This window comes from Peribacillus sp. B2I2, from assembly GCF_041261685.1.
GTDB lineage: Bacteria > Bacillota > Bacilli > Bacillales > DSM-1321 > Peribacillus.
Genome location: NZ_JBGCCB010000001.1, coordinates 1,040,588 through 1,501,960 on the forward strand (window position 1 = coordinate 1,040,588; position 461,373 = coordinate 1,501,960).

Consider the following 461,373-nt stretch of genomic DNA (forward strand, 5'->3'; position numbering starts at 1 on the left):
CCGTAGGGTATTTATCCTGAACTTCTTCAATATTCAATGCCTGAATGACTGGTCTCAGCCGTCTTTCCATCTCATCTATAGAAAATTTCCTTAATGAAAGGGGCAGAAGAATGTTTTCTTTGATCGTTAAAGTATCAAGCAAGTTGTAATCTTGAAAGATGAAACCCATTCGTTCTTGGCGAAATGTACGTAATGCCTTTTTGTTTAAATCTAACAGCGCCTGTTCTTCAAGCCAGACTTCCCCGCCAGAAAATTTATCAATCGTCGATAGCACATTCATCAGTGTTGTTTTTCCTGAACCAGAAGGCCCCATAATAGCTGTAAATTCACCCGAAATTATTGTCAGATCAATATTCTTTAAAACCTATGTCTTTCCATAGGATTTAGATAAGTTTTTACTTTGTAATACTTTTTTCAACGTAAATCTCCTCCTCATGTTACATACTATAAAATTCATCCTATTCTCCACCATAGATGTAACAGGAAGTTAGATTACAATTTTGTCACATTCCAATTTGAATATGTAAAATAAAAGGTAATGAACAGTGAATGTAATAAAGAATTCCCCAAATCAATTATGCATTCTCAACATCTTGGTAGCAACAAGCTGAAATAGATGAGGGATAAATGGATAACCGAGTTCAACTCCAACAATAGGGCACGTTTAATTAGAATAGGCTTTTCCTAATGACTGACAGGCGCTTTACTTCATTAAAGGAGTTGCTATGGCAGACTTTTTCTTATCGATTTTAATAGGCATAGTTACATAAGGTGCTTTTTTCGATTAAAGGGATTAAATAATAGATAAGGAATAAAAACAAATTTTCTGCAGAGAATACTTCTATTAATTAAAAAGTAGGAGTGTATATATGGAACAAACACTTTATGAAAAAGTTGGCGGAGAAGAAGCGATTGCAAAAGTTGTGGACTATTTTTACTCTGAGTTGGTTCTTAAGGATGATACAGTTAATCATTTTTTTGAAAAAACGGATATGGAAAAACAACGCGGTCATCAGACAAAGTTTATAAGTTTTGCATTAGGTGGCCCAAAACAATATTCTGGACAATCCATGGCAAAAGCTCACCAAGGAATGGATCTGCAACCAGCCCATTTTAATGCTATTGTAAATCATCTTAGCGATGCACTTGCTCATTTTGGAGTGAATGAAGCTGACATAGAAACAGCTTTAACTAAAGTTGCTTCACTAAGAGATGATATTTTGTATAAATAACTGATATTGAATTAACCGGTGCTTTACCAGGAGTTGCTTTGGCAGCTCCTTTTCTTATGGAACCCGTCTTTAACGACTAATTATGCAATCTTAAATAATTGATGTAAAATTGCATAAAACTATCAGTTTATTGAAGATTCTATATATTGTAATTATTGGGAAAGTGACTTTAATTCAAGCTCTAAATAATCATCCCTCACTTGGTATGATTTTTGCATATAAGTTAATTAAGTACGATTAAGGGTGGAGTGATACATGGAGAATGCAAAATTAAGACGTTCGTTAACAGTATTTCCTTTAGTGCTATTTGGATTGGCTTATATGGCACCTACAACAGTTTTTTCTACTTATGGGGTTGTTGCGGAAATAACGAAAGGGATGGTACCTGCCGCTTATATTATAGCTTTAGTTGGTATGTTGTTTACAGCCTATAGTTATGGTCAAATGGTTAAGGCCTATCCTGTTGCCGGTTCTGCATATACATTTACTCAAAAGGCTCTTAATCCTCATATTGGATTCTTAGTAGGCTGGGTTATACTATTAGACTATTTATTTTTGCCAATGATTAATGGATTACTAATCGCTATTTACTTAAACGCATATTTTCCATCCGTTCCTTTTTCCGTCTGGTTAATTGGTTTTGTAATTTTAATCACCACTGTAAATATAATGGGAGTGAAAATAGCAACAAAGATAAATCTTTTATTAGTTGCCTGTCAGTTCTTAATAATAGTTATATTTACATTCCTCTCAATTAAAGGGTTACTAAACGGAATGGGTTCAGGGACATTATTTATGGGTTCTCCATTTGTGAATGGAGATATACCACTATCCTTAGTATTAGCAGGATCCTCTATTTTATGTTTATCTTTTTTAGGATTTGATGCTGTCACTACATTTTCAGAGGAGACCATTAATCCTAAAAAAATAATACCAAAGGCAATTTTCCTCGTAGCATTAATAGGAGGAGGTCTGTTTATCGTCATCTCATACATCAGTCACCTTGTTTACCCAAATTTCCAAGCCTTTAAAGATCCAGATTCTGCTGCCTTAGAAATTGCTATATACATCGGGGGTAATTTATTTCAATCTATTTTTCTAGCAGGATACATTACAGGGGGGCTAGCATCTGGTTTATCAGCTCACGCAAGTGTATCGCGACTTTTGTATGCGATGGGAAGAGATGGAGTTCTTCCTAAGAAAATATTTGGTCATATTCATCCAAAATTTCAAACTCCAACACACAACATTATCTTAGTGGGAATTTTTGCTTTATCTGCTTTATTTGTTGATTTAGTGACAGCATCATCCTTTATTAACTTTGGAGCGCTCGTTGCATTTACATTTGTTAATCTTTCGGTTATTTCTCATTATTTTATTAGGGAGAAACAGCGAAACGGAATTAACAAACTAAAATACCTAATATTGCCTCTGATTGGAACCAGTTTCACAATTTGGTTATGGACTAGTCTTGATTCAAAGGCACTTTTACTCGGACTAGGATGGTTTGGAATAGGTTTCATCATGCTCCTTTCCAATACGAAAATGTTTAGTGAACGGCCACCAGAGCTTTCTATTGATAGTGCGAAGGAAAATGAAATTCAAGCATAAAAGCTAGATTTATCAAGGAGGACAAAAATGATAAAGGCAGACATCATTCTTTCTGGTCAACAAGTTTTTACTGGGCTACAAGATGAGCCAATAAAAGCAGCTATCGCTATTAAAGATAATAAAATTGTTGAGATCGGTCCTAAAGAAGAAATATGGTCATTCATTGGGGATCGAACCAAAGTGTATGACATGGAAGAGGGACTAATCATTCCGGGGTTTCATGATTTTCATATGCACATAATGATGGGAAGCATTTTACAGAAGGATAGTGCCAAATTATTTGATGCTACTTCAGAAGAAGAGGTAGCTAAACTAGTAGGTGAATTTGCAGAAACAAGACCAAATGATGAGTGGATATTTGGTATTGGCTGGGATCATACCAATTGGAAAAAGAAAGTGCTACCACATAGAACAACATTAGATAAATATATTTTTGATCGTCCCGTTTTATTATTCAATGCAGAAGTGCATTACGCATGGATCAATAGTAAAGCAATAGAAATGATTCAATTAACGAAGGATACCCCAGACCCGGAATATGGAGAAATTGGAAAAGATGAAAATGGGGAACTGACAGGCCTTCTATTTGAACAGGCTATTGGATATGCATCGGAACATGCATATAAATTACCGAAAGAAAAACGTGTAAAACTATTCCAAGGTTTTCTCGATGAAACAAAAAGATTGGGAATCACATCCGTTAATGATTTATACGGAGCTAAAATTGCGCCAAACCCATTAGACGATCTTGAAATTTTCAAGGAATTTGATAGAGAAGGGTTACTTACAACTAGAATTCACTTTTCTCCGGAGTTAAAAATGGATTTAGCTGTCGCGAAGGAATTACAAAAAAATTATCAGTCAGACAAGCTTACCTTTTCTGGATTAAAACAATTTATAGATGGTGTTGTGACAAGTCATACTGCTTTTTTATTGGATCATTACAAAGACCGTCCTGAAACAAAAGGTGGAACCACTTATCCATCTGAAACAATTAAACAATTAGTAAAAAAGGCAGATAAGGAAAAATTCCAAATTCGTTTCCATGCTATTGGTAACGGTGCTGTCCGCTTAGCATTGGATGCATTTGAAGAAGCAAGAAACGTAAATGGAGAAAGAGATGCCAGACATGTCATTGAACATGTGGAGGTATTGCATCCAAACGATGTCCATCGCTTTAAGGAATTAGGTGTAATCGCTTCCTTTCAACCCAAACATATTGAATTAATGGAAAGTGAGGCATATACAGCTAGAATTAGTGAAAAACAACAACCTCTCTATTATCCTATCAAAACAATAGAAGATACTGGTGCTGAAATTGCCTTTGGTACAGATTTTCCTGTAGTACCCCTAAATCCTATGATGGGTATTTATCAGGCAATCACCAGAAAAGATTTAACCGGGAAGGCGTGGCAGGAGTCGGAAGGAGTTACTTTAGCACAAGCATTAAAATACTACACGGCTACACCGGCATACGGATCTTTTAGAGAAAAAGAATTAGGTACATTGGAAGCAGGAAAGATAGCGGATATCGCAGTATTGAATAAAAATTTATTTAGCATATCAACAGAGGAAATTCTTGAAACTGAAGTGAAGATGACGATTATGGATGGAAAGGTTGTATATGAAAACCAGGTCGTCCCAACTGTATAAGATAAAAAAATAAAAAAGTCAGGTAGTGAGAAAATGTCAAAAGTAAAAGTTGGTCTTATTCAAATTCATTGCGGGGAATTCATTGAGGAAAATATTCAAAAAACGATAGAGAAAATAAAAGAAACAGTAAATAAAGGTGCGCAAATCGTTTGCTTACAAGAATTATTTTCTTCGCAATATTTTCCACAAACGGTAAGTGTGGAAAATTATGATTTAGCTGAAGATGTAGATAGCGGTGCATTATCCGAAATGGGTGAATTAGCAAAGGAATTAGGAATCGTCTTGATTGTTCCTTTTTACGAAAGAGCAGGTGCTGGTATTTATTTTAATAGTGCAGCTGTATTTGATGCAGATGGAGAATGTTTAGGGATTACAAGAAAAAATCATATTCCGGATGGTCCCCAGTATCATGAAAAATATTATTTCGTTCCAGGCAATACCGGGTATCCTGTCTATGAAACTGCTTATGGAAAAATAGGTGTCGGGATTTGTTGGGACGAGTGGTTTCCAGAAGTTGCCCGAATTTTGAGCTTACAAGGTGCGGAGATATTATTCTATCCTTCTGCCATAGGTTCAGAGCCAGATCATCCTGAGATATCAACAAGACCATCCTGGGAAAAGGCAATTTCTGCTCATGGCATTTCTAATGGTGTATTCGTTGCTGCAACAAATCGAGTAGGCCAGGAAAAAGACATGAATTTTTACGGTGGTTCATTCATTAGCGATACATTAGGGAATATTTTAGCTTCACTTGATGATGAAGAAGGAATTATTGTAAAAGAGATTGATTTAAAAGAAATAGAAAAGACTAGAAACATTCTACAATTCTTTAGAGACCGTCGTGTCGATACATACGACCCTATATTACAAAAGGAAATACTCCCAACCCCACCCCCTTCAAAAAACAAACAAAGGATTATCGTGCAGTAACGAGAATCGACTGCAGTGGAAAAAAAGTAGTATGGCATCAACATGAACGGAACGCCCTTGCCGAAGCATTATAAGCTTATACTGGCGGCTTGGCCATTGGTACATTCGGGGAGCGTGAATTAGGTAGGGAAGCTTGCTGATATGTTGTCCTCGACCGTGATCTTCTTGCGGTTCCGCTTGAGGAGATACTAGCATCTACGTTCCAAAACTCTATTCTTGAAGTATCCCAGATATCGCAATCTATAATAGATCTTTATTACTCGGATTAATAGTGGAACGATCCTGACTATAATCAATCAAACAAGAAACTGCCGGAGAAGGAGGGAATCTTCTCCGGCAGTTTCTTTAACTTCCACGATATACTTGATAGCCCCATGGGGAAACGAGCAAGGGCACATGATAATGAGAGGATGGGGAAGATAGTCCGAATCGGACGGGAACCAGGTCCAAAAAGGGCGGATCAGGGAGTTCGATGGATTTATTCCGGAAGTAATCCCCGATATGAAAAACGATTTCGTAGTTTCCCGTTTTGGTGTTTTCTGCGTTCAGCAGCGGGACATCGAGCCTCCCGTCTGGATTTGTGACAGCTGACTGGAGCAGCTGCCAGCTAGCGGTGGATGATTCGGAAAAGTATAATTCAATCGTCACGTTTTCGGCTGGCTGGCCATGCATTAAATCCAATATATGTGTTGTTATACCAGGCATATATACTCCTTAACCGATGTTTTCTTCAGCGGCAGCCAGGATTTTGTTGTTTTCGAGATTTTCCTTTTTAACGGTGAAGACCTGAAAACCATATGGCGGGCGCGGCTCGGTATATACTTTTCCTTTGGAGTCCGGTATTTCGGAAACGACTGTATCCCATGTGTGGTTTTGGGATTCGAATGTAACTTCAAGAAGCTGAGGGAATCTAGTTAAAATGCGGCAGCCGATTTCATAAATCAGATTTTGGATCGAAGGAGTTTCCATTTCATGAAAAACGGATGTAGCAATATCGATTACCTGTTCGGCAGCTACGTATTTAGAGGGATCCGTGCCGAATGCATCCTTTTGATCCGCATAGACCCAATGGAGATTCAAATAGATGAAAAGCGGACGATTTCCATCTTCGGGAAGCGTCGTATACTCATCACGGACAAAACCGACAAAAGAATTCCCGCTTACTTTGATTAATTGAAGGTCGAGGATGGAACTGCTTTGCTGAACGATCTCGTTGCCAGTTTCCCCACGGATGATTTCGACGGCAGCCATGGCCCGTTCATTGCGGGACTTTTTGAATACAAGGTCACTCGGTTTCAATTGGGGGTCCGTTGCTTCAGTCACTGCTTCGAAAGGGATATCTTCAGCAATCAACTTAACAGTATCGATTTGAGGATATTTGTTTAGGAAGGCTTCTGACACATATGAAGCAAATCCTTCTAATGTTGCGCCTTTGAATGTAGCTAAATGCCTTTGGATGAAGTTTTTCATCGAATCAGTCGCGACGACCATGGAATTGTCTCCTTCCGTGAATGAGGGAAGAAAAGAGGAGCCGCCAACGGAAACTTTTACATTCGTGCCAAAAATGATATGACCTCTTCCTGAAAAAGTGGATTCTGGAATTTGCTTGATTCCGGTTAAAGGATTCGAATAGGTCCTATAGGCAAAAACATTCCCTTTTCCATAACTAAGTGTTTGTGCGGCTGATTTATTTTTCATTAAATTCTCTCCTTCAATTTTAATTTTATCCTGTAAACGAAATAGGGCTATTTGATAGATTTCAGTTAAGGCCTTATCGAACTCGGCTGCTTCTGCATGGTGAATCCTTGTATTCATCGATTGATATATGTCATTTTTATCTTTGCCTCGCACAGCCAGGATAAATGGAAAGCCAAACTTATCCATATATTTCCGGTTCAATGATATGAAATCTTCATATTCATCGAACGTAAGGTCCTTTAAACCGGCGCCATGCTGTTCCTTAATCGAATCATCACTCATTTCAACTTTGTCCCCAAGGTTCGGATGCTTCCTGATTAACGATAACTTATCTTCCTTTGACGAATTGCCTACAATGTCCACCATGCATCGATGCAGGTGGATTATTGAAGAAAAGGGCTTATTGCCTGCCGATTTTTCTGCAATCCAAGGTGAATGTTCGAAAGTATCCCCAAGGAACTTCGTAAATTCCTTTTCGGTTAGTGCATTTAATGAAGTAAGAGTAATCATCTCCAGTCTCCTTCTTATATACTTTTTGCCATTAGATCTGAATCGGGGATGGTACTATCGGCGGCTTTTTTCTTGCGTGGAGTCAAGATCAAATTCAGGATGATGGCTGTCAGGCTTCCTGTTATGATTCCATCACCGACAACGATACGGATTGCTTCCGGCAGGCTCGAGAATAACTCGGGAACGACGGTGGCGCCCAGTCCGAGTGAGACTGAACAAGCAATGACCAATAAATTGGCATTATCCGAGAAATCGACGTCATTCAACATTTTAATTCCTGATGAAACAACCATTCCGAACATGACGACGGTAGCACCCCCGAGGACGGCAGTAGGAATCAGTGTAGCGAGAGCTGCGATTTTCGGAACCAGTCCAAGCCCGATTAAAATGAAGCCGGCTACAATGGTGATCGTTCTTTTTTTCACTCCGGATAATTGAACGAGACCTACATTCTGCGCGAATGTACTATAAGGGAAGGCATTGAAAATGCCACCTAAAGTGAATGCCAGGCCTTCTGCGCGGTAGCCTTTGACAATATCTTTTTCACTCAATTCCCTATCTGTTATTTTTCCGAGAGCAAGGAATGCGCCAGTGGATTCGATAAGGATGACTGTGCCAACCAATATCATCGTAAGAATGGGAGCTATTTCAAAGGTGGGTGTACCAAAGTAGAAAGGTGCAGGGATATGGAACCAAGAAGCCTCGACGACCGTGGAAAAGTTTATTTTCCCAAAAAATGTTGAAGCGATCGTTCCTGCGATGATGCCAATCAGAACGGAAATGGCGCGTATGAATCCTGTGAAATAGCGATTAATTAACAGAATGACAGCGAGGACACCGAAAGAAAGCATTAAGTTTTCGGCTGAACCGAAGTCTTGGCTGCCAGAACCGCCAGCCATATTCTTTATGCCGGTGGGCACTAAGGATAATCCAATGATGATGACGACGGTACCGGTCACGACAGGCGGAAATAATTTAAGTAGTTTACCAAATATGTTGGAGAATAAAATGATGAATAACCCAGCGGCGATGATTGATCCATATATAGCGGAAATGCCATAATTGCTGCCAATGGATATCATGGGGGTGACTGCCACGAAAGAAGTTCCCAATACTATCGGGAGGCCAATGCCAAAATATTTATTTTTCCAGGATTGCAATAATGTAGCGATTCCGCAGGTTAATAGATCAATGGCAATAAGGTAGGCGAGCTGTTGGGAAGTGAACCCCAATGCTCCGCCGACGATGATCGGTACCAAGATGGCACCAGCATACATGGCAAGAACGTGCTGAAGACCTAACGAGAAGGCCTTGGACTTATTAATTCTTTCATTCATAAAAAAACTCCCTCCTCTAATTGGTTGTCATATTATATCACACGAATTCGTTATGATTAATACCATCATAATGAATAATCAGAAAATTGTCATTAGTTAGATTAGACAATTTTTGGTTGTTGATATAGACAACTTGCATAAAGTGAAGGGAGAAGAGGTTGGGTTTTATATATTAAGTAAGGATTTAATGCGAAGGGCAAGTCGTATCTGTAGTGTGGTCTCTGAATCTTTTAAGCTCTTGCCGAGCAGCTCTTCACATTTCTCGAGTCTGTATACAACGGTGTTACGGTGAACGAATAATCTTTTGGCAGTTTCGGATATTTGGCAATGCGTTTCGAGATAGACTGATAATGTCTGTAATAAGGATTGCTCCTCCTCGGTGAAAATCTTTGAAAATCCCTGTAATGCGAAAAGGTAAAAATTCATTAGGTCTTCTTCGGGGATGATTCTCAATAATTCCATAATATCCTTCGTCCGGAATATCTGGATGTATTCTGTCCTTTTCGAGAGGCCTCCTTCCAGAAGGGAGTCGTTCGCCTCTTTGTAAGCGTTCTTGGTCTGTAAAAAGTTCGGTCTCATATGGCTCACTCCGAAAGATATCGTGCAGTCGAATTGGCTGGCTGTTATCTTTTGCAATGATTTTAGCGAGGTTTCGACATATTGAAGAACATCGCCAGAGACTTCGTTCACTTCGTATAAAAGAATGCATTTCTTACCTTTTGTAAAGAGGTGAATGGGATTAGGTGATAGGCGAAGCTCATCTTCCAAAAACTCGTATATCGAATCAGCCCTTCGTTGTAGCTGTGTGTAACTTTTGGCCAATTCGGATTCATCGATTTTTCCGACTGCGCATATATAGGCTTGTTCATTATGTAAGGAAAACTCTTTTGCTCGGTTTATGATTTCCTCTTGTGAAGAGAAACTCCCATCCAGGAAATGAAGGAAGAAATCATTTCGGATATTCCGATCATGCTGTTTAAGGGCATGTTCTTTCATCAAGGCAAAAGAAATGACATTAGTTGCCTGCTCTATCGTCAGTGTTATCAGGTTATCGCTATTCTTGATTTCTCCTGATATTGTCAAATAGCCAAATTTTTCTTCATCCATATAGATGGGGAATACGGTATAGGTTTGTTTATTGGATAGAGATGAAAATGAAAAGAACGAAGCTATGGTTTTATGAAATCGGTATCCTTCACTGTTCATTTTTTTGATTATTGGAATAATTCCGGATGTTGAGGTTGGATGGAATATCGGTTTAAGGTACTGGTCAACTAATAAAATGGGGTATCCAATCATATTCGATAAATGATCAAGCAGTTTTTGAATCCCTTTACCCCGCATGATTAAGTTTGTGAATTGCTTATGTGTTTCCATGGCGAAAGTCAATTCAGTTGCCCGTTGATCCAAAATCGCCCGGAATGTATGGTTGATGATTTCCCCAAGTGACAATTCTGCTGGAAGATCAATGATTGGTAAGGATAATTCATTGGCTAGAACCAGTACTTCCTCGGGTATTTCTTTTAGGAATCTCCGTGTCTTTATCCCTAGGGCTGCGCAGCCTTGATTTGCCATCGCTTCGACAAGTGATGACAAAAGGTGTGGCTTGTCCTTTACGTGATAAGCTGTGGTTACAAGGAATTCATTTGGTTTTAAAAAGTTGATGATATCTGGAGCATCCATCATATTGACAGTCTTGACTTCGCGTTCGAGCCCTGTTCCTCCGGCAATTAAATGCATGCCGGTTAATGCGGGCAATGTTAAAAGTTCGGTTACCTTCATCTGATACACCTCATTCTGGAAAATTAGATTATTGAAGTGGTTTTATAATTAAAGCTGTATATGAATCCAGGGAATTGATCGGTTTTAATTTAGTGCATGTAACTGATATTTATCTGAATCCCTCCGTTCACTCACATGCTTTGCAGATTTTCATTATCATATCATACAATTCCTTTGGTATATCTTACAAATTTCATTGTTTGGGTTGTTGAGGTATACAAAATTGGGTTTGTGTGTAAGGTTTTATAACATTGTTAGTGACATAATATCTGAATTTTGTTAATATTTATAAAAATAAAATAACGTGGGAATAAGGGAGACGATAAAATGAGTGAAGGCACAGTTGCTTCAAGTAAGAAAAAAAGAGTCACGCCGTTTCCAAAAGAATGCACATTCAGCAAAGCGGACTGGGATGTATTATCGCAATATTGGTTTCCTGTGGCAGCAGTCGAGGAAGTGTCGGAAAAACCGATAGGCATTAAGCTTCTCGATGTGCACCTTGTCCTTTATCGGGCTAGTGGGAAGATCATCGTTGCGAGGGACCTTTGTCTGCATCGTGGTGTGCCATTAAGTATGGGGTGGGTGGAAGATGATAATATCGTATGCCCTTACCACGGTTTTAGATATGGCCCTGAAGGTAATTGTACTGGGATTCCTGCACATCCCAATGCTAAAATATCCCCGCGTCTTTGTATTAATATTTATCCCACGGTAGAACGCTACGGTTTGGTTTGGACATCGATTGCGAGCGATAAAGAGGATATTCCGAAGTTACCGGCATGGGATGATGATGAATATTTGAACATCCTGCCTCCATCCATTGACATTGCTGGTTCAGCCGGTCGGCAGATGGAAGGCTTTTTGGATGTGTCCCACTTTGCTTGGGTACATTCAGAAAGCTTCGCTGATCGTAACAATCCTATCGTTCCTAGTTATAAAGTGGAAAAAACGGAGTATGGCCTGCACGTGGAATACTTAAGTTCCGTCAGTAATTATGGCAAAAGCATGCAGCATTTAGAACCTGCCAACTTTGAATGGCTCCGTGTTTTTGATATCTATCCACCGCTTGCGGCCAGGCTGACTGTCCACTTCCCGGAGGACGGAAAACTTCATATCCTGAACTGTGCCAGTCCAGTTTCTGCACGTAAGACAAGAATGTTTTCGCCGATGGCCCGTAACTTTGATTTAGATGCTCCGATAGAAGATACCTATGAATTCAATTTACAGATCTTCAATGAAGATAAGGAAATGGTTGAAAATCAAAAGCCGGAGGAGCTGCCTCTAGATTTACAAGCGGAAGCGCATATCGTCGCAGATAAGACGTCGATTGCGTATCGTCAGCTATTAAGGGAATTGGGCTTAGGTTCGAATTATACAAGTTGAGAAGAAGAGGGTGTCCATGTTTAGTGGGCACTCTCTTCTTCTTTTACAGGCATTATTGGATTGGATTTTAGTTGGTTATTTTGCACAAAAAAACACCAAAATACTAACAGAATTGCCAATGAAGTTATATGCGAAAAGAAGTAAAATAGTAGATAACATATATTTGTGAATATTCATAACATGAATGGATATTGAGAAGGGAAGCGAAGTGATGGCAATTCAAATCGAAAAATTCATAGATGAAAAGGATGATGTTGCTTCGATGATTGAATGGTTAGCATCTTTCGGGGCAACGGAGAGTAATGGGGTGACCCGTTTATTATATTCCAAGGAATGGATGAGAGCTCAGCATGCAATGAAAGCAAAGATGGAAAAAGAAAGCCTGATTACATATTTTGATAGTGTAGGCAACTTGTTTGGCAGGCTTGAGGGGACCGATTCCACCGATGAAACCATTCTGACCGGCTCTCATATAGATACGGTCAAGGATGGGGGGAAATATGACGGTGCATATGGGGTCATCGCTAGTTTCCTGGCAGTTAAGAGGTTGTTTAAAGCCTATGGGCAGCCTCGGAGGACGATTGAAGTCGTTTCTTTTTGTGAGGAAGAAGGAAGCAGATTTCCCTTGACGTTTTGGGGGTCGAGGAATATCAAAGGAGTCTATGGTCTTGAGAACGTAAAGCATTTAAAAGATACAGAGGGAATTTCTTTTTTGGAAGCCATGAAAAAATCAGGGTTTGAACCTGAAGCCTATATGACCCCCGTCCGCGATGATATTGACCGATTCGTTGAAATTCATATAGAACAGGGGATGGTGCTTGAAAAGAATGAGAATACGATCGGGGTCGTCAGCCATATTGTCGGGCAGCGCCGTTATACGGTGAAAATCATTGGTGAAAGCAATCATGCGGGCACCACTCCTATGTCTTACAGGAAGGATGCAGTCAGTGCAGCTGCGGAATTCATTTCTTTTTTAACGAAAAAAGCGAAGGGGATGGACTCGGATTTAGTTGCGACGGTTGGCAGAATGGATGTTGAACCTAATGTTCCGAATGTCATTGCTGGTGAAGTGGAATTCAGTCTCGATATCAGGCATCACGAGGAAGTGATTCTTGATAGGTTTTGTAAGGAAATCTTTTCGGCTTTCGATGCCTTGGCGAAAGAAGCGGATATGAAGATGGAGATTTCACAATGGATGGATGTCAAACCTGTTGCCATGGATCGGGAAATGAATCGCCTTGTCCGCAAAATTGCTGAAGATAAAAATATACCTTATCAGGATATGGTCAGCGGAGCCGGGCATGATGCGCAAGTGTTTGGTTCATTTTGTCCGACGTGCCTGCTGTTCGTCCCAAGTAAGGACGGAGTCAGCCATTCGCCTAAGGAGTTTACGAGTGTTCCGGATTTGGAAAGGGGAATCGATGTTTTAAGCGAAATACTATATAAATTAGCCTATTGAAGGAGTTGGGTAAAATGTCATATTCAGAATTGAATGCACCGATGAGAACGATCATGACGCCAGGTCCAGTCGAAGTGGACCCGCGTGTTTTAAGAGCGATGAGCACACCGATATTAGGTCAATTCGATCCTGCATTCACTAATATCATGAATGAAGTGATGGAAATGTTGCGTTTGGTTTTTCAAACGAAAAATAAATGGGCGTTCCCGATAGATGGCACTTCAAGATCAGGAAATGAAGCGATTCTATGCAGCATCATTGAGCCGGGAGATAAAGTTCTGGTTCCCATCTTCGGAAGATTCGGTCATTTATTGGTGGAAATTTGTGAGCGATACGGAGCTGATGTTCATACGATCGAATGTCCTTGGGGAGAGGTGTTCGACCCGCAAGCAGTCATTGCGGAAATCAAGAAAGTCTCACCTAAAATAACGGCAATCGTCCATGGGGAAACTTCCACGGGATGTATGCAGCCATTGAAGGAAATCGGGTTGGCCTGCCGTGAAATGGGTGTCCTGCTTGTGGTGGATGCGGTTGCGTCCATCGGGGGAACGGATGTAAAGGTGGATGAATGGTGCATTGATGGATTGATAGGAGGGACGCAAAAATGCTTGTCCGTTCCTTCGGGTATGGCGCCGATTACGTATAATGAGCGAATAGAAGAAATCATCCAGTCCCGCAAAAAGGTGGAACGTGGTATTGCGACAGATGAAGACAACCAAAAGATTTCAATCCGCCGTCCCATCACCAGTAATTATTTCGATTTAAGCATGCTGCAGGATTATTGGGGACCGCGCCGTTTGAATCACCACACAGAAGCGACTTCAATGCTTTATGCGTTACGTGAAGGGTTGCGCCTGGTAATTGAGGAAGGTCTGGAAGCCCGATTTGCCCGTCATGAACTCCACGAAGCTGCTCTCGTTGAAGGGGTTAAGGCGATGGGACTAACGTTATTCGGGGATGGGAAAAACAAACTTCCGTGTGTAACTTGCATCGAAATTCCACAAGGAATCGACGGGGAAGCCGTTCGAGCAATGCTGTTGAATGAATTCGGTATCGAGATTGCCTCCTCGTTTGGTCCGCTTCACGGAAAAATATGGAGAATCGGCACAATGGGATTCAGTTGTAGGAAAGAAAACATCCTCTTTGTATTGGCCTCCTTGGAAGCTGTCCTTTTGCGCCAGGGGTTTCAAGTGAATCGGGGAGAGGCTTTGCAGGCTGCACTCGATGTGTATGTGGGAAAAACGGAGAAAGTGCCTGCATCCAGGGGATCTCTTTGATTCTATAAAAATATTTTGGAGGAGTGGTCCGTATGTCAATATATGATCTTATTATCCGCAACGGGTATGTAGTTTTTCCAGATGAAGTGAAGAAAGCTGATCTTGCAATCCGAGATGGGGTGATTGTTAAGATTGGGGATCGTCTGAGTGGTAAAGCGGATGAAGAGTATGATGCCGATGGCCAACATATCTTTCCGGGTATGATTGATGTCCATGTACATTTTAGCGAACCTGGCCGCGCTCATTGGGAAGGCTTTGAAACAGGATCGCAAATGATGGCAGCGGGAGGCTGCACCACATATTTCGATATGCCATTGAATGGAATCCCTTCAACCATCGATCGAAAGGCTCTCCTTGAAAAGGGCAAGATCGGTGAAGGAAAATCAGTTATAGACTTTGGATTATGGGGAGGGCTGGTCCCGGGAAATATTGATGAATTAGAGGAGCTATCAAAATCCGGAGTCATCGGCTTTAAAGCTTTTCTCTCAGAGACGGGAAATGATGAGTTTGAGCGTGCGGATGATTTCACCCTTTTACATGGTATGAAGAAAATTGCAGAATTGGGCAAGGTCTTGGCCCTTCATGCGGAAAGTGATTCGATCACTCAATGGCTGAAGCAAGAAAAAGAGAAGGATGGACTATTCAGTGCGAATGATTATGCAGCCACAAGACCTGTGCAAGCAGAAGCGGAGGCTGTGGAACGTGCCATCGCATATTCCGAGTTAACAGGCTGTCCCCTGCACTTTGTCCATATTAGTAGTGGCTTGGCCATTGAAAAAATTGAATCGGCCAAACAAAAGGGACTGGATGTAACGGTTGAAACGTGTCCACATTATTTATTATTCAATCAGGGTGATTTAATAGAAAAAGGTGCGGTTGCAAAATGTGCTCCCCCACTAAGGGAAAGAGAAGAACAAGAAAGATTGATAGCCTGTTTAATGGAAGGGAAATTCGATATGATTTCTTCCGACCACTCACCATGTCCTTATGAGTTGAAAGACCCTGGCGTACATAATATTTTCGAAGCGTGGGGTGGAATAAGCGGGGGGCAATTTTCACTGATGTCGATGATAGAATTGGCTGTATTGCACGATATCCCACTTCACAAAGTCGCTGAGTGGACAGCTTCAGCCCCGGCAAATAGATTTGGTCTCTCTTCCAGAAAAGGACAAATTAAGGATGGAATGGATGCAGATCTTGCCATCGTTTCCCTTGATGTTCCGCATGAAGCTTCGGAAACGAATTTTTTCGCGAAACATAAGCAAAGCCTTTATATGGGCCATTCCTTTCCTTGCCGAATCACCGCTACCTTTAATAGAGGGAAAATAGTTTATAAAAATAATGTCATATGTGAAAGGGAGCGTGGGGAGTGGTTAAAAGTGATAGATTCCAGTATTGCGGTCAATAACTAGGAAGAACGCTTTGATTATCCATTATAAGGGGTGATTCCAAATCGGGAATCACCCCTTTATCTGCTCTACATATTTATGAACAGTACTTCAGGAAAATTGTTTTCCTAATATTTTAATACGTTTTTAAAACGAGTGTTTGATAAAATGATATATCATTGTTAAAATTAACATAGTCTGAAAATTTAGTAAATTGTTTTTTTTGTCTATTCGGCCATTTTGCTTAATTCCAAAAAACATTATTGACAACGTAGAAATGACGTATTAATCTTAAAATCAAGCATAACAATTATATAATATCCGTTTTATTACCGTTATATATGGAGAATCAAATGGGACACGAGCAAAATTAAGGGGGGACTGAAACGATGTACAATCCGGAAGTTGAAACGGCTACGCGTGCTGAAATGGAAAGTTTACAGATGGCACGCCTCAAAAAAACGATAAGCCGTGTATATGAAAATGTACCTTATTACAGAAGGAAATTTGAAGAGATGGGCCTTGATCCAGGAGATATTCAAAATCTGAACGATGTGTCAAAGCTTCCTTTTACAAAAAAACAGACTCTTCGTGATCAGTATCCATTCGGTTTATTCGCCGTTCCAATGGAGGATGTTACACGCATTCATGGTTCATCCGGAACAAGTGGAAAGCCTACCATTGTCGGGTATACGAAAAACGATTTGGAAAACTGGGCAACGATCGTCGCACGTGGAATTGTAGCTGCAGGAGGCCGGAAGTCGGATATTTTCCATAATGCATATGGATATGGCCTGTTTACAGGCGGATTGGGTCTCCATTACGGAGCAGAAAAGCTAGGAGTTGCCACCGTACCCATTTCATGTGGAAATACCGATCGCCAGATTACGATCATCAATGATTTTAAACCTCGCGGTATTTGCGGAACCCCTACTTATATTTTGAATATCGCTGAAAAGATGGAAGAAATGGGGATTGACCCTGCTGATAATGGGCTAGAGTATGGGATTTTCGGAGCTGAGCCGTGGTCTGAGGAAATGAGAGCTACACTTGAGAGAAAACTGAATTTGAAAGCAATCGATATTTACGGACTAAGTGAAATCATGGGTCCAGGAGTTGCGATAGAATGCCAGGAAGCGCAGGAAGGACTGCATATCGCAGAAGACCATTTCCTTGTTGAGGTCATTAACCCTGACACACTTGAGCCAGTTGAGGACGGCGAAGATGGGGAACTGGTCTTTACCAGCCTTACCAAGGAAGCGCTGCCAATCATTCGTTATCGTACTGGTGATATCGCATCCATTACCCATGAACCGTGTAAATGCGGACGGACCACAACAAGAATGTCCCGCGTTAAAGGCAGAACGGATGATATGATCATAATCAGGGGAGTGAATGTATTTCCTTCTGAAATTGAGCGTGTTTTATTCCAAATGGAGGGAATAGTGCCTCATTATCAGATTCATCTCGTTAAGAAGGGGAAAATGGACGGTGTTGAACTGCACATTGAAATTGAAAGCGGTTTCTATAAGGAGATTGAAGAAGACTTAACGCATGGAGATGTAGAGATATTAAAGAAAACGATTCAGCATCATTTGAAATCCGCATGTCTTGTAACGATGGATATTGTTGTCAACGTTCCAAAAAGCATTCCGCGTTCAGAAGGAAAAGCCATTCGTGTCGTTGATAAACGGAAAGATGAAGTGACAAGTTGATAACTGGATGGAGATGCGTTGGATGACCTGGATTCGTTCATGGAAAAGGATGTTCCTTGTTGGCGATTCTGCCGTTGATGGAGCTTTAATGCTCGAGCCTATCGTAAATTCGCGGTGAAAAACCTTATGAACTCTGACGATCAAATAAAAAGTGCAGCCCCTTCATAGAATAGGTTTAATCAGAAGAGAAGAAAGAACCAATTTGAAATAGGGAAGGAGGCATCATGGTGATTAAAAATATCATGAAATCTCCTATTGATTTCCTTTTATTTCAAAAAAAGTCGGAATAGTCTTGCATTAAATATAACTGTAAAATATAATAACGTTATATAAACGTTATATAATAAAAAGAGAGGTGATTTGAATGAACGTTCAATTAAATGATATGGCTGAACAAGAAAAGCTAAATCAATTCATTGCCAGAATCGAAGCAGGAGAAAAGATAGAAGCCGATGATTGGATGCCGGACGATTACCGGGGCACTTTAATCAAGTTAATATCGATGCATGGCATCAGTGAAATCATGGGGGCGCTTCCCGAAAAAGAATGGGTTCCTAAAGCCCCGACCTTAAATAGAAAACTTGGAATCATGGCTAAGGTGCAGGATGAAATGGGACATGGACAATTATTGCTTCGAGTCGCCGAGGATTTGCTAAAGCCGTACAGCAAAAAAAGGGATGACCTTATGCAAGATTTATTTAATGGAGATTTAAAGTTTCATAATGTCTTCCACATGGAAGCCAAATCTTGGGGTGATGCAGGATTGATTGGCTGGCTTGTTGATGGGGCAGCCATCATCTCCCAGACGAACATGCTTGGGGCTTCATACGGACCTTATGCCCGAGCTTTACTGAGGATTTGCGCGGAAGAAGTTTTTCATGCACAGCATGGTGAAGCGATAATCATGGCTTTGGCTGAAGGAACGGAAGAACAAAGGAAATTGGTTCAAGACTCCATCAATTATTGGTGGGAATCTTTATTACTCTTTTTTGGACCTCCCAGTAAGAATGAAGTGGGCTCATCCAAACAGGATATAACGATTAAGTACAGAATCAGAACCAGTACGAATGAAGAGCTTCGCCAAGCCTTTTTTTCTAAATATGTGAAGCGGATCCTTTCACTCGGCTTTACCATTCCTGATGAAACACTTAGGTTTGATAAAAATTCTGAAATCTGGATTTACAAACAACCTGATTGGGGGAAATTGAAGGTGTTCGCAAGGAATGAAGGGCCCCTTTCGCAGGATCGTTTACGTCTTCGAAGAACTTCTTATGAAAATAATAAATGGGTACGTGAGGCGTTAGCGCCAAAGGTCATCTAAGGTAGGGGGAAGGATGATATGGAAACTAGACAAAACACTTACTTTGAAGAATTTGAAGTATTTAGCCGTAAAACTCAATCTTCACCCGTTCAATACCATTATAGCCTGTTGGCTCCCAATGAGGATATCGCCATCATGATGGCGCAAGAAAATTTCATGAGACGGGAAGCAGTTGATGATATCTGGGTAGTGAAAAGACAGAATATACGGAAAATGACGATTGAGGAAAAGAAAACGCTTCAACGTATTGATAATAAAGATTACAGGACCACAAAAGGGTATGGGTATTTAAAGAAAAAGTGGCGGAAGTATGAGCAGGGAATGCTCGATGAAAAAGAGATAATGTCTTGGGGTGGAGGCGTGAAGAATGAGGAATGAATCATTGGAGAACATCGCTATCAAAGAATTGTTGCTTCAACTGGCGGACGATGATTTCATCCATTCATACCGAGGTTCGGAATGGCTTGGACTCGCACCGCATATCGAAGAAGATGTTGCATCGGCTTCGATATCTCAAGACACGATGGGGCATGCAGCCATATATTATAAATTACTGGATGAACTAGGTGAAGGGGACGCAGATAAGCTGGCTCACGACCGTCCCGCCAAGGAACGGCGTAATGCGATCATTCTCGAATTGGTCAACGGTCCTGGATACTATATGAAAGACCCGGATTATGATTGGGCGTTTGCGGTAGTTCGGAATTATTTTTATACCCAAGCCAAAGCGATTAAGATTCAATCCCTTCAATCAAGTTCATATGAACCGCTTGCTGAAGTGGCACAAAAGGTACAGATGGAACTTTATTATCATTTGATGCACTGGAAAACATGGTTCGTCCAATTGCTGGGTTCTGGTCACGAAGAGGCGGTTTCGAGAATGAATGCAGCGATTGAGAAAACGATGCCGGATTTTGCTGGAGTATTTTCACTTGGCCAATATGGAGAAGAAATGGTCGAGCTTGGCTTGATAGAAAGCGAAGCTGCCTTACAGAAGAAATGGATCGAGGCTGTCATCCCAATTTTTGAAAGTGTGGGCTTGGCAACGACTCTTGAAATAGGAATGGCCCAAGGTGATGGACGTAGTGGCCAGCATTCGGAAGATTTGGAAAAGGCGATAGAAACGTTAAGTGAAGTGTACGCAACCGATAAATCAGCTTCATGGTGAACCAATAGAAAAAGGGGAGGGGTATCATGTCGACCGTACTGTTAACCGCAGAAGAAATATATAAACTCCTGGAAGACGTTAAAGATCCCGAAATCGATACAGTAAGTATTCTGGATTTAGGGATGGTTGAAGACGTGACGGTTTCAGGCCGGGACGTTTCGGTGAAAATGCTGCCAACTTTTCTAGGGTGCCCGGCATTGTCAATCATTCAAAAAAATGTGGAAACAGCCATTAAACAGCTGACTGCCGTAAAAAAAGTAAGCGTGGAATTTTTACGTTCCCCTTCCTGGACATCTGATCGAATCACGGAAAAGGGGAAAGCTGGATTGAAGGTTTTCGGGATCTCCCCTCCTCCTCGACAAATGAAAAAAGATGGATCATGGCATGTGGATTGCCCGTATTGTGAATCTACTTATGTCACGATGGAAAATATATTCGGTCCAACGGCCTGCCGCAGCATTTTATATTGTAAAGCATGTAAAAATCCGTTCGAAGCGATGAAACCGATGATAAAAATGATCTAATAAAATGGAGGTTTTCTAAAATGGTAAAGTTAATCGCCCTATATAAACAACCTGAAAACAAGGAAGAATTCGATGAGCATTATTTCAATGTACATGGTCCGATAACGGAAAAAATTCCAGGTCTTCAAAAAATGGAGGTCACTAAAATAGTAGGCACCCCAATGGGCAAAGACTCTGAGTATTACATTCTATGTGAAATGTATTATGAAGACCACGATGCACTGCAACAAGGAATGCGTTCCCCGGAAGGAAAAGCATCAGGGAAAGACCTAATGGGATTTGCCGGGAAACTCGTAACGATGATGATCGGGGAAGAAATAAAATGAATGCGCTTCAATTCATTGAAACGTCAATCGGGGATGGCATTGGTTATATCTTTTTAAATCGGCCGAAGCAGCTGAATGCCATTAACAGGAAAATGGTCAGGGAAATAGTTTCAACCATGGAAGAATTCGACCGGGACCCACAAGTGAAGGTGATCTTGATAACGGGCAATGGAAAGGCATTTTCCGCTGGAGCTGATATTGACGAGATGATGGACGACAATCCAATAAGTCTGGAGTTAACCAACCAATTTGCCGATTGGGACCGAATGAGCCTAGTCAAGAAGCCTGTGATCGGTGCTGTGAAAAGTTTTGTATTCGGTGGTGGTTTTGAACTTGCCTTATCCTGCGATTTCCTGATTGCCGCCAGCGATACCCAGTTCTCCTTTCCGGAAGTGACACTGGGAGTCATGCCTGGTGCAGGAGGAACACAAAGGTTGACAAAATTGGTGGGGAAGACGAAGGCACTCGAATGGATATTGACGGCTGAAAGGATAAATGCAAAGACAGCTCTGCAATATGGTTTCATAAATAAGATCGTTGCCCCTGAATTGCTAATGGAAGAAACGGTCGATTTCGCTAGAAAGATAGCAAAGCAACCCCCGTTAGCTGTAAGGCTGATTAAAGAATCCGTCAATAAAGCCGTTGATTACCCCTTATATGAGGGAATGCAATTCGAACGGAAGAACTTCTATATTCTTTTTGCATCAGAGGACCAAAAAGAAGGCATGAAAGCATTTGTTGAAAAAAGGGAGCCTAATTTTACAGGCGGATAAGGAGTGCTCTATGTACGAAACGATCAAATATAGGGTTGAAAGCGGAGTGGCTTGGCTTACTTTGAACCGTCCTGATAAACTTAATGCCTTTACGTCCCAAATGAATAAGGAAATACAGAAGGCGATCAAGATATCTGCGGGGTCCGATGAAGTGCGGGCCATTATCATTACAGGGGAAGGCAGGGCCTTTTGTTCAGGGCAAGATTTATCGGATGTTGATGGAAGCATGAATTTAGGCCAGGTGCTGCGCGATCACTACGGTCCGATGATGCAGCAAATAGCAAGCTGTGAAAAACCGATCATTGCAGCAGTCAATGGAGTGGCTGCAGGGGCTGGCTTCAGCCTTGCTCTTGCATGCGATTTCCGGCTTGTTTCTGAAAAAGCCAGTTTTTTAAATGCCTTTGTCAATATCGGATTGATTCCTGATTCAGGGAATCTATATTACCTTTCACGGATCGTTGGGCATGCGAAAGCCTTGGAAATATCCTTATTGGGGGAAAAGGTCCCTGCTAGCGAGGCGAAAAATGTCGGGCTCGCTACAAAAGTGATCGGTGTGGAAGAATGGAACGAGCAATTGAAAGCCTTTGCGGCGAATATCGCAAACAAACCAACGAAAGCGATCGGCTTAATCAAAAGATACTTAGAGGCATCCTACCACCTTTCATTGGAAGAATACTTAAAAGAAGAAGCGGAGGGTCAGCGAATTGCTGGCTTAACGATGGATTATGCTGAAGGTGTGGCAGCATTCACTGAAAAAAGGAAAGCTAAATTCATAGGCAAGTAATATAGAAAAGGGAGTGGGATTACATGGTTGGAGTTCAAGCGGCAGCATTTGAAAAAGCGGAAATGAAGCGTGATTATTATCATCTGATTATTAATGGCGAAAGAGTGGAAAGCTCTAATGGATCCACGATTGATGCGTACAACCCTGCGACTGGTGAAATCATTGCCAAAGTTGCAAAGGCGACTAAGGAAGATGCAGAAAGAGCTGTTCAAGCTGCACGTGAGGCATTTGATAATGGGAAATGGAAGAAAACTCCGATTAATAAACGGTCTCGAGTTTTGAACAAAATTGCAGCAATCATGCGTTCACGCTTTAATGAATTGGTTGAATTGGAGGTTCTGAACAGCGGCAAATCCATTTCTGCAGCGCAAGGCCAAGTCATGCAGGCGATAGAAGATTTCGAGTTTTATGCAGGTGCTATAGTCGGACACCGCGGAACTGTCAATAATGTACCTGGTCAATTCCATAACTACACGGAAAAAGAGCCAGTAGGTGTTTGTGCTCAAATCATTCCTTGGAATTATCCTATGATGATGGCAGCATGGAAAATTGCACCTGCGATCGCAGTTGGCTGTTCAGTCATTGTTAAGCCAGCTTCGTTAACGCCGCTGACTGCAATCGTATTAGGGGAAATCTGTTTAGAAGCTGGTGTTCCTTCAGGAGTTGTCAATATCATTCCAGGTCCTGGATCGGACGTAGGGAATTACCTTGTCGAGCATCCGAAAGTGAATAAGGTGGCCTTTACAGGTTCTACGCCAATCGGCAGGGATCTTATGGGCAAAGCTTCACAGACATTAAAAAGGGTGACATTGGAGCTTGGCGGAAAGTCCCCTAATATTGTCTTCGAAGATGCGGACCTTGAAGCAGCTATCGATGGATCATTATATGGAATTTTCTACAATACTGGGCAATCTTGCGAAGCTAGATCCCGTTTATACGTTCACGAAGACATATATGATGAGTTCGTTGCCAGATTCGTGGAAAAAACGAAAAAATTGAAATTGGGCAATCCACTCGACAAAGAAACGCATGTCGGTGCAGTCATAGATCAAGGGCAATTGGATGTCATCGACAATTATGTACAATCTGCCATTGCTGACGGAGCGGAAATCCTGACAGGAGGAAAGCCAGCGGTTATAGAAAGTTTCGAGAACGGATATTGGTATGAGCCGACAGTCATAGCGAATGTCAATCATGAAATGAATGTAGTGAAAGAGGAAATATTCGGACCGGTCGTTGTCATTATGAAATTCAAAGATGAAAAAGAAGCCGTGCGACTCGCGAATGATACGGAATTCGGTTTGGGTTCAGCTCTTTGGACAAAGGATGGCGGCCGTGCGACTCGAGTGGCCAATCAAATTGAAGCGGGAATCGTCATGGTGAATTGCCCATTCTCCGCATTTCCTGGAACACCTTTCGGAGGCTATAAACAGTCAGGATTCGGCCGGGAACTTTGTATTGAGACACTTGATCTATATACAGAAACGAAAAGCATCATTTCCTATCATGGAAGCCGTCCCTTAAATCCCTTTGGAATTTAATAAAAACATAAAATAGGCGGCTGGCTGAACGGTATGTCGGAGAAGTAATTCAGATATGGATGAATGCTGATCTGATTCATCGTAGCCAGCCCTATTTATTTTTAAAGGAGGAATGAACGAATGATTAGAAATCTTGTGATTGTCGGATCTGGTGTCATGGGCAGGGGAATAGCCTATGTAGGAGCAACAGGAGGCTTCAACGTAGTATTGGTGGATGTGAATCAAGATGCATTGGAAAGTGCAAGAAAAGAGATCGATACCATTTTTGAAAAGGGTGTGCGCTATCAAAAAATCACCCAGGAAGAAGTGGCAGCAGCAAAAAGCAGATTTTCGTATTCTTCCAATTTGGAAGAATCAGCAGCATATGCCGATTTAATCATAGAGGCAGTTCCGGAAAAGGCAGAAATTAAGAGGGCAGTCTTCGAAACGATGGAAGATCATGCAAAAGAAGGCTGTTACTTTGCAACCAATACTTCCACAATGAGCCCGACGGAAATTGGTTCTTACGGAAAACGTCCTGAAAAAACGATTGCCATGCATTTCTTCAATCCTGTACAAAAAATGCCGCTGGTTGAAATTGTACGTGGTCTTGAAACTAGCGATGAAACGGCAGCCATAATAAAAGAAGTAGCCGAAAAAATGGGGAAAGAAACCGTGGTCATTAATGAATTCCCTGGGTTTGTAACCAGCAGGATCAGCTGTTTGGTAGGTAATGAAGCGTTCTTCATGCTTCAAGAAGGGTTAGGAACACCGGAAGAAATCGATAAGGCGATAAAGTTAGGGCTGAATTACCCAATGGGACCATTTGAGCTAGGGGATTTGGTGGGATTGGATGCCCGATTGAATAATTTAAAATATTTACATAGTAAACTTGGTGAGAAGTATCGTCCGGCCCCCCTCCTTGAACAGTATGTTAAAGCTGGCAGGCTCGGCCGCAAGTCAGGTAAAGGGGTGTACGATTATACACAAGATGGAGAGCTGGTGAGGAAATGAAGGATGTTGTGATTATCGATGCTGTGCGAACGCCAATAGGAAGATATAAAGGTGCTTTGAAATGGGTTCGTCCGGATGACCTCGGTGCGATTGTAATCAAGGCGCTGACAGATCGCAATCCAGAGCTGCCGCCAGATCAAATTGAAGATGTCATCTTCGGGAATGCAAATCAAGCGGGAGAGGATAATCGCGATGTGGCAAGGATGTCCGCCCTTTTAGCTGGTCTTCCAGTAAACGTAGCTGGAACGACAATAAATCGTTTGTGTGGATCCGGACTGGATGCCGTTATGTATGCTGCACGTTCCATTGCTGTAGGAGAAGGCGATATTTATATCGCAGGCGGGACTGAAAGCATGACAAGGGCGCCGTACGTCATGGCCAAACCTGAAGGTGAATTTCCGCGGGGTTCAATGGAGCTTCAGGATACAACGATCGGATGGCGTTTCACGAATGAGAAACTTAAAGAAATGTATGGCACGGATTCCATGCCTCAAACGGCAGAAAACGTTGCCCAGCAGTTTTCGGTTTCAAGGGAAGACCAAGATCTATTTGCATTTCAAAGCCAGCAAAGAGCGAAAAAGGCAGTGGAAGAAGAACGTTTCATTAATGAAATCGTACCTGTTCGATATACGGATCGTAAAGGTAATGAGGTCATTTTCGAAAAGGATGAACACCCTCGTCCTGACACGACCATCGAAAAGTTGGAAAAACTCAAACCGATCTTTAAAGGTGGCACTATAACGGCGGGGAATGCTTCGGGTGTAAATGATGGAGCTTCAGCATTACTATTGATGAGTGCAGAAAAAGCACGAAACCTTGGACTAAAACCTATGGCCAAATATGTTGTAGGTGCGGTAGCCGGCTTAGAACCGTCCATTATGGGCCTGGGTCCAATTCATGCAACTAAAAAAGCATTGGGAAGGGCGAGTTTATCGATTGAAGACATCGGGCTGGTTGAATTGAATGAAGCATTCGCTTCCCAATCCGTAGAGTGCATCCGCCAATTGAAATTGGATCAGGATAAAGTGAATGTCAACGGCGGGGCGATAGCATTTGGCCATCCACTCGGTGCAAGCGGGGCACGTATTTTAACAACACTTGTTCACGAAATGAAAAAGCGGAATGTACGCTATGGTCTTGCAACGATGTGTGTCGGTGTTGGTCAGGGAATTGCTGCCATCATAGAAAATATTGGAAATGATTGATGATCGGCCCTTATTTTTCTCAGTATAAGGGACATTTTCTTAAAAAAGGGGCGAGGACCCATGTCAAAGGTTATTTATAAAGTAGTAAATCAAATCGGCTATGTAACAGTGAATCGGCCTGACGTATTGAATTGCTTCGACTATGAGACACTTTCTGAACTCCAGGAAGTCATCGATGCAGTTTATACGGACGGCGATATCCGCGTCGTCATTTTCACGGGTGCAGGGGAAAAAGCATTCAGCGCGGGCGCGGATTTGAAAGAAAGGAAGGCTTTGAATGATGCGGAAGTAAGAAGGAACGTAAAAGCGATTCGCGATGTTTTTAATAGTATCGCAGGGCTTTCGCAGCCAACCATAGCTGCCGTCAATGGATATGCATTGGGGGGAGGATTTGAATGGATGCTTTCATGTGACTTCGCAATTGCTGCTGAAGGTGTTTCTTTGGGGCTCACTGAAACTAGCTGGGCCATTATTCCCGGGGCAGGCGGTACACAACGGCTGCCGAGATTGATAGGGGAAATGAAAGCGAAGGAATTAATTTTTACCGCTAAAAAATTGACTGCAGAAGAGGCATGTCAATTAGGGATCCTTTTGAAGGTCGTGTCAAGGGATCAACTTATGTCAGCTTGTGAGGGATTGGCAGCCGATATCATGAAAAATGGGCCGATTGCAGTCAAACAAGCCAAATACGCGATTACCCAAGGGATGAATACAGACTTGCAAACCGGAATGGCCATAGAGGGAAAAGCCTATGAATTGACCATCCCGACTCAAGACAGATTGGAAGCACTCCTGGCATTTAGTGAACGGAGAAAAACGCAATTTTCAGGTAAATAATATTGCGGTTTCAATTCAAAAAGATATAATAATAATTATGTCGTCCGTGTGAAAATGGTAACAATGTGAGAGTGAGGTGAGAAAAATAGGAACTAATACGCAATCGATGATTTTTACGATATACGGTGATTATATCCGTAATTACGGAAGTAAAATCTGGATAGGCAGTTTAATTCGTTTATTAAAGGAATTCGGTCATAATGAGCAGGGCGTTCGTGTAGCCGTTTCACGAATGGTCAAGCAAGGGTGGATTCAGTCAGAAAAGCACGGAAATAAAAGTTATTACTTTTTGACCGATCGCGGTGTGCAGAGAATGGATGAAGCGGCCAATCGCATATATAAGATGAAACCAAATGAATGGGACGGTAAATGGCGTATCTTGATGTACACGATCCCTGAAGATAAGCGGCAATTACGGGATGATCTACGTAAAGAATTATTATGGAGCGGGTTTGGCAGTTTTTCCAGTGGTTGCTGGATTTCCCCTAATGATTTGGAGAAACAAATTAAGCGCTTGATCGAGAAATATGACATCAATGAATATGTTGATTTTTTCATTTCGGAATACAAGGGTCCAAAAGAAAATCAATCGCTTGTCGAGAAAAGCTGGCATTTAGAAGAGATTGAAAATAAATATGAAGAATTCATTGAGAAATACAGCAAACAATTCATCGTTCATCAAAGCATCATTAGCAGGGGGGAAATGTCCGATGCTGATTGCTTTGTGGAACGAACGAACCTGGTACATGAATACCGTAAGTTTTTATTTGTCGATCCGGGCCTGCCAAAGGAACTGTTGCCTTCAAAGTGGAATGGGAATCATGCTGCTCTTTTATTTAGCCAGTATTATCAAGTTTTGGCTGAACCGGCAAGCCGTTTCTTTGAAAGCGTTTTTCAGGAAAACAATGATTTATGGCGGAAAGACGAAACCTATGACGCCAAGGATCATCCTCTTATCATTAAGTGAAAAAGAGCTTCAGCCAGTCGCTAATGACGACTTGCCGGAGCTCTTTTCTACTTTAAGTCAACTAAAGACAACGGGGGAATACCCTTTGTGATAATTAATCAAGTATCCCTTTGAAGTCCTTTCCTTTTTGAACATACGTATCAATCGAAAGTTGGATCAATTCAAGATCTTTATCATTCAATCTGCGAACCACTTTCCCCGGGGAACCGATAACCAGCGAACGTGGAGGTATGATTTTACCAGAGGAAATCAATGTATTCGCGCCGACAATGCATTCTTCGCCGATCTCTACATTATCCAATATCGTTGAGCCCATCCCGATGATGGACCGTTTTCCTATTTTACAACCATGTAGGATAACATTGTGACCAACCGTCACTTCGTCTTCAATGACAACTGGGCACCCTTCAAATAAATGAATGGTGGAGTTATCTTGAATACTGCATTTTTCTCCGATTGTAATTGAATCTTCATCACCGCGCAGAACGGAGTTAAACCAAATGGTCGATTCTTTCCCAATCGAAATATCTCCGATTAAATGGGCACCAGGTGCAACGAAAACGGATTCATCAATGGATGGCTTTTTATTATTGTACGGAATAATCATAGTCTCGCTCCTTTTGGAAAAGTCAGAATTGTTTTTCTAATGAATATAGTATAACATTAAATGGATAGGGAGGGATGAAAGTGAAATATATTTGTGAGCTTTTTTCGATAAAATATCCCATTATTCAAGGCGGCATGGGGAATATAAGCAATGCAAGTCTTGCCGCTGCAGTATCCAATGCAGGGGGCTTAGGGACAATAGGATGTGGTACCATGAATCCTGAACAGGTAGAAGCCATCATTCTCGAAACCAAAGATAAAACCAATAACAATTTTGCGTTGAACATTCCGATTAACGTTAGTCCATATACAGATGAGTTAATCAATCTTGTCCTGAAGCATGATATTCCTGTAGTTTCCTTATCTGCGGGAAATCCTGCCCCTTACATTCCACTATTGCAAAAAAAGAATATTAAAGTGATTGCCATCGTTGCATCGGTCAAGCACGCGCAAAAAGCGCAAGCTGCAGGGGCCGATGTGTTGGTAGCTGAAGGGTTTGAAGCTGCCGGCATCAATTCGAACCTGGAATTGACGACCTTTACACTCATTCCGCAAATTAGCAAGCATGTGACGCTTCCGGTTTTGGCCGCTGGCGGAATAGGCAATGGACAGGGGTTGGCCGCTGCGTTGATGCTGGGAGCGTCAGGAGTCCAGTTGGGAACCAGGCTGATCGCTACACAAGAAGCACCGTTCCATCCATCATATAAACAAAAACTAATCGAAGCGATGGGCAATGATACGTTTATATTGGGCAGATCCGTTGGCCAGGTAAGAAGAGTATTGAAGGGCCGATATACGGAGAAAGTCCTGGATTTGGAAAAACAGGGACTGTCTCCTATTGATTACCGTGAAATGACCTCGGAAGTCCACCATATTAATGGTGCGATGAACGGTGATGTTGATAATGGTTTTATGAACAGCGGCCAGGTTGCCGGATTGATTGACGATATACCGACGGTTAAGGAATTACTTGATGGCATGATGAAAGACGCGAAAAGGCATTTGGAAGATGGATTGAGTAGGCTTTCCACCCCCTTTATGATTTGAGAACTAAGGGTATCGATTTTGTCATGTGTACATCTCTACCCATTTAGGGGCTATTCACTTGGTTAACTATATCGAATGCTTGAGGTCAATTCGTCCTCAAGTTTTTTTCGTTTCGGGACCATCGATATTCTATTATTATCGTTCTTCCTACAAGCTTAGTTCTGTAGTAAATAGCCCGATAACAAAACATGACTCCATAAGAACATTGTTTTAGGATAACATTATGGAAAAATGCGGGTTAACTTGTGATACAATGGAAAATGTCCTTTTTGACATCATGGGTGCCCGGATTCATCTTGGAGCACCCCTTTTTATATGTAATAAAAGTTAGAAAAGGGGTAACCTCAATGGAAACTTTAATAATGGATATGATTGAAGCGTTTAAATCTTTATCTTATTTCGGTGTTTTGCTAGCTTTGACTTTTGAATTCATTCCTTCTGAAATAGTTTTGCCACTGGCAGGATACTGGGTTTATCAAGGGGATATGAATTTATACTTGACTATCCTTGCCGGTTCGCTAGGTGGGGTAACGGGACCATTGACGCTTTATGCCTTAGGCAAGTATGGCGGGAGACCGCTTGTATTAAAGTTCGGAAAATACTTTTTGATCAAAGATGAGCAGTTGAACAAAGCTGACCGCTTCTTTGAAAGGTATGGTGGGGGAATTGCCTTCTTTGGACGGTTTGTACCAGGTATTCGTACCGCCGTGTCGCTACCATGCGGAATATTGAAAATGAATATTTGGAAATTCATATTATATACCTATATGGCGATGCTTCCTGTTACAAGCGTTTATGTTTATTTAGGGTTTAAGTTAGGACCTAGCTGGGAGCAGGCGGGAGCCATCTTTTCACAATATGCGAATTTCTTGCTTATACCCATTGCACTTATAGTCATTTGGTTCATTATGAAGACTCGAAAACAAAAGCAAAGAGAAAAAATAAAAGTCAATCAATAACAAAGAAGGCGCCATGATCAGGCGCCTTTTTCATTTCTTTCATTATTAGCAGCCGCCACCGAAGCCGCCGCCGCCGAATCCCCAACTGCATCCAATGATGATTAACAAGATGAATAATACGATCAGCAATGCAAATCCGTTATCGAAACCGCCGCAGCCGCCACCGACGCCACAACAATCGTTACCATTTCCACCCATTTAATTTCCTCCTCATACATTTTATGAATTACATACCTAGCAAAACATCTTTACCGGGAATACTTCATACTATGTATTCTAGGCCGAAGTGTTTGCTTATTCATAAAAAATGGGCGTTGGTAAATCAAGGGGAATAAGCCCGAATATTTTTTTGATTTCGTTTAAAATGTTATAATATACCATATGGATTATGGGGGAAGGGAGCTGAACTTAGTCATGAGAGTTGCCATTATAACGGATGTGCATGGTAATGCTTCAGCGTTAAAAGCCGTTCTTAGGGATATTGATCAAAGGGATGATATAGATCATATCTATTGTTTGGGAGACATGGTTGGGATTGGCCCGGATACAAATGAAGTCCTTGAACTTTTATTTGCAAGAAATGATTTATCGCTGATAACTGGAAATCATGATGAAGCTGTCCTGGCCATCATTAACGGGGAGCCGCATCCGGACGGTCATATTCATGTAAAGGAGCATCATGAATGGATAGCTGAAAGAATGCATCGGAATTTCATAACCAAACTGGAAAAATTGCCTCGCACCATACAGCATATCATTAATGATCACTCCGTTTACTTCACCCATTATCATATGGAATCGAAGAAATTGGATGAGCACATTAGCCAAAATCCATTTAGTAAAATCGTTGAACCGAATTTAAATAACTTAGAAACGCTTTTCAAAGATGAGCATCACGATTTAATAGGATTTGGACATCATCACCCTACCCACCTTTTTAAAAATGACCGAACGATATATCTGAACCCGGGATCTCTAGGCTGTAATGGTGAACCAATTGCTCCTTATGCCATTGTGACGATTGAAAATACAGGTATACAGGTAAATCTTGAAAAAGTCCTCTATGATAATTCATCGTTTCTGTTATCGTATAAAAGCTTACTGGTTCCCGAGTATGAATTCATTATACGGGCCTTCCATGGGGGACAGCAGGTGCGTTCATAAATGATGAAATATGGGGAAATATTCAGCATAAATGTACATGCCTGTGGATACGATAATAGGCAAAACATGATGATGCTGGAGGTAGGTTATGAAGGAAAAAGAACAGGTAAATCAAGAGCAAGAAGAGATGGAACGACACAGTCTTGTCTGTAATAATGAATTGTTTAATAAAGATTTACACGCCATTGTCGATGATACGATGCAAGAGGAAAGATAAATTGGAAGGAACGCTGCAGGAAATGTCTGTAGCGTTTATTTTTAGCTTTGAAATGGTTGAAGGCAGAGTATTGATCCCCGCTAAATGGATCAGGGCATACATTTTTTCCAGCGGTGAACCCGTGAAGTGAATCAATTGAAACCATTCTGGATTTATCCCATACTATATATAAGTTTTAAATCCGAGAGGAGGGATGGCATGGGACATCATCATGGTCACTCCCATGATCATGGGCACGGACACCACCACCATCATACTAATAATAAAAAAGTGTTGTTGGCATCTTTCTTATTGATCTCCACATTTATGGTAGTTGAGGTCATTGGGGGATTCATGACAAATAGTCTGGCTTTACTGTCGGATGCAGGTCACATGCTTAGCGATGCAGCAGCTTTAGGACTTAGTTATACAGCGATAAGGTTGGGGGAAAGGAAAGCGACATCGACCAAATCGTATGGATATAAACGGTTTGAAATCATTGCTGCCTGTTTGAATGGATTGACCTTGATCGTTATATCCGTATTCATTTTCATAGAGGCAATTAAGAGGTTCGTGGATCCCCCTGAAGTGCAAAGCTTGGGAATGCTAATGATTTCAATCATTGGTTTACTGGTTAATGTCATTGCGGCATGGATATTAATGAGCGGGGATAAGGAAGACAATTTGAATGTTCGGAGTGCTTTTTTACATGTGATGGGCGATATGCTCGGATCTGTGGGAGCCATTGCTGCCGCACTTTTGATTTATTTTTTCGATTGGGGAATAGCCGATCCGATTGCGAGCGTCATAGTCGCGATTTTAATTATTATCAGCGGTATTAGGGTGGTGAGGGATTCTTTCCATATCTTGATGGAGGGCACACCCAACCAAGTCGATATGGATGACGTAAAAGCATCCTTGATGGATTTGGACAGTGTATCCGATGTCCATGATCTCCATATCTGGACGATTACTTCTGGTTTTTTGACAATGAGTTGCCATGTTGTCATTGATGAGGGGGGCAATCACGATTCAGTTCTAGCAGAAGCTCAAAAACTTCTTCACGATCAGTTTGGAATTGAACATAGCACGATTCAAGTGGAAAGGCAGGAGGCAGGCTGTCCGAATCCACACGAGACATGTAATTGAAAAGAGGCCGGCTCTAAGTTAGAGCCAGTCTCTTAAGGGTGTTATCATAAGTTTTTACAAGCGATTTCATATCCATATGACTTTATTGAACCAGTCAGATGCATCCCTGTAAAATGAGTCGAGAACACTTGTACAAAATAAGTTATGGAAAATACTAAGTGAAAACATCGGTCTGCGAACATAATCCTGACACATTCAAAGGGTAAGATTGAGGAAAAAAGCTTTGATTATTTTAATAGTTAGCATATACAAAATGATTCCACTATAATTCAGGAAGGAGGAATCCCTATATGAAGAAAATTCTTGTAGTAGAAGATGAAATTGCCATTTCGATGGTATTGAAAGCATATTTGGAGCGTGAAGGTTTTAATGTAGTCCAAGTATACGATGGACTAAAAGCCATTCCGGTTTTTGAAGATGCGAAGCCAGACCTTGTCCTGCTTGATGTCATGTTGCCTGGAAAGGAAGGCTGGGATATATTGAAGGAAATTCGGGAGGACGATACATGCCCGGTTATCATGTTGACGGCACTGAACGATGTAGATTACCGATTATCCGGATTTAAGTCAGGTGCGGATGATTACATCTCCAAACCATTTGTTGCCGAAGAAGTCGTGGCCCGGGTGCATGCCGTTTTAAGAAGGTCCTCGACAGTTGTTGCGGAAGATGAACATGTTCATGAGTTTGGGAGTTTAACCATCGATGACCAGTCTTATATGGTGCAATTGAATGGGGAAGAAATAAACTTGACTCCGCGTGATTTGTCGCTGCTCATTTTTTTCGCTAAGCACCCTAATCAAATCTTCACGAGAGAACAACTTCTCGATCAAGTATGGGGTATGGATTATGATGGCAGTGACCGTGCCGTGGACCTGGCGATCAAACGGATCAGGAAGGCGATTGATGCATGGCCTGTAACTGAGGGGGAAATAAAAACATTGCGTGGATTGGGGTATCAATTGAGTGTCTATGAAAACTAAAAAAAGAACCACTTTACAACGATATTGGACTAAGAGATACGTATTGACCTTGATTTCCGGTTTGATATTATTGTCTGTTTTTTCCTTATGGTGGATGGAAAAAACAGCTTTGGAATATAGGCTTAGCCTCCTTAAGTACTTAGCTGATGAAACATCCGACCGTGCGATAAAGGAAAATGGTCAGATTGTCGTTGGCCCGATCCTTGCGGAGATTGTTGAGGAAAGGGAGAAAATCCTTCATTTGAACCAACAGCCAATCATCTATATCGTCGACCCCGATGCCAGCATCATATATACGATGCCTCAATTGTATATCGATCCGGATGAAAATAAACTTCCGGACGTCATTATGAAAAATAAGGAGTTAATCCAGAAGGTCAAGATTTCCGACAACAAAGTATATGTCGTCAAATCCCCGATTACGTTTAATGGTGAGACGAGAGGCTGGGTGGTCATTGCACAGGAAGAAGGGGCATTGGAGGAAATCAACCAAGATCATGGCTTATTGGCAATCATGATTGGAGGCCTTCTAATTCTGGGGACGGGAGTCATTTATTTTCTTTCCAGGCAGATTTCGCGACCCATCCAAGACGTAGCTAACGCTGCTGTCCAGGTTCGTGAAGGCAACTACGATATCCATTTCAAAGAGGAAGAGGAGATCAAGGAAGAAGAAATTTATGAACTGATAGAATCTTTTAAGGAAATGACCAATCGATTGAAGGTCATGGAGAAGTTGCGGGCGGAATTGCTTGCAGGCGTAACCCATGATTTGAAAACGCCAGTCACTTCCATTAGCGGACTCATACAAGCGGTTAAGGATGAGGTCGTTACGGGAGAGCAAAGTAAGGAATTCCTCGATATTTCCTTAAAGGAAACTCAACGTCTGCAAGATATGATAGAGGATTTACTTAATTATAATGCCATATCGGCAGGAGCTTTTAAAATTCGGGTGCAAAAAGAAAATATCAATATATTCATCCAGGAAATCGCTTATCGCTGGCAAGTGACCCAGGATGATGATCAAGCTTTCGCTTTTGAGATAAAAGTACCTGATGAACCGGTCTTTGGTCAAATTGATTCATTGCGGATGCAGCAAATCGTCATTAACCTTTTGAATAATGCCAGGCATGCACTTGATGGCAACGGGAAAATTGCGATTCGCCTTTATGAAAAGGATGAAGAACGAATCTTCATTGATGTACTGGACAGTGGCCGGGGAATCCCAAAACATGAACAACAATTTGTGTTCGAACCATTTTATCGGGGGGAAAACAAAAAGTTGAAAGTACGTGGTTTAGGTTTGGGACTGCCATTCAGTAAAATGCTCGCAAAAGCGCAAAAGGGAGATCTTGTGCTTAAGGATAGCAATGAAAAAGGTACCACCTTCACGATCATTATAGAGAAAGCGAATCAGATATAAAAAAAGGGTTGTCCGATTTTAATGGACAACCCTTCTTTTATGCAACTGCACGTAACATGCTAACTAATTATGCCAATTGGCTGATTGCACGCCATAATTGTACATGACGGACCTTCCTTGGAAGGAAGCGTCCCATTTCTTCTTCATTATATCCAGCATGCAAGTTCTTATGGTCGAAAATGATCGGCCTGCGGAGTAGATCAGGGTTATCTTGAATAAGCTTGCAAAGATCATTAAGTGGTGTATTATTTATATCGATATTCAGGCTTTTGAATTTTTTGGAACGGGTTGAGATGATTTCATCTGTTCCGCCTTCCGTTTTACGTAAAATCTCTTTTATTTCTTCTATAGAAAGAGGTTGGGAATATAGGTTGCGTTCATTGTATGAAATTTCATTTTTCTTAAGCCAAGCTTTTGCTTTACGACAGGCTAAACTGCTTGGAGTAGTATAAATTGTTACCATTTAAAATCGACTCCTTCAAAGTTTCAAAGTTTTAAAGTTTATTGGAATGAATTTATTTTTACATTTGTGATACTCTTACTTTAACGTTTCTATGTGTCAGCAAGATGTCAAGAAAAATAAACTTAAAAGTTATTTCAAAAGAAAGGGAGAAAATGAAATGCAATCTGCCTTTAATGAAAAAAAAACCGATTCGGTGAAAATGCCGAACAAGCACCAGCATAGGCTCATAAATAAGATGGATGAGCGGATAGGATTATGACAGGGGATTTTTGGTCACCTGTCAGGCTATCGATACAGGTCGCAGGATTAGCGGGTATCCTTGTTTTCATTATCGGGATTATTCTTGCGCGTATGATGGCTAAAAAGCAATTCAGGGGAAGAGTCCTGTTGGAAACAGCATTTTTATTGCCGCTTGTTCTGCCTCCTTCTGTCGTAGGTTTTTTATTGATCGTGATTTTTGGGAATAATGGAATGCCAGGCCAATTCATTGAAAGGGTTTTTGATCAGTCCCTGATGTTCACGTGGTGGGCGGCGGTCATTGCATCCACTGTGGTGGCTTTTCCGCTTATGTACCAATCCGCTAAAACAGGTTTTGAGGGTATTGATGAAGAAATTGAAAATGCAGCAAGGGTTGACGGTGCCGGCGAATGGAGATTGTTCCTGTTTGTATCCCTTCCATTGGCAGTCAAATCCATCGTCACAGGTGGCATATTGAGTTCTGCACGTGCGTTGGGGGAATTCGGGGCCACACTTATGTTTGCCGGAAACATTCCCGGACAAACACAAACGATACCAACCGCGATTTATATCGCCATGGACTCCGGGAATATGACATTGGCATGGCTATGGGTTGCGGTAATCATCGTCATTTCATTCATTATGCTTTTTGTCGTGACGTACATAAAATGAATGCTGTTTCTCGAAGCTGCTTATGAAAAAGAGAGGTGCGGCCTCAATGTCTTCTTTATGGGTGAAGCCGTTTTTTTCATAAAGCTTCCGAGCAGGCAGGTTCATTTTACCGGTCGATACGGATATCGTATCCCAGCCACCTTGTAATTGAAGAGCAGTCAACAGGGCGTCCGCAATACCCTGCCGAAAATAATCGGGGTGGACGACCATTCGGCAAATACGCATTAGCCTATTTTCCTTTGTATAGGATATTGCTCCTGCTAAGGCATCCCCCTTTAAAAAGCATATGAACGATTCATTACATTGAATGAAATGTTCATATGTTTCCAATAATGGAGGGATATCGGCATAGCCGATCATATCCGCTTCCACCTTATAGGATGCTTTTTGAAGTTTATAAAGCTGCCGGCCATAATCGGAGTCCAAGTCCCGAATTTTCATGATCAATCAAATCACTCCCTTTCATTACATTATAATGGAAGAGGGAGATTATTGTTTCTTATCAGTCTGTGTTATAATCGACAAACAATATGAACTAATGAAATGAGGAAGAAATTTGTTAACATTTGAAGAAAAATTGAGCATCATTGAAACTTTTCCGGAATTACAGCGAAAAGACGTTTCATTGGGACGTGTGAATTTCCATTATCCGGAAAGTGTCCAGGAGAAAAAGATCGTCGTTCAGCATTTGCATCCTAATGGAAATGGATTCGTTTATGCCGGCCATATGAGAAAAAAAGATACTGACCGTAAAGGGTTCATCAATATACGTGACTATAATGAAGCGGAATTAAAAGAACTAATCAAAAAAAGCATGGAATATCTTTCTGAACCTCCTGTTGAAATCGAGGAAGAGGAAAACGAGTTCGCTAGGTTGGAAGGAACATGGATTGGACGTGAAAAGCAAGAGCTTTCACTTGAAAGGGAAGACCAACTTTGGAACGTGTATTCAGGTTCGAATCTGGAGGAGTGTTTCGAGAGTCCAGTAGAGGCGGAACGCTACTTATTGGACGAAGGCTTCCGTCAAAGCAAGAAGCGAAAAATGTAGAATTTTAGGATAATTTGTCGGTTGAATTACTGTGATAATCATGTTTTTTTTGGATTTCCCATGATATAATATGAGTAATTATTTTTGTTCGGAATAAGTTTGATAGAAGGATTTACTGTTATAGGATTCCTCTTGAAACATTATCCAGAACCAAAAATAGTAATAAAATGGATTTTTCCAAACACAGGAGGAACTATCATGGTACAAGGTAAAGTAAAATGGTTTAACGCAGAAAAAGGTTTCGGTTTCATCGAAGTTGAAGGCCAAGACGACGTATTCGTACATTTCTCAGCTATCCAAGGCGACGGCTTCAAAACGCTTGAAGAAGGCCAAGAAGTTTCTTTCGAAATCGAGCAAGGCGCTCGTGGACCACAAGCAGCTAACGTTCAAAAATAATTGAACGCATATAAAAAAAGACTCCGATTCTGGAGTCTTTTTATTTTTTTCCTTGTAAGGGAAGCCACGTTCATGCTTCTTTTTTTTCGGCCATTTCCTTCAATACTCTGTCCAATTTTTCTTCGATCCGTTTTGAACGATTAAAATGCCCTGTCAGGTAAAACACAATGAATATAACGAATACGACAAGCACTAGCATAAAAAGGATAGGCAGGAACTGAGTTATATTATCAGACATGTTTATCTCCTTTTTTCCTTCATTATACTTCATGTTCACCCTTGCTATGATACACGGAACTAAGTTTATTTTAAAAAAACTGAAAGGGATATGCGAAAATGCATATCTCCTTTCAGTCAGTTCAGGAATAGCGAGGCGAACTTTTGAAGTCTGGACAAGTCCGATTCTTGATACATTTGTTCTATCTTCAATGTCACCAATAACTGGCTCTTGGCAAATAACATGTCCCGGAAATGATCTACCGCCCCACAAAAATGATTGTAGTTGGTTTCACCAGTTCCGAATACTCCCGTTTTAAGATGAGCAATTGACAGCTGCTCCAGTTCTGTATAAAGTGCTGCTGATTTAGCAGGCAGCTCGCCGTTTCCCCATGTATAGGTACCAACGATCAATGCATCGTAATCCGGTAATGTACGTAAATCGAATTCATTCATTCGATATAGTTCAGATTTAGGTAATAGGGAAGCGATGGCTTCAGCAAGCGCTTTTGTATTGCCTCCGGCAGAATGATAGACAATGGCAACTTTATAGCTCATCGAACCCATTGCTGGCATTTACTTGACTGTATGTCCTAGACTTCTGTTCGAAGAAATCGGTTTTGGTAAGGCCGATGGATTCATCATCGAACGTTTTGATCCATGGCATCGGGTTCTCGCTATATTCTTTATACAAGTTTTCAAGGCCTAGCATGCGTAACCGTTTGTTGGCTATATATTCGATGTATTCATTGAATTCTTCCAAATCGAGATCGGCTTTGGTTTGGATATCTTCAAGCATATATTCAGACCATTCCTTTTCGAGTTCGACGGCTTTTTCAATCGTTGTATAAATGAACTTCGTGTTTTCTTCATTATTTAACTCAGGATATTCATACATCAAGATTTGAACGAGCATTCCAATGAAATCGAAATGGACCATTTCATCGCGATGAATATAGGATATCATCGTAGCCGAACCGGTCATAAGGTTCTGGCGTCCTAAATTATAATAGAAAGCGAAAGCCAAATAGAAATAAATCCCTTCGAGGTTCGTTGAATGGATCAGTGCCTCGAATAAATGCTGGGGGCTTGGATCGTCCACGAACGTTTGATAGGCATCCACGATCGGTTGATTACGCTTTATTACTTCAGGATGTTCTTTAATGCGGTCGAAAAGCTGTTTTTGCTTGCCTACTGGGATCAGGGAAGCAAGGATATAGGAATAAGATTCATTATGGATGGATTCCTGCTGGGCCATATTGGCCAGGATAGCTTTTGCCGCCGGATCTTTGATGTACCGAAGGATTTCTACTAAAGTGGGCGTTTGTAGACTGTCCATTCCAGCAATCATCGTAAGGATATCAAGAAAAGCGTCCTGGATATCTTCGTCCAATTCGCCCCACTGCTTTTTATCCTGAATCATGTTCACGCTCGATGGTTTCCAAAAGTTATTGATGAGCTGAGTATAGGTATCATAGAATTTTTCATACTGAATATCGTTCCAAAGGAGAAAGCCTGAAGCTTCTCCTTTGAAAACACCTGTCGCTTTAGTTGGATGCGTTGGTTCCAGCATCCGGATCTTTTTGATATGATTTGTCATTCGTGAAAACTCCTTTAAGAGTAGATTACTGGGTTATGGTTGTCGTTAACTTGAACAGCTTTCGCAGGCATTGTCATATTCGGAAGAAGTTGAACGAACATAATATGTTGATTTCAACCCGGATTCCCAAGCGGTTAAATGTATATCCAATAGGACCTTGGCTTTGATTGTGTTGTGTACATACAGATTAAAGCTGATTGCTTGGTCAATATGGCGTTGGCGGGCAGCATTTTGCCTGATGCTTTCCAGTTGATCCAAATTAAATCGGGTCTTTTTATAATATTCATACGTATTTGGCGTCAAGCCTGGTGCGGTCACCTTGAATTTAAAGTTTTTCTTTTCCTCGTAAAATTCAATTTCATACAAAGGATCGATCCCATCCGTGGAATTACCGATCTTGGCAGTCGATGAATTGGGGGCAATGGCCATTAAATATCCATTACGGGTCCCGTGTTCCTGGACGTTTGCTTTTAAATCCATCCATTTTTGATCCGTATAGTCACGCAGTTCGAAATATTCCCCTGTATGCCAATCCGATCCTTCGAAATATGGGTACGTTCCTTTTTCCTTAGCCAATTCATTGGATGCCTTGATCGTTAAGTAAGCGATCTTTTCGTATAATGCATCGGCATATTCAACTGCCTCATCCGATTCCCAATAAATATTCTGTGTGGCAAGTAAATGATGCCATCCAAACGTTCCTAAACCAATTGCCCGGTAACGTTTGTTCGAGATGGATGCTTGCTTGACCGGAAGATTATTCACATCGATTACGTTATCCAGCATCCGGATCTGAATGGGAATCAACCTTTCCAAAACATCGCTGCTCACCGCACGGGGCAAGTTAATGGATGAAAGGTTGCAGACAACGAAATCGCCGCTTTTACGAACAACAACGACATCTCCATCTTCTGTTTCGTATTCATCGGTGATCGTCGAAGGGCTTAAGTTTTGAGCAATCTCGGTGCAAAGGTTAGAACAATAAATCATACCTTTATGTTTATTTGGATTCTTCCGGTTCACTTCATCGCGGTAGAACATATATGGTACGCCTTCTTCTAATTGAGAAATCATGATGCTTTTCATGATGTCCATCGCATTGATCTTTTCAAAGCTATAGTTTGGAAGCGAACCATTTTCTGCGGCCTCGACAGCAAGTGCATAATGATTCCTGAAGCTTCCTTCGCCTTTCTTCTCGTCGTAAAGGTCTTCAAGTGAGAATCCAAGGGTTTGCTTGACGGTATGCGGATCGAAAAGATACCATTCTTTTCTGTCACGTACAGCCTCCATGAATAAATCAGGAATGCATACACCCGTAAAAATATCATGGGCTTTTAATCTGTCATCCCCGTTTTGCGTCTTCAAATCAAGAAAGCTCATGATATCTTTATGCCAGGCATCCAAGTAAATCGCGATGGCACCTTTACGTTGCCCCAATTGATCGACACTGACAGCTGTCTGGTTGAATAGTCGAATCCAAGGAGTCGTGCCGGAACTATTTCCAGAGAAACCACGGATATCGGAACCAAGCGAGCGGATCTTACCAACGTAAAGACCGACACCGCCACCGAATTTTGATACTTTTGCGGCATCGTAGTTAGATAGGTAGATACCATCAATGGAATCTTCAATTGCGTCGATAAAGCAAGAGCTTAACTGTCCATGCGTTTTTCCTGCATTGGAGAGTGTAGGTGTCGCAACAGTCATATAAAGGTTGGACATTGCCCAGTAAGCTTCTTTGATAAGTTGCAGGCGGTGCTCCGTTTTTTCCAATCGCATGATTTCCATCGCGATGATCATGAAGCGCTCTTGGGGCAGTTCGTAGACCTTGTCCTTTTTTGGGCGGGCTAGGTAGCGATCGTTTAATAAGTAGATGCCTATGTAAGAAAATAATTTATCCTTTTCCGGGTCGATCACCGAACCCAATTCCTCAATTTCCGCTTTCGTATAAGAAGAGAGCAGTTCTGATTTATAGATGGGGTAACGCTGGCCTTCTGAAAGTTGGGAGAGTTCCGTGATCAGTTCATAGAATGGGCCATAACTTATGCCTTCATAACCTCGATTAGCTTGTGCATCCCTATACATCGCATTCAACAGTTCTGCTGCAGCAACGAACGTCCAATCGGGAGCATCGATATCGACACTTTCCAGAGCGAGCTGAATCAGTTTCTTTGATGCCTGTTCTTCGGTTGAGTCACTTTTGCGATCAAGCCATTTTGTAAAACGCTTCTTGAACTTTTCCATATCGAGACGGCCTTCAAATTCCTTCGATAACATCTCAAGCTGGATGGAATTCGTGTCGGTGTCATTTTCACTTATGGTAGAGTTATATGTTTGAGTCATTAATAATCCTCCTTGTAAACTTCCGCTAAAATAAAAAAAAACCGCCCAATGAATTGAGCGGATCAAACGATAGAATAAAAGAGCCATGAAAAAATAGCCATTATGCTATCGTTTCATCATCTCAATCCCCGAAGAATAAGAAACGTGAAAAATTCAAGGCAGGTCTCCTGACTCATGATCATCCTACTTTGAGTCCTTCCCGTATAGAGAGCTATACAGTGGTTTCTCATTTCGTCACATTTACAGTTGCGGGGACAGTTCCGGGTTCGCACCGGATTCCCTTTTCAGCCATCGCTGGCACCTTGGATTACAAAAAATTCTATATATAGTTATTAGTGTTGTTTGTGTAATCAATATCTAGTATTTCTGCTTATATTATCGTAAGCCATATACGATGATAATTCAACTAATATATTTGAGAAAAACCAACCCTTATCTATTGACAAAGGGAAGGTAGAGGGTGAAAGAATGAAAGATTTTATTGGGGAATGGGTAATTCAAGCACTGAATTTAGGGGATTTTGTGTTAAAATAAAGTGTATAGTAAAGGTGGCTCTCCTTTATTGCGATAAGGGGATTCGCGGAAAAATATTTATGAAAAAGGAGATAAAATCTTGGAAAAAGTATTAGTTTTTGGACATAAAAACCCGGATACAGACACAATCTGTTCAGCAATCGCTTATGCAGATCTGAAAAAGCAGTTAGGTATCAACGCTGAACCAGTTCGTCTGGGTGAAGTGAATGGTGAAACTCAATATGCGTTGGACCACTTCAAATTCGAAGCTCCTCGTCTTGTGGAAAAAGTGGCAGGGGAAGCTGATGGCGTGATCCTGGTCGATCACAATGAACGCCAGCAAAGTGCTGAAGATATTGACCAAGTACGTGTGTTGGAAGTTATCGACCATCACCGCATCGCTAACTTTGAAACAAGCGATCCTTTATATTACCGTGCGGAACCAGTTGGCTGTACGGCAACCATTTTAAATAAAATCTATAAAGAAAACGGCGTTGAAATCCCAAAAGCGATTGCAGGTCTTATGCTGTCTGCCATCATTTCGGATTCTTTATTGTTCAAATCGCCGACCTGCACGGATCAAGACGTTGCAGCAGCTATGGAACTGGCTGATATTGCGGGAGTCAACGCTGAAACATATGGTTTGGAAATGTTGAAGGCGGGAGCTGACTTGAGCGACAAAACGATTGCCCAGCTTATCACTCTTGATGCAAAAGAATTCTCCATGGGCATGGCTAAAGTGGAGATAGCTCAGGTCAATGCTGTTGATCCGAACGAAGTCCTTGCTAAGCAAGCCGAACTAGAAGCAGCCATTGAATCGGTCATCGCTGTGAAGGAATTGGATTTATTCCTATTCGTAGTAACGGATATCCTGACCAATGATTCTGTTGCCTTGGCTCTTGGTAAAGCAGCCAACGCAGTGGAAAAAGCATATGACGTTTCATTAAACAATAACATCGCCGTCTTAGAGGGCGTTGTATCGCGTAAAAAACAAATCGTGCCGGTCTTAACGGGCGTATTCAGTAAATAATATAGGGAAAGGGGTGCTCATTAAAAACGTGGGCATCCTTTTTCTGTACATGCAAAAAAAGACTCAACCATCCATTTAAAGGTGTTTGAGTCTTTTTTCTTAATTCAAAGTTTCCTTTTCTTTTTCATAGGCGATGACAATCAGTTCTTTATTGGCTTCCTCGCCAAGTTTGCTTTCAAAGCTTTTCAGTTCATTCAATAAATCTGGTGACAGATTTGCTGCCGTATAATCCTGCTCGGATGTCATGCTTTTCGCTCCTTTCAAAAGGAAATATTCCATGTTATCTATTTTGTCGGTTTGAAAAGTTTCTATTCAGCAGAGTTTTACTTCTTCAAGAAATTTTACTTTCGGATGTAGCGAGTTTTTCCAGCAATAACGAACTTTCCTCATCGAGGCCTTGCACCTGGACAGGTGTACCTCGTAGCTGATATTTTAGGACAACCGTATCAACAGCACCGACTGCAGAAGCATCCCATATTTTAGAGAGGGAAAAGTCGATGATGATTGCATCGGCTTTTTCCTTGAAATCAAACTTCGAAACAAAGTCCTGGACCGAAGCGAAAAATATTTGTCCGCTAATACGATAAGTGATTTTCTTAGCATGGATGTCTTCCGTTTTCTCAACAGCCACTTTAGAAATTTTAGCTGAGAAGAAAATCATGCTCAAGAGCACTCCAGCCAATACCCCTTTTGATAAGTCATGCGTATATAGGACAATGAGGACCGTCACGATCATCACGGCTGCATCCGTCCTTGGAGCCTTATTGAGCCTCTTTAGGGAAGACCAGTCAAATGTCCCGATTGAAACCATGATCATGACTGCTGCAAGTGCAGCCATCGGTATTTTAATAAGGACGTCATTCAGTACCACGATTAATACCATAAGGAATGCGCCAGCTACAAAAGTGGAGAGTCGGCCCCTTCCTCCTGATTTAATATTGATACCGGATTGACCGATCATTGCACATCCTGCCATGCCGCCAAAACATCCGGCGATGATATTAGCAATTCCTTGGCCTTTGGCTTCCTTATTTTTATTACTGTCCGTGTCAGTCATTCCATCGACTATTTGAGCTGTCAATAACGATTCAAGCAACCCCACAAACGCCAGGGCAATGGAATATGGCAAAATGATCGCCAAAGTTTCGAAGGTCAAAGGGATGTCTGGAAGCATGAACATCGGAAGTGCTTCGGTCAATTGCCCCATATCCCCAACAGTCCGTACCGTAGCCCCCGTAGTAACTGCAACGATCGTCATGAATATGATGGCGACAAGTGGTGAAGGAATGACTTTCGAGATCAGCGGAAAAAGATAAATGATAGCTAATGAAACGGCTGTCATGACATACATGATCCATGTTTCGCCGACGAAATGGGTGAGCTGTGCCGTGAAAATCAAGATGGCTAAAGAATTCACGAAACCAGTCATGACTGGCTTTGGGATGAACTTCATTAATTTCCCGATTTTGAAAACCCCTAGTAAAATTTGGAGCAATCCCGTCAATATTGTTGCAGCAAGTAAATAGTTCAAGCCGTGATCTTTAACAAGATCGACCATGACGAGTGCCATTGCTCCAGTGGCAGCCGATATCATTCCCGGCCTTCCGCCGACAAAAGAGATGACGATGGCAATGCAGAATGAGGCATATAGACCAACCATTGGGTCTACACCAGCAATGATCGAAAAGGCAATCGCCTCTGGAATCAATGCCAAGGCAACGACAATTCCGGATAGAACATCTCCTCGAACGTTGCCAAACCATTCCTGTTTGTATGCAGATTTATTCAAAGAAACACTCCTTCTTTCTTTTACTTATGTGTGTTAATCTTCTTTTTTAACGCACTAAATTATAGCATGAGTACTTCTTTCTATCTATATGGATAATATAAACGACAAATTGAGGGCTATTCATGTCTTATCATTTACAGGCGAATGAACGGAGTATGCTCAGAAGGAAGATTTGGTTCAAGAAGTGCCAGTTCTATAATTGAGGAAACCAAGGCTGAAGAAACCTCGATCTTACTATACGATGAATCGGTAAACATTTTTTGTAAAGCACTTCGATAGGGTTTTCGAAACTGAATGAAACGATTATCCCAAAATGGGGGGATGAATTGCAGTTGTCGGTTCCGTTGGTGGTGAATTGGAATGATACATTTAGCCAATAAGGCAATGGACGCATTTAAATTGGGCTGTATTGAACTGGAAGTGGAGTTTATGCCTTCCCATTAAAACCTGATTGAAAGAGAGGCAGCACAGGGCACACATGCTTATAATGCCAGTAGAATGGATTCCCGAAAGGATTTATATCAATGGGCATGAGGTAAAATGGCTTTTTTTACCGGAACGAGATTTCCCTTTTCACCATGCATGGTAGTGGTGAAGGAGCCCTGTGTAAGGGGCTATCCCTTTTCATTGATACTGGATTTACATTTTGGACATGTCACTTCTTTATAATGCTTGAACCTGATCTTTCGTAGGTCGCTTCTGGTCAACATTGCGAATACATTATATCTTGTGCCGCAAGCACAAGTATTTTTATCTTTAACTATGTGTCTCTCATCCGTAGTAGCTGAATAAATGGTTGGAAAAAACATATATAACCCTCCTTTTTCTAATTTTAGGCAAATTAAAAAGGGGCAAGAAATAATAATAAAGCGATCTAATTCAAGATAAATCTTGGCAGCCCGGCTGCCATGACAACTAAGTTGTTGGGTTAGGCCCGTGGCTTTGCGTCTTTTACTTTCATAAAATTTGCCTAAAATAATCTTAACATAAAATTGAAGTGCGGAAAAAATACTTATCAGTTTAATGGGTGGGGATGAAGATATTAAAGTGGTTAGCCCCAACGGTAACATTTAGCTTGTTTAATTCATTTTCTGTTGAATCCATCTTTACAAGGGTTGCATGTTATTCACTGATAGGCTTGAAAGTGATCCGTTTCCAATCTTTTTTCTCGGTTTTCCTTCGATAATACCGCATTCACTTCAGTAACAAGATTTCCTTCTGCTATTTCCAATGATTTTTCTTCTAACTTTTTTTCGGATCCGACCAAACAAACCTGTTGAGAAGTAACCAGCACTACGGCTTGTTGAGCATTAAACATATAAAAGCCTGCTTTCTTCTGAAAGCAGGCCTTCGATTAATGTGATCTGGCCAACTCCGGATTGCGGTGCATCGCGAAATAGAGGACAAGTCCGGCGATGAGGAGCAAGGTGCTGGTCGTGATGAATACAGCGGAGAATCCATAGAAACCGGCGACCATTCCGCCCATTGCAGGTCCGATGATATTGCCTAAAAAGCGTAGACTCGTATTGTACCCAAGTACTTCCCCTTGCATTGTGACAGGCGCTTCCTGGCGAATGTAGGCAATCCTTACAGGGATGATGCCGCCTATGGCCATGCCGAGTATGAACCGTACAAAAACAAGCTGCCAAAAATGATTGATGAAGGCACCAGGCAAGTAGACAAGTGCAGTCAGAAAAAGAAGCAGCACAAGAATCTTCACATGTCCATGCCGATCACCTATCTTGCCCCAGTGACGCGCCATCAATAAATTCCCTAGGCCTGCTGCAGAAAAGGCGATACCTGAATAAAATCCAAGATTGGAAGTTCCATGCAGCTCGCCAACGTATAAAGAAAGAATGGGCTGGATGCTGAAGTGGGCAACTTGAACAAGGGTCGAAATGAGCATGACATTCACTAGGATCGGATTCCGTAAGATATGCGAAAGAACCTCCCTGCTTGTATAGCTCGACTTTGTTCCCTTTTGCCGTTCCATTTGATATTCCTTGGTTGCAAAAACAAGAAGTCCAGAGATGAAAATGGTGATGGAGGTGAATTTAAAGGCGGTTGAATAGCCGAGTGTGTCTGCAAGAATGCCTCCAAGCAATGGCCCGAAAAGTGAACCAGTTATATTACCCGTTTGCAGTGTCCCCAGTACGCGTCCGGCAATTTCTTTCGGGGTCTGCGTTGATATGAAGGCCTGTGACATGGATATGAAGCCAGTGAAAATTCCCGTGAACATCCTTAAGACGAATAGCTGCCAAACATTTTCAACGAATCCCATCAAGAAAATGGACAGTCCCATCCCAAAGGCACAGGCAATCAAGATTTTCTTTCTGCCATACCGGTCACCAATCCGTCCCCAAATGGGGGAAAATAAAAAGGCAGTCACAAAAGTGATCCCAAATGTCCATCCGGACCAATGCTGGATGTATTGAGTCGAATAATCCCCGAATGTTCCAATGTATAAAGATATGAATGGAAGAACCATCGTCATGCTTCCGCCTATGAAGAAGTTGGCGAACCACATGATGAAAAGATTCCGTTTAGCTACTTTATGAGCATTCATTTTACATACAACACTTCTTTCCTCCGAAAAAAAACTTCGGGTTCCTAAATAATAGTATACAGAAATTAGCTGATTTTTTAAACGAATTTGATTTTTGATGATAAAAACTGGTTTTTTAATGAATGTGCAAATGGTATAATGTGAAAATATTGATTTTTCAGAAAAATTAGATAAAATGAAAAGCGTTCATTTTTCAAATTAAAGGAGTTTTCAGCATGTTAACTATTTTAGGATTTTGCATGATTTTAACGTTTCTGGTCTTAGTCATCACAAAGCGTCTATCCGTTGTCGTCGCTTTTATCTTCACGGCGATTGCTTTTGGTCTGATTGGCGGGTTTGCATCTGAAATGGGAGATATGATGGTGGCAGGTATTTTAAAGGTTACACCGACAGCAGTCATGATCGTTTTTGCTATTTTATATTTTGGTTTAATGATTGACGTTGGTTTATTCGAGCCGATGATCGCGAAAATACTGAGTTTTGTAAAAGGCGATCCGCTAAAGGTTGTCATGGCAACCGCCATTATAACCATATTGGTAGGTTTGGATGGAGACGGTTCTTCCACATTCATGATCACCGTTTCGGCTATGCTTCCGCTTTATATGAAATTAGGGATGAACAGGCTCGTACTGGCCTGTGTCGTTGGTTTAGGTGCTGGGGTCATGAATATGATTCCATGGGGCGGTCCTTTGGTGAGAGCGGCCGCTAGCCTTCAAGTTGAAGTATCGGAGTTATTCCTTCCTCTCATTCCGGTCATGATTTGCGGGCTTATATGGACTCTTTTTTCGGCATATGTACTTGGCAAAAAGGAAAGGGAGAGATTAGGAGTCAGTTCGAAGGAGACGACCATGCTACCTGGTATGAGTGAACAGGCTGCAGCTGTTGAAACCACACCTAAAGGAACATCCAAGTTATTTTGGTTTAATTGGCTCTTGACGATTTTACTGATGGTATTGTTAGTGATGGAAGTGCTGCCAATTCAAATCCTATTTGCCTCCGCCTTTGCGATTGCATTATTTGTTAACTTTCCGAACCCACAAGAACAGCAGGAAAGGATTTTAAGTCATGCCAATAGTTTCGTGATGATCTGTACGCTCATTTTCGCTGCAGGAATATTTACAGGTGTATTCACAGAAACAAAGATGATGGACTCGATGGCAGCTTCAATCGTAACCTTCATTCCGGATTGGCTTGGGGCACATTTGCCGCTTGTGGTAGCGCTAACGAGTATTCCGATGGGGTTCATATTCTCACCTGATGCCTATTACTTTGGCATTCTACCAATCATAAGTGAAACGGCATCGAACTTCGGTATTGCCCCTGTAGAAATCGGAAGGGCCGCTTTATTAGGTCATTCGACCACAGGGTTCCCATTATCGCCATTGGTGCCTGCAACATTCATATTGATTGGTCTTGTAGGCGTGGATTTTGGGGATCATCAAAAATTCCTGTTTAAATGGGCGTTTGGGTCAACGATCATCATGACGATCGCAGCCATTACTTTCGGTGTCATCACTTTGTAAAATGTGAGCCCATTAAGCTATAATGTATAATTCTTGTCTGTGTATTTAGTAAGGGGCTCACTCTCACTGATGTAATCTATTTTCCCATTTATCCCGCTTTCTGTTTATTCTTCCATAATAGTGGAAAGTAATAAGAGGAATATACATAAAGAGAGTGAGGGAATTTATCATGAATTATAAACAAAAACTCGTGCTTCCTATGTGTGCTGCCTTTTTACTGTATGGATGTAATTCTGCTGATGATTCAAATCAGGCCGACAAAAATGCCGAGGACATGAATACGATGGGACAAGGAACACAAACAGAGGTTGATCCGCAGGTTAAAGCGGAAATGAAAGATGTAGAAGGTAAAACGCTTGGTACGGTAAACTTTACCGCGGAAGAAAATGCTGTAGTGATCGAGACCGCTTTGGAAGGCCTTGAGCCAGGCTATCACGGATTCCATGTTCACGAAAACGCAGCATGTGAAGCGGATGCTAAGGATGGCCCTTTCACTACAGCGGGGGGGCACTTCAATCCAACTGATGAAACCCACTCGAATCATGCAGGGGACATGCCCCCTCTCTATGTAAAAGAAGATGGGACAGCGAAGTATACGGCAACATTGGATAACATGACAGTGGACCAACTGAAGAAAGAGGAGTTGGCTGTCATCGTTCATGCAAATCCAGACAACTTTGCCAATATCCCTGACCGTTATGAAGCCAATGGAGAAAAAGGACCTGATGAAGATACCTTGAAAACTGGTGATGCAGGCGATCGACAAGCTTGCGGAATTGTTGTCAGTTCAGAGGAGAATTAAATTTAATGAAGCAAGAGCGATTCTTCTAAAGGGGAATCGCTTTTTTTCATTTAAATAAAACTAAGAAAGACGATAATTAATAAGAATAGTTGCACCCATACAAAAGATTTAATGATGAGCACAGCCCAAGTGTTCCTTCGTAAGCCAAAGTATAGAATGGTACAGAAAAAAAATAAACTCATACTGCCACGAAAAATCGGATAACTTGAATTAGTATCCACAAAAAATAGAACGATATTGACTAACGCTGTTAAGATAAATAAAAAGATGTAGGCCTTAAAAATCCTTTCTTTTCGTTGGAATTCATGTTGAAATTGATACATCGAATAATCCCCCAACTTATACCTTTTATTAAAATATAACATACACTTAGCTTACGTTTCCTCCTTGTTTCTACAAGTGTTCATGAAATAAGAATCTTTCATAAAATATAAATATGAGCCATTTTTCGGCAGTACTTGGGCTAAATTCTTTTGTTTTAAAAAGGGTTTTTCTATTTATATATAGAAGTAAGAGTAAGGATTGAATTTTAGGGTAGTTAGTTTGGAAGTTTATTGATTGCCAAAATGTATTGAAAAATTTATGAGGATATAATAAAAAACCCGAATAGGGATCATATCCACTGATTCGGGTTTGGTTGATTATTTTGCTGTAATGGTTTCTTCAATTCGCTGTAATCTCTCAGCCACTTCTTCTTCAGAAAGGTTATGCTCGACTACATAGCGGTTACGCGGATGCACTCGGCATTCGTGGGTACAGCTGCGCATATATTTGTGTTCGTTCTCTTCACTGCAAAGGGTTTTCTTGTTGCATTCAGGGTTAGCGCAATTGACATAGCGTTCACAAGGCTCCCCGGAATAAATATCGCGTCCGACAATGACGTGTTCCTTTTGATTGATGGGTACGGCAATTCTTTCATCGAATACATACATTTGGCCATCCCAAAGGTCGCCTTGTACTTCGGGATCCTTCCCGTATGTTGCGATGCCGCCATGCAGCTGGCTAACATCCTCAAAGCCTTCTTCGACAAGCCAGCCGGAGAACTTCTCGCAGCGGATGCCGCCTGTGCAGTACGTAAGGATTTTTTTACCTTCGAACATTTGTTTATTTTCACGGACCCAATCCGGAAGTTCCCGGAAATTCGTGATTTCCGGCTTGATTGCACCCCTGAAATGTCCTAGATCATATTCATAGTCATTTCTGGCATCAAGGACGATAGTATTTTCATCTTGCATTTGCTCGAAGAATTCCTTCGGGCTCAAATATTGGCCTGTCGTCCGGTTCGGGTTGATGTCATCTTCCAGACGAAGCGTGACAAGTTCATTGCGTGGACGAACATGCATTTTTTTGAAAGCATGGCCATCGGCTTCATCTATTTTAAACACGATATCGGCAAAGCGGGGATCTGCTTTCATCATGTCCATATATTGGTTGGTTTGTTCGATCGTACCTGAAACAGTCCCGTTGATACCTTCTGATGCCACCAGGATACGGCCTTTCAATTCAAGTGCTTTACATGCCGCAAGATGCTCGGCTGCGAATTCTTCATGATTCTCGATAGGTACATACAAATAATAAAGTAATACTCTATATGGTTTTGTTTCCATTTTTTATTTACCACCTATGTTTTATATTTGCAAGATATAAAGGGTGATCATTAAGACACTTTTCTCTTACAGACAATCATTATACCAAGAAAACTTAAAAATGATAAGGGCATGAAGAAAAATCAAAAGGAGTTGTGTGGAATGTTTAAAGATTTACTGAAATATCCAATCATTCAAGCACCGATGGCAGGAGGAGCCTCCACTCCAAAGCTTGCGGCTTCCGTATCCAATGCAGGAGGATTGGGCTTTCTCGCAGCTGGCTATAAGACTGCAGAAGAGATGAAGGACGAGATAGGGCAGACTCGTCAATTGACCGAACGCCCTTTTGGTGTGAATGTATTTGTGCCAGGCAACGAAGTGGTGGATGAAACGTTATTATCTGCCTATGGTGAAAAAATCAAAAAAGAGGCTGAGAGTGTAGGGGCTGAGGTTGGAAAAGCCGATAGTGATGATGATGATTGGGGAAATAAACTAACTGCATTAATGGAGGCTCGGGTCGCTGTCGTCAGTTTTACGTTTGGCTGTCCTTCGGAAAATGTAATAAGGGAGCTACAAAGTGCAGGTTCCCATATTGCCGTGACAGTGACCAACCTACAGGAAGCAAAAAGGGCGGCAAGTGCAGGTGCCGATGTTCTATGTGTCCAGGGGATTGAGGCAGGAGGGCATCGAGCAAGCTTTGAAAACTGCTCAGAAGACGATTATGGTCTCTTAGTTCTAATACGGATGATTGAAAATGAACTGAAGTTACCGATCATTGCGGCAGGTGGACTGATGCGTGGAAAGGATATCGCTGCCGTGCTCGCAGCGGGAGCAACAGCCGCACAATTGGGAACAGCTTTCCTACGCTGTCCCGAAAGCGGGGCAAGTCCCGTTCATAAGGCAGCTCTCGGAAATCCGCGCTTTACTCATACCTCTGTTACCCGCGCCTTCAGCGGCAGGAGGGCACGCGGGCTGGTGAATCATTTTTTAATGGAATATGATAGCGTTGCACCAGCCGCCTATCCTTATGTCCATCACATGACCAAGCATATGCGAAAAGCGGCAGGACAAAAAAACAATCCTGAATTGATGGCGTTGTGGGCAGGACAGGGGTATAAATTGAGCAGGGACCTTCCGGCATCAGAATTGATGGAACTTCTTGTAGAAGAACTAAAATGAGAAGGGTTTGAATGGAAATGGAGATAAGGGAATTATTGAGGGAGGAGTCCCCGCCGATGCATTTGTTGCTTTTGGCTGATCCTTCAAGGAAATTGGTGGAAGCATACTTGGGAAGTGGGACGTGCTTTGTTGCCGAGATGGATAAGCGAATGATTGGAGTCTATGTTTTGCTGCAAAAAGGTCCTGAACTGATAGAGATAATGAACATCGCAGTGGACGAACGGCACCATGGAAAAGGAATCGGTAAACAATTGATTGGACACGCCATAAGCCATGCAAGGGAACAAGGTTATAAAACGATTGAAATCGGAACTGGGAATTCGGGGATAGGACAACTTGCCCTTTACCAAAAATGCGGTTTTAGAATAACTGGGATCGATCGCGACTTTTTTAATATAAACTATACCGAGGCCATTTATGAAAATGGGATCCAGTGTCAGGATATGATCCGCTTGTCAAAAAGTATTTGATGGGAACGGGAGACTAAGCAATGATCAATTATAGGGAATAGCTTTAAAGACAAAAGTGCGGGTCGAATTGCTTAGGGGGAATGAACTTGTTCTTTGGAGATATGATTTATCTTGTTTTTGCTTTACTAATGCCGCTTTTATTTGCAATTGTCGTTTTCATATTCATTCGATCAACGAAAAGTAAAAAGGATTCTTTAGCGAGGATTGAATCGGATCATAAAGACTCACCTGAAAAATAGAGCAAGAGAAAAAGAGTGTCCAAAATGAGCGGTACTCTTTTTCTCCATCTTCATTTTTCCAAAAAAGCTTCCAAATTCTTTTTCACACAGGGCCATTCGTGCTCGAGGATGCTGTAAACCACCGTATTCCTTATCCTTCCATCTTGCAGTTTTTTCTCCATCCGTAAAATGCCTTCTTCAAGTGCGCCGAGCCTGGCTAATGCTGCACGTGATCTTTTGTTCAATTCGTCCGTCCTGAATTCAACCCGTTTCATATGCCACTTTTCAAAAGCATGCTTCAATAGCAGGTACTTACATTCTGTGTTTATGGCTGTTCGCCATTTGTCGGGATGATACCAAGTCGCACCGATTTCCAGAGATTGATTATCAAATTGAATATTTCTTAAGCTAGTGCTGCCAACTATCGCATCGTTAGCCTGATCGATTACGACAAACGGATGATGAAGTTCTTGTTCCCTTGCCCGAATTCCTTCCTTTACATAGGAAATCGCCTCTTCATATGACAAGATCTTTGTGGCGCTCCATTTCCATATTTCAGATGACAGGGAAGCGGCGTAAAGCGGTTCGATATGATGATCCATCATTGGGGTGAGTATCACGTGTTTCCCGAATAATTCGATATGCTCCATAGTATCCTCCTCTTGTTTGATATCCTCATTATAAAAATAATCTGGTCCTGCAATAAGGACCAAAGCTGATATAATTTATGGAACCAGTTTTAAGGAGGACCAAATGTTTGAAATCACTCTTACCATAGATAAAACGAATAAAGATGAAGCCTTATATGTCCAATTGTATAAATACTTTAAAACGGAAATCCAGAATGGACAAATAAAGGCAGGAACGAAACTGCCTTCTAAACGTAAATTAGCCGTGCATTTAGGTATAGGCCTGAATACAGTGGATACGGCTTATCAGCAGTTGATGGCAGAAGGGTATGTGGATAGTCAATTAAGGAAAGGTTTTTACGTAGCCGATTTAGAACCGATCTCATCTTTGAATGAGCAGTTGCATGTTGCAGAGGTGATGAAAGGCCCTCTGTATGAAAAGAATAAGATTGATTACAATCATGGCCGGGTGGATGTGGATGCTTTCCCGCATGCTGTGTGGAAAAAATGCTTGAATAATACGTTGTATCTACATGAAAGGGAAATGTTCATGAGCGGTGATCCTCAAGGGGAATGGGGGCTCCGGGCTGAGATCTCTTCCTATCTATTTCAATCGAGAGGAGTTCGCTGCGGCGCTGATCAAATCATCATTGGGGCAGGTACACAGTATTTCATCCATCTACTGCGGTTACTTCTTGGAAATGAGCGGATATTTGGGTTGGAAGACCCTGGCTTTCATCGGGTTAGGGAGGTACTGGGGCTGGAGGGGGCCGATATGGCATTCATTCCATTAGATGAAAGCGGAATGAGTGTGGAATCCTTGAAAGAGAGTGCAGCGAATGTTGCCTATGTCACTCCTTCCCATCAATTTCCTTCGGGTATGATCATGCCGATAACCAGAAGGGTGGAATTGTTGAATTGGGCAGTGGGGAAAAATGGTTTTATTATTGAAGATGATTATGACGGGGAATTCCGTCATGCGGGTAAACCGATTCCGTCCTTGCAGGGGTTGGACACAAATGGAAAGGTCATTTACCTAGGCACGTTTTCAAAGTCGCTAATCCCATCAATCAGAGTGGGGTATATGGTGTTACCCAAGGAGTTGGCATGCCAATATAAGGAGAAGCTAATAGGATACAAACAGACCGTTTCCAGACTGATTCAGGAAACGCTCTGTCTTTTTATGAAAAATGGACATTGGGAACGCCATCTGAATAAAATGCGAACGATTTATCGTAAAAAGAATAAGGTGTTGTTGAATGCAATTGAAGAGAGCTTCCATGATCGTGTAGCCGTAATCGGTGAAAAGTCAGGATTGCACATTCTATTAAAAGTAAAAAACGGCAGCAGTGAGTCAGAGCTCATTCAAAAGGCTGCCAGTGTTGGGGTTAAAGTCCACCCCACTTCGGTTTATCTTTCAAAGAAGGTAAAAGAGCCGACTATTTTGATTGGGTACGGTGGTTTAACCGAAAGGGAAATCGAAGAAGGAATCCGACTTTTAAAAAAGGCATGGCTATAGCGAAAGTGATCAATGGGAAGGCCCTGATTCTCACTGATTCAACAATAATATAAGATCCCCATTCAGTTTCTTATATTATTGAGGATTTTAAGGACCGTCTGGAAAAATAAGTCCTGTTCTTCTTCAGTAATGCCTTCCAGGGCTTTTCCTTCGATTTTTTCTGCAATCTTAAGGCATTTTGTATGTACCTCTTTGCCCCGCGGAGTCAGTTCGATTCGTTTTTCCTGTTCATCTTTTCCAGGGACCTGTTTAATCATATTATTCTGTTCCATGCTGTTGACCGAACGTGTGATGATGACACCATCTACATCCAGGTAATTGCAAATATCAGGTATTGTGGAATATCCACAGTTCTTTAAATAATTCAATATTGTCCACTGATTATGGTAAATTTCCAGGGCTGTAATTTGTTCATTCATTTTGCTGACTAATGATCTGGATACTTGTAAATATTGATGAAATAATTGAGTAGGGTTCGTCATATGATTCTCCTTTATAATGGTCGACCAATCCATTATATTCTTTAATTCTTAAAAGTCTATTGTAAAGAATCATTTATTTCAGTCAATGTTTATTTTTGGAAACAAAGCAGAAAAGGGAAGATAATCGCAGAATGAAAGAATTCAGGGAGAGTCCAGTCTCCCTGAATCATCAAGAAAAAAATGGGTGAAGCATATACACTATCACAAGAAGAACCTTAATATATGATGAATATATTTCAGACTATAGTCAAATTCGAGAATTCGAGTTTGACTACAGTTTTTTATGGTTTGTCCATTTGGGCGTTTATTTCCGCTCCAGGCACTCGCTTTCCGCGGGCGGTCCGGGAGCCTCCTCGGCTTGCGCCTGCGGGGTCTCCCTTGGACGCGCTTTTCCCGCAGGAGTCTCGTACCTTCCTCTCCAATCAACTTTGTTATAACATTTAGTTAGAAACTATACCTGAGGAGTTGAAGGTGTTGCTTTGGGTCAGTTGGTGCCGGAACATCATTTAATGAAAGATACGTTTTCCGAACCCCTTTTGTCTACAAACTGTAATATATGATGGCAAAAATTTATTTTTTCCTTCAATTGTCCATAAGTGCCTCCGAGAATTGGTAAAAGTCGATACGACAACTTACCTTGAAGCTGAATGCGATATATCCTGCAAACAAAAACCAGCCTCTGAGTGGGCTGGTTTTTGATTAAAACCTCTCGCTGGTGGAGCGGTGTTTTGTTTCTTTTTTATTTCGTTCTTCTTGTCGTTCATATTTAATTTCATCAATTGGTAAATCATCGATGGGCATGATTACTTGATCACGTTCCAGTTGTTTTTCCTGATTTTCCTTGAATGCCTTGGATTTATCATTACGCTCTTCAACATACTTTTCTTTATCTTTGTTATCCAATGTCAATCCCTCCATCCCTTTGTATCTCTTTTTCCCCTTATTGAGAAAATAAAACGTATTAGCGAAATATATACGACCCCGTTTCATAAATATAAGGAGAACAAGAAGTGCAAGGAGGGTTTACTTAGTGAATGCCGCTGTTTTTTTTCGCTGGTTTTGGAGGGGTATTTTCCTTTTAGGCATATTTATCGTCATTCCCTATTCATGGGCTTTGATATTAGCATTACTCACTGCCATCCTTTTGGATGGAATGGTCCGCATGATTGGTGAAACGGCAAAGCTGCACCGGATTTGGGCAGTATTGATTTCATTTGTTTTATATGTAGGCGGGCTTATGAGCGTCACTTATTTTTCCTTTTCGGTTTTAATCAAGAAGGTCATTGTCTATTCGGAAGAATTTCCTGGATTCATACGTGAAATGTATTTGACGGCGTTATTGCCGGTCATTAGGCAATGGGAACAATATTCCCAAACGTTGCCGCCAAATCTCATTCAGTCCATAGAACAAACGATGGAAAAGGGAGTCATGGCTCTAGAAGGTTTCACTGAGGGTTTTGTTCAGGATATGGTTCAGTTCGTTACACTCATTCCGGGATTTTTCATTGATTTTTTAATTTATTTAATCGCTTTATTCTTAATTAGTCTTGAATTGCCTAAGTTAAGGAAAAAGGCAATCCTTTATTTGAAGACATCCACCTATCAAAAGATATCGCTAGTTTATCAAGATTTAAGTATGGCAGCAGTTGGCTTCATCAAGGCACAAATCCTGTTGAGTTTAATTACGTTCATCATGGCTTATGGAGGACTTTGGTTGTTAAATGTGAAGTATACGATCCCATTGGCACTGTTAATAGTTGTTGTGGACATTCTTCCTATCCTGGGGACGGGATCTATACTGGTTCCTTGGGCAGTAATTGTTTGGGCGCAAGGAAACCATCATCTAGGGATTGGCCTTATTATCCTGTTCCTGGTCATAACCATCATAAGAAGGACCATCGAACCAAAAATCTATTCAGCAAATATGGGGTTGAGTCCTTTGGCATCGTTGGTCAGTCTTTATTTAGGGTTTAAAATGCTTGGTTTCATTGGGCTTTTCCTTGGACCTTCGATACTGATTGTTTATGATACGTTAAAGAGGGCAGGTGTGATTAAAACAAACTTCAAAATATGAGATTATTAGAAGTGTTTTGCCTGATTTCTTAAATTGGACATATCTTTTACCGCTTTACCGTGACCGTTGCAATGATTGCAGTCACGAGAAAAGAATTGCAAATAGCGGGTTTTCCCTTTCCCTTTGCAGTGCTGGCAGATGGTTATGAGTTTCATAATTCCTCACTCCTTCAAAAAGTATCGCTTTTCTAACAGTATGAAACAATAAAGGTAGAACTATACTTAATGTTATCATTCAATCTAAATGCAGCAGATTTTATATATTATGTGTTTATTTTATTTCATGTACCAGTTGAAAAAAAATAACCCCCGCTCCTATTGTCAATTAGGAGCGGGGGTTAAAATCATGAAACGATTTCGGTTTGTGATATCATCGGGAATTCTTTTACTTCGCTTACGACTTTTGCTGGTTTATATATTTCAATATAACAAATATGGTGATCTTCCATTTCTTTTATCCTGAAGTTATAGGGACCATAAGTCAGGATATCGCCTTGTTTGGCCTCGTAATTCTCGGTAAGGATCCATCCGCCCATCGTATCAATATCTTCATCGTTGATATCCAATCCAAGTAAATCATTCACTTCACTGACTAATACCTTGGCATCGATGATATAGTGATCTTCTTTTAATTTGCGGACATCCGGCACTTCATCCAGGTCGAATTCATCACGGATATCGCCAACGATTTCTTCAAGGATATCCTCAACGGTCACCAATCCTGATGTACCGCCGTATTCATCCATGAGGATAGCCATGTGAATGCGTTCCTTTTGCATTTTTAAAAGTAAATCGTGAATTGGGATACTGTCGATGACACGGATGATCGGACGAACATATCGGTTGATCGTTGACGCTGCCTGATTGTTCTTGTCTATCATTTCAGTGAATAGCTCTTTGATGTTGACCATTCCGATAACATGATCTTTATCACCATCGATGACAGGGTATCGTGTAAAGTTTTCTTCCGCCATAACGGTGAAAAACTGTTGGATCGTATCATCTTTGGATACCGTTGCAATCTCTGTACGTGGAACCATGATTTCTTTTGCAATCCGATCATCGAATTCAAAAATTTTATTCACATATTTAAACTCAGATTGGTTAATTTCGCCACTTTTATAGCTTTCGGAAACAATGATACGAAGCTCTTCTTCTGTATGAGCCAAATCATGTTCGGAAACTGCTTTTAATCCTAGCATTTTTGTAAGCGTCCTTGCAGAGCCATTCAGTACCCAGATGAAAGGATACATGACTTTGTTAAAACCAATTAAAGGTTTGGAAACCAATAAAGTTACTTGCTCCGCTTTTTGAATCGCCAATGTTTTCGGTGCCAGTTCTCCAACAACCACATGTATGAAGGTTATGAAAGAAAAGGCAATTGCAACTGAGAGTGCATGTGAAGCGGAATCTGGAAGATTCAATTGAATTAAGAGTGGGTGCAAAATGTTTTCAACTGTCGGTTCCCCAAGCACCCCAAGCCCAAGAGCGGTAACTGTAATTCCAAGCTGGCATGTCGAGAGGTATTCATCTAGGTTGGATATGACCTTCTTTGCTGAAATAGCATTCGGCTTTCCTTCTTCAATTAATTGATCGACCCTCGTGCTTCTCACTTTAACAATTGCAAACTCCGTAGCTACAAAAAATGCTGTTAAAGCAATTAAAATGGCAATAAGAACCAAGTTTATTATGTCCAAATAGTCTCCCTTAACTCGCCTTCGAGACGAATAAGGAGTCCACCTCCTACATTTTTAAAATATACAAGTATATTTTTTTTGCTGTGCTGAATATTTTCGGGATTTATTCAAAATAGCTGTGGTAAATAGGTGTGCAGCCGCTTGAACTCCCATTTTTTCGAGTGATGAAGAGAATAATAGTATATGCCGATTAGCGATGCGTAGACGGGAAATAGAAGAATTTCTGTATGAAGGAGTGCAGCCATTTTTCAAAAGTATGCACATATCCGTTACGCAAAGCAGCGTCCGTCCGTCAAAACGAACATTCTTTAATGCCCCATCAAATCACCTCATTTAATCAATTTAAATACTTTCATTATAGAAAGAGTTAGTCATTCAGTCAAACAGCTTAGGGCTCCTTAAATCCGGTAAATTGCTTGTAAAGGATCAATTTGAGCTAATAATTAGCGATTTTTGACTGTTTTCTCTAATTTATTGCATTATATTATAGAATATTCAGAAAACTGAGAGCCTGCTTCAAAAAAAATGGCCAATTTCATTATTTTTTGGACGGCATAAACATATTCTATAAAAACTGGACAGGTTTTAATGCAGATTAAAGGGGGTGGCAGCCATGAAAATCATGGAAAGGATGGCAGCGATCATTGCCGGCAGCATGCTTGTGGGTGTGGGGATCAATTTTTTTCTGATCCCTTATCATTTATTGGATGGGGGCATGATAGGGATTGGGCTGATCTTCCATTACTATATGGGACTTCCAACAGGCCTGGGTGTGATTTTGAGCAGCATTCCATTATATATATATGCTTGGTACTTTGAAAAAAAACTATTTCTGAACAGCTTGCATGGCTTGCTTTTTTCCTCTTTATGCATCGATATTTTTTCCGATGTCGTCACCGGATGGAATCTTCCCATTTATGTAAGTGCGATAATTGGGGGAGGGTTGATTGGACTTGGAATAGGCTTGATGCTTCGGTATGGAACCTCTACTGGCGGAACGGATATGCTGGCACAGATCATTTCCAGGAAGAGTGGGCTCAATGTCGGTTTGCTGATTTTTTTCATTGACGGATGCGTACTGCTTTGCGGACTGAGCGTTGTAGGGACTTCAATCTTTTTATATTCATTTTTAACGATCATTGCGGTAGCCATGCTGACTTCAGTCACCGTGATGCGAACTATTTGATATTGAATTATGTATAAAAATCTGAAAAAAGGAAAGGATGGGCAGTATGAAAAGGACAGATTTTTAGTCTAAATAAATAGTAAAGGGAAGTTTTTATGAAAAAATTCTATATATGTTCTGCGTTGTTATTTATGCTGGCTGGGTGTCAAGAGACTGAAATGCCAGAGGATAAAGAAGTGAACAGTGCTGTTCCGGATTCGATGGATGCTTCAATCGTCATTAAAGGGAAAGTGGAGCCTGGCAAAGAAGTCATTCTTGAAACGTCAGTAAAACAAGGAAGCCGATTGGTGAATGAAGCTGATGAGGTACTGTTTGAAGTGAGAAAGTCCGGACAGGATAAACGGGAAATGCTGGAAGCAAAGAATACTGGAAGTGGCGTGTATCAAGTGATGCATACTTTTGAAGAACAAGGCAAATATATTGTAGTTTCCCATGTAACGGCCAAAGGCCTTCATGTGATGCCTGAAAAAGAAGTTGTCGTTCCAGAACATGAAAGTGAAGGTGCATCGGTTCATCCAAGTACGGATGTATCAATCGAGTTTCAAAGTAACCCTGTAAAAGCAGGAAACAGTTCGAACTTTGAAGCAACCGTAGAATTGGATGGTAAGCCACTGACAAATGCTGATGTGAATTTCGAGGTATGGAAGGAAGGCAGCGAAGAGAGTCATTTCACCAAAGCTGAAGAAGATGGAAATGGGACATATCTAAATAAGGTATCATTCGAAGAATCGGGAACCTATAAGGTGCAGGTACATGTAGAAAAAGACGAAGTGCATGAACACCAATTGCAAACCATTCAAGTAAATTGACACCGTGTAAAATGTTTTTTTGATGGAATTGTTTAAATGGGTTTTATCCTTTCGTTAAATGGGAAGTTAAAGGATAACGATACAGCAGAAAGGGAGGGTAAGCATGAATAATCAAATAATCAGCAAGTTTAAGAATCTCGGGATTCATATTGAAAAAACGAAATCACGCCGAGAGATTTTCACTAATGTTTCACAAAACGATTCATCCTTACTCACCACAGCTGCTTTTACTCAATTTCCCCAAAAACGGGAGCTAAAAGAATATTGATGCAATGAGACCGGGGTACATATCAGCTGGTCTTTTTTTGTGCATTCCTAAAGTAATACCGGTGAAGCAGGAAATGAAAAATCGAATAGAACCTTATGAGCTGAAATAGGATAGAAGGACAAACAATTTGAAATTTAGATTTAAGGGAGTCCGATTGCATGATATCACAGCTTATAATAACGATATTGAATTGGTTTGCAGAAATGGGGTATATGGGAGTTTTATTGGGTCTGATGGTTGAAATCATCCCGAGTGAGCTTGTTCTTGGATACGGTGGTTATTTGGTCGGCCTGGGGCAAATGAATTTTTGGGGAGCTGTCTTAGCTGGTGTGGTAGGTGGGACGATGGCACAACTATTTCTCTATTGGGCTGGTTATTATGGAGGACGGCCCTTTCTCTTGAAGTATGGAAAGTATATTTTCATTAAAGAAAATCATATCGTAATGGCTGAAGAGTGGTTTCAACGTTATGGGGTAGGAGTGGTTTTTACGGCACGATTCATTCCCGTTGTTCGCCATGCCATTTCCATCCCTGCCGGAATTGCAAGGATGTCCGTATGGAAGTTTATATTTTATACGATTGCCGCTGTCATACCTTGGACCATATTGTTTCTGACCTTAGGGCGGATCCTCGGCGAAAATTGGCAGCAAATCAGGGAAATAACTGCACCTTATCTTATTCCGGTAGCTGGTTTTTCCTTTATACTTATCATGCTTTATATCATCTGGAAAAAAAAGAGTACACCTCCAATCGTAACGGTCAAAAAAATGGGACGGTTTTTCGATAAATGATTACATCAAAAAACAGCCATGTAAAATCACCTTTTACGTGGCTGTTTTTAATTATTATCCTTGGGGAAGGTCTTCTTCCAGAGGAAGCTGTACGACCTTTTTTGTCACCTCGATAGAACGAATGGCGTGATCTTCCATTTCAATCACTTTAAAGCAGAATCCGTCTTTTTCCATGATGTCCCCTACATTCACATCATAATTTTCAGTAAGGACCCATCCGCCTATAGTATCGACATCATCTTCCTCCAAGTGAATGCCAAGTAAATCATTCACTTCCTTTACAAGAAGTTTAGAGTCTAAAATATAGTGTCCATCTTTAATCTTCCTGATCGATGCGACTTCATCGATATCGAATTCATCACGAATTTCCCCAACGATTTCCTCGAGGATATCCTCAACTGTGACAAGTCCTGAAGTACCGCCGTATTCATCCATCAAAATAGCCATATGAATGCGTTCTTTTTGCATTTTCAACAGTAAATCATGAATGGGTATATTTTCCATAACCCGAATGATCGGACGAGTGTAATTTTCAATCGCTTTGATATGGATTTCCCGATTCTTTATAAGATCCGAGAAAACCTCCTTTAAGTTCACTAAGCCGATGACATGGTCTTTATCACCTTCGACAACAGGATATCGAGTGTATTTCTCCATTTTGGCCACATCGACGAATTCCTGTACCGTTTCATCTTTGGATATCGTCATGATTTCTGTCCTTGGTACCATGATTTCTTTGGCAACACGGTCATCGAATTCAAAGATGTTGCTTACATATTTAAATTCGGACTGGTTAATCTCTCCGCTTTTATAGCTATCCGACAGGATGAAACGCAATTCTTCTTCCGTATGGGCTATTTCGCTTTCGGATACAGGTTTGAAGCCAAATAATCCGACAACGAAACGTGAAGAATGGTTCAATACCCAGATGAAGGGAAAGGCAATCTTATGGAAAAAAATCAGCGGGCCGGCAATAGCCAAGGCCACTTGCTCAGCCTTTTGGATGGCAACCGTCTTTGGAGCCAATTCACCTACTACCACATTCAGGAACGTTATCAAGGAAAATGAAATGACAAATGTCAGAATGTTTGTGACTTCTTGAGGGAAATTCAAGGCATTGAATAAAGGTCCAACCAATTTTAGGATAGTCGGTTGTCCTAGCCACCCCAATCCAAGAGCAGTAACGGTTATTCCAAGTTGTGTGGCGGATAGGTATTCATCAAGATCGGATGTAACCTTCTTGGCCGCAATCGCTTTTTTGCTTCCCTCTTCAATCAATTGATCGATCCTGGAGCTGCGGACCCTTATGATCGAAAATTCCGAAGCTACAAAAAAGGCAGTTAAAGCGATTAAAATAATGACTAATAAAAAACTTAATATGTCCAATTAGTGTGGGACTTAATTGAATCGCCTGATGTACCGAACGACTTAATTATCCCAGTCACCTCCCAAAACCAATAATAGATGAAATGATATTAATGTATAAAATTTTAGATGAAAAATAAGATCGATTATCTTGTATGAATATTATGAGGGTTTTATTTTCAATCTATAGGATCATTCACCTCGATTAGTAGTGGAACCTAACTATTAGTATAAGTAACTGGACGTCAATCAGTCAAAAATTTCACACTAAAAACCCATGGAAAAAAGGATATTTATCCATTATTTAGTTTTCAATTGTATGGAAAAGGTCGTTAGGAAATCGGTAGAGTGGCAGGATAAGGTTCCTTGATGTTTTAAAACGATTTCTTTACAGACGAATAGTCCCAATCCCGTTCCTCTTTTTTTTGTGGTGATGAATGGTTCAAAAATGTTCGGCAGGACTTCGTCAGGTATCTTCGGCCCATTGTTGGAAATATTTAAGGTAAGAATGCCGGGTGGTGACTCAGAGCCTGAAATGTAAATGGATGGGGAAGGCATCCCTGCAACCACATCAAGAGCATTTAAAATAATATTAAGTAATACCTGACGGAATTCTTCTTCAGAACCGGAAATTACGGCATCATCGGCGATATTACATGTAATGGAAGCATTTACTTCCAAAATGCTTGGATATAAAAATTCAATGACCTCGTTAACTAGCTTAGCAATGGAAAATAGATCTGGTGGTGATGTTGAAGTTTCCTTTTTGGAAATATTAAGAAATTGTGTAATCCGATAATTGAGCTGATCCAATTCCTTTGAAATGATATCAAGGTATTTTATTTCCGGTTGTTCTGCCTGTAACAATTGTATGAATCCCATTATGGATGTCAGTGGATTTCGGAATTCATGGACAAAGCTCGAGGTCATTTGGCCAAGGAGTGTTAAACGGTCTTTATGGTTTGGGCTTATGAATTGATAGCGTTCTTCAAGTTCCATCGTTTTCAATTCGGTATAATGGGATAATGCAAAATGAATGAGTTTATCGAAGTAAACGTTTACATGCTTGATTCGATCGGATATTTCTTCTTTGGGTGCTTCTGAATTCAAAACGTGCTCAATGATGATGGATCTGCCGATGGTTGCAGTGGAAAAGAAATTTTCCATATCCAATTGCTTATTAACTCGATCAGACGCAATTTTTCCCCCTACGACCTTCAGTACATCGTCTATGTCAGTATCCGATTTTCCAAGCTGATCCATTAGCAGATTAAAGATATTTTCCACTTCTCCTTTAAAATATCCCATATATCCGTCCGGTAAATGCAGCAACTCATCTTTCCATTTGGATATGATACTGCTTTTTTGAGAAGATAAAAAGTGAATGGTCATTTCTCGATTAGATACCATTTTGCCCTCCATACTGTAGGAAAATGAATTTACTTTTGACCCAGAAATTAATGTATTAGAAAAAAATTACAAAATATTAAAATAATTACATCTCGCTTTTATGATAACAGATTAGAGTTCTTTTAACATGTGTCAATTGGATAAATATTCGTCAATCAATCGATAAATACCTTTTTTTGACACAGTTTTATTACAGTGATTACATGAATTAATAATAAAAAAAGGTATCCGTAAAGTTAATGACGGTTACCTTTTTTTATGAAATGCATATGGTTCGATATGAACGATCACATGCTGGATATTATATTCCTTCAAAAGATTCTCTTCGATTTTAACCGTAATATCGTGACCTTGGATGACGGTCAAAAGAGGGTTAACATGAACGGTAGTTTCGAGCAGGATTTCACTTCCGTGCATACGGGCCTTAATTTCACTCATGTCTTTTACACCTTCTGTCAATATAATGGTTTGACCGATCTTTTGCAGGAGCTGCTCGTCGAAACCATCGGTTAAAGAGATGGAGGCATCCCGAAAGATATCCCAGGCCGTTTTGCATATGATGACCCCCACGACTGCTGCAGCTATTGCATCAAGCCAAGGGATTCCCATCTTAGTACCGATGATTCCAATGAAAGCACCAACACTGACAAGGGCATCGGAACGATTATCCTGTGCAACGGCGTAGATGGAAGAGCTGTTGATCTTTTTACTTAATGCTAAGTTATAACGGTAGATTCCGTACATGAAGATTGCAGAGAATAGGGCGACATAACCGGTAAGCATATTGGGAACGGTTGTTGAATCTTGCTGGAAGAAGGATTCTACAGCACTGAATACAACCTGCAGGCCTACGGTGATCATAATGAAGGCAGCTACCAACGAGGCTACGGTTTCCGCCCGTAAATGTCCATATGAATGATTATCATCTGGAGGTCTCTTCGAAATTTTCAAACCAATCAATACGGCTATGGAAGCGATGATATCGGTCGTATTATTTAAACCATCTGCCCAAAGTCCTTTAGAATCACCGAAATAACCAAATGACAATTTAAGGGCAGACAAGAATATGTAAGCGGCAATGCTTATGTAGGCGCCTTTTTCAGCTGAAATCGAATGTTTATCCATGTCCATTCCCTCCCCTATGTAAATTAGGTTTAATAAAGATAACAAAACAAACCTTAGTGAGTCTATAGAAAAATTGTCGTATTTAGCCATCTAACTTGTTTAATTGCAGGTGTATTGAAGGTATGTAAAGAAGTTGGTTATAAGAAAGAATATCGCCATAAAATGGGAATGACAAGTTGTTGACATATACAGTTTCTTTAGTTGTCAATTAAAGAAACTAGTAGTATATTCTAACCGAGGATCGAAAAATAAATACTTCCACAAGGGGAGCCAAAAAGGCTGAGAGTGAACGGTTGAGTTCAGACCCTATGAACCTGATAGTTAGCACTAGCGTAGGGATGTGGTTTTGGATACAAGCAATACTGGGCATCCATTACCGCCCCGGTGTTGCTTTTTTTGCGCAAAATTGGCAGGGGGAACTCATGGACATTTTTTCATTTTTGGAGAAAGGAGTGGCTTGATGAAAAATAAAACGTTATTCATGACAGAGGTCGCCATTTTTGCATCATTGGCTTTATTACTGGATATGGTCTCTGGATTCATTTTTTCAAGAATCTGGCCTCAAGGGGGTTCGATTTCAATAGCCATGGTACCTATTTTTCTGATGGCATATCGTTGGGGCATAAAAGGTGGGATGTTAGCCGGATTGTTACTTGGACTATTGCAGATTGTCAGTGGTACAGCATGGATCGGAACACCGATCCAAGGCTTCATTGATTATTATCTTGCCTTTATGGTTGTCGGGATATCCGGTGTATTCATGAACAAGTTTGTAAACAGCTATAAAGAGGAAAAGCGTTCCAAAGCGAAATTATACGGGATTGGCGGCATGTTTTTGGGAAGTTTCCTGAGGTTTCTATGTCATTTCACTTCTGGAATCGTGTTTTTTGGATCTGCAGCACCAAAAGGACAGCCAGTAGCGGTTTATTCATTCATTTATAATGGGACTTATATGCTGATCAGTTTTATTTTATCGGCCATTGTGGTGATGATGTTATATTCGGCAGCTTCAAATGTATTACTGAAAAAAGCCTATTAACAAAAAAGCCGGATTCTACAAGAATCCGGCTTTTTTCGGAGAATGATCAAACGATACGTACAGGGCGAACTGGCTCAATCTCATTTTGCAATGAATACCGAACAGGGTGCGTTTTTCGCAATTGAACTACTTGTACTTCCAAGAAAGAATTTTTCCAAACCGCTTTTAGAGCTATTGCCGACGACGATGAGGTCGGCCGCAGTTCTTTCTGCATATTCACATATGCTATCTGGCGCATGTCCTTCCAATATCTCGAATTTCCCCTTGACTTGACATTCACTTAGCAATCTCAACGTATTACTTTCTGCGTTCCGAACACTATTCTCGACGGGGGAAGGGGTGTCAATTACCTTTTGTTCTCGCTGTTCAACTTCAACGACGGGATGTGTCTGGACGGGATCGACATAAAATCCTGCAGCGGGTACAAATCCAGGAGCTGTGACGTTTCCCATGATACTCTGTTCAACCTTATCACTTAGGACATGGACTACGGTCAGCTCAGCTTCAGGAAAGGCCTGTTTGATTGTTGCTCCATATTCCACGGCCCGTGTACTCTCTTCATTTCCATCAAAAGCGACGACAATATTTTTTATGTCTTTCATAATTTCACTCTCCCATTTATAAGTCTTTAAAGTGTTATACCCACTTTTAAATGGCTTCACGCCTTTAATTGGTATATAGATCGCCAATTACGGGGAAAGGATAGATACGGGCATTGTTAAAATGGTAGGATGAAATCCTGGTCCTTCAATTAGTTGGCGTGCTTTATTTTTCATTCGGAAGGAATATCATCAGCAAGGAAGCCGGTACACGAGTATAGTGCTAAAAGAAAAGGCGACTGAACTGTGGCCTTTTAGTCAATCGACGAGTTTTCTTTAATAAAAAGGGTAAAATATTTTTAATGAAACATGTCGCAGATGGGAAAATGGGGGTACAAAATGAGAGGGTTAGTGAAATTAGTTCTAATTATAATATTGGCGATTGTGGTTTTAGGCGCCGGTTCACTCTTGTATTTCAGGCAGGGTGCAGATATAAGCCATCTTGAAAATAATCTTCAGCAACCGACAGGAATCTATGATCTGGATGGGAATCTTGCCAGTACGATCACGGCAAATAAATCCGAAGGTGTTGCGATAGATGAAATACCGGAACATATGAAACAAGCGGTGGTTTCCATTGAGGATCACCGTTTTTATAAACATCACGGTATAGATTATCAAGGGATCTTGCGAGCCTTGGTTAAAAATGCGAAGGCTGGAAGTGTTGTTGAAGGCGGGAGCACGCTCACCCAGCAGCTTGTGAAAATCACGATGCTGGAATCGGATCGAACATTGAAGAGGAAGATAGGAGAGTTTTTTCTAGCCCAGGAAGTTGAAAATCAATATACGAAAGATGAAATTCTGGAAATGTATTTGAATCAAGTTTATTTTGGCCATGGGGCATGGGGAATCAAAAAAGCTGCAAATATTTATTTTTCCAAAGAGGTCTCTGAATTGACCGTTGCCGAGGGAGCTTTGCTGGCGGGTGTCATTAATCTACCATCCAAACTTGATCCATATAAGAATTTGGACGGAGCATTGAAGCGGCGTGATTTGGTTCTTTCCAGAATGGCGGAACATGGTTATTTGACGAAAGATGAAGAAGCAGCCGCAAAAAAAGATTCGGTGACACTTCTTATGGGGGAGAAGGAAACCGATCCATTAAGAGGTAAGTATCCTTATTATGTTGATCATGTTTTATCGGAAGCATCGAGTAAATATGGAATTAAGCTTGAGGAACTGCTTTCAAAGGGCTATAAAATTTACACTACACTGGATCAATCCATGCAGCAGGCTACAGAATCCGTGTATGCGAATGAAGCCAATTTTCCAGTTGGAACGAGTACAGAGGAAATGGTTCAAAGTGGGTCAGTCCTCCTTGATCCTGAAACGGGCGGCATAAAGGCACTAGTCGGTGGGAGAGGTGAGCATCAATTCATGGGATATAACCGGGCAACCCAGCTGTCAAGATCTCCGGGTTCATCCATTAAACCACTTGTCGTTTACACTCCAGCGGTTGAGGAGGGATACGATATCACTGACCCTTTAAAGGATGAAAAAATGAGCTTCGGTGAATATGAGCCAACAAACCTGAGCGGTGAATACAAAGGAGAAGTACCCATGTATGAAGCGGTGATGAATTCCTTGAATGTACCAACGGTTTGGCTATTGAATGAGATTGGCATAGATAAGGGGCTGGATTCACTTGAGCGGTTTGGGATTCCGTATGACAAGGATGATCGAAATCTGTCGCTAGCTCTAGGAGGGATGAGGAAAGGTGTGTCCCCGCTGCAGATGGCAGGAGCCTTTTCAGCATTTGCCAACGATGGGGAAAGGGAGGAAACTCATGCCATTGTAAGAATAGAAAATAACGATGGAAAAGAGGTAGGGGCCTGGAAAGAGAAAAGCACCAAAGTAACCTCTAAAAGCGTCGTCGATAAAATGAATGCGATGCTGCTTGGTACAGTGGAATATGGCACAGCTAAAAACGCGGCTGTTTCCGGTTATGAAATAGCAGGCAAAACAGGTTCCACACAAGTGCCCATCGAAGGGATTTCAGGGGTTAAAGATCAATGGTTCATCGGTTATTCACCTTCACTGGTCGGTGCTGTATGGGCTGGATATGATAAGACGGATGAAAAAAATTACCTAACGACACACAGCAGTCAGGGAAGTGCACTCATCTTTCAAAAAATAATGTCGAAAGCTCTACAGAATCAAGCGGCTCAATCCTTTAAAGCTCAAGATATCGGACCGCTAATAGCTGAACAACAGGCACTTATAGCTGAGCAACAGGCAAAGGAAGAAGAGGAGCAACAAACAAAGGAAGAAGAGGAGCAAAGGAAGCAATATTGGATTGATAAAGGAAAGGAAATTCGGGATGGTTTGAATAAATGGAGGGATTGGGAGGTGCCGTGGTAATTTTTCTGAAAAGGGAGTATGGAACACACGCTCTTTCCAATAAAAATCTACACAAAAAAAGACTGTCAATTATTTGACAGTCTTTCATCATTCTTAAAAAATAAGATTTGCTATTATGCCGATTACGACGATTGCGCCTATCACCATTAAAATGGTTCTCATTCTATTCACCCTCTTCTTATCCTGAAATTGTTGGAATCATTTAAATGTTAACGGTTTGGTTCGATTGGAAACCAAATGCACTTTCATCATTTTCTTTACAAATAGCCTGTACTTTTTCGAGCATGGCATGTACATTTTCGCCTTCGAGTATGACTTTCATGGTTGCACATTCTTGAAGAATGAGCACAAAGGATACAAAAGTTGAAAGTTTCTTGGCATCGACCAATTTATGGTTGCAGATAAAATATATATTCCCTTTAAATTCTTTCGTAACTTGATATAGGTTCATGATTTGTCGCATGGATAATCTTTTATTTGTTTTAATGTCAGAAGAAATCACTTTATTCATGTCGTTTACTCCTTTATGTTTTTATACTTTTGGAAAAGCATAATCAAGATGTCAATTCAGCTACAATTTTTAAAATCGAACAAGTATGTTTGGTCTTTTTTATGTAATTGTTAGCGGGTCATGTTGTATATTTACCCGTATAAATGATTTTGAAACCTATTTGAAAATTTCAATTTTTGAAGGGAGAAGGCAATGCTCACACTAATTAAAAATGGGGAGATTTATGGCCCGGAATATATGGGACCAAAAGATATCCTCTTGGTTGGAAGGCAAATTGGCTTCATTGAGGACAAGATTGATGTACCTGCCAATTTCGTTGAATTGGAAGTGATTGATGCGAGTGGTCAAGTCGTGGTTCCGGGTTTTATAGATGCTCACGTACATATTATCGGCGGAGGCGGTGAAGGAGGATTCAAGACGAGGACACCTGAAATACAATTAACGGATGCCACGTTAGCGGGTATAACGACATTGGTAGGGGTCATCGGAACAGATGGTACGACAAGGACGATGCCAGCTCTGCTTGCTAAAGCCAGGGCGCTTGAAGAAGAAGGAATTAGCTGCTTTGTTCAGACAGGTTCATATCAAGTTCCAGTCAAGACGTTAACCGGCAAGATTGAAGATGATTTGATTCTAGTGGATAAAATTATCGGTGTGGGCGAAATCGCCATTGCCGATCATCGTTCTTCGCAGCCGACTGCAGCTGAACTTGCTAAACTAGCCTCTCAGGCGCGTAATGGAGGTCTGTTGTCCGGGAAAAGCGGTATCGTCAACATTCATGTCGGCGATAGTCGAGATCATTTGCAGGTAATTGAAGAAGTTGTCGAGACAACGGAAATACCGATCACTCAGTTTTACCCTACACATATAAATCGAAATCCGCATTTATTCAAAGCGGGGATGGAATATGCAAAAAAAGGGGGGTATATTGATTTTACGACAAGTACAATCAAGAAGTTCCTTGAAGAAGGGGAGGTCAAAGCAAGTACAGCAATAAAAAGGGCACTGAAAGAAGGTGTTGAAATCGGGCAGATCACTTTAACTTCAGATGGACAAGCAAGCCTGCCAGACTTCGATGGCAGCGGTAACCTGCGCGGATTAAACATTGGTACATGCATGTCCTTATATGATTCTGTTGTCGATGCGGTCCTTGAGGATGGAGTGGCAATTGCCGATGCCGTACGAGTTGTGACGGAAAATCCGGCAAATATTTTAAAACTCTCTAAAAAGGGACAGCTTGCGGTAGGTAAAGACGCCGATCTGATAATAATGAAGAAACAAACTTTAGAAATAAATAGTGTCATCGCGATGGGACAGATCATGGTCAAAGATGGTGAAGCGGTCGTGAAAGGAACATTTGAAAAATAGATCTTTCTAATATCCGTAAGCAGGAAAAGGAAATGAAACTAAATTGGTGCGGTAATCCGCAAAAACATAATGGATTACGCTTATGGTAGCTGCTGTTTTCCTGTGGTTGCAAGACATCCAACAATCATGAAATGAAAAAAGACCCATAAATATATAATGGGTCTTTTTGGACTGGATACTGATTTGTTGCATTTTGAATCCTCTGCAAGCGAATGGGTGACCTGAATCAATCGAAGCAAGTCCAACAATTTGTCGGTAACCTGGTGATTTTATATAAATTTTTTCCATTAATGGTGCTTAATTTCAAAATGAAGGTGAGGTATGAGAAAACACATTCTAAATAAAGGTAATATCCGAAAAATTCATTCTATTTAACATATTATTAAAATCTTGGATGTATTATCCTTTTATATAAGCAAATGTAGGTTATGAAACATTATATATTCACAGACATAAAAGACCAATGAAAACATTTTGGGCTGTTATTTCATGACTGTTCAAAACCTTGGTAAGTTTGCGAAACAAATCTATCTTAAGGGGAGAAGTGAAATGGAAAAGACGGGAAACCCAATAATGAAAGCGCATTCAAGTGGAGTTGAGCCGGAAATGTTTCGAGTATTGACTCCTGATGGGGAAATCATTGAAACGATAGATGGAAAAATCGATAAATCACTGATGTTAAAGATGTATGAAAGCATGCTCCTGCTCAGAACATTTGACCGAAAATCAATTAATCTCCAGCGCCAAGGCAGGATTGGAACTTATGCACCTTTCGAAGGACAGGAAGCATCCCAGGTAGGAAGCGCTTTAGCATTGTCGGCAGGGGATTGGATGTTTCCCACATACCGTGATCATGGAGCGGCAATCATTCATGGTCAGGAATTATACCGGGTTTTCCTATACTGGATGGCGCATTTTGATGGTTCGATTTGTCCAGAAGGCAAAAGGATATTGCCCCCAAGTGTTCCCATTGCCACTCAAATGGTTCATGCGGTTGGAACGGCTTGGGCAAGTAAGATTAAAGGCGAACAGAATGTTAGCATTGCTTATTTTGGTGATGGAGCCACTTCTGAAGGGGACTTTCATGAGGCACTGAATTTTGCTGGCGTTTATAAAACCCCAACAATCTTTTTCTGCCAAAATAATGGCTACGCTATCAGTGTGCCTTTTGAAAAGCAATCGGCATCTAAAACCATATCCCAAAGGGCTGCCGCTTATGACATCCATGGGGTGCGAGTGGATGGAAATGATATTTTCGCAGTATGGCTGACTGTAAAGGAGGCTGTCGAAAGAGCGCATAAAGGGGAAGGACCTACTTTAATCGAAGCTGTTACCTTTCGCTATGGCGCCCATACTACTGCAGACAATCCGAACATATATCGCGATCAGGAGGAAATTTCAACCTACTGGAGGGAGAACCGGGATCCGATAACACGTCTTAGTAAGTATTTGAATAAAGAGGGTTACTGGAATGAAGAGCAGGAAGAATTGGCGTTAAAACAATTCAACGAACTGATTGATGCTCACCTTCAAAAAGCCGAAGGGTATCCGAAATCCGACCCGCTCGAAATGTTTAACCATGTATATGCCGAGGAGTCGTGGCATCTAAAGGAACAGAAGCAGGAATTGAACCAAATCTTAAGGAAAGGCGGGAAGAAATAATGGGCAAAAATTTAACGATGCTCCAGGCTATTACGGAAGCGCTGGACCAAATGCTGGGTCATGATGATCGCGTGATGATCTTGGGTGAGGATATTGGAGTGAATGGCGGAGTTTTCCGATCGACGGAAGGGCTTTATGAGAAGTATGGAAAAGATCGAGTTGTGGATACGCCATTAGCTGAATCCGGAATCATCGGCTCTGCCATTGGTTTAGCCCTTAACGGAATGCTGCCTATAGTGGAGATCCAGTTTCTCGCCTTTATTTACCCGGGTTTCGAGCAACTCGTTTCCCATGCTGCCCGTATGAGGTATCGTACTCGTGGGCAATTTGGGGTGCCCCTCGTAATCCGTACACCATATGGTGCCGGAATCAGGGGGCCTGAACTTCATTCCGAAAGTGTCGAAACCTTCTTTGCCCATACTCCGGGTTTAAAGGTGGTTGCACCCAGTAATCCATATGACGCAAAAGGGCTGCTCATTTCAGCGCTCGAAGATCCTGATCCAGTGATTTTTTTGGAACCGACCAAATTGTATCGGGCTTTTAAGGAAGAAGTTCCCGACGAAATGTACCGAATACCAATAGGTCAAGCAAAAGTGGTCCAGGAGGGAAGTGACCTGACCATTTTTGCATGGGGGTCCATGTTGAGGGAGGCATTGAATGCCGCGAAAAAGATTGAAGATGAAAAAGGCTGGAAGTGTGAAGTGGTCGATCTTCGAACACTATACCCTTTAGATAGGGATACGATCGTGCAATCCATTAAAAAGACTGGTCGTGCATTAATCGTCCATGAAGCCCACAAGACTGCCGGATTAGGTGCGGAGATTATCTCCATCATTAATGATGAAGCCCTTATTTACCTGAAAGCTCCGATTAAGCGTGTAACAGGATTTGATGTACCGGTTCCGCCGTTTACAATAGAAGATCATTATTTACCGACTGTTGACCGTGTAAAACAAGGAATAGTCGAAACGATATCATTTTAATTGATGATTAAGGAGGAAGACGCATGTTGGAATTCAAACTTCCTGATGTAGGGGAAGGGATGCATGAAGGGGAAATTATCCAATGGCTCATCAAAGAAGGGGATGCGGTAACACAGGACCAACCCATTGTTGAAGTGCAAACGGATAAAGTCAATGCGGAGTTGACTGCTCCCGCAGCGGGAGTGGTCAAGAAGATATTTTTTTCCGAAGGGGATATCGTGGAAGTGGGAACCACCATATTCACCATTCAAGTAGAAAACGGTATGCCTGCTCCGGAAACAGACATGGGTGAAGAAGAAATCCAGGCCGCGCAATCAGGTGATGTAAAAGTAAATGCAGGACATATAACAAGCAAGCCGCATCTTGAGGCAGTGCGTGTGTTGGCTACCCCATTCGTGCGTCAAATGGCGAGGGAAATGAAGATTGATATCGAGCAGGTTAAGGGCTCCGGTCCTGCAGGGCGAATTACCGAAAGTGACTTGAAGCAGTTTAAAGAAAATCATTCGATTACACGGGAAAATGTCTATAATAACGATAACAAGATTCTTCAAGATAAGGCCACAATGAAGAATGCCGACAGGGCAAAGGGATTGGAAAATGAGTGGGAAGAGCGGATTCTACTTAAGGGCATTCGTAAAAAAATCGCTGAACATATGGTAAAGTCGGTTTCGACCATTCCTCATGTAACCCATGTAGATGAATTGGAAATGGACCGATTGAAGGAATTTAAAAATCAATTAAAGGCGTATTCCGATGTTAAGGATATTAAATTGACTTTTTTACCATTTTTCGTTAAAGCGATTGTCATTGCCTTAAAGGAGTTTAAAACTTTAAACGCTTCAATTGATGAAAAGACCAATGAAATCATCCTGAAAAATTATTATCATATTGGGATTGCAACAAATACAAAAGAGGGTCTCATTGTTCCTGTCATAAAACATGCAGATCAAAAAACCATTTTCCAACTGGCTGATGAAATCAGGAAATTGGCAACCCAAGCCAGGGAAGGGAAGTTGAGCATAGATCAAATCACAGGCAGCACATTTACCATAAGCAATGTTGGACCGATCGGAGGGTTGCATGCCACCCCGATCATTAACTATCCGGAAGCGGCAATATTGGCGTTGCATAAAATGGAACACCGCATGGTCGTTCGCGATTTGGAAGGTGTTATCCGTTTAATGATGAATATGTCTTTATCTTTCGATCATCGTTTAATTGATGGTGTAACAGCGGTACATTTTACAAACAGGATCAAGGAACTGCTGGAAAATCCAATTCGTTTAGTTGTGGAGATGAGATAAATGGTAGTAGGGGAAGTTGCTGTAGAGACGGATATTATCATCATGGGGGGAGGTCCGGGGGGATATGCTGCGGCTATCCGTCTCGGACAGTTAGGGAAATCGGTCGTGCTGGTTGAAAGGGATAGGCTGGGCGGGGTTTGCCTAAATCGGGGCTGTATTCCTTCGAAGGCTTTAATTCACGCAGCTAATCAGTACCAAAGGCTTAACGATTTAGGGAAAATGGGTATCAGACTTTCTCAAGAAAGAACCACAATGGACTTGGGAATTTGGCAGGATTGGAAAGAGGGCATCACTTCCCAGTTGAACCAAGGTATTGCCCATTTGTGTAAAGAAAATGGAGTGACGGTGGTTAAAGGTCAAGCAACCTTTTTATCTGATGACCGCATCGGAGTCGAAACCGATGGCGATTTTGAAACCTACAAGTTTGAACAGGCAATTATTGCGACGGGGTCCAGACCTTACATTCCATCATTCATTAAGGTCGATGGAGAATATATTTTGGATTCAACAGCATCTTTGCTGCTGCAGGAAGTCCCATCCAGCTTGTCGATCATCGGCGGAGGCTATATCGGAATCGAATTGGGTATGGCCTTTGCCAAGTTAGGTACTAAAGTGACCATCATTGAGATGGCTAGCCGCATTCTCCCCCAGGTTGCCGAAAACCTGGTCAAGGAAGTTACCCGTAATGCCAAGAAGCTGGGGATGAACATTAAAACATCCTCGAAGGTAGAAAAGGCGAGTGTAGTGGATGGTCATGTACACCTTCAGATTTCCTCGAAAAAACAGGGGTCGGAAGTGGTCGTGAGCGAAAAGACCCTGGTTACGATTGGCAGGATTCCTAACACTGAAGAGATTGGCCTGAATCGGGCTGGCGTTACGGTTGGCGAAAAAGGCTATATAGCTGTAGATATGGAATGCCGTACAAATGTGCCGCATATCTTTGCCATCGGAGACATTACACCTGGTCCAGCTCTTGCCCATCGAGCGTCCAAACAGGGAATCGTGGCAGCTGAAGTAATAGGGGGGTTGCCAAGTGCGATTGACTCTCCTTATGTCCCCTATGTGATTTTCTCGGAACCACAAATAGCAGGGGTTGGTTTAAGCCGTGAAGAAGCTGAACAACAGGGATACAGCGTCAAGACCGGGAAATTCCCATTCAGTGCCAACGGAAGGGCACTTGCAATGGATGAAACAGAGGGATTTGCTGAAGTGATCGTGGATGCAGAAAGCCACATATTGCTTGGGATGCATATGGTTGGTGCAGATGCTTCCAACCTTATAGGTGAAGGGGTCCTCGCCCTTGAGCTGGCGGCTCGGGTCGAAGATATAGCCCTCAGCGTGCACCCTCATCCAACCTTGGCTGAGGGATGGATGGAAGCGGCGGAGGCAGTTTTGGGACATGCGATTCACATTGTAAATAAATAGGATAACCGGTAATTGGTGGGGATTACCGATGTAGTCCCCGATTAGATTGGTTTATTTTAATGGAGTTAGAAACCTAGTCATTGGTCCGCCCTAAGTCAAAGCAGTAATAGACTGTAATGATTCCTCTTGTAAAACTAATGGTATATTGATATCATTTTTACTTTGGTGAGGTATGAGAAAATTTTTCAAAAAGGCTTTGCACCCTTTCACTCCTGAACCATAACGGTTGATGAGATAATTTATCTATTCGCCATTCAACGATTGAAATGAGTTGGATTTATTATACGAGAAATTATGGAATAAAGGAGGCAAATGTAATGGAATCAAATGGCGGATCACTGCAAAAGAGATTGTTGCCGCGGCATATCAGCATGATGGCAATGGGAGGGGCAATAGGTACTGGAATTTTTAAAGGAAGTTCCGAAACCATATCATTAGCAGGACCAGGAGTCATTTTCACTTATATGTTTGCAGGATTATTACTTCTTGTAGTCATGGGAGCTATAGCGGAAATGGCAATCGTCTATCCAAATACGAATATGAAAGGTTTCATTCAGAAAGCATTTGGAAAGCGAAGTTCCTTCATCATAGGTTGGATGTATTGTTTCATGTGGCTGTCCGTTTGTGTCATTGAGGTAGTGGTGGCAGGCAGCTTCTTGCAGTATTGGCTCCCGGCAATCCCACTATGGATATTAAGTTTAGGGTGTGCTGCTTTGATCATCGGGGTCAACATGATGAATGTTAAACATTATGGCGAATTCGAATTTTGGTTTGCTGGCATTAAAATTACAATGATCATCGTATTCATTATCTTGGGAGCCTGTATTTTATTTGGGGTCATCCCAAGCGGCGGATCAAATTATCTACAAAACTTCACAGGGCACGGAGGGTTTTTCCCAAATGGGTGGATGTCAATCTTTTCAGCATTACTGATCGTCATGTTCTCATATGGCGGCTCTGAGTTAATCGGGGTGACGGTAACGGAAGCGAAGGATGCAGAACGCATTTTACCGAAGGTCATTAAAAGCTATATTTGGAGAGTCGTATTATTTTTCACCTTACCGATCCTTATAATCTGCGGTCTGATTCCTTGGAACGAAATTAGCGACCAGGCAAGTCCATTCGTACAAGTATTATCAATGTCCGGTTTTCAGGGATCTGCACACATCATGAACTTCATTTTAATTACGGCCGTATTATCTGCTGCTAACTCTGGAATATATGGGTGTACTCGGATGCTGCATTCTTTAGCTGCAGAAGGGGAAGCTCCAAAGTCGTTCTCTTATGTATCGAAAAATGGAGTTCCATTGTATAGTTTAATACTAAGTGCCGTTGTATTGGTCGTCGGCTCCATGATTACCTACGTTGCCCAGGACAAGGCATTTACTCTATTAATGGCGTTTCCGGGTTTTGTGGTATCACTTGTATGGATCAGCATCTGTTTAGCGCAGCTAAAACTTCGCAATTCATACCCTAAAGCTCCGAGTTTTAAATTATGGGGCTTTCCATATGTAACATTATTTGCTGTAATCACCTTAAGCTTAATTTGTGTCATGTTCGTGTTTAGTGAACAGAACCGAATCAGTATCATTGCTTGCCTTATTGTGCTGGCTGCATTAATCTCGATTTCGATCTTCAAATTTAAAAATGGGGATGAACAGGAAACGACCATAATCGAAAAGGAATCTTGTTAAATAAATTCACGTCAAAGATACGACATGGGCAAAGGCGTCTATGTCGTATCTTTCATGTTTTAATAATTACAATCAAGCTGCAACTTCATTGATAGTTCAAGTAGTGGATATTTTATTGATTACATGTTGTAAGGAGGTTATGAATCTTTCATTTTCAAGTGGGGTGCCGATGGTCACGCGGATAGTATTTTCATAGCCTAACAAATGACCGGAACGGATGATGACACCTTGAATTAATAGCTTCTCAAAAACGTCCCTGCCAGGATGGTTCAGTTTGACCATCAAGAAGTTGGCATGTGAAGGGAAGAAAGCTAATCCCATCTCGCGTAGTTCGTTTTCTAAATATCTTCTTCCTTCTGCATTTTTACGGGCGCATTGCTCTACAAATGTATGGTCGTCGAGGGAAGCGAAGGCCGCAGCCTGTGCTAAACGATTCGTATTGAAGGGTTCTTTCACTTTAACTAGCTCTTGTATGATGGAAGCATCCATTAAACCATATCCAATCCTTAATGCAGCCAATCCATAAATCTTTGAAAAAGTGCGTAAGATGACCAGATTTAAATGATTATTTAGCAGTGGCAAAGTTTCTAAATATTCTGCATCGTCGACATACTCATAATAGGCTTCATCAACGATCAGTAAAATATGTTTCGGCACCTTCTCGATAAAAGATCTTAACTTTTCTTTTTGAACGATCGTTCCTGTCGGATTATTGGGATTACAGACAAATATCATTCTTGTCTTTTCAGTTATGGCATCGTACATACCCTGCAGGTCATGTGCACCATTAATAAGAGGTATCTTTATAGATGTGCCGCCATCTATCACTACATTCGTTTCATAGCGAGGGAAAGTAACATCAGCCATGATGACTTCATCATTTTGTTGAATGTAGGTTCTTGTTAACAAACGTATTACCTCATCAGATCCATTGCCTAAGATGATATGGTCTTGATCGATATTCAATTTCCTTGCCAACTTCTCAGTTAATGACGGTGCCATACCTTCAGGATAAAAGGAGGTTTGCTCCATTTCGATAATCATGGCTTCTTTTGCCAGAGTTGAGCAACCGAATGGATTCTCATTGGATGCCAATTTAACGATCGTTTCAAGTCCTAGTTCGCGTTGCACTTCTTCAATTGGCTTACCGGAAACATATGGGCTGATGTCTTCGATGTTTTTTCGAACCGGGATTTTCGTATAGGTCAATGCAGGTTCCTCCCTTTGGTAAATTCTGAATTTTCTTTATCTATTTGATTATTTTAATGATAGAATATTAACTGTTAAAATTACATACAAAAAAGAATGTATTTTTCGCTTTCCATACAACATTTTAAAGAAATATAAGCTTATATTCCTTCATTATGAAAGGCGGTTGCTTCATGGATGAAATAGATGTCAGGTTACTGGAACTTTTACAAATGAATGGACGCATTACGATTAGTGAACTATCGAAGAAATTGGCTCTCAGTCGACCAAGCATTTCTGAACGTATGTATCGCCTGCAAGAAAAGGGGATCATTGAGGGTTTCAGCGCAAGGGTTTCACCATTGGCAATAGGCAGAGGTGTACTTGTGTTCATTCAAGTCAGTGAACTTAAGGTTGCTGTTTCCGATTTTGAGCAATTAGTGAAAAATGATTTAGACATTATCGAGTGCCATCGTGTAACAGGAACAGTTGGATATTTTTTGAAAGCGGCTCTAGCTGATATGGACAGCATGAGATTACTAATAGATCGATTAATACCTTATGGACATCTGAATACTTCCATAGTTTTGACATCTCCGGTACCTTCCCGCTCCATTCTTCCAAGGGTCAATGAAATGGAGGATCATGGTGCGAAATCATAGCTGGAATTTCAACTGATGCCGGTAAATGGGTTCGGACGGTTGAAAGGTTCATAGTTTTTTAAAAAAGGAACGAGGCGAGATGCCTGTTCCTTTTTTGGCGTTATTTTAAATCCATCAAAGCACCGAAATATTGCTGGGCCGTTGTAAAACAAATGAATGCCAATAGTTCAGAAATCTCTTCATCACTGAATGCCTCCTTCAATACTTGGAAAAACTTTTCCTCCGTTTTTTCACGTTGAATGAGGAATACTTCCGCAAAGGCGATTGCATAGCTTTCTTTCGTTTCTTCCGGCTTTAAATGAATCCCTTTGGCCTGACAGTATGAACAGCCATTACCGTATGCCAACACCCTTCTGACGTTTTCCTTTAACTTCTTCGAAAGTAACCCATCTGCAGATACGCAATCTGAGAGGTCCGACCATTTATGCGAAATAACTTCTGAATGAAATAACCTTTGAAACGGACTGGATCCAAGCGATGATTTTTTTATTCTTGTCATGAACATCTCCCCTTTGAGATAATCCTAATATAAAAAAACAGGAATATTAATTCCGTTTGTAAAGTATTTCGGTTGAATAATGAATAAATATAAAGAAAAGAAGGGGAATGATTTTAAAATGAAAATAGATGAAAAAGACCAAAGCATCCTTGCTGAATTAAGGTTGAATAGCCGGATTTCCATGAGGGAGTTGGCAAAGAAAGTAAACCTCTTCGCCCCTACCGTTACAGAACGGGTACGGCAAATGGAGTCATTCGGGATCATTAAAGGGTATGTTGCCGAGATTGATCATAAAAAGATCGGTTTTCCTATTGAGTGCATCGTGGAAGCAACGATAAAAAATGGGGAATATGAGAAATTCAAAAAGTATATCTCCAAGCTACCGAATGTTGACTTTTGTTATCGAATTGCCGGGCAGGCTTGCTTTATGCTGAAAATCCACAGTGAGAGCCTTGAAGAAGTGGAGGAATTCATCAATCGGACAATCCCTTTTGCGGCAACTATTACACATGTAATTCTTTCTGAGGTAAAGATAAGTCAGGAATAAAGAAATTTTTATTTCCCGTGAACGATATCATCAACTTAAACGTCAAATAAGTATAAAGGTTACGGATATGAGAGTGGTGATAATAAATGGATGAAAGAGATCTGGTTAAAGCCTCAAAAAAGGGAGATGATGGAGCGTTGGCTGCATTGTTTCAAGGTTCCTATCCTTTTCTGCTTAAATATCTACTGAAGTTGACCTTTAATCTCGAAAATGCTGAAGATTTAGCTCAGGAGACTTATTCGAAAGCAATTGAGAATCTTTCAAGGTTTAAGGGGGCGTCGAAGTTTTCCACATGGCTGATTCCTTTGCAACCCATTTATATTTGGATCAGAAACGGAAACAGAAGCGAGAATTCACCTGGTTAAACAAGAGAAGACAGTACGAAAACTGAAATGGGAAACACAAAACAATAACCAAGCTTGGGATGATGTCATGGAGGCGTTGGGTCATCTAAAGGCTGATTTTCGTGTACCAATCATTTTGAAGCATTACTATGGTTTTTCTTATGAAGAAATAGCGAGGATAGTCAAAGTTCCGGAAGGTACAGTGAAATCACGTGTCCATAAAGGTATAAAAACAGTAAGAAAGGAGTTGAACCCGGTTAATGAAGAACCATCCAATTTATCCAAACCACTCAGGCAATGATGATCAAGAAACAATCATCCAAATAAATAGGAGCCTGGAAAATTTTGATGATGCTTTTACAGTTGATATCCCTAAAGGAGCTTATTTTGAACAAAAAGTTAAGATGCAACGTGAAAAACTCAAAAAAAAATGGTTGAAAGAACTTTTTATATTTACTGTAACCGCTGCAGTCATTCTAGGTTTTATGGTTATTTCCCTATTCCATCAACCAGAAGTGTTTCTGACGATCCAAGTGATGACCGTGATTTTCATTGGTTTTTATACGTTTTATGTGAAAAGGAAGGTGAGTCATGAGTAGCCTTGAAATATATGCATTAATCGTGTGCGGGTTGATTTTATTGACCCAAAGCATTTATTTATTTATCGATGCCAGGAAGAATGGCTTCAACCAATGGATATGGGGTATTTTAGGTTTGATTCAAGCCCCGGTTCCATTAATTTTTTATTTGATAATAAAAAGAATAAGAAAAAAGGAAGAGGATGAGCTGTATGATTATCGTGACTACTAATACCGTCCCTGGTAAAGAAATTAAGGAACTGAAGGGACTTGTTAAGGGAAACTGTGTTCAATCGAAGCATATTGGAAAAGATATTCTCGCGGGATTACGGACAATTGTCGGCGGTGAAATTACTGAGTATACAGAAATGATGAAGGAAGCCAGACAAAAAGCAATTGGCAGGATGGTCGATGAAGCGAAAGGAAAAGGGGCGAACGCAATCGTCGCAATGCGTCTGGAAACCTCTGCGATCATGCAAAACACTTGTGAAATCATTGCTTACGGCACGGCAGTTCATGTTGAATGACTTCATGTTTATTTCATATTCTATTGATATAGGTCTTTGAATCAGCTTTTTTTGTAACCCTTATTTTAATGAACTTCCCACTATTCAGTAAATCTTTTTAAATGGGCAGTAGATCCCTAACTGGAATTTTAAATAAACTCAGCGGGACAATGCTACAGGCAACAAGGGAACATTCGGAATTTTATAGAGATTATTATTTACCTTAAGGTTATCGCCAATTGAACTTTTTTAAAACCGTTTCGAATCAATCGGACACCCTTTAATCGGGGGAATAATTTGAATAAAAGATAAAACGCCTGGATTTTTCAAGGCGTTTTATTCTTTTTGTAAAAAGTTCAGTTATGAGAAAAGTGATAGAGCGGGTTTAATTTGAATAGGGAAGTAGATTAATGGGTAGAGGTAATAACTAGTGAACAATGAGTTGACATTGAAAAGATGGGGTGTTGTGTTATGGAGGAAAATGATGAAAATTTGAAACCGAAACTAGCCAGTGAAGCAGTTAATGTGATTGAAAATGTAGCTGGAACATATCCTGGTTATCGTCGTGCGCATGCAAGGGGATATGTGTATGAGGGGGTTTTTACCCCAAACGGAAAAGCGTCCCCATTAACGGTTGCTTCGCATCTTCAGGAGGAAGCTGTGCCAGTGATCATTCGGTTTTCAAATAGCTCGCCCATTCCAAGCCATCCTGATGCCATTTCCCCTATAAAGGGCATGGCCGTGAAGTTTCAATTGCCGAATGGAGAGGTGTCAGATCTTATTACTGTGACCATTCCGCTATTCTTTGCAAAAACACCGGAAGCGTTTGTTGATATTGCGGGCTTTTTCAAATCTGCAAAAGAAGGTTTCCCCAATCTGAAAGAGCTGGCCAAAATCCTGTTGAAATACCCTGAAAGCAAGGCAAGCTTGCAAATGCTTAAAGAAATGCGTTCTCCAGCCAGTTTCTCAACGTGTCAATATTACTCCATTCATGCATTCTATTTCATTAACGCGGAAGGAAAGCGTCAGGCCATTAAGTATGAGTGGGTACCTGATGCCGGCCTTAGTATGCTGGCAAAAAAAGAGGTAGCCGAGCATTCGGCAGAATACTTGAATGAAGAAATGGAAGAGAGGCTCAAGCAAGGTCCGGTGGGCTTTAAGTTGAACATTCAAATAGGAGGGGAAAATGACCCGGCTGACGATCCAACCAAAGCTTGGTCGGAAGATAAACAGGTAATTACGGTCGGCCATTTGGAAATTTCTAATAAATTGGAAGATGCTGAGGATCATCTATTGTTTGATCCAACCAATATTCCTGAAGGAATTGAGTGTTCTGAGGACCCAATCCTGCATTTTCGCCACAGTGCGTATGCCGTTTCGTATGACCGTCGGATAAATAACAAATGATAGGTATCTTGAAAAAGGGAAACTCCTTATTAAAGGATTTTCCCTTTTTTGTAAGTTTACATTTTTCCGGACCTGAAAATGGTGTAAAGCATGAGTAAGAACATCAGGGTTGCAACGACAAATCCAATCTCGATAACCGGTATTTTCCATAGGATCAGTGTTTCCCCGCCTATTGCAGAACCGATAATGAGACCGACCATGATTATGCTGAATGCAAGCAGTATAATACTGAAAGACAGCCGGTTCGAGATTTGATCAAGCTTATGTAAAAAAACTTGAAGTTCGGGAATATTGATATCGAGCCGCAATTTCCCTTTTTTTATGATACCTGTTACTTCCCTGATATCCTTGGGCAGTTCGGCGATGGCTTCGGCAGACTCGATGAATTGATTCCAGGCGTTCTTCGCAATGTTTTTTGGATTGTAGCGTTCCTTAAAAAGCCTTTCCCCAAAAGGTTCAGCTGCTTTCATGATGCTGAAATTCGGATCTAATCCTTCGACAATGGCCTCCATGGTGAGCAGGGCCTTGCCGAGCATCGTGAATTCGGGAGGAATTTGGACTTGGTGCCGATTGGCAACCGTGAACAGGTCATTGACTGCTCCGCCTAAGCTGATTTGGCTCAATGGGATATCATAATATTTATTTCGCAGTTCATCAATATCCCCCCTCAATGGGGTCATATCGATTTCGTCCGTCAGAAGGCCCATATCTGAAAGCGTCTTGATCAATCCATTGGTGCTTCCGCGTTTAAGGTTGATGACAAGCGAGGCGAACTGATACTTCGTTTCTTCCTCCAGTCGTCCCACCATTCCGAAATCCATGAGTGCGACGACGTTTCCTGGCAAAATGATGATATTGCCAGGGTGGGGGTCGCCGTGGTAAAAGCCATCGATCAATATTTGCTGAAGCATGGAATTCGCTAGTCTTTCCGCGATTTTCCGGCGGTCATAACCTTCATCATCAAGCTGTTTATAATGATTGATCTTAATTCCTTGAATGAAATCCATCGTCAGGACCCTTTTTGTGGAATACTCCCAATGGATCCTTGGTACCTTAAACCCTTTATCATCGATGAATTGCTTGGCTATTCTTTCCCCGTTTCGGCCTTCGGAGTTATAATCGAGTTCTGCGCGGAGTGATTTAGCGAATTCATCAATCATTTTTCTGATCTGGTAGCGTCTTGCCCAAGATATCCGAGCTTCCATAAGTCTTGCCAAATCATCGAGAATTTCCAAATCCGTTTCCACTGTCGGCAGAATATCGGGCCGCTGCACTTTGATTGCTACGACTTCCTGTGACGGAAGCCGTGCCGTATGGACCTGCCCAATCGAAGCGGTTGCCAGTGGTTTTTCATGAAATTCCAGAAAAATGTTTTCCAAAGAATCACCCAATTCGGCTTCGACAATTTTGCGAACCCTATCAAATGGAAAGGGGCTGACCTGGTCCTGTAGCTTTTCAAGTTCGCGGACGATTTCGTCCGGAACGAAATCACGCCTCGTACTAGCAATCTGACCAAGTTTAATGAATGTAGGACCCAAGCTTTGTAATATCGTATGCAGCCGCTCTCCAATTGAGCGGAGGTTCAGGTTTTCATCGGGTTGGAGTTTCAATGCCGCTTTGTTCTCGGATAATCCCAGGCGATAGATGAAGTAACCAAAACCATTTTTCAAGAAGGCATTAATGATTTCTTGGTAACGATGTGCGTGTTTCAGTCGCTTGCGAAACATTCAAGTACCTCCTGTCACGATTGTATATTTTGGTTCTGTTTCTCCAAAATTACGATGCGTCGCTCCAATTCCTGAACTTCTTCTTTAGTTGCCAAGTTTAGGCCGTTGAGCGCTTGGTTGACTTTTGCCTTGACGGAATCATCCAGCTGCTTTTGGGCTTGTTCCCCTTTTTCGACCCATTGCTTAATAAGGACTTTGGAGTCTTCTTTGCTGATATCGCCTTTTTTCACAAGAGAGTCCACCGCTTTTTCAATTTGCTCTTTTGTAGCAGCGGCAGCACCTAATCCTAAAGAAAACACATTTTTTAATAAGTCCATTTTTACATTCCTCCAATATAAATTTTTACACTGTAAGAAAGATAATAGCGGATGACTTTCACCCTGGGTTCAATCTTGTTGTTACTATCCATCATACATCACTTTATGGCAGCTACAAAAAAATAAGGGTCCTGATGATTATTGATGATAAGGAAAAGGATTTGTTGATCAGTCAAGGGAAATTGTTTGAAGTGAAGCGAATTGGATATTATGATAGGGAAAAATACGCTGTGAAAGTGGGGATGGAATAATGGGTTTCACTAATAAAACGGTGATTGTAACAGGCGCTTCGAATGGTATAGGGAGAGGCGTGGCAAAAGGATATGCAGAAAGCGGAGCTTCAGTCGTTCTCGCAGATTTGGACGAGCGGGAAGGTCTTCTGTATGTGGAAGAGCTCAAAAGTAATGGTCATGAAGCCATGTTCGTTAAAACGGATGTTCGTAAGGAAGCAGACATCCGACATTTGATGGATGTAACTCTAAAAACATATAAGACCATTGATATATTAATCAATAATGCGGGAAAGGCATCATTCAAATCGCTTTATGATCTGACGATTGAGGAATGGGACGATATGATGAATACGAATTTGCGAAGTGTTTTCCTTTGTTCCCGGGCGGCGGCAGAATCAATGCGAAAAAATGAAACGGGGGGTGCAATCATCAATTTAGCATCAACTAGAGCAATAATGTCTGAGCCGGATTCAGAATCCTATGCAGCGACAAAAGGTGGGATCAAAGCACTGACACATGCACTTGCTGCTTCTTTAGGCAGCGAGAAAATTACGGTCAATTCGATTTCTCCGGGGTGGATTGAAACGGGTGATTATGAATCGCTGAGGGATAAAGATCATCAACAGCATTTTTCCAATCGGGTTGGCAAACCGGAAGATATTGCAAGGGCCTGTCTTTATTTGACGGCAACGGAAAATGATTTCGTTACGGGTGCGGATCTTATCGTCGATGGAGGTATGACAAGAAAAATGATATACGAGGAGTAACCTCATTTTTTTCGATAAAGATATTGCAATTCAGTTCCGAGCTCACGGTTTAGCAGCTGTTCCATTTCTTCTAGCTCTTTTATGCCGATAGGGGCATCGGCAGCTGTCCAGTGAACGTTATAAACAAAATAGTAATCTCTTATTTTTCGGAAAATAACAGGAGAATTCGGGAATTGATCAAAAATTGCCCTGATATTATAGCGTCTCATGTAAGACCACTTAACAAGCTGCATCTAGCTATCCATCCTTTTCAAAAGAGATCAATGACTGCCATGATGGGGCAGCCATTGGTCCGGTTCTTATTTATCGTTGAATAAATTGAATAAGCCTTTAGCTACGCTGCCTTCTTCGGATGATCCTCCATTTTGCGGCGCTGCAGCAAATACACGGCTGGCAAGCCGGCTGAATGGCAAAGATTGCACCCAAACGGTTCCGGGTCCTTTTAATGTTGCAAAGAATAAACCTTCGCCTCCGAATAAAGCGGTTTTCACGCCTTTTACAGTTTCAATATTATAATCTACCCCGCTGGTCATTGCTACCAAACATCCTGTATCCACACGTAAGATCTCTCCTGCAGCCAATTCTTTTTTATGGATCGTGCCACCGGCATGAACGAAGGTCATTCCATCCCCTTCTAGTTTTTGCATGATGAAGCCTTCACCGCCAAAGAAGCCTGCCCCTATTTTTCTCTGAAACTCTATTCCGACCGAAACGCCTTTTGCTGCCGCCAGGAAAGCGTCTTTTTGACAAATGATTTTCCCGCCGAGCTCGCTTAAATCCATCGGAATGATTTTACCTGGATAAGGCGAGGCGAATGAAACGTGTTTTTTATCTCGTCCTTCATTCGTAAAAGCCGTCATGAAAAGACTCTCACCAGTAAGGAGCCGTTTCCCGGCACCGAATAGCTTACCCATCATTCCGCTGCCACCATTTGAAGACCCATCACCAAAGATGGTTTCCATCTTGATTTGATCTTCCATCATCATTAAACTTCCAGCTTCGGCAATCACGGTTTCCTGAGGATCCAATTCCACTTCAACAAACTGCATGTCATCTCCATATAACTTAAAATCTATTTCATGATTATTCAATTTCCATTCCTCCTATCGACCTTAATTTCATTGTAAAAGATAAACTCTTAACCTGCCAATATTTTTCAATTTTTCAGCCGTAATTTATATATTTTTTGTTTTCACGGATATATCCTAGTAAAATGAAGAAAGAAAAAAACAGCATGACACTTAAGCTGAAATGAATCTTAAGTGTAGGAGGAGACAACCATGGAGACCTACATATTATCATTGGATCAGGGAACGACTAGTTCCCGGGCCATTTTATTTAATAAAAGCGGGGAAGTTTTGCATATTGCCCAAAAGGAGTTCACCCAATATTTCCCCAATCCAGGATGGGTGGAGCACAATGCCAATGAAATTTGGGGTTCCATTTTATCGGTAATCGCTTCCTGTCTATCGGAAATGAATGTAAAGCCGGAACAGATTGCTGGGATCGGCATCACGAATCAACGGGAGACGACCGTGGTATGGGATAAGGAAACAGGCCAGCCGATACATCATGCCATCGTCTGGCAATCCCGACAGACAAGCGAAATTTGCGCGCAATTGAAGGATGAGGGTCTTGATGACTTATTTTTACGGAAAACCGGTTTGTTGATTGATGCTTATTTTTCCGGTACTAAGGTGAAGTGGATTCTCGACCATGTTGATGGGGCGCGGGAAAAAGCTGAAAACGGGGACTTATTGTTTGGTACGATCGATACATGGCTGATATGGAAACTTTCGGGTGGTAAAGCACATGTGACCGATTATTCGAATGCGTCAAGGACGCTGATGTATAACATTCATGATTTGAAGTGGGACGAAGAGCTACTGGAAATTCTTCAAGTTCCGCAATCGATGCTGCCGGATGTTCGTTCTTCATCGGAGATATACGGGAAAACAGCGCCACACCATTTCTTTGGCCACGAAATCCCGATTGCCGGAGCAGCTGGAGATCAACAGGCAGCTTTGTTCGGCCAAGAATGCTTTGAAAAAGGAATGGCTAAGAATACGTACGGCACCGGATGCTTTATGCTGATGAATACAGGAGAAAAGGCAGTGAAATCAGAGCATGGTCTGTTGACCACGATTGCATGGGGGCTGAACGGAAAAGTCGAATATGCATTGGAAGGCAGTATTTTTGTTGCAGGTTCGGCAATACAATGGTTAAGGGACGGATTGAAACTCTTGCATGACCCGAAAGACAGTGAAAAGTATGCTTTGCGGGTCACTTCAGCTGATGGCGTCTATGTAGTCCCCGCATTTGTCGGATTAGGTACCCCTTATTGGGATAGTGATGTCAGGGGAGCTGTATTCGGTCTAACAAGGGGGACATCGAAGGAGCATTTTGTCCGGGCAACATTGGAAGCATTGGCCTACCAGACAAAAGATGTCCTTAGCGCGATGGAAGTCGATTCAGGGATTAACTTGAAGGCATTGAGGGTCGATGGCGGGGTTGTCAAAAACAACTTTTTGATGGAATTTCAAAGCGGCCTCTTGAATGTACCAGTCGAAAGACCGGTTATTAGTGAAACGACAGCGTTAGGTGCAGCATATTTAGCTGGGCTTGCAGTAGGATATTGGGAAAGTCAGGAAGAGATTTCAAAGCTATGGGCAGTCGATAAGAAATTCGAACCAGAGATGGAAGAACAGGAACGGAAGGGTTTATATAATGGCTGGAAAAAGGCAGTTCAGGCGGCAAGGGTTTTTAAATAAGTTAGTAAGGGTATTAATAGAAGAGAGATAAATGCAGAACGTCCAAATTAAAAAAGGGGTGGTAATATGTTAGTTAAGGATTTCATGATAAAGGAAGTCTATGTAGCCCGTCCTGATTTTACATTAAAGGAAATTCTGCGAATCTTAATCGAAAATAAAGTGGGCGGTGTCCCGGTCGTGGATGAACATGATAAGCTATTGGGAATGGTGACGGACGGGGATATCCTTCGTTATTTGACACCTGCCGAGGAAGCCATCATGGGGTATTTCACATACATTACGGTTCTTCCTGGTGAAGAATTGGATGAAAAGGTTACATCCAAGATGAATGATAAAGTCTCACAAATCGTTAAAAATAAAAGAATTACAAAGCTATCCCCCGAAGATCCGTTAGATGAATTGATAAAGGTACTTTCCAAGCATCATTTCAAGAAAATCCCCGTCGTGGATAAAAATGATAAAGTCGTCGGCATCATCAGCAGGGGAGATGCACTTAGGGCCCTATATAAGGAATTCGTTCAAAAGCTGGAATAAATGGAGCATCAAAAAAGGCATGCTCGTAATCGAGCAGGCCTTTTTGTAATTATCATTGAGTGCTTTCTACTGCCTTATCGGCCTCAGATTCACCTTTTGCTCTTTTTTCCTTCAATTTAAAGTAGGCGTCCATTACGTCCCGCCCGATACGTTTGTTAATATCATCAGAGGGCTTGCCTTGATACACCCATGGCACGACAACAGAAAATGCCACTTCCGGATTATTGTGAGGTGCATAACCTACAAGAGTCAAATTTATGGTTTCCAAGGGTTTACTATATTGATTTCTCCGCGGTCCGTCGTAAAAGGCCTCGGCAGTACCCGTTTTTGCTGCCGCACGGTAAGACTTCCCGCCGAAATATTTATATGCCGTCCCGCCTGGCTCCTGGGCAACCTGCCTGAATCCTTCCTGGACACGCTGCATCCAAACGTCTTTCCCGCCTAAATCGTTTAACACTTTGGGACTCATTGTTTTAAAGACGCTGCCCAATTCATTGTGTTCGTTGGATGGATTCCTGATTTCCCTGACCATATGTGGCTCAAGCCTTTTTCCGCCGTTTGCAATCGTCGAAACGTACTGTGCCAATTGCATGGGGGTATATGTATCATACTGGCCAATCGATAAATCCAGCAGCAATCCATCTGTAGACATGTCGACGCCTTTAAACCCGACGGATTCGTTTGGCAGGTCGATGCCGGTACGGACACCCAAGCCGAATTGGGCATAATGATTCCGCATGATGGAATAAGCTTCCCGGTTGATCCCTAACGGTCGATGAGGGATATAATGCCCGCCGGCAATTCTGATCGCCGTCATGAACATATAGACATTCGACGATTTCTTTAACGCGGAGACATCGGTTACATAACCCAAATCACTATAAGATCCTTTCTTAGGAGCTCCTGCTAAAAGGAGTTTCCTGTCAAAAAAAGCTGACCCTGGTGAGATGGCTCCAGTCTGAAAGCCCGTGTAGACCGTAGCCCCTTTAACAGATGACCCCATCGTATAGGAGGTAGTAATGTTTCCAAGGGCGAAATCTTTCATTTCGGTTAAGCCTGTTTCACTGTTACGTCCGTATTGCCTACCGGCCATCGTAAGCACTTCACCTGTATTCGGGTCCATTAAAACGACGAAGGCACGATCCAATAAGTAGGTATTTCCCCTAGCTTTAGTTCTGCGTAATTCGCTCTCGATGATTTTTTCAACCTTTTGCTGCAGCTCCATATCAATTGTCAGGATTAAGTCTTTTCCGCTTTGCCCTTCAGTGAGGGTATTCGTTTTGATGACTTCCCCTTTGCTCAGCACATTTTCAGTCCGCGTCTTTTGACCGCGCAGAACATCTTCATATTGTTTTTCGATATAACTTTTTCCGACCCGGTCATTCCTGGTATAGTCGCGTGCCAGATAATAGTCAATATTTTCACTGGGAATGCCTTCTTCGGAAGAAGAGACTTTGCCTAGAACCGACCGGAGGGTCTCGTCATACTTATATGTCCTTTCCCAATCCGTCGTTACATCCACGCCGGGCATTTCATCCAAATGTTCACTAACCCTGGCGAATTCTTTTGTGGTGACATCTTTATTCTTCACGATTGACGGTGCGAGGGCATAGCCACTATTGAATTCCCGGAAGATGGCGATCACTTCCAACTCATCCTTGGTGAATTTCTTGATATTTTCATCGGTTACCCGTTCCATTTGAAGTTTGTATAAATCTTTTTGCTCCAGTTTCTTTTCGATTACTTTCTTCCTCTCGGCTTTGGTAATCAAGGCTTCGGCTTCTTTTGGATGTTTTAAAATCCAAAAATCCTTTTTATCCGGCAGTGTTACCTTTTTTGTATCTTTTTCTATCAAGGTAGCAAGGACCTCCGCCGTCTTCACCATATCGGCCGCTTTCGTATTCGGGTATTTCGTATAAGTGATGGCGTTCCGCGGCTCATTATCAACGACCGGATTCAAGTTGCGGTCATACATCTTACCACGGGGAACGGGGGTATTGGCCACATCGTTTTCAGTTCGGTCGACTTCGCGAAGGTAATCATCCCCATACACGATTTGGACGATGCCAAGCCGGATTATTAAGCTTGAAAATAAAATGAATATTAAAAAGAACATAAAGTTCAGTCGGAAAGGAATTGGGGTTTTTTTCTTTTTTTCTTTGGCCATGATTAACATTCCTTTCTAGTAAAAGTAAAAAATAAGAAAATTCCTATCTCCAATGATATATAAAATTAACTTATTTTTCTATGCTTTATCCGTAAATTTATCTATATTTCCAAAAGATTGTTTAAGAGTTATAAAATTCCTAGTAGTCTCGCAATTGGGAAAATTGATTTAAATTTATATGACAAATGATTTGGGTGGGGTTCTAATAGATAAATAGTGGGTGAAGCAGCACGGCGGCAATCAAGAGGAGAGATGCTTTATAGAGTTGCTCATGTGAAAAAGGGATGCTCAAATCAAAGTACTTGGAGAGATGGTCATGGTAAATGAACGATCAATGACTTTAAACCTTCGAGAATTCATTCACAATGCCTTAAGTACCATGATTTTTTATTCAAGCATTAATTTGCTTCAGATTTCCTAACGGGAGTTAGAGTCGCCACACTGATAATCTCTTTGAAATATCCGCATAGCTCAAGCCATTTTTCCGGGTAAATATAGATGAAACGTTCAATCGTTTCTATAGAGTGAAGTATCAGGCAATCGATTTGATCCGTTTTTCGCTTCTGCAAATTGAATAGAAGCTCATGCGGGATGGTGTAATAAGGATGGATTTGATACGGATTAAGTATGACCGGGGAAATATTCATTTCGTCCCTATACTTGTCCGTCATGATCTTTTGGATTGTAAAGCTTTCGTTAGTATGTAAATCCCCGAATCTGTAGTTTGGATTCAATAGTACAATGCCTCTCATTTGAATCACCCATTCTTTTTGCTAACCATTCTTGCCAAATGGAGGATGGGATATTCAAAGTAAGAGGCCTGATGCTAGAAAATGGCTTTCATTCCGTTAAGGGTCTTGAGCTGCTTGACATTTTCGAGCACCTTGTTGGTCAAGTCCACCTTTTTAGTAATCGGTGAGCTTCGTAAATCTTCTATGAAGCTTTCATTCGAGAACCAATCAATGGAAGGGAGAGGAAAGACTATTTGATCTGCCCATGCATCATGAAGAGTGGGGCTGTAGACTTTAGCATCTTTTGCCGTGGTTGGGTCTGAGGTATATATTTTTTTCCAGTAATCCTCTCTGGAACCCGTGTGTGGGACCTCTTTTGTAAATTGGCTAACACCGCGAAAAACAACCGGATGCTGAAAAAGAAGCCCATATAAGAATTTTCCCGTTTCTATACGCTGTTTCGGATCGGCAAAGCGCTCAACGGTCAGGCCTGTCAAGGAATGGAGTCCGTCTTGCATGTTTTCGTAAGGGAAGATCACATTCATGAAGCCTAAGTATTCCTGAAGCTGAAAATCAAGCCTTCGGAGGATTTCACCATGGCGGGTACGTTTTAGTACCCTTTCCTGAAGCATTCTTTGTTCATTAATGATGAGGGATGTTGTCAAAAGGGGTGAATGTGGTTCTTCGATGAAAGATTCCCAAATCGGGGCCATGAATCTTGAAATGCGGAATACCTGTAAGTATTTCCTTATTGGAAGTGCTTTTTGTTTAGAAAGTTCATATAAAAGGAGCTGGGGGAAGGCATCGGCAAATATGGCCGAATTGGCGCGCTCAAGGAACAGGAAAAATTTCTGCCGTTCCGCTTTGTCAATAAGATGGGTCATGGATGAACTTTTCAAGTCAGTCATATGGTATCCTCCATTCCTCGAAACCATATGTGCTAAAAAGGCCCAATGGACCTCTGGATTACGATTGTAAAAGGCGAGATATGCTTGTGTTCTTGTGATATTGTTCCTGTTCAAGGCAGCCGTTTCGGTACGAATGCTTTTTACAAGGGCGGTTTCCTCCGGAAAAAAAACTTTTGACTCATCCAAAGGCTGAAATAGCTCTTTTTGTAAATGGGATTTTAGCGTGTCATATCTTTCAGCATCGATGATGGGCTTGGTTTTGACAGGGTTTTTGCCTAACAGCTTCTGCACATATTGGGAGAACATACAATCACCACGAATGTTTTTCGATCATTATATGCAGAGCCGTCAAGAAAGGGGCGTTACATTTGCAACGCCCTTGATGGTTTTCTTTTGTCATCAGTTATTTTTCTTCTTCTTTTCCCTGTACAATAAAATATAATAAACTATCCAGAAAAGTATCACAGGAATGAAGGATAACGGTCTATATTGGACCGGTACGGCAAATAAGATGAAAATGGATGAAAGTAAAAAGGGAACCGCCAGGAGTATATATTTTCTCCAGTGCATATGCTGAACCTCCTTAGGTAAACGTCATTCTTATAAGAATAAAGGATTATCCATCAATAATCTAGAAAAGTCACAATTGACAAAAATATACACACGTAGTAATCTTTAAATATAAGTTAAAAATTACCATTAATCAATGTAAAGGAGGCGAACGTCATGACTAAATCAGTTAAGCATATGGATGTTACAACCGAATATCATACGTCCGCCTGCCCTGAGGCTTTGTCGTTCTAGACAAAGGATTGAGAACGTGTTCATTCATCATTTTAAGCGCAGGTTGTGGAATTTTCGCGGCCTGCGCTTTTATATGTGTTCTTACACATCTAAAAAAGCTTCCGCTAATTGGCGGAGGCTTTTTGGCATTTGGGATTCAGGTGCAATAGCATCCTTTCCATATAAAAGATAGGAGGAATTTTAAATGAGACAAAAGAAATTGGGAATCTTACTGCACCCCGGAGATCCAGAAAGCGGTTAGCGAAGGGAAAGGTTTGAACAAAAGGGAGGGGAATTCATGTTTGCGATTTTTAAAAAGCTGTCCTGGTTCTTTAAAGAACAGTGGCGGCGTTATACCTTGGCCATTTTATTCCTATGTCTAGTGAATATCTTGGAGGTCATCCCGCCAAAATTAGTCGGGAATGCCATCGATGATATGAACAGTGGAAGCATGACGCAGGAAGATGTCATGAAATACGTTATTTATTTGCTCCTGGTACTGAGCGGCAGCTACCTATTTGGGTACTTATGGAGTTATCTGTTATTCGGCGGCGGAAACTTGGCCGAACGAAAACTAAGGTCCGGATTTATGGGCCATTTGCTGAAAATGACGCCGACTTTTTATGAAAAAAACCGTACAGGGGATTTAATGGCAAGGGCAACCAATGATTTAAAGGCAATATCCCTCACAGCTGGTTTCGGGATATTGACGCTCGTTGATGCGGTGCTGTTCACCATTACAGTTGTGGTCATGATGGGAGCCACCATCAGCTGGCAGTTGACGATTGCGGCGGTGCTTCCACTTCCGATCATGGCAGTGATGATGCAAATCTACGTGAAAAAAATTTACAAACGTTTTACTGATGCACAAGCTGCCTTTGGTACTTTAAATGACAAGGTCCTGGAATCCATTTCAGGTATCCGTGTCATCCGGGCTTATGTCCAGGAACGGGAGGATGAAAAACGATTTGATGAAATGACGGAGGATGTATATCGCAAAAATCTCGCCGTGGCAAGAATCGACGCCCTCTTTGATCCAACGATCAGCATTATAATCGGAATCAGTTATTTAATCGGTTTGGGCTATGGGGCTTATCTTGTTTTTCAACAGGCCATAACTCTTGGCGGACTGGTTTCGTTCAATGTTTACCTAGGCATGTTAATTTGGCCGATGATCGCGGTGGGTGAACTGATCAATGTCATGCAAAGGGGAAATGCTTCGCTGGATCGTGTTCAAGATACCCTTTCATATGAAGCGGATGTGAAGAACCCATTGGGTTTGGAGAGTATTCCTAATCCGGAAAATATCGAATTCAATCAAGTGTTTTTTACATACCCTTCCTCTTCAGTAGTCAATCTATCCAATATTTCCGTACAGCTTGGGCGTGGTCAAACATTGGGTATCGTCGGGAAAACAGGAAGTGGAAAAACGACATTCGTGAAGCAATTGCTACGGGAATATCCTTTAGGAACAGGAGAAATTGCTTTTGCAGGAATTCCGTTGGAGCAACTGGATCTGGAAGATATTCGTAACTGGATCGGTTACGTTCCACAGGACCATTTTTTATTCTCGAAGTCTGTTAGGGAAAATATCTTATTCGGTAAAATGGATGCAACTGAAGATGAACTGGCTGAAGCTATCCGGCTTGCGGATTTTGAGAAGGACTTAATGATGCTGCCCAACCGTCTTGAGACACTCGTCGGTGAGAAAGGTGTCGCTCTATCTGGAGGGCAAAAGCAGAGGATCTCGATTGCCAGGGCACTGATCAAAAATCCAGAAATCCTTATATTGGATGATTCCTTATCCGCTGTAGATGCGAAAACGGAAACGACCATCATCGAAAACATTCAAAATGAACGGGCAGGGAAAACGACCATCATCACAACACATCGCTTATCAGCCGTTCAGCACGCGGATAGGATTATCGTGTTGGACAGTGGAGAGATCATCGAAGAGGGGACTCACGGAGATTTACTGCAGAATAATGGCTGGTATAGGGAGCAATACGATCGACAGCAGGTTGACCAAGGGACGGAGGTGAAGGCATGAAGGTCGTAAAGAAACTTTTTAATTATGCTGCACTATATAAAAAATTAATCATTGGCGCCCTGATCATGCTGGCACTTTCGGTAGCCGCCGATTTGACGGGTCCATTCGTTGCCAAGAAAATCATCGATTCTCATATCCTTGGGATCGAATCCTCCTGGTATGAAACGGTTAAAGGAAAAGATGCTGTTAAGTATGATGAAAATTGGTATAAACGGGCCGATTACTTTAATGAAGGTGAGAAGAAAGGCAGGGAAGTCCGCGTTTTGCAGGTTGGCAATCAATTTGTCTTCGTAGATGAAGCCGTGCCTATGGATGGCCGAAGAAGCTTGGAGAACCAATCGTTGATCATCAAGAAAGACGGGGAAGAGCAACGGGTGCAAGCGGTTAAATTGACGAGTCAGGAAGTGATGCGGTTTTATCAACCGGAAATTCCGCGGATCTTTAAGCTTGTGGCTTTTTATTTTGGCCTTGTCATCATTTCCTCCATTTTTCAATATGGGCAGAGTTTTTATTTGCAGAAAGCGGCAAACCGAATCATTCAAAAGATGCGAAATGATATTTTTACGCATATTTCCCGTTTACCGATACGCTATTTCGATAATATGCCAGCGGGAAAAGTGGTAGCCAGGGTCACTAATGATACGGAAGCGATCCGGGAATTATATGTAACGGTGCTCGCCAACTTCTTCTCGAGCACGATTAATATCTTCGGCGTTCTGATTGCTTTGTACATTCTGGATGCACGTGTCGGTACCATTGGCCTTTTACTCATTCCGATCATCGTTATCTGGACGACGGTATACCGTAAATTCGCCTCAAAATATAATCACATCATTCGGGAACGGGTCAGCGATATTAATGGGATGATCAATGAATCCATTTCTGGAATGAGCATCATTCAGGCATTTGGACGTGAAAAGGAGACGAAGCAATCTTTTGAAAATTTGAACCAGGAGCACTATTCCTATCAAAATAAAATGCTCCATTTGAATTCGTTGACAGGTGGAAACTTAATTGGTGTCATTAAAGTTCTGGCGCTAGTGGCATTCGTCTGGTATTTCGGGGGGATTTCCCTTACAGCGAGTTCAGCCATTTCTTTAGGGATGATGTATGCAATTGTTGATTTGATCAGCCGCCTGCTTCATCCGCTTCACGGAATCGTCAATCAGTTCGCTAACCTAGAACAGGCACTTGTTGCAGGGGAGCGGGCATTCAGTTTATTGGATGAGCAGGGATTGGCAGTAAGTGATGAAAACATATCCAGATACAAAGGAAACGTGCAATTCGAAAATGTTTCTTTTGGCTATAAGGATAATGAATATGTGTTAAGGGACATTTCCTTCTCAGCTAAGCAAGGGGAAACGATCGCTTTAGTTGGCCATACTGGATCAGGAAAAAGTTCCATAATGAATTTATTGTTCCGTTTTTATGACAGTAGTGAAGGGCAAATCAAAATTGACGGAAGAAATATTTTGGATATTCCCCATCAAACGCTTAGGGAGCATATGGGAATCGTCCTCCAGGATCCCTATTTATTTACTGGCACCATCGCTTCCAATATCAGTCTGAATCATAAAGGCATCACAAGGGAAATGGTTGAAAAATCATTAAGGGATGTAGGGGGCGACAAAGTGCTGAAGCATCTTCCTTTAGGGCTAGATGAACCTGTGATTGAAAAAGGAGGAACGTTGTCTTCTGGACAGCGGCAGCTAATCTCTTTTGCACGTGCTCTTGCATTCAATCCGGCGATATTTATTTTGGATGAAGCGACGGCAAGCATCGACACAGAAACCGAGGCAATTATCCAGAAGGGAATGGAAGTGCTGAAAAAAGGGAGAACGACCTTCATCATTGCACATAGACTCTCCACGATTAAAAATGCCGACCAAATTCTGGTACTGGATAAAGGTCGGATTGCTGAGCAAGGTACACATGAAGAATTAATGGAACTAAAAGGGAAGTACTATCAAATGTATGAGCTGCAGGCTGGGCCGCATAAAGGGATGGCCGGTTGAAATACAATTGAATAAGTAAGGATAATCAAGATTAAACTATTAATGAAGGTGCCGTTATTGGCACCTTCAAGCACAATGCTTGATAATAGTAATCATTACGCTTAACATATACCTATACTAACGATGAGGTGATAATAGTGAAACAAGAAATTCATCCCGATTATCGACAAGTAGTATTCATGGATACCAACAGCGGTTATAAATTCTTGACAGGTTCCACGAAAACATCCAATGAAACGATCGAATGGGAAGACGGCCAAACGTATCCATTATTAAAAGTGGAGATCAGTTCAGATACGCACCCTTTTTATACTGGAAAGCAGAAGTTTGCTGAAAAAGGCGGACGAGTGGATCGCTTCCTGGATAAATATAATATGAAGAAATGAGAGTAAGGCCGTCGGGAAATCGTTGGCCTTTTTTTATGGATGGGTTTAACAAGAATTAAAATGATGCAAACAAAAAGGGTGCCCATAAATATGGGGCACCCATCCTTTTTTCATTTCGCAGCAATTGCTTCGCCTTTTGCAATATTTACAAGGGCCGCATCGAAGTCCTTGATTAAATCGTCCGGATTTTCAAGTCCGACAGAGAGACGAAGCAAGCTGTTCGTGATGCCCCGCTTTTCCCTTTCATCAGCAGGCATGGCAGCGTGGGACATTTTGGCCGGGTAGGATAATATCGATTCGACAGCTCCAAGGCTTACGGCAAAAACAGGAAGCTCGACAGAGTTCACGAAAGAGCGGAAGACTTCTTCGCTTTCCAATTCAAATGATAGGACCGCCCCGGCTCCAAGTGACTGGCCTTCCTGGATGGCGTGCTGTGGATGATCTGCTAGGCCGGGATAATACACTTTTTTAACCAAGGGCTGCTTCTTTAAGTAGGCGGCAATCTTTTCTGCCCCTTTTTGGGAGTGCTCCATTCTAACGGACAAGGTCTTCAGACCTCTCATTACTAGCCAGGCGTCCTGGACACCAAGAACCGCTCCAAAGGAGTTTTGGAGGGAACCGAGTCTTACTGCCAATTCAGGATCTTTCACTACAGCAAGTCCAGCTACCACATCACTATGTCCGGATAAAAACTTCGTCGCGCTATGAAGGACAACATCAGCGCCCAGATTCAGTGGTTTCTGTAATGCTGGCGTCAAGAATGTATTATCAACAAAACTTAAGGCCCCGGCTGTTTTTGCGATATCACATACGGCTTTAATATCGGTCACTTTAAGTAATGGATTTGAAGGCGTTTCGATGTATATGGCACTCGTATTTGGCTTAATGGCCGCTTTGACGCTTTCAAGGTCCGTCATGTCAACGAAAGTATGCTCAATATTGAAACGTGTCAAAACACTTGTGACCATCCTGAACGTTCCGCCATACACATCTTCGGAAATGACGATATGGTCTCCGGCAGACAACAGTAGGAAAGCTGTTGAAATGGCTGCCATTCCTGATGAAAAGGCAAAACCGTGTGTACCTTCCTCAAGTTCGGCAATGATATCTTCCAGCGCTTCGCGAGTTGGGTTCCCGCTTCTGCTGTAATCATATTTACCGAATTGATCGATATCGGATTGATGGAAAGTGGAAGCGTGCTGAATGGGGACGCTCACACCGCCTGTTGCCGAATCGAATTTATGTTGATTATGGAGTAATTTGGTTTCAAAGCTAAAATCATGATCGGTCATCGTAGTGCCTCCCTTTTTACGTGTGCGAATGCTTGCTGTAAATCCTGAATCAAATCGTCGCTGTCCTCAATGCCGACGGAGAAGCGAAGCAGGCGATTACAAACCCCATTGGCCGTTCTGACTTCAAGCGGTATATCGGCATGTGTTTGTGTAGCAGGATAGGTGATGAAGCTTTCGACCCCTCCAAGGCTTTCTGCAAACGAAATTAATGAGAGTGATTGTAAAAATGGGTTGACCGCCGCTTCTTCAATGATGCGGAAGGAAATCATGCCGCCCCTACCGGGATACAATACGTCCGTAACACAATCATGTTCCGACAAGTAATCTACAAGTACCTTTGCATTCTTTTCATGACGATCCATCCGCAATGCCAGGGTTTTCATTCCGCGCATCAACAGCCAAGAATCAAAGGGGCTCAAGACAGCACCAGTACCATTATGATGGAAGGCAAGTGCATCACATAATTCCGCGCCGCTGGCCACGATCAGTCCGGCGAGCACATCATTATGACCACCGAGATACTTGGTAGCACTGTGAATCACAATATCCGCTCCAAGCAGGATGGGTTGTTGAATAAGAGGCGTGTAAAAAGTATTATCAACGATTAACAATAAATCAAATCGTTTGGCCAATGCGGCAACGGCGCTAATATCCGTTTGCTGCATAAGAGGGTTAGTGGGAGTTTCAATGAAGATGGCTTTCGTGTGAGGAGTGATGGCTTTTTCGATATCCTCCAAACAACAAGTGTTCACATAGTCACACTGCAACCCCCATTTCTTAAAACCTTGTTCTAACAGACGATATGTACCCCCATAAAGATCTTCGCTGACAATCCATGCATCACCTGATTTAAATAAGGCCAGTATAGTAGAAATGGCTGCCATTCCTGAACTGCAGGCATATCCTTGGTCGCCTTTTTCCAGATCGGCGATGGATCGTTCCAATAGTTGGCGTGTAGGATTACCTGTCCTTGTGTAATCGAATCCAGTCGATTGACCGATTCCTTCGTGGCGAAAAGCAGTTGAAAAGTATACCGGCGGATTGACTGTTCCTGTCGCCGTTTCGCTGCGATTTCCTAATTGAGCAAGATATGTTTCAGTTTTGTACATAGTTTTCACTGCTCCTTTGAGTTATATAAAATAAAAAAAGTCTTCTTTAAGAAGAAGACTTTGATTAAGTAGGGACGAGTCATTCTTCTTATCTTCCAAGTTCACAAACTTGTGGAATTAGCACCTTTTCATTGGTTTGAAACAAATGAAGGTTGCTGAGGTGTCATCGGGCCATTCCCTATACCTCTCTCGATAAGAGTTTAGATTATTCAATTTCTTTTGAATTTACTATAAATACAAAATACTGTCAAGAACAAGTTTGATGGATTTTGCTTCGATGTTCATGACTAGGTCTATTGGAGCCTAGCGGTGTCAACACTTTACGTGTCTAAAAAAGAATATCCGGAATTTTCATGTGGTCAAGGATAATCCTGAATGATCCTGTTGAATTAATTGAATTTTTCAGAAAAAGGGGAGGCTTGGCCGGATATTTTTGCTTTAAAATAATAAAGTTTGTACAATGTAAGGAGAGAGAATAATACGACATTATTCATTTCATATACTTAAGGTCTTCGATGAATAGTGCAAACATAGGAGGAGAACACATGGATTACAGAATCGAACGAGATACGATGGGTGAAGTGAAAGTTCCTGCCGATAAATATTGGGGAGCACAGACCGAGAGAAGCCGTAACAATTTCAAAATTGGTAATGAAAAAATGCCGATTGAATTGGTTCGTGCATTTGCATACGTTAAACAAGCTGCGGCAAAGGTGAACTATGATCTCGGTGATCTTTCGGAAGTTAAAAAGAATGCCATCGTTAAGATTTGCGGCGAAATCCTTGAAGGTACGCTTGATGAACATTTCCCGCTTGTAGTTTGGCAAACGGGAAGCGGGACGCAAAGTAATATGAACGTGAATGAAGTGGTCGCTAACAAAGGGAATGAATGGTTAAAAGAAAATGGTGAATCGGAAACACTTCACCCGAATGATGATGTAAACAAGGCACAAAGCTCCAATGATACTTTCCCGACCGCCATGCATATTGCAGCCTTTATGGAGGTCGCTGAAAAGTTGGTTCCTGCCATCAAAGAACTTCGTGATACATTCGATTCAAAAGAAAAAGAGTTTTGGGATGTCGTGAAGATTGGCCGGACGCATCTTCAAGATGCAACACCACTGACATTAGGACAAGAAATTTCTGGCTGGAAAGCGATGCTTGATAAAGATTTAGCGATGATTGAGGAAAGCAGCCAAAAATTATTGAACCTGGCTCTAGGCGGAACGGCTGTAGGAACAGGAATCAATACAAAAAAAGAATTCCCGGGACTTTCAGCAAAACAAATTGCAGCGGATACAGGACATCCTTTCGTCACATCGGATAATAAGTTCCATGCATTGACAAGCCATAACGAAATCGTTTATGCACACGGTGCTTTGAAAGCATTGGCAGCAGATTTAATGAAAATTGCAAACGATGTCAGATGGCTGGCAAGTGGCCCTAGAAGCGGAATCGGCGAAATAGCCATTCCTGAAAATGAGCCAGGCAGTTCCATCATGCCGGGTAAAGTCAATCCAACACAGAGTGAAGCGCTTACCATGATTGCGACACAAATCGTGGGTAACGATGCTACAATTGGATTTGCAGCAAGCCAAGGTAACTTTGAATTGAACGTATTCAAACCAGTCATCATCTATAACTTCCTTCAAACAGTGAAATTATTGACGGAAGGCATACACTCTTTTAACATTAATTGTGCGGTTGGCATCACTGCAAATGAAGATAAGATCAAAGAAAATGTAGATCGCTCCCTTATGTTGGTAACAGCATTGAACCCGCATATTGGTTATGAAAAAGCAGCCAAGATCGCCAAAACTGCATTCAAGGACAACTCTACCTTAAAAGAAGCGGCATTGAAATTGGAGTTCCTCACGGAAGATGAATTCAAAGCATGGGTCGATCCCGCTAACATGGTTAATAAATAATTCCATAGGAGTGCCCTCCCGCCGGTATTAGGGAGGGTGTTTCCATGTGTTAAAATAATGAAAGCAACAAATACTGAGATCATAAGTATCGGGAACAGGAGGAATAACAATGTCTTTATGCCCGCTTTGCAACGGTCTAAGAAAAATTCATGTAAATTGCCCGGAATGCAGCAGCAATCTTGAGGATAAAGGGAAATTCATGGATTACGCTGATGATTACAGTGCTTATATGGATATCGACACACTTAAGCTGAACGACGGATACCCCCAATCCCTTCAAAAAGGCCAGTGCCCGCATCTTATGAAATGCTCTGAATGCGGACATGATGAAGTGGTATTGGTCCAGGAATAGATTTGACCCTTATTTAATATTTGAATAAATGAAAAAAAGACCCATTCATGAACGGGTCTTTTTACGTTTAATTGGCAGATAACTTCATGCTTTCCTGCATTTGTTCGTCCTCTTCAACTAAAATGCGATGTTCGGTCCCTTTATCAAAAAAGTGTGCTTTATTCATGTCAAGGGCTAGTTTGATGTTCTCGCCTGCCTGGATAATATTCTTGGCATCTACCCGTGCGACGAAGTCCTGCCCCTCTAATGTGGAGTAAAGCATGATCTCCGCGCCCATGAGTTCGGCTACATCAATTTGGGTTGTGAATATACTGTTGGGGGACTCCGTGAAGCAATCTCCTTCGTTATGGAAATCCTCCGGACGGATGCCAAAGATCATTTCTTTTCCGACATATCCTTGATCACGCAGCATTCTCATCTTCAATTCGGGTATTTCAAACGTTTGTTCACCAATTTTAAACATGCCTTCTTTTAATGTTCCGGTAAAGAAGTTCATGGCAGGCGATCCGATGAAGCCGCCGACGAAAACGTTTATGGGTTTCTCGTAAACGTCTTTTGGGGCACCGACCTGTTGGATGATACCATCTTTCATTACGACAAGACGTGTCGCCATGGTCATTGCCTCTGTTTGGTCATGTGTGACATATATCGTTGTGGTGTCCAGACGTTTATGTAGCTTTGCGATTTCAGCACGCATTTGAACCCGCAGCTTTGCGTCGAGATTGGATAATGGCTCATCCATCAAAAATACTTTTGCGTCCCTTACAATTGCACGGCCTAGTGCCACACGCTGGCGCTGACCACCTGAAAGGGCTTTCGGTTTTCTATTTAGCAGCTCTTCAAGTCCGAGGATCCTTGCAGCTTCATTGACCCTTTGCTTGATCTCCGCTTTTGGCGTTTTCCGGAGTTTTAATCCAAATGCCATATTGTCATAGACGGACATATGTGGATATAAGGCATAGTTCTGGAAAACCATCGCAATATCACGATCTTTAGGGGGGACATCATTGACTCGCTTGCCGTCTATAAATAAATCCCCTTGGGAAATGTCTTCCAGTCCGGCAATCATCCGTAAAGTCGTCGATTTGCCGCAGCCTGAAGGTCCCACAAAAACTATGAATTCCTTATCGGCAACACGAAGGTTGAAGTCTTTAACAGCTGTCACCTTTTTATCATAAATCTTGAATATATGATCCAATACTAACTCTGCCATGAAAAATCCCCCTTTTAAACTATTGATTACTTGTACTAATTAAATATAGTCTAAGCTATCAGTTTAGAAAAAAGTATGGGCACATTGCACAAAAAAGGATGAAAACCCCTGTTTGTAATGAAAATTAATCATTCATTAAAAGAATCAAGTACGCAGTCAAGGCATGACGAAAGTTCCTAATATCGAGACCAGTTCTTTCAGAGAATTTATCTATCCGGTATTGTAAGCTGTTCCGATGTATATAAAGCTGTTTGGCGGCATAGGTGGCATTGGAATTACATTCGATATACGTTTTGATCGTTTTGATAAGTTCAGTATCCTGCTTGGTCTTGCCGAGAATCTCATTGATATACCACTTTGCATTCGTAACGGAAAGGTCATTTATTAATGAGTGGGGGATGATGTCTGCTAAATCAGCCACCTTTAGATCCGGCAGATGCACTTGTGCCAAATAAAAACATTTTTTCTCCTGGTTCCTGTGATGATGAAGGTCTTGATTTACAGGGTGAAAGCGCCCGGTGAACATACGTGTCTTTACATAAAAGTCACTTTCAAGCGTGGAAGAAATGGCGATTAGTTCTTTATTTGATAAAGGTTCATCCTTGTCCGTTTCAATCAAGATTCCTGACGTTTCATTTTCCCAGACCAATGCTGCATCAGATGGAACGAAAGCGAGGAAGGCGTCTTCAAAATCGGAGTTGGAAAAATCTGCATGAGTCAGCTTGAAATGAATGAATCGAACATTCTCCCAGCTTGTTAAGGGCAATGGTGCATTCGGTTCGGATAAAAAAGTTTTCCATGATACGTCTTGATACGTATTTGGATTATTCGGGTTTATGCAAGGAGCAAATAGCAGTTCCAATAAACGGATTTCTTCTGCGGTGATTTCTGAACGGGGAATCCCAAGTATACTTCTAGAGTCTTCGAACCAAACATATTCAGAAATTTCATCAGTATCCATTTTATTGGTAATAGCATTCGGGAATTTTTGTTTAAGATTTTCAAGCATCGTCTCCACCTTCTTTCTTCATATCCATATCATTATAGCGAAAAAGAATAAAGTGCAAAAGATTAAGAATATTACTAGTTTTTAAGAAAAACGACATGACAAGGTCAAATCATTCCGGTAAACGGAAATTCATGGTTAAAGCGAGTTGGAATAAAAGTTGGAAGTATTGTTAATTTTAGGAAAGGGTTTTGCATATGCTTTATGGAATATCGTTTAAGAGGAGGCGATTGTATGAACATTTTAATATTGGGTGGTACACGGTTTATAGGCCGGTATTTAGTTAAAGCTGCGATTGAGAAAGGGCATGATGTCACACTTTTTAATCGTGGAAGCAACCCTGATGTTTTTGGCGAAATCGAACAATTAAGAGGGGACCGCGACGGGGATCTGGAAATGTTGAAGGAAAGACATTGGGATGCAGTCATTGACACATCGGGTTTTATCCCTCGAACTGTAGAGAAATCTTGCAGATTACTGAATCAGGTTAAACATTATACATATATTTCAAGCTGCTCAGTTTATAAGGATCCTAGCAAACCAGGCATTGATGAAAATGGAGCGGTTCATATACTAAATGATGCAAAAGTAGAAGAAATCACCCGTGGGACGGCTGGACCGATATACGGGGAATATTATGGTCCGCTAAAATCATTGAGCGAAAAAGCAGCTGAAAAAGAACTGCCGGGGAAAGTCTTGTCAATTCGTGCTGGCCAAATAGTAGGTCCTTATGATTACACTGACCGTTTGCCATACTGGCTTAAGAGAATAGCGGAAGGGGGAGAAGTTTTATCCCCGGGACGCCCTGGCCGTCCAATCCAATTTATCGATGCAAGGGACTTAGCTCAATGGATCATCCAAATGATAGAAAAAAGTATGACAGGTGCATATAACGCCGTGGGACCGGATTACACTCTAACTATGGGTCGTTTACTTGAAGACTGTAAAAAGGTGACAAGAAGCAATGCTGCCTTTACATGGGTATCTGAAAAGTTCTTGATGGACAATAAAGTCGAGCCGTGGGGAGAGATGCCTTTATGGATACCGGAAGAGTTCCCTTTTCCAGGAGCCAAGGAACCTTTGAATGGATTTTTGGCTTTTGATAACAATAAAGCCATCAATAATGGACTAACATTCCGTCCGCTTTCTGAAACACTCGAAGATATTTGGGATTGGGAAAAGAATCGACCAGAGTCAGCTGATAGAAAAGCTGGTATCCACAGACAACATGAAAGTGATCTCCTTCGATTATGGAAACAGACAGTCTGATGAAAACTTCTTTTATTAGACTGAAGGATTGGCACCACATTTTGTTTAATAATAGGTACATAGAGAAAAGGGTGATTTGAAACAAGCAATGTTATGATTTGATTCCTTAATGTATTAAAAAACGATGGGGAAAAACCCCATCGTTTTTTCAGTCCATGGATGTGCTTGCGTGAGTTGTGAGGACTTCAAGGTTTTCCATGGCTGCTGTCACTTTTTCCCGGTTAATATCAGGGAAAAGAAGATGGATGCCTTCCCCTTCTTTGACAGAGTGGGCTGCAATCTCTTGAAGTTCCGCCCTATGTTCAACCGTCAGACCAATATCAAACAATGTCATAGGCATTTTAAGCACCTGGTAGAATGGAATTAATTGTTTGATTTCTGAGAATTTCCCTTCCAACATAAGCTGGACTAAAATGCCATATGCCACTTTTTCCCCGTGAAGTAAATGATGCGTTTGCGTGATGGAAGTCATGCCATTATGAATGGAGTGGGCACCGGCAATGCGCAGGTACTGGTCACCAAAGCCGCCAACTAGACCACTGGTGATGATGTTCGTTTCAATTACACGTTTTAGTGAGTCTGTCCATTTGCCCTTTTCCAAATCCGCTAGGGCTTCCTCGCCATATGTCAATAAAACTTCCTGACATTGCCTTGCGGCCATATGTGCCAATTCAATACAAACGGACTTTGTGGCAAGTTTTTCGACCAATGCATTGCCCTCATACCATTTCGCCAATGTATCGCCGATTCCTGCCCGTAAAAAGCCAATAGGCGAATCCAATAGAATTCCCGGTTCGATAAATAACATCCAAGCGCTTTTTTCATGAATATCATAGCGGACATAGGAACCATTATCATCATAAATGACACTTAACGGTGTCCAGGCAGCGCAGGTGGAAGCTAGGGTTGGAATGAGGATGATTTCCTTTTGAAGCGAGTTTCCGGCCGATTTGGCGAGGTCGAGCAGCTTACCGCCTCCAATGCCGATTAATGCATCCACACCTTGTTCAAGAGCTGACTTCTTGACGCGTTCAATTTCCGGGTCACTGCATTCCCCGTCGTATGTGAAAAAGATCGTCTCAATATTTTCGAAAGAAGGAAAAAATGGTTCTGCAACTTTCCATGATTTTCTTCCATGAATAACGAGCACTTTACGAATGTTCGCTTTACTCAGTTTTGCTTCCAGTGTTTCAAGGACATTAGCTTTACAGGCATAATAGGCTGGGCCGCTGCGGACTTCCAGTAGGGTATTCATATTCGTTCTCCTTAATGTAAAGGCCTGTTTCCCTGAAAAGGGAAAGCAGGCCTCGATTATTTGATCATTTCATCCAATCTGGTTTTCCGAATCCGGCAAAATTGCTATCGATCACTTTTTCAAACTGGGCGGATTCCACTACTGATTTAATATCTTTGGCAAATTGAGCGTCTACATCTTTTGTATTCACTGCAACAACGTTTCGATACATATCTGGCATCTTTTCTAAAACAAGGGCATCCTGGAGGTCCATTTTCGCTGCGAGAGCGAAATTACCAGGGACAGCTGATAGGTCAACACTGTCTGTTGCGCGGGGCAATTGAGCGGATTCCAATGGCTTGAATTGGATGTTTTTTGGATTTTCCGTTACATCCTTTTCAGAAATTTTTAAAGGGTCTACATCTGGGTCAACCTCGATCAATTTTTCATCAACCAGCACTTTAAGTGCACGTGCAAGGTTAACCGGATCATTGGGCAATGCAAGGGATGTACCGTCTTTAATTTCTTTCAACGATTTATATTTGTTCGAGTATATGCCCATTGGTGCTGTTGGAACTATGATAAGGTCGGAAAGCGTTAGATCATTTTCTTTAGCGAAGTTATCCATGTACACTTTATGCTGGAATAGGTTGGCGTCGATCGAGTTGTTGCCAAGCGACTTATTCGGCTGGATATAGTCGGTGAACTCTACGATCTCTATTTTGTAACCGAGATCTTCCAGACCTGGCTGGATTGCTTCTTTAACCATATCGGCGTATGGCCCGGTAGTCGCCCCGATCTTCAATTCTTTTTTGTCTTCAGTTTTTGGGGATGCATCATCGCTTCCGCAAGCTGCCAAGCCAAGGGCAAGTGCACAGACTGATAATAACGAAGCTATCTTCTTCATTTGAAATTCCTCCTGAAATATATGTATTGAATCATTGAAAAAATGACTGATTCTATCGTTTGTTAACTAAGTATGAGGCTTTGTCACCAACCATTTGAATGATTTGTACAAGGCAGATCAACACGACGATCGTCGTGATCATGACCGTGTTGTCATAACGGTAATAGCCGTACCTGATGGCCAGGTCACCAATTCCCCCTCCGCCGATTGTCCCTGCCATTGCTGAGTAACCGATCAGTGAAATGGTCGTTAATGTCAGCCCCTGAATGATTCCCGGTTTTGCCTCCGGAAGAAGTACATCCTTGATGATCATCCATGGAGTGGCCCCCACGGCAATTGCAGCTTCAATCACTCCTTTGTCTATTTCACGTAATGCCGATTCCACGATCCTTGCAAAAAAAGGTATCGCGGATACGGACAGGGAAACAGAAGCCGCTCTTGGCCCTATCGTCGATCCAGTAAGCAGTTCCGTTAAAGGAAGGAGGGCGACCAAGAGAATGATGAACGGGATTGAACGGACAATATTGACTGCGAAACCGAGTGATCGATTCACGACGCTATTTTCAAAGAATAAATTCCTAGTTGTCGTAAACAGCAATACTCCAAGTGGTAAACCTATCAGAAGGGCTACCGCAAGGGAAACGCCGACCATATAAATTGTTTCAAGAAAGGCTTTATTAAGATCAGGTAAAATATTGACGATGGAATCAAGAAATGACATGTTTTAACACCTCCACAGAATTGGAACGATTTTTTATATATTCCAATGCCGAATGAATTTCAGCGGCCTCACCGATTAACTCAATGATCAAGATGCCTAAAGGGACATCCTGAATATACTCAATTTTACCGTGCAGGATATTCCCCTTTACTGAATGGGATTGGAGAGCGTCGGAGAGAATCGATTCACCGGCGGTTTGCCCTTCGAATTGAATTTTAATAATCGTTCCTTTACTTTCTTCAATCAAATGTGAGGGAAGTTCGAAATCCAATACACTGCTGATGAATTGCTTCGTTAATTCCTGCTTTGGCTGTGAAAATATTTCATAAACGGAACCTTCTTCAATTACCCGCCCATCTTGCATGACGGCGACTCGGTGGCATAGTTCTTTGACCACTTCCATTTCATGTGTAATCAACACGATGGTGATCCCGAGCTCCCTGCTTATCTTTTTTAATAACTGTAAAATCGCTTTTGTTGTTGTTGGATCAAGGGCTGAAGTCGCTTCATCACATAACAGTACGGTGGGGTCATTTGCTAAGGCCCGGGCTATGCCGACCCGTTGCTTCTGTCCACCGCTAAGCTGTGCCGGATAGACATCTTTTTTATCACTGAGACCTACGATTTCCAGCAATTCCAATACACGTAACCTGATGGCGTCCTTCGATTGATGCGCGGCCTTTAAGGCGAAAGCGACATTTTCATAAACGGTTTTTGAACTGACCAAGGAAAAGTGTTGAAATATCATTCCGATTTTTTGACGTTGTTTACGAAGCTCTTTACTTGATAAAGAGGTTAAATCAATGCCGTCAATGATGATATTTCCAGCTGTCGGACGTTCAAGCAAATTCAAGCAGCGGAGTAATGAGCTTTTTCCAGCTCCGCTGTAGCCGACAATTCCATACACTTCGCCTTTTTGAATGGTTAAAGATACGTTATCCACTCCGATAACTCGGTTTTTCTTCGTGATGTATTCCTTTCGGACTGAACGGATTTCAATCATGATCCTTCCCCCTTAAACATAAAAAACTGCCTCTATCATTCAGAAAGAGGCAGCGAAATTATATCTCGTCTTATCTTTCAGAATGCAAACATTCTGCAGGAAGTGGCACCGTTCCCGAAGGGCGGTTGCCGGACATCACAGGGCCTGATCCCTCCGTCACTCTTGATAAGTAAATTATTATTTTAGAATATTTCAAGTTTTATAATATAATCTATAATATTTGTAAAATTCCACAATGTCAATCGTTTCTGTGATTTGGTGATAGTTTTTTTTCGATAATGTTCCGTGCGGTTCATTAAAACCATTCCAGTCAAAAGGGCTCTGAGTCAATAATCCGTCTTTTACATCCAGATATTCCATTATTTCCTTGTCAAAAGGGTAAAGAGATAATACATTTATTATAATAAAGTGAAAAAGGGAGAAAAAACTATTTTTGTACAATGATGGGGTGGAAATGCATGATAGAGATTAAGACGGTAAATGATGTGGTTTGTGTGCACGGGACTCCTGGCGGGATCAAGTCGGGGATGAGTGTCTATGTTTTTTTAACGGATGGGCTATTGATAGATACTGGCGCACAGATTTTATTGGAAGGACTTATTCCATTCTATGAGTCCGCAGACTTCGATGCAGTTGCCCTTACGCACTATCATGAGGACCATACGGGAGGCGCTGCCTGGATAAAGGAACATAAAAAGGTTCCGATATTCATTCATCCGATGTCGGTTGATGCTTGTGCGAAGGATGCTGAATATCCTGAATATCGTAAAATGTTTTGGGGAAAAAGAGACGCCTTTAAGGCTGAGCCGCTAGGCAAGGCCATTCATTCCCGCACCCAAACGTGGGAGCCGATTTTTACCCCTGGTCATGCGAAGGACCATATGGTGTATTTGAATCACAGCACTGGCATGCTCTTTTCAGGAGACCTTTTCGTAACACCAAAAACAAAGCTTATCTTACGGGAAGAGTCTGTCCCGATCATCATCGATTCCATAAAAAAATTACTCCGATATGACTTTGGGGAAGTGTTTTGCTGCCATGCTGGGCATGTGCCAGACGGAAAGGAAATGTTTCGAAAAAAACTCGAATATTTGGAAAACCTCCAAGGTGAAATTTTACGCTTACATGATCAAGGGCATACAGTCCATGAAATCCAGCAAGTCGTTTTACCGAATCGCTATCCCCTTATCGAGATATCTGGACATGAATGGGATTCAGAGCATATCATAACTTCGATATTAAACGAAAATGTTTTGAATGATAGGGAGAATGGAACTATTTGAATATTAACAATAGATATTGAAAGGACGAGCTCTGATATTACTGCTTTTAGCATAATACCAAATGCCTGCGGGGGATAGAATGCGGGAATTGGAAAAGGCAAGCAGACAGCATGTTGTAATATTTAGTTTGCACTCAAACAACTTCCATCCGGGAAGTTGTTTTTTATGGAGGGGGTGCTTTACATAAAAAAACATTTGATAGTGGGGAATATAGTGGAGCTCCCCAAAAAGGGAGCCCACGAGTGTTTATTTATTGATATTGGGATCTGTTTCATCATAAAAATCATGTGCTTCCTCGATGTTCTGAAGGTTAGCGACTTCATACACATTTCCGCCTGCCATTCCTTCATTGATTATTCGATCGATATCGAGGAAAACGGAATCCTTGCCATCATATTCGGTATCCTTCAAAAATGTCATTTTTTCTTTATCCAAAATAAATCCCTCCTAGCCTTTTCTTTAGTTTAGGCAAAGGAGGGATTTTTATTCCGTTCAGGGGGTTAATGAATGAAAAAGGGGAAAGGGCTCATTCATATACATGGTAGACCATTAAGTCATGGATCATGCTTTTGAGTTGGGTTTCATCTGTTTCGGAAGGTGGGTTGGCTGTCCATTCGATGGAACCATCTTTATGGTATAAGGCTTTGATTGCCTCCTTTTTGAAATAAAATGAAATTTTCCATCCTGGCAGATTCTTATGCAGTGGTGCCCACTGAAAATGGGTGATCATATGTATAACCTCCATATATGCTGTCTTTCATATCATTATAATGTAAAACGGCAGCTGGAGGTGTCATTTTATTGTCAGGTTGGAAAAAGTCAATTCAATGAAAAGATTTTTTAAATGCAAAAGCCGGTTAGCTTCAATTTCCTCTTCATCGAACTGCATGGGTTTTGAGTTCACTTCGTATATGAAGAGCGAACCCGATTCATCTTCCCCTACATCAATGGAAAATTCTCCGAGAAACCCGATTTTTTTCGAAAGAGTCTCACCGCATTTTTGGGCGATATTCGCTAATTTTTGATTCAAGCTTCTTGATTGCAGGTCTTGATAAGGAAAAAGCTTACCCCCTCGGGGAGTGTGGGTGGTGATTTCCTGAGTTTGTGACATCCTTACTGCTTTGCCGGTCACTTTATAAAAACCTTTTTCATAATGGACGAGAATTCGGTAATCGTAACGATGACCAAAAATTTTTTTCGGTATGATCGCCTCTTGAGCAAGGTAGCTTCTTTTTAATAAATCCCTTTTTTTTGTTTCCCAGAATGAAGTGAAATCCGGAAAGGACTCACTATGCTTTAGGCTATTGAACAAAAGTGTCTCATCAGGATTTTTGATGATGGTATAAATGCCCTTCCCTTGGCTTCCTTTGCATGGTTTAAGGTAAATATGTCTGTGGGTTTCGAGGAAAGCATCCAAGCAATCGCTGTTCCGCAGGATCATGGTGGGGGGGAGGTGAGTGGTGAGGGCCCCGTCTTCCGTTAATGCTTCGAACATTACATATTTATCTATAAAACAAGGGTTGAAAAGGTTTATTCGATATTCTTTAAAGTGGTTGATGAGACGCTGGAATTCTTCTGAAGCCTCATAGCCCACTCGATGGGATACGGTTATAGACGATGTCAGGGAGGGGCATCTTACACTCGATCCATTTGTTTGAAGTGGAGGAAAAAACATACCCTCTCAACGACTCGGAATGCAGGGCATTTCCTGTGAAAGCATAAGTCAAAATCCCGTGTTCCAATAAATATAAGGATAGGTCCCGAAAAAGGGTCAGGTTTCCACCCAAACCTGATTCCTTTTTGGGATTGGAAACAGTCAGTATTCCGACGACAAGCATCCGGTTACCTGGAAATATGGTGATAGGAATTAGGGGGTGATTCGAATGGTCCTTTTTATAGCTGATCTCCTCTTTGGCAGACCCGGCGAAAAGATCCGCATTCTCATGAGTGTGGTGCCAATTTTCAGTGCGGATATCGTAAAAAATGTTCATCGCGGCACACTGATTGATTTCGTAATCGTCTGTTCCGTAAGGTAAATGGCATAATCAAGGCTGAGCTTTCTGGTCAGCAGTTCGAAATCCTTGAGTTTTGGATGGGAGAAGATGGAACGTCCAGGTTTGGAATTGGCTTCAAACATCCAAACCTGCCCTTTTTTATCCAATCCAAAATCAAATCCTATTTCTGCAATGATGCCGTCCAAGTTCTTTTCTATACTGTCACTTAGAATCAGTGCGGCTTCCGATAGCTTTCGTTCGACTTCTTTCGCTTCATCGTCATCTCCAAACAATTCGGCGACCGTTTTGATGACACCCCCGCTTTTAATATGGGTCGTGACGCTACCGGCACCAGCGATTTTTGCTGCAATCGCGGACACCTGCCATTTTCCATTACTGTCCTTGTTCGTATGGACCCGGAAATCCACTGGACGTTTTTCAGATCGAATTAATGGGATGCCCTGCTGCACGATAAGGTTCTCAAGCGGCCGGTCGTGAAAAATATGTTTAACAATGGCTTCCAAAGTGGAAAACTTTTGCAGTTTATTTTCTTTTGCTTCATTTGTATAGCGGCAATAGTAAACATCCTCATGCTTATCATAAAGAATTTGGTGAATCCCTAGACCGAGGCTGCCGTGAATGGGCTTTATATAAACTTGACGGTAATGGGAAAGAAGGGTTTCCACCACGGACATGGATTGAAATGGATACGTTTCCGGCAAATAAGGCAGTGCCCGCTCATCTGCGCATAACCTTTCATTTACATCCCATTTATTGAAAAAACCAGGATTATACCATGGAATGGTATATTCTTTTTGAAATTTCTGCTTCACTTCTTTGGGTCCATCGCGGTTTTCCGTCAACCGGTTTGGGAGACGGTCATAGATGACATTAGGAAAAGGAAATTCATTAATGTGCCAGTCATCGTTATCAAACACATAACCTTTGATTGTCTCCTCATCCCAATTGATTACATTCTCTCCAAAAACAAAGGGGATACAGCCTGTGGTCCTGCTAAGCGAAAGGAGCTTTGCGAAAAATTCCGTTCTCTCCCCTAATGGTTTGTTTGAAAGGCCGGTGAATCCTGAGGAAAAGATTCCGACAAGCGGTCCGATATGGATGCTCTTGCCGTATATGAATAAATGAAGGGGAATATCGGTATGATCGAATATAAGCGATTCCGCAAGACTTTCCGATAGGACGATTGATTGATTGACGGCCGGGTTTTGTTTGACGATGGCAGGACATGAATGTCGTCCGAAATAAATTAATTCAATCTCTGCCAAATCTCCAAGCTCTGAAGGATAGTAGAGAACATTGCCAGGGATAGCGGCAATTTCGGCAGGATAAGTCTTTCTCACTTTCTATTCACCTGCTTTCTGAAGATGTTCGGCTAAATACTGGCTATATTGAAACGGTGCGCGATGAATATCTTTCATGGTCTCCGGCTGAAGTGCCTGAATGATTTTCCTTCCGGGCTTCGAGTTAATATCCATTATCCATATTTGGCCTTTTTTATCGATGCCTAGATCAATCCCCAACTCGAATAACCTTTCAAAGACAGCTTCGGTTTTTACGGGCAGGGTGCGAAGGATATGCTGAATCTTTTGTTCGACAGCATTCGAAAACGTTTCCGGGTTCCTTTTGTTGAAAGTATCCAATGAAATGGCTTCCCCGCCTGTGGCAAGATTTGAGGTAATTCCGTCCTTTTGTCCCGTACGAATTCCGCGTCCCCGTTCCATCCATTGATTCTTCTCGTTTTTTTGAAGTAAGATCCGTAAATCGAATGGCTCGTTATTTTGGTTGCGAAGTTCCAAATATGGCTGGCAGAGGTAACGGTATCGATTTAATAAATGCTGCAGCCATTTGTTAAGCTGAGATTTGGAGGAGAATTGGCGGTCATATTTGGTGCCCTTTTTCGTCATGGAAACCAAGGTCCCGTCTTCGGTTTTTGAAAGAAGATAGATTCCTGTACCACCTGCACCGAATTCAGGTTTGATGATGATTTTATACAGGCGTTCCAAATGATCGGTAATATCTTCAGGTGTCGTCACTTTTACGGTCTCTGGAAAAAATGCCTGCAGGTGTGGATGGTTTTTTAGGATTTGGTACACTTCCCACTTACCAGGAAGGCCCAGCCCTAAGAAATTCGAGTTTTCTTTTAACCAATCGATTTTGTGTCGTGTTTCCGTAGACTCACGGACTAATCCGTGAAAACAGCGATCATATACAAAATCAGGTAAATCAAAAGATGTGGTGATCCAAGTTTCGTTCTCGGCATCAAAACGCTCGCCGCGCACTTTTTTCAGATCCATATCAATATTTTCCGGTGAGAATTTACAAACTTTCATATTAAATGATTTAGCGTTTTTGGCTATTTCGGTGAAGTAGTTGTTTTCATGTGTATCCGACGCGGCCATTAATCCTATTAACACGTGCTAGCAACTCCTTTTATCGATGGTTTTCGCGGTTAAGGGCAAGCATGAAATCTATGATGGATTTTACTGATGGACGAAACGTTTCATAGTTGCCATGAAATTTTTTCGAAGGTTTTGAATTCACTTCGATGATCCATGGATGGCTATCGGTATCCAGTGCTAAATCGATACCTAGTTCACCGAATGAATCGTCTTGGTTTTCGACCAAGGCCTGGGCAGTGTTGTTAGCCAGCCGTACGAGCTTTTGATATATGCGGCTGGCGTCCTGAAGGTCAAATGCTTCCTTTAGAAAATCCGGCCCATTTTTCATCAATCCGCCTTGTGCAAGATTGGAAACGATAGTACCAGGGTCCCCAATCCGGGCAACCATTGATGAAACTTTCCATTCAAGCTGATCGTTCCGGTGAAGAAGTATGCGAAAATCAACTTTTCTCTGATCGGTTTCGAATAGGGAAATCCCTTTTTGAAGAATGAAGGCTTGTTTTCTGGAAAATATTTTTAAGGTTTCGTACAACTTTTCATCCGTATCAGCAAAATGTACATCTTGGAGATGCCCGGATTGCTCGATTTTCCATTTTTCAGCCACTTGCGTTAATCTGCAAATATTCCTGCCTTGGCTGCCTGATGTGGGTTTAAAGTAGATTACCGAATGCTTTTCTATAAATGTCAAGAAAGATTCCTTTTGGTTAAAAAGTATCGTCTCTGGCAAATTTGGCAACAGGTCATCTTCTAAGATTAGCAGCTCATGTACATCATGTTTGGAGAGGAACCTTCCATTGAACATCGGTATTGACCGTTCCTCCAGTTCAGTTTTAAATAGCTTGAAAGAATGCGATTCCTCAAGTTTGCGCGAGTGTATCCGGTTATAAAAAACATCAGGAATGGGGAGGGGCAAGGTTTGCCAGCCATCTTGCCCTGGCAGGTAGCCTTCCACAACTCCATCTTGAAGAGACTGCAATTTTACTAAATAGAAGGGGACGCCCTGCTGATTACAATATGATTTCATTTCCTGATAAAATTTTTCCATCTCGCCGAATGTCCCGTCTTGCAAGGGAGTCTGGTTCATGAGTGAAGCGAAGAACGGGCCTATTTTAATTGACCGTCCCTCCGCATGGTATGAGATGGAGATTGGATCGGATAAAACGGGTAAGGATAAAGTTTGGTTCATATCATATGAAAGTTTCAATGTAGGCTGGGATGACGGGAACGGCTGGACAAGTACCGGGACCGAACGGCATCCAGCCATGATCGTCAAGGGTTCTCCAAATTGAAGGCCCCATTCCTCAAATAGTTTTTCTTCGATAAACAGTAGCGCCTTCTTTCTAGTCTCTGCGGGATTTACCGTAATGAAAACTTTCTGATGGTTAAGGTTCATAATAATTCCCCGTTTGCACTAAGTTTGATATCCTTTTATCATTTAATGATGGGCAAATGTGGATAACACATTCTATGTTTTTTTAAATAGAAGGTGTCATCAAGCCTCTATTTAAGCAATAAAAGGAGAAATTTCATGGGTGAGTTTTGGGTAAAGATACTGTTTATGGTCGTCGTAGGTGCTGTAATAGGGTGCTTCACTAATTTATTAGCTATCAGAATGCTGTTCGGACCTTATAAACCAATCTATATTTTCGGGAAACAGTTGCTGTAGACACCAGGGTTGATTCCGAAGCGGCAGGGTGAGTTAGCCAAACAGTTAGGCAAATTGGTGGTTGATCATTTAATCACCCTAGATAGCATTCAAAGCAAAGTCATCAATGATGCCTCTATACAGAATATGAAAATTTTTGTTCAGGCAGAAGTAAAGAAAGCATTGTCCACGGAAAAAAGTGCAACTCAATTGCTTGATCAATTGGGAATGAAGAATTCGTCATTCACGTTAGACCAGAGGTTACAAGCATTCATTCTTGGTAAATATGAAACATGGTCGGAAGAGAATCGGAGCAAGAGCCTGAAGGATATCGTCCCGTCTCACATTCAGCAAAAAGCCCTCGACTCGATTCCTGATTTGTCACGTTTCATCGTGAAAAAGGGAAAAGAGTATTTTGGCAGTGCAGAAGGCAAAAGCCGTCTTGAAGATATGTTGGATGATTTTTTCAAGGAACGGGGTAAGTAAGCTGATCAATTTAATTCAGATGTTCATTGGAAACGAAAAGTTAATTGATAAGATCCAACCGGAAATCATTAAATTCTTAGAACAATCTCGAACAATTGATACATTGTCAGTGATGATGGTGAAAGAGTGGGGAAATCTCGAGAAATGGGATCTAGAGAAAATCGAGGGAATGATTGGTAAGGAAACGATAAAACAATTGATTAAAGAAAAAACGGCAGAAATGATGCCTCTCGCTGGTATGATGAATAACCCGGTTCGTGAATTGACTGCCAATTTTTCGAACAGCATTGTGGAAAAGGGTGTCCCGATCTTCGTGGAAGAGCAAGTTTCGTCATTTTCGGTGTCCCGGCTTGAGGACATGGTCGTTTACATCACTAAAAAGGAATTGTCGATGATCACATACCACGGGGCCTTACTTGGTGGAATCATCGGATTATTTCAAGGTTTCGTAACTGTTTTGATAGGATGACGTGTAATTCGCAATCGGATTTGTTATAGTGGAAAAGGTGTAGGAATACAATGATTACCGGGAGGGGAAATACATGAGTAACGTATATGATGCAGCGTATGAAATGGAAAAGGCGATTAGGGCAAGTAATGAATATGCGGACTTGCAACGCTTATATGATCTTGTAAATTCTGATGAAGCAACAAAAGGAATGTTTGAAAACTTCCGTAATCTTCAAATGTCATTGCAGCAAAAGCAAATGATGGGACAGGAGATTGCTCCAGAAGAGGTTGAGCAAGCACAAAAGACGGTACAGCTTGTCCAACAAAACCCAACCATTTCACAATTGATGGAAGCTGAACAGCGTATGAGCATGGTTATCGCAGACCTCAATAAAATTATCATGAAGCCGCTTGAAGATTTATATGGCTTGCCTGAACAACAGCAATAAGCAGTTGGAGACTCCCTTCTATAATGGTTGGGAGTTTTTTTTGTTCTCGAAATGTACCGTATGCAAGGGGTGTGAACTACTATTTGTTCTACTCTCTAAATTTTAGTCATAAATTTTAAAGAGGATATTACAGATGGGGGAGATCAGCATGGTATATCGTCTACTTGCGGTCAATATCGACGGGACATTGCTCCAGTCAAATGGACGTTTAAATAAATCGACAAAAGAAGCAATCGATTATGTACACCAAAAAGGTGTCCATGTTGCACTTGTGACATCAAGAAACTATCACTCAGCAAAAAAAGTGGCCAAAGCCCTAAAAATAAATCCGATGATCGTTGCTCAACAAGGAGCGTTTGTCGGAGCTTCCATTGAAAAGCCCATTATGGTAAAAAGAATTTCAGAAGAACTGACTGCAGAACTCGTGCAAATGCTTGAAAAGACCACATGCCAAATTTTGCTCATTCATGAAAAATACTCGCTGGGCAATCGGGTGAACCTCCCGGAGAATTTGCTTGGCAAAACGGTTATGTATTTGAATGATCAAAATATTTATGCTCAAAATTATGTGGATGATATCAGTGAAGAGCTTATTGACAATCCGATGGCTCCGACGAAAATGGACATAATATTTTCAGAAAAAAGTGATCGAAATGAAATGCTGAAATTGATAAAGGAAATGTTCCCAGAGGTGGATGCAATCTTACATCCGGGCCATAAGCTGACAATTGTTCCGAAGGGCGTTTCCAAATGGAGCGGTGTATTGTATTTAGCTGATCATTTAGAGGTGAAAAGAACGGAAATCGTCTCGATTGGAGATGGATTGGATGATTTGGAGATGATTGCGGGTTCCGGTCTGGGTGTTGCCATGGGCAACGCGGATGAGGAAGTAAGGAAAGTGGCAAAATGGGTGACGCGCTCCAATGATCAAGATGGTGTTGCCTATATGCTTAGGGAATTTTTCCGGAAACAGCATCCAATCGATTTTCTGCAGAAGATGAATATGCTTAAGTGAATGGTGGGGCTCCTTCATATGGAAGGGGCCTCATTCACATTATGCCGCTTTGCAAGGCTGTTATTTTTCATAAATAATTCTAAGCAACTTTCCATAAACTAAAGGAAAATCAGTAATGGAAAGGAAGAATTCAATGGGTATTATCAATGCGAAAGAAGTACAAGTCGGTGACGAGGTGTTTGTAATTTATAATAATCCCCATGTTCCTACCGTTTCGAATATAAGGGCAGCGGAAATTGTCCCACATCCAAAAGATCCCAATGCAGTAGCCTTATTCCTGAACGAAACATTTCATACGATTGAGGATGATGATGCTTTGTTCTCTTCGGAAGCCGCTGCGGAAAAAGCATACAGTGATTATATGGATAACCACGATCAGATGTCTTGAAGTGGTGTTTACTTCGCTGTACTGGGAGAGAATGAACAAATGAAAGCCCCTGCTTTAAAGTGGGGGCTTTCATTTGTTCATTGGCTTGAAGCATCGAACACACGCAGCATTGCATGGATTTGCCCCATAAAAGTCCCGAACTCACGAGTAATGCTCAATTCACGAGTAAAAGCCCCGAACTCACGAGTAAAAGCCGGAAACTCACGAGTAAAAGCCGGAAACTCACGAGTAAAAGCCGGAAACTCACGAGTAAAAGCCGGAAACTCACGAGTAAAAGCCCCGAACTCACGAGTAACGCTCGAAACTCACGAGTAAAAGCTCGAAACTCACGAGTAAAAGCCGGAAACTCACGAGTAAAAGGCCGGAACTCACGAGTAAAAGCCCCGAACTCACGAGTATTTGCTTCAAACTTACGAGTAAACGCACCCATACTCACATGTCAGGAAACTTTGGTGATTAAAACAACATATTTGACTGGTAAGTTGCCGACTTAAATCTAAAAAACTGTCACTCATTTTTCAAGAAAAATAGAGTGACAGCTTGTGGATAAATCAGTTAGTAGATTTTTTAATGAAGAGTTTCATTGCGTGAATTTGTCCTATATGATTGGCTTCGTGCAGGACTACGAAATTAATGAATTCTCCAACTGTTTCCATTCCGTTGAAAGGTTGTGCAGCTTTTTCTGTCAATCGTTCCTCCGGAATTTCAAGAAGACGACCAAGTTGTTCTTGCAGTTGTTGCTTTAAAACTTCAACGGATGGTACATCCCCGGTCCAGTCGGCGGGTTTTGATCCATATCCGAATAACTGGCCGTAATTCTCTGGCAAATTACTGTTGGAGTTCAATAAAAATTTTTCCGCTGCAGTAAGAACATGTCCAAGGTGCCAATGGATCGTATTATTAAAACCTTCAGGCTGCACATCCATAAATTCTGGATTGATACCCTCTATTTCTTTTAAAAGATTGCTGCGCATGGCTGTCAGCTGATTTTTCACATAATTCATTTTACATTCCCCTTTCAATCCTTTTTTTCAAAACACTATCTCATGAAATTATAGCAAGGATATTTCAATATTATCAAATTTTAGATAAGTCTTTTCAAAAGGGGAAGGCTTATCAATTTACAATTAATTTCATTTTAAGGGTTGTAATTGTCAGATAATTTATTATAATTAAAATAATGTTAGGTAAACTTACATAACTATGTAAAGTTAAGGAACGGAATGTTGGATCGGATAATGGTAATTGATTGAAACGGTGCATTGAAAGAGTTGCAGCCGAACTTAAGGGGTAGGTATTTTAACGGTATAGATTGGTAAAAGGAGAGAGGGTATGCGTTTAACAGCAAGAGAACAGGAAAAGTTATTGGTTGTAGTGGCGGCAGATTTGGCACGAAGGCGAAAAGATCGAGGCTTGAAATTGAACTATCCTGAATCCATTGCCCTGATTACCTATGAAATTGTGGAAGGGGCCAGGGATGGGAAATCCGTATCGGAATTGATGCAATTTGGAAGGACGATTCTTTCAAGTGAAGATGTTATGGAAGGGATCCCAGAGATTATTCATGATATTCAAGTTGAGGCGACGTTCCCGGACGGTACAAAGCTTGTGACAGTTCATAATCCGATTCAGTAAAGGGGGAATTCCATGATACCAGGTGAATATATCTTGAAAAAAGAACCGGTCATATGTAACGAGGGGAAAAGTCCAACGGTCATAACTGTCATCAACAGGGGCGACCGTCCGATACAGATTGGCTCACACTTTCACTTTTATGAAGTGAATACTGGTCTGGAGTTCAATCGTGAGGATGCTTTTGGGAAAAGACTGAACATTCCTGCCGGTACAGCTGTCCGTTTTGAGCCGGGGGATGCGAAGGAAATCGAGCTGGTTCCATTCAGCGGCAAGAGGGAAGTTTATGGATTAAGCAATAAAACGAATGGTCCGCTTGATAAGGAGTGAAAATATGAGCCATGAAATGTCACGTAAGCAATATGCCGACATGTTTGGTCCGACAACAGGAGATTTAATTAGATTGGCAGATACCGAGCTTTTCATAGAAGTGGAAAAGGATTTTACAAAGTACGGTGATGAAGTGAAATTTGGCGGGGGTAAAGTAATCCGTGATGGTATGGGGCAACATCCAACCGCTACAAGAGATGAAGTGATGGATCTTGTTTTCACCAACGCGATCATCATCGATTATACCGGCGTTTATAAGGCGGATATCGGCGTGAAAGATGGAAATATTGCAGCTATCGGAAAAGCGGGAAATCCCCTATTGATGGATGGGGTGACAATGGTGATAGGAGCCGCTACCGAAATAATTGCAGCTGAAGGAAAAATCGTTACTGCCGGAGGGATTGACGCCCACATCCATTTCATTGCCCCGCAGCAAATCGAGACTGCACTATCAAGCGGGATCACGACAATGATCGGCGGGGGAACCGGACCTGCAACGGGAACGAATGCCACGACTTGTACTCCGGGAGCTTGGAATATACATAAAATGCTCGAAGCGGCAGATCATTTCCCTATGAACCTTGGTTTTTTAGGCAAAGGCAATTCTTCGGCCAAAGAACCGCTTGTTGAACAAATAGAAGCTGGTGCGATCGGGTTGAAATTACATGAAGATTGGGGTACGACGGCTGCAGCGATCGATACTAGTTTAATAGTGGCAGATGAATATGATGTTCAAGTGGCGATTCATTCCGACACGCTAAATGAAGGTGGTTTCGTCGAGGATACGATCAATGCCATCGACGGCCGTGTCATTCATACATATCATACCGAAGGAGCGGGCGGGGGACATGCCCCTGATATCATCAAGGCGGCTAGTTATCCCAATATTCTCCCGTCCTCGACGAACCCTACCCGTCCATACACGATCAATACGTTGGAAGAGCATTTGGATATGCTGATGGTATGCCATCATTTAGATCCATCCGTTCCGGAAGATATCGCTTTTGCCGATTCCCGGATAAGAAAAGAGACGATTGCCGCTGAAGACATTCTGCATGACCTGGGCGTTTTTAGCATGATCAGCTCCGATTCCCAAGCAATGGGCCGTGTAGGTGAAGTTATCCTGCGGACATGGCAGACAGCCGATAAGATGAAAAAGCAGCGTGGCAAAATGTTGGAGGAGGCAGGGGAAGGAGACAATTTCCGTGTTAAGCGTTATGTTGCAAAATATACGATAAACCCTGCAATCACACATGGAATCTCTGATGTCGTCGGATCTGTGGAAGAAGGGAAATTCGCGGACTTGGTGCTATGGGATCCTGCCTTTTTCGGGGTTAAACCGGACATGATTCTAAAAGGGGGCATGATTGCGCACAGTATGATGGGGGATCCGAATGCCTCGATTCCAACGCCGCAACCCGTGTTATATCGCCCGATGTTTGCAAGTTTTGGAAAGGCCGTTGCGAGTACGTCGATTACGTTCCTGTCAAAAGCGTCATATGAAGCGGGAATTCATGATGACCTTGGGTTGAAAAAAATAGTGAAGACTGTCTCGAACATTCGCAATCTTACAAAAAAAGATATGAAGTTAAACGGGGAGACCCCCGTTATAGAAGTTGATCCGCAAACATATGAAGTGACGGTGGATGGTGATTTAATTACGTGTGAGCCAGCGGAAATCCTGCCGATGGCGCAACGATACTTTTTATTCTGAGGTGATGGCATGATAGTTGAAGAAGTATTGGGAAATATAGAGTTTATTGAAAAAAAGGCGAAGCATATGGAAAAGGTTTATCTGGAAAGCGATGCATTAAGAAAACGGATACTAAGGGTTAAAACGGATCATGGAAATGAAATTGGGATACGCCTTAAAGAAAACAAGGATTTGATGGATGGGGACATCCTTTATATGGATGAAAATAATATGATTGTGATCCATACGATAGATGACGATATTTTGACGATCATGCCTACAACCCTAGGGCAGATGGGCGATATAGCGCATCAATTGGGAAATCGCCACTTACCTGCCCAGTTTGATGGCGATGAAATGCTTGTTCAATATGATTACCTGGTGGAAGAGCTTTTAATGGAACTGGATATACCGTTTCGCCGTGAAAAGAGAAAGGTGAAGCAGGCATTCCGTCACATCGGCCATTCACATGATTGAACGTTTGTTTCCGTTGATCCAGCTTTGTGATTCCAATTTTCCTTCTGGGTCGTTCTCCCATTCATTCGGGATGGAGACCTACATTCAAGAAGGGAAGGTACATGATGCAGCTTCTTTAAAGGCGTTTTTGAAGGTATACATTTCAAAATCTTTAACCTATACAGATGGACTGGGGTGCCGGCTTGCATATGAATTCGTAACAAGTCATAGGGCTGAAGGAATATGGGATCTGGATGAGAAGCTTTATGCCGCATGTTCGGCCCGGGAATCCAGGGAGGCCTCGAAAAGAATTGGACAGCAGATGGCTAAACTATGCTCGAACTTATATCCGTCCGAAGAGTTATCGGCATACTTGAAGAAAATCCAAGGAAAACAATGTTATGGACATCCGGCCATTGTATTTGCGCTTGTATGTACCGAACTGAATATTACCGTAGAAATGGCCATTCATGCCTGTTTGTATGCAGGCGTATCCTCGTTGATCCAAAATGCAGTAAGAGGAATCCCTTTGGGTCAGACAGCTGGACAATCCCTCTTATTATGGACACATGATATTATCCAGACAGCTGTTGCATTCATTAAAAGTCTTCCGGAGGATGAACTCGGACGGACACTGCCGGGATTGGAAATCGCTCAAATGAGGCATGAGCAATTACATGTAAGACTATTCATGAGTTAACCAGAAAAGAGGTGACAGATTTATCTCATATGGAGGTAAATCGATATAGATGAAACAAGTAGTCAAAATAGGTGTAGGCGGCCCGGTTGGTGCCGGAAAAACGATGCTTGTCGAGAAGCTGACACGGGTAATGGAAAAGGACTTCAGCATGGCAGTTGTAACGAATGATATATATACAAAAGAAGATGCGCTGTTTTTAATGAAAAATGGTGTACTTCCTGAAAATCGCATCATCGGTGTGGAAACTGGCGGCTGTCCGCATACAGCGATACGTGAGGACGCTTCGATGAACTTTGCAGCCATTGATGAATTGATGGAACTCCATCCGGAACTGGATTTGATTTTTGTGGAGAGCGGCGGTGATAATTTAGCGGCGACCTTCAGCCCTGAACTCGTTGACTTTTCCATCTATATCATTGATGTCGCACAAGGGGAGAAAATCCCCCGGAAAGGTGGCCAGGGAATGATTAAATCGGATTTATTCATCATTAATAAAACGGACTTGGCCCCGTATGTAGGAGCAAGTCTGGAAGTGATGGAGAGGGATACATTAACGACCCGAGGGGATAAACCTTTCTTTTTTACTAACTTAAAAGACGAAAAGGGATTGACTGATGTCGTGAACTGGATAAAGTCAGAGGCATTTCTTATAGGACTTGAGCGGTGAGTTGGACAGGCAGCATTCGCTTAAAGGCGGTACTGAAAAATGATCGTACAATAGTGAAGGATACTTATTATGACGGGGCATTCAAATTGTCCCGTCCTGTGTTTCTTGATGAACTTTCACCTACCTACTTTCTCATTCATGTTGGAGGCGGCTATGTAGGTGGTGACAAGTACCATCAGCTTTTTTGTTTGGAAGAAGGGGCTACAATGACGTTGACAACACAGTCTGCGACAAAGATATACAAAACGATGGATGAGCCGGCAGTTCAGGGAAACCGAGCTGGTATTAAAAAAGGGGAGTTTTCTTACCTATGTGCAGGACCCTGTAATTGCCTATGAATCTGCTCGATATATTCAGGATACGACGATACATATGGAAAGCGGGGCGGGATTGTTGCTGACGGATATATTTACACCGGGATGGTCAGAGAGTAAGACGAAATTTACATATGATTGGATCCGCTCCAAACTAAACGTGTTCCATGATGGTAAAAGGCTGATAATGGACCACTTGCTTCTGAATCCTTCAGACGAGATGGACTCTGTGCTCTTATTGGAAGGATACAGTCATTTTGGCTCATTATTATTGATACATGAAGAGGTGGATGGGGAAATCATTAACGAACTGGATGAAATGCTTTCCCCGTTAAGAAGCAATGTTAGAATAGGTTTTTCCCGGCTGCCAATACGTGGTTTCATACTGCGGATATTAGCAAATCAAACTCAACAGATAGAAAAGGTATTTTCTGTTTGTGAGGATCTATTCCGAAGGAGAGTCCTGCGGGAGGATGCAATCTTTTATCGTAAATATTAGCAAAGGGAAAGGAGGGGTTTTATGGAAATGAGTTTATTGCTGGTTTTGGCGATTGGATTTGCATTAGGCATCAAGCATGCCCTGGAGCCCGATCATATCATTGCCGTTTCTACGATTGCGAGCCAAAGCAAGAAAATATGGAAATCTTCACTTGCAGGCGTATTTTGGGGAATCGGCCATACACTTACTCTTTTGGTGTTCGGTGTCATCCTGATCCTTTTGAAAAACGAAATTCCGGAAGCTTGGGCAATGTCATTGGAATTTCTTGTGGGAATCATGTTGGTGTATTTAGGTATCACGACGATTTTTTCTTGGAAGCAAACTGAGCAGCATGACCATACAGGCCGGGCTACCTATCTGAAATCGATGTTAGTGGGAATTGTCCACGGACTTGCCGGCAGTGCTGCAATGGTCCTTCTAACTATGAGTACGATAGATGCAGCGTGGCAGGGGGCAATCTACATTATCATATTTGGTGTAGGTACTTGTATAGGCATGCTTCTGTTCACCACGATTTTAAGCATCCCCTTTGTCACAAGTTCTTCTTCCAAAAAAGTCAATCGTTCACTCATCCGGTTGACTGGTGTGATAAGCACAGTTTTCGGTATCTATTATATGTACAATCTGGGCATCAACGAGGAACTATTTTCTGTTTGGTTTGGTTGAATGCAGGCTATCATCCCAAGGGATACCGGGGGAAGGAACTCTCAAGTCAAAAGCTTGAGGGTTTTTTTGCTGCTAATAAATCAATAAACATTGCTATAACTCTTTTGAGTGGACTAGTATAATGAAATATATTGGATAATTAATCCACTTAGGTATGAGGAGGTGGCATTTAATGAAAAGGAAACCATTCCTGCTTGCACTTAGCCTATTAGCAATAACGTTAACTGCAGGTTGTACAACAAAGCAAGAACATATTTCCATTCAAAAATATGAAGGGAAAAACTACAAATTCGAAGCATATAAAGAAAAGATAGAAATGGGGAAAACAGAAAAAACAAAAGAAATAGTAAAAAATGCTGATTGGGAAGAATTTACATTGGAAAAGGATCATTCTAAGGCGGACTTCATCTTTTATTTTAATGATGAAAAAAGCGAGGGTAAAATAGCTGTATTTTATGTTTGGGTAAATACTGATGAAAATATTGTAGAATTGACGAAGGATGAACATAGCCAGTATGTACAGTTAAATAGAAAGGATTCTGAAACTATATTAAGACTGCTGCATTAATGAAAGGAGGAGATCCGTACTTTCAAAATTCCAGACAAGCATCTTTTTATTGTATTTAGAACTCTCATGTGCCCGAATATCATCAGAGTTAGAGTTATTTAACGTAGCCGGATTTTTAAGGTGTAAACTTTAGAGGGACTTATGAGGAAAATTACTTTATCTAATGGAAAAACGGTGGAAGTTGAATGTTTAAGCTGTGCTTTGACAAGTGGGGAAGTAGAAGCAGAGGGTGGTGTAATAGTCGAATCTGAATATTTTATGCTCACCAAGACGTTGCATATCCCGTTGAAGGTTTAGTTATTTTAGCATCAAAACGCCATATTACATGCGAATTAAATGAACCAGAAAAGGTTGATTACATAAACTTAATCCAAGATTAGAAAAGCTCAAAGGGAAATATTAGGGATAGAACACGTTTATTATATTTAACCCAAAGCAATACCTTCAACTCCTCAGGTATGGTTTCTATCTAAATTTTGTAACAAAGTTGATTGGAGCGGAAGGTGCGAGACTTCCAATCAAATGTACAAGCCATAAAAAAACAGTAGGTAAACTCGATTTTGATCGAGTTTGCCTACTGTCCTGAGAAACCGGACTTCAATACAAGTCGGGTTTCTTTCGTTCTGCTCAGGCTGGGTCAGTCTTCTTATTCGTTGTCCTCAATAGTGGCATTGTGCAACAACGGAAAGAGCCACCGGACTTGATGATTTCGCTTATATCGACTTCAATGACTTCGTATCCGCGTTTACGAAGCTCACTATTTACCTGTTTATTACAAGGAAGACTGAATAATTTTTTATTCCCAATCGAAAGCACGTTTGTTCCTAAGGTGAATTGTTCTTCTTTAGTCACTTCAATCATGTCATAACGTGAAGCTAATAAATCCATCTCTTTTTTTGTAAAGGACTCTGGAAAAATAAGCGCCTCTGTCGGTGATATGATATTGAAAACACAATCTAAATGAAGGAACGTTTCAATGAAAGGAACCGCGATGATATCGTATTCAGGTAATAGGGTTTGAAGATGCTTGACGGATGATTCATCCGTTCTTTCACTGATTCCAATATAGATGGTCTTTCCGTCTATAAGGACATCCCCGCCCTCAATATGATTTTTGAGAAGGTTGAAAAATGAGATACCATTCGTTTCGAGCCAGGATTTCAATATTTGTTCTTCACCCTGCCTGATACCTGTTGCCAACTCAGCAACGTAAACGGTATTGCCAAGAGTGAAACCGATATCTCTCGTAAAGACTTGTTCTGGATATGTTAATTCGGGCGGAAGTTTTATGACTTCAATCCCTTCATGTTCAAGAGCCTTAATAAATTGGGCGTGCTGCTTCAAGGCAAGTGCCTGATCGATATTTTCTTCTTGAAACTCTTTTTGAGTTTCGTTAATGATCTCCCTGATTTCCATATGACGAGGTTCACAGACGATCACTCGTGATAGCTTTGAATATTCACTCGCACAATAAGCTTCTAGTTCATCGTTTATTTTGTTTACCATAAATGAGCTCCCTCTAAATATAATTGTATCTTTACTATTTCCTCTTTTTTCTAGAAAGAAACATAAAAAATAAGTCGTGGTCTCTTTAATCTTCTTTAGAGTATATTGCTTTTTATACTGAAATAATTTACGATTTAATTTATACCTATGCAGAAGAATCCTTACTCTATTTAAAAGAGCTTTCCATGGATCGAAGGTAAAGTCATTACAGGATTTTGTTTTTTTAGATAAGGACTAATGATGGTTTAAATTTCTAAGTCCAATGGACGAATGGATAATCGTAAAACGGAACATTGACGAGCTTCCGCATTCTAAGAAATCAGGCAAATAGAATATCAAAAAAAGGGATCTGGTTTAGATCCTTTTTTTATTTGAAATATCTTCAAGATAACCCCAAATTCAAAATAATCGTAAAACGCACCTAGGGAAAAAGGATTATTTTTTTTCTGGTCGAATATATAATGAAGACGTTTTCAATATTAGGGGGAGATTGTAATGATGGATACACCATTGATCATGACTCAAATCATTGAGAGAGCTGAAAAATATTTTCCTAAGAAAGAGGTAGTTTCGCGTACGGATGGTGGAATTCACACTTTTACATATGCTGAGATTGCTGAGCGTACAAGAAGGCTGACTAGTAACCTTGAAAAATTCGGTATTAAAACAGGTGACCGGATTGGAACACTCGCTTGGAACCATCATCGTCATTTAGAAGCTTATTTTGCGATTCCTTGTCATGGTGCTGTCCTACATACAATTAATATGCGCCTGTCCCCTCAACATGTTTCTTATATCGTCAATAGTGCGGAAGATCGATTATTACTGATAGATCCGGATGTCATCCCCCTGTTGGAAGCGATTAAAGATGAGTTAACGACGGTGGAAGGATATATCATAATGACGGATAAAGATGAGCTGCCTGAAACGACCCTTTCACCTATTTATCATTACGAAAAACTATTAGCCGAAGGGAATCCGAAACAGCCATTCATTCAAACCTTGGGTGAAAATGCTCCTGCCGGCATATGTTATACTTTCGCCACGACCGGGAATCCAAAAGGGGTGGTTTATTCACATCGTGGAATTTTGTTGCATGCGATTGCACTGGGGCTTGCCGATTCTACAGCTTTAAGTGAACGTGATGTGGCCCTTCCTGTAGTGCCCATGTTTCATGTAAATGCTTGGGGCATGCCTTTTGCCAGTGTTTGGTTTGGCACTAAGATGGTTTTGCCGGGACCTTATTTCACCCCAAAGATTTTGGCTGAACTTATAGAAACGGAGAAGGTCACAATTGCAGCAGGGGTTCCGACGATATGGATGGGATTATTGAAGGAGCTAGAAGAAGGCAGCCATGATACGAGCAGCATTCGCGCTGTTTTATGCGGAGGGTCGGCTGCCCCGAAAAGCATGATTAAAACATTTGAACAAAAGTATGGGATACCATTCCTGCATGCCTATGGAATGACTGAAACAAGCCCGCTCGTTTTTGTTTCCAAACCAAAAAGCTATCAGGAAGACCTCCCTGAAGAAGAACTTTATGAGTTGAAGGCTAAGCAGGGCCTTGTCTCGCCAATGATTGAAATTAAAGTGATCGGTCAGGAAGGCGAAGTAAAGCCTGATGGAAAGGAAATGGGCGAATTACTAATCAGGGGTCCTTGGATAGCGAATGAATATTTTAAAGATGAGCGGTCAGGGGATACGTTTAAAAATGGCTGGCTGTATACCGGGGATGTTGTCACGATTGATGAAGAAGGATTCGTGAAAATCGTCGACCGGACTAAAGACTTGATTAAAAGCGGGGGTGAGTGGATTTCTTCCGTAGATATAGAGAATGCATTAATGGCCCATGAAGGAATATTTGAGGCGGCAGTAATTGCAGTGCCTCACGAAAAGTGGCAGGAACGACCGATTGCCTGTGTTGTTTTGAAGGACGCATACAAGGGACAAGTGTCTCAAGAAGAAATCATCGAATTTTTAAAGCCGCAGTTTGCAAAATGGTGGCTGCCGGATGAAGTGGTCTTTTTGGATGATATTCCGAAAACGGGTGTTGGGAAGTTTTTGAAAAGGGCTTTGCGAGATCAGCTTCAGGATAAATATATCAAGAAATAGTATGTTTGTTTAATTGTAACTTTTCGCCCTATTCTGATAACTAATGAAAAATATATAATAGAGTTATAGAAGGAAAGAGGAGGAAATAAATTGAGTATTGAATCGACATCACCTGCAGGCACTGTTTTAGTCACATATTCGGACCGGAAGGCTACTGTTGCAATGAACCGTCCAGAGGCCATGAACTCTTTGAATCCGCAAATGCTGCATGACTTTATTTATGCACTTAAGGAAGTAAGTGAGAATGAAGAAGTGGACGTCGTCATTTTAAAAGGGAATGGGAAAGCATTTTCCGCTGGCGGGGATATTAAGATGATGCTCTCGCCTGGCGAAGAAAACGCTTTCGATGACCTGATGGATGGAATCAGTGAATTGGTCACCACATTATATTTCATGCCTAAACTGACCATCAGTGCCATTCATGGTGCAGCCGCAGGGCTTGGATTGAGTATAGCTCTTGCAACCGATCATCTTATTGCAGATTCGGATAGTAAAATTGCAATGAATTTTATCGGAATTGGATTAATTCCTGATGGCGGCGGACACTTTTTCCTTGAGCGTCGTCTTGGTGAAGTAGGTGCAAAAGAGTTGATCTGGGAAGGTAAAGTGCTAACAGCGCTCGAAGCTAAAGAAAAGGGCCTCATTCATGAAGTGGCAGACGGAACCTTGGAACATGCGGTAGAGAAGAAAGTGCAAACGTGGCTGCAAAGCCCAGTTCAAGCCATGATAAAAACGAAAAAGATCCTTAGTGAAAAAAATCGCCCACTATTAATTAAGATGCTTGAGATTGAAAAAGCCGCTCAAATGAAAATGCGTCAAACAGCGGATCACCAAGAGGGAATAAAGGCTTTCGTGGAAAAAAGGAAACCGAACTTCATCGGAAAATGAATTTGAAAGGCCGTCACTTTATTGTGACGGCCTTTCTCTAACTAGTTTAAAATGATTGCGCTCCCATTAAAAATCAGCGGTGAAAAAGTAATAGTGCACCTGAAGGTGATGTACAGCGATGTGTTTGATCTTGATAGTTTTTTTCAATCAATAGATTTTGTCCCAATTCTTTTGCTTGTTCATCATTCTCGGCTGTAAATGATTCATCCAATAGTTTTTCCCCTGACGGTTCAAAAACGGTTAATTTGTATATTCTGTTCATTTTTAAAACTCCTTTTTCAATATAATACTGTCTAAAGATAGGTACTGTTATAAAAATTTTATCATTATCTGTTAATTTTGACTATTATTATGTCAGAGCAATGTATTAACACTGAGAATATTGAAGAGTAAACTGTATATCTTCAATAATGATGGAAAATAACTATACCGAACAAACTTTATAGTTTTTTTCCTTTAGAATGAGAATAAAACCTATTTATACTAGAGGAATTCTCTCTTTAATGAAAATTCATAAATGATATAATAATCTTGAGGGAAAGTGTATGGATCGAAGGGAGTTTTTTTGAATGACAGTAAGAATCGTTAATAATATCACGGAATTGATAGGAGATACACCTGTTGTCAGAATTAATCATTTAACAGCGGAGGGTGACGCGGAAGTATTTGTGAAACTTGAATATTTCAATCCGAGCCGCAGTGTAAAAGATCGGGCTGCCTTCAACTTAATTAGGCAGGCTGAATTGGATGGAATCATTCAATCAGGGGCCACGATTATAGAGCCAACATCAGGAAATACAGGCATTGGGCTTGCAATGAATGCCGCGGCAAAGGGTTATCGGGCCATTATGGTCATGCCGGATAATATGTCAAAAGAAAGAATCAATATATTAAAGGCATACGGAGCGGAAGTTGTCCTCACCCCTGCATCAGAGCGGATGCCTGGAGCCATTCGTAAAGCTGAGGAGCTCGCCGCGGAGATTCCCAATAGCTTTATTCCGCAGCAATTCGAAAACCAAGCAAACCCTGATATTCACAGAGTGACGACTGCAGTCGAGATTCTAGATCAGATGGATGGAAACCTGGATGTGTTTGTCGCTACTGCTGGAACGGGAGGAACGATAACCGGTACAGGTGAAGCATTAAAAGAACAACTGCTGGATTTAAGGGTTGTCGTTGTCGAGCCTAAGGGTTCTCCTGTTCTTTCGGGCGGAAAGCCTGGCCCTCATAAATTAGTGGGTACGAGCCCAGGTTTTATCCCAAGCATTTTAAATACAGAGGTATTTGATGAAATCGTTCAAGTGGCTGATGAAGATGCCATTTCTACCATGAAGGATATGGCTTCGAAGGAAGGTATATTGATTGGACCTTCAGGCGGTGCTTCTGTCTGGACTGCACTGCAGGAAGCTCGGCGTCTTGGAAGTGGAAAAAGGGTATTATGCATTGCACCGGATAATGGCGAACGCTATTTAAGTATGGATATTTTTAATTAATGAAAAAGACCGAATGCCGTGCATGGAACAATGTTCACGCCATTCGGTCTTTTTCCTGTTGAATTTGCCCATACTGGATTCCATGATGACGTATTAAAATAATAATAAATGGGAAAGTATGTTCTATTCATGGTAAAATTAAATGTGAAATGTTTATAGAAATCGAGGTGATACTTTTGAGCGGCGTAAAGTTCATTCATGCGGCGGATCTCCATTTGGATAGTCCCTTCTCAGGGTTGAAGGATTTGCCTTCAACTATATTAAAGGAATTGAGGGAAAGCCCGTTTAAAGCGTTTCAAAATATCATTAATGAAGCAATTTCCCATCAGGTTGACTTTATCGTGTTATCGGGGGATCTGTTTGATGGGGAAAATCGGAGTCTCCGGACACAGGTCCGCTTTCGAAGGGAAATGGAAAAACTTCAGCGACATCAGATCCCTGCCTATATCATCCATGGTAATCATGATCATCTCAGCGGCTCATGGATTACTGTGGAGCTACCGGATAATGTCCACGTATTTTCAGGGCAAACCGAAGTGAAACTATTTGAAAAAATCGGTGGGACGACTGTCCACCTGTATGGATTCAGTTATCCACGCCGTCATGTAAGGGAGAGAATGATTGAAACCTACATAAAAGCCGAAGGGGCTGATTATCATATTGGTCTGCTTCATGGGAATTTGGAAGGCAATTCCGAACATAGCCCATACGCCCCTTTTTCATTGAAGGAACTAGCTGCTAAAGACTTTGATTACTGGGCATTAGGCCATATCCATAAGCATCAGGTGGTTTCAGAAGATCCGCTAGTGATTTACCCAGGAAACATTCAAGGCAGGAACAGAAAGGAGTCTGGAGTTAAAGGGTGTCTGCTCGTCGAATTCGACGGGGACACGAAGCGCCATACCTTTATTGAAACCTCGGAAGTGATATGGGAAAGTGAAACAATTGAAATATCCGCGGATGGTGGATTTGATGCCCTGTTCAAGCAATGCAAGGAAGTAATTGAAAAGAAGAGTTTTGATGGGAGAAACTTTCTTTTGGAAATGAATCTGGATGTTGGGGACGCAGCAGACGCTTTCGGGGAATATCTTGAGGAATTGACCCGGATTTTGCAGGAAGAGGAGCAGGGTGAATCGTTTGTATGGGTGTATAAAATAAAAGTCATCCAGTCCATGCCAATGTTTAGGTCAAATGAAAGGATATCGCCATTTATGGCTGAGGTATCGATGCTTGCCTCTGAATTTGATGATACGGAGGCTGCACTGGCCCCGCTTTATAATCATCCGGGTGCAAGAAGGTTTCTTGATTCAATTGAGCTGGAAGAGCAGAGGGAGCTTTTGGAAGAAGCGGAAAGATGGCTTTTGCATGTGTTTGAACCGAATAAATGAGTGTAGGGAGGAGGAACGGATTTGATTATTAAAGACCTCCATGTTTATGGGTACGGCAAACTCGAAAATCAGCGTTTTCCTGAATTGGGACAGCTGCAGATTTTCTTTGGGGAAAATGAATCAGGCAAGTCAACCATTATGTCCTTCATTCATAGTATGCTTTTTGGTTTTCCAACAAAGGTTCAAAATGAACCGCGTTACGAGCCTAAAATGCATGCCAAATATGGGGGAAGGCTTAGTCTCATAACAAAAAAAGATGGGGAAGTCATTATTGAACGGGTGAAGGGAAAAGCTACTGGAGATGTGAAATTGACCTTCGAAGATGGAAGGGTTGGCGGCGAGGAAGAACTGAATGAGATTCTCCATGGCGTGGATAAAAACTATTACCAATCCATTTTTTCTTTCGACCTTCAAGGTCTGCAGGGTATACATACACTAAGTGAAGGGACCATGAGTAAATATCTGCTTTCCGCTGGGTTGATTGGAAATGATAAACTTCTTGAAGCCGAAACGAAATTGCAAAAAGAGCTGGATTTAAGGTTCAAGCCATCAGGCCAAAAACCTCAGCTGAATGTGAGAATAAAAGAACTTAAGGAATTGCAGAAAAAAGTAAAAGCTTCAGAAGAAGAACAGCAGTCGTATACGTCATTACTTCAGGAAGAGGCAAAGCTTAAGGAGGACCTTTCTGAAATCACGGAAGATATTCAAGAGATTGAAGAAACACTTGTTAACATGAGTACTTTTTTGCGAATTAAACCCTTAGTTGAAGAACGGGGGAAACTTGAAACTGAAATTGGTAAAATCAAGGGTGTGAGTTTTCCTGTTGATGGTTTAAAAAGGCTTGAACAGTTACAGGCAGTAGGAATGCCCCTGAAAGCCCAACTTGCCGCATTGACGGATAAAGTGACCAAACTTGAGGGGAATCTCACGGAAATCGAAATCAAACCGTTCATCAAGGAAAATAAAGAGCAGATTGAACATGCGATCGATCAAGGAGCATTGCTGGAGAAGCTCGAGCTGGATATAAGAAAAGCGGAACATGAAAGGCTGATGGAAGAAAAGAATATCGAAAAGGTGAAACAGGAATTATTCTTGGATGTTTCTGATGATGAAATAAGAAAACTTGATATCAGTACATTCATGAAGGAAAAGGTCAAAAGGGCGGAGCGGGAAAAGCATCGACTTCAAAATGATAAAAAACAGCTTGATGAGAAATATGGACTTCAAAAGGGAAATCTGGAAACGTCAGAAGCCCGCTTGAGGGAGATTAAGGCCCAGATAATGCCAGCAGAAAAAAGAAAAGAACTGGAAGCCTTATACACCAAGCAGCATAACACCGAATTTGAAGCAGCCAAAAGCCATATTCTTGATGAACAAATACTTGAAGTTGAAAAGCAATTGGCATTACAGAGGAAGAAGGCAGCGCATCACCGCAAACGTGCACGTATAATGAATGGCAGTTTGATGGTCCTTCTATGTGTAGGTGCGATCGGAAGTTATTTCAGTGAACAGATTTTGCTGGGAATTATACTTCTGGCCATGGCTGTTCTGTTTGCGGTTTCCAGGTCTCTCTTCAAAGGAGATGATATATTGTCCGGGTATATCCGGCAATTGGATGAGCTGAAAAGGAAAAGGGCTGCAATTGGGAGTGAAACTTATAGAGGGAGTGAAGGAGAGTCGATGGGACAGTTGCTTGAACTGGACCAACGACTTAAAAGGCGGCTTGAAAGTGAAAGGTTCAAATATGAAGAAAGGGAGGAAGCGTTTGAATCGACCATTCAGGAATATGCCGCATGGGAAGCTGGCAGGGACCGATTGGATAAGGAGGTGAGAGGCATATTAAGCGGTTGGGGCCTGTCTTATCCCGGAGTTGATTTCAATCTTGAATCTGTATTTGAACTGCTTGAGAAATGGAAGGAAGCCGTTGACAGGAAATATGAAACGATCAAGAGATACCAATTTCTATATGCTGAGTTTGAAGGTAAATCGAAGGCTTTATTCCATTTTGCACACAGCCTTGATTTTGAACCATCCACATGGCGGGAGGCAATTGGGCTTTTGAAACGGGAAATGAATAGGACGGTTGAATTCTCCGTTCAACTAGCACAATGGATGCAGGAACAAAGTCGTTTGACGAACGAGATCGAGCAGCTGACGATGGAAAAGGATTATCTTGATGCGGAAATGGAACAGCTATTTAAGTTAGCGAAGGTCAGGGATGAGGAAGAGTTCAGACATGACGCTGCCTTGTCCGAAAAGAAAGTCACTTTACAAAAACAACTTGATTTGATTACCATTCAAATTGGGCAATCCGGAATGCAGCCAGAACAAATCCAAACATACTTAAAACAAGGGATCACCACATATACATTTGAAAACTTGGAAAGGAAACGGAAGGATTCTGTAAAGGTGAAATCACTTTTATTAGAGAAGCAGTCTGATGCGAAGCATAGGATAAAACAGCTTGAAGCTTCAGGGATTCATGATGACTTACTTCATCGTTTTTATGAAGAGAAAGCTGCTTTTAACGAAGAAGCAAAGGAATGGACGAAATTGGCAATAGCCAAAAGCCTATTGAATAAGACTTTGGATCGATATAAAAGGGAACGCCTTCCGAAGGTCATCGCTGATGCGGAGCGGCATTTTGCCTTTTTAACGAATGGGAGCTATCGGAAAATCATCCTTGATCAGTCGGGAGAAGGAATTTGGGTACAGCGCAGTGATGGCTTGAGTTTCAGGGTTGAAGAGGTCAGCCGCGGGACAGCAGAGCAAATATATGTTTCCCTAAGGCTTGCACTTGCTGATCATACTTTTGAAAATGATTCATTCCCTCTCATCATTGATGATAGTTTCGTCAATTTTGATGCGGAAAGGACAAAACGGATGCTTGAGTTATTGAAAAAAGTATCGGAAAAGCGGCAAATTTTCTTTTTTACTTGTCATCGATATGCAATGGAACATTTTACCGAAAATCAAGTAATTCGTCTACCCACTCCCGTATTGCGCCAAAATATGAATGATTTGATCATCCCCGAAATATAATGGGATTTATACTATAAATAAAGAGAGTGAAGTCATTGAATATGAATGAGTTTGTAAGCCACCATGATTCTTCTTTAGAGTTAATCATCGAAAAGGAGTTTCCTGATAAACGATGTGTTGGAGGGAAATATTCTGCCAAAGGACATACCATCACTTTATATAGTAGAGATATCGAAATTCAGTGTGAACGCTCCCTAGGCTCTCTTGAAAGGCTTGAAGAATATACATGGGTGATTCTCACACATGAGATGGGCCACGCGCTAGACCCCGATCTTGCTGTACTGAGTGAGGAGCTATACAGTACAGAAAAATCAGAAATCCTTTATCAAATAGAGGTCAATGCCTGGAACATCGCAGAAGGTTTAGTACCTTTTATCGATCAGGATTTATTTACCTTCATTAGAGATGAATCCCTGGCACATTGTACAAATCGCCTGCTGGTCGGTTAAAAGGCTCTCCAAATGGAGGGCTTTTTTATTTTCCGCTCAATCTAGTTAGGAGATTTCGATAAAGGATTTCCCGGAGGGGGAGCAAGGACAGAATCTTTTGTTGGGCAAGTTAATACACTGAACTAAATTTTTTTACATTAATGTTTCCAAAGGAAGCATCATATCTTTAATCGAATGTTCACTTTAATGAACAATTTGAGAGGAATGGGCCAAGGAGTTTTTGGTTTATATTCTTTTTTTAGATTGACAGTGAGAATCATTTTCATTAAACTGGTATTATTAGACTAAAAGGGGAGTATTTTTATGCGACCAGCTATTAACACACAGTCTTTATCGCTCGGTTATGGTGATAAATTAATAATAAATGATATGAATATAGAAATACCCGATGGGGAGATCACGGTGTTCATCGGTGCTAATGGATGTGGAAAATCAACTCTTCTAAGGTCGGTTGCCCGCTTGTTAAAACCTCAATCCGGTTCAGTTTTACTCGAAGGCAAAGCGATTTCAACCATGTCATCGAAGGATGTAGCAAGAAAGATGGCGATTCTTCCACAATCGCCGGTTGCTCCTGAAGGACTTACAGTCTATCAACTTGTTAAACAAGGAAGATATCCTTATCAAAGTTGGTTGAAACAGTGGAGTTCCGTGGATGAAGAGAAAGTTCAAAAGGCAATTGAAGCAACGAACCTGACCGAATTGAAGGATCAGGCAGTCGATGAATTATCGGGAGGCCAGAAGCAACGGGCATGGATAGCGATGACGCTGGCTCAGGATACGGACATCATTTTGTTGGATGAGCCGACTACATATCTTGATATGACCCATCAAATCGAGATTTTGGACTTATTGTTCGACTTGAATGAGTTTGAGAACAGAACGATCGTGATGGTGCTTCATGATTTGAATTTAGCTTGCCGTTATGCGGATAATCTGGTGGCACTTAAAGATGGGGCGATACATGCTCAAGGTCGGCCAGAAGATATCATTACGCCTGAATTGGTGCAGCATGTATTCAGCATGGAATGTCAAATTTCTTATGATCCAATTTTCGGCAGTCCCATGTGCATCCCGTTTGGTAAAGGCCGATACGCTCAACGTCATATGAAAGCGCTGGCTAATGCATAACCTCTCACCATCTATTGAAAAAGAGCTGCAAGGATATCGCATATCCTTTCGAGATGAAGCCAAAGTTTCCAAGACCTTCAATCATGTTGAAGACCTGATTCAGTATGCACAAGCCCGATCTGGGGCGGAAACGGCAAGAATAGCAATTTCAATGTGGTTCAGACGTTATGCTTTTTTTGTCACGGCACAATTTTACATGTTCAGCAAACATCGGCTTATCTGGGAAGGCACACTTCAGGACATTGGCGTTTTGGATGATCCGGAAGATGAACATTGGCTTCCGGATTTTTTGCTGAAAAATAACAGGTGGAGCAGTGTTACGGAAATGGAAAGCTCTTCCGCCCTACATTCCATATTAAGCAGCTTTGGTGCGGATGCCATTCGCTCATTTTCTGGAACCACTAAAATATCGAAACTTGTACTTTGGGAAAATATTTGGGGCTATACAGTATGGATGTATAGTGAGTTACTGAGACAGACAGATATAAAGATGCGAGTTGAAAAGGACATTGAAAGGCTGCTTGATGATGAAGTATGGCTGAATATTGAATCGCGTTCCCCTTTTAAACGATTCATTGGGAAAAAAAGTGTTCAGGAATCCATGAATCCTTATAAACGGGTGACATGCTGTTTATATTACCGAATTGAGGGCCATGAAAAATGCGCGTATTGTCCGAACAAGAACTGTTGAGATAGGTTCGATTAGCCAGGCTTGTGTTCAAGCCTGGTTTTCTTGTGGAGTGATAAGTAGACGCAGCTTAGGCTTAACTTTCATTGTCCATCACTTATTAACGAAAACTAAACACACTGACGAGGTTGATATGTTATAATGTTGATATTTAATTGAACGGAGGCAGTCGCATGGGAAATGGGATCATACACTACGGAATTGGTGAAGTAGTAGATATATATATGTACATTAAAACGAGTACAAAAGCGGTTGCAAGTAATGGAAAGCCGTTTTTAACATTGATTTTGTGTGATAAAACCGGGGAGATCGAGGCAAAGCTATGGGATGTTTCCGAGGCGGATGAGACAACATACAGTGCGGAAGCTACGGTGAAAGTTCAAGGGGAAGTCCAGAATTATCGAGGACGCAGCCAATTGAAAATCCGTAATATCAGAATTACTTCAGATGCTGATGGCGTCACGAAAGCCGATTTAATTCAAACGGCCCCTTTAAGTCAGGAAGAAATGATGGAAACCATCACTCAATTCATTTTTGAAATGAGGAATCCGAATATCCAAAGGGTGACTAGGCATCTCATTAAAAAATATCAGAATGAATTCCTGACGTTTCCTGCTGCCACTAAGAACCATCATGAGTATATGTCTGGACTCGCCTATCACGTTGTATCGATGCTAGGGCTGGCTAAGGCCATTTCAACCCTATATCCTTCGCTCAATAGGGATCTTTTGTATGCAGGAGTCATTCTGCATGACCTTGGTAAGGTACATGAGCTATCTGGGCCTGTATCGACTGTTTATACAGTGGAAGGTAACTTGTTGGGGCATATCACCATCATGGTAAATGAAGTCGGAAAGGCAGCAGAGGAATTAGGCATTGAAGCAGAAGAAATCATGATTCTCAAGCACTTGATATTAAGCCACCATGGTAAAGCGGAATGGGGCAGTCCCAAACCGCCAATGGTGCGGGAAGCGGAAGTGCTGCATTATATTGATAATATGGATGCCAAGATAAATATGATGGACCGTGCCTTGGAAAAAGTGAAACCGGGTGAATTTACGGAGAGAGTCTTCGCGCTCGATAACCGTTCATTCTATAAACCAACATTTTAATCAAATATGCTTCTTTCTCGCTGGAGAAAGAAGCATATTTTTTTTGTTCATGCATATTCTCTAGTAAATGAATAGTAGATTATTAGGGAGGGAATGGACATGCCAATTTGGATCTGGTTCGTGTTTATTGGAATAATTGTCAGTGCAGTCATGTCAATTTGGACAGCTAGGCAGGAACGCCTCATAGATGATGCTTGGATTGAAAAGGAAGGTCAGAAGTACATTGAACGTATGGAGGAAGAGCGCGAGAGGCGTAAAAAGGATATAAATCAGGGAGCATAGCTTGTATGATGAAAAAAAGCGACAGGCCAAAGTCCTGTCGCTTTTTACTATCTAATTATTTTTCAGCTTGAGTTGCGTCACCAGAAGTAAGGGCATCTTTTAGATCTTTATCTTTAATCTTCACGTCCGCTTTTTTGACTTCCGAGTTCAAAATATCTTGAACTTTTGTTTGGTCAATCTGAGCGACTTTCAAATCATATTCAAGATCTTTTTTCATATCTTTGTATGATTCTTTTTCTTTTGTATCAAGAAGTTGGATGATATGGTAGCCATAATCTGATTTAATCGGCTTGCTGATTTCATCTTTCTTCATTTTGTAAGCTTGTTCTTCAAATGCAGGAACCATTTCACCTTGACCGAACCAGCCTAGTTCTCCGCCTTTTTCAGCTGTACCTGTGTCTGTTGAATATTCTTTTGCAAGTTTAGCGAAGTCTTCGCCTTTGTCCAATTTAGCTTTAACTTCGTCAGCAGTTTTTTGGTCTTCTACTAGAATATGTCTCGCTTTGATTTGTGGTTTATAGTCTTCATAAGCTTTTTTCACATCAGCTTCTTTTACTTTAATATCAGCAACGGCTGCTTTTTCTTGAAGCATGCCGATTTTAAGTGCACGTTTAAGATCATCTTCGCTCTTATATCCGGAAGATGCCAGGGCCGTTTCGAAATTTTCACCCATTTGTGCTTTAAGCTCGTCGGTTTTAGCTTTAACTTCCTTATCCGTCACTGTATATTTTTCAGAAAGAACTTTTTCATAAACAAGTTCTTGAAGAACGGTTTCACCATAACGATCTTTCATTACATTGTAAAATTCTTCTTTGGATATATCTCCCGCTTTAGTTTCCACGACTGCTTCCTTGTCGCTGTTGCATGCTGTAAGTCCGATCAGCCCTGCAGTAACAGCAATCGATAATGCCCACTTCTTCATAAAAACAACTCCTAGTTTTAAGTTTCTGGTTTGCTATTTTTCGTATTTCCACAAAATTAACTATAACATATTCTGGTTACTTTACAAAAAATAATATATTGGTGTATGAATAAGAATTTTTTGAAAAATGGGTGAACGCCTACCCAGATAATAAACCATTACATATGCTAAATCGAGGACATCAAAAGGAGGTAGCATAATGAGTAATGGATTTAACGGAGGTTTCGCATTGTTAGTGGTGTTATTCATTTTATTAATAATTGTAGGAGCAGCCTTCTGCTAATCGGTTGCAAAATTAATAATGGAAAGAGCCCACTCCTTTTGCCGTGGAGTTGAATAGGATAGGGTAGCCGCTCAACAAAAAAGATTGAAGTGATTATCAAGCTATGAAAGGAATGGATTCCTTTTGGCGGATATAAGAGTGTGCATGAAATTACCATTACTTAAGAATGGAAAGGAGGAAGATCAATGTCTGGAGGAATAGGTGGAGGCTTTGCTCTAATTGTCGTTCTTTTCATCCTGTTAGTCATCATTGGAGCTTCTTGGTTATAAACTCATAAACAAAAGGCGAAGCAATCAGCTTCGCCCTTTTTCTTTATGTGGATAATGCGCCGGATATCACCAATGTATGTAACAAATGATGGCCATCATTTGTTGCTCATCTCTACGTATACAATATTTCAATATAGGAGGATAATAACATAATAGTAATTAATACATTAATGGTCCTGAATACTTTAGGCTGCCGGTCTTCAGCAATTTCCTTTTGAATGCATAAAGAGTTTGTCATTCTATTAATATTATAAAGGATCAAAATAGCAAAAATAATAAACCAGAACGAGATCAAAACCTAAAATCCCTCCTTGCAAAACATCATGTATAAATACGATACCAAATTATAATGAAAAAAGATACCTAAAAATCTTCAGGCATCTTTATGAATAGATAAGAAATCATTTTTGAATAAGTATATCGTATCCTTCGAGGTGTTCCTCAATAAAAGAATGCCTTGGAGAACCAACCAGGTTTTTAATATAAATAAAATCCGATACGCATAATCCTGTGTGCAGGGATAATAAAATAGTGAAATAATGGATGTAATGTGGAAAACTAAGGGCACAACCAATCAATATGACAGACATAATGAAGAAAGGCAACACAAGAATCAAGAGATATAGGTGCTTTCGAATCGGATAATGCACATTGACTTTGCATGTTAGGACAAGATTCCACTTCAAGGACCATGAAGTTTTTACTTTTTTACACAATAATCGTAAAGGTAAATAGTGTAATAGTTTGTGAACAGGATATAATAAGAGTAATAGGCTAAAAAATACCATTGTTTGATCGCCATACAAAACAACATGGGATGAAAAGACACTTAATAATGTATAGATCAGAACAAATGACATCAATATAGTAAAAACTGAAAAGAAGATCAGGCGGCAATTCCCATATTGTTTTGCCACGTCAATTGTTTTCCACGAATTCATTTCGAAATCAGCCCTCCAAAGACCGTTGAATATACTTACATACATTACGATGAATGTGTGGAAAAAGCAATGGAATTCTTGGTTTAGTTTTAAGATAAAAATCACTTTAGTGTGGAAGAATGCTAAAGGAGTTTAAGGACGGGTTTTGAACAAAGGATCAGCCGGGTCTTAAGCATGAAAATCAAATTGGTTATAAGCCTTATATGTTAAATTTGAATGATTGATTGGGGATAAATGATGTATGAAAAATATAAATGAAGAAATAGAAATACTCCGTTTTCATCAACGGCTTTTATTAAACTTGATACGCAATCCGGAGGCCAAGTTGGACTTTCTATTTGTGGAAAAAAATTTTACGAAGAAGGAAGCGGAAGAATTATTGGAAACATGTGATATCTTGAGCAAACGCTATGAAATAGAAAAAGCGGAAGGTTACATGAACTTTCGACCGCTTTTTAATCAATTTGAAAGAAAGATTAATCCCAAAATAACCATAAAGGATTGCATTGATGCATGCCTCTCACAAGGTTTATATGTATCTTTCATGAAGGAAATGGATAGAGTGTGAAATTAAACTGGCTCAGTTTCTTTCTCTATCTTTTTTTTGGTGATTTTACCCTCCACGTCAGTAAACTCCTGATCAATGTTGTCGAAGGATCGTTCAAAGATTTGCATGAAATCTTCACCGTATATATTACGGATGACAGCCATCATTTCAATCATATCCGGAAACTTCCCATAAAGCTCACGTAGTGGAAGTGCACCTGAGAAAGCGGAGTTCTTACTTGGGTCGTATGTCTCCATTAAATCAAGCAGAAGCTTTTCACCTTCAGGGGTGATTTTTATATACGTATTCCTTTTGTCATTTTCTTTCTTTGAAAATGTTAAAAACCCGCGTTCCTCTAATTTTTTTGAAAAGTTAAATGCCGTAGAAACATGCATGACCCCAAATTTTGCTACATCTGAAATGGAAGAGCCATTAAGATGGTAGGCAATCCAAAGAATATGGTGCTCATTGATATTTAAATCATAGGGCTTAATCCATTGCTGCCAATCTTTTTCAATCGACTTCCATAATGCTTTGCTTAATTGTGCAATTCGTTGACTAAAAATCATTGCTTCTTTCATAGAATAATTTTTATTCTGCATATTATGGGCTCACCTACTTATAAGATTCTATATATTTATTATGACAATAAAATAAAAATTAATAAAGATAATATTTGCGAAATTTTTAGAAAATTTTAGTTTTTTTAAGGAATTCTCCATTTTCCTCCAATAAACCATGTAATTTATTGGGAAAAATGGAGAATCAAGCTTTTGTGATGATGTCAGCTATTAATTTTTCGAAGCAGGAATGACCGTTTCCAATTCTTTTAATGAATTTTCAATTTCTTGAACGTTCTTCAATAATTCATTCTTATTGGGTTCGATTTCCTGCTTCCAGTTCTCGATGACGATCTGGACATCCGATATGAAGGTTTTTACCGTTTCTTTGCTGATTTCTGTAGCTTCCATCGTGTCATCTTTAATATTTAGCATTTTTACCTTTAATTCATCAATTATATTCTTAATTTCGTCCGTATTCGTTTTGATGCGAGTCCGTAAGTCTTTACCTGAACTTGGTGTAGAAAGTAAGGTTGCTGCACCTGCTACGACTGTCCCGGTTAAAAAGCCAATTAGTAATGATTTTGCTTTCATTAGGATCACCTCATTTTATAATATTGTTTTCGCTTTACATGGTCGGAATCCCTGCTGTAAAAATCAATTGGAAATTATGATAAATAGGGATAGAAATACTATTGATATCAAAATACCATAATTTTCATTCTTATGGAAGCATATCGACCATTTTATCTTTATATCACAAAAATATTTTTTTAAACTTATATAGTAAATATATAATATTTAAAAATAACTTGAAGCTTTATTCAAAATGCTTCATATAAAGGAAAGAGCGGCATATAGATAGTAAAAACAAGCTGTCGGAACATGGATGGCACTGGTGGGTTAATAATGAAAATCATTTTTTTATTAGGCCTTATATGCCTGTGCGGAATGGGGTATTTTCTAAGGAAGGCGAAAACTCCGGGCATCTATCCGCCAAAGAGGGTGCTCCAGGCTAGAGCCTTCGCTATGGGTCTTCCCGGGGTTTTACTGCTTTTCATTTGGTTTATGTTGTTATTGATTCATTGACCCTTGGAGGATGAGTCTGACTAGAATCCCAGATTCATAAGATTGGAAAAAAAAAGCACCGGACACTCCGGTGCTTTTTTAAGTATGATGATCCTGCTGCTTAAGCATTAATGGGTATATTAGATTTTCTTACGATGCCGTTCACAATTGGATAAATAATGACCATCGCAACTGTATTTAGCAGTACGGCAGGAAGTACAACAGCGCCGAAAAGTGCAACGAAAGGACCTGGAAGGGAAACGATATAATAAGCCGAACCAAGGAAGACAGCGCCGGAAATGATTGTTCCTACGGCAGTCAAAATACTAACGGTGACAACGGATGTTGAAAACTTCTTAAGACTGATGAATAAAAGGTAAAAAAGAAAGGCTGTTGCCAATTTGTCTATGATATTTGGAATCTGTCCTCCAGGAAATGTAGTTGTCATGGCAGAGATGGCTCCAGCAGCCAAGGCAACAATGAATACATTTTTCTTCGCGGGAAACAGTGCAATCGCCAAAAACATCATCAACAGCATCATATCCGGTTTCATTCCAAGGAAGAATCCAGGAACGATAAAATGCAGGGCAGCCCCAATCCCGATTAATAGGGACAGTGACACAAGGGTTTTCGTTTTCATTTACTCATCTCTCCTATTCTCATCTCAACTAACATCTTTTCTTCAACAATGCACTATTGCCTGTTGCAAGAAGTTTAAAACAGTATATCATAAGACCTATTTTTTTAGAAGTTATATTTGTTCGAATTAAAGGATTTGAGCTTCCTGCGCTTTATACGATTCCTGGAATTTCTTCATGAAATCGGCAAGGTCCTGACAGTGGGATAGAGGGACAGCATTATAGATGGATGCTCTGCAGCCGCCGATGGAACGGTGACCGTTCAGTCCTACGAATCCGGCTTGCTTCACTTCTTTAAGGAATTGAACTTCAGCTTCTTCAGACGGAAGCGTAAAAGTTACATTCATTAATGAACGGCTGTCCGGTAAGGCATGGCCTTTATAAAAACCATCGCTGCCGTCGATCGCATCGTAAATGACTTTTGCCTTTTCTTCATTGATTTCAGCAATTTTTTCCACGCCGCCCTGTTCTTTTGCCCAATCCAACACAAGGGACAATAAGTAAATGGCCAATGTCGGAGGGGTGTTATATAAAGAATTATTTTTTGAATGGATAGAATAGTTCATCATGGATGGGATTGTTTCATTATCCGTTATTAAATCTTTACGGATGATAACGACTGTGATTCCCGATGGTCCTAAATTCTTTTGTGCACCTGCATATATGATGCCGAATTTACTGATATCAATTTTTTTGCTGAGAATATCACTTGACATATCAGCTACTAAAGGAACGTTGCCTGTTTCTGGAAAATCCTTCCATTGCGTTCCGTAAATCGTATTATTGCTTGTGATATGAAGATATGCAGCATCATCATTCAATTCGATGTCTTCGACTTTAGGGATGAACGTATATTTTTCATCTTTGGATGAAGCTACAACTGCCGTTTTACCTACCTTCTTGGCTTCTTTTAATGCTTTTTCCGACCAAGAACCAGTGAGTACATAATCTGCCCTTTTTCCATCATTCAAAATGTTCATTGGAATCATGGAAAATTGCAGGCTTGCTCCTCCTTGCAGCAGAAGAACTTCATAATTTTCAGGAATTTCCATAAGGTCTTTTAATGATTGAATGGCATGGTTATGAATTTTTTCAAATTCCGAACTTCTATGGCTTAATTCCATGACGGACATGCCGGAATCCTCAATATTCAGCCATTCGTTTTGGGCTCTTTGTAAAACTTCTAAGGGAAGGGCGGCTGGCCCAGCGTTAAAATTGCGTGCACGTTTCAATTTTTTTCCTCCTATACGACTATGTGATAAAGTATTTGAGACTATTCATATATCCTACCAGAAAACTAAATTCAATAGGGGGAAAATTAAGAATTTTAAGTGACAATTCATTTTAATGATGGCCAAAATAAAAGGTCCTGCACTTTGAGTGAGGACCAACTAGATCATTGTATTTCGTACAACCAGCGCTTGGAAAACGTTCAGTTGCTGAACTATAAAGTATATGAAAGGTAGGGGCTAAAAACCTTACTATCCCCGTCTCATTTTAAATGCTGGGCAATGGAGTCAGCGATTTGTTTCAGGTCATCAGGTGTATAGTCGCTGGTATTCGTTTTCCAAACAGCACCAAAGCCGTCACCTTCTCCATGTCGCGGAATTAAATGCATGTGAAAATGGAAAACGGACTGTCCTGCGGCTTCACCATTATTATTTAAAAGATTCAGGCCTACAGGTTGGAATTCCTGTTTCATGGCGCGGGCAATTTCCGGCACCACTTCAAAAAGATTTTTGGCTATTTCAGGTGTTAACTCATAAAGATTTTCCTTATGTATTTTAGGAATTACCAGGGTATGGCCTTTTGTTACTTGACTGATATCGAGAAAGGCCAGTACATGTTCATTTTCGAAAACTTTGGTACTTGGAATTTCCCCATCGATTATCTTGCAAAAAATGCAATCACTCATTTAAAACGCTCCTTTTAGAAGTTAATGTATTTGGTTAATCGTACCATAGCATGAATCCTTGGGAAAAGGAAAAATCATAAAAACAGGATGCAACATTAAGTTGCACCCTGCCTGTTCGAAAAAGGGGGTTTTGCTTCAAAAATTCGCATTAGCATAAATTCTCTGCGACAAACACCTCATCTACATTGGAGTAAAATATGGTTATTATCTGTTTAGAGATTTTCCATTCAAAGCAACCATCTCCTATATCTTTAAAGTTTCATCAACTTTCAAGCATAATTGATAATTATTGAATGATTTTTCTGCTTTTACGTGCAAGAGAACCATCTCCTTGCTCGAAACGATTTTTTTAAATGAAGCTTCTGGTTTTTAATTCAGTTATACGTCTTTAACTGACACCTCATTTACAATATGATGCGAATCATTTGTAATAAAACTTTTGGGCATTTCAGTGTAATACGTCTTTAACTGACACCTCATTTACAATATGATGTGAATCACACGTAATGACTAACCCCTTCTTCCTTATTTATGATGGCCACCAAGTGGGGAAATTATAATTAGTTATTTATGGAAATTTCAATCCAGGAACACTCGACTATATAAAAGCAGGAGAATTTGCTAAAATGGAAATAAGAACCTCTATATAGAAAGGATCGTTTATATGTCCTTATTGGAAATCAAGCAATTAGTGGGCGGATACACGAAAACGCCCGTTTTAAAAGGAATAAGTTTCGACATTCAACCAAATGAGTTAGTAGGGTTAATCGGGCTTAACGGGGCTGGGAAAAGTACGACGATTAAACATATCATCGGACTCATGGAGCCAAAAGGCGGAAGTGTCTCGATTCATGGTAAAACACTGGCCCAAGACCCGGATACATATCGTAAACAATTCACTTATGTTCCAGAAACACCAATCTTATATGATGAGCTGACACTTGAGGAGCATTTAAGGCTGACGGCCATGGCTCATGGTTTGGCGGAAGCGACCTATAAAGAAAGGATGGACGCTCTGTTAAAGGAATTCCATATGGAGAAAAGACTCAAATGGTTTCCGGCCCATTTTTCAAAAGGAATGAAGCAAAAGGTCATGATAATGTGCGCCTTTTTAGTACAGCCGTCTTTATATATCGTCGACGAACCCTTTGTGGGTCTTGATCCATTAGGCATTCAATCCTTGCTTGATTTGATGAGGAAAATGAAAGAGAGTGGAGCGGGAATTTTAATGTCCACCCACATACTGGCAACAGCCGAGCGGTATTGTGATTCCTTCATCATCCTGCATAATGGAGAGATTCGCGCAAAAGGCAATCTTGAGCAGCTTCGTGAACAATTTTCCATGCCGGGGGCAACTCTTGACGATTTATATATTCAATTGACGAAAGAAGAAATTGGACATGAATAGTCAAAATCTCTGGAAGGAAAGATATTTAGGCTATATAAATGAAACGCAAAAATATCTTCGCTATATTTTTAACGGCCATCTGGTTTTTGTCATGGTATTGGTCCTTGGTGGTTTAGCTTATTATTACAGTGATTGGGTGAAGACTTTAGACCGTGATTTCCCGGCTGAATTGATCATGGCTTTTGTTTTATCGCTCCTGGTAACCAGAAGCCCGATAAATACTTTTTTGAAAGAACCTGATACGGTATTCTTGCTTCCGCTTGAAACGAAGTTGAAAAGCTATTTCAAGAATTCATTGGTATTAAGTTGGGTCATGCAGGGCTTTATCCTGTTGGTTGTCCTAATTGCATTTATACCGATGTATACAAAGGTTACGGGTGCAGGCGGTAAAGACTTTGGGATCATCCTTGTTGTTTTGCTTATTTTAAAGTTTTTGAATTTAACCATGCGCTGGCAGGTATTGAAATATCAGGATGCATCAGTGAGCCATTGGGACTCTCTCATCCGCTTTTTACTTAATGGAGTGATGCTCTATTTCATCTGTTCAAGGGCAAATATCCTGTTTGCACTTATAACCATTTTATTATTGTTAGGGCTTTACATGTATTATCGAAGCGCAACTAAAGGTTTTGTGTTGAAGTGGGAACGACTGGTTGAACTGGAAAACAAACGGATGAATTCTTTTTATCGGATAGCGAACATGTTTACTGATGTTCCCCATTTGAAAGGGAAGGTAGCAAGAAGGAAATGGATGGACTGGCTTTTATCCTTCATTCCGTATGGTGAAAAATCAACTTATACCTATCTATACGCCCGTACTTTGCTGCGATCCAATGATTATGTGGGCCTTTGTTTTCGTTTAACTATCATTGGTTCCGTGATTTTAAGTGTATTCACTAATATATGGGCACATTTGATTGTGACTTTCATGTTCCTATTCATGACAGCCCTTCAACTGCTGCCTGTTTGGAAGGCTCATGAATGGAAAGTGTGGGTCTCACTGTATCCATTGCCAGCAAAAATGAGAGAATCTGCAGTCATAAAGCTAATTTCCTATTTCCTATTATTTGAGGACCTGGTCTTTTGCATGGTCCTGCTAGTGAAAGGGGAATGGATGTCCGCTTTAGCGGCTCTGGCAATGGGTCTTGTTTTCTTATTCGGTTTTAAAAATTATGCAACAAAGAAAATTAAAAACTTTTAAGCAGGAGCTGATTTTTCAAAAAATCAGCTTTTTCTTTTAAGTAATGAAAATTGAAAATAAAAGCCTTTAAAGGGGTATATACATATTTAACGGAGGTGTTAAAAGATGGATGAATATGAGCAAAAGGCATTATTGGAACTAGTAACATGGAAAAAGAAAGTAGCTAAGAAATCGGGCAGGTTTGAGCGGATGTCCAAAAAGGCGCAAACCAAAATGAACAGTTATATTCCAGCCCGAGTGCATAAAATGATTACTGATAGTATTAAAGGGATGATAGAGGCAGTATTATCCGGTTCGAAATATATGTCTAAAGAAAAAAATGTAGTGCTTCTATCCTTGCAGCAAAAAGAAGAATGGGTTGCGGAAACTGTAACGGCATATCGGAAAACCGCCGTTATAGAAGGTGTGGGAACCGGAGCGGCAGGGCTTTTAATCGGATTGGCTGATTTTCCTTTACTGCTAAGCATCAAGATGAAGTTATTATTCGAAATATCCCGTTTATACGGTTTCAATCCAAATAATTATGAGGAACGCCTGTTCATTCTCCATATCTTCCAGATGGCGTTTTCAAGCGAGGAAAAAAAGCTGGAAACATTAAGGGTAATAGAAAAATGGGATTCGGGGAATTTACCGGAAATAGACTGGCAAGAATTTCAGCAGGAATATCGTGATCACATCGATGTCATCAAAATGTTCCAACTCGTCCCGGGATTTGGGGCGGCTGTCGGTGCATATGCAAACCATCATTTGCTGGAACAGCTTGGGGAGACTGCTGTCAATTGTTACCGAATCAGACTGCTCAAAGAGTAAGGGACGGCGAAAACCCGTCCCTTTACCATTACCGCAATAAAGATTCATTCACCTTTGGAGATGGTTGTTCCTTATTATGATAGGTTACAGCTGCCGTGCCCAAAATTTTGGCTGCAATGAGCATCGCTTTTTCATCGATGTCAAACAAAGGATGATGATGCGGATATGTATGTTCATTTTTTGGCCTGGCCCCCGTAAAGAAGAATGTACCTTTCACATTTTGTAAATAATAAGAAAAATCTTCACCTGTCATATCCGGGTCAATTTCCTCTGTAACCAGAACTTCCTCGATGGACTCAGTGCTTTCGATGAGGAATGTAGTTTCCTCATCGTGTGGGATAACAGCTGGATAACCTTGAATGTATTGATATTCATAGGTGCAGTCTGCAGCTAGGCAGGTTCCTTTAACAATACGCTCTATTTCCTCGCTTATAAATGAACGGACATCTTCCTTGAAAGTACGGACGGTCCCGATTATTTTAGCCTTATCTGCAATGACGTTAAATGCATTATCGGCTACAAAGGAACCGACGGTAATAACTGCAGAATCTATTGGGTTAAGGCGGCGGCTTACGATTTGCTGTAGTGCCATGACTAGCTGGGAGCCGACTACGATTGCATCGCGGGTTTTATGCGGCTGGGCTCCATGTCCACCCTGGCCTTGAATGATGATCTCAAATCGGTCAGCTGCAGCCATAAGAGGTCCATAAGCGTATTGGACCGTTCCGGTAGGGGCCGTAGCCCATAAATGGGTGCCGAAAATTACATCCACCCCATCAAGGCAGCCGGCCTCGATCATCGGTTTGGCGCCACCTGGAGCATATTCTTCAGCATGCTGGTGGATAAATATATATTGACCTTCGAGCTCATCCTTCAGTTCATTAAGGTTTTTTGCAAGGACGAGGAGAGTCGCTGTATGGCCATCGTGTCCACACGCATGCATTACTCCGGGTACGGAGGATTTATAGGAAACTTCTTTTTCATCTTGAATGGGCAAGGCGTCGAAATCAGCGCGCAATGCTACAGTTTTACCAGGCTTACTGCCTGTAATCTTGGCAATAACACCATTACCGCCTACATTTGTCTGATGTTCGATTCCGAGTTTTTCATAATATTCAGCGATGAAGGCCGCCGTTTGGGTTTCTTGAAAAGAAAGTTCAGGATGTTGATGAAGGTAACGCCTGATGGAAACCATTTCTTCAAATGAACCATCTAGAAGTTTGTGTAATCGATGTATCATCTTGCACCTCCCAATGATTGGTTTAATTGTAAATAGTATATCATATTCAGAATAATCAAAAGTAAATTAAATACCTCGAGGAGAGTTATATCTATGATTAAATATTCCTGGGTTGTTGTGGTTTTGCTTTGCTTGTTGCTATTCTTTTTTTTGATGCATGAAGTCCAGGGTGAGAAGAATTTAGCGTTCGATACATATATTGGAGAACTTTTTGCAGTGAGTGAGAAGACTTTTTCATTCACTTTCTTCAAATTCATCACTTATCTTGGAAAATCCAAAGTCATTGGTTTTGGAAGCTTACTATGTGTTCTATATTTATGGGTAATCAAGAAGGATTATTTGACCATGGCCGTCTTCTCTATCGGAGTGTCTGGGGGCGATGTTTTAAACGGGTGGATAAAAAATCATATTCAAAGAATACGGCCTGAAAATCAATTGATGGAGACAGGTGGCTTCAGTTTTCCAAGCGGCCACGCAATGGTCGGCCTTATTTTTTTCAGTATGGTAGCTTATTTCATAATAAAAGAAGTTAAAGGAAACTCATTGAAATGGGTAGTGGGAATAGGTTTCGTTTGTCTGGTTCTGCTGATAGGGGTCAGCCGGATCGCTATGAACGTTCATTTTCCAACTGATATCTTAGCAGGTTATGCATTAGGAGTTGCATATATTTTAACCTTGTTTAATTTGTATAAGTTACTTGGAAGGAGAGTCATTTGAAAAAGGATTCATAGATGAAATATATGTATATATCCGTTGCATTTCCCCGGAAATAAAGAAGGAATTTGTCGGATTGGGATAGGTTTATATAATTTTTGCGCTTTCCAAAATAATGATCTGGATTGCCATTATTTCAAAGAGGTCCATCCTTGAGAGGATGGACCTTTTATTGAGCAGGAATAGATCATTCTTCGGAATCCTTTACCAATGTATACTGCGTTACATAGGCTTCACCTGAAAACATCTTCTGGCTGGAATTCGTAACTGTAGCTTTGGAGTCGCTGTTATGCGCCTTTTGAAAGGAACTGGAGTTCTTCCAGTTCAGAAAATCAGCTTGTTTCTCCCAAATCGTTAAGATTACATAAGTTTCAGAGTTGATGGGCCGCAGGATACGAAGGGCGACGAAACCTGGTTCATTTTCAATGAATCCGGTCCTATTTTTAAAACGATGTTCGAATACCGGCCGTCCTTCTTCACTGACAGGGATATTGTTCATGACTACATAGCCATGATCTTGAAGGTTTCCTTTCCCATCGACTACTTCATATTTACGTGGCGAGCTAAAGATCGTTTTACCTGATGTTTCATGTAAAAGGACTGTAGTGTCAGGGTTTTGCATAAGTAATATTTTTTCATTCGGGTGCTTATCTTTTTTGATTTTCAAAAAATCGTAAGTGCCTGATGTGATGAATACATTCATAAATTCCCCTCCAATTTCTATATAGTACCTGTATACCCATTTTACCCAATGAATCGTGCTTTTACCATTTCCAATCAAACCATTGGGCCTGGAAACCGGTAAGATTTTTATAAAAACGTCGATTTACTGACAAATATATAGGTTGGCTATACTTCTATTATATAAAAAGCTATAGTTTAAGGAGATTCGATTTGAAATTCAACATCCTTCTGATATTCTAGGTAAGTATGAATAAAAATAGAAACGTGATTGCTTGAAAGGTGGATATTAATGTCTAAGGAAATTACGAATGATACATTTTTAAAAGCTGCGAGAGGAGAGAAAACGGATCATGTGCCTGTTTGGTATATGCGTCAGGCTGGCCGTTCACAGCCGGAATACCGTAAACTGAAAGAGAAGTACTCCCTATTCGAGATCACTCATCAGCCGGAATTATGCGCTTATGTGACTAGATTGCCAGTTGAGCAATATGATGTAGACGCTGCGATTTTATATAAAGATATAATGACACCGCTACCAGCCATTGGTGTCGATGTCGAGATTAAGTCGGGAATCGGTCCAGTAATTTCCAATCCAATCAAATCGGTGAAGGATGTTGAAAAATTGGGTGAATTGAACCCAGAGGAAGACATCCCTTATGTGTTGGACACGATTAAACTATTGACCACGGAGCAATTGTCCGTTCCTTTGATTGGTTTTTCCGGTGCACCATTCACCATTGCTTCATACATGATTGAAGGCGGCCCTTCCAAAAACTACAATAAGACGAAAGCTTTCATGTATTCCGAGCCAGTGGCCTGGTTTGCTTTAATGGATAAGTTAGCGGATATGATCATCATCTATGTCAAGTCCCAAATTAAGGCTGGCGTTAAAGCCATCCAAATTTTTGATTCATGGGTGGGTGCATTGAACGTTGAGGATTACCGCGTATTCATCAAGCCAATCATGACTCGTATCTTTTCTTCATTACGTGAAGAAAATGTACCGCTAATCATGTTCGGGGTCGGTGCTAGTCACTTGGCACTGGAATGGAATGACCTTCCGATTGATGTAGTCGGTCTGGATTGGAGACTTCCGATTACAGAAGCAAGACAAATGGGAATACAGAAAACGGTTCAAGGTAACCTTGATCCAGCACTGCTATTATCATCATGGGATGTTATAGAAGAACGGACGAAAAGGATTCTGGATCAGGGCATGGAACAGGATGGCTACATCTTTAACCTTGGACATGGGGTTTTCCCTTCCGTAAATCCGGAAACACTGAAGAGACTGACCGCTTTCATTCATGAATATTCATCAAAAATGAAGTAAGGTGAGCGAACCATTTGCTAAAAATCCTTAATTGGATGCACAATAAAAGAACGAAATCTTTAAAAGAGGTGTAATTTCATGTCAAGAAAAAAAATGGGCCTTCTAGTCATGGCTTATGGTACTCCGTACACTGAAGCGGATATTGAAAGATATTATACACATATTCGTCATGGGAGACGACCAAACGACGAATTGATTGCCGATCTAAGAGGCAGATATGAAGCGATCGGTGGATTATCCCCGCTTGCAAAAATAACGGCGGGACAAGCTGAGGCCCTTGAAAAGCAATTGAATTCCGTTCAGGAAGAAATTGAATTCAAGGCATATCTGGGACTGAAACATATTGAACCTTTTGTTGAAGACGCAGTGAAACAAATGCATGATGATGGAATCAAAGAAGCTGTCAGTATAGTATTGGCACCGCATTTTTCAACATTCAGCGTGAAGTCTTATAATGGACGTGCACAGGATGAAGCCGCTAAATTGGGTGACATGACCATCACTTCTGTTGAAAGCTGGTATGATGAGCCGAAATTCATTCAATATTGGGTAGATCAAGTAAAAGGTGTAATCGGGAAAATGCCCTCGGAAGAACGCGATAATTTCGCTTTGATCGTTTCTGCACATAGTCTCCCTGAGAAAATCTTGCAATCTGGAGATCCGTATCCAAATCAATTGAAAGAAACTGCAGACATGATTGCTGAAGGCGCGGGTGTCACCAATTATGCAGTAGGCTGGCAAAGCGCTGGACAAACACCTGAACCATGGCTTGGGCCGGATGTACAGGATTTAACCAGAGATCTTCATCAAGCAAAAGGGTATAAAGCTTTCATTTATATTCCTGTAGGCTTCGTGGCCGAGCATCTTGAAGTCCTTTATGATAACGATTATGAATGTAAGGTAGTGACGGAAGATATTGGTGCAGGATACTACAGGCCGGATATGCCCAATGTTAAACCTGAATTCATCGATGCTTTGGCCACAATCATTTTAAACAGATTACAGGAAAAATAGTTATATGGGATGTTCAGTTTAACCATTCTGTAATGTGCCTCTACATATTTTCAAGCTATCATCTGAATAAGCGGCACTTTTGTTTTTACTTTGGAAAATTAAATACTCCATTTTCGAAAAGGTGGCTGTCCAGTAATGAGGATGGCCATTATTTCTCTAGAAAATTTAAAATTAAATTGAAAAGACTGAATATTTTTGGTATGATATTTTGGAACATAATGACTGTTTTGTCCGTTTGGTCAGGATTGAGGTGGGAAATGTCTGTTGATCGTAAAAAATTAATTTTAGAAGCCGCGACCAAGTCGTTTTCACTTTTTGGATATAAGGCAACGACGATGGATCAAGTCGCTAAAATTGCCAATGTGGGAAAAGGGACCATTTATACCTTTTATAAAAATAAAGAAGAGCTGTTTAGAGAAATCGTTCAGCGGATGATAGAGGAAATGAAATATGAGGCGGAACAATCTTTGGATGATCAGCTTTCCTTTTTTGAAAACCTGCATCGGGCCGTTTATCGAATCCTGGAGTTCAGGCAGGAGCATCAGTTATCTTTAAAGCTTTTTCAAGAAGAGCGGGAAATTGGTACGCCAGCCGTTCAGGAAATGGTTAATGAAATGGAAGAAGCTGTCGTATCTTACATTAAGGACAAACTTAAAATAGCGATTGATAAGGGCTATATAAAGCCTTGCGATCCAGAGATAACAGCTTTCCTGATGTTAAAGATGTACCTTGCCCTGATTTTTGATTGGGAAAGGAACCATGCCCCATTAGAGAAAGATGAAATTGCTGAACTATTTAAAATATATTTATTCAAAGGATTATCCGCTCCGTGATAATTCTATTTTTTTGGCTGGAATGCAATGAATCGTAAAAAACCAAAAGAAGAGATGCCGATGATCGGTATCTCTTCTTTATATTGGGTTTTCAGCTGTTAAACCGAACTTTATATGGGATCATCCTGCCGAAGAGGATGGTGAAACACATTACTACTACTCTCCAGAAAGGCAATGATCACAGTGGTTTCCATAACATTCGTGCTGTTCTTCAATTCTTTTTCCGCATTCCGTGCATTGTTTCGGAGGCAGGTTTTTAAAGAACTCAACGCTACTTTGAATCATGAACATCATCTCCTGAATTTTTTTATTATTCGCTTTTCTATAACTTCATTGTACTATAACAGATATATAATGTCAATAAATGTTTTATAACATAAGTAAAAAAGGTGAAATGAGGGAAAGAATAGTTTATATTAATGGGGAAGTCATTGAGAGAAAAAAGGAGTGCCTAAGCATGAAAATCACCGTAATTGGCTGCTGGGGCGGATATCCAGCTAAAAATGAGGCAAGTTCTGGCTATTTGCTTGAATATGAAGATTTTCGCATTCTGCTTGATTGTGGCAGTGGTGTTCTATCACAGCTGCAAAATCATATGAAGCCGGAGGACCTAGGTGCAGTTGTATTATCCCACTATCATCCGGATCATGTTGCGGATATTGGTGTCCTGCAGCACGCTGCGCTCATACAGCAGTTATTGGGCAGTGAAAAAAGGACCATACCTATTTATGGTCATGATTTAGACCAAGCCGAATTTGGAAAGTTAACTTATAAAGACGTGACAAAGGGCATAGCCTACTCTGCTGATGAACCCTTAACCATAGGACCTTGTAAATTTACGTTCATGAAAACAAAACATCCAGTCCCTTGTTTTGCTATGAGGATTGAAGCTGAAAATCATTCGATTGTTTATACAGGTGACAGTTCTTATATGGATGAGTTAGCAGATTTCGCTAAAGACGCAAATGTTTTATTGTGTGAAAGTAACTTTTACAGTGATATGGATGGTTCAAAGGCGGGGCATATGACGGCTAGAGAAGCGGGCATGCTTGCAGCCAAGGCCGACGTCCAGCTTTTGCTGTTAACTCATCTTCCTCATTATGGGGATCTTAATCAACTGAAAAAAGAAGCATCCGAGGTATTCAAAAGGGAAATAGCTGTAGCTAAAACCAATCTCGAATTCCAACTATAAATGAAACATTAGGGTAATGAATGGACTCTACAAGGAGGAACAACTGTGCTTTTTATTGATAATAAGGGAATTACAGATCCGAGAATTAATCTGGCAATCGAAGAATATGCGCTTAAACATTTAAATATAGATGAAACCTATCTCCTATTTTACATAAATCGCCCTTCAATCATCATTGGAAGGAATCAAAATACGATTGAAGAAATCAATGCCGATTATGTAGAGGGAAATGGCATTACAGTAGTTCGCCGCCTTTCGGGGGGCGGGGCTGTTTATCATGACCTAGGAAATCTCAATTTCAGTTTCATTACGAAAGATGATGGAGATAGCTTCCATAATTTCAAGAAGTTCACCCAGCCTGTCGTGGAAACGCTTGAGAAACTTGGAATACATGCTGAATTAAGCGGACGTAATGATATCCTGGCCGAAGGAAAGAAAATCTCCGGCAACGCGATGTTTTCAACGAAGGGCAGAATGTTCAGTCACGGGACATTGTTGTTTCAATCAGAAATGGATCACATTGTATCCGCCTTAAAAGTGAAAAAGGATAAAATCGAGTCCAAGGGAATTAAATCGATTAGAAGCCGTGTCGGTAATATCGCTGATTTCTTAAAAGAACCGATGTCTGTTGAAGAATTCTGTTCATTCCTTCTGCAAAATATATTCAAAGATAGCGGCGAAGTTACAGAGTATGTTTTAACGGAGGCCGATTGGGAGGAGATTCATAAAATCTCGGAAGAAAGGTATCAAAACTGGGAGTGGAACTACGGAAAATCGCCTAAATTCAACTTGCAAAACTCACATAGATTCGCGGTGGGATCTGTTGATATCCGTCTTGAAGTGAACAGGGGAATCATTGAGAATTGTAAAATCTACGGTGACTTCTTCGGGGTCGGAGAGGTTGCGGATATTGAACAAAAGCTTACTGGAATACGCTATGAAAAGGAAGCCATCAGCAGTGTACTAGATGAGATAGATGTTCGGCATTATTTTGGCAATGTAACGAAAGAAGAAATATTGGCTTTAATATATTAAGCCTGAAAAGCCGTCCCGATTTAATAGGACGGCTTTTGTGTCTAATAATGACAGTAATTGCTTGAATATGGATAAAATTGTTGCTGTAAACGCATTCTTTTAATATAATAAAAATGTATTTAGTCTTTTATAAAAATGAATGACTGTTCATTCATGCTATTTACAGAGGAGGGAGAACGATGAATTTATCTGAACAGCTTCATCAAACGGCTTTAAGAAAGGCCGATAAGCCAGCTTATTATTTTATGGATCAATCCACCTCATATGGGGAATTGGATATGGCCGTTACAAAGTTTGCAGACGAATTACATAGGCTTGGGGTTTCAAAAGGTGATAATGTTGCGCTGGTTTTAGGCAATTCTCCACATTTCATCATTTCGTTGTATGGAGCTCTGCGAGCAGGGGCGACCGTAATTCCCGTAAATCCAATTTACACACCTGATGAGATTGGTTACATCCTGAATAATGGCGATGTAAAGGTCGTTGTGGCTTTAGATAAGCTTGTACCCTTATTCGAGAAAATGAACCCGTTCCTCTCAAGCGTAGAACATTATGTAATTTGTAAAACGCAGCCGGATAATGGGGATATTAGCAAATTTAACATCTACCCGAAAATGAAATCGTTTGCAAAAATGGTCGAAAAGGGGCATGCCGGTTTTAAAGGTCCTGACCTGGATCCTGATGCTACGGCAATCATACTCTACACTTCAGGGACAACGGGGAAACCGAAGGGGGCCATGCTCACACATGCCAATATATTCTCCAATGCTCATGATGTTGGTGATTATTTGAAAATTACGGAAAGTGACCGTGTCATTACCACATTACCAATGTTCCACGTGTTCAGTTTAACGGTAGTTGTGAATGCCCCATTGATGAGCGGGGGTACGCTTTTAATTGTCCCGCAATTCAGTCCAAAGGAAATATTCAGGCAAATCAAAAAATATGATGCAACCGTTTTTGCTGGGGTGCCAACGATGTACAATTTTCTTTTCCAATTTCCCGATGCGAAAGAAGACGATCTGAAGTCGTTGCGCATATGCATTTCAGGTGGATCCGCCATGCCAGTGTCACTGCTTGAATCATTCGAGCGGAAATTTAATGTCAGGGTTTCGGAAGGGTATGGTTTATCCGAAGCATCTCCCGTTACCTGCTTCAACCCATTGGATCGTCCAAGGAAGGCGGGATCCATCGGAACCTCGATCCTTGGGGTGGAAAATAAAGTGGTCAATGAGCTTGGTGAAGAAGTGCCGATCAATGGGGTAGGAGAATTGATTGTCAGGGGTCCGAATGTAATGAAGGGGTATTATAAAATGCCTGAAGAGTCGGCGGCAGTCTTGAAAAATGGCTGGTTGTATACAGGCGATTTAGTGAGGATGGATGATGAAGGGTATTTTTTCATCGTAGATCGTAAAAAGGAACTAATCATCGTCGGGGGTTATAATGTCTACCCACGTGAAGTGGAGGAGGTTCTGTACGCCCATCCTGAAGTAGTCGAGGCAGCAGCCATAGGCTTACCGGATCCAAATCAGGGAGAAGTGGTTCATTGCTTTGTGGTAAAGAAAAACAATGCATTGACCGAGGAAGAATTACTTGCCTATTGCATGGAACATTTGGCTAAGTATAAGGTTCCGGCAAAAATTGAGTTTTTGGATGAACTTCCAAAAAATACAACCGGTAAAATTTTACGGCGTTCCTTAAAAAAACATGTAATACAAAACTGAATTTGTTGATCATAAGGGGACCATTGCCTATAACCTGCAATGGTCCTTTTTTGTACAACCAAAGTGCATCAGGCTGCATAAAATATATCAGGAGGGGAAGCTTAAAACCTTGATTCTTGTTTCGAAAAGAGTTATGATTGTCATTAAAAATTTCCACATAATTGTAAGGAGGGGTTAGATGAGAGATGTAAAGCTTTTAGATATTTTTACACATCCCATTGCTCAAAAATACTTGAACCGTTCAGGGCTGGCTCATGCGATTGCGGTAGCATACCATTCGTTTCACCTAGCAAACGAATATAAGATAGACCCTGATATTGCAGCTAAAGCTGGACTTTTGCATGATATGGGTCATTTTACCTGGTATCGCAACGGTAAATGGGATTATGATCTGTACAAACAAAATGATATCCATCCCATTAAAGGTGCAGAACGAGCACATAAACTGTTAATCCGTTTGGGAGAGAACCCGATAAAGGCAAAGACAATTTCCCTCGCCATCTTATTTCACACCGATTCGTTTTTACCTTCAAATGATATTATTCGAACACCGCTTCAGCAGGTCGTCAAATGGGCCGACGAAAAAGATGAAGAAGAAGGTGGAAAACACCATTACCGTAAAATTGATTTTCTCCGGGCAAAGGAAAGCATCATGAAGCTTGATACACTCATAGACGAGGAACAAAGAAAAAGGCTATCATCCTGAAGGCAAACAGGTTGATAGCCTTTTTAACGTGCACTTTTTTAAAGCATATTTTACAGTTTAAATTTTGCTTTTGAATTTATTTCATTTATATTGTTATCAAGTGAATTAATGATGTAATATATAGACCAATAGAACTATTCGTGGTGGCCGCAATTATAAAAATCATCGGATTATTAACAAATAATGAAAAGAACAGGTGAAGTTATGAAGTCGATTAAGCTAATGATATATGGTGGCCAAGGGGGGCTAAAGGGAATCTTCGAAAAAGAAGAAGACATTAAGGTCATAGGAACAACGGGGAATGAAATGGAATTTCTTGATCTTGATTATACAGCATCAGTTGATGTCATTCTTCTTGATGTCCAGTCTTCAGGGAAGTATGGACAGGAAGTAATGCCAATCCTAAAGGAAAAACACCCATCCATTCCTTTCGTCATTCTTACTGCCTGTTCAGAAGACCACTATCTTATCGAAGCAATATGCCATGGTGCAGCAGGTTATGTGTTACAGGATAGTGGAATGAAACAAGTGGTGTCGGCAATCCGTCAATGTGCCAATGGTCAAATAGTCTATCCTGCCTCATTCAAATCTTTTCTAATGAAGAAGCTGCAGCAGGATGGTGTTGAAAAATCACCAGTATCATTGGATAAGGCAATTGAAAAATTAGGGGCCTTTTCTAAACGCGAGTATGAACTGCTTATTCTTCTTAACGAAGGCCAGACGAATCAGCAAATTTCAAAAACACTTTTTCTATCCATCGGCACGGTAAAAAACTATATCAGCCGCATATACAGAAAACTGAATGTTAGTAATCGCCCTGAGCTTATGGCACTTTTGTATAGTTTTCAAAATAGCAGCATGAAGGGGTGACTACTTAAGCCCTTCGCTCCTTGGTCAATGAGCCTTTTCATATCTTTAACTGTTCCTCGTAATACCTCCCGGCCATCCGTTTTAACTGTCTCTGCATATGCATCCACTCCTTCCGCTGTTCTTTTCCGGATCGAATGTGATTGGGAAATTCCACCTCAGTTCATCCCTTATCTTCTGCATTTGAACATACTTGAATTCCAAAGCCGGGCCGTAGGTTCATGAGTGCATTAATTGACTGACGGGATTCTGTGCAATACTAATAATGAAAGGTTGATAAAACAAAAGAAGGATTAAAACCAGACAAAATAATCGAGATTGTTTGAATATTTATGGAATAAATAATATAGAAGGGAAATGCAGTTCTAACCTGTCCATTTTGGATTAAACTAATAAGAGGGAGTTTCGTTATAAGGAGGGGCATCATGGTTAGAAAATGGGCAGGAAGAGCGATTCTATTATATATCTTTTATGCAGCAGTGATGTATTGGTATATTTTTTATGGGGCAGATACTTCCATTCCCGAAGCATTGCGTGGTACTGCAGCAGACCCTGCAACATTTTTGAATGCAAGGGAACTAAAACTTAGCGAAGAGTATTCAGATATGAGGAATTTTATTTTTTTCGTTTCTACACCATATGAATGGCTGCTGTATTTCTTCATTTTATTATTTGGTTTTTCAAAAGCATTTGAAAAGTCTTCCGTGACGGTATCGAAACGGAAAGTGATCCAAACAGGCATTTACTTATTCTGGCTTTCTGTTATTTCTTACCTGGCACTATTTCCAATCAGCTTCATTGGTTACCGGATGAGTAAAAGTTACCATATCAGTACACAAAGTTTCACCTCGTGGATGAAGGATGGAGTCATCGAATTTTGGGTGAATTTTGGGTTGATGTTCATCATCGTTTCCGTCTTATATTGGTTAATGAAGAAAAGTGTGAAGAAGTGGTGGCTCTATGCTTGGATGTTGTCCATTCCATTTACCTTGTTTCTTATGTTTGTTCAGCCTGTTTTGATTGATCCGCTGTATAATGAATTCTATCCGCTCAAAAATAAAGAGCTGGAAACGGAAATATTGGCACTTGCCTCACAGGCTGAAATTCCGGCTGATCACGTATATGAAGTAAATATGGCGGCAAAGACAAATGCATTAAACGCATACGTGAACGGCATAGGTTCCAACTCAAGGATAGTCCTTTGGGATACGACCCTCAATAAACTAAAGGAAGATGAAATCCTTTTTATCATGGCACATGAAATGGCTCATTATGTTGAAAAGCACATTTATATAGGGATTGCAGGATATTTAGGAATGACTTTAATCGGCTTATGGCTGACATCGAAAATCATGAATTATATCATAAGGCGCTGGGGCCACCTGATAAAGGTGCGTACGGTTGACAGCATCGCTTCTCTTCCATTATTTTTCTTAATAACGTCTGTCCTGCTGTTTGCTTCCAGCCCGGTGTCCAATTATGTTTCCAGATATCAAGAAACAAGGGCTGACCGTTATGCCATTGAAATGACCGGGGATAAAGAATCAGCAATCACCACTTTCCAGGAACTCACAAGGTCGGGTTTGAGTCAGGTCAATCCACCATTCCTGGTAAAATGGCTACGGTATTCCCATCCAACCATGCTCGAGCGGATTTCCACTGTTGAAAATGCAGATACAAAGGGTGATTGAAAGCCAGCTGAAAATCAGCTGGCTTTTTCCTTTACTTATATTGGGAAAGTGTAAGTTTGTAAGTTGTTTTCAGAAAAAACTATTATTTTTAAAATTCTTAGGTTCTCTACTATAATAAATTAAATTCCCAGTTCGTTTTAAGGAGATCAGATATGTATAATGTACTTTTTATCACTATAGGCTCAGTGCTTGTTGCAGTAGCCTACAACTTATTTTTGATACCTCATTTAATTTTAAGCAGCGGACTTAGTGGACTTGCGATTATGTTCGGGATCATTACCCCAGTCAACACAGGGATATTGAATTTTCTCTTGAATTTGCCATTGCTAATTCTAGGATACTTGAAGTTAGGAAGACGCTTTATCACCTATACGATATTATCAGTTGTCGTGATATCCGTCAGTTTATATCTCATTCCAGTTCATGGAATATCCACTGAACCGATTTTGTCTTCTTTATTTGGCGGAATCATATCGGGATTCGGTATAGGCATCATTTTTCGTGCTTCAGGTTCTTCTGGCGGTTTCGATATCATTGCCATGCTGTTGGCTAAGAAGAGCGATTTTCCACTTGGTACATTGCTTTCAGTGATGAATGGAGTTGTGGTGGTTATCTCAGGCTTCATCTTTGGTTGGGATGCCGCATTATATACGCTGATTTCCATATATGCAGCTGGAAAGGTGATTGATACGATTCATTCCAATCACATTAAATTAACATTAATGATCGTTACGAAAAAGAGTGACGAAATGAAAGCGAAGCTCCTGACCAACCTATATCGAGGAATTACAGTCATGGATGGTGAAGGTGCATACTCTGGAGAAAAGAGTAAAGTGATGATGACAGTCATTACCCGTTATCAATTAACCGATGTAAAAGTGATGATAAAAGAAGTAGATCCGAATGCTTTTGTCAATATAACAGAAACAGCCGAAGTCATGGGGATGTTTCATAAAGAGTGATGATAAATAGAAAAGCCTCCCAACATTAGGGGAGGCTTTTTTGATTATCAGGCTGTTATTTAGTCATGCATTTTAACTTCCAAACTGTTTTAGCAAAACGTTCATTTCAGAACTTAATTTTAAGAATAAAGGTTCGTTTTTCATATCCAGGGCTTCATCAATCTGTTTCGCAAGGATATTCTTCTTGGTATTAAGGACGGATTCCAGAATAATCATATCAATTAACATTTCCTGAACCACAGCATCGTTTTTCATTTCGCTCATTGATAAGGACTTCACTGACTCTGAATAAGATTTTTCATTTTTCAAAGTTACCACCCCTGACCCTTTTTATTAGTATATGGATTTGAGCGGATAAAATCAACTGAAAATTTAAAAAATTCGAATCTTGATAGAAAATGTGTCGTTTAGATGACGAAATGACCACTATGTATAAGAATTTTTAACTTTCTGTGAACTTGCTTTTTATCTTTACAGGTTGTGCTATTATAGTGAGTAATTTAACATATATTTCCCATCTGACTTCACCTATTTATTGACAATGGGGAATGGAGGGGTACAAACAGCAATTAAGAGTATAAGCTTTGTTAAAGTGAAAAAAGTGTTTAATGCAATGAGGAAGAGGTGGATTAATAATGAAGGAAAACAGTCAGGGAATCATCGAGGAGTATGAAATCACGCCATATACACTAATGGTTTCGCCAATCAATTATGGCAGTAAAATATATGCCCGTATCGTTGAAATGGAGGACGAATTCGTCTCGCCCTTTAAACCTTTGGAGATAGTAAAGAAAAGCTGTGAGTTCTTCGGGTCAAGTTATGAAGGACGCAAGCAAGGCACGAAACAGCTCATAAACATCACACATAAAGCACCGATCGCGATTGATCCGACGAGTTCGATCTTCTTCTTTCCAACTACATCTCCGTTGCGTCCCCAATGCATCTGGATATCACATGAGCATGTAGTATCCTATGATCGCCTGGATTCCAAACATACAACCATCACATTCAGGAATAAACAAACCGTCGATATAGAAGTATCATGCAGTTCTTTCGAAAACCAGCTGCACCGGACATCCTTTTTAAAAACGAAACTCATCCAGAGGATTGAGGAAACAAAGAGGAAATCTTTCTATCTGTTCACCGAAGCAAATGGAGTCAAGGCTTCAGAGGTAATGTCAAAGTATATACCACGTTAGAAAGGGATTCAGGCTGGGATAATCATAAAAGCATGATCGGAATGAAAGTAAAGAAAACAAGCGTACGAATTCACTCGAAAATAATGAGAGCCCTTCTTATTAAAGAAGGGTTCCATAATTAATCTTCAAATAATTCATCCATTAGATCGTCAATTTCTTTTCTTAATTTTTCAGTGCCTCTTTGGAAATGGAAATATTATCACCATCGATAATCAGCATATCCCCTACTTTTGCTCCCTTAGGAAGAGCACTTTTAGGATAATCCTTCATGACACCACCATCGATCTCAACGACAGCAACCTTTCCTTCGAAGCGATCAATAATTCCTTGTACCATTTATTTCACCGTCTTTACAGTAATTTTCTGACCTGTAGAAGTAAAAATAATGTTACCTGATTTATCTGTGCGATAGGTTTGGGCTTTCGCTGAATTCAACCGTTTTACAACTGTAGAAGTAGGGTGCCCATATCCATTTTTCCCTACACTGATTACAGCGTATTTCGGTTTTGTTTTGTTAATGAAAGCTGAACTTGTTGATGTTTTTGCACCATGATGGCCGACTTTAAGTACATCCACACTTGGTATTAGTTTTTTAGACAGCATATCTGTCTCGGCTTTTTCTTCAGCATCACCTGTAAACAAGAATGTTTTTTTGTCGTGTTTAAGTAAAAGGACAGCACTCCAGTTATTTAAGTCAGACTTAGCATAGTCTTTAACAGGTGCAATGATTTTTAAGGAATTATCCTTAGCTTTAGTGTTGATTTCCACGCCAGTCTACGCTTTTTTTAGTAAGCTTCTTCTGCTTAACAGCCGTTAAAAAGTCTTAGTACGCTTGGGTAATATGAGAGATTTTAGGGGCATAGACAGATTTTATATTAAGCGTTTTAATCACATAAGCCAGACCGCCCACATGATCCGCATCGGGGTGAGTGGATACTACAGCATTAAGTGTTTTTTTTAGGTAGGCAACAACATCGTCGCCCTTTTCTTTTCCGCCACCATCGATTAAAACATTTTCGTTACCTGTTTGAATAAGAATTGAATCTCTTTGTCCCACGTTGATGAAATGTACCCTCATATTTGAGGCTGCCTCAGTTGTTTTAATCCAGTGAATAAAGATAAAACAAGAATAGCAACTAGTAGAATATTGATTTTCTTCTGGACTTAAATATGAAGAGGAGCTACGAGTAACATAGATAGGAGCAATCTAATAAAATACCAGTTAAAATGTCCTGTCCTGGGTATCTATGATGATTGTTTAAAGAATCCGCTGATTTTTTGAATATAAATTATGTCCAGAATTTCACAGTGAATAATAGTTTTACATAAAAGAACTATTAAAATCCGGATGAGTTCCTCAAAATCGCCAATCAGATCGGGTATGAAAACTTAGGGCTCACCCAACAGCAGTATGTTTTGCAGCTAGAAACCTGCAAGCAAACGGCAGATATTGCAAAGGGTATAGGCGTAGGCCTTTATGATGTAGGTGAAGAATATGTGAAGGGAGTTTGGAATTTTGTCACAAATTCTGGGGAATCGATTGAAATTGTGGCTAATTCTATTATTCACCCATATAAAACCCTATATATTGTTAAGTCCATCTCGGATTCTTATAACGGAATATGCTTTACATTTTCGAATTGATTATTAAAAAAAGAAAAACCATGCAGGGGTTAAACATTGCATGGTTTTTTATAAGAAAAAAGGGTTGGAGAAACTTTTAACGATCAAATAAAGGGGTATAAGTTTGTTAGTGATTCACTTCATAATATATTGGACATCCACTATGTTTCAAATATTTTGTTCAATATTTCACAAACTATTCACAAGGGTTCTTATCTTTCTGGAAGTTCTTTTTTATATCAAGAGATGGTTACTAGTAGATGGCTAGACTGGTATAGGGGCAGTATATAGACATGACTTAAAAAAAAAGAGTTCTGGTTGACGTTTTTCATTTATGAATTTGTTCCAATCGAATACGGATTTATATCCATAATAAACTTTCCGCTTTTTTGTTGGTTAATTTATAAGTAGGCGATTTATTTTTATAAGCTGTCAGAGACTCTTTAATTAAAGTAATTTGGTTTTCAAAGACTTTACTCAGACAATGCCGTTAACAATCTTTTGCAAAAATGCTGTGCTGACTCTAAAATGATAGTGTTGGGGAATAGTTATGTTTATTGTACAGAATTAAAGTGGTGATTAAAATGACGATTAATTATGAGCATGCCAGCCCAACCTATTATTCGTTAAGGACAGTGGAAAAATTGAAATCCCTTATCTTTATGCCAGGAAAGATCAGATGCGATTTAATGGTCATATCTTCCTTCCCCCAGGCATCTGTATCCTTCCCGAAAGACTCCAATCACCCATCATTCATAGGCAAACAATATGGAGGATGTCTGCAATAGGGATAATCCGCTAAATTTCCCTTGAGCGGAGACTTTTTTCGAAAAAGTAATAACATAACAAGTCTTCGGTTTTGTTGCGAAGGCGGGGATTGAAGTAATTATGATGTTCCTCGTATCCTTTATATAAAAAACAATACATCGTGAAGGATTCATCGCGTTTGATTTGACTTACTTTAATATTCTCCTTGCGCAAATAGCGCCGTACCTCGGCAAGATCGTCCTGGACCACCGTTAAAATATGTTCGACTAGTTCCGAATAGGGCCTTTTTAATTTAAACGGACTAATTTCGATGACCTTGAGATCCCGGTTCAAGACTGTAATAACCATAGGGAGGTAGATGGCTTTTTCAATCATATTTCGGTCATCTTCTGGAATGCGGGTCATCATGACCGCTCCTTTCTAAAGTAGCACGTTTACAATATTAATATGTATACTTAGTAAAAGTTAGAACGTTTGTTCTCATTTTTTAATCCTAATGCATTTTCAGTGCATATGCAAGCAATTTTGATAAATGATGAAATTTTTGTTAACAAGATTATGTTTTCCTGAGATAGGGAAAGTATGAAGATATATGGATAATAATTCTTGCAATTTCAGGGGAAAGTGATATATCTAAAATAAACGGTTTTTAATAAGTTTATGCTGCTTTTATAGTAGCATGTCGAGGGAGATAATTATGGATTTGGATACTATACGTGAGTGGTTTACACTTGATCATATATCGGCGCTTATTCAGCAATATCGCTCATTCGGTCCAATTCCTGGGATCTTACTGCCGATGCTGGAAGCCTTTTTGCCCTTTTTGCCCTTAGTGGTGTTCGTGCTTGCTAATGCAACGGCTTTTGGTCTCTGGTGGGGGTTTTTATTTTCTTGGATTGGTGCTGTAGCTGGTTCTTTTTTGATCTTTTTAATTATTAGAAGATATGGTCAAATGAGGTTTTTTCGATTTTTGCAAAAACATAAGCAGGTACAGAGGTTGATGGTTTGGGTGGAAAGCCATGGATTCGGTCCCATGTTCATACTGCTCTGCTTCCCTTTTACTCCATCGGCTATCGTGAATATCGTGGCTGGACTTTCAAAAGTCAGTCCTTTGCAATATGGACTTGCAGTCGTAGGAGGGAAAGCGGTGATGATTTTTACGATCAGCTTCGTAGGTTACGATTTAGTGTCCTTAATACATAAGCCTGTACGTACGATCATTATCGGGATTGTCATCTTTATCCTGTGGTATGTAGGAAAAAGACTGGAAGTCCGGTTAAATAAAAGCATGAAGAGAGAAGAAGGACAATAAATTAGTATATAAATGTAGTAGGGGTTGAACTAGATGGAAAAAACAAACAAGAATACTTTATCCGATTGGATAAAAGCAGCCATGATAGCTTTTGTTATTTACATCTTAATCCGTACTTTTTTCTTTTCAAGCTATGATGTTGAAGGAAAATCGATGCAGCCGACCCTTGAAGATGGCAATAAACTTGTCGTGAATAAAATCAATTACCAGATTCATGATATCAACCGATTTGACATTATTGTTTTTCATGCGAATTCACAAGAAGATTATGTTAAGCGAGTTATAGGGATTGCAGGTGACCGCATTCGTTATAAAGATGATTGGCTTTACGTAAATGGTGAGAAAGTGGATGAGCCTTATCTTGAGAAATATAAGGAAGGTTTTCCGGGACAGGATTTTACGGGTGATTTTACCTTAAAAGAATTGACGGACATGACCACAGTCCCGGAGGGCAAGCTTTTTGTAATGGGTGATAATCGTCTTGAAAGTGCGGACAGCCGTCACTTTGGTTATATACCTGTTGAAAATGTTATCGGTAAAGTCGATGTTCGATATTGGCCGCTCAAAGAATTCAATTATAGATTTACAGGTGAATGATTCGAAGCCCGAAAATTATGAGGGCTTTTTCTTTTGGGGAAAACGCGAACGTACGATTGGTGTTTTTTTAAGGGAAACGGTAAAATAATAGAAAGTGTGCCTAATTGGAAACAGAAACCTAGTCATAAAAAAGAAAGTATTTCTGGTATGATAGATCTAGATATTATGTTGTATAAGGGGGAAAAGAGATGTCACTCCGTTTTTTACTGGGAAGATCGGGTGCAGGGAAAACTTCGCATATATTGGACGAAATTCGCTCCAAATTGGCAGAAGATCCCGAAGGCAATCCAATTATCTACCTCGTTCCTGATCAGATGACGTTTCTATCTGAATATAAATTAATTAAAACACCAGACCTTGCCGGAATGATCCGGACACAGGTTTTCAGTTTTAGCAGGCTGGCTTGGCGCGTTCTTCAGGAAACTGGGGGAATGAGCCGGCTACATTTGGACAGCGTTGGCGTTAATATGTTGATACGGAAGATCATGGATGATAAAAAGGAAGATTTAAAGATGTTTCGCCGCTCTGCTGAAAAGCAGGGGTTCATTGCACAGATGGAACTAATGCTGGCTGAGTTCAAGCAGTATTGCATCCAACCTGATGACATTCAAAATTATTTGGCCGAAACATCACCGTCCGGCAGCGGCATTCAGGATAAACTGCATGACCTTGAATTGGTCTATCAGGCTTTTGAGGATGAAATGGTTGACAAATATTTAGATTCCGAAGACTATTTCACTTTGCTTATCGAGAAAATGTCAGAGTCTTCATATATAAGGAATGCGGATATATATATCGATGGTTTTTATAGCTTGACGCCACAGGAATTATTGATTGTGGAAGAAATGATGAAGCTGTGCAGGAGTGTAACGATCTCGCTGACGTTAGATCAGCCCTACAGGCAATATGCTCCTGATGATTTGCAATTGTTCAGGCAAACGGGGAATCTGTATCATCACCTTTATCAGGCTGGATTGAGGAACGGTATACCAATTACAGAAGATCGAATCTTAAAAGGGACTGAGAGGTTCGGAAAGAGTCCGGGGCTGAATCATCTGGAAACTTATTTTGCCATTCGTCCTGCACGGACGTTTGAGCATTCACCTGATGTAACGATTGCCCAGGCAGTTAACCGCAGGGCTGAGATTGAAGGAGTTGCCCGGGACATCTTGTCGCTGGTCAGACAAAAACAGCACCGTTTCCGTGATATTGCGATTTTAGTCCGTAATGGAGAAGCATACGCAGATATCTTACAAACCGTGTTTAGGGATTATCAAATTCCATTGTTCGTCGATTCCAAACGGACCATGCTGAATCATCCCCTGATTGAACTGATTCGTTCCACCTTGGAGATCATCAATGGCTATTGGCGTTATGAGCCGGTATTTCGTGCAATCAAGACGGAGCTTCTATTTCCTCTGCAAAAAAATCACGATAGGATGCGCGAACAGGTAGATAAGCTGGAAAACTATGTGCTCGCCCGTGGAATTAAAGGAAGCAGGTGGACGTCCAAAGATCGTTGGACCTACCGGCGCTTCCGCGGACTGGAACTCGAGGACCGGAACCAAACGGATAAGGAAATGAAGCTTGAGCAAGAGTTGAATGAGATGAAGCAATTATTTACCGAGCCCATCTTGAAGCTCTCAAAACGGGTTAAGAAGGCTGCTAATGGCAGGGAATTGTGTGAAGCCCTTTATCTATATCTTGAAGAATTGCATGTACCGGAAAAATTGGAAAAGCTTAAACTAGAGGCAGAAGAATCAGGTGATTTGGTATCGGCTAGAGAGCATGAGCAAACGTGGAACGCGGTTGTCGACCTATTGGACCAATTCGTTGAACTGCTGAGCGGGGAAGAGCTGTCCATGAAACAGTTTGCGTCAATCATTGAAGCTGGCCTGGAATCTCTTGAATTTTCTTTGGTACCGCCTGCAATTGACCAAGTCCTAGTCGCTAATCTGGATTTATCCCGCCTCGATGATGTGAAGACAGCTTTTGTTATCGGCTTGAATGAAGGGGTTTTGCCAGGGAAAGCTTTATCTGACGGGATATTTTCAGATAGTGATCGTGAAATGCTGCTGGCTGGTGGGCTTGATGTTGCTCCAAGTTCAAAAGTGCGCCTCCTTGATGAGGAGTTTACAGCGTATAAAGCTTTTACTACACCTGCTGAGGCCCTTTATCTATCATATCCGCTTGCCGACGAGGAAGGAAAGGCACTTTTACCCTCATCCTATTTGAAACGGGTAAGGGACGTATTGCCTAACGTTTCAGATGTATATTATATGAACGATCCATCCGATCTTTCTGCCGAGGAACAGGTGAAATATGCGGCGAATTATGATGTGGCACTATCATATCTGGCTGCCCAATTGCAACTGAAAAAAAGGAACTATCCAATCCATTCACTATGGTGGGATGTATATAATTCCATTATGGAGGATGAAATGGTCGGTCCGTCGGCAACCAAGGTTTTATCGAGCCTTTTTTATCAAAATAGAACGAAGAAATTATCTGAGGAAACTAGTAAGCAATTATATGGTGAGAGCATTCTTACGAGTGTATCCCGGATGGAAATGTTTAATAGCTGCCCGTTTTCCCATTATGCCGCCCATGGCTTGAAATTGAGGGAAAGGCAAATTTTCCGTTTGGATGCACCGGATATTGGCGAGATGTTTCATGGAGCATTGAAAATGATTTCCGATTACTTAAAGGAACATGAAATTCCTTGGTCTACATTGACTAAGGAACAATGCTTGGAGTTAGCTAGAATTGCTGTGGAGAGACTTGCTCCCAAACTTCAAAATCAGATTTTGTTAAGTACGAACCGCCATCACTATTTACGCAGGAAACTGGAACACGTGATTGGACGGGCCTCAATCGTATTAAGTGAACATGCAAAGGTGAGCGGTTTTGCTCCAATTGGATTAGAACTCGGATTCGGGAAAAATGGAGAGCTGCCGCCACTTTCATTCACATTAAAAAACGGTACGAAGATGGAATTGATCGGGAGAATCGACCGTGTGGATAAAGCGGAAGAAGGTGAGGGTGTCTATTTGCGTGTGCTCGATTATAAGTCGAGTGAAAAGGAACTGAACATGAGTGAAGTATATTATGGACTCGCGCTGCAAATGTTGACATACCTTGATATCGTCGTCACCCATTCCAAATCGCTTATAGGCAAGGAAGCCATTCCAGCCGGCGTTTTGTATTTTCATGTGCATAATCCAGTTGTCAAATCAAAGGGAATGCTCAGTTTGGATAAAATTGAAGAAGAAATTTATAAAAGTTTTAAAATGAATGGACTTGTTCTAGATCATTCAAATGTCATTCAAATGATGGATAATTCGCTTGATATTGAAAATTCGGGAAAGTCGGATATCATTCCAGCTGGATTTAAAAAGGGTGGATCCCTCCTGGCGGCTTCCAAAGTTGCCAGCAGGGAAGAGTTTTCGCTTCTGAATCACCATGTGCGCCGCGTTTACCAGGAGGCTGGCGATCGAATGGTCGATGGTGATGTGGATATAACGCCATATAAATTAAAGGAAAAAACCCCGTGTACATTCTGTTCCTTTAAATCCGTATGCCAATTCGACCAGTCACTGGAGGAGAATCAATTTAGGAATTTAGCACAGAAGAAACAAAATGATGTTCTTGAGCTATTAAGGGGGGAGGAGGAGAGCGATGAGTAAAACGAAAATTCCTGCTCTACCAGGAGACGTGACCTGGACGGAAGATCAATGGAAGGCGATATGGGCTAAAGATCAGGATATTTTGGTTGCGGCCGCTGCAGGTTCAGGGAAAACGGCGGTACTGGTCAATCGGATCATTCAAAAAGTCATTTCGGAAGAAGATCCAATCGATGTTGATGAACTTCTTGTCGTTACTTTCACCAATGCTTCGGCTGCCGAGATGCGCCATAGGGTAAGTGAGGCATTAGAAAGAGCGATCAATGATAATCCGCATTCACAGCATTTGCGCAAGCAGTTGAGCTTGATAAATCGCGCTTCAATTTCCACACTTCATTCCTTTTGTTTAGAGGTGATCAGGAAGTATTATTATCTGACGGAAATCGATCCGGGCTTCCGGATTGCAGATTCTACAGAGGTCCAGTTACTCCGTGATGAAGTGATGGAAGAACTTTTCGAGGAGCAGTATGGTCAAAGTGATAATGATGAGTTCTTTAATTTGGTTGATGCTTTCACAAGCGATCGAAACGATGATGCACTTCAGAATATAGTTCGATCACTGTATGATTTTTCGCAATCGAATCCTGATCCGGACCGATGGCTCAATGATGCAGCCAGCATGTATGAGTTGGCTGATGATGATGGGATTGATGATCTTTCGTTTATCGATTCATTGAAATTCGATATTGGTTTACAATTGGACACTGCCAGGGATCTATTGGAACGGTCGCTTGCGTTGACAAAAGTCCCTGGGGGGCCTGCACCAAGGGCTGAGAACTATTTAGCCGACCTTGCCCTGGTTGCTAAACTTTCGGAAGTGAAAGACCAATCCTGGAATGCACTTTATGAAGAAATCCAAAACGTGAAATTTGGAACGGCAAAACGCCTTACTGGTGCCGATTTTATCAAAGAAGTAGCGGATGAGGCTACCAAGTATCGTGATAAGGCGAAAAAAATCATCAAATCGTTACAGGAAGAGTTATTTTCCCGTCAACCGGAAAGCTACCTGCGTGATATAAGGGAACTCAAGGGTTATGTCGATACACTTGTAACGCTTGTTAAACGGTTTGACGAAAGATTCTTCGCTGCAAAAGCAGAAAAGAACTTAGTGGATTTCGCTGATTTGGAACATTATTGTCTTCGGATTTTGACAGGGGAAACTGTGGATGGTGAACGAAAACCTTCAGCCGCTGCCGTCGAATACAGGAACCAGTTCAAAGAAGTACTCGTAGATGAGTATCAGGATACGAACCTTGTTCAGGAATCCATTTTAAAACTGGTGACAGCTGACGGCGAATATAATGGGAATCTTTTTATGGTAGGCGATGTCAAGCAGTCCATTTACCGGTTCAGGCTTGCGGAACCGAATCTTTTCCTTGGAAAGTACACACGTTTCACCCATGATGGTGTTGAATCCGGACTGAAAATTGATTTAAACCGTAATTTCCGGAGCCGAAAGGAAGTTCTCGATGGGACGAACTTCTTGTTTCAACAATTGATGGGCATTACAGTCGGTGAGATTGATTATGATGAAGATGCCCAATTGAAAAAAGGTGCCCCATATCCCGAAGACGATCCAAACCCAATCGAGCTCCTTTTAATTGATGGAGCAGCCGATCCAGAAGCTCAATCGGAAGAAGGGTCGGATGGCGGGTTTGAGGCCGAGGAACTTGAAAAAGCGCAGCTCGAAGCAAGACAAATGGCCAAGCTCATTAAGAAGGCTATAAGCGAAAAGCATCGGATATATGATACGAAAACCAAACAGTACCGATCTGCCACTTATCGGGACATGGTCATCCTTCTCCGTTCGATGCCATGGGCACCGCAAATCATGGAGGAATTTAAAAAGCAGGGGATTCCAGTCTATGCCAATTTGTCGACAGGGTATTTTGAAGCGACCGAAGTTGCCATCATGATTTCTTTATTGAAGGTGATTGATAATCCGCAACAGGATATCCCATTGGCTTCCGTTCTTCGTTCACCTATCGTCGGGTTGGATGAAGAAGAAATGTCACAGGTGCGTTTATTCCATACAGGGAGCTACTATGAAGCACTAGCTGATTTTTACAGAAAGAGTGACCCCGAAGAACATCCGGGACTTTATGAAAAAGCCTCAGCTTTTTATAAAAAACTAGTGAAGTGGAGGAAGCTTGCCAGGCAGGAGGCATTATCAGATTTGATCTGGCTTCTATATCGCGAAACGCAGTTCTATGATTTTGCAGGAGGGATGCCGGGTGGCAAACAGCGTCAGGCCAATTTAAGAGCGTTGTATGACAGGGCAAGGCAATATGAAGCAAGTTCGTTTCGCGGTCTGTTCCGTTTCTTGCGTTTCATAGAAAGGATGCAAGAACGTGGAGATGATTTAGGGGCCGCTCGGGCTTTAGGGGAACAGGAGGATGTAGTCCGCCTGATGACGATTCACTCGTCAAAGGGTCTTGAGTTCCCAATCGTGTTTATTGCCGGTCTTTCCAAGCAATTCAATATGATGGATTTACGCAAGCCGTATTTACTGGATAAGGATTATGGCTTTGCGGCAAAGTATGTGAATTCCGAATTACGGATTACATATCCATCCCTTCCTCAATTGGCTTTTAAGAAAAAAAAGCAGCTTGAATTGATTGCCGAGGAGATGCGTGTCCTCTACGTGGCGCTTACAAGAGCTAAGGAAAAGCTATATTTAATTGCCAGTATCAATGATGCAGAAAAAACGCAGCAGAACTGGGCAAGTAATGCGGCACATGGAGATTGGCTTTTAAAGGACTATGTACGGGCAGGTGCAAAAAGCTATCTTGATTGGATTGGTCCATCCCTTGTCCGACATCGGGATTCTCTTGGTGCTGCTGGCCAAGGCTTGGAAATGGAGTCGCATCCATCGAATTGGTCCATTTCCGTCATTCCAAGTGAAGAGCTTGCTGTTCTGGATGAGGAAGAGGCACTAGTTCAGGAACAAATACTTGATCATGTCCAGAAATCGGAGAAGGTCGGTATCGTTTCCGAGTTTTATGATGATATCAAAGAACAGCTCGAATGGGAGTATCCCGAGCATGAGGCGACGGTGTATCGTTCCAAGCAATCCGTTTCTGAACTAAAACGTCAATATGAACTTAAGGACGAGCAAAGCTCCACAGAGTTGTTGCGTAAATTTAAGCGCCCCATCACGAAGCGGCCGACTTTCATGCAAGAAAAGTCACTTACTCCTGCTGAAAGGGGTACGATTACACATTTAGTCATGCAGCATATTGATCTATCTAAAGAGATTACCATTCAAACGATTCAGGAACTGATGGTTGACTTGATTCAGCGTGAGTTGTTGACAGAGGAACAGAAAGCAGCTGTGGATCCTGAGACGATCGTCGATTTCTTTGACACTGAAATCGGCCAAAGAATGCAGAGGGCCGAGAGCATTCGCCGTGAAGTGCCATTTACGATGTCGTTGCCTGCAAAGGAAGCTTACAGCGATTGGGCAGCTGGAGATGAAGAGATCCTTATCCAAGGTGTGATTGATTGTATCTTTGAAGATGAACAAGGTCTTGTGCTTCTGGATTATAAAACGGATACGATTACCGGCCGTTTTACTAACGGGTATGAAGGGGCTAAAGAGATTCTTGCCGATCGATACCGTATGCAGCTACAGCTTTATACGAGGGCTGTTGAAGGGATAATGAATAAGAAAGTAACCAGCCGTTACTTGTTTTTCTTTGACGGATCGCATTTATTGGAAGTATAACAGAGAAGGAGTGTCCCATTGATGAGGGGCGCTCCTTTTTGTATTGAATAAACGGAATAGTTTGAAAAGATACAAAAGCTTACTATATACTAGGGGAGAAAAAATACCTTTTTTAAAGGAGTAGAGTAGAGTATGACGAGTGAGATCAAGAGCAAGGGATACTTTGGTGAGTTCGGTGGAAGTTTTGTACCGGAAGAACTTCAGGAAGTTATGGATATTTTAGAAACGGAATTCCTGAAATATAAGGATGACCCGGAATTCATTGAGGAGTTTCAATATTATCTGAAAGAATATGTCGGACGCGAAAACCCGTTAACATTTGCAAAGAATTTAACGAAAAAGGTTGGAGGGGCAAAAATATACTTGAAGCGTGAAGATCTGAATCATACAGGTGCTCACAAAATTAATAATGCGATTGGACAAATCCTGCTCGCTAAACGTATGGGTGCCAAACGCATCATCGCAGAAACTGGAGCTGGACAGCATGGTGTAGCGACTGCGACGGCATGTGCGATGTTTGGCATGGAGTGTGTGATCTATATGGGTAAGCTGGATACGGAGAGGCAGGCATTGAATGTCTTTCGGATGGAATTGTTGGGGGCAAAAGTCGTAGCGGTCGAAAAGGGACAGGGTCGATTGAAGGATGCCGTTGATGAGGCATTGAATGATTTGGTGCAAAACTATGAAAATACTTTTTACTTGCTTGGTTCAGCAGTGGGACCACACCCCTATCCAACGATCGTTAAGCATTTCCAATCAATCATAAGTGAAGAATCAAAGCGCCAGATCCTTGAAAAGGAAGGAAAACTGCCAACTGTCATCATTGCTTGTGCAGGAGGGGGAAGTAATGCGATTGGAGCTTTTGCTCATTATATCGATGAAGAAAATGTCCGTTTAATTGGTGTAGAGCCAATTGAAGCCCCAAGTATTTCGCAAGGGGTACCGGCGGTATTGCACGGATTCAAAAGTTTGACGTTAGTGGACGAACATGGGCAGCCAAAACCGACATTTTCCATAGCAGCCGGCTTGGATTACCCTAGTGTGGGACCCGAGCATAGTTTTTTGAAAGATAGCGGGCGTGCGGAGTATGTGACGGTAAAAGGGGAAGAAGCTCTTGAGGCCTTCCAGGTATTATCCAAAACAGAGGGGATCATTCCAGCTCTCGAAAGCTCACATGCTTTAGCTTACGCCATGAAGCTGGCAAAAGAGTTAACAAGAGATGATATACTGATCGTTAATTTATCAGGCAGGGGTGACAAGGATGTCGAGCAAGTATTTAACATGATAGAAAAATAGGTGGAATTTAAAAGCCTCCCTGGAAATGGGAGGCTTTTTCTTTGACTAATTATTCCCTGTAATGGGCTGGTCGACCCCATTGACATCTAGGACATTGCTACCGTTCAGACCATTAGCCGTGAAGGTGATTGCAGCTGTGTTTCCTGAACCGGATCCGAAAACGGATTTGGAGGAAGACTTAGGGGAAATGACGGCGCAATCACCGAATAACAGGTTTCCTTGCGCGACATTAAATATTTGAACTGGGCCGATAATAGCGGGCATATGAACCCCTCCTATAATAGTTTAACTGTTGTCTGAATCCTCAATTGGTGTCTCTTCGATTTTTTTAGGAACCTCCCGAATATGTTTCACTCTTGATTCCATACGTGCATGGCCTACGTTTCCGACACCAACCACAGATGAGGATGATATCCCGATTATATTGATATTGCCGACCCGTATGAAGGGATTCGGATTTGAAAATCTTGATATGACGGGTTCATTCAATCTCGGGATATAAAAAGGTTTCTTAAAAATGTCATAGTCTTCGAAATGAACATCGACTGAACCGAAAGTTTCACTTTTCTTTTGAATCGCTAAAGCCAGGGAATTTCCGTCAATATATGAAGTATCCCCGATTTGCAGGGTGGAGCTGAATGATACCGTGTCGGATAATATAGATTTTACTTTTGATATTCTAGAAAACATGTTATTTATCCTCTTGGAGAAAGCGGCACGAATGGTCCGATGATAAGGGATTCCGGCGGGGTATCGAATGCGGAAGAAAGTTGGACCGTTTGTACATCCCCTATGAGAAATAAAGCAGAGCTTGCTACACCGGTAATTTTAATATCACCTACACAAAGCTGGTGATTGGTTACATTAAACTCCATTTGGATTTCCTCCTGTCTCGGCTTGTGAATGGGTAATGAATTGTAATAATGCAGTTTGAATATCGGATTTTACCTTCTCCCTGACCTTTTCCTTGACATTATCCCGTTGCTGCGGTGCACGTTCCGCGTAAGAAAGATTATCGAAATACATATTGATTCGTTGATGAAGCTGGCGTTCGACGTCCTGTTTAATGAAGTCATGATAAGAGGGTTCCAATGATATTTTCAGCTGGGTTTCCGCATCGTGGATCATATTTTCCAAGTCTGAAAGGATATCGTTGTGAATTTCCTGGACGACGATTTCCCTGCCTGGAAATAGGTTTGGTGCTGGTTGAACGGGTTGGTTGTTGACGGCAAATTCATCAATGTTGTTAAGGTCATTGGGATTTAAACCGATATTTAACGTTCCATCTAAAGATTCGACTTTTAACTGATCGAATTTATATTCAATTTTATCTACATGGATTGGCGGTTTATTTTTCAAATCGGCGAGTTCATCTGTCAGGCGTTTGAGTTCGTGTTCAAGTTTCATGATCCGCTTATCCTGGGCTTCAAGGAAACGCTGCATTTGTATGGAATACGAATATAAATCCTGATTCACGATTCAACACCTCACCTTCATAAAAAGATAAATTCATATATGACAGTATATGAAAAAGTTGGATATAGGTGAATGCCTATGAAGCTGTAAATGGGACGAAACTGGTTAATGGTACTACATCAGCTTCGATTTCAGGGGCAGGCTCAGTGAATCCACCGGTATTGGCCAATGTGGAATATGGTTTAATCACCCCGGCACTTCCTATTTGAAAAACGGATGAATTGGCGATGCTTTCAATTTTTATCATATTGATTTGTATAGTCTGGTGAATATTGAAGATCATGTGGACTCCTTTCTTAAAAACATTAGAGATTTAAGACCATTGGCTGATCAACACCATCTGTATCATTGGTATTTGTGGTGCTATAGGCATTATAAAGGGATATGGATTCACCTGTATTAAACGAGCCAGCACCTGCAAAAGTCTTTGAAGTTGAATATGGATTAATTTTAAAGACGTCACCAATATGGACAATTCCACTGCTACCGACGTTGATGACTTGAACGACTCCTACGATGGCCGGCAAGAAAATCACCCTTTTTTTATTCTGGTTTTCCCTTGAATATTAGGCAATGAGCCTATCACGAAGGGAGTTTCAATGTATTGTATGTTGACTCATGATTGATGTGATTCATCTGCCTATCAATATGTATTGTTATATAACAGACATTGAATGTTGTTGAATAATTGGAAACAGATATGGTAAAATAATTACTAATTCAGAATTTTCAATTAAAATGAGGGGTGAGGAAATGAACGTACCATTAGTTTTATCGCATTTCTTAGATCGAGCAGCCTTACTATATGGCGATAAGAAAGCGATCATTGGTGATGACAGGGTTTTAACCTACTCAGAGTTGAACGGCCGTGTAAACCAGCTTTCAAATGGTTTAAGGGATCTTGGAGTCAAAAAGGGTGATAAGGTGGCATATTTGGCACCAAACTCCATTGAAATGCTTGAAGGCTTTTATGGGGTATTTCAACTTGGGGCCGTAATCGTTCCGTTGAATATCCGCTTGAAGCCTGCCGATTATGTATACATTTTGAACCATAGTGAGTCCAAGGTACTTTTTGTAGATCAGGAATTGTATCATTTAATTGCTCCTATCAAGGATGAACTTGGATCGGTGGAACACATAATTGTACATTATAAAAAGGAAGAGATAAATGAAACCGATTACAATCGTTGGCTGGACCTTTTTGATACCAGAAGCTTTAATCGGGAGTCGGTGGATGAAAATGACGTTTCGAGCCTCCTTTATACAAGCGGGACCACAGGAAATCCCAAAGGGGTGATGCTGACTCACCGCAACAACTATTTGCATGCCCTAGGTGCAATGCATCATTTCAGGGTCAATGACCGCGATACATATTTGCATGTACTGCCGATGTTCCACGTGAATGGTTGGGGTGCCCCATTTTATTATACGGCTAATGGTGCCACTCAAGTTTGTTTGAGGAAAACCACCCCAGAAGTGATATTTGATGCACTTGAAAAGCACAAGGTTTCCATAATGCATATGGCACCGACGGTTCTGAATTCACTGTTTCAATATTATGAACGGAATGTTCCGATAATCAAGCAGGATATCCGAATCGTTGTTGCGGGTTCCGCTCCGCCTCCAGCATTCGTTACAAGGGTAGAAAAAGAGTTAGGCTGGGAATTCATTCAAATATACGGAATGACCGAATCAACTCCGGTTAGTCTGATATCGCTGATTCGTTCTGAATTCGATGATCTTTCTGAAAAAGAAAAATACAGAATGAAGGCGAAAGCCGGATATCCCATCATAGGCAGTGAGGTAAGGGTTATCCATGACAATGGTGAGGAAGTGGTCCATGATGGCGTGGATATCGGGGAGGTCATTGTCCGCAGTCATGGAGTGATGTTAGGTTATTGGAAAAATGAAGAAGCGACCAGCCAGACATTAAGAAATGGATGGCTGCATACAGGGGATATGGCAACAATCGATGAAAATGGGAATGTTGATATTGTTGACCGCAAAAAGGATATAATCATAAGTGGCGGAGAAAATATTTCTTCCATAGAAGTGGAAGGAATCCTCTATGAACATCCGGACATTCTTGAGGCGGCAGTCATCGCCGTTCCGCATGAAAAGTGGGGGGAGACGCCGCATGCTTTCATTGTGCTAAAAACGGGTGCTGATTTAACGGAAGATGATATAAAGAACTTCACACGGGAAAATTTAGCTCATTTCAAATCAGTCACGAGCGTGTCGTTCGTCAGTGAGCTTCCAAAAACGGCATCTGGTAAAATACAAAAAATCCATCTCCGTAATGATTACTGGGACTCTAAGGGGAAAACAGGCAGATTCGTCAATTGATGCTCGTTAACGCTGTTCAGAAATGATCAGCGTTTTTTTCTGTTTGCCAGGTCGATTCGGTTTCATATTAAGCTATGAAGATAGGGAACGAAGCTAGAGAGAGGGACCTTATGTCAGGAAGCTCCATTTGACCGGGTGTCCCGTTCCGTAAATACAGCCACAGGAACTCATGCCATTGTTTGATATCAACTCATTCATTTTGACTTTTTAAGAGAAGCACTATAATTTGTTTCGATAAAAAGCTTCCTGTTTAACGATAAAGTGTTACTATTATAAAATATTTCAAATTATTATAATAATTCTTTTTAAAACTTGTTGATTCTAAGAGTTTTGGATTGTGGGGGAGAGCATTGAAACGTATTCATTATAGCTGGGTCATTTTAATCATAACATTCTTCTCGATCATTGTAGCCGGAATCGTTAGGTCATCATCGGGAGTATTCATCGTACCATTTGAAAATGAGTTCGGGTGGGACCGGTCCATCATTTCTTTAGCCTTCGCCATAAGTCTTTTTCTTTATGGATTATCGGGTCCATTCATGGCCGCCCTAATTGAAGTGCTTGGATTGAAGAAAATGATGGTATTGGCCATGTCCACTTTATTGGCAGGGATTTTCCTCACTTTTTTCATGGAGCATGAGTGGCAGCTCATTCTAATTTGGGGAATCATCATTGGATTGGGTTCTGGAGTTTTTTTAACGGTATTGAGCCCATATGTGGCAAATCGTTGGTTCGAGAAGAGGCGGGGGCTGGCGGTCGGGATACTGACGGCAAGTACGGCCACAGGTCAGCTCATTTTACTTCCGGTTTTAGCCATCATCATTGAGAATCACTCGTGGAGATGGGCGATTGGATTAATTTTGGTCCTTAGCTTGACCATGCTGGCAATCATCCTTTTATTCATGAAAAACAATCCGAAGGAAGTTGGCACTCTTCCATATGGATTAGAAGAGGAAAGTCAGGAGGCTGTTACAGTCCAAAAGAAGAACCCCATCGCCATGGCTTTTCAGTCGTTGATTGAAGCAGTGAAAGTCAAGGAATTCTGGTTATTGGCAGGAAGCTTTTTTATATGCGGACTTTCAACGAGCGGGTTGATCGGCACACATTTCATTTCTTATTGCATTAGTTTTGGATTACCGGTTGTTACGGCAGCCTCACTGCTATCTTTCATGGGGATCTTTGATTTGATTGGTACGACTGTATCCGGGTGGTTATCAGATCGTTTTGATAACCGTTGGTTGTTGTTTTGGTATTACGGTCTAAGGGGTGCTTCCCTCGTATTACTTCCTTTTGCACTAAATGAAGGCTCAATCGCCCTATTGATCATCTTCTCCGTTTTTTACGGATTGGATTGGATAGCTACTGTCCCTCCAACCATAAGCATTTCAAGACAAGTCTTTGGAATGGAGAAAAGTGGGATTGTATACGGTTGGATATTCGCGGCGCATCAGATGGGGGCAGCGGTGGCCGCGTACGGTGGAGGGCTAATTTTCAAAATATTCAACTCCTATACATGGGCATTCTTCCTTGCAGGAGTCTTTTGCTTATTGGGTAGCTTGTTTGTCATACTAATAAAAAAGCAAAAAGCTGCCATAGTGGTTAAAGATGATGAAATCAGGTTATAGAAGAGACGTTAAATCTGTATGGATGAAAGAGGTGAACCAATGAAGGGCACGATGGTACCATTGCAGGAAAGTAAACGGAACGTAAGCATCGATATTCTACGTGGATTAGCCATTTTAGGGATTTTTTTAGTGAATATGCCTTCTTTCCACTCTCCGCTTTTGTACATAGATGGTGCTGAGCGATGGTCCGGAGGATGGGACAGGATTTTGTACAGATTCAGTGATATTGTCGCACAGGCCAGCTTTTATCCGTTATTTGCATTCCTGTTCGGTTTTGGGGCCATCATACTAGCTGTAAGGAGTGAAGAAAAGGGTATTTCATTTCCTTTATTATTTACGAAAAGGCTAAGTTTCCTGATGGTGCTTGGGTGCATTCATGCTTTTTTCATCTGGCATGGGGACATCCTCATTAATTATGCTGTATTTGGGTTTGCATTATTGTTTTTTTATAAGATGAAGGGCAGGAATCTAATTCTGCTAGGCTCGGTTTGTTATGTCCTGCCATTTGCTATATTGGGTTCACTATTTCTTATAATGGGCATATTTGATAGGGAAGGGATGGCGATAACGACTGATTCTGCGATGATGAAACAGTCTTTGGAAGTTTATCAATCTGGTACATTTACGGAAATAATGAGTCAAAGAGCACTAGATTGGTATATGGTGAACAACCTCTTTAATGCCATTATCCTTTTTTTATCGATTTTTCCGTTTTTTTTAATTGGAGCAGGCGTTGCAAAGCAAGGCTTTCTCCAAAATCCAAGTCAATATAAACGACAATTCAAAGCGATATTGATTGTAAGCTTGCTGTTGGGCATGTCAATGAAGATACTGCCATATGTGACGGTATACCATTTTGGCACGATATTCGTACAGGATTATTTTGGCGGACCGTTACTTACGATTTTTTATATCACGGCAATAACGCTTTTGGCGGAACAGGCAGGAGCTTCCCGCCTGTTCCACCCCCTTTCGTATATCGGAAGGATGTCGATGAGTAACTACTTATTCCAATCGATAGTATGCACGGTCATTTTTTATTCATATGGTCTTGGTTTATATGGATCTGTCTCTTACACGACAGGGGTTGTTTTCCTAATAGCTCTTTTTTGCATGCAAATTCTGCTTTCCTTATTGTGGATGGGTCTGTTTCATTACGGACCGGTTGAATATGTATGGCGTTTTGTAACATATGGTAAAAAGCCAGTTATGCGTCGAAGAGGACTAGATGAGAAGAAATGTAAATGATGTTCATTAAATTGTTGATTTTACCTATTCAGATAAATCCTTAGTTTTGTTATTTTGTAAAAGCCTATGATATGATTAAAAGGAAACTGAACGAGGGGGCAAAAAAATGACACATATGCATATTACAGCTTGGGTTATCGGAATCATTCTTTTCTTTGTCACATATTCGATGCTTAAAGGTGGAAATCCGAAAGCGAAAATGCTACATATGATAACACGTTTATTCTATCTATTGATTTTCCTTACTGGCGGAATGCTGATCACGGATTTTGGTGCTTACGCAGTAAAAATGATTGTCGGCATCATCGTGATTGCGGCGATGGAAATGGTGTTGGTCCGTACGAAAAAAGGTAAAAGCACAAGTGCCATGTGGATATTGTTCATCGTTGCGCTTGTATTCGTCCTTTATTTAGGGCTTTCCTTGCCACAAGGAATGGACTTTTTTTAATACAGAATTGAAAACGGGTAAATGAGGAAATCTCATTTACCCGTTTTTTTTTACCCGTTATTGTGAATTCACTTTCTCAATGACGATTCTTTTTCCGGTGTTCAGGGTGAATTCAAAACGATCGTGATCCTTCTTCCCATAAGAAAAGTGGTGCTGAACGAGACATATTTGGCTCTCGTTATCAAAAGTGAAGAAATTCACGCCGGACTGGTTAGGGACAGCCCTTAAAAAAGTGAGCTGATTATAGCTATATATACAATCATAAATAGAAAAATCAAGTGAATTCAAGGTCGTTACAAATTGGAAAAAGGAATCGTCGTTCAATTCTTCCAATAAACGTTCAAAAGAGTAGAGCAGCTTTTTGCGGATCCGAATGGGCTCATTTTCCCTTAAGAAGGTGATTTCCCGGTGAAGCAGGATTTTTCCCTCTTCTTCAACAACTCCTTGCTGCCAGCGCCCACCCCTGTAAACTTCAATGATGCTATCAACATGGTCTTCGATGGAGCAGGCCTCATCTGTTTCATCATCGAAAAAAATCCATTGTTGATTGATATTTTCCACTGTTCCTTCGGTAAAAGCTCTTGTTTGCCTGTTCATTAACTTGGTTCGTTGTTGCTGACTCATACATATACCTCCAATAGTGGAATCCTCACCTACTTTTTAGTCAAAATCCAATGAAAATATAACTGTATATTTTAAAATATTATGGACAAATAACCATCTTTCCGTCTTTGCATAGGCTATGTTAAACACGGGATGCTTTGCTCAACAATTCATTATCAACGCCTGGCGTTTTGGGCGGGGATCCTACGGAATTTTGCTGTTCGATACTTAAACCTTCTTTGCTTGATCTTCGGATTTACAAATAAGGGACTGTAAATCTTTTTAAGACAGGGAGCCAATATTTTTTCTGAGAGTCCGGATAGAAAGGATGAAGTGTAAAATGTGTGGGATAACAGGCTGGGTGCATTTTCAAAAAGATTTACGGAAGGAAACAAAAACAGTTGAAAATATGACAAAAACGTTGGCAAAGCGGGGGCCAGACGAGGAAAATGTTTGGAGCGAAGCCCATGTTGCCTTTGGTCATAAACGGTTAACGGTTGTCGATGCGGAAGGCGGAAAACAGCCGATGTCGAAAGATCAAAAAAACGGCAGATATACGCTTTGTTATAATGGAGAGCTATATAACACCGAAGACATTCGAAAACAGCTATTATTAAAAGGATATTCCTTTAAGGGTCATTCTGATACAGAAGTTTTACTTACTTCTTATATAGAATGGAAAGAAAAATGCATTGACTTGTTCAATGGGATTTTTGCGTTTGCAATTTGGGATGAAAAGGATCAGAAATTATTCATTGCAAGAGATCGGATGGGGGTAAAGCCACTCTTTTATGCAGAAAGGGACGGGGGATTCATTTTTGGCTCTGAATTGAAGGCGATTTTAGCCCACCCGGATGTTAAAACGGAGATCGACCGCGACGGGTTGGCTGAAGTTTTTGGTGTGGGCCCATCCCGAAAGCCAGGTTCCGGTGTTTTTCATAATATCCAAGAGTTAAGACCTGCCCATGCTCTAACATTATCAAGGCAAGGGCTCCGAATTTGGAGGTATTGGAATGTGAAAAGCGAAGAACATCGGGATACCCTCGATGAGACGGCCGAGAAGGTCCGCTTCCTTGTCGAGGATGCAGTGACTCGTCAACTTGTATCTGATGTTCCACTTTGTACCTTCTTGTCAGGAGGGCTGGACTCTAGCGCCATAACGGCCATTGCGGCAAACGCCTATCAAAAAGAAGGGAAAGGACGGCTGCATACGTATTCCATTGATTATGAAGATAATGAGCGCTATTTTAAGGCAAATGATTTTCAGCCTAACTCTGATGGACATTGGATTAAAAAGATGTCGGATACCTTTAACACGGTTCACCATTCATCGATCATCACTCAAGAACAGTTAACGGATTATTTAACGGAAGCTGTCCTTGTAAGGGACCTTCCAGGGATGGCGGATGTCGATTCCTCATTACTTTGGTTTTGTAAGGAAATCAAGCAGGATTTTGTCGTAGGCCTGTCCGGTGAATGTGCGGACGAAATTTTTGGCGGTTATCCTTGGTTTCATCGTGAAGATGATTTAAATCGTGCTGGTTTTCCATGGATGAGATCGACCGGGGAACGGGTATCGTTATTGAAAACGGGATGGCGTGAGAAATTGAAGCTGGAGGAATTTGCGAATGAAGCCTATTTGACCACCCTTGCCGAAACTCCTAAATTGGAAGGGGAAAACGGTGTAGCAGCAAAGCGTAGAGAACTTTTCTATGTGAATTTATTATGGTTCATGACGACGCTTCTTGACCGGAAGGATCGGATGAGTATGGGGGCAAGTCTAGAAGTGCGCGTCCCATTTGCCGATCATCGACTTGTAGAATATGCATGGAACATTCCTTGGGAAATGAAAATGGAAGGCAACCGTGAAAAGGGTATTCTGAGGAAAGCGTTGGAGGGACTGTTACCGGATGAGGTATTGTATCGTAAAAAAAGTCCATATCCAAAAACCCACAACCCTATATATACTGACCGTGTGCAGGCGTGGCTGAAAGACTTACTGAGTGATAAAAATTCGGTCTTGCATGAGTTTTTCGATAAACAGAAGCTAACGGATATAGTGGATTCCAAAGGAGCCGCTTTTAAAGTGCCGTGGTTCGGGCAATTGATGTCAGGTCCCCAGTTACTGGCTCACTTGGCACAAACCCATGTATGGTTCAAGGAATATGATATTCAAATAATTGATTGAAAAAAACGGGGCAGGATGATATTCCTTGCCCCGTTTTCATTGTCTCAAAGATTGAATGCGAGAATTTTATATTGATATCCACCCAATTCAAATTGGCATTCCTGTGTTGTTTCTTTTGTTCTTAAATCCGTTAGTGTACGCCCCTTCAAATCAATAGGGAGAGTGAAGGATTGCTGGACATCCGTCGGATTGATGAGGATAACGACAGAACGTTCGCCATTATATTTTTGGTAGGCCACAATATTTTCGTTTCCGTTTGTATTTAGGAATTTGAACTCTCCGTCATTGGCAAGTAATCGTTCTTCTTTTCGTAAGTGGATCAATGCCTTAATTTCATTGAAAAGCTCGGTATTTTGTTTTTCTTCTTCCCAAACCATGCACTTTCGGCATCCTGGATCCATGCCTCCGGTTAAGCCGATTTCATCTCCATAGTATATACAGGGGCTGCCGTTGAAAGTAAGCAGGATCGCGTGGATGAGCTTGGCTCGATCTAAATCTTCCCCGCAATCCGTGAAAATCCGCGGTGTATCATGGCTTCCAAGGAGATTGAACGTCACGTCAAAAACATTGGTCGGGTAACTGTGATAGATGGCTGTCATTTCTTCGGTGAACTCGCGTGCATTGATGGTTTGTGAAGCGACCAGGCGGAAAACTTGGTTGGTAAAAGGGTAATTCATGACAGCATCGAACTGATCACCGCGAAGCCATGGCATGGAGTCATGCCAAATTTCACCAAGGATGTAAAGGTCAGGCTTTATACTTTTCACCGTTGTTCGAAATTCACGCCAGAATGGTTGGTCGACTTCATTTGCCACATCGAGTCGCCAGGCGTCTATATCGAATTCCTTAATCCAATAGGCTGAGACTTCGAGAAGATATTCTTTCACCTCCGGATTCGCAGTATTCAATTTTGGCATCGATTCAAAAAAACCGAACGTTTCATAATTGGGCCTTTCCCCTCCTTTGAGAGGAAAGCTGTGTGGATGGAACCAATCCTTATATTTCGAATCTTCTCCTTTTTCGAGTAAATCCTGAAATGGGGGGAAATAGTAGCCGCTATGGTTAAAAACCGCATCTAGCATGACTCGGATATTCCGTTTGTGGCATTCGTTTATCAGTGTTTTCAATGTTTCCTTCGTTCCAAATTGCGGATCGATTTTCCGATAATCAATTGTATCGTATTTGTGATTGGAGTGGGCATGGAAGATTGGCGTGAAATAGATTCCGTTGATGCCGAGCTTCTCTAGGTAATCTAAATGTTCAATGATTCCTTCGAAGTCCCCACCAAAAAAATTATCCACTGCCGGGTCTTCACTTCCCCAAGGTTTAACACCTTCCGGATCGTTGTCAGGGTTTCCGTTCGCGAATCGTTCAGGAAAAATTTGATACCAAATTGTATCTTTGACCCATTCTGGTGCGCCGAATACTTCATTTTGATGTAGATAGGGAATCGCGAAATAGCATCCCGGATCTCGGGGGGGTTCTTTAAAGAAACCCTTTTCCGTGTAAATGGCACTTTCATCTTCTGAGAGGACCTTGAACCCATACCGAATTCTTCTGTAGGTAGGCTTCACATAAATATGCCAATAATCATAACGGTTATCGCTGCCTGATAAACTCATGGGAAGTTCTTCGTACTGCCATTGTCCATTATCTGAAATGTATGGGTCCCCAAAAATCAATCCAGCTGAGGAGATATCTTGTTTTTTCGTACGTAGACGGATATGTAGGGTTTCAGTGTTGATGGGATAGCCGTAATTGTCATTAGGTCTATGGTGTATGGATGAAAATTCCATTAAAACCACTCCAATTCTATAAGTATTTGGGGAAGTGAATATGAAAAAGGGAACATCAGGCTGTTATGAGGGGGTTCTCTAAGCAGTTGTAATTAGCCGTTAAGTGTTTTTTTCAATATGGTTATATACCCAATTCTAATTGAAAGAAGCACTTATTAACTAAAAAATAACAAAAAGTGTTCATCACTACAAGGAAATAAATACGTCGAGGAAAATGTTGTAAAAACCAAAGCCGTTCATATAATGATAACAATAAGTTTGGTGCCGCTTTCATGATGGGGGATTTATTTGATTGGCTGAACTGAAAAACAGTATTATTTGGTGCTTTTGGACATGATAGAATAAACATTTTAAAAAGGAGAATGAAAGTGAAGAAGCTGATTTTTCATTTGTTCATGTCCATGTTCTTGATCTTTATTGTAAGTGCTTGTGGATCCAGTTCAGATTTGGAAAATAAAGTAGTGAAAGAAAATAAGAAAAACGAAGAAGCCAGTAATGAAGCGAAACCGAAAAAATTGATCATTTGGGAGGAAAAAGGTAAAGCGGAGGCCCTAAAGCCAGTGCTTGAAGCATTTGAAAAAGAATATGGAATCAAAGTTGAGCATGAAGAGCTGGAAATAGCTACCGAGATGTATGAACGGCTTCGTCGCGATGGGCCGATTGGAAACGGAAAAGCCCCGGATGTGGTAACTTTTTCTCATGAAAAAGTCGGGAAAATCGTAAAGGAAGGCCTAATTCAGGAAGTGAAAGTGAGTGATGAAGTATTAAATGCCTTCATTGAATCTACAATTAGAGGCGAGATGTATCAAGATAAGGTATTTGGATTGCCGAAATCCGTAAACACTTCCGTTTTCATTTATAATAAAAAATTGATGGCTAAGCCTCCTGAAACGATGAATGATTTATATAAAATGGCGAAGGAATTAAGACAAGGTAACGTGTATGGTTATTATGCCAAATGGAATGAGTTCCATGATGGGTATGGAGTAATGGCTGGAATGGGAGGTTACACATTTAAAGATAAGAATGGAAATCTAGACCCTTCGGACATTGGTTTGAATAATAAGGGTGCTGTAAAAGGAGCTGCGTATATCCAAAAATGGTATAAAGCGGATTTGATCTCAAAAGGCGACAAGGCAGCGATCGAGAAGTTGTTTAGTCAAGGGGATTTGGCTTCTTTCATGAGTGACGGTAACTCATTTTCCGAGAGAAAGGATACAGGATTTGCCCCCTTGCCCGAATTGCCAAATGGTCAGCCAATGAAAACGTTCATGGAAATCAAAGGCTGGCATGTAACAGCATTCACAAAACATCCTGATTGGTCTACGAAGTTAGTTGAATATTTGACAAACGATGATAATGCAATGCAACGTTATGAAATAACAGGGGAAATTCCTCCTAATAATTCAATCAAACACAATGCAGCAATCAATGAAAATGAAAGGGCACAAGCCTTAAGCATACAAATACAATACGCTGAACCCGTGCCGAATATTCCGGAAATGAATAAGGTATGGGGACCGATGAATTATGCCATGGATGATATAGCCACTGAAAAAGCAAAAACAAAAAGGGCTTTGGATAAAGCGGTTAAGACGATAAAAAAAGAACGTTAATCGTCTTCTGCTTATTCCATTTCATTAACTGTATCCAGTATCCCCAATTTGTCCCTTTAGTGTAAAGTTTTTTATAATTTGGATTTGACGTTAAGGGGTCAAAAGGCTAATCTTAAAGGCGTAAAGAGATAGCTAGGAGGAGAGCGGATATGAGAAAAAGAGTGTTATCACTCGCTTTAATTCCGTTGCTTCTTTTTTACGCCATTCCAGTAGGAGCAGCTGAAAAAGAACAACGAACTTGGAAGGACGAAATCGTATATTCATTATTGGTCGACCGATTTTTCGATGGTAATACACAAAATAATGGAGATGCGAATGTGAATGACCCTTCTGCGTTTAATGGTGGGGATTTTGAAGGTGTCACGAAGAAACTGAATTATTTAAAAGATATGGGTTATACCGCTATCATCCTTTCACCAATTTTCGCTAATGATGAAAATGGCTATCATGGCGATTGGGTGACTGATTTTTATAAAACGGATACACACTTTGGGACAATTAAAGAGTTTAAAAAACTCGTGAATGAGGCACATAAACGCGATATGAAGGTGATCATTGATTTTCAAGCAAATAATGTGGGTCCTAACTCATCTTGGCTGAACGACCCTGAAAAACAAGATTGGTTCCATGAAGAAAAAAAGATTTCCAATGAAGGTAATCAAAAGGATTTGGAAACAGGCTGGGTCGATGGTCTTCCGGATTTGAATCAAGACAATGAGGAAACACGGAAATATTTACTTGATGCCGCCAAATGGTGGATAACGGAAACTGATATTGATGGGTACCGTTTAAATAAGGTTCAATACGTAGAAAAAGATTTTTGGAAGGAATTTGTAGGTGCAGTCAAATCTGAAAAATCAAATTTCTATACAATCGGCGATATACAAGGTGATGCGGATTTGATTTCAAGCTATAAGAAGACGGGTATCGATGCTTTCATGGCTTATCCGCAAAATGTTGAGCTACGGGAAGCATTTGCTGCACCTGATAAAGAATTGAAACCTGTTTTTAATTCGTTTGCGAAAAGTGAAGATGAATTTGGGGGCAATGCTCCTCAGGCATTGTTCATGGATACTCAGGGAATGCCGCGTTTTACAAAGGATGCAGCCGATCATAACGAAAACCCAGGTGCCAGATGGAGAATGGCGCTGTCATATCTATATACGATGCCAGGAGTGCCAATCGTATTCTATGGATCGGAAATTGCCTTAAATGGTGATATTGCTCCGGATAATCATAAATTGATGAATTTCAAGACAGAACAGGAATTGGTGGAATATATAACAAAGCTTTCTGATCTCAGAGACATGTACCCAGCATTGATAAAAGGGAATATGGAGCTTTTATATGAAAAAGGCGGAGCTTCGGTATTCAAACGTGTGTATGGTGATGAAACGATTGTCGTCGCCATGAACAATACGACTGAAACTCAAAAGATAAACCTTACTGAAAAGGAACTTGAAAGTAATAAAGAGTTGAGAGGTATGCTGAATGGGGATCTGGTCCGCAGTAAGGACAACAGCTACTCTATCGTAATCGACAGGGAGACGACAGAAGTTTACACACTGTCACCCAAGTCGATTATCAATATTCCTTACCTGTTAGTTATAGGATTGGTTCTTCTTATTTTTGGTATATTCATTGCTTTGGTTATTAAGCGTTCAAAACGGAACCAACCAAAATAATCATATACCTCTCGATTGTGGGTAGCTGCCAAACATTGTCCCTAGGCTTTGTGGAAAACAGGATCGGGAGGGTACAGCATGAATAAGATTTGGTGGAAAGAAGCGGTTTGCTATCAAATATACCCGCGCAGTTTCATGGATAGTAATGGTGATGGTGTAGGAGATATTAAAGGATTGATTTCAAAGCTCGATTATCTGCAGGATTTAGGGGTAGATGTCATTTGGATTTGTCCATTTTACAAATCGCCCAATGCGGATAATGGCTATGATATTAGTGATTATCAAGCAGTTTCCGATGAGTTCGGTTCAATCGAAGATATTGAACTGTTATTGGAAGATGTTCACGCACGTGGGATGAAGGTGATACTCGATCTTGTTTTGAACCATACAAGCGATGAGCACCCCTGGTTCGTTGAGTCACGTTCGTCACGCGATAATCCGAAACGGGATTGGTATATATGGAGGGATGGGCAGGACGGACGGGAGCCTAATAATTGGGAAAGTATCTTTTCCGGAAGTGCCTGGAAATTCGATGAAAGGACCAATCAATACTATTTACATTTATTTGCCGAAAAGCAGCCAGACTTAAACTGGAAAAATGAGGGTGTGCGACAGGCGTTGTATGAAATGGTGAATTGGTGGCTCGATAAGGGAATTGATGGCTTCCGGATTGATGCGATTACGCATATTCATAAGCGTGAAGGCCTGCCGGATATGCCCAACCCTTATTGGCATCAGTATGTACCTGCGTTTGAAATGCATACCAATCAGGACGGGATTCTGGATTACCTTCAGGAGTTGAAGGAAGAGACTTTCTCTAAGTATGATATCATGACGGTCGGGGAGGCCAATGGGGTCAGGATTGAGCAGGCTGATGAATGGGTCGGGGAATTGAATGGGAAATTCAATATGATATTTCAATTTGAACATCTTGGACTTTGGAATAGGGGACATAATCACGATGTTGATGTTCAGGGGTTAAAACGCACCATGACCAAGTGGCAAAAGGGGCTGAAAAACAAAGGCTGGAATGCTTTGTTTTTTGAAAATCATGACCAGCCCAGAAGTGTATCGACCTGGGGAAATGATCATCAATATTGGCTGGAAAGCGCAAAAATGCTTGGGGCTCTATATTTTTTCATGCAAGGGACACCTTTTATTTATCAAGGCCAGGAAATAGGCATGACGAATGTCAAATTTGATTCGATTGATGATTATGATGATGTTGGAATGAAAAATTTTTACCGGATTGAGACCTCAAAAGGTCGTCCGCATGATGAAATAATGAACATTATATGGCATAGCGGCCGTGATAATTCACGAACGCCGATGCAATGGAATGATAAAGAAAATGGTGGGTTCACGCACGGAGCACCCTGGATGAAGGTTAATTCCAATTATCGTGCCATTAATGTAGAACAGCAGAGGAATGATCCATCATCCATTTATCATTTCTATAAAAAAATGATTGAACTTCGAAAAAAACATCAGGTCCTTGTATATGGGGAATATGAATTATTATGGGAAGATCACCCTGAACTTTATATTTATACAAGAATTATGAATGGTGATTCAGTCAAGGTAATATGTAACTTTAGTGTGAATCACCACCAAATCGATCTTTCTCATTGGGGTGAAATGGAACTTTTACTAGCTAATTATGAGGATTGTCCTGAAGGGTCCGTTATTGATTTACGACCATATGAAACAAGGATTTATCGTTATTGATCTATAAATATCTTCCTTTGATTTGATTGGAAACTAGCTTTAAACCCTATGTAGTTAGTCGTCTGACTTCTTTCTACCCAAAAGACCTGTCGTTTTTTAGAAGCTGATCCATAATCAGCTTCTTTTTAATTTTTGAAAAATATACGAAAAAAAACGGAAAAGTGGGTATTTTCTGATAAAATGAATAAACGGCAAAAAAAGTATGGAAATAGCTATTGGGCAGAGTGTATTATTAATACATAAAAATGTATAAATATAAAATAAATATAAGAGAAGTGTTTATTGGTATTCACCTTTTTTTGAATGAAGTCAATAAAGGCTAAGAAGGGAGAGGGGAAATGCATGGCCATCACGATAAAAGATGTGGCACAGTTAGCGAATGTTGCTCCTTCAACAGTTTCTCGAGTGATTGCAAATAATCCTCGAATAAGTGAAAAAACAAAGGTACGGGTACGTAAGGCGATGAATAAATTAGGATACCATCCAAACTTCATTGCACGAAGTCTTGCTAATCAATCAACCAGGATCATTGGCTTGGTACTGCCAAGCTCGTCAAATGATTATTATCAAAATCCATTTTTTCCGACGATCCTCCAGGGTCTTAGTGAGGGAGCTCAGGAAAACCATTATTCCCTGTTGCTAAGCACGGGAAAAACAGAAGATGAAATCTACGAAGGAGTCGTAAATATGGTGCAGGGGGGGATGGTTGATGGAATAATCCTGATGTATTCTAGGATGGACGATCACATTCTGACCTATTTAAGAGCAAGGGATTTTCCGTTTGTCATCATTGGGAAACCCTATGATTTTATCGAGGAGATAACATATGTAGATAACGATAATGTCTTGGCAGCCGAGCAGGCAACAGATTATCTCATTCAGCTAGGGCATGAAAGGATTGGATTCATCGGAGGTGATGTAACCCTAGTGATGACCCTCGATCGCTTATTAGGTTATGAACGAGCGTTGAAGAGTGCTGGAATCAATCGAAGGAAGGAATATACCCTGCATGAAGACTTTTTGCATGAAGGTGGACAAGCTGCTGCAAAAAGGTTACTATCCATCGATGAACCACCAACCGCTTTGGTGGTCAGTGATGATCTTATGGCACTTGGCATCGTGCATTCACTTCGCGAGATGGGCGTGCGCACTCCTGAAGAAATGTCCATCGTAAGCTTCAATAACGTTCTTTTCTCTGAACTGTCACTACCAGCCCTGACTTCTGTAGATATTAATATCTTCGATTTGGGATATCAGGCTGCTAAGGGCATCATTCAAATGCTGCAAACTGGAGATACTCCTGCTGGGTCCATCATTCCACATCATTTTGTGGAAAGGCATTCTTGCAGATCGATCAAGCAAGGTTCGATGGCCATGACTTATTAAACGAAAAGGGCATTGCGTAAAAGCAATGCCCTTTTGCTAGAAATGTACGCTGAAACTTTGAAATGTATGTACACCCGTTCCGTGTCTGACTAAGTTATTCTCTCTAAGATATTGAATGGCTGTAAGTATTTCACAAAAAATCTTTGGTTCAAGGCCGAGTTGGTTGTGTCCACCATAGATTTTGGAGACTTTCTGGATCGAAGCGATTTTTTCTAACGAATTCACAAGGTCTTCAGGGCTTGTCGAGGGATAAAATGCATAAACTGGAGTATCTGAATAAAGCAGGTCACCAGTAAATAAATAACCAGTTTCATGATCCAAAATAGAGATGTGGCCAGGTGAATGCCCAGGTGTGTGATAAATGCCTAAACTGCGGTTCCCAAGATCAATGGTGTCCCCATCCGATAAGAGTTTATCCGGGTACCCCTGGTATGGCTTGTATGTATCAGGGTCGAAAGACTTCGGTACGGGTATAGTGATATCCCGTGCCATGTCTTTTCTTATTTGTTCCAAAGACAAACCTTTAATGCCGTGGATCAGCCAATCGGCATCATCACCATGAACATAAATTGTATCATAATCCCCATGTCCGCCAATATGATCCGCATGCACATGTGTGGTCAGGACGATTATCGGAAGTTCGGTAAGCTGGTCCGTAATCCGCTTAATCGGCACGATGCCTAATCCTGTATCGATTAACGCAGCTTGGATCTCCCCAATTAGTAAAAAGGAATGAACTTTCTCCCAATGACCATATTCACTAATTGCAAACGTCTTTGAGCCCAATTCCTGAACGGCGAACCATGGGTCTACAATATTTTTCAAATGACACCACTCCTTCCATACCCAATATTTCCGTGTTAACTGGAAATATCCTGCTTAAAAAAAGCAAAAGCAGTGGATTTCAATTTGCGACGAAATCCACTGCGTTTGAAGTTAGCCTTATCCGTTTACAACGGTACCGCCATTTACGTGGATGACTTGTCCGCTGACATAGGATGAATCATCACTAGCCAAATAAACATAGGCTGGTGCTAATTCCTCTGGCTGTCCTGCGCGGCCCATTGGAGTATCCGTACCGAATTTGGCAACATCCGCTTCACCGAATGAGGCAGGAATCAGCGGTGTCCAGATTGGACCTGGCGCAACGCCGTTCACTCTGATGCCATCTTTTGAGATGGAGTTCGATAGAGCTCTTGTGAAGGCTAGTATTGCACCTTTTGTTGAAGAGTAATCGATTAATTTTGGATTGCCCTGATAGGCTGTGATAGAGGTAGTATTAATGATGCTGCTTCCTTTTTTCAGGTGCTTCAATGCAGCTTTTGTTAAATGAAACATCGAGAAAATATTAGTGCGGAACGTTTTTTCCAATTGTTCAGCAGAAATGTCAAGGATACTTGTCTGCACATGCTGTTCTCCAGCGTTGTTGACTAGAATATCCAAACCGCCGAATTCATCCACCGTTTTTTTGACGACATCCTGGCAGAATGCTTCATCACCGATATCTCCGGAAATGAGTAAACATCTCTGGCCTTCTTTCTCGATCAATTCTTTTGTCGTTTTAGCATCTTCATGTTCATCCAAGTAGGCAACTGTCACATTAGCACCTTCTTTAGCATAATAAATGGCAACTGATTTACCGATTCCACTGTCTCCTCCAGTTATGATTGCCGTTTTCCCTTTTAATTTACCACTTCCTTTGTAGGTAGATTTAACTGAATCAGGGTTCGGTTCCATTTTTGTTTCCACTCCAGGTTGATGTTGTTGATGTTGAGGTGGAAATCCTTGTTTGTTTTGATTTTGGTTTTGACTAGTCAAGATTAAACGCCTCCTGTTTAATTATCTACGCTTTTCTATTCCTTCTTTTGGGAAAAAGAAAACATGGAAAAAATGACCAAAATGATGAGTTTGGGTTATTATTTAATCTGAGGAACATGACTATTCTATCCATGTTCCATGAAGGAGATTCATTTGAGGGAAAAGAGGGTATTACCGCTATAGAGGCAGCTGCTACATATAAAAAAGACCCACCCAAAAAGCAGGTGAGGCCTTCTTACTTAGCGGTAATTTAAAAATTGTACATCAATGGACAGGTCAGCGCCTCGGATCGCAGAAATGATTCCTTGCAAATCATCCCGGTTTTTACCGGTAACACGGATTTGATCATCCTGGATTTGGCTTTTCACTTTAAGACCGCTATTTTTAATGATGGTATTGATTTTTTTTGCTTGTTCCTTATCGATACCTTGAATTAACTTAGCACGCTGGCGAACGGTACCGCCAGAAGCACCTTCTAATTTACCATAGTCCAGATTCTTGATGGGTACGTCACGTTTAATGAGTTTACTAATGAGGACATCCTTCAACTGTTCGAGCTTATACTCATCGTCGGACACTAAAACCAGGTCTTCTTTTTCAATGGTGACGCTGCTTATGCTACCTTTAAAATCATAGCGGGTCTGAATTTCCTTCATAGCCATGGTAACTGCATTCGTTACCTCTGAAAAGTCTACTTTCGAAACAATATCAAATGAATTTTCCTTTGCCATCACTTACCTCCAGCAGGTTTTATTTCCTTTATTATAGAGAAAGAGTGATAGGAAGACAACTATATAAACCATATGGTAAATCGGTGACTGCTTATTAAAAAAGCGAGGGCACAAGCCCCACGCTTCACTTATGGTCCGTTTTCTTCGAATAGGAGTGCTTACCTGCAGTGAGGTTTTCCTGATATGCGATATTTTTCTCGGCATTTATCGCTTGGTTATCTTTTGGCCTTTTATTGTTATCAGTTGTTTTTGACATAGTGAAAACTCCCTTCCATTATCATGATCAATATATATTGTTCACAAATATGGAGGGGAGTATGTATGTTTATGATTTCTCAGGGGTATCGTTTAAGAAGAAGAGGGCAATTGTACCAGGACCGGCATGTGCACCGATGACGGAGCCGATTGTATGGATCATGAAATCGGTTGTCCCGAATTCATTTTGAATGGCTTCCTTCCATTCCAATGCCGTGGCTTCATCATCACCATGACTGATGGCAATCGTTTGGGTTGTTAAATTTTTGCCTCTTTCATGCATTAAATCTATTACACGTTTAATCAATTTCTTTTTGCCGCGTATCTTTTCAAGCGGAACAAGCTTCCCACCTTCAACATGCAATAACGGTTTAATGTTTAATAAACCGCCAACAATGGCAGAGGTTTTGGAGATGCGACCGCCACGGGCCAAATAATCAAGATTATCAACAGTGAATAGATGCTCCATATGTCGGGTGCGGAATTCGATGTCAGCTAGGATCTCTTCTTTAGTGGCACCGTTTGCTGCTAGATCGGCAGCTTTCTTTACAATTAAACCGACCCCCATCGAAGCGCATTTCGTATTGACGATTTCGATGTCAAGGTCAGGGTACTCTTCCTTCACCTGATTGAGAATCATCACTGCCGTTTGATAAGTTCCTGATAACTCAGAGGAAAAGGCTATATAGATCCCTTGTTTTTTCTCCTTGGCAAACTGTGTGAAAAGTTCTATAAAGTATTCTGGAGAAGCTTGCGATGTTTTAGGAGCTTTTCCATCAATCATCGCCTGATAGACTTCGTGAGAATTAATGGTAAGTAAATCTTCGTAATTTTCCCCATCAAGATGGACTTGTAAAGGGATTAATGATACATTGTTTTCCTTATAGAAAGACAATGGCAAATCACATGCACTATCTGCAAGAATTGTGATAGCCATAATACACCTGCTTTCTTTTTACAATTTTTAGAAAATGAGTGGTCACTTTACTTTTTAGTGTAGCACGAAACGGTGAAAATTCAATCTCTACGTAAATAGAATAAATAATTAAGGGTAAAAAGATAATAGGATAAGGGTGAAATGGAGGTTTTTAGAATGTACAGTGGTGAAATGAAGAAAATTATCATAGTTGTGGTCGGAGCATTACTTAATGCTGTTGCGATGAACTTTTTTCTAATACCGGCAAACGTATATGCAAGCGGCTTTACAGGTGTGGCCCAGCTACTATCAAGAATGATAGGTTCTTTTGCTCCTTTTAATGTATCGACAGGAATTCTATTGCTTTTATTGAACATTCCAGTAACGATCATTGCCTGGCGGAAAGTTGGAAAGTCCTTTACTTTTTATAGTTTCCTCAGCGTTGTCTTGATGTCCTTTTTTATGGAAATCATTCCGATTACACGCTGGTCACCTGACATACTATTGAATGCGGTGTTTGGCGGAGTCATAGCTGCAGTGGGTGTGGGAATCACCTTGAAATACGGTGCATCGACTGGCGGAATGGATATTATCGCTATGCTTCTATCACGGAAGAAGGATAAACCTGTAGGTACTTATTTATTTCTGCTGAATGGCGTGATCATTGTGACTGCAGGAGCTGTTTATGGACCGGAAAAAGCCTTGTATACACTTGTTACCCTTTACACATCTACCCGTGTTGTGGACGCGATACATACTCGTCATGAAAAGCTTACAGCCATGATCATTACGAAGAAAAGCGAAGAACTTAAACAGGCAATCCATGCTCAGTTAGTTCGCGGAATTACAAGGGTTCCTGCAAAAGGGGCGTTCACTAACGAAAATAAGGAAATGTTATTGATCGTCATTACAAGGTATGAACTTTATGACCTTGAACGGATCATCAAAGAAGTGGATCCACACGCTTTTACAAACATTATAGAAACTTCGGGCATTGTCGGTACCTTTCGCAGGGAATGATATTAACAGGGAAATTAAAGCCATTACACTTCCATTACAAAAGGAAGAATTTTTCGGTGTTATAAGTTTATAGCTTGTACAATACGGCTAATTCTGATAATGTAGCGCCAATTTAAAACCTTGAAGGAGTGATAAAAATGGCTAACGATGAAAAAATGAGTAGAGAAGAAGCAGGACGTAGAGGCGGGGAAGCCACTTCTAAAAATCACGACAAGGATTTTTACCGGGAAATTGGGCAAAAGGGCGGAAAAGCGACATCGAATAAATCATGATAAGGACTTCTATCAAGAAATTGGACAAAAGGGCGGCGAGGCCACTTCCGATTCCCATGGTAAAGATTTTTATAAAGAGATCGGTGGAAAAGGAGGTAAGGCAAGAAATAACAATTGATGAACATAATGAAAGCCTCCAGGAATCCTGGAGGCCTTCACTTTATTTCGAGTGGTTTTCCAGCTCTTCCTGGAGTTCTCGCAGTTGTTCTTTTTCCGCCTCTGTAGTATTGGCAAAGGCTGATGAAAGAGCGTTTTTAGCGACTTCCTCTGTCTTGCGCTGGTCACCGTCATGCTCAGAGTGGAGAGCATTTCTTGCGATTTCCTCTGTCTTATGCTGGTCACCGTCATGCTCAGAGTGGAGAGCTTCTTCAACAAATTCCCTTGCCTTCTGGAATAGATTGTTTGCCATTAGAAGCCACCATAGCTTTGTTCTGACATAATTCTTAACCTGTCTTTTTCAGCCTCTTCAAACGTAGTGTGATAAGGGATTTTTTCGGCATGCCTGGCAACACTTTCTTTGCCCTGCTGTACAAATCGTTTAGATTTACTGCTTTTACCCATGCTTATCTCCTCCGATTCTGAGCGTTGTCGACAACATAAAGGAAGCTGTTGTCCTTATTAGTTTGGCTTGTAAGAGAGATATTATTAAGGTAAAAAATGACGTATTAGGGTTTAATATTGAATTTTTCTTCAAGGAAGACTGCTATTCCGTCTTCTTCATTCGTCAATGTAGTCGTATTTGCCACTGTTTTTACTGGTGAGATTGCATTTCCCATAGCGACTCCGGTTCCCGCGTAATCGAGCATTTCCAAATCATTATCTTCATCCCCGAAAGCGATTATCCTGTTTTGAGGCATTTCCAGATAGTTGGATACGCGTTTTAGCCCGACGGCTTTACTTAGCCCGCTCTTAATGATTTCAATGATATGAAAAGGCTCTGCCCAGCGGCGATGATCGACCAATTCTGCATGAACATCGGATAAATGCTGGCGAATCTGGCCTACAAATTGACTATCTGTGTGAATTAGCATCGAAGTTGGGGAATCCTTAAGGAAATTGCGCAAGTCACCCGTCTTCATGTTTGGATTTCCTAAATTGAACATATCCATCAATTTTTCATCATGATAATGGACATAAACATCGTCACGGACTTCTGCGATGATGTTGTGATACTCAAACTGATCACACGCTTCAACGATCTCCTTCGCTACATTTATATCCAGTGGAGAGTGGTATACCCCCCAGCTTGTCTGTAATGGGTGATGGATGAAAGCGCCATTGAAATTAACGATTGGTGTAGTCAATCCCAATTCCCGGTAATAAAGTTCACTTGAGCGAAAGGGACGACCGGTAGCTATCATAACTTCGTGTCCATCTTCCTTAAGTTTTAGCAGTGTTTTTTTAGTTCTTGAAGAAATTGTTTTTTTATCTGTAAGTAAAGTACCATCAAGATCCAATACGATTAAATGTCTCTCCGCCATGTACACACCTTCTGTTCTTTTTGATTTCATTATATGCAAATATTGTTAAGACTATTTTAAAGTAAATGTAAATCTTTTTCATTCTTTATGCATTCCTGTATGATATTACTATATGTAGGATCATGATACTTAAAGTGATGCTCAGGTTTAAAGGAATGGAATGAGGAATGCAAAATTCTTTTTGAGAAGGTTGTTGAACTTCTTTTAGATAAAAACCGAACAAATTATTCGGAGGGGTTAACTTGATAATAATTGAAAAAGAACAAATTGGACATATTCCTGTATTACACTTAAGTGAGGAAACCACTTCCCATCAGAAATTACCGCTTATTATTTTTATACATGGTTTTCAAAGTGCAAAGGAACACAATCTTCACTATGCTTATTTATTGGCTGAGAAGGGGTTTCGTGTACTTCTTCCCGATGTGATTCATCATGGGGAAAGGGAAGCTGGTTTAAGTGATTCCCAAATGATGCCCCGTTTTTGGGAAATGGTTTTACAGACCATCCAGGATTTATCTTTGATGAAGGATGATTTAATATCCAGAAAATTAATTGATCCTGACAGAATTGGTGTAGCGGGTACCTCTATGGGGGGAATAGTGACTAATGGGGCTCTTGCTGCTTATGATTGGATATCGGCCGGAGTCAGTTTGATGGGGAACCCATCATATGTCGCGTATGCAGAGCTCCAAATGGCGGAAATTAAGAAAAGAAAAGTTGATTTCCCCGCTACTGATGAGGAAGTTGCCAAGGTGATTGAACAGCTCAAGCCATTTGATTTGAGTCTTAATCAAGATAAGCTTTCCAACCGCCCGCTTCTTTTTTGGCATGGAGCTAAAGATCCAGTGGTACCATATCAGCATGCATATCGCTTTTATGAAGGGGTCAAAGCGGGTTATAATGAGGCAAATGAAAAAATCGAATTTATTCTCGACCCTAAAGCAGGACACAAGGTCAGTAGAGAAGGAGTACTTCTTACTGCAGACTGGTTCGCGAAACATTTGCTGTCAACTGTGCAAAAAGCTTAAGTACTCACCCGAAATCTGTTATGATTCTAATACGGACAATGAAGAGATTTTCCATAAAAGGAGTGATCGAAGTGGATCAAGATACAAAAGACATTATTTTAGGAGCTTTGGAGCAGGTCATTGACCCGGAGCTTGGTATAGATATCGTGAATTTAGGTTTGGTATATGATGTTGATATGGATGAGGATGGTCTGACTACAGTAACGATGACATTGACTGCAATGGGCTGCCCGATGGCTGGGACGATTGTCGATCAAGTGAAATTGGTTCTGGAAGATATTCCAGAGGTCAAGGAAACGGATGTTAAAATAGTCTGGAGTCCGCCGTGGACCAAAGACAAAATGTCCAGATATGCTAAAATTGCATTAGGAATCAAATAATAACCAGGTAATAGAAATATAAAGCCAGTCAAAAAACAGTGAATCCATTCTATGGAGCCACTTTTTATGGTCTGGTTTTTTTCTAATACTTATGGCTAGGAGTGGTTAATTGAACAGTCATATAAAAGATTCAATGGACAGGCCACTAAGGGATTTAAGGATTTCAGTCATAGATCGGTGCAACTTTCGCTGTCAGTATTGCATGCCTGCTGAAATTTTTCATGAGAATTTTCAGTTCCTGCCTAAAAGTGAGCTATTATCTTATGAGGAAATTGTAAGGCTTTCTAAAATATTTGCAAGCTTAGGGGTTAAAAAACTAAGGTTGACAGGCGGGGAACCATTACTCCGGAGAGATCTTACCACTCTGATTTCAAATCTCGTTCAAATTGATGGTATTGAAGATATCGGATTGACTACGAATGGTGTCTTCTTGAGAAAACATGCCGCGAATTTGAAGGCAGCTGGTTTGCAGAGGGTTAATATCAGCTTAGACAGTCTCGATGATGAACTTTTCAAGAAGATGAACGGCAGGGGCATCGGGGTAAAGCCGGTCATTGAAGGCATAGCTGCTGCCAAAGTAGCTGGGCTTGGCGTTAAAGTCAATATGGTTGTGAAAAAAGAAACCAATGAATCCCAAATCCTGCCGATGGCCCGTTTTTGTAAAGAAGAGGGCATTCAATTACGCTATATAGAATTCATGGATGTCGGACATACAAATGGCTGGCAGTTGAAGAATGTCATTACGAAAAAAGAATTGCTCGAGATGCTCCAAACCGAATTCGATCTTGAACCGGTTGATGAAGATTATTTTGGAGAAGTGGCAAAACGCTTCCGTTATAAAGGCACTACTGCAGAAGTGGGCTTCATAACATCAGTATCCGAGTCTTTTTGTTCCAGTTGTACACGTGCACGACTTTCTGCTAATGGAAGTTTATATACATGCCTGTTTAATGGAAAGGGGCATGACTTGAAGTCATTGCTACGTTCCGACATGACAGATGAAGAATTGACAGAATTCATCATTTCACTTTGGAACCATAGGGACGACCGCTATTCAGATGAACGGGCAGCGGGAACAGTGACAAAACAGGAAAAAATCGAAATGTCATTCATTGGCGGGTAAAAAAAGTGATCCTGTCTGAATGAATATATACTAAATTAGGGGATGGCAACTATGCCATCCCTTAATTTAGTATATATAGTTGTTAAGGCCTTCCGATGCTTGTCATTAACTTATACGGATTTTTATGCATTTTTTATAATACTGTGAAATTATTATATCGAATCCTTTGTAATGAAAATAATTAAATGGTCCTAGGGATGAATTTGAAAACAATCATTTTAAGATCAAGTAAGACATTATGCAATCGCTGTTTTTATGGAAGGGTTTTAATCGATGGTACAGATTTCTATTGGACAGTTTTCACAGTCGATTTCCTGCTTCAAATAGTCTAAGTCAAGAATCGTAATGCGTCCCTTATTAATGGAGATGACATTGTTTTTCCTTAATTGGGCTAGCATTCGATTGACTACCTCGCGGGATGTGCCGCAAAAATTGGCGAGTTCTTGGTTTGTAAAAGGAAGATTGATAACTTTACCGTTTTCAACTTCAGTGCCATAGCTATTTGATAAACGGATGAGGGTGGAGTAAAATGCACCTTTCTTACCGTGCAGGAGCATATCGCGGAATTTAGACTGATTTTTACGGTTTTGAACGGATAACCATGTCATCATATCAACTGCAAGATGGCTATCGGAGGCGATTTTCTCTTCTAATGCTTCTTTGGAAATAACCGCAACAGTTCCATCTTCCAACATTTTTGCATTCATCATATATTTAGGATTTTGAGAAAAAAGGACTGTTTCCCCAACCAAATCATTCTCCGAACAAATGCGCATAGTTAATTCACGGCCGTCGGGAACAACCTTACTCACTTCTACTTTCCCTTTTAAAATGTAATACAAATCACTTGCTGGGGTGCTCTCCTGGAAAAGGAAGCGCCCTTTTTCCATATGTTTAACTTGCTGTTCATTATCTAAAATTGCATGCATCCGATTGGATAACGAAAATTCATTCACGTATATGACCACCTTTTAAATACCTTTATAACACAATCACTACCTTTGATTTAAACGGAAAAAACACTAGTAGTCAACAACTTTGGATAATTTTAGAAGATCACTTGGATAATTTTCCATATTAAAGTGAAGTTTCTAATTTTATAAAAATACATTTGATTTTATTTTTATTCAGTCTTATAATAATAGAATCAAAGAATGACAGGGACTTGAAATTATAGGAGATGGTTTTATGAACGTATCAATAGTAGGTGCAACGGGTTATGGAGGAGTGGAACTAATAAGGTTCCTGAATAATCATCCGCAATTTAAAATAAAATCATTGCATACTTCATCCCAATTTGGTCGGAATTTATATGAAGAAAATGCACATTTAATGCATATGAAAGATAAATTAGAAGAAATTGACCCGGAAGCGATTGCAAAAAAATCCGATATTGTATTTCTTGCAACTCCTTCTGGTGTTTCCTCGCGATTGATTTCGGAATTTTCTGACCTTGATATTAAAGTAATCGACCTTTCAGGAGACCTCAGGCTTCAAACCCCGGGTGAATACGAACACTGGTATAAAAAACCAGCCGCCCCACAGCATATTATTGAAGAAGCTGTATACGGATTGGCTGAATGGAATGCCGAAGCAATAAGAAAAGCAACGATTGTTGCGAATCCAGGGTGCTACCCAACTGCATCACTTTTAGGCCTCGCCCCTTTATTCACTGAAGGATTGGCCGGAGCAGCCGCAGAAGTGATCATCGATGCAAAATCCGGGGTTTCAGGCGCGGGTAAATCACTTTCGGCCGTTACCCATTATAGTGAAATGAATGAGAACTTTAAGATATATAAGGTAAATCAACATCAACACATACCGGAAATCGAACAACAGCTTGGACGATGGTCATCGGATTTACAACCTATTACCTTTAATACCCACCTAGTTCCAATGACAAGAGGGATTATGGCAACGATGTATATAAAGGTAAATCGGGGGACTTCAAATGTTGAATTAAAGGATTTATACGAAACAGTATACGAGAACCACCCATTTGTCCGGGTACAGCCGCTCGATCGCTTTCCATCAACGAAACAAGTATATGGATCGAACTTTTGCGATATTGGCGTCGCATATGATGAAAGGACAGGTAAGGTAACGGTGGTTTCAGTTATTGATAATTTAGTGAAGGGTGCTGCAGGGCAGGCCATTCAAAATGCAAATATATTAATGGGACTAGAAGAAACGGCAGGACTATGGAACAGTCCGCTATATCCGTAAATTTTGGAGGGAAATAATGAATACACTACAGTCAGTTGAAGAAATCAAACAAATTAAAGAAGGAAACATTTTAATGCCACAAGGGTTCAAAGCGTCAGGTGTCCATGCAGGATTGCGCTACTCCAAAAAGGATGTTGGCATCATTTTTACCGATGTACCAGCGTCAGCGGCTGCGGTTTATACACAAAATATAGTTCAAGCAGCTCCAATCAATGTAACGAAAAACAGCATTGCCGCTACTGGAAAACTTCACGGCATTGTAGTCAATAGTGCCTGTGCGAATGCTTGTACAGGAGAACAGGGTTTAAAAGATGCAAATGAAATGAGGAAGCTTGCGGCTCAAAAGTTCGGTTTGGAGGATCATTCTTTTGCAGTGGCTTCAACTGGAGTCATTGGGGAATACATGGAAATGGAAAAAGTTAAGAAAGGCATAGAGTCCTTACAGCCAGAAAATACATCTGAAGCTGCTGAAGATTTTGGTACCGCCATTTTAACAACGGATATTGTAACGAAAAGCTGCGGTTATGAAACAATGATTGACGGTAAAACCGTGAAAATGGGCGGAGCTGCGAAGGGTTCGGGAATGATTCATCCAAACATGGCCACAATGCTCGGTTTCATTACAACGGATGCTGTCATTGAACCGAATGATTTACAGCAAGCACTATCTTCCATAACCAATGATACATTCAATCAAATTACGGTTGATGGTGACTGTTCAACGAACGACATGGTGTTAGTGCTAGCGAATGGAAAAGCGAACAATGAACCTTTGACGCCTGACCATCCTGAATGGTCTGTCTTCCTGGAATTATTAAAACAAACATCCGAAAATCTGGCCAAACAAATTGCGAAAGACGGAGAAGGTGCCACAAAACTTATAGAAGTGAATGTTCATGGCATGCAGACGAAGCAAGATTCACAGATGATGGCGAAGACGATCGTTGGATCAAATCTAGTGAAAACGGCAGCTTTTGGAGCGGATGCAAACTGGGGACGAATCATTGCTGCAATGGGAAGAAGCGGTGTGGGATTCAAGCCGGATCAAACAACGATTGTTTTTGGTGATATCGTCGTACTTAAAGATGGTGAGCCAATACAGTTTTCTGAGGAAGAAGCCAAGGCTTACTTGGAAAATGAAAGTATCATCATTCATGTTTATTTGAAAGACGGTAATGAATCGGGAACGGCATGGGGCTGCGATTTAACCTATGATTATGTAAAAATAAACGGAAGCTATCGTTCGTAAGGAGGTAAGAATGAACATATTAGTCATTAAGTGCGGCGGCAGTATCATTAATGAGTTATCGGAGTCGTTTTTCAATAGTGTTAAAGAGTTACAAAACCGGGGGTATCATATTGTCTTTGTTCATGGAGGCGGCCCAGATATAAATTCGATGCTTGATAAATATGAAATTGAACCAGTCTTTGAGAATGGTTTAAGAAAAACGACTACTGAAGTGATGGAAATTGTGGAACTTATCCTGGCAGGCAAATCGAACCGCAGTCTCGTTCATAAATTAGAAGCACACGGCTTAAAGGCAGTTGGTTTAAATGGTTCTGACGGCGGAATTCTAACAGGTGAGTATATAGATGAACAGAAACTTGGAGCTGTAGGTAAGATACTAAAAGTCAATACTGAATTACTTAGACTTTTATTCGAAAATGGTTATTGTCCGGTATTGACGCCAATTGCAACTACCGAAGAAGGTACTAAATTAAATGTGAATGCTGATATGGCTGCAGGGTCAGTAGCGAAGGCACTATCGGCCGAGATGTGTTTATTTGTGACCGATGTTAAAGGGGTCTTGAAGAATGAACAGATCATTGAGAAATTGACTGAAACGGAAGCAAAGGAATTGATCGAGGATGGAAGCATCCATGGAGGAATGATTCCAAAAGTCAATACAGCGTTGTCGGTTCTTAATAAAGGGGTTGAAGAAGTGATGATCGTTAGTGGAAAAGATCACTTTTATCAAGGCGGACAATTCATCGGAACGAAATTTCTTCAGGAAGAAGGGGTATTTCAATGAGTTCTTTATTTCCAACATATGCAAGGTGGAACATTGAGCCAGACACAGCGTCAGGAATGAAGATTACGAGTACAACTGGTAAAGATTATCTGGATTTCACATCCGGAATCGGGGTTTTGAATCTTGGGCATTGTCATGAGAAGGTAAAAATGGCCGTCACGGAACAGCTTAATAAATATTGGCATGTTTCCAACATGTTTAACAGTTCCATACAGGAACGGACAGCAAAAATGCTGGCAGATGCCTCTGGTCTAAGCCAGGTATTTTTTGCCAACAGTGGTGCCGAGGCGAATGAGGCAGCTATCAAACTTGCACGTAAAGCTACTGGGAGAAGCAAAATTGTCACATGTCAGCAGTCTTTCCACGGCCGCACGTTTGCAACAATGGCTGCAACGGGACAGGAAAAAATCAAAACTGGTTTCGGACCTATGCTAGCTTCGTTCGAATATGTTCCATTTAATGATAATGATGCCATGACAGCAGCCATTGATGAAAATACGGCGGCTGTAATGATTGAAATAGTTCAAGGTGAGGGCGGCATCCATGTTGTACAGCAATCCTATCTGGACGCGATTCAAACTAAATGTCAAGATCACGGAGCCCTTCTTATCATTGATGAAATCCAGACTGGGATCGGACGTACAGGGAAACCATTTGCATTCCAGCATTTCAATATCCAACCGGACATCATCACTTCTGCTAAGGGGCTGGGAAATGGCCTGCCAATCGGGGCGATGATTGGGAAGGAAAGGCTGTCGGAGTTCTTTAACCCTGGAAGTCATGGATCCACTTTTGGAGGTAATCCCGTTAGTGTCTCAGCAGCTGAAGCCGTTTTAATGGAAATTTTCCAATCAGGATTTTTAAAAAGTACCGTGAAAAAGGCTGAATACCTTGAGAGTGAATTGGCAAAAGCATTGAATGATTCGGAAGAAGTGATAGAGATTCGCGGACTGGGAATGATGGTCGGGATTGAATGTAAACAAGATGTTCAGGGGTTTTTAATGGAACTTCAAGAAGAGGGCTTATTAGTATTGAGTGCAGGTTCTAAGGTACTTCGTTTACTTCCATCTCTGACAGTTACTGAACCAGAGATCGATATGGCGATAAACAAAATTAAAAAAGTATTGGCAATTAAACAAACTATCTAAATTGAATGAATTTTTATAGAATAAAATGAATAATTATGCTATTATATATATAAATATACATCATCTAAAGAGGTGAAGATCATGAAAAGCTATCTATATTTAGAGAATGGTTCCGTCTTTGAAGGGGAATTGCTGACTAAATCGACTGAAAAAGCAATCACTGGAGAGATTGTCTTTTTTACAGGAATGACCGGATATCAAGAAGTATTGACAGATCCTTCATATAAGGACCAGATTGTCATCTTCACATATCCTCTAATCGGAAATTATGGAATCAATGAATATGATTTTGAAAGTAAGAAGCCGCATGTTGCGGGTGTTATTGTATATGAAGGAAATATGGGTCATTCTCATTATCAAGCTAAATATTCACTTGGTGAATATTTAGACAAGTGGAACATTCCTCTTTTAGGCCATGTTGACACAAGAGCGGTTGTTAAGAATATAAGACTGGAAGGTTCCATGCAAGCAGTCATCACAGCGGAAGAAAAATTCACTGTCGAACCTGGTCTGAATGGTTTATCTGCCCACGTTGCTGAGGTATCCACAAAGGTGGTCGAGAGTTTTGGAGAAGGCGACAAGCACGTGGTGATGATGGATTTCGGTTATAAAAAATCCATATTGGATTCATTGGTTGAGCAAGGCTGCCGAGTCTCGGTCGTACCATTCGATACTGAATTCGAACAAATCAAGGACTTGAAGCCAGATGGTATTTTGCTTTCAAATGGGCCTGGGGATCCAAAACAGCTTGAATACCTTTTAGGAAACATAAAAAAGATCATTACGAATTTCCCGACGATGGGCATCTGTCTCGGTCATCAATTAACGGCACTAGCCTTTGGGGGAAATACAAAAAAAATGCTGTTTGGACATCGCGGAGCGAATCAGCCCGTGGTCGATTTGAAAACGAAAAAGGTGTATATGAGTTCTCAAAATCATAGTTATGAGGTTGATGAACCGAGCTTACAAGGAACATCGCTTCAAGTGAGATTCAGAAATGTGAATGATAGTACAGTTGAGGGGCTCATGCATGAAGACCTGCCAATATTCACTACCCAGTACCACCCAGAGGCAAATCCAGGGCCTATCGAGAGTTCACTACTATTCAACGACTTTTTACAAATGATAAATGATTATAGCGGGAGAGAAAAAGCTTATGCCTAAGGACGACACGATAAAGACCATATTAGTGATTGGTTCGGGGCCGATTGTCATCGGGCAGGCCGCCGAATTCGATTATGCAGGTACACAGGCCTGCCTCGCTTTAAAAGAAGAAGGATATAAAGTCATACTGGTCAACAATAATCCGGCAACGATCATGACTGATGATATGAATGCGGATGCTGTCTATTTCGAACCTTTAACCGTCGATGTACTGGAAAAGATCATTTCCAAAGAAAAGCCGGATGGCCTGCTCGCTACATTAGGAGGTCAGACAGGATTAAATCTTGCTTATCAATTGGATGATGCCGGAGTACTTGAAAAATATAAAGTCAAATTATTGGGAACTCCAATCGACTCCATCAAAAAGGGGGAGGATCGTGAACTGTTCCGTGAGCTGATGTTTGAAATAGGAGAACCAGTTCCAGACAGTACAATTGTCCATTCTCTTGAAGAAGCGCTAGCTTTTGCCGATAAAATCGGTTTTCCCATCATCGTTCGTCCTGCTTATACACTGGGAGGCACTGGCGGTGGGATTGCTGATTCACTGGATACCTTTAAGGAACTCGTACGGGGCGGACTCCAAGAAAGCCCGATTACACAATGCTTGATTGAAAGAAGCATTGCTGGATTTAAAGAAGTCGAATATGAAGTGATGCGAGATGCCAACAATACGTGCATCACCATCTGTAACATGGAAAATATCGATCCGGTAGGGATTCATACAGGTGATTCAATCGTGGTGGCGCCATCACAGACCTTATCTGACGATGAGTTTCAGATGCTGCGTGCCGCTTCCATTAAAATCATCTCTGCTTTAGGTATAATAGGCGGCTGTAACATTCAATTTGCACTTGATCCGAATAGCAAACAATATTATCTAATAGAAGTTAACCCACGCGTCAGCCGTTCGTCGGCACTAGCTTCAAAAGCAACAGGTTATCCAATAGCTCGCATAGCTGCAAAGCTTGCTGTCGGCTACCATTTATCTGAACTTATCAATCCTGTAACGAAAAGCACATATTCAAGCTTCGAACCTGCTCTTGACTATGTAGCGGTGAAGTTCCCGAGGTGGCCATTCGATAAATTTACGACCGCCAACCGCAAATTGGGAACACAGATGAAGGCCACAGGTGAAGTGATGGCTTTACACCGCAGCTTTGAGGGGGGAGTCCAAAAGGCAGTCGATTCTTTGGAATTAAAAACGAATGGACTGCAGCTAGCATCGCTGAAAAATAAAACGGTTCCTGAACTTTGGGGGAAGCTTGCCGAAAAATCTGACGAACGAATATTTGTCATTTTTGAAATGCTTAGAAAAGGCGTGACGATTGAAGAAATCCATGAAGCGACAACCATAGATTATTTCTTCCTTAAATCCTTTGCCTCATTGATCCAAAAAGAAATGGAAATCGAAGCCATGTCAATCGATCAGGTGACTAAGGAAGAATTGCAGTCATACAAGGAAAAGGGCTTCTCAGACCGCTATCTTGCTTCCGTATGGAATGTAAGTGAGATGGAACTGAGAGCACATCGGATATCACTTGGCCTTACGGCGGTCTACAAAACGGTTGATACATGTGCAGCCGAGTTCGAATCACATACTAACTATCACTATTCAACATATTTTGGTGAAAATGAACAGAAAAAGACTGATAAAAAGAAAGTCTTGATGATTGGCAGCGGTCCTATCAGGATTGGACAGGGAATAGAATTTGATTACTGTTCCGTTCACGGGGTTTATGCACTCCAAGATGAAAATGTTGAAACGATCATGATCAATAATAACCCTGAAACGGTAAGTACAGATTTTGCGACCGCAGATCGCCTTTATTTTGAGCCGTTAACCCTTGAATACGTTCTTAATGTAATAGAAGCGGAAGATATTGAAGATGTAATCGTTCAATTTGGCGGACAGACTGCGATAAATCTCGCAAAAGGCCTCGAAGATTACGGTGTCAATTTGTTGGGGACTTCATTTGATACTCTTGATCAATTAGAAGACCGTGATCGCTTTTATCAGCTTCTTCAAAAACTGGATATCCCTCATGTGCCGGGTTCAATGGCTAATGGTGAAGAACAATTAATTGAACGTGCAGAGGCAATCGGTTTTCCAGTGCTCTTACGCCCATCCTATGTAATTGGCGGCCAGGGAATGGAAATCATCCGCTCCAAGGAAAGCTTATTGAATAGAACGGAAAATGGAACGGCACTTGTATATCCCGTGCTAATCGATTCTTATATTCCGGGAAAAGAAGCCGAAATCGATTTGATCGCAGATGGAAATGATGTATATATTCCAATCATTGCTGAACATGTTGAAAAAGCAGGGGTTCATTCAGGGGATAGCATGGCATTGTTGCCGGCTCAATCCTTAACGGATGATATCAAAGATAAAATGACCCTTTATGCCAAAAAACTAGTAATGGAGCTTGGTTATAAAGGACTTATGAACATCCAATTCGTGATTGACGGAAATAGTGTATATGTATTGGAAGTGAATCCCCGTGCCAGTCGGACCATTCCAATCATCAGTAAAGTGACTGACGTATCCTTAGTACAAATAGCGACAAAAATATTGCTCGGGAAATATTCATTGTCGAATGTGTTAGATAAAACGGGCTTGATGGAAGAAATTCCATATGCAGTCGTAAAATATCCAGTATTCTCTACATTTGCACTTAGCGGACTTGATTCGAAGGTGGGGCCGGAAATGAAATCAACAGGTGAAGGAATCGCCATCGGAGAAACGGTAAATGAAGCATTGACAAAAGTATTTCATGCTCAAAACGCAAAAAATACCTCAGGTGTATATCAATCCGAATCAGTCCAATTAAGTGAAGATTTACTTGTTCAAATCGAAGAAGCAGGTTTGACACTGGGGGATTCTGATTTTAATGAATGGTTAAATGAAGGGAATGCAGCGGTCGTATTGGCATATGGAACAACAGAAGAAGATAAGAAGCTAAGGTTACTGGCAGCAAAATATCGACTGCTTGCATTTACGGAAGAAGAGACTTTTAAGGCCTATCTACAATCGTTGGAAAATGCTGATCCAGGGGTTACCTCGCTTCAGGAATGGCTTGTATCATATTCGAAAGGAGTGTCACACGTATGAGTTCAATGACGGCACCGACACAAGCGAAGATTTTAAATGGAAAAGATTTTTTGACCATGAAGGAGTCTACACCCATAGCAATTGAAGATTTGTTAAAGCTAGCGCAGACCATTAAAGGCAAATGGCAAGCTGGTGAAGAATATACACCTTTAAAAGGGAAAACGCTGGGGATGATTTTTGAAAAATCGTCTACCCGTACACGTGTATCTTTTGAAGTTGGCATGATGCAGCTTGGCGGACACGCTTTGTTCTTGAGTGGCAATGACTTGCAAATTGGACGTGGGGAAACTATTTCCGATACTGCAAAAGTCCTTTCTGAATATATAGATGGCATCATGATTCGTACCTTCGAGCATGAAAAAATACTGGAGTTGTCAGAAAATGCCTCTATCCCAGTCATCAATGGGTTAACAGACCTTGCACATCCCTGTCAGGTGCTTGCTGACTTCTTGACGATCATCGAGATTAAAGGACAGCTAAAAGGCCTGAAGATGAGTTATATCGGAGATGGCAATAATGTTGCCAATTCATTGATGGTGGGCTGCGCAAAAATGGGAATGGACTTTTCCATTGGGTGTCCTGAGGCCTACAAACCTGACGAAAAGGTCGTTGCCTATGCTCAAAAAGTGGCAGAAGAGACTGGCAGTGAAATTGTGGTGACAACCTCAGCTTCGGAAGCTATAAAAGATGCGGATATCGTCTATTCCGATGTTTGGACCTCCATGGGGCAGGAAATCGAGAATAGCATTCGCTTAGAAGCTTTTAAAAATTATCAAATCAATGGTGAACTTGTAAAACTTGCTAAAGAAGATTATTTATTCATGCATTGCCTGCCTGCACACAGGGAAGAAGAGGTAACGGCTGAAGTCATCGATGGACCTAATTCCGTCGTTTTCCACCAAGCCGGAAATCGTCTGCATGCCCAAAAAGCGGTTCTAGTGGATTTAATGTCTTAACCAAAAAAAGCGTCTGCTCTCTGAGCAGACGCTTTTTGATTCTGCTGATTTCCTGTGTGTCCTTAATTTTTCTGACATGAAAGAAAGGAACCTGGTAATAATAACAAGGAAAGCATGTAAAGGGGTGAAATCTATGGGGCAAAATCGTCAATTCAAGCCAGGTCAGAAAGCGCCTAACAATGGGACCTACGTAGAAATCGGTGAAACTGGCAGCACGGTAGTGAATCCGAAAATGGTAAAACTTGATGCAGGGGACGCTTTTCCTGAAACATCCAATCACAACCGGATATGGACATATCAGCGAAAGCCATGAAAAATCTAAAAGCAGGAAAAAGGAATGATTTCCATCCTTTTTCCTGCTTTTCTCATTCAGCGGTGTAACCGAATATTTTCGAGATCTCCAAATAGCTCTTTCTTAAATAGTGGCTTAAGGGATCATCGTAATGATCTGGAATGCTTTCGGTGAATCCAACGGCAGTGATCGCTCCCAATAATTCTGAATTATAATTAAAAACCGGGATGGACATCGAGGAAACAGAAGGTACAAGAGGCTCTTTGGCAAAAGCGATCTTGTATTTCCGAATATCATGATATTCATTTGTTTCTTTCAGGAAAGGCCCGGTAACATTACGATCTTTTTCAATCCAGTCCGCTGTCAAGGAAGAATCCTGAAAAACAGTGAATACTTTACCTGAAGAGGATGATGGGGGAAGACGCGTACCCAACTGGGCCCCGATGTTCAAGTTTTGGTTGGAATTCCATATTTTTGCCGTGATTGGTCCATCGTATGTCCAAACGGAAAAAAGGACTGTGCAAGAGGTATTGTGACTGATTTCCTGTAAATAAGGTGTTATTCTGCTCGTGATGTCCTCATTTCCTATGGCTGCCATGCCATATTGAATCAATTTGCTCCCAAGGTGATACATACCGGTTGTCTTATCACGATATAGTAACTCCAGTTGAGTCAATGTATTCAAATACTTATATAGGTTACTTTTCGTTATGTCCGTTAATTCTTGAATATCAGAGAATCTTAACGGATTTCTTTGGGAAGCAAGTAAATCTATGATGCTCATCCCTATTTGTAATGATTGAATCGTCGAACCGGATTTTACGATTTCCATAAGTCAATCTCCCTAATCTGTTTTAATTTAGGTCTAGTATATCAGAATCTGTAAAATTTAAATGAAATTAAAGTAAGAAAAAATCAGCCTTGAAAGCTATCAATATACTTTATTATTAATAAATGAATTTTTTGTCTATTTCATAAATTTTCCAATTGGATTCAGAAGAACTCTTAATGGTGTAAATGATAACATTTTCACAAAATTATTTACAATACTATCTTGACAATATTCCGAAAATTAAGTTATCATTTATATAAATAGTGAACTAAGTTATCTATAAGTGAATTAATGAGATGGGCATTTATCATTCATATTCTGGTTTGTGAAGTTAATCCAGCAGAAATGGCCCACAAACAAAGAACTAAAATCAGCTTTATAAAAAATCCAGATTAATAAAGGAGAATGGAATATGAAATTAGTAACTTTCAGCAGTCAGGGATTTAAACGTATTGGTGCAATTTACCCGGATAATGTAATAGTGGATTTGAACTATGCCTATCAAGCGCTTCTTGAAAGCGAAGGGAAACTCCGCAGTGTACAAATCGCTGAAGCGTATGTCCCTGCAACAATGGAGGCATTTTTACAGGGAGGGAATGAAAGCCTTTCCATCGCGAAAAAGGCTGCGGATTATGCATTGAACAATCGTGATTCCTTCAGACATAAAATTGTACATGAAATTGAAAATATAAAGCTTGAGGCCCCTATCCAAAAGCCAAGCAAAATTATTTGTGTCGGACATAACTACCGTGAACACATTGCTGAAATGGGTCGCGAATTGCCGCCATTCCCTGTGGTATTCGCAAAGTTCGCCAATACAGTAATCGGTCCCCAGGATGATATACCGTTTTTCCCAATCTCTGAACAACTTGATTATGAAGCGGAATTCGCTTTTGTAGTCGGACAAAGGGCACGTAATGTTTCAAAAGAAGATGCTCTTGATTATGTAGCTGGTTATACAATTGCGAATGATGTTACGTACCGTGATATCCAACGGCGTACACTTGAGTGGCTTCAAGGGAAAACGGTTGAAGGAAGTGCTCCGTTGGGGCCTTGGTTAGTCACTTCCGATGAACTATCCGATCCATCTGGCTTAAATGTCCGATTAACGGTAAATGGTGAAGAACGCCAAAAAACGAACACATCCAACTTCGTATTCGATGTGAAGTATTTAGTTGAATTCTTATCGAATTTAATGACTCTTGAACCAGGTGACATCGTACTCACAGGAACACCGGGTGGGGTAGGAGTAGCCCGTGATCCACAAGTGTTCTTAAAAGATGGTGACGTTGTCAAAATCGAAATCGACAAAATAGGTTATCTTGAAAACCGTGTGCGACTAGTCGGGGAGGGAAGATAAAATGGCTTATCAGGAAATTGGGATATCAATCCAATCGGTTTACCAATCAATCGACCACATTCTTGAGACAGCGGCAAACCTCCCGGAGGAAACGATCAGATATAAGCCTGCAGATGATGAATGGTCAATCATGCAGATACTTTCCCATTTAGCTGAGGCCATCCCTTATTGGTTAGGTGAAGTGGAAACTGTAATAACGATGCCTGGAGCCAAATGGGGGCGTGGCTTGCAAGATCCAGCCCGATTGGCTGCCGTTACCCATACTGACAAACTTGCTGTTGATGATGTCTTGAAACAAGTGGAGGAGCTTAAATATAAAGTGGAAAGCAGGCTCGGGAATTTAGATGAAGAAACACTATCTAGAGAATCGCCACACCGAAATTTCGCAAAATTCGGAAACAAACCCGTTTCTTATATTGTGGAACACTTCATCGATGAACATATTTCAGGACACTACGATCAAATTAAGCGAAATCTTTCTAAAATCCAGTGAGAAAAGATAAAAAAAAGAAAGTTGGGATTAATATGGCTGAAAAATTGGAATACATGAATAGTGCAATCGTAAAGGATTTTACAAAGGATATTCAGCAGTATAACCTTGGGCCTCTGTGGGAAGCCATTCCCGCTCTGATGGACCATGAACCTAAACCTCATGCCCATGCTTATTTATGGAAAGAAGAGCTTTTGACTAAAAAGTTGATGGAAGCAGCTGAAATCTTCACACCTGATCGAGGAGGGGAGCGGAGGGCCATTTATTTTCAAAACCCAGGCTTAACTTATCGTCAGCCTTGGGGATGGGCTTCGACAACACAAACGCTTTATGCAGCGGTTCAGCTATTGTTGCCTGGTGAAGTGGCTCCTTCCCATCGTCACTCTCAAAGTGCCCTTCGTTTCATTACAAATGGTGAGGGTGCCTACACCATCGTGCAAGGAGAAAGGATATTCATGGAAGAAGGGGATTTCTTGATCACGCCAAAAAACCTATGGCATGGTCATGGTCATGTTGGAGAAAAACCGATGATTTGGATGGATGCCCTTGATATCCCAACTATCTATTCAATAGGTGGCACTTTCTTTGAACCATACCCAGACCGGGTTGAAACGCCTAAACGGCCTGATGATTTTTCAGAGCTCCGTTATCAAGGCGGAATGGTTCGTCCGATATCCGATCGTTATTCACAAGTGGCACCGCTTGCCAACTACAAATGGAAAGGCACCAAAGCAGCGATAGAAGGATTAATGAACTTCGAACCAGATCCATTTGAAGGTTTTGCTGTGGAATATATCAATCCTTCAAATGGACAAACGGCAAATCCGACGATGGGGGCATGGATGCAGAAACTGCCAAAAGGATTCCATACCAAAGCACATCGCCATACCCATTCCACAATCTATCAAGTGCACCAAGGTTCAGGCTATACGGTCATTAATGGAGTGCGTTTTGATTGGTCCAAGGGAGATTATTTCGTCGTTCCGAATTGGGCTTGGCATGAGCATGTTGCAGAAGCCGATTCTTACTTATTCTCGGTAAACGACCTACCAATAATGGAGAGATTCGATTTGGAACAGCAACAGGCATTAGACACAAACAATGGTTACCAAAAGGTTGAAAGTGAATTCAAGCCTGTTTTGGTTTGAAAATAATCGGTTGAAACTTTCAGAATGATCCTAATGAATATATAGAATGCCAGTTGAATGAAAACGCTTACTATGGTATTGGTCCACAACATTGGCTAAAAGCTACTTATATAGGGGGAATTGATGATGAACACAGAAAAAAAAACATTCATCGTTATCGGTGGGGGAATTGGCGGATTGGCAACTGCTTTAGGAATCGCAGAAACTAAACAGTATGTAAAGGTCCTTGAACAAGCTCCCGAGTTTGGTGAAATTGGTGCAGGAATTCAGCTTGCCGCAAATGCAACCAACGTATTAAAGCGTTTAGGCGTCATGGAAAAAATCAATGAAATAGCAGTCTTTCCAAAAAGATTGGTACTGATGGATGCTTTTTCTGGAAAAGAGCTTTCAGCTTTGGATTTAGGTGATGTTTATAAAGAAAGATATGGAGCGCCTTATATTGTTTTGCATCGTTCCGATTTGCATAAAGTACTGGCTGAGGCCTGTGATATGAACCCGTATATTGAACTGGTAACGAACCAAACCATTATTGAAACAGTAGAAAATGAGGGTGAAGTGACGGTTACTTCTGCCAACGGGTCCCAACATTCAGGAACGGCTGTCATTGGAGCCGATGGATTATGGTCCAATGCACGGAAACTGTTTGTTGAAGATCAACCGGTCTGCTCACAATATGTTGCATACAGAGGAGCGATTCCGATGGAAGAGGTTACGAGTCATGGAGATTTAGATGATGTATATATGTGGATTGGACCAAACCTTCATCTTGTTCAATACCCGGTTAGAAGGGGAGAACTATACAACCAAGTGGTGGTCTTCAAAAGTTCTCAATACACGGAAGAAAACGAAAAAACAGATCAATGGGGTACCCCCGAAGAAATGGATCATGTATTCGCCGGAACTTGTGAGCTTGTTCAGAATGCAATTTCATTCATTCAACGGCAACGCCGCTGGCCAATGTATGACCGTTTACCAATTGATAATTGGACAAAAGGGAGGATTACGCTAACGGGCGATGCTGCACATCCGATGCTTCAATACTTGGCACAAGGGGCTTGCCAGGCTTTAGAAGATGCAGCTTATATGGCGGATATGCTTCATAAGCATGGGAATGACATTGAACAGGCATTTTTGGACTACCAAGAGGAACGGATTCCGCGTACGGCGAATGTTCAAAACAGCGCTAGAATGTGGGGGGAAATCATCCACAATGAGACCGATGCCGGAATTCTGCTCAGAGATACAATCCTTACAGGTCGCACGGATAAGGATTTCAAATTCGTCGATGAATTTCATGGTTATAATAAAATGGCCGTGAAAGCATAAAGCTGATTCGTTTCATAAAAATCTTATGATGGGATGTAATGAATTTACAGATGGGTTTTGCCTTTCTTCTTTATGAAGAAAGGCTTTTGCCGTTCATCCTCCATAATTGCATTTTTATAACATTCCTTTACATGGGGAGAATTAGAAGTATAATGAAAATATAAAGGTCAAACTTGGTCAAATTAAGAGGGGTTTCGTTCATGAAATAGATGAATGGGAGGTTTTAAGATGGATATTAATAAAATGACGGAGAGAACCCAACAGGCAATCATTGGCGGCCAGGAGCTAGCTAAAGATAGAGGGAATCCCGAGCTGACGGAGCTTCATTTATTAAAGATTTTAATGGAACAGGATGAAAGTTTATTAATCAGGATTTTATCGGAATCTGATAAACCGATGAATCAATTTGATATAGAGCTTAATAGGGAACTGGATCGATTACCGGAAGTGAGCGGAAGTGTTTCCCAGGTTTACATGTCATCCTCCTTACAGGGAATTTTGACCGCTGCCGAAAAAGAAATGCAGATGTGGGAAGATGAATATTTATCTGTCGAACATATACTTCTTGCGTCGTTGCAGGTCAATAAAACGAATGTAAACAGGCTTTTTTCATCATATGGGATTGATTATGATAAAGCAAAACAGGTTATAAACGATATAAGGGGGAATCAACGAGTGACTAATCAAAATCCTGAAAGCACATATGAGGTACTTAAAAAATACGGCAGAGATCTCGTTGCTGAGGTTAAATCAGGGAAGGTCGATCCCGTAATCGGTCGAGATACGGAAATCCGTAACGTCATTCGGATACTATCACGTAAAACGAAAAATAATCCTGTATTAATTGGAGAACCTGGAGTTGGTAAAACAGCCATTGTCGAAGGGTTGGCACAAAGGATCGTGAGAAAGGATGTGCCGGAAGGATTAAAGGACAAGACCGTTTTTTCACTTGATATGAGTGCGCTTGTCGCAGGGGCAAAATTCCGCGGTGAATTTGAGGAAAGGCTAAAAGCGGTGTTGAATGAAATCAAGAAAAGTGACGGCAAAATCCTTTTATTCATTGATGAATTGCATACAATTGTCGGGGCCGGAAGAACGGATGGCGCGCTTGATGCCGGGAATATGTTAAAGCCGATGCTTGCACGAGGGGAGCTGCACTGTATCGGTGCAACAACCCTGGATGAATATCGACAATATATTGAAAAGGATCCGGCTCTTGAACGCCGTTTCCAACAGGTTCTGGTTCCTGAACCGGATGTGGAAGATACGATTTCAATTTTGCGTGGATTAAAGGAACGGTTTGAAATTCACCATGGCGTCAGGATACATGATCGGGCGATCGTTGCAGCCTCTGTCCTTTCGAACCGATATATAACGGAGCGATTCCTACCGGATAAAGCGATAGATCTTGTGGATGAAGCTTGTGCGATGATCCGAATGGAAATCGATTCAATGCCCTCCGAGTTGGATGAAATCACGAGAAAAGTCATGCAACTTGAAATTGAAGAAGCGGCCTTGAAGAATGAGGAGGACCCTCAAAGCAAAGCAAGGCTGGAAGTGCTTCAAAAAGAACTATCAGAACTTCAGGATCAAGCGAATAGCATGAAGTCCAAATGGCAAATGGAGAAATCAGCTCTTCAAAAGGTGCAGGATCAACGTGAAGAGCTTGAGAAACTGCGCCATGAGCTGGAACAGGCAGAGAATGACTATGACCTTAACAGGGCAGCAGAACTTCGGCACGGAAGGATTCCACAGCTTCAAAAAGAATTGGAAGCAATGGAAGATGAATTGGAAAAGGAAAAACAGGAATCACGGTTACTTCGCCAAGAAGTGACTGAGGAGGAAATTGCCTCGATTGTTGCAAGGTGGACGGGGATTCCCGTAAGCAAGCTGGTGGAAAGTGAAAGGGAGAAGCTGCTTCGCCTTTCTGATATCCTGCATGAACGCGTAATAGGTCAGGGAGAAGCGGTGGAACTAGTATCCGATGCTGTTTTACGGGCAAGGGCTGGAATTAAGGACCCCAACAGACCGATTGGTTCATTCATTTTCCTGGGGCCGACTGGAGTAGGTAAAACTGAACTGGTAAAAGCTTTGGCAGAAACGCTATTCGATAGTGAAGAACATATGATCCGAATCGATATGTCGGAATATATGGAGAAACATTCCGTGTCCCGCCTTGTTGGTGCACCTCCTGGATATGTTGGTTTTGAGGAAGGCGGCCAACTAACGGAGGCAATTAGGAGAAACCCATACTCAGTGGTATTATTGGATGAAATTGAAAAGGCGCATCCTGAAGTCTTCAATATTTTGCTGCAAATGTTGGATGATGGTAGGATAACGGACTCCCAGGGCAGAACAATCAACTGTAAAAATACAGTGATCATCATGACTTCCAATATCGGTTCCCATTTCTTGTTGCAGTCCAACCTGATGGATGGTGGAATTGAAGACGAAATAAAAGATCAAGTCTTTAAAGAATTAAGAGGGCATTTCCGTCCGGAATTTTTGAATCGCGTAGATGACATTGTTTTATTCAAACCTCTTACGAAACAGGAAATCGTTGAAATCGTAGAAAAAATGGTTCAACAATTACAAGTAAGGTTAACTGAACAAAATATTATCCTGAACGTCACTGAAGCGGCTAAGGAATTCATTGCGGACCAGGGATATGATCCGGTATATGGGGCCAGACCATTGAAGCGATTCATCCAAAAGCATCTTGAAACGAAAATCGCCCGTAAGATCATAGCTGGGACAGTTGGACTGGAAATAACGATTGATTATGATCATGATGAATTGGTCCTCATATAAAATGTAGTTTACCCGAAAGCAAAGTACGGTATAACAAAAAGGACATCCTAAAAAGGATGTCCTCTTTTTGTTTCTTAATGTTGATGAGAGTCTTTTGCTGGCCCAGCAGGCATGATAGCAGGGATGATACAAATCAGGATAGCAGCAGCTACTCCTAAAATCGTCCCCTGCGCAGCATCGTATGAAACTCCGATCATGGAAGAAACAACATATACAGTCATATGCACTAATAAGAATGTCCAAAAAATTGTCCAAGCATAACGCATCGAATTTCACCTCATTCCACTACATTCATTTTTATCTTACCATAATTAATATACAGTTAAAACGTGTTTTTAATAATAACCTTTAAATAATTCATTACCTTAAATCATAAGAGAACTTTTCAGGCAGTCTAGTTGGTACCTATGTGAAAAGGGAAATCCTGGGGATTAAATAAAAAAAACCATCCCAGCTTGGTTAATTTAAGATAAGAAGTTAGGCGTTACCACTGACCCTTTCTATTTTTCGTCATAAATTAATATAGTAGTAGTAATATTCCTTAAAGGAGTTAGACCGATGGAACAACGAATTTTTCAAATTGATGACCAATGGAATATCATCTATTATCCAGAGCGGCCCAGTGGTTTTTCCGTAATGGTAATTGGAGACCGTAGTCATTTTGTCGAAAAAGACAGCAGCTTTTGGCTGCAGCATCCAGGCAGGTTGCGGATATTGGAATATTTAAAGGAATACGGATACACGCTATTCTCATCCAATTTTCACGGAGCCAACTGGGGCAGCCCTAAAGCAATGGACCTTTCCCTTAACCTATATATCCTTTTCATGAAAAAAGAAATAGTCAATCAAAGGTTTCATATATTGGCAGAGGGGACAGGCGCGCTCCTTGCCTTAAAGCTAATGAATGAACTTGGAAATAAAATACGTTCTGTCGTATTAATCGATCCGGTTTTTTCCTTGAAAGCTCAACTGGAGAAAGAAAAGGAAAATAAGTTCTTCTATAAAAAGTGGCTGTCCGAGGTCGCTGCTGCATATGAGCTCGATCCGGCAGAATGTGAACAGCATATTCTGGACACTGATGATACAGTGATCGCTGAGAAAATCCCCATGAAAGTGATTCAGGTTTTTGGAAGCATGCGGAAAGAGCAAGCCTCCCTTTATCGGGAAATCCAACTGGCTAGGAAAGCAGACTTGCAGCTGACTTATTTATTGCCTGAAAAACGTTATAAAATCCCCTATCAAATACAGAAGTTTTTCAATGAGAATGAAGAGTCTTTATGAGAATGGATATATTTTCACAATAGTTTGCATACGATACAGCATCTAAAAAAACTAGACGTGTCGAGTGAAATGGGCTTGATGGCATACGAGGAGGCTGTATTTATGCAAACATACATTGTCATTGGCACTTATCAATTTGTGGGATTCCATGTAACTCAATATTTTTTGAACCAAGGTGAAGAAGTAATCGGAATTGATTGGGCTGATTCCGAAGCAAGTCGATATATTATGGAAGAAAAGGAACTTGAAATAGGTAGAAGTTCGAACTATATATATTTTCCGATAAATAAACTTAAATTATTGGATATTTCACAGCAGGACACTGTTTTCATATCTTGTTACGATATTCAAAGCGGAAAAACGGGTAAAATCGATTTTCTTATAGGCGAAATCGTTTACTTCATTGAAAAATGCAAAAAAAATGGATCTAATCAAACGCCAAATTTTGTTATTTTCATGCCAATTGAAGGAGATGTCAGTATTTTTCAGTCCATTTTAAACTCGATCGAAGGAATTGATTCTGCAAAAATCATATTTTTACCGACCATTTATGGACCTTGGCAACCGGAAGGCATGAGCTTTGAGGCTGGAATCAATCAACTTGGTCAGTCAGATATCAAAGCGGCAATCGCTAACGAATATACCGGAGATGCCCTCTTCATCACTGATTTTGTGAATGATTTGGAAGCAGTGCTTACCTCCACTTCCGATAGGGCCATCCAATTGTGCAGCAGTATTGATGATCATTGGAATAAATGTGCCAAGTTAATATTTGGTGAAACTATGGATTCATTCATTTCCCAACCAAAAACTAAAATCAATAAAGGATCAATATTTGAGGTGCACAGCAAAATGGACCCGGAAGAAGGCATTGCTCTACAAAGAAAACATAATAAAAGATTAAATTTACTTAAAGAGTGGAGAAAGCGTGATTAACGGGGAGATGCCCTTAATGCTTAAATTCGAAGGAATATATAAAACCGAAAGCTTCGTTATTTGGAAAGGACAAAACTGTATATTTGCCTCTACCCTATAAGTCTTGTACTATAATGTTCAAGGATAGGAATAAACGTCAAAAGATATTCATGATTTTATATTTGCGCCCTTTACGAAAGGGACAAGTGGAATTATGATAATATTGAGCTTTATTTGGGCATCACAATGATCAATTGATGGTTATTCAAAAGATAGGGGGAAATGCAAATGAGTTCAGATAAAACTCTTGAATTTATGGGGATCGCCATGAAGTACTTCCCAGAGGCTAAAGCGAAGCTTGAAGCAAGCGGGATTCCATTCTCAATGGAGATGGCAGAGCCATTCATGGAGCTCTTTAAAAGCGTGATGCAAGAAGCTTATGAGCTTGGAAAACAAGATGCTCAGCGTTAATTGAAGGTAGGCTGTCCGGGTAAAAGGGCAGCCTTATTTTTTTATTCTTTTTTCAAGAACTTGGCGATCAATGGGCTCAGGTTAATTTTATCGATGGCCGGTTTGTATTGACTGTATAAGCTCATCAAAGTTTCAACACTCTCCATCAATTGCATGTAATCAATCTTCGATTCCTCTTGCTCAGGTTCAGCTTTCCTGCCAAACATCAAATTCGAAAAATGATCATCCTGGGTTCCCTGGTTGTTGCGATTGAAGATGTCCACAATAAATTCCTCCTATCTCCTTTTATTTATAATGTATGTCCCCAATTTCCCCTGGCATAGGCGCTTGTCCGACTTCGGAAAGAGATTTCTTTAGCTATTCAAATTGTTAACTCTTGCAAGGAAGTGTTTTTTTATATAAAATTAGTACCAGGTAATAATAGATGCTTATAATAACTCATTAAAATATAAGGGGATGGCAAGATGAATGCTGGTATACTTGGGCTTGGCCGCTACTTACCCGACAAAATCGTTACAAATGCGGATTTAGAGAAAATTATGGACACTTCCGACGAGTGGATCCGGACTAGGACGGGTATTGAGGAAAGAAGAATTGCAAATGATGATATTGATACATCAGATATGGCTTATGAAGCCGCAAAAGCTGCATTGAAAAATGCGGAAATTTCTGCTGATGAGATAGATTTAATTCTTGTAGCTACTGTTACGCCTGATCAGTCGTTTCCTTCTGTCGCTTGCATGATTCAAGAGAAATTGGGAGCGATGAAGGCAGCTGCAATGGATGTAAGTGCTGCGTGTGCCGGTTTTATGTATGCAATGATCACGGCACAGCAATTTATTAAGACAGGTGCATATAAGCATGTGTTGATCGTCGGTGTTGAAAAACTTTCGAAAGTAACCAATTGGGAAGACCGCAATACTGCTGTACTTTTTGGTGACGGTGCGGGTGCAGCTGTACTTGGACCTGTATCGGAAGGCAAAGGGGTCCTTTCCTTTGAATTAGGCGCAGATGGAACTGGCGGGAAGCACTTATTACAGGAAGGAGATTTCATTCATATGAATGGACGTGAAGTATTTAAATTTGCTGTCCGTCAGATGGGGGAATCCAGCCTGGGTGTATTGGACAAAGCTGGTTTGACAAAAGAAGATGTCGATCTGCTTGTCCCGCATCAAGCAAACATACGCATTATGGAAGCTTCAAGGGAACGCTTGGGTCTCCCGCTTGAAAAAATGACAAAAACGGTTCATAAATATGGAAATACTTCTTCAGCGTCCATTCCAATGGCCCTTGTGGAAGAAATGGAAGCAGGAAGAATCAAGGACAATGACTTAATCGTCATGGTCGGTTTTGGTGGTGGCCTTACATGGGGAGCGATCGCTCTTAGGTGGGGTAAATAAAAGAAGTAGCAAAACGTAAGAGCTTTAAAATAGGAAGGAGCCATTTTAATGACTAATCGTCGTGTAGTTGTAACAGGTATTGGAGCAATCTCACCAGTTGGTAATGATGCAGAAACTGGATGGAAGAATATAATCGAGGGGAAATCAGGAATAGGGCCTTTAACTCGTTTGAATGCTGAAGAATTCCCAGTTAAAGTGGCTGCTGAAATCAAGGACTTTGATATAGAGACTTATATTAATCGTAAAGAAGCGCGTAAGATGGACCGTTTTACCCATTATGCAATTGCAGCATCCGTTATGGCCTATAATGATAGTGAGCTGAAAATAACGGATGAAAATGCAGCACGTATCGGGGTCTGGATCGGTTCGGGTATCGGCGGGCTGGAGACTCTTGAGACACAGCATGAAAACTTTTTAAACAGAGGGTATAAACGGGTGAGCCCATTTTTCGTACCGATGATGATTCCGGACATGGCAGCTGGCCAGGTATCTATCTTACTGGGTGCTAAAGGAATCAATTCATGTACGGTAACAGCCTGCGCAACAGGAACAAATTCAATTGGTGACGCGTTTAAAGCCATTCAACGTGGCGATGCCGATGTGATGATCACAGGTGGAGCCGAAGCGCCAATAACAAAAATGTCGGTTGCAGGATTCTGTGCAAATACTGCTTTATCGACCAATCCTGATCCACAAACTGCTAGCCGTCCTTTCGATCTTAACCGTGATGGTTTCGTAATCGGCGAAGGAGCTGGAATCATCGTTCTGGAAGATCTTGAACATGCATTGAATAGAGGAGCCAAGATTTATGCCGAAATAGCTGGTTATGGATCAACTGGAGATGCCTTCCATATTACCGCTCCGGCACCAGGTGGAGAAGGCGGGGCAAGAGCGATGAAAATTGCTATTGAGGATGCAGGTTTGAATCCGGAAGACATCCAATATGTGAATGCCCACGGAACGAGTACGCCTTACAACGACAAATATGAAACGATGGCAGTCAAAGAAGTCTTTGGCGACCATGCTAATAAACTTGCAATAAGTTCCACTAAATCAATGACAGGCCATATGTTAGGGGCAGCAGGCGGTGTGGAAGCAATATTCACGATTCAGGCAATCAGGGACAGCATTTTGCCTCCAACCATCAATATTGAAACACCGGACCCTGAGTGTGATTTGGACTATGTCCCGAATCAAGCAAGGAAGGGCGAAATCAATGCCGCCATCAGCAATTCACTTGGATTCGGTGGACATAACGCTACTATTCTTTTCAAGAAATATCAATAAAACAAACAGAAGGAAGAGCAGATCTTTTGAGATCTGCTCTTTTTGTGTTGAAGGGAAAATGCAGGATATAAAATGTGTCATTCAGCTTTTTTAAATCATACGATAGTCAAAAGAAGCGGAGGTGTATGGGAAATGGGGGTCATTTCAACTGATGAATGGATGAGGAAGGATTTCAACCACCCGGTCCAGATGATGGAAAGACTTAAAAGCACATTCAACAATACGCTTGATGCGGATATGATTTATCATCATTTATTAAAGCATGGCATGTATTCGCCGAATCAAAAAACGAAACTCACATGGGAAGACTTAAAAGAAAATAATGTATGGGAAAAAACACAAAGCCTGTTCACATCTTATAAGAAACTATGGGGAGGGCCTGATGTTCCCATATTTATTTTTCCGCTCATGTCTTCTGGGATATGGAAGAAAACAGTTGAAACAAAGTCAGGGTTGGCATTTGAAGATAAACTATTCCTTTTTTACGACAAGGGTATAGCTGAAAAGGAAATGGAGGCCCTGTTGATTCATGAATATCATCATGTCTGCCGATTGCATCACTTGAAAAAGGACCAAAAAGAATTTACTCTCCTTGATACGATGATCATGGAAGGGCTAGCGGAACGAACGGTGGGAAAATATTTAGGAACAAAATTTTTAGCGAAATGGACTAAGTTATATCAGGAAGATAAACTACGAGAATTTTGGAGCAAACATTTAGAGGAAAAGCACATGATAAAGCGTACAGACCCTCTTCATGATGTGCTTCTGCTTGGAACGAAAGGATACCCATATATGCTTGGATACTGTAGTGGCTATTACCTAGTGAAAAATTACGAAAAACTCTCTGTGAAAAAATCATTCATTATTCAATCTGAAAAATTCTTATCAATAAATAGCTAATATATACGTTCTTTTTTTATTAATCTGTTTTCTAGAATAGGAATAAATTGTATGGTTCCTGCCTATACTGATTGACAAACAGAAATTTGTTTAAGTGAGGGATGAATGATGTTATATCTTCATGATGTATGGGTTAACTGGTTTGAAGGAGAAGAAAACGGCTATAATATTTGTCATTTTCATGAATGGAGGAAGGATGATGGGATCGAACTACTAGATCAAGTTCCTTTGTTGAAAGTGTCATCAACATTGTTCCACTACATAGAAAACGACTTGTCAGAATTACCTAAGCCATTGCTGAATGACGTGTATCAAAAAGCATATGCAAGGAAAAATCATGAACGAATTCAGCTTGACTATTGTTTTATCGTGACTGATGGAAATGGAATTTTAGCTGTTGATACGATAGGGTATCATATTCCGATCAGGAAAAGCAGAATAATTCCCCGGCAGGAACAAATTGTTTATGACATGATAGAAAACCATGATGAGATGGATTACACCTTTACTGAAAAACCTACATCTGAGAAAGAATATCATATTTTGTCGCCGTCTCCCTTATTCATGAATGGGTTGACAAGAAAAGAAAGACAGCTTAAGCAATTACTATTCATGGCCATGGACCAATTATTCACGGCGAAAAATACTGCTGAAATCCGCTATTGGTATACAGAATGGGCCCCTGAAAAATATGAAAGCATTCAAGAAATGGATTTTCAGATAGCTTGGCTAGAGTTATATGAAGAAATGAAGGAAGGCTGGTCAGAGAAGCACCTTCAACTTTGTGAAAATTTGGTGAAGGGGCAGCCTTTTTTTGAAAAGCTTTGGCAAGTGGAAGCTGGCGATAGCCCATCGATATTATGAACAAAAAAAAGACGATCCGATGAGGATCGTCTTTTTTTATCTCTTTCTGCCAAGTCCCATGCCATTATACATTTTTCTGATCATTTTATTGGCTTCAATGTTGGCTTTTTCTGCACCGCGGTCCAGAATTTCATCCAATTCAGGCGAATCGATTAATTCATTAAAGCGTTCCTGGATTGGTAGGATTTCTCCAAGTACCACATCAGCCAGATCACCTTTAAAGTCGCCATAACCTTTGCCTTCATACATCTCTTCAATTTCTGAATAGGTTTTTCCACTGAAGATGGAGTAAATGGACATCAGGTTGGAAACTCCGGCTTTGTTTTCCTTATCGTAACGGACAATACCTTCGGAATCGGTAACTGCGCTCTTGATATTTTTTTCGATTTGCTTCGGATCATCCAATAAGGCAATCGTTGCCTTTTTGTTAGGATCCGATTTGCTCATTTTCTTGGTTGGTTCTTGAAGGGACATGATACGTGCCCCTTCTGTAGGAAGGCTGATTTCCGGGATTTTGAAAATATCATTGTGCTTTTTATTGAAGCGTTCAGCCAAATCGCGTGTCAATTCAAGATGCTGTCTTTGATCTTCCCCGACAGGAACGACATCCGTACCATAAAGGAGAATATCGGCAGCCATCAGCGGCGGGTAAGTAAGAAGTGCTGCTGATACCCCTTCTTTGCCAGCGGATTTGTCTTTAAATTGGGTCATTCTCTCAAGTTCACCAATATAGGATATACTCTGTAAAATCCAGCCTGCCTGAGCATGCGCAGGTACCTCTGATTGAATGAAGATGGTATTCTTTTCAGGGTCTAGACCAATGGCCAAATATAAAGCGGCCAAAGTTTTAATGCTTTTCCTTAACTTAAGGCGATCTTGTGGAACTGTAATTGCGTGCTGGTCAACAATACAAAAGAAACATTCATATTCATTTTGTAAGTTAACGAATTGTTTCATGGCTCCGATGTAATTTCCTAAAGTAACGGAACCGGATGGCTGAATGCCGGAGAAAATCCTTTTCAACTGCTAGTCACTCCTTTAAATGCGTTTATTGATAAATGGATATTCGCTCTTCATTATTGTAAGGATAAATAGAAAATGAATCCACTTTCTTTGAAAGAAATGTGCGTGAAGCCCATGAAAGGGAACGCTCATTTAAATCTTGTGGAGGGCCGTTTTGTCCAGTATCGATGCCATTCTGAGAATACGAATTGTCCACTATAACTGTATTTTAGCATTTATTCATATTAAATGTATAATCGAATCGGCAATCAAGCAAAAGTACGGATTTTCCGTTTCCTTTTTTTTGATTATGGAAGAAATGAAAGACTCAAGGAAAATCAAACCGTTTACTATATTTCACTATGAGCAGATGATTTTAGGGAAGGATACATACAAGGGAATACAGTGCTGAGGAACGTATTTCCACCTATGGGTTTTAAGATATAAACTTTGTAAGGCGGAGTTTTTTAATTATTTATAATATATAGGAGTAAAATTAATTGTTTGTGGTATTAAAGAAAGGGGTTTATTATATTTGTTGAATATTGATGACTGATGGCGAATGAGGTGGAGAAAATGAAACCAATGTGTAAATGGTTGATGACAGGTATGTGCATATTCCTGATTCAACAGCCAGTTCATGCGGAAGGCATGAACGAAACCAGGCAGGTAGCATTAGAAAATAAAGATTTGCCTGAGAGCGTACCGCGTTTTGTTTTTGATTCGGGGTTGAAATTCGACTATCCGGATGCTGTGCGCGGAATATATGTGACAGGGCCTGCAGCGGGTGGCAAGAAAATGAATGAACTTATTAAATATGTAGATGAAACCGATTTGAATGCGATGGTCATTGATATTAAGGATGACTTGGGGAACGTTACTTATCAAACCGAAGATCCAGATTCTCCATATGCTGGGATTGGTAAAGACTACATAAAAAATCCAAGGGTAATGCTGAAAAAAATGGAAGATAAACAGATTTATCCGATTGCAAGGGTAGTCGTTTTTAAAGACTCCCTTCTGGCCAAAGAGAAGCCTGAATTATCTTTTTTAGATGACGAAAAGGTATGGAAGAATGGTCGAGGGGAAGCCTTCGTTAACCCATTCTTAAAAGAGGTGTGGGATTATAATGTCGGTATTGCCATTGAAGCTGCAAAGATGGGTTTTAAAGAAATTCAATTTGACTATGTCCGTTTTCCCGAAGGATTCGAAAACAAGGAAGATGATTTGAAATATGATGTCGGTGAATATGATGAAGCGAAAGTAAGTCATACAGCCAAAAGGGTTCAGGCAGTGACGGATTTCGTAAGTTATGCGAGAAAACAACTGGAGCCATATGATGTGGAAGTATCAGTGGATATTTTTGGATATGCTGCTACATTGCCTGAAGCTCCCGGAATTGGGCAAAACTTCACAAAAATCTCTGAGAATGTCGATGTAATTTCCTCCATGATCTATCCAAGTCACTGGACATCTTATTTTGGTATCGATAAGCCTGATTTGGAGCCGTATGATCTCGTTAAGGAATATGCGAAATTGGAGAACGGGAAGCTGAAGGAATTAAAAACGCCACCTACTTCTAGACCTTGGCTACAAGATTTTACTGCCTCATATTTAGGGGAGGGGAATTATCAAAGGTATGGTAAGGAAGAAGTGGAAGCCCAAATAAAAGCATTGAATGATAATGGTATTGATGAATACTTATTATGGAATGCAGCAAATCGATATACAAAGGGAGTAGACTATACCCCATGAAAAAATGGATGACCTAGGAATATCCTTCCGGTCATCCAATTTCTCTCTGAATTACCGCTTTTTATTCCCGCCAACTTGACTCCATCCTGACTGAATTCGTTTCGATTGATCGAAAATATGAGAGTGACGTTTCCCGCCAAACCATTTTTCGCCGATGCCATTCGTCACAACGCCATTCACAGCTGTAATACCAATAACGCAAGCAGCGACTAAAAAAAAGTCGATAAAGTAACTGATCATCTAAACCCCTCCTAATATTTTCAAGCTATTTAAGTTCCATTGTAGTGGATAAGAAAAAATCTGGAAAGTATAAACTAGCAAATGAGGAGATTAAATTATGAATTGGTATGAAAAATTAAACCAGTATTTCCCTATTGAAGAAATGAAGTCCAAAGAACATATAGAAGTTCTTTTAGAAGATAAGCAGGAAATATATAAAAAGGATGAAGGTCCCGACCATGTTTTATTGTATGTGGAAGGGGAAGAGTTTATATTCGTTGATTACCTATTTGTATCAAAGAATTCAAGGGGGCAGGGATTAGGAAGGAAATTGATTCAAAAATTGCAAAAAAAGCAGAAAACGATTTTGCTGGAAGTCGAACCAGTACAAGAAAATGATGATGATACATTTAAAAGGCTGAAATTTTATAAAAGGGAAGGATTCCATCATGCTTCTTCGATTTCCTATAGCAGAAAATCGCTTGCCACTAAGGAGAACACGCCTATGGAAATCTTATATTGGCCGGCAAATCCATCTGTTGATGAAGAAGACGTATTTGATTTCATGAAAGAGATTTATTCTGAAATCCATACTTACAAAGATGATGACCTTTATGGGAAATCTTATCAAGATGTAGAGGATGTACTAAGCTTGAATGCAGGTCAGGAAACGGATATTTTTAAAGAGATGGAAGTTTGAGAAAAAAGGGCCGGTTGTTTGAAGTGAACCCAAAAAGTTAGACACTTTATTTACTTAGGCAGCCTTGAGGGCATGAACCCGGTAATCTACCGGGCTCATGCCTTTTAATTTTACCTTGATTCGTTGATGATTGTAGTAATGGATATAATCTCCTAGTTCTTGTTTGAAATGCTCCATGCTTTCAAATTCTTGAAGATAGAGTAATTCGGATTTTAATAAGCCAAAGAAGTTTTCAATGACCGCATTATCGAGACAATTTCCTTTGCGGGACATGCTTTGTGTAATGTTATGTTTTTTCAAATCATGCGAGTATTGTTTCATCTGATAATGCCAGCCCTGATCTGAATGGAGAATGGGTGAATCTTTCGATTCCAAGCGATCAAAGGCTTTATCCAGCATTTTGGAAACGAGCGGATAAACAGGCCGAGATTCGATATTATAGGCGATGATTTCTCCATTAAATAGGTCAAGAATGGCTGATAAGTATAGTTTCTCCCCAGCTAGATGGAATTCCGTGACATCTGTCACCCATTTTTCAATGGACTTTGCCGCCTTGAAATCACGTGCTAGAATGTTGGCGCAATCTTACCGATGTTCCCTTTGTACGAACGGTATTTCTTCATGCGAAGCAATGACTTCAATCCTAGTTCATTCATCAATCGGAGAACTGTTTTATGATTGATGCGAGCACCTCGGTTACGTAATTCTAGGGTAATACGCTGATACCCATAACGCCCTTTATGCGTATGGAAAATCTCTTTGATAAGGAATTTAATTTCTGTGTATTTATCCTCACGCCCGAAGGCGTTTACCCAATAATAGTACGTACTCCGTGCCATTTTAGAAATGGATAGAAGCAGTTTTAAATCAAATTGTTTCCTTAGTTCATGGACTACTTTCGCTTTTTCTTTCTTTGTAAGGCTTCCTTTTCTTGAACTAAGGCATTCAACTTTTTGAGATAGGCATTCTCTGCACGTAAGTATTCTAATTCGGCAAGAAGTGCTTCTTGAGAGCCATTAGCTTGCGATTTTTTCTTAGTTTCTTTTTTCATGGATAGACGCCCCTTTTTCATTGGTTTTAGGGCGTCTATACCTCCTTCCTTAAACTGATTTACCCAATTCAAAAGTGTAGAATCGGAAGGAAGGTTATAGTGTACAGCGGTCTCGTTGATCGATGCCCCATATTCGTTCATATATTTAAGTACCTCTAGTTTAAAGGGCAGAGTGTAATTTGTATAGGATGGAACAAGTCCTTCCATCCCATGTTTTAGATAGCGAGCGACCCATCTTTTCAGAGGGGATAAACCTACATTTCTTTCTTGAGCTATGGATTTATAGGATTTTTTCCCTTCTAAGTACTCTAAAACTGCATTTGATTTTTCGTCTATCGTATATTTAGTCAAAAAAATACACCTCCAATTGTTAGATGTTGTCTAACAATTGGGGTGCAGTTCAGTTTACCGGTCCTTTTTAGTTTGTTGAAAAAAGTACGGTAAAGGAAGAAAAATTGCGTGAACGGACGAAAAAACAGCTCAGGATAACGAAAAAGTAAAAGTGCTCCAGCAGAAAACAACCGGAACTATTTTTAGAAAAATTGAGAGAAACTGTCTATTCTTAGAATTTGTCGATGAAAGGAGGTCCGGAATGGTTTTACCCCGAACCATGTTTTTTTAATAGAAGACTTGGTAAACCTCCGATTTTTACTTTATTTTAGGATGTAACCCTAATATATTGAAGGAATTTTCGACACTCCTGCCGAAAAACTGGCTAGCCAAGACCCCACAGACGCTTGGCTGACAGTCGGCGTATAGGGAGCGGATTTCTGAAATTGAACTGAACGTCTTGCAAATAAAAAACTGCAGGCAAACTCGCTTTTCTTATGCATTTATTGCAGGAAAATGAATATCTATAACTTCTTGGATGGTAGATTGTTCCCTTATTGCTGATTCTTTTGAATTACCTTTTTTACTTTTGGAATTATATGTGCTAAAAGAATGGTTTTTCTTGTAAAAAGGAGGAATTTGCTTTTTGTTAAAGAAAATATATTAACAAGATCTTGTTTATTGACAAGGAATGGGGGTAAATAAAAGTAACGAGCTAATTAAAAAATCATGAGGGCCGAATTGAGAGTTAAATGAGAATGATAGGTAGGTATTTTCAATTAGAAAAAGTGGATTTATTGTATTACATAAAAAAACGAAATAGCTATAGTACAGGCTAAACCAGAAGTTTAAAAGGATTTTTTCAAATATCAAAAAGGGTATTCATTTTAAATAAATTAGTGTATAATAAAGAATATGAAATACTTATTTAAAATTATTTCAAATTAGAGTGGTACTTATGAATACTAATAGTAGATTTCCCCTCATAGATCACCGATTCTATATTTAGGGAGTGTGAGTAAACATGGTAACATTATATACATCACCTAGTTGTACTTCATGCAGAAAAGCAAAAGCATGGTTAGAGGAACATGAGATTGGATATAAAGAAAGAAACATTTTTTCAGAACCGTTGACGATTGATGAGATAAAAGAAATTCTTCGAATGACAGAAGATGGCACCGATGAAATTATTTCAACACGGTCAAAAACTTTCCAAAAGTTAAACGTAAATTTAGAGAGCCTGCCTCTTCAAGAATTATATAAATTGATCAAGGAAAACCCAGGACTGTTGAGACGTCCAATTATCCTTGACGAGAAACGGCTTCAAGTTGGTTATAACGAAGATGAGATAAGACGCTTTTTACCACGTAAAGTTCGTACCTTCCAGTTGCGGGAAGCACAACGTATGGTCAACTAATAAGGTCTTTCAAGCTCTGCCAGGAATTGTGCAGGGCTTTTTCTTTATACATAACCGATTTTTCACCTTAATAACCGGGCATGACCGAATCCATAGGCGACAGACGTTTGGCATCTTCAGCAAGTCCCTATGGCCGGTCATCATTTAAAGATAAAATAAGAATGCTACTCCCCAGGCCATGTATATAATAAGGCATATACTACAGTAAGATTAAATTTGAAGAAAGCATTGTGATAGTTGCATGCGGATGAATTTTTTTATAGAATGAATGGAATATTAGGCAAACAATTGTTTTTTAGATAAGTAATGTTTTTTATTTCCCTTCTTCAAGGTTTTGTCATAAAATGATGTAAAATAGTCTGTTTTAATGGCTATCATGATTTACAGTATTCACTTACGGGTAAAGAGCTTTTAAGAGCAATTTTCGCTTGGGGGTTATTATCCCTTCAAAATGAGAAAGGAAGGGAGAGGGGAATCATGGAAATCGAACGCATTAATGATGATACAGTGAAATTTTATATTTCCTATATAGATATTGAGGAAAGAGGCTTCGATCGCGAAGAAATTTGGTACAGTCGTGAGAGAAGTGAGGAGCTTTTTTGGGAAATGATGGATGAAGTGCATCAAGAAGAAGAATTCATGATTGAAGGACCTTTATGGATTCAAGTTCAAGCCCTTGAAAAAGGCTTGGAAGTTTTGGTCACAAAAGCCCAGCTTGCCAAAGATGGTCAGAAACTCGAGCTGCCTCTTTCAGATGATAAGTTAAAGGATTTTAATGTATCAGATAAGATGGATACGCTTCTTGATCAACATTTCCATGGTAAGGATGAAGAAAGCGGTATGACATTCGAAGATGGTATGATTGAATTCATCACGACATTCGATGATTTTGAGGATGTCATTTCATTAAGTAAGCGTCATGGATTGGATGACTGGACGACAAAACTTTATGTTTATCAAAATAAATATTATCTTTATATCGAATTTTCCGAGGCGGAGATTGATGAGGAAGAAATCGATAATGTACTAAGTCTTTTATTGGAATATAGTCAGGAGTCACCAATAACGGTGCACATGCTTGAAGAGTACGGGAAAATAGTTATCGAAAATGATGTATTCACAACGGTCGATAAATATTTCGCATAGACTGTTGAGGCCGATTTCTACTGAAATCGGCCTTTTCGTCCTAGAATAAATTTTTTTTACCTTAGGCAGGGAGGTTTTTTACATGTGCCTGTGTTTGTTAATTGGAGGTAGTCTAGGTGAAGAATATAGTTGGCATCGGTCTGCTTATTCTCTTGTTGGTCGGAATTTGGTATTTTCTAACAAATGACGTCAGTGGCGGGCTGATTTTTTATTCTAGCCTTATATTGACCCTTTTGTTGGTGATAATTGGTTTTATCATTTTCCTGGAAAATCGGGATCCCATACAGACCATTACATGGCTTGTTATTTTTGGCGCTTTCCCTTTCATCGGTTTCTTATTTTACTTTTTGTTTGGCCGTAATTTTCGGAAAGAAAGGATATTTCGCAAGAAGTACTTTTTGGATAAGCAAAGATTCGTGAAATTAAGCGGCGAAGCGGAATATAATGATCGAATTAAGGAAATGGGCGAGAACTCTCAGCAATTATTCACTCTTGCAAATAGGCTAGGGAATAGCCCTATTTCATTTACGACAGAAACCCGGATTTTAAGGAATGGTAAGGAGACATTTTCCAATATCATCGAAGAATTAAAAAAAGCCAGACATCATATTCATTTAGAATATTATATTGTTAGGGATGACCGCATTGGCGGTGTGCTAAAGGATGTCTTGATACAAAAAGTAAGAGAAGGGGTAAAAGTCCGTTTTCTCTATGATGCGGTTGGTTCATGGAAGTTAGCTCGCTCTTATATCGATGAACTGAAGAATGCAGGGGTCGAAATGGTTGCCTTTGGTCCGTTGCATCTCCCTTTATTAAATAATAAATTCAACTTTCGTAATCACCGTAAAATAATTGTGATAGATGGCTCTGTCGGTTTCATCGGTGGCCTCAATATTGGGGATGAATATTTGGGTCATGATCCGAAATTCGGTTCTTGGCGTGATACGCATCTTATCGTGAAAGGGGAAGCGGTCAGGACTTTACAGATCATATTTCTGCAGGATTGGTATTATAGCACCAATAATAGTTTTTTAACGGATGAATATCTCTTGACTGGCGTGCCGGTGCATCATGAGCATGGTGGAGTTCAATTGATTGGCGGCGGGCCTGATAGTGAGTGGACGATCATTAAGAGCATTTTTTTTAAGATGATCACTTCTGCAGAAAAGTCCGTCTGGATTGCCTCACCCTATTTCGTTCCTGACGACGATATCTTTCAAGCATTGAAGGTAGCTGCTTTAAGTGGTTTGGATGTCAGGCTGCTGGTCCCAAAGAACCCCGATAAGCATATAGTATTTCATGCTTCGAGAACCTATTTTCCCGAATTGCTTGCTTCGGGAGTTCGTATATTCCAATATAATGAGGGCTTCATGCATAGTAAAATCATCATCGTTGATGACCAACTGGCTTCAATTGGGACAACCAATATGGATATGAGAAGCTTTCACTTGAATTTCGAAGTCAATGCCTTTCTCTACCGGACGGAAAGTACACAACAGCTTGTAAATGATTTTTTGGAAGATATAAAGGTATCCCAAGAGGTGGAAATTGTTGCATTTTCCAAACGGAATTTCGGGTTGAAAGTATTGGAATCAACTTGCCGATTGCTTTCACCCCTTCTATAGAAATTAACTTTCCTTTATGCCGATCTGGCATTTTTTTTTATTAAAAGGAAGGGATCCTTAGCGTTGCAAGCGAATGTAGTGGATGAGGAGGAGATGTATGCTAACTGCGATAAAGAAAGATGGGACTTGGATGACCCTTCCTGAAAGGATATCGGCAAACGTGCTTGCTGAATGGAGAAAGTCAGCAAATTATTACTGTCCGTGCTGCAAGATGGAAATGTCCATCAAAGCAGGAAACGTCAGGATCCCGCATTTCGCCCATAAAAATAATTCTTCATGCCGTGCTTCTTCAGAACCGGAATCCGCCTATCACTTAATGGGAAAAAGAAAATTGTTTCAGTGGTTTTTATCACACGGCTATCAAGTGGATTTAGAAGCCTACTTTCCCGAAATTAAGAAAAGGGCTGATATCTTAGCTACGATAGGGGGGAATCGCTATGCAATAGAATTTCAATGCTCCGTAATCCCGGAGGTTGAATTCATTGAACGGACAAGAGCCTATCAAAGCGTGGGCATCAAGCCAATCTGGATCCTCGCTGCAAAACGCCTAAAAAGGAAAAGCATGTATGAATTCAGTTTATCCCGTTTCCAATGGCTCTTTGTCAGCGGCAGCTGGCACCATCCGTTTCTTTGGATGTATTGCCCGGAAACTAATCATTTATCAGTATTGAAGAACCTCACTCCCTTCACCCCTAGAACCGTATTTGCCGAATTGACTTCAGCTTCCTTAACACTCCTTCCCCCTAGTCGGGCATTGCCCCAAAACAGCTTTCGTTTCCCTTTTCTGCCTGCTTGGAGATATAAACGAAAAGACTGGTCCCTCCATCGTGTGAAAACTGCACGTAGAACCAATCCTTTTTTCGAAGAACTGTATTTACATCATATTACACCTGCGACAATTCCCATTGAAGTGGGTGTTCCAGTCAGAGGGATGCTTTTGATCGAAACAGCCCCGATTGAATGGCAGGCATGGTTTTACATGGATGTGTTTCAAGAGAAAAAAATAGGGGAAAAGATTTTCATGGCGAATATTATCCACTTTTTTAAGAAGTGTTCAAAAAAAGGGGAAATAAAGTTCAGGCCGTTGCCATTGCTTCATGAAAAACCACCCTTGGAGTACCCTGTAGGTCAATACATTAAGTTATTGGAGCACATGGGTTACATATCAAAGTTGGAAGAGGGGGTTTTTAAAGTTGAGAAGGAATTTTCCCTTCCCTTCAACAGTGATCAAGTTCAAATGATGGAAAAATTTTTCTATGATAAGCATAAGTTGATGCTGGAAAAGGGGAATATCCAGTATAATCAGGGAGAACATCCCTATTTATCTTGAATTCAGATGAAATGGCAGGATTATTTTTGTTATTGGAGAAATAGTAATAAGAAAAAGATTTAAAAACTTTTAGAAAGCATGAATGCCGTATGCATAATTGCAGCGTTCAATCCGGTTTAATGAGTTAGCTGATTGGCGAGTTTTCTATAGAATGGAGAGGAATTTTTATGGCACAGGAAACAAAAGTGAATGCATTACCCTCAAGAAGTGAAATAGCTGCAGAGGATACTTGGAGATTGGAAGATATCTTCGCCACCGAAGAAGATTGGGAAGCTGCCTTCAAAGTAGTGAAGGAAGACCTCAAGAAAGCGGAGGCACATAAAGGGACGTTGGGCGAAAGCGCAGAAAAATTATTTGCAGCCCTTCAACTCCAAGATGAAGTATTCGAGAAGCTTGGGAAAGTTTATTCTTATTCACATATGCGCAATGACCAAGATACAACCAATCCTTTTTACCAAGGGATGGAGGATCGGGCCAAAGCTTTATACGCCCAGGCAGCAGCTGCGTTTTCATATATGGTTCCTGAGTTATTGAGTATTGACGAAAGCAAATTGGAAGGGTTTTTAGAAGAAAAAGAAGAATTGAAATTATATAAACATTCTTTAGAGGAAATTAATCTTCAGAGACCCCATATCTTATCTGCCGAGCAGGAAGAATTATTGGCACAAGCATCAGAAGTACTCGATTCATCAGGCAATACTTTCGGTATGCTTAACAATGCTGATTTGAAATTCCCGACCATCAAGGATGAAGAGGGAAATGAAGTGGAAATAACTCACGGAAGGTATATCCGTTTTCTTGAGAGTGATGATCGACGTGTACGTGAGGAGGCATTTAAAGGGGTATACAGCAAGTATGGTGAGTTCCGTAATACGTTTGCTTCAACCCTGTCAGGAGAGGTGAAAAACCATAATTTCAATGCCACAGTACGAAAATATGATTCAGCACGCCAAGCGGCGTTAAGTAGCAATAACATTCCGGAGACCGTATATGATAATCTCGTTAAAACAGTCAATGACAACTTGCCTTTACTGCACCGTTATCTTGATTTACGTAAAAAAGTACTCGAATTAGATGAACTTCATATGTATGATTTATTCACTCCTCTTGTAAAAGAAGTGAAGATGGAAGTGACATATGAGGAGGCCAAAGATTATGTCCTAAAGGGTCTTGCTCCGCTTGGTGAGGACTATTTGAATGTTTTGAAAGAGGGATTTGAAAACCGTTGGGTCGATGTACATGAAAACGTAGGGAAACGAAGCGGTGCCTATTCTTCTGGTACATACGGGACGAATCCATATATTTTAATGAACTGGCAAAATAACGTCAATAACCTATTCACGCTCGTTCATGAGTTTGGGCATTCGGTCCATAGCTACTATACGCGTAAATACCAGCCATACCCATACGGGAATTATTCGATATTTGTAGCGGAAGTTGCATCGACTTGTAATGAAAACCTGTTGAATGATTATTTACTTAATACAATCGAAGAAGAAAAGAAACGCATTTATTTATTGAATCACTATCTAGAAGGTTTCCGTGGAACATTGTTCCGCCAAACGATGTTTGCAGAGTTTGAACATACCATTCATCTTAAAGCTCAAAATGGGGAAGCATTGACAGCGGATATGCTTACTAAGGAATATTATGAGCTGAACAAGAAATACTTTGGCGAGAATGTGAGCATTGATGAAGAAATCGGTTTGGAATGGGCACGTATTCCACATTTCTATTATAATTACTATGTTTATCAATATGCGACCGGAATCAGTGCAGCAACAGCTTTAAGCAAGCAAATCCTTGAAGAAGGAGAGCCTGCTGTCAAAAGGTATCTGGAGTTCTTGAAATCTGGAAGTTCAGATTATCCGATTGAAGTACTCAAAAAGGCTGGCGTCGATATGACAAAAGCCGAGCCTGTACAAGAAGCCATGAATGTATTCGAAGAAAAATTAAATGAGTTGGAAGAGCTTTTGAATAAGTAGGATGTGAAAGGGACCCGAATGGCTTCGGGTTCCTTTTCATCTAATATGGATATCCGTTATAATCCTTTAAAGCGGTTTCTCTGATTTAAGCTGTGAAGAATAATGAAGAAAACAAAAAATAAAATAGGGGAGGTAAAATACAGAGGAATGAGGTTCATGATACCGAGTAGCTGGACGAATAGCGACCCTATCAAGAGTATAAGTAGAATAAAGCCTTTCAATTTGGCCACCTCCAACCTGGCAGCAGGATAAAAGATCATCTGCTTTTTTATTAGATTTTATGTTTCAAAATAAGCAGTATTCTAAGAATATGACAATAATGTGAAATTGCGCACAAGTTCTTGCAATTAATGTGTATAATCTGCTATAGTACAGATATAGAAGTTATCACATCCAAACATATACCCCTTTGTTTGTTCGTCGTGAAATTTCTCCCATCCCCTTTTTCGTATAAATAGATGAAAACCCCGGCAAATTTAGCGATTTGCCGGGGTTTTTCATTTGCTGATAAATTAAACGGATTGAATTGATGCCGGTGTAACAAAAGTAGCAAGTTTAGATAATGAAAAATAAAGATATAATCAGTGTTGTGATATTTTTCACAATTAAATTCATACCATTTTCAATATCATATATCAAATGCACTTATACCGTTAAAGCAAAATGAGGCTCTTATTTTGCTAGATACAAGAAGGGGTTATAATAATTGGGAAATATATATTGTGAACAATTTGTGAAAAGTTGCACATATAGTTGAAACATAAATGGGTAATCTGTTATATTATTTATTGTGAAGTGAATCACAAACAAACTTATACCCCTTTGTTTGATCGTGAAAAAATTTCTCCCATCCCCTTATTTCTTATAAAAAAACCATGCAATCGTTGATTTGCATGGTTTTTCCCTTTTTAAACAACAAAGAAGCAGTCAAATTCATGACTGCTTCTTTGTATATCTCCAAAACGTCCCATATTTAGCCGGAATTTTCTCTGCCAACTGTTTTAAAACAAGTTTCTTCATTTCCAACTCGACGTTATTCTTGTTCATGTTATAAACCGTTTCGATTTCCTTTGTGGCCACTAGTTTGAAACAGCTTAAAAACTCTTCGAGGGAGGGTGGTTTGGCAGGGGCGGGAAGGCCATTCAGCATATCTTCTAAAATTTGAACATATACCTCGTAAGAATAGACACCCGAAACTTTTATTCCCTCTTCTTCAATATTTTGATTGAAAAAAACAAGGGAAGGGATTTCAGTCACTTCCATTTCGCTGGTGATTTTCATGTCACATTGAAAACCCTTGGCTGCACTGGAAGAATTGATGTCATAAAGGAATTCCTCCACATCCAATCCAACCGTCTTGGCACACTCGGTCAAGACTTCAATATTGGATATATCCCTTTTTCCTATGAATACATATTCTTGAAGCTGCCTTAAAAAGCGAATGGCCAATTTACGGCCCTGCAATTCCGCTGCTTTTATTGCGATGGAAGCTGTATAAGGAGAAGAGATCGGGTTTTCAGACCAAAGACTTCCGTCACAGGACATTCCCGAGCGGCTGGCTGTCTTTTCCCAAACTTGAGCAAGGTTTTCATAATTTTTATTTTTCCCCATATTAAGAGAATCGATTTTACCGCTTAAAACATGGCGTAAACTGAATAATTGACCATATTCTATCTGTAATTTCCTAATAATCGGTTCTAAGCCCCAGCATTCGGGACAAAGCGGATCAACAAAAACATAAATTTCAATTGGCTTTTTTCCTATATCATAGCAATGCTGTGTCTTGATCCAATCGGAAATATTGAAAACTGGTTTATGTGCGCTCAACTGTCTTCTCCTTTCCCGTCAGTTCCGGATGTATTGATCATATGCTGTGCCGTTAAATAAAGGCGGTGATAGAAAAATTCCCTAATTTCACCCTCAAGGCCCACTTCGTCCATAGCTTGATACATGCATGAGAGCCATGCTTTCGCACGATCTGGTGTAATTTCAAAAGGTATATGTCGAGCCCGCAACATAGGATGGCCATGCTCTTCCGTATATAAAGAGGGACCACCTAAATATTGAGTCATAAATTGTTTTTGCTTACGGACCGTTTCAGTTAAATCGTCAGGGAAAATCGGCTGCAGATCCGGGTGTTGACTAACGTTGGAGTAAAACACATCAATTAACCTGTGTAATTGCCCTTCTCCAATTAATTCATATGGTGTAGGGTTCCCTTGCATCATGTTGATTACTCCTTTTAAAGAAAGATGGTTGATATTTATTCATATTTTATCAATGACGTCCTGATATAACAAATATATAGCTTGAAGAAAATTTTACATCTGTAGTATGACACAGGGGAATGTACGGGATAGACCGCATTTTAGGTAGCTTTAACATTTTGTCCAGCGGTCTCCGAAATATGTAGACATGAAAAAACTGACCCGCCAATAATATCAGGGTCAGCTTTCATTAGCTTGAAAATGTGCCATACACTTTTTGAACATAATTCCGGGTTTCTCTAAAGGGAGGAATGCCGTTATATTTATCCACGTTTCCTGGTCCTGCATTATAAGCAGCAAGTGCAACCTTGATGTCCCCATCATAACGGGCCATCATTTGACTTAAATATTTACTCCCGCCCATGATACTTTGTTCCGGATCGCTGGGATCATCAACTCCAAGGCTCCTTGCAGTTGCTGGCATTAACTGCATGAGGCCAGTTGCACCAGCATAACTGGTGGCTTCGGGGTTAAAGTTAGATTCTTGTTTAATGACCGACTTTATCAGTTTTTCCGGGAGATTATATAAACTGGCCGCCTGGCTGATGATTTGATTGTAATTTGTGCCGGTTTCGCTGGACTCATTGTTAGTATATGCAGTGGCTATCGGGTTCGATTTCAGGCTGCCGGATTGAAGAAAGGACTTCGTTTCCGTTTCCACATTGGTTAATAAGGAACCCAATGTCTGCGAAGTGCCTTCAAGAGCATCACCCGAAACCAGTTCCGACAGCATGTCCTGGAAAATGGATCGAGATGAATCATTATTTGTGATGTTGCCATTTGTGAATTGCTGGATTGCCTGCAATTCCATAAAAGTTTTGAAATCTTGGACTTTCAAACTCTCCACCTCCGATTATGGTTCAAACAGGATTATTCCTGGAATTTGGCGCGATAAAACCTCTTAACTTTATTTTCGGTTTCCCTTTCGGGAATTTGAAGGGTTTCAAGGAGGGTCAGGAAATTTTTTTTCCCCGCTTTTGCATCCGTCACTTCATATTCAAGTTCAAAGTCTTCCTGATTCACATACGAACTATGATCTAAAACAAGTAAACCATCTTTGTAAGGAAATTCAACACGGTCCGTCTTTAGTGTCCCAAAACAGGTAAAGTCTTTTGGATTAATTCCGCATTCAAGAATAAGATGTTGGATCTCGCCTTCAGGGAAAGTGTTATGATTCAGAAACGCATAAGCGGCCTCTTCAGGGATATCTTGATTCGTTTCCAATAATCCTTCTGTAGCAGGCTGTTTTAAAGTCAGCTCGTATCGACCATTTTTCTCCCGGATCCTTAGTGCAGAGCCCTGATTTTTCAAATGGAATTCTAATGTATCGAAGTAATGATTTTTCTGTGATTTAAAGTTCGATGCAACGATATGAAAATAATCGATCAGTTGACGAAATTCCTTTTCGCTTAAGAGATTCTTAAATTCTATTTCAATATGCTGGTTCATGTTTTCCTTCCTTCCTGGCTGAATCTTAGGTTAATCATATAAGAACAATTCCAGCTGTCAAATTGAATGCAATAATTTTTTTGTATTGTACTTGAATATTTAGGAATCAATTGCAGGATATGATAAAATATAAACGTTGAACTCAAGAAATGGATTACCGTATATAGAGAAATTTATACATACTTTTTGTTTTAGAGTAAGATTGAATAGGATCCAGCGGTGAATTGCAGTAAGGCTTGGTACTGCTGGATATAGGAGAGCGTTCTGCCCATACCAGAGTTGAACAGACGCTTTTTAGATAGATATAGGTGGTGTGGCAATGGAGAGTTGGGACGATTTCTTGGCGCCATATACTCAGGCTGTCGAAGAATTAAAGGTTAAGCTTAAGGGATTAAGGAAACAGTTTGAGAGAGAGAATATTCACTCGCCGATCGAATTTGTAACAGGCAGGGTAAAGCCGATTGTCAGCATTTTGGATAAGGCGAGCCAGAAGGATATTCCCATTGATAAATTGGGAACCGAAATTCAGGATATTGCAGGACTTCGCATGATGTGCCAGTTCGTGGATGATATCGAACAGGTAGTTGAACTTTTACGGGGTCGCAATGACTTCGAGATAGTCGAAGAGAGGAATTATATTTCCCATAAAAAAGCAAGCGGCTACCGTTCTTATCATGTTGTCATCCGCTACCCGGTCCAGACGATCCATGGCGAAAAAAATATACTTGCCGAAATTCAAATCAGGACACTTGCGATGAATTTTTGGGCGACGATTGAACATTCTTTAAATTATAAATATAAAGGCATTTTCCCGGAAGATATTCAACTGCGGTTGAAACGCGCAGCGGAAGCGGCCTTCCTGCTTGATGCAGAGATGTCGCAAATCCGGACGGAAATCCAGGAAGCACAGCGTCTTTTTTCCCGGAAGAAAGATTCTTAAACTGATAAATGGAACAGGAAGAAATCTAAATTGTAAGGTGGGATAATATGAAATTTGCGATTACGTCAAAAGGAGATGCGAAATCGAATACTTTAATGCAAAGGATGCGAACGTATCTTCAGGACTTTCATTTGGAATATGACGAAGATCAGCCGGATATTGTCATTTCTGTCGGTGGTGATGGCACCTTATTATACGCTTTTCACCGTTATAAGAATCGATTGGACAAAACCGCCTTTGTTGGAGTACATACAGGACATCTTGGTTTTTATGCGGATTGGACCCCTGATGAAATTGAAAAATTGGTGATAGCGTTAGCAAAAACCCCATTTCAAATTGTGGAATATCCACTGCTCGAAACAATCGTCCGTTATCAGCATGGTGGACGGGAAACCAGATTTTTGGCTTTGAATGAATCGACAGTCAAAAGTGTTGAAGGTACGCTCGTCATGGATGTTGAAATACGCGGACAGCATTTCGAGACATTCCGTGGAGATGGTTTATGCATTGCGACACCATCCGGAAGCACGGCTTATAATAAGGCGCTTGGTGGTGCCATCGTCCATCCATCAATCGATGCCATCCAGATTACCGAATTGGCATCCATTAACAACCGGGTATTTAGGACGGTCGGATCGCCTCTTCTGCTGCCGGCTCATCATACGTGCATGTTCAGGCCGGTCAATGCAGTCAATTTTCAAATTACGATTGACCATTTGACCCTGCTTCAGGAAGATGTAAAGTCGATACAGTGCCGAGTGGCAGATGAAAAGATCCGGTTTGCCAGATTCCGCCCTTTTCCTTTCTGGAAAAGAGTGCATGATTCATTTATTGCTAACTAAGGAGATAGACTCACCTCATGTCAAATCAAAACTTTTCTTTGACCTGGTCGGTTTTTGAAGAGGATTCTGGCTCTTTATTGCGAGAGTTTCTCAGCAAATGCGATATTTCAAAACGAGCATTAACGGATATCAAGTTTAAAGGTGGCTATATCCAGTTGAACGGCGTAGAAGTAACCGTAAGGGAACGAATTGAAACTGGCGACACCGTCACCGTCATATTTCCACCGGAGCAGGGAAGTGAAGGCCTTTTGCCAGAACCCATCCCCCTGAATGTCAGGTATGAAGATGAGTTTGTATTGGTGGTGGCCAAGCCTCCTTCCATGAATACCATTCCCTCCCGGGAGCATCCCAACGGCAGTCTGGCCAATGGCTTGGCAGGTTATTATCAAAAGACGGGAATACGGGCAACGATCCATATTGTTACAAGGCTTGACCGCGACACATCGGGTCTGGTTTTAATTGCAAAGCATCGGCATATCCATCATCTTTTAAGTGAACAACAAAAATCAGGTCAGGTAAAACGGAGATACCAAGCCATAGCTGAAGGCACCGTTGACGGACCTGAAGGAGAGATAGTGGCGCCAATCGGACGAAAGTCGACCAGCATCATTGAACGGGAAGTCAGGGAGGATGGACGGTATGCCCGTACCCTATTTAAGGTATTGGCACACACTGGGTCCCATACATTCCTTAACTTGGAACTCCAAACAGGACGGACACATCAAATCAGGGTACATATGGCGCATATGGGTCACCCGCTGGCTGGTGATGATTTATATGGAGGGAGCAGGAGCAGTATCCCTCGTCAAGCCCTTCATTGTTTTGAATTGAAATTTTTACATCCTTTCACAAAGAAGATGATGTTGTTTCAAGAAGAGTTACCTGAAGATATGACCCGATTGCTCGAGGGAAGTAAGGGCTGGGATTCCTGACGTATAACCGGCTCTCATTGAACTGAATTCAGGATTATGAAAAAAATCGATAGATGCCAAAAAAACTCACCAAGATGGCGAGTTTTTTTGGTTAATCAAAGGACGTCCTGAATTTTTCCGCTATATATGGCATGGTCGAAGGCACCTCTTGAAGATCCATTTCGGGATAACGCACAGCCGTTAGTTTTCCACCGAAGACGCAGCCTGTATCAATATTGTATGTATGATTGACTCGTCTAGCTTCAGGGACTGGCGTATGTCCATACACGATCCAGGTTTCCCCTTTATAGGATTGGGCCCAGTCCTTCCTGACAGGAGACCCATCTGGATGTTTGGAGCCGTTGATATCCCCGTAGAGGACAAAGGTTTTTACCTTACTGCTGTATTGACCAATATAATCACTGCGAATTCCTGCATGGGCAATGATCAATCGCCCATCATCAATGAGATGATAGAGTGGGGACCGTTCATACAGATCCAGGAATTTTTTTCGGATTTTCTTCTGCTCCCGATTGTTTAAATTCTCATATTCAGCTACTGTAGTCTCTAAACCATGTGATATTTGAACTTTATTGCCTGAAAAATACCGATACAATTTATTGCAGTGGTTACCTGGGGCATACCTAGCAATATTTTGGTTAATGACTAATTCATGGACAACCTCGATAACTTGAAGGGAATCTGGGCCGCGATCGGTTAAATCCCCTACAAAGCCGAGAATCCTTCCAGAGGGATGTACTGGAAACCCAGTCTCCCACGTATAGCCCATTTTTTCCGTCAGCTGCCTGAATTCGGCGAAACATCCATGAATGTCCCCTATGATATCGATGTTCATTTGACACACCCTTTGTTTGTTTTGTCTATGTTTATGGTATTAGTATAGTATTATTTAAAAAAATAAAATATAAACGAGGAAATGAAAAAATATATTTTAGGAGGTGTATGGTTATGGAGGAGATGAAGGACCAGGAGCGGGAGAGTAGTCAAATGAATAACGAGCTTTTGCTTGAAGCGCTTAAAACGGAAAATCTGGATCAGTTCCGTACGGAGTTCCTTGAAATGCATCCGTATGATCAGGCTCAATTTTACACAAGCTTGTCAGATGAATTCAGATCCGTCGTTTACACATATTTGTCACCGGAAGAAATGGCGGACCTTTTTGAAAATATAGAAATAGATGAAGAGAATTACGAAAGCCTATTGGCTGAAATGAATCCTTCTTACGCAGCCGCTATGCTTTCCCATATGTATGCGGATGATGCGGCAGACGTCCTGAATGAAATCAATGATGAGCAGGCCGTCAGCTATTTGACCATCATGGATGATGAAGCGGCAAGTGAAATCCAGGAGCTTCTGAACTATGAGGAATCTACGGCAGGAAGTATCATGACGACAGAGTTCATTGCCATTGAAGCAAACGAAACGGCTCGATCAGCCATGCAAATCTTAAAAAGGGAAGCTCCGGAAGCGGAAACGATATATTATGTGTTCGTTACCGATCAGGATAAGAAGCTGCTTGGTGTTTTATCGCTCAGGACATTGATCATAGCTGATGAAGATGCTTTAATTGGTGATTTAATGGATGACAGGGTAGTTTCCGTACCTGTATCCGAAGACCAGGAAGAGGTGGCACGAAAAATAAGGGACTATAACTTCCTTGCCGTGCCGGTCGTCGATTTCCAAAACCATTTGTTAGGGATTATTACGGTTGATGATATCATTGATGTCATGGATGAAGAGGCATCCGATGATTATTCTAAATTGGCAGGTATATCTGATCTTGATCATGTTGATAGAAGTCCCTATTCTGCTGCGAAGAAACGGTTGCCTTGGTTGATCATTCTTTTGTTTTTAGGATTATTGACCGCTAGCCTGATTGGGCGTTTTGAAGAGACACTTAGTCAAAAAGCGATCCTGGCTGTATTCATACCATTGATTGGCGGCATGGCTGGCAATACAGGAACACAAGCATTGGCAGTGGCGGTACGGGGAATTGCAACAGGGGAATTGGAGCAGGAAAGCAAGTGGAAGCTGGTCATGCGTGAGGCGGGGACTGGTCTCATCACTGGCCTGACATGTGGAATAGCCAGCATTTTAATCGTTTATATTTGGCAAAACGATCTAATGCTGGGTTTATTGGTCGGCATATCGATTTTCATAACATTAGTAGTTGCCACACTCGCAGGATCGCTTGTACCGCTCCTCATGCATAAAATGAAAATCGACCCAGCTGTAGCCTCCGGACCATTCATTACAACCATCAATGACATTATCAGCATTCTGATTTATTTCGGATTGGCTACATTATTCATGGGTTATTTACTATAAGCTAAAGAAGGCCTTCTTGGAGAAGCTATATTCCAAGGGGACTTCAGAAAACGGTGTTTTTATCAGAGGAAATTTGATATACTGTCATTAGTAGCAGGTACTAATAACTTGTATTAAAAATAGGAGGTCACATACGATGACTTTTTCATTAGAGGGAAAAACGTTTGTCATAATGGGTGTAGCGAATAAAAGAAGTATTGCATGGGGAGTTGCCCGTTCCTTACATAAAGCAGGTGCAAAGCTGATTTTCACTTACGGAAAAGACCGTACAGAAAAAAGCGTTAGGGAACTATCTTCTACATTGGAAGGGGAGCCCTCCACTATTTTACAATGTGATGTAACGAAAGACGAAAGCATTGAAAAATGTTTTGCGGCGATCAAGGAAGAAACAGATATCATTCATGGCGTGGCACACAGTATCGCATTTGCTAATAAGGAAGAGTTGGACGGTGAGTTCGTCAACACGAGCCGTGAAGGGTTTTTGCTAGCCCATAATATCAGTTCATTCTCTTTAACGGCTGTCGCTAAAGCGGCGAAAGAAATCATGCCGGAAGGTGGAAGCATTGTCACGATGACGTATCTTGGCGGTGAACGGGTCATGCCAAATTATAATGTAATGGGAGTGGCTAAGGCCTCACTTGAAGCCAATGTCCGTTACCTGTCAAGTGATCTTGGCAAAGATAACATTCGGGTGAATGCCATTTCAGCCGGACCAATCCGTACCTTATCCGCTAAAGGTGTTCGTGACTTTAATACAATTTTAAAGAAGATTGAGGAAGAAGCACCGCTCCGTCGTACAACGACTCCTGAAGAAGTAGGGGATACGGCAGTATTTTTATTAAGTGACATGTCCCGTGGAATTACCGGGGAAAATATCCATGTGGATTCTGGTTACCATATAATTGGATGACACTAAAAGAAGGGGGGCCGATATCGGTCCCCTTTTTTATTGATTTTCCACTCTGAGGGTATCTTGAATTGCTACATCCTCAATAGATATCTTTTCACCTTTTTCTCCTTCAAATGTTTTAATTTTCTTCATTAATCCCCATCATAGCCAAGGTTGGTTGATGTCTTTTTTTTAGGGAGCGGCACCATCTCCAGCATAATGAAGGGTGAATTTCATATAAATGATACATAGAGCTGATATTCATTGTTTGGGAGAATCGGCATAAACCAGCTTTCAACCCTATTCGTGAAAAAGAAGGAGGGGCATCATGGACATGAAGAAAGTTGATTTGCCTTGTATTGTTGGAAAACAAACGATACACAAAACGCTGAAGAGACATATTAATTTGAATGAAAAAATTATCAGCACTTCATATACTGCCGAGGAATTGGTGGAGTTATTGTCCCGACTTCCAGCCTTTGCACCTAAGCCTGTTTGTAAGTTCATCATCAATGACCGTACACTATTCGGGAAATTGGAACAAAAGAAAGAATCCAGTTTGTTCATAAGGCATAAATTCGGGAAAAAAGTTGTCCAATATCATATGGAACAGCTGCAGTCTGTGGATATTCTGAAATATTAAGGGGGATTTTCATGTCAGAGAATAATGTCGATAAGGAATCCAAACCACTTTTATATGTCGATCAGGCAAAAATATCTGATCAGCGAGGGAATATGCAAAGTGATTTCCGAACGAAAAAAGATACACCTCAAGACAGCGTTGAGCCGGAACTTCAGGAAGCCGAGCATAAAGAAGAGAAAATCGAAAAAGTCAAACGCGAATTTGGTGTTTATGATGTCATGAAGGAAATTGAAACAGAGATTACGGGTATAAGGAAAATTACCGAACAATATGTCCCTGAGCAAACTCCGGTTGAAAAATTGGAACAGCCTGAACAAGCAGAACAGGAATTCGAAAAGCCAGTTAAGAGAAAAAGGAAAAAGGTTGAAAAAAAAGAATCTACTCGCGACATCATTTCCCGACTCTCCAATCAACAAGGTTTTCCAAAGCCATTATGTGAGGCTGTTATTAACGGAGAAACGCTTCAGTTTCATGTGTTGGGAATGAAGGGGGAATCAGTGAAGATTAAAAGAGGGAACCATATTCGTTTCGTGGGTCTGCCGGATATTATCGATGCTAAAATAATTGAAGAATCCAAATGAAGGGAGCCATATTGAATGTTTCCCCCACCAAATGAGTTCACCTTATTTCTAATATTAGGCTTGGCATCTTTCAGGCTGACACGCTTGATCGTGTTTGATAAAATCATGGAGCCGCTGCGCCGCCCCTTTTTTAAAGAGATAGAGGAAAAGAATGAAGAAGGGGATGTGGAAATATTTTTAATGCCGAAAGAAAAGGGCCTGGTTGGCTGGCTTGGTCAATTGCTAAGCTGTTTTTGGTGCGTGGGTGTCTGGATCAGCCTTTTTCTGGTTTTTCTTTATATCCAACATTGGTTTATAGGCGACGTCCTGATATTAATCCTTGCCGTAGCAGCAATAGGAGCGATCATCGAGGTCATAATCAGCAAAATTATGGACATTTGATTGGAAACAACTTGTCTCTTCATTCATATAGTATGGTATAGATCTTAAAGGAGGAGTCATAAATTGAATCAGAAACCGAATCCATGGGCTTATGCCAAACCGATGAAAAAAGATCAGCCGGTCAAAATCAAGAAAGACTGTGGCTGTAATAATAACAATAAAAATAAAGGATATTGAGTAAAAAAACCTTTCCATTTTGGAAAGGTTTTTTATTTCCTAATCCTACCATTCATAAAAATACCGTTAAACAAGAAAATAACAATAGAACGATAAATTAGGATGTGATTCTATGTTCAGACAAGGAAGATATTTTAAGGGCAGCTGGCTGGTTTTTATAGTTGTTTTGTGTGTTCTTACTGCCTGCAGCAATCAGAATGATGGAAAAACGGAGCATTTAGCAATGATTAAACGTACGAATCCTGAACCGATGGATATCATTAATGGAATGGATGAGAAAGATGAAAAGGGACTGATCTCAAAGGTCAAGGAAACAATTGCTAATGAAGACACCATCTATGACGTGATCGTCGTGAAAAACGGAAAAAAGATTATCGTCGCTTATAAAGTGAAGCACTTACAACGTTTTCATATGAAGAAGATTGAAAAGACTGTGACTGAAAATTTGGAAGAAAAGTTTCCCAAGAATGATTTTATCGTTTCGAGTGATTATAAAATCTTTTTGGAATCTTTAAGATTGAACGAATTACTCAAGAAAAAAGATGTTCCAGAGAAAAAGGCAAGGGAGAAGTTCAAGGAAATTGAAGGACTTCAAAAAGAATTGATTTAGAAAGAGAGGATCAGCACTATGAGCGGCAAGGAGAAAATCACCCCCCAGCAGGATGCATATAAGGAGCTCCAAGGGAAGCATGAAATTAAAAGACCAATATTGAAGAATTGTTTGAAAGCCTTTTTAGTAGGCGGGATTTTCTGCATAGTGGGTCAAGCCATTTCTTATTTCTATATTTATTTTTTCAACTTTACAGAACAGACAGCCGGAGGTCCGACAACTGCTACCATGGTGTTTCTGTCCCTTTTGATGACCGGCTTCGGGTTTTACGACCGCATTGGCCAGTTTGGTGGGGCTGGGAGTGCCGTCCCTGTTACGGGATTCGGTAACGCAGTCATTTCGGCTGCTATCGAACATCGGACAGAAGGTTTTGTACTTGGTGTTGGATCCAATATGTTTAAATTGGCCGGTTCGGTCATTTTATTTGGAGTATTTTCAGCCTTTGTCGTGGCGTTGATTAAAACGATTTATCAAATGATTGGGGGCTAAGGTGTGTTAAAAGGAAAACAAACATGGATGTTCGCCAATAAACCGGTCATTTTGGAAACAGGGGTAACAGGCGGTCCATTTGAGGCAAATGGAGAAATCGCGGGAGATTTCGATATTCTATATGACGATTTGTGGATGGAGCAGGATTCATATGAGAAGGCTCATCGCCATTTGATGGAGAAAGCCGTTGAGCTTGCATTGGAGAAAGGTAAGATCGACAAGGGGCAGGTACAATTTTTCTTGGCGGGTGATTTAATCAATCAGGTGACACCGACAAGTTTTGCAGCCAGAACCAACGGCATTCCATACTTCGGCTTGTTTGGAGCCTGTTCCACGTCAATGGAAGGGCTAGCTCTAGCTGCCTTCATCACCAATTATGGCGGGGCTAACTATGTGTTGACAGGCGCCTCGAGCCATAATGCAGCTGTTGAAAAGCAATTTCGCTATCCAACTGAATATGGAGGGCAAAAACCACCTACAGCTCAATGGACGATAACAGGAGCAGGGGTGGCGCTGGTTGCTCCTAATGGAAGTAAGCAAGGGGAATTTCCCCATATAGTTTCGGCCACTATCGGAAAGGTCATTGACATGGGATTGAAAGATCCTTTCAATATGGGGGGAGCGATGGCCCCGGCCGCCGTCGATACGATTCTTGCCCATTTCAAAGATACTGGTTTGAGCCCGGACGATTATGATTTCATCATTACTGGTGATTTAGGACAAATAGGCAGGGAGACAGCCATGGACTTATTAAAGCAAAAGGGCTGCAATATCAATCAGGAAAAATTCAAGGATTGCGGTTTGATGATTTTTAAAAAGGATCAGCCTGTTTTGGCTGGCGGGAGTGGTGCGGGATGTTCAGCAGTGGTTTTATATGGCCATATACTAAATGAAATGATTCAGGGTAAATATAAAAAAATCCTGCTTGTTGCAACAGGAGCATTATTGTCACCGCTATCCGTCCAGCAAAAAGATTCGATTCCGTGCATTGCCCATGCGGTAGCCATTGAGTATGGGATGAATTCATGAAAAAGGAGAGATTTGGATGTTACCAATGTTTTTTTGGGCCTTTGTCATCGGTGGCTTGATCTGTGTAGTCGGCCAGCTTCTTTTCGATGTTGCTAAGCTGACACCAGCACATACGTTAAGTTTGTTCGTTGTAATAGGAGCTGTTCTTGGCGGGTTTGATTTATATGAACCGCTAGTTGACTTTGCCGGTGCAGGAGCAACCATACCAATCGTTTCCTTTGGGAACTCGCTAGTGAACGGGGCAATGATGGAATCGGAAAAACATGGTCTCGTTGGCGTACTGACAGGAATGTTTGAAATTACGAGTTCCGGTATCTCTGCAGCGATCATCTTTGGATTTATCGGAGCATTAGTATTCAGACCAAAAGGATAAAATAAGCGGAAATTAGGCTGCCTGGACTAGGACATGGCCTATACATATTTGTCCAGACCTACATATGTTATCAGTAAGCTTTAGCGAGAGCGAGGTGATTTAGTATGTTTGGTTATGGTAGCTACGGTTGTTGTGGCGGCAGCGGTTATGGATACGGCGGCGGTTATGGCGGAGGCGGTTCTACTTTCGCGATAATCGTTGTATTGTTTATCCTATTAATCATTGTAGGGGCTTCTTTCTGCTAAGGTAAAAGGAATAGGCAGAAGAAGCCTATTCCTTTTATTTTTATTTGCATGGGCCTAGCACCAATTTTCTGATATTGCCATAGGATAGGTACAGAAAAGGGAGGGGCTTAGGTATGGATAATAACTTTTTTAAAAACATAGAAGGTAAAACGGGCGTAAATATGAAAGATGTATTAGAATTGGCAAACTCTCTACAAGGAGCCAATTTTAAAGATGAAACAACTGTTAGAAACGTCATTAAGCGCGTTTCAAAAATAGCGAATAAACCGGTCAATAAAGAAACGGAAGATAAAATCGTCCATTCCATCGTAGCTGAAGGGAATAAACTGGATTTCGGAACCATTTCCAATATGATAAATAAAAAGTGACAAAGAGGCCTGCTATCGTGCAGGCCTTTTCTAGTTTATCCATCCTTTCCAAGGAGGGATAAACTCATGGTCAAAGCTTCAAGAAACGTGATGGATGGGCGGTTCGTCCGCGTCTAGTTTGCAGGATGGAAAGGTAAAGGTCCTTTTTAGCCCTGGTTGCCGCTACATAGAGCAAGCGCCTTTCCTCTTCAAGAGGAGCCAGTTCCCCTTTTCGGTATGATTCAAGTGCGAAATCATGAGGAATGCTGCCATCGACTGCAGCAAGAACATAAACGGTTTGATATTCAAGCCCTTTTGAACGGTGTATGGTGGTAAGTTGAATCGCATCCTTAAAATGTTTCGATAGCTGTTTTATCTCTTGGACCATTGCAGTCATATGATCGACATGATCAAGGAAAGCGGCGACGGTAGGAAAACGATTTGCTGCCACCTTTAGGTCGCGGATGTCATCGGAACCCTTTTCCAGGTTCGCATCATTTCCGCGTTTTTTTACATATTCCTGATATCCTAAATCTTTCTCGATAATTTCTAACGCAACGAGTGGTGACATATTTTTTAAAGAGCGAATCTGCCCTGGTATCGTTTTTAATTTTCGTTCTTGAAAAGCATGTCCTGTCTTAACAAAAGCAAATGCATCGATAAAATCACAATCCTGCAGTATTGTCTGTGCTTTTAACTCCTGTAATATACTTTGCTTTAAGAATAAGGAGGAAAGGACATCCGAAGCTGCCTTGCTATCATGGGGATACAAACTCAAGCGCATAAAGGCAAGCATGCCGCGAATGACCCTACGCTGATAAAACGAATCCGCATCTTTTTCAATGACAAATGGCAGGTTGGAAGCTGCGAGCCGTTCAAAAATGGCCCTGGACATCGTGTGTGTCCTGTACAAAACTGCAAATTCCCCAGGGTTTGCTCCCTTGGATATTTTTTCTTGGATATCGGATACGATCATCGTTGCTTCCAATTCCTCATCATAAGGATAAAATAATACAGGGGGATTTCCAGAATCATGCTGTGCCCGCATCTTTTTTTCCATCCGGTTCTGGTTACGCTTGATCAAGCGGTTCGCTGTAGCGACAATTTCATGGGAAGAGCGGTAATTCTCAGTCAGCTTTATAACCTGGGATCGAGGGAAATCATGATTAAAATTCAGAATATACTTCGGATCGCTTCCCCGGAATGAATAAATGGATTGATCATCATCTCCAACCGCACATACATTTTTTGATTCAGCAGAGAGTAGTTTTATCAATTCATATTGAACTTTATTGATATCCTGAAACTCATCAACCAAAAAATAGTTAAACCTTTGCTGATATTTCTTTAAAGAATCCGGGTGATTTTTTAAAAATACATAACAGCCCACAAGCATATCATCAAAATCATACTTCCCTGTTTGCTGTTTATATTCTTCATATCTTTTATATAAAAATAAACAGGATTTCTCCCACTCGTCCTTCGGCTGAATATCTTCTGGAAAGGCCAATGAGTTTTTCCAAAGCCCAATTTGTTGAAGGGCTTGATCATATGCAAATTCCTTATCATCAAGTTCCATTTCCCTGCCAGCCTGTTTCAATATCTTTTCTTTTTCCCATTCCCACTTCAAAAGGAAATCCCGCTGCCATTTGGATGGTTCGTGAAAAATCAGGATTTTATAAAAGATGCTATGAAAAGTCCCGCTAACTATTTGCGAAACAAGGGAAGGAGTCATATAGGGATAGCCGAGCAGACGCTGCTGCATTTCCTTTGCAGACTTCGCCGTAAAGGTCACAAGCATGATACTTTTTGGATCAATCTTTTTCACTGTGAGCATATAGGCAGTACGTACCGTTAATACTCGGGTTTTCCCACTGCCGGCTCCTGATAGGACCAGAATTGGTCCATCGATCGTCATTACCGCTTTGAGTTGCTCTGCATCGAGAACAACCCCGGATGAGGATAATTCCTGAAAATATGGTTCCTCTGATTGTGCCAGTGCAGAAGGTTTAGCTGAATATTTCGGATTGCCAGCTATGGGCCGGCTTTTAAGGAAAGGTTCCGTAATGGTTTTTGTTTCCGTAATGGTTCGTGATGTAGGAATCCTAAATCCATTCTGTTCCATATATTCTAATGGCTTGTCCTCATTCATTGGTTCTGAATTTGGCATTTCACAGGGCGCCTGCGATGGGTCACTATGATAAAAATAGGGTGTCTCATGGATTCCAATAAACAATTTCACTGGTTTATGACAAATGATACAAGAAAGCTGATCACGTTTTCCTTTTTCAAAGAGTGTCTGCAGCTCACCAGCTGAAACGGTATGTAAATGTACAATTTCATTGCCAGATTTTGCTTGATTCATATAAATGGATACCTCTAATCTATAAAAATATCGGCAATACTCATCATACCAGAAGATTAGGAAAAAAGAATGCGGAAATTGTGTTTAAATATCGTCCTGGACGGGTATTAAAATGACAACTTAACGATTTAAAGAACGGAGGGATTACTATGGGATACATAGCACCTTTAACACAATTTGATTACATTCAATATGCCAACCGGACGCTCGAAGTTGCAGAGAAAGTAAGAATTGTTGAAGGCACGACACCCATTCAACCTATCCGTTTTGATCAGGTGTTGGAAGAGGAAAAGGGAAGCTTTGAAGGATTCGATCAAGTCCAATATCGTAATCGGGAAAGGACATATGGAGCAGTCACGTATAAAAATCAAAAGGGAATTAGTGAAGAACTAACGGCTGAAATGACAGGAAAAGGTGGGTATTTCAACGAAATTGTCTAGTTCTGCAATGAAAACAAAAGAGGACACACGAAGTGTCCTTTTTGTGATGATTTCTTAGAGAATGTCAATTTCCACGATTAGAGCTAACAATAGTTGCAGTAATAGTTGGATGTTAAGAGCGATTTGTGCATCAGTTGTTGTAATGTCGATATCACGGCTGTTTTCAACAATTGTTTTTTGGCGCGTGATTTGTTTAACATTAGAAGATTGGATTAATTGTTGAGTGATCTTTTCAGCATTATCAGCATCTGCGATGGAAATGCTTACGATGACCGCAATTGCAGCTTGTAGAGCAGCTTGTAGAGAAAGGGCCGCTTTAACATCCGTTGAAGTGATATTTACATTACAAGAATCTTTAATGTAAATAAGTTCTTCAGAAAGCTGAACTTGATTATTATCCTGTCTTGCATCTTGGTCAATCTTTGTGTCGTCTTCACAGAATCCTGACAGGGGATGTCTGGAAGCGGAATCTAGAGCCGACCATGATCTTTCAGAGTCTTCATGTGTGTTACAGTTGCTACGATATACATTTTGGTTCATGTTGTTTTTTCCTCCTTAGGTTTTATTCCCTATTAAAATATGCTTTGATGGATAATCGGGTTGGACGAATAAACCAGTTAATTCGCCTATTTTTTAATACATAGGGAAAGTATTAGTTTGCGGGGGTTGATTAATAAAGAAGCTGGAACTTTAGGAATTAAATGTAAGTGCTACTATGTCTTGGTTTATTATTTCTCGCCAGCAAGTAAGGTTTGATTAGGTGATATGGTGAGTCATTTATCTTTGGAATCCGTGAATTTGTTGTGAATGGTATTTGTAACTGGATTAACATCATGTTCCGTGATGTTCTTTTCTTGGTTTATGATTTTCTGTGATTGCTCTTGTAAATAGCGAACGGTTTCTTTTAAGTTGTTTTTCTCTTTTTCAGTTAGATCGACATTCCCCTTTTTGAAACCATGTTTTCTCATAGTCCTTGAAACCAGCAATTCCATTAGTCTTTTTTGAGACTCCTCCAGGTTAAATTCATTGTTACCCATAAAATTTTCCCTCCTTCTTGCTTTCTATATATAGACTATGTATTTTTGCGGAGATTGCCATTGAACGGATATGTTTTTTTTATAAAATGATAATTTAAGATCATGAACGAACAAAAAAACGCTGTCCAATCAGAAGACTGAAAGGACAGCGTTTTTATATCATAAAATGGTTTTCTTCATCGTTTTATGTGGAATGCCAGCATCCAGAAATTCGTCGGAAACGATCTCATATCCTAATTTCGAATAAAAAGGAATCGCATGTACCTGGGCATCAAGCTTCAATTGAGGTACTTCCTGCTGGATTGCGTATTCTTCGATAGCGTTCATGATCATGGCACCGGCACCATTCTTTCGGCCCGATGACAGTACACAAATGCGCTGGACTTTACCAATGTTGTCGATGACCCTGAAGCGGCCGGCACCGATTGGCTGTTCCTGCTCATCATATAAAACGAAATGTGTAGACTCTTCTTCATATTCATCGATCTCTTCTTCAAGAGGGACATTTTGCTCTTGGACGAATACTTTTTTTCTAATCAAATAAGCATTTTCAAGCTCTTGGCTGTTCTCTGCAATTTTTACAAACACGAAATCATTCAGCTCCTAATCTAAATGTTTCATAAACGGTCCATGCCCCATCTTCAAGCTGATACAGCAAGTGAACGCGTTTCACCTCTTCTTCATGGCTAACGTCAAGCATGCTCAATTGGCCTAAAACATCAGAATGCTCATTATCGGATAAATCTTGAGCGATGGTAATATGCGGGACAAATGCATGTTCATTTTCACTTTTCATAAATTCCTCATTGTTAAGTGCATCATGCAGCTCTTGAAGCCCTTCGGATAAATCAACTTTGAAATAAATAGTATTGCTTACGGGTTGGAAAGACTTCGCTTTCGTTACGTTCATCGTAAAAGGCTTGCACTTGTTAGCAATGTCTTTTAATTGTTCAGCGATCGTCGAAATTTCCATATCCGTCGCTTCGAACGTTGGTTTAAGCGTTAGATGCGGTGGAATGAAAGCATATTTAGTATCATACCGTTTTCGATAGGAGTTAGCTAAATCTTGAAGTTTTTTTGAAGGGAAAATTGCAACACCATATTTCATAAATAAAACCTCCTGATATTTTTAAATTTTTGTATTATAGTTGGACGTGTTTTTCTTGAAACCATCTTAAAGGGAGGATTTCGAGTAAGTTAGAACATTTCCAATAGTGCTCTCTTTAAATCTGCCTGCCAATATTTCCAGGTATGATTACCTTCAAATTCTTCATAGAAGCATGGAAATCCTTTTTGGTTTAGTAACTTATGCAATTCCCTGTTGGGTTCTATGAAGTTTGCCTTGTTGCCATCCGTGGTCGGAACATCCGTTTCCCCAGTCCCGATCACATGGTAAAGTTCGAGGAGATGCGGATCCTCAAAATTACGTACAGCATCCATTACGGCTTCATTGGCAAGTGGCGACTGCATGATGCATTTCCCGAATGTATGGGGGTATTGCAGGGCGGCCAATAAAGAAACTGTACCACCAAGAGAGTCACCGATCAAAGTTCGACCATGTCCCATTTGATAGGTTGGAAATTCATCATCTAAAAACGGGACAAGTTCATGGGCAAGAAAACGTATGTATGCAATGTGCTGTTCCCCGTCCGGATGATATTTGCGCCTGCGGTCAAAGCGGTCTTTATAGGGAATTCCGACAATGATGATATTCTCGATCTCATCGTTTCCTAACAGTTCATCGGCTACGCGACCAATTCGGCCCATTTGAAAATAATCACGGCCATCTTGAGCAATCACAAGCGAATATTTATACAATGGCGAAAAATTAGCAGGCAAGTAAACAAGTAGTTCCAATTCTTCTGCTAAAGCTTCGCTTTTAAACATGTACTCTTTAATTGTGCCTTTGCGTAAACTCATTCTCCCGCACCTCGATGATAATTAATAATGAAAAACAACTTACTTGATTATTTTAGCATAGCCTTGCGACTTTTTCCCGTGACAAGAAGTTAGAATAGAAAATTTTCATTATATTTTCTAAAAATTTAAATTATAAGGTGTTATAATACAAGGATATAGAAAAATAATACAATAAAAGAGGTGGCGAATAAAATGGCAGATGTACAGGTACACAGCAGGGAAGTAACAAAGGCGGCTAAACGATCATTAATAGAACGTGGTGTCAGTGTGGAAGCAATTGCAAAAATCGTTTATGAATTGCAGTTCCCGTATAAAGCTGATCTTAAGCTTGAGGAATGCATCCACAGCGTTGAGCGTGTCCTGTTGAAAAGGGAAATTCAACATGCCATTTTAGTCGGTGTGGAGCTGGATAAACTGGCAGAGCAAAAAAAGCTATCAGAACCCCTGCAATCGATTGTTGAATCTGATGAAGGTTTATTCGGAGTGGATGAAACGATTGCCTTTGGTGCAGTGCTCGGTTACGGAAGCATTGCTGTAACGACCTTTGGCCATTTGGACAAAAATAAAATAGGCGTCATTCACGAACTTGATAAGAAACAAGAAGGAATCGTGCATACCTTCCTGGATGATATCGTTGCAAGTATTGCCGCGAGTGCCGCCTCAAGGTTAGCTCATCGTCTGAGAGATGAAGAAGAATCATTAACTGAACAGGAAAAGGACATTCAGGAAGAAGAAGAGTTAATCGGTTGAATCTTAATAAACAATTTTCATCCAGACCTATCAAACCTGGCCTTAATGAGGCGGGCAGAAAGGATATTGGCCATTTTAAATGTCCGTTTTGTCTGCCTTAGAAAACAGAATGCGTGAATATGGCCTGGATAAACTTCAAGCACCTGGATTTTCCGCTGCGTAATCTTTCCTTGTTCGGAGAGATAGATTATTTCCAATGGAGCGTTTTCTTCCATATGTTTGCGAAGTATATATTTCATTCCTTGTCACTCCTTTGCTGACTTGCTTGCTATATTATATGCGAACATACGTTTTTTATGCAAGGGAAAAGGGAACGTCGGTTCTGGTTTTTAAGTGAGGTAAAAAAAAAAGATAAAATTAAAACTTTTTTAATATAACTCGTTGACTTTTTAACAAAAAAACTTATAATAAATTATGTACTTAAGTAATTTACCAGCCAGTCTTACATACGACTTGTTAGCTCAGTGGGAGAGCACTTCCTTGACAGGGAAGGGGTCGTGGGTTCGAATCCCTCACAGGTCATCCGAACGGCGGAAGCATTGTTAAACAATGTTTTTGCCGTTTTTTATTTTAAATCACGACTGTATTATGATGGGGTCAAGTTAAACACCATGGAATGCCAACAAACCACTTCACGCTAAAATATGTGAGGTGTTTTTTTATGCTTTTAAAAATTTGGAATTCAAGTGTTTCATGAAGATCGTCAATTTAAAAATCTTACCGAAAGTATTTAATGCTAGTCACAGGTCATCAACAGCCAAAGGCTTAAATCCATGATATAACAGGGATTTTGGCCCATTTTCTGTTTTCGTTTCCATCCATTTTTCCTGTGTGTTCATGCTTTGCACAAAGTTGCTCAGAAACTGCATATGACGGTGAATCGTTCGTTGCATGACGTTAGCCTCTTTGATACACTATGCAGAAGTACATTTCACTTTGATTGCTAGGATTAAAATCGAAAGACATTAATAAGATGTATGAACTTTACATAAATCATGGTCCTTGTAAGCTGTGGGGTGCTCCAATCGAGACCTGAAAAGGGGAGCGGATTATCCTGTTACTACAGTTGCTTTAGACTTTTGAAAGAAGTAACGAAGTTCAGTTTAACCTGATATATAGGGGAATAAAGGGACAAAATACAATACAATATAATATTGTTTATAAGAAAAAATCATATGTTCCCTCATACAGCAGGAGTTGTATGGGGGCTTGTATTTTATCAAGAATTTTCTGTTTAGATGACTATACAGTAATAAAATAAGGAGGAAGAAATGAACAATTATAAATTGACGATTCAATATGATGGCGGGCGCTATAAGGGCTGGCAACGACTCGGTAATAGTGATGATACCATTCAAGGGAAAATAGAAAATGTATTAACGGAAATGGTAGGGGAAAAAATTGAAATCATCGGATGCAGCAGAACAGATGCAGGTGTACATGCTCTTGCTCAAATTGCCAATTTTAAGATCGGAGAAAATCTGACTGAATCTGAAATCATGAACTATTTGAATAGATATTTACCCCAAGATATCAGCGTTGTGGATGTTACATTAGTTCCTGATCGTTTTCATGCCCGTTATAATGCTAAGGATAAAACCTATCTGTATAAGATCTGGAACGAGCAATATACAAATCCTTTCATGCGAAAGTACAGTATGCATGTTGAGGAAAAGCTGAATATCACAAAAATGAAAAGAGCATGTCAATATTTTATAGGTGAACATGATTTTACTTCTTTTTCTAATGCAAAGTCTAAGAAAAAATCCATGGTGCGTGAAATATATTTTATTGATATAGAAGAAAATGCCGGCTTCATCCAAATTACAGTGCGAGGTGATGGATTTCTTTATAATATGGTCAGAAAAATTGTCGGAACGTTGATAGAAGTTGGGTTGGGTGAAATAGATGCTGAAAATATACCAAGTATTTTAGAGTCAAAAGAAAGAATCCAGACGGGTCGTATGGCGGAGGCAGCTGGGTTGTACTTGGTAAAGGTTGATTTTTAGACCAAATATTGATGTATCGCCTAATGCATTGTTTAAATCATCACCGATATCCCATAGGGTCTCAAAACACTTTGGACTAGTTGCAAGAAATAGGGAAGAATGGTAAAGGGGAAATAACGAAAGAAGGGGAGATTTCCATGAGGTTAGAAGGAAAGAAAATTATCAGTCTTGTGCACCACGATTTTGAAGATTTAGAGCTCTGGTATCCGATCTTACGATTGAAAGAAGAGGGAGCGATTGTTCACCTCGCTGGAGAAAAGGCGAATGAAACGTACATTGGAAAATATGGTGTACCAGCCGTATCTGATTATGAGTATGGCAGTATTAAAGCTGAAGAATATGATGCCATTCTTGTACCAGGCGGTTGGGCACCTGACAAAATTCGTCGGTTTCCTGAAGTGATATCACTTATCCAAAGCATGGAAGAAAATAAAAAACCCATCGGGCAAATTTGTCACGCTGGTTGGGTGTTGATTTCTGCTAAAATTTTACATGGGAAGAATGTAACGAGTACACCTGGCATTAAAGATGATATGGAAAATGCGGGGGCAACTTGGATAGATAAGCCCGTCGTAGTAGATGGAAACCTTGTATCAAGCAGACGCCCGCCTGATCTACCGGATTATTTAAGGGAATTGATTAACGTGATTGAAAAGCGTTAAAACATAATAGCGTGAAAAAGTGGTTTTTCCTTCTGGAAAAACCACTTTTAATTATTCCTATTTCCAATTACCAAATGCGAAATATGAAATTAAAAAGGAGTATCTTCACTCATTTAATGCAGTAACCAGTTTGATTTCTATGAAGGGGTCCCTATTCGAATTCCTCACGGGTCATCCGAACGGCGAAAGCATTGCTGTTCTTCCCGTTTTTTATTTTGTCATTTTAGAAATCTTTACCTTCTGAATGCAAAGCACAAAGACTGCATAGAAACTCCATGTGAGGGTCAATTTGTCTTAGAGTCTTTAGGTTTAATGATGTTATTTGAAACAAAGGATTATTATCTAAATTGATCCTTAATCAAATCAATATACAAATTTCCTTTTGTCCCTACGACGGCATATGAGATGTCAAAAACAGAAAGGTTTCTTTTTTTTAGTTCAGCCATTAACCATTCGTCATCGTAGTTGTGTTTCGATAAGTTTTCGTATAAGATCTTCCCATCATAAACCAGCTCTAACGGTATAGAACCTGCTGAGGCCAGTAGAGGTAAATCCTGCTTGGTGGTATTTTGGTATTGTTTTTTTTTTAATACAGAGAGGGAGCCATTTATCTCTAGAATTGCGCACTCCACTTCTTCTATGTTGAAGATATCTTTTCCCCGCAATGCCTGTTTAAGAGAATCCAGTGAGTACCCCATTCGCTCCATTGACTCTTCGAGAATTTGTCCTTTTTGAATTAAGGTAGCAGGTTCTCCAGCAATCCATTTCCCGAAGCGTGGATTTCGAACCGCTAGCAGATTCAGCATAAAAACGACGGTACCCATTATGATAATTGCAATGATAAAATACAGGAATTTAATTTTAATATTAAAGGCTAGATTTCCTGCAATTGTCCCCATCGTAATTGAAGCGATATAAAGGTGATAGGTCCTCTGGGCAATCGTCTGTTTACCGAGCAGCTGTACAAATACCCATAATAAAATAAACGCGGTAAAGGTTCGAAAGATGATTTCAACAGATTCTGACATGACTATTTCTCCCTTACAAAAATCCCGACAGTTCGTTTGTGATAGCATGTTCATACAGCAAGCCCTTTATTCTGTAATTAGTAAGAAGAAAGATACCGTCTTTAGATGGGAAACCCATTTGACATAAATTGATAGATTTATTCAACGGGTGTGATAGATGAAGAAGAATTAATCATAATTATGAAACGTACTTCCTTTTAAACCAAGCCTTCAAGATAAGTTAAATCTCCGGAAGCAGGTAGCTCGTTACTTGCTTCTTTTCGCTTTGAAAAATCCATGGATATGTTTACTTAGTATTGATTAAGAACATTTTTCGAATAATAGCATCAAAATACTTTTTTGCACGGGGGTATGGTTTGAGTAATATTCGGGAAATATTCATTGACGATTTAAAAAGCATTTATAAAAATTTCTTCGTTTGTATCGTTGTTGTGTTCCTTATGTTCATTCCGTCCATTTATGCGTGGTTTAATATTGTCGCATCCTGGGACCCGTATGCAAATACGGAAGGAATCCTTGTCGGTGTTTCTAATAGTGATAAAGGTGCGGATATAAATGGCGAAGCGGTGAACATAGGGAAGGAAGTAATAGAGGGGTTAAAAGGGAATAAAGATTTGGGCTGGAGATTCACAACGGAAAAAGAAGCGATAGCAAAGGTGGAAAAGGGGGATTATTACGCATCCATCATCATTCCAGAGAATTTTTCCGAGCATATTGCGACAATCATGACCGATGACCCTGTGAAAGCGGAGATTGATTACTATGTTAATGAAAAAATCAATTCCGTTGCTCCTAAAATTACGGCAGCGGGGGCCAACAGCATTGTGGATAATGTGAGCAAAAGCTTTATCAAATCAGCTAGTGGGAGTATCCTTGCAATCTTTAATGAACTGGGAATCACCTTGCAAAATGAGTTGCCGACGATTCAAAAAATGAAGAATATGGTGTATTTATTAGAGGCTGAACTGCCTGAGCTTGAACAAAATATCAAAACCGTTCAAACACATGTTAAAAAGGCTGAAGATATCATTAAGGTGGTAAATGATGGTCTGGATTCCATAGAAGGGATAACATCGCAGAAAGACAAATTGGTTTCAGACGTTTCCAGTTATGTAGATTCAACAAAGCAGGCATTTGAAGGACTCAATCCACTCTTGAAAAATGATATTGCGAATATCAGGAGCTTTAATGAATCCACTTTAGTGCTGGCGAACCGGTTAACGGGTCAGGATTTGCCTGGCAATGAGTCGGATCAGTTAATGGAACAAGGGATAACGAGGATAAATAAAGAGTTGTACCTTTTGGATAGTATGTATAATTTATTGGTGAGAGTCAATCAATTTAGTGAGAAAAGCTTGCTTCAGCCGGAAATACAGCTAGTGGAGGATTTGCGGGATAATGCTTCGAACCAACTTCACGCACTGAATAACCGATCCTTCGGCAATCTTATCGAACTTGGCGAGAACACTGATCAAGTCTTGGCAAGATTCCAGGATGTCTATTTAAAGGAAACAGCGCCAAAATTCAATGAAATATGGAATGAAACGGAATCAATATTGAATAAAGTCAGGGTTACGATGGAAGAGGGGACCAAGGTCATTCCAGAAGTGAAGACGCTTTTGGATGAGACCAATCGAACGTTGGAAACACGTTCAGGGGATATCGATAAGTTACAGAAAAAGTTCCCGGAAATCGAAACGAAAATAAAGGCCTTGGCTTCTAAAATGAGAGAAATCGATAAGTCTTATAATATGGAAGAAGTGATTGATTTCCTAAGGAATGATATTGAACAAGAAAGTGAATTTTTTTCAGAACCAGTGCTGCTCAATAAACATAGTCTCTTTCCGATTCCAAACTATGGATCAGCCATGTCTCCTTTCTTTACGGCACTATCCCTTTGGGTGGGTGGTACAATATTGATCTCCATGCTTAGCGTGGGTGTTTCTCAAAAAAATTACAGTCCGTATCAAATTTATATCGGTAGGTATCTTATATTCTTCATAATTGGGTTAATGCAGGCACTTAGTGTGTCCATAGGGAATATTCTACTGATCGATGTGTACGTAGCGGATAAATTTGAGTACATCCTGTTTTCTGTCTTGATAAGCACAGTATTTACACTTATTGTCTACACCTTCGTTTCAGTTCTTGGAAATGTTGGAAAAGGGATTAGTGTCGTCTTGATGGTCCTTCAAATTTCAAGTTCAGGAGGCACATTTCCCATTCAAGTTACGCCTCCCTTTTTTCAACATATCAACCCCTTCCTGCCATTCACCTATGCCGTTGGTTTACTTCGTGAATCTGTTGGGGGAATAACCTGGAGCGTTGCTGGTAGGGATATTTTCATCTTGTTTCTCTATATAATGATCACGCTCATCTTAGGAATCATTTTGAAAAAGCCCTTGCATGCAAGGACACAAAGGATGAAGGATAAATTGTATGGAAGCAGGATTTTTTAAGTTCTCTGAATGGGCTGGGAACTTCGTTTACCCTTATTTGAAACGAAACTGGATACTTGAAATTAGCCTGAACCCTTAGAAAGGGCTCAGGTTTTTTTATTTTGGTGCATGGAAGTTGTCCAAATGGTTGTTTTGTGCAAGTTTGGAATATTTATAAATAAAATGACAGTTAAATAGAAAGATACCGATAAATTAGAATTTTTGCATTTTTATAGTTGACAAAAACCATTGGATTAATCATTATTAAGAAATAATGTTTAGTAAATCGATGCGATATAAAAGTGGGGTGACTTTATGTATTTAACAATAGATGGCATTGAAAAAAGTTTTTCGAATGAAAAGAAAGAAAGCATAAAGGTGCTCGATGAGATTAACATAGAAGTCGAGAAAGGAAGCTTCGTTTCAATCGTCGGACCTTCAGGATGTGGCAAATCGACACTTCTTTATCTAATTGCCGGCCTTGATAAGGCTGATAAAGGAGAAATACGTGTAGCTGGAAAAAAGGTGATGAAGCCAGGTCCGGAACGGGTCGTAGTGTTTCAGGAGGCCGGGTTATTTCCTTGGTTGACGGTACTTGAAAATGTTACATACGGATTGAAGTTAAAGAAAATTCCCAAAGAAGAGGCTAAATCCAAGGCATTGGACATTTTAAAAATGGTTCACCTCAGCCGTTATGTTGACTCCTATCCACATCAACTTTCGGGGGGCATGAAACAGAGGGTAGCCATCGCAAGAGCGCTGGTGATGGAACCGGATATCCTGTTGATGGATGAGCCATTTTCTGCGCTGGATGAGCAAACGAGGATGGTCTTGCATAAAGAGCTACTCGAAATTTGGAGAAAAACTAAGGTGACAATCTTCTTCGTTACCCATAATATTCGTGAGGCTGTTCAGCTTTCCGAAAAAATTATCGTCTTTGCAACCCGTCCAGGGAAAATTAAAGAGACGATTTCCGTCCCTTCCATGAAAGATGGGGTTATGCCGGATAGTGTAACTTTGCATACTGAACAAAGGGTTCTATCGATCTTGCAGGAGGAAATTGAAAAAGTGCTGAAGGAGGAAATGGGGAATGATTACAGCTTTAAGACGAATCATATTCATCGCGATGATAGCGGGGATATGGGAAGTCACATCTAGACTTTCAAGTCTTCCGGATTTCATGTTCCCAAGCCTGACGCAGGTTTTGGAAACTCTGTTTAATGGACTGGTGAGCGGACAAATAACCGAAGCCATCGGAAAAAGCCTTGGCCGTATCCTGATCGGCTTTACGATTGCCATTATAGTAGGTCTAATATTAGGATATTTCATTTGGCGCTTTAAACTGGTGGAAGATACTCTAGGATTCGTCGTGACGGCCTTACAGTCCATCCCGAGTATCGTTTGGTTCCCTCTAGCGATCATTTGGTTTGGATTGAATGATTTTTCAATTCTCTTTATCGTCACGATCGGTGCAACTTGGACGATGACTGTTAATGCAACCAGTGGATTCCGGAATGTGCCCCAATTGTATCAGAGGGTTGCCAAAACATATGGATCGACCGGGTTTCATTTTCTTCGCACCGTGATTTTACCGGCATCCGTCCCACAAATAATATCCGGTCTGCGAATTGCATGGGCATTTTCCTGGCGTGCATTGATGGCTGGTGAATTACTTGGCGGGGGAGGCGGTCTTGGACAATTGCTGGAAATGGGCAGATCACTGGGACAAATGGATTTGGTCATCTCCGTAATGATCATTATCGCAATCATCGGTACAATCGTGGATAATGTTGTCTTCTCTCGCCTGGAACGTAATGTTCAACTGAAGTGGGGCGTGAATCAACGGTAGTTTAATAGGATAATAGTTAAAAAGGAGAGAAAAATATGCTGAAAAAATCATTTTTTTCCCTTATTATGTCCGTATTGTTAATCGGAATAGTAAGCGGATGCACGCAATCCACCAGTAATGAAGAAGGAGAAGGCTCGGGGAAAAAAACTGTGAAAATTGGATATTTTCCTAACTTAACTCACAGTGCAACTATCATTGCACTTGAAAAAGGCTTTTTTGAAGAAGAGTTCGGTAAAGATGTCAAGATTGAAACCAAGACAGTGGCCAATGGCGGTTTATTCATGGAAGCAATGGCTACAAACGCCATTGATGTCGGAACGGTTGGTCCTGGTCCATTGCTTAACTTTTACGTAAAAAACCCTGAATACCACCTGATCTCTGGAGCTGTTAATGGCGGTGCCGTTCTTGTAGCTAGCGAGGGCAGCAAGGTTACTGATTTAAAGGATTTGGACGGTAAAAAGGTAGCGATTCCCGTCATTGGGAGCACACAGGATGTCATGCTTAGGAAAGCCCTTCAAGATGTTGACTTAAAACCGACTACAAATGGGGGGACAGTTGAGCTGTATGCATCAGCACCTGCTGACACAACTGCTCTTTTTGTCCAAAAATCAGTCGATGCAGCAGCTACCCAGGAACCATGGGGGTATGTATTGGAAAACCAGGCAAAAGGAAAGTTAGTGCTTGATTGGGATCAATTTGCATGGGGGAAAGATTCACCAAATACGGTAGTGGCTGCGAGCCAGAAGTTCTTGGATAAAAAGGGGCGCGCCGCTTCCTATTTGAAAGCTCACGAAAAAGCAGTGGATTTTATTCAAAACAATCCTGAAGAAAGCCAAGAACTTGTCATTAAGCATTTGAAGGAACTGACAGGAAAAGAATTAAGTAAAGAAGAAGTGGCTTCAGCATTTTCACGCCTGGAAGTGACCACTGAAGTTAATGAGCAAGTCATTCAGGAAATGGCTGACATAAGCAAAGAAGCTGGTTATATCCCAAGCAGTGATATAAAAGGTATGATCGATCTATCAACTCTTGAAGAAGTATCCAAGTAAATTGAAACAAGAAGCGCCTCAGCCATCCAGGCTTTGGCGCTTTTTTGGTAATCCGGTATAGGCCGGATTACTCTGTTATATGTCGAATTAATCCGTATTAATGAACCTGGATATAATCCTAAATAAACACGGCAGCAAATTGATTGCTGTCATAATATGAAGTCATGCACCTGTTAAAGACAGACTTGATCCAATGCTTGAATAACATGATCAACCTCTTCCCAGGAATGGATGGTAGCTCCTGAAGCCAGTGAATGTCCCCCTCCATTGAATTGACGTGCGACTGAAGCGATGGGAATATTTCGTGAACGAATCCTGACACGGATTTCAGAAGGATATTCTATGAAAAAAGCCCAGATTTTATTTCCTCTGACACCTGATAGCGTATTAACTAAATTCGAAGCTTCGATTCGGTCTACACCATACATATTTAACAAATCCTCCGTAATAATGAAGTAAGCCACCCCTTTATCGGTTACCTTGAAGCTCATGAGAATGTCCTTTTGAAGTCTGGAAGCGTTTTTCGGCTTTATATTAAGGCAGTTATGGATTCTTTCTGGCTGAATATTAAAAGTTCTTAAGTGCGAAACCAATTTTAATGTCCTAGGAGTGGTATTCCCATTCATGAAATTCCCTGTATCACCAAGTATTCCTGCATAAAATGATTTAGCTGCCTCTTTATTCATGATAAAGCCTTCTGGAAATAGCAAAAATAAATCAACAAGCATTTCACTTGCAGAGCTATAGGACGGATCGACCCAAGAAAGGTCACCGAATTGTTCATATTCGGGGTGGTGGTCAATTTTGATCAGCATCTCCCCATGATCATAGCGGGAATCACTTATCCGTGAAATGTTGGCAGTATCACAAACAATCACCAAGGCCCCATTGTATTTGTTATCGGAAATGGCATCCATTTCACCAATGAATAGGAGCTTTTCCACTTCCTCGCCTACCACAAAGACTTCTTTAGACGGGTAGGACTGCTTCAATAGTTTCTTTAAGCCAATTTGTGAGCCCAATGCATCCGGGTCCGGATTAACATGACGATGAATGATAATTGTGGGGTATTTCTTGATGGCTTCGACTATTTCTTTCTTTATATTTTCCATTTTGCCATCTCCCTTTGAATCTTTAAATGCCTTCTAAATAGGTTTGTTTTATCATATAGAGTTTGAGTATCTTAATCATCACATGTCACCTCTGTAAAGGCAATTTAAACACCCTGAAAATGAATATGGTGAGATTTTAGAGCCCACGATAAAGGTTACTCTAAAAAAGTTCCTTTAAAAGAATTGTTCAGTGTGAAAGAAAACCGTAAAGCCTTATTCCTTTTAATCGGGATATACGGATTCTGGAATTTAGTAGCTGGAGTAATGGGGTACTTTATGCCATATATATATGAAACAGTAGGTGGCCTCACCGCTACACAAGCTAAATTATTACAAGGTACACTATGGTTATTGACTGTTGTCTCCACCTATTTTGTATTTATTAAATTAGGAGATAAAGTAAACAGAAAGGTTCTATTTGGGATTGGAGCTGCAATGGGAATCGTTGCTTGGCTCATCCTAACGTTTGGAGGAATGGGCTGGACGGAACTGCTGTTGTTTGTTTTGCTTCGGGGAACCGCAGCAGGCTTTGGGGCACAATCATTTTATGCCTTATGGTCAAGTGAGCTGTTTCACACGAAGTATCGTGCAAAAGCTCAAGGTGTCATGTTTTCGATTGCCCGCATTGGTGTAGGGCTATTCTCTCTAGTTATTGCCTTATTAATCACGACATTAGGGTTCAAGGTCGCTGGTTTGATTATGATTGCATTCCTAATCATCCATTTAGTCATTGGTCTTACCATGTACCGGAAACTCGAGGGAAGTCTCTTAAAGAAATCCAAAAAGAACGTTATGGCGCATAACCATATAGTGTAAATTTTTGCTTTTTAAACATAAAGGATCCCAAGATTACAAGAGCAACGATTAAAGGGCTTTAAAAATTATGATCGACCAATAAACAAAATTATTGCAAAATTCAAACAATGGTTCTATACTTAATTTACCAAACCGATGACAACAAGTTACCTTGTTGCATGGCCGGCTTGTCATAAATCTGGAATTTATAAAAATTGACTTGGTTCACTTGATCTTCCTTTGCAGGAAGACAGTGCGTGGATAAGGGTCAGTGAAACGTTCAATGTAATGACATTGTTTGTTTTACTGGCTCTTTTTTGTGTATCCCGACAGTTTGAAAGGGGTGATGGTATGAATGGAGCTTTGGAAGGAGTCAGGATTATCGATGTGTCCCGTGTTTTGGCGGGTCCGTTTTGTTCAATGATTCTCGGTGATTTGGGTGCGGATGTAATTAAAATCGAGCATCATGAATCAGGTGATGAAACGAGAGGGTGGGGTCCGCCATTCGCGCAAGGAGAAAGCGCTTACTATTTATGTGCAAACCGAAATAAGCAAAGCATGACCTTGAATTTAAAGTCGGAACAAGGGAAAGAGATATTCCGGAAGTTGGTGTCTTCAGGGGATATAGTGATTCAAAACTTCAAGACGGGTACATTGGAAAAACTGGGGTTAGGTTATGAGGATTTTAAGGAATGCAACCCCAAACTGATCATGGCCTCGATTACGGGATTTGGTTTAACCGGACCATATAAAGATTTGCCTGGCTATGATTATATCATTCAAGCGATGAGTGGTTTGATGAGCATCACAGGAGAAAAAGATGGGAGCCCCGTGAAGGTCGGAGTGGCCATAGCTGACATATTGACTGGCTTGTATACATGCATTGGCATTTTATCCGCTTTACATCATAGGGATAAAGCGGGGGAAGGACAGGAAATTGATATTTCGTTAATGGATTGTCAGGTTTCTTCATTGGTGAATGTCGCCAGCAACTATTTATTCAATGGTTTGACCCCTGAACGCATGGGAAACCAACATCCCAATATTGTTCCATACCAAACGTTCCGAACACGCGATGGGGAGCTTGTAGTGGCTGTAGGCAATGATGATCAGTTCAGGAGATTCTCAACCGTTATTGGCAGACCTGATTTAGCGGAGCTAGAACAGTATAAGCATAATGAAAAACGATTGCTGAACAAGGAAAAATTAATACCAATACTAGAGGATTCATTGAAAGCAAAGACAAAAAAAGAGTGGAAAATGCTGTTTGATGATGCAGGGATACCAAATGGTCCGATTAATGATATCGCAGAGATGTTCGAGGATCCACAGATCATCGAAAGAGGCATGATGGTGAAAATGGAACATCCCACAATCGAAAATCTTAGAGTGACGGGATCGCCCTTGAACCTTTCAAAAACACCGGTCACGATGAGAAAGCACCCGCCGCTGTATGGGGAACATACCGATGCCGTTTTGGCTGAAATTGGATATAGTCCGGACCAAATAATCAAATTCAAGCAAAATAAAATTATTTAGGAGGAATTTTGATGATGAATTTCGAATTAACAGAAGAGCAGCAAAGCGTGAAGAAAGTGGTAAGGAAATTTGTGGATAAGGAAATTATCCCATATATTCAAGAGTGGGATAGGCAAGGGGAATTTCAACCACATATTTTAAAAAGGTTAGCGGAATTGCAGTTAATGGGCGTTTGTATCCCCGAAGAGTATGGTGGAGTCGGAATGGATTATAATACCCTGGCCATCGTTTGTGAAGAGCTGGAGCGAGGCGATACGGCTTATCGAACAGCAGTTTCTGTACATACGGGGTTGAATAGCATGACCCTGCTGCAATGGGGGACGGAAGAACAAAAACAGAAATATTTAGTTCCGCAAGCAAAAGGGACCAAGATTGGCGCTTTTGGGCTGACTGAACCGAATGCAGGGTCTGACGTAGCGGCGATGAAATCAACGGCAAAACGTGTTGGGGACCATTATATCTTGAATGGATCAAAAACTTGGATTTCGCTCTGTGATTATGCAGATCATTTCCTCATTTTCGCCAAGACTGATCATGATGCTGGCTCAAGGGGAATTACCGCATTTATTGTGGAACGGACTTTTGAGGGAGTGGAGTCGAAGGCCATTAAAGGAAAATTGGGAATTCGTGCGGGGAATACAGGCGAAGTCTTTTTAACGGATGTTAAAGTCCCGGTGGAGAATAGGCTTGGTGAAGAAGGTGAGGGCTTTAAAATTTCCATGTCGGCATTGGACAGCGGCCGGTTTACAGTGGCAGCAGGTGCTGTAGGATTAATTGAAGCAAGCCTTGAAGCAAGCTTGAAGTATTGCCATGAACGAAGTACATTCGGAAAAGAGATTGGCAGGCATCAGCTCGTTCAACAGATGATTGCCAAGATGACCGCAAATTTAGAGATTTCCAGATTGCTGGTATTTAAAGCGGGTACATTAAAAAACCAAGGAAAAAGGAATACGAAGGAAACATCACTTGCCAAGTGGATTTCATGTAATGCTGCTAACGAAGCAGCCAATGATGCTGTTCAAATTCATGGTGCATATGGGTACTCGGATGAATATCCAGTCGAACGTTTTCTACGGAATTCAAAAGCTCCGGTCATTTACGAAGGCACCCGTGAGATTCATACAGTAATGCAAGGTGAATATGCACTTGGCTACAGACAAGATAAAGAGCTTCGTAAGCAATTGCCTGCATGGCCCTTCGAGCAGGTTTCCGTACATTAATTATAGATAGAGGAGATCAGATGATGAACACATACTTTATTGCAGGGCATGCAAAGCTTCCACAAGGGATGGCAGCGAGAAATATATATGATTCCATCACCATCACGGTAGAACTTGACTTTAAATATGGTGTAATAGTCGAGGCTTCCTGTACACTTGCTACAGAACATGGCAGGGAATTCATTCGTAAACTGCTGCGCGGTTATTGCCTGAAAGATGGTATCGAAGAATTGATTGATCGTGTGCAAATGCATTATCGTGGAAAGGCTGGTCAGGCCATTCAAGCAGGGCTGAAGGATGTGTATGCACAGTTCGAATTGGTCTCCGTCAAATAAGTGCAACTGGAAGGATCCTACCTTAAGTTTGAGGGTAGGGTCCTTTTTTATAGATTTGGGTACATGGCAAATAAATGATGGAGCTGTGGATTTAATGGAAATATTAGTTGAGCTGATTTTAACCTGCTGCTGGTTTGGCTTTAACAGGATTATGCTAGAGTTGGTCTAACAGTTGTAGGTAAGTTTGATATTTTAGATCAATTGGCTAGTGTTTCTCAATCGTTAGCAAAATTAATTGAACAGTAAATTATCATTAAATGAAATGTTCCAAGAAGAACTTAATTTATTTGTACGATAATAATATTTCCGATACTAATTTGTCCACTGTCATTATAAATGGCAGTGTTTTTTATTGTTTAAGGAACGGGACATTTTAATGGATATAACGATCGTGATAATTTTAAAAACACAAAACTCGCCCCTTTACGACGAGTTTGTGTTTTTTATAGAAATTGGACTTTAAAGTAAAGCTTAATATCCAGTAAAAAAATATTAGTTGTACATTAAAACGGAACCATGAAACTAGAAGCACCTTTTCCGTTTATTGCGATTGTTATTGCAGCAAAGCCAACTGCAGTGGTTGGAGGAACACCGGTTTCTGTTGGAGCGCCTTTGTCTGCTGCATATGGAACACCGGTTTCTGCTAGTGCGCCTTTGCGTACTGCAAGTGGACCTCCTCCTGCTAGTGCGCCTTTGCGTGCGGCAAGTGGACCTCCTCCTGCTAGTGCGTCTTTGCGTGCTGCAAGTGGACCTTCTCCTGCTAGTGCAACGTTTAGTGCTTCTGCGGCGGGAAGTTCGCCTATTATTGTTGTTTTTACGTGAAGAACGGCCTTTTGAACATGGGTCATTATGCATGAAATCGCTTAACCCGAAGGAATTGGCTCTTTCCACCGCATTTTGTATATTGCGAATGATGTCAGACATATTTATATATCCCCCTTTCTATACGTTAAACTATGCCCTTGTACGTAATATGCCAGAGATAATAGCACAATTTTTAATAAAAATTTGTTTTTGGTGACACCCATCGCTTTTTTTCATAATTTAATATGAAAGTGAAAGGGAAGTGAAGGGTTATATGAATTCTGACAAGAAGCTGCCTGTGTACCAGCTTTTTATTCCACCAGTTAATTTAATGGAACTTCGCAGAGATATATGGTGCAATGATCCTTTACCAGCAAAGTTAACACTTAACAGAAAAAAACTGGATATTGATATTGTTTACCGTGGCTCACATATCCGCGGTTTTCGCAAAAAATCCTATAATGTAGTCTTTTATAAACCTAATACTTATAAGAATGTCAAGGAAGTTCATTTAAATGCTGAATATAAGGATAAATCTTTACTAAGAAATAAATTATCTTTAGACTTTTTTGCGGATATTGGGACCTTATCGCCGAAATCCCAGTTCGTTTTCCTGAATCTGAACGGGAAGGAAGAAGGAATATACCTAGAATTGGAATCAGTGGATGAATATTTTTTGAAGAATAGGGATCTCCCTAAGGGATCGATTTTCTATGCCGTGGATGGTGATGCCAATTTCTCATTGATGAGCGATTTGGATAAAGGAATCAAAAAATCATTGGAGATGGGATATCAAAAAAAATGCGGGACAGGAAAGGATGAATTACATTTACAAGAGTTGATCATTCAAATCAACACAATTTCAAGGGTGGATTTTGAAAAGGAAATCGTAAAATATGTCGATGTGGAAAAGTATCTGCGCTGGCTGGCCGGAGTCATATTCACGCAAAACTATGATGGGTTTGTCCATAACTATGCCTTGTATCGAAATGGAGATTCAGGACTCTTTGAAATAATCCCATGGGATTATGATGCGACATGGGGCAGGGATGTTAATGGGAAAGTGATGGAAGAGGATTATGTGGGAATCGAGGGATTCAACACATTGACTGCTAGAATCCTTGATGTTAGGGCATTTCGTGTTCGATACCAGAGTCTTCTAAAGAAGATTTTGAGTAATCGGTTTAACGTTGGGTATATGAAACCTATCATTCAGGAAATGCATGATAAAATAAGACCTTATGTTCCAAAAGACCCGTATATTAAGGGGGAAAAAGAAAAATTTGATAATGAGCCCGAATTTATCCTGAAATTCATTGAGGCCCGTGCAAAGTATATAAATAGCCGGCTGGTTAAATTGGATTAATAATTTTCTGATGGAAAATGGAAAAAACAGCAGGAGTGCTGAAAGAAAATCACTCCTGCTGTTTTTTCTGCACGATTCCATTTGCTTTTCTATACTATTACAGCTATGTTTGATAGAAAGATATAATCTAAAGTAAATGAAGGATGGGAATGGATTGACTAATCATAGCCGTAAACCGGCATATATATATACCTTTACATGCACCCCTGACGAACGCGAATTATCTAAAATGGAGATGCGCTCGTTCTTTGGCTTTGAGACTTCAGGAAATATTTTAAAAAGTGATATAGAAATTGAACCGAGCAGAAGTCCTTTTATGAAAGGGCGGGTAGATGTCATGTTTGAAGGGGAAAACATATCCGAAATTGTTGAGCTAGTGAAGGATATTCAATTGCCGGATTCGACGTTCAAAGTATTATTCGTAAAAATTAATGATCTGACTAAAGAAGCAAAAATAGATTATGAGGGACAGCGTGAAATTGAACGTGAAATTGGCTGGCACATTCAGGGGAATGCCGATGTACGTAATCCTGATCAGGTCTATGGAATCGTGCCCCTGGGTGGCCGTTGGTATTTTGGGAAATATGTCAAACCTGAGTCTGTTTGGTTACATCATATGAAGAAGCCGCGTGAATATTCAACTGCACTTAGCACAAGAGTGGCGAGAGCCATTGCCAACATAGCCGTTCCACATCCTGATGGAGTGAGGGCCATTGATCCATGCTGCGGAATTGGAACGGTATTGGTAGAGGCACTATCAATGGGGATAAATATTGTTGGCCGAGATATCAACCCACTTGTTACTGACGGTTCTAGAGAGAATATTGCCTATTTCGGACTCGAAGGTGATGTAACTACAGGTCCGATTTCAGAGGTCACCAGTAAATATGATGTAGCGATTATCGATATGCCTTACAATTTGTATACGCATGCAACGCCGGAGGATCAGCTATCGATCCTTAAACATGCCAGGAGCTTTGCTGACAAGGTCGTCGTCGTAACGATTGACACGATGGATCATATGATTGAAGAAGCAGGATTTGAAATTGCTGATCGCTGTGTAGCCAGGAAGGGTATTTTTTCCAGACAGGTAGTCGTGTGTCTATAAATTTCCCTGGGAAGATGAAAAGGCTGAAATCCTTAATGGGTTTCAGCTTTTTTTGATGTCATTTAGCTTGATAATGAACTACATTTTCGATGAGTTTCTTCCTGACCTTCCCCTGATATTCCAAGTAATCCAAATGGCCGATGATTTCAGACATGACGAGTGGGAATTCTGATATATACTTTTGTTTGTAAAATTCCTTTGCCAGTTCATTGCCTGTAGAAATTCCAGATTCTATCAAGGCCAGGATTTTTTGTGATTTTCTCTCGATGCTATTGAGTCTTTTTTCAATCAATGGACCAGGATGTTCAATGATGTTACCATGACCAGGAAAGATGAGATTCACCTGTAATGCTAAACATCGCTTTAATGATTCGATATGATCCAAAAGTGTCAGCATTCTATTGCCGTTTTCATCAGGTTCGATCAAGGCGTTGCTTGAAATATGTTCAATCAATAAATCACCGGCAAGAAGCCGTTTCCCTTTTTGGTCAAGAAAAGCGATTTGATCCGGGGCATGCCCGGGAAATTCAATCACTTCAAAATTCAGCCATTGTTTTTCGGTGATTTCGATGATGTCACAATTCAGTTTTTGATCCTTATTATTATCAACCGCGTTGAATAGGTAAGCTACTTGTTTATCTCCAAGTTCACCACAGCCCATTTCAAGGTATAGCTGCTTATAAAATTCAATTCTCATACTTAAGAATTCAGGGTCCCGTTTTAAACGGGGAACGGATTTAGAATGGGCATATACGGGAATCGGATGGAGTCCGGTAATCCGGTTGACCAAACCAACATGGTCCCCATGGTGATGGGTTAACAAAATTTCCGTGATATCCTCAACGGTAAATCCATTGTCCTTTAAAGTTTGCTGCAGTGCATCCCAGCAAACGTCATCATTCATACCAGCATCGACTAATGTTAAAGATTCATCCTGTTTAACTAAATAAAAGTTTATACTTTTTAAAGATAGAGCGCTTGGAGCTATAATTGGATAAATTTCAAATTTTGCATTAGTTTTCATGAACATCCCATTTCCTCCTGAATCGAGATAAATTTCATCTAAATTGCGATATACCTAAATAATGAAAGAATAGATTTAAAGGGTTTACTCTATGATTAGTTGAATGAAATGAAACTGTCAAGCGGAAGCTTTCAGGCAAACGAGAATTTAATGGTAATAATAATTGGGAATGAATGGTCTATTCATCTAATTTATTTTAAAATTGAATAAACAAGATGATTATTTAGCCAATATTCTTGAAATGGATTGTTGTATCTGAATATGAAATGAACACTGAATGTGTAACGCGTTCTATGAAATGAAACGGTATGGGAGGTTATGGTTTGAAGCCTAAAATTTATATTACAAGGAAATTGCCGGAACAAATCATCGATGGACTTAGTGGGAATTATGATGTCAGGATGTGGGACCAAGAGGATATACCGGTCCCTAGGAAAGTCCTTGAAGAAGAAATGAAAGAAGTCGAGGGGCTGCTTTGCTTGTTGACGGAACAAATCGATGAGTCACTGATTGAAAAGGCGGCAAATCTGAAAATCATCGCGAATATGGCAGTAGGTCATAATAATATTGATGTTCAAAGTGCAACTAAACGGGGCATCATGGTAACGAACACACCGGGGGTCTTAACGGAAACAACAGCCGATTTAACCTTCGGATTGCTGCTTGCAACGGCAAGGAGGCTGATGGAGGCAGAAGACTATTTAAGGAGTGGGAGATGGGAAACGTGGTCGCCAATGCAGCTGACCGGACAAGATGTACATGGTGCAACGCTGGGTATCATCGGGTTAGGGAGGATTGGGGAAGCCCTTGCCAAAAGAGCAAAGGGATTTGATATGAACTTAGTTTATTATAATCGAAGCCGAAAATATGGTCAGGAAAAGGAATTGGGAATCGAATACCAACCCCTTGAAAAATTGCTCCAAATCTCGGATTTCGTTTGTGTCATGCTGCCGCTCACACCGGAGACCGCTTATATGATCGGTAAGGAGCAGCTGGATTTAATGAAAGGGACGGCTGTGCTCATAAATACCGCAAGAGGCGGGATTATCGATGAAAAAGCGTTATATCAGGCGCTGAAAAACCGAGAGATTTGGGCGGCTGGATTGGATGTATTTGAAGAAGAACCCGTTCCCGTGGATCACCCTCTGCTAACATTGCCCAATGTGGTTACATTACCGCATATCGGGAGTGCAAGTATTGCCACAAGATTGAAAATGGCAACTCTTGCTGTTCAAAACTTGAAGGAAGGATTATCTGGTGATACTCCCCGTAATTTAATTTTGTTGAATAAATCAAGATGACCCTAAGATGGGGTTCGGAAGGCCTCATCCCGCATTCCTTTCACGATTTTGTCGAGGGAATATTATTACCCTGATTGGAAGACGGGACTTCGTTACACTCATGATTTTTTATATGGGATTAAAATTGAAAATTCACTGGGTTGAAGAAATTTGCGACAATCCTGCCGAATAATTGGCTAGCCAATTATTCGGCAGGATTGATTGCGGCGAGGAGGCTTGGCAGAGAGTCGGCGGATTGAAAACACTGGAACGTTTTCTTGAGGGTTTGTAAAATTGGAACGTTGCCTCCAGGCACTCGCTTTCCCCCGGGCGGTCCGGGAGCCTCCTCGGCGCTATTTGCGCATGTAGGGTCTCCCTTGGACTTAGCTTTCCCGCAGGAGTCTCGTACCTTCCGTTCCACTCAGCTGGAATGTTTTTTGGAAAAGACTGTAGGCAAACTCGCTTTCTTCGAATTTGTCCACAGTCTGAAATGACTCCAAAATGGGGTCATTTTTTAATGGGGATATTTCAATATGTGGGGAATTATTTGGACCATTAATAGTTTTCCTAGGCTCGTAGTATCGAAATCAATTATATTTCCTGATATATGATTAGTTCTTTTCAGTATAAAGATATGTAAGATATGTTTCAGAGGTTTGAAGTATAAGTGTAGCAAACACATTGAACTTAATGAGTGGTGAAAGGAAGAATCCAATTCAAGGCAAGCATACTTATCGTAAATTGTTCGGATTTTTTGTAAACTAAAGAAATCCGGGTTTTATTTAGGAAAACAATTAGTTTGAAAGTAGGGTAATAATGATTGAAATGAAGGAAACGATATCATCAGGCAACGAAATGACCAAATCCAAAAGGCTGTTGATGGCGCTTATGCTGGGGTCTTTTGCTGCGATTGGACCACTGTCACTTGATATGTATTTACCGGGTCTCCCGACACTGGCAGAGGATTTGAAAAGCAGTACGTCTTTAGCCCAGCTGAGTTTGACTGCCTGCTTGTTAGGATTAGCTTTAGGCCAAATTTATTTAGGGCCGCTAAGTGATGCAAAGGGAAGACGGACACCGTTAATCATATCATTATCCATTTATTGCATTTCATCTCTGTTATGTGCTTTTGCTCCATCCATAGAATTGCTTTTATTATTACGTTTTATCCAGGGTATTGCGGGAGCTGGAGGCATAGTCATTTCAAGGGCCATAGTTCGTGACCTTTTTTCAGGAACGGAACTGACCAAATTCTTCTCCATGTTAATGCTGGTAAATGGAGCGGCACCGATTTTGGCTCCAGTTTTTGGCGGTCAGCTTTTGCAGTTCACTTCTTGGCGGGGAGTTTTCATTGTCATTTCAGTATTAGGTATCCTTATGGTTGCGGCTGCATTTTTTGGGATAAAAGAAACTTTATCGCCTAATCTCAGGAGTGCCGGTGGAATAAACGATACAATCAAGACTTTTGGGAATTTATTGAAGGACCGAGTGTTCATGGGCTATGCTTTTTCACAAGGGTTCATTAGTGCCGCCATGTTCGCTTATATTTCCGGATCGCCTTTTGTTCTCCAGAATATTTATGGGGTTTCCCCACAGACATTCAGCCTGATTTTTGCAATAAACGGAATTGGGATCATCATTGCTTCCCAAATTTCCGGAAAGCTGGCAGGGAAGGTTAAAGAAGAAAAACTGCTTCAGATAGGACTATGTCTTGCTTTGTTTGGAGGAATATTCCTTCTTGCCTCAGTCCTTCTCGAAATCGGGTTGACAGGAATCTTGGTCGCTTTATTCCTCTCCGTTTCCAGCGTCGGTATTGTCGGTACAACGAGTTTTTCTTTAGCGATGCAAAATCAGAAAAAAACTGCAGGCAGTGCTTCGGCTTTAATTGGACTGCTTCCTTTTATATTAGGATCAGTAATGGCACCGCTCGTGGGCTTAGGCTCAGGTAAGTCCTCCTTGCCGATGGGAATTGTGATGGTAAGTTGTCATGTCATTGCCATGTTCGCTTATTTGATTCTTGCCCGTCGCGGGTTAAGGCGAGTTGCTTAAAAAGGAAAAAGCTGAAATCCTGAAGTGGGATTTCGGCTTTTTCTTTTAATGGGTTTATTTAAAGTCTTAAGAATGAATCATAATAGTGATTCTGCTCCATCGATATAAACTTCCGTGCCCGTAACATGGGAGGACATGTCTGATGCTAGGAACAATACGAGATCACCAGCTTGTTCGGTAGTCCCCGCTTTCTTCGCTAGGGGCTGAGAGCCTTCTGGATATTCAATGGGAATCCTGATTTTTTTTAGGTTTTCATCTTCTGGGAAGGTGTTATCATGAATATTCGTATCGATGGAGCCGGGACAAATGGTATTTACCCTGATTTTATATTTTGCCAATTCGAGTGCAGCCATTTTACCAAAAGCGACTTGGCCAGCTTTGGATGAACTATAGGCGGAAAAACCAAAATTCTTGAAATATCGGTTTCCATTTATGGAGCTGTTAATAACGATGCTGCCACCCGTTTCCTTCATATAGGGAATGGCGTATTTAATGGTGAGAAAGGTGCCTTTGAGGTTGATGGTATGAGTCTGATCCCAATCTTCTGGCTTAATATCTTCTATAGGGGCGATCACTCCGTTGATGCCTGCGTTTGCGAATACAAAATCAATTTTCCCAAAATGGTCATAGGCGACCTTGTAGGCATGTTCAACTTGCTCAGCCTTGGAAACATCCGTTTTAATGATTAAAGCCTCTCGGCCCAGGTTTTCCACTTCCGCCTTCACCTTTTCGGCATTTTCGACTGTACGGTCAAAAAAGATGATGTTCGCACCGTTTTCAGCTAATTTCAGTGCTGCACCCCGGCCAATTCCCGATCCTCCACCGGTAATGATGGCAACTTTGTTTTTCATTAAATCTGTCATAAACTTCACACGCTCCTTTTAAGTTTTTCTTTCCCGTTTAGGGAGTATGTAGAAACATCATGGCAGTGGTAATATAGAAAAATTATAAACGAATATTGCCTGAAAAATCCAATTTAAACCATTGACAGTGTTCATTATACTTTGTTTTTCAGTGAAATGTCTGTATATTGAGGACATGATAAGTTAGATTGAAAGGGGATAGGATGTTGATACGATTAGGGGTAATAGGTACAAATTGGATCACGGAGCGATTTTTGGAGGCTGCAAAGCATGTAGAGGATTTATCGTTAACCGCCGTGTATTCACGTACAGAAGAGAAAGCCAAGGAGTTTGCCAATAAGTACGATGTACATACGATTTTTACAAATTTAGAAGAAATGGCGGCCAGCGATGATATCGACGCTGTATATATAGCCAGCCCTAACTCTCATCATTGCAGGCAAGCCGTGTTATTTTTACAAAATAAAAAACATGTATTATGTGAAAAGCCAATGGCCTCAAATGCGGCAGAAGTAAAGGAAATGATTGAGGCTGCAAAACAAAATGAAGTGCTATTGATGGAAGCGATGAAATCAACCATCATGCCGAATTTCGAAAGTATAAAGGGGAATCTGGATAAAATCGGGAAGATACGACGTTTTTCAGGAAGCTTTTGTCAATATTCATCACGTTTTGATGCGTATAAACAAGGTACTGTGCTGAATGCATTCAATCCTGAATTCTCCAGTGGTTCTTTAATGGATTTAGGGATTTACGTCCTCTATCCACTTGTTGTACTATTCGGTAAACCTAATAAGGTGCAGGCATCAGGAACAATGCTTGAATCAGGAGTTGATGGACAGGGGACGATCTTGCTTTCCTATGATGAAATGGAGGCAGTCGTCATGTTTTCCAAGATTACTGAATCCAATTTGCCAACGGAAATTCAAGGTGAGCTTGGAAGCATCCTCATTCAGAAAATTTCTGGACCTCAAGCTGTGGATATTCAGTATCGGGATGGAACCACTGAAAATATTTCGGCTAAACAGGATATGCATACGATGTATTATGAAGCGAAAGAATTTGTTGAATTGATAAAGCAGGGGAAAAAGGAATCGGATATAAATTCATATTCGAATTCACTGTTGACTATGGAAATCATGGATGAAGCAAGAAAGCAAATCGGCGTCGTCTTTCCTTCAGACCGATTATAAGCACCTAATTGGACATGGCCAAGCAAGGAAGGGTATAAATGGATGTTACTGATGCCCCTTAATTGGGTAGAATTCAGTACATGGAAATTTTTATTGTTGGAGGAATGGACATGAATTGTAAAATTAATCGTAATGCAGCAAAAGTCTTACAAAAAATGCTGAGCACTGAAGAAGCCGAAGGGAAAATGATTCGTGTATATATCACCCATATGCATGGCGATCATGCCCATTATGAGATGAAACTAGATACACCTACAGAGCATGATGAAATCGTCAAAACAGATAAAGATATCGATATTTTGCTTGATTCTCGTGAGGAATTTCTGGATGGTGTCTGGATTAAATATTTTTATGTACCTGAAGAAGGCTTTGAAATCACGAACCCTTCCAAGGAGCCGCACGGACACCATCACCATTAAGATTAAAGGGGGAGGATTGGCATGAATCAAAAATACGAAAAGATCTTTCAACCATATAAATTTCCATCAGGGGTAGAAGTGAAAAATCGTATCATGATGGCACCTATGACCACTTATTCTTCGGATGATCACGGGTTTGTAACCGATGATGAACTGGCCTATTACGCTGAACGCTCGGCAGGTGTAGGTGCGGTTGTCACGGCATGTGCTTATGTATCTGCTGGAGGAAAGGGATTCCCAGGTCAATTAAGTGCAGATGACGATTCATTTATCCCATCTTTGAGAAAATTAGCGGAAACGATACAGTCTAACGGGTCAAAAGCGATATTGCAAATATATCATGGAGGCCGCCAAAGTCCGCCGGAATTATTGCCAGATAACCAACCTGTTTCTGCAAGTGCCATTGCTTCCAGCGAGGAAGCACCGGTACCGCGGGAAATGAGTGAAGATGAAATTCAAGGCGTAATCAAGGAATTTGGAGAAGCAACAAGAAGGGCCGTCGAAGCGGGATTTGATGGTGTGGAAATCCATGGTGCCAATACGTATTTGCTTCAACAATTCTTCTCGCCGCACTCGAACCGTCGGACGGATAACTGGGGAGGAACTCTGGGAAAACGATTGATTTTCCCGCTTACCATTGTGAATGAAGTAGAGAAATCGGTTGCTGAGCATGCGGAAAAGCCATTTATCATTGGTTACCGAATTTCTCCTGAAGAAGGCAGCGATCCTGGAATCACTTTAGATGATACGATCCAGTTTGTTGATAGATTAGCAAATCAAAACCTCGATTATCTACATATATCGGTAGGTCACTTCTGGAATGGATCATTCCGTGAGAGTGATAGGACAAAGTCGCGCATCGTTAAAATTTACGACAAAGTAGGGAATCGTATTCCGGTTGTCGGTGTAGGATCCCTGCATACACCCGATGAAGTTGCAGAAGCTATGGAAACGGGTGTCCCATTTATCGCACTTGGCCGTGAACTTCTTATGGAACCGCATTGGATTGAAAAAATCAGGTCTGGAAAAGAAGGGGAAATACGGACGACCCTTTCGAAAAAAGATCAGGATGAACTTGTCATTCCAGATCCGCTTTGGGAAAAGTTGATTCATATAAAAGGTTGGCTCCCCGTTGTGGAGTGATGAGTCAACATCTTGAATAATATGTAACCCGTCCTCTTTTTATTGGAGGGCGGGATTTTGTTTGATGTCCATAAAAGCTAAAAGAGGTCCATAACTAAAAAAACCTGCATTTGTTATTTAACAATAATAAATGCAGGTTTTTTTATGAAGTAATATAACTTAGGGTTACTCGTGAAAATGGCATGTTTAAGAAAAAAGCAGAATTCCTACCCGTTTAAAAGGCTTCAAAACCCTTTTAGGAAGACATTATGAATTTGAATAATTATATTAAGAAATAATTCAAACTTCAGCTACGGAATTTTGGATAATGTTTTCAGTCGGAATGATGGTATGCGGTATCTGATCTTGATTACCCTTTATCTTTGTAAAGAGAACCTGTATAGCTATATCCCCTAATTTTTTCACGGGGATTTCTTTACAAGTCAAAGAGGGAGAGAGAAATGGATGTAAATTTGAATTACTGTAGCCTACGATGGATAGGTCTTTTGGTATGGAGATTCCATTTTCTGCTGCCATCTTATAAATACTCATCACCTTAAGATCATCAGTTGCAAAAACAGCTGTAGGCCGGTTATCTCCCAATAGTTGTTTTGCTGATTGATGTGCGGCATCAATTGTATACCCACTGTTGATGATCCATTCATTCTTTAGTGGGAGCCCATTGTTCTTAATGCATGATTTATATCCTTCCAAGCGATCGATGGAAACATGATAATCGAGTGGAGAATGTAAGCAGGCGATATCACGATGTCCTTTATCAATCAAATACTGCGTCAAATCATAACTGTCCTTGTAGTTATTCGTGTCAACGGAAAAAACGTTTTTGTAATGACCTTCGACCTTTCCAATGACTACTATAGGGATATTAAATGGATCTATTTGTTGAAAGAAGTTCTCATTTGCTGGTGAACTTAGCATTATGATCCCTTTTATTAATTTCTCTTTTATTTTCCTTATGCACTTTTGAAGTTCATCCTGACTGTTTTTCGCAGTCTGTAATATGACATCGAAGTTTTCGTCTTCAGCATTGGTTGATATTGTATGAATGATTTCTGAGAAAAATGGGTTATTTTCGGTAGTCTTGGCAGAACGCGATAGTACCATGATCGCATCAAATCCGGAGGAAAGGGCCCGGGCTAATTTACTAGGTTGATAATTTAATTGTTCAATTGCTTTTAACACGCGCTCTCGCGATTCAACAGAGATGTTGCTTTGATTGTTTAGCACGCGTGATACGGTGGATTTTGAAACCATTGCAACACGGGCAATATCGTAGATAGTGTGTCCCAATAAAATTCTCCTCCTCCTAGTATGTTATCTGTATGATTATTTCCGAATATTAATAGGTTTTGTAAGTACCATTGAAAAAAATGAATCCTTACTGGTTGGTTTATTTTTTTATAGATTGATTTTATTTATTAATAATAAGAGCGGTTTCATAGGGTAAATTATATTGATGAATCATGATAGTGGCAATAGAAATTTTAAAAGTAGTAGGCAATCTTGCAGAGAAAGCCATTTTTGGACCCCATATAAAATTAGGTAAACCCTCTAAAATAAAAGCGTGGTTCCCCATTTGGGTTCTTGTTGACAGAGAACGCTTACTGTATTATATTTTGTTTGTGGGAGCGGTTCCACGGAAAAGTATTTAACTATTAATTTATATGGAAACGGTTCCAAGAAGGGGGCGTATATGGAATATATTAAACAGAGATTATCCGTAATTTATGGAGAATCGGATACACAAAAGATTTGGACTGACCTAAAAGGTAAACTTGTAAAAGCAAAAGAAACACCCTATAAAAAAAGAAAACAAAGATGGGATGAAAAAGATATTGTCTTGATTACGTATTCTGATCAATTTCAGGAGGAAGGCAAGCCTACACTGGCGACTTTTGAGAAGGTATTTGATCGTTATTTAGCAGACAAATTTGAAATCGTTCATCTTCTGCCTTTTTATCCATATTCGTCGGATGATGGTTTTTCGGTAGTGGATTATAAGAAGGTCAATCCAATTGCAGGAGATTGGGAAGATATTGAAAAACTATCGAAAAAAACGAGAATCATGTTTGATTATGTGTGCAACCATATCTCAGCAAAAAGTGATTGGTTTAAAGAGTACATAAACGGGAATCCTGAATATTCCGGCTTTTTCACGGAGATGGATCCCAATGTAGATTTAAGTTCAGTAACAAGACCAAGATCCACACCTGTCCTCACCAGGTTTAAAATGGATGATGGATCGGAAAAGCATGTTTGGACGACGTTTAGTGAAGACCAAATTGATTTGAATTTCAAAAACCCAAAAGTTTTATTGAGAATGATTGATGTTCTATTATTTTATATTGAGCGAGGTGCGGAATATATTAGGCTAGATGCGGTAGGGTTCATGTGGAAAGAAGTCGGAGGGACTTGTATCCACCTTGAAAAAACGCACCAAATCATAAAATTGTTCCGTGATATTGTTGAGGAAGTCGCTAAAGGAACTGTCATCATCACTGAAACGAATGTACCTCATAAAGATAATATTTCATATTTCGGCAATGGAAGCGATGAGGCACATATGGTTTATCAGTTCCCTTTACCGCCGCTTGTGCTTTACTCCATTAATCGCGGAGATGGGAGCGCTCTCACAGAGTGGGCAAGAAATCTACAGCCAGCAGGGGATAATACAACATTCTTTAATTTCCTTGCTTCACACGACGGTATTGGATTGAATCCTATTCGCGGTATTATCTCAGAGGAAGAAATTCTTGATCTGGTAACGGACCTGAAAAGGGAAGGCGCAAAAGTTAACTACAAAAAAAATCCAGATGGCACGGAAAGTCCATATGAAATCAATGTGACGTACTTGGACGCGTTAAATAAACTGTCGGATGATGATGAGTTAAAGGTGAAAAGGTTTTTAGCGGCACACTCCATTTTATTATCACTTCAGGGAGTGCCAGCAGTTTATATCCAGAGTATATTAGGATCTAGTAATGATTATGAAGGTGTAGCTAAAACAGGAATGAACCGTTCAATTAACCGCCAAAAGTATAGCTTGGATAAAATTGAAACAGAACTGGAAAAATCAGGTTCTTTACGAAGCAAGATATATATAGAGTTAACGAACATTATCAAAATTAGAAAAGCAGAAGCATTATTTCATCCAGATGTGCCTATGGAAATTTTGGATAAAGGTGAAAAATTATTTGCACTCAAAAGAGGAAATGATCCCCAAAATAGTCTATTCATTATTCACAATTTTGCAAATGAACCTGTAGATTGCCAGGCTTCAGGCAATTTTGTAAATGTAATAACGGGGGATAAAATGGCTCTCGAAGGTACCATTACACTAAATCCCTATCAATTCCTTTGGTTGAAATCAATTTAACTAGGAGGCAGAAAGATGAAATTCAAAATCCTAATTTTGGTATTTATCTTAGTTTTAAGCATGACTTTATCAGCATGTGGTGGGAACGAAAAGGCAGGAGAAGAGGCAAAAACAACAATTGAGTTCATGCATTCCTCTGTAGAGCAAGAGCGTCTAGCCGTCGTCAACAAGCTGGTAAAAAAGTTTGAGAAAGAAAATCCCACTATTAAAATCAAGCAAGTTCCAGTTCAAGAAGATTCATATAATACAAAAATTATCACTTTAGCTAGTGCTGGGAAACTTCCTGCGGTACTTGAAGTTGGGCAAGATTATGCCAAAGTCATGGATAAAGAACAACTTATCGACAAAGAGGCAGTTAGTAATACCCTTGATAAAGCTGGTAAAAAAGACTTCTATGATGGTGCCTTAAAATTAGTAACACCAGAAGATGGGAAAGGGCACACTGGTATCCCTATCAGCGGCTGGGTTCAAGGCATTTGGTTTAATAAAGAAATGCTGGCATCCAAAGGATTCGAAGAGCCGAAAACCTGGGATGATGTAATGTCGATCGCAAAGGCATTTACTGACAGCGGCAATAAAAAGTACGGTATTGGTTTGCCGACTGTTGAAGGCGGATTTTCAGAGCAGGCATTCTCACAATTTGCTCTATCAAACAATGCGAATGTTCTTGATGGCAAAGGGCAGTTGGATTTTAATAAAAAGGCGATGAAAGAAGCGCTAACTTATTATAAAGAATTGGCCCAATATACGATGCCTGGTTCAAATGATACCACTGAGGTGAAAGATGCATTCATGAATGGCACAACACCAATGGCGGTATATTCAACTTATATCCTTCCTTCTGTATATGAAGAAGGCGATGCAGAAAATATAGGGTTTGCAATTCCGGAGCAAAAAACAAAAGCGGTGTTTGGAACGGTTTCTGCAATCACGATCTCTTCTGGATTGGATGATCCTCAAAAAGAAGCAGCACAGGAATTCACAACGTTTTTGTCCAGGCCAGAAAATATGACCGAGTGGGTATTAATGTCACCAGGCGGTGCACAACCAGTTAGTAAAGCGGTTACAGAAAATGCTGCATATCAGGCAAATGAAGTAGTAAAGTCCTTCGGAGACTTATCAACCGAAATCGCCGCATCATTTAATGAAATCCAAGTGTTTGGTTTGGTCGGTGAAAAAAACTACGTGAAAATGGGAGTGATATCGAGTTCAGGCTCTATTTCCAAATTGGTAAATGATATAACAGTCGGAGGAAAAAGCGTTGATATGGAAGTTAAAAACGCTGAACAGAAAATGAAAGATGTCTTAAAAAAATAAGGCATAAGTGAAGGTGATTAAGGCCCTCTATTTTTAGAAATAAGTCCAAGGTCTACGCCTAACAATAAAGTTAGAAAATCCCTTATTGGTTTGTACAATTTAAAAATGTGATTATTTAGGGGGATCAAAAAATGGAAAAAAGAGGGAAATCAGATTTGGGATTGGCAGTGGTGCTACTTTTCCCAAGTGTCTTTTTAGTGCTTTTGCTGGTTGCATACCCAATGATATCTAACATAAAGATCAGCTTTTTTGATCTTCCAATTAACCCAAGGCTAAGTGCAACCTTTGTCGGGTTACAAAATTATACAGAAATACTGACGGATATCGAATTTTTAAAATCATTGGGAACTACACTTTTATACATGATTTTAGCGGTGGCGGGGAGTACAGCCTTGGGATTGGTTGTGGCAATCTTTTTTAACCGTCCATTCAAATTCCGTAAGGCTGCCCGTTCATTAATTATTCTGTCCTATGTAACCCCTTCAATTTCTTTGGTTTTTGCTTGGAAATACATGTTCAATAATGGCTATGGTGTCGTAAATTATTTAGGAGTTGACGTGTTTCATTTATTTGAAAAGGCACCTCTCTGGTTTGATAATCCTGTTAGCAGCTTCATTCTAGTCGTTCTTTTTGCAATATGGAGATACTTTCCTTATGCGTTCATCTCATTCCTGGCGATATTGCAGACAGTGGATAAAAGTTTATATGAGGCGGCAGAAATTGATGGGGCTTCCACCTGGGAAAAGTTCAAAAATGTTACCATCCCGGCAATTATGCCTGTGCTGATAACAATTATAACGCTACGTTCCATCTGGTTGTTCTATATGTTCACAGATGTATATCTGTTAACAAACAAAGTGAATATTATTGGGATTTACCTATATGAAACGGCATTTGCTTTTAATGATCTCGGTAAAGCCGCATCCATCTCTGTAATTCTTTTTATTATTCTTTCTATCGTTATAATAGCATCAAGAAAGCGGGTGAAATTAAATGGCAATGGCTAGCAGTAAAAAGAATAAAGCAGCAAGAAAGATCGGGTTTTATCTTGGGCTGATCATCCTGTTGACTATTTCCCTATTCCCATTCTTCATCATGTTGATGACTTCCTTTAAAAGTTCGAAGGAAGCGGTTGCTACTAACCCATCCTTTTTTCCAGAGGATTGGACATTCCAGCATTATGTAGATATCTTTAATCCCGATATCTTCCCCTATTTATCTTATTTTAAGAATAGTTTAATAGTGGCCCTTACTGCAGCATTGCTGTCAGTTGCAATAGGCATTTTCGGGGCTTATGCCCTTTCGAAATTGAAGTTTATCGGAAAAACTACCATAAATGCTAGTTTTTATACGGTGTATATGTTGTCTGGGATTTTACTTGTCGTTCCTTTATTTAAGATCATCTCCGGACTTGGGTTATATGATACGAAAACAGCACTGATTATCACCATGATTGTTCAAACGCTTCCAACCTCGATATTCATGTTAAAAAGTTATTTTGACACTATCCCAGAGGATCTGGAGGAAGCGGCGATGATTGATGGGTTGAACCGTGTGCAGATCATTTTCTATATTATCATTCCACTAGCCATATCAGGTATCATATCCGTTTTTGTATATTCCTTTATGGTCGCTTGGAATGATTATCTATTTGCATCCATTTTCTTGTCGGATTCTGCAAACTTCACGCTTCCAATCGGCTTAAATGCATTGTTCAGTACACCTGACTATATATGGGGCAGAATGATGGCCGCTTCGCTTATAACGGCGCTGCCTGTAGTGGGGATGTACGCAATCTCCGAGCACTTCATAAAAGGAAACTTAACTGAAGGAGGAGTGAAAGGGTAAACGGAATACAAAATAAATGAGAGAAGGTAATTTATTATGAAAAAACTAGTTGCGGTAAAACCAAGAGTAGCGGCATTGCTGGATTATGAAGAAAGTTCCATAAAGCCAAATGAGGTGAAAATAGAAGTGCAGTTTGCCTCCCCTAAACATGGCACGGAAGTTATAGACTTCCGCGGGATGACTCCTTTTATGGATGAGAACTTCTCTGAAGAATGGCGCATGTTTATGCCACGGGAAGAAGGTACAACTAAAGGGATCGTATTTGGTGAATTCCAGCTTGGAAATATGGTTGTAGGTCAAATAATTGAAGTAGGAACCGAAGTAACGGGATACCAGGTGGGGGAGACTGTTTGTACATATGGACCAATCAGGGAGACTGTTATTGTAAATGCAGTTGATAACCACCGTTTACGTAAAATGCCAGAGGGTTCAAAATGGCAAAATGCAGTTTGCTATGATCCTGCACAATTTGCAATGAGCGGTGTACGCGATGCTAATGTTCGCGCAGGTGATTACGTAGTGGTGGTTGGGCTTGGAGCAATTGGACAGCTGGCAATCCAGTTGGCTAAAAAAGCAGGTGCGAGTATCGTTGTCGGCATTGACCCACTGAACCAGCGCCGAGATATTGCGCTTCGTAACGGGGCGGATGCTTGTTTTGATCCAACTGTTTGTGATGTAGGTTTTGAAGTGAAAAAGCTGACAAACAAAATAGGGGCAGATTCAATCATTGAAACAAGTGGCAATGCTGCAGCTCTTCAGGCGGCACTAAAGGGTATTGCATATGGCGGGACTATCTCATATGTAGCCTTTGGGAAGGCTTTCCCAGAAGGGTTGAATTTTGGCCGTGAAGCTCATTTCAATAATGCTAAGATTGTGTTCTCCCGCGCAGCAAGCGAACCTAATCCAGATTATCCACGTTGGAATAGAAAGCGGATAGAGGAGACCTGTTGGGAGTTGTTAATGAACGGGTATCTGAATTGTGAAGATATCATCGAACCAATCGTTACGTTTGAAAAGAGTGCAGAAGCGTACATGGAATATGTAGATCAGCATCCTGAACTAAGTATTAAAATGGGAATCGAATATAAAAAATAATAATGAGTTTGTCCAGGTTGTAGCGGTTTCCTTACAAATTGAAAAAATGAAAATAGCGGATTTTAGTGAATTTTCCATTTTAATACATGTGTGTGGGGGAGTTATTAATGAAAATTGGTACACAGGACCAGGAGTTTTTCCCTAAGAATATCAGAGAAAAATTCCTTTTTTTAAAAGAGGCTGGCTTTGAAGGATTTGAAATTGATGGCAGAATGCTAGTTGAGCATCTAGACGAAATAAAAAATGCCATAGCGGAAACTGGAATTCCGGTTACGACTGCCTGCGGAGGCTATACAGGCTGGATTGGTGACTTTGTCGAGGAACGCAGACTAAATGGATTAGTTGAAATCAAAAAAATCCTGGAAGCGTTACAAGAAGTAGGTGGGAAAGGGATCGTGGTTCCAGCTGCGTGGGGCATGTTCACTTACCGTCTGCCCCCAATGGTTTCTCCCAGAAGCCAGGAGGGTGATAAAGAGTCCATAAGCAATTCCCTGCTTTACCTGGACACAATCGCAAAAGAGACTGGGACGACAATTTTCTTAGAACCATTGAATCGCTATCAGGATCATATGATCAACACATTAGCCGACGCAAGAAGTTATATAGAAGGAAATAATTTAAACAATGTAAAAATCATTGCAGACTTCTATCATATGAATATTGAAGAAGATGATATTTCAGGGGCATTACATGCAAATCGGGACTTGATTGGGCACATTCACTTGGCAGATAATCATCGTTTTCAGCCGGGTAGCGGCTCACTGGATTTCAAGACCCCTTTTAATCAACTAAAAGAAGATGGATATGATGGTTTTTTAACACTTGAATGCCGTGTAAGAGGAAATGATCCAAAAGCGGAATATATAAAAGCATTGCGTCACCTCCAACAATCATTAGGCTTTAGAGGGGCTGAACAAGGATGAAGAAGAAAGTTGCGATAATTGGTGGAGGACAAACGGCAGAAAAAGTACATGTTCCCTACTACCATACACGTGAAGAAGTAGAAATTGTTGCAGTTGTTGGTCCGAATATTGAGCGGACAAAAAACTTTGCGAAACGTAACGGAATAGCTCGATCATATACAGATGCAGATGAAATGTTTCAGGCAGAACAGCCTGACATCGTTAGTGTCTGCACGCCAAATAGATATCATTATGAAAATGTGATAAAGGCTTTGGAATATGGCTGTCATGTAATGTGCGAGAAACCACCCGCAATATCCTCTATAGAAGCAAAGCATATGCAAGAAGTTGCTAAAGAAAACAACCTTATTCTTGCATATAATTTTCATCACCGTTTTGCTGATGATGTTAAAATTTTACGAAAAAATGTGACAGAAGGTGTGCTGGGAGATATTTATGTCGTAAAAGCAAAAGCCCTGCGCCGAAGCGGTGTACCAGGGTGGGGGAATTTTATAAATAAAGAAGCGCAAGGAGGGGGGCCTCTAATAGATTTAGGTGTCCACATGCTCGATGCCGCCCTCTATGTGTTAGGCTATCCAAAAGTGGAGAAGGTAACAGCCAAGATGTTTCAAAAAATTGGCACAAAAAAATCACATGGATCTTTTGGGGAATGGGATCCAAAAAAGTATGAAGTGGAAGATTCCCTTTTTGGTTTTATTGAGCTTGAAGGCGGTTGCTTGCTGCAACTCGAGACTTCTTTTGCTTTAAATATTAAAGAAACATCAATCATGAATGTGGAATTTTTTGGAGATGAGGCGGGAGCAACACTTTTTCCTGCCAATATTTATACTGATCAAAAAGGTGAATTAGTGACGATTTTGGACAGAAAGACAGCTGATCCGGACAGGGTTCAGAAAGGAATGGCTGCCTTTGTTGATAAATGTTTGGGCAAAGAAGTCATGGTGGCTAATGGAAGACAAGGTTACTTGATCGTGCAACTTATCGAAGCTCTCTATCAATCTGCTGAAAAAGGTGAAAGTGTAACCATATGAAAAAATTAGTGGAAAATGGATTTGACCTGCGTTATATAAATAAATTTGCTAGTTTAATGACAATAGGGAATGGATACTGTGGTCTGCGTGCCACCCATGAAGAAAACTATGTAGATCAAACACGAGGTATGTATGTAGCCGGTATTTATAATAAAGCTACGGCTAATGAACCGTCCGAATTAGTCAATTTGCCAGATATGATAGGAATGAATATTGAGGTTGATGGAGAAATTTTTTCCCTGCTAACGGGAGAAGTCCTTTCATATAAACGCCAGCTAAACTTTGAAACCGGGGAATTAAACCGTGAAATACTATGGAAAAGTAATTCTGGTGCACGTTTCCGTTTTACATTTCAACGTTTTGTAGCAAAAAATGACCTTCATGTTCTAGGTACAAAATTAACCGTCATTTCTTTGGACAAAAACACACAAATAAAAATAGTAACTGGAATCAATGCGCAGCAAACTAACTTTGGAAAACAGCATCTTATTGAAGAAAAGGTTCGTGTAATTGAGGGGGACTTGATACAGGGCATCTATAAAACTACCGAATCAGGGCATACGATTGCACTTGCGGCGTGTTGTATTTGTTCAGTCGAGAGTGATATATCTTATTCAGCAAAAAATAGGCAGCTGCTATCCACCATTAAGCAGGACCTTCTGCCTGATACCCCTTTTGTTCTAGAAAGAATCGGTGCCGTTTTTACGTCACTTGATGCAGATATTATGGGGAAAAGCCCAGAAGTAGCAAGTGTTGTGGCACTAAGAAAATACTCTTCATATGGATATGACGCTTTACTTGAAAAGTCAGCAGGGAAGTGGGCGCAATTTTGGAAGCAAAAGCGCATCAAAATATCGTCAACCAGGGATTTTGATCAGCTTGCTGTTGATTTTTCTTTATATCAAATAGAAGTTATGACACCTGCACATGATGAACGATTCAGTGTCGGCGCGAAAGGTTTGACGGGGGAAGGATATAAAGGTCATGTTTTTTGGGATACTGAAATGTTCATTTTACCCTTCCATCTGTTTACAGATCCGGAAAAAGCGAGAAAACTCTTGCGATACCGCTATTTAAAACTAGAACAGGCAAAAGAGAAAGCTGCATCCAATGGCTTTGAAGGTGCTTTATTCCCTTGGGAAAGTGCTTTTACCGGAGAAGAAGAAACACCTGAATTTGCGGCCATTAATATTAAAACTGGAAAGCGGCAGAAAGTGGCGTCCGCTATAGCTGAACATCATATTGTGGCAGACATTGCTTATACAGTTGTGGAATATTACAAAAATACATTAGATGATGCTTTTATGAGAAAAGAAGGGCTTGAGCTGCTTAAAGAAACGAGCCGGTTTTGGATCAGCAGGGGTGTAGAAGAAAATGGACAGTTGGTTATCAAAGATGTCATCGGGCCGGATGAATACACAGAACACGTTGATAATAATGCATTTACAAACTATATGGCTTGGTACAATGTTGATCAGGCACTATTTTTTATGGATAAGTATGGGGATTCTGATGGTTTGCTAATGGAACGAGGACAGGAATTTCTAAAGCGTTTATATTTACCTAAGGCTAATGATCATAAAATCATTCCCCAGGATGATACATTCCTCAGCAAGCCTGAAATCGACCTTTCCCGCTATAAAGAATCTCAGGGTAGTCAAGGGATTCTTATGGATTTTTCACGTCAAGAAGTAAATGAAATGCAAATTTTAAAACAAGCCGATGTCGTTATGCTGCTTTATTTATTTCCGGAGTTATTTCCAAGTGATGTAATCTCTGAAAATTTGCATTATTACGAGGAGCACACCATACACGATTCTTCACTGAGCAAAGCGATTCATGCCATAGTTGCAGCAAGAGCGGGTGAACTAGAAAAGTCATATGAATTTTTCCATGAAGCATCTTTAATCGACTTGGGCCCGAACCCACTATCTTCAGATGAAGGGCTTCATGCTGCATCCCTTGGTGCCATCTGGATGGCGACAATGTTCGGTTTTGCGAATATCTCGATCAAGGATCATCGCTTAAGCTTAAAACCTAACATGCCATCTGACTGGTCGGAACTTGCCTTTCCATTAATTTTCCGAGGGTCGCGCTTACATATCATCCTTACACATAAGCAAGCCGTAATAACGAAAGTCTCGGGTGATGATGTACTAATAGAACTAAACGGTGCTGAATACTTGCTATTGAACAAAGTTGAAGTAAGCTTCCAATAGCAGAAGAAATACTATCGCTCTTAAAAGCATTCGTACTTGCAATGTAATCATCTGAATTAGGATTTTACTTGCTTGCTTTCACGATTATTCATAAGAAGAACTCATTAGGTAACATTCAGGAGGCAGACATGAAAATTGTAATTGCACCAGATTCATTTAAAGAGAGTTTACCATCAGACCAGGTCGCAAGAGCCATTCAATCCGGTTTCATGTCCATTTTCCCGAAAGCGGAGTATCATTTGCTTCCAATTGCAGACGGCGGTGAAGGTACTGTTCAAGCTTTGGTATCCGCTCACAAGGGAAGGGTCGAAAGCATTTCTGTTACCGGTCCACTAGGATTGCCGGTTGAAGCGAAAATAGCTTTCTCGAATGATGGAGAGACAGCATTTATCGAAATGGCGGAAGCATGCGGATTGCATCTTGTTCCTATAGAGCAACGAAATCCCTTACATACTACTTCTTTTGGTGTGGGAGAGCTGATGATTCACGCTATGAACCAAGGTGCTTCCGAACTGATCATTGGAGTTGGCGGGAGTTCAACTAATGATGGAGGAGTAGGGATGGCTTCCGCTCTTGGTTATGAATTTTTTGATGGTGAAAGAAAAGCAGTAAAGGGTACCGGCAAGGATCTGTTTAATATTGTTTCTATGTCTGAAAGGAACCGTGACCGGAGATTAGATCTTGTTAATATTACGATAGCAGCAGATGTGGAAAATCCCTTAACGGGCCTTGACGGTGCAACCTATATTTATGGTCCACAAAAAGGGCTTCCTGAAGATATGCTAGATGAAATGGATAAAGCCATGGGCAGGTTTCATCAAATGGCAGGCAACTATTTAGGAATGGATGTCTCCTCCTTACCCGGGAGTGGTGCAGGTGGAGGGATGGGCGCCGGTCTGTTGTTATTCACAGGAGCTAAACTAAAAAAGGGCATTGAACTTATGATGGAGCATCTAAAGGTAAAAGAAATTTGTCAAGATGCAGATATAGTGATTGTGGGAGAAGGGAAAATAGACCATCAGACAATATATGGAAAAGCGCCCTCGGGTGTAGCTAAATGCGCACCACCCAAAGCAAAAGTAATAGCGATTTGCGGAAGTGTGGGTGAGGGATCTGATGTTCTTTACGATCATGGGTTTGATGCCATATTCCCTACGATTCCTGCAATGCTGCCCATCGAAAACATTCTAGGTAGTGCATTTAAAAATATAGAGAGAACATCTCGAAATGTTGCAGCACTTCTTCGAAAAGAGAGGGACGGTTAAAATGGAAGAAAAATTTATTAATGCAGTAGTATTTGACCTTGATGGTGTCATAACCGATTCAGCGCATTATCATTTCCTGGCTTGGCGAGAACTGGCTAGTGAAATAGGAATTAGTATTAACGAGGTCTTTAACGAGAGGCTAAAGGGGGTAAGCCGAATGGATTCCCTTGAGTTGATTTTGCAAGAAGGAAATCAGCAAAATGACTTCACTTTGAGCGAAAAAGAAAAAATGGCTGAAAAAAAGAACCTTCACTACTGTGAGTTTCTGAATGAATTGACGCCTCAAGATATACTGCCAGGGATTTTGGAGCTGATTACCAACATTAAATTAGAAGGAATTTCCATTGGACTTGCTTCTGTTTCCAGAAATGCAAGCACCGTATTAAAGGCACTACAGTTAGAGGATACTTTTGATTACGTTGTAGATGCTGCAAAAGTAAAAAAATCGAAACCTGATCCGGAAATTTTCTTGACGGCATGTAAACAGCTTGATGCGAATCCAAAACGATCAATCGGAATTGAAGATGCTTCTGCAGGGATTGACTCCATCAAGGCAAGCGAAATGTTTGCTGTCGGTGTGGGAAATACTCTTAATAAAGCCGATTATCAGGTACATGCAACGAAAGAACTTCAATGGGAAATGATAAAGTCTGAATATAAAAAATGGAGAGAAAGATAGTTCTCCAAGATACTGCCCAATTAAGTGGGCAGTAATACTCCAGGCAGTGCACTGTCCATAACAGAAAATGCTGATCACCGTGCAAATGAATCAATAAGAACTATTGATGACCAATGGGCTCAACGTGTAACTCCACACAAGGGATGGCCTACATAGCAATCATCAGATTTTTCATAATTGCTTCGCCACTTAAAGGGGAGTGGAAAGGACCCTGCACCATCAAATGGGCTGCTATTGCCAAATTTGTAGAATTCTATCCTTCAAAAAGGCTCAGGATGAACTTGTCATTCCAGTTCACCTATGGCAAAAGCCAGTTAAGAGGGTTGACCTTGGTCGTGGAAAGGTGAGCCAAAATCTTGAATATATGTGTAACCCGTCCTCCTTAGGTGGACGGGTTTTGTATGTGTACATACGATAGATAGGGATAAACCTAGATGGAGAAACAAGAAATATTTGAGGGGAATGCAATCAAAATGAAACCCGTCATTCGTATACAATCTACATCCGAAATCACCAAACCAGTATATTGAATACCCTATTTGTTCAAAAGGGTAAGGGTAAGTAAGGTTATTTCATCTTTGACTAAAAGAGAGGCATTGATTCACAGAATTAACGTCTTTTATTTTAGGTTTCTCATTGACACGGGATTTAATCATTCCTATACAGTAAATACTATCTTTAATGGTTATGTTATTACGAAGATTATATAGTCAAATATTGAATAAAATTATATAAATATTTGTGCCAATGAATAAAATATATTATTATCAATTTAATAAGCTGGTATAAAAACGGAGGGTTTATTATGAAGTTTCCACACGATTTTTTATTCGGAGCAGCTTCTGCTTCTTTTCAAATAGAAGGAGCATGGAATGAAGATGGTAAAGGTATAACGAATTGGGATGTTTTTTCAAAGATTCCGGGGAAAACATATGAAGGTACAAACGGAGATGTAGCCATAGACCATTATCATCGTTACAAAGAAGATATTAAATTAATGGCAGAGATGGGACTTGAATCGTATCGGTTTTCCATTTCATGGGCACGTATTTTGCCCACAGGTGACGGAGAAGTAAATGAAAAAGGCTTGGAATTTTATAATAATGTAATAAATGAATGCTTAAAATATGGGATAGTTCCTTTTGTTACGCTGTATCATTGGGATTTGCCTTTGACGCTTGAACAAGATGGAGGATGGACGAATAAGCGAACAGCTGAAGCATTCGTCAAGTATGCAGAAATTTGTTTTAAGGCATTCGGAGACCGCATCAAACATTGGATCACGTTTAATGAAACGGTAATGTTTTGCGGATTGGGCTATTTAAAAGGTGCGCATCCGCCTGGTATCCAAAATGATGAGAATAAATATTTTCAAGCGACACATTACGTGTTTTATGCACATGCGAAAGCAGTAGAAGTATACAAGGCACTGAATCATTACGGTGAAATTGGGATTACCCATGTTTTCTTACCAGCTTACAGCATAGATGATAAGCATGAGAATGCATTAGCTGCCCGACATGCCAATGAATATGAAACTTTTTGGTATTATGACCCAATATTAAAGGGTGAATATCCAGGTTATGTGGTTGAGCAATTAAAGGAGAAAGGCTGGACGCCAAGTTGGACCGAAGAAGAACTGGATACGTTAAAAAGAAATGCGGAAAAGAATGATTTTATTGGACTTAATTATTACCAGCCCATTCGAGTGGAAAAAAATCGGGAAGCCGTTTCATCCATGGAGCATTCAAGAGAAACATCTACTCTAGCTCCAGGGAACCCATCTTTTGATGGCTTTTATCGGACCGTGAAAATGGAAGATAAAACATATACAAAATGGGGGTGGGAAATCTCTCCTCAAGGATTTTTAGATGGGCTTCATATGTTAAAAGGGCGTTATGGTGATATTAAAATGTATGTTACGGAAAACGGACTTGGTGATGAGGATCCGATTATTGATGGTGAAATAGTGGATGTTCCTCGTATTAAATATATTGAGGAACATTTAAAAGTTATTAAGCGTGCAATCAAAGAAGGCATTCACTTAAAAGGGTATTACGCTTGGTCTGTCATCGATCTATTAAGCTGGTTAAACGGGTATAAAAAGCAATACGGATTTATTTACGTGGACCATCATGATCAATTAAACCGAAAAAAGAAGCTGTCGTTTCATTGGTACAAGCATATTATCGAGACGAGAGGAGAAGAGCTGTAAATAGAAAGAAAACCTCTTGATATTAATCAAGAGGTTTTTTGTATATATAGACCAGTAAATGATTGAACGAATAATAGGGAAATTATATCGACCATAAAAGATAAGTTTGGAAAAAACGATTCTGTAGTATCGGGAATTATGATCAATATTTGTTTTAAGGCGACACCTTGAGATGAGTGGGGAATTAGTCGAAAGTTCAAACTTCCCGGTTTATAGTCTATATCTCCGGGATCAATCTAACTAGACTGGAAGTATGGTCCCGGATTGTAATGTGTATGTAAAAATATTCAAAAAAATGTAAACAAATGTTTACATTGCTAACAATGTACAGTTTTACGTTTTACTGTATAATGTTGAAGCGTGGCCAAGAACCATGTCAAATAACTTAACAAAGGAGATTACATATGACGATTATTTATTATTTTTGAAAGGTCCCCCGTATGTTTGTAGTGAACCAATCAGTCCCGTTGAAAGAATAGTATCCTCTACAATAGTTAATATTGATATCGATTGAGTAACTCCCTCTAAAATGAAAGAATATCTTTTTCCTGATAATGGTAAATTCCGATTTTAAAAAACGACTAAGGATGTGAGTTTGAAAAGGATGATAAAAGATTCCAGATTCCAAGGATATAACATGAAGGGTTTTCAAAAGGACGTAACGGCAGGATTGGTTGTAGGTGTTGTGGCCATTCCTTTAGGATTGGCTTTTGCAATTGCTTCAGGCGTCGAACCGATATACGGATTATATACGACCATCATCGCGGGAATCCTCATATCGATTTTGGGTGGCTCCAAGTATCAAATTGGAGGACCGACCGGAGCATTTGTACCTTTATTATTTGGTATCGTTATGCAATATGGATATGAAAGTCTGCTAATTGCCGGGTTTTTAGCGGGGATGATATTAGTCTTGATGGGCCTTCTTAAGTTAGGGAATTTGATGAAGTTCATTCCCCGTCCTGTCATCATTGGATTTACTACAGGAATTGCGATAATAATCTTTTCTGGGCAGATTGCCAGCTTCTTTGGTATGAATGTGGAAAAACATGAATTTTTTATAGATAACATGAAAGAACTGGTGATTAATGCAGGCACGATCAATATATATAGTGTGATTGTTGCGATCATATGTTTCATCGTCATCCTGCTGGCACCTAGACTTCTGCCGCGAGTGCCAGCTCCACTTCTGGGGCTGCTAATATCCACAATGTCTGCCTACTTTTTATTTCCCGATAAGGTGGCTACGATTGGTTCCACTTATGGAGTGATTCCGAGAGGTTTTCCGGAATTCCAAGTGCCGGAGCTTTCAGTGGAGATCATTATCACACTCCTTCCAGTTGCTTTTACGATTGCTTTGTTGGGCGGTGTCGAGTCATTGTTATCCGCTACCGTGGCCGATAACATGGGGGGGACCAAGCATGATAGTAATAAGGAATTGGTTGCCCAAGGGATCGCGAACATCGCGACTCCATTCTTCGGTGGGATACCGGCAACAGGTGCTATTGCCAGGACAGCTACCAATATAAAAAGCGGGGCAGCCTCTCCGATGTCAGGAGTCATTCACGGAATTGTCGTTTTATTAGTCTTGCTTGTCCTTTCTCCATTTGCAGCGCATATACCTTTGGCTAGCATGGCACCCATATTGATGTTTGTTGCCTGGAATATGAGTGAAAGAAAGGAATTCGCCCATGTATTGAGAACGAAGACTGCGGATTCTGCCGTTTTGCTAGTCACCTTTCTCGTCACTGTCTTCACTGATTTAATCATGGGAGTGGGGATTGGCTTATCGATTGCATTCATCACCTTCATTGCAAAAATGAGCCAAACGTTAAAGGTTAGGGAAAGAAGTCATGAGATTACTGAGGTTGTTCCTATTGATAATTCGGATTCAAAGATCAATGTGTATAACTTGGAAGGCCCTCTCTTCTTTGGTTCGATTGATGTCCTGGAATCATCGATATTAGCGAACTTGGATAATAAGACGAAGGTGTTGGTATTAAGCATGCGCCGGGTAACCTATATGGACACTTCAGCAGAGGCTGCACTATTGGCGATTGTTAATCGTATCGGAAAATATAAGGGGAAATTAATCATTTCTGGAATCCAGCAGCAACCAAAGGAATTGCTACTCAGCACCGGATTGTATCATAAAATAGAAAAACAGCACTTTTTTAAATCGAAGGAAGATGCTCTGTATTTTGCCAAGAAGCAGCTGAAGGGTAATTCGGATAAAGTAGTCTAATGGATTCATCCTCGAAGTCACCTTTTTGGATTGTTATGTTATAGTATCGTTAACAGTAGATTTTAAAAGAAGGTGACTGTCTGGATGAATATATATCGGATTGGCCAGCTTGCTGAACTTGCGAATGTTTCGAGGAGAACCATTGACTATTACACACAATTAGGAATGCTGAACTATGAAAAAACTGGGTCAAGATATCGATATTACACAGAAGATGCCCTAAATCGTCTTCAAATGATTAATCGGTATAAAGAACAGAATATGCCGTTGACTGAAATCAAGGAACGGTTACAAGTTTTGTCTGAAACCACTGTTGATTCGGAGCAAGTGCTCTTGTTGGTGGACAAGATATCTACAGACCTTAAAGGACTGGAGAATGAATTGCTTGAATTAAAGCCCTTACTGGAAAAGCTTGATGAACAGCAGTTAACATATGCTGCAAAACAGCTTTCCGTTCGGAGCAGCTCTTTATTGAGCATCATTGCCATGCTCGCCTAAGATTTTTGCCGAGTTCAACAAAAAAAGACCTGATTGGGTCTTTTTTTTGTTGAACTCGGCAAACGATGCTTACTTAAGGATTGCATAAGATAGTGGCACTTGGCTAAATGGAGATTTTAATCTTTTTTCGATATAGATGAAGGATATAAGTGAACGGAAAAAGAAGAACTTAAGTATCTACGACTATATGAAGAGGTGAGAGTGAATGATTGGATCAATAGTTACGACAGGTAAAGGACATCTTCAAGGCACTATGGAAAACGGTATATGCGTTTGGCGTGGAGTCAGGTATGCGAAACCGCCGATAGATGCTCTGCGTTTCCGCTCGCCTGAGCCCGTTGATAAATGGAGCGGTGTCATGGATGCAGTGGATTTTGGTCCCATACCCCAACAGCCGATGGATCGGGCTGTAAGAACAGGAATGGCAGGAAATGAAAAAATGGATGAGGATTGCTTGTTCCTGAACATCTGGTCACCTAGAGCTGATGATAAAAAACGCCCGGTCATGGTGTGGATTCATGGTGGAGCATATATAACGGGAGCCGGATCCCTTGACATGTACAATGGACACTTATTGGCTAAGAATGGAGACGTAGTCGTAGTAAGCATCAACTATAGGCTGGGTGCACTGGGATATTTGGATTTTACCGATTTGGCAGTTGATGGGGAAATATTTGAAACCAATTTAGGTTTACGTGATCAAGTGGCGTCTCTGAAGTGGATTAAAGAGAATATAGAAGCTTTTGGCGGCAACCCTGAAAATGTTACGATATTTGGTGAATCAGCTGGAGGGAATGCCGTAACGACTTTACTTACCGTTCCTTCAGCGAGAGGTCTATTTAAACAAGCTATTGCAGAAAGTCCCGCTCCGACATCTGTTTACGGAAAAGGATTTGCGCGCCATTTCAGTGAAAGGTTCCTTGAGATCTTGGGCATTGAAAAGAATGAAATCCATCGGTTAAAAACACTTCCAGTTCAAGAGATTGTCGCGGCATCCTACCAACTCTTACAGGAAAACTCGCAAGACAAGCCGGGTTCCCTATCATTTGGACCTGTCGTGGATGGTGACTTCCTGCCTGATTATCCACTAGATTCGATTCGATCAGGAAAAGTAAAGGGAATATCCTTGCTTATAGGAACAAATAGGGACGAAGCTACATTATTCGACCAGATGGATTCCCCGTTAATCCCGACAAATGAAGAGATGATACATAAAATGTTTGAAAATACTGATCCAGAGGCGAAAGAGCGAATTACGAATGCTTATTTGAACTACCCGAAAAAGGAAGCTATGCTAGGCATTGGCCGGGATGCGACTTTCCATATTCCTTCGGTTTGGTATGCGGAGGCATACAGTCGCATCGAAAAAACATGGATGTACCGTTTTGATTATAAAACGGCGGCAATGCGCATAAGTAAATTAGGGGCGACCCATGGTATTGAAATTCCTTTTGCCTTCCAGACTTTCGACTCGGCATTGGGCAAACGGATTACTTCATATGGTTCCAGGCCAGCTGCACTAAAGGTTTCCCAAAGGATACAGGGCCATTGGGTCAACTTTGCGAAACATGGAAACCCCAATCCCCCGGAAGGCGAAATCTGGCCGAAATATGATGAAACCAATCACTACACAATGATTTTTGATAAAAAGGATTATATTGAAAAAGATCCTAACAGAATGATAAGGTTGGCATGGGAAGGGGTAGGGATTTACAAGTGAAATATAGTGGACTCGGAAGAAAGCGAGGGGAATTTTATGTCAATGAAAGAGGATGCCAAAACTTTGGATCAGGTAGATCCATTAGTTCCTTACCGAGAGGAGTTCTACTTGAATCCCGGGATGATTTATATGGATGGAAACTCATTGGGACTTTTATCGAAGCGGGCTGAGAAAAGTTTAATGAATTCATTGGAAGATTGGAAAAGGTATGGAATTGATGGGTGGACGAAGGGTGCAGAGCCTTGGTTTTACTATTCTGAGAGATTGGGTGAATTGAGTGCCCAATTGGTTGGGGCAGCAGTGGATGAAGTGATAATGGGAGGGTCAACTACAGCTAATCTGCATCAGCTTGCGGCGACCTTTTTTGAACCGATAGCTGGCAGGAATAAGATTTTGGCGGATGACCTAACCTTTCCCAGTGATATCTATGCACTTCAAAGCCAGCTCCAATTGCATGGGCTGGACCCTTCGTCACATTTAGTCCAGGTGAAAAGCCGAGATGGTAAATTCCTTGAAGAAGATGACATCATTGCAGAGATGAAAGAGGAAATAGGGTTGATTGTACTTCCGACGGTCTTATATCGAAGCGGACAGATCCTTGATATGGAGAGGTTAACAAAAGAAGCGCATGCGCGTGGAATCATGATAGGATTCGATGCCTGTCATTCCGTGGGTGCCATTCCGCATTGGTTTGACAAGTGGGAAGTGGATTTCGCTTTTTGGTGTAATTATAAGCATTTGAATGGCGGGCCAGGTTGTGTAGCGGGGTTATATGTGAACCGTAAGCATTTTGACAGGAAGCCCGGGTTGGCGGGATGGTTTGGCTCGCGGAAGGATAAGCAGTTCGATATGGAACATTCCTTCACTCAGGCAAATTCAGCAGGTGCCTTTCAGATTGGAACTCCCCATATTTTAAGCATGGCTCCTCTTTTAGGCTCGCTAGAAATGTTTGCGGAAGCGGGAATCGAACAAGTCCGGAATAAATCTTTGAGGCTGACTCAATATCTTATGGATTTAATCGAATCGGAATTGGCGGGATTTGGATTTGAAATTGGCAGCCCAAGGGATGAATCAAAAAGGGGCGGTCATATCATCATTGAACATCAAGAAGCTGCAAGAATATGTAAAGCATTGAAACATGAGGCTATCATACCCGATTATCGTGAACCGAATATGATTCGTTTAGCACCTGTTGCTCTTTATACCACTTTTCAGGAAGTTTATGAAACGGTACAGGTCCTCAAAAAGATCATGGACGGCAGGTTATATGAAAACTATGAAAATAAAAGGGGAATCATTGCCTAGAATGGGAGCACCAAATGGAGAAAAATAAGCTGCATCGTGAATTATCATCGAATCAAATTACAATGATTGCCATGGGTTGTGCAATCGGCACAGGATTATTTTTGGGCAGTGGCCTTGCGATTTCAACGGCAGGTCCAAGTGTACTGATCAGCTATGCAATAGGTGCATTCATTGTCCTTCTCCTGATGGGATGTTTGGCGGAAATGACTGTAGCCCATCCAACATCAGGATCCTTTGGAACCATTGCTGAAAAATATATAAGTCCATTTGCGGGTTTTGTTGTGAGGTATTCATATTGGATAGCGAATGTCCTTGCCATTGGTGTCGAAGTGAGTGCAATCTCGGTATATATGAAATATTGGTTCCCGGATGTACCTGGAAGCGTTTGGATCTTCCTTTTTGCTGCCTTGCTAATCTATGTAAATGCGACAAGTGTCAATACATTCGGGAATTTTGAGTATATATTTTCAATGATCAAAATTAGCGCCATTGTCATTTTCATTCTTTTGGGTGCCTATGTGGTGATTGGCGCCGAACCTTCAAGCGGGATCGGTGCAGAGAACTATGCCAATGATGGAGGTTTTATGCCTTTCGGGTTTTGGGGGCTTTGGGTCGCTATATTTATTTCTCTCTTCAGCTTTTTAGGAACTGAGTTGATTGCGGTGACGGCGGGAGAAGCAAAAGACCCTGATATTGCCGTCCCTAAAGCGTTGAAGGCAACTGTCTTCAGACTTGCCACTTTTTATGTACTGACAATCGGAATCATGTTAATGATCGTTCCCTGGCAATCCGCTGGTATTGAGAAAAGCCCATTTGTTAGGGTAATGGAAATCCTGAATATCCCTGGAGCATCGGGGATAATGAATTTCATTATTTTAACAGCTGCTTTATCTGCAATGAATAGCCAATTATATGCCTCCACCAGAATGATATTTTCATTATCCGAGCAAAAGCAGGCTCCATCCCTGTTTCAAAAAGTGAGCCGGAAAGGAGTCCCGATAAGAGCCCTTCTCATATCCACTTTGGGCATATTTCTTGCTGCAGGAGTAAAGGTCCTGCTTCCGGATACCTCATATGCATTCATGATGGGGATATCGATGTTCGGAGCCATTTTAACCTGGTTCATGGTGTTCATCTCCCATTTATATTTCAGAAAGGGGTGGGAGAGATCAGGGGGGCGTAAATTACCGGTCAAAATGTATGGCTTTCCGTATTTAACGATTCTTGGTGCATTACTCTTGTTTGCTTTAACGGTATCTACTTGGTTCACTGGCCCGTTTAAAATCGTTCTCCAGTTCGGTGTTCCTTGGCTGGTCTTCCTTTGCATCGTTTATTTTTTAATGTCGAAAATCAAAAGAACGTAAAGGGAAAGAGGGATGGTATGGATAATGGACCAAAGGATAAACATCGTTTGGAAGAAGGGATGGTAACTGATTTTGAGAAGGATATGTCCTATGGGGACTACCTGCATTTAAATCAAATTTTATCAAGTCAGCACCGGCTTTCCGGACATCACGATGAAATGCTGTTCATCATCATTCACCAAACCAGTGAATTATGGATGAAATTGATCCTCCATGAATTGACTGCAGCAACGGAACATATTGAGGCAGGGCACTTGGAGCCTTCCTTTAAGATGCTATCCAGAGTGGCTAGAATCCAACAGCAACTTGTTCAATCCTGGAATGTGCTTTCGACCTTAACGCCATCTGATTATATGGAATTCCGGGATAAACTAGGAAACTCATCCGGATTTCAATCATTTCAGAACAGGTTGATAGAATTTGCATTGGGTCAAAAGAATTCGCAAATATTGGCGGTTTTCCGTCATCAGCCTGAGCTGTATGAGTCGATGATGGCTGCTTTGAATAAACCTAGTATTTATGATGCGGCGATTGGGGCTTTGGCTGCAAAAGGACTTCCCGTTGATGAATCAGTCTTGAACAGGGATTGGTCTGAAACCTATCGGGCAAATGCCAGTGTCGAAAGCGCGTGGCTGAAAGTTTACCGTGATGTGCATAAATACTGGGATTTGTATGAGTTGGCCGAAAAACTCGTTGATATTGGAAGTCAGCAACAATTCTGGAGATTCAATCATATGAGCACTGTCGAGCGGATCATCGGTAATAAGATGGGAACGGGCGGATCATCCGGTGTAAGTTATCTGAAGAAGGTGGTCGAACAGCCATTTTTTCCTGAGCTTTGGACTTTAAGGACCAAACTGTAAGCTTTGACTGGAGGGGAAATTATAGTTGAATCCATGGTTAGATATTTCTCAGCGCCTGAATGAAAGTACGCCATATTGGCCAGGAGATGCACAATATTCATATAGGCTTAATTCATCAATAGCGGAGGGTGCATCCGTGAATGTAGGGGAAATTCGGATGAGTACCCATATAGGAACCCATATTGATGCGCCCTTTCATTTTGATGGACAGGGAAAAAAATCATCGAACTTGATATCGATTTATATATTGGAACTGCACTTGTAGTAAAGGTGGGTGCAGCTGAAAGTATTGGCATCAAAGATTTTGAAGGCGTTGAATTGACAGGAGTCCGAAGGTTGTTGCTGGGTACTGGACAATGGAAGGACCACAGCCGTTTTCCTGAATGGATTCCAGCGGTTGAACCAGGTTTAGCACCCTTCCTTGCAAATAAAGGAGTGAGGCTGCTTGGGATTGATTTACCTTCCGTTGACTTTCTCGACAGCAAAGAATTGCCTGCACATCATGCGCTGTCTGGCTGTGGGATTCATATCCTGGAAGGGCTGGTCCTTGACGGACTTGAGCCTGGGCTATACGATTTGGCTGCATTACCGCTTGCATTAGAAGCAGGGGATGGGAGTCCGGTCAGGGCCGTGGTGAAAAAGAAAGGCTGATGAGGGGGATATAAGGATGGGCAAAATTGGAATTTATGGATCTTCCTTCGATCCAGTCACCAATGTGCATTTATGGACAGCATCCACCATTGCGCATCGTGCTAAGCTAGACAAGGTGATTTTTTTGCCTTGTGCCAATGGCCGCATCGATAAACAGATGAAAACGAGCAATGGACACCGTTGGAAAATGCTTGGGCTGGCAATAGGGGGCAACCCGTTATTCGAAGTTAGTGATTATGAAATTAATGAACGTGCTGGAACGAGTAAACAATATACTTGGTATACGATGGAATATTTTAAATCAAGATATCCTATGGATGAAGTTTATTTCATAATGGGTGCGGATTTACTTGAAGATATTGATAATCAGGAGTTACCGATCCACTTACGATGGAAATTCAGGGAAAAGTTGATTGCCAATCATAAATTCATCGTCATGGCACGGGATGGGATCGATATGTTGAAAATCATATCCAAAAGTCCATTGCTAAGGAATTATGATGATGGCAATACATTTCACCTTATAGATAAAGGTCTTTCCATGGAAATCAGTTCTACATATATAAGGGATGAATTCGCGATGGGTGGGGAACCAAGATATTTACTGCCTGATCAGTGCTATCAGTATATTGTGGACAATAAGCTGTATCAAAAAGGATCAAATTCTTAAGTGTCGGGCTCGATCTCTCCGTGGATCGAGCTCTTTCGTATGGAAAATTCATTCACCTTCGATACGTGAATGAGTTTAAATAAAAGGACATGTTTATTAATTAAAACGTAGTTGACAACTTGGTATACTATGCTTTATGTTAATGGTACATAAATTCAGAATATTTGCTGATCAGAGAACTGAAGGCATACTATCTCCTTGAAAAAAAAATTAAAAGGGAAGTAGTGTGCTTTTTTTGTTGCAAAAAAACAGGGGGAATTCCATGAAAAAGTTGATGAAATTGACAAGTTTGATATTAGCCTTCGGTGTACTTGCAGGATGTAACTCGGAAAAAACGGAAGGGGACGGGACATCAAAGTCAAAGACACTTGAGCTATTGAATGTGTCATACGATCCGACACGCGAATTGTACCAGGAATTCAATGAAGCGTTTGTGAAGCACTGGAAAGAAGAATCGGGTCAGGATGTAACGATTCAACAATCCCATGGCGGATCTGGTAAACAGGGTAGGGCCGTCATTGATGGATTGGAAGCGGATGTCGTTACATTGGCATTGGCCTATGATATTGATGCCATTTATGAAGCTAGTAACCTATTAGCGGGGGATTGGCAGAAACGTCTGCCGGAAAACTCGACACCTTACACCTCAACCATTGTGTTTTTGGTAAAAAAGGATAACCCTAAAGGCATTAAAGATTGGGATGATTTAACCAAAAAGGATGTTTCCGTAATTACACCAAATCCAAAGACAAGCGGAGGGGCAAGGTGGAATTACCTGGCAGCTTGGGCTTATGCAGAGAAGAATTTCGATAATGACGAAACAAAAGTAAAGGATTTCATGAAAAAACTTTATCAGAATGTTGAAGTCCTGGATTCAGGGGCACGTGGTGCAACCACCACTTTTGTAGAAAGGGGAATTGGTGACGTACTTATCGCTTGGGAGAATGAAGCCTATTTAACACTTGAAGAATTCGGTGATGACAAATATGAAATCGTCAATCCTTCGATCAGTATATTAGCAGAGCCACCGGTAGCTGTTGTCGACGAAGTGGTAGAGAAAAAAGGAACCAAGGAAGTGGCTGAAGCCTACCTGGAATACCTATATACGGATGCAGGTCAGGAAATTGCCGCGAAAAACTTCTATCGTCCAAGGGATGAGAAGCTTCTCGCTGAATATGAAGACCAATTTGCAAATATAGATATGGTGACTGTCGATGATACGTTTGGCGGGTGGAAAAAAGCCCAGGAAACACATTTCAATGACGGTGGTACATTTGACGAAATTTATCAACCGCAATAAGCATGTGGGAGAAGATGGATATCCACATCTTCTCCTTCATAAATCAGAAAAAGAGCTGGGGCGAAGCGATGAATATAGCGACAGAAGGAAAACAGAAGAAAAAGAGGACCATACCCGGTTTTGGATTGACGATGGGGTTTACGTTGCTATATCTCACCATCATCGTTTTGATCCCATTATCGATGGTTTTTCTAAACACATTTTCAATGGGATTTCAGGATTTTTGGGCGACCATAACTGAACCAAGGGTTGTCGCTTCGTATAAATTGAGTTTTTTGACAGCGTTAACTGCGGCCTTCGTGAACGCAGTTTTTGGCGTTTTAATTGCCTGGGTGCTTACACGTTATGAGTTTCCCGGCAAGCGGATCATCGATGGGCTGGTTGATTTGCCTTTTGCCCTCCCAACTGCTGTGGCAGGGATTACTTTGACGACTTTGTACTCACCGAACGGATGGATCGGGCAATTTTTCAGCTTTAAAATCGCTTTCACTCCTATCGGGATTATCATCGCCCTTATATTCATCGGACTTCCATTCGTAGTGCGGATGGTTCAACCGGTGCTTGAAAATATCGAAAAAGGGATGGAAGAGGCATCTGCTTCTTTAGGGGCGAATCGAATGCAGACATTCATTAAAATTATCTTCCCGGAATTGATTCCAGCGATATTGACGGGTTTTGCACTTTCTTTTGCGAGGGCACTTGGAGAGTATGGATCCGTTGTCTTCATTGCAGGAAATATGCCGTTTAAAACGGAGATTTCCCCGCTGATCATCATGACAAAGCTCGAACAGTATGATTATGAAGGGGCAACAGCTGTTGCAGCCGTCATGCTCATTATTACATTCATAATTTTGTTCACCATCAATATCTTACAATGGTGGACCGGCAAAAGATATTCAGGGAAGTAGGAGGGGACATGTTGGAACATGATAATTCGGTGGTTGCAAAAACGAATGACCCGGTCATTATAACGAGAAACGCAACAAAAGAGCCTAAAACCATACAGTGGGTCCTTATTTCCATTGTATTGTTATTTCTGACTTTGTTTTTAGTTGTCCCATTAATCGCGATCTTTGTAAAGGCATTCGAAAAAGGTGCCGAAACATATTTTGCGGCCATTTCCCATCCTGATTCCTTGGCTGCGATTAAATTGACATTGATCGTTGTCCTCATCACTGTGCCGCTCAATGCCATATTTGGGGTAGTGGCTGCGTGGACCATAACTAAATATGATTTTAAGGGGAAAAACTTTTTAATAACGTTGATAGATTTGCCTTTTTCCGTATCCCCAGTCATAGCCGGTTTGATTTTTGTCCTTCTCTTCGGCTTGCATGGAACACTTGGTCCATTGCTGCAAACCTTTGACATTAAAGTGATCTTTTCAATACCAGGGATTGTCATTGCCTCCATTTTCATTACCTTTCCATTCATTGCGCGTGAATTGATCCCGCTCATGCAAAGTCAGGGGACGTCTGAAGAAGAGGCATCACTAACGCTGGGGGCGGGAGGGTTTAAGACATTTTGGTACGTAACCCTTCCCAATATAAAATGGGGACTATTATATGGAGTCATACTTTGCAATGCCAGGACAATCGGGGAGTTTGGGGCTGTATCGGTCGTATCGGGCCATATACGGGGGATGACCAATACGATGCCGCTTCATATTGAAATCTTATACAATGAATATCAATTTTCAGCTGCTTTTGCCGTTGCATCCCTGATGTCCATTTTTGCAATCATAACCTTGATCATTAAAAGTTTCATAGAATGGAAAACGGACTTTAAATCAACAAAAGCGAGTTAGGGGGGGAATGAAATGAGTATCATCATTGAAAATGTTACAAAATATTACGGGTCTTATCAAGCTCTCCAAAACATTAATATGGAAATAAAAAGCGGGGAACTCGTAGCACTTCTTGGCCCGTCCGGATCTGGAAAAACGTCATTACTGCGTATCATTGCGGGTCTTGAACAGGCAGAGAACGGAAAGATCCTCTTTAATGAAGAGAATTACACGCATAAGCATGTAAAAGATCGAAATGTTGGTTTCGTCTTCCAGCATTATGCCCTTTTTCGCAATATGACCATTTTTGACAATATTGCCTATGGATTGAAGGTCCGTCCTAGAAAAATAAGGCCAAGTAAAAAAGTGATTGAACAGAAGGTTACCGAGTTGCTTCAGCTCGTCAAGCTGGAAGGATATAAAGATCGTTATCCATCCCAATTATCAGGCGGCCAACGCCAGCGTGTTGCTTTGGCAAGGGCACTTGCGGTTGAACCGAGTATTCTTTTGCTTGATGAACCATTCGGGGCACTGGATGCCAAGGTTCGTAAAGAACTTCGGCGTTGGCTAAGAAGGCTTCATGATGAATTCAACGTTACGAGTGTGTTCGTGACGCATGATCAGGAAGAGGCGATGGATGTAGCTGATCGGGTCGTTATCATGAATGAAGGGAAAATTGAACAGATTGGAACTCCGGAAGAAGTTTATAATCAACCGCAAAATCCATTTGTTTATGATTTTCTCGGCAGTGTCAATCTTTTCAAAGGCAACGTTCACCAAGGGAAATTGGTAACTGGGAATGTGGAAATGAATGCCCCGGGCAGTGAAGATGGATTGGGAACGGGTTATGTAAGGGCTCATAACTTTATCATAGAAAGAGCATCATCAGAAAAGGATTCGATTGCTTCCATAGTTGACCACATTCATACTATTGGCCCCATTGTCCGGATAGAAGTCATTCGTCAGGATACAAACGAACCGCTGGAAATCGAACTGACGAAAGAACAATACTTGAATTTGGAAATAAGCAAAGGGGAAAGGGTATTCGTCCGGCCAAAAGAATTGAAAGTTTTTGTCGACTTTATGGCTGGAATTTAAGAATGGGTCGAATATTGACGGAAAAACCGCTGAAGAGCGGTTTTTTTTAGTTTTTTAATGGGGATATTAGCGAACTTTCCTGTATCAATGGTAAATAAGCTGTAATCTGATACAAAAGGGCTTCTATGCGTTCGAACAATGTGAGTTTTTACCTGCCGATAGTCTATAGTCCCTTGGTGCTAAACACTAGATAGAAAGTCTTGCATCAAAATACGAAGATGGTTTTGTAAGATATTGGTTGTATTATCACGAGGAAAAGTCGAATTCTTACGTATAATGTTAAAATTGAAATGTAATTGTAACATTATTATTACGTATTTGACAAAATCTGATGATATACTACGACTTAGGTGAAAACATAGTAGAGTATCAGAAATGTATTTAATATAATTACAACCTTAGAAGATTACATAAAGAGTAAAAAAAATAGAGAAGAGTTCCCAGCAATTTATTTTGACTAATCATTTTTCATAGAGAAAAAGAAGTAGGTCGATGGAAATGCACGGGGAGGAAAGCAGGGGAAATGAGTTTGAAGAAAAAACTTATCGTATTGAACACGACAATTATGCTAGGATTGGGAAGCGCTTTTGCCATACCATCAGTGAAAGCTGAAGAAAATATCTCGGATATTCAATCGCAACGCACAGGAATACAATCGGATATTTCAGAGGCGGAACAAGTTATTCAGGAACTGAAAAAAGAACAGTCGAAAATGAATTCCCAAATTGCCCAGATTGAAACGGCAATGAGAGAAAATGACGAAAAAATCAAAGATACTAAACAAGAAATTAAAGACACGGAAAAAGATATAGTTTCTTTAAAGAAAGAAATTAAAGCGTTGGAAGAAAGAATCGCAAAACGCGAGGAAGTCTTGAAAGAGCGCGCCCTTTCATTCCAAGAGAGCGGCGGGGACGTTGAGTACCTTGAAGTTGTTTTAGGTTCTAAAAGCTTTGGTGAATTCGTTAATCGTGTTGGAGCGGTAGCTACAATTGTGGAAGCGGACCAACAGATTCTTAGCGAGCAGGAAGCGGATAAAGCAGACTTAGAAAAAAAACAAGCAACCGTAGAGAAAAAATTGCAAAACCTAAAGGATATGGAAGTAGAACTTAAAGGTATGCAATCTCAAATTGAAGATCAAAAAGCAGAAACTGTCAATATGAAGGCAAAGATTGAAAAGAAAGAAGCGGAAACAGAGGCCCTTAAACAATCTTTAGAGAATAAAGATGCAGGTTTAGAAGCGCAAATAGCATCCATTCGTGAAAATATCAAAAAAGAGGAAGAACGTAAAGCATCTGAGAAAGCTGATCTTGACCGTGCTGCTGAAGAAGTGAATTCTTCAAATTCTTCTAGTGAAGAATCATCAAGTTCTTCTAAAGGTGAAGCGTCGGAATCAGGTTCGTCTAAAGGTGAATCATCTTCATCTAAAGGTGAATCATCTTCATCTAAAGGTGAATCATCTTCATCTAAAGGTGAATCATCTGTATCTTCAAATTCAACTAAAAACAGTTCTGCTGATAAACCTGCAGCAAGTAAAACAGAAGCATCAAGCAAGCCAAGCAGTGCAAATACAGGCTCTGCAATTACAGCAGGTTATAAATATATCGGTAACTCCACATATAAATTTGGTGGCGGAAGAACGGCATCCGATATCGCTAACGGTCTATTCGATTGTTCAGGGTTCGTTGCATGGGCTTATAAACAAGCTGGTGTGAACCTTCCAGCCAGTACGGATGCATTGAAAAATGCAGGACGTCAAGTATCTAATAGTCAAAAACAACCTGGAGATTTAGTATTTTTCAATACCTATAAAACTGATGGGCATGTCGGTATTTATGTCGGCGGCGGCAAATTTATCGGTTCCCAAAGTTCAACAGGTGTTGCAATCGCCAATATGGAAAGTGGATATTGGGCAGGTAAATTCAACGGACGTGTCGTTCGTGTAAATTAATGGTTCCTTAATAAGCAGGGGAGTAAATGCCCCTGCTTATTTTTTTTGAAAAAATATCGAAAAAAGTGAAACTTATTTTGATATTCAACGTAAATACTATAAGATAAAACAAGGATAGGTGATGTGGACTTTCAGTTAATCTGGGAAAAGATATAATGAAACAACATTCCATACTATTAAACGGAGGCAAAAAAACATGATGAAAAAATTTATGGCTGCATTACTTACAATTACACTAGCATTCTCTCCAGTCGGCACTTATGTATTCCAAGATCATTCGGAGTCTGTCGATGCAAGGGGTTACAAGTCTGGAAAAAGAAGCTTTAACAGCAACAACAATAATAATTCGAACTTCCAAAATAAAGAAACGAAGAAATCCGATGCCACTACTACTAATAAAGCAAAAACTGATACAAAAAGTGGAAAAGCATTTACTAAAGGCGGCTTAATGAAAGGGATTATGCTAGGCGGACTGGCAGGATTACTTTTTGGTAGCCTATTCGCCAATATGGGAGCCCTTGGTTCTATACTTGGACTATTAATCAACGTGTTAGCGGTTGTTGCATTAATCGTTGTAATCCGTAAAATATTCACATATTTCAAAGATAAGAAGAAGAAAGAGGATCCAAACCCATGGAGAGGCTAAAGATTTCCGAACAAGATATCATCAATGCGGTTTGTGTTTACATTGCCCGTAAAAAGCAGGTACAACCTAATGAGGTAGAAGTGGAGTTAATGTATGATGATGATTATGGCTTTTCGGCTGAAACGTTTGTCGATGGCCGGAAACAAGTGTTAATCACCATCAACTTGATAGAAGCGCTTCGCTTATGGCTGGATGAATATTTGAATAAAGATCCATATTCGGGTATTGAACTTGTTTTGGATGATGAAGAGGGAATAGTGGCTTTAGTAAGTGAAAGTAATCGATAAGAAAAAAGGATGCCGTAAAGGCGTCCTTTTTTTATTTTTTTAGATATTCGTAAAAACTATATACATGCAATGAAAACGACTCTATCAAAAGTCGAGTTTAGGGGTAGTAGATCGGTGCAAAAGAAAGAATCTAAGATAATAGAAAGGTATTAAAGCAAACTAGGCAAAATCTTAATTACTGGCAACATGGTTAAGAAATACCGATGTTTTCTTTTGGGTGTATTTCATTCCATTTGTTGCAAAAAATGGTCGTTGGAAGTAGGATGGATATATGTTCAAGCAAAAGGAGGAGAGTAAGTGACAGGTTATATAGAGGATATCACTTTTTTAAATGAAAAGGCTATAAAGTTCGGCAATGAAAAAGTGGAAGCGATACTTGCGCCATCTTTAGGAAGCAATCTACTTTCGTTGAAGTACAAGCGAAAGAATATTGAGGTGCTGCGAACTCCAGATAGTTTGGAAGAATTTAAAAAGGTCCCCATTTTATACGGGATGCCAATCTTGTTCCCTCCCAATCGAATTGAAGATGGCCAATTTACATATAAGGAGACTACGTATAAGTTTCCAATCAATGAAATGGAAAAATCCAATCATATTCATGGTTTTTTGCATGACAAGCCGTGGCAAGTCTGCAAAAAAGAAGTGAACGGGAATGAAATAGTCATTAATACTGAGTTTTCAAGCAGTGATTTTGCTTATCTAAAAGGCAGCTTTCCGCAAGATATTACAGTCAAAATGTCTTTGTCTTTAAGCGGTGAAACATTGGATATAAAATTGGAAATCACCAACAAGGGCATTGAACCCTTTCCGTGGGGAGCAGGTTATCATACTGTATTCAATTTTCCATTTGGGCCAGGGAGTAAGTTGGAAGATTGCAGAATATCACTCCCCGTCAATAAACAATGGGAGTTGAATGAAAGGTCATTGCCTACTGGCGAAATTCATGAAACGGACAATACATTGGAAATCCAAAACGGATTTAGCTTGGAAGGCCGGCTGTTTGATGATCTATTTGGCTATGATGAGGAAAGTTCTCTGGAAAACGAGTGTATTCTCACTGACCATGAGGCTGGCATACAAGTCATTTATCATGGCGATCAAAGTTTTAAGTTTTGGGTATTGTTCAATCAGGAGGGGTTCGTCTGTCCAGAACCATACACATGGGTAACGAATGCCCCTAATCTGGATTTATCGGAGGGATTGACTGGATTGAGGGAGTTAAGCTCAGGGGAAACGGTTCAGCTGAAAACTAGACTGGTAATGAAAGAGATTTAAAAAAACACCTTGGCACTTTTGAATGCCAAGGTGTTTAAGGTTATGCTTTCTTTTTCATCCAGAGCGGGTATAGAACGATTCCAACTACATATAAGGCAATGCCAAGTATGAATGTATTCATATCAGCTGTACCTGTCTTGATGACCCAAATCGAGTAGATTAACGCCAGGATGGTGATAATGCCATCACGAACCCTCGAACCTTTCATGATGTCATAGGTTTCCCCAGTCATGACTAATTTCAATTGATACAGAACTGATGCAAGGTAAGGAATCAAGTATGCGAGTGTAGCGACGATCATTGAGAATTTATAAGCTTCCAAAATCGTTCCCGAAATAGTGGAGAATAAGAATATCTGTGTCATGATATTTGTTATTGTCATAGAACGGACAGGCGTGCCATTTTTGTTTGCTTTTGCAAAATAGGACGGGAACAGATCTGATTTCGCTGCCTGGTAAGGAACTTCAGATGCAACGACAATCCATCCGATTGTAGAACCCAATAAGGAAATGACGGCAAGTGCGGCCATTAAATACGTACCGCTTGAACCTACTACAGCTTGTAGTGCGTCAACAAGTGGTTTTTGTGATATTTTCAAATCGTCTTGAGATATCGCACCCATCGTCAATAAGGTAATGCCGATATAAATGGCAACAGCGATAAGTAAACCTAGAATCGTGGCTTTCTTAACATCATTTTGTGACTTAGCACGGTTTGAAAGCATTACGGCAGCTTCAATACCGATGAATGCCCATAGTGTTGAAATTGCAGCAGCATTCACTTGATCACCTAAAGAGATGGCTGAACCTGTCTTATCGTAAAATTCAGCACCGTTCCCCAGATTTGAAGAATCGAAAATGAATATCGTGATAATGATGAAAAATAAGAATCCAAGCACTTTTGTTACCGTAGCAAAAAGATTCAGTTTCCCAGCACTGTTGAAGCTTCTTACCAAGATTGCCTGAATTCCCCAAAGGGCAATGGAACAGACTGCAAAGGTTAGTGCTTTACCAATTTCGAGATGAAACGAACCCGCAGTATAAATCACTTTCGTACTATGCATCACCGGGAAAAACGTTGATAGGTAACCAGCAAATGAAATGATGACAGAAGCTGTCGCCGCCCAATTTGCAGCCCAATAACCCCAAGCCATGCTATATCCTGAAACCCTTCCTTTAGCCCGGGATTTAAATAATGATTGGGCATAACTTTGAGGTCCGGCCTTCAATTCCGGTTTCCGGACTGCCAGGTTACCAAACACCAGAGCTATTAAAAATACTCCCAGTCCAGTAACCATCCATGCCAATGTTGCCCCTAATGGACTGGATACTTGTGCTAATTGAGCAGGGAGCATGAAAATTCCGCCGCCGACCATATTTCCAATTACGAATGTGGTCAAAATCAATAAACCCCATTTTTTATTTACCATATATAATCGAACCTTTCTTAAATACAAAGTGTATGTTATATACCGACAACTTATACTAAAATAGTATATCTCAAATAGTTTAGTTTGGTAAAGTGGTAAATAAGTAAAATGTAAAACACAGACTAATCAGAAAATTGCAATGTGTGATTGACAAAAGGATTAAATTGGATTATATTAGAAAAAACCGAGTTAATAGGTAAGGATAATGCGGTTTGTTGCTTCAAATCGTATACTGGATTTTTCCATAACATTTGCAACTCCTGAATATTGCCGATTAGTCAACTAAAGGCGCCCTTACATCTAATCTGTTAGATGACGGGTGCCTTTTATTTATTATAGTGAAGGGAGGGGAATATGGAGTTCCTATGAACGGGTTATTCTTAATCGGAAGGGTTAAGTGATGAGGATATGATAGGTAACCAAGTTCCTCAAGAAAACATTGAAAGTGGGAAGAGTACGTGTAGATTTTCGTACGATCTCTTTTTAACATTAGGTATGAAACGAAGCTTTATTACCAGTATTGAAGGGGAGATAATATGGAAAAGAAAGAAGAATTGAAAATAAGGCATATCATTTCAAGCTTGGAAGAACTTCAATATGGATCCGTCATAATAACCGTCCATGATGGAGAAATCACACAGGTGGATACAACTGAGAAGAAACGATTCCCATTAGTGAAGGGCCGGGCTGTTAAGACTAGATGAATATCAGTTTTTAAGTGAGCCTTCGATACGAAGGCTCTTTTATTTCGTTTTAATATACAAATTTATTCAATTTGGAATTTTCAAGAAGATTGTACTGCTTTTAACATGGTAGAATAAGTTAGGGTATAAGGGAGTTTTTATAGGGACTAATGAAATCTTAAGGAGGAACAGGGGATAGATGACCTTACAAACTATAGAACATGATATCTTGGAATTAGTTGAATCATTTAATGGGAAAATTGCCTATAAAATTGAAAATGAGCTAGGGGATACGATCGGATATCACGAGGATGAATCTTTTCAATCAGCGAGTTTGATCAAAATACCAATGATCATCGAAGGTTATCGTCAAAGCGAACAAAAGAAAATCTATTTGAATCAACCAGTGACCATCCCCCCTAATGAAGTGACTGGGGGATCAGGGGTCCTGCATGTCTTATCGAATAAGGTATTTTTAACTGTAGAGGATTTATTGACACTGATGATAACTGTTTCTGATAATACTTCCACGAATATGATGATGAAACTGTTGGGCTTTGAGGAAATAAATCAATGCATCAAGGAACTTGGTTTGAAAAATACCGTCCTTGAACGAAAAATGCAGGATTTTAAGGCATTAAAAGAAGGTCGGGACAATACCATCTCGGCGGAAGATACGATTACCTGCTTAAAAGCCATACATACAGGCGACTTTTTAACGAAAGAAAGCCAAGAAAGAATATTGCGAGTATTTGACAATCAGCAATTAAGGGATAAACTTCCATCTTTGATGGGAAGAGGGGTTAAGGTCGCGAGCAAAACGGGCGGAATTCGGGGAGTTGCCCATGATTGTGCAATCATTCGGTCAGAAACACAAACCGTTTATGTTGCAGTTCTTACTGAGGATATGAATTCAGAGGAAGAAAGCCGCCAAGTAATCAGTAAAATTGGAAAGGTGATTTATGATGATATGGTCGCAGATTAAATTGTCCGATTCAATATTTTTGGGATGGTCAGCAGGGTTATCACTATTATAAGAAGAAGAGCGGGAAGTCATTCATGATTTCCCGCTCTTCCATATTAGTTATAAGGGGGGATGAGAAAGAATGTTAGATAATGAAAGGAAAATGAAACGGGGGAAAACTTTAAAAAGAGCGATGAAAGTTGGTTTTATTGTGTTATTGGGTTATTTCGGTTTTTTACACATGAAAATACAAGAAAGCATTCATCAGCCAATACCGGAAAATGCCGATTACCTAATAATTCTTGGGGCAAGGGTCAAAGGTTCGGTTCCATCATTATCATTACAATACCGGATTGATAAAGCTGCAGAATATTTAAGAGCGAATAAACGTACTCTGGCCATTGTATCTGGCGGCAAAGGACCTGGAGAAGATATTTCGGAAGCAAAAGCAATGCAACAAGGGCTAATCGAGCAGGGAATTGAAGAAGCGCGTATCATGATGGAAGACAAATCTACAACAACTCATGAAAATATTGTTTTCTCGAAAGAACTCATTACTGATCCATCAGCCTCCGGATTGATTGTCAGTAATGATTTTCATATCTACCGAGCCGTTGAAATAGCCAAAAAAGAAGGTTTGGACATGAAGGGAATACCGGCAAAAACGCCAATAGTGGCATTGTTGAAATCATATTCCCGTGAATATCTGGCTATTACCAAATACTATCTGACAGAGTTGATTGGGAGGTGAATTCGAATTCTCCTAAAGATGGGGGAGGGTACTTTCATTATTCGACTTCCACGACAACATTAGGAACTTCCCGAAAATCTTTCTCTTGATATAACTCTTTAAGTGTCTTATAAACGGGATAACCGGTATAGGAAATCTCGACTCGTTCATCGGCATCCACTTCTTCCACATCTATATCATCAACAAAACCAAGTTGATCATCGATTTCCATTAAATAAAATCCAAGTGCCTCATATCCGCTATAGGCTACAATAACCTTACTGTCAATACCGCTATTAGAAACTTTGTAATATTTCATTGGTTGACCTCCCTCGTTGTTAATTCTTTAAGTGAAAATGGTACGGTTTCTTATACTCTGATATACCCGTTAATCTATAACTGAATCATTCAATTGGATAAATAAAGAAAATAAAGGAAATAGGGAAGCGGAAAAAGAATGTGCCCTGTCAAATAAATATCACTAGATAATTTGCTATATTAATCATTTCGTGTTATTCTAATAAAGAATTGTTTTTGATTGTGGAAGAAGGTACTAGTTATTTTCCAAAATGATTGAAAATAGTAATACAATGTGTGTTATGCACTAGGAGGCAACAAAAATGGAACAAGGTACAGTTAAATGGTTTAATGCAGAAAAAGGTTTTGGATTTATCGAACGTGAAAATGGAGACGACGTATTCGTACATTTCTCAGCTATCCAAAGCGAAGGCTTCAAGTCTTTAGACGAAGGTCAAAAAGTAACTTTCGACGTTGAGCAAGGTGCTCGTGGAGCTCAAGCTGCTAACGTTCAAAAAGCTTAATTTTAAAATTAAATCGTAACCTATATGAACAGACTCCCTCGATGGGAGTCTGTTTTTTATTGTGCTAAAGAATGTAAGCAAAAAAAATCCCACTCTGAGCTGAGTAGGGTTTTAGGGACGTGTTATTAAGATTTTTTTAATTCTTCTTCAAAGAAAAAAGTAGTTGGATGTTCTTTTACAGTATAAGAATATCTTTTCATGTTTTTTACATATGCCCATTTATTAATGGTTACTGATTCATTAGTATCCTGAATAGTTACTGTTTCGCCAGTATTATACTTATTGCTTTTCAATTTATGCACCCTCTTTACTAATAGTATAACATATTTGGGAATAAAAAATGTGTCCAAGATATTCCAAGGATATATTAGGTTTAAAAAACCAGACTATGTGTACGGCACTGAGCACAATTATTTTTGAATGATATAAAGAGGAAGATAAGGGTGATGTTTTAGCCTTGCAGAAGGTGAAGGGCAGAATGCGGTTTTTTTAGCTGAACAAGGAATGGATGTCACAGTTTGGGATTATGCGGAGTAAGTTTTCTGATGCCTATTTCATTTATCAATTACCGTATTTTAAGAAGTCCCCTTATCGCCCCCCATAAAATGAATGATTCGCCAAAAGTCACTAAAAATTCTTGCGGGGCATACATAAACTCCACATCACACGTGGCCTTTCGTTTTTGAGGTATGCTATGTCAATCAGTTTGCTAAACAAAAGCTCAAGCCTGATAGTGATTGAGAAAAGGGATTTTATGTGTAAATCGTCTGAATTAAAAAAGCAATTGTTACTTTACCATAGAGAGATTGATCTAACAATTTTTTATAGCGTATTTATATACTTCATCAATAAGAGGTTTAATATACTCCATACTCTTAACGTTTTGAAAACTTTTAAATGCGGATGGTCAAAAAGCTATGACAACTGTCATGGTATAATACATATAAAACAATGTACCAGAATGGTATCGATACAAAGATAACAATTTTAATAAGGAGTATTTCAGGGAACTAATTCAAATTGATAGAGATTCTGTATAAAATCAGTGGGAAAAAATTAATTTAATCTTTCTCCAATTTTTTATCTATGGTATAGTTAAAGGAATTGGGAATTTTTACAATAGTTTTCTTAGATGTTACTTTTAACATTAGACTTTCCTCCAACATATATTTTTAAGTTAATCAGTACATTTAGAGTATTATATAAATATAATAGATTAGTCAATGTAAAAGGATTAAAAAGACAGTACATTTAAGTAAAGATAAAATGATATTGAGGTGATAGGTCTTGTCTTTATTTTATTACTATGGACTGTTAAAGGAGAAGGAAGTGCAACTTCAAAGGCTAAAAAATTGCTATAGCCAACTTCAAGGTATGAAACAGGAATTTTCAAGTTATAGAATGTCACTTAAAAGTCCTGAACTCTCGGCATTTACTTGGCATGGTTCACTTGCAACAAAATTTGAATACATACGAAATGAAGGAATGTTTCATTATTACCAAGATATAGAGTTTCAGTTGATCAATATTTTTTCTACAATAGATAGTAAAATGCAATTTTTACATAGCGAAATTACTTCGATTAAACAAACCATTGCCTTATTAGAGTTACAATTAGCAGAAGAAAAAGTTCTAAAGAAACATAACTAAATTTGATAATAAAATCAATTTATTCTTTTTAACTAAATAAGGTGAGAATATAAACTCCATTAGAATTTCATTACAATTTTTCTCGCAATTATCGTGATTGTATCTATAAGAAATAAATTAAAGAGTACCAAACATTTACTGTTAGATCTGTAAATTCCTTTTTTAAAACAAGAGTAAAGTAGTGGTGAAAATGTCAGAAATAAAAATTGAATATAACAACATCGAAAATGTATTAAAGATGATGATGTCTGCGTCTGGTTCTTTTGAATCGCATTTGCCTAAGAATATAGTGCAAAATAGTCGATTGGACATATTAAAAGAAATCGATGGAATTAACACACTATTAGAAAAAATAATGGAAGATTATAAAAATCTTCTATTTAAGAATGAATTAATGGTCAAAAATTCTTTGGAGTATATGAAAGAAAACGATGAATTCTTGAAAACCTTTATGTCGATAAATGCTATTGCAGAGGTAAGGAAATGAAAGTATTAGATGTTTCAAGTTTACTTGTTTCCCTTGATCAGACTGTTAATTCAATTGAAAAGAAAATTGAAGGTATAGAGGTCATCGAAAAGTCCATACAAGAGTTGGTGATGATTGATGATTCTTTTAAAGGAAAGGGCGCAGAGTCTATTAAGTTTTTCTATAAATCATGCCATTTGCCATTTACGTTAAAATTAAAACAAGTATTTACATCCTACAAAGCAAAGCTATTGGCATGCAAAGAAGCAACAAAATCGTTTGAACCAAATGAAGAAGGGTATATTCATCAAGAATTTCTTCAAGGTGAACTAATCACTAGTATAATTCAATCTCAAAATTATACTAGTGATGTTACATTGGACGCTAATAGAGTGATATCAAGTGTATCTGATATTGTTGAGTTAAACTCTTTAGATGATACAGAATTTAATAATCAAGTCTTAAAAGCAAAAAGCTCTGTTCTTCAGACAGTTAATCAATTAGAAGAGTTCGATCAACAAAATAGTTCTTCTTTAAGTGAATTGATGGGTGATCTACAACTATTAGCCAACTATGTAAATGAAATAGATTCTAAAATAGGCATAAGTCATGGAAGTTTGGAGAATGTTAGCCCTCTTCAGCTTTTAGCTAGTTCGTCTCATTCATTATTAATTTCAAGTATAAAAACGTCACCCTTACAATCTTTTGAAAATACTAACACCCCTTATAATGAGTCTTTACAATCTATATTTATTTTAGATCCATATGGACAATACCCGTATAGTTGGTTAGGCCTTAACTTTTATCCAAATAAGGGGACTGTGCTTAATAAGAAAATCAATAATTCTAATAAAATGGAATCTAATTATATGGTTGGAGAAAAGACCAATAATGGTAATTTTACATTTGAAGCTTCGGTGGGTAAAACAGAGAATGATTGGTCTGGATTTGAAGGTGTGAAAAACGGTAGTGATCAGATTGGTGGAAGCAGCTCATTAACTGGAATCCATGTTAGCGTAGAACATGACACAAGCATAATTGATAGCAGTTTTAACCAAGATATTGGAATGGCGGAGGCTCAAGCCAGTGTAGGCGGTAAAAGTATTCTTCCAGTTGTAAAAGCTGGTGGAGCCGTTTATAATGCAAAAGTGAAATCGCAGCTTGATAAGGAAATTGATTACGTAGGCAGTACCGGGGTAGAAGCTAAAGGGGAAATTCTTAAAGCGAATGCTTACGCTGGAATAGATAATAGTTCTATCGGGTTTGGGGCAAAAGCGGCGGTAGCAGAAGGTGAAGTTTCAGGAATCTTTCCACTTCCTTTTACTGACTATACAATAAAGGGAACAGCTGGAGCTTCAGCATTCGGAGCAGGTGGCGAGGCTAAGATTGGGAAAGAAATTGTTCTCGACCTTCGATTATTGATAGGAATTAAGCTAGGATTAAGTTTTGAAAAAGAATAAAAATAATTAGTTTGAGAGGAGCTATTTATTAATGACAAAAGAGGTTAATTCTTTAATTATTGATAAAGGAAATGAATTGTTACCAATAGGGACAATAGTTACGCTTGATATATTTCCACAACCATTAATGGTTTATGGAAGAATGCAACAACAAGCTGAAAAAGTTAGTGTATGGGAGTATGTAGCTTGTCCCTATCCTCAAGGTCACATTTCTGATGAAAGTAACGTGTTTTTTAATCATGAACAAATAAAACAAGTGATTTTTAAGGGATTCGAATCTAAGGGTGAAAAGATAATGAAAGAAAAGCTAAAGTCACTAGATTTAAGGAAATAGTCTGATGAAAAAAATCTTTAATTGGTTCGTAGAACCATACCAAATAGTAAAGTTAGAGTTTCAGTATTTAGCACAATTAAAAAAAAATGAAACAACCTCAAAAAAGGAAATCATTAGAATATATCAATTGCAAGTTTTTAACGCAATGTTGTTCTTAGTGTATTCTTTATTTTTTATAGCCTTTTTTGTATATATAGTTTTGCTTTTTATTGTGAAATGGTATGCACTTTCGGGAATCTTCGTTGGACTTTTAATGATGAGCATCATTAAATTGATCCAAAAGCAGGGATACTTAAAACGTCGGGACGCATTTATTAAAAACGATCCAGCTTTAATAAAATCTTAGAACTAAGAGAGGACAGGTACTTTTGAAAAAATTCATTTCAATCATATTTACCATTTCTTTGTTACTTGTAGGTTGTAGTGAGAACTCTTCTTTGGAAAATCAAGCCGAAAAAGAAAAGACTAAAACTGAAGCCAAATCAAATGGAAACAAGCAATCTTTTGAGGATAAACAAAAAGAAATTGTTAAGTTTATAAACAAGGATATACAAGAAATAGTAAGTTATGAAACAGAAGCAAATCAAGTATTAGCAACTGTATCAGGTGAAAATTATCATAACGATAAAGAATTATATGAGGTACTTGCAAACAAGGTTATACCTACCTATCAAAAAGCAGTAAATAAAGCAAAATCACTAGTTGTAGAAGTTGAAGAATTAAAGCCTTTAAAAGCTAAAATTAAGGAAGCTACAGGTATATATTATGAGGCTTTAATGCTTGAAAAAGAGGGCTTGGAAAAGAAGGATACGGAACTTATAAATCAATCAAATGCCAAAGGGCAAGAATATAAAAAAGTGATAACTGAATATCATGTAGAGATGAAGAATCTTGCCCAAGAATACAATATCGATTATGAACAAGACTCGGCTAAGTAATTTTAAGTTAATTTAAGCTGTGTAAAATATAATAGCTCTAAAATGATGAGAATACTTGATTACTTACCTAGTTGAAACCTAGTCTTTCAAAAATATAGAATTAGTAAGCGTCGTTTGTAGAATATCTTTCATTAAAGAATTCAAGTAGAGATAGTTTTGGTATTTAAATACATAAGATTGAACCCTATCATAAGTAAATGTGGTTCTTAAAGACCTTGTCATATAGTAATGCGGACAAGGTCTTTTTTAAAATTGAGTAACTTTTATTAGTCAACGTGAAAATAATGAAAAAGAGGAAATAATCGGTGGTACATTCTACCCAACAAAAAAAAGCTAGGATTACCTACAATCCGTTTTTATGATTAAAGACATACACATGTCACGATGCTAATCAAACAAAATGTGAATGTAAAGGTCTTTTCGGAGAGGGTTGGACATACATCCATTCAAATTTACCCTAGACAAGTATAGCCACGTGCTTCCTAGTATGCAGGAACACGTGGCTTATTAACTTGATAAATTGTTTAAAGTTAAAGATATGTGACCAATTCTGTGACCCCTCAAGGTTTTAGACCTTCAAAACCCCTCTAGATCAAAGCTTTAATTAAAAAGCCCAATCCCCATTACGGAAGACAGGTTCTGAAGTGCCGTCCTGTTTGATGCCATCGATGTTCATTTTCTCGGATCCAATCATGAAATCGACATGTGTAAGGCTTTCATTCAATCCATTTTCTTCAAGCTCTTCTGGACTCATGTTTTTTCCGCCTTCAATACAGAAAGCATAGGAGCTGCCGATTGCAAGATGGTTTGACGCATTTTCATCGAATAATGTATTGAAGAATAAAACATTCGATTGGGAAATCGGTGAGTTGAATGGAACAAGTGCAACTTCACCAAGATAGTGTGATCCTTCATCCGTTTCCACCAATTGTTTTAGAATTTCTTCCCCTTCTTCAGCTTTTACTTCAATGATTCGTCCTTCCTTAAAGGTCACTGAAAAATTATTAATGATGTTGCCGCCATAACTAAGGGGTTTCGTACTGGAAACCGTACCGTTAACACCTGTTTTCAATGGAACAGTAAATACTTCTTCAGTTGGCATGTTAGCCATGAATTCATGACCCTGTACGTTAACGCTTCCTGCTCCGACCCAAAGGTGCTTGTCAGGCAACTCGATTGTCAAGTCGGTTCCAGGAGCCGTGTAATGCAATTTTTGGTAATGCTTATCATTTAAATAATCAACCTTTTCATGCAGGGTATCATCGTGTTTTTTCCAGGCCTCCACAGGGTCCTTAACATCAACACGAACTGCCTTGAAAATGGCTTCCCATAGCATATCAACGCGTTTTCCTTCTGCCTCTTCAGGGAATACTTTATCAGCCCAAGCCTTTGAAGGGACGGCGACTATGGACCAGCTTACTTTATCGGATTGCATATACTGACGCCACTTCTTCAATGCAGTTCCGGATGCCTTTTGGAAGTTGGCTATCCTTTCAGGTTTTACACCTTTCAATAAGTCAGGGCTTGAGGAGATGACGGATAGATAGGCAGCTCCGTTTTCTGCAAGTTCGATCGTTTCTTCTGCACGCCACTTTGGATATTCGTGGAACACCTCATCTGGAGCCAGTTCATATTTGGTACGTGAAATGATATCGTCATTCCAATTAACGATGACATTACGCGCACCGTTCTCATATGCTTTCTTTACAATGAGACGGACAAGGTCAGCGCCCTCTAATGTAGTATTAACGACCAGGGTTTGATCTTGTTGGATATTAACGCCGACTTTAACGGCAAGTTCTGCATATTTTTCTAAATTCGATTGAAAATCACTCATCATTTCAAAACTCCTTTTCCATTTTCTACATTCATAATTGTACTTATTGTTCTATAAAAAAGAAACTTTTTACATCGTTGTGTGGAAAAACTTTATAGTAAATTCAATAAGGAGTTCAACCGGGAAGCAGCTGAATTCAATCTGCATCGGTTTTGATTCATCCGCTTTAGCATCAACACCAACAATCACAATCACACTCGTGTGCACACATAAGTCAGCTCAAGCTCCAGCAGCTATTTTGTCTATCTTGCATTTTACCAAAACTAAAGAAGGAAAGATTATTAAAAGGTTTGAATAATTTAATAATTCGCTTCAGTGAATCAATGTACTGAAAGAAAGAGGGCCTCTTTGAGACCCTCTTTCTTAATAGTCAAAAATCACTTACCCAAATTGATCCAGACGCTTTTCACTTCTGAATAGTTGTCAAGTGCATAAGATCCCATTTCACGTCCGATTCCGGATTGTTTGTAGCCGCCGAATGGGGAAGCTGCGTCGAACGCGTTATAACAGTTCACCCACACTGTTCCGGCACGGAGTTTTCCTGCAACATAATGGGCATTGGCTATATCGCTTGTCCATAAGCCGGCTGCCAATCCATATTCACTGGCATTTGCACGGTTGATGACATCATCTAAATCCTCGAAAGGCATTGCCGCAATAACCGGCCCGAAAATCTCTTCTTTAGCTATCGTCATATCCTCTTCGACACCAGCGAATATAGTAGGAGAAACAAAGTAACCTTGTTCACCCGGTTTATTTCCGCCGACAAGAACTTCCGCACCCTCGTTTTTCCCTTTTTCAATATAGCCCATTACCCGATTTTGCTGCTCCTGGGAAACAAGCGGTCCAATTTGTGTACTTGGATCCAATCCTGCCCCTTGTTTTATGTTTTTTGCATGGCTGGCCATATCTGCAACAACATTATCATAATGTTTCTTTTGAATATAAACCCTTGAACCGGCACAGCATACCTGCCCTTGGTTAAACATGACCCCATTCAAAGCTCCAGGGATGGCTTTTGAGAAATCTGCATCAGGTAGGATGATGTTTGGCGATTTCCCTCCAAGTTCCAATGTGACCCGTTTCAATGAATATGAAGCGGAGCGCATGATCAATTTTCCAACTTCGGTCGAACCTGTAAATGCAATTTTATTTACTTGAGGATGGTCGACAAGTGCTTGTCCAGCGGTTTCACCAAAACCGGGAACGATATTGACGACCCCATCAGGGAAACCGGCTTCAGCCAATAATTCAGCCAGGTAAAGCGCGGAAAGCGGTGTTTGCTCAGCAGGCTTTAATATGACCGTACAACCTGTAGCAAGTGCCGCTCCCAGTTTCCACATTGCCATAAGAAGCGGAAAGTTCCATGGGATGATTTGGCCGACAACACCAACAGCCTCATGTTTTGTGTAGTTAAAGTAATTTCCGCTTACCGGAATGGTCTGTCCAACAATCTTGGTGGACCAGCCAGCAAAATATCTCATATGTTCTATAGCTAAAGGAATGTCGGCATTGGTAGTTTCACTGATTGGTTTTCCATTATCCAACGTTTCCAATTGAGCAAGTTCAGTTTTATTTTCTTCCATTAAATCGGCAAGTTTATACATAAGCCTACTGCGTGCAGCCGCGCTCATCCTTGACCAAGGACCTTCATCGAATGCTTTGCGTGCAGCTTTGACGGCTAAGTCGATATCTTCTTTATCAGCTTCATAAACATCGGCAAGTTTTTGTCCTGTAGCAGGATTAGGAGTGGAGAAGGTTTTTTTTGAAGCACTTTCCACAAACTGACCATTAATATAGAGCTTTTTTGGTCCTGTTAAAAATTTTTGTAGCTTTCCACTTACTTCTAACGTTAGATTTGTCATAATTACCCTCCTGAATAAAATGATTAACTTGGGCAAAACATGATGACTTATTGATAACGCTATGATTTATGCCAATTTTTATGATAAATGAAAAAAAGGGAATATTCAATCTATAACATTCGACAGAATATCCAAGATTTCTTTATCATTTTAAAAATGAAGTGTTTTTTTGTCATGACATGTGTAATTACTATAGCAAAAATGAAAGTTAATAGTTAAAATGAATAAGGATAAAATAACTAGAAGGTCTAAAGTTCATCAGGAGGAATATATGGGAAATAATGCGAAAACGATATCGCAGCGTAGATTACTTGGTGTTGCGGGTCTTGGATGGATGTTCGATGCACTTGATGTCGGTATGCTTTCTTTCATTATTGTTGCTTTGAAACAAGAATGGAACTTAACCAGTGAACAGGTTGGCTGGATTGGGAGCATAAACTCTATAGGGATGGCTGTTGGAGCCGTTTTCTTTGGTGCAATGGCTGACAAGGTCGGACGGAAGAATGTCTTTATCATTACTTTATTATTGTTTTCAATTGCAAGTGGCGTGTCTGCAGCAGTCAGTACACTCAGCTTGTTCTTGATATTGCGATTTTTGATTGGAATGGGACTCGGAGGAGAACTTCCTGTTGCCTCGACATTGGTCTCTGAAAGTGTTGAAGCTAGTAAAAGGGGAAGGGTGGTCGTTCTTCTTGAAAGTTTTTGGGCAGTTGGCTGGATATTGGCAGCACTCATTTCCTATTTCATCATTCCTGCTTATGGTTGGCGGGTTGCATTGTTATTGAGCGCCGTTCCCGCTTTATATGCACTGTATCTGCGCTTGAAACTGCCGGATTCACCGAAGTATACGGAACTTGAAAAAAAGCAGAGACCATCTGTATTAAGCAATATGAAAAGTGTCTGGAAAAAGGAATACTCCCGCCAAACCCTTGTGCTGTGGATTCTGTGGTTTTCCGTGGTCTTTTCTTATTATGGGATGTTTTTATGGCTGCCAAGTGTGATGGTCCTAAAAGGATTCAGTATGATTCAAAGTTTTGAATATGTTTTGATCATGACACTTGCACAGCTTCCAGGCTATTTTTCAGCTGCATGGCTGATAGAGAAGATGGGACGTAAATTCGTTTTGATCACATACTTAATCGGAACGGCCATCAGTGCCTTTTTCTTTGGATCGGCAGAGGGGTTGGCACCACTGATAGTTTCTGGAATGTTCCTATCTTTCTTCAACCTAGGGGCATGGGGTGCGCTTTATGCGTATACACCTGAGCAGTATCCAACTGCAGTTCGTGGCACAGGTGCTGGTTTAGCTGCTGGCATCGGCAGGATTGGCGGTGTCCTGGGTCCATTGCTTGTAGGGTATTTAGTTGCTGCCGATACTCCGATTTCAACGATTTTCACCATATTTACAATTGCTATTCTAGTGGGGGCCGTTGCTGTAGCTTTTGGGAAGGAAACTAAGAATACCGTTTTGACATAAACAAAAGGGAGGGGACTGAATTCAGTCCCCTCATTTCGTCATTTAAATTCTTTTATTATTTTTAAGAGGAATTCGGAGGCAGTCTTCGGACTATCAGCATTCATGATGGCTGAAACGACTGCCGTACCGGATAGCCCGCTATCAGAAAGAGAGGATATGTTATCGGCAGTTATACCCCCGATGGCAACGGCTGGAATCGAAACGCTGCGGCAAATTTCCTCCAGATCTTCAATTGCCATTAGCGTTGCATCTTGTTTGGTCTTCGTAGGGAAAACGGAACCGACTCCGATATAATCTGCTCCATTTCGTTCGGCTTCGATTGCTTCTTCAAGAGTGGAGACTGATACCCCGATAATCATATCGTCAGGAACCATTTGTTTGATGACAGGCAGTGGAAGGTCATCTTGCCCAATATGAATTCCGTCAGCTGCAACAGCAAGTGCTATATCTACCCGGTCGTTAATGATAAGGGGAATGGACAGCTCGTTCAATAACTGTTTTAATGCAGAAGCTTTTTTATAAAAGGAAAGGGAGGAATTGTTTTTTTCTCTAAGTTGTACGATCGAGACTCCTCCTGAAACCGATTCTGTAATGATTTTGGTCAAAACTTCTATTGCTATGGACTCTTCCGTAACTAAGTATAAACTTAAATCAATTTTGGATTTCTTCATTTATTTTCACCTCATGCATCCAGGTTTCCTTATTCATTCTTGATATGGCATCGATTAATCTCACACGAAACGTGCCTGTTCCTTCATCTTCTTGAAGTTTTGCAGCAGCCAGTTCCCCTGAAATGCTCATGGTAGAGATACCGGCAACTGCAGCAGCATAGAAATCGTCCGTGACTCCGGAAAAGGTACCGATAAGAGCAGTGGCCATGCATCCGGTACCTGTAACATTTGTTAAAAGGAGGTTCCCGTTGTCGATTATGGACGTATGTTTTCCATCACTAACAGCATCCTTCGCTCCGCTGACTACGACGACACTATTCAATTTATTTGCCGCTTGTGCAGCCAGCTCAGCATTGCTAATAGTAAGTTCCCCCGAATCCACCCCCCGTGTAACGATATCCCCACCCATCAATCGATGGATCTCACTCGCATTTCCGCGAATGATTTGGAAATTAACCTTACGTAGGAGTTCTGTGACTTGCTCTGTCCGATAGGCGGTGGCACCTACTCCCACCGGGTCCAAAATGACCGGGATATCCAGGGCATTTGCCGTCTTACCGGCAATCTCCATTGCTTCCAAAGCTTTATCATCAATCGTACCGAAATTAAGGACCAATGCATCGGCTAATTTGACCATATCCGCCACTTCTCTTGGGCTCGATGTCATAACAGGCGAACCACCGATGGCAAGGGTGGCATTTGCACAGTCGTTGACCGTAACAAAGTTGGTGATTTGGTGAACGAGTGGTTTTCTTTCTCTTACCTTCACGAATAAATCGGCTGCAGAAACCTTCATATTAATTCACTCCGTTCTTTTTTTGAAAATGAATGAAAATGATGGACAGGTCCATGACCCTTACCGATTGAAAAGCTATTACGAATGGCTTCAGAAATATAGGTCTTGGCCTGTTCGATCGACTCCAGCAATGTCAGTCCATTTGCCAGGTTGGATGTAATGGCGGATGACAGGGTACAGCCTGTACCATGTGTGTTTTTTGTATGAATGCGTTCTCCCTTTATCCAGTGGAAGTCAGTCCCATCATAAAAGAGATCATTTGGATTTCCCGCTGCATGGCCCCCTTTAAGTAAAACGGCTTTAGGGCCCAGTTCTTGTATGGATATGCATGCCCTGTAAAAATCTTGTTTCGTTCGAATCGACAAGCCAGTAAGAACTTCCGCTTCTGGTACATTTGGGGTTGCAAGTGTTGCAAGCGGAAGCAATTCCGTTTTTAAGGCAGAGACGGCTTTTTCGTCCAGCAAATGGTGGCCGCTTTTGGAAATCATGACAGGATCAAGGATAACGATGTCAGGTAAGAATGTTTTAAGGGACGCAGCAACTGTTTCCACTATTTCTTTAGATCCAAGCATACCTATTTTTACTGCATTGACACGAATATCTTCAAAGATGGCTGCAATTTGATCAGAAATGATAGCTGTATCGATGGCCTGAATTGAACGCACTTCCATTGTATTTTGTGCGGTTACGGCTGTGATTGCTGACATTCCAAAGACCCCATGTGCAGAAAATGTTTTTAAATCCGCTTGTATTCCAGCACCGCCCCCTGAATCAGAGCCTGCGATGGTTAATGCTGTTTTCATAAAAAAACCCCTTCATATAATTATTTTTTAGAAGTATTTTAAGTAATATGAAAGCTAAAATCGCACCTGCGAATGAACTAAGCATAAAAGCTGGTAAAAAACCAAAAAGAGCAGCTTTTTCTCCCAATAGGAGGATTGCAAGTGGATAACAGGCTAGGGACCCGAAAATCCCGGTCCCGATCACTTCCCCTAAACAAGCGAATTTTAAGCTTTGTGTTTTTCGATATACGACGGCAGCCAAAAGTGCACCGATCATGCTGCCAGGAAAGGCGAAAATTGAACCGGTACCAGACATGTTTCTAATGATGGAAACTAAAAAAGCTTGTGTTACCGCATAAGCAGGTCCTAATAATACGGCTGTCAGGACATTTGCCAGATGTTGAATAGGAAAGACTTTCGCAAATCCGGCAGGGATGAAAATAAATGAACTGGTTAAAGTCGTTATAGCCGTAATCATGGCGGTCAATGTCAATTTCTTGATTGGATTCATCATCATATCAACGACCTACAGTGGCCAATCCTGCTCATTTTGAACCATATCCCAGAATAAATATTCATATCGGGAAGTCACCAAAAAGTGCTTTTCTAATCTAAGTAGTTCCTTTTCGGGCATGCCTTCTGTTAATTCTTCCAACAAAGCAATCAGCCACTTGTGTGCTTCACCGAATTCAGGAGATGAATATGACCTTATCCAATCAGAGTAGCGATTGTTTTCCAATGCATCACCATTTTGTTCTTTCAATAGCAAACCGATCTCATAATAATCCCAAGCACATGGCAGGAGACATGCTATCAGGTCTGCCAAAGTGCCATGCTGAGCTGCATTTAGCATGTAACCCGTATAGGCTAGAGTGGTTGGTGTGGGTTCTGTATCTTCCAATTCCTTGGAGCTGATTCCGAATTCCGCAGCATAATGCCGATGGATATCCATTTCAACTTGAAGGGTTTCATTTAAAATACTCGCAAACTTTGCCATGGTTTCGATATTATGAGCTTTGATGACACCTAAAGCAAAGAGCTTGGAATAATCCATGAGATAGATATAGTCCTGCTTCAGGTAATAGGCAAATTTCTTTTCAGGAAGTGTGCCGTTTCCAATTGCCTGGACAAAGGGATGTGAATGGTTCCTTTTCCAAATCTCTTTTGCCCGTCCATGAAGTCTATCACTGAATGTTTCTAATTTAGTATTCTCCATTGTTCATCCTCCTTTAAAATGGATCCCCTTGTTTACACCCAATAAAAAAAACCCGCTCCTGAATACGGAACGGGGTAGATGGATAAAGTCTGTAAATGGACGATATCATCCACTTCCCTCCGCCGGTATGAGCCGGTTCAGGTTCAAAGGGTCCGGAACTAATTCCATCTCAGTCTTAAAAAAGACTCCCCTAGTGGTGTGAATTGTATGTAATTACTGACATCATATCAGAAAGACAAGAAAATGCAACCCGTATTTGAAAGAGGTAATCCTTTATGGCACGGAAAAAAAGGGAGATCCAGGTAATTGACATTTGATGATTATTGAGATAAAATCATGTCTACATCAATTATATATTGAATTCTTATCCAGAGAGGTGGAGGGACTTGGCCCAAAGAAACCTCGGCAGCAGACCCATTTTGGGAACTGTGCTAAATCCAACAAGCATATGCTTGGAAGATAAGAAGAGCCGTACGGACACTGTCAGCCTCTTCTTGAATTAGAAGAGGCTTTTATTTTTGCGGTATAACGTTTAGTGACATAATAAAAAAGGTATATATAATTTGGTGAAAATCAAACCAGTTAATACAGTTTAGCTCAACTAGAAGCAGGCTCTATGATGACTAGGAAAGGAGCCATTTACATGGCGGAATTATTTAAGAGGATTGAACAGAGGAAGGCAAAGCTTATTGAAGAGTTATTGGCCAATGGAGTATACAAAACCTCTGATGAAAGGCACCTTTACGATGCCCCGTTAAAAGTACTTGAAGATGAATATAAGATTGTTATAAATAGACCTAATAACGAGTCTCCTTCGGAATGGATGACATAGTAAGCGATAGACTATATTTTGGGTTCTTGGGATAGGGATATGAAGTAAGCATTCGCAATGTATCACACTTGTGGATGCTTTTTTTATTTAAGTTTATATAGTGGATGTCACAAAATATACATAATTAGAGACTGAAATAGGCTTTTTGTCACATTTAACCTATGAAATAACACATTTAATTTCTGTAAAATAGTTGATTTTAACTACGAGTTTCATTATGATGAAAGTGTAAAAATATTGAAAAATTAGGAGGTGTTTATATGATTTGCCGGAAGGTAACTATAGAAAAAGTAGAAGAAAAGAGAGAGGAAATGATCAAATTGGCAGCAATTTATGGTTTTACAAGTCTTCTAACTGTTCAAGCAAGTCAAGAATTGGATGCGCTGTTAAATGCGTTGACAAATAAAAGAGAATCTGAATATTTTTCCCTCCAGAAAGTATATAGGTATTTTTAAATTCACCATTTCGTCCTCTTTTAATCAGAGAAAAAAGCTACTACACAAGGCAATAGCTTTTAAATAAATATATTTAAATATCGACACGTTTACCAAGAATGATCAAATCCCGTTCAATGCCATCCAGCTCGGCAACTTGAGGTAAATGTGCCCATTTTTCAAACCCGAATTTGGAAAAGAGCTTCAGGCTTGGGGCATTGTGGGCAAAAATGAAACCTAATAGAGTCTTCACCCCTAATTTTGGGCTCACTTCAATTGCCTTTTGAATCGAAATTTGTCCGATTCCTTTTCCCCGGAAATAATCATCAATATAAATGCTGATTTCAGCCGTGGAATTATAGGCCGGCCTCCCATAGAACGATTGAAAGCTCATCCATCCAGCAGTTTCCCCTTCTATAGTAATTATAAATAGCGGTCGACTTTCTGAATCATGTTCCTCAAACCATTTAACCCTCGATTGTACGGATATAGGTTCCGTATCAGCCGTGACCATTCTTGAAGCAATTGTCGAATTATATATTTCAACGATCCTGGGTAAGTCCGATAGTTCTGCCTCTCTAAACTCTATGTGCTCTTCCATGATTTAAACTCCTATCTATTTTCTATCTCCAGAATAAAGGGTATCGCCGCTTTTTTATTAAGGGACGGTGAATGAAACCCAATCCATTGAAAGTTTTATACTATCATACACTCTTTGCTCTTTATCTGACAATTCATTTTATATGTTAGGACTACAGATTTTTGGGTATTTAAAAGATTAAATACTTCATAGTAAATAGACAAAAGGAGAAGCAAATGAAAAAAATAGCAGGTTTATTAATTATTGTACTAATAATTTGTTTCGCTGCATATAAATTTCAAGCCTCGGAAGCGAAAGATGTACAAAGGGTGATGGCTTTTGGAGATTCGTTAACCTATGGAAAAGGGGATAAGGACGGGGAAGGATATGTAGACGGTCTGGAGGATGAATTGAATAATCCGGAATCGGAACAAAAAGTGAGTTTTTGGAATTACGGTATAAAAGGTCAGGAAACGGATGGGGTAATGAAGCAGCTTGACGATTACCGCATTAAAACGAAACTTGATAAAGCCGATACTTTCATCGTTTATATTGGAACGAATGACTTGATCAATAGTAACGGCGGGAACTTGGAGAAAATAAGTGACCGAAAAATCGATGATGGTAAACGGGAGTATATCAACCATCTGGATAAGATTATATCAACACTGATAAAGGCAAACGATAAAGCGGATATACTGGTAGTAGGGCTATATAACCCAATTAAAGACAATGAAAAACTTGAAAAACACATTCTAGATTATAACCAAGCAATAAAGGGAATAGCGGAAAAGGATGATAGGATGGTATTCATTCCTACAAATGATCTTTTTGAAAATAAAAAGAAAACAGAGTATTTCAGTGATAAGATACATCCGAATGAAAAAGGGTATCAACTCATTACGAATCGGGTTCTGGAAAGTTATGATTTCAAATGAAAGCAAAAATGCATAAGTCGCTAGGAATTTGATATGGCCTTTAGTTGGGAAGAGAACTGCAAAGATCTGGGGTGCTTGTATCTGCTTTTGTGGCTGAATGGAGTATCCTCCAATGATGGCGATCACTCCTATTTAGAATACCCTTGATGAATTTTGATAGTCCTTTATATTAGGTGAATTTTACCTTTATGACTATCATAGAGCTGTTCAAAAAATAGACAACTTTTAATTGGTTCGTTTCTGTCAAAAAGTATTATTATTTTACACATTCATATAGGTCATGGAATAATTATAGGAGATTAGCCAGGCTTATAAGAGGAGATGCTAAGGATGAATGATAATGAAAAAATCAGGGAAGAACTTTTAAATGCGGTCAACGGACTATCGGATGAACAGCTGAACGCGCATCCTGAAGCAGGACGATGGAGCATCATTCAGGTGTTGGATCATTTATATTTAATGGAACGGGCCATAACAAAGAGTATTGCCGATAAATTGAAAAGCGACGATAGCACTCCGGCTGTTAATAAACCGATCGAGCTTACATTAAATCGTGAAGTGAAGGTTCAGGCCCCGCCATTTGTCATTCCGTCAGAATCATTCCAAACTTTGAATGAGGTTAAGGATAAGTTGTCCGAATCTCGCAAAGCTTTTATAAGAGTCGTTGATCATGCAAAAGAAAATGATCTGGAACAAAAGTCTTTTCCCCACCCTTTGTTTAAAGAATTAAGCTTGAAGCAATGGGTCCCGTTCGTGGGACTCCATGAAAAACGGCATTTAATGCAAATAGAAGAATTAAAATCAAAGTTATAATAGAAGAAAAAAACTCATCCGTCTTTGGTTGAGTTTTTGACTTTCAGACAGTTATAGTAAAGGAAGGGTTTTTCAGTGAAAGCCACTTGGGTAAGGACATGTCTGATATTGGGCTTTTTCGGATTGTTGTTGGGGCTCTTGTTCAAGTATATGCTTCCGCCTGATTTAGATGAAATCAAACTGACAGACGAGCTGAATCCGATCGTCGCCGACAAAAAAGACGAGCTTATTCAATTGGCCAATGACAAAGGCATCCCGGTAATCATTACGGCAGGGTTCCGTTCTTTAGCCGAGCAAAATGAACTCTATGAAAAAGGCCGTTTAAGCACGGGGAACATCGTAACGAATGCAAAAGGTGGGGAGTCTCTTCATAATTTCGGTTTGGCGATAGATTTTGCCCTCCTAAACAAACAAGGTGAGGCCATTTGGGATATGGGTTATGACGGCAACGATAATGGAAAGTCGGATTGGATGGAAGTCGTAACCATCGCTAAAGGGTTAGGTTTTGATTGGGGCGGGGATTGGACAGGGTTTAAGGATTATCCTCATTTACAAATGACATTTGGTTTGAGCCTGCGTGAGCTGCAACAAGGCAAGCAGCCAAAAGGGCAGTGAGAGTGGGACGCTTTATTTTAACCGAATAATTTTGACTAAAAGCAGGAAAATAAGCATGTGAATTGATTTACAGGTAATAATTCGATAAAGTGGACTAGTGAGAAATCAGACTTAAAGGAGTGCAGTCACCATGGAAGAAATAAAACATTGCCGGGATTCTTTGGTCATAAAAACAAGCCTTGTCCTCCCGCCGGATACAAATAACATTGGTACGATGTTCGGAGGCAAATTAATGGCATACATTGATGATGTAGCGGCTATATCCGCCATGCGTCATGCTCGAAGCAACGTCGTTACGGCATCAACCGATTCTGTCGATTTCCTGCACCCTATTCACGAAGGAAATGCAGTTTGCCTGGAAAGCTTCGTGACCTATACGGGCAGAACATCAATGGAAATCATCGTAAAGGTGATTGCAGAGGATTTAGTTACAGGAGATCGGAATTTATGCGTCATTTCCTTTTTGACCTTTGTTGCCATTAATGAAGAAGGTAAACCAATACCGGTTCCACGTTTGGTTCCTGAAACAGAGATGGAAATGAATTTAAATGAATCGGCAAAACAACGGGCCCAAATAAGGAAAAAAAGAAGAGAAGATACACAATTCATTGCAAGTACCTTCGGTGTGAAACTGCCATGGACTGATCAATCAAATCCAGGATTATATAAATAAGATACGAAAGCCTTAAGCAGTTCTTACTTATTAATGAAGCATTGAGACCAAATTCGTGATTTGGTCTTTTATTCATTGGCATGGTTCTGAAAAATAGAATCCATTTTTGAATACATCCCTGAATTATCTTTTTACAGGAAATAACGGTGTATGGGCAAATACGTGAAAAGACACTTGGGCGCTTGAATAAGTCCAAGCGCCTCAGACTGTAGACAAATTAGATAATAATTGAGTTTGTCACATGTGATTTCCTCTCCAGGCACTCGCTTTCCCCGCAGGAGCCTCGAACATTCCGTTCCAATCAACTTTGTTTTAACAGAAAGATAGAACTCTTTTTGCCTACAGTCTTTTTTGTTCTAAAATAGAAGGATAAAACTCGAGGTGTTAAGGAGACTTAATAAACATGATTCTATTCAGCGAGATCAACTTGAAATGATTACTTTAGATCAACTGGTGCCATCGAATGTATGACTTGGTGAATGATATGTATTCAGAGGCCCAAGTATTGATCCAGTTATGAGCCATTTCCACCAGTTAAATTTATCAAGGAATAAACCAAGGTGATTAAAGAAAGTTCAACTGATCCTGAAAGTGGCCACTATGTGAAAGTTGAACGAACAAAACAGTTTGCCTATTCGTTCCATGCGGCAGCAAACCGCAATGGATTTGTGTTGCAGGACGAGAGTAACATCCGGAAATATGCATGTTAGTCATATCTTAGAGCTTATTGAAAAAGTTGAAAACTAGAAGCTGTTGCCGCAGATGCAGCTTACAAAACACCAGCCTTTATAAACTACCTTTTTGGCAAAGAAATCACACCAGCTTTATCCTATACACGTCCTCGAACAAAAGAAGGGTTCTTCCATAAACATGACTATGTGTATTGTTATCTCTGCTCATCGGACGAGATTTTAAAGTACACAACAACAAATAAAGAGGGCTATTGTGAGTACAAATCATCCAATCCATTTGTGCGAATTGTTCATTTTTTTCAGAGTGTACAGAAATTAAAGACCACTAGAAAGTGGTCACACGCCATATTTTGCAAGAATGTAAGGAAAACATATTTATGCGAAACGTAAAGGCAAAAGAAAGGCACGTTATGCGTTGGACTACTTAAAGGGGGATTTGAAAATTGTCGGTGCAGGCGATGCTTACTTTGCCATGAGAATGTAAAGAAGATGGCCAACTGGACTTGGCGAGGGTCAGAAATGTCCTGAATAATGACCTAGGAGAGGTCACTATTCTCTATAACTGCTTCAAATCCAATAAAAAATCAAAAAAGGTTTTGGAATGAGACCATTCCGAAACCTTTTTGTTTACAAACTGAGACGCTCGGATCAGTCCAAGCGTCATTTCTTAAGATACCTTGTTGGTTTGATCATACGCGCTTTTTAGTCATCGCTTGCCAATATACCAAAGAAACGTAAGATGTTAATGAAAAGGTTAATGAAATCTAGATACAGATTCAAGGTCATTAGCGGTACTTCTTCCGCTGTAACCCCGTAATGCTTCATTCGATTGAAATCATATAAAATATAACCACTGAAAACTAAAATCCCAATAAATGAAAAGACCAGCATGGCTGTAGAACTTAATGGAGAAAAAATGTTGAAAATGCTAATGGCCACTAAAGCAAGCAAGGCCGCAAATAACATTCCTCCCAAGAAAGAAAGGTCCCTTTTGGTGGTTGAAGCATAAATCGCCAGTCCTCCAAATACAACTGTCGTCGTCACACCGGCTAAGATCACCACATTTGCCCCTGCAGCGGCAAGGTAGTGTGCAATGATCGGATAGGTCGTAATTCCTGAAATAAATGTGAAACTATACAAGAATGTGTAACCGATAGCTTTTTTCTTCCGCATGATGAAAGCTCCAATCAACATGGCAAACTCAAGTATCGCTAAGGGAATGAACAAGAATGGCGGAACAAAAGTGCCGAGAGCCATCCCTAAAACGGAAACAGCAAGAGATAAAGCGAACGTCCGCATGACGGATGGCAAATATGTTTGTACAGTTTGTGAATACATTCAATCACCTCATCATTTTTTTCTACCATTTTCTACGATTCTGTTTTAAAAAGGTTTCATTGCATTTGATAAAAATTAGGTGTTTTTTTGAAAGTATTGAAATATATATGAAATAATTACATTTTTTATGATATTCTTAAAAATAGACTAATTTTTCTGAAATATTAAAATATTACTAACCAGAATCATTCTGCGGTACGTACAAAGACAAGTTGAATTTAGAGGTATGATCTATAAAAATAGTTATTTCGAAATAACAAATAAAAAAATATTGGTTCTATGCAATTAATAGGACTTCAAAACTTTACTGTATAACAGTTATAAAGGAAATGATTTTTTATTGCAGAAAATTATTCCTAAAGTTATAAAATATGAAAAAAATGTGATTATTTTGCAATAAAACTATTGTATAATTGTAAAAAATTGATTAAAATTTTAAATAATTATCAGAAGATTAATTATTTTCCCGAAAAAATAGTTTAGGGGGAGCAAGGATGAAGAAAGCTATTTTGCAAATAGAGAACCTAACTACCTCATTTCGAATCGGTAACAAATATCATGCAGCAGTGGATGATGTTTCGTTTACGGTGAATGAAAATGAAATTGTAGCAGTTGTTGGAGAATCAGGTTGTGGAAAGAGTGCATTGGCTTTATCTATCATGCAATTACATAATAAGCAGAGAACGAAATCCCAAGGAAACATTAATTATAAAGGCCAAAATCTACTAAAGTTGAATGATATGCAAATGAATAAAGTCCGGGGTAAGGAATTGGGTATGATATTCCAGGAACCTCTAACGGCGTTGAACCCGCTCATGACCATAGGAAAACAGATCGAGGAGAATCTTGATTACCATACTGAACTTTCCAGTGAGGAAAAAAAGAACAGGACGATCGAACTTTTGACACAAGTAGGAATTCCTTATCCTGAACGGACGTACAAGCAATATCCGCATGAGCTCTCGGGTGGAATGCGGCAAAGGGCGATGATATCGATTGCCATTGCTTGTAACCCTGCACTGGTCATTGCCGATGAACCCACCACGGCACTGGATGTTACGATTCAAGCGCAAATACTTGATCTGCTGAAAGATATCCAAAGCAGGACAAAAATGGGAATCATCTTAATTACACATGATCTGAGCGTCGTAGCAGAGGTTGCTGATAGGATCGTTGTCATGTATGCAGGTCAGGTGGTGGAAACGGGAAGTGTCAAAACGATATTCAACAATCCGCTGCATCCATATACGAGGTCGTTATTAAATTCGATTCCTTCGGCTGCAAACGAGAAAAACCGTTTGCATGTTATTGAGGGAATCGTTCCATCTATTGCGAAAATGGATAGGATAGGATGTCGTTTCCAAGATAGGATTCCTTGGATACCAAAACATGCACATGAAGAGTCGCCCCGACTTCACGATGTGGGCAACGATCATTTTGTAAGGTGTACCTGCTATAAAGAATTTTATTTTCAAGCTGAAGGAGATGCATCGACCCATGACATTACTCAAAGTAGATAATTTAAAAGTGCATTTTCCAATTAGGGGCGGTTTTTTCCGAAGGGTGGTCGATCACGTAAGGGCCGTGGACGGTGTTTCCTTTGAGTTGCAGCAAGGGGAAACATATGGTTTGGTCGGGGAATCCGGAAGCGGTAAGTCCACGACAGGCAAGGCAGTTGTCAAGCTGAATGATGTGACTTCCGGACAAATCCTGTTTGAAGGCAGGGATTTAGCATCTTTAAGTAGAAAAGAGATTAAACCATTCAGAAAAGATATCCAAATGATTTTCCAAGACCCGTATTCATCATTGAATCCCAAGAAGAGGGTACTGGACATCATTGCCGAACCGCTTAGGAATTTCGAACGGTTATCCCCTGCAGAGGAAAAGAAAATCGTTCAGGACTTCTTGGACAAAGTCGGACTCAGTCCGGAATCAATCCACAAGTATCCACATGAATTTTCAGGTGGGCAGCGCCAACGGATTGGGATTGCCAGATCCTTGACATTGAAACCTAAACTGATCATTGCCGATGAACCGGTATCAGCCCTGGATGTTTCCGTTCAGGCTCAGGTATTGAATTTCCTTCAGGATCTCCAACAGGAGTTCAATTTGACTTATTTATTTGTCGGGCATGATTTAGGTGTAATCCGGCATATGTGTGACCGGATGGGCGTTATGTATCGCGGTAGATTGGTAGAGGAAGGTAAAAGTGAGGAAATCTATGAAAATCCCCAACATATATACACGAAACGCCTGATTGCCGCCATTCCAGATTTAGAGCCGGAAGTTCGCGAGGATAAAGTGCAGCTAAGAAAAAAACTCACCTCAGAATATGAGTCAACCTACTCAAGATATTTCGATGAGAATGGACGTGCTTACGATTTGAAGCCGATCTCACCGACGCATAGAGTCGCATTACAATAAGGAGGTGGAAAGAATATGTGGAAGTTTATCCTTAGACGTTTATTAGTAATGATCCCGCAGCTGTTTTTATTGAGCATCATCGTATTCATGATGGCAAAAGCAATGCCGGGAGATGCTTTGTCAGGCCAGGAAATCAACCCTAGGGCCAATCCAGCCGAGCTTGATAGGATAAGGGAGGAACTGGGTTTGAATGACCCTTGGTACCAACAATATTTAAGGTGGGCATCCAATGCTGTACAGGGGGATTTCGGTATTTCCTATACACATAAAACGCCCGTCATGGATGTTATCGAAGACAGGCTTTGGAACACGGTGTTCCTGGCGTTGGTCACTCTGATCTTTACATATATGCTTGCAATTCCATTAGGCATACTTAGCGGAAGGTATAACGATACCTGGGTGGATAAAACCGTTACGGGTTATAGCTATGTAGGGTTTGGCACACCGATTTTCATTTTTGCTTTAATCATGTTATTCGTTTTCGGATTTGCCTTGGATTGGTTCCCGTCTGGTGGCAGTGTCGATTCCAAAGTGGATGAAGGAACATTCGCCTATGTTGTAAGTAAGATCAATCATTTGATTTTACCAGCTTTAAGTACAGCTTTAATTGCAACAACAAGCACGATCCAATATTTGCGAAATGAAATCATCGATAATAAAATCAAGGATTTCGTAAGGACTGCGCGTTCGAAGGGAGTGCCTGAATCAAAAGTATATTCACGGCATATCCTTAGGAATTCCTTTTTACCGATAGCGGCATTCTTAGGTTATGAAATTACTGGATTGATCGGCGGCGCGGTCATAATCGAGACCATTTTCAGTTATCCGGGACTAGGTCAGCTTTTCCTTAGTTCAGTCAGTCTGCGGGATTTCAGCGTTGTCACGGCTATCGTCATGATGACGGGATTTGCCACTCTGCTTGGCACTCTTCTTTCGGACATCATACTTAGTGCGGTCGATCCGCGCATACGGATAGAATAGGAGCGGGGTGAATCGTATGGAAATGAAAGTGGAAACCGGAAAGAACATACAAGTGAAAGATGTGAGCCCTTCAGGAATTAAAATCATCTGGGAGGAAATCAAAAAAGACAAGCTTGCAATGGGCTCATTGATTATATTAGCAGCCATATTGCTTTTCGTTTACGGGGCGTCGCTCTTCATGGATGCCAAGGAAATAGCCAAGGTCGATTTCCTTTCCATTTATATGGAACCATCTTCAGACTATTGGCTTGGAACTGATTATGGTGGCCGGGATGTATTCGGGCAACTGATAATAGGTACCAGAAATTCATTCACGATCAGTTTATTCATTACATTATTCACGGCTATCATCGGTTTATCATTAGGGCTACTTGCTGGCTACTTTGGAGGGGCAACCGATAATGTGATCATGCGTGTTATCGATTTCGTGATTTCCCTGCCGCAATTGATGCTCATCATCGTTGTAGTCACGATAGTTCCGATCTTCAATGTATATGTTTTCATTTTAATCATGACGATGTTTTTATGGACTGGAAAAGCAAGGCTGATTCGTTCAAAGGCTTTGTCAGAGCGTGAGCTGGATTATATCCATGCCTCTCAGACACTTGGGACGCCACATTGGAAGATCATCCTTTTTCAGCTTCTGCCGAATGTCAGTTCACTGATCATCGTTAACTTCATTTTGAACCTTGCAGGCAATATTGGCCTAGAATCCAGTTTGACTTTCTTAGGGTTCGGTCTTCCGGAGAGCTCACCGAGTCTCGGGACGCTCATCAGTTATGCTCGAAATCCAGATGTTCTGGAAAACAAGTGGTGGATATGGGTACCCGCATCACTCATGATTTTAGTGTTGATGCTGAGTATAAATTTCGTTGGTCAAGCGTTAAAGCGCGCCGCCGATGCAAGACAAAGAAGAGCATAAAAAAAGGGGAGTGTATGATATGAAAATCAAAAGCTACAGTAAGGTATTAAGTGCATTGGCCATTTCGTCTCTACTGCTTGCTGCATGTTCGAACGATACGGAGAAATCGTCAACGAAAGAGAAAAAAGGGAAAGATGTCGAACAGGTCGATACCTCTAAATTCCCGACAAAGACGACAAATCAAGGAGAGCCGATTGAAGGCGGTCATTTGACATATGGATTGGTATCGGATACCCCGTTTGAAGGGATTTTGAACAAAGTTTTCTATCAAGGCGACCCTGATAACCAAGTAATCACATTCTTTGATGAGGATTTATTGGATACAGACGAAAACTATGTATACACGAATGAAGGTGCCGCTTCCTATGAAATTTCAGACGATCATAAAACGGTCACTCTGACGATTAAGGATAATGTGAAATGGCAAGATGGCAAGCCTGTGACAGGTGCGGATTTAGAATATGCATACCTTGTCATGGGAAGCAAAGAATACAAAGGTGTACGTTATGATGAACAAATGGCTTTAATCGAGGGTATGGAAGAGTATCATGAAGGGAAAGCGGATAGCATTTCAGGCATTAAAGTGGACGACAAGAAAATTACTTTCACTTTCAAGAAAGCGAACCCTTCCGTCACGACTGGATTATGGACATACCCGCTCCATAAAGAATACTTAAAAGATGTTCCAATTGCCGAGTTGGAATCTTCAGATAAAATACGTAAAAATCCGATTGGTTTTGGACCATTTAAAGTGAAGAAAATCGTCCAAGGGGAAGCCGTCGAATTCGAAGCGAATAAAGATTATTACCGTGGTGCACCTAAATTGGACAGTGTCACATTGAAAGTCGTGAATCCGTCTATTGTCGTTAAGTCACTTGAAAATGGTGACCTCGATGTAGCAGAGGTCCTGGCTGAGCAATATGACCAGGCCAAGGAATTGGATAATGTCGAATTGTTGGGGAAAGTTGAATTGGCTTATACCTATATTGGTTTCAATTTCGGTCATTATGATAAGGAAAAAGAAGAAAATGTTATGGATGAGAATCCAAAATTTGGAGACAAACGGCTTCGTCAGGCGATGGCATATGCAATCAATAATGAAGAAGTTGGCGAAAAAATGTACAAGGGCCTCCGCTTCCCTGCCAACTCGGTCATTACACCAAACTTTAAATATAACAATAAAGATGTAAAAGCATATGAATATAATCCTGAAAAAGCTAAAAAACTTTTGGATGAAGCAGGATTCGTAGATACGAATAAGGATGGCATTCGTGAAGATGCGGATGGAAAAGAGTTCAAGATCAACTTTGCTTCCATGAGTGGCTCCGATGTTTCCGAACCTCTTGCAAGGTATTATATCCAACAATGGGAACAAGTCGGATTGGATGTTGAATTGCAGGATGGAAGGCTGCATGAGTTCAATTCATTCTATGATCTACTGAAAAAGGATAATGACAAAGTTGATATTTATCAAGCTGCATGGGGAGTCGCTTCCGATCCGGATCCATCAGGCTTATGGTCCAGATCTGCAGAATTTAACTATACTCGCTGGGTGAATGAAAAAAATGATGAGCTTCTTGCTAAAGGGATTTCAGAGGAGGCCTTCGATGATCAATATAGGATCGATACCTACAATGAGTGGCAAGAATTGATCCATGAGGAGGTACCAGTCATTCCGACATTATTCCGTTATCAGTTGGCTGGAGTGAATGAACGAGTTACGGGTTATGATTTCCTTGCAGGCCGCCAATATCAGTGGCATAATGTGGGTGTAACTAAATAATTTAATTGATGAATCCAATCGGCTGCCTGTATGGGCGGCCGATTTTTTTACGTTTCAAAGGTGTGTATTAAGGTTAAATACATAATAGTAAGTAATTGGAAGGGTGATGTTGATGGAAGTGAGAAATCCTAATGAAACAAAGAGAGAGTTAGAAATATTGTTTACTGAATCGGTTGGCCGTTTACTGAAACCTCTTGAAGAGGAAATCATTGCAGACATTGTAGCCTATCCAGACGAAAAGAGAATTGCCTTCTTGGAATATATGAAGGAAATGTCCAACAAACAAAGACAGATAAAGTAAGTTGAACTTTCATCATGAAGGAGGTTTTTTTATGAGGAACGAAGATATGAGCAGATACAAAGTATGGCGCGATAAGTGGAAAAGAAAAGTGCATATGGAGAATTTAGCGTTATATGGCATTTCAACATTAATTATGGCCATCTTGCCTGTCCTGGCCCATATGAGCCAAATCGATTAAAGGACCGTCTTTTGACGGTCTTTTAATATGTTAAAAGTTTCCACGAGAAGATATAATGGAGAAAGAAGAAAGGAGCGATATGTATGAGTGTTATCGAAGAAAAGGAAATCGTATCTTACATAAAAGAATTGGTATCAATACCCAGCCCCTCCGGCTTTACGGAGCAAGCCATTAAATATGCGGCCGAATTCATGGAGAAGAGGAAGGTTCCTTACAAGATCACGAATAAAGGTGCACTACTTGCTTCATTAAAAGGCGAAGATGATGGCAAACATCGATTGCTGACTGCCCATGTCGATACCCTGGGAGCCATGGTGAAGGAAATCAAGGCGAATGGCCGCCTTAAATTGACGATGATTGGCGGTTTCCGCTGGAACTCAGTGGAAGGGGAGTATTGTAAAATCCATACAGCTGATGGGACCATTATCACCGGCACCATTTTAATCAATCAGACCTCTGTCCATGTATATAAAAATGCCGGGGATGCCAAGCGCGATGATGAGACAATTGAAGTCCGTATAGATGCTATCGTGAAAAATAAAGCGGAAACGGAGGCCATCGGGATATCTGTTGGAGATTTTGTTTCCTTTGAACCTAGAGTGGAATTGACGGATACAGGCTTTTTAAAATCAAGGCATTTGGATGATAAGGCTAGCGTTGGCATCCTCCTTCATATCATTGACCTCATTTCCGCAGGTAAGATTAAATTGGCATATACGACCCATTTCCTGATTTCCAACAATGAAGAAATCGGCTATGGAGGCAATTCCAATATCCCAGATAAAACAGTCGAATATCTAGCTGTCGATATGGGCGCGATCGGTAGTGGACAAACGACGGATGAATTCAGCGTTTCCATTTGCGCTAAAGACTCCTCGGGTCCGTATCATTATAAATTACGTCAGCATCTGGTCACACTTGCCCAAGAGAATGCTGTTGACTATCGCGTCGATATTTATCCGTATTATGGATCGGACGCTTCAGCTGCAATCCGGGCAGGATATGATGTCGTACATGGTCTGATCGGACCGGGGATTGATGCTTCCCATGCCTTCGAGAGGACACACGTCACTTCTTTAAAGCATACAGCCAATCTCATTTTGCATTATATCCAATCAGAATTGGTGTAATCGTGAAAAAAGCCCGCACTCATGTCATAGGAGTGCGGGTTTTTAACTGACTTTTATAACAAACTTTATTTCACTCGTGAATTTCGGTCAAATACTCGTGAATTTCGCCATTTTACTCGTGAGTTTCGGTCAAATACTCGTGAATTTTGCCATTTTACTCGTGAGTTTCGGTCAAATACTCGTGAATTTTGCCATTTTACTCGTGAGTTTTGCACATTTACTCGTGAATGCCAAATAATAATTCATTTATAATGATAATTCTTGTGGAGGTTCACCATTGTTGTTCATCAATCGGATGCTCTCGGGCTTAATTTCAAGGATTAAATAATTTGGATCTTTCGGACCGTCAAACCAATCTTTAAAAGACTCATTCCATAATTTATCCTTCTGTTCCTGTGAATCGTTAATTTTCGAGGTTCCTGAGATTTCTAAGTATGAATCGCCTAAGCCTTCATTTTCATAGCCAATCAGTATATGGACATTAGGATTCTTTTCGATTTCATCGATTTTTTCCGTATTTGCACTCGTTGGTGTGAATAAAGTTAATTCTTCGTTGAAAAATGTCATATAGCGTGAATGTGGTTTGTTATTTTCTACAGATGATAAAACTCCTATTTTATGATCACGGATGATGTTCAATACTTTTTCTTTTAATTGGTTTTGGCTCATCTTTGCACACTCCTTTTATTATTTACTCTATTACTTTTCCTCTCTTTTCATTAAGTTAAACAAAATTCTACAGTTTGCCATTTTTATGAATGAAGACTAGGACAAGTTGCCATACTAGTCATTATGTGTTCTGTATAGAGCAATTTCATGATCTTAATCCATTTGTAAAGGTGAGTATGAGGAATGAATTGTGGTGAATTACTTATCATTGGCGGGGCAGAGGATAAATGCCTTGAAGGTGAAGTATTAAATAAATTTGTCCAGCTTGCAATCCGTTCAGATGGCGGAATAGGAATATTGCCTACAGCGAGTGAAATTCCTGAAGAAGTAAGTACGGAGTATATCAAGATTTTCAGAGATTTAGGCGTGGACAGGGTGGAAGTGATCAAGCTGGATTCAAGGCAGGATGCAGACGATCCGGCGATTTGTGAACAGCTGACCTCTTTTTCTGCCATCTTCATTTCTGGAGGAAACCAAAGCCGATTGTCTGAGTTGATTGGAAAATCCAAATTCCACAATGCCCTTTCTAAAGCCTGGCATAATGGAATGGTGATAGCAGGGACAAGTGCTGGAGCTTCCATTTTAGGTAAGCATATGATCGTTGCTGCCGACACGATGCTGAATGATAATAAGTTAAAGGTTGAGATCGGGATGGGTTTCGGCTTCCTTGACGGCCTGATAATTGATCAACACTTTTCCCAGCGTGGCCGCTTTGACCGACTGTTAAGTGCGATAGCAGGGAATAAAGAAATTATGGGTATTGGAATTGATGAAAATACAGCAATTTTAGTCAAAGACGGTCATTTTGAAGTCTTAGGCCAACATCAAGTATTGGTTCTTGATGGCAGCAATAGTGATTATATCAATATCACATCTTCTGATAAGGGTAGTGAAGAGTTGACTCTTTCGGGATTTAACCTTCATGCACTAACCAGGGGATACCGTTTTGACCTGCTTACCAGGAAATTGTTGATGAAAAAGGGGATCCAACAATGATAATCAATCGAGTCCGTTATTTAAAAGGACCTAATTATTTTGCTTATACACCGACGATTTGCATTGAATTGGATATAGGGGAACTGGAACAGAAACCATCTGATTCAATACCTGGATTCAATGAAAAATTGTTAAAGGCGCTCCCGAACTTGGGAAGCCATTCATGTTCAAAAGGGTATCGAGGCGGTTTCGCCGAAAGGCTGAGAAAAGGAACATGGATGGGACATATATTGGAGCATATGACGATTGAACTTCAAAACTTGGCCGGCATCGAAGCCATTCGTGGAAAAACGATAATGATGGAAAAGAAGGGTTTTTATTATGTTACCTTTGACTATCAGGAGCCTCACTCGGGTCTTCAAGCTTTTTTAGCAGCGAAAGATATCGTGGAAGCCATCCTGAATGGTGAAAAACTTATAAATGTACAATCTTATGTAAAACAAATAGAGCAGTTATATTATAGCAATAAACTGGGGCCAAGTACCGAAGCCATTTTTAAGGCTGCACAAGCAAAAAATATCCCTGTCGAGCGAATGGGTGATGAAAGTTTACTACGTTTAGGAACGGGTTCAAGGCAGAAGTATGTCCAGGCGACAATTTCTAGCCAGACATCGAATATTGCAGTTGAGAATTCATGTGATAAATCAATGACCAAATCAATATTAAGAGGGTGTGGCCTTCCTATACCTGAAGGTGAAGTTGCCCATTCCATTGAAGATATCTTTACCTCGGCGGACAAGCTGGGTTTCCCACTTGTCATAAAACCGTATAATGGGAGACAAGGGCAGGGTGTCATCACCCATATCAAAAATAAGGATGAACTATTCAATGTCATCAATTGTTTGGAGTCGCATGTGGAGAAGTACATTGTCGAACGGCATATTGAAGGACATGATTATCGGTTACTGATAGTCAATGGAGAACTTATAGCCGCTAGTTTGAGGCTTCCTCCCTATATTATTGGAAACGGTAAGGAAACAATACGCAATTTGATAGAAAAGGAAAATCGTCATGCATTGCGGGGGGAAGGTCATGAAAAGCCGATGTCAAGAATTCCGCTTACACATACCGTTACGTGTTACTTGGAAAAATCGAACCGGACGCTGGATACCATTCCGAACCAAGGGGAATTGGTTCAAGTTGTCGGCAATGCAAATCTTTCGACTGGTGGAAAGGCAATCGATGTAACGGACCAGGTCCATCCAAGCATTAGGAATATGGCGGTTGCTGCCGCGAAAGCGATTGGTTTGGATATAGCCGGAATAGATTTTATCTGTGAGGATATATCAGAACCGATCGAACATTCACGGACTGCAATTATTGAAGTGAATGCTGCACCGGGAATTCGAATGCATCATTATCCGAGTGAAGGGGAAAAAAGGGATGTAGGCAAAGCCATTGTCGATTATTTATTTCCGACTCGGGAAGAGGCAGCTATACCGATCATCGCAGTGACCGGAACAAATGGAAAGACGACAACCACCCGATTGGTTCATTATTTTCTTACTAATGAAAAAACTAAGGTAGGTATGACGAATTCTGATGGAGTATATATCGGCGATGAGGTATTGGATCAAGGTGACTGCAGTGGCCCGGTCAGTGCAAGAATGGTGTTGGGCCATCCTGAAGTTGATGTAGCCGTTTTGGAAACGGCCCGGGGAGGCATTCTGCGTGAAGGTCTGGCTTTTCGTAAATGTGATGTGGGGATCATTACTAATGTGAGTGAAGATCACCTTGGCCGTGATGGAATCGATACATTGGATGATCTGATAAAATTAAAGAGGCTGGTAGCAGAAGTTGTACTGAAAACAGGCTATTGTGTACTGAATGCAGATGATCCGAATGTAGCTGCCATGAACGCTTATACAGATGGGGAGGTCATTTATACCTCTACAGATGCCACCCAGCCTCACGTGAAGGCAGCGATAAATGGTGGTTGTAAAGTTTGGTACGTCAATGAACAAGGCATGATCTGTCATTCATCTGATGGTGTCATCCATCAATTTATGGATTGCTCCATGATACCAATAACGATTAACGGCATGGCACGTCATAATATCGCCAACTTACTTCAGGCGTTAGCCGCAGCCGAAACACAAGGGATCTCCATGGAAGAACTAAGGAGAAAGGCTGTCACATTTATGCCTGATACCAATTTGTCCAAAGGGCGTTTCAATTTAAAAAAGTTGAAAGAGCGAACGATCATCATCGACTATGCCCATAATGAAGCAGGATTAAAGGCCATATTCGAAACGGTCAGTGCCTATAATAAAAATCGTCTAATTACTGTTTTGGCCGGACCGGGGGACCGTATTGATGAAGAGCTTATCAGGCTCTCCAAAATGGCGGCCATGAATTCTGATTTGTTCATCATTAAAGAAGACGACGATTTGCGGGGAAGGGAGCCTTTCGAAGTAGCCGGGCTGCTTCAGGAAGCTGCCGTAGAAGCAGGGTTACATAAAGATCGAACATTCATCGAACCTAATGAATTGGATGCATTCGTAAAAGCCTGGGAAGCATCACAACCGGGTGACCTATTATTGTTCTTTTACACGGATTTCGAATATGTAGAGCGGTTTTTCGAAAAGGTTTCAACAAATCCATTGCCAAAGAAATAAAAAAAGTGCATTCCGCCCTGCGGAATGCACTTTTTTGTCTTTTCCTTCTGAATCACTTGGTAACTGAATATTTAAATGGAAATTTGATTGAAATCGTCCATATAAGTGATTTCTTTAAGTCCCACGGGTTTCACGTAAGGATTATTTGAAAGTACTTCAATCTCTTTTTCTGTTAAAACCTTTTTACTCATTTGATATACAAAATAGTATCCTATAGGCAGACTATTTTTAAGTGTCTGCTCTATAGGGTACAGTTTATAGTTGGATTAGCTTTTTTTCATAACCGTTTCAGTCACAGTAGGGACATTGGCATGGTCTTTTTTATATACTTTTTGAAGCACGATGGATTGAACAATCATGAATAAACCTCCGATTGACCAATACAGTGGCAATGCAGCAGGAGCGGAGAAAGAAATGAATAAAATCATTACTGGTGAGAGCAGGCTCATCAGCTTCATTTGCTTCTGCTGTTCTTCCGGCATTTGTCTCATGGAAATGACCGATTGGAAGTAATAAATGACGCCAGCGATAATCGCCATGGCAATATTCGGCTGGCCAAGGCTGTACCAAAGGAAACTATGGGTCGCAATTTCATGGGAACCTTGAATCGCATAATAAAAACCCATTAGAATCGGCATTTGAATCAAAAGCGGCAGGCATCCCATATTTAGAGGATTGACTCCGTGTTTTTGGTAAAGCTGCATCATTTCCTGTTGAAGGGCCTTTTGTTTAGCTGGATCTTTCGTCTCTTTAATTTTCTGCTGGATTGCTGTCATTTCCGGTTTCAGCCCATTCATCTTCGTTTTCATGCTGAGCTGTGTTTTATATTGCTTGGCAGTCAGCGGAAGCAAAACTAGACGGATTAAAAATGTCATCATGATGATGCTTAAACCATAGTTACCATTAAATAAATCAGCATTAAATTCAAGCATTTTTGTCATGGGGTTAACCAATGCAGTATGAAATGGGCCGCTCGTTGCTGCAGAGCACCCTGTCAAAAGGGTCGTTGCTAGAAATAGGACGGTAAATAGAAACATGTTTTTCTTCTTCAAAATGATTCCTCCTCGAATTGTTAGTGGTTAAACAACGAGAAGGAGGCTTGGCTCATCGGAATCATCGGGTGAGTCCTTTTGCCGGATAAATGTGAAAAAGCGCTGTGCACCGCGCCAATCAAAACTGCTGCCTGCATGAACAGGGGATTTACTTTTATCTGAATGAACGGAAGCTTGATATTTATCGTTCAAGAGCGATTGCTTTTTATTTAAGAAATAAAAAGCAGCCAGTGGAAAGACAAAGGTAAATAAGTAACCTGCCCATACCGCATGGCGAACGGTCTGATAATCGAATTCTAATAATAATTCCCACATAGGAATCCCTCGTTTTTTCTAAGATAAGAAAATTTAGTTCGGTTAGCCTCCAAGTAATAAAGCAAGTAACGATTTAAGGCCTTGAATGACTATTGATCTTACTGAGTTTAAATCATTAAGAACACTATATCAAATTCTAGTGGAAGAAGCTAAAAAATATAGGGGTATTTTCAAAAAAACAAACAGGGAATATTTTCCGAAGTGTTAATTTGACGTTAAAGGTCCTTTTAGAATCCAGAGATGTAATTTGAGCGAAGATTGCACACATGGTCATTCGTCTACATACGGATAAAAGGAAGTTCAATTATGAGCTGAAAAGGTATGAAACCGTAGGATTCATTTGATCAACAGAACTACCATAACGGTACTGAAAATAATTTATATCAAAATGCACATCCCCGTTACATTGAAAATGATTACTCGGCAGCGCCATTTCCTTTTGAAAATCAGACAATGGATGTAAGGACTCCGCCCGGCCCGCCTAGTCCGTCCTACGGTGGGGGCGAGCCGCCGCCACGGCCGCCGCAAGGAGGAGGCCCGCCTCATATAGCTCCGCCTTTATTTATTCCACAACTTCACGATGGAATGTATAAGGCAATTGACGCTGGATCAATGAAAGGGTGCTTATACCAAAATACGTATGTTTCGCTTAAAAATGGCCGTTCATTTTGGTTTTACCCCACTTATGTCGGCTATAATTCCGTGGCAGGTTATCGATGGAGACGAAGTCAACAGCGATGGGCCTATTATGGAACGGACGCGCAAGAGATACAATCATTTCAATGTTATGAAAAAAAACAATCCGCATTAGCGGATTGTTTTTTTTCATTTTTTTAATTTCAAAGTTTCAATCCAAAAAATAATCAGGAAAATCGGAAATGATTCCATCTAACTTCATCTTTTCAAACATGCGCATTTGTTTTTTATTGTTGACAGTCCATGTATATACTTTCATCCCGTGCTCTTGGATTCGCATTTGCAGCTTCGTATTTAAAATCGTTTGCTTTGGATTCAAAAATGATGCAAACTCTGCAATCTCTTTTAATTTTTGGTCATTAATGCGCCGTTTTATCAAAACGCCCACATGTATGTCCGGCATTAGTTGATGAAACCTTTTCATGGATTCCATATCGAACGAATGAACCATTATCCTATTATTACCTGTTGAATATTCTTGGAATTTCCCTAATTCTTCTGCAAGTTTCTTTTCAATCCCGGGATAAGAAGATGGATGTTTTAATTCGATTAAGATTCCAACTTCTGACCCGAAATTCTCCAATACCTCACTTAGTAAAGGAATCCTTTCGTTTTTATACCGAGTATGATACCAGCTTCCTGCATCCAATTCCTTTAATTCGGCAGCCGTGTAATCACGGAGGTTCCCTTTGCCGCTTGTGGTTCGATCCAGGGTGGGATCATGATGAACCACAAGTACTTCATCTTTACTAAGATGGATATCCACTTCCAGGAAATCAGCTCCCAATTCAATTGCTTTGATATAAGATGCCATTGTATTCTCGGGGCAATATCCAGATGCACCGCGATGTCCAATTTTAAGGGGGGAATGCTGCTTTATGAAGCTTTCAGGGAAATCACTCTTTGTTCTTTTAGAGTAGAGAACGAACAAGACAAGGATGGTTACCAAGAAAATAAGAAAAAATGCGATCACCTTTCACACTCCTTTTAGACACAGTAATTAAAATTCTTCGATATCATTTACCCAAACTTAAAGAAAATAAAAGAAATTTGCAATTTGACAGCCTCATTTCATAATTTTACATGTTAGGTAGGAAAAAATCATGTTTTACACAATGAGATTATTCAGACATAAAAGGATTTATTGGAAAGGTATGGAATACATATAATTTAAGTATCAATAAGGGGGGAAAGCAGATGGAATTGCAGGTGAAACCGAAGTCTAAAAAATGGAAGGGTAATTTTGGTTTATATTTTTCCTTGCCCATTCTCTCATGGGCTTTTTACGATTTTGCCAATACGATTTTTTCCTCTAATATCAATACGATTTTCTTTCCATTCTTCCTCCAGGAACAGATTGGGGAAAATGCTGTTCTTGATCAGATTGCCAGTACCTTCATCTCGTACGCAAATGCGATTGCCAGTTTGTTTCTTGTTTTGTTTTCCCCGCTGTTCGGGGTCATGATCGATCGAACGGGAAAAATGAAAAAATACATTATGATATTCACGCTCATATCTGTTGCAAGTACATTTTTAATGGGGGTGTTTGGGGGGGTATCATTCGATGGAAAGTTTCTGGGGATTCCAATTTCCTTAGTGATCGTCATTCTTTTATTTGTGATAGCTAAGTTTTTCTATCATTCAAGTCTTGTTTTCTATGATACGATGATGAGTGATTTAGGTACGAAACAGCAATTGCCGCTTATATCAGGATTTGGAGTGGCCGTAGGATACCTTGGAACGTTGGTGGGACTGTCAATCTATCCTTTCATAAGTAAAGGTAGTTCACATGAAGCCTTTATGCCCACGGCCATTTTATTTCTGGTTTTTTCCCTTCCCTTATTCTTTTTTTTAAAAGAGACTCCAAAACAGCAAAAAGCCAAACAACCTTTTTTATCTGGTTATAAGGAAATTAAAGCAACATTTAAAGAGATGCAATCCTATCGATTGGTTTTTACATTCATGATTGCTTATTTCTTTTTAAACGATGCAATTGCGACCACTATTGGCATGATGGCCGTATATGCCAAGACTGTTGTCGGATTTTCCTCAAGCGGTTTCATTTTGCTTTACTTGGTATCTACAGTATCGAGTATTGCCGGTTCGTTTCTGTTTGGATACATCACTCAGTCGAAGGGACCGCGGCTAGCTGTGACATATGTGGGAATTCTGCTCTTGGTCGCTTTATTTATAGCGGTCTTCGCACAAACCGCTCTTTGGTTCTGGGTTGCAGGGAGTATGTTCGGCATTTCGCTGGGTTCGATGTGGGTGACATCACGGACATATATCATTGAATTGACCCCGGAGGAGAAGAGGGGACAATTTTTTGGACTATTTGCATTCTCTGGAAAAGTCTCTTCAATAATCGGTCCGCTTTTATATGGAACGATTACGTTGGTTTTCCATGATCTCGGTACATTGGCGAGCCGGATGGCATTAGGGTCACTGATTATCATGGCCGTAATAGGTCTGGGTTTTCTTTTGAAAATGAAGGGATTGGAAGAAGTGAAATAAGGAAAAGGGAATGGACCAAAGCTTCGCTGCCGGGTCCATTCCCTTTCATAATCTTTATACCAAAATCAAGGTGACGTCGACATTCCCGCGAGTTGCTTTTGAATAGGGGCAGGTTATGTGAGCTTTTTTGGCAAAGTCTTCGGCTTCTTCCCTACTTAGGTCAGGAATCGAAACATCCAACCTTACAGCCAATTTAAAGCCGCCGTCTTCCTCATCTTTACCGATCGTGACATTTGCTGTCACGGATGTATCGACTTTTTTCTTTTCTTTTTGCAGAACAAGATTCAAGGCACTGTCAAAACAAGCCGCATAACCGGCTGCAAATAACTGTTCAGGGTTTGTAGCGCGCTCACCCGAACCACCTAATTCCTTTGGTGACCTCACATCGAAATCCAAAATTCCGTCCTCTGACTTTACATGTCCTTCACGACCACCGTGTACGGTAACTGCAGCTGTATATAATGGTTTCAATGAAAACAACTCCTTTGTTTATTCTTACTATCATTAGTTCCCTACTATAAGTCTTATTAAACAAAATGATAGGGAGTTTATGGAGGCTATTGTTTTAAATTGGAAGAAATTGTTTTATAATAAACTGTATTAGGAAGTGTAATACACCCATTGTTCTAGGAGGGTTGATGATGTTTGAGTTGGATGTACAAAGTGGAAAGCCGATATATGAGCAATTGATGGATAAGTTTAAGGAACTAATGATCAATGAAGTTTTACAGGAACATAATCAGCTCCCATCCATTCGAATATTGGCTCAGGAATTGACGGTCAATCCAAATACAATCCAAAAAGCATACAAGCAGCTTGAAGCTGACGGTTATATATATACTTTACCAGGCAAAGGGAATTTCGTGGCACCTCCTAAATCTTTGAAAAATTCATTAAAAGTAGAAAAGATCAGACACGAGCTTGCAAAGGTTCTCGCTGAAGCTCTGTATATCGGAATCGAAAAACATGAAATTTATAGATTAGTAAAAGAAATCAGTCCATTGGCAAAGGGGGGAGATTCATGATTGAAATAAAACAGGTGAGTAAGTTATATGAAGGAAAAGAAGCAATCAAGGACGTCACCTTGGTCATACAAAAAGGCTCCATATTCGGGTTGTTAGGTTCCAATGGGGCGGGGAAAACGACTCTATTAAAAATGCTTTCAGGCAATCTGATACAGGATGCCGGTGAAGTTCTTATTGATCGATCATATGTGTTTGAAAACCGTGATGTGAAAAATCGTTGTTTCTTCCTCCCTGATACACCTTATTTCCTGGCTAACTATACGATCATGCAAATGGCAGGTTTTTATAGCCATATTTATAGTGATTGGAATCAAGAACGTTTCAACCAATTACAGGAGGTATTCCCGATACCCTTCCAATATAAAATACATAAACTATCAAAGGGTATGCAGAGGCAGGTTGCTTTTTGGCTCGCACTCTCGACGATGCCGGAAGTTCTCATCCTCGATGAACCGTTTGATGGGTTAGATCCGGTCATGCGTAAGAATGTGAAACAGTTATTGATTCAGGATGTCTCAGAAAGGGATATGACGATTTTAATATCCTCCCATAATCTGCGGGAAATTGAAGATTTAGCCGATCATGTAGGGATCCTACATAATGGGGAGCTTGTTATCCATAAGGATTTGGACGACTTAAAAGCGGATGTACACAAAGTGCAAATTGCCTTTAAACATAAAATTCCCCACGGTTTATACCACGGAATTCAAATTCTTAACAAGGAACGACGCGGCAGCGTGATCGTTTGCATTGTTAAAGGTAAAGAATCCAAGATTAAATCGCACTTTAATCAATTTCAGCCAGAAATATTCGATATTCTCCCCCTTACCCTAGAGGAGATATTCATTTATGAAATGGGGGATATAGGTTATGTCATCCAGAATAACCTGGTTTAATAAAGAACTGATTGTCTATATTTTCAGAAGCACTGGCTGGATTGGTTTCCTATATTTCGTCGGCCTCATATTTGCACTGCCTCTGGAAATGTTAACGATTATTTTGAATGAGAATAATGAATATGTGGAATTCGAAAACCTTTTTTCCAGTCAGCAGATGATTCAATTTGTTTTGGTCATCGTCATTCCAGTATTACTTGCCATCTTCCTGTTTCGGTTTTTACAGATGAAACAAGCTTCAGATTTTATTCATAGTTTACCGATTACTAGACGCAACATCTATTTTCATATGATAGGGACGGGGATAGGCTTCATTGGTTTGCCTATTTTATTTATAGGTTCAATAATGATATTATTCCACTCGGCAATAGATATAGAAAGGCTTTATACGATCTCGGATATTTGGTCCTGGATGGGGATTACTTTTATTTTGGAAGTTTTGATCTTTTCTGTTGCCGTTTTAATTGGAATGGTGACAGGATTATCAGCCTTGCAAGGTCTGCTCACCTATATTATTCTTGTTTTGCCGGTGGGGTTGTTTATATTGTTTGCAGCCAATCTGAAGTTTTTGGTAGCTGGATTTTCTTCAGATTATTATCTAAGTGCCAATATGAATGGCATTTCACCCTTATTAGCTGCAACGGAGATGGAGAAAATCACCCTTTTCTCGGTTGATACATTAATCTACAGTATTTTGACCGTTCTTTTTCTGTTTTGTTCTCTTTTTCTCTATGAGAGGAGAAAGCTGGAACATGTATCGCAGGCATTCGTTTTTCCGAAGATTAAGCCATTATTTAAATTCGGCCTGACAATATGCATGATGTTGTTTACAGGGCTTTATTTTAGCGAAACGACAGGAAAACCTGGGTGGATTTTCTTCGGTTATATCGTCGGTTCTTTGCTTGGATTTTATTTAGGGGAAATCGTCCTGCAAAAGACTTGGCGGATACGGGTCAACCTGAAAGGTTATGTAGCATTTATGGTGGTTATTATTATACTGGCCCTCATTTTAAAAATAGACCCCATTCAGTATAAGGGCAAGGTACCTGATGAAAAGATGATTAGCCAAATATATATTGGCAATTCACCCATATTTTTTGAGGATGGTACGTCAGATAACGCATCCACTTATCTTAAAGAGAAGGAAAATATAGACGCAATCAGGTTATTGCATCAGCAAATTATCGAAAAGGGAAAAAATGTTTCCGTTGGTGAATTGAATGACGGACAATCCGTATTTCTGATATATGAACTCAAGAATGGAAAACGGTTAGCAAGAGAGTATTATTTGCAAAACTACGACTCTTACCTGCCGCTATTGGCGAAAATTCATGAGTCGAGTGAATATAAAAAAACGGTTAATGAGTTATTGAATGTTTCCGCCAAAGACGTTTCTAAAATCAGGATAACGGCGAGCGGACAAGTGGACAAATCCGTAACGATCACGGATGGTCACCAGCTGGAAGCAGCCGTGCGGGCACTGTCTGAGGACCTGAATAATCAGTCGTTCGCCCAAATGATAACTTCTTTTGGTGATTATGCCTCCATTGACATTCATTTGAATAATAACAAAATCATTTATATGAAATGGGACTCTTCTTATACTCAGTTTTCAAAATGGATGGAAAATACCGGGCAAGCAGAAGAAGCGCGGTTAATGGCTGATGATATCTCATATATTTTGGTTGCGAAGACCAATCCGGAAATTTATAATTCGAATTCAGAGAGTGAACTTGCACAACAGATTGGACAGCAGCAAAACCGCTTGAAAATTAACACGGTTTCGGAAATCGAAACGGCTATTGATAATGCCCAAATCGGTTGGGGTGGAGAGTATTCAGCTGCCTTTTATTATAAAGATAGCAGGGATGTGGACATCAAGAGTTTTTCTGGCGAACATATACCCGGCTTCATTTTGGATCATTTTAATGAATGAGAAGCCAGGTAAACTTAAATGAATGAGAAGCCAGGTAAACTTAAATGAATGAGAAGCCAGGTAAACTTAAATGAATGAAATATAAAGGACGCCCCCCAATATGGGGAGCATCCTTTTTCAATGCATATGACTTATGTTTATGTTTCTATACTTTAGAGTTTTACGACGTTTTTAGCTTGAGGTCCGCGGTTTCCTTCTTCAATCTCAAATTCAACCTCTTGACCTTCATCAAGGCTTTTGAACCCCTCTCCTTGAATGGCGGAAAAATGTACGAATACATCCTCTTCGTTTGGTACCTCGATGAATCCAAATCCTTTGTCGCTATTGAACCATTTTACTTTACCTGTTACTGTCATTCGATGAATCCTCCTAAAAATTTTAAAAATATTAATGGTGATGATTTCCCCTGGATGGAAAAATCAATTTCACACATTATCAAACACCATCATTCATTCAAGTTAAAATAATCATATGAAGATGCTTGATAATGTGTGAATGCCTATAGGATATATTCACCCTTTTCTAAATCTATCCTCTGAGGCAATTCCCAGTTTTTTAATATATACCCACCTTTATAAAGGATAAAACAAATGGAAGTGATTTATACATTTTCATTTGGGAAAAATAATATTAGGGAAGTTTTATGAGGGGAAGTATAACGGTAATGCTGGAAAGGATTTTCCTGGATTGAAATTTGACGGGGGTTTCCAAGTCCAAGAGGTTAAAAGTCTTGATTTCCCTTATGTTTCAAATTACAAAAACAATTGGCATTAAAGTTTTTCACGAAAATAATCGGGTATAGGATAAGAAAGAAAGGACTGATGTAAATGAAGAAATTATTAAAAAGGGCCCTTATTTTTGCTGCTCCCATCATATTCAAGGAAGTAAAGAAACGCTGGAAAAGCAAAAAAGCGATGAAAACAGCAAGATAAGTTTGGTAAACAATGAAAAAAATGAACGATGACCATATGAATTAGGATAAGGGGCGCTGATTAAGCGTCTTTTGTTTTGCTATCTGTATAAATCCTCTTATGGTGATTCATTCACCTCTACATCTTTCCTTCATATCGTGTTAAAATAGTAAGGTTGATTGAAATGAATGCCGAGTAGCCAAGGCTTAAGCCTTATGATATATTCCTTCTTACATATATTGTGTATGATCAGGATCTTGCATACAAAGAAAGGTTGCCATTCCAATGTAAAAAAATACAATAAATCTCCTATAAATTTTTTTATTGATGACTCCAATAATGAAAGGAAAATTTTATGACTACATTAAAAGACGAGGTTCAATCCCGACGGACCTTCGCAATCATCTCTCACCCGGATGCCGGGAAAACGACTTTGACAGAAAAATTATTGCTGTTTGGTGGCGCGATCCGTGATGCCGGAACAGTTAAAGCTAGAAAAACAGGGAAGTATGCAACCAGTGACTGGATGGAGATTGAAAAGCAACGGGGAATTTCCGTTACATCTTCGGTCATGCAATTTGATTATGATGATTTCCGTGTTAATATTCTCGATACACCAGGTCACCAAGACTTCAGTGAAGACACATATCGTACACTGATGGCTGTTGATAGCGCCGTGATGATCATCGATTCGGCAAAAGGGATCGAGGACCAGACGGTTAAATTATTCAAAGTATGCCGGATGAGGGGTATCCCGATTTTCACTTTTATCAATAAAATGGACCGACAAGGTAAAATGCCGCTCGAATTGCTTGCCGAACTTGAAGAGGTATTAGGTATTGAAACATACCCGATGAACTGGCCGATTGGAATGGGAAAAGACTTCGTGGGCATTTACGATAGGTTCAATAATCGAATTGAACAGTTTAAAACTGAAGGGGATGAGCGTTTCCTTCCGTTGAATGACGAAGGTGAACTCGAAGTGGATCATAAACTTAAGGATTCCCAGTTATATGAGCAAACTTTGGAAGAAATAATGCTTTTGACGGAAGCGGGTAACCAATTCTCCGAAGAAAACATTGCGAATGGAAAACTTAGTCCCGTATTTTTTGGAAGTGCTTTAACGACATTTGGTGTTCAGACGTTTTTGGATGCTTATCTGAAGTTTGCACCAGCTCCACAAGCACGGATGACAACATCAGGTGAAATGAGTCCTGTCAGTAATGATTTTTCTGGATTCATTTTCAAGATCCAGGCGAATATGAACCCAAAACACCGTGATCGGATCGCTTTCCTTCGCATCTGCTCCGGTAAATTCGAGCGTGGAATGAGCGTCAACTTGAGCAGGACAGGAAAACCAATCAACCTTTCTTCTTCTACTCAATTCATGGCTGATGATCGCAACACCGTAAACGAAGCCGTAAGCGGAGATATCATCGGTTTATATGATACCGGGAACTACCAAATTGGCGATACGATTACAACAAGCAAAGACATGTTTCAGTTTGAAAGGCTGCCTCAGTTTACACCGGAATTATTCATGAGGGTAACAGCTAAAAACGTCATGAAACAGAAACATTTCCATAAAGGAATAAACCAACTCGTACAAGAAGGAGCAATTCAGCTCTTCAAAACGGTTCGGATGGAAGAATATCTGCTTGGTGCGGTTGGGCAACTTCAATTTGAAGTATTCGAGCATCGAATGAGGAATGAATACAATGTTGAAGTCGTGATGGAGCGCATGGGCAGTAAGATCACACGCTGGGCTGAAGATGAAAAGCTTGATGAAAATCTTCATAGCTCAAGAAGCATTCTTGTTAAAGACCGGTTTGATAAATATGCATTCTTATTTGAAAATGAGTTTGCACTACGTTGGTTCCAAGATAAAAATCCTGACGTGGAATTATATAATCCAATGGATTTGAAATAATGGAGAAGCCCGTGTTATATACACGGGCTTTTTTCATTATCTGGAGCATGAAAAGACCTTTCAAAACTATGTGGAATATTCTTCTAATGGGAAAAAGCATCAAGTTTGGATTGAAGATAAAAAATCAATCGGGCTTCTACTAAACCTGTTAAAACAAAATCAATTAGGCGGAGTATCAGCTTGGTACATTGGATCAGAAACCCCTGACATTTGGGATGTATATCATTTTAATCAATAGTTTAACTGAAAAACTTCGGATAGTGGAGGTTGTTCAGCTTGTTAGAATAAGGTCCCTTTTAGGGTCTAAATCTGCAAGCTTTTTTTTGTAATCAAAAATAACAGATTCCAGATAAAAGTAATATAAACAATAAAGTCTGATGTTATAAATACATATGTAGGATTTGCATGTATTTTCGATTTATAGGTTTCAATTGCCCCGTCTACATCCGCACTGATGTCTACGATTACTGAACCTTATTTCATAATCATTAACATATCTCTAGTAATTAAATAATCTTATCTATGTTAAGGCCATTTTACACTATTGATGACTAAGTCTAAGCCTTGAGTACTTTCTTAATACTTTGTTGATTTGAAATCTGTTGAAAATGCGGGTATTTTAATCATTACCCCCTGTTTTAAACATGTGGATTTTAGATAAACGGAAACAGGGAGATATAAGATGTTAGACAGCTGTATTTTTGAAAATTAAATAGTAACTAATTGGAAAGGTTAAATAAGAAATTCGTAGTAACTTTGAGCATTGTAAGAATTGCTGGGATATTCCGCTAAACTTCTTATGAACTGCATAATACTTATAGAAAACTTGCGGCTTTAACCGTGGTGCAGGAGGAGTATAGCAAAATAACTTATATTGAACTACCGAGGTATGTAGGGGTTAATATATGAAAGGAGATTAATGACGGTGCTAGTAAGATTTTGAATATTTATATCCAAGCCTACGAAGGTATAGCCTGTTTTAATATTTGGAAAATATTATAGATGAATCAGTATTTTTAAGGATACCATTGGCAAACGGTTAGGTTATATATATCTCAACACAATGATTTAAATCACTTGGCTACCTTTTTGGAACTTGATAAAGTACCGAAGAATTGTGTGATGTAAGCAAAATGAACATACTTAACATAAAAGTATCTTCCTTAAAGAATAGAGTTTTTAGACCAAAGAGGTGTGTAGAAGTGAAAAAAGGGAAATGGAGTCTACAGTTTACTATTATGATACTGGTGTGTGGGGTAGTAGCCCTTTCATTATTCATTACAGATATTCTTATTAGCCAAACAGTTGCGGATACTATAGAAAATAGCCAGACTGAAAAAGCAGTAAATGTAGCACGTATGGCAGCACAAACGCCGCTTGTAATTGAAGCGTTAAGTGGAAATGAGAACAATCAGGAAGTTCAGCAATTTACCAATAGGATAAAAAAATCTACAGATGTAGAATTTGTAGTAATAATCGATAATAATGGAATCCGGAAAACTCACCCCGATCCAAGTAAAATAGGAAAAAAATTTGTTGGAGGGGATGAGAAAGATGTATTAAGAGGTAGAGAGCACATTTCTATTTCCAAAGGAACTTTAGGCAGATCTTTGCGTTCTTTCACCCCTGTGTATGATTCAGAGGATAATCAAATTGGAGCCGTGGTGGTCGGTATTTCTCTTCAAAAAGTTAATGATGCTGTTTTAAAAAGCCGTTTTAATATTTATGTAGGAACAGTTTTTGGAATATTAACCGGAATTGCCGGTGCAATACTGTTGGCAAGGTATATAAAGAAAATATTATTTGGGCTGGAACCTTTTGCTATTGCGAAGGTTTTAAAAGAGCGAAATGCCATTTTACAATCAGTTCGGGAGGGAATCATAGCGGTAGATCAGAGTTCAACCATTACTCTCGTAAACAAAGCAGCTTTAAAGATATTTAAAAACGCGGGTATTAATGAAAATCCAACGGGTAAAAAGGTAACTAGTTATATGCCTGACTCAAACCTGGATAGAATCCTAGAGACCGGAAAAGTCGAATTAGATAAAGAGCAGGATTTAAAAGATAGTGTCTTACTAGTGAATAGGGTACCAGTATTTGTGAAGGATGAAATCGTAGGGGCTGTGGCTACATTTCGTGATAAAACAGAAATACATCTGCTGGCGGAACAGCTGACTGGAGTCCGCTTATATGCTGAATCGTTAAGGGCCCAGTCGCACGAATTCATGAACAAACTTCATGTAATACTTGGTATGGTGCATATGCATTATTATGATCAGCTTGCAGCATATATTAGTGATCTTGTTGACCACAGAGAAAACGAGATTGGCTTTATTACCAAAACCGTTAAAGATCCAGTACTAGCCGGTTTTTTAATTGGAAAACTAAGTTATGCCAGGGAAGCAGGTGCTAAGCTGGCATTATCCTCTGACTTTCAATTGCCAGAACCAGAAAATGCAGCGATTACTCATGAGCTAATTACGATAATAGGAAATTTGATTGACAATGCTATAGAAGCAGTAGAAAAAAGGCCCGTTAAACGAATTGAATTAAAGTTTGATTATGCAGATGATATTTTAACTATTGAAGTTCATGATACTGGAAAGGGAATATCTGATGCCAATCTTAATCATATCCTTCTAAAAGGATATACAACAAAAGGAGAGGACAGGGGGATTGGTTTATATTTGGTTAAGGCAAGCCTAGATAAGCTAGGCGGAGATCTCAATATTAGTTCAAAAGAAGGTCAAGAAACAACGTTTGTGGTTTATATACCATACAAAGCAAGGATGATGTAGGATGATTAAGGTAATGATCGTAGAAGATGACCCGATGGTTGCAGAGTTCAATAAGCGCTATTTGAATCAAGTCGATGGCTACGAATTAGCTGCTGTCTGTTCCTCAGTGGATCAAGCTCTGAATGTATTGGAAAATCAAAGAATAGGGTTAGTTCTATTAGACATTTTCATGCCTGGGAAAAATGGACTCGATTTACTCTCACAAATTCGAGAAAGTGAAAAAGAGATAGATGTTATTGTCATTTCTGCTGCGTCGGACATTGAGAGGATTCAGAAAGCATTAAGACTAGGTGCTGTTGATTATTTAATTAAGCCGTTTGAATTTGAACGTTTTAACGCGGCCTTATCAGCATATCGGAACAAATCAGATTTTATTCAAGATAAAAATATGCTAAATCAAGAAGAATTGGATTATCGAATTTTGCATCAAGAAGAAATTCACTTACCAGAGGAACTACCGAAAGGATTAGCTCAAGATACCTTAAAGATTATATGGAATGTAATACTGGTATTAAAAAAAGCTCCCTTTTCAACAGAGGAAGTCGTAAATGTGGCGGGTATATCCAGGGTATCAGTAAGGAAATATTTAAAATTCATGAAGGATATCGGTGTCCTTGATGTTAAGGTAATCTATGGAACGGTAGGCCGACCAGTATCCCAACACAAGTTTAATGATGACAAGAGCCATATTATTCAACGTTATCTGTAAGCAGCCAAATGGCTGCTTACTTTTTTTAATTACATAATACTAAAATTAGTTAAATAAGCTAGTGTCCTCCGTAAATGACTACTAAGATATAGACTGGCGATTGAGTTATTAAAAAATTTTTTCACAAGATTGAACAAATAAGCAGTAATGAGGAAATATTTAAGTTTTTATGTGCTGTATATTTATTTTCCTTTTTACAGTTTTCTTTTAGTAATTACACTTCCCCAGGGAAGAATATACTCTATTGCCTGGTAATGATCATTTTTAAATATACATCTTTAGGAAGAGGGAACGTCTATGACAGCTTATGAAAAGACAAAAAAGGGTTTGGAAACAACTTTAAGAGGAAAAGGTGTTCTGTCAAACCCCTTTATTAATAAAGGGGTTGCTTTCACTAAGGAAGAAAGAAATGAACTAGGATTGGTAGGCTTGCTACCATCCCAGGTGCTTACTCTTGAGGAACAAGTAAAAAGAGCTTATGAACAATTCTCCACTCAACCTAGCAATATTCGGAAGAATGGAATGTTATATGATTTATTTAATAGGAATGTGGTACTGTTTTACCGTCTACTTAAAGACCATCTAAGTGAAATACTGCCGATCATTTACACACCTACTGTAGGAGAGGCCATTCAACAGTACTCCCAAGAATATCACCGTCCAGGAGGTCTATACCTTTCTATTGATAATATGGAGGGAATGGAAGATGCATTTAAAAACCTGGACCTTTCATCTGATGATATCGATTTAATCGTTGTTACAGATTCTGAAAGTATTCTTGGAATCGGGGATCAGGGAGTTGGTGGAATTAACATAGCCATTGGCAAATTGGCAGTCTACACAGCAGCTGCGGGAATTGATCCAAGCAGGGTGCTACCTATTGTCCTGGATGTTGGGACAGACAATGAAAGCCTGATTAGTGATCCACTGTATATTGGTAACAGGTTTGGGCGTGTTCGCGGTGATGAATACACCGAATTCATTGATTTATTTGTTAAAAAGTCTCAAGCCTTCTTCCCAAGGGCATTACTTCACTGGGAAGACTTTGGAAATATAAATGCACGAAATATAATCGATAATTATGGCGACAAAATTCTCACTTTTAATGATGATATACAAGGTACAGGTGCAGTAACACTAGCCGCCGTAATGTCTGCCTTACAAGTAACTGGTGTTCCTTTAAAGGAACAAAGAGTTGTTGTTTTTGGTCCAGGTGCAGCAGGAATCGGTAATGCTGATCAAATGGTTGAAGCCATGATCCTAGATGGCGTTTCCAGAGAAGAGGCATATGGTCACTTTTGGGCCGTCGATTATCGTGGATTGTTGATAGATGACATTCCAGATGTTTTGAAATTCCAAAAGTCGTATTGCCGGAAAGCTGAAGAAGTCGAGGGATGGAATCGGAATGAAGTCGGAATCATTCCATTATTAGAGGTAATAAAAAAGGTTAAACCAACCATCTTAATCGGCACATCTGGTCAAACAGGGGCATTCTCAGAAGAAGTTGTAAAAGAAATGGCAAAGCACGTGGAACATCCTATTATTATGCCGATGTCAAATCCGACTCCCTTAGCGGAAGCTGTTCCTGAAGACCTAATAAAGTGGACTCAAGGTAAAGCCTTAATAGCGACAGGAAGCCCGTTTGATGATGTTGACTATAATGATGTGATTTATACAATCGGACAATCTAATAATGCATATATTTTCCCAGGACTTGGACTTGGTGCAATTGTCGCAGAAGCAACAAAAATCTCTAAGGGCATGCTTGCAGCAGCCTCATCTGCTGTTTCAAGATTATCGGATAGCAGTAAGCATGGTGCTTCTTTACTCCCTTCAATCAAACAATTGCAAGAGGTTTCTAAATCTGTAGCCATTGAAGTGGCAAAGACAGCCATCGAAGAAGGAATTGCGAAAGCGGATATAACAGATATTGAAAAAGCAATAACAGATTCCATGTGGAAGCCGGAGTACAAAACTATTCATGGGAAATAAAGCCAGATTATATTGTTGTCACAAAAGAAAGGGGATCCGTTTTAGGGGAATCTCCGTATAAGTCAGCCTTAGTAGAATCTTTTAAATTGGACAATTTTTTGGAAAGAGAAGTGCATCTCTAGTGAATATTGGGAATATATTTTTAACATTAATACCAATCTTTTTTACAATTATTATTGGTTATTTGGGTGGCTATTTTAAAATTTTTAATTCAGAATCCTCCAAAGGGCTTAATACGTTAGTTACAAAATTTGCTTTACCTGCACACTTATTCATTGGGATCACAACAACCTCAAAACAAACCTTAATTAATCAATGGTCATTTTTCTTAACTATGACCATAGGTGTTATTGGCTTTTACATTATCCTTTTAATAGTGGCTCGTTTGGTGTTTAAATACGATTTGACTGCAGCATCTATGTTTTCATTAAACGCAACTCAGCCAGCCTTTGCTTTTATGGGGATTTCTGTATTAGGCAGTTTGTTTGGGGCGCAAGAGATAGCTATACCTATTGCGATTACGGGTATTGTGGTGAATGCCCTTCTGGATCCATTAGCAACAATAGTTGGTACGGTCGGACAATCCAGATTGGGTAAATCTAAAGATGAAAAAACAAACATTCTGGGTATCGTTTTGCATGGTCTTAGCGAACCGCTTGCATGTATTCCTTTACTTGCTGTTGTATTAACACTATTAGGGTTCCAGGCACCGGATATCATAAAAAATGCGCTTGATCAAATTGGGTCAGTGACATCTGGGGTTGCATTATTTGCTGTAGGTGTAACCGTGGGTATCCGTAAGATTAGCTTACGACCAATTGCTTTTGGTATTTCCATTTTAAAAGTTGTGGCTATTCCATTATATATGATGCTGGTCGCTCATCTAATTGGCCTTGATCATGCAGATACAATAAAAGCTATTTTGCTAGTATCATTTCCAGGATCTGCTGTAGCAGCAATGATTTCAACTAGATTTGATTCTTTATCAACTGAGACAGCATCTTCATTTGTAATTAGTACCATTCTATCTTTAATTACATTACCTATCTATATATCCTTGTTAATGTAGCCTTCTAAGTATCCATCCTTCTTGGATGGATACTTTTCAACGAAAGTTTGTGAAATACTTAACAAACTTATTGTATAACATTATCCTTTTTTTGAAAAGAGGAGATGTTGGCCATTTTTATTTAAGGCTATGTTAAAGGTGAAGGTAAATTAATAAAATAGATAGATAGTTTAAAGGGTTTGCATGGCGTTTGATTAAAGGTGTAAGTCCAGGAAAATACGTCGCAAATAGTATCAATTGCAAAAATTCGCTATTAATCAAAATAAGATTATAATAAAAGGATTTTTGTAATTACATATTCGTATGCAGCAGCTGATGAACTTAAAAGTCTAAATCTTCGGTGTACAGGAATCATTTTTTTACTTACAAGACGTAGTTTGTACACATTAATCGCTAAGTTAAAAAGCCAAATTATCTGATGATTAGGAACGGTTTGCTGTTCATTTAGGTGGGACTGCGACATACTGAAAGGGTTGTAGGGACATCGGTATTGGATTAAGACAGGGCCTTTGGGGGCTAAGCAAAGAAGAGGACTTATATCTTAGGGTATACTAGGCCGAACCTATACGAAGCGAAGTATGGGTTTTCGTTTTGTGATAAAAAGGAAATGAAGAATCGAATCCTACTAAAATAGATTATTATTCCTTTGACAATCTCCTGAAACTCCTTTATATTTAGCTAGTAACTTTAGTGCTTAAAAGCGTTTCAGTAATTATGAGGAGTGAAAAGGTCAGATCCTTACCTCAGAGAATACACAACATGAAAGCGGGGAAATACATCATGCGTCTTGAAGATGCAAAGCTAAAACTCTCCTTACCTGAAGCAATCGGGGTTTTGGCAGTTCTTTTCTTAATCATTGCAATTGGTATCATACATTATGGACTGGCCCCCCATATTCCAATAATAGCTGCTATCCTATTTCTATTTGTTTATGGAAAGATCAAGAAGCTGCCATTTTCGATTATGGAGGCGGCTATCGTCAAAGGTGCAGTTTCTGGTATGGGAGCTATCTATATATTCTTTTTCATTGGAATGCTAATTTCGATCTGGATGGCAAGCGGAACGATCCCTACCATCATGTACTATGGGTTTGACTGGATTTCTGGTGAATATTTCTATGCGGTCACATTTCTGGTGTGTTCGCTAATTGGGCTCTGTATCGGGAGTTCACTTACAACATCAGCCACGATCGGAGTTGCTTTCATAGGTATGGCGGCGGCGATGGATTTATCGTTGGCAATTACAGCCGGTGCAATCATTTCAGGTGCATTTCTTGGGGATAAAATGTCTCCATTATCCGACTCGACCAACCTTGCTTCGGGAACGGTTGGAGTACCATTATTTGAACATATTAATAATATGCAGTGGACAACGATTCCAGGTTTTTTAATATCACTTATCATCTTTTACTTCCTTTCACCGAATGTCAAACTGGCTCGTGTTGAGGAGGTTGAAGCCATGACCAAAGCCTTGGAAATGGAAACGAACATTAGCATATTGAGTTTGATTCCGTTTGTCATCGTTCTAGTCATGGCTTTGAAAAAGGTGTCGGCGATTCCGACATTGTCAGCAGGAATCGTTTCGGCGGCTGTCATTGCTTTCATACAAACGCCAAGTTTGACCGTTGCAAAACTAGCGGATATCTTATACGGCGGTTTTGTACTTAAGAGTGGAATGGATCAACTTGACTCAATCCTATCGCGGGGCGGCATTGAAAGTATGATGTTCTCCGTTTCGATGGTGTTGTTGGCATTGGCGATGGGCGGACTATTGTTTGAATTAGGAGTCATCCCTTCTATTTTAAATGCGGTCCAGGATTCATTGACGAGTGTAGCGAAAGTGATTTCAGCTACCGTATTTGCAGGAATCAGCGTGAATTTCCTAGTGGGGGAACAGTATTTGTCAGTTATACTGCCTGGGAAAGCCTTTCAGCAGAAATATGAAGATTTAGGCTTACAGCCAAAAACGCTTGGGAGGGTACTTGAAGATGCGGGAACGGTTGTGAATCCTCTGGTTCCTTGGGGTGTCTGCGGTGTATTCTTGACACAGGTATTGGGTGTTTCAACCCTTGAATATGCCCCATTTGCATTCTTTTGCTTACTTTGCCCTTTGCTTAGTTTGATTTCGGGCTTTACGAAAATAGGTATCCATTATAAATGAAAAAACAGGCGGTCGTTTCGACTGCCTGTTTTTTTATATGAACTTCCATAACCTTGAGAGAAGGGAAAAACCCCCTGACATGAACTGCAAAGTCAGGGGGTAAAGAAGTTGATCGCTTATTTTGAAGACGCAATCTCATCTTTTGGGATGGACACGACCTTTTCTTTCTGTTCAAGTAAATTCATTCGCATTACGACATTTTGGAAAATGCCCATTGAAAGCATGAGTAGCAGTAAGGAAGATCCCCCATAACTGATGAATGGAAGAGTGATCCCTGTAATTGGGATAAGTCCAGTCACTCCGCCAACGTTGATGCCAACTTGAATGCCGATCATGGATGAGATGCCTATCAATAAAAGACTTCCAAATGGATCTTTGCATTTTGCTGAAAGTACATATCCCCTTAGGACGATAAAACCAAGTGTCAATAGAACGAATCCCACTCCGAATATCCCGAGCTCTTCTGCAATGACAGACATGATGAAATCAGTATGTGATTCAGGCAAGTACCCGTATTTTTGTACACTGTCACCAAGTCCCACTCCAGTAAGGCCACCGGATCCTATTGCGAATAATGAATTCACGAGTTGATACCCGCTTTCTCCTGCCGTTCCAAAAGGATCAGCAAACCCCGTAAAACGAGACACCTTATTTTCAGAGAGAATGGATGAGAAATTTCCTGTAACGAGTACTCCTAATGCAAATATGGCAACGAATATCGCAGTAATCAAAGAGAGTTTGAATATACTCTTAAAGGACATCCCGGATGAAATGATCATGGTACTTGAAATCAGGAAAATGACAGCTGCCGTTCCATAGTCAGGCTGTATACCGATTAAAAAACAGATGAATACCAGAAAGAAAATCGGGGGGATGACGGCTTTATCAATACTATTGATACGATCCTGCCTTTTTCCGTAAATGGCTGCAAGATAAATGATCATGGCTAATTTGGAAAATTCCGCAGGTTGGATCGATTTAGACCCTACCTTGAACCAACTTGTGGCATTTCCTGCTGTGTGGCCGAAGATAAATAGCAGCAAAAGGATACCGGCCATTCCAAACATCATAGACATCAAGAACATTTTGTTTTTGTACATCTTATAAGGAAGAATCATCGTGACAATCATTGCCAGGAATGAAATGAGAAAGGCCGTTTTTTGTTTCTCAAAGAAGAAATCCATGGGCTGGCCGTATCGAGCAACAGCAGTAATCATACTCGAACTGTAAATCATGACTAAACCAAACAAACAGAGTAATACGACAGCGATGAAAATAGGGAAGTCGTATGCTTTAATTATTCTTTTCACTTGTGCGCTCACCTCAAATATGTATGCGCGAAAAAATCGCCTTCTTATATAGTAACGGAAAATCGGTTATATAGATAATAATTTTTATTCGATAATATGAATTTATCCTCCATTACCCAACATTAAACACTAAAACCTGATAAACTTGTCTGCCGGATTTCTTTTTTGCTTATAGCCGAATTCGGATTCCTATACATTACCTTCGATAGCAAACGTGAATACTCCTTTTAATAAAGAAAACTTTTTACTATATATTCCATTTTTGTGGTGCTGTTATGTGGAGAAGATTACTATTCAATGGTGAGAGGGATGGATTTCATGAGCATAACTACTTTTTAAAGCAGAAGAGATTCTATCGAAATAATCTCGGGATTGTTAAGAACCAAACAGGGGAAACGATTAAATTCGATGGTCCCCATTTCATCCTTGATTTTATTGATAGCCTAAGCTTCCTCCCTATTTTCCATATATCCCATCGGAGAGAGAAACGGTAGTGAACCTGGTTCCAATCAATAATATTATACAGGCTACTGTGTGTCTGGCATTATATAAAGAGGGTGCAGGGAAAACCTATCATTTAACTGATTCCACTTCTGTACGGCGAGTGCAATTTATGAACTTTTCGTTGATGAATCTGTATAAGAAAAGACCAAAAGACATATACAAGGGTACTAAGCAATGTGCTCTTATCTATACGTCTTTATGGGCCTATTTAGGAGTGGAAAAAGAAACCCTTGATTATTGCACTTGAAATGGGCGTTTTGACAAGACTGCAGCCAAAAAGGATTTACTTCTGGAATGGTATGTCCTGATTTCAGGGAAGGGATTCCGGCTATGGTCGGTTAATATTCAAAGTATAAAAATGATTATGAATACCATATAAAAATAAGGTAAAAGCAAGGGGAGTAGTTATGGAAAAAATACATGACAAGTGGGAAGTGTTTTCTCCGGCAACAGGTGAGAAGATTGCAGAAATCGATCCAACGCCATTGACGTCGATACCTCATATATATAAGAAATCAAGACATGCGTTCAAAGCATGGTCGAATCTTCCCATCAAGGAAAGGCTGCACTATTTAAAACGTCTTCGTTTATTGATGGTTGAAAAAATGGATGAAATTGCGGAAGTCATTTCAAAAGATACGGGAAAAGTGAAAATTGAAGCACTGGTTGCTGACATCATGCCAACCATTGATGCAATCAAGCATATCGAGAAACATGCAGTGAAAACTCTTTCCGGACAGAAGGTAACCACTCCACTCATATTAATTGGTAAAAAATCATATGTCCATTATATGCCCCGGGGAACGATTCTCGTCATTTCCCCATGGAATTATCCGCTTCAGCTCTCGATGGTCCCCATTCTTAATGCTCTAGCAGCGGGAAATACAGTCATCGCCAAGCCATCAGAAGTAACTCCATTAGTTGGGGTTTGCATCGAAAATCTGTTTCTTGAAGCTGGTTTCCCAGAGGGAACGATACAATTTGCCCATGGGGGAAAAGAATTGGGTGCAGAGTTGACTGAGCGAAAACCGGATTATATATTTTTTACTGGGTCTGTAAGGACCGGAAAAATGATTGGTGAGGTGGCAGCAAGACAACTGATCCCAACGACTCTGGAGCTTGGCGGGAAGGATCCGATGATCGTTTTGCGTGATGCTAACCTGGAACGGGCAGTGAACGGGGCTCTTTGGGGGGCTTTTACGAACAGCGGGCAGGTTTGCATGAGTGTTGAAAGGGTTTATGTAGAACGTACTGTTTATAAGGAATTCCTAATGCTTCTTAAAGAAAAAACGAAGTCCATGAGGCAGGGAATGCAATTAAAGGATGATATCGGTTCAATGACTTTCCCGGCACAGGTTGATGTTGTGGCTGGACACCTAGAGGACGCACTGACTAAGGGGGCGATAATTGAAACAGGAACACCTCCGAAAGAGTGGAAAAGGGGACAGACCCATTTCATTCCGCCGACGATTCTGTCCAATGTCGATCATTCCATGAAAATCATGAAAGAAGAAACGTTCGGACCCGTGTTGCCCGTTATGCCTTTCGACACGGAGGAGGAAGTGATCGCCCTAGCAAATGAAAGTGAATATGGACTTAATTCGAGCGTTTGGACGATGGACAGGGAAAAAGCAAGCCGGATTGCGTCACAGTTAGTAACAGGAGCGGTGACGATCAATGATGTGCTAATTACTGTTGCTAATCATCATTTACCATTTGGCGGTGCCAAACAAAGTGGCATTGGCCGCTATCATGGCGAGCATGGATTGAAGATTTTCTGTCATGAAAAAGCGGTCATGGTCGATAAAGGTAAAAAGAATTCAGAAATCCAATGGTATCCATATGAGGGGAAATACACGAGTTTTTTATCGCTGTTTCAGAACTACTTTTCTGCAAGACCGAACTGGATTCGTTTTGGCAAAGAATATTTGCAATTGATTAAATTAACCAAAGGGAAACGAAAATGAGATCCAATAATAAAAAAAGATTGTTATTTTCATAACGAGCGCGTATACTATCAATATACTTAATAACTGATTTTCCTTTTCAAAGGGGAGTAGCGTTAGGGTTCGCCCTAAAACAAAGTCGTCATTACGTGAATGGAAACATTCATCGGCTTTGTTGACATGTTTTCATGTTCAGCAAGACCTTTGCCTATACGGCAGAGGTCTTTTTATTTTGCCATTGCCGATAGGGAGGGAATAAAAACTATTGGAGGTTGAATGGATGGAAGCATCAATATTATTGGAATACGGCTGGGTCCTTCTTATCTTGGTTGGATTGGAAGGGATACTTGCTGCGGATAATGCAGTCGTCATGGCTGTCATGGTTAAGCATTTACCAAAAGAACAACAGCGAAAAGCCTTGTTTTATGGTCTGATGGGAGCTTTTGTTTTCCGCTTTGCAAGTTTATTCCTTATTTCCTTTCTTATCGACGTGTGGCAAATTCAAGCAATCGGTGCGATTTATTTACTTTTCATTGCTTTTCAGAACATTTACAAAAAATACGCTGTTAAAGGTGAGAAGGAAATCACAAAGCCTAAAAAGCAATCTGGCTTCTGGATGACCGTGGTAAAGGTTGAAGCGGCTGATATAGCTTTCGCAATCGATTCCATGTTGGCTGCCGTAGCACTGGCTGTTACACTTCCTGCAACAGGCTGGATGAAAGTCGGCGGTATTGACGGAGGGCAATTCGCTGTCATGTTCCTCGGCGGTATGATTGGTTTGATCATTATGCGATTTGCAGCAAATGCATTCGTGAAGTTGCTTCATCAGCGTCCTTCACTCGAAACGGCAGCATTTTTGATTGTGGGTTGGGTTGGAGTGAAATTGGCGGTACACACACTCGCGCACCCTTCACTGGCTGTCATCGATCATCATTTCCCTGAATCAACTCTTTGGAAATCGATTTTTTGGACCGTATTGATTGGAATTGCGGCAGGTGCATGGATCATTTCAAGCAAAAAAGAAAAAAAAGCGAAAGAAGAGAAAAAAATACAGGAAGCTTAAAAAAACAGGCGTGCTTGTCACGCCTATTTTTTTTGCTTTTTAATGTATTTATGGAGTGACCCTCAAAAGAGCAGGTAAGTTTACGAATGATATGTTAAAAGATGTGAATATTAAATTCCGGTTAGAAAAATGACAATTGTCCCATTGGATTGCAAAAAAATCCGTAAAAAGATATTTTACTGTAATTGCACTGTAATAAACGAGAAAAAACTAAGTATTTTATCATGTTGATATATTATGTGATTTCATTTATATCGCAAAAATAGTTCTTTTGGTACTGTCTTTTAGACTCCCTCCGCTTAAGATAAGTATGTTGATGCGTATTTTATGTTCAACAGGAGCGAGGTGAGCAAATGCTTGGTTTGTTGTTTACAGCATTCAAAAAAAAGCGTTCTTTAGAAGAAACCGTATTGAAAATTCAAGAAGGCGATATAAGCCTTCGTAATGATACTATAGAGTCGTTCAAACCTTTTATTGCGAAGACCGTCTCATCGGTTTGCAGACGTTACATATACGAATCAGATGATGAATTTAGTATTGGAATGATTGCTTTTAATGAGGCAATCGATAAATATTCCCCGGAAAAAGGCCGTTCTTTATTGGCATTTGCCGAAACCCTCGTTAGACGAAGGGTTATTGATTATTTAAGAAGCCAGTCGAAACGAAAAGAAGTATTATTGGATTTGACTCTGAATGATGATAATGATCAAAGCCATATATATATCGATAATGAAAATTCCATCAATGAGTACGAGAAGCAAAAGGAATCGGAAAGAAGAAAAGAAGAAATTCACCTTTATATAAGCCATCTACAGGATTTTGGTCTGTCATTTGAGGATTTAGTTGAAAACTCTCCAAAACATGCGGATGCAAGGAAGGGAGCCATCATGATCGCTAAATTGTTAATGGAAGATGACGAACTGAAAGAAATCCTGTTTGCAAAAAAGCGGCTGCCAGTAAAGCAGCTCGAAGGAAAAGTGGATGTAAGCAGAAAAACGATTGAACGGAACAGAAAGTACATCATTGCTGTTGCAATCATAATAAACGGAGATTTTTTGTACTTGAATGATTATATAAAAGGGGCTATCAATGGATGAAAAAAGGAGTTATTCTTTCAGTTAATAAGCGATTTGTAACCCTATTGACCCCCGAGGGTGAATTTCTAAAAGCCAAAAGGCAGGAACGGGCATATGAAGTGGGTGAGGAAATCACCTTTTCACCTGCTAAACAAAAGTTCACTTTAGCCTTTTCCAATTTTCATTCATCTTTCAAAAAAAAGGCCGTGCTAAGCATTGCTTCCACCTTCCTGATTCTATTTTCGATTCTTCCATCCTATTTCTCTGGGTCTGTTTCGGCATATATGACAATAGATGTGAATCCAAGCATTGAGTTGGAGCTTGACGATCATTTAGAAGTTCTCAAACTTACTGGCTTAAATGAAGACGGCAAGCTTGTGATTGGTCAGCTGAAGGATTGGAAAGGCAAGGATATTAAGACTGTTACAGTCCGAATCGTTGAAACCACGAAGCAACTCGGTTATTTGAAAGGAAATAAACAAATAGTCGTTTCCACTACATTATTGGATAAGAATAAAAAACTGGATAGGAATTTAAAAGAAGAGATAAAAGAAATAGCTGAGCAGGATAATGTTACTAAAACAAAGATGAAAGTGATTCAGGCAACAAAAAGCGATCGTGACCAAGCAAGGGAACAAGGCATATCCACAGGTAAGTATGTTGAAAAGAAGTTGAATGAAGATAAAGAAAAGGTAAAGGTCAATATGAGGGAACCTGCACCAGATAAAAAAGTCGAGGAAAAGGTTGATATTCCGAAAGTGAAGAGCGAAACGCTGAGTACAGAAAACAAATCGGATGGCGAAAAGGAAATAGAGAACAATGCAAATGCAATAAAACAAAAGCCGTCAAACGAAGTCAAACCAACTGAACGGAAAAATCTGGGAACACAAACTGCCCAAAATAAGGAACAAACTGATAGTAAAGCTGAAAATGGAAAACGGAATGAGGTAAATGGCTTCAAGGAAAGAAGCAGGGAGCCAAAAATAAAATCTGATCGCAATCAAAACAACCAATCAAAGGACAAGCATAAAAATGAAAAGTATGTTAAAAAGTTCGATAAGAAAAGAGTTCCATTGGTCAAAGAAAAGAATAATGACGATCCAATAAAGTATAAAAAAAAAAATAAACAAGTAAAGCAAGTAAAGCAAGTAAAGCAAGTAAAGCAAGTAAAGCAAGTAAAGCAAGTAAAGCAAGTAAAGCAAGTAAAGCAAGTAAAACAAGTAAAACAAGTAAAACAAGTAAAACAAGTAAAACAAGGTAAGCAAGATTGGAATAAGTCGAAAAGGGATAAGGGTAATAATGGACATGGGAATGAACGCAATAAGTAAAAAGAGTCCAGCACGCAGCTGGACTCTTAGCCATGGATATTCAATTGTGTTAGGAATTATTGACCTTTAAGTTGAGATTGTGCTTGTTGTACAAGACGTTTCGTAATTTCGCCGCCAACTGAACCATTGGCACGTGCTGAAGTATCCGAACCTAATTGTACACCAAACTCTGATGCAATTTCATATTTGATTTGTTCTAATGCTTGTTCGATTCCAGGAACAAGAAGGTTGTTACTGCTGTTAGCCATTTGAATCTCCCCTTTACTTTTTCAACGGCTTTTGCCGCTGTAATGATAGTATAAGTAGAATGAGGAGTTTTACTTATATGAGCGGCATCAAACTTATTGGTAAACCTACCTTTTTGTTGAAAGTAAGCCAGTTTTAAAAGAGAATGGAAAAAAGAATGAAAAAAGGGTAAACTAGATTATTAATGGTTATGTGTTCCACCTACATACATAATCATAAAGGAGTAAGAAAGGAAACTCTTTATGTTTGCTATCAAAAAAATATTATCAAAGTTAACACCAGCTCAGCTTATCGTCGGTTATTATTTTTTGGCCGTCAGTATCTCGACCGTACTGTTGAGTCTCCCGGTTGCTCTTAAGCCAGGCGTAGAATTTGAATTCATGGATGCTTTATTCACAGCCGTAAGTGCAGTAAGTGTAACAGGCCTAACAGTTGTTAGTTTGCCCGAAGTGTATAATGAGGTAGGCTATTTCATTCTAATGTTTGTTCTCCAATTTGGCGGTATTGGCATAATGACACTTGGTACGTTTTTCTGGTTGATTTTGGGTAAGAAAATCGGCTTGAAGGAAAGACAATTGATCATGACAGATCAAAACCAATCGAATCTTTCGGGGCTTGTTAAATTATTGATTCAAATCATTCAGATATTTGTCGTAATTGAAATGATTGGGGCTCTAGTTTTAGGCATTTACTTTCTGGATTATTTTCCAAACTGGAAAGAAGCCTTTTTAAATGGTTTATTTTTAGCCGTAAGTGCCACCACGAATGCTGGTTTTGATATTACCGGTATTTCAATGATTCCATTTAAAGACGATTATTTTGTACAGTTCATCACGATTATCCTGCTTACCCTTGGAGCCATTGGGTTTCCTGTCTTGATTGAGCTGAAAGAGTTTTTGTCCAATCATGCCCGTACTTATAAGTTTCATTTTTCTTTGTTCACGAAGCTGACATCAGTCACTTTCTTTTCCCTTATCATTGGGGGAACGATCCTGATTTACCTGTTGGAAATGAATGGTTTATTTAAAGATAAAAGCTGGCATGAATCGTTCTTTTACTCTTTATTTATGTCTTCTAATACGCGAAGCGGCGGATTAGCAACAATGAATGTGAGCGATTTCTCGGAACCGACCCTTTTATTGATGAGCATATTGATGTTTATTGGGGCATCCCCTAGCTCAGTCGGAGGAGGTATCCGGACAACAACCCTGGCAATAATGATTCTCTTTTTATGGAATTTCATGAGGGGAAGGCGTTCCATTAAAGTGTTCAAGCGGGAGATTCATCCCGATGATATTCGAAAGGCAACTGCAGTTATGATCATGGGATCGCTCCTTTGCATAATGGCGGTCTTCATTTTATCGATTACTGAGAATTTTACTTTGATGCAAATCATTTTTGAAGTATGTTCGGCTTTTGGTTCAGTTGGCCTCTCGATGGGAATCACGCCTGAACTCAGTAATACCGGTAAAATTGTCATAATGATCATTATGTTTATTGGCCGTGTCGGGATAACATCTCTTCTGTATATCATAGGCCATAAAGAAGTTACGGAAAATTTCCATTATCCAAAGGAACGCGTCATCATTGGATAAATGAATTAAGTTGAACAGTGACCTTTCCATCGAGGAAAGGTTTTTTGTCTTGTTTGCAGGAATCATGAATAAAATGTTGAAATTTACCTATGAGTGGGTTTTTACCATTGTTATATACAGTATATGATTAATTTGCCCCCTTGCTTGCTGGAATTCGATCGGATGAAGTTTAAATCATTTTGGTAAGGAGGTGGAAGATGTGATGAAATATATTGGAAGGATCATTGTCCCTGTCCTTTTTTTTATATTGATATTGCCCTATTTAGGATGGCTGGGTCATGAAGAACGGAGGTTTTCCGCCTTTGCAGCTATATATTTAATCACCATTTTATCCATAGCTTGGTGTTTGGGTGCTATCTATGATAATAAACGGAAAACGATTGCTTTATTGCAAGATAGCGAAGGACGCTATCGCATTTTCTCCAAGTACTCTAAAGAATTGGTCAATAGCTTCAATGAGGTTATTTTCCAAACGGATGATAAAGGAAAATGGTTGTATTTAAACCCAGCATGGAAATCGATGAGTGGTGCAACCGTGAATGAGTCTCTAGGGCTTCACTTTTCTAAATATATGGATAACACTTCTTATCAAGACGTATTAAGGGTCTTTGCGGAATCCTTTCATCGAGGAAATAAATATTTTCGTGCGGACATTAAACTAAATGCGAAAAAGGGGACAAGTTGGGTTGAAGCATTCGTTAAACTAATTTACGATGATGCTGGGAAATTCATAGGGACGGCAGGCATTATTTCTGAAATTAATGAACGTAAACATGCGGAAGAGAAGCTCGTGAGCCTAAACGAACATTTGGCGATCACATCAAGCAAGTTATCAACGGCCGCCCAACTGGCGGCAGGGATTGCACATGAGGTCAGGAATCCGATGACAGCTATAATGGGTTTTGTAAAATTGATTAAAGATGGCGGTGCCGATAAACAGGAATACTATGATATTATTTTTTCGGAAATAAATCGAATCGAGCAAGTCCTGAATGAACTCTTGCTGCTGTCGAAACCTGCCGAGGCGGTTTTTCTAGAGAAGGATTTAAAGGAAAGCTGCAATCATGTCATAACCCTGTTGGAGACAAACGCCGTATTGAACAATATTCAAATTCATAAAAATTATGATACAGAACCCATTTTCATTTACTTTGATGAAAACCAAATCAAGCAAGTACTAATAAACATGATAAAAAATTCCATAGAATCGATGCCGGATGGCGGAAATATTTTTGTGAGCATATATGAAAAATATGGGGAAGTTTTTGTAAGCATTTTGGATGAAGGGGAAGGTATTCCGGAAAACTCCCTTCAAAAGGTGGGAGAACCATTTTTCACGACAAAATCATCAGGAACAGGATTGGGTCTTTCCGTTTGTTTTAAAATCATTGAAAAGCATGGAGGAAAAGTTTTTATCACAAGTGAACTAAAAAAAGGTACGAAAATCGTATGTGTATTTCCTACAGTCCAACCAAAGGAACACAGGGGAAATGAAAATGTACAAGGACTAAAGCGACATGAAAATAAGATTTAATTATTGAAAAAATCGGAAAATTGTGTATATACTGTAAAAGAAAGAACATACTAACCGGTTAGTCAGTTTAAAAGGAGGAATTCAATTTGAACTTTGAACATACTCAAAAGGTGAAAAATCTGGAAAAGAAGTTAACGGAATTCATGGAAAAGTACGTATATCCAAATGAATCCGTATACCAAAAGCAGCTCGAAGCACAGAAGAGCCGCTGGAGTGAAATACCACCGATTTTAACTGAATTAACGGCAAAAGCAAAAGAAGAAGGATTATGGAATTTATTTTTACCTGATAGCGGTTATGGGGCGGGTTTAACAAATCTAGAATATGCACCGCTTTGTGAAATCATGGGGAGGTCGATGATAGGACCTGAAATCTTCAACTGTAACGCACCGGACACGGGCAATATGGAAGTGTTGGTGAGATACGGTTCAGATGAACATAAAGAACGCTGGCTGAAACCGTTGCTTGCTGGGGAAATCCGCTCATGCTTCTCGATGACAGAACCGGAAGTGGCGTCTTCCGATGCGACCAATATCGAGTGCAGGATTGAAAAGGCAGGTAATGAGTATGTCATAAACGGCCGGAAATGGTGGTCGTCAGGAGCAGGCGATCCCCGATGCAAGATTGCCATCGTTATGGGTAAGACAGATCCTGAAGCGTCCAAGCATGAACAACAGTCAATGATTCTTGTACCGCTGGATACACCGGGTGTGAAAATCGAGAGAATGCTCCCAGTGTTTGGTTATGATCATGCTCCGCATGGCCATGCCGAAATCAATTTTGAAAATGTGAGGGTTCCGGCATCGAATATACTATGGGGTGAAGGCAAAGGGTTTGCGATTGCCCAGGGAAGACTCGGACCTGGAAGGATACATCACTGCATGAGGCTTATCGGCGCTGCTGAAAGAGCACTTGAAGAATTATGTAAGCGTATTCAAAATCGTGTCGCTTTTGGTAAACCTTTGGCGAGACAAGGTGTGATCATGGAATGGGTGGCCGATTCACGGATTGAAATCGAACAAGCAAGACTTCTGACTTTAAAAGCTGCCTATATGATGGATACAGTCGGGAACAAGGAAGCCAAGGCGGAGATAGCCATGATAAAAGTAGTGGCACCAAATATGGCATTGAAAGTGCTGGACAGGGTCATTCAAGGATTTGGAGCTGCAGGTATTTCCGATGATTTCCCTTTTGCTGCACATTGGGCAAATGCACGGACGTTAAGGCTTGCTGATGGCCCGGATGAAGTGCACCGCTCACAAGTGGCTAAAATAGAACTTCGAAAATACCAACAAAAGCATGAGGTGAAAATATGAAAGTTACCGACCTATTCGATCTGACTGGAAAGACGGCGATCATTACCGGTGGAGGGAGAGGATTGGGAGAACAAATAGCTACCGGCTTTGCCGAAGCAGGGGCTAATGTCGTTCTTTGTTCAAGGAAGAAGGAAGCATGCGACGAAGTTGCTTCGCAAATCGAAAAGCTTGGGGTCAGGGCGCTTTCCTTCAAGTGCGATATCACCAATCCGTCGGATGTACAGGAAGTTGTTAACGAAACTTACCGGGAATTCGGTACGATAGACATTTTAGTAAACAACAGCGGGGCATCCTGGGGGGCTCCGGCCGTCGACATGCCCCTTGAAGCCTGGCAGAAGGTGATGAATGTCAATGTAACCGGAACCTTTATCATGAGCCAGACTGTAGGCAGGGTCATGATTGAGCAGGGACGGGGGAAAATCATAAACATCGCTTCCGTCGCCGGATTAGGAGGGACTGACCCGAGGGTGCTCGATACGGTCGGATATAATACGAGTAAAGGGGCGGTCATTACTTTAACGAAGGATTTAGCCGTTAAGTGGGGTCAGCATAATATCAATGTTAATGCAATCGCACCAGGATTCTTTCCGACAAAAATGACGAAAGGGGTTCTCGAGCAAGGAAAGAGTCCTATCTTGGATTCCACTCCGCTAAGAAGGTTAGGGAGTGATGATGATTTAAAAGGGGCAGCGGTTTTCCTGGCATCAAAGGCATCTGATTATGTGACTGGAAATATCTTGATTGTTGATGGGGGTTCACATGCAATGTAAAGAAAAGTAAGTAAATATGGCTGGAGGGTATGTAATGATGAATGAAAAAAAATGGCTGTCCGTTTATCCCGATTCAATTTCAAAGGAAATAAAAGTTCCTGAGTTTCCGATGCAAAGAATCCTTCAAAATGCATGTCAGGCCTATCCAAACAATACAGCTATTACTTTTTATGGACGAAAGATATCTTATCAGGAACTTTTTCATGCATCGCAAGCCTTTGCTTCAGCCCTGCAAAAAAAAGGCGTCCAAAAAGGTGATCGTGTCGCCATCATGCTACCTAACTGTCCCCAATACGTCATTGCATACTATGGATCTTTGACGACAGGAGCAATTATCACCCAAATCAATCCAATGCTGGTTGAAAGGGAGTTGCAGCATATCTTACAGGACTCCGGTGCCGAAACGATCGTGGTTTTGGATGGATTATATCCGAAAGTGAAAAGTGTCCAGCAGCATGCAAATGTGAAAAATATTATCGCCGTAAGCCTGCAGCCATCAGATGCAGATTTCCAGCCTGATGTTTCATTTGACCAATTCATGAAGTCAGGGGACGGAAAAATCAATCCAGTATCATTCGATCCGGAAAATGATATCGCCGTTCTTCAGTATACAGGAGGAACGACTGGCCGTTCAAAAGGAGCTATGCTGACTCACAGAAATATTCTGGCTAACGTCGTTCAATCATATGAATTCTTCAAGCATGAATTAAAATTGGGAGCTGAAAGAACGTTGTCGGTCATCCCGCTTTTCCATGTTTTTGGAATGACGTCCGCAATGAACCTATCCGTTTATATTGCTGGTGACTCAATCATGCTGCCAAGGTTTGAGATAGAAGAAGTGCTTGAAACGATAAAGCGAGAACAGCCAACCACTTTTCCTGGTGTACCGACCATGTATGTAGCGTTGACGAATCATCCAAAGGCAGAAGAATATGGAATGGGATCAATTCAGGTCTGTAACAGCGGAAGTGCACCGATGCCTGTGGAGCTGCTACGTGAGTTTGAACGAAAATCAGGTGCGAAGATATTGGAAGGCTACGGTCTTACGGAAGCTTCGCCAACAACGCATTGTAACCCGGTATTTGCTGAAAGGAAGCCTGGGAGCGTCGGGATTGGTATCCCTTCGACTGAATATAAAGTGATGGACCTAGGGGACGGGACAAAAGAAGTGCCCACTGGCGAAATGGGGGAATTGGTCGTCAAAGGACCTCAAGTGATGAAAGGTTACTGGAATATGCCTGAGGAAACTGCGGTCACTCTTAGGGATGGTTGGCTTTATACGGGGGATATCGCCAAAGTTGATGAAGAAGGGTACCTCTATATTGTCGACAGGAAAAAAGATTTGATCATTGCAAGTGGGTTTAATATATATCCGCGTGATGTGGAGGAAGTTCTCTATGAACATCCTGCTGTCCAGGAAGCGGTTGTCATCGGGGTTCCGGATGCTTACCGAGGGGAGTCGGTTAAAGCGGTGCTTGTACTTAAAAATAATAAAAAGGCAAGTGAACGGGAAATCATTGATTACTGCCGTGCAAACCTATCGGCCTATAAAGTTCCGAATTTCGTTGAATTTCGAGAAGAGTTACCGAAAACAAATGTCGGAAAGATTTTAAGGCGAGCTTTAAGGGAAGAACTTTCCAGGCAATAAGAAGGAAGTACGAAAGCGTATGATATCAATTCAGCTGAAATTTTAACAGATTGCGAGGATGCATACATGAAAGAAAAAATGACAGAACATAGCATACGCTTATTTGAAAAGAAGGGCTTTAGTGAAACGTCGATTTCTGATATCGTCGAATCGGTCGGGGTGACGAAGGGAACGTTTTATTACTACTTTACGAGCAAAGAGCAGTTGCTTATGGATATTCATCTAGCATATATAGACGAGTTGCTTAGTGAGCAGGAAATAATCATTTTGGATCCTGGGAAAAGCTGTAAGGATAAGCTTTTCGATATGGTATATATGCTCTTAAAAAGCATCAAAACCAAAAAATCCAGCGCCACGGTCTTTTTCCGTGAAATGAAAAATCTAAGTGACGAAAAACTTGCACAAGTCCTTCCTAAGAGGGATGATTTCCGTAATAAAATCGAGCAAGTGCTGATAGAAGGCATCGAGAGCGGAGAACTACGTTCCAATCTCGATGCATCCATCATCTCTTTTGCTATTTTGGGTGTGACCAATTGGAGCTATCATTGGTTTGACCCAGAAGGTGAAAAAAACGAACAGGAAGTGGCAGCCATTTTTATGGGGATGATTCTGCATGGAATTGAAGCGTGACTAGGTTACATACTAACCAGTTAGTAGAGGGGAGATGGATGGCATGACCGACAAGCAAATTCAATCAATAACCGTAATCGGGGCTGGGCAGATGGGGCATCAAATTGCGATGCTTGCTGCACTTGGAGGTTACGAAACGATTCTTCAGGATGTTCAGGAAAATGCGTTGAATGCAGCCAAAGAAAAATTGGACGTCATTTTGACTAAATGGGTCCAAAAAGGAAAATTGTCTGAAGATCGAAAATTGGCGGCATTTAGCCGTCTTCAATATACTACCGATTTGGAGAAAGCGGCCAGTGGAGCTGATTTGATCATTGAAGCGGTTGTTGAAAAACTTGATGTGAAGCAGGAAGTTTTCGCTAAACTGGAGCAATTGGCACCAACAGAAACCATTTTTGCAACGAATAGTTCAACGATTGTCAATAGCCTGCTGTCAGGTGTGACGAATCGTCCGGATAAGTTCATTAATATGCATTTCTTCTTCCCGCCTCTAATAATGGATTGTGTTGAAATTGTAATGAGTGATCAAACTTCTGAAGAAACCGCTAAGCTTGCGATGGAAGTCACAGAGAAAATGAATAGGACAGGAGTTTTGTTGAGGAAAGAAATATCGGGATTTGTAGCCAATCGAATTTTGGGAGCGTTACAGCGTGAGGCCCTATATTTGTATGAAGAAGGAATTGTGGATTATAAGGATATCGATTTAATTTGCAGGAAAGCGTTAGGCCATCCCATCGGTCCATTTGAACTGATGGATTTATCAGGTATTGATGTAGGATATTTTGTCATGCAGCAACGATACAATGAAACTGGAAATCCAGAAGACAAGCCAAATGCTTGTATAGAAGAAAAGGTGAACAAAGGACATTTAGGAAGGAAAACAGGAAAAGGTTGGTATGATTATCCAAATCAAGGAGTGAAGAATCGATGACACAGTTAATTAGAGTGGAAAAAGAAAATAAGCTTGCGATCATAACCATTGATAATCCTCCATTAAACGTAATCAGCAAACAGGTATTCAAAGAATTGGGAGAAATATTCACTGAACTTTCAAAGGATTCTGAAACTGTAGCAGTACTCTTAACGGGTGCAGGCAATATCGCATTTGCGGCTGGTGCTGATATAAAAGAATTCCCTAACATGATGGGAAACCCGAATATGAAAGAATTGGTAAGGGAAAGTCATGCCGTCTTAACCAAAATAGACATGTTCCCTAAACCTACGATAGCTGTATTAAATGGCCTGACTTTAGGCGGCGGATGCGAATTGGCTCTGTCCTGTGATATGCGTGTCGCTGAAACACAGGTGCAAATTGGGCTGCCGGAAGTGAAATTAGGCTTATTTCCTGGTGCTGGCGGTACACAGCGTTTGTCCAGACTTGTAGGGAACGCAAAAGCAAAGGAGATTATATTCACCGGTGATCCGCTTGATGCCAAAGAAGCGGAAAAGATCGGGCTTGTCAATAAAGTCGTCGAGCAAGGCTGCGGTTTATCGGAAGCGAAAATCTTGGCTTCAAGAATGACGAGGCACTCTTTACAAGCACTTTCAAGAATCAAGAAGGCGATTAATGAAGGAAGTGAGGCAACGCTTGAACAAGGACTAGAGCTAGAAACGAATCTTTTTGAAGAAATCTTCCAAACTGAAGATGTTAAAGAAGGGGTTTCCGCTTTTCTGGATAAGCGTAAACCTGCTTTTGTACATCGTTAAACAAGGAGGGGTAATATGCATGAATTTGAAGTCAACGTCCGTTTTTCAGAAACGGATACTTTGGGCCACATCAATAACACAAGCTATTTCATTTACCTCGAAGAAGCCCGCATGAAATTTTTTGAAGCCTTGGGGCTAGCGACGAAAGTCGAATCGTGGAATTTTTTGTTAGCCTCCACAAAATGCGACTTTATTGCTCAGGGATATTTCAATCAACTCTTGACCATTCGTTCATCTTTGACGAAGGTGGGGACGAAAAGCTGTGAAATGGTCCATGATATTCTCTGTTCACAAACTGGTGAAGTCATTGCCAAGGGGAGTGCAGTTTTAGTCTGTTTCAATTTTTTGAATCAAAATAGTGAACCTATTCCTGAAAAGATTAAAGAAAAGCTCATCTCACATCTTGTTCATAATTAGAATGATAAAAGTCTAAAGGAGTGGAGGAACATGGTTGACGATACGATTCCTGTTCGGCCTGGAGAGGAACTGAATGTTCATTCATTAGAAGGCTTCCTAAGAAAAAATGTTTTGGACCTTCCAAATGAACCGTTAGAATTGCAACAATTTTCCACAGGTTATTCAAATTTGACCTATCAGCTGAAAATGGGGGAGTGGGAGGCAGTCCTCAGAAGGCCGCCGCTTGGTCCTGTCGCTCCAAAGGCACATGATATGAAGCGTGAACATCATATTCTGGCCTCAATCAACCCATATTTTCAAGCCGCTCCCGAGCCAATTCTATTCTCGGATGATGAGTCTATTGCTGGGGCCCCTTTTTTCCTAATGGAAAGGAAACATGGAATTGTAATAGACAATGAGTTTCCCAAAGGAATCGAGCCTACTCCTGAAAGGTGCCGACAGCTTTCTTATGTCATGGTCGATCGGCTTGCTGACCTACACTCGATCCCTCATGAGAAAACGGGTTTAGTGGAAATCTCCAAACCTGAGGGATTCATTGAAAGACAAGTAAACGGTTGGATTTCCCGCTATGAGAGAGCAAAGACAGATGAAATAGAAGAAGTGCGGCCGCTTATCGAATATTTGCAACAGAATATCCCGAAACATAGCCAGACTTCAATTATCCATTATGACTATAAGATCAATAATGCCATGTTTAACCATGACCTTACAGAGATGGTCGGTTTATTTGATTGGGAAATGTCCACCGTTGGTGATCCGTTAGCCGATCTAGGAGTTGCTTTAAGCTACTGGACGGAAAGCGGTGACCCGGAACCTATCAAAATCGGTGTGGGTCAAGCGTCCGTCACGACTTTAACTGGTTTCCTGACAAGAAGGGAATTTATCGAGACGTATGCAGCAAGAAGCGGCAGGGATGTTTCCAACGTCGATTTTTATTTAACCTTTGGTTACTTTAAGTTAGCTGTCATCCTTCAGCAAATCTATTACCGATATAAAAAAGGCCAGACTAATGACCCCCGTTTTTCCAATCTCGGAAAAACGGTTAAAAGCTTAATCAGCCATGCAGCAAATGTAGCTGCGAAGGAAGTTTAATAATATGGAGTATGTACAAAACATTCATTTGTTATTAAAAAAAGAAGAGATAGATGGGGAAAAGCTTCAAGAAGGGGAAAAAGTTGCAGTCGTCCTGGATGTGTTATTAGCGACCACAACGATTATTTCAGCACTTCATGATGGAGCACGCCAGGTGATTCCTGTCATGGATCCAATTGATGCCTTAGTGAAAAGCCAGGAATTGGGCCATGGAGATACTCTAGTGGCAGGTGAACTTAAAGCAAAGCCGGTTGAAGATTTGATGTACCCAAGTCCGACGCTATTGAGTAAGTTGGTACACGGCAAAACACTAATACTGTCTACGACTAACGGAACGGTAGCGTTGAGAAATTCTGCCGCTGCCAAAAAGGTTTACATCGCTTCTTTGCTGAATAATCCGTCTGTTGCGGACAAAATAAAAAAACATCATAAAACAGAAACAATCGTCATCGTTTGTTCGGGAAACTCAGGTGAATTCAGTCTGGAAGACTTTTACGGTGCAGGCCATTTGATAGATTGCCTGATTGCTAGATCACAAGATCCATTCATGCTCAACGATGCAGCAAAGGCTGCAATTGCGCTTTATCGCACGAATAGCGAAAATGCCCTTGATATCTTGCAATCATCATATGTCGGACAGCTGTTTGACAAACACAGCTTGATCGCCGATTTGGAATTGGCGGCCCAAAAAGGTTCGATAGATCTTGTTCCGGAGTTGGTGGATGGAAGAATCGAGGCGGAATTGAAAAGGCAGGAAACGTAGTAACAAAATCCAGATATGAGGTGAAGGGAATGAGGTTTTCACAGTCAATAGCGGTGGTGACAGGTGCAGGTTCTGGTATTGGGAAAGCTACAGCGATGCGCTTATCGGACGAAGGGGCAAAAGTGTTGTTGGTAGGGCGGACGAAAGGAAAGCTGGAGGAAGCGGCAGCTGAAATCAATGCCAGGCACACGATTCCCATGGCCGATATTTTCCCTGCGGATGTAACCGTCGAGGAAGATGTAAAAGAGCTGTCCATGTATGTGAAGGAACAATATCGTGACCTTCACATCCTAATCAATAACGCAGGTGGATCAAAGTCCTCGAAGCTTTTGGATACATCTGCAGCTGATTGGGATATGATTCAACATGTCAATTTGAAAAGTGTCTATCTAGTTTCCAAATACTTAGGGAAAGTGATGGAAGAAGGAGCGAACAGTGGAAATGAAGGTTCTATCAACAGGGCAATCGTGAATGTGGCTTCACTGTCAGGACATCAGGCAGGGGCCTTCATCCCGCATTACAGCTCTGCTAAGGCAGGGGTCATCAGTTTAACGAAATCATTGGCACTAGAACTCGCTGCAGTCGGCATTCGGGTCAATTCCGTATCTCCGGGGTTTATTGAAACGCCATTAACGGAGGATGGATTGCAAAATGAAAAATTCGTAAAGTCCATTCAGAGGAACACGGCACTGGAAAGAGTGGGGAAAGCGGAGGAAATCAGTAATGTCATTACCTTTGCTGCTTCTCCGGAGGCTTCCTATATGACTGGGACAGATATATTGGTGGATGGCGGCTGGTTGATCAAATAGAAAAAGGGGATGGGTAAATGTTAAAAGAACACTTGTTGACAGAAGTTATCGATAATGTATTAATCCTGACGTTGAATCGTCCTGAAAGCCTGAATGCATTTAGTCCTGATATGATTGCAAATTTAACGAGAACGATTAAGGATGTTAAACAAACGCCACATATAAGGGCTGTCATCATCAAAGGGGCGGGTCGGTCATTCACTGCAGGAGGAGACGTTAAGTCGATGGGGAAGGCATCTGCAGGTCAATTGTATGATCATGTTGGCAGAATGAACGAATGCATTTTGGCTCTCGATGCATCTGAGGTTCCCGTTATCGCTGCCGTCCATGGATTTGCGGCAGGGGCCGGTTTCAATTTGGCACTCGCTTGTGATTTGATAGTGGCTTCCGATGATAGTCAATTTGCCATGAGTTTTTCACAGGTAGGCCTGATTTCAGATGGAGGGGGTTCGTATTTTTTACCAAAGTTAGTAGGCCCCCACCTTGCAAAGCAGCTCTTCTTTTCAGCAGAGCCGATTTCTGCGGAACGCTTATACCAGTTAGGTGTAATTAATTATTTATATCCACTCAATCAACTTGAAGAAGAAACATTGAAACTAGCGGAAAAGCTTTCAAATGGTCCAACAAAAGCATATGGAATGATGAAAAAACTCGTTAGCCATTCATTTACGGCTACATTGGATGAAATACTCGAACAGGAGCGAATCACGCAAACCTTGATGGCTTCCACAGAAGATCATCTAGAGGGGGTGGCAGCATTCAAAGAGAAAAGAAAACCGGGATTTACGGGGAATTAATAAGGGGGGAACAATGATGAGAGCTATTCAATTTGAAGAATACGGCGGACCGGAAGTACTGAAAATGACTGAAATGGAAAGGCCCGTGCCAACTGGGCATGAAGTTCTGATTGAAATCGATTGTGTCGGCGTCAATTATGCGGATACAGCCAGGAGGGAAGGACAATATGTAGTACCTACGCCGCTTCCGTTCATTCCAGGTGCGGAAGTGGCGGGCGTAGTGGTGGAAGTTGGTGGAAAGGTGACTAAAATCAAACCTGGCACAAGGGTCGTGAGTTTAATTGAATCGGGTGGGTATTCAGAATATGCCCTATCTGATGAATTCTCTGCCATTCCGCTTCCTGATGCCATTCAGTTCCATGAAGCTGTTGCCTTACCCCTTCAAGGCCTGAGCGCCTATCATATTCTAAAGACAATGGGGCGCATGCAACAGGGGGATACGGTATTGGTCCATGCTGCAGCAGGGGGAGTGGGAACGATTGCAGTCCAGCTGGCCAAAATCTTCGGGGCTGGAAAAGTGATTGCAACTGCCAGCACAATGGAAAAGTTGGAGCTAGCTAAAGAGATGGGGGCAGATGAACTTATCGATTATACCAAAGAAGGATGGGAACTGAAAGTCCGTGAAGCCACGGGAGGAAAGGGAGTCGACGTGGCGCTGGAAATGGCTGGAGGGGATATTTTCAAGAAAACATTGAAATGTTTGGCACCATTTGGCCGTCTTGTCGTTTTTGGTAATGCCAGCCGAGAGCCTTATACGATGAACCCACAGCAATTAATGAAGCGCAATCAATCCGTCGTAGGTTTTTTCCTGCCACAGATCATGAAACACCCAGATTTGCTGTTGCCTAGCATTGAAGACCTTTTTTCTTACGTGGCGTCAGGGGAGCTTAAGCTAACTATCGGCGGCATATATCCGATTGAAAAGGCCGCGGATGTCCATGAAGAAATGAACGCCCGTCAAACGAAAGGCAAGTTGATTTTGCAGGTTAAATGATAGTAAGGGGTGTATACCTAAGCGATACACCCCTTGGCTAATAAGGGGATTTCACTTCCTTAAGAACCACTCAATCCGTTTCAACGCTAACATCTTTATCAGGATGCATAAAGAGAGGTTGCGGCGCTCTTTTAGCCTCTAACAGTTCACGGTTTTCGGTTGAATTCCAGCCTATATCATTGGTGGGGTGTATCCATTCGTCTCCAGCCATGATTTCCGGGTCGGTATCTTCGCTCCAATTTTCGAGTGGTGAGTTTTCAGATGCATATTTACTGTCTCCAATGACGACTCCGTAATCATTGACGAATGGAGCTTGTGGTTTTATGCCGGTTCCTTTAAAGCTTGGCGCGTTAATTTGGTGGGGTTGTGTATCGTCGACAATTGGTGAATCCAATTTCTTCTTCATATAGTATCTCCCTTTCCGTTTTACGGTTATTTTTCTCGTCTGTCCCTATATTATCCCTGAATAATTTTCGACTGTTTTACCCCATTCTAAAAATGTAAACTATATTAAAAGGGGTGGATGAAAATGAAACGGAAAGCCAATGTTGATGGTGCTGTCAAAGCAAGCAAAACGCCAAAAAGGAACCAAGCTGAAAATGAGTTTTCCAATGAGTTCGCATTAGGGGAAAACGCAATGAAAGGTGCTAACCGCAATTCGAAGCAAGGCAGAAAAGGAAGAAGTTAATGGATAAAGAAAAACGGAACTCACAGGAAAATATAGGGGAACATGTACGGACTGAATTTGGAATCGAATTCAGTGGCGATATGAACGCGACCAAAATTTATGAAATATTGGCAAAAGAAAATAAAAAACGTGATAATAAATAAAAAAGTAAAAAGGACGGGCCCATTACTGGGGTCCGTCCTTATCTTTAAAAAATGATGCTTCCGGATTTTGAGAGTGGGAAGACGGTTGAGCCCTTACCACTCGGATCAAAATAGGCAAGCATGATCGATGGTTTCTCGACGATTGTCCCCTCCGTTAAATACGTTTCCAAATCAAAGGGAAGTGCCTCGAGCAATGTGTGTTTGTGTATTTCTTTTTCATTAAGTGCCAAAGCGGTGAAAGAGGATCCAAGCTGATCAGGCTTATTCAGGATATCTTCATAAATCTCTTTCCGGCCATGTTTATCAAGTGAAGCTTCCCACCAAGGTTTACGTGGTTTGTATTTTTGATTCAAGAAATAATCCAATTTCATGAGTCCGATTATGTTTTTCAGTTCAACAGATTCGCGGGAAGCCAAAAACTGCTGTAAACGTCTGAATAAGTCTTCAAGCTGATGTCCGATTCGTGACCAGCCTTGTTGATCCCAATAGGTACCGAAATCTTGAAAGAAGTCGAATGGTGATTGAAATACCGTTTTGATCAGATATTCCGTGGTATGATCCATTCTATGATCGTTCCAGTATTTTTCAAGGACATCTTCAACTTGTTTAATGCGGACAATATCATCGAAGGATAATACATTATTTCCTAGGATTTCGTAGGGAGCATGATCACTATATATATATTGGTGTTCATCGGCACGTATCCTTAAGCCTGTACCACGGAGCATCTTTAAGAAGCCAAGCTGCATCTCTTCGGGTCTGAGCTCGAAGACATCATTGAAGGTCTTTCTAAAGGAATGGTAATCTTCTTCAGGCAAACCGGCAATTAGGTCTAAATGCTGATCAATTTTCTGCCCTTCTTTAACCATTGTGACGGTCCGGGTCAGTTTTTCGAAATTTTGCCTTCTCATAACCAGATCATTCGTATGGTCATTCGTTGATTGTACCCCGATTTCAAAGCGGAACAATCCTGCAGGGGCATTATCGTTCAAGAACTGGATAACTTCCGGACGCATGATGTCCGCAGTGATTTCAAACTGGAATACCACACCGGGCAGATGTTCATCAATTAGGAATTGAAACATTTCCATGGCATAGCTTCGGCTGATATTGAAGGTTCGGTCAACGAACTTAATGGTCTTTGCACCATTAGCCATAAGGTATCTGATATCTTCTTTAATCTTTTCACGATCAAAATACCTGACACCCACTTCAATCGATGAGAGACAAAATTGGCAGCTGAATGGGCACCCTCGGCTAGTTTCGATATAGGTGACACGTTTAGATAGATCACTACGGTCTTCCTCCAAACGGTATGGTGTAGGCAGCGATTTCAAATCAACCTTGCCGTTCTGAGGCTGGATGATTTTTTTTCCGTTCTGTCGATACGCAATGCCGCCGACCTTTTTATAGTCGTTCGCACCTTCAATTTCAGATAATAGAGCCTTGAAGGTGACTTCACCTTCTCCAATTACGATAAAATCAGCCCCGGGGATCTGATCTAGCCATTCACCAACATCATATGTGACTTCAGGTCCGCCGAGAATGATAACCAATTCAGGATTGATCTTCTTCAGCATGGCTACAACTTTCATTGTTTCCTCGATGTTCCAAATATAACAGCTGAATCCTATAACATCAGGTTTTTTGGAATAAAGGTCACCAACGATGTTCATGATTGGATCTTTGATCGTATATTCTGCCAGCTGTACATCATAATCTGGCTGGGCATAAGCCTTTAAATAGCGAATGGATAGCGATGTATGGATATATTTTGCATTAAGAGTACTGATAATAATATTCATGTTAAAGGGCGTAAAAGAAACGCCTGGCTCCTTTCGTGTACATGTCTTTTTAAGCCAACAAGCACCAACGAGTAATTTTACCATAGCGTGCTGCATTTGAAAAATGAGTTATTGGTAAGAACGGAAATCTTTTCAGCTTGAGAGACGAAATGGAATTGCTTTTAAAAAACGGATAAAGCAGAAAATGCTTTATCCGTTTTCTTTCAAAATGCTTGTTTTATATACTCTTTTGTTTTAGACATGAAACGCTTTGGTTTTGTCGCCTTCAACTCGATGATCGGCTGGGCCATTGTAGCGATCATTTCGCTTGACAATAACACGGTGATCAAGAAAGAGAGGCCGGCGAGCATGATAAAGCTCTCTGTGTTGCTGAAGTAGTCCTGTAGGGTGCTTTCCCTGAAGAAACGGATGAAGAATCCGTGCAACAGATACACATATAGGGTTTGTTTACCCCAATTCGTAAAGAAATATTGTCCGCGCGGGATGAATGAAAGGAAGCTGAACACTGAAATTATGCTCAAACCATAAAATCCGAGGCGTTTAAACATGGATATGATTGTCGCATCTTCAAGCTCGGCATATGGTTTCGAACCGAGCAGCCATTTATAATTGATATCGGTATTTAAATAAAACCCGATAAAAATCACTAACATAACACTAAGTGAAGCAAAACGAACCTTGGGTGTGAATAGTTTTTTTAAATGGTCTTTGCTTAAATGGTACCCGATTAAAAACATCGGGAAAAAAACGAATGTCCTCGAGAGACTAAGGTAATTGGAAATATGGTCAATATACCCAATCAATAATGCGATTAAAATGGATAAACCTATGCCTATTGATGGCTTTAGCTTTGAAAAACCAAGTAGCATTATGTTCCAACAGAATAAACTGATCAAGAACCAAAGCGACCATTGGGGATCAAGCAAGTCTACAGTGATTGCAGAGCGTTCGTATAAGAAATAATAGTAAACGGTATATATCAATTGGAAAATGAGGTAAGGTAAAATCAGTTTTTTTGTAATTTTTGCTAAATACCCTTTTTGATAAAAGCCTTTCGCAAAGAACCCTGAAACAAGGATAAAGGCAGGCATGTGAAAGGAATAAATGGTTTTATATATAGCGTAAATCGTTTCACTGTCATGTATATACGTATTCAGCAAATGTCCAAAGACGACAAAAGCCATGAGAATGAACTTGGCGTTATCGAAGAAAAAATCACGTTGTTTCATAGTTGCCTCCATTTAATGAATTTTTAAGGTAGCAAGAAAGCATTGTTATTCCTTATACCCTAAATACGTAGTATCAAATCAATATTTATTAAATTTAGTATAATAGCCTTAAATAAAGCTTAACGCGAAGTTTTAAATGATTCAACATACTATAATTTGACATATAGGATAATTTTGGATTTAGATGATTGCATCGATTTTCGAAATTACCGAGGAAAATCTAGATGGGTGTCGAATAAAAAGATTGGTAAGGATGGGTTTTGATAAGGGGTGTCAATATGAATATCGGTTACGAGAATGAAACGGAATATAAACAGGAAATTTTAAAATTGAATAAGCAGATCGAAGGGTTTTTGAACATTTTCAATTCAATGTCAGAGCCTTTTATTAGGGTTGATGAGGAACTAAGGCTCACATATGTCAATGATGCGGCCTGTGCCCTGCTGGAAACATCTAAAGATCAGCTGGAGTCCATGAAGATAACTGATTTTCTCGAGGTCATCGCTTTAAATAATCAGGATGAGTCCGGTTCCCCAAAAAAACCGATTGAAAGTGAAAGGCAGATGATCCAGCTTCATACCGGAGCCCTTAAACAAATAGAGTTTATGAGTATGGGGGCTCCTTCCGAAGGACAGCAATTTTATCGTTTGGCGGATGTGACCTTGGATGTTTCTTCGTCCCGGGAAACAAGAATGTCAAGGCAGATGTTTTTGGACATTTTTGATACGGCCATAGAAAGCATTATACTATTCGACAGTTCAGGAATAATCATGGAAGTGAACCATGCCTTTATCCATATCATGGGCATCCCAAAAAAAGAGATTGTTGGAATGAATATGAGGGACCTCATTTCACCAGAATATAAGGCATATTGGGACGAGAGCATACAAAGGGCCTTTGTTGAGTCGAACTTCAAAGGTGAGGTAGAGATAATGATCGGGGATGAACTCCATCATTTTACTTTTTCCATAAGTTCAACGGTAGGAAATGAATTATACATGTCGGTACTTCGAAGAATTACAGAATCAAATTTAATAGAAAAGAAGTTAGAGACGAGCGAACGGATTTTTGCGGAATTATTCGACCAGTCCATGGATGCGATCATATTCTGGAATGATGACGGAATCATTTTTCGTGTCAATCAATCAGCATGTAAAATATTTGAATCCAGCAGAGAGGAATTGATAGGCAGCTATATTTGGAAATACGTGTACAGCAACAACAATCATTTTGGGCAGATGATGGAAACGTTTGAAAGGGACACCCAAGTGAGGGGGGAACTTATTTATAAAATGCCGAATCACCAAATAAAATTACTTGAATTGACTGCCAAAAAACATGAAGGTGATGGGTATAACGTAACAATCTTTCGAAATGTCAGTGAGCGCTGGCTGATTGAGAAGGAATTAAGGGATAGTGAGAAGAAATTCAGGAAGATTTTTGAGGGAACATTAGACGGCTTGATATTATGGAACAATGAAGGGTTCACCGATATTAATGAAGCGGGTCAGAAGATATTGGAAATATCGAAGCATAAACTGCTATCTTTATCTGTTAAGGAATTCATTGAGAAAATCCCTGAAAATGCTCCTGCCTTAAACGGGCATATTGAAAATGTTTACAAGCATGAGGTCTACTCATCCATCATTCCGATAACATTCGAAGATGGAAGAGTTAAGCATATTGAATTTTTAACCAGGAAAAATTTATATTCGAACCTGAATCTGAGTATTTTCCGTGATGTGAGTAAAAATCTCGAAATGCAGGAACAGATCCGGAAATCGGATACTTTAAATGTCGTTGGCGAACTGGCGGCAGGGATTGCTCACGAAATCAGGAATCCAATGACTGCATTAAAAGGATTTATCCAGTTGCTTGAGGATGGCGTCAAGGGGGAATTTTCCACATATTTTCATGTGATTACATCTGAAATTAAGCGAATCGAAACGATTATCACGGAATTTTTAGTACTGGCAAAGCCACAGGCGCTTAAAATTTTCAAACAGGATGTTCATACCATTTTGAGGGAGACACTGGAATTACTGGCCGCCCAGGCCCTGCTGGAAAATATTCAATTCGAGACAGACTTCGAAGAAGATGAGTTTAAGGTTTTATGTGAAGCGAACCAGTTAAAGCAAGTGTTCATCAACATCATCAAAAATGCATTGGAAGTCATGCCGGATGGCGGATCTGTTCATATTAAAACAACCCGATTTTCAGAGAAATATGTTTGTATTTCAATTACCGATCAAGGCATGGGGATCTCAACGGAAATGCTGAAAAAATTAGGTGAACCTTTTTATACGACGAAGGACAAGGGGACCGGACTGGGGCTTATGGTCAGCTATAAAATCATTGAAGAGCACAATGGCTATATAGAAGTGGAAAGCGAAGTGGATAAAGGAACGAGCTTTCATATTTATTTGCCATTCGAGTAATGAAGATAAGTGGAGGGAATATTCTAGACCTTTGCTCAGCAATCAGAAAGCATTCAAAATTCTTTTAGTAAATGGGGGGATCCTTATTCAATGGATTCCTTTTTTTTGTTTCCATTTTATATCATTTTCATCTTGGAATCACAATTGACGTTGTACTATCGAAAAAATATTGCGCTAATTAAAGGGATATTCCATCTTTTTATTCATTGATAAATTTGTCCTTGTTTGCTAATGTGTTAAACTGCCAAAGTATTTTGAGCGGAAACTAACAATGGAAATAAAATGAAGACCTTTCGAATCGAATGTCCGGAGCTGGCTTTTTCGTATCAAATCATTAAGAGGATTATGGTTCGGAATTTCCGTCATATCCTGTCTGCTGGTGGGTCAAGCTTTATCGCAATTTAAGAAGTTTTGTCTTTTTTTGCGAATCTATTTACATATAAGGCATATTTTGTAATACTTCTTTTTATGATATAACTTTAAAAGGGCAGGAGTAGTGAATGTAGTTATGAATTCTAGGTGTGCAACGGAAATTTGTTCTGAGATTCGAATGAAGCGTTGGGAAATGATGGAGTTGGCAAAAATGTATGGAATAGGTCATGAGTATACCCTTCGCCAAAGCGAGCAACTTGATAAACTTATAAATGAGTATTTGATCCTTCAACATCATTCTTCAGTGGAAGTGAGAAATAAGCGGGAAGAAATGGTTGTTATTGTACAGAAGCCCTTTAATGATGATTTTACATTTTAAATGGACCTGAATGCATGCATCACTTCTTAAATTAGCGGTAGGAGAGATAAGCACCTTTTGGGTTATTGAACAGGTAGTAAATGAACTTTACAAACATTTCATGAAAACAATTCAAGAAAGATCATATACAAAAGACGATCATTATCTTTTGAATAACTATTGCTTTGAGGTATACATCGAGGGGGAGGTCACCAGAAGGTGTCCTTCATGCATCGGGAACGTCAATGTCAAGCCGGATTTGTTTAGAAGCAGGAATTTAACTTAATGTATTACACTGATTAATAAAAAGTAAGGGCTGACTCACTTAATGGAGCCAGCCATGGTCAGGTCTGGATTACAAAATTTCCAATAATATTACCATGAACAAAAGACCGACAATGAAGGAATAGGTTGAGGTGCGTTCATTACCATCCCCATGGCTTTCAGGAATCAATTCCTTATAAACGATGAAAAGCATGGCTCCCGCAGCGAAAGCTAAGCCATATGGAACCAGGAACCCAATGTAAGAGGTTAAATAATAACCCAATAAGCCCGTAATTATTTCGATGGTACCGGTCAAGGTTGCTATCAGGAACGCTGTGAATTTACCGATTTTTTGATTAATTAAAAACAAGGCGACAAGTAACCCTTCCGGGGCATTTTGCAGGCCGATGGCAAATGCGATCAAGTTACCTGTATCAGCTGTATCCGAGGCGTAACTGACACCTACAGAAAGACCCTCTGGGATATTATGGAGTGTAATGGCAGTGATGATAAGCAAAGCCTTTTCATCGAACTGAATACCACTTTTCGTATGGCTGAGATCGATATGCGGAATGTTTTTTTCCATGATCGTTAATGTCATTACCCCGAGAAAAACCCCAATGACAAGCTGAATATACCCTCCGGTGGCTAAAGACTCCGGAATCAGGCTCAATAACGAAGCAGCCATCATGATACCAGCGGTAAATGCCAGAAGCGTGTCTCTGAAACGATGTGTGATTGAACCTTGAATGAACAAGATCGGTAACGCACCGAACCCTGTAGACATAGCAGATAGGATGCTGCCTAATAAAACTCCACTCATATATTTCTCCTTTGTATGGTACTTATCATTACTTATTTGTAAACCTTTGGGCGAAACAATAATTTATTGTATTGAGGTGATAAAAAATAGGTTCCAGGAAAAAAACATTTTGAAGTCATTCATGTTTTCTGCGAATCATTCTTCTGCATACCATTTTTTCAATGTTAGATCAGTCGGCAGCAATATGCTGATGATCCCAAGCAATGGCAGGAATCCCACTATCTTAATCATGGATTCGATTCCGATTATATCTGCGATGGCACCCAATGAAACGGATCCAATGGCACCCATTCCAAAGGCTAACCCTACAGTCAAGCCGGCCATTGTTCCGACTTTTCCCGGGACCAATTCCTGTGCGTAAATTACAGTGACAGAAAAACTGCTCATTATAATGAACCCAGCCATCAATAATAAGATAAAAGCGGCTGTAGGAGGTACGAATGGTAAAAGTGCGGTTATTGGCATGCTTGCAGCGAAAGAAAAGAAAATTACATTTTTACGACCGAATCTATCCGCAAGCGGGCCACCGAAAAACGTACCTACAGCTCCAGCGGCTAAAAAGGCAAATAGGAAAATCTGAGCGGATTTTATCGTGAATGAATGCTGCTCGATCAAATAAAAACTATAAAAGTTCGTCATGCACGATACATACCAGGAACGGGCAAAAATAATGAATAAAATTAATACCAAGGCTTTGGCCACTTTATGGGACCGTTCTTTATTGATTACTTTTGCAGCAAGCTTTTTAGGCTGGAAGTGAACTAATTTTTGAGAATACCACTTGGCAATATACAGCAATAGGATAACGGCCGTTAAGGCAACCAAGGCAAACCAGAGTGCGCCTTTTTGACCGAAAGGAACAAGTACGATGGCTGTGATGAGTGGGGCAAGGGCTTGCCCGCTATTTCCGCCAACCTGATAAATTGATTGTGCCAGGCCTCTTTTAGGGCCGCCTGCCATGTAGGCAACCCTAGAACCTTCCGGATGGAAAATGGCTGACCCAAAGCCCATCAAGATGACTGCACCAAGGATAACGGTATAGTTTGGGGCAATTGCAAGTATGATGACCCCTATTAAAGTACTGGTCAATCCAATGGGCAATGCATAGGGAAGGGGCTTTTTATCTGTATAGAACCCAACTGCCGGCTGCAGAAGGGATGAGACGATATTCAGGCAGAATGCAATCATCCCGAGCTGTGTATACGTTAGCGACATTGATTTCTCCAGGATTGGGAACATGGCCGGAACTACGGCCTGAAGTGAATCATTCATTAAATGGCAGATGCCTATGATGATCATGATTTTCAGAGTCATATCTTGTTTTTGCGGGTTTGTTTTAATGGCAGCGATACTTCCCATATGTATATTTCCTTCTTCCTGATTAAGAATTTTACCTATTCAATAAATAGATTCATTAAGCATGTCCCGTATGCATGACACCTTATAAAATAATCGGAATCGTTCTCTAGTCTTCATTTTTTAAAATTAAACCCTTCAATTTATAACTAAGGATGGTCTTTTATTAAAGGTAAGCTGATTGTAACGGTTGTACCGTTTAGAGGTTTACTTGAAAACTCGATGGCTCCGTTAAAAGATTCAATTATTCGTTTACATACGAATAGCCCTAATCCGGTTCCTTCCTTTTTCGATGTATAAAAGGGATCGAAGACTTTACCGATATCTTTTTCATTCAGTCCATGACCGTTGTCGGTAATTATGATTTTAGCCCATTCATTTTCATGATGAATCCGGATCCTTAACTTTTCCCCAACTTCCATTGCCTCGAAACCGTTTTTGGCAATGTTGAGAATGACTTGTTTGAGTTGGTCCTTTGTACAATGAACCCTGATCGGTTCCTTTACGATGTTCCATTCCACTTCTATATTGAAGTGACGTGCTTCTGATTCTATTATTGGTCTCAATTCAGCAATGATACTGCGAATATCATATAAGGATAAAGTCTGGGGCATGGGTTTCCCTAAAATCAAAAATTCGCTCACTATACTATTGATCCGTTCAATTTCCTTCATGATGACAGAGTAATAAAACTGATCTTGTTCTTCTGGGTGTTTTTCAACCAGTAATTGTACCAGCCCCTTTATGCCGGTAAGTGGATTTTTTATTTCATGTGCCGTACTGGCAGCCAATGTACCGACAAAATCTATTTTTTGCTTATCGTTTAATAACTTTTGGTTTTTGGTATTCCTGCGAACGATCAGTTCCTCCATGACGCTATAGATCATGTGAGTAAAAAAGAAGGTGAAAAAGACAAGTATTAAAAGGACATTTATGTTATTTGTATTAATCCTGTCGGGCATCTTGACCGAAAGAGTCCAATCCACTTCTGTTAAAGGAACATCCACCCATGTTGAATGTCCAGTGAATTCTTCGGTATTTATATCTAGAATTCGGGTTTTATCGCTTGTTTCCAAGATAAAGGCATGACCAGGGCTGAGCATTTTTAATGTTTTTTCCATATGATCGAGCCTAATATGTACCAATAAAAACCCTTGCGCCTTTTTATCATGATCCAGGATGGGAGCAAAAATGGAAATATAATCGAAATCAGGTTTATATGGATCCTTTGTTCCTATAACAACGGCTTTTTGAGTTTTTACTGCAAGCTCAATATCATCCTGTTCAATTAAAGAGTAATGATGGAAATATTTATTCGTCCCTGAGATGGAAACGCCATCCTGGTTTAGCCAATATACTCCGGCATACCTGGAATCTGTATCTTTGATCCATTTCATAAGAAGTTCGGTTTTTTTATCATCCATATAAAGAACCGAACTGCTAAGGCTAAGCAGCTTTTCCTTCGTTTCACTTATAACTTGATCTATGTATTCTTGATAAACGGTTCCCGCCCATTCAGCTTTTTCCTGTCTTTCTTTTTGAAAGGAACGTTCTAAATTCGTCCAATAAATGATTGACAAAATAATTAATGGTAAAATAACAATAAGTAGATATGCGGTGAATTTATGCCTTGTTTTCATGTTTGTCACTACTTTAGCTTTTATTTCAAGTATATCAAAATGAGTGATTAAACAATAGTGCATACTAAACAGGGCAGATTGACAAAAAAGTCATAATGTCATATAATAACTTTTAATTCAAGATATTTTAATTAAAAACTTTAAGGTTGTGAAGTTATGGAGAATAATAACATCCAACAGTCTTTGAAACTGTTTATAGTGATGTCTAGAGCACATAGATCTATCAATGATGTGGTAAATAAACATATAGCCGAAGAGGGTTTGAATCCAACTGAGTTTGCAGTACTGGAATTACTTTATCATAAAGGCGATCAGCCTCTTCAGCAAATAGGAGGAAAAATCCTGCTAGCGAGCGGCAGCATTACCTATGTCGTGGATAAACTTGAACAGAAGGATTATCTACAGAGAATAGCATGTAAAGAGGATCGCCGTGTAACCTTTGCAAAAATTACGGAAAAAGGAAAAGCCTTCATTGAAGGGGTATTTCCCGAGCATGAAAAAAGAATCGATGATATCATGAGTGTACTTACGCAAGATGAAAAGGAAACCGTGATAGAATTGCTTAAAAAGATTGGGTATTCCGCTCAAAATTAGCTTAAGAACCAGCACCCGGAGTTTACTGCAGGTGCTGGTTTTTTTATGGTTAATAAAACCTAATTTGTTTCAAGGACATGAAGGTTTTTAATACCGTTGTGGCGAATTAAATTATATTACGATAACCACTATTAATGAGAATGTCTCTTGAAAGTGATTTCGATTGGTGGATAACATTAATTTGGATTATACATGAAAAAAATGTCGTTATATCATGAGAAGGAGTGTACATATGAAATTTAATGAGTATGAATATAAACGTCCTGAAATGGATGAGATTAAAAACCGGTTCATGAACGCTTTGGAAAAGTTTACGGATGCTGGAAATGCTGATGAACAAATAAAAGCCATGGAAGAAATAAATGAAATTCGAAATTATGTAGGTACGATGTTTAATTTGGTATATATTCGACATTCCATTGATACCAATGATGAATTTTATAAAGCGGAGAATGATTATTTAGATGACTTCTCCCCTGAAATGGAAGAATTAACATCAAAATTTTACAATGAACTCGTTCGCTCGAATTATCGTCAGGAGCTTGAGGTGAAATGGGGAAATCAACTATTTGACTTGGCAGAAGCCCAACTTAAAACCTTTTCACCCGAAATCATACCGCAACTGCAAAAAGAAAATAAATTATCGAGTGAATATTCGCAATTAATTGCCTCTGCAAAAATTCACTTTGATGGAAAAGAGCTGACACTTGCCCAGCTTCAGCCTTTTATGGAGTCGGCGGACCGTGAGTTAAGGAAAAATGCAAGTCGGGCATATTACGGTTTCTTTGAAGAAAAGCAGGTGGATTTGGATCGCATATTCGATGAACTTGTCAAGGTGAGGCATGAGATCTCGATAGCGCTAGGCTATGGAAACTTTGTGGAGCTTGGGTATTATCGAATGACAAGGACTGATTATGATGCTGATATGGCTGCTGCATTCCGCAAACAGGTTAAAAAGGAAGTGGTACCGCTTGTTACCCGGCTGAAGGGACGACAGCGCGAACGTCTTGGTTTGGAGAATTTAAACTACTATGATGAGAATTTTCATTTCAAGACTGGTAATGCCGTTCCAAAGGGCGATGCGGAGTGGATTATCGAAAATGGGAAAAAGATGTACCAAGAGCTCTCGCCTGAAACGAATGAGTTTTTCAATTATATGATAGCTAATGACCTGATGGATCTTGTGGCGAAGAAAGGAAAAGAAAGCGGGGGCTACTGTACTTTTATAGAAGACTATAAAGCTCCATTCATCTTTTCCAATTTCAATGGTACTTCCGGGGATATAGATGTTTTAACACATGAGGCAGGACATGCGTTCCAAGTATATCGCAGCCGTAATCTCGACATTCCTGAGTATTATTGGCCCACATATGAAGCCTGTGAAATCCATTCGATGAGTATGGAATTCCTAACTTGGCCATGGATGGAGCTATTTTTCAAGGAAGATACGGAAAAGTATAAGTTTTCCCATTTAAGTGGTGCTCTCACATTCCTCCCGTATGGGGTAGCTGTTGATGAATTTCAGCATTTTGTTTATGAAAATCCTGAAGCCTCCCCCCTTGAAAGAAAGCAGGCTTGGCGTAAAATCGAGATGGAATATTTGCCGCATCGTGATTATGAAGGGAATGAATACCTGCAGAATGGCGGGTATTGGCAGCGGCAAAGCCACATTTATCAGTCGCCTTTTTATTATATCGACTATACATTGGCCCAAATTTGCGCTTTCCAATTCTGGAAAAGGTCAGCTGAAAAAGATGAAACGGCTTGGAAGGATTATTTGAATCTGTGTCAACTTGGAGGCAGCAAGTCCTTCCTTGATCTCGTTGAATCTGCGAATCTGAAATCTCCATTTGTTGACGGGACAGTACAGTCGGTCGTTAAGGTGATAGACGAATGGCTTTCCACTGTCGATGATAAAGCATTATAAAAGATAATGTTTTAATGATTCGGTAATCATTTGGATGCTTCAATAAAACGCTTGGGGATTACTCCTTAAGCGTTTTTTATTCTTTCCTCCGTTCAGAAGGTTTGGTACAAAAAGCTTTGCTAAAGCCTCACAGAGAAATTCGAAATAGGTGAACAGGGAAATTCAGACCACACAATGATAGGAAAGTTAACTAACTCTTTAATGCCATAAAGTCCAGGGGAAAACAGCCGACGAAAGGAATATTGCTCGGCTTGTCTTAAATGTCTCTTCCTTACATATAAATGTAGGGAGGAGGGGAGAGTATGCTATCAAGGTGGTCAGGGATTTTCCAGATTGCAGCAGTTTATGTAGGAACAGTCGTCGGTGCAGGTTTTGCAACTGGAAAAGAGATTGTCGAGTTTTTTACCCGTTATGGCTTCTATGGCTTTATTGGGATTTTAATAGCAGGTTATATTTTCATTTTCACTGGAACTAAAATCATGCTCATTTCCGCAAGGATCAGGGCTTCTTCTTATGAGGAGTTCAATCAATTTCTTTTTGGAAAGAAAATTGCAGGAATCATCAACATCTTTTTCCTTATCATGCTGTTAGGGGTGACGGCTGTCATGATTTCGGGTTCAGGCGCGGTTTTCGAAGAACAACTTGGCGTGCCGAAAAGTATAGGGAGCTGGTCCACGATCATCCTGGCTTCCATGGTCTTGATGATGGGAATGCGCGGTGTATTCACTGTAAACTCTTTTGTTGTACCAATCATGATCAGTTTCAGTTTGATCCTTTTTTTCTCGACTCTGGGAAATGGAGAGTTCTTCAAGACCCTTACAAAAGTGCCAGATGAAGTGATTACCCTGAAAATGATTTTGTCACCATTTGCCTATACAGCCTTTAACCTGGCCTTGGCACAGGCTGTGCTGGTTCCGGTTGCCTATGAAGTCCGAGATGAGAAGGTCATTAAACATGGTGCAATCCTTGGGGGAATATTCCTGACCATCATTTTATTAACGGGGCATTTTTCACTTATGACACTCCCTGATGTGAATAATTATGAAATTCCTTCGGCGGTTATTATGAGAACGGCAGCCAGTCAGTTATATTGGATGTTCATTTTGGTGATTTATGGGGAGATATTCACTTCGGTCATCGGAAACATATATGGATTACAGAGGCAAATAAGCAGTTATATTAAAATGCCAAGCATGCTGACCATAGCGGTGATTTTTTTAATTGCTTTAATCATAAGTGAATTTGGATATGGAAGGTTATTAGGATATATTTATCCGGTTTTTGGATACATAAGCCTGCTTTTTTTAATGCTTGTCTGGAAAAGCAAGGCAGGGAAGGAGAAATGAAGAACGGGGGGCATGACCTTAGCCCTCCGTACCTGAATGGATGTTCATCCTTTCATCAGCGTCATAGCCATCTGTAGAAAAGCATCCCGGTAATCCTTATCTTTTTTTGTGAACATAGTTAAGCGGACGGGTGCTTTTTCATCCTTGAGCAATATGGAAGTAATCACATCATCCCCACTTTTCACTTCAAATCCCATGCCGTTCTCGACATCAAGAGCTGGATCCACAATCGTGTCTGAAAGGCTTTTCAGCTGGGCTTGAACATTTTTCTCCACTTCATCCCAATTAACATCAGCCGTCAATAATTCGATTCTCATATAAATGGAGTCATCTTCAGTCAGGAACACGATGTCTTTTCCTGGTTCTTCGGCACTTAATTTAAATTGTTGCAAAACATAGAGGCTGAACGGTTGATTATCACTTCTTTTTAAGAACGCTGTTTTTTCTATTGCTTTCCCGTTAATTGTATATTGCAGGTTTTGCTCCATCAGTCTTACTTTGTTGTTGTTTCCGTTATTGCCATTATCTCCATGTGAAGTATTGCCTTCGTTCTCCTCATTTACAGAATCTTCCTGTGGTTGGTCTGCATTTTCGTCTGCGGTCGTACCGCAGCCAGTCAGCAGAAAAGCGGCGAATGCGGCACAGCCAATATAACGTGTCCAACTAGTCATGTCATTTCCCTCGTCTTTCTGATAGAATTCCAATATTCCTATAAAAGATATCCCAGCAATCAGACATGCTGGTGATTTCCCCTTTAATAAAATGACGTTATGAATTGAAAATTGTTACAAAAAAGCAGGAGCCGAAATTGGCATGATTACTAAAAAGTGAAAACGGAATGGTCATTGAGAAACCATCCCGCTTGATTACATTGAATTATCCTATGATTTTATAATTTTTATGGTTGACGACGGTTTTCTGCTCAAGTTCCAAATCACGATAATTTTCCATATACGTGACGTCCACGATTACTGAGTTCTCGTTCACTTTCTCGACGATTCCTTTTAAGCCTTCTCTAAATTCAATGATATTTCCGACTTCCGCTTTCTTCATGGTAATCATCCTTTCCCATTTCGTTTTACAATGATCAAAAAGTAACTATGGAGTAATTGGATTATTCGAACATCTTGCCGTTTAGATATTGACGTGGGGAGTGCAAGTAAGAGAATTGGATATCTCTTCTGTCGGTACAGTAAGCTAAACTTTTAAAGGGAGTAGCAATTCTTGTAAAGGAGCAGTTGTAATAAAATGGCATAATTTGGTATATCTTGAAAACGCAGTTATGCGTACCAGTATGTAATCCTATGTACAAAAAATGCCAATCATTTTACATTATGATATTTTACTATACAGTTTGCACTATTTTAAAGCATACGTAAAGAAATATGTAGCAAGTGAGCCTCAAAAAATTCTGATTTATATTAAGTGGCATGCTTATGATAAAATGGAAACGGAATTTCTCCTGTCTGATTATGGATAGAATATTTAAAAATTAGGAGGATAATATTATGAATGCTGAAGAAGCGAAAGATGTACTCGATAAACTGGCAAATCGGGAAATGGATGAATTCAGGATAACAAAAGAAGAATTTTTAGCTTTTCGTGAGGTTCTTATAAAAAGGGAAGACTTTAAACATTTTCGGGGGAATGCTCTCCATAACGGTGAAATAATTTATACTTATTTAGAAGAAGCGAGAAGTTAATGGACTGATATTTTAGGGTGGCTCATGAGTGAGCCACCCTATCTTCATTATTTACAATGGGAAACTACTTGCTTCCTTAATTTAATTAAAGCGGCCTTTCTCCATGATTTGACGGCTGCAGCACTAACTTGATATATCTCAGCAATTTCACTCACTGTTTTATTTTCCAAGTACGTCTGTAAAAGCCAGCGTTGCTGATTCTTTGTCAAGCCTTCCGTATAACGGAATATATTTTCGATGGGGAAGGCCTCTTCGTGGATTGAAAAAGGATCTTTAATCTCTAGTATGAAGGAATCAAATGGTTCGGTGCAGGATTCATATTTATGATGATGCTTTAATTCGTTCAGGATTTTGCCTTTGATTACAGTATAGGCATAGTTAGAGAATTGTCCGTATTCCTCATTGAAATTCCCGATTGATTCCCATAAAGCAATCAAACCTACTTGGAAAAATTCTTCTTTATTCTTATAGATGGATAGTGAGCGGATAATATGATGGATCATCGGGGTAAATTCAGTCTTTAGAGCTGAGAAATCTTCCATTGAGCAAGCTACCTTTAGAAAGTGCACTTTCATGTATTCCCGGGTGCTTCTACCATAAATAATTCGTTCGGCTATAGCGAAAGGGCATAACGGAGAAATGTAAGGGATAAAACGGTTGTTTTCAGGCGCTGAACCAGAAACTTATTGAAAGGGAAAGGAAGATTCAGAAGTATGAAGAGTACTTTTGAATATGGGTTTGAACAAATGAAAGACACATCCGAATATTGGATGTGCCGAAACCATTCACTCATTCTTGTTTCGATAGATTTATCGCAATTCAATGAATCATCATTTAGTTTAAACATCAGCAATAGCTAAAAGTCCACTTTCACAGGTAGCTCAAGATAAGATGAAGTGGGGGGGGAGAAAAGCTGAAACAAAATGCTTCATTCATTTTGTATTTCAATATGTATCCCCCTAAACATTTATGATTGTGAGTTCCAAAGTGGAGATGTTGATAAAACAATTGTTTATTTTAACTCTGCGATTTTCGGAATCCAGCTTCCTGTGCGTCTTGTTCGGTACAAAACATTTCTTCCGGTTTAGTTATATCGTAATATTGGCCCGAAGGAATGTGATATATTTTATTGCCTCTAGAGTTTATATTCCCTTTAATTTCTGGGTTATTGCAAGATGAATTGACAGTGGTTTTTTTCTCTGATTCTTCTCTGGACTTCGAATCATCAAACCCTTTTGAAGTTGCATAGTTTTCAATTGACCAAATCCCGATTTCTTCTTTTTGGGCTTGTTTCTGCATATCTTCCAATTCATCAAGATATTTAGTGTTCGGTGCATAAACATAGGCTACCCTGGCCAGTCCTTTTTCAAGCAGTAGTTTATTAACCATTTTTCCATCAACATAAAAATAGGCCAGCAGCCGGCCATATTTATCTCTTTCACCAATGCCGGTTTCTACTTCCACTTTAGAGCCCTCAGGCATTAAATCCTTGGTGAACTTGCTTGCTTCAGGTCCAAAAGGCTGAACGGGCTTGGAGGGGTGCACGGTTTCTGGGGTATCTACCAAAAGGAGCCTGACCGTTTCTTCATTTCCATTTGGCATTTTGATTTTTACTGTATCTCCATCGACAACCCTGACGATCTCGGCTGTGAATGTCCTGCCTTTCTCTTCTTTGGAAGAATTCGTACTGGATTGAATATCTTCATTGGACATTGAATCTTCCTGTTTCGATTCATTGATCAAGTTATCTGATGCGGCCTGACAGCCAGTCAAAGTGATCAGGCTTATGGCAGTCAGGAGAAAAACAGGCAGATAAGAATGTAAAAAGGAATTTCTGTTCATGATAAGTCCTCCATTTCAAAGGTGTTTTCGTTTTCCATGTCCATCAAGGGTATATTCGGCAGGAATAATACTAACCTATAAAAAAGCGAAAGAAAATGAAATAACATTAAAATTTTCATATGCATCGCTATCCCATATCATGATAGTTTCTTATAATGATAAGGTGGAGTAAGGGAGGCAGGCGTGATAAATGATGTTTAGGCTTGAAAAAATTAGGTATAAAGGCATCCTGCATATTGATGGTTTGAAAATATCCGGTGGCATGGTTACTTGCTTGACAGGGGAAAGCGGAGCAGGAAAAACATCACTTCTACGATTATTGAACAGGATGGATGACCCGGATAGCGGTTCAATCTATTATCAAGATCAGTTGCTGGATAATTTCAACCCGATAGAGCTCCGACGTAAAGTCACAATGCTTTCTCAGACACCGTTCACTTTTCCGGGAACGATTGAAGAAAATCTCCAGCTGGGCCTGGAATTGACAGAACGGGAAAAAAAGGATAAAGCCGAATTGGTGAAAGCACTTGAAACCGTACAATTGCAGAAGTCTTTAGATGAGGGGGCGGAAAATCTTTCTGGAGGGGAGAAACAAAGGCTGGCACTAGCGAGATTACTTTTATTGAGACCAGAAGTGTATTTACTGGATGAGCCGACTTCGGCTCTCGATGAGGAAACCGAGCTAAGGGTCATGAGCCGTTTTTTAGACGAAGTAAAGCGGGAAAAAGGAACGGTCATCATGATTACCCATTCAAAACAGCTTGCGGACATATGTGCTGAAAAGATGATCGTTCTGAAAAAGGCCAAGGAGGCTGACTATTAATGGAGGGTAATGGGATAATAGATATTGAGTTCTGGCGACTTTGTGCAGCCTATGTCTTTGTTGTAGTCCTGCTCATTATCGTTAAATGGCGAGGGATTTCACGGGAAAAGCAAATCATGCTCGCTACGGTACGGATGACGGTCCAACTCATTCTTGCCGGATATGTTTTGACATATATCTTTGAAAATCCTCACCCTTTACTTTCTTTAGGATTTCTATGTGCAATGGCTTTGTTCTCCATCCATAATATTTTTAAGCAAGTGCCCCATACGCTCAATAAGAAAATTAAAAGGATGGTCATCCTGAGTATGTTGTCAGGTCCCATGGCTGCCTTGTTTTATTTTAATGTGGTCGTGATCCATTTCACGCCATGGTATGAGCCAAGGTATTTCATTCCAATAGCAGGGATGATCGTGGGGAATGCAATGACTGGTGTGACATTAGCGCTTAAAAACCTTCATGATGGGATTAGCAGTAATCGTGAAAAAGTAGAAGCGATGTTGATGCTTGGAGCGACTCCAGCAAGGGCTGTGAAGAAATATGTGGATGCTGCATTCGACTCGGCAGTCCTCCCGACTTTGAACAATATGCTCGGGATGGGAATTATTTTCCTTCCAGGAATGATGACAGGGCAAATCCTGTCGGGAATAAGCCCACTCATCGCAATTGAATACCAGATTGCCATACTTATCGGAATTCTCGGGAGTGTTTCATTAACGGTCGTCCTTTTCATTATGCTTAGTTTCAGAGCTTTTTTTACCAAAAATGCACAGCTTTCCATTTAATTATTGAAGAATCTGAAAAGTAATGGTTGCAGTTCTATCTATATTTTTGTACTATTTTTTAGGTACCAGATAGTTTTGGTTTGTTTGTTGGGGATGATAATGCTATTCTGATAAGGAAAAGGGCATTTCTTTACTGATTGGTTAGAGAACACCCCTTACATAACCTATTTTGTTAATTTATCTAAAGGAGATTGATTTATATGGTGGAAAAAACATTTACAGTAACTGCAGAAACAGGAATACATGCTCGGCCGGCTACATTGCTGGTACAAGCTGCTGGAAAATTCGATTCAGAAATAAACCTTGCTTATAAAGAGAAAAAAGTGAACCTTAAATCCATTATGGGTGTAATGTCACTAGGTATTGGCAAAGGGGCAGAGATTACGATTTCTGCTGAAGGAAGCGATGAAAATGATGCACTGAACACACTTGCTGAAACGTTGAATAGAGAAGGATTAGCAGAATAATGTCCACTTTGATTAGTGGAATAGCAGCTTCAAACGGAATAGCCATCGCTAAAGCCTATCGACTGACTGAGCCAGATTTATCGATTGAAAAAAGAAGCATAGAAGATGTCGGGGCGGAAATATCCCGTTTTAAGGAAGCTATTCAAAAGTCAACAGTTGAATTGGAGATAATCAGGGAAAAAGCCAAAAAGGACTTAGGGGCCGATAAAGCCGCTATTTTTGACGCGCACCTGCTTGTTTTGGCTGATCCGGAACTTATCACTCCAATTCAAGATAAAATACAATCGGAAAACGTCAACGCTGAGTTTTCCTTAAATGAAACCGCAAGCATGTTCATTACGATGTTTGAACAAATGGATAATGAATACATGAAGGAACGTGCAGCGGATATCCGTGACGTTACGAAACGGGTGTTGTCACATCTTTTAGGTGTTCATATTCCAAATCCAAGCATGATTGCTGAAGAAGTGATCATCATTGCGGAGGATTTGACTCCTTCCGATACAGCACAATTGAATCCGGCTTACGTCAAAGGATTTACGACCGATATCGGTGGACGTACATCCCATTCAGCCATAATGGCGCGTTCATTGGAAATTCCAGCAGTCGTTGGAGCAAAGTCAGTAACCTCGTCCATTGAAAATGGTGACTTGGTCATTATTGATGGCTTAAAGGGTGAAGTGCACGTCAATCCTACTCCTGAACTCGTGAAACGCTACGAAGAGGAACAGGAAGCATATGCTTTGCAAAAGGCTGAGTGGGCGAAACTGGTTCATGAACAAACTGTTACAAAAGATGGTCATCATGTGGAATTGGCTGCCAATATCGGTACGCCGAAAGATCTAGAGGGCGTTCATCAAAATGGCGGTGAAGGCATCGGGTTATACCGTACGGAATTTCTTTATATGGGCAGAAATGACTTTCCGAGTGAAGAAGAACAGTTCGAGGCATACAAAGCGGTGCTGGAAGGAATGTCAGGAAAGCCTGTAGTCGTCAGAACGCTTGACATAGGCGGAGACAAGGAGTTACCTTATCTAGAGCTTCCTAAGGAAATGAATCCTTTCCTTGGTTACCGTGCGATTCGCCTCTGCTTAAATGAGCAGGAGATTTTCCGGACCCAGCTCCGTGCCCTGCTTCGTGCAAGCATTTACGGTGATTTGAAAATCATGTTCCCGATGATTGCAACATTAGCTGAATTCCGCGAAGCAAAAGCCGTCTTGGCTGAAGTTAGACAGGAATTGCTTGATAATGGTGTTCAAGTTGCCGAAAAAATTGAAGTCGGAATTATGGTTGAAATCCCTTCAACTGCTGTGATGGCTGATATATTTGCTAAGGAAGTCGATTTCTTCAGCATAGGCACTAATGACTTGATTCAGTATACGATGGCCGCTGACCGAATGAATGAGAGAGTATCTTATTTATACCAACCATATAATCCAGCGATTTTACGCCTTGTTAAAATGGTTATAGATGCAGCTCATAAAGAAGGGAAATGGGCCGGGATGTGCGGTGAGATGGCTGGAGATGAAGTGGCTATCCCGATCTTAATCGGAATGGGCCTTGATGAATTCTCAATGAGTGCAACTTCCATTTTAAAAGCACGTTCCTTAATCAGCCAACTTTCGCTTGAAGAGATGAAAAAACTATCTCAGGAAGTTTTAGTGCTGGATACGAATGATAATGTGAAAGAAGCGGTAGTTAACGCTTTAAAGCAATAAATAAATGATATAAACGGCACCCCATCCCCTTCGGATCGGGTGCTTTCCTGTAATTTATTCTTAACATTTTGATAAAGAATGTTTATTGCAAAAAAATGGGGGTAAATAAAAAGCAAGCACAGTTGTTTGGCTCTATTAGGGCAGCTGACATTCTCATTTCCCCCTTTGTCGCCGGTTGGTTTATCCAACCGGCAATTTTTTGAGTTTAACCACAGGGAATAAAAAAAACCAGAGAATGATTATTCAGATTTTTCACATTTCTATTATGACGATATAATGGAATTATTATTTTATTTTACGAAATGGAGGATTTGATATTTTATGGAATTACATTTGGAAAAGAAAAATGCTTTGATTTTAGCTTCAAGCCAAGGTTTGGGAAAGGCGATGGCAGCAGAATTGGTAAAAGAAGGAGCAAATGTCATGCTAGCCAGCCGTGATGGTGAAAAGCTTGCCGCCGTGCAAAGGGAATTATCACAGCTTGGGGCTGGTAAAGTGGCTTATATGGTAACGGATATAACAAAGGCTGAAGATATTAAAAGCTTGGTTGGGAAAACTGTTGAAGAGTTGGGCGGTATCGACATTCTTATTAATAACGCCGGTGGGCCCCCAGGGGGATCATTTACAGATTTCAATGATGAAGAATGGCAACAATCTTTCGAACTTAATTTACTAAGCTTCATAAGGACGATTCGTGAGAGCTTGCCGCATCTAAAAAAACAGGGCGGAAAAATCGTAAATATTGCATCTTCATCCATTAAGGAACCGATTCCTGGATTGATATTATCGAATACATTCCGGACTGCAATCGTGGGGTTGTCAAAGACGTTAGCTTCCGAGTTAGCTCCAGACCGGATTTTGGTCAATACAGTTGGTCCTGGAAGGATCGCAACGGACCGCGTTCAGCACCTTGATAAAATGAATGCAGAAAAACAAGGCGTCTCACCTGAGAAGGTCACTGAACAATCCATCAATAAAATCCCACTTGGCCGTTATGGGGAACCCGAGGAATTTGCCAAGTTCGTTACTTTCCTTGTTTCAGGTGCTAATACATATTTAACTGGCCAGTCCTATTTAGTTGACGGAGGAATGATAAAGTCCATTTAACGTTTTAAACAAAATGATTGGGAGGAATTTGCAGTGACGCAATCGAACGATGTGATCGGATTCATAGGTTTGGGAGTTATGGGAAAAAGTATGGCGGCCAATTTACTTAAAGCAGGATTTGAGGTATTCGTTTATACAAGGACGGAAGCAAAGGCAAGTGAACTTCTCTCACTGGGTGCAAAGTGGGCATCTGAACCTAAGGAAATCGCACAGAAAGCTAATGTGATCATTTCAATGGTAGGATATCCTAGCGATGTGGAAGAAATTTATCTTGGGGAAAATGGTCTTATCAAGAATGGGAAAAAAGGAGCCCATTTAATCGATATGACTACCTCCACACCATCCTTGGCCGTGAGAATAGCAGAGGAAGCCAAGAAAAGAGGAATGGAATCATTGGATGCACCGGTTTCTGGAGGGGATATCGGTGCTCGTGATGCGAAGCTTACGATAATGGTTGGCGGCGATAGTGAGGCGTTTGAAGCGGTCCGGCACATTTTTGATACCCTGGGCAGTAATGTTGTCCACCAAGGCCCTGCTGGGTCAGGACAGCATACGAAAATGTGCAATCAAATTGCCATTGCATCTAACATGATCGGAGTAACTGAAGCGATTTCTTATGCCAAAAAGGCGGGGTTGGATCCGGACCAGGTTCTGAGAAGCATATCATCGGGTTCTGCCGGAAGCTGGTCACTGTCCAATCTTGTGCCGCGAATGGTCAAAGGGGATTTTGAACCAGGTTTTTATATCAAGCATTTTATTAAGGATATGAAAATTGCACTTGATGAAGCTGAAAGGATGGGAATGGAGGCTCCGGGGTTAAGCCTGAGCAAATCCCTATATGAGGGGCTGGCAGAAGCTGGTGAGGAAAATAGCGGTACCCAGGCATTATATAAACACTATAATTAAGTGCTAGCATATCTTTTTCATGAATAAGCTGATAGCGACAGCCTTTACAAAAAGGAGTGATCGTTATGGGCGAATTCGATGATATCAATATGAAATTCCAGGAATTAGAAGATGGTCGATATATTGTCAGGATTGAAGGGTATAAACGCGAGAAAACCATTCATCAAACAAAGCCCATTCGTTGGGATCTGAAATTAATGAATGAAAGTCCGCTAATCTTGCCGGTGAAATTCAGTCATATCGAAACGAATGCCGGCTTCCAGATCCTGATGCGCGAATTGAAAAGTTTAGGTCTTTCAAAGCCGCGCTCCGCAAAGGAATTTGAAGAAGTGATGGCTGATTTACTTGGGTCCATCGTTGAAGTGAGCCTTACCACGACGAATAAGGAAGAGGGATATCGGGAAATTCGTTTTTTACGGAGATTGTATTAGTTGTCCGACATGGTGTAATACAATCAGTAGCTGAAATCTTCGAGAATAGGAAAGTGGCCTTCAATCGTTTTATTGAAGGCCACTTTTTTGTCCGGTTCAATCAAGCTAAAAATGCTTCTATACGGTCCAAAGCCTTTTCAAGTGTTTCCATTGAATAGGCATAGGATATCCTAAAGTACCCTTCGCCAAGTGGAGAGAAAGCATCTCCAGGGACTACTGCCACTTTTTCCTGTTTAACAAGCTTGAGGCAAAAGTCGAGGGAGGTGGTGTAGCCTTTCGGAAGCTTGATAAAGAAATAAAAAGCACCATTTGGTTTGATTATTTCCAGTTTCATCGCTTGTAAACGACTGTATACGTATTCACGTCTCCGTGCATACTCTGTCTTCATGGGAATGGCATCATCCTTACCTGCGGTCAAGGCAGCCAAGGCAGCTCTCTGCGATATGGAGGAGGCACAAGTCACATTGTATTGATGGACCTTCAGGATATGCTGAGACACGGCTGCAGGCGCAAACAGAAGGCCAATTCTCCACCCGGTCATGGAATGGGACTTGGACAAACCGTTCAGGACGATGGTTTGTTCTTTTAAGAACGTGGCAATCGATACATGTTCCTGATCGAATACAAGTTCACTGTATATTTCATCCGCCAATATAAAGATGTCCTTGCCCCTTACCAGTTCGGCAATGTCCAATAATTCTTTGGAAGACAACGTAACCCCAGTCGGATTAGATGGATATGGCAGGACGATGCAACGAGTTTGATCAGTTATGTACTTTTCAATTATATCTGCAGTCAAACGAAATCCATTTTTTGTTGTATCGGCATAAATCGGGTTTGCACCGCACATTTTGATGATGGGTTCGTATCCTGGATAGACCGGCCCTGGTAATATTACTTCGTTCCCTGGGATGAGGATCGTTCGAAAGGTAATGTCAATGCCTTCACTTGCACCCGAGGTCACTATAACTTCATTCGATGGATCATAACTAAGCTTGTATTTATCCTTTACATATTCAGAAGCAGCTTCCCTTAATTCCTGATAGCCGGCATTGTGAGTATAAACGGTATAATCATTATCGATGGCTTGTTTTGCCGCTTCTTTAATATGCATTGGAGTTGGAAAGTCAGGCTGTCCTATCGTTAAGGAAATGGTGCCTTCGATATCAGCGACCATATTGTAGAATTTACGGATCCCTGATATTTGAACTTCTTTTACTAGAGGGTTTATTAAATGTTCCACTATGAATATCCTCCCTTTTCATACTTCATGAGATTATGTACTATGTTTGACGGATTCATTCTATTTTATCATTTAGTTTGGATGGGGGAGAAATACTTTTTGAGATTAATGAATTAAAGGTATAATGAATGATAAGAAAAATTTGAGGGTTGATACATATGATAAGGACTTGCGCAATTACTTCTAACCAAGAAGTCAGTTTTGGTTTGCCGCTATCAGAAATGGATAATACGGATATCGAGTGGTATTGGGTGGATTTTTCCAACCCCACAAACAAGGAGATCGAACTTTTATCCAATCATTTTCACTTTCATCCGCTGGCAATTGAAGACTGCCTGGATGATTTTAACCAACGTCCCAAAATGGATTTTTATGAGGACTACCAATTTCTTGTGATTCATGCTCTCAGGCAGAAGGTATTTAGAGCAGTTGAATTGGATATGTTTGTTGGTGAAAAATGGATTGTCACTTTTCATAAGGAAGAAATGCTTGAACTTGAAAAGGTGTGGGAAGAAATTCCTGGAAATAAAATGTTGAAGCAAGGTCCCTTTTTCTTGATGCACAGGATAATTGACAGGATCGTCGATGAATTTTTCCCTCCTGTGTATAAAATGGAAAGCGAATTGGGGAGCATTGAGGACAATACTGAAAATGAAACGATAAACGAATTGATGGATCAGCTATTCGATTTACGAACGGATATGTCCAGGCTCCGTCGGACCATTTTACCGATGCGTGATTTATTATACAGGATGATTTCATCAGAGCGTCTGAATTACTTAAAAGATCAGCACCTGTATTTTACTGATGTGTACGATCATCTTCTTAAATTAACTGAAATGCTGGAATCTTACCGAGATTTCTCCTCTGATATCCGGGATAGTTATTTGTCGGTGAACTCTAATAATATGAATTCAACGATGATGACATTGACTGTAATCACTACAATTTTCATGCCGCTGACCTTCATAGTAGGCGTATATGGGATGAATTTTGAATACATGCCGGAATTGAATTGGCACTATGGCTATTTCCTCGTCCTTGGAATGATGGGCGGAATTGCTTTGATGATGTTTTTATTCTTTGTTAAAAAAGGTTGGCTCACTCCAAGGAAAAGGTCACGAAAGAGCTGAAAACAACTAACTGACTTGCTGCTTTAATGATACCGGTATTCATTTGAGTATATTTTGCAAAATACCAAATTTATGAATATGGGATTTGTTGATATGGGAGTACTGGCTATTGGTAATCCATAGGAAAGAGAAGAGTATGCTGGGTCTTGGTTACGCTTTAGCGTGAATATCATTAATGGGAGATGAATTCCTCGTAATGGCAAGGAAGGTTCGGTAAAATACTCCTGACTAGTAAAGTGACCGATTTAAATGGAGAACGAATAGGGTTTTGAAGGGCTACAGGGCATTATTTTGCGACGATCCTATCAGCTTTTATGTCAGTTATATAATCGCGGGGGTTGGACCGGAGAACAGGCCTTCATGATATGATTGCCGGAACGGCAGTAGTGAAAAATGATCAAAGGGACCAGTATGGGTCCCTTTTTTGTTTTGCTTGAATAGATGATAATCACTTCTTGATTCTTTTTTATCTTTGCTCTAAACAAAAGACATAATTAACCGAATTATTAGGTATGAGTTCATTTATAAAACCATGTTAGGTCTATGTATCCAAGAGCAGGACTTGCCTGCCCGGTTAAATGAATGATGGAATTATAAAATGTAAATGTAAGAGAAGGGCGAGATGAAAATTGGAAGCAAATAAAGGGATATTACTTGAAAGTGGAACAAATGAGCTTGAAATAGTGGAATTCGGCATCGGAAGGAATAAATTCGGCATTAACGTAATTAAGGTGAAGGAAATCATTAATCCTGTCCCCATCACGCTTGTACCTCATTCCCATCCAAATGTGGAGGGGATCATTGAGCTTCGCGGTGAAGTCCTGCCAGTTGTGAATGTAGCGGATGCTTTAGGGTTTCCGCCATCAGAAACTCCTGAGCAGGATAAATTCATTGTGGCTGAATTCAATCAGCAAAAAGTGGTCTTCCATGTCCATACGGTAACACAGATCCATCGTATTTCCTGGTCTCAAATCGAAAAGCCGTCGGATATGTACCAAGGCCTTGAAAGTCAGATTATCGGAGTAATAAAATTAAATAGCGAAATGTTACTGTTACTCGATTTTGAAAAAAGGGATAAACATCCAGCAGGTTAAAAAGCTCGGTAACAGGCAAAACTCAGATAAGAAAATCCTGATTGCAGAAGATTCTCCATTACTGAGAAAGCTGCTGTACGATACACTGTCAGAGGCTGGATTCAAGTACTTGGAGTTTTATGAGAATGGACTTGTTGCAATCAATTATCTGGAGAATTTGATTGCATCAGGAAAAGTGGTCGAAGAAGAAGTGCAATTGGTGATTACCGATATTGAGATGCCCCAAATGGATGGTCATCATTTGACTAGAAGAATAAAGGAAAGCGGTGAACTCGCAGTATTGCCGGTGATTATTTTCTCTTCTTTGATTACGGACAGCTTGCGTCATAAAGGTCAAGTCGTAGGTGCTGACGCACAAATCAGCAAACCTGAAATTGCGGAGCTTATAAATTTGATAGACAGATTTGCATTATAAATGTGAAAACGGGCCGATGAGGCATTACCTCACGGCCCGTTTGATTTATCCGAAATAAATACTTAATACTTGGAACCTTTTCCTAAAAAGGAAGATGGGAATGGATTGTGAAAAGGTTGCTTGACCGACCCACGCCCGTAAGACCTTTTCTCGGTATTGGTAGGGTTCGGTTGTTTTTCACCTGCTTGTCCAACGTAAGATTGCAGGATTTGTTTGGCCTTGGATAATGACAACGACGCTTTAGGGTTCCGTATGGATGCTGCCCGGCTGCCGAGGTGGGGTAGTTTTTTCAAATCTTCCTTAGTGGGAGGTAAATGAAAAACATATGATCCGCATTCAACGATCACGTCGGATTGTTGTGCTGCAAAGCGAGGGTTATCGGAGAAATGAAGTCCAATCTTCTTCGCTTTTCCTTCTTGCATAAGCTTGTTTAATGCGAGCCGCTTTAAATTATATAAATTCTTTGGCTCCAACGCAGTCTTTGCATGCTTATTAACAATAAACACGGCTTGGGCAAGGGAGTTAATCGAAAACTCATCCCTTTCAGAATGTCCTTTCGTTTGGTTCATTATGGAAACTCCTTTTCTAAATAAGGTTAGAAGGGATGTTACAGAACTCCTTCAATAAAAACCTGTTTTTATATTGGTTGAAATAGAGACGTGTGTGCCAATTAGGCTGAAAATAGTAAAATAATAATGCATGTACATCTCTAGGGTATGACAATCATTTCCCAACACTTTACCAACTATTCATTTTCATATTATACCACTTCAAAATATATAAGGAAGTAAAATTCAATCGAGCGCCTTTTGGGATAAGAAAAAGAAGGCGTTTAATGACGCCTTCTGTCCAATCCTTATTGAGTGTATATATTGATATTTTCAGATACCCCAGCCTGTGCCTGTGCTCCGAATTGTTGTGGGTAGCCCTGAAAACCTTGATACGCAGGGTAAGCAGGATAAGCGGGATAAGGAGGGTAAGCTGGCGGGTATGGAAGAGGATATGGAGGATAGATAGGTGGACGGTTATTGAATAGCAACGGTCCAATTGCCAATCCTGCAACAAAAGCTACAGGCGCCAATAGAGGAAAGAAAGGAAAGAAGCGCTCGTCATTCCAATATTCAGGTCCATATTCATTCCCATATGCATTTCTGTATTCGTTCTGTAGCATTATGGTTTGAGGATAGTGGTAGTAAGGATAATGCTGTGTTTGCATAATTAGCCTCCTTTTCTCTAATTCTTTACATAGTATGGATTTTTATTAGAAAAGAGCCTGTTTCATCCTAATCTGTTATAATGAATCTACTTGTGAGAAAAATTTGAGGTGACTGTAATGGAACGGTTTAAAAGCATTTTTGCCGTCGGTTTTGGAGGAGCGACGGGAGCGATATTACGTTATTGCGTGATCTTGACTACTGGCCATTCCTTCTTTCCGTTTGGAACCCTCTTAATAAATATAGTAGGCAGCTTTTTACTTGGAATGATTAATGGCTATTTCGCCTCGAAAAAGAAATCATTTTTGTTTTTAGCGCTGGGCAGCGGGTTTTGCGGCGGTTTCACCACGATGTCCACATTTTCCCAGGAAGTGGTGGATCTACTGCAGACTTCTCTGCCTTTTGCAGGACTGTATCTTGGGGCCACGCTTTTCTTTGGTTTGGTTGCCGGTTTCCTCGGACTGGGCCTTTTTAATAGACGGAGAGGTGAGCCCCTTTGATTGAAGTCCTATCAGTTTTTATAGGAGGTTTTTTGGGAGCGGCCTCTAGATATGTCTTGCAGATTATTTTTAATAGGCTATTGCCAGCAGTCTCGATACCCTTTAGTATTTTATTGATTAACCTTATAGGTTCTTTCGGTTTAGGAATGGTATTTCCACAGAAAGAAAGCTGGGCTTTATCTTTGCAGGTTTTCCTGATAATAGGTTTCCTGGGAGCCTTTACGACCTTTTCTACATTCAGTATGGAAACACTCGAACTTATAAGAAAACACCGTTATATAGATAGCCTGATCTATATGACGGTGTCGGTTTTAGGTTGTATCGGCACTTTCCTTTGCGGCTACTTAAGTATGGCAAAGCCTTTATGACGATCGTTACTGGTAAAAAAACCTGGTTTTCTCAAATATAATTCTAATGCTATAATTCATAGGAATCCATTACGGATGATTTAGGCAAGAAGCTGTTTTGGTCGAACAGGTTTTGTTAATGAGTCTGGCGGAATTCCCCTGTGTTATACACTATCATTTTTTTGCCTGGAATTCGTAAACCGTCAACTCAGGACGAGAAAGAAAACGATATGGGAGCCGGGTAGTGCCAAGCCCTCTATTAACATGTAATGTTAACGAGTCAATTTCATACGTGCCTTCTCGGTACTTTTCAGCGTAGGGGGGAGTTACAAGGGCTCCTGCAAAGGGAATTTGTACTTGACCTCCATGACTGTGACCGCTTATTTGATACTGGATGTCGTAATTCCTTGATGTATCGGCAAGGTCAGGGGCATGCGAAAGCATAATGGTGAACACTTCTTCTGGGATGCCTGCAAGGGCTTTTTCAAAATCAGGTTTTCCAAGCATGGCATCATCAACACCGGCAATGCATATTTCTTCAGCCGTTAATAAGGTAATCTTAGTTGAGGTATTTTGCAACATGGTAAAATGTGATTTCTTCATGATATCGCTGTAAATTTCTGAGCCATATCCCCCATGATCATGGTTACCGTAGATGCTGAATTTTCCAAGTGGTGCTTTGAGCTGATTCAATACAGAAGGGATTTTCTGCTGAGCCTTGTATTTATTAGGATGGTCCATTAAATCTCCGGTAAATAAAATGACATCCGGGTCCAGTTGGTTTATCTTATTGACAATTGCTTGTAAATCTTTAAGCTGAAATTGAAAGCCTAAATGCGTATCACTGAATTGGATCATTTTCATGCCATGAAAACCTTTTGGAATAAGGGGATGGCTGATTACAATATGCTTGGTTTCTAACCATTTCGGCTCCAGATTATGAGCATAATAGCTTCCGCCAATACCTAAACCGGTTACGGTAGCCAATGTACCAAGGCTTTTCTTTAAAAATGTTCTTCTGGATATGGGTTTATTCAAATTAATCAACCTATCTAATATAAAAATGTTACTTCCTAATACTAACAAACAATATACATAAAATGAAGAAAATATCTTCTGTACGCATATGAAAAACATGTAAACTGGGGTTTAATGAAACCGTATCCGGTTTGAAATTGAACATCTATACGGAGGTAACATGATGACCGAACCAATGTTTATTACACTGATTATACTTCTATGCGCTATTGCGCTTTTTATACAAGGGAAATTTCGCGCCGATTTAATTGCACTTAGTGCACTAGCCATCCTGGGTTTACTGGGGATACTTACATTGGATGAACTGGTGGCCGGGTTTGCGAATCAAGTGGTAATCATGCTGGCTGGGCTATTTATCGTCGGTGCCGGCCTGTTAAATTCAGGAATAGTGGAAAAGGCAGGAAATAAGTTGTTGGGTTTATGTGGGGGCAGTGAATGGAAATCGCTGCTTATCGTGATGCTGACAGCTGGAATATTAAGTGCATTTTTAAGTGGAACAGGAATTGTTTCCATACTGCTACCTCTCGTTATGAGCATGGCTTTACAACAAAAAACAAGTCCGACAAGGTATTTATTGCCCCTTGCCTATGCAAGCAGTATTGGCGGGCTATTAACGCTTACCGGTACCCCTTCCAATATGATTGTTGCTGATGTATTAAGGCAAAACGGAATAGGAACATTATCATTTTTTGACTTTACACCTGTGGGCTTGATCGCTTTTGCGGCAGGGTTATTCTTCATGTTGACACTTGGACGCCTCTTGCTACCTGAGAAAACGATTGCCGCGAACAATAGTGTAAAGGGACTGTCCGCAGGGGAGCTTGCGGGCATGTACAAAGTATATGACCGGTTGCATTATCTGCATATACCCGCTACTTCCGATATTGTTGGAGAAAGGCTGTCGGACCTTCAGCTTCCTATCCAGTATGAATTGACTTTGATTGAAATCCAACGGAAGCCAAAGGATAAGCAATTGCCGCTGTTGCAAAGGCAGCTGACGATTTCAGCCAGAGCGGATGAGGTTCTTCATCCTGAAGATATCATTTTGGTGTTTGGAGAAGAAGAAGCAGTTGAGAGATTGGCTCTTAACTATGAACTGGAGTTTAAACATTTCAATACCGAACAAATAAAAAAACATTTTCTTAGCAGTAGGTTTGGATTGACGGAAATATTGATCGTGCCCAATTCGGATTATGAAAACCAAACCTTGATAGATGTGCATTTTCGTGAGAAATACCAATGTAATGTGCTGGCAATCAATCGGAACGGTGAATATATTCAAGCGGATGTCGGGACGGAACGACTGAAACCGGGAGATGCAATCCTGATTCATGGAGAATGGGAGAACATTGAGCGGATTTCCACTGATTTACAGGATGTCATCGTTATTGGAAGTACCTCGGAAGATGGCTCTCCGGTCAACTCCAAGGGCAAGGCATGGATTGCCTTGGGAATCACTGCATTTATGGTCATTCTTTTATCAATGGAGTCCATCCCAGCTGTACTATCGGTAGTGACCGCAGCATTGTTGATGGTGATCACCGGATGTGTCCGTTCTATGGAGGATGCTTACCAAAAGATTAACTGGGAACCTGTACTATTGATTGCCGCTATGTTCGGAATAACGGCTGCATTGGATAATACCGGTGGAGTGAGGATGATAAGTGATTGGCTTGCCGTTTTATTCAGTAATATCGGGGCACACGGCATATTAGCTGTCTTTTACCTACTGACACTTATCCTAAGCCAATTCATCCCCTATGGAGCTGCGACGGTAATCATGACGCCCATTGCCCTTACATCTGCAGTGAATCAAGGGATAGATCCTCTTCCTGTGTTTTTATGCCTTGCCGTTGCTGGCAGTTTAGCGCTATCCACTCCAAGGGTGGCCACTACCAACGCGCTTGTCATGACAGCAGGTGATTACAAGTATAAGGATTTTATCATGATCGGGATATCCATACAGATTTTCATTGGCGTTATCATGGTGATCACGATTCCATGGTTCTTCCCTTTTTGATAAGGCATTAGGCATTGTTCCATATATGGACAATGCCTTTTCAATGGAGAATCATTCAGTTTCATTCAAAAGGATCCGAAAGATCAGCGAATTTTAATTGGCTGAAAAAAGAGTTATATAGTAGGAATTAAAATTATTTATTATCAATGCTAGAAACTAATGGTATAATTTTGGCATATTGGTGTTTTCGTAATTAGGGGGAAGATGCATCATGGATACAGAAAAGATATTAAAGAATTTAGACAAGGTGACACCATTCTTTCAACCGATTTTCAGTGCAGATCAACATCAGGTAATCGGGTATGAAATTCTAGGGCGCTATGAGGAACAAGCGGAATATAAAAGCCTTGGCCCTTTTTTTCACGATTCTGCAGTTCCGGAAGAGTACAGGGTGGAAGTGGATAATTACGTACTTGAAATTGCCTTAGAGAGAATAAAAGACTATGGTGAAGATTTTCTTATCTTTATCAACAGAGATCCTAATTTGCTTATGCTGGATCATGGCGAAGAATTCATGGAGATTTTACATCGTCATTTCCAACCAGAGGAAATGCACCGGATCGTGCTGGAATTATCAGACACGATCAGTCCGGAAAACTTCGATCCTTTGCAGCATGTGCTTGCTTACTTTAAAACATATGGGATTAAGATAGCTTTAGATCATTTAGGGCAAGATACCCAATTAGACCGAATCGCACAGATTTCTCCGAATATTTTAAAAGTGAACCTGGACCAGCTTCGCATTTCAGGTGGAGATGCCTATCAGGTCATCCTGTTTTCTCTAACCATGCTAGCACGAAAAATCGGCGCCAATTTACTTTTTGAGAACATTGAGTCCGAATACCAACTTCGTTTTGCATGGAAGAACGGGGGACGATATTATCAAGGATACTTTTTGGCGAAACCGCACGGCGAGTTCATTAATAAAGATTTACTTCGTGAAAAGTTCCATCAAGAATGTCAGTCCTTCATTTCACTCGAGACCAAGAAGCTTGAAGCCGTTTATCAAAAGACTTTGCAATTCAACGAAAATATGCAAAATTTCTTAAAACAGGAAAAGCGAGTTGGCACCCATGAAGAGTTTCTCGGTATTTTGGCGAAAAAATGGGATTCCATATGTTTTCGGCTTTATATTTGTGATGAAGAGGGGTATCAAAAATCACCCAATATCCTCCATAAGGACAAGCAATGGGTAGTCCAACCGAGTTATTTGAATAAAAATTGGAGCTGGAGACCTTATTTTCTCGAAAATATAGTAAAGATGCGTAATGAGAAAAAAGGGATTTTATCCGATTTATACAGTGATATCGAAACGGGAGAAACCATCCGGACCTTTTCATATCCCCTTAATAATAAGGAATACATTTTCTTTGATCTTTCGTATAGTTATTTATATGAAAATGAAGCCCTATTATAGTAAAACGAATCATGTATACAATCGCTTAAAATGTGTAACGATAAGCAGAAATGATGCGCTTGGAGGAGACATATTTTGAGCACGTACATCTGGATTCTAATCATGATCGTTACTGTAATGGCGTTATATCTGCTCTTTTATACTTATTCTGTAGCAAGGGCACAGAAAGTGAAAGCCAGATATGATTCGACTATCGATGATTCAGTTAAAGAACATCCTTATTTAAAGAACCCGATATTCGTTTCACTTTTTGTTGGAACGATTTTGGTTGCCGGTTTTATTTTGTACTATGCTTTTCAATGATCGTAAGAAGGAGATTTCAATATCATGAAATCTTCTTTTTTATTGTGAAGAATAGGCAATAGCATCAAGATCTCGAGGATAAAATGATTTTGTAGTTTGGCTTTGTTCTTGACGGGTAATGAAAGACATAGGCAGAAATCCGAACCATTAGGAGAAATTCTTTTACTAGGAGATGATTGGAATGAGTAAATATTTAGTTGCATGTCTTGCCAGTGTCCTTTTATTTTTAGGAGGAGGGTTCACAGCTTCAGCGGAGGGCTTACATAGAGAGGAAGTACTATCTTTAGTACGAGCTGCAGCGGAGAATCAAGGTTCGATCAGTGAGGAAGTTCGTACGAAGGAAGAGATTGAAGGGAAGTTGGATACACATTTCACAGGTGAGTTCATCGAGAAGTTTGTTAAATCGAATGTAGTGAAAGTCGATGGCGGTTATACCGCATTTGGTTCAGACTTCGCTCCCTATTATATCCCATTTTTCAGTTACGATAAGAATACGGAAATAGTATATGGGAAAAACGGCGAGTTCATTTATGTTCAAGAGGAATTCAAAGACACAGGGGACGGACCTGTATCTATGGGTAAGCATCTTGAATCAGTTACATTGAAAAAGGAAGTTGACGTTTGGAAGGTAATGGACGTAAAGTATGAAGTGAAAAAATGAAATAAGGTACTTTAAAAGAAAGTATTTCAAAATTGAAAAGTATGGAGACTAAAATAAAAAGTCTAGAGGAGGAAAAGCTTCTCTAGACTTTTTGTTATATATTCAGTTCTTTCTTTATTTCGTCCAGTTCAAAACCAATGATGGCTTTCCCATCGATTACGACCGTTGGTGTGGAATAGGCGCCGTATTTATTCGTTAGTTCTTTACGTGCATGTCCATCTGCTTTAATATCTTTTTCTTTGTATACGACATTATTATCATCAAAGAACATTTTCATGATTTTGCAGGGAGGGCAATCAGGTTGGGTATAAAGCGTAACGTCTTTCATTTCATTCCTCCATGTATGCTTTAGGTAGGGTTTACTTTTTCATTATAGAGAATGCCAAGACATTTGAATAGGAAAAGACCTTAAAGGACCCTCCTACCTATCCTTTTCCTGCTTTACTAGATAGTCTATCAAACCCATGGAGCAAACATTTAGGTCCATGGCAATGATTTCAAAAACAGGATGATCGGTGGTGATTCCTTTTTCGCCTAAATGAATCGCGACTTCCGTGTAAATATTTTTACTGGTTGCTGCCACTTGTTCCTCAAAGCTAGCAAATTCCCTATATGCCGATTTGGCAGTCTCCACAAATTTGGGCAGCCAGTAATGAAGTTGTTTATATACTTCCTTAGGATTTTCCGATACCCCGTAATGGCCAAAATATATACGCTCGACGCCGATGCTCTCGTACAATTCCGCTGCAGCAAGCATCGCATCTGGGTTAAATTGGTTTGGTGATGTGGACGGTAAGTAAAATTCGAAACCTTCTTCATCGAGTTCACGATAATAGATGCCTACGGTGTCACCTGAAAACATGCCTTTTGAAACGGAATCGAAAATGCTTAAATGATGGTTTGCGTGTCCTGGGGTGTCATAAAAGGTCAATGAGGAATTATCACTTGTTTTTAGGGAATCCCCATCATGTTTAGTAAGCATTCTATCAAATGGTATAGGTAAAATCGGATCGAAAAGCTCGTCGAAATCTTCACCATAGACCGCTTTAGCCCCAGCGATCAAACGTGTTGGGTCTTCTAGATGCCGTGCACCTTTTGGATGGACGATCACTTTGGCATTCGGACAATGCTCTAAAAAAAGTCCGGCTCCACCTGCATGGTCCAAATGAATATGGGTAAGAATGATATATGTAATATCCACGAGGGCGATTCCCAAATCTTCGAGCCCTTTCATTAAGTGGGGGATGGAAGGGCTGGCGGAAGTTTCGACTAAAGTGATTTCTTTATCGGCAATTACATATGTTCCTGTACGATTTCTTCTATCCAAATCAAAACAATCAATCAATGAAATGCGATAACCAAGTTCACTAATATTTCCCAACAGAATCTACCCCCAGAAATTTTTTCATGTACAAAATCCATTCCTTATTTTATTCTGTTAATAGTTCCATGTAAAGAATGAAGTTTTAAATTATTCTGAATTTATTTCAGCGTGGCTACTGGATAGAAAAGTATGGTATAGTGAAACCTATCGAAAAGGTTTTATTCAGAAAGGAGAGGGAGTATGTCTCAATTACAGGGCATCCTTACCAGATTGAAAAGTCTTCAAGAGCAAGCGAAGGAATCTGAATCTGCTCAACGTTTTTTTGAAATAGATGGTGTGAAAAAGTGCCAAGTTACATATTTCAGCAAAACAGAAATGTTCGAGCTTGAAGTATACAGTGATAAAGGGAAATCATCAAAATATCAATTCGATAATATTGATATGATTACCATTGAAATCTTTGATCTTCTTCAATCTTAAAAAATCACAAAAAGCCGCCTTCCTTTGGAAGCGGCTTTTTTATTGTAAATGAGGCCGTTCAATTTTCACTTTTTGAATGAAGTAGTGATTTTTACGACATCTTATTAATTGGAGGGATGTAAATGAAAAATCCAATGGTAATATGCCCAGTATGCGGTGAGGAAAGGGAAATGGAAAATGTATTGACGGCACAATCCAACCAAAATGTGATTTATCAATGCCCGGAATGCGGTTTTAAACAGGTTAACATCAAAACTAGTAAGGGCTAAGGATCTCTTGCGAAAATCCCACAGTTTGGGATTTTATTGGTCTGGGAATGAGCCTTTTCTGCTTACATATGTTAAACTATAGAAAGAGCTGTATATAAAAACATATGGTAAGGGGTTTTAACATGATCGGTACTCATGATGGGGATTTATTGGAATCCAGCGTTAAAGACTTAATGATTTCTTCTGAACGCGTGGCCCACGTGCAGGTAACCAATAATTTAGAACATGCACTATTGGTATTAACAAAGAGCGGTTATACGGCCATTCCTGTGTTAGATCCGATGTATAAATTGCATGGCTTAATTAGCACACCAGTCATTCTTGATTCAATCTTGGGACTGGAACGAATTGAATTTGATAACCTTGAGAATAAAAAAGTTTCTGAAATAATGAATATAGAAATACCTCGCCTGCATATTGAAGATACATTGACTAAGGGTGTGGAATTGTTGATTGATCATCCGTTTGTCTGTGTAGAGAATGATGATCATGTATTTGAAGGTATTTTAACGAGAAGAGCAATCTTGAAAAAAGTATTTAAACAAAATGCACCTGAATAAATATGTAAGGCTGACTTTAAGACTCGCCAATTGGCGGGTTTTCTTTTTTTTACATATTTGATCCAGCTGGTGGTAAAATCTATAAAAGTTATTGTTTATTTGGAAAGGATGCGGAAATTGGGCCAAGCGTTGGATAGTACAAAAGTGCAGAATAAAAAATTGAAACGCCCCTTCATTTTAGCTGCCATCATGTTGGCTATGTTTATGAATGCTATTGAAGGAACGATCGTTTCGACGGCCATGCCGGCCATTGTAAGTGATTTAGGTGGTTTTTCACTTTACAGCTGGGTGTTTTCAGGTTATTTGTTAATGAACGCCGTGACAGTCCTGATATATGGAAAGCTATCGGATATTCTCGGTAGAAAACCTGTCCTATTATTTGGCATCGTTGTTTTCTTAATTGGCTCCCTTCTTTGCGGCTTTGCCAATTCCATGACGGAACTCATCATTTATCGCTTTGTACAAGGTTTTGGGGCGGGGGCTGTAGCTCCTGTAGCTTCAACGATTGTTGGTGATATCTATAAAAATGAGGAAAGGGCACGCGTTCAAGGGTACCTATCAAGCGTTTGGGGCATTTCGGCGGTCATGGGACCAGCTTTAGGCGGCTTGCTCGTTGAATCCCTGACTTGGAAGCTTGTATTCTGGGTTAATATCCCTCTGGGCTTACTAGCCTTTATTGGAATTTGGTTTTTCCTTCATGAAAATATCGAAAAGAAAAAACGTGATATCGATTACATCGGTGCAACGCTATTGACGTTATCCATATCCACTCTTATGGTGATACTCGTAGAAGGAGGAGTAAAATGGTCATGGGCTTCAGCTCCGGTCATTTCCTTGGCATTAGTGGCCATCATCGCCTTCAGCTTATTCATTCGTCAGGAAAAGAAAGCTGCCGAACCAATGATGCCATTTGAACTCTGGCAGGAGCGCTCCATCCTGATTGCGAATCTTGTATCTTTGACTACAGGGGTTATGATGATTGGATTATCAAGTTTCCTCCCAACATTCGTACAGGGTGTGATGGAACGCTCGCCTACGGTAGCTGGTTTTACATTGACGGCCATGTCAATCGGCTGGCCGATCGCATCAATGGTTTCAGGCAGGTTATTGATGAAAATAGGATTCAAATCTACCTCCCTCCTTGGAGGGTGCTCATTGATCCTTGGGAGTTTGATCCTCGTATGGATGAAGCCTGAAGCAGGACCCCTTATTGCTGCCATGGGATCCTTCTTTGTCGGCGTAGGGATGGGATTGACTTCTACTTCATTCATTGTCGTCATTCAAAAGACCGTCAGCTGGGAACGCAGGGGTATTGCAACAGCTTCCAATATGTTCATGCGGAATTTAGGAAATACGGTAGGTGCTGCATTACTTGGAGGAATCATGAATACGAGACTTAAAGCCTATTTAAACGAGCATGCACCAGCAGGCTCGGGGGTGACGATAGATACGGCAAATAAGCTGTTGAACAATGAGGAACGTATGTCGCTTCCTAAAAGTGTGGTAAAGGTTTTGCAGGAAGGACTTACATTATCTTTACAGACGATTTATCTAATTGTTCTATTCTTCTCCGTTATCAGTTTCATATTACTTACGAGACTAAGAAAGAATAAGGAGGCAGGAGAGGGTAAGGCAGACTCATAAAAGGAGCTTGCCATTGAATGTAAAGGAAATGCGACTCGGAGTATCAATTGCCGGAAATATGATTGTCAAAGGATATTCACTCCGTTTCTTTTCCCTTGTATTATAAGCGGACTTTGTTGATAATTAAATTTAAAATAAATTAAATCATCATGCTAGGAATTAATTATCAAGAGGTTGGTGTGTATGTCATTTTCGGAATTTCATTTATTATCCGTACTTGCTCAGGAAATGAATATGAGAAAAGCTGCTGAACGGTTGTTCGTTTCCCAACCGGCTTTATCACAGCGTTTACAATCAATAGAAAAGGATTGGGGTTCGAAACTGTTTCTGCGTTCACAAAAAGGGCTGTCGCTGACGCCTGCAGGAGAAGCGGTAATTCGTTTGGCCAATGAGGTTATAGAAAAAGAGGAAAAGGTCAGGGAAAGTATCCAAGCCATGGATCATGAAGTGTATGGAACTTTGAAAATAGCCTGTGCCTCGATTGTCGGTCAAAATTGGCTGCCGCAAGTATTGAAAAAGTTCGTCCAAAAATATCCGTATGCCAAAATTTCATTAATCACTGGCTGGAGCAGTGAGATTTTAAAGTCTTTGTATGAAGGACAAGTACATATTGGCATCATAAGGGGGGCCCCGGATTGGAAAGGGGTAAAGCAGCATTTATTTACTGATATGCTTTATTTGGTGGATACTGAAATGAAGGAACTGAATCAAGTGTTCGAAACGGACCGCCCATTCATTCAGTTTAAAAGCGATTCGAATTATTATCAGGAAATTCAGGACTGGTGGCATAGGCAATTTAAAACGACACCAAGAAACACCATAGTCGTGGATCAAATCGAAACATGCAAACAAATGGTGTTCAATGGTATCGGATATGCGATCCTTCCAGCCATCACATTACATGATAAAGATACGAATGTTTTTAAAATCCCTCTTCTAGATGGACATAACCACTCAATCGAACGAGATACATGGCTTTGCGGCTATGAATCTGCCTTCCAGTTAAAGCAAGTCCAAGCATTCACGGAAGTGGTGAAAGAACATATTCGCGACCAAGGAATGTTATAGATCCGCTGATGAAAATGTCAATGGGGCAGAATAATATATTAGAGTGACATTCAACTTGTCTTGCAGGCAGTTGTCTGGTAAATTTAAAACGAGTAATGATACATATTTAGGAGGTTTTTCCCGGAATGAATAAAATGGATGCGAACGAAATTATTTCTTTTATTTCAAATAGTAAAAAATCTACACCAGTAAAGGTCTATGTCAAAGGCGATTTAGAAGGCATGGATTTTGGTCCAGCTTCGAAAACTTTCATTACAGGTAATACAGGGGTTGTATTCGGTGAGTGGTCTGAAGTCGAAGAAGCAATCAAGGCAGCGGGAACAAAAATCGAGGATTATGTTGTTGAAAATGATCGTCGTAACTCTGCCATTCCTTTATTGGACCTAAAAGGCATCAAAGCCCGTATCGAGCCTGGTGCAATAATCCGTGACCAAGTATCGATCGGTGACAACGCAGTGATCATGATGGGGGCATCAATCAATATTGGCTCGGTCATTGGTGAAGGTACAATGATTGACATGAACGCAATACTTGGCGGACGTGCTACAGTGGGTAAAAACTGTCACGTAGGTGCAGGTGCAGTTTTGGCAGGTGTCATCGAGCCACCTTCGGCCCAACCGGTCATTTTGGAAGACGATGTTTTAATCGGAGCTAATGCGGTCGTTCTTGAAGGTGTGAAAATCGGTCAAGGATCAGTCGTGGCAGCTGGTGCAGTTGTAACGAAAGACGTTCCGCCTTACTCCGTGGCTGCTGGTATACCGGCGAAGGTCATTAAACAAATTGATGAAAAAACCAAATCAAAAACAGAAATCATGCAAGAACTTCGTCAACTATAATTTCTTAGTGAATATTGCCTGAAGCGTGGATAATTATATCCACGCTTTCTGTATAGGGAGGGAATAATGTGAAAATAAATCCTTTTGCCGAGATCCGGCGTGATTTGCATCAAATACCGGAGATAGGATTTAAAGAATTCAAGACGCAGCAATACCTATTGAATTACATAACGAATCTGGCCCAGGAGCGAATGGAAATAGAAACCTGGCGAACAGGGATATTCGTGAAAGTGAAGGGAAGGAACCCGCGGAAAATGATTGGCTACCGGGCTGATATAGATGGTCTGCCGATAAAAGAGGAAACTGGACTGCCTTTCGCATCCAATCACGAGGAATATATGCATGCCTGCGGCCATGATTTTCATATGAGCATCGGTTTGGGTTTATTGACATATTTCACCGAAAATCCGATCGATGATGACATACTATTCATTTTCCAGCCTGCAGAAGAGGGTCCTGGCGGAGCTGAACCGATGCTTAAATCGGAAACCATGAAAAAATGGAAGCCGGATATGATCCTTGCTTTACATATTGCTCCAGAGTATCCAGTTGGAACGATTGCTGTTAAAGCAGGGCTTCTATTTGCCAATACATCTGAATTATTCATCGATTTGAGAGGGAAAGGGGGGCATGCAGCCTATCCGCATGAAACAAAAGACATGGTCATCGCAGCCTGCTCACTTGTAGGGCAGCTACAAACCATCGTTTCCAGGAATGTTAATCCGCTTGATTCAGCTGTCATTACAGTTGGGAAGATTACTGGAGGCACCGTTCAAAATATTATTGCGGAGACAGCGCGTTTAGAAGGCACAATACGCACCCTTAACCCCGAATCGATGGTAAAGGTCAAGTCAAGAATAAAAGCGCTTGTGGATGGGATACAAGTTGGTTATGAGTGCTTAGCAGAAATAGACTATGGTGCGATGTATCACCAGGTGTATAATGAAGAACGGTTGACCCGGGAATTCATGGAATTTACAGAGATGTCCAACGCTGTTCATTTACATCGCTGTACTGAAGCGATGACGGGTGAAGATTTTGGATATATGCTAAAAGAGATACCTGGCTTCATGTTTTGGCTAGGGGTTTCATCGGAATACGGATTGCACCATGCTAAGTTAAGTCCTGATGAAAGCGCGATTGAACTCGCGATTAACCATTTAACTGAATATATAACATTTAAAGGAAATGAATCTTAAAAAATGCTTTTCAGAACTGAACATGCTCTAAAGAGAGAACGAATGATGTTGGAGGGCTTATTGTGAAAAAAGAATTTGCGGTAATTGGACTTGGCCGTTTTGGAGGCAGTATAGTCAAGACATTAGCTGAAGAAGGATTAGGGGTTCTGGCTATCGATGCAGACGAAGATCGAGTGAATGAATTTGCCAGAATAGCTTCACATGCCGTGGTAGGGGATACGACGGATGAAAATGTGCTGAGAAACATAGGCATTCGTAATTTTGATCACGTCATTGTAGCGATTGGAGAGAATATTCAAGCCAGTATATTGACGACTCTCATGCTTAAGGAATTGGGTGTCGGAAATGTTACGGTAAAAGCGCAAAATGATTATCATGAGAAGGTTCTTCGGAAAATCGGGGCAGACTTTGTGGTGCACCCCGAACGGGATATGGGGAGAAGGATTGCCCATAATATCGTCTCCAATAATATTCTCGATTATTTGGAGCTTTCTGATGAACATTCCATCGTCGAAATTGTTGCAAGCCAAAAGATGAATGGAAACTCAATATTTGACCTTGATATTCGCGCTCACTATGGGTTGAACATCGTTGCGATTAAAAGAGGGAACGAAATAAATGTCTCCCCACAGGCAAGCGATTTAATTCATAAAGGTGATATATTGATTGTCATCGGGGCCGATTCAGACATCAATCGCTTTGAAAAAAAAATTGTGGAATAAGCAAGGCGTATCATAAAAAAGCCCAGCCATCAATGGCTGGGCTTTTTTATGATTATTGGACCTCCATGATGATCGGTAGGATCATAGGACGGCGTTTAGTTTTTTCATATAGGAATGGAGATAAAGTATCTGTAATTTCATTTTTAATTTCAGACCATTGTGTAGTTTTGCGATCCATCACCTTATTTAAATGCTTGGTGATCAAGGATTGAGCATCGCTGATCAGGTCTCCTGATTCTCTCATATAAACAAATCCGCGTGAGATGATGTCAGGTCCGGATGAAATTTTGAATTCCTTCATATTTATGCTGACAACGACAACCACAAGGCCTTCCTCGGAAAGAATCCGACGATCACGCAGCACGATATTACCGATATCCCCGATGCCGCTTCCATCGATATAAACCGAACCTGAAGGGATTTTACCAGCGATTTGTGCCGTGTTTTCACTTAAGGAAAGTACTTCACCATTGTCCATGATAAAGCAATTTTCTTCCGGAACACCGCAATCGACTGCATGGCGGGCATGGAGTTTTTGCATCCGGTATTCACCATGGATTGGCATGAAGAATTTTGGCTTTATCAAACGAAGCATTAGTTTTTGTTCCTGCTGTCCACCATGTCCTGATGTATGAATGTCATTCAAAGGACCTGAAATGACTTCTGCTCCAGCACGATATAATTGATTAATCGTTCTGGAAACACTGATTGTGTTACCGGGAATAGGTGAAGAAGAAAATACCACAGTATCACCAGGAATTATTTGAATTTGACGGTGAGTGCCATTCGCTATCCGCGACAGGGCTGCCATTGGTTCACCTTGGCTGCCTGTACAAAGGATGGTTACTTTATTTGCAGGCATACGATTCAATTGCTGTACATCAATAAATGTATCTTTAGGCGCTACGATATATCCAAGATCTTGGCCAATTGCTATGGCTGAATCCATGCTACGTCCAAAAACAGCTATTTTACGGCCATTAGCCACTGCTGCTTCCACAACTTGCTGAAGGCGATGGATGTTCGATGCAAACGTTGCAAAAATGATCCGGCCGTCAACCTTACGGAAAATGTCTTGAATGGTATCGCCGACACGGCTTTCGGACATAGTAAAGTTTTGCACTTCACTATTTGTGCTATCTGAGAGTAAGCACAATACGCCTTCTTTACCGATTTCAGCCATCTTTGTCAAGTTTGCAGGCTCACCCACAGGTGTGAAGTCGAATTTGAAATCACCAGTATGGACAATTTGTCCAGGTGGGGTTTTTACGACGATTCCATAAGAATCAGGGATACTGTGAGTTGTGCGGAAGAAAGAGACGGAAGTCTTCCGGAACTTGATCACTTCATCTTCACTGATTTCAATCATGGTTGTCTGACGTAAAAGGCCGTGTTCTTCCAATTTATTACGAAGTAACCCAAGAGCTAGCTTACCGCCGTATACTGGTACATTCACTTTTCTAAGTAAATATGGAATCCCGCCAATATGGTCTTCATGGCCGTGCGTAATGAAAACACCTTTAATTTTATCTACATTTTTCTCTAAATAGCTGTAATCTGGAATCACATAGTCAATACCGAGAAGTTCATCTTCAGGAAATTTAATTCCAGCATCAATGACGATGATCTCATCTTGAAACTGAACAGCATATGTGTTCTTACCGATTTCGCCTAAACCGCCCAGGGCGAATACAGCTGTTTGATCGTTTTTTACAAATTTCATAAATTATAGCTCCAATACTTTGTAATCTTCATTTTGTTTTTCATATTCTAAATATGCTCCAGTTACGGGTAGTACGATTTCTACGTTATAAGGTTCTTTTTTTAATTTTAAACGGACGTCACGAACGGATTCACCTTCGATAAACACTGTTTTAGTATTCTCCCTGATGGGAACCTCTGCTATGGTTACTTGATAGTATACCTTAAAAACCATTTTAATCTCTCCTCACTTGTTTGCATTGCTTTTTTCATTATATATAAAAACAACAATTTTTTCATGTTTTTCAACATCATGTAAAAATAAACCCAGCTCCGCCATAAAAACGGAAGGGGTTTTGATGAATTAAATATACCAATGTCTAAAAAGTATATAAAAAAATAGATGGCCGATTCGGGTATCAATCCAATTGTAGCTTCCTCTATCTTATATCCTATCCGTTTTTACTATGTGTGAAACTTAAATCGATAAAGAAAAGTTTCTGCCGGCTTGTTTTTATGCAAAAAACGGTTACTCACTTTATCTAATTTAAATGGGGTCTTTGTTCGCAAACGATTTCTTTCTTAATTAATATAGTACCACCGGGTACAGCGTTTCATGAACAGACAACGACTCATATTTTGATTGAATATGTATTCACCTGGCCATTCAAGCCAAGATAGAAAGAATGCTTAACAAGAACTTTACAACAAGGAAGAAGCCCTCCGCAAGTTTTTGAAGGGCTGTCCGAAAAAAATTCGCATTTGGATGACGGCCAAGGCAGGATATGAGTGGCAGATCATGCGATAGATTTTTTTCTTAAAAGATCATTCCACTGTTTAACAAGCTTTTTACGAAGCTTTTTTAACATGGCGATCACGCTCCCTTAGTTATTATTGTATAGGATTATTCAATAATGTAAATATGTCTTTACAAGTACTTGGCCCATTTTTGAAAAAAAAGGCTCATTCTTACAGGTGACTGTGATTTTAGGGGCAAGAAGGACGGAGAAGTGTATTTTGGAAAACCTGCGTTGAGTTCTATTAGGAATAGTATATGCTCATTAGTGAATAAAAAACGTAACTTTGAGGGAAATCCGCTAGAGTTACTTGACTTATCTTGATGACAATTATTAAATGGGTACATATTAAAAATGAATGAATTGGAAGTGAATCGTTAGTGAAAATCGTATTTTTTGATATTGACGGAACATTGCTCGATCATGAAAAAAAGTTACCTGCTTCAACGAAAAAAGCCATAAAGCAACTACAGGATAGCGGGGTTTTTGTAGCGATTGCCACAGGAAGGGCTCCATTCATGTTCGAGTCTTTAAGGGAAGAGCTTGGCATTGATACATTCGTAAGTTTCAATGGACAATACGTTGTTTTTGAAGGGAAAGTGGTTTATAAAAACCCTTTGAGCATACCTGAGATAAAGCGGCTTCACGAACATGCTGAAAATAATCAAATACCGATCGTTTTCATGAATGAGGAGACAATGAAATCGAGTGTTCCACATCATGGCAGAATTGAAGAAGCATTAAGCACCTTGAAGTTTCCACACCCTGAACATGTGGCAGACTTTTATGAGGACCATGAAATATACCAAGCCTTATTATTCTGCTCGGAAGATGAAGAAGGGAACTATGTTGGGAAATATGATGACTTTCACTTTATTAGATGGCATGAATACTCGACGGATGTACTTCCATTCGGGGGGTCAAAAGCAGAAGGCATTAAAATATTAATGGAAAAAGTCGGGTTTGCTCTAGAGGATGTTTACGCCTTTGGAGATGGCTTAAATGATATAGAAATGTTAAAAGTAGCAGGATATGGCGTGGCAATGGGGAATGCCGGTCAACTTGTGAAACAAGAGGCCGACTTTGTAACGAAGGATGTCGATGATGATGGCATACTTTTTGGTTTGAAGGAACTTGAATTGATTTAAAAATAAAAACTCCCGTCAACCAACAAGACGGGAGTTTTTGTCGCTTATTAGGTTACCTTTCCACCGCAATGGAATTTTCCGGAACGGCATAGGGGTCTTCCTGATTGATATGATCATAAAACATGATTCCATTTAGATGGTCGATTTCATGTTGAAAGCAAATGGCTGCGGTGCCTTTTAGACGGAGTTGAACCGATTTCCCTTCCAGGTCAGTACCCACGACGGTTATTCGAGCATAACGTGGTACATAGCCGGAAACGGGGCGATTAACGGAAAGACAGCCTTCTCCGCTTGTCAAGTATGCTTTTTCCACTGAATGGCTAATGACTTTAGGGTTGAAAAGTGCATAGCTATACAGTTGATCATCTTTTTCTTTCAAATGAACCGCGATCATCCTTTTTGAAACATTGACCTGTGGTGCAGCCAAGCCAATTCCTGCCCTTAACCCGTATAGGGCAGCAATATCGGGCTTCTGGCTGTTTTGGACATATTCAATCAAACTGGCTAAAAGTCGCTTATCTTCATCTGATGCCGGAAGTGGAACCTCTAACGCGACTTTCCTTAATATTGGATCGTCTTCATGAACAAAGTCATCCATAGTAAGCATGATCTATCACCCCATATATTCTTATAATATGTATAGGGTCATTTTAACAAAAAAAGTGCTGAAAGTTAATGGATTGGTCTAGTGAAAGTGTAATGGGAGGGATGGAATCAGTCGATAAATTCCTATCCCAGCCATTATTTTTATTTGCGTGTTGAGATTTTTAAAAAATTTTTAATCAATTTTTGTGAATCAGGGTAAATAGATAACATATTCGGGTAAAGGTATAGTAATTATCTGTTTAGCATAAACAAGCGCCGACAATGATGAGCAGAATGAACAGGACAATGATCAGGGCGAAGCCGCTTCCAAATCCGCAGCCGCCACCTTGGTCACCATAACCAAAGCTGGGTGCAACGGAAACCGGATAACAACACTCCTGGTTGTAACCTCCATACATAATTTCATACCTCCGTTTTTGTTTTATTAAAATGTTGACCACTCTGATTTGAAACGGTCCCTACAGCCTATGCAGTATGGTTTAAAGGGTGTAGGCTAGAGCCCAGTAATGATAAATTCATGTTCGGAATATGATTAGTGCAAGTGTCCGTGCATAAACAGAAATTTAAAGAAATATGAAACTTCAAGAACTATCAGAAGGAGCTGTCTATGTTGAAGAGTTTTGGTCCATATGTTATTTTACTTCTTTCATTAGTGATCTTGACCGGTTGTTTTAACGGTTCACCTGAAGAAAAGATCCATAAGATCCTGGAGAAAACTGCTGAAAAGGAAAATAATTTCACCGAGCATCAAGAGCCGCTTAATGATTTGGAGAAAAAGGAAAAAGAAAAGTATGAGAAAATCATTGAACTTGGATTGGATGAGTATGAACAAATCGTCGAGATTTCAGATGAAGCAACCAAGAATATCGACCAACGGGAGGAAATAATAGAAAAGGAACAAAGCAGTATGCAATCCTCAAAAGAACAATTCAATAAGATAGGTGAACAAATCGGGAAAATAGAGGATGAAAAAGTTAAAAAAGAAGCGGCTGACTTGAAAAAGATCATGAGTGAGCGTTATAGCACCTACGACAATTTGTATGATGCCTATCAACAAAGTCTGGCTTATGATCGTGAATTATATGAACTGTTTAAAAAAGAGGATTTGAAAATGGATGAATTACAAGGGCAAATCGAGAAAATCAATACCTCTTATGCAAAAGTTTTGAAGGCGAATGAACAATTTAATGCATTAACGGAAAAATCCAATCAAAAAAAAGAAAGTTTTTATGATAGTTCCGGCATAGAAATGGCTGATTCTACAAAATAATATAATAAAGATGGGCTGTGATCCTCAATCACAGCTCATTTTTTGTGCATCCAGTTCATTTATAGACTAAAAAATTTTAGAATAGTTTTTTTGTCGAAACAAGTGAATGTAAAATTTTCAGTACCTGTACTAAAAAAAAACGTTAATAGAGAATCTAACAGCTGACTGATATGAAAGCGTTTGAGTATTTTTTCGTAATATTATCTTAAAGGCTCAAATGCCTGTAGTTAATGCGGTTTTGGAATCGATGGGATCGACGGAGGATTTGAAATATTATTCGTCGTCATCCCTAAAATGATAAATACGGGAAATTTAATAGTACAGTCGTAAAACGAAAACTAATACAGAGAAGAAGTTTTAGTGTTGGAAATTCTATTAAATCAAAAAAATAAGGAACTCCAAGTGATTGACTTGATGTTAATTCATCTTGTAAACTTAATCTATAAAAGTTCTTGTATCATTTTCCTTGATTTTTTTTATGGTACAGAATAAGATTGAGACATATTAAGCATATCCACGTTTGAGGGATTGGTCTTAAGGGAAAAATAAAAGAATGTATTGTTGAAGAAACTAAAAAGCAAACTATTTTTGCTTTATAGAATAATAATAGCAAACCTTTTTAATGAAAGGATGAGGTGCCAAAATGGCTCAAAAAACTAAACAAGCTAAAATTAATGTTCAAGATCAGCTTAAGAAAGTGGAAGATCAATTTGAAACTTTTCAAATTTTAAATGAAGAGGGAGAAGTCGTTAACGCAGCGGCAATGCCTGATTTAAGTGATGAACAACTGCAAGAATTAATGCGTCGTATGGTTTATACCCGCATCTTGGATCAACGTTCTATATCACTGAACCGCCAAGGAAGATTAGGGTTCTATGCACCGACTGCCGGTCAAGAAGCTTCTCAAATCGCTTCACAGTATGCTTTGGAAAAAGAGGATTTCATTCTTCCTGGATACCGTGATGTGCCGCAAATCGTTTGGCACGGCCTGCCGCTATGGCAAGCATTCCTATTCTCCCGTGGACATTTTAAGGGAAATCAAATTCCTGAAGACGTCAATGTTATTTCGCCTCAAATCATTATCGGCGCTCAATATATCCAAGCTGCCGGAGTGGCTCTTGGATTGAAGAAACGCGGAAAAAAAGCTGTTGCCATCACATATACGGGTGACGGTGGAACATCTCAAGGTGACTTCTATGAGGGTATTAACTTTGCAGGTGCATTTAAAGCGCCAGCTATCTTCATCGTGCAAAATAACCGTTTTGCAATCTCGACTCCTGTTGAATTGCAATCAGCATCAAAAACTTTAGCCCAAAAGGGTGTGGCTGCAGGTATTCCTGGCATCCAGGTTGATGGTATGGATGCATTGGCCGTTTATACAGTTGTTAAAGAAGCACGTGAACGTGCAATTAATGGTGAAGGTCCTACATTGATCGAAACATTAACTTACCGATATGGACCACATACGATGGCTGGGGATGACCCGACACGTTACCGTACTTCCGATATGGATAATGAGTGGGAACTAAAAGATCCATTGGTTCGTTTCCGCAAGTTCTTGGAAAACAAAAAACTTTGGAATGAAGAATTAGAGAACGAAACAATAGAAAAAGCAAAAGACGATATTAAAGAAGCAATCAAAAAGGCTGATGCAGAACCTAAGCAAAAGGTTACAGACCTTATTGAGAACATGTATGAAGAAATGCCTTATAACTTAAAAGAACAATATGAAATTTATAAAGAGAAGGAGTCGAAGTAAGCCATGGCTCAATTGACGATGATTCAAGCAATTACAGAAGCATTACGTACAGAACTTAAAAATGACGAGAATGTACTCGTTTTTGGAGAAGATGTTGGTCTTAATGGGGGAGTTTTCCGTGCAACGGAAAATCTTCAAAAAGAATTCGGTGAAGATCGTGTATTCGATACACCACTTGCTGAATCTGGAATCGGTGGATTAGCGGTTGGTCTTTCTTTACAAGGTTTCCGTCCTGTTCCTGAAATTCAATTCTTCGGGTTTATATATGAAGTAATGGATTCCGTAAGCGGTCAGCTTGCTCGTATGCGCTACCGTTCAGGGGGACGTTACAGTGCGCCGGTTACAATTCGCTCACCTTTTGGAGGCGGAGTGCACACTCCGGAAATGCACGCTGATAGCTTAGAAGGTTTAATGGCTCAGCAACCAGGGTTAAAAGTAGTAATCCCTTCCACTCCTTACGATGCAAAAGGCTTATTGATTTCAGCGATTCGTGATAATGACCCAGTCATTTTCCTTGAGCACATGAAATTGTACCGCTCATTCCGTCAGGAAGTTCCTGAAGAGGAATATACAATTCCATTAGGAAAAGCGGATGTGAAGAGAGAAGGAACGGATTTATCCATTATTACGTATGGTGCGATGGTACAGGAATCCATCAAGGCAGCTGAAGAATTGGCTAAGGATGGTCATTCCGTCGAAGTGGTCGACTTACGGACTGTATCTCCATTGGATATTGATACAATCATTGCTTCTGTAGAAAAAACTGGACGCGCTATCGTTGTTCAAGAAGCCCAAAAGCAAGCTGGTATAGCAGCGAATGTTGTCGCTGAAATTAACGAACGTGCCATTTTGAGCTTGGATGCTCCAGTACTGCGAGTGGCTGCTGCTGATACGGTATTCGCGTTTTCACAAGCTGAAACAGTATGGCTCCCTAATTATAAAGACATTATTGAAACGGCAACTAAAGTCTTGAAGTTTTAACAATCTTAAGTAATGGGAATGAACGTCCTGCTAGTG

The 461,373-nt window shown here is 40.4% G+C and carries 466 protein-coding genes, 1 tRNA gene, 10 pseudogenes and 7 riboswitches (1 of these 484 running past the window's edge); of the genes and pseudogenes, 320 read left to right on the forward strand and 157 right to left on the reverse strand.

Annotated features, from left to right (window positions below):
• Positions 1-418, reverse strand: a pseudogene (locus tag ABIE66_RS05255) (ABC transporter ATP-binding protein) (it extends 329 nt beyond the left edge of the window).
• 451 nt (positions 419-869) lie between these two features.
• On the opposite strand from ABIE66_RS05255, the gene ABIE66_RS05260 reads away from it, so the two are divergent.
• From ABIE66_RS05260 to ABIE66_RS05275, 4 genes are all read left to right on the forward strand, one after another.
• Positions 870-1,232: a group I truncated hemoglobin gene (locus ABIE66_RS05260; protein ID WP_370014083.1), complete on the forward strand. Its 363-nt coding sequence runs from the start codon at positions 870-872 to the stop codon at positions 1,230-1,232.
• Between the two features lie 255 nt (positions 1,233-1,487).
• A complete protein-coding gene (locus ABIE66_RS05265; protein ID WP_370014084.1) occupies positions 1,488-2,843 on the forward strand; it encodes an APC family permease in 1,356 nt (451 codons plus the stop codon).
• 27 nt (positions 2,844-2,870) lie between these two features.
• Positions 2,871-4,496, forward strand: a complete 1,626-nt coding sequence (locus ABIE66_RS05270; RefSeq protein ID WP_370014085.1) for an amidohydrolase — start codon at positions 2,871-2,873, stop codon at positions 4,494-4,496.
• Between the two features lie 33 nt (positions 4,497-4,529).
• Positions 4,530-5,426, forward strand: coding sequence for a carbon-nitrogen hydrolase (locus ABIE66_RS05275; RefSeq protein ID WP_370014086.1), 897 nt, complete (start codon positions 4,530-4,532; stop codon positions 5,424-5,426).
• 345 nt (positions 5,427-5,771) lie between these two features.
• Here ABIE66_RS05275 and uraH read toward each other — a convergent pair whose 3' ends face one another.
• From uraH to ABIE66_RS05295, 4 genes are all read right to left on the reverse strand, one after another.
• Positions 5,772-6,131, reverse strand: a complete 360-nt coding sequence (uraH, locus tag ABIE66_RS05280) for a hydroxyisourate hydrolase (RefSeq protein ID WP_370014087.1) — start codon at positions 6,129-6,131, stop codon at positions 5,772-5,774.
• A gap of 9 nt (positions 6,132-6,140) precedes the next feature.
• Complete coding sequence (gene pucL / locus ABIE66_RS05285) at positions 6,141-7,634, reverse strand: factor-independent urate hydroxylase (protein ID WP_370014088.1); 1,494 nt, start codon at positions 7,632-7,634, stop codon at positions 6,141-6,143.
• A 14-nt stretch (positions 7,635-7,648) separates the two neighbouring features.
• On the reverse strand, positions 7,649-8,971 hold the full coding sequence (locus ABIE66_RS05290) for a nucleobase:cation symporter-2 family protein (protein ID WP_370014089.1): 1,323 nt from the start codon (positions 8,969-8,971) through the stop codon (positions 7,649-7,651).
• A 165-nt stretch (positions 8,972-9,136) separates the two neighbouring features.
• Positions 9,137-10,753, reverse strand: coding sequence for a PucR family transcriptional regulator (locus ABIE66_RS05295; protein ID WP_370014090.1), 1,617 nt, complete (start codon positions 10,751-10,753; stop codon positions 9,137-9,139).
• Between the two features lie 327 nt (positions 10,754-11,080).
• On the opposite strand from ABIE66_RS05295, the gene ABIE66_RS05300 reads away from it, so the two are divergent.
• From ABIE66_RS05300 to paaX, 17 genes are all read left to right on the forward strand, one after another.
• The gene (locus ABIE66_RS05300; protein ID WP_370014091.1) at positions 11,081-12,136 is read left to right on the forward strand and encodes an aromatic ring-hydroxylating dioxygenase subunit alpha; all 1,056 of its coding nucleotides are present in this window, start codon (positions 11,081-11,083) and stop codon (positions 12,134-12,136) included.
• A gap of 211 nt (positions 12,137-12,347) precedes the next feature.
• Entirely contained in the window at positions 12,348-13,595 is a 1,248-nt protein-coding gene (gene allC, locus ABIE66_RS05305) for an allantoate deiminase (protein ID WP_289327243.1), read from the forward strand.
• A gap of 14 nt (positions 13,596-13,609) precedes the next feature.
• Entirely contained in the window at positions 13,610-14,872 is a 1,263-nt protein-coding gene (locus tag ABIE66_RS05310; RefSeq protein WP_370014092.1) for a pyridoxal-phosphate-dependent aminotransferase family protein, read from the forward strand.
• 32 nt (positions 14,873-14,904) lie between these two features.
• Positions 14,905-16,284: an allantoinase gene (locus ABIE66_RS05315; RefSeq protein ID WP_370014093.1), complete on the forward strand. Its 1,380-nt coding sequence runs from the start codon at positions 14,905-14,907 to the stop codon at positions 16,282-16,284.
• A 365-nt stretch (positions 16,285-16,649) separates the two neighbouring features.
• Complete coding sequence (locus ABIE66_RS05320; protein ID WP_370014094.1) at positions 16,650-17,975, forward strand: phenylacetate--CoA ligase family protein; 1,326 nt, start codon at positions 16,650-16,652, stop codon at positions 17,973-17,975.
• 364 nt (positions 17,976-18,339) lie between these two features.
• On the forward strand, positions 18,340-19,296 hold the full coding sequence (gene paaA, locus ABIE66_RS05325) for a 1,2-phenylacetyl-CoA epoxidase subunit PaaA (protein ID WP_289323954.1): 957 nt from the start codon (positions 18,340-18,342) through the stop codon (positions 19,294-19,296).
• 18 nt (positions 19,297-19,314) lie between these two features.
• The gene (gene paaB / locus ABIE66_RS05330) at positions 19,315-19,674 is read left to right on the forward strand and encodes a 1,2-phenylacetyl-CoA epoxidase subunit PaaB (protein ID WP_289323955.1); all 360 of its coding nucleotides are present in this window, start codon (positions 19,315-19,317) and stop codon (positions 19,672-19,674) included.
• On the forward strand, positions 19,664-20,464 hold the full coding sequence (gene paaC, locus ABIE66_RS05335; protein ID WP_370014095.1) for a 1,2-phenylacetyl-CoA epoxidase subunit PaaC: 801 nt from the start codon (positions 19,664-19,666) through the stop codon (positions 20,462-20,464). Before paaB ends, paaC begins: the two co-directional genes overlap by 11 nt.
• A gap of 26 nt (positions 20,465-20,490) precedes the next feature.
• Complete coding sequence (gene paaD / locus ABIE66_RS05340; RefSeq protein WP_370014096.1) at positions 20,491-20,988, forward strand: 1,2-phenylacetyl-CoA epoxidase subunit PaaD; 498 nt, start codon at positions 20,491-20,493, stop codon at positions 20,986-20,988.
• Between the two features lie 20 nt (positions 20,989-21,008).
• Positions 21,009-21,314 carry an EthD family reductase gene (locus ABIE66_RS05345; protein ID WP_034314904.1) on the forward strand — a complete coding sequence of 102 codons (306 nt, stop codon included), beginning with the start codon at positions 21,009-21,011 and terminating at the stop codon, positions 21,312-21,314.
• The gene (locus tag ABIE66_RS05350; RefSeq protein ID WP_289323958.1) at positions 21,311-22,087 is read left to right on the forward strand and encodes an enoyl-CoA hydratase/isomerase family protein; all 777 of its coding nucleotides are present in this window, start codon (positions 21,311-21,313) and stop codon (positions 22,085-22,087) included. The genes ABIE66_RS05345 and ABIE66_RS05350 overlap by 4 nt, the downstream gene beginning before the upstream one ends.
• Before the next feature lie 10 nt (positions 22,088-22,097).
• A complete protein-coding gene (locus ABIE66_RS05355) occupies positions 22,098-22,871 on the forward strand; it encodes an enoyl-CoA hydratase-related protein (RefSeq protein WP_289323959.1) in 774 nt (257 codons plus the stop codon).
• 23 nt (positions 22,872-22,894) lie between these two features.
• Entirely contained in the window at positions 22,895-24,412 is a 1,518-nt protein-coding gene (locus tag ABIE66_RS05360; RefSeq protein WP_370014097.1) for an aldehyde dehydrogenase family protein, read from the forward strand.
• Between the two features lie 120 nt (positions 24,413-24,532).
• On the forward strand, positions 24,533-25,405 hold the full coding sequence (locus tag ABIE66_RS05365) for a 3-hydroxyacyl-CoA dehydrogenase (RefSeq protein WP_370014098.1): 873 nt from the start codon (positions 24,533-24,535) through the stop codon (positions 25,403-25,405).
• The gene (locus tag ABIE66_RS05370; protein ID WP_370014099.1) at positions 25,402-26,610 is read left to right on the forward strand and encodes an acetyl-CoA C-acyltransferase; all 1,209 of its coding nucleotides are present in this window, start codon (positions 25,402-25,404) and stop codon (positions 26,608-26,610) included. Before ABIE66_RS05365 ends, ABIE66_RS05370 begins: the two co-directional genes overlap by 4 nt.
• A 60-nt stretch (positions 26,611-26,670) precedes the next feature.
• A complete protein-coding gene (locus tag ABIE66_RS05375; protein ID WP_370014100.1) occupies positions 26,671-27,447 on the forward strand; it encodes an enoyl-CoA hydratase-related protein in 777 nt (258 codons plus the stop codon).
• An 85-nt stretch (positions 27,448-27,532) separates the two neighbouring features.
• Positions 27,533-28,414 (forward strand): phenylacetic acid degradation operon negative regulatory protein PaaX, encoded by an 882-nt coding sequence (gene paaX, locus ABIE66_RS05380; RefSeq protein ID WP_289327244.1) that lies wholly within the window; start codon positions 27,533-27,535, stop codon positions 28,412-28,414.
• 94 nt (positions 28,415-28,508) lie between these two features.
• Here paaX and ABIE66_RS05385 read toward each other — a convergent pair whose 3' ends face one another.
• Positions 28,509-29,021, reverse strand: a complete 513-nt coding sequence (locus ABIE66_RS05385; RefSeq protein WP_289317660.1) for a gamma carbonic anhydrase family protein — start codon at positions 29,019-29,021, stop codon at positions 28,509-28,511.
• An 80-nt stretch (positions 29,022-29,101) separates the two neighbouring features.
• Here ABIE66_RS05385 and ABIE66_RS05390 point away from each other — a divergent pair, with 80 nt between their 5' ends.
• Both ABIE66_RS05390 and ABIE66_RS05395 read left to right on the forward strand, forming a co-directional pair.
• On the forward strand, positions 29,102-30,067 hold the full coding sequence (locus tag ABIE66_RS05390; RefSeq protein WP_370014101.1) for an NAD(P)H-dependent flavin oxidoreductase: 966 nt from the start codon (positions 29,102-29,104) through the stop codon (positions 30,065-30,067).
• A gap of 347 nt (positions 30,068-30,414) precedes the next feature.
• The gene (locus ABIE66_RS05395) at positions 30,415-31,026 is read left to right on the forward strand and encodes a DedA family protein (RefSeq protein WP_370014102.1); all 612 of its coding nucleotides are present in this window, start codon (positions 30,415-30,417) and stop codon (positions 31,024-31,026) included.
• A gap of 45 nt (positions 31,027-31,071) precedes the next feature.
• On the opposite strand, the gene ABIE66_RS05400 is transcribed toward ABIE66_RS05395, so the two are convergent.
• On the reverse strand, positions 31,072-31,224 hold the full coding sequence (locus tag ABIE66_RS05400) for a YjcZ family sporulation protein (RefSeq protein ID WP_370014103.1): 153 nt from the start codon (positions 31,222-31,224) through the stop codon (positions 31,072-31,074).
• Between the two features lie 216 nt (positions 31,225-31,440).
• Here ABIE66_RS05400 and ABIE66_RS05405 point away from each other — a divergent pair, with 216 nt between their 5' ends.
• The 5 genes from ABIE66_RS05405 to ABIE66_RS05425 all read left to right on the forward strand — a co-directional run bounded on the left by ABIE66_RS05405 (position 31,441) and on the right by ABIE66_RS05425 (position 35,935).
• Positions 31,441-32,190: a metallophosphoesterase family protein gene (locus ABIE66_RS05405; RefSeq protein WP_370014104.1), complete on the forward strand. Its 750-nt coding sequence runs from the start codon at positions 31,441-31,443 to the stop codon at positions 32,188-32,190.
• Positions 32,191-32,278: 88 nt separating this feature from the next.
• The gene (locus tag ABIE66_RS05410) at positions 32,279-32,407 is read left to right on the forward strand and encodes a hypothetical protein (RefSeq protein ID WP_289317655.1); all 129 of its coding nucleotides are present in this window, start codon (positions 32,279-32,281) and stop codon (positions 32,405-32,407) included.
• Positions 32,408-32,605: 198 nt separating this feature from the next.
• Positions 32,606-33,535 (forward strand): cation diffusion facilitator family transporter, encoded by a 930-nt coding sequence (locus ABIE66_RS05415; protein ID WP_370014105.1) that lies wholly within the window; start codon positions 32,606-32,608, stop codon positions 33,533-33,535.
• Positions 33,536-33,825: 290 nt separating this feature from the next.
• Complete coding sequence (locus ABIE66_RS05420) at positions 33,826-34,515, forward strand: response regulator transcription factor (RefSeq protein WP_289317653.1); 690 nt, start codon at positions 33,826-33,828, stop codon at positions 34,513-34,515.
• Positions 34,505-35,935, forward strand: a complete 1,431-nt coding sequence (locus ABIE66_RS05425) for a HAMP domain-containing sensor histidine kinase (protein WP_370014106.1) — start codon at positions 34,505-34,507, stop codon at positions 35,933-35,935. The genes ABIE66_RS05420 and ABIE66_RS05425 overlap by 11 nt, the downstream gene beginning before the upstream one ends.
• Positions 35,936-36,002: 67 nt before the next feature.
• On the opposite strand, the gene spx is transcribed toward ABIE66_RS05425, so the two are convergent.
• Positions 36,003-36,398, reverse strand: a complete 396-nt coding sequence (gene spx / locus ABIE66_RS05430) for a transcriptional regulator Spx (RefSeq protein WP_057912582.1) — start codon at positions 36,396-36,398, stop codon at positions 36,003-36,005.
• Positions 36,399-36,653: 255 nt separating this feature from the next.
• On the opposite strand from spx, the gene modB reads away from it, so the two are divergent.
• The gene (gene modB / locus ABIE66_RS05435; protein ID WP_370014107.1) at positions 36,654-37,307 is read left to right on the forward strand and encodes a molybdate ABC transporter permease subunit; all 654 of its coding nucleotides are present in this window, start codon (positions 36,654-36,656) and stop codon (positions 37,305-37,307) included.
• Here the strand turns inward: modB and ABIE66_RS05440 are convergent.
• On the reverse strand, positions 37,269-37,748 hold the full coding sequence (locus tag ABIE66_RS05440; protein WP_289327245.1) for a GNAT family N-acetyltransferase: 480 nt from the start codon (positions 37,746-37,748) through the stop codon (positions 37,269-37,271). The two genes, modB and ABIE66_RS05440, sit on opposite strands and share 39 nt — an antisense overlap.
• Positions 37,749-37,863: 115 nt before the next feature.
• On the opposite strand from ABIE66_RS05440, the gene ABIE66_RS05445 reads away from it, so the two are divergent.
• Both ABIE66_RS05445 and cspD read left to right on the forward strand, forming a co-directional pair.
• Entirely contained in the window at positions 37,864-38,355 is a 492-nt protein-coding gene (locus ABIE66_RS05445) for a hypothetical protein (RefSeq protein WP_289317650.1), read from the forward strand.
• 198 nt (positions 38,356-38,553) lie between these two features.
• Complete coding sequence (gene cspD, locus ABIE66_RS05450) at positions 38,554-38,751, forward strand: cold-shock protein CspD (RefSeq protein ID WP_289323971.1); 198 nt, start codon at positions 38,554-38,556, stop codon at positions 38,749-38,751.
• 70 nt (positions 38,752-38,821) lie between these two features.
• Here the strand turns inward: cspD and ABIE66_RS05455 are convergent, their stop codons facing one another.
• From ABIE66_RS05455 to ABIE66_RS05470, 4 genes are all read right to left on the reverse strand, one after another.
• The gene (locus ABIE66_RS05455; protein ID WP_289323972.1) at positions 38,822-38,989 is read right to left on the reverse strand and encodes a hypothetical protein; all 168 of its coding nucleotides are present in this window, start codon (positions 38,987-38,989) and stop codon (positions 38,822-38,824) included.
• Positions 38,990-39,105: 116 nt separating this feature from the next.
• On the reverse strand, positions 39,106-39,543 hold the full coding sequence (locus ABIE66_RS05460; RefSeq protein WP_370014108.1) for a flavodoxin domain-containing protein: 438 nt from the start codon (positions 39,541-39,543) through the stop codon (positions 39,106-39,108).
• Positions 39,515-40,567: a ribonucleotide-diphosphate reductase subunit beta gene (locus ABIE66_RS05465; RefSeq protein ID WP_289317647.1), complete on the reverse strand. Its 1,053-nt coding sequence runs from the start codon at positions 40,565-40,567 to the stop codon at positions 39,515-39,517. Before ABIE66_RS05465 ends, ABIE66_RS05460 begins: the two co-directional genes overlap by 29 nt.
• Before the next feature lie 45 nt (positions 40,568-40,612).
• Positions 40,613-42,910, reverse strand: a complete 2,298-nt coding sequence (locus ABIE66_RS05470; RefSeq protein WP_483313974.1) for a ribonucleoside-diphosphate reductase subunit alpha — start codon at positions 42,908-42,910, stop codon at positions 40,613-40,615.
• Positions 42,911-43,050: 140 nt separating this feature from the next.
• Positions 43,051-43,230: riboswitch (cobalamin riboswitch) on the reverse strand.
• Positions 43,231-43,523: 293 nt separating this feature from the next.
• Here ABIE66_RS05470 and ABIE66_RS05475 point away from each other — a divergent pair.
• Positions 43,524-44,453 (forward strand): manganese-dependent inorganic pyrophosphatase, encoded by a 930-nt coding sequence (locus tag ABIE66_RS05475; RefSeq protein ID WP_370014109.1) that lies wholly within the window; start codon positions 43,524-43,526, stop codon positions 44,451-44,453.
• Between the two features lie 99 nt (positions 44,454-44,552).
• On the opposite strand, the gene ABIE66_RS05480 is transcribed toward ABIE66_RS05475, so the two are convergent.
• The 4 genes from ABIE66_RS05480 to ABIE66_RS05495 form a co-directional block, all read right to left on the reverse strand.
• Positions 44,553-44,699, reverse strand: coding sequence for a hypothetical protein (locus ABIE66_RS05480; RefSeq protein ID WP_289323976.1), 147 nt, complete (start codon positions 44,697-44,699; stop codon positions 44,553-44,555).
• 85 nt (positions 44,700-44,784) lie between these two features.
• Positions 44,785-46,242 carry a SulP family inorganic anion transporter gene (locus ABIE66_RS05485; protein WP_370014110.1) on the reverse strand — a complete coding sequence of 486 codons (1,458 nt, stop codon included), beginning with the start codon at positions 46,240-46,242 and terminating at the stop codon, positions 44,785-44,787.
• 890 nt (positions 46,243-47,132) lie between these two features.
• Positions 47,133-47,223: riboswitch (cyclic di-GMP riboswitch) on the reverse strand.
• A 145-nt stretch (positions 47,224-47,368) separates the two neighbouring features.
• Positions 47,369-47,560: a hypothetical protein gene (locus ABIE66_RS05490; protein ID WP_370014112.1), complete on the reverse strand. Its 192-nt coding sequence runs from the start codon at positions 47,558-47,560 to the stop codon at positions 47,369-47,371.
• Between the two features lie 36 nt (positions 47,561-47,596).
• Complete coding sequence (locus ABIE66_RS05495; protein WP_370014113.1) at positions 47,597-48,808, reverse strand: MFS transporter; 1,212 nt, start codon at positions 48,806-48,808, stop codon at positions 47,597-47,599.
• Between the two features lie 197 nt (positions 48,809-49,005).
• Between ABIE66_RS05495 and ABIE66_RS05500 the strand changes: the two genes are divergently transcribed.
• Both ABIE66_RS05500 and ABIE66_RS05505 read left to right on the forward strand, forming a co-directional pair.
• Positions 49,006-50,331, forward strand: coding sequence for a CitMHS family transporter (locus ABIE66_RS05500; RefSeq protein ID WP_370016984.1), 1,326 nt, complete (start codon positions 49,006-49,008; stop codon positions 50,329-50,331).
• A 169-nt stretch (positions 50,332-50,500) separates the two neighbouring features.
• Positions 50,501-51,133, forward strand: a complete 633-nt coding sequence (locus tag ABIE66_RS05505) for a superoxide dismutase family protein (RefSeq protein WP_370014115.1) — start codon at positions 50,501-50,503, stop codon at positions 51,131-51,133.
• A 641-nt stretch (positions 51,134-51,774) separates the two neighbouring features.
• On the opposite strand, the gene trhO is transcribed toward ABIE66_RS05505, so the two are convergent.
• Positions 51,775-52,740 (reverse strand): oxygen-dependent tRNA uridine(34) hydroxylase TrhO, encoded by a 966-nt coding sequence (gene trhO / locus ABIE66_RS05510; protein ID WP_370014116.1) that lies wholly within the window; start codon positions 52,738-52,740, stop codon positions 51,775-51,777.
• A 141-nt stretch (positions 52,741-52,881) separates the two neighbouring features.
• Between trhO and ABIE66_RS05515 the strand changes: the two genes are divergently transcribed.
• From ABIE66_RS05515 to ABIE66_RS05525, 3 genes are all read left to right on the forward strand, one after another.
• Positions 52,882-53,898 carry a nitronate monooxygenase gene (locus ABIE66_RS05515; protein ID WP_370014117.1) on the forward strand — a complete coding sequence of 339 codons (1,017 nt, stop codon included), beginning with the start codon at positions 52,882-52,884 and terminating at the stop codon, positions 53,896-53,898.
• A gap of 17 nt (positions 53,899-53,915) precedes the next feature.
• Entirely contained in the window at positions 53,916-54,368 is a 453-nt protein-coding gene (locus ABIE66_RS05520; RefSeq protein ID WP_289327247.1) for a GNAT family N-acetyltransferase, read from the forward strand.
• Between the two features lie 86 nt (positions 54,369-54,454).
• Positions 54,455-54,607, forward strand: coding sequence for a hypothetical protein (locus ABIE66_RS05525; protein WP_289323983.1), 153 nt, complete (start codon positions 54,455-54,457; stop codon positions 54,605-54,607).
• Between the two features lie 50 nt (positions 54,608-54,657).
• On the opposite strand, the gene ABIE66_RS05530 is transcribed toward ABIE66_RS05525, so the two are convergent.
• On the reverse strand, positions 54,658-55,236 hold the full coding sequence (locus ABIE66_RS05530; protein WP_370014119.1) for a GNAT family N-acetyltransferase: 579 nt from the start codon (positions 55,234-55,236) through the stop codon (positions 54,658-54,660).
• 103 nt (positions 55,237-55,339) lie between these two features.
• On the opposite strand from ABIE66_RS05530, the gene pdxR reads away from it, so the two are divergent.
• Positions 55,340-56,734: a MocR-like pyridoxine biosynthesis transcription factor PdxR gene (gene pdxR / locus ABIE66_RS05535; RefSeq protein ID WP_370014120.1), complete on the forward strand. Its 1,395-nt coding sequence runs from the start codon at positions 55,340-55,342 to the stop codon at positions 56,732-56,734.
• Positions 56,735-56,796: 62 nt separating this feature from the next.
• Here pdxR and ABIE66_RS05540 read toward each other — a convergent pair whose 3' ends face one another.
• Complete coding sequence (locus ABIE66_RS05540; RefSeq protein ID WP_289317632.1) at positions 56,797-57,216, reverse strand: MarR family winged helix-turn-helix transcriptional regulator; 420 nt, start codon at positions 57,214-57,216, stop codon at positions 56,797-56,799.
• 699 nt (positions 57,217-57,915) lie between these two features.
• Positions 57,916-58,119, reverse strand: a complete 204-nt coding sequence (locus ABIE66_RS05545; RefSeq protein ID WP_289323986.1) for a hypothetical protein — start codon at positions 58,117-58,119, stop codon at positions 57,916-57,918.
• 127 nt (positions 58,120-58,246) lie between these two features.
• Here ABIE66_RS05545 and ytvI point away from each other — a divergent pair, with 127 nt between their 5' ends.
• Entirely contained in the window at positions 58,247-59,290 is a 1,044-nt protein-coding gene (ytvI, locus tag ABIE66_RS05550) for a sporulation integral membrane protein YtvI (protein ID WP_370014121.1), read from the forward strand.
• Between the two features lie 5 nt (positions 59,291-59,295).
• Here the strand turns inward: ytvI and ABIE66_RS05555 are convergent, their stop codons facing one another.
• Both ABIE66_RS05555 and ABIE66_RS05560 read right to left on the reverse strand, forming a co-directional pair.
• A complete protein-coding gene (locus ABIE66_RS05555) occupies positions 59,296-59,445 on the reverse strand; it encodes a hypothetical protein (protein WP_370014122.1) in 150 nt (49 codons plus the stop codon).
• 188 nt (positions 59,446-59,633) lie between these two features.
• On the reverse strand, positions 59,634-60,986 hold the full coding sequence (locus ABIE66_RS05560) for a hemolysin family protein (RefSeq protein WP_289323988.1): 1,353 nt from the start codon (positions 60,984-60,986) through the stop codon (positions 59,634-59,636).
• Positions 60,987-61,599: 613 nt separating this feature from the next.
• On the opposite strand from ABIE66_RS05560, the gene ABIE66_RS05565 reads away from it, so the two are divergent.
• The 4 genes from ABIE66_RS05565 to uptA all read left to right on the forward strand — a co-directional run bounded on the left by ABIE66_RS05565 (position 61,600) and on the right by uptA (position 64,040).
• Positions 61,600-62,172 (forward strand): YitT family protein, encoded by a 573-nt coding sequence (locus tag ABIE66_RS05565; protein WP_370014123.1) that lies wholly within the window; start codon positions 61,600-61,602, stop codon positions 62,170-62,172.
• 95 nt (positions 62,173-62,267) lie between these two features.
• Positions 62,268-62,981 carry a FixH family protein gene (locus tag ABIE66_RS05570; RefSeq protein WP_289323989.1) on the forward strand — a complete coding sequence of 238 codons (714 nt, stop codon included), beginning with the start codon at positions 62,268-62,270 and terminating at the stop codon, positions 62,979-62,981.
• Between the two features lie 103 nt (positions 62,982-63,084).
• Positions 63,085-63,249 (forward strand): Lmo0850 family protein, encoded by a 165-nt coding sequence (locus ABIE66_RS05575; RefSeq protein ID WP_370014124.1) that lies wholly within the window; start codon positions 63,085-63,087, stop codon positions 63,247-63,249.
• Between the two features lie 161 nt (positions 63,250-63,410).
• Positions 63,411-64,040, forward strand: a complete 630-nt coding sequence (gene uptA / locus ABIE66_RS05580; RefSeq protein ID WP_370016985.1) for an undecaprenyl phosphate transporter UptA — start codon at positions 63,411-63,413, stop codon at positions 64,038-64,040.
• Between the two features lie 54 nt (positions 64,041-64,094).
• On the opposite strand, the gene ABIE66_RS05585 is transcribed toward uptA, so the two are convergent.
• From ABIE66_RS05585 to ABIE66_RS05595, 3 genes are all read right to left on the reverse strand, one after another.
• Positions 64,095-65,426 (reverse strand): hemolysin family protein, encoded by a 1,332-nt coding sequence (locus tag ABIE66_RS05585; protein ID WP_370014125.1) that lies wholly within the window; start codon positions 65,424-65,426, stop codon positions 64,095-64,097.
• A gap of 279 nt (positions 65,427-65,705) precedes the next feature.
• Positions 65,706-66,815 carry a histidine kinase N-terminal domain-containing protein gene (locus ABIE66_RS05590; RefSeq protein WP_370014126.1) on the reverse strand — a complete coding sequence of 370 codons (1,110 nt, stop codon included), beginning with the start codon at positions 66,813-66,815 and terminating at the stop codon, positions 65,706-65,708.
• 246 nt (positions 66,816-67,061) lie between these two features.
• Positions 67,062-67,940 carry a cation diffusion facilitator family transporter gene (locus tag ABIE66_RS05595; protein ID WP_289323993.1) on the reverse strand — a complete coding sequence of 293 codons (879 nt, stop codon included), beginning with the start codon at positions 67,938-67,940 and terminating at the stop codon, positions 67,062-67,064.
• Between the two features lie 253 nt (positions 67,941-68,193).
• Positions 68,194-68,296: riboswitch (TPP riboswitch) on the forward strand.
• Between the two features lie 104 nt (positions 68,297-68,400).
• Here ABIE66_RS05595 and thiT point away from each other — a divergent pair.
• Positions 68,401-68,979, forward strand: a complete 579-nt coding sequence (thiT, locus tag ABIE66_RS05600) for an energy-coupled thiamine transporter ThiT (protein WP_353957641.1) — start codon at positions 68,401-68,403, stop codon at positions 68,977-68,979.
• An 80-nt stretch (positions 68,980-69,059) separates the two neighbouring features.
• Here thiT and ABIE66_RS05605 read toward each other — a convergent pair whose 3' ends face one another.
• Positions 69,060-69,581 (reverse strand): universal stress protein, encoded by a 522-nt coding sequence (locus ABIE66_RS05605; RefSeq protein WP_289323994.1) that lies wholly within the window; start codon positions 69,579-69,581, stop codon positions 69,060-69,062.
• Between the two features lie 336 nt (positions 69,582-69,917).
• On the opposite strand from ABIE66_RS05605, the gene ABIE66_RS05610 reads away from it, so the two are divergent.
• The gene (locus ABIE66_RS05610; protein WP_370014127.1) at positions 69,918-71,939 is read left to right on the forward strand and encodes a transglycosylase domain-containing protein; all 2,022 of its coding nucleotides are present in this window, start codon (positions 69,918-69,920) and stop codon (positions 71,937-71,939) included.
• Between the two features lie 202 nt (positions 71,940-72,141).
• On the opposite strand, the gene ABIE66_RS05615 is transcribed toward ABIE66_RS05610, so the two are convergent.
• Positions 72,142-72,450, reverse strand: coding sequence for a hypothetical protein (locus ABIE66_RS05615; protein WP_061461953.1), 309 nt, complete (start codon positions 72,448-72,450; stop codon positions 72,142-72,144).
• A 192-nt stretch (positions 72,451-72,642) separates the two neighbouring features.
• Here ABIE66_RS05615 and iadA point away from each other — a divergent pair, with 192 nt between their 5' ends.
• From iadA to ABIE66_RS05645, 6 genes are all read left to right on the forward strand, one after another.
• Entirely contained in the window at positions 72,643-73,818 is a 1,176-nt protein-coding gene (gene iadA / locus ABIE66_RS05620; RefSeq protein ID WP_370014128.1) for a beta-aspartyl-peptidase, read from the forward strand.
• Between the two features lie 549 nt (positions 73,819-74,367).
• Positions 74,368-75,480 (forward strand): pyruvate dehydrogenase (acetyl-transferring) E1 component subunit alpha, encoded by a 1,113-nt coding sequence (pdhA, locus tag ABIE66_RS05625; RefSeq protein ID WP_370014129.1) that lies wholly within the window; start codon positions 74,368-74,370, stop codon positions 75,478-75,480.
• Complete coding sequence (locus tag ABIE66_RS05630; protein WP_289323998.1) at positions 75,480-76,463, forward strand: alpha-ketoacid dehydrogenase subunit beta; 984 nt, start codon at positions 75,480-75,482, stop codon at positions 76,461-76,463. Before pdhA (ABIE66_RS05625) ends, ABIE66_RS05630 begins: the two co-directional genes overlap by 1 nt.
• A gap of 23 nt (positions 76,464-76,486) precedes the next feature.
• Entirely contained in the window at positions 76,487-77,767 is a 1,281-nt protein-coding gene (locus tag ABIE66_RS05635) for a dihydrolipoamide acetyltransferase family protein (RefSeq protein WP_370014130.1), read from the forward strand.
• Positions 77,768-79,192 (forward strand): dihydrolipoyl dehydrogenase, encoded by a 1,425-nt coding sequence (lpdA, locus tag ABIE66_RS05640; RefSeq protein ID WP_370014131.1) that lies wholly within the window; start codon positions 77,768-77,770, stop codon positions 79,190-79,192. It abuts the gene before it with no gap.
• A 317-nt stretch (positions 79,193-79,509) separates the two neighbouring features.
• On the forward strand, positions 79,510-80,886 hold the full coding sequence (locus tag ABIE66_RS05645; protein ID WP_289324001.1) for an amino acid permease: 1,377 nt from the start codon (positions 79,510-79,512) through the stop codon (positions 80,884-80,886).
• 96 nt (positions 80,887-80,982) lie between these two features.
• On the opposite strand, the gene hisC is transcribed toward ABIE66_RS05645, so the two are convergent.
• Positions 80,983-82,095 (reverse strand): histidinol-phosphate transaminase, encoded by a 1,113-nt coding sequence (hisC, locus tag ABIE66_RS05650; RefSeq protein ID WP_289324002.1) that lies wholly within the window; start codon positions 82,093-82,095, stop codon positions 80,983-80,985.
• A 173-nt stretch (positions 82,096-82,268) separates the two neighbouring features.
• Here hisC and ABIE66_RS05655 point away from each other — a divergent pair, with 173 nt between their 5' ends.
• Positions 82,269-82,736, forward strand: a complete 468-nt coding sequence (locus ABIE66_RS05655; RefSeq protein ID WP_289324003.1) for an Lrp/AsnC family transcriptional regulator — start codon at positions 82,269-82,271, stop codon at positions 82,734-82,736.
• 100 nt (positions 82,737-82,836) lie between these two features.
• On the opposite strand, the gene ABIE66_RS05660 is transcribed toward ABIE66_RS05655, so the two are convergent.
• Positions 82,837-83,235, reverse strand: a complete 399-nt coding sequence (locus ABIE66_RS05660) for a carboxymuconolactone decarboxylase family protein (protein ID WP_370014132.1) — start codon at positions 83,233-83,235, stop codon at positions 82,837-82,839.
• A 118-nt stretch (positions 83,236-83,353) separates the two neighbouring features.
• Here ABIE66_RS05660 and ABIE66_RS05665 point away from each other — a divergent pair, with 118 nt between their 5' ends.
• The 7 genes from ABIE66_RS05665 (at position 83,354) to ABIE66_RS05695 (ending at position 86,617) form a co-directional block, all read left to right on the forward strand.
• Entirely contained in the window at positions 83,354-83,782 is a 429-nt protein-coding gene (locus ABIE66_RS05665) for an Lrp/AsnC family transcriptional regulator (protein ID WP_370016986.1), read from the forward strand.
• A gap of 86 nt (positions 83,783-83,868) precedes the next feature.
• The gene (locus ABIE66_RS05670; protein ID WP_370014133.1) at positions 83,869-84,147 is read left to right on the forward strand and encodes a sigma factor; all 279 of its coding nucleotides are present in this window, start codon (positions 83,869-83,871) and stop codon (positions 84,145-84,147) included.
• A 67-nt stretch (positions 84,148-84,214) separates the two neighbouring features.
• Positions 84,215-84,427: a sigma factor-like helix-turn-helix DNA-binding protein gene (locus ABIE66_RS05675; RefSeq protein WP_370014134.1), complete on the forward strand. Its 213-nt coding sequence runs from the start codon at positions 84,215-84,217 to the stop codon at positions 84,425-84,427.
• Positions 84,387-84,725 (forward strand): DUF5345 family protein, encoded by a 339-nt coding sequence (locus ABIE66_RS05680; protein ID WP_370014136.1) that lies wholly within the window; start codon positions 84,387-84,389, stop codon positions 84,723-84,725. Before ABIE66_RS05675 ends, ABIE66_RS05680 begins: the two co-directional genes overlap by 41 nt.
• Positions 84,718-84,936, forward strand: a complete 219-nt coding sequence (locus tag ABIE66_RS05685; protein ID WP_370014138.1) for a sigma-Y antisigma factor component — start codon at positions 84,718-84,720, stop codon at positions 84,934-84,936. Before ABIE66_RS05680 ends, ABIE66_RS05685 begins: the two co-directional genes overlap by 8 nt.
• The gene (locus tag ABIE66_RS05690) at positions 84,917-85,231 is read left to right on the forward strand and encodes a YbjQ family protein (RefSeq protein ID WP_370014139.1); all 315 of its coding nucleotides are present in this window, start codon (positions 84,917-84,919) and stop codon (positions 85,229-85,231) included. The genes ABIE66_RS05685 and ABIE66_RS05690 overlap by 20 nt, the downstream gene beginning before the upstream one ends.
• Positions 85,232-85,681: 450 nt before the next feature.
• A complete protein-coding gene (locus ABIE66_RS05695; RefSeq protein ID WP_370014140.1) occupies positions 85,682-86,617 on the forward strand; it encodes a catalase family peroxidase in 936 nt (311 codons plus the stop codon).
• 56 nt (positions 86,618-86,673) lie between these two features.
• On the opposite strand, the gene ABIE66_RS05700 is transcribed toward ABIE66_RS05695, so the two are convergent.
• Both ABIE66_RS05700 and ABIE66_RS05705 read right to left on the reverse strand, forming a co-directional pair.
• A complete protein-coding gene (locus tag ABIE66_RS05700) occupies positions 86,674-88,344 on the reverse strand; it encodes an ABC1 kinase family protein (RefSeq protein WP_370014141.1) in 1,671 nt (556 codons plus the stop codon).
• Positions 88,345-88,358: 14 nt separating this feature from the next.
• Entirely contained in the window at positions 88,359-88,661 is a 303-nt protein-coding gene (locus ABIE66_RS05705) for a phasin family protein (RefSeq protein WP_289317606.1), read from the reverse strand.
• 250 nt (positions 88,662-88,911) lie between these two features.
• Between ABIE66_RS05705 and ABIE66_RS05710 the strand changes: the two genes are divergently transcribed.
• Complete coding sequence (locus ABIE66_RS05710) at positions 88,912-89,661, forward strand: SDR family NAD(P)-dependent oxidoreductase (RefSeq protein WP_370014142.1); 750 nt, start codon at positions 88,912-88,914, stop codon at positions 89,659-89,661.
• 2 nt (positions 89,662-89,663) lie between these two features.
• On the opposite strand, the gene ABIE66_RS05715 is transcribed toward ABIE66_RS05710, so the two are convergent.
• Positions 89,664-89,870 carry a hypothetical protein gene (locus ABIE66_RS05715; RefSeq protein ID WP_370014143.1) on the reverse strand — a complete coding sequence of 69 codons (207 nt, stop codon included), beginning with the start codon at positions 89,868-89,870 and terminating at the stop codon, positions 89,664-89,666.
• A gap of 90 nt (positions 89,871-89,960) precedes the next feature.
• On the reverse strand, positions 89,961-90,752 hold the full coding sequence (locus tag ABIE66_RS05720; RefSeq protein ID WP_370014144.1) for a TIGR00266 family protein: 792 nt from the start codon (positions 90,750-90,752) through the stop codon (positions 89,961-89,963).
• A 189-nt stretch (positions 90,753-90,941) separates the two neighbouring features.
• On the opposite strand from ABIE66_RS05720, the gene glpK reads away from it, so the two are divergent.
• Both glpK and ABIE66_RS05730 read left to right on the forward strand, forming a co-directional pair.
• Positions 90,942-92,432: a glycerol kinase GlpK gene (gene glpK, locus ABIE66_RS05725; RefSeq protein ID WP_370014145.1), complete on the forward strand. Its 1,491-nt coding sequence runs from the start codon at positions 90,942-90,944 to the stop codon at positions 92,430-92,432.
• A gap of 66 nt (positions 92,433-92,498) precedes the next feature.
• On the forward strand, positions 92,499-92,966 hold the full coding sequence (locus ABIE66_RS05730) for a CBS domain-containing protein (protein WP_289317601.1): 468 nt from the start codon (positions 92,499-92,501) through the stop codon (positions 92,964-92,966).
• 52 nt (positions 92,967-93,018) lie between these two features.
• Here the strand turns inward: ABIE66_RS05730 and ABIE66_RS05735 are convergent, their stop codons facing one another.
• The 3 genes from ABIE66_RS05735 to ABIE66_RS05745 all read right to left on the reverse strand — a co-directional run bounded on the left by ABIE66_RS05735 (position 93,019) and on the right by ABIE66_RS05745 (position 97,063).
• The gene (locus ABIE66_RS05735) at positions 93,019-95,133 is read right to left on the reverse strand and encodes a peptidoglycan D,D-transpeptidase FtsI family protein (protein ID WP_370014146.1); all 2,115 of its coding nucleotides are present in this window, start codon (positions 95,131-95,133) and stop codon (positions 93,019-93,021) included.
• A gap of 398 nt (positions 95,134-95,531) precedes the next feature.
• On the reverse strand, positions 95,532-95,885 hold the full coding sequence (locus ABIE66_RS05740; protein ID WP_289317599.1) for a hypothetical protein: 354 nt from the start codon (positions 95,883-95,885) through the stop codon (positions 95,532-95,534).
• 74 nt (positions 95,886-95,959) lie between these two features.
• Complete coding sequence (locus ABIE66_RS05745; RefSeq protein WP_370014147.1) at positions 95,960-97,063, reverse strand: DUF2515 family protein; 1,104 nt, start codon at positions 97,061-97,063, stop codon at positions 95,960-95,962.
• 790 nt (positions 97,064-97,853) lie between these two features.
• On the opposite strand from ABIE66_RS05745, the gene ABIE66_RS05750 reads away from it, so the two are divergent.
• The 3 genes from ABIE66_RS05750 to ABIE66_RS05760 all read left to right on the forward strand — a co-directional run bounded on the left by ABIE66_RS05750 (position 97,854) and on the right by ABIE66_RS05760 (position 102,006).
• Entirely contained in the window at positions 97,854-99,605 is a 1,752-nt protein-coding gene (locus ABIE66_RS05750) for an ABC transporter ATP-binding protein (RefSeq protein ID WP_370014148.1), read from the forward strand.
• Entirely contained in the window at positions 99,602-101,620 is a 2,019-nt protein-coding gene (locus ABIE66_RS05755; RefSeq protein ID WP_370014150.1) for an ABC transporter ATP-binding protein, read from the forward strand. The genes ABIE66_RS05750 and ABIE66_RS05755 overlap by 4 nt, the downstream gene beginning before the upstream one ends.
• A gap of 137 nt (positions 101,621-101,757) precedes the next feature.
• On the forward strand, positions 101,758-102,006 hold the full coding sequence (locus tag ABIE66_RS05760; protein ID WP_061461980.1) for a type B 50S ribosomal protein L31: 249 nt from the start codon (positions 101,758-101,760) through the stop codon (positions 102,004-102,006).
• Positions 102,007-102,116: 110 nt separating this feature from the next.
• On the opposite strand, the gene metC is transcribed toward ABIE66_RS05760, so the two are convergent.
• Both metC and ABIE66_RS05770 read right to left on the reverse strand, forming a co-directional pair.
• Positions 102,117-103,298, reverse strand: coding sequence for a cystathionine beta-lyase (metC, locus tag ABIE66_RS05765; RefSeq protein ID WP_289324015.1), 1,182 nt, complete (start codon positions 103,296-103,298; stop codon positions 102,117-102,119).
• The gene (locus tag ABIE66_RS05770; protein ID WP_370014152.1) at positions 103,295-104,407 is read right to left on the reverse strand and encodes a methionine biosynthesis PLP-dependent protein; all 1,113 of its coding nucleotides are present in this window, start codon (positions 104,405-104,407) and stop codon (positions 103,295-103,297) included. Before ABIE66_RS05770 ends, metC begins: the two co-directional genes overlap by 4 nt.
• An 85-nt stretch (positions 104,408-104,492) precedes the next feature.
• A riboswitch (SAM riboswitch) is annotated at positions 104,493-104,606 on the reverse strand.
• A 346-nt stretch (positions 104,607-104,952) separates the two neighbouring features.
• Here ABIE66_RS05770 and fumC point away from each other — a divergent pair.
• Both fumC and ABIE66_RS05780 read left to right on the forward strand, forming a co-directional pair.
• Positions 104,953-106,335: a class II fumarate hydratase gene (fumC, locus tag ABIE66_RS05775; RefSeq protein WP_289324017.1), complete on the forward strand. Its 1,383-nt coding sequence runs from the start codon at positions 104,953-104,955 to the stop codon at positions 106,333-106,335.
• Positions 106,336-106,444: 109 nt separating this feature from the next.
• The gene (locus tag ABIE66_RS05780; RefSeq protein WP_289324018.1) at positions 106,445-106,687 is read left to right on the forward strand and encodes a hypothetical protein; all 243 of its coding nucleotides are present in this window, start codon (positions 106,445-106,447) and stop codon (positions 106,685-106,687) included.
• A gap of 67 nt (positions 106,688-106,754) precedes the next feature.
• On the opposite strand, the gene ABIE66_RS05785 is transcribed toward ABIE66_RS05780, so the two are convergent.
• The gene (locus ABIE66_RS05785; protein ID WP_289324019.1) at positions 106,755-107,900 is read right to left on the reverse strand and encodes an ABC transporter ATP-binding protein; all 1,146 of its coding nucleotides are present in this window, start codon (positions 107,898-107,900) and stop codon (positions 106,755-106,757) included.
• A gap of 124 nt (positions 107,901-108,024) precedes the next feature.
• Positions 108,025-108,909: a PucR family transcriptional regulator gene (locus ABIE66_RS05790; protein WP_370014153.1), complete on the reverse strand. Its 885-nt coding sequence runs from the start codon at positions 108,907-108,909 to the stop codon at positions 108,025-108,027.
• A gap of 231 nt (positions 108,910-109,140) precedes the next feature.
• Here ABIE66_RS05790 and ABIE66_RS05795 point away from each other — a divergent pair, with 231 nt between their 5' ends.
• Positions 109,141-110,175 (forward strand): NAD-dependent epimerase/dehydratase family protein, encoded by a 1,035-nt coding sequence (locus ABIE66_RS05795; RefSeq protein ID WP_370014154.1) that lies wholly within the window; start codon positions 109,141-109,143, stop codon positions 110,173-110,175.
• Positions 110,176-110,323: 148 nt separating this feature from the next.
• Here the strand turns inward: ABIE66_RS05795 and ABIE66_RS05800 are convergent, their stop codons facing one another.
• The 4 genes from ABIE66_RS05800 to ABIE66_RS05815 all read right to left on the reverse strand — a co-directional run bounded on the left by ABIE66_RS05800 (position 110,324) and on the right by ABIE66_RS05815 (position 114,040).
• Complete coding sequence (locus ABIE66_RS05800; RefSeq protein WP_370014155.1) at positions 110,324-111,430, reverse strand: iron-containing alcohol dehydrogenase family protein; 1,107 nt, start codon at positions 111,428-111,430, stop codon at positions 110,324-110,326.
• Between the two features lie 64 nt (positions 111,431-111,494).
• The gene (locus ABIE66_RS05805) at positions 111,495-112,316 is read right to left on the reverse strand and encodes a MetQ/NlpA family ABC transporter substrate-binding protein (protein ID WP_289324023.1); all 822 of its coding nucleotides are present in this window, start codon (positions 112,314-112,316) and stop codon (positions 111,495-111,497) included.
• 52 nt (positions 112,317-112,368) lie between these two features.
• Positions 112,369-113,037: a methionine ABC transporter permease gene (locus ABIE66_RS05810; protein WP_289317585.1), complete on the reverse strand. Its 669-nt coding sequence runs from the start codon at positions 113,035-113,037 to the stop codon at positions 112,369-112,371.
• A complete protein-coding gene (locus ABIE66_RS05815; RefSeq protein WP_289324024.1) occupies positions 113,024-114,040 on the reverse strand; it encodes a methionine ABC transporter ATP-binding protein in 1,017 nt (338 codons plus the stop codon). Before ABIE66_RS05815 ends, ABIE66_RS05810 begins: the two co-directional genes overlap by 14 nt.
• Positions 114,041-114,107: 67 nt before the next feature.
• Positions 114,108-114,212: riboswitch (SAM riboswitch) on the reverse strand.
• 286 nt (positions 114,213-114,498) lie between these two features.
• Between ABIE66_RS05815 and ABIE66_RS05820 the strand changes: the two genes are divergently transcribed.
• On the forward strand, positions 114,499-115,323 hold the full coding sequence (locus tag ABIE66_RS05820; RefSeq protein ID WP_370014156.1) for an MBL fold metallo-hydrolase: 825 nt from the start codon (positions 114,499-114,501) through the stop codon (positions 115,321-115,323).
• A 246-nt stretch (positions 115,324-115,569) separates the two neighbouring features.
• Here ABIE66_RS05820 and ABIE66_RS05825 read toward each other — a convergent pair whose 3' ends face one another.
• The 7 genes from ABIE66_RS05825 to ABIE66_RS05855 form a co-directional block, all read right to left on the reverse strand.
• The gene (locus tag ABIE66_RS05825) at positions 115,570-115,758 is read right to left on the reverse strand and encodes a hypothetical protein (protein WP_061461991.1); all 189 of its coding nucleotides are present in this window, start codon (positions 115,756-115,758) and stop codon (positions 115,570-115,572) included.
• Between the two features lie 91 nt (positions 115,759-115,849).
• On the reverse strand, positions 115,850-116,053 hold the full coding sequence (locus ABIE66_RS05830; protein WP_289327251.1) for a YheE family protein: 204 nt from the start codon (positions 116,051-116,053) through the stop codon (positions 115,850-115,852).
• Positions 116,054-116,116: 63 nt separating this feature from the next.
• Positions 116,117-116,998 (reverse strand): YheC/YheD family protein, encoded by an 882-nt coding sequence (locus ABIE66_RS05835; RefSeq protein ID WP_370014157.1) that lies wholly within the window; start codon positions 116,996-116,998, stop codon positions 116,117-116,119.
• Positions 116,907-117,314 carry a hypothetical protein gene (locus ABIE66_RS05840; RefSeq protein WP_370014158.1) on the reverse strand — a complete coding sequence of 136 codons (408 nt, stop codon included), beginning with the start codon at positions 117,312-117,314 and terminating at the stop codon, positions 116,907-116,909. The genes ABIE66_RS05835 and ABIE66_RS05840 overlap by 92 nt, the downstream gene beginning before the upstream one ends.
• Positions 117,311-118,678 (reverse strand): YheC/YheD family endospore coat-associated protein, encoded by a 1,368-nt coding sequence (locus ABIE66_RS05845; RefSeq protein ID WP_289324027.1) that lies wholly within the window; start codon positions 118,676-118,678, stop codon positions 117,311-117,313. Before ABIE66_RS05845 ends, ABIE66_RS05840 begins: the two co-directional genes overlap by 4 nt.
• A gap of 3 nt (positions 118,679-118,681) precedes the next feature.
• Positions 118,682-119,752, reverse strand: coding sequence for a YheC/YheD family endospore coat-associated protein (locus ABIE66_RS05850; RefSeq protein WP_370014159.1), 1,071 nt, complete (start codon positions 119,750-119,752; stop codon positions 118,682-118,684).
• A gap of 16 nt (positions 119,753-119,768) precedes the next feature.
• Entirely contained in the window at positions 119,769-120,821 is a 1,053-nt protein-coding gene (locus tag ABIE66_RS05855; protein WP_370014160.1) for a YheC/YheD family endospore coat-associated protein, read from the reverse strand.
• Here ABIE66_RS05855 and ABIE66_RS05860 point away from each other — a divergent pair.
• The 7 genes from ABIE66_RS05860 to ABIE66_RS05890 all read left to right on the forward strand — a co-directional run bounded on the left by ABIE66_RS05860 (position 120,820) and on the right by ABIE66_RS05890 (position 124,170).
• Positions 120,820-121,026: a hypothetical protein gene (locus ABIE66_RS05860; RefSeq protein ID WP_370014161.1), complete on the forward strand. Its 207-nt coding sequence runs from the start codon at positions 120,820-120,822 to the stop codon at positions 121,024-121,026. The two genes, ABIE66_RS05855 and ABIE66_RS05860, sit on opposite strands and share 2 nt — an antisense overlap.
• A 239-nt stretch (positions 121,027-121,265) precedes the next feature.
• Positions 121,266-121,403 carry a hypothetical protein gene (locus ABIE66_RS05865; protein ID WP_370014162.1) on the forward strand — a complete coding sequence of 46 codons (138 nt, stop codon included), beginning with the start codon at positions 121,266-121,268 and terminating at the stop codon, positions 121,401-121,403.
• A 9-nt stretch (positions 121,404-121,412) separates the two neighbouring features.
• Positions 121,413-121,868, forward strand: a complete 456-nt coding sequence (locus tag ABIE66_RS05870) for a DUF445 family protein (RefSeq protein ID WP_370014163.1) — start codon at positions 121,413-121,415, stop codon at positions 121,866-121,868.
• A complete protein-coding gene (locus tag ABIE66_RS05875; protein WP_370014164.1) occupies positions 121,840-122,337 on the forward strand; it encodes a DUF445 family protein in 498 nt (165 codons plus the stop codon). Before ABIE66_RS05870 ends, ABIE66_RS05875 begins: the two co-directional genes overlap by 29 nt.
• Positions 122,338-122,410: 73 nt before the next feature.
• The gene (locus tag ABIE66_RS05880; protein ID WP_034314741.1) at positions 122,411-122,767 is read left to right on the forward strand and encodes a YlbF/YmcA family competence regulator; all 357 of its coding nucleotides are present in this window, start codon (positions 122,411-122,413) and stop codon (positions 122,765-122,767) included.
• A 148-nt stretch (positions 122,768-122,915) separates the two neighbouring features.
• A complete protein-coding gene (locus ABIE66_RS05885) occupies positions 122,916-123,782 on the forward strand; it encodes a Cof-type HAD-IIB family hydrolase (RefSeq protein WP_370014165.1) in 867 nt (288 codons plus the stop codon).
• A gap of 133 nt (positions 123,783-123,915) precedes the next feature.
• Positions 123,916-124,170, forward strand: a complete 255-nt coding sequence (locus ABIE66_RS05890; protein WP_370014166.1) for a transcriptional regulator SplA domain-containing protein — start codon at positions 123,916-123,918, stop codon at positions 124,168-124,170.
• A 154-nt stretch (positions 124,171-124,324) separates the two neighbouring features.
• On the opposite strand, the gene ABIE66_RS05895 is transcribed toward ABIE66_RS05890, so the two are convergent.
• From ABIE66_RS05895 to ABIE66_RS05905, 3 genes are all read right to left on the reverse strand, one after another.
• Positions 124,325-124,459: a hypothetical protein gene (locus ABIE66_RS05895; RefSeq protein ID WP_370014167.1), complete on the reverse strand. Its 135-nt coding sequence runs from the start codon at positions 124,457-124,459 to the stop codon at positions 124,325-124,327.
• Entirely contained in the window at positions 124,456-124,596 is a 141-nt protein-coding gene (locus ABIE66_RS05900; RefSeq protein WP_370014168.1) for a hypothetical protein, read from the reverse strand. Before ABIE66_RS05900 ends, ABIE66_RS05895 begins: the two co-directional genes overlap by 4 nt.
• Positions 124,597-124,721: 125 nt before the next feature.
• Entirely contained in the window at positions 124,722-125,174 is a 453-nt protein-coding gene (locus ABIE66_RS05905) for a DinB family protein (RefSeq protein WP_370014169.1), read from the reverse strand.
• 328 nt (positions 125,175-125,502) lie between these two features.
• Here ABIE66_RS05905 and ABIE66_RS05910 point away from each other — a divergent pair, with 328 nt between their 5' ends.
• The 11 genes from ABIE66_RS05910 (at position 125,503) to ABIE66_RS05960 (ending at position 131,992) form a co-directional block, all read left to right on the forward strand.
• Positions 125,503-125,805, forward strand: coding sequence for an urease subunit gamma (locus ABIE66_RS05910; RefSeq protein WP_289317572.1), 303 nt, complete (start codon positions 125,503-125,505; stop codon positions 125,803-125,805).
• Between the two features lie 12 nt (positions 125,806-125,817).
• A complete protein-coding gene (locus tag ABIE66_RS05915; RefSeq protein WP_289324036.1) occupies positions 125,818-126,132 on the forward strand; it encodes an urease subunit beta in 315 nt (104 codons plus the stop codon).
• Positions 126,133-126,136: 4 nt separating this feature from the next.
• Positions 126,137-127,846 (forward strand): urease subunit alpha, encoded by a 1,710-nt coding sequence (ureC, locus tag ABIE66_RS05920; RefSeq protein WP_370014170.1) that lies wholly within the window; start codon positions 126,137-126,139, stop codon positions 127,844-127,846.
• A 9-nt stretch (positions 127,847-127,855) separates the two neighbouring features.
• Positions 127,856-128,302 carry an urease accessory protein UreE gene (gene ureE, locus ABIE66_RS05925; protein ID WP_289324038.1) on the forward strand — a complete coding sequence of 149 codons (447 nt, stop codon included), beginning with the start codon at positions 127,856-127,858 and terminating at the stop codon, positions 128,300-128,302.
• Complete coding sequence (locus ABIE66_RS05930; RefSeq protein WP_289324039.1) at positions 128,295-128,981, forward strand: urease accessory protein UreF; 687 nt, start codon at positions 128,295-128,297, stop codon at positions 128,979-128,981. Before ureE ends, ABIE66_RS05930 begins: the two co-directional genes overlap by 8 nt.
• 49 nt (positions 128,982-129,030) lie before the next feature.
• Positions 129,031-129,648: an urease accessory protein UreG gene (gene ureG, locus ABIE66_RS05935; RefSeq protein WP_370014172.1), complete on the forward strand. Its 618-nt coding sequence runs from the start codon at positions 129,031-129,033 to the stop codon at positions 129,646-129,648.
• Complete coding sequence (locus ABIE66_RS05940) at positions 129,645-129,986, forward strand: urease accessory protein UreD (protein ID WP_370014173.1); 342 nt, start codon at positions 129,645-129,647, stop codon at positions 129,984-129,986. Before ureG ends, ABIE66_RS05940 begins: the two co-directional genes overlap by 4 nt.
• Complete coding sequence (locus ABIE66_RS05945) at positions 129,961-130,461, forward strand: urease accessory protein UreD (protein WP_370014174.1); 501 nt, start codon at positions 129,961-129,963, stop codon at positions 130,459-130,461. The genes ABIE66_RS05940 and ABIE66_RS05945 overlap by 26 nt, the downstream gene beginning before the upstream one ends.
• A 21-nt stretch (positions 130,462-130,482) precedes the next feature.
• Positions 130,483-131,127, forward strand: coding sequence for a HoxN/HupN/NixA family nickel/cobalt transporter (locus ABIE66_RS05950; RefSeq protein ID WP_214743531.1), 645 nt, complete (start codon positions 130,483-130,485; stop codon positions 131,125-131,127).
• A gap of 172 nt (positions 131,128-131,299) precedes the next feature.
• Complete coding sequence (locus ABIE66_RS05955; RefSeq protein ID WP_289324043.1) at positions 131,300-131,695, forward strand: hypothetical protein; 396 nt, start codon at positions 131,300-131,302, stop codon at positions 131,693-131,695.
• Positions 131,696-131,836: 141 nt separating this feature from the next.
• Positions 131,837-131,992, forward strand: coding sequence for a hypothetical protein (locus tag ABIE66_RS05960; RefSeq protein WP_353957894.1), 156 nt, complete (start codon positions 131,837-131,839; stop codon positions 131,990-131,992).
• A 330-nt stretch (positions 131,993-132,322) separates the two neighbouring features.
• Here ABIE66_RS05960 and ABIE66_RS05965 read toward each other — a convergent pair whose 3' ends face one another.
• Positions 132,323-133,201 carry a dimethylarginine dimethylaminohydrolase family protein gene (locus tag ABIE66_RS05965; protein ID WP_370014175.1) on the reverse strand — a complete coding sequence of 293 codons (879 nt, stop codon included), beginning with the start codon at positions 133,199-133,201 and terminating at the stop codon, positions 132,323-132,325.
• A gap of 495 nt (positions 133,202-133,696) precedes the next feature.
• On the opposite strand from ABIE66_RS05965, the gene ABIE66_RS05970 reads away from it, so the two are divergent.
• Positions 133,697-135,313, forward strand: a complete 1,617-nt coding sequence (locus ABIE66_RS05970; RefSeq protein ID WP_370014176.1) for a long-chain fatty acid--CoA ligase — start codon at positions 133,697-133,699, stop codon at positions 135,311-135,313.
• A 96-nt stretch (positions 135,314-135,409) separates the two neighbouring features.
• The gene (locus ABIE66_RS05975; RefSeq protein WP_370016987.1) at positions 135,410-136,201 is read left to right on the forward strand and encodes an enoyl-CoA hydratase; all 792 of its coding nucleotides are present in this window, start codon (positions 135,410-135,412) and stop codon (positions 136,199-136,201) included.
• A 73-nt stretch (positions 136,202-136,274) separates the two neighbouring features.
• Here the strand turns inward: ABIE66_RS05975 and ABIE66_RS05980 are convergent, their stop codons facing one another.
• The gene (locus tag ABIE66_RS05980) at positions 136,275-136,463 is read right to left on the reverse strand and encodes a YhzD family protein (protein WP_289324047.1); all 189 of its coding nucleotides are present in this window, start codon (positions 136,461-136,463) and stop codon (positions 136,275-136,277) included.
• A gap of 307 nt (positions 136,464-136,770) precedes the next feature.
• Between ABIE66_RS05980 and cysK the strand changes: the two genes are divergently transcribed.
• The 8 genes from cysK (at position 136,771) to ABIE66_RS06020 (ending at position 145,783) form a co-directional block, all read left to right on the forward strand.
• Positions 136,771-137,694: a cysteine synthase A gene (cysK, locus tag ABIE66_RS05985; RefSeq protein WP_289324048.1), complete on the forward strand. Its 924-nt coding sequence runs from the start codon at positions 136,771-136,773 to the stop codon at positions 137,692-137,694.
• A gap of 149 nt (positions 137,695-137,843) precedes the next feature.
• Positions 137,844-139,082, forward strand: coding sequence for a metallophosphoesterase family protein (locus tag ABIE66_RS05990; RefSeq protein WP_370014177.1), 1,239 nt, complete (start codon positions 137,844-137,846; stop codon positions 139,080-139,082).
• 21 nt (positions 139,083-139,103) lie between these two features.
• Positions 139,104-142,124 (forward strand): ATP-binding protein, encoded by a 3,021-nt coding sequence (locus tag ABIE66_RS05995; protein WP_370014179.1) that lies wholly within the window; start codon positions 139,104-139,106, stop codon positions 142,122-142,124.
• Between the two features lie 41 nt (positions 142,125-142,165).
• Positions 142,166-142,573 carry a hypothetical protein gene (locus ABIE66_RS06000; RefSeq protein WP_370014181.1) on the forward strand — a complete coding sequence of 136 codons (408 nt, stop codon included), beginning with the start codon at positions 142,166-142,168 and terminating at the stop codon, positions 142,571-142,573.
• A gap of 303 nt (positions 142,574-142,876) precedes the next feature.
• The gene (locus ABIE66_RS06005) at positions 142,877-143,701 is read left to right on the forward strand and encodes an ABC transporter ATP-binding protein (protein WP_370014183.1); all 825 of its coding nucleotides are present in this window, start codon (positions 142,877-142,879) and stop codon (positions 143,699-143,701) included.
• Positions 143,694-144,392 carry a (2Fe-2S)-binding protein gene (locus ABIE66_RS06010; protein ID WP_370014185.1) on the forward strand — a complete coding sequence of 233 codons (699 nt, stop codon included), beginning with the start codon at positions 143,694-143,696 and terminating at the stop codon, positions 144,390-144,392. Before ABIE66_RS06005 ends, ABIE66_RS06010 begins: the two co-directional genes overlap by 8 nt.
• A 170-nt stretch (positions 144,393-144,562) precedes the next feature.
• The gene (yhaM, locus tag ABIE66_RS06015; RefSeq protein ID WP_289324054.1) at positions 144,563-145,501 is read left to right on the forward strand and encodes a 3'-5' exoribonuclease YhaM; all 939 of its coding nucleotides are present in this window, start codon (positions 144,563-144,565) and stop codon (positions 145,499-145,501) included.
• 99 nt (positions 145,502-145,600) lie between these two features.
• Complete coding sequence (locus ABIE66_RS06020) at positions 145,601-145,783, forward strand: sporulation YhaL family protein (RefSeq protein WP_053344914.1); 183 nt, start codon at positions 145,601-145,603, stop codon at positions 145,781-145,783.
• Between the two features lie 55 nt (positions 145,784-145,838).
• Here ABIE66_RS06020 and ABIE66_RS06025 read toward each other — a convergent pair whose 3' ends face one another.
• A complete protein-coding gene (locus ABIE66_RS06025; RefSeq protein WP_370014186.1) occupies positions 145,839-146,705 on the reverse strand; it encodes a peptidylprolyl isomerase in 867 nt (288 codons plus the stop codon).
• 199 nt (positions 146,706-146,904) lie between these two features.
• Here ABIE66_RS06025 and ABIE66_RS06030 point away from each other — a divergent pair, with 199 nt between their 5' ends.
• Both ABIE66_RS06030 and ABIE66_RS06035 read left to right on the forward strand, forming a co-directional pair.
• Positions 146,905-146,988: a YjcZ family sporulation protein gene (locus ABIE66_RS06030; RefSeq protein ID WP_285767821.1), complete on the forward strand. Its 84-nt coding sequence runs from the start codon at positions 146,905-146,907 to the stop codon at positions 146,986-146,988.
• A gap of 185 nt (positions 146,989-147,173) precedes the next feature.
• The gene (locus ABIE66_RS06035; RefSeq protein WP_034314699.1) at positions 147,174-147,257 is read left to right on the forward strand and encodes a YjcZ family sporulation protein; all 84 of its coding nucleotides are present in this window, start codon (positions 147,174-147,176) and stop codon (positions 147,255-147,257) included.
• 112 nt (positions 147,258-147,369) lie between these two features.
• Here the strand turns inward: ABIE66_RS06035 and ABIE66_RS06040 are convergent, their stop codons facing one another.
• Together ABIE66_RS06040 and ABIE66_RS06045 are read right to left on the reverse strand one after the other, a co-directional pair.
• Positions 147,370-147,552 carry a hypothetical protein gene (locus tag ABIE66_RS06040; protein WP_034314696.1) on the reverse strand — a complete coding sequence of 61 codons (183 nt, stop codon included), beginning with the start codon at positions 147,550-147,552 and terminating at the stop codon, positions 147,370-147,372.
• Positions 147,553-147,658: 106 nt separating this feature from the next.
• Positions 147,659-148,243 (reverse strand): DUF3267 domain-containing protein, encoded by a 585-nt coding sequence (locus ABIE66_RS06045; RefSeq protein WP_353957895.1) that lies wholly within the window; start codon positions 148,241-148,243, stop codon positions 147,659-147,661.
• 196 nt (positions 148,244-148,439) lie between these two features.
• On the opposite strand from ABIE66_RS06045, the gene ABIE66_RS06050 reads away from it, so the two are divergent.
• Positions 148,440-148,766: a DUF1878 family protein gene (locus tag ABIE66_RS06050; RefSeq protein ID WP_289317544.1), complete on the forward strand. Its 327-nt coding sequence runs from the start codon at positions 148,440-148,442 to the stop codon at positions 148,764-148,766.
• 2 nt (positions 148,767-148,768) lie between these two features.
• Here the strand turns inward: ABIE66_RS06050 and ABIE66_RS06055 are convergent, their stop codons facing one another.
• Together ABIE66_RS06055 and ABIE66_RS06060 are read right to left on the reverse strand one after the other, a co-directional pair.
• Positions 148,769-149,347: an HTH-type transcriptional regulator Hpr gene (locus tag ABIE66_RS06055; protein ID WP_289317543.1), complete on the reverse strand. Its 579-nt coding sequence runs from the start codon at positions 149,345-149,347 to the stop codon at positions 148,769-148,771.
• A gap of 189 nt (positions 149,348-149,536) precedes the next feature.
• Positions 149,537-149,899 (reverse strand): YtxH domain-containing protein, encoded by a 363-nt coding sequence (locus ABIE66_RS06060; RefSeq protein ID WP_370014187.1) that lies wholly within the window; start codon positions 149,897-149,899, stop codon positions 149,537-149,539.
• 315 nt (positions 149,900-150,214) lie between these two features.
• Here ABIE66_RS06060 and yhzF point away from each other — a divergent pair, with 315 nt between their 5' ends.
• Positions 150,215-150,394 carry a membrane protein YhzF gene (gene yhzF, locus ABIE66_RS29040; protein WP_483313975.1) on the forward strand — a complete coding sequence of 60 codons (180 nt, stop codon included), beginning with the start codon at positions 150,215-150,217 and terminating at the stop codon, positions 150,392-150,394.
• Between the two features lie 100 nt (positions 150,395-150,494).
• On the opposite strand, the gene ABIE66_RS06065 is transcribed toward yhzF, so the two are convergent.
• The 3 genes from ABIE66_RS06065 to ABIE66_RS06075 all read right to left on the reverse strand — a co-directional run bounded on the left by ABIE66_RS06065 (position 150,495) and on the right by ABIE66_RS06075 (position 152,926).
• Positions 150,495-151,013 (reverse strand): tryptophan transporter, encoded by a 519-nt coding sequence (locus tag ABIE66_RS06065; protein ID WP_289317541.1) that lies wholly within the window; start codon positions 151,011-151,013, stop codon positions 150,495-150,497.
• Positions 151,014-151,139: 126 nt separating this feature from the next.
• Positions 151,140-152,243 carry a 3-phosphoserine/phosphohydroxythreonine transaminase gene (gene serC, locus ABIE66_RS06070; protein ID WP_370014188.1) on the reverse strand — a complete coding sequence of 368 codons (1,104 nt, stop codon included), beginning with the start codon at positions 152,241-152,243 and terminating at the stop codon, positions 151,140-151,142.
• Between the two features lie 260 nt (positions 152,244-152,503).
• Positions 152,504-152,926 carry an HIT family protein gene (locus ABIE66_RS06075; protein ID WP_370014189.1) on the reverse strand — a complete coding sequence of 141 codons (423 nt, stop codon included), beginning with the start codon at positions 152,924-152,926 and terminating at the stop codon, positions 152,504-152,506.
• Positions 152,927-153,590: 664 nt separating this feature from the next.
• Here ABIE66_RS06075 and ABIE66_RS06080 point away from each other — a divergent pair.
• From ABIE66_RS06080 to ABIE66_RS06090, 3 genes are all read left to right on the forward strand, one after another.
• Entirely contained in the window at positions 153,591-154,334 is a 744-nt protein-coding gene (locus ABIE66_RS06080) for an ABC transporter ATP-binding protein (RefSeq protein ID WP_289317538.1), read from the forward strand.
• Positions 154,327-155,535, forward strand: coding sequence for an ABC transporter permease (locus tag ABIE66_RS06085; protein WP_370014190.1), 1,209 nt, complete (start codon positions 154,327-154,329; stop codon positions 155,533-155,535). The genes ABIE66_RS06080 and ABIE66_RS06085 overlap by 8 nt, the downstream gene beginning before the upstream one ends.
• Positions 155,536-155,640: 105 nt before the next feature.
• A complete protein-coding gene (locus ABIE66_RS06090; RefSeq protein ID WP_370014191.1) occupies positions 155,641-156,345 on the forward strand; it encodes an EcsC family protein in 705 nt (234 codons plus the stop codon).
• Between the two features lie 28 nt (positions 156,346-156,373).
• Here the strand turns inward: ABIE66_RS06090 and ABIE66_RS06095 are convergent, their stop codons facing one another.
• Positions 156,374-157,585, reverse strand: a complete 1,212-nt coding sequence (locus tag ABIE66_RS06095) for a M20 family metallopeptidase (RefSeq protein WP_370014192.1) — start codon at positions 157,583-157,585, stop codon at positions 156,374-156,376.
• A 93-nt stretch (positions 157,586-157,678) separates the two neighbouring features.
• Between ABIE66_RS06095 and ABIE66_RS06100 the strand changes: the two genes are divergently transcribed.
• On the forward strand, positions 157,679-158,302 hold the full coding sequence (locus ABIE66_RS06100; protein ID WP_370014193.1) for a phosphatase PAP2 family protein: 624 nt from the start codon (positions 157,679-157,681) through the stop codon (positions 158,300-158,302).
• 184 nt (positions 158,303-158,486) lie between these two features.
• Here ABIE66_RS06100 and ABIE66_RS06105 read toward each other — a convergent pair whose 3' ends face one another.
• Positions 158,487-159,002 (reverse strand): antibiotic biosynthesis monooxygenase family protein, encoded by a 516-nt coding sequence (locus ABIE66_RS06105; RefSeq protein ID WP_370014194.1) that lies wholly within the window; start codon positions 159,000-159,002, stop codon positions 158,487-158,489.
• 270 nt (positions 159,003-159,272) lie between these two features.
• Here ABIE66_RS06105 and hemE point away from each other — a divergent pair, with 270 nt between their 5' ends.
• The 3 genes from hemE to ABIE66_RS06120 all read left to right on the forward strand — a co-directional run bounded on the left by hemE (position 159,273) and on the right by ABIE66_RS06120 (position 162,163).
• Positions 159,273-160,316 carry a uroporphyrinogen decarboxylase gene (gene hemE / locus ABIE66_RS06110; protein WP_289324064.1) on the forward strand — a complete coding sequence of 348 codons (1,044 nt, stop codon included), beginning with the start codon at positions 159,273-159,275 and terminating at the stop codon, positions 160,314-160,316.
• Between the two features lie 78 nt (positions 160,317-160,394).
• Complete coding sequence (gene hemH, locus ABIE66_RS06115) at positions 160,395-161,330, forward strand: ferrochelatase (protein ID WP_370014195.1); 936 nt, start codon at positions 160,395-160,397, stop codon at positions 161,328-161,330.
• A gap of 257 nt (positions 161,331-161,587) precedes the next feature.
• The gene (locus tag ABIE66_RS06120; RefSeq protein WP_289317530.1) at positions 161,588-162,163 is read left to right on the forward strand and encodes a TetR/AcrR family transcriptional regulator; all 576 of its coding nucleotides are present in this window, start codon (positions 161,588-161,590) and stop codon (positions 162,161-162,163) included.
• 156 nt (positions 162,164-162,319) lie between these two features.
• Here the strand turns inward: ABIE66_RS06120 and yhfH are convergent, their stop codons facing one another.
• A complete protein-coding gene (gene yhfH, locus ABIE66_RS06125; protein ID WP_370014196.1) occupies positions 162,320-162,448 on the reverse strand; it encodes a protein YhfH in 129 nt (42 codons plus the stop codon).
• A 172-nt stretch (positions 162,449-162,620) separates the two neighbouring features.
• On the opposite strand from yhfH, the gene ABIE66_RS06130 reads away from it, so the two are divergent.
• From ABIE66_RS06130 to ABIE66_RS06160, 7 genes are all read left to right on the forward strand, one after another.
• Positions 162,621-163,355, forward strand: coding sequence for an MBL fold metallo-hydrolase (locus ABIE66_RS06130; protein WP_370014197.1), 735 nt, complete (start codon positions 162,621-162,623; stop codon positions 163,353-163,355).
• A 45-nt stretch (positions 163,356-163,400) separates the two neighbouring features.
• The gene (gene lplA, locus ABIE66_RS06135; RefSeq protein WP_370014199.1) at positions 163,401-164,390 is read left to right on the forward strand and encodes a lipoate--protein ligase; all 990 of its coding nucleotides are present in this window, start codon (positions 163,401-163,403) and stop codon (positions 164,388-164,390) included.
• Positions 164,391-164,569: 179 nt separating this feature from the next.
• Entirely contained in the window at positions 164,570-166,114 is a 1,545-nt protein-coding gene (locus ABIE66_RS06140) for a fatty acid--CoA ligase family protein (protein WP_370014201.1), read from the forward strand.
• A 178-nt stretch (positions 166,115-166,292) separates the two neighbouring features.
• Positions 166,293-166,820: an HD domain-containing protein gene (locus ABIE66_RS06145; RefSeq protein ID WP_289317526.1), complete on the forward strand. Its 528-nt coding sequence runs from the start codon at positions 166,293-166,295 to the stop codon at positions 166,818-166,820.
• Between the two features lie 183 nt (positions 166,821-167,003).
• Positions 167,004-167,690 carry a response regulator transcription factor gene (locus ABIE66_RS06150; RefSeq protein ID WP_289324070.1) on the forward strand — a complete coding sequence of 229 codons (687 nt, stop codon included), beginning with the start codon at positions 167,004-167,006 and terminating at the stop codon, positions 167,688-167,690.
• Positions 167,691-168,112: 422 nt separating this feature from the next.
• Positions 168,113-169,378: a M48 family metallopeptidase gene (locus ABIE66_RS06155; RefSeq protein WP_370014202.1), complete on the forward strand. Its 1,266-nt coding sequence runs from the start codon at positions 168,113-168,115 to the stop codon at positions 169,376-169,378.
• A 152-nt stretch (positions 169,379-169,530) separates the two neighbouring features.
• Positions 169,531-170,340 carry a YitT family protein gene (locus tag ABIE66_RS06160; RefSeq protein ID WP_370014203.1) on the forward strand — a complete coding sequence of 270 codons (810 nt, stop codon included), beginning with the start codon at positions 169,531-169,533 and terminating at the stop codon, positions 170,338-170,340.
• A gap of 72 nt (positions 170,341-170,412) precedes the next feature.
• Here ABIE66_RS06160 and ABIE66_RS06165 read toward each other — a convergent pair whose 3' ends face one another.
• Positions 170,413-170,649: an IDEAL domain-containing protein gene (locus ABIE66_RS06165; protein WP_289317515.1), complete on the reverse strand. Its 237-nt coding sequence runs from the start codon at positions 170,647-170,649 to the stop codon at positions 170,413-170,415.
• Positions 170,650-170,975: 326 nt separating this feature from the next.
• On the opposite strand from ABIE66_RS06165, the gene ABIE66_RS06170 reads away from it, so the two are divergent.
• The gene (locus ABIE66_RS06170) at positions 170,976-171,539 is read left to right on the forward strand and encodes a competence protein ComK (protein WP_370014204.1); all 564 of its coding nucleotides are present in this window, start codon (positions 170,976-170,978) and stop codon (positions 171,537-171,539) included.
• Positions 171,540-171,701: 162 nt separating this feature from the next.
• Here the strand turns inward: ABIE66_RS06170 and ABIE66_RS06175 are convergent, their stop codons facing one another.
• Genes ABIE66_RS06175 through ABIE66_RS06185 form a run of 3 tightly spaced genes read right to left on the reverse strand, consistent with a single transcriptional unit; the run spans position 171,702 to position 172,596 of the window.
• Positions 171,702-171,875, reverse strand: a complete 174-nt coding sequence (locus ABIE66_RS06175) for a DUF3006 domain-containing protein (RefSeq protein ID WP_370014205.1) — start codon at positions 171,873-171,875, stop codon at positions 171,702-171,704.
• A complete protein-coding gene (locus tag ABIE66_RS06180; protein WP_370014206.1) occupies positions 171,876-172,307 on the reverse strand; it encodes a ComEC/Rec2 family competence protein in 432 nt (143 codons plus the stop codon).
• A 55-nt stretch (positions 172,308-172,362) separates the two neighbouring features.
• Positions 172,363-172,596 (reverse strand): MBL fold metallo-hydrolase, encoded by a 234-nt coding sequence (locus tag ABIE66_RS06185; protein WP_370014207.1) that lies wholly within the window; start codon positions 172,594-172,596, stop codon positions 172,363-172,365.
• A 1,123-nt stretch (positions 172,597-173,719) separates the two neighbouring features.
• Between ABIE66_RS06185 and ABIE66_RS06190 the strand changes: the two genes are divergently transcribed.
• Positions 173,720-173,950, forward strand: coding sequence for a hypothetical protein (locus tag ABIE66_RS06190; RefSeq protein WP_370014208.1), 231 nt, complete (start codon positions 173,720-173,722; stop codon positions 173,948-173,950).
• A 10-nt stretch (positions 173,951-173,960) separates the two neighbouring features.
• Here ABIE66_RS06190 and ABIE66_RS06195 read toward each other — a convergent pair whose 3' ends face one another.
• The gene (locus tag ABIE66_RS06195; RefSeq protein ID WP_289324076.1) at positions 173,961-174,335 is read right to left on the reverse strand and encodes a YhjD family protein; all 375 of its coding nucleotides are present in this window, start codon (positions 174,333-174,335) and stop codon (positions 173,961-173,963) included.
• A gap of 292 nt (positions 174,336-174,627) precedes the next feature.
• Here ABIE66_RS06195 and ABIE66_RS06200 point away from each other — a divergent pair, with 292 nt between their 5' ends.
• From ABIE66_RS06200 to trpB, 5 genes are all read left to right on the forward strand, one after another.
• Positions 174,628-175,242, forward strand: coding sequence for a TVP38/TMEM64 family protein (locus ABIE66_RS06200; RefSeq protein WP_370014209.1), 615 nt, complete (start codon positions 174,628-174,630; stop codon positions 175,240-175,242).
• 33 nt (positions 175,243-175,275) lie between these two features.
• The gene (gene lepB / locus ABIE66_RS06205; RefSeq protein WP_289317509.1) at positions 175,276-175,839 is read left to right on the forward strand and encodes a signal peptidase I; all 564 of its coding nucleotides are present in this window, start codon (positions 175,276-175,278) and stop codon (positions 175,837-175,839) included.
• Between the two features lie 188 nt (positions 175,840-176,027).
• On the forward strand, positions 176,028-179,525 hold the full coding sequence (gene addB / locus ABIE66_RS06210) for a helicase-exonuclease AddAB subunit AddB (RefSeq protein WP_370014210.1): 3,498 nt from the start codon (positions 176,028-176,030) through the stop codon (positions 179,523-179,525).
• Positions 179,518-183,249, forward strand: a complete 3,732-nt coding sequence (gene addA, locus ABIE66_RS06215; RefSeq protein WP_370014211.1) for a helicase-exonuclease AddAB subunit AddA — start codon at positions 179,518-179,520, stop codon at positions 183,247-183,249. The genes addB and addA overlap by 8 nt, the downstream gene beginning before the upstream one ends.
• Positions 183,250-183,381: 132 nt before the next feature.
• Positions 183,382-184,545, forward strand: a complete 1,164-nt coding sequence (trpB, locus tag ABIE66_RS06220) for a tryptophan synthase subunit beta (RefSeq protein WP_370014212.1) — start codon at positions 183,382-183,384, stop codon at positions 184,543-184,545.
• A gap of 45 nt (positions 184,546-184,590) precedes the next feature.
• Here trpB and ABIE66_RS06225 read toward each other — a convergent pair whose 3' ends face one another.
• The 6 genes from ABIE66_RS06225 to ABIE66_RS06250 all read right to left on the reverse strand — a co-directional run bounded on the left by ABIE66_RS06225 (position 184,591) and on the right by ABIE66_RS06250 (position 186,548).
• On the reverse strand, positions 184,591-184,809 hold the full coding sequence (locus ABIE66_RS06225) for a spore germination protein (protein ID WP_289324081.1): 219 nt from the start codon (positions 184,807-184,809) through the stop codon (positions 184,591-184,593).
• 21 nt (positions 184,810-184,830) lie between these two features.
• Positions 184,831-185,235: a spore germination protein GerPE gene (locus ABIE66_RS06230; protein ID WP_289324082.1), complete on the reverse strand. Its 405-nt coding sequence runs from the start codon at positions 185,233-185,235 to the stop codon at positions 184,831-184,833.
• 5 nt (positions 185,236-185,240) lie between these two features.
• Positions 185,241-185,420, reverse strand: coding sequence for a spore gernimation protein GerPD (locus ABIE66_RS06235; RefSeq protein ID WP_289324083.1), 180 nt, complete (start codon positions 185,418-185,420; stop codon positions 185,241-185,243).
• Complete coding sequence (gene gerPC, locus ABIE66_RS06240) at positions 185,410-186,021, reverse strand: spore germination protein GerPC (RefSeq protein WP_289324084.1); 612 nt, start codon at positions 186,019-186,021, stop codon at positions 185,410-185,412. The genes ABIE66_RS06235 and gerPC overlap by 11 nt, the downstream gene beginning before the upstream one ends.
• Before the next feature lie 76 nt (positions 186,022-186,097).
• Entirely contained in the window at positions 186,098-186,304 is a 207-nt protein-coding gene (locus ABIE66_RS06245; RefSeq protein ID WP_289324085.1) for a spore germination protein GerPB, read from the reverse strand.
• Between the two features lie 22 nt (positions 186,305-186,326).
• Entirely contained in the window at positions 186,327-186,548 is a 222-nt protein-coding gene (locus tag ABIE66_RS06250) for a spore germination protein (protein WP_289324086.1), read from the reverse strand.
• 226 nt (positions 186,549-186,774) lie between these two features.
• Here ABIE66_RS06250 and ABIE66_RS06255 point away from each other — a divergent pair, with 226 nt between their 5' ends.
• The 4 genes from ABIE66_RS06255 (at position 186,775) to ABIE66_RS06270 (ending at position 191,688) form a co-directional block, all read left to right on the forward strand.
• Entirely contained in the window at positions 186,775-188,367 is a 1,593-nt protein-coding gene (locus ABIE66_RS06255) for a long-chain-fatty-acid--CoA ligase (RefSeq protein WP_370014213.1), read from the forward strand.
• 350 nt (positions 188,368-188,717) lie between these two features.
• Positions 188,718-189,992, forward strand: a complete 1,275-nt coding sequence (locus ABIE66_RS06260) for an MFS transporter (RefSeq protein ID WP_370014214.1) — start codon at positions 188,718-188,720, stop codon at positions 189,990-189,992.
• A 39-nt stretch (positions 189,993-190,031) separates the two neighbouring features.
• On the forward strand, positions 190,032-191,240 hold the full coding sequence (locus ABIE66_RS06265; RefSeq protein ID WP_370014215.1) for a DUF418 domain-containing protein: 1,209 nt from the start codon (positions 190,032-190,034) through the stop codon (positions 191,238-191,240).
• Positions 191,241-191,346: 106 nt separating this feature from the next.
• A complete protein-coding gene (locus tag ABIE66_RS06270) occupies positions 191,347-191,688 on the forward strand; it encodes a YisL family protein (protein ID WP_076367205.1) in 342 nt (113 codons plus the stop codon).
• A gap of 57 nt (positions 191,689-191,745) precedes the next feature.
• Here the strand turns inward: ABIE66_RS06270 and ABIE66_RS06275 are convergent, their stop codons facing one another.
• Positions 191,746-192,312, reverse strand: coding sequence for a DUF2777 domain-containing protein (locus tag ABIE66_RS06275; RefSeq protein ID WP_063232220.1), 567 nt, complete (start codon positions 192,310-192,312; stop codon positions 191,746-191,748).
• A 319-nt stretch (positions 192,313-192,631) separates the two neighbouring features.
• Between ABIE66_RS06275 and asnB the strand changes: the two genes are divergently transcribed.
• Positions 192,632-194,479 (forward strand): asparagine synthase (glutamine-hydrolyzing), encoded by a 1,848-nt coding sequence (asnB, locus tag ABIE66_RS06280; RefSeq protein ID WP_289324091.1) that lies wholly within the window; start codon positions 192,632-192,634, stop codon positions 194,477-194,479.
• A gap of 44 nt (positions 194,480-194,523) precedes the next feature.
• On the opposite strand, the gene ABIE66_RS06285 is transcribed toward asnB, so the two are convergent.
• Positions 194,524-196,275, reverse strand: coding sequence for a glycoside hydrolase family 13 protein (locus tag ABIE66_RS06285; RefSeq protein ID WP_289324092.1), 1,752 nt, complete (start codon positions 196,273-196,275; stop codon positions 194,524-194,526).
• Between the two features lie 368 nt (positions 196,276-196,643).
• On the opposite strand from ABIE66_RS06285, the gene ABIE66_RS06290 reads away from it, so the two are divergent.
• From ABIE66_RS06290 to ABIE66_RS06305, 4 genes are all read left to right on the forward strand, one after another.
• The gene (locus tag ABIE66_RS06290) at positions 196,644-197,891 is read left to right on the forward strand and encodes an extracellular solute-binding protein (protein WP_370014216.1); all 1,248 of its coding nucleotides are present in this window, start codon (positions 196,644-196,646) and stop codon (positions 197,889-197,891) included.
• Between the two features lie 149 nt (positions 197,892-198,040).
• Positions 198,041-199,576, forward strand: coding sequence for an alpha-amylase family glycosyl hydrolase (locus tag ABIE66_RS06295; RefSeq protein ID WP_370014217.1), 1,536 nt, complete (start codon positions 198,041-198,043; stop codon positions 199,574-199,576).
• Between the two features lie 78 nt (positions 199,577-199,654).
• Positions 199,655-201,304 carry a glycoside hydrolase family 13 protein gene (locus ABIE66_RS06300; protein WP_289324095.1) on the forward strand — a complete coding sequence of 550 codons (1,650 nt, stop codon included), beginning with the start codon at positions 199,655-199,657 and terminating at the stop codon, positions 201,302-201,304.
• Between the two features lie 342 nt (positions 201,305-201,646).
• Positions 201,647-202,690 (forward strand): LacI family DNA-binding transcriptional regulator, encoded by a 1,044-nt coding sequence (locus ABIE66_RS06305; protein ID WP_289324096.1) that lies wholly within the window; start codon positions 201,647-201,649, stop codon positions 202,688-202,690.
• Between the two features lie 36 nt (positions 202,691-202,726).
• Here ABIE66_RS06305 and ABIE66_RS06310 read toward each other — a convergent pair whose 3' ends face one another.
• The 5 genes from ABIE66_RS06310 to ABIE66_RS06330 form a co-directional block, all read right to left on the reverse strand.
• Positions 202,727-203,506, reverse strand: a complete 780-nt coding sequence (locus ABIE66_RS06310; protein WP_370016988.1) for an MBL fold metallo-hydrolase — start codon at positions 203,504-203,506, stop codon at positions 202,727-202,729.
• Positions 203,507-203,632: 126 nt separating this feature from the next.
• Complete coding sequence (locus ABIE66_RS06315) at positions 203,633-204,508, reverse strand: SDR family oxidoreductase (RefSeq protein WP_289324098.1); 876 nt, start codon at positions 204,506-204,508, stop codon at positions 203,633-203,635.
• Positions 204,509-204,747: 239 nt separating this feature from the next.
• Complete coding sequence (locus ABIE66_RS06320) at positions 204,748-205,239, reverse strand: YajQ family cyclic di-GMP-binding protein (protein ID WP_289317490.1); 492 nt, start codon at positions 205,237-205,239, stop codon at positions 204,748-204,750.
• A gap of 124 nt (positions 205,240-205,363) precedes the next feature.
• On the reverse strand, positions 205,364-205,495 hold the full coding sequence (locus ABIE66_RS06325; protein WP_081092478.1) for a DUF3941 domain-containing protein: 132 nt from the start codon (positions 205,493-205,495) through the stop codon (positions 205,364-205,366).
• 69 nt (positions 205,496-205,564) lie between these two features.
• Positions 205,565-206,431 (reverse strand): DegV family protein, encoded by an 867-nt coding sequence (locus tag ABIE66_RS06330; RefSeq protein ID WP_289324099.1) that lies wholly within the window; start codon positions 206,429-206,431, stop codon positions 205,565-205,567.
• Between the two features lie 156 nt (positions 206,432-206,587).
• Here ABIE66_RS06330 and ABIE66_RS06335 point away from each other — a divergent pair, with 156 nt between their 5' ends.
• A complete protein-coding gene (locus ABIE66_RS06335) occupies positions 206,588-207,430 on the forward strand; it encodes a YitT family protein (RefSeq protein ID WP_370014218.1) in 843 nt (280 codons plus the stop codon).
• A 137-nt stretch (positions 207,431-207,567) separates the two neighbouring features.
• Positions 207,568-207,817 (forward strand): annotated as a pseudogene (locus tag ABIE66_RS06340) (KGG domain-containing protein); the annotation flags it as partial.
• Positions 207,818-207,862: 45 nt separating this feature from the next.
• Here the strand turns inward: ABIE66_RS06340 and ABIE66_RS06345 are convergent.
• The 3 genes from ABIE66_RS06345 to ABIE66_RS06355 all read right to left on the reverse strand — a co-directional run bounded on the left by ABIE66_RS06345 (position 207,863) and on the right by ABIE66_RS06355 (position 209,183).
• Positions 207,863-208,111: a DUF3813 domain-containing protein gene (locus tag ABIE66_RS06345; protein WP_370014219.1), complete on the reverse strand. Its 249-nt coding sequence runs from the start codon at positions 208,109-208,111 to the stop codon at positions 207,863-207,865.
• Positions 208,111-208,263 carry a hypothetical protein gene (locus ABIE66_RS06350; protein ID WP_164468789.1) on the reverse strand — a complete coding sequence of 51 codons (153 nt, stop codon included), beginning with the start codon at positions 208,261-208,263 and terminating at the stop codon, positions 208,111-208,113. Before ABIE66_RS06350 ends, ABIE66_RS06345 begins: the two co-directional genes overlap by 1 nt.
• A 104-nt stretch (positions 208,264-208,367) precedes the next feature.
• A complete protein-coding gene (locus ABIE66_RS06355; protein ID WP_370014221.1) occupies positions 208,368-209,183 on the reverse strand; it encodes a Cof-type HAD-IIB family hydrolase in 816 nt (271 codons plus the stop codon).
• Between the two features lie 242 nt (positions 209,184-209,425).
• On the opposite strand from ABIE66_RS06355, the gene ABIE66_RS06360 reads away from it, so the two are divergent.
• From ABIE66_RS06360 to moaA, 3 genes are all read left to right on the forward strand, one after another.
• The gene (locus ABIE66_RS06360) at positions 209,426-210,214 is read left to right on the forward strand and encodes an alpha/beta fold hydrolase (RefSeq protein WP_370014222.1); all 789 of its coding nucleotides are present in this window, start codon (positions 209,426-209,428) and stop codon (positions 210,212-210,214) included.
• 38 nt (positions 210,215-210,252) lie between these two features.
• The gene (locus ABIE66_RS06365) at positions 210,253-210,594 is read left to right on the forward strand and encodes a metal-sulfur cluster assembly factor (protein WP_370014223.1); all 342 of its coding nucleotides are present in this window, start codon (positions 210,253-210,255) and stop codon (positions 210,592-210,594) included.
• A 133-nt stretch (positions 210,595-210,727) separates the two neighbouring features.
• On the forward strand, positions 210,728-211,717 hold the full coding sequence (gene moaA, locus ABIE66_RS06370; RefSeq protein WP_370016989.1) for a GTP 3',8-cyclase MoaA: 990 nt from the start codon (positions 210,728-210,730) through the stop codon (positions 211,715-211,717).
• A gap of 266 nt (positions 211,718-211,983) precedes the next feature.
• Here the strand turns inward: moaA and ABIE66_RS06375 are convergent, their stop codons facing one another.
• On the reverse strand, positions 211,984-212,646 hold the full coding sequence (locus ABIE66_RS06375; protein ID WP_370016990.1) for a Crp/Fnr family transcriptional regulator: 663 nt from the start codon (positions 212,644-212,646) through the stop codon (positions 211,984-211,986).
• Between the two features lie 259 nt (positions 212,647-212,905).
• Here ABIE66_RS06375 and argC point away from each other — a divergent pair, with 259 nt between their 5' ends.
• The 8 genes from argC to ABIE66_RS06415 all read left to right on the forward strand — a co-directional run bounded on the left by argC (position 212,906) and on the right by ABIE66_RS06415 (position 222,669).
• Positions 212,906-213,943 carry an N-acetyl-gamma-glutamyl-phosphate reductase gene (gene argC, locus ABIE66_RS06380; RefSeq protein WP_370014224.1) on the forward strand — a complete coding sequence of 346 codons (1,038 nt, stop codon included), beginning with the start codon at positions 212,906-212,908 and terminating at the stop codon, positions 213,941-213,943.
• 16 nt (positions 213,944-213,959) lie between these two features.
• A complete protein-coding gene (gene argJ, locus ABIE66_RS06385; protein ID WP_289317483.1) occupies positions 213,960-215,192 on the forward strand; it encodes a bifunctional ornithine acetyltransferase/N-acetylglutamate synthase in 1,233 nt (410 codons plus the stop codon).
• 10 nt (positions 215,193-215,202) lie between these two features.
• A complete protein-coding gene (argB, locus tag ABIE66_RS06390) occupies positions 215,203-215,976 on the forward strand; it encodes an acetylglutamate kinase (protein WP_370014225.1) in 774 nt (257 codons plus the stop codon).
• Entirely contained in the window at positions 215,973-217,124 is a 1,152-nt protein-coding gene (locus ABIE66_RS06395; RefSeq protein ID WP_370014226.1) for an acetylornithine transaminase, read from the forward strand. The genes argB and ABIE66_RS06395 overlap by 4 nt, the downstream gene beginning before the upstream one ends.
• 81 nt (positions 217,125-217,205) lie before the next feature.
• Positions 217,206-218,288: a carbamoyl phosphate synthase small subunit gene (locus ABIE66_RS06400; protein WP_370014227.1), complete on the forward strand. Its 1,083-nt coding sequence runs from the start codon at positions 217,206-217,208 to the stop codon at positions 218,286-218,288.
• Entirely contained in the window at positions 218,281-221,400 is a 3,120-nt protein-coding gene (locus ABIE66_RS06405; RefSeq protein WP_370014228.1) for a carbamoyl-phosphate synthase (glutamine-hydrolyzing) large subunit, read from the forward strand. Before ABIE66_RS06400 ends, ABIE66_RS06405 begins: the two co-directional genes overlap by 8 nt.
• Entirely contained in the window at positions 221,397-222,356 is a 960-nt protein-coding gene (gene argF / locus ABIE66_RS06410; RefSeq protein ID WP_370014229.1) for an ornithine carbamoyltransferase, read from the forward strand. The genes ABIE66_RS06405 and argF overlap by 4 nt, the downstream gene beginning before the upstream one ends.
• Positions 222,357-222,489: 133 nt before the next feature.
• Entirely contained in the window at positions 222,490-222,669 is a 180-nt protein-coding gene (locus tag ABIE66_RS06415) for a YjzC family protein (protein WP_061462081.1), read from the forward strand.
• Positions 222,670-222,721: 52 nt separating this feature from the next.
• Here the strand turns inward: ABIE66_RS06415 and ABIE66_RS06420 are convergent, their stop codons facing one another.
• Positions 222,722-223,480 carry an IclR family transcriptional regulator gene (locus ABIE66_RS06420; RefSeq protein WP_370014230.1) on the reverse strand — a complete coding sequence of 253 codons (759 nt, stop codon included), beginning with the start codon at positions 223,478-223,480 and terminating at the stop codon, positions 222,722-222,724.
• A 412-nt stretch (positions 223,481-223,892) separates the two neighbouring features.
• Here ABIE66_RS06420 and ABIE66_RS06425 point away from each other — a divergent pair, with 412 nt between their 5' ends.
• The 5 genes from ABIE66_RS06425 (at position 223,893) to clpB (ending at position 230,615) form a co-directional block, all read left to right on the forward strand.
• Complete coding sequence (locus ABIE66_RS06425; protein ID WP_370014231.1) at positions 223,893-224,840, forward strand: fumarylacetoacetate hydrolase family protein; 948 nt, start codon at positions 223,893-223,895, stop codon at positions 224,838-224,840.
• A gap of 1 nt (position 224,841) precedes the next feature.
• Positions 224,842-225,333 carry a DinB family protein gene (locus tag ABIE66_RS06430; protein WP_370014232.1) on the forward strand — a complete coding sequence of 164 codons (492 nt, stop codon included), beginning with the start codon at positions 224,842-224,844 and terminating at the stop codon, positions 225,331-225,333.
• Positions 225,334-225,365: 32 nt separating this feature from the next.
• Positions 225,366-226,478, forward strand: a complete 1,113-nt coding sequence (locus ABIE66_RS06435; protein WP_289324114.1) for a cupin domain-containing protein — start codon at positions 225,366-225,368, stop codon at positions 226,476-226,478.
• A gap of 126 nt (positions 226,479-226,604) precedes the next feature.
• Complete coding sequence (locus ABIE66_RS06440) at positions 226,605-227,804, forward strand: FAD-dependent monooxygenase (RefSeq protein ID WP_370014234.1); 1,200 nt, start codon at positions 226,605-226,607, stop codon at positions 227,802-227,804.
• Between the two features lie 228 nt (positions 227,805-228,032).
• A complete protein-coding gene (gene clpB / locus ABIE66_RS06445) occupies positions 228,033-230,615 on the forward strand; it encodes an ATP-dependent chaperone ClpB (RefSeq protein ID WP_370014235.1) in 2,583 nt (860 codons plus the stop codon).
• A gap of 74 nt (positions 230,616-230,689) precedes the next feature.
• On the opposite strand, the gene ABIE66_RS06450 is transcribed toward clpB, so the two are convergent.
• A complete protein-coding gene (locus tag ABIE66_RS06450; protein ID WP_289317470.1) occupies positions 230,690-230,881 on the reverse strand; it encodes a YjzD family protein in 192 nt (63 codons plus the stop codon).
• A gap of 292 nt (positions 230,882-231,173) precedes the next feature.
• Here ABIE66_RS06450 and ABIE66_RS06455 point away from each other — a divergent pair, with 292 nt between their 5' ends.
• The 3 genes from ABIE66_RS06455 (at position 231,174) to ABIE66_RS06465 (ending at position 233,282) form a co-directional block, all read left to right on the forward strand.
• Positions 231,174-231,896 carry an alpha/beta fold hydrolase gene (locus ABIE66_RS06455; protein ID WP_370014237.1) on the forward strand — a complete coding sequence of 241 codons (723 nt, stop codon included), beginning with the start codon at positions 231,174-231,176 and terminating at the stop codon, positions 231,894-231,896.
• A gap of 102 nt (positions 231,897-231,998) precedes the next feature.
• Complete coding sequence (locus ABIE66_RS06460; RefSeq protein WP_289336101.1) at positions 231,999-232,832, forward strand: Rossmann-fold NAD(P)-binding domain-containing protein; 834 nt, start codon at positions 231,999-232,001, stop codon at positions 232,830-232,832.
• Positions 232,833-233,099: 267 nt separating this feature from the next.
• A complete protein-coding gene (locus tag ABIE66_RS06465; protein WP_034314525.1) occupies positions 233,100-233,282 on the forward strand; it encodes a ComZ family protein in 183 nt (60 codons plus the stop codon).
• A 41-nt stretch (positions 233,283-233,323) separates the two neighbouring features.
• Here the strand turns inward: ABIE66_RS06465 and ABIE66_RS06470 are convergent, their stop codons facing one another.
• The gene (locus tag ABIE66_RS06470; protein ID WP_370014238.1) at positions 233,324-233,545 is read right to left on the reverse strand and encodes a hypothetical protein; all 222 of its coding nucleotides are present in this window, start codon (positions 233,543-233,545) and stop codon (positions 233,324-233,326) included.
• Between the two features lie 201 nt (positions 233,546-233,746).
• Here ABIE66_RS06470 and ABIE66_RS06475 point away from each other — a divergent pair, with 201 nt between their 5' ends.
• The 4 genes from ABIE66_RS06475 to ABIE66_RS06490 all read left to right on the forward strand — a co-directional run bounded on the left by ABIE66_RS06475 (position 233,747) and on the right by ABIE66_RS06490 (position 237,736).
• Positions 233,747-234,682, forward strand: coding sequence for a beta-ketoacyl-ACP synthase III (locus tag ABIE66_RS06475; protein WP_289324120.1), 936 nt, complete (start codon positions 233,747-233,749; stop codon positions 234,680-234,682).
• Between the two features lie 48 nt (positions 234,683-234,730).
• The gene (gene fabF / locus ABIE66_RS06480) at positions 234,731-235,969 is read left to right on the forward strand and encodes a beta-ketoacyl-ACP synthase II (protein ID WP_289317465.1); all 1,239 of its coding nucleotides are present in this window, start codon (positions 234,731-234,733) and stop codon (positions 235,967-235,969) included.
• A 132-nt stretch (positions 235,970-236,101) separates the two neighbouring features.
• Positions 236,102-236,872: a DUF2268 domain-containing putative Zn-dependent protease gene (locus ABIE66_RS06485; protein ID WP_370014239.1), complete on the forward strand. Its 771-nt coding sequence runs from the start codon at positions 236,102-236,104 to the stop codon at positions 236,870-236,872.
• Positions 236,873-236,980: 108 nt separating this feature from the next.
• Complete coding sequence (locus ABIE66_RS06490; RefSeq protein ID WP_034314514.1) at positions 236,981-237,736, forward strand: YjbA family protein; 756 nt, start codon at positions 236,981-236,983, stop codon at positions 237,734-237,736.
• Between the two features lie 36 nt (positions 237,737-237,772).
• Here the strand turns inward: ABIE66_RS06490 and trpS are convergent, their stop codons facing one another.
• Positions 237,773-238,759, reverse strand: a complete 987-nt coding sequence (trpS, locus tag ABIE66_RS06495) for a tryptophan--tRNA ligase (RefSeq protein WP_289324123.1) — start codon at positions 238,757-238,759, stop codon at positions 237,773-237,775.
• Positions 238,760-239,347: 588 nt separating this feature from the next.
• On the opposite strand from trpS, the gene ABIE66_RS06500 reads away from it, so the two are divergent.
• On the forward strand, positions 239,348-240,493 hold the full coding sequence (locus ABIE66_RS06500; protein WP_370016991.1) for a putative glycoside hydrolase: 1,146 nt from the start codon (positions 239,348-239,350) through the stop codon (positions 240,491-240,493).
• Between the two features lie 51 nt (positions 240,494-240,544).
• Here ABIE66_RS06500 and ABIE66_RS06505 read toward each other — a convergent pair whose 3' ends face one another.
• Entirely contained in the window at positions 240,545-240,733 is a 189-nt protein-coding gene (locus tag ABIE66_RS06505) for a hypothetical protein (protein ID WP_289317462.1), read from the reverse strand.
• Between the two features lie 97 nt (positions 240,734-240,830).
• On the opposite strand from ABIE66_RS06505, the gene ABIE66_RS06510 reads away from it, so the two are divergent.
• Positions 240,831-241,412 (forward strand): GNAT family N-acetyltransferase, encoded by a 582-nt coding sequence (locus ABIE66_RS06510; protein WP_289317461.1) that lies wholly within the window; start codon positions 240,831-240,833, stop codon positions 241,410-241,412.
• 54 nt (positions 241,413-241,466) lie between these two features.
• Here the strand turns inward: ABIE66_RS06510 and ABIE66_RS06515 are convergent.
• Positions 241,467-242,814: pseudogene (locus ABIE66_RS06515) on the reverse strand (IS3 family transposase).
• A gap of 1,003 nt (positions 242,815-243,817) precedes the next feature.
• Between ABIE66_RS06515 and spxA the strand changes: the two are divergent.
• From spxA to pepF, 5 genes are all read left to right on the forward strand, one after another.
• Positions 243,818-244,213, forward strand: coding sequence for a transcriptional regulator SpxA (gene spxA, locus ABIE66_RS06520; protein WP_034314502.1), 396 nt, complete (start codon positions 243,818-243,820; stop codon positions 244,211-244,213).
• A 477-nt stretch (positions 244,214-244,690) separates the two neighbouring features.
• Positions 244,691-245,359, forward strand: a complete 669-nt coding sequence (gene mecA, locus ABIE66_RS06525; protein WP_289317460.1) for an adaptor protein MecA — start codon at positions 244,691-244,693, stop codon at positions 245,357-245,359.
• A 116-nt stretch (positions 245,360-245,475) separates the two neighbouring features.
• A complete protein-coding gene (gene cls / locus ABIE66_RS06530; protein ID WP_370014240.1) occupies positions 245,476-246,984 on the forward strand; it encodes a cardiolipin synthase in 1,509 nt (502 codons plus the stop codon).
• 97 nt (positions 246,985-247,081) lie between these two features.
• Entirely contained in the window at positions 247,082-248,314 is a 1,233-nt protein-coding gene (locus ABIE66_RS06535; RefSeq protein WP_370014241.1) for a competence protein CoiA, read from the forward strand.
• A 167-nt stretch (positions 248,315-248,481) separates the two neighbouring features.
• Positions 248,482-250,299: an oligoendopeptidase F gene (pepF, locus tag ABIE66_RS06540; protein WP_289327255.1), complete on the forward strand. Its 1,818-nt coding sequence runs from the start codon at positions 248,482-248,484 to the stop codon at positions 250,297-250,299.
• Positions 250,300-251,232: 933 nt separating this feature from the next.
• On the opposite strand, the gene ABIE66_RS06545 is transcribed toward pepF, so the two are convergent.
• From ABIE66_RS06545 to ABIE66_RS06560, 4 genes are all read right to left on the reverse strand, one after another.
• Positions 251,233-252,126: a ClpXP adapter SpxH family protein gene (locus ABIE66_RS06545; protein WP_370014242.1), complete on the reverse strand. Its 894-nt coding sequence runs from the start codon at positions 252,124-252,126 to the stop codon at positions 251,233-251,235.
• The gene (locus tag ABIE66_RS06550; RefSeq protein WP_289317456.1) at positions 252,123-252,527 is read right to left on the reverse strand and encodes a globin domain-containing protein; all 405 of its coding nucleotides are present in this window, start codon (positions 252,525-252,527) and stop codon (positions 252,123-252,125) included. Before ABIE66_RS06550 ends, ABIE66_RS06545 begins: the two co-directional genes overlap by 4 nt.
• A 229-nt stretch (positions 252,528-252,756) precedes the next feature.
• Positions 252,757-253,413: a lytic transglycosylase domain-containing protein gene (locus ABIE66_RS06555; protein WP_370014243.1), complete on the reverse strand. Its 657-nt coding sequence runs from the start codon at positions 253,411-253,413 to the stop codon at positions 252,757-252,759.
• A gap of 23 nt (positions 253,414-253,436) precedes the next feature.
• Positions 253,437-254,015 carry a CYTH domain-containing protein gene (locus tag ABIE66_RS06560; protein WP_370014244.1) on the reverse strand — a complete coding sequence of 193 codons (579 nt, stop codon included), beginning with the start codon at positions 254,013-254,015 and terminating at the stop codon, positions 253,437-253,439.
• Between the two features lie 319 nt (positions 254,016-254,334).
• Between ABIE66_RS06560 and yjbM the strand changes: the two genes are divergently transcribed.
• The 3 genes from yjbM to ABIE66_RS06575 are packed head-to-tail and all read left to right on the forward strand — an operon-like array spanning position 254,335 to position 256,729.
• Entirely contained in the window at positions 254,335-254,955 is a 621-nt protein-coding gene (yjbM, locus tag ABIE66_RS06565; RefSeq protein ID WP_289317453.1) for a GTP diphosphokinase, read from the forward strand.
• A 47-nt stretch (positions 254,956-255,002) separates the two neighbouring features.
• On the forward strand, positions 255,003-255,797 hold the full coding sequence (locus ABIE66_RS06570; protein ID WP_289317452.1) for an NAD kinase: 795 nt from the start codon (positions 255,003-255,005) through the stop codon (positions 255,795-255,797).
• 17 nt (positions 255,798-255,814) lie between these two features.
• The gene (locus ABIE66_RS06575) at positions 255,815-256,729 is read left to right on the forward strand and encodes an RluA family pseudouridine synthase (protein WP_289324128.1); all 915 of its coding nucleotides are present in this window, start codon (positions 255,815-255,817) and stop codon (positions 256,727-256,729) included.
• Positions 256,730-256,820: 91 nt separating this feature from the next.
• Here the strand turns inward: ABIE66_RS06575 and prpE are convergent, their stop codons facing one another.
• Positions 256,821-257,564 carry a bis(5'-nucleosyl)-tetraphosphatase PrpE gene (prpE, locus tag ABIE66_RS06580; protein ID WP_370014245.1) on the reverse strand — a complete coding sequence of 248 codons (744 nt, stop codon included), beginning with the start codon at positions 257,562-257,564 and terminating at the stop codon, positions 256,821-256,823.
• 122 nt (positions 257,565-257,686) lie between these two features.
• Here prpE and mgtE point away from each other — a divergent pair, with 122 nt between their 5' ends.
• From mgtE to spoVIF, 11 genes are all read left to right on the forward strand, one after another.
• A complete protein-coding gene (mgtE, locus tag ABIE66_RS06585) occupies positions 257,687-259,057 on the forward strand; it encodes a magnesium transporter (protein ID WP_289327257.1) in 1,371 nt (456 codons plus the stop codon).
• 136 nt (positions 259,058-259,193) lie between these two features.
• Positions 259,194-259,967, forward strand: coding sequence for an enoyl-ACP reductase FabI (fabI, locus tag ABIE66_RS06590; protein ID WP_289324130.1), 774 nt, complete (start codon positions 259,194-259,196; stop codon positions 259,965-259,967).
• A 307-nt stretch (positions 259,968-260,274) separates the two neighbouring features.
• Entirely contained in the window at positions 260,275-260,589 is a 315-nt protein-coding gene (locus ABIE66_RS06595; RefSeq protein WP_370014246.1) for a hypothetical protein, read from the forward strand.
• An 11-nt stretch (positions 260,590-260,600) separates the two neighbouring features.
• Complete coding sequence (locus ABIE66_RS06600; RefSeq protein ID WP_289324132.1) at positions 260,601-261,170, forward strand: hypothetical protein; 570 nt, start codon at positions 260,601-260,603, stop codon at positions 261,168-261,170.
• 15 nt (positions 261,171-261,185) lie between these two features.
• Positions 261,186-261,551 carry a DUF1360 domain-containing protein gene (locus ABIE66_RS06605; protein ID WP_289324133.1) on the forward strand — a complete coding sequence of 122 codons (366 nt, stop codon included), beginning with the start codon at positions 261,186-261,188 and terminating at the stop codon, positions 261,549-261,551.
• Between the two features lie 289 nt (positions 261,552-261,840).
• A complete protein-coding gene (locus ABIE66_RS06610; RefSeq protein ID WP_289324134.1) occupies positions 261,841-262,338 on the forward strand; it encodes a YhcN/YlaJ family sporulation lipoprotein in 498 nt (165 codons plus the stop codon).
• A gap of 18 nt (positions 262,339-262,356) precedes the next feature.
• The gene (gene spoVAC / locus ABIE66_RS06615) at positions 262,357-262,827 is read left to right on the forward strand and encodes a stage V sporulation protein AC (RefSeq protein ID WP_289324135.1); all 471 of its coding nucleotides are present in this window, start codon (positions 262,357-262,359) and stop codon (positions 262,825-262,827) included.
• A 3-nt stretch (positions 262,828-262,830) separates the two neighbouring features.
• The gene (spoVAD, locus tag ABIE66_RS06620) at positions 262,831-263,856 is read left to right on the forward strand and encodes a stage V sporulation protein AD (protein ID WP_289317443.1); all 1,026 of its coding nucleotides are present in this window, start codon (positions 262,831-262,833) and stop codon (positions 263,854-263,856) included.
• 16 nt (positions 263,857-263,872) lie between these two features.
• Positions 263,873-264,229: a stage V sporulation protein AE gene (spoVAE, locus tag ABIE66_RS06625; RefSeq protein WP_289324136.1), complete on the forward strand. Its 357-nt coding sequence runs from the start codon at positions 263,873-263,875 to the stop codon at positions 264,227-264,229.
• Between the two features lie 104 nt (positions 264,230-264,333).
• Positions 264,334-264,474 (forward strand): YjcZ family sporulation protein, encoded by a 141-nt coding sequence (locus ABIE66_RS06630; protein WP_289324137.1) that lies wholly within the window; start codon positions 264,334-264,336, stop codon positions 264,472-264,474.
• A 113-nt stretch (positions 264,475-264,587) separates the two neighbouring features.
• Positions 264,588-264,842, forward strand: coding sequence for a sporulation-specific transcription regulator SpoVIF (gene spoVIF / locus ABIE66_RS06635; RefSeq protein WP_034314458.1), 255 nt, complete (start codon positions 264,588-264,590; stop codon positions 264,840-264,842).
• Between the two features lie 70 nt (positions 264,843-264,912).
• Here spoVIF and ABIE66_RS06640 read toward each other — a convergent pair whose 3' ends face one another.
• On the reverse strand, positions 264,913-267,186 hold the full coding sequence (locus ABIE66_RS06640; RefSeq protein ID WP_370014247.1) for an ATP-dependent helicase: 2,274 nt from the start codon (positions 267,184-267,186) through the stop codon (positions 264,913-264,915).
• A 149-nt stretch (positions 267,187-267,335) separates the two neighbouring features.
• Here ABIE66_RS06640 and ABIE66_RS06645 point away from each other — a divergent pair, with 149 nt between their 5' ends.
• Positions 267,336-267,626, forward strand: a complete 291-nt coding sequence (locus tag ABIE66_RS06645) for a hypothetical protein (RefSeq protein WP_370014248.1) — start codon at positions 267,336-267,338, stop codon at positions 267,624-267,626.
• Between the two features lie 54 nt (positions 267,627-267,680).
• Here the strand turns inward: ABIE66_RS06645 and ABIE66_RS06650 are convergent, their stop codons facing one another.
• The 5 genes from ABIE66_RS06650 to ABIE66_RS06670 all read right to left on the reverse strand — a co-directional run bounded on the left by ABIE66_RS06650 (position 267,681) and on the right by ABIE66_RS06670 (position 270,583).
• The gene (locus tag ABIE66_RS06650) at positions 267,681-268,166 is read right to left on the reverse strand and encodes a spore coat protein (protein WP_370014249.1); all 486 of its coding nucleotides are present in this window, start codon (positions 268,164-268,166) and stop codon (positions 267,681-267,683) included.
• Positions 268,167-268,399: 233 nt separating this feature from the next.
• Entirely contained in the window at positions 268,400-268,663 is a 264-nt protein-coding gene (locus ABIE66_RS06655; RefSeq protein ID WP_370014250.1) for a hypothetical protein, read from the reverse strand.
• A 159-nt stretch (positions 268,664-268,822) separates the two neighbouring features.
• Positions 268,823-269,251: a GNAT family N-acetyltransferase gene (locus ABIE66_RS06660; RefSeq protein ID WP_289324142.1), complete on the reverse strand. Its 429-nt coding sequence runs from the start codon at positions 269,249-269,251 to the stop codon at positions 268,823-268,825.
• A 4-nt stretch (positions 269,252-269,255) separates the two neighbouring features.
• Positions 269,256-269,771 carry a YjcG family protein gene (locus ABIE66_RS06665; protein ID WP_370014251.1) on the reverse strand — a complete coding sequence of 172 codons (516 nt, stop codon included), beginning with the start codon at positions 269,769-269,771 and terminating at the stop codon, positions 269,256-269,258.
• 89 nt (positions 269,772-269,860) lie between these two features.
• On the reverse strand, positions 269,861-270,583 hold the full coding sequence (locus ABIE66_RS06670) for an alpha/beta hydrolase (protein WP_289317432.1): 723 nt from the start codon (positions 270,581-270,583) through the stop codon (positions 269,861-269,863).
• A 192-nt stretch (positions 270,584-270,775) separates the two neighbouring features.
• On the opposite strand from ABIE66_RS06670, the gene ABIE66_RS06675 reads away from it, so the two are divergent.
• The gene (locus ABIE66_RS06675; RefSeq protein WP_289324144.1) at positions 270,776-271,333 is read left to right on the forward strand and encodes a phosphatidylglycerophosphatase A family protein; all 558 of its coding nucleotides are present in this window, start codon (positions 270,776-270,778) and stop codon (positions 271,331-271,333) included.
• Positions 271,334-271,350: 17 nt separating this feature from the next.
• Here ABIE66_RS06675 and ABIE66_RS06680 read toward each other — a convergent pair whose 3' ends face one another.
• Entirely contained in the window at positions 271,351-271,572 is a 222-nt protein-coding gene (locus ABIE66_RS06680; protein WP_289317430.1) for a hypothetical protein, read from the reverse strand.
• Between the two features lie 211 nt (positions 271,573-271,783).
• On the opposite strand from ABIE66_RS06680, the gene ABIE66_RS06685 reads away from it, so the two are divergent.
• Positions 271,784-271,855: transfer RNA gene (locus tag ABIE66_RS06685), tRNA-Val, on the forward strand.
• 218 nt (positions 271,856-272,073) lie between these two features.
• Here the strand turns inward: ABIE66_RS06685 and ABIE66_RS06690 are convergent.
• Complete coding sequence (locus ABIE66_RS06690; RefSeq protein ID WP_370014252.1) at positions 272,074-272,226, reverse strand: hypothetical protein; 153 nt, start codon at positions 272,224-272,226, stop codon at positions 272,074-272,076.
• A gap of 378 nt (positions 272,227-272,604) precedes the next feature.
• On the opposite strand from ABIE66_RS06690, the gene truA reads away from it, so the two are divergent.
• Both truA and ABIE66_RS06700 read left to right on the forward strand, forming a co-directional pair.
• Positions 272,605-273,342, forward strand: coding sequence for a tRNA pseudouridine(38-40) synthase TruA (gene truA / locus ABIE66_RS06695; protein ID WP_370014253.1), 738 nt, complete (start codon positions 272,605-272,607; stop codon positions 273,340-273,342).
• A gap of 137 nt (positions 273,343-273,479) precedes the next feature.
• Positions 273,480-274,004: a type 1 glutamine amidotransferase domain-containing protein gene (locus ABIE66_RS06700; protein WP_289317427.1), complete on the forward strand. Its 525-nt coding sequence runs from the start codon at positions 273,480-273,482 to the stop codon at positions 274,002-274,004.
• 338 nt (positions 274,005-274,342) lie between these two features.
• Here ABIE66_RS06700 and ABIE66_RS06705 read toward each other — a convergent pair whose 3' ends face one another.
• Complete coding sequence (locus tag ABIE66_RS06705) at positions 274,343-275,032, reverse strand: DUF421 domain-containing protein (RefSeq protein ID WP_370014254.1); 690 nt, start codon at positions 275,030-275,032, stop codon at positions 274,343-274,345.
• Positions 275,033-275,388: 356 nt separating this feature from the next.
• Between ABIE66_RS06705 and ABIE66_RS06710 the strand changes: the two genes are divergently transcribed.
• The 4 genes from ABIE66_RS06710 to ABIE66_RS06725 all read left to right on the forward strand — a co-directional run bounded on the left by ABIE66_RS06710 (position 275,389) and on the right by ABIE66_RS06725 (position 280,368).
• Complete coding sequence (locus ABIE66_RS06710; RefSeq protein ID WP_289324149.1) at positions 275,389-277,491, forward strand: YhgE/Pip domain-containing protein; 2,103 nt, start codon at positions 275,389-275,391, stop codon at positions 277,489-277,491.
• Positions 277,492-277,785: 294 nt separating this feature from the next.
• Positions 277,786-278,628, forward strand: coding sequence for an ABC transporter ATP-binding protein (locus ABIE66_RS06715; protein ID WP_289324150.1), 843 nt, complete (start codon positions 277,786-277,788; stop codon positions 278,626-278,628).
• Complete coding sequence (locus ABIE66_RS06720; protein WP_289317423.1) at positions 278,561-279,319, forward strand: ABC transporter permease; 759 nt, start codon at positions 278,561-278,563, stop codon at positions 279,317-279,319. Before ABIE66_RS06715 ends, ABIE66_RS06720 begins: the two co-directional genes overlap by 68 nt.
• Positions 279,320-279,354: 35 nt before the next feature.
• The gene (locus ABIE66_RS06725; RefSeq protein WP_370014255.1) at positions 279,355-280,368 is read left to right on the forward strand and encodes an aliphatic sulfonate ABC transporter substrate-binding protein; all 1,014 of its coding nucleotides are present in this window, start codon (positions 279,355-279,357) and stop codon (positions 280,366-280,368) included.
• A gap of 173 nt (positions 280,369-280,541) precedes the next feature.
• Here ABIE66_RS06725 and ABIE66_RS06730 read toward each other — a convergent pair whose 3' ends face one another.
• Positions 280,542-281,480 carry a DHH family phosphoesterase gene (locus ABIE66_RS06730; RefSeq protein ID WP_370014256.1) on the reverse strand — a complete coding sequence of 313 codons (939 nt, stop codon included), beginning with the start codon at positions 281,478-281,480 and terminating at the stop codon, positions 280,542-280,544.
• A gap of 165 nt (positions 281,481-281,645) precedes the next feature.
• Between ABIE66_RS06730 and ABIE66_RS06735 the strand changes: the two are divergent.
• From ABIE66_RS06735 to ABIE66_RS06750, 4 genes and pseudogenes are all read left to right on the forward strand, one after another.
• A pseudogene (locus tag ABIE66_RS06735) lies at positions 281,646-282,283 on the forward strand (MFS transporter); the annotation flags it as partial.
• A gap of 343 nt (positions 282,284-282,626) precedes the next feature.
• Entirely contained in the window at positions 282,627-283,814 is a 1,188-nt protein-coding gene (locus ABIE66_RS06740) for a CaiB/BaiF CoA transferase family protein (protein ID WP_370014257.1), read from the forward strand.
• A 14-nt stretch (positions 283,815-283,828) separates the two neighbouring features.
• Entirely contained in the window at positions 283,829-285,034 is a 1,206-nt protein-coding gene (locus ABIE66_RS06745; protein ID WP_289318454.1) for an acyl-CoA dehydrogenase family protein, read from the forward strand.
• A 23-nt stretch (positions 285,035-285,057) separates the two neighbouring features.
• On the forward strand, positions 285,058-285,369 hold the full coding sequence (locus ABIE66_RS06750) for a DUF3870 domain-containing protein (RefSeq protein ID WP_289324154.1): 312 nt from the start codon (positions 285,058-285,060) through the stop codon (positions 285,367-285,369).
• 503 nt (positions 285,370-285,872) lie between these two features.
• On the opposite strand, the gene ABIE66_RS06755 is transcribed toward ABIE66_RS06750, so the two are convergent.
• Both ABIE66_RS06755 and ABIE66_RS06760 read right to left on the reverse strand, forming a co-directional pair.
• Positions 285,873-286,217, reverse strand: a complete 345-nt coding sequence (locus tag ABIE66_RS06755) for a hypothetical protein (RefSeq protein ID WP_370017129.1) — start codon at positions 286,215-286,217, stop codon at positions 285,873-285,875.
• 22 nt (positions 286,218-286,239) lie between these two features.
• A pseudogene (locus ABIE66_RS06760) lies at positions 286,240-286,293 on the reverse strand (hypothetical protein); the annotation flags it as partial.
• Positions 286,294-286,447: 154 nt separating this feature from the next.
• On the opposite strand from ABIE66_RS06760, the gene ABIE66_RS06765 reads away from it, so the two are divergent.
• The gene (locus tag ABIE66_RS06765) at positions 286,448-287,539 is read left to right on the forward strand and encodes a CotH kinase family protein (RefSeq protein ID WP_370014258.1); all 1,092 of its coding nucleotides are present in this window, start codon (positions 286,448-286,450) and stop codon (positions 287,537-287,539) included.
• 154 nt (positions 287,540-287,693) lie between these two features.
• The gene (locus tag ABIE66_RS06770) at positions 287,694-288,647 is read left to right on the forward strand and encodes a TRM11 family SAM-dependent methyltransferase (protein WP_370014259.1); all 954 of its coding nucleotides are present in this window, start codon (positions 287,694-287,696) and stop codon (positions 288,645-288,647) included.
• A 58-nt stretch (positions 288,648-288,705) separates the two neighbouring features.
• Here ABIE66_RS06770 and ABIE66_RS06775 read toward each other — a convergent pair whose 3' ends face one another.
• Entirely contained in the window at positions 288,706-289,677 is a 972-nt protein-coding gene (locus tag ABIE66_RS06775; protein ID WP_370014260.1) for an MBL fold metallo-hydrolase, read from the reverse strand.
• Positions 289,678-289,994: 317 nt separating this feature from the next.
• On the opposite strand from ABIE66_RS06775, the gene ABIE66_RS06780 reads away from it, so the two are divergent.
• Positions 289,995-290,972, forward strand: coding sequence for a 2-hydroxyacid dehydrogenase (locus ABIE66_RS06780; RefSeq protein WP_289324158.1), 978 nt, complete (start codon positions 289,995-289,997; stop codon positions 290,970-290,972).
• Positions 290,973-291,776: 804 nt separating this feature from the next.
• A complete protein-coding gene (locus ABIE66_RS06785) occupies positions 291,777-293,000 on the forward strand; it encodes a Bcr/CflA family multidrug efflux MFS transporter (RefSeq protein ID WP_370014261.1) in 1,224 nt (407 codons plus the stop codon).
• Positions 293,001-293,077: 77 nt separating this feature from the next.
• Here ABIE66_RS06785 and ABIE66_RS06790 read toward each other — a convergent pair whose 3' ends face one another.
• Positions 293,078-293,863 (reverse strand): SDR family oxidoreductase, encoded by a 786-nt coding sequence (locus ABIE66_RS06790; RefSeq protein WP_289324159.1) that lies wholly within the window; start codon positions 293,861-293,863, stop codon positions 293,078-293,080.
• Positions 293,864-294,069: 206 nt separating this feature from the next.
• Here ABIE66_RS06790 and ABIE66_RS06795 point away from each other — a divergent pair, with 206 nt between their 5' ends.
• The 3 genes from ABIE66_RS06795 (at position 294,070) to ABIE66_RS06805 (ending at position 296,618) form a co-directional block, all read left to right on the forward strand.
• Positions 294,070-295,056 carry a Gfo/Idh/MocA family protein gene (locus tag ABIE66_RS06795; RefSeq protein ID WP_289324160.1) on the forward strand — a complete coding sequence of 329 codons (987 nt, stop codon included), beginning with the start codon at positions 294,070-294,072 and terminating at the stop codon, positions 295,054-295,056.
• Between the two features lie 110 nt (positions 295,057-295,166).
• Positions 295,167-295,475: an iron-sulfur cluster assembly accessory protein gene (locus ABIE66_RS06800; protein WP_289324161.1), complete on the forward strand. Its 309-nt coding sequence runs from the start codon at positions 295,167-295,169 to the stop codon at positions 295,473-295,475.
• Positions 295,476-295,496: 21 nt separating this feature from the next.
• The gene (locus tag ABIE66_RS06805) at positions 295,497-296,618 is read left to right on the forward strand and encodes an NADH-dependent flavin oxidoreductase (RefSeq protein ID WP_370014262.1); all 1,122 of its coding nucleotides are present in this window, start codon (positions 295,497-295,499) and stop codon (positions 296,616-296,618) included.
• A 279-nt stretch (positions 296,619-296,897) separates the two neighbouring features.
• On the opposite strand, the gene ABIE66_RS06810 is transcribed toward ABIE66_RS06805, so the two are convergent.
• Complete coding sequence (locus ABIE66_RS06810) at positions 296,898-297,914, reverse strand: LacI family DNA-binding transcriptional regulator (RefSeq protein WP_289327261.1); 1,017 nt, start codon at positions 297,912-297,914, stop codon at positions 296,898-296,900.
• 397 nt (positions 297,915-298,311) lie between these two features.
• Between ABIE66_RS06810 and ABIE66_RS06815 the strand changes: the two genes are divergently transcribed.
• From ABIE66_RS06815 to ABIE66_RS06950, 28 genes and pseudogenes are all read left to right on the forward strand, one after another.
• Entirely contained in the window at positions 298,312-299,994 is a 1,683-nt protein-coding gene (locus ABIE66_RS06815) for a sugar phosphorylase (RefSeq protein ID WP_370014263.1), read from the forward strand.
• Between the two features lie 15 nt (positions 299,995-300,009).
• Entirely contained in the window at positions 300,010-301,311 is a 1,302-nt protein-coding gene (locus tag ABIE66_RS06820) for an ABC transporter substrate-binding protein (protein ID WP_370014264.1), read from the forward strand.
• 131 nt (positions 301,312-301,442) lie between these two features.
• The gene (locus ABIE66_RS06825; RefSeq protein ID WP_370014265.1) at positions 301,443-302,318 is read left to right on the forward strand and encodes a carbohydrate ABC transporter permease; all 876 of its coding nucleotides are present in this window, start codon (positions 301,443-301,445) and stop codon (positions 302,316-302,318) included.
• Complete coding sequence (locus ABIE66_RS06830; RefSeq protein ID WP_370016992.1) at positions 302,311-303,159, forward strand: carbohydrate ABC transporter permease; 849 nt, start codon at positions 302,311-302,313, stop codon at positions 303,157-303,159. Before ABIE66_RS06825 ends, ABIE66_RS06830 begins: the two co-directional genes overlap by 8 nt.
• Before the next feature lie 36 nt (positions 303,160-303,195).
• Positions 303,196-304,254: a zinc-dependent alcohol dehydrogenase gene (locus ABIE66_RS06835; RefSeq protein WP_289324168.1), complete on the forward strand. Its 1,059-nt coding sequence runs from the start codon at positions 303,196-303,198 to the stop codon at positions 304,252-304,254.
• Positions 304,255-304,361: 107 nt separating this feature from the next.
• The gene (locus ABIE66_RS06840; protein ID WP_289324169.1) at positions 304,362-305,177 is read left to right on the forward strand and encodes a sugar phosphate isomerase/epimerase family protein; all 816 of its coding nucleotides are present in this window, start codon (positions 304,362-304,364) and stop codon (positions 305,175-305,177) included.
• Complete coding sequence (locus ABIE66_RS06845) at positions 305,174-306,208, forward strand: Gfo/Idh/MocA family protein (RefSeq protein WP_370014266.1); 1,035 nt, start codon at positions 305,174-305,176, stop codon at positions 306,206-306,208. Before ABIE66_RS06840 ends, ABIE66_RS06845 begins: the two co-directional genes overlap by 4 nt.
• Positions 306,205-308,427, forward strand: a complete 2,223-nt coding sequence (locus tag ABIE66_RS06850) for a glycoside hydrolase family 65 protein (protein ID WP_370014267.1) — start codon at positions 306,205-306,207, stop codon at positions 308,425-308,427. Before ABIE66_RS06845 ends, ABIE66_RS06850 begins: the two co-directional genes overlap by 4 nt.
• A gap of 128 nt (positions 308,428-308,555) precedes the next feature.
• The gene (locus ABIE66_RS06855; RefSeq protein WP_289324172.1) at positions 308,556-309,692 is read left to right on the forward strand and encodes a glycerate kinase; all 1,137 of its coding nucleotides are present in this window, start codon (positions 308,556-308,558) and stop codon (positions 309,690-309,692) included.
• A gap of 1 nt (position 309,693) precedes the next feature.
• Positions 309,694-310,371, forward strand: coding sequence for a beta-phosphoglucomutase (pgmB, locus tag ABIE66_RS06860; protein ID WP_370014268.1), 678 nt, complete (start codon positions 309,694-309,696; stop codon positions 310,369-310,371).
• A 24-nt stretch (positions 310,372-310,395) separates the two neighbouring features.
• A complete protein-coding gene (locus ABIE66_RS06865; protein ID WP_370014269.1) occupies positions 310,396-310,527 on the forward strand; it encodes a hypothetical protein in 132 nt (43 codons plus the stop codon).
• A 649-nt stretch (positions 310,528-311,176) separates the two neighbouring features.
• Positions 311,177-312,586, forward strand: coding sequence for a glycoside hydrolase family 1 protein (locus tag ABIE66_RS06870; protein WP_370014270.1), 1,410 nt, complete (start codon positions 311,177-311,179; stop codon positions 312,584-312,586).
• A 604-nt stretch (positions 312,587-313,190) separates the two neighbouring features.
• Complete coding sequence (locus ABIE66_RS06875; RefSeq protein WP_370016993.1) at positions 313,191-314,831, forward strand: SulP family inorganic anion transporter; 1,641 nt, start codon at positions 313,191-313,193, stop codon at positions 314,829-314,831.
• A gap of 84 nt (positions 314,832-314,915) precedes the next feature.
• Positions 314,916-315,329: a MerR family transcriptional regulator gene (locus ABIE66_RS06880; RefSeq protein WP_289317410.1), complete on the forward strand. Its 414-nt coding sequence runs from the start codon at positions 314,916-314,918 to the stop codon at positions 315,327-315,329.
• 205 nt (positions 315,330-315,534) lie between these two features.
• Positions 315,535-317,049 carry a carboxylesterase/lipase family protein gene (locus tag ABIE66_RS06885; RefSeq protein WP_370014271.1) on the forward strand — a complete coding sequence of 505 codons (1,515 nt, stop codon included), beginning with the start codon at positions 315,535-315,537 and terminating at the stop codon, positions 317,047-317,049.
• A 36-nt stretch (positions 317,050-317,085) separates the two neighbouring features.
• Positions 317,086-318,354 carry a kynureninase gene (kynU, locus tag ABIE66_RS06890; protein WP_370014272.1) on the forward strand — a complete coding sequence of 423 codons (1,269 nt, stop codon included), beginning with the start codon at positions 317,086-317,088 and terminating at the stop codon, positions 318,352-318,354.
• 14 nt (positions 318,355-318,368) lie between these two features.
• Complete coding sequence (locus ABIE66_RS06895) at positions 318,369-319,718, forward strand: amino acid permease (RefSeq protein ID WP_289317407.1); 1,350 nt, start codon at positions 318,369-318,371, stop codon at positions 319,716-319,718.
• 17 nt (positions 319,719-319,735) lie between these two features.
• Complete coding sequence (gene kynA / locus ABIE66_RS06900; protein ID WP_289324177.1) at positions 319,736-320,581, forward strand: tryptophan 2,3-dioxygenase; 846 nt, start codon at positions 319,736-319,738, stop codon at positions 320,579-320,581.
• 25 nt (positions 320,582-320,606) lie between these two features.
• Positions 320,607-321,232 (forward strand): annotated as a pseudogene (gene kynB / locus ABIE66_RS06905) (arylformamidase).
• A gap of 16 nt (positions 321,233-321,248) precedes the next feature.
• A complete protein-coding gene (gene nadD, locus ABIE66_RS06910; protein WP_370014274.1) occupies positions 321,249-321,902 on the forward strand; it encodes a nicotinate (nicotinamide) nucleotide adenylyltransferase in 654 nt (217 codons plus the stop codon).
• Between the two features lie 262 nt (positions 321,903-322,164).
• Positions 322,165-323,202, forward strand: a complete 1,038-nt coding sequence (locus tag ABIE66_RS06915) for a sulfate ABC transporter substrate-binding protein (protein WP_370014275.1) — start codon at positions 322,165-322,167, stop codon at positions 323,200-323,202.
• Between the two features lie 68 nt (positions 323,203-323,270).
• Positions 323,271-324,110, forward strand: a complete 840-nt coding sequence (gene cysT / locus ABIE66_RS06920; RefSeq protein ID WP_289327263.1) for a sulfate ABC transporter permease subunit CysT — start codon at positions 323,271-323,273, stop codon at positions 324,108-324,110.
• Positions 324,111-324,121: 11 nt separating this feature from the next.
• Entirely contained in the window at positions 324,122-325,006 is an 885-nt protein-coding gene (gene cysW, locus ABIE66_RS06925) for a sulfate ABC transporter permease subunit CysW (RefSeq protein ID WP_370014276.1), read from the forward strand.
• Between the two features lie 12 nt (positions 325,007-325,018).
• A complete protein-coding gene (locus tag ABIE66_RS06930) occupies positions 325,019-326,083 on the forward strand; it encodes a sulfate/molybdate ABC transporter ATP-binding protein (RefSeq protein WP_370014277.1) in 1,065 nt (354 codons plus the stop codon).
• A gap of 529 nt (positions 326,084-326,612) precedes the next feature.
• On the forward strand, positions 326,613-328,031 hold the full coding sequence (locus ABIE66_RS06935; protein ID WP_483313976.1) for a C40 family peptidase: 1,419 nt from the start codon (positions 326,613-326,615) through the stop codon (positions 328,029-328,031).
• Positions 328,032-328,230: 199 nt separating this feature from the next.
• Complete coding sequence (locus ABIE66_RS06940) at positions 328,231-328,677, forward strand: hypothetical protein (protein ID WP_289327264.1); 447 nt, start codon at positions 328,231-328,233, stop codon at positions 328,675-328,677.
• Complete coding sequence (locus tag ABIE66_RS06945; protein WP_289317400.1) at positions 328,665-328,964, forward strand: YxcD family protein; 300 nt, start codon at positions 328,665-328,667, stop codon at positions 328,962-328,964. The genes ABIE66_RS06940 and ABIE66_RS06945 overlap by 13 nt, the downstream gene beginning before the upstream one ends.
• 297 nt (positions 328,965-329,261) lie before the next feature.
• Complete coding sequence (locus tag ABIE66_RS06950) at positions 329,262-330,239, forward strand: aldose 1-epimerase (protein ID WP_370014279.1); 978 nt, start codon at positions 329,262-329,264, stop codon at positions 330,237-330,239.
• A 40-nt stretch (positions 330,240-330,279) separates the two neighbouring features.
• On the opposite strand, the gene ABIE66_RS06955 is transcribed toward ABIE66_RS06950, so the two are convergent.
• Positions 330,280-331,668: an amino acid permease gene (locus tag ABIE66_RS06955; RefSeq protein ID WP_289317398.1), complete on the reverse strand. Its 1,389-nt coding sequence runs from the start codon at positions 331,666-331,668 to the stop codon at positions 330,280-330,282.
• A gap of 536 nt (positions 331,669-332,204) precedes the next feature.
• Here ABIE66_RS06955 and ABIE66_RS06960 point away from each other — a divergent pair.
• The 3 genes from ABIE66_RS06960 to ABIE66_RS06970 all read left to right on the forward strand — a co-directional run bounded on the left by ABIE66_RS06960 (position 332,205) and on the right by ABIE66_RS06970 (position 334,066).
• Positions 332,205-332,372: a YezD family protein gene (locus tag ABIE66_RS06960; protein ID WP_289317397.1), complete on the forward strand. Its 168-nt coding sequence runs from the start codon at positions 332,205-332,207 to the stop codon at positions 332,370-332,372.
• A gap of 178 nt (positions 332,373-332,550) precedes the next feature.
• Entirely contained in the window at positions 332,551-333,336 is a 786-nt protein-coding gene (locus tag ABIE66_RS06965) for a serine hydrolase (RefSeq protein WP_370014281.1), read from the forward strand.
• Positions 333,337-333,478: 142 nt separating this feature from the next.
• Entirely contained in the window at positions 333,479-334,066 is a 588-nt protein-coding gene (locus tag ABIE66_RS06970; protein ID WP_370016994.1) for a YdcF family protein, read from the forward strand.
• Positions 334,067-334,103: 37 nt separating this feature from the next.
• Here ABIE66_RS06970 and ABIE66_RS06975 read toward each other — a convergent pair whose 3' ends face one another.
• Positions 334,104-334,364, reverse strand: a complete 261-nt coding sequence (locus tag ABIE66_RS06975; RefSeq protein ID WP_289324187.1) for a hypothetical protein — start codon at positions 334,362-334,364, stop codon at positions 334,104-334,106.
• Positions 334,365-334,665: 301 nt separating this feature from the next.
• Between ABIE66_RS06975 and cspC the strand changes: the two genes are divergently transcribed.
• On the forward strand, positions 334,666-334,866 hold the full coding sequence (gene cspC, locus ABIE66_RS06980; protein WP_010331195.1) for a cold shock protein CspC: 201 nt from the start codon (positions 334,666-334,668) through the stop codon (positions 334,864-334,866).
• 125 nt (positions 334,867-334,991) lie between these two features.
• On the opposite strand, the gene ABIE66_RS06985 is transcribed toward cspC, so the two are convergent.
• Positions 334,992-335,159 carry a hypothetical protein gene (locus ABIE66_RS06985; RefSeq protein WP_289317393.1) on the reverse strand — a complete coding sequence of 56 codons (168 nt, stop codon included), beginning with the start codon at positions 335,157-335,159 and terminating at the stop codon, positions 334,992-334,994.
• Between the two features lie 1,036 nt (positions 335,160-336,195).
• Here ABIE66_RS06985 and ABIE66_RS06990 point away from each other — a divergent pair.
• The 7 genes and pseudogenes from ABIE66_RS06990 to ABIE66_RS07020 form a co-directional block, all read left to right on the forward strand.
• Entirely contained in the window at positions 336,196-336,516 is a 321-nt protein-coding gene (locus ABIE66_RS06990; protein WP_370014282.1) for a YwqH-like family protein, read from the forward strand.
• Between the two features lie 190 nt (positions 336,517-336,706).
• Positions 336,707-337,003, forward strand: coding sequence for a DUF5344 family protein (locus ABIE66_RS06995; RefSeq protein WP_370014283.1), 297 nt, complete (start codon positions 336,707-336,709; stop codon positions 337,001-337,003).
• The gene (locus ABIE66_RS07000; protein WP_370014284.1) at positions 337,000-338,442 is read left to right on the forward strand and encodes a T7SS effector LXG polymorphic toxin; all 1,443 of its coding nucleotides are present in this window, start codon (positions 337,000-337,002) and stop codon (positions 338,440-338,442) included. Before ABIE66_RS06995 ends, ABIE66_RS07000 begins: the two co-directional genes overlap by 4 nt.
• Positions 338,443-338,473: 31 nt before the next feature.
• The gene (locus tag ABIE66_RS07005; RefSeq protein WP_370014285.1) at positions 338,474-338,776 is read left to right on the forward strand and encodes a DUF4176 domain-containing protein; all 303 of its coding nucleotides are present in this window, start codon (positions 338,474-338,476) and stop codon (positions 338,774-338,776) included.
• Positions 338,777-338,780: 4 nt separating this feature from the next.
• Positions 338,781-339,122 (forward strand): hypothetical protein, encoded by a 342-nt coding sequence (locus tag ABIE66_RS07010; RefSeq protein WP_370014286.1) that lies wholly within the window; start codon positions 338,781-338,783, stop codon positions 339,120-339,122.
• Positions 339,123-339,144: 22 nt separating this feature from the next.
• Positions 339,145-339,714, forward strand: a complete 570-nt coding sequence (locus tag ABIE66_RS07015; RefSeq protein WP_370014287.1) for a hypothetical protein — start codon at positions 339,145-339,147, stop codon at positions 339,712-339,714.
• A 327-nt stretch (positions 339,715-340,041) separates the two neighbouring features.
• Positions 340,042-340,225 (forward strand): annotated as a pseudogene (locus tag ABIE66_RS07020) (tyrosine-type recombinase/integrase); the annotation flags it as partial.
• A 93-nt stretch (positions 340,226-340,318) separates the two neighbouring features.
• Here ABIE66_RS07020 and ABIE66_RS07025 read toward each other — a convergent pair.
• The 3 genes from ABIE66_RS07025 to ABIE66_RS07035 form a co-directional block, all read right to left on the reverse strand.
• A complete protein-coding gene (locus ABIE66_RS07025; RefSeq protein ID WP_289324196.1) occupies positions 340,319-341,551 on the reverse strand; it encodes an aminopeptidase in 1,233 nt (410 codons plus the stop codon).
• Positions 341,552-341,620: 69 nt separating this feature from the next.
• The gene (locus ABIE66_RS07030; RefSeq protein WP_370014288.1) at positions 341,621-341,758 is read right to left on the reverse strand and encodes a hypothetical protein; all 138 of its coding nucleotides are present in this window, start codon (positions 341,756-341,758) and stop codon (positions 341,621-341,623) included.
• 170 nt (positions 341,759-341,928) lie between these two features.
• Positions 341,929-343,416 carry an aldehyde dehydrogenase family protein gene (locus ABIE66_RS07035; protein WP_289317380.1) on the reverse strand — a complete coding sequence of 496 codons (1,488 nt, stop codon included), beginning with the start codon at positions 343,414-343,416 and terminating at the stop codon, positions 341,929-341,931.
• A 271-nt stretch (positions 343,417-343,687) separates the two neighbouring features.
• Between ABIE66_RS07035 and ABIE66_RS07040 the strand changes: the two genes are divergently transcribed.
• The gene (locus ABIE66_RS07040) at positions 343,688-344,893 is read left to right on the forward strand and encodes an MFS transporter (protein WP_289324197.1); all 1,206 of its coding nucleotides are present in this window, start codon (positions 343,688-343,690) and stop codon (positions 344,891-344,893) included.
• A 38-nt stretch (positions 344,894-344,931) separates the two neighbouring features.
• Here the strand turns inward: ABIE66_RS07040 and thiE are convergent, their stop codons facing one another.
• Genes thiE through tenA form a run of 5 tightly spaced genes read right to left on the reverse strand, consistent with a single transcriptional unit; the run spans position 344,932 to position 348,358 of the window.
• Positions 344,932-345,564: a thiamine phosphate synthase gene (thiE, locus tag ABIE66_RS07045; protein WP_289324198.1), complete on the reverse strand. Its 633-nt coding sequence runs from the start codon at positions 345,562-345,564 to the stop codon at positions 344,932-344,934.
• Complete coding sequence (gene thiM, locus ABIE66_RS07050; RefSeq protein WP_370014289.1) at positions 345,545-346,360, reverse strand: hydroxyethylthiazole kinase; 816 nt, start codon at positions 346,358-346,360, stop codon at positions 345,545-345,547. Before thiM ends, thiE begins: the two co-directional genes overlap by 20 nt.
• A complete protein-coding gene (gene thiD, locus ABIE66_RS07055) occupies positions 346,357-347,163 on the reverse strand; it encodes a bifunctional hydroxymethylpyrimidine kinase/phosphomethylpyrimidine kinase (RefSeq protein WP_289324200.1) in 807 nt (268 codons plus the stop codon). The genes thiM and thiD overlap by 4 nt, the downstream gene beginning before the upstream one ends.
• Positions 347,132-347,653 carry an energy coupling factor transporter S component ThiW gene (gene thiW / locus ABIE66_RS07060; RefSeq protein WP_289317375.1) on the reverse strand — a complete coding sequence of 174 codons (522 nt, stop codon included), beginning with the start codon at positions 347,651-347,653 and terminating at the stop codon, positions 347,132-347,134. The genes thiD and thiW overlap by 32 nt, the downstream gene beginning before the upstream one ends.
• 15 nt (positions 347,654-347,668) lie before the next feature.
• Positions 347,669-348,358: a thiaminase II gene (gene tenA / locus ABIE66_RS07065; RefSeq protein WP_289324201.1), complete on the reverse strand. Its 690-nt coding sequence runs from the start codon at positions 348,356-348,358 to the stop codon at positions 347,669-347,671.
• A 97-nt stretch (positions 348,359-348,455) separates the two neighbouring features.
• A riboswitch (TPP riboswitch) is annotated at positions 348,456-348,560 on the reverse strand.
• Between the two features lie 159 nt (positions 348,561-348,719).
• Positions 348,720-348,824: riboswitch (SAM riboswitch) on the forward strand.
• Positions 348,825-349,001: 177 nt separating this feature from the next.
• Between tenA and ABIE66_RS07070 the strand changes: the two genes are divergently transcribed.
• Positions 349,002-349,190, forward strand: coding sequence for a Fur-regulated basic protein FbpA (locus ABIE66_RS07070; RefSeq protein WP_034314291.1), 189 nt, complete (start codon positions 349,002-349,004; stop codon positions 349,188-349,190).
• 260 nt (positions 349,191-349,450) lie between these two features.
• A complete protein-coding gene (locus tag ABIE66_RS07075; RefSeq protein WP_289324202.1) occupies positions 349,451-349,645 on the forward strand; it encodes an aspartyl-phosphate phosphatase Spo0E family protein in 195 nt (64 codons plus the stop codon).
• A 73-nt stretch (positions 349,646-349,718) separates the two neighbouring features.
• On the opposite strand, the gene ABIE66_RS07080 is transcribed toward ABIE66_RS07075, so the two are convergent.
• Positions 349,719-350,225, reverse strand: a complete 507-nt coding sequence (locus ABIE66_RS07080; protein ID WP_289324203.1) for a GNAT family N-acetyltransferase — start codon at positions 350,223-350,225, stop codon at positions 349,719-349,721.
• 215 nt (positions 350,226-350,440) lie between these two features.
• Between ABIE66_RS07080 and ABIE66_RS07085 the strand changes: the two genes are divergently transcribed.
• The 5 genes and pseudogenes from ABIE66_RS07085 to ABIE66_RS07105 form a co-directional block, all read left to right on the forward strand.
• The gene (locus ABIE66_RS07085; RefSeq protein WP_289324204.1) at positions 350,441-351,142 is read left to right on the forward strand and encodes a DUF459 domain-containing protein; all 702 of its coding nucleotides are present in this window, start codon (positions 350,441-350,443) and stop codon (positions 351,140-351,142) included.
• Between the two features lie 330 nt (positions 351,143-351,472).
• Positions 351,473-351,955, forward strand: coding sequence for a DinB family protein (locus ABIE66_RS07090; RefSeq protein WP_289324205.1), 483 nt, complete (start codon positions 351,473-351,475; stop codon positions 351,953-351,955).
• A gap of 75 nt (positions 351,956-352,030) precedes the next feature.
• Positions 352,031-352,570: a M15 family metallopeptidase gene (locus tag ABIE66_RS07095; protein ID WP_370014291.1), complete on the forward strand. Its 540-nt coding sequence runs from the start codon at positions 352,031-352,033 to the stop codon at positions 352,568-352,570.
• Positions 352,571-352,700: 130 nt separating this feature from the next.
• Complete coding sequence (locus ABIE66_RS07100) at positions 352,701-353,243, forward strand: acyl-CoA thioesterase (protein WP_289317369.1); 543 nt, start codon at positions 352,701-352,703, stop codon at positions 353,241-353,243.
• A gap of 518 nt (positions 353,244-353,761) precedes the next feature.
• A pseudogene (locus ABIE66_RS07105) lies at positions 353,762-354,463 on the forward strand (transposase); the annotation flags it as partial.
• A gap of 174 nt (positions 354,464-354,637) precedes the next feature.
• Here ABIE66_RS07105 and ABIE66_RS07110 read toward each other — a convergent pair.
• The gene (locus tag ABIE66_RS07110; protein ID WP_370014292.1) at positions 354,638-355,273 is read right to left on the reverse strand and encodes a Bax inhibitor-1/YccA family protein; all 636 of its coding nucleotides are present in this window, start codon (positions 355,271-355,273) and stop codon (positions 354,638-354,640) included.
• Between the two features lie 494 nt (positions 355,274-355,767).
• On the opposite strand from ABIE66_RS07110, the gene ABIE66_RS07115 reads away from it, so the two are divergent.
• The 9 genes from ABIE66_RS07115 to ABIE66_RS07155 all read left to right on the forward strand — a co-directional run bounded on the left by ABIE66_RS07115 (position 355,768) and on the right by ABIE66_RS07155 (position 363,230).
• Positions 355,768-356,793, forward strand: coding sequence for an ABC transporter ATP-binding protein (locus ABIE66_RS07115; RefSeq protein WP_370014293.1), 1,026 nt, complete (start codon positions 355,768-355,770; stop codon positions 356,791-356,793).
• Positions 356,771-357,697: an ABC transporter ATP-binding protein gene (locus ABIE66_RS07120; protein ID WP_289324208.1), complete on the forward strand. Its 927-nt coding sequence runs from the start codon at positions 356,771-356,773 to the stop codon at positions 357,695-357,697. Before ABIE66_RS07115 ends, ABIE66_RS07120 begins: the two co-directional genes overlap by 23 nt.
• Before the next feature lie 15 nt (positions 357,698-357,712).
• On the forward strand, positions 357,713-358,678 hold the full coding sequence (gene opp4B / locus ABIE66_RS07125) for an oligopeptide ABC transporter permease (RefSeq protein WP_214743605.1): 966 nt from the start codon (positions 357,713-357,715) through the stop codon (positions 358,676-358,678).
• A gap of 22 nt (positions 358,679-358,700) precedes the next feature.
• Positions 358,701-359,600 carry an ABC transporter permease gene (locus ABIE66_RS07130; RefSeq protein WP_370016995.1) on the forward strand — a complete coding sequence of 300 codons (900 nt, stop codon included), beginning with the start codon at positions 358,701-358,703 and terminating at the stop codon, positions 359,598-359,600.
• 19 nt (positions 359,601-359,619) lie between these two features.
• Positions 359,620-361,383, forward strand: a complete 1,764-nt coding sequence (opp4A, locus tag ABIE66_RS07135) for an oligopeptide ABC transporter substrate-binding protein (RefSeq protein ID WP_370014294.1) — start codon at positions 359,620-359,622, stop codon at positions 361,381-361,383.
• 112 nt (positions 361,384-361,495) lie between these two features.
• Positions 361,496-361,684, forward strand: coding sequence for a hypothetical protein (locus ABIE66_RS07140; protein WP_289324211.1), 189 nt, complete (start codon positions 361,496-361,498; stop codon positions 361,682-361,684).
• 31 nt (positions 361,685-361,715) lie between these two features.
• Positions 361,716-361,862, forward strand: coding sequence for a hypothetical protein (locus ABIE66_RS07145; RefSeq protein ID WP_289324212.1), 147 nt, complete (start codon positions 361,716-361,718; stop codon positions 361,860-361,862).
• An 83-nt stretch (positions 361,863-361,945) separates the two neighbouring features.
• Entirely contained in the window at positions 361,946-362,992 is a 1,047-nt protein-coding gene (locus tag ABIE66_RS07150; RefSeq protein ID WP_370014295.1) for a M42 family metallopeptidase, read from the forward strand.
• A gap of 76 nt (positions 362,993-363,068) precedes the next feature.
• On the forward strand, positions 363,069-363,230 hold the full coding sequence (locus ABIE66_RS07155; protein ID WP_370014296.1) for a hypothetical protein: 162 nt from the start codon (positions 363,069-363,071) through the stop codon (positions 363,228-363,230).
• A gap of 8 nt (positions 363,231-363,238) precedes the next feature.
• Here the strand turns inward: ABIE66_RS07155 and ABIE66_RS07160 are convergent, their stop codons facing one another.
• The gene (locus tag ABIE66_RS07160) at positions 363,239-363,661 is read right to left on the reverse strand and encodes a pyridoxamine 5'-phosphate oxidase family protein (protein ID WP_289324214.1); all 423 of its coding nucleotides are present in this window, start codon (positions 363,659-363,661) and stop codon (positions 363,239-363,241) included.
• A 183-nt stretch (positions 363,662-363,844) separates the two neighbouring features.
• On the opposite strand from ABIE66_RS07160, the gene ABIE66_RS07165 reads away from it, so the two are divergent.
• Positions 363,845-364,657 (forward strand): cyanophycinase, encoded by an 813-nt coding sequence (locus ABIE66_RS07165; RefSeq protein ID WP_370014297.1) that lies wholly within the window; start codon positions 363,845-363,847, stop codon positions 364,655-364,657.
• A complete protein-coding gene (gene cphA / locus ABIE66_RS07170; RefSeq protein WP_370014298.1) occupies positions 364,654-367,275 on the forward strand; it encodes a cyanophycin synthetase in 2,622 nt (873 codons plus the stop codon). Before ABIE66_RS07165 ends, cphA begins: the two co-directional genes overlap by 4 nt.
• A gap of 266 nt (positions 367,276-367,541) precedes the next feature.
• Here the strand turns inward: cphA and yidC are convergent, their stop codons facing one another.
• The 3 genes from yidC to ABIE66_RS07185 all read right to left on the reverse strand — a co-directional run bounded on the left by yidC (position 367,542) and on the right by ABIE66_RS07185 (position 370,311).
• The gene (yidC, locus tag ABIE66_RS07175) at positions 367,542-368,327 is read right to left on the reverse strand and encodes a membrane protein insertase YidC (RefSeq protein ID WP_289324217.1); all 786 of its coding nucleotides are present in this window, start codon (positions 368,325-368,327) and stop codon (positions 367,542-367,544) included.
• Between the two features lie 27 nt (positions 368,328-368,354).
• Positions 368,355-368,642, reverse strand: a complete 288-nt coding sequence (locus ABIE66_RS07180) for a hypothetical protein (RefSeq protein ID WP_289324218.1) — start codon at positions 368,640-368,642, stop codon at positions 368,355-368,357.
• A gap of 847 nt (positions 368,643-369,489) precedes the next feature.
• On the reverse strand, positions 369,490-370,311 hold the full coding sequence (locus ABIE66_RS07185) for a glycerophosphodiester phosphodiesterase (protein WP_370014299.1): 822 nt from the start codon (positions 370,309-370,311) through the stop codon (positions 369,490-369,492).
• A 224-nt stretch (positions 370,312-370,535) separates the two neighbouring features.
• On the opposite strand from ABIE66_RS07185, the gene ABIE66_RS07190 reads away from it, so the two are divergent.
• A complete protein-coding gene (locus ABIE66_RS07190; RefSeq protein WP_289324220.1) occupies positions 370,536-371,852 on the forward strand; it encodes an MFS transporter in 1,317 nt (438 codons plus the stop codon).
• Between the two features lie 54 nt (positions 371,853-371,906).
• On the opposite strand, the gene ABIE66_RS07195 is transcribed toward ABIE66_RS07190, so the two are convergent.
• On the reverse strand, positions 371,907-372,323 hold the full coding sequence (locus ABIE66_RS07195) for an organic hydroperoxide resistance protein (protein WP_370014300.1): 417 nt from the start codon (positions 372,321-372,323) through the stop codon (positions 371,907-371,909).
• Between the two features lie 170 nt (positions 372,324-372,493).
• Here ABIE66_RS07195 and ABIE66_RS07200 point away from each other — a divergent pair, with 170 nt between their 5' ends.
• From ABIE66_RS07200 to ABIE66_RS07210, 3 genes are read left to right on the forward strand one after another with little or no spacing between them, the layout of a single operon-like run.
• Positions 372,494-372,877 (forward strand): GntR family transcriptional regulator, encoded by a 384-nt coding sequence (locus tag ABIE66_RS07200; protein ID WP_370014301.1) that lies wholly within the window; start codon positions 372,494-372,496, stop codon positions 372,875-372,877.
• A complete protein-coding gene (locus tag ABIE66_RS07205; protein ID WP_289324222.1) occupies positions 372,874-373,773 on the forward strand; it encodes an ABC transporter ATP-binding protein in 900 nt (299 codons plus the stop codon). Before ABIE66_RS07200 ends, ABIE66_RS07205 begins: the two co-directional genes overlap by 4 nt.
• Complete coding sequence (locus tag ABIE66_RS07210) at positions 373,748-375,709, forward strand: DUF6449 domain-containing protein (RefSeq protein WP_370014303.1); 1,962 nt, start codon at positions 373,748-373,750, stop codon at positions 375,707-375,709. Before ABIE66_RS07205 ends, ABIE66_RS07210 begins: the two co-directional genes overlap by 26 nt.
• A 152-nt stretch (positions 375,710-375,861) precedes the next feature.
• On the opposite strand, the gene ABIE66_RS07215 is transcribed toward ABIE66_RS07210, so the two are convergent.
• Complete coding sequence (locus tag ABIE66_RS07215) at positions 375,862-376,065, reverse strand: cold-shock protein (RefSeq protein ID WP_289324224.1); 204 nt, start codon at positions 376,063-376,065, stop codon at positions 375,862-375,864.
• A 910-nt stretch (positions 376,066-376,975) separates the two neighbouring features.
• Here ABIE66_RS07215 and ABIE66_RS07220 point away from each other — a divergent pair.
• From ABIE66_RS07220 to nhaC, 7 genes are all read left to right on the forward strand, one after another.
• Entirely contained in the window at positions 376,976-378,550 is a 1,575-nt protein-coding gene (locus ABIE66_RS07220) for a peptide chain release factor 3 (RefSeq protein ID WP_289324225.1), read from the forward strand.
• A gap of 70 nt (positions 378,551-378,620) precedes the next feature.
• On the forward strand, positions 378,621-378,788 hold the full coding sequence (locus tag ABIE66_RS07225; RefSeq protein ID WP_370014304.1) for a hypothetical protein: 168 nt from the start codon (positions 378,621-378,623) through the stop codon (positions 378,786-378,788).
• 964 nt (positions 378,789-379,752) lie between these two features.
• Positions 379,753-381,348, forward strand: a complete 1,596-nt coding sequence (dcuS, locus tag ABIE66_RS07230) for a DcuS/MalK family sensor histidine kinase (RefSeq protein WP_370014305.1) — start codon at positions 379,753-379,755, stop codon at positions 381,346-381,348.
• Between the two features lies 1 nt (position 381,349).
• Positions 381,350-382,057 (forward strand): response regulator, encoded by a 708-nt coding sequence (locus ABIE66_RS07235; RefSeq protein ID WP_289324227.1) that lies wholly within the window; start codon positions 381,350-381,352, stop codon positions 382,055-382,057.
• 297 nt (positions 382,058-382,354) lie between these two features.
• Positions 382,355-384,049: an NAD-dependent malic enzyme gene (locus ABIE66_RS07240; RefSeq protein WP_370014306.1), complete on the forward strand. Its 1,695-nt coding sequence runs from the start codon at positions 382,355-382,357 to the stop codon at positions 384,047-384,049.
• A 121-nt stretch (positions 384,050-384,170) separates the two neighbouring features.
• A complete protein-coding gene (locus ABIE66_RS07245) occupies positions 384,171-385,118 on the forward strand; it encodes an AEC family transporter (RefSeq protein WP_289324229.1) in 948 nt (315 codons plus the stop codon).
• A 759-nt stretch (positions 385,119-385,877) separates the two neighbouring features.
• Positions 385,878-387,278, forward strand: coding sequence for a Na+/H+ antiporter NhaC (nhaC, locus tag ABIE66_RS07250; RefSeq protein ID WP_370014307.1), 1,401 nt, complete (start codon positions 385,878-385,880; stop codon positions 387,276-387,278).
• 116 nt (positions 387,279-387,394) lie between these two features.
• On the opposite strand, the gene ABIE66_RS07255 is transcribed toward nhaC, so the two are convergent.
• Positions 387,395-388,588 (reverse strand): FtsW/RodA/SpoVE family cell cycle protein, encoded by a 1,194-nt coding sequence (locus ABIE66_RS07255; RefSeq protein ID WP_289324231.1) that lies wholly within the window; start codon positions 388,586-388,588, stop codon positions 387,395-387,397.
• 911 nt (positions 388,589-389,499) lie between these two features.
• Here ABIE66_RS07255 and ABIE66_RS07260 point away from each other — a divergent pair.
• From ABIE66_RS07260 to ABIE66_RS07275, 4 genes are all read left to right on the forward strand, one after another.
• Positions 389,500-391,059 (forward strand): aldehyde dehydrogenase family protein, encoded by a 1,560-nt coding sequence (locus ABIE66_RS07260; RefSeq protein WP_370014308.1) that lies wholly within the window; start codon positions 389,500-389,502, stop codon positions 391,057-391,059.
• Between the two features lie 259 nt (positions 391,060-391,318).
• Positions 391,319-392,101 (forward strand): TerC family protein, encoded by a 783-nt coding sequence (locus tag ABIE66_RS07265; protein ID WP_289324233.1) that lies wholly within the window; start codon positions 391,319-391,321, stop codon positions 392,099-392,101.
• A gap of 353 nt (positions 392,102-392,454) precedes the next feature.
• Positions 392,455-393,198: an RNA polymerase sigma factor SigI gene (gene sigI / locus ABIE66_RS07270; RefSeq protein ID WP_289324234.1), complete on the forward strand. Its 744-nt coding sequence runs from the start codon at positions 392,455-392,457 to the stop codon at positions 393,196-393,198.
• Entirely contained in the window at positions 393,195-394,505 is a 1,311-nt protein-coding gene (locus tag ABIE66_RS07275; protein ID WP_370014309.1) for an anti-sigma factor domain-containing protein, read from the forward strand. The genes sigI and ABIE66_RS07275 overlap by 4 nt, the downstream gene beginning before the upstream one ends.
• A 56-nt stretch (positions 394,506-394,561) precedes the next feature.
• Here the strand turns inward: ABIE66_RS07275 and ABIE66_RS07280 are convergent, their stop codons facing one another.
• Complete coding sequence (locus ABIE66_RS07280; protein WP_034314196.1) at positions 394,562-394,753, reverse strand: alpha/beta-type small acid-soluble spore protein; 192 nt, start codon at positions 394,751-394,753, stop codon at positions 394,562-394,564.
• A gap of 240 nt (positions 394,754-394,993) precedes the next feature.
• On the opposite strand from ABIE66_RS07280, the gene ABIE66_RS07285 reads away from it, so the two are divergent.
• The 14 genes from ABIE66_RS07285 (at position 394,994) to ABIE66_RS07350 (ending at position 408,823) form a co-directional block, all read left to right on the forward strand.
• The gene (locus tag ABIE66_RS07285) at positions 394,994-396,346 is read left to right on the forward strand and encodes a TrkH family potassium uptake protein (RefSeq protein WP_370014310.1); all 1,353 of its coding nucleotides are present in this window, start codon (positions 394,994-394,996) and stop codon (positions 396,344-396,346) included.
• A gap of 202 nt (positions 396,347-396,548) precedes the next feature.
• Positions 396,549-397,880 (forward strand): ATP-binding protein, encoded by a 1,332-nt coding sequence (locus ABIE66_RS07290; protein ID WP_370016996.1) that lies wholly within the window; start codon positions 396,549-396,551, stop codon positions 397,878-397,880.
• Positions 397,881-397,966: 86 nt separating this feature from the next.
• Positions 397,967-399,196: an acyl-CoA dehydrogenase family protein gene (locus ABIE66_RS07295; protein ID WP_289317340.1), complete on the forward strand. Its 1,230-nt coding sequence runs from the start codon at positions 397,967-397,969 to the stop codon at positions 399,194-399,196.
• Positions 399,193-399,966 carry an SDR family oxidoreductase gene (locus tag ABIE66_RS07300; protein ID WP_289324237.1) on the forward strand — a complete coding sequence of 258 codons (774 nt, stop codon included), beginning with the start codon at positions 399,193-399,195 and terminating at the stop codon, positions 399,964-399,966. Before ABIE66_RS07295 ends, ABIE66_RS07300 begins: the two co-directional genes overlap by 4 nt.
• Positions 399,967-400,003: 37 nt before the next feature.
• Positions 400,004-401,614 (forward strand): long-chain-fatty-acid--CoA ligase, encoded by a 1,611-nt coding sequence (locus ABIE66_RS07305; protein ID WP_370016997.1) that lies wholly within the window; start codon positions 400,004-400,006, stop codon positions 401,612-401,614.
• Positions 401,615-401,680: 66 nt separating this feature from the next.
• Positions 401,681-402,244 carry a TetR/AcrR family transcriptional regulator gene (locus ABIE66_RS07310; RefSeq protein WP_370014311.1) on the forward strand — a complete coding sequence of 188 codons (564 nt, stop codon included), beginning with the start codon at positions 401,681-401,683 and terminating at the stop codon, positions 402,242-402,244.
• A 43-nt stretch (positions 402,245-402,287) separates the two neighbouring features.
• The gene (locus ABIE66_RS07315; RefSeq protein WP_370014312.1) at positions 402,288-403,175 is read left to right on the forward strand and encodes a 3-hydroxyacyl-CoA dehydrogenase family protein; all 888 of its coding nucleotides are present in this window, start codon (positions 402,288-402,290) and stop codon (positions 403,173-403,175) included.
• Complete coding sequence (locus ABIE66_RS07320; RefSeq protein ID WP_370014313.1) at positions 403,172-403,951, forward strand: enoyl-CoA hydratase/isomerase family protein; 780 nt, start codon at positions 403,172-403,174, stop codon at positions 403,949-403,951. The genes ABIE66_RS07315 and ABIE66_RS07320 overlap by 4 nt, the downstream gene beginning before the upstream one ends.
• Before the next feature lie 15 nt (positions 403,952-403,966).
• On the forward strand, positions 403,967-404,368 hold the full coding sequence (locus ABIE66_RS07325) for an acyl-CoA thioesterase (protein WP_370014314.1): 402 nt from the start codon (positions 403,967-403,969) through the stop codon (positions 404,366-404,368).
• Positions 404,369-404,398: 30 nt separating this feature from the next.
• Positions 404,399-405,460 carry a phosphotransferase family protein gene (locus ABIE66_RS07330; protein ID WP_289324242.1) on the forward strand — a complete coding sequence of 354 codons (1,062 nt, stop codon included), beginning with the start codon at positions 404,399-404,401 and terminating at the stop codon, positions 405,458-405,460.
• Positions 405,461-405,464: 4 nt separating this feature from the next.
• Entirely contained in the window at positions 405,465-406,223 is a 759-nt protein-coding gene (locus tag ABIE66_RS07335; RefSeq protein WP_370014315.1) for a 2-phosphosulfolactate phosphatase, read from the forward strand.
• A 29-nt stretch (positions 406,224-406,252) separates the two neighbouring features.
• Positions 406,253-407,032, forward strand: coding sequence for an SDR family NAD(P)-dependent oxidoreductase (locus ABIE66_RS07340; RefSeq protein WP_289317332.1), 780 nt, complete (start codon positions 406,253-406,255; stop codon positions 407,030-407,032).
• Positions 407,033-407,049: 17 nt separating this feature from the next.
• Positions 407,050-407,829: an enoyl-CoA hydratase/isomerase family protein gene (locus ABIE66_RS07345; protein ID WP_289324244.1), complete on the forward strand. Its 780-nt coding sequence runs from the start codon at positions 407,050-407,052 to the stop codon at positions 407,827-407,829.
• 16 nt (positions 407,830-407,845) lie between these two features.
• Positions 407,846-408,823: a quinone oxidoreductase family protein gene (locus ABIE66_RS07350; protein ID WP_370014317.1), complete on the forward strand. Its 978-nt coding sequence runs from the start codon at positions 407,846-407,848 to the stop codon at positions 408,821-408,823.
• A 70-nt stretch (positions 408,824-408,893) separates the two neighbouring features.
• On the opposite strand, the gene ABIE66_RS07355 is transcribed toward ABIE66_RS07350, so the two are convergent.
• A complete protein-coding gene (locus ABIE66_RS07355; protein ID WP_289317329.1) occupies positions 408,894-409,229 on the reverse strand; it encodes a DUF3905 domain-containing protein in 336 nt (111 codons plus the stop codon).
• Positions 409,230-409,352: 123 nt separating this feature from the next.
• On the opposite strand from ABIE66_RS07355, the gene ABIE66_RS07360 reads away from it, so the two are divergent.
• On the forward strand, positions 409,353-409,511 hold the full coding sequence (locus ABIE66_RS07360) for a hypothetical protein (protein ID WP_283901701.1): 159 nt from the start codon (positions 409,353-409,355) through the stop codon (positions 409,509-409,511).
• On the forward strand, positions 409,511-409,654 hold the full coding sequence (locus ABIE66_RS07365) for a hypothetical protein (protein ID WP_289324246.1): 144 nt from the start codon (positions 409,511-409,513) through the stop codon (positions 409,652-409,654). Before ABIE66_RS07360 ends, ABIE66_RS07365 begins: the two co-directional genes overlap by 1 nt.
• Before the next feature lie 44 nt (positions 409,655-409,698).
• On the opposite strand, the gene ABIE66_RS07370 is transcribed toward ABIE66_RS07365, so the two are convergent.
• Together ABIE66_RS07370 and ABIE66_RS07375 are read right to left on the reverse strand one after the other, a co-directional pair.
• Positions 409,699-411,459 carry a B12-binding domain-containing radical SAM protein gene (locus tag ABIE66_RS07370; RefSeq protein ID WP_370014319.1) on the reverse strand — a complete coding sequence of 587 codons (1,761 nt, stop codon included), beginning with the start codon at positions 411,457-411,459 and terminating at the stop codon, positions 409,699-409,701.
• A gap of 203 nt (positions 411,460-411,662) precedes the next feature.
• Positions 411,663-412,688, reverse strand: coding sequence for an acyltransferase family protein (locus ABIE66_RS07375; protein ID WP_370014320.1), 1,026 nt, complete (start codon positions 412,686-412,688; stop codon positions 411,663-411,665).
• Positions 412,689-412,966: 278 nt separating this feature from the next.
• On the opposite strand from ABIE66_RS07375, the gene ABIE66_RS07380 reads away from it, so the two are divergent.
• Positions 412,967-415,126 carry a PAS domain S-box protein gene (locus ABIE66_RS07380; protein WP_370014321.1) on the forward strand — a complete coding sequence of 720 codons (2,160 nt, stop codon included), beginning with the start codon at positions 412,967-412,969 and terminating at the stop codon, positions 415,124-415,126.
• 508 nt (positions 415,127-415,634) lie between these two features.
• The gene (locus ABIE66_RS07385; RefSeq protein WP_289324250.1) at positions 415,635-415,877 is read left to right on the forward strand and encodes an aspartyl-phosphate phosphatase Spo0E family protein; all 243 of its coding nucleotides are present in this window, start codon (positions 415,635-415,637) and stop codon (positions 415,875-415,877) included.
• A 334-nt stretch (positions 415,878-416,211) separates the two neighbouring features.
• On the opposite strand, the gene ABIE66_RS07390 is transcribed toward ABIE66_RS07385, so the two are convergent.
• The 3 genes from ABIE66_RS07390 to ABIE66_RS07400 all read right to left on the reverse strand — a co-directional run bounded on the left by ABIE66_RS07390 (position 416,212) and on the right by ABIE66_RS07400 (position 419,939).
• The gene (locus ABIE66_RS07390) at positions 416,212-416,943 is read right to left on the reverse strand and encodes a ZIP family metal transporter (protein ID WP_289324251.1); all 732 of its coding nucleotides are present in this window, start codon (positions 416,941-416,943) and stop codon (positions 416,212-416,214) included.
• A 135-nt stretch (positions 416,944-417,078) separates the two neighbouring features.
• Positions 417,079-418,302 (reverse strand): MFS transporter, encoded by a 1,224-nt coding sequence (locus ABIE66_RS07395; protein WP_289324252.1) that lies wholly within the window; start codon positions 418,300-418,302, stop codon positions 417,079-417,081.
• A 146-nt stretch (positions 418,303-418,448) separates the two neighbouring features.
• Positions 418,449-419,939 (reverse strand): ATP-binding protein, encoded by a 1,491-nt coding sequence (locus tag ABIE66_RS07400; RefSeq protein WP_370014322.1) that lies wholly within the window; start codon positions 419,937-419,939, stop codon positions 418,449-418,451.
• Between the two features lie 156 nt (positions 419,940-420,095).
• Between ABIE66_RS07400 and ABIE66_RS07405 the strand changes: the two genes are divergently transcribed.
• The 3 genes from ABIE66_RS07405 (at position 420,096) to ABIE66_RS07415 (ending at position 423,806) form a co-directional block, all read left to right on the forward strand.
• The gene (locus ABIE66_RS07405; protein ID WP_289317320.1) at positions 420,096-420,533 is read left to right on the forward strand and encodes a MarR family winged helix-turn-helix transcriptional regulator; all 438 of its coding nucleotides are present in this window, start codon (positions 420,096-420,098) and stop codon (positions 420,531-420,533) included.
• Between the two features lie 232 nt (positions 420,534-420,765).
• Entirely contained in the window at positions 420,766-422,460 is a 1,695-nt protein-coding gene (locus tag ABIE66_RS07410) for a M3 family oligoendopeptidase (RefSeq protein WP_289324254.1), read from the forward strand.
• Positions 422,461-422,762: 302 nt separating this feature from the next.
• A complete protein-coding gene (locus tag ABIE66_RS07415) occupies positions 422,763-423,806 on the forward strand; it encodes a YkvI family membrane protein (protein ID WP_370014324.1) in 1,044 nt (347 codons plus the stop codon).
• 44 nt (positions 423,807-423,850) lie between these two features.
• Here the strand turns inward: ABIE66_RS07415 and ABIE66_RS07420 are convergent, their stop codons facing one another.
• Positions 423,851-424,477: a hypothetical protein gene (locus ABIE66_RS07420; protein WP_289324256.1), complete on the reverse strand. Its 627-nt coding sequence runs from the start codon at positions 424,475-424,477 to the stop codon at positions 423,851-423,853.
• 205 nt (positions 424,478-424,682) lie between these two features.
• On the reverse strand, positions 424,683-424,859 hold the full coding sequence (locus ABIE66_RS07425; protein ID WP_064505160.1) for a YkvS family protein: 177 nt from the start codon (positions 424,857-424,859) through the stop codon (positions 424,683-424,685).
• A 455-nt stretch (positions 424,860-425,314) separates the two neighbouring features.
• On the opposite strand from ABIE66_RS07425, the gene ABIE66_RS07430 reads away from it, so the two are divergent.
• The gene (locus tag ABIE66_RS07430) at positions 425,315-425,509 is read left to right on the forward strand and encodes a hypothetical protein (RefSeq protein ID WP_289317316.1); all 195 of its coding nucleotides are present in this window, start codon (positions 425,315-425,317) and stop codon (positions 425,507-425,509) included.
• A 47-nt stretch (positions 425,510-425,556) separates the two neighbouring features.
• Here the strand turns inward: ABIE66_RS07430 and ABIE66_RS07435 are convergent, their stop codons facing one another.
• Entirely contained in the window at positions 425,557-426,051 is a 495-nt protein-coding gene (locus ABIE66_RS07435) for a sigma-70 family RNA polymerase sigma factor (protein WP_370014325.1), read from the reverse strand.
• 171 nt (positions 426,052-426,222) lie between these two features.
• Between ABIE66_RS07435 and ABIE66_RS07440 the strand changes: the two genes are divergently transcribed.
• Complete coding sequence (locus ABIE66_RS07440) at positions 426,223-426,369, forward strand: hypothetical protein (protein WP_370014326.1); 147 nt, start codon at positions 426,223-426,225, stop codon at positions 426,367-426,369.
• A 157-nt stretch (positions 426,370-426,526) separates the two neighbouring features.
• Here ABIE66_RS07440 and ABIE66_RS07445 read toward each other — a convergent pair whose 3' ends face one another.
• Positions 426,527-427,351 carry a thermonuclease family protein gene (locus tag ABIE66_RS07445; RefSeq protein WP_370014327.1) on the reverse strand — a complete coding sequence of 275 codons (825 nt, stop codon included), beginning with the start codon at positions 427,349-427,351 and terminating at the stop codon, positions 426,527-426,529.
• Between the two features lie 193 nt (positions 427,352-427,544).
• Here ABIE66_RS07445 and ABIE66_RS07450 point away from each other — a divergent pair, with 193 nt between their 5' ends.
• From ABIE66_RS07450 to ABIE66_RS07480, 7 genes and pseudogenes are all read left to right on the forward strand, one after another.
• On the forward strand, positions 427,545-428,174 hold the full coding sequence (locus ABIE66_RS07450) for an ABC transporter ATP-binding protein (RefSeq protein WP_289327268.1): 630 nt from the start codon (positions 427,545-427,547) through the stop codon (positions 428,172-428,174).
• Positions 428,174-428,959 carry an ABC transporter permease gene (locus ABIE66_RS07455; RefSeq protein ID WP_289324260.1) on the forward strand — a complete coding sequence of 262 codons (786 nt, stop codon included), beginning with the start codon at positions 428,174-428,176 and terminating at the stop codon, positions 428,957-428,959. The genes ABIE66_RS07450 and ABIE66_RS07455 overlap by 1 nt, the downstream gene beginning before the upstream one ends.
• Positions 428,960-429,159: 200 nt before the next feature.
• Entirely contained in the window at positions 429,160-429,426 is a 267-nt protein-coding gene (locus tag ABIE66_RS07460) for a phosphocarrier protein HPr (RefSeq protein ID WP_034314127.1), read from the forward strand.
• Positions 429,426-431,144 carry a phosphoenolpyruvate--protein phosphotransferase gene (ptsP, locus tag ABIE66_RS07465; RefSeq protein ID WP_370014328.1) on the forward strand — a complete coding sequence of 573 codons (1,719 nt, stop codon included), beginning with the start codon at positions 429,426-429,428 and terminating at the stop codon, positions 431,142-431,144. The genes ABIE66_RS07460 and ptsP overlap by 1 nt, the downstream gene beginning before the upstream one ends.
• A 321-nt stretch (positions 431,145-431,465) precedes the next feature.
• Complete coding sequence (locus ABIE66_RS07470) at positions 431,466-432,251, forward strand: SDR family oxidoreductase (protein ID WP_289324261.1); 786 nt, start codon at positions 431,466-431,468, stop codon at positions 432,249-432,251.
• An 18-nt stretch (positions 432,252-432,269) separates the two neighbouring features.
• Positions 432,270-433,157, forward strand: a pseudogene (locus tag ABIE66_RS07475) (NAD(P)-dependent oxidoreductase); the annotation flags it as partial.
• 65 nt (positions 433,158-433,222) lie between these two features.
• Positions 433,223-433,588 (forward strand): hypothetical protein, encoded by a 366-nt coding sequence (locus ABIE66_RS07480; protein ID WP_061462238.1) that lies wholly within the window; start codon positions 433,223-433,225, stop codon positions 433,586-433,588.
• A 100-nt stretch (positions 433,589-433,688) separates the two neighbouring features.
• On the opposite strand, the gene ABIE66_RS07485 is transcribed toward ABIE66_RS07480, so the two are convergent.
• Positions 433,689-434,831: an aminotransferase A gene (locus ABIE66_RS07485; protein ID WP_370014329.1), complete on the reverse strand. Its 1,143-nt coding sequence runs from the start codon at positions 434,829-434,831 to the stop codon at positions 433,689-433,691.
• Between the two features lie 158 nt (positions 434,832-434,989).
• On the opposite strand from ABIE66_RS07485, the gene corA reads away from it, so the two are divergent.
• Entirely contained in the window at positions 434,990-435,964 is a 975-nt protein-coding gene (gene corA, locus ABIE66_RS07490) for a magnesium/cobalt transporter CorA (RefSeq protein ID WP_370014330.1), read from the forward strand.
• A 629-nt stretch (positions 435,965-436,593) separates the two neighbouring features.
• Positions 436,594-437,473 (forward strand): annotated as a pseudogene (locus ABIE66_RS07495) (chemotaxis protein).
• Positions 437,474-437,535: 62 nt separating this feature from the next.
• On the opposite strand, the gene ABIE66_RS07500 reads toward ABIE66_RS07495, so the two are convergent.
• Together ABIE66_RS07500 and ABIE66_RS07505 are read right to left on the reverse strand one after the other, a co-directional pair.
• Positions 437,536-438,042, reverse strand: a complete 507-nt coding sequence (locus tag ABIE66_RS07500; protein ID WP_289324265.1) for a YkyB family protein — start codon at positions 438,040-438,042, stop codon at positions 437,536-437,538.
• A 287-nt stretch (positions 438,043-438,329) separates the two neighbouring features.
• Positions 438,330-438,689: a hypothetical protein gene (locus ABIE66_RS07505; RefSeq protein ID WP_370014332.1), complete on the reverse strand. Its 360-nt coding sequence runs from the start codon at positions 438,687-438,689 to the stop codon at positions 438,330-438,332.
• Between the two features lie 117 nt (positions 438,690-438,806).
• Here ABIE66_RS07505 and ABIE66_RS07510 point away from each other — a divergent pair, with 117 nt between their 5' ends.
• Both ABIE66_RS07510 and crcB read left to right on the forward strand, forming a co-directional pair.
• The gene (locus tag ABIE66_RS07510) at positions 438,807-439,187 is read left to right on the forward strand and encodes a fluoride efflux transporter FluC (RefSeq protein ID WP_289324267.1); all 381 of its coding nucleotides are present in this window, start codon (positions 438,807-438,809) and stop codon (positions 439,185-439,187) included.
• Positions 439,184-439,555, forward strand: a complete 372-nt coding sequence (gene crcB, locus ABIE66_RS07515; RefSeq protein WP_289317304.1) for a fluoride efflux transporter CrcB — start codon at positions 439,184-439,186, stop codon at positions 439,553-439,555. The genes ABIE66_RS07510 and crcB overlap by 4 nt, the downstream gene beginning before the upstream one ends.
• 153 nt (positions 439,556-439,708) lie before the next feature.
• Here the strand turns inward: crcB and ABIE66_RS07520 are convergent, their stop codons facing one another.
• The gene (locus tag ABIE66_RS07520; protein ID WP_370014333.1) at positions 439,709-440,572 is read right to left on the reverse strand and encodes a metallophosphoesterase; all 864 of its coding nucleotides are present in this window, start codon (positions 440,570-440,572) and stop codon (positions 439,709-439,711) included.
• A gap of 163 nt (positions 440,573-440,735) precedes the next feature.
• Between ABIE66_RS07520 and ABIE66_RS07525 the strand changes: the two genes are divergently transcribed.
• The 4 genes from ABIE66_RS07525 to ABIE66_RS07540 all read left to right on the forward strand — a co-directional run bounded on the left by ABIE66_RS07525 (position 440,736) and on the right by ABIE66_RS07540 (position 444,973).
• Positions 440,736-442,592, forward strand: coding sequence for an SLC13 family permease (locus ABIE66_RS07525; RefSeq protein WP_289324270.1), 1,857 nt, complete (start codon positions 440,736-440,738; stop codon positions 442,590-442,592).
• 211 nt (positions 442,593-442,803) lie between these two features.
• Complete coding sequence (locus ABIE66_RS07530) at positions 442,804-444,009, forward strand: EAL domain-containing protein (RefSeq protein ID WP_370014334.1); 1,206 nt, start codon at positions 442,804-442,806, stop codon at positions 444,007-444,009.
• Between the two features lie 75 nt (positions 444,010-444,084).
• On the forward strand, positions 444,085-444,312 hold the full coding sequence (locus ABIE66_RS07535; RefSeq protein ID WP_289324272.1) for a hypothetical protein: 228 nt from the start codon (positions 444,085-444,087) through the stop codon (positions 444,310-444,312).
• A gap of 181 nt (positions 444,313-444,493) precedes the next feature.
• Positions 444,494-444,973: a DUF3993 domain-containing protein gene (locus ABIE66_RS07540; RefSeq protein ID WP_370014335.1), complete on the forward strand. Its 480-nt coding sequence runs from the start codon at positions 444,494-444,496 to the stop codon at positions 444,971-444,973.
• Between the two features lie 94 nt (positions 444,974-445,067).
• Here the strand turns inward: ABIE66_RS07540 and ABIE66_RS07545 are convergent, their stop codons facing one another.
• Complete coding sequence (locus tag ABIE66_RS07545) at positions 445,068-445,301, reverse strand: glutaredoxin family protein (protein WP_061462251.1); 234 nt, start codon at positions 445,299-445,301, stop codon at positions 445,068-445,070.
• A 93-nt stretch (positions 445,302-445,394) separates the two neighbouring features.
• Positions 445,395-446,354: an MBL fold metallo-hydrolase gene (locus ABIE66_RS07550; protein ID WP_370014336.1), complete on the reverse strand. Its 960-nt coding sequence runs from the start codon at positions 446,352-446,354 to the stop codon at positions 445,395-445,397.
• 183 nt (positions 446,355-446,537) lie between these two features.
• On the opposite strand from ABIE66_RS07550, the gene ABIE66_RS07555 reads away from it, so the two are divergent.
• The 8 genes from ABIE66_RS07555 (at position 446,538) to ABIE66_RS07590 (ending at position 453,075) form a co-directional block, all read left to right on the forward strand.
• On the forward strand, positions 446,538-446,777 hold the full coding sequence (locus tag ABIE66_RS07555) for a YkuJ family protein (RefSeq protein ID WP_034314086.1): 240 nt from the start codon (positions 446,538-446,540) through the stop codon (positions 446,775-446,777).
• 122 nt (positions 446,778-446,899) lie between these two features.
• Complete coding sequence (locus ABIE66_RS07560; protein WP_089362373.1) at positions 446,900-447,046, forward strand: hypothetical protein; 147 nt, start codon at positions 446,900-446,902, stop codon at positions 447,044-447,046.
• A 122-nt stretch (positions 447,047-447,168) separates the two neighbouring features.
• Entirely contained in the window at positions 447,169-447,606 is a 438-nt protein-coding gene (cbpB, locus tag ABIE66_RS07565) for a cyclic-di-AMP-binding protein CbpB (protein WP_289317297.1), read from the forward strand.
• A gap of 108 nt (positions 447,607-447,714) precedes the next feature.
• Positions 447,715-449,250 (forward strand): MDR family MFS transporter, encoded by a 1,536-nt coding sequence (locus ABIE66_RS07570; protein ID WP_370014337.1) that lies wholly within the window; start codon positions 447,715-447,717, stop codon positions 449,248-449,250.
• A gap of 183 nt (positions 449,251-449,433) precedes the next feature.
• Positions 449,434-450,318 (forward strand): transcriptional regulator CcpC, encoded by an 885-nt coding sequence (locus ABIE66_RS07575; protein ID WP_289324276.1) that lies wholly within the window; start codon positions 449,434-449,436, stop codon positions 450,316-450,318.
• 125 nt (positions 450,319-450,443) lie between these two features.
• Positions 450,444-451,154, forward strand: a complete 711-nt coding sequence (gene dapD, locus ABIE66_RS07580; RefSeq protein ID WP_289317295.1) for a 2,3,4,5-tetrahydropyridine-2,6-dicarboxylate N-acetyltransferase — start codon at positions 450,444-450,446, stop codon at positions 451,152-451,154.
• A gap of 74 nt (positions 451,155-451,228) precedes the next feature.
• Positions 451,229-452,353, forward strand: a complete 1,125-nt coding sequence (locus ABIE66_RS07585; protein ID WP_370016998.1) for an N-acetyldiaminopimelate deacetylase — start codon at positions 451,229-451,231, stop codon at positions 452,351-452,353.
• A gap of 62 nt (positions 452,354-452,415) precedes the next feature.
• Positions 452,416-453,075 carry a potassium channel family protein gene (locus ABIE66_RS07590; RefSeq protein ID WP_063231996.1) on the forward strand — a complete coding sequence of 220 codons (660 nt, stop codon included), beginning with the start codon at positions 452,416-452,418 and terminating at the stop codon, positions 453,073-453,075.
• Positions 453,076-453,127: 52 nt separating this feature from the next.
• Here the strand turns inward: ABIE66_RS07590 and rnjA are convergent, their stop codons facing one another.
• Positions 453,128-454,798 (reverse strand): ribonuclease J1, encoded by a 1,671-nt coding sequence (rnjA, locus tag ABIE66_RS07595; protein WP_289324277.1) that lies wholly within the window; start codon positions 454,796-454,798, stop codon positions 453,128-453,130.
• A gap of 3 nt (positions 454,799-454,801) precedes the next feature.
• Positions 454,802-455,011 carry a DNA-dependent RNA polymerase subunit epsilon gene (locus ABIE66_RS07600; protein ID WP_289324278.1) on the reverse strand — a complete coding sequence of 70 codons (210 nt, stop codon included), beginning with the start codon at positions 455,009-455,011 and terminating at the stop codon, positions 454,802-454,804.
• Positions 455,012-455,953: 942 nt separating this feature from the next.
• On the opposite strand from ABIE66_RS07600, the gene ABIE66_RS07605 reads away from it, so the two are divergent.
• The gene (locus ABIE66_RS07605; RefSeq protein WP_289324279.1) at positions 455,954-456,721 is read left to right on the forward strand and encodes a Cof-type HAD-IIB family hydrolase; all 768 of its coding nucleotides are present in this window, start codon (positions 455,954-455,956) and stop codon (positions 456,719-456,721) included.
• A 52-nt stretch (positions 456,722-456,773) separates the two neighbouring features.
• Here the strand turns inward: ABIE66_RS07605 and def are convergent, their stop codons facing one another.
• Positions 456,774-457,328 carry a peptide deformylase gene (gene def, locus ABIE66_RS07610; RefSeq protein WP_370014338.1) on the reverse strand — a complete coding sequence of 185 codons (555 nt, stop codon included), beginning with the start codon at positions 457,326-457,328 and terminating at the stop codon, positions 456,774-456,776.
• A 238-nt stretch (positions 457,329-457,566) separates the two neighbouring features.
• Positions 457,567-457,725: a YjcZ family sporulation protein gene (locus ABIE66_RS07615; protein ID WP_289324281.1), complete on the reverse strand. Its 159-nt coding sequence runs from the start codon at positions 457,723-457,725 to the stop codon at positions 457,567-457,569.
• A gap of 212 nt (positions 457,726-457,937) precedes the next feature.
• Between ABIE66_RS07615 and ABIE66_RS07620 the strand changes: the two genes are divergently transcribed.
• From ABIE66_RS07620 to ABIE66_RS07630, 3 genes are all read left to right on the forward strand, one after another.
• A complete protein-coding gene (locus ABIE66_RS07620; protein ID WP_289324282.1) occupies positions 457,938-458,597 on the forward strand; it encodes a YkyA family protein in 660 nt (219 codons plus the stop codon).
• 643 nt (positions 458,598-459,240) lie between these two features.
• Entirely contained in the window at positions 459,241-460,356 is a 1,116-nt protein-coding gene (gene pdhA, locus ABIE66_RS07625) for a pyruvate dehydrogenase (acetyl-transferring) E1 component subunit alpha (RefSeq protein WP_289317288.1), read from the forward strand.
• Between the two features lie 3 nt (positions 460,357-460,359).
• Positions 460,360-461,337, forward strand: a complete 978-nt coding sequence (locus tag ABIE66_RS07630; protein ID WP_289324283.1) for an alpha-ketoacid dehydrogenase subunit beta — start codon at positions 460,360-460,362, stop codon at positions 461,335-461,337.
• The last annotated feature ends 36 nt before the right edge of the window (positions 461,338-461,373 follow it).

Bases quoted from the DNA above. Each gene is read 5' to 3' on its own strand.
- ABIE66_RS06945 (WP_289317400.1), top strand. From the start codon at position 328,665: ATGGAGAGGCTAAAGATTTCCGAACAAGATATCATCAATGCGGTTTGT.
- ABIE66_RS05365 (WP_370014098.1), top strand. From the start codon at position 24,533: ATGATTAGAAATCTTGTGATTGTCGGATCTGGTGTCATGGGCAGGGGA.
- ABIE66_RS06075 (WP_370014189.1), bottom strand. From the start codon at position 152,926: ATGAGTGATTGCATTTTTTGCAAGATAATCGATGGGGAAATTCCAAGT.
- fumC (WP_289324017.1), top strand. From the start codon at position 104,953: ATGGATTACAGAATCGAACGAGATACGATGGGTGAAGTGAAAGTTCCT.
- ABIE66_RS07035 (WP_289317380.1), bottom strand. From the start codon at position 343,416: ATGACAAATCTAACGTTAGAAGTAAGTGGAAAGCTACAAAAATTTTTA.
- ABIE66_RS07630 (WP_289324283.1), top strand. From the start codon at position 460,360: ATGGCTCAATTGACGATGATTCAAGCAATTACAGAAGCATTACGTACA.
- ABIE66_RS05990 (WP_370014177.1), top strand. From the start codon at position 137,844: ATGTTTATAGAAATCGAGGTGATACTTTTGAGCGGCGTAAAGTTCATT.
- ABIE66_RS07500 (WP_289324265.1), bottom strand. From the start codon at position 438,042: ATGAACCAAACGAAAGGACATTCTGAAAGGGATGAGTTTTCGATTAAC.
- ABIE66_RS05655 (WP_289324003.1), top strand. From the start codon at position 82,269: ATGGATGAAATAGATGTCAGGTTACTGGAACTTTTACAAATGAATGGA.
- ABIE66_RS06675 (WP_289324144.1), top strand. From the start codon at position 270,776: ATGGCAGATGTACAGGTACACAGCAGGGAAGTAACAAAGGCGGCTAAA.
- ABIE66_RS05865 (WP_370014162.1), top strand. From the start codon at position 121,266: ATGGGTGAGTTTTGGGTAAAGATACTGTTTATGGTCGTCGTAGGTGCT.
- ABIE66_RS06500 (WP_370016991.1), top strand. From the start codon at position 239,348: ATGTGCATATTCCTGATTCAACAGCCAGTTCATGCGGAAGGCATGAAC.
- ABIE66_RS06435 (WP_289324114.1), top strand. From the start codon at position 225,366: ATGGCTGAAAAATTGGAATACATGAATAGTGCAATCGTAAAGGATTTT.
- mecA (WP_289317460.1), top strand. From the start codon at position 244,691: ATGGAAATCGAACGCATTAATGATGATACAGTGAAATTTTATATTTCC.
- ABIE66_RS07275 (WP_370014309.1), top strand. From the start codon at position 393,195: ATGAAAAAAGGAGTTATTCTTTCAGTTAATAAGCGATTTGTAACCCTA.
- ureC (WP_370014170.1), top strand. From the start codon at position 126,137: ATGAGCCATGAAATGTCACGTAAGCAATATGCCGACATGTTTGGTCCG.
- ABIE66_RS06335 (WP_370014218.1), top strand. From the start codon at position 206,588: ATGTACAGTGGTGAAATGAAGAAAATTATCATAGTTGTGGTCGGAGCA.
- ABIE66_RS07005 (WP_370014285.1), top strand. From the start codon at position 338,474: ATGACAAAAGAGGTTAATTCTTTAATTATTGATAAAGGAAATGAATTG.
- ABIE66_RS05675 (WP_370014134.1), top strand. From the start codon at position 84,215: ATGGAGGCGTTGGGTCATCTAAAGGCTGATTTTCGTGTACCAATCATT.
- ABIE66_RS07285 (WP_370014310.1), top strand. From the start codon at position 394,994: ATGTTTGCTATCAAAAAAATATTATCAAAGTTAACACCAGCTCAGCTT.
- ABIE66_RS05830 (WP_289327251.1), bottom strand. From the start codon at position 116,053: ATGATCACCCATTTTCAGTGGGCACCACTGCATAAGAATCTGCCAGGA.
- ABIE66_RS06275 (WP_063232220.1), bottom strand. From the start codon at position 192,312: ATGAGTCAGCAACAACGAACCAAGTTAATGAACAGGCAAACAAGAGCT.
- ABIE66_RS06955 (WP_289317398.1), bottom strand. From the start codon at position 331,668: ATGGTAAATAAAAAATGGGGTTTATTGATTTTGACCACATTCGTAATT.
- ABIE66_RS07540 (WP_370014335.1), top strand. From the start codon at position 444,494: ATGAGTAAATATTTAGTTGCATGTCTTGCCAGTGTCCTTTTATTTTTA.
- ABIE66_RS05610 (WP_370014127.1), top strand. From the start codon at position 69,918: ATGAGAGGGTTAGTGAAATTAGTTCTAATTATAATATTGGCGATTGTG.
- ABIE66_RS05670 (WP_370014133.1), top strand. From the start codon at position 83,869: ATGGATGAAAGAGATCTGGTTAAAGCCTCAAAAAAGGGAGATGATGGA.
- ABIE66_RS05595 (WP_289323993.1), bottom strand. From the start codon at position 67,940: ATGGATAAACATTCGATTTCAGCTGAAAAAGGCGCCTACATAAGCATT.
- ABIE66_RS05780 (WP_289324018.1), top strand. From the start codon at position 106,445: ATGTCTTTATGCCCGCTTTGCAACGGTCTAAGAAAAATTCATGTAAAT.
- ABIE66_RS05690 (WP_370014139.1), top strand. From the start codon at position 84,917: ATGATTATCGTGACTACTAATACCGTCCCTGGTAAAGAAATTAAGGAA.
- paaA (WP_289323954.1), top strand. From the start codon at position 18,340: ATGAACGTTCAATTAAATGATATGGCTGAACAAGAAAAGCTAAATCAA.
- sigI (WP_289324234.1), top strand. From the start codon at position 392,455: ATGCTTGGTTTGTTGTTTACAGCATTCAAAAAAAAGCGTTCTTTAGAA.
- ABIE66_RS06095 (WP_370014192.1), bottom strand. From the start codon at position 157,585: ATGATACATCGATTACACAAACTTCTAGATGGTTCATTTGAAGAAATG.
- ABIE66_RS07370 (WP_370014319.1), bottom strand. From the start codon at position 411,459: ATGAATATTATTATCAGTACTCTTAATGCAAAATATATCCATACATCG.
- ABIE66_RS07385 (WP_289324250.1), top strand. From the start codon at position 415,635: ATGAATTCTAGGTGTGCAACGGAAATTTGTTCTGAGATTCGAATGAAG.
- addB (WP_370014210.1), top strand. From the start codon at position 176,028: ATGTCACTCCGTTTTTTACTGGGAAGATCGGGTGCAGGGAAAACTTCG.
- metC (WP_289324015.1), bottom strand. From the start codon at position 103,298: ATGACCGATCATGATTTTAGCTTTGAAACCAAATTACTCCATAATCAA.
- ABIE66_RS06790 (WP_289324159.1), bottom strand. From the start codon at position 293,863: ATGACAGATTTAATGAAAAACAAAGTTGCCATCATTACCGGTGGAGGA.
- ABIE66_RS06750 (WP_289324154.1), top strand. From the start codon at position 285,058: ATGAACACATACTTTATTGCAGGGCATGCAAAGCTTCCACAAGGGATG.
- ABIE66_RS05300 (WP_370014091.1), top strand. From the start codon at position 11,081: ATGAGTGAAGGCACAGTTGCTTCAAGTAAGAAAAAAAGAGTCACGCCG.
- ABIE66_RS06820 (WP_370014264.1), top strand. From the start codon at position 300,010: ATGAAATTCAAAATCCTAATTTTGGTATTTATCTTAGTTTTAAGCATG.
- nhaC (WP_370014307.1), top strand. From the start codon at position 385,878: ATGAAAGCGGGGAAATACATCATGCGTCTTGAAGATGCAAAGCTAAAA.
- ABIE66_RS06415 (WP_061462081.1), top strand. From the start codon at position 222,490: ATGGGGCAAAATCGTCAATTCAAGCCAGGTCAGAAAGCGCCTAACAAT.
- ABIE66_RS06690 (WP_370014252.1), bottom strand. From the start codon at position 272,226: ATGCAACGAACGATTCACCGTCATATGCAGTTTCTGAGCAACTTTGTG.
- ABIE66_RS07415 (WP_370014324.1), top strand. From the start codon at position 422,763: ATGCTATCAAGGTGGTCAGGGATTTTCCAGATTGCAGCAGTTTATGTA.
- spoVAC (WP_289324135.1), top strand. From the start codon at position 262,357: ATGAGCGGCAAGGAGAAAATCACCCCCCAGCAGGATGCATATAAGGAG.
- ABIE66_RS06035 (WP_034314699.1), top strand. From the start codon at position 147,174: ATGTCTGGAGGAATAGGTGGAGGCTTTGCTCTAATTGTCGTTCTTTTC.
- ABIE66_RS06965 (WP_370014281.1), top strand. From the start codon at position 332,551: ATGACCTTACAAACTATAGAACATGATATCTTGGAATTAGTTGAATCA.
- argJ (WP_289317483.1), top strand. From the start codon at position 213,960: ATGAATACACTACAGTCAGTTGAAGAAATCAAACAAATTAAAGAAGGA.
- ABIE66_RS06295 (WP_370014217.1), top strand. From the start codon at position 198,041: ATGAGAAAAAGAGTGTTATCACTCGCTTTAATTCCGTTGCTTCTTTTT.
- ABIE66_RS05615 (WP_061461953.1), bottom strand. From the start codon at position 72,450: ATGAATAAAGTGATTTCTTCTGACATTAAAACAAATAAAAGATTATCC.
- ABIE66_RS05890 (WP_370014166.1), top strand. From the start codon at position 123,916: ATGGGTATTATCAATGCGAAAGAAGTACAAGTCGGTGACGAGGTGTTT.
- ABIE66_RS05490 (WP_370014112.1), bottom strand. From the start codon at position 47,560: ATGTTTAATGCTCAACAAGCCGTAGTGCTGGTTACTTCTCAACAGGTT.
- ABIE66_RS05555 (WP_370014122.1), bottom strand. From the start codon at position 59,445: ATGAAACTCATAACCATCTGCCAGCACTGCAAAGGGAAAGGGAAAACC.
- lpdA (WP_370014131.1), top strand. From the start codon at position 77,768: ATGGTAGTAGGGGAAGTTGCTGTAGAGACGGATATTATCATCATGGGG.
- ABIE66_RS05970 (WP_370014176.1), top strand. From the start codon at position 133,697: ATGATGGATACACCATTGATCATGACTCAAATCATTGAGAGAGCTGAA.
- ABIE66_RS07300 (WP_289324237.1), top strand. From the start codon at position 399,193: ATGAAAGTTACCGACCTATTCGATCTGACTGGAAAGACGGCGATCATT.
- argF (WP_370014229.1), top strand. From the start codon at position 221,397: ATGAGTTCAATGACGGCACCGACACAAGCGAAGATTTTAAATGGAAAA.
- ABIE66_RS07090 (WP_289324205.1), top strand. From the start codon at position 351,473: ATGAATGATAATGAAAAAATCAGGGAAGAACTTTTAAATGCGGTCAAC.
- ABIE66_RS07150 (WP_370014295.1), top strand. From the start codon at position 361,946: ATGAGTGTTATCGAAGAAAAGGAAATCGTATCTTACATAAAAGAATTG.
- ABIE66_RS07405 (WP_289317320.1), top strand. From the start codon at position 420,096: ATGGAGAATAATAACATCCAACAGTCTTTGAAACTGTTTATAGTGATG.
- ABIE66_RS05840 (WP_370014158.1), bottom strand. From the start codon at position 117,314: ATGAACATTTTTTACGATATCCGCACTGAAAATTGGCACCACACTCAT.
- kynU (WP_370014272.1), top strand. From the start codon at position 317,086: ATGTCAATGAAAGAGGATGCCAAAACTTTGGATCAGGTAGATCCATTA.
- ABIE66_RS05855 (WP_370014160.1), bottom strand. From the start codon at position 120,821: ATGAACCAGACTCCCTTGCAAGACGGGACATTCGGCGAGATGGAAAAA.
- yjbM (WP_289317453.1), top strand. From the start codon at position 254,335: ATGGAGAGTTGGGACGATTTCTTGGCGCCATATACTCAGGCTGTCGAA.
- thiE (WP_289324198.1), bottom strand. From the start codon at position 345,564: ATGAAGAAATCCAAAATTGATTTAAGTTTATACTTAGTTACGGAAGAG.
- ABIE66_RS07530 (WP_370014334.1), top strand. From the start codon at position 442,804: ATGGATACAGAAAAGATATTAAAGAATTTAGACAAGGTGACACCATTC.
- ABIE66_RS06345 (WP_370014219.1), bottom strand. From the start codon at position 208,111: ATGGCAAACAATCTATTCCAGAAGGCAAGGGAATTTGTTGAAGAAGCT.
- ABIE66_RS06010 (WP_370014185.1), top strand. From the start codon at position 143,694: ATGCATAACCTCTCACCATCTATTGAAAAAGAGCTGCAAGGATATCGC.
- ABIE66_RS07160 (WP_289324214.1), bottom strand. From the start codon at position 363,661: ATGAGCCAAAACCAATTAAAAGAAAAAGTATTGAACATCATCCGTGAT.
- ABIE66_RS06490 (WP_034314514.1), top strand. From the start codon at position 236,981: ATGTTATATCTTCATGATGTATGGGTTAACTGGTTTGAAGGAGAAGAA.
- ABIE66_RS06285 (WP_289324092.1), bottom strand. From the start codon at position 196,275: ATGGAATTTTCATCCATACACCATAGACCTAATGACAATTACGGCTAT.
- cbpB (WP_289317297.1), top strand. From the start codon at position 447,169: ATGATCGGTACTCATGATGGGGATTTATTGGAATCCAGCGTTAAAGAC.
- ABIE66_RS07075 (WP_289324202.1), top strand. From the start codon at position 349,451: ATGATTTGCCGGAAGGTAACTATAGAAAAAGTAGAAGAAAAGAGAGAG.
- ureE (WP_289324038.1), top strand. From the start codon at position 127,856: ATGATAGTTGAAGAAGTATTGGGAAATATAGAGTTTATTGAAAAAAAG.
- ABIE66_RS06120 (WP_289317530.1), top strand. From the start codon at position 161,588: ATGTCTGTTGATCGTAAAAAATTAATTTTAGAAGCCGCGACCAAGTCG.
- modB (WP_370014107.1), top strand. From the start codon at position 36,654: ATGACAGGGGATTTTTGGTCACCTGTCAGGCTATCGATACAGGTCGCA.
- ABIE66_RS06850 (WP_370014267.1), top strand. From the start codon at position 306,205: ATGAAAAAATTAGTGGAAAATGGATTTGACCTGCGTTATATAAATAAA.
- ABIE66_RS07085 (WP_289324204.1), top strand. From the start codon at position 350,441: ATGAAAAAAATAGCAGGTTTATTAATTATTGTACTAATAATTTGTTTC.
- ABIE66_RS06745 (WP_289318454.1), top strand. From the start codon at position 283,829: ATGAATTTCGAATTAACAGAAGAGCAGCAAAGCGTGAAGAAAGTGGTA.
- ABIE66_RS05315 (WP_370014093.1), top strand. From the start codon at position 14,905: ATGTCAATATATGATCTTATTATCCGCAACGGGTATGTAGTTTTTCCA.
- ABIE66_RS07315 (WP_370014312.1), top strand. From the start codon at position 402,288: ATGACCGACAAGCAAATTCAATCAATAACCGTAATCGGGGCTGGGCAG.
- ABIE66_RS07395 (WP_289324252.1), bottom strand. From the start codon at position 418,302: ATGGGAAGTATCGCTGCCATTAAAACAAACCCGCAAAAACAAGATATG.
- ABIE66_RS06775 (WP_370014260.1), bottom strand. From the start codon at position 289,677: ATGTTCATGAAAACTAATGCAAAATTTGAAATTTATCCAATTATAGCT.
- pdxR (WP_370014120.1), top strand. From the start codon at position 55,340: ATGTTTGAAATCACTCTTACCATAGATAAAACGAATAAAGATGAAGCC.
- spxA (WP_034314502.1), top strand. From the start codon at position 243,818: ATGGTAACATTATATACATCACCTAGTTGTACTTCATGCAGAAAAGCA.
- ABIE66_RS06105 (WP_370014194.1), bottom strand. From the start codon at position 159,002: ATGAATGTATTCATCACATCAGGCACTTACGATTTTTTGAAAATCAAA.
- cysK (WP_289324048.1), top strand. From the start codon at position 136,771: ATGACAGTAAGAATCGTTAATAATATCACGGAATTGATAGGAGATACA.
- pdhA (WP_289317288.1), top strand. From the start codon at position 459,241: ATGGCTCAAAAAACTAAACAAGCTAAAATTAATGTTCAAGATCAGCTT.
- thiW (WP_289317375.1), bottom strand. From the start codon at position 347,653: ATGAATCCAATCAAGAAATTGACATTGACCGCCATGATTACGGCTATA.
- ABIE66_RS07190 (WP_289324220.1), top strand. From the start codon at position 370,536: ATGGAATTGCAGGTGAAACCGAAGTCTAAAAAATGGAAGGGTAATTTT.
- ABIE66_RS06700 (WP_289317427.1), top strand. From the start codon at position 273,480: ATGAGGTTAGAAGGAAAGAAAATTATCAGTCTTGTGCACCACGATTTT.
- ABIE66_RS06830 (WP_370016992.1), top strand. From the start codon at position 302,311: ATGGCTAGCAGTAAAAAGAATAAAGCAGCAAGAAAGATCGGGTTTTAT.
- ABIE66_RS07040 (WP_289324197.1), top strand. From the start codon at position 343,688: ATGGGAAATAATGCGAAAACGATATCGCAGCGTAGATTACTTGGTGTT.
- ABIE66_RS06875 (WP_370016993.1), top strand. From the start codon at position 313,191: ATGATAAAAGATTCCAGATTCCAAGGATATAACATGAAGGGTTTTCAA.
- ABIE66_RS05565 (WP_370014123.1), top strand. From the start codon at position 61,600: ATGAAAATCATGGAAAGGATGGCAGCGATCATTGCCGGCAGCATGCTT.
- ABIE66_RS07240 (WP_370014306.1), top strand. From the start codon at position 382,355: ATGACAGCTTATGAAAAGACAAAAAAGGGTTTGGAAACAACTTTAAGA.
- ABIE66_RS06300 (WP_289324095.1), top strand. From the start codon at position 199,655: ATGAATAAGATTTGGTGGAAAGAAGCGGTTTGCTATCAAATATACCCG.
- ABIE66_RS05540 (WP_289317632.1), bottom strand. From the start codon at position 57,216: ATGACGAACCCTACTCAATTATTTCATCAATATTTACAAGTATCCAGA.
- ABIE66_RS06225 (WP_289324081.1), bottom strand. From the start codon at position 184,809: ATGCCCGCTATTATCGGCCCAGTTCAAATATTTAATGTCGCGCAAGGA.
- ABIE66_RS06245 (WP_289324085.1), bottom strand. From the start codon at position 186,304: ATGATCTTCAATATTCACCAGACTATACAAATCAATATGATAAAAATT.
- thiM (WP_370014289.1), bottom strand. From the start codon at position 346,360: ATGAAGGTTTCTGCAGCCGATTTATTCGTGAAGGTAAGAGAAAGAAAA.
- ABIE66_RS07145 (WP_289324212.1), top strand. From the start codon at position 361,716: ATGAGGAACGAAGATATGAGCAGATACAAAGTATGGCGCGATAAGTGG.
- ABIE66_RS07435 (WP_370014325.1), bottom strand. From the start codon at position 426,051: ATGGAAGATTTCTCAGCTCTAAAGACTGAATTTACCCCGATGATCCAT.
- ABIE66_RS05460 (WP_370014108.1), bottom strand. From the start codon at position 39,543: ATGCCAGCAATGGGTTCGATGAGCTATAAAGTTGCCATTGTCTATCAT.
- ABIE66_RS06230 (WP_289324082.1), bottom strand. From the start codon at position 185,235: ATGTTTTCTAGAATATCAAAAGTAAAATCTATATTATCCGACACGGTA.
- pucL (WP_370014088.1), bottom strand. From the start codon at position 7,634: ATGATTACTCTTACTTCATTAAATGCACTAACCGAAAAGGAATTTACG.
- nadD (WP_370014274.1), top strand. From the start codon at position 321,249: ATGGGCAAAATTGGAATTTATGGATCTTCCTTCGATCCAGTCACCAAT.
- ABIE66_RS05295 (WP_370014090.1), bottom strand. From the start codon at position 10,753: ATGAAGGTAACCGAACTTTTAACATTGCCCGCATTAACCGGCATGCAT.
- ABIE66_RS06960 (WP_289317397.1), top strand. From the start codon at position 332,205: ATGGAAAAGAAAGAAGAATTGAAAATAAGGCATATCATTTCAAGCTTG.
- ABIE66_RS06420 (WP_370014230.1), bottom strand. From the start codon at position 223,480: ATGGAAATCGTAAAATCCGGTTCGACGATTCAATCATTACAAATAGGG.
- ABIE66_RS07290 (WP_370016996.1), top strand. From the start codon at position 396,549: ATGAAATATATTGGAAGGATCATTGTCCCTGTCCTTTTTTTTATATTG.
- ABIE66_RS07600 (WP_289324278.1), bottom strand. From the start codon at position 455,011: ATGGTTTTTAAGGTATACTATCAAGTAACCATAGCAGAGGTTCCCATC.
- ABIE66_RS05715 (WP_370014143.1), bottom strand. From the start codon at position 89,870: ATGAGACGCTATAATATCAGGGCAATTTTTGATCAATTCCCGAATTCT.
- ABIE66_RS07220 (WP_289324225.1), top strand. From the start codon at position 376,976: ATGACTACATTAAAAGACGAGGTTCAATCCCGACGGACCTTCGCAATC.
- ABIE66_RS05885 (WP_370014165.1), top strand. From the start codon at position 122,916: ATGGTATATCGTCTACTTGCGGTCAATATCGACGGGACATTGCTCCAG.
- ABIE66_RS06605 (WP_289324133.1), top strand. From the start codon at position 261,186: ATGTTTCCCCCACCAAATGAGTTCACCTTATTTCTAATATTAGGCTTG.
- ABIE66_RS07470 (WP_289324261.1), top strand. From the start codon at position 431,466: ATGGAATTACATTTGGAAAAGAAAAATGCTTTGATTTTAGCTTCAAGC.
- kynA (WP_289324177.1), top strand. From the start codon at position 319,736: ATGGATAATGGACCAAAGGATAAACATCGTTTGGAAGAAGGGATGGTA.
- ABIE66_RS06255 (WP_370014213.1), top strand. From the start codon at position 186,775: ATGAACGTACCATTAGTTTTATCGCATTTCTTAGATCGAGCAGCCTTA.
- ABIE66_RS06000 (WP_370014181.1), top strand. From the start codon at position 142,166: ATGAATGAGTTTGTAAGCCACCATGATTCTTCTTTAGAGTTAATCATC.
- ABIE66_RS06405 (WP_370014228.1), top strand. From the start codon at position 218,281: ATGCCTAAGGACGACACGATAAAGACCATATTAGTGATTGGTTCGGGG.
- ABIE66_RS05480 (WP_289323976.1), bottom strand. From the start codon at position 44,699: ATGACATCCGAGCAGGATTATACGGCAGCAAATCTGTCACCAGATTTA.
- ABIE66_RS07400 (WP_370014322.1), bottom strand. From the start codon at position 419,939: ATGAAAACAAGGCATAAATTCACCGCATATCTACTTATTGTTATTTTA.
- ABIE66_RS06395 (WP_370014226.1), top strand. From the start codon at position 215,973: ATGAGTTCTTTATTTCCAACATATGCAAGGTGGAACATTGAGCCAGAC.
- ABIE66_RS07560 (WP_089362373.1), top strand. From the start codon at position 446,900: ATGAAAAATCCAATGGTAATATGCCCAGTATGCGGTGAGGAAAGGGAA.
- ABIE66_RS06085 (WP_370014190.1), top strand. From the start codon at position 154,327: ATGAATAGTCAAAATCTCTGGAAGGAAAGATATTTAGGCTATATAAAT.
- ABIE66_RS07510 (WP_289324267.1), top strand. From the start codon at position 438,807: ATGGAACGGTTTAAAAGCATTTTTGCCGTCGGTTTTGGAGGAGCGACG.
- ABIE66_RS07320 (WP_370014313.1), top strand. From the start codon at position 403,172: ATGACACAGTTAATTAGAGTGGAAAAAGAAAATAAGCTTGCGATCATA.
- ABIE66_RS06065 (WP_289317541.1), bottom strand. From the start codon at position 151,013: ATGAAAACGAAAACCCTTGTGTCACTGTCCCTATTAATCGGGATTGGG.
- ABIE66_RS07425 (WP_064505160.1), bottom strand. From the start codon at position 424,859: ATGAAGAAAGCGGAAGTCGGAAATATCATTGAATTTAGAGAAGGCTTA.
- ABIE66_RS07360 (WP_283901701.1), top strand. From the start codon at position 409,353: ATGAAACGGAAAGCCAATGTTGATGGTGCTGTCAAAGCAAGCAAAACG.
- ABIE66_RS07180 (WP_289324218.1), bottom strand. From the start codon at position 368,642: ATGTGGGAATTATTATTAGAATTCGATTATCAGACCGTTCGCCATGCG.
- trpB (WP_370014212.1), top strand. From the start codon at position 183,382: ATGACGAGTGAGATCAAGAGCAAGGGATACTTTGGTGAGTTCGGTGGA.
- ABIE66_RS05370 (WP_370014099.1), top strand. From the start codon at position 25,402: ATGAAGGATGTTGTGATTATCGATGCTGTGCGAACGCCAATAGGAAGA.
- ABIE66_RS06175 (WP_370014205.1), bottom strand. From the start codon at position 171,875: ATGGTACAAGGAATTATTGATCGCTTCGAAGGAAAGGTTGCTGTCGTT.
- ABIE66_RS06030 (WP_285767821.1), top strand. From the start codon at position 146,905: ATGAGTAATGGATTTAACGGAGGTTTCGCATTGTTAGTGGTGTTATTC.
- cphA (WP_370014298.1), top strand. From the start codon at position 364,654: ATGATAATCAATCGAGTCCGTTATTTAAAAGGACCTAATTATTTTGCT.
- mgtE (WP_289327257.1), top strand. From the start codon at position 257,687: ATGAAGGACCAGGAGCGGGAGAGTAGTCAAATGAATAACGAGCTTTTG.
- ABIE66_RS07390 (WP_289324251.1), bottom strand. From the start codon at position 416,943: ATGAGTGGAGTTTTATTAGGCAGCATCCTATCTGCTATGTCTACAGGG.
- ABIE66_RS05875 (WP_370014164.1), top strand. From the start codon at position 121,840: ATGATTTTTTCAAGGAACGGGGTAAGTAAGCTGATCAATTTAATTCAG.
- ABIE66_RS06330 (WP_289324099.1), bottom strand. From the start codon at position 206,431: ATGGCTATCACAATTCTTGCAGATAGTGCATGTGATTTGCCATTGTCT.
- ABIE66_RS06740 (WP_370014257.1), top strand. From the start codon at position 282,627: ATGAATGGAGCTTTGGAAGGAGTCAGGATTATCGATGTGTCCCGTGTT.
- ABIE66_RS06170 (WP_370014204.1), top strand. From the start codon at position 170,976: ATGAAGGAAAACAGTCAGGGAATCATCGAGGAGTATGAAATCACGCCA.
- ABIE66_RS05270 (WP_370014085.1), top strand. From the start codon at position 2,871: ATGATAAAGGCAGACATCATTCTTTCTGGTCAACAAGTTTTTACTGGG.
- ABIE66_RS05660 (WP_370014132.1), bottom strand. From the start codon at position 83,235: ATGACAAGAATAAAAAAATCATCGCTTGGATCCAGTCCGTTTCAAAGG.
- ABIE66_RS07165 (WP_370014297.1), top strand. From the start codon at position 363,845: ATGAATTGTGGTGAATTACTTATCATTGGCGGGGCAGAGGATAAATGC.
- ABIE66_RS05405 (WP_370014104.1), top strand. From the start codon at position 31,441: ATGAGAGTTGCCATTATAACGGATGTGCATGGTAATGCTTCAGCGTTA.
- ABIE66_RS05790 (WP_370014153.1), bottom strand. From the start codon at position 108,909: ATGCTTGAAAATCTTAAACAAAAATTCCCGAATGCTATTACCAATAAA.
- ABIE66_RS07100 (WP_289317369.1), top strand. From the start codon at position 352,701: ATGGAAGAAATAAAACATTGCCGGGATTCTTTGGTCATAAAAACAAGC.
- ABIE66_RS05730 (WP_289317601.1), top strand. From the start codon at position 92,499: ATGTTAGTTAAGGATTTCATGATAAAGGAAGTCTATGTAGCCCGTCCT.
- pepF (WP_289327255.1), top strand. From the start codon at position 248,482: ATGGCACAGGAAACAAAAGTGAATGCATTACCCTCAAGAAGTGAAATA.
- ABIE66_RS05710 (WP_370014142.1), top strand. From the start codon at position 88,912: ATGGGTTTCACTAATAAAACGGTGATTGTAACAGGCGCTTCGAATGGT.
- ABIE66_RS06025 (WP_370014186.1), bottom strand. From the start codon at position 146,705: ATGAAGAAGTGGGCATTATCGATTGCTGTTACTGCAGGGCTGATCGGA.
- ABIE66_RS07420 (WP_289324256.1), bottom strand. From the start codon at position 424,477: ATGACTAGTTGGACACGTTATATTGGCTGTGCCGCATTCGCCGCTTTT.
- ABIE66_RS05795 (WP_370014154.1), top strand. From the start codon at position 109,141: ATGAACATTTTAATATTGGGTGGTACACGGTTTATAGGCCGGTATTTA.
- fabI (WP_289324130.1), top strand. From the start codon at position 259,194: ATGACTTTTTCATTAGAGGGAAAAACGTTTGTCATAATGGGTGTAGCG.
- ABIE66_RS07480 (WP_061462238.1), top strand. From the start codon at position 433,223: ATGGGCGAATTCGATGATATCAATATGAAATTCCAGGAATTAGAAGAT.
- ABIE66_RS07200 (WP_370014301.1), top strand. From the start codon at position 372,494: ATGTTTGAGTTGGATGTACAAAGTGGAAAGCCGATATATGAGCAATTG.
- ABIE66_RS06600 (WP_289324132.1), top strand. From the start codon at position 260,601: ATGTCAGAGAATAATGTCGATAAGGAATCCAAACCACTTTTATATGTC.
- ABIE66_RS05665 (WP_370016986.1), top strand. From the start codon at position 83,354: ATGAAAATAGATGAAAAAGACCAAAGCATCCTTGCTGAATTAAGGTTG.
- ABIE66_RS05425 (WP_370014106.1), top strand. From the start codon at position 34,505: ATGAAAACTAAAAAAAGAACCACTTTACAACGATATTGGACTAAGAGA.
- ABIE66_RS06670 (WP_289317432.1), bottom strand. From the start codon at position 270,583: ATGAGTTTACGCAAAGGCACAATTAAAGAGTACATGTTTAAAAGCGAA.
- ABIE66_RS06535 (WP_370014241.1), top strand. From the start codon at position 247,082: ATGCTAACTGCGATAAAGAAAGATGGGACTTGGATGACCCTTCCTGAA.
- ABIE66_RS06715 (WP_289324150.1), top strand. From the start codon at position 277,786: ATGTATTTAACAATAGATGGCATTGAAAAAAGTTTTTCGAATGAAAAG.
- ABIE66_RS07555 (WP_034314086.1), top strand. From the start codon at position 446,538: ATGTCTCAATTACAGGGCATCCTTACCAGATTGAAAAGTCTTCAAGAG.
- spx (WP_057912582.1), bottom strand. From the start codon at position 36,398: ATGGTAACAATTTATACTACTCCAAGCAGTTTAGCCTGTCGTAAAGCA.
- paaB (WP_289323955.1), top strand. From the start codon at position 19,315: ATGGAAACTAGACAAAACACTTACTTTGAAGAATTTGAAGTATTTAGC.
- ABIE66_RS06815 (WP_370014263.1), top strand. From the start codon at position 298,312: ATGGAATATATTAAACAGAGATTATCCGTAATTTATGGAGAATCGGAT.
- ABIE66_RS06575 (WP_289324128.1), top strand. From the start codon at position 255,815: ATGTCAAATCAAAACTTTTCTTTGACCTGGTCGGTTTTTGAAGAGGAT.
- truA (WP_370014253.1), top strand. From the start codon at position 272,605: ATGAACAATTATAAATTGACGATTCAATATGATGGCGGGCGCTATAAG.
- ABIE66_RS05575 (WP_370014124.1), top strand. From the start codon at position 63,085: ATGAATAATCAAATAATCAGCAAGTTTAAGAATCTCGGGATTCATATT.
- ABIE66_RS06265 (WP_370014215.1), top strand. From the start codon at position 190,032: ATGAAGGGCACGATGGTACCATTGCAGGAAAGTAAACGGAACGTAAGC.
- ABIE66_RS06055 (WP_289317543.1), bottom strand. From the start codon at position 149,347: ATGCAGAATAAAAATTATTCTATGAAAGAAGCAATGATTTTTAGTCAA.
- ABIE66_RS06885 (WP_370014271.1), top strand. From the start codon at position 315,535: ATGATTGGATCAATAGTTACGACAGGTAAAGGACATCTTCAAGGCACT.
- cysT (WP_289327263.1), top strand. From the start codon at position 323,271: ATGAATATAGCGACAGAAGGAAAACAGAAGAAAAAGAGGACCATACCC.
- ABIE66_RS06880 (WP_289317410.1), top strand. From the start codon at position 314,916: ATGAATATATATCGGATTGGCCAGCTTGCTGAACTTGCGAATGTTTCG.
- ABIE66_RS05750 (WP_370014148.1), top strand. From the start codon at position 97,854: ATGTTTGCGATTTTTAAAAAGCTGTCCTGGTTCTTTAAAGAACAGTGG.
- ABIE66_RS07305 (WP_370016997.1), top strand. From the start codon at position 400,004: ATGAATGAAAAAAAATGGCTGTCCGTTTATCCCGATTCAATTTCAAAG.
- ureG (WP_370014172.1), top strand. From the start codon at position 129,031: ATGAAACAAGTAGTCAAAATAGGTGTAGGCGGCCCGGTTGGTGCCGGA.
- ABIE66_RS06970 (WP_370016994.1), top strand. From the start codon at position 333,479: ATGAAACGGGGGAAAACTTTAAAAAGAGCGATGAAAGTTGGTTTTATT.
- ABIE66_RS06465 (WP_034314525.1), top strand. From the start codon at position 233,100: ATGAGTTCAGATAAAACTCTTGAATTTATGGGGATCGCCATGAAGTAC.
- ABIE66_RS06800 (WP_289324161.1), top strand. From the start codon at position 295,167: ATGAATTGTAAAATTAATCGTAATGCAGCAAAAGTCTTACAAAAAATG.
- ABIE66_RS07080 (WP_289324203.1), bottom strand. From the start codon at position 350,225: ATGGAAGAGCACATAGAGTTTAGAGAGGCAGAACTATCGGACTTACCC.
- ABIE66_RS07430 (WP_289317316.1), top strand. From the start codon at position 425,315: ATGAATGCTGAAGAAGCGAAAGATGTACTCGATAAACTGGCAAATCGG.
- ABIE66_RS05695 (WP_370014140.1), top strand. From the start codon at position 85,682: ATGGAGGAAAATGATGAAAATTTGAAACCGAAACTAGCCAGTGAAGCA.
- ptsP (WP_370014328.1), top strand. From the start codon at position 429,426: ATGTCCACTTTGATTAGTGGAATAGCAGCTTCAAACGGAATAGCCATC.
- ABIE66_RS07140 (WP_289324211.1), top strand. From the start codon at position 361,496: ATGGAAGTGAGAAATCCTAATGAAACAAAGAGAGAGTTAGAAATATTG.
- ABIE66_RS05350 (WP_289323958.1), top strand. From the start codon at position 21,311: ATGAATGCGCTTCAATTCATTGAAACGTCAATCGGGGATGGCATTGGT.
- ABIE66_RS05410 (WP_289317655.1), top strand. From the start codon at position 32,279: ATGAAGGAAAAAGAACAGGTAAATCAAGAGCAAGAAGAGATGGAACGA.
- ABIE66_RS05470 (WP_483313974.1), bottom strand. From the start codon at position 42,910: ATGACTCAAACATATAACTCTACCATAAGTGAAAATGACACCGACACG.
- ABIE66_RS05515 (WP_370014117.1), top strand. From the start codon at position 52,882: ATGTTTAAAGATTTACTGAAATATCCAATCATTCAAGCACCGATGGCA.
- ABIE66_RS06825 (WP_370014265.1), top strand. From the start codon at position 301,443: ATGGAAAAAAGAGGGAAATCAGATTTGGGATTGGCAGTGGTGCTACTT.
- ABIE66_RS05910 (WP_289317572.1), top strand. From the start codon at position 125,503: ATGCGTTTAACAGCAAGAGAACAGGAAAAGTTATTGGTTGTAGTGGCG.
- ABIE66_RS07280 (WP_034314196.1), bottom strand. From the start codon at position 394,753: ATGGCTAACAGCAGTAACAACCTTCTTGTTCCTGGAATCGAACAAGCA.
- ABIE66_RS07070 (WP_034314291.1), top strand. From the start codon at position 349,002: ATGGCGGAATTATTTAAGAGGATTGAACAGAGGAAGGCAAAGCTTATT.
- ABIE66_RS05520 (WP_289327247.1), top strand. From the start codon at position 53,916: ATGGAGATAAGGGAATTATTGAGGGAGGAGTCCCCGCCGATGCATTTG.
- ABIE66_RS07450 (WP_289327268.1), top strand. From the start codon at position 427,545: ATGTTTAGGCTTGAAAAAATTAGGTATAAAGGCATCCTGCATATTGAT.
- ABIE66_RS05700 (WP_370014141.1), bottom strand. From the start codon at position 88,344: ATGTTTCGCAAGCGACTGAAACACGCACATCGTTACCAAGAAATCATT.
- ABIE66_RS07575 (WP_289324276.1), top strand. From the start codon at position 449,434: ATGTCATTTTCGGAATTTCATTTATTATCCGTACTTGCTCAGGAAATG.
- ABIE66_RS06325 (WP_081092478.1), bottom strand. From the start codon at position 205,495: ATGTCAAAAACAACTGATAACAATAAAAGGCCAAAAGATAACCAAGCG.
- ABIE66_RS06870 (WP_370014270.1), top strand. From the start codon at position 311,177: ATGAAGTTTCCACACGATTTTTTATTCGGAGCAGCTTCTGCTTCTTTT.
- ABIE66_RS06475 (WP_289324120.1), top strand. From the start codon at position 233,747: ATGAATGCTGGTATACTTGGGCTTGGCCGCTACTTACCCGACAAAATC.
- ABIE66_RS05835 (WP_370014157.1), bottom strand. From the start codon at position 116,998: ATGTTTTTTCCTCCACTTCAAACAAATGGATCGAGTGTAAGATGCCCC.
- ABIE66_RS07350 (WP_370014317.1), top strand. From the start codon at position 407,846: ATGAGAGCTATTCAATTTGAAGAATACGGCGGACCGGAAGTACTGAAA.
- ABIE66_RS05465 (WP_289317647.1), bottom strand. From the start codon at position 40,567: ATGACAAATCATATCAAAAAGATCCGGATGCTGGAACCAACGCATCCA.
- argC (WP_370014224.1), top strand. From the start codon at position 212,906: ATGAACGTATCAATAGTAGGTGCAACGGGTTATGGAGGAGTGGAACTA.
- ABIE66_RS07025 (WP_289324196.1), bottom strand. From the start codon at position 341,551: ATGAGTGATTTTCAATCGAATTTAGAAAAATATGCAGAACTTGCCGTT.
- ABIE66_RS06130 (WP_370014197.1), top strand. From the start codon at position 162,621: ATGAAAATCACCGTAATTGGCTGCTGGGGCGGATATCCAGCTAAAAAT.
- ABIE66_RS07340 (WP_289317332.1), top strand. From the start codon at position 406,253: ATGAGGTTTTCACAGTCAATAGCGGTGGTGACAGGTGCAGGTTCTGGT.
- ABIE66_RS07130 (WP_370016995.1), top strand. From the start codon at position 358,701: ATGAAAGTGGAAACCGGAAAGAACATACAAGTGAAAGATGTGAGCCCT.
- ABIE66_RS05630 (WP_289323998.1), top strand. From the start codon at position 75,480: ATGGGCAAAAATTTAACGATGCTCCAGGCTATTACGGAAGCGCTGGAC.
- clpB (WP_370014235.1), top strand. From the start codon at position 228,033: ATGGATATTAATAAAATGACGGAGAGAACCCAACAGGCAATCATTGGC.
- ABIE66_RS05530 (WP_370014119.1), bottom strand. From the start codon at position 55,236: ATGGAGCATATCGAATTATTCGGGAAACACGTGATACTCACCCCAATG.
- ABIE66_RS06305 (WP_289324096.1), top strand. From the start codon at position 201,647: ATGGCCATCACGATAAAAGATGTGGCACAGTTAGCGAATGTTGCTCCT.
- ABIE66_RS06640 (WP_370014247.1), bottom strand. From the start codon at position 267,186: ATGAATCAAGCAAAATCTGGCAATGAAATTGTACATTTACATACCGTT.
- ABIE66_RS07260 (WP_370014308.1), top strand. From the start codon at position 389,500: ATGGAAAAAATACATGACAAGTGGGAAGTGTTTTCTCCGGCAACAGGT.
- ABIE66_RS06720 (WP_289317423.1), top strand. From the start codon at position 278,561: ATGATTACAGCTTTAAGACGAATCATATTCATCGCGATGATAGCGGGG.
- ABIE66_RS05355 (WP_289323959.1), top strand. From the start codon at position 22,098: ATGTACGAAACGATCAAATATAGGGTTGAAAGCGGAGTGGCTTGGCTT.
- yhaM (WP_289324054.1), top strand. From the start codon at position 144,563: ATGGGAAATGGGATCATACACTACGGAATTGGTGAAGTAGTAGATATA.
- uraH (WP_370014087.1), bottom strand. From the start codon at position 6,131: ATGCCTGGTATAACAACACATATATTGGATTTAATGCATGGCCAGCCA.
- ABIE66_RS05705 (WP_289317606.1), bottom strand. From the start codon at position 88,661: ATGGACTTATTAAAAAATGTGTTTTCTTTAGGATTAGGTGCTGCCGCT.
- ABIE66_RS06450 (WP_289317470.1), bottom strand. From the start codon at position 230,881: ATGCGTTATGCTTGGACAATTTTTTGGACATTCTTATTAGTGCATATG.
- ABIE66_RS06645 (WP_370014248.1), top strand. From the start codon at position 267,336: ATGGGATACATAGCACCTTTAACACAATTTGATTACATTCAATATGCC.
- ABIE66_RS07355 (WP_289317329.1), bottom strand. From the start codon at position 409,229: ATGAAGAAGAAATTGGATTCACCAATTGTCGACGATACACAACCCCAC.
- ABIE66_RS05950 (WP_214743531.1), top strand. From the start codon at position 130,483: ATGGAAATGAGTTTATTGCTGGTTTTGGCGATTGGATTTGCATTAGGC.
- ABIE66_RS06485 (WP_370014239.1), top strand. From the start codon at position 236,102: ATGGGGGTCATTTCAACTGATGAATGGATGAGGAAGGATTTCAACCAC.
- ABIE66_RS06995 (WP_370014283.1), top strand. From the start codon at position 336,707: ATGTCAGAAATAAAAATTGAATATAACAACATCGAAAATGTATTAAAG.
- opp4A (WP_370014294.1), top strand. From the start codon at position 359,620: ATGAAAATCAAAAGCTACAGTAAGGTATTAAGTGCATTGGCCATTTCG.
- ABIE66_RS07570 (WP_370014337.1), top strand. From the start codon at position 447,715: ATGCGGAAATTGGGCCAAGCGTTGGATAGTACAAAAGTGCAGAATAAA.
- ABIE66_RS06200 (WP_370014209.1), top strand. From the start codon at position 174,628: ATGGATTTGGATACTATACGTGAGTGGTTTACACTTGATCATATATCG.
- ABIE66_RS05375 (WP_370014100.1), top strand. From the start codon at position 26,671: ATGTCAAAGGTTATTTATAAAGTAGTAAATCAAATCGGCTATGTAACA.
- ABIE66_RS06570 (WP_289317452.1), top strand. From the start codon at position 255,003: ATGAAATTTGCGATTACGTCAAAAGGAGATGCGAAATCGAATACTTTA.
- dapD (WP_289317295.1), top strand. From the start codon at position 450,444: ATGAATAAAATGGATGCGAACGAAATTATTTCTTTTATTTCAAATAGT.
- ABIE66_RS06915 (WP_370014275.1), top strand. From the start codon at position 322,165: ATGAAAAAGTTGATGAAATTGACAAGTTTGATATTAGCCTTCGGTGTA.
- ABIE66_RS06235 (WP_289324083.1), bottom strand. From the start codon at position 185,420: ATGGAGTTTAATGTAACCAATCACCAGCTTTGTGTAGGTGATATTAAA.
- asnB (WP_289324091.1), top strand. From the start codon at position 192,632: ATGTGTGGGATAACAGGCTGGGTGCATTTTCAAAAAGATTTACGGAAG.
- ABIE66_RS06100 (WP_370014193.1), top strand. From the start codon at position 157,679: ATGATTAAATATTCCTGGGTTGTTGTGGTTTTGCTTTGCTTGTTGCTA.
- ABIE66_RS07335 (WP_370014315.1), top strand. From the start codon at position 405,465: ATGGAGTATGTACAAAACATTCATTTGTTATTAAAAAAAGAAGAGATA.
- ABIE66_RS06270 (WP_076367205.1), top strand. From the start codon at position 191,347: ATGACACATATGCATATTACAGCTTGGGTTATCGGAATCATTCTTTTC.
- paaC (WP_370014095.1), top strand. From the start codon at position 19,664: ATGAGGAATGAATCATTGGAGAACATCGCTATCAAAGAATTGTTGCTT.
- ABIE66_RS05770 (WP_370014152.1), bottom strand. From the start codon at position 104,407: ATGTACAAAACTGAAACATATCTTGCTCAATTAGGAAATCGCAGCGAA.
- argB (WP_370014225.1), top strand. From the start codon at position 215,203: ATGAACATATTAGTCATTAAGTGCGGCGGCAGTATCATTAATGAGTTA.
- ABIE66_RS07615 (WP_289324281.1), bottom strand. From the start codon at position 457,725: ATGTATGGAGGTTACAACCAGGAGTGTTGTTATCCGGTTTCCGTTGCA.
- ABIE66_RS06975 (WP_289324187.1), bottom strand. From the start codon at position 334,364: ATGAAATATTACAAAGTTTCTAATAGCGGTATTGACAGTAAGGTTATT.
- ABIE66_RS07235 (WP_289324227.1), top strand. From the start codon at position 381,350: ATGATTAAGGTAATGATCGTAGAAGATGACCCGATGGTTGCAGAGTTC.
- ABIE66_RS05360 (WP_370014097.1), top strand. From the start codon at position 22,895: ATGGTTGGAGTTCAAGCGGCAGCATTTGAAAAAGCGGAAATGAAGCGT.
- ABIE66_RS06080 (WP_289317538.1), top strand. From the start codon at position 153,591: ATGTCCTTATTGGAAATCAAGCAATTAGTGGGCGGATACACGAAAACG.
- ABIE66_RS05265 (WP_370014084.1), top strand. From the start codon at position 1,488: ATGGAGAATGCAAAATTAAGACGTTCGTTAACAGTATTTCCTTTAGTG.
- ABIE66_RS06610 (WP_289324134.1), top strand. From the start codon at position 261,841: ATGTTCAGACAAGGAAGATATTTTAAGGGCAGCTGGCTGGTTTTTATA.
- ABIE66_RS07545 (WP_061462251.1), bottom strand. From the start codon at position 445,301: ATGAAAGACGTTACGCTTTATACCCAACCTGATTGCCCTCCCTGCAAA.
- rnjA (WP_289324277.1), bottom strand. From the start codon at position 454,798: ATGAAATTTGTAAAAAACGATCAAACAGCTGTATTCGCCCTGGGCGGT.
- ABIE66_RS07330 (WP_289324242.1), top strand. From the start codon at position 404,399: ATGGTTGACGATACGATTCCTGTTCGGCCTGGAGAGGAACTGAATGTT.
- ABIE66_RS06725 (WP_370014255.1), top strand. From the start codon at position 279,355: ATGCTGAAAAAATCATTTTTTTCCCTTATTATGTCCGTATTGTTAATC.
- ABIE66_RS07110 (WP_370014292.1), bottom strand. From the start codon at position 355,273: ATGTATTCACAAACTGTACAAACATATTTGCCATCCGTCATGCGGACG.
- ABIE66_RS06460 (WP_289336101.1), top strand. From the start codon at position 231,999: ATGCAAACATACATTGTCATTGGCACTTATCAATTTGTGGGATTCCAT.
- ABIE66_RS06835 (WP_289324168.1), top strand. From the start codon at position 303,196: ATGAAAAAACTAGTTGCGGTAAAACCAAGAGTAGCGGCATTGCTGGAT.
- ABIE66_RS05345 (WP_034314904.1), top strand. From the start codon at position 21,009: ATGGTAAAGTTAATCGCCCTATATAAACAACCTGAAAACAAGGAAGAA.
- ABIE66_RS06560 (WP_370014244.1), bottom strand. From the start codon at position 254,015: ATGAACCAGCATATTGAAATAGAATTTAAGAATCTCTTAAGCGAAAAG.
- ABIE66_RS06425 (WP_370014231.1), top strand. From the start codon at position 223,893: ATGAAATTAGTAACTTTCAGCAGTCAGGGATTTAAACGTATTGGTGCA.
- ABIE66_RS07120 (WP_289324208.1), top strand. From the start codon at position 356,771: ATGACATTACTCAAAGTAGATAATTTAAAAGTGCATTTTCCAATTAGG.
- ABIE66_RS06320 (WP_289317490.1), bottom strand. From the start codon at position 205,239: ATGGCAAAGGAAAATTCATTTGATATTGTTTCGAAAGTAGACTTTTCA.
- ABIE66_RS07365 (WP_289324246.1), top strand. From the start codon at position 409,511: ATGGATAAAGAAAAACGGAACTCACAGGAAAATATAGGGGAACATGTA.
- ABIE66_RS06930 (WP_370014277.1), top strand. From the start codon at position 325,019: ATGAGTATCATCATTGAAAATGTTACAAAATATTACGGGTCTTATCAA.
- ABIE66_RS06365 (WP_370014223.1), top strand. From the start codon at position 210,253: ATGAAGAGATTTTCCATAAAAGGAGTGATCGAAGTGGATCAAGATACA.
- moaA (WP_370016989.1), top strand. From the start codon at position 210,728: ATGGACAGGCCACTAAGGGATTTAAGGATTTCAGTCATAGATCGGTGC.
- trhO (WP_370014116.1), bottom strand. From the start codon at position 52,740: ATGGAAACAAAACCATATAGAGTATTACTTTATTATTTGTATGTACCT.
- ABIE66_RS06765 (WP_370014258.1), top strand. From the start codon at position 286,448: ATGAATTCTGACAAGAAGCTGCCTGTGTACCAGCTTTTTATTCCACCA.
- hemH (WP_370014195.1), top strand. From the start codon at position 160,395: ATGTCAAGAAAAAAAATGGGCCTTCTAGTCATGGCTTATGGTACTCCG.
- ABIE66_RS05290 (WP_370014089.1), bottom strand. From the start codon at position 8,971: ATGAATGAAAGAATTAATAAGTCCAAGGCCTTCTCGTTAGGTCTTCAG.
- ABIE66_RS05955 (WP_289324043.1), top strand. From the start codon at position 131,300: ATGAAAAGGAAACCATTCCTGCTTGCACTTAGCCTATTAGCAATAACG.
- pdhA (WP_370014129.1), top strand. From the start codon at position 74,368: ATGGAAAAGACGGGAAACCCAATAATGAAAGCGCATTCAAGTGGAGTT.
- ABIE66_RS07445 (WP_370014327.1), bottom strand. From the start codon at position 427,351: ATGAACAGAAATTCCTTTTTACATTCTTATCTGCCTGTTTTTCTCCTG.
- ABIE66_RS05785 (WP_289324019.1), bottom strand. From the start codon at position 107,900: ATGGCAGAGTTAGTATTGGATCATATATTCAAGATTTATGATAAAAAG.
- ABIE66_RS06045 (WP_353957895.1), bottom strand. From the start codon at position 148,243: ATGTATGTAAGTATATTCAACGGTCTTTGGAGGGCTGATTTCGAAATG.
- ABIE66_RS05805 (WP_289324023.1), bottom strand. From the start codon at position 112,316: ATGAAGAAGATAGCTTCGTTATTATCAGTCTGTGCACTTGCCCTTGGC.
- ABIE66_RS06650 (WP_370014249.1), bottom strand. From the start codon at position 268,166: ATGAACCAAAATGTATATCGTAGCAACTGTAACACACATGAAGACTCT.
- ABIE66_RS06400 (WP_370014227.1), top strand. From the start codon at position 217,206: ATGAAAAGCTATCTATATTTAGAGAATGGTTCCGTCTTTGAAGGGGAA.
- ABIE66_RS07455 (WP_289324260.1), top strand. From the start codon at position 428,174: ATGGAGGGTAATGGGATAATAGATATTGAGTTCTGGCGACTTTGTGCA.
- ABIE66_RS07215 (WP_289324224.1), bottom strand. From the start codon at position 376,065: ATGACAGTAACAGGTAAAGTAAAATGGTTCAATAGCGACAAAGGATTT.
- ABIE66_RS07325 (WP_370014314.1), top strand. From the start codon at position 403,967: ATGCATGAATTTGAAGTCAACGTCCGTTTTTCAGAAACGGATACTTTG.
- ABIE66_RS05680 (WP_370014136.1), top strand. From the start codon at position 84,387: ATGAAGAACCATCCAATTTATCCAAACCACTCAGGCAATGATGATCAA.
- ABIE66_RS06840 (WP_289324169.1), top strand. From the start codon at position 304,362: ATGAAAATTGGTACACAGGACCAGGAGTTTTTCCCTAAGAATATCAGA.
- ABIE66_RS06160 (WP_370014203.1), top strand. From the start codon at position 169,531: ATGTATAATGTACTTTTTATCACTATAGGCTCAGTGCTTGTTGCAGTA.
- ABIE66_RS06440 (WP_370014234.1), top strand. From the start codon at position 226,605: ATGAACACAGAAAAAAAAACATTCATCGTTATCGGTGGGGGAATTGGC.
- ABIE66_RS06005 (WP_370014183.1), top strand. From the start codon at position 142,877: ATGCGACCAGCTATTAACACACAGTCTTTATCGCTCGGTTATGGTGAT.
- ABIE66_RS07410 (WP_289324254.1), top strand. From the start codon at position 420,766: ATGAAATTTAATGAGTATGAATATAAACGTCCTGAAATGGATGAGATT.
- ABIE66_RS06090 (WP_370014191.1), top strand. From the start codon at position 155,641: ATGGATGAATATGAGCAAAAGGCATTATTGGAACTAGTAACATGGAAA.
- ABIE66_RS05880 (WP_034314741.1), top strand. From the start codon at position 122,411: ATGAGTAACGTATATGATGCAGCGTATGAAATGGAAAAGGCGATTAGG.
- ABIE66_RS06655 (WP_370014250.1), bottom strand. From the start codon at position 268,663: ATGGGTAACAATGAATTTAACCTGGAGGAGTCTCAAAAAAGACTAATG.
- ABIE66_RS06595 (WP_370014246.1), top strand. From the start codon at position 260,275: ATGGACATGAAGAAAGTTGATTTGCCTTGTATTGTTGGAAAACAAACG.
- ABIE66_RS06195 (WP_289324076.1), bottom strand. From the start codon at position 174,335: ATGACCCGCATTCCAGAAGATGACCGAAATATGATTGAAAAAGCCATC.
- ABIE66_RS05930 (WP_289324039.1), top strand. From the start codon at position 128,295: ATGATTGAACGTTTGTTTCCGTTGATCCAGCTTTGTGATTCCAATTTT.
- ABIE66_RS05440 (WP_289327245.1), bottom strand. From the start codon at position 37,748: ATGAAAATTCGGGACTTGGACTCCGATTATGGCCGGCAGCTTTATAAA.
- ABIE66_RS06430 (WP_370014232.1), top strand. From the start codon at position 224,842: ATGGCTTATCAGGAAATTGGGATATCAATCCAATCGGTTTACCAATCA.
- corA (WP_370014330.1), top strand. From the start codon at position 434,990: ATGATAAGGACTTGCGCAATTACTTCTAACCAAGAAGTCAGTTTTGGT.
- hemE (WP_289324064.1), top strand. From the start codon at position 159,273: ATGTCTAAGGAAATTACGAATGATACATTTTTAAAAGCTGCGAGAGGA.
- ABIE66_RS05740 (WP_289317599.1), bottom strand. From the start codon at position 95,885: ATGAGAGGCATTGTACTATTGAATCCAAACTACAGATTCGGGGATTTA.
- ABIE66_RS06550 (WP_289317456.1), bottom strand. From the start codon at position 252,527: ATGATGCAAGGGAACCCTACACCATATGAATTAATTGGAGAAGGGCAA.
- thiT (WP_353957641.1), top strand. From the start codon at position 68,401: ATGAAAAATAAAACGTTATTCATGACAGAGGTCGCCATTTTTGCATCA.
- cspD (WP_289323971.1), top strand. From the start codon at position 38,554: ATGGTACAAGGTAAAGTAAAATGGTTTAACGCAGAAAAAGGTTTCGGT.
- ABIE66_RS07010 (WP_370014286.1), top strand. From the start codon at position 338,781: ATGAAAAAAATCTTTAATTGGTTCGTAGAACCATACCAAATAGTAAAG.
- ABIE66_RS05915 (WP_289324036.1), top strand. From the start codon at position 125,818: ATGATACCAGGTGAATATATCTTGAAAAAAGAACCGGTCATATGTAAC.
- ABIE66_RS07265 (WP_289324233.1), top strand. From the start codon at position 391,319: ATGGAAGCATCAATATTATTGGAATACGGCTGGGTCCTTCTTATCTTG.
- cspC (WP_010331195.1), top strand. From the start codon at position 334,666: ATGGAACAAGGTACAGTTAAATGGTTTAATGCAGAAAAAGGTTTTGGA.
- ABIE66_RS06805 (WP_370014262.1), top strand. From the start codon at position 295,497: ATGAATCAAAAATACGAAAAGATCTTTCAACCATATAAATTTCCATCA.
- ABIE66_RS05395 (WP_370014102.1), top strand. From the start codon at position 30,415: ATGGAAACTTTAATAATGGATATGATTGAAGCGTTTAAATCTTTATCT.
- spoVAE (WP_289324136.1), top strand. From the start codon at position 263,873: ATGTTACCAATGTTTTTTTGGGCCTTTGTCATCGGTGGCTTGATCTGT.
- ABIE66_RS07345 (WP_289324244.1), top strand. From the start codon at position 407,050: ATGTTAAAAGAACACTTGTTGACAGAAGTTATCGATAATGTATTAATC.
- ABIE66_RS06855 (WP_289324172.1), top strand. From the start codon at position 308,556: ATGAAAATTGTAATTGCACCAGATTCATTTAAAGAGAGTTTACCATCA.
- ABIE66_RS05495 (WP_370014113.1), bottom strand. From the start codon at position 48,808: ATGAATGCTCATAAAGTAGCTAAACGGAATCTTTTCATCATGTGGTTC.
- ABIE66_RS05735 (WP_370014146.1), bottom strand. From the start codon at position 95,133: ATGGCCAAAGAAAAAAAGAAAAAAACCCCAATTCCTTTCCGACTGAAC.
- ABIE66_RS07210 (WP_370014303.1), top strand. From the start codon at position 373,748: ATGTCATCCAGAATAACCTGGTTTAATAAAGAACTGATTGTCTATATT.
- tenA (WP_289324201.1), bottom strand. From the start codon at position 348,358: ATGGAGAATACTAAATTAGAAACATTCAGTGATAGACTTCATGGACGG.
- ABIE66_RS06785 (WP_370014261.1), top strand. From the start codon at position 291,777: ATGAAGGAAACGATATCATCAGGCAACGAAATGACCAAATCCAAAAGG.
- ABIE66_RS05260 (WP_370014083.1), top strand. From the start codon at position 870: ATGGAACAAACACTTTATGAAAAAGTTGGCGGAGAAGAAGCGATTGCA.
- ABIE66_RS05420 (WP_289317653.1), top strand. From the start codon at position 33,826: ATGAAGAAAATTCTTGTAGTAGAAGATGAAATTGCCATTTCGATGGTA.
- ABIE66_RS06455 (WP_370014237.1), top strand. From the start codon at position 231,174: ATGGAACAACGAATTTTTCAAATTGATGACCAATGGAATATCATCTAT.
- ABIE66_RS07375 (WP_370014320.1), bottom strand. From the start codon at position 412,688: ATGAAACAACGTGATTTTTTCTTCGATAACGCCAAGTTCATTCTCATG.
- ABIE66_RS06350 (WP_164468789.1), bottom strand. From the start codon at position 208,263: ATGGGTAAAAGCAGTAAATCTAAACGATTTGTACAGCAGGGCAAAGAA.
- prpE (WP_370014245.1), bottom strand. From the start codon at position 257,564: ATGAACATCGATATCATAGGGGACATTCATGGATGTTTCGCCGAATTC.
- spoVIF (WP_034314458.1), top strand. From the start codon at position 264,588: ATGGATAATAACTTTTTTAAAAACATAGAAGGTAAAACGGGCGTAAAT.
- ABIE66_RS05685 (WP_370014138.1), top strand. From the start codon at position 84,718: ATGAGTAGCCTTGAAATATATGCATTAATCGTGTGCGGGTTGATTTTA.
- ABIE66_RS05965 (WP_370014175.1), bottom strand. From the start codon at position 133,201: ATGGTAAACAAAATAAACGATGAACTAGAAGCTTATTGTGCGAGTGAA.
- ABIE66_RS07525 (WP_289324270.1), top strand. From the start codon at position 440,736: ATGACCGAACCAATGTTTATTACACTGATTATACTTCTATGCGCTATT.
- paaD (WP_370014096.1), top strand. From the start codon at position 20,491: ATGTCGACCGTACTGTTAACCGCAGAAGAAATATATAAACTCCTGGAA.
- ABIE66_RS06060 (WP_370014187.1), bottom strand. From the start codon at position 149,899: ATGAAAGCAAAATCATTACTAATTGGCTTTTTAACCGGGACAGTCGTA.
- yhzF (WP_483313975.1), top strand. From the start codon at position 150,215: ATGAAAATCATTTTTTTATTAGGCCTTATATGCCTGTGCGGAATGGGG.
- ABIE66_RS06050 (WP_289317544.1), top strand. From the start codon at position 148,440: ATGAAAAATATAAATGAAGAAATAGAAATACTCCGTTTTCATCAACGG.
- ABIE66_RS05980 (WP_289324047.1), bottom strand. From the start codon at position 136,463: ATGAACAGAATATACAAATTAACCGTTTTTGAACCGTCAGGGGAAAAA.
- ABIE66_RS07205 (WP_289324222.1), top strand. From the start codon at position 372,874: ATGATTGAAATAAAACAGGTGAGTAAGTTATATGAAGGAAAAGAAGCA.
- ABIE66_RS05320 (WP_370014094.1), top strand. From the start codon at position 16,650: ATGTACAATCCGGAAGTTGAAACGGCTACGCGTGCTGAAATGGAAAGT.
- ABIE66_RS07115 (WP_370014293.1), top strand. From the start codon at position 355,768: ATGAAGAAAGCTATTTTGCAAATAGAGAACCTAACTACCTCATTTCGA.
- ABIE66_RS06845 (WP_370014266.1), top strand. From the start codon at position 305,174: ATGAAGAAGAAAGTTGCGATAATTGGTGGAGGACAAACGGCAGAAAAA.
- ABIE66_RS05800 (WP_370014155.1), bottom strand. From the start codon at position 111,430: ATGAATACCCTACTGGAAGTCCGCAGCGGCCCAGCCTATTATGCCTGT.
- ABIE66_RS07505 (WP_370014332.1), bottom strand. From the start codon at position 438,689: ATGCAAACACAGCATTATCCTTACTACCACTATCCTCAAACCATAATG.
- ABIE66_RS06155 (WP_370014202.1), top strand. From the start codon at position 168,113: ATGGTTAGAAAATGGGCAGGAAGAGCGATTCTATTATATATCTTTTAT.
- ABIE66_RS06730 (WP_370014256.1), bottom strand. From the start codon at position 281,480: ATGGAAAATATAAAGAAAGAAATAGTCGAAGCCATCAAGAAATACCCC.
- ABIE66_RS06355 (WP_370014221.1), bottom strand. From the start codon at position 209,183: ATGGCGGAGAGACATTTAATCGTATTGGATCTTGATGGTACTTTACTT.
- thiD (WP_289324200.1), bottom strand. From the start codon at position 347,163: ATGAAAACAGCATTAACCATCGCAGGCTCTGATTCAGGGGGCGGTGCT.
- ABIE66_RS06375 (WP_370016990.1), bottom strand. From the start codon at position 212,646: ATGCATGCAATTTTAGATAATGAACAGCAAGTTAAACATATGGAAAAA.
- allC (WP_289327243.1), top strand. From the start codon at position 12,348: ATGGCAATTCAAATCGAAAAATTCATAGATGAAAAGGATGATGTTGCT.
- ABIE66_RS07310 (WP_370014311.1), top strand. From the start codon at position 401,681: ATGAAAGAAAAAATGACAGAACATAGCATACGCTTATTTGAAAAGAAG.
- ABIE66_RS05605 (WP_289323994.1), bottom strand. From the start codon at position 69,581: ATGAAAGACATAAAAAATATTGTCGTCGCTTTTGATGGAAATGAAGAG.
- ABIE66_RS07460 (WP_034314127.1), top strand. From the start codon at position 429,160: ATGGTGGAAAAAACATTTACAGTAACTGCAGAAACAGGAATACATGCT.
- ABIE66_RS05815 (WP_289324024.1), bottom strand. From the start codon at position 114,040: ATGATTGAAATCCGTTCAGTCCGAAAGGAATACATCACGAAGAAAAAC.
- ABIE66_RS05635 (WP_370014130.1), top strand. From the start codon at position 76,487: ATGTTGGAATTCAAACTTCCTGATGTAGGGGAAGGGATGCATGAAGGG.
- ABIE66_RS05810 (WP_289317585.1), bottom strand. From the start codon at position 113,037: ATGTCATTTCTTGATTCCATCGTCAATATTTTACCTGATCTTAATAAA.
- ABIE66_RS06705 (WP_370014254.1), bottom strand. From the start codon at position 275,032: ATGTCAGAATCTGTTGAAATCATCTTTCGAACCTTTACCGCGTTTATT.
- ABIE66_RS05860 (WP_370014161.1), top strand. From the start codon at position 120,820: ATGAGTGAAGCGAAGAACGGGCCTATTTTAATTGACCGTCCCTCCGCA.
- ABIE66_RS05415 (WP_370014105.1), top strand. From the start codon at position 32,606: ATGGGACATCATCATGGTCACTCCCATGATCATGGGCACGGACACCAC.
- pgmB (WP_370014268.1), top strand. From the start codon at position 309,694: ATGGAAGAAAAATTTATTAATGCAGTAGTATTTGACCTTGATGGTGTC.
- addA (WP_370014211.1), top strand. From the start codon at position 179,518: ATGAGTAAAACGAAAATTCCTGCTCTACCAGGAGACGTGACCTGGACG.
- ABIE66_RS05385 (WP_289317660.1), bottom strand. From the start codon at position 29,021: ATGATTATTCCGTACAATAATAAAAAGCCATCCATTGATGAATCCGTT.
- ABIE66_RS06665 (WP_370014251.1), bottom strand. From the start codon at position 269,771: ATGAAATATGGTGTTGCAATTTTCCCTTCAAAAAAACTTCAAGATTTA.
- fabF (WP_289317465.1), top strand. From the start codon at position 234,731: ATGACTAATCGTCGTGTAGTTGTAACAGGTATTGGAGCAATCTCACCA.
- ABIE66_RS05755 (WP_370014150.1), top strand. From the start codon at position 99,602: ATGAAGGTCGTAAAGAAACTTTTTAATTATGCTGCACTATATAAAAAA.
- lepB (WP_289317509.1), top strand. From the start codon at position 175,276: ATGGAAAAAACAAACAAGAATACTTTATCCGATTGGATAAAAGCAGCC.
- ABIE66_RS06895 (WP_289317407.1), top strand. From the start codon at position 318,369: ATGGAGAAAAATAAGCTGCATCGTGAATTATCATCGAATCAAATTACA.
- ABIE66_RS06145 (WP_289317526.1), top strand. From the start codon at position 166,293: ATGAGAGATGTAAAGCTTTTAGATATTTTTACACATCCCATTGCTCAA.
- ABIE66_RS06505 (WP_289317462.1), bottom strand. From the start codon at position 240,733: ATGATCAGTTACTTTATCGACTTTTTTTTAGTCGCTGCTTGCGTTATT.
- ABIE66_RS06630 (WP_289324137.1), top strand. From the start codon at position 264,334: ATGTTTGGTTATGGTAGCTACGGTTGTTGTGGCGGCAGCGGTTATGGA.
- ABIE66_RS06755 (WP_370017129.1), bottom strand. From the start codon at position 286,217: ATGACCCATGTTCAAAAGGCCGTTCTTCACGTAAAAACAACAATAATA.
- ABIE66_RS05400 (WP_370014103.1), bottom strand. From the start codon at position 31,224: ATGGGTGGAAATGGTAACGATTGTTGTGGCGTCGGTGGCGGCTGCGGC.
- ABIE66_RS06020 (WP_053344914.1), top strand. From the start codon at position 145,601: ATGCCAATTTGGATCTGGTTCGTGTTTATTGGAATAATTGTCAGTGCA.
- ABIE66_RS05960 (WP_353957894.1), top strand. From the start codon at position 131,837: ATGAGGAAAATTACTTTATCTAATGGAAAAACGGTGGAAGTTGAATGT.
- ABIE66_RS05455 (WP_289323972.1), bottom strand. From the start codon at position 38,989: ATGTCTGATAATATAACTCAGTTCCTGCCTATCCTTTTTATGCTAGTG.
- ABIE66_RS05645 (WP_289324001.1), top strand. From the start codon at position 79,510: ATGGAATCAAATGGCGGATCACTGCAAAAGAGATTGTTGCCGCGGCAT.
- yhfH (WP_370014196.1), bottom strand. From the start codon at position 162,448: ATGATTCAAAGTAGCGTTGAGTTCTTTAAAAACCTGCCTCCGAAACAA.
- ABIE66_RS05570 (WP_289323989.1), top strand. From the start codon at position 62,268: ATGAAAAAATTCTATATATGTTCTGCGTTGTTATTTATGCTGGCTGGG.
- iadA (WP_370014128.1), top strand. From the start codon at position 72,643: ATGCTCACACTAATTAAAAATGGGGAGATTTATGGCCCGGAATATATG.
- ABIE66_RS07440 (WP_370014326.1), top strand. From the start codon at position 426,223: ATGAAGAGTACTTTTGAATATGGGTTTGAACAAATGAAAGACACATCC.
- ABIE66_RS05905 (WP_370014169.1), bottom strand. From the start codon at position 125,174: ATGAATTATGTGAAAAATCAGCTGACAGCCATGCGCAGCAATCTTTTA.
- ABIE66_RS06140 (WP_370014201.1), top strand. From the start codon at position 164,570: ATGAATTTATCTGAACAGCTTCATCAAACGGCTTTAAGAAAGGCCGAT.
- ABIE66_RS05820 (WP_370014156.1), top strand. From the start codon at position 114,499: ATGATAGAGATTAAGACGGTAAATGATGTGGTTTGTGTGCACGGGACT.
- ABIE66_RS06510 (WP_289317461.1), top strand. From the start codon at position 240,831: ATGAATTGGTATGAAAAATTAAACCAGTATTTCCCTATTGAAGAAATG.
- ABIE66_RS07000 (WP_370014284.1), top strand. From the start codon at position 337,000: ATGAAAGTATTAGATGTTTCAAGTTTACTTGTTTCCCTTGATCAGACT.
- ABIE66_RS06680 (WP_289317430.1), bottom strand. From the start codon at position 271,572: ATGAAATATATACTTCGCAAACATATGGAAGAAAACGCTCCATTGGAA.
- ABIE66_RS07380 (WP_370014321.1), top strand. From the start codon at position 412,967: ATGAATATCGGTTACGAGAATGAAACGGAATATAAACAGGAAATTTTA.
- ABIE66_RS05275 (WP_370014086.1), top strand. From the start codon at position 4,530: ATGTCAAAAGTAAAAGTTGGTCTTATTCAAATTCATTGCGGGGAATTC.
- ABIE66_RS05590 (WP_370014126.1), bottom strand. From the start codon at position 66,815: ATGGTATCTAATCGAGAAATGACCATTCACTTTTTATCTTCTCAAAAA.
- def (WP_370014338.1), bottom strand. From the start codon at position 457,328: ATGCTTACTATGGATGACTTTGTTCATGAAGACGATCCAATATTAAGG.
- ABIE66_RS05310 (WP_370014092.1), top strand. From the start codon at position 13,610: ATGTCATATTCAGAATTGAATGCACCGATGAGAACGATCATGACGCCA.
- ABIE66_RS06940 (WP_289327264.1), top strand. From the start codon at position 328,231: ATGAAAAAATTTATGGCTGCATTACTTACAATTACACTAGCATTCTCT.
- opp4B (WP_214743605.1), top strand. From the start codon at position 357,713: ATGTGGAAGTTTATCCTTAGACGTTTATTAGTAATGATCCCGCAGCTG.
- ABIE66_RS05505 (WP_370014115.1), top strand. From the start codon at position 50,501: ATGAATTATAAACAAAAACTCGTGCTTCCTATGTGTGCTGCCTTTTTA.
- ABIE66_RS06150 (WP_289324070.1), top strand. From the start codon at position 167,004: ATGAAAAGAACAGGTGAAGTTATGAAGTCGATTAAGCTAATGATATAT.
- glpK (WP_370014145.1), top strand. From the start codon at position 90,942: ATGGAGACCTACATATTATCATTGGATCAGGGAACGACTAGTTCCCGG.